The organism is Hamadaea sp. NPDC050747, from assembly GCF_040654195.1.
In the GTDB taxonomy this organism is placed as follows: domain Bacteria; phylum Actinomycetota; class Actinomycetes; order Mycobacteriales; family Micromonosporaceae; genus Hamadaea.
In genome coordinates, this window is the sequence record NZ_JBFAHM010000009.1 from 1 (window position 1) to 408,119 (window position 408,119).

Here is a 408,119-nt window from a genome sequence, read left to right on the forward strand (position 1 = left end):
TTTCCCTTCGCCACGTCGTCATCAACGACCGTGGGTTCTACATCGACCATCGGTGCTCCCTTGAGAGGGACTTACACCGTTCGTCTTACAGTCCCGAGCACTGAGCCGCTCCGAGGGATGATCCGGTCGTAGTACGACACCAGCTGCAGGAAGTGGCGGACGCCGCCGCGATCAAACGCTGGGCGGCAGTGTATGACCGGCGAGCGGGTGCGGCTGGCCGGTCATCGCGGCGAGGGGCGGCGGCGATTTCGTGGATTTGGCCTTTGATGTAGGTGGTGGCTGGTCCGGTGGAGTCGGTGTGGCCGGCGTAGGCGCGGGCGACGCTGTAGCTGATGTTGCGTTCGACCTAGGTGAGGGTGGTGTGGCGCAGCCAGTGGGTGGACACGCCGAGCATCGCCACCCACGGCAGCTGCTGCCCGAGGCGTTTCCACAGATGGTCGTAGCGGCGGCTGGTCAGCGGTCGGCCGTCGCGGTAGCGCAGCAGCGTGTCGGTCGGCAGCACCGCTCCCCGGGCCCGGGCCAGGGCCAGCAGGTACTGGGCGAGGTCGAGGGTGATGGGTTACCAGCGTTGTGTGCCGCCCTTCTCCGTCAGATGGACCTGGCCGTTGCGCCTGTCGAGGTCGGCCAGGCGCAGTCCTAGGGCGCCGCCGCAGCGGCAGGCGGTCTCGGTGTGCAGCCGCAGCAGCAGCGCGTCGAGGACGACGTCGTCACCGCTGGCGCGGGCGGCGTGGTTGACCTGGGCGAGCTCGTCGGCGGTCAGCGCCCGGCGGGTGTTCGGCAGCCGGCGCGGTTTGAACACCTGATGGGCGGGGCAAGCACCCGGATCGATCAACCCGTCCGCGACCGCCCGGTTGAACAGGGCACGAGCGGCGGCGATGACATGTTCACCGGCGTGCCGGCCGCTGCGGCTGTTACGCCGCGAACGGGCACCATCGGCTGCCTCATGGCGCAGGGCCTCCACATCGGTGGCGGCGATCTCGTCGAGACGCCGGTGGCCCCACGTCTGGCCCATGCGTGCCCAGTAGCTGCCTTAGGTACGCCGAGCGCCGGGCCCAGCCGCCGCGATTACTTGTGGCAGGTATTCGGCCACGGTCGGGATCGGGCGGCGGGCGCGCAGGTCGTCGCGCAGGTCGGTGATCGTCACGCCGAGATCGGCGAGCATCCGCCAGGCGGCGGCGACTCGATCAGCAGGTGCGGTCATGACGGTCCTTCCAGGATGCGGGCATGCCGGCGGGCCAGGAGCCGGGCGATGGCGGCGATCGGATGGATGATCAACGTGTCGGCGTCGGGCAACGCGACGAGGAGCACCGATGATCCCGGCGGGATGGCGCACATCCGGCGGGCCGCGATCGGCAGGACGAGCGAATTACCGGCGCCGATGGTGCGCCGGGTGTGCTCGGCGGGGCGTACGACGATGGCGCCGCGGCGGACGGCGATGGCGATCGCGTCGCCCGGTCCCCAGTCGAGTGCGGCCAGGGCTGGGCGGGCGCTGATCCGGCCGGACGGGTTGAGGCGGGCGATCGCGTAGACCGCTGGGCTGATGCCAGCCGCGATGGGCGGTGCCGGGTCGGGTGGCGCGGGTGGCAAGTCGCCCGATCGGCGCCGGAAGGGGCCGCGGGCGGGGCAGTGCTGCTGGGATGAGCGCGCCGATCGGACGGTCAGGCGGGCAGTCTGGTGGTGGCACGCGCTTCATGCTCGCCACCGCCAGGGGCGGGCTGCGAGCGGTTTATCGGGCGGGTGACCCTCACCTGGATGACTGCGGCGCGCGTACCGGTGACACCACGAAGCTGGTCTTCGACCTGCCGCTATTCGCCAAGATCGATGATGAGAGTTCGTGAATCGTGGTGTCCGAGGGGCAACACGAACCAAAACCCAACCGGGTCCGACGCTGTCGGCGTCGATCCCATTGGCCTAGCGGCTGATCGTTGGCGGTGTTCCACTCTCGACACCTATGCGGTGGAGGCAGGTTGTGGAGCGCCGCCTTCTCAGCCTCTATGGATTTCTGGTTCTGCTTTCCCCTCTCTTCGTCTCTGGGCATAGCCTACGTGGATCCGCAGGCGATGTCCATTTGGTCACTCTATAGGGGTTACGCCGTAGAATCGTCCGTCCTCAGCCATTCTGCGATGGCGGAATAGTCCGCGTCGGTGAGGCCACGACGTGGTCCACGCGGTGCAGAAGCGCGGGCGCACTGTGGTGTGCCGCCACCCAGGTCCGGTCGACGTCCGTGATCTCGTCGTCGACCCATACGAAAGTGCGTCCTGCGGCCAACTCTACGAGGTGGCGTGTCTTCCAGTGCAGCCGACCGGTGGTGTCATCGTCGTCTGGCCAGTCGACAATCGGCAGCTCGGGCAGACCGAGCCGTGGTGCCAGCACCTCGTTAGCTTCGGCCATCCAGGTCGTGGCCCACACTAGGTCGCAAGGCAACGCGGCCAGGCGGCGGCCGTGTTCGGGGTCGAGCCCGGCCGGCAACGGGTTGGCCTCATCGTCCATCTGCCAGGCTGCGCCAGCGAACGGCAGGAGCGTCCCGTCCACGTCGAGGAACAGCAGCGGTCGCGTACCGATCCCGTGTTCGGTCATGTTGAACGCATTCGCCAACGCCGCAGCACGCCGAAGTCAACAGTGGCGAGTTCTCCGGCGCCGACGTGGTGGCGAGTCGGGGCGAAGGCTGGGATAGTGCCCGTGCGGTGGCCGGTAATGGGGTCCCACACCTCCAGCCCAGCGGGGGCGGCGGCGTAAAGGCGGGCCGTGTCCGCGAACAGCTCTCCGGTCGGTCCGGCAAATGACGTCAGTTCGGTTCCGGTGGCGGCGTTGAGGATGCGTACTCCGGCGAGCATGGCTTCGTCGTCGCCGCCGATCCCGCTGACGACTACCCGTTCGTCGTCGAGCCAGCACATGGGCTGGTTCCAGTGGTAGGCGCGTTGGCATAGCCGGTGTCGGCTGGGACCGTCTTCGGATTCCCACACGTTGTCGTCCAGCCAGGCGGACAGGTCCCAGACTGTCGGTATTCCCACCGGGCTCCATACCCATCCGTCGTCGGCGATCCTGTGTCCACCCGGTGATACGTAGAGCCTGCCGTGGAAGTAGTCCAGGTAGTGCTCGGGCCGAGGCTCACCCTTGCCGTACGCCGTCGGCTGCCTCGGCGTTGTCATTCGCCCGGTGGCGGCGTCGGAAACGTCGAGCCGATTCCACTCGGTCCGATGGATCACCATCGTCTGTCCGCCGTGCTCGACGAACGCGACCGAGAACGGCACGGTATCGGCGTGGTAGCCACCGCCATCGAGGGCCAGGGTCACGCTCCCGGTGACAAGGTCGAGCACCTGACCGTAGCGGCCGAAGTCGTTGACCACGGCGGCGTACCGCCCGCCGGCGCTGGCGTGCAGCTGCCTGCGCAGCGAGTGCCCCATCCACGGCTCGTGGTCGGGCTCGTCCGGCACGGTGCTGCGAGCCAGGACCTCCCACGTTCTAAGTTCGGCGTGGAAGCGGCCGATCCGTCCGTCCTCGGCCAGCAGCAGCCATACCGGGTCAGGCTGGCCGGCGATGGGAGCGAGGTCGATGACCGGCGCGGGCAGCGACGTCTCGAAGATCGTGGCGTCGAGCGGCTCGAGTCGCTCGACGATCCCCGGCGTGCCCCGCCAGCCGAGGATGCTCCAGTCCGCGTCCGTGACTCGGGCGACGCATCCCTCACAGGCAACCACCAGATCGATCCGCTCGCCACTCTGGGCGGCTCGATCGCATGCCCGGCAGCACAGGTCGCTGTCCAACCCGTGCCCGGTGAGCAGGCGAACGTGCTCCTCGTCCTCAGTACCGATCAAATGGGCGCACATGCGGCTCGACCCGGCATACGCGGCATGCCTGCAGGGAAGAAGATCCACGGCCGCATCCTGCCACCAGCCACCCCTAGCTGCAGCCCCGGTATCGCTAACGGGGCTCAAGCACCCGTCAGCCTTTGGCGGCAACCGGGTACTGGTTCTGGAACGCCAGCCGCGCGTCGGCGCCTTGCGCAAGCCGATCAAGGACGTCATCGAGATTCATGAAGACCTGCCAGCGGTTCTCGCCAGTCATGTCGCAGATTCGCTGGATGAGGCGGTCTTCGAGATCGGGGACCCGTTTAGCCTTCCAGATCTTGTCAGCGAGGCTGACGAGGAGGTCCTCGGTGCTGATGTCGGGTGCGGTCCATGTTCCGTGGTTGGCGGCGAAGCGAGCTAGCCGGTATTCGACGCCCGACTCGACGAGGAGTTCGTAACCTGCCTGCTCGTGACGGCTGCCGGGCTGGGACAGCTCGTCCGGATGGATCGTCTTGCCGACGTCATATATCGCCGCGCCGAACAGCACCTCCTCCCGGTCGAACCGAAGCACCGGACACAACTCGACGATCGCCGCTATGAGCTGCAACGCCACGTCGTGCACGGCACGCAGGTGAGCCGCCCACTGTCGGCGTACAGACGTACGTGCACGGCCGCGTACGTTACAACGTACACAACGGCCTGATCTCTGGCTGCGCGCTCCGCCTACCTCCGCATCTTCTCCTGAGATGCACTCACGTCATCACGCGAGCTGATGATCGTGACTGTCAGTAGCCATCAGCGAGTGAGTTTCCAGGGCTCGCACGACTTGAGGCATCCGCTTCTGCCGATGATCGGATGCCTAGCCCGGGTGATCGGCCCTTTGTCGGGATTCCATCATCGTCGGTATCGCGTCGTCACGCCTGAGCAGACGCCCTTGCGCTTGGGTCTCGGCGGGGGGCAGCATCCGGAGAACATCGTCAGGTATGGCGAGGTCTAGGGGCAGTTCGCGGCTCGCCTTCACAATGTGCATGTCTCCGTTGCTGTCCCGCTGCATCACAGAGGACACAATGTCGTCGTGGGCAACAGCGCGGAACACCCGGACGAGCACATCCGCAGCGAAGAAGTAGACGCGGCTCTTTCGCTTCCGGTCCGATGACACGTAGATGCCGTTGAACAGGTGCGGCGGCTCCTCTGCCCCGGACAGCATCCAGACCCAGCTATGGATCACTTGGTTACAGAAGTCAGCTAGTGGGAGTTCCACCGGCTGCGGGTGCTCCATGTCGTAGTACTTGTAAAACTTGTCCCTGTTCCAGATATCGACCGGCCTGCCGACGAGTAGGTGCTCCCGTGCAGTGACTGTCTCCGCCGCCAACTCGTCTGAGATCTTGCGGGCCTCGACCAGTTTTCGCACAGCGTACGCGCCGTTCATCACATCCCGCTCGATCAAGAACGCGGTACGCTCGCTCCACCGACGCTGGCTCGTCCGCCGTTCCAGTGAGTCGGCGACTCGGAGTAAATCCCCTTTCCACGGGACCGAATCCCAGATCAACGTAGTCTCCTCAGCGCCTCGCCCGCATCGCATGCCCCGCCGGCCTTCACGCGGTACGGCCAGCGTACGAGGTTGTGGCCCGCCGCGCACTGCTGTTACTGCACGCCCGACGATCTAGTCGGCCCGACGTTCACCTGGTATCCCGTCACTTGCCACCATCGCCTCGTCCGAGGCGCCACAACGCACGCCGGGGTCTGTGCCGAGGCCGGGAATTCGTCGGGTGAGACGGCCACGGGCGGGATACGGTGGCCGCCCGCTGCCTGATCAGCCTCCGGCGGGCTGTATCTCCGGAAGCATTACGAAGGAAATTGCGATCATCCGGATATGCCACAGACCGGCGGCCATGGAAGTATGTACGCATGGCGTTGTCGTTCGAAGTGGTCACCGAGAGTCTCTCCCCGCGGCGCGAGCAAGTGATTCCAGGTTTCGTAAAGGACACGCGATTCAACACCTCTTGGTGGTGCAGCGGAAGCGCCAAGAGTCCAGTCTCGTACTGCCGTTTCCTGGATGGCGATGTGGAGGTGGCACGAGCCAAGGTCTTTCCGGGAGCCGGCGAGTACCGCGGATACACGTCGTGGGCATGCCCCGTTGATGGCGCGACGGAGATCGACCTCATCGAAGTTCGCTTTGACCTCCGCAGGTCAGACCGTCGGTACGGGCGACAAGCGGTTGAGGAGATCGCTCATCGCTACGGCCAGCCCGTCGTCGCCATGTCTCTGGACGAGACTTCAGACGGCTTCTGGCGTTCGCTTGCATGGACCGCCCACCTCCACCCAGATGACGAGGGCCATGGGCACTACCGGACTCTGTTCACTTCGGTCTAGGCCACGACGGGGCTGCTTGCGGCTGCGGGATCAGCAGGCACCTCTCACCAGACACAGCATGACCGTGTCCACTAAGAAACCCCCTCTCGACCACGTGAATCTCGTCGACTTCATGCGCACTCTTCTGCCGCGTAGCGGCACGCGCTGTTCTGCCGCGTAGCGTTACACCCTCTTTGTCACGAGCACCTGACTGAGGATGCGGTCCAGTGCGGCGGCCCTCTTGAACTCGGTCGCAACATTCCAGCTCAGGAGCGCTGCACAGACGAAGCTCATAGAGGAGTTGATAAGCACCAGGGTCGGTGCTGGAACGCTGCCAGCGTCGGCAACATTCGAAAGGTTGGCTGGGGCATGCTGCTGGTCGCGACGCGATGGGGGACCATGAACAACGTGTCCCGGTTGTCTCTTCTGCCTTCGGTGCAATCGGCGGTGTCCGAAGGGCCACGCCTGCCCTTGGTCGTGCTCGCACCGTACCTTCCCTTGCGCGACCCTCTGTCGCTGGGCGACTGGCTCATCGTCCCGTTCAATCGGTGGACTCGGGAGTTCTGTGTCTCCGAACAGGTGGCCAGCAGAGTAGAAGCGCTCATCACGGCCACCCGGGTGTCGGACGGGCCAGTCGGAGGAGTCTGTCTGCGGCCGGACGGGCGGATCGGTCAGCCGGTGGAGGCGGACCTCGTCACCGCTCTGGCCCGGGGCTTGCTCGTGGCGGCGCTCAGCGGAAATCCCCGCGTCGAGGAATACGCGACGAGACGCTCGCAATTCGAAGTCCAGGACACCATTACATCGGAGAACGCCCGCGTGATCTGCGTCGCGATCGACGCCCCGGAGGTATCGGCGCATTCGGGCTCCCTCGTTCGCAGGACCGTGACCAACTTCGTTCGTGGTGGTGAGCCTTTCCAGGTGTCGGCGCCTGCGGATCTTTACGTTCCCGACTCTGCATGTGATCCTCGCGGCAATGCCGGGAGCGTCGTCTACCAGGCAATGCTGGTAGGCGGAGCGGACGCTCGTCGTCTGGATACGGTGATCCGTACGGTGGAGGCTCTCGCCGCGAACGACACAAACATCACCTTCGAGCTGCGCGTTCTGGGGTTCCGCTCCGCTTTCGAAGTGCTGCTGGACTCCGATTCGAGCCGCGTCATGCGCGACAGAGTTGGTCAGCTCTTCCCGCCGGAACCGACACAGCTGCGGACCTGGACGGAGCGCGGGCGTGAGCATTCGGCGGAGCTGACCTCGACGCAATGGGCTTTCCAAACCTTCACTATGTTGAGGAACGCGATTGCGCACGGCCACCGTGTTCTGCCGTCGACGGCCTACTTCGGGAGCGCATCACTCGACCGGTACGCTCGGCAACTGATTGTCGACTTGATACCTCGGGTGGCTGAGCAGATTGTCGCCGACGCATCCGGCCTGGACCCGGGAGGGGTGGCCGAGCGAAGCATGGAGCCGGAGGTGCCGCGCCCGTTCGGAGAGGCGCTGAGTCCGGCGATGCCCTGGCTGTTCGGAAACCTGCTCGGGGTCGACCTGGAGGCTGTCGACGAATCACAGCTCGACCTCTTCGCCCAACGCCTCGACGGCGCCATTGCGGCGCTAGACGAGGACGCCCCACCGCTGGTGGATGACGGAGCTGTCGTGGCGTCGAGTGAGGATGCCCCTGCGCCGACGGGTGATGGCGACGCGAGCGAGGCGTATTGGCCGTGGACACTTGCGGAGATCGAGCTGAGCGTTCGGCGCATCCTCGCGGTTCGCCGGGGCACGGAAGACGACATCGAAGCCTACTTCGGATGCCTGTTGGACACCGGGGCAATGCGAGGCAATCACGGCGACCTCGAAGGAACCGCATCCGCCTTCAGTGAGGCCGTCGAGGCGGCGGAAGGGATGGCGCTCACGCCGTTCTACCAAGTCTCGGCGCTCTCCCGGATGGGAGACCTTCTGATGTTCCTTGACTGCCCAGAACCGGCCACGATCTTGCTTCGCCGGTGTCGGAGTCTGATTACTGAGTTGCTCGACGACTCAGATCTCACGGCCGAGCAGTGTGCGCTCATCAACGAGTACCGGGAGTTGGTCAACGAGCATCTCGGCACAACTTAGAGCTCCCTGGTACTGCCGTGATACGGCGCGCGCTGTTCTGCCGCGTGGCGGCGCACGCTCTTCTTCCGCGAAGCCTGAACGTCGCACCCGATAACCGGGGTGAATCTCGAACCCCGGTGACTCTCCGTTAGCCATCGCTTCACAAAAACGCCAATTGGCGAAGGCGGGTCAGCACGGACTGGTTCTCATCGCCAGCTCTTCGATCTTGTGCACATTGTGGCGTACGCATCTGTGTACGTTGACCTGTACGCCGACACCAACCTCGGCGGTGCGGACACTTCGCGTAGCAACGCGGCGACCTCCTCGGGCAACGGTCGCACCGGCGCGACGTCGGCGAGCGCTCGATCGAGCAGGGTGCGATTCACCGCGCCAGGGTAGCCGCACATGTCCGCGGTTCCCACCTCGAACAAAGATGTGCTCGCAGGCCATCGACAACCATGCCCAAGTCTGGTTCGGGGATTGCAGGACGTTTCATTGAGGTCAAGCAACGGCGAAGGACACTCAGTCTTGCCTCAATGCTGCCGGCGCCTACCTCGAGTGATCGTGACTACTCCTCGGTAGCGGCGATGTCTTCGGCGAGAGCCGCCAGCGCCGAATCGCACTGGTCGCGGTCGAACAGGAACGGTCCGAACGTCGTGTAGTCGCGGGTCGGCCGGTGGGGCTGTTCGAAGTCGTTCCATACCACCAGGTTCCCGGTCGGCGTGATCCGGGTCATGAGCGGCCAGTAGCCAACTTCGCCGCATTCGCAGGCGAGCACCGCTGTTTTCGGCCCAAGTCCGGGGTTCTCCCTGCCCAGGAAGTGTTCGTCGAGCGGGCCGTACCGGTAGAAGGCGGGGATGAGGCCGCCGTAGGCGCCGCCTGCGGGATGCATGCCAGCGTCGAGCTCGAACTGGTCGATCAGGTCGAGTAGCGGCTGGTCGTCGATGGTGGGCACGACGTCGTGGACGCGCCGGTCGGCAAGCCATCGGACAGTGAACGCGATGACGCGCAGGCCCGTGCTCACTACTGTTCCGAGTTCGGGTGGTGCTCGGTGACCGCGGTCGGATCGAGGCGGATGTCATGCCAGCTGACCCAGCAGTCGGACTGCTCCGTGGCGATCTCGGCCTCGCAGCCCGCGCAGACCAGATTTGGGCCGTCACATCCATCCAGACGGCAGCAGCCGTTCAACCGCCGCCGGTCAGGATGCAGGCGCAGCTCGCGCGCATCGTCGGGGTGGACGAGGATCGTCAAGGCAGGGCCGGCCGACACCAGTAGCTTCGGATTGGCGGCGGTCGGCTTGAAAGGCGGCCCGAATCGGTCGGGGTCATGGGCGAAGGCACCCGGCGTCATCCGGGACGGTGCCGGGGTGCGGTCGTCGCGGACTGCGGGCTCGTCCGGGAACGGAATCTCGCTCACGTCGCCGGTTACCACCGCTCCGCAGGTGCCGCAGAAAAACACCGTCATGGTGTGAAGGATGCCGGGCGGGGATCGGACGGCTGATCCTCGTGGAGATGACTTCGGTATACAGGCATGCGGCTCAGACCAGGTCCCGCCAGAATTCGACAGTCGCCTGCGGCTGGCACGGCCCCTCGCCGGGACCCTGGCGGCCGAACTCACGATCGATGTAATCGGCCAGGTTCAAGCCGTAGTAGATGATGTCGGTCTGCCACATCGACAGCACAGGGTGACCGGACAGCCCACACCCGGCGGGCAGGTAGCGGTGCCCGTATACCGGCACCATCGGCGGCACCTGGGCGAGCATTCGCGTCGCGGTCACCACGGCCTCGACCGTGTCCTGAGGGCGGGGGTCCCAGCTTTCATACCAGAAGCTGTTGTGCTCGACGTCGAACAGGACACCCTCGATGGGCCAGTTCAGCGCCGCGCGCAGCTGGTCGCGGTCGGCGCGACGCCAGTCCGGCCAAGGCTCAGCATGCGCGTAGAAGACTCCGGGCTCTCGTGGCTCGGGCCGGGTGTTCACCGGAAGCCCGGCGGTCAGGAAGGCTCTGTGGTCGTCGGCGAACCGGAACCCGAACTCCTGCTCGATCTCGTCGAACTCCGCATCGGTCAGACCCGGGTCGATCGCGCACACGGACCGCAGTCGCAGACGACGCATGGCCTCACGACCGAGCCGCTCGCTGTTGTCGTCGACCTGGTCAACCGTTGTCACGAGGCGGGACTCTACCTCGCTGCTTGTCGCGGCTCGATCCGGTTTCGCGTGCGGCGGCTCGCGATCGTTCGCACCGACGGCGAAATCGTGTGAACTGGGCGTCCCGCCACCCCGATAATCGGCCCCGTGAGCTTCGGAACCTACGCCCGCCGTGTCCGCGACACGGCCCGTCCCTACGCCGAGCGGTACAGCGCGCTCAGGTGCGCGGTGAGCATGTACTGCCCTGTCGGGTTCACCGCGACCTGGTCCTGGCTGAGCATCACAGGCGACCTCAGGCGCGATGATGCGGCGTTGATGGCGGCACTGGACCGGGTGGAACTCAGCCGCGACGTGTGGCTCGCGGAGATGAGCGCTTTCGCCAGCCGGCGCCGTGCGGAAAAGAATGAGCACCGACGAACGCCCACCCAAGAGGAGCGGCGATACCTGTACCGATGGCGCTGGCCGGGACCAGACGGACATGCGGTGACGCTTCACACCGTCGAGAACGTCTGGACCGACCACCGCACCGCCCCCTTCCCGCCCGTACCACCAGCGCAAAAGGGCGACCTCGTCCTGCTGGATGCCACCGTGGCTGGCCACATTTCGACGTACCTGCACAACGGTCAGTTAGATCCGCCGTCAGCCCACGCGCTTCTACGCTGCCTGACCGGCTTGCACAAGGCTCTCCGCCTCCTCGGCTATCCCAGCGGCCACCACGGTGCCTTCCAATACTTCCGTCGGCTGCTGAAGATGTCGGAGATGGTCGTCAACGACGTCCTGCCGCTCGACGTCGCCGCACCCCGACCGGTCAGCACGGTTTCGTCATGACGGCTGAGCGGGTACGTGCACGCTGGCCTGTCCTGGGCGCCCAGATTGAGAGCGCACTCCACGCGGCCGGCGAGCTGGCACTGGCGGCGACTCTGGAAGATTTGAGCGTCCTTGACATGTGCTCCTGCCAGGACGACTTCTGCCAGAGCTTCCGCACCGCGCCACCACCAGATGGCGCGTACGGGCGAGGCCATCGATGCATCCCCCTCGACGCGCCCTGGCCGGGCTACCTGGTCTTGGACGTCGTCCACGAAGAGATCATGTATGTCGAGGTGCTCTACCGAGCCCCACTTGACTGAACGCCAAGATGAGGCCCGAGCTGAAGTCGACGCCGACACGCTGCAGAAGAGAGCGCTCGGAGCGCCACCGACAAGTCCCGGAGCAGGCGGCTCCGGGACTGTGGGTGCGGATGAGATTAAGCAGGTGCGGACCTATATCGACGGTGGTACGGTCTTTGCTTCGTGGCCGTCGATATCGTCAATGATCCCGCGCCGTTGCCCGCCGATGATGAGTGGTCGCTGCTGAGGCTGCCCTACGTGTTCTCCCAAGACGGGCTACTGAGCACTGAGGATTTCATCAAGCAGGCCAAGGAACGCGGCATCACCGTGTCGCTGGAGCAGCTGGCGCAACTACACGAAGTGGGTCTGCTGAATCCGCTGTACCTGGTCGTAGACGAGATTGATGAGGCACGTCGGGTAGATGGCGCAGGACTCTATGCCGCAGCGACCAACCCGAGGGGCCGCACCTTCGCCGCCGCCCGCGAGGGCCGCCTGCGAATCCCGGCGGAGGATGGCTACGACGTTCGGTGGCCTTTCAAGCGGCCGGCTGGACTCGACCTTGAAGAGGGCCCCTTCTGGTGGAACGGTTACATCTACTCGCCGTGGCAGCTGCTCGACCTGGCACATGAACTCAACGAATACGAGTTCATCAAAGCGGGGTGGGCAAAAGTGCCGCATCCGGAACGACAGCAACGGCGTCGTCATCTGACCTGCGTACTAGCTGCCCTCGCAACGCGTTATCTGCCTGGGATTCTCGGCCAGATGAACCTTCCCGACCTGGGCGAGCGGGAAGAGCTACACCGCTACCGCGGGTCCATCGACGTCCAGCAATTGGTGCAGGCGGCAGGGTTCGACGCCACACGCCTGGCCGGTGAAGCCGACATGCTACTGCTTCACGCGCACAACGAGCCCTTGGCCAAATGGTTGCCGCTGATCCGTCACGCGGGCTACCGCGGCTGGTCGCAGCTACGCGGTGAACCGCTGCACGCGATCTGGCAGCGCATCGCTGCGGAGATTTTGCTCCGGGCACACGAGGATCTGGCCGCCACAGGCGTGCTTGAACCGCTGCCGGATCTGACCGGCTCGAACTGGCACAGCGCGCAACACGACCGGCTGACGCCTCGGTACGTCGAGGCGCAAACCCTGGACCGAGCCCTTGCCGAGCTGGGCTTGTCGCCTCATCCGAAAGTGATCCTGCTCGTAGAGGGCGAGACCGAGCTGGAACATGTGCCAAAACTGCTGGCCGAGTTTGGTTTGGGCAAGCCGCAGGACGTACGAGTGCAGCGGACCAAGGGCTCTAAGAAGATCAACGCACACCTGATCGCCCGCTACGGCGTAACACCCAGAGTTGGCCGCCCGATCGGCGTCAAGCAGGGCTGGTTTCTTGACGCATCACTCACCTCCCTAGTGATCGCCATGGACCCTGAGCATGAGTTCACCACCCAGGAGAGCCGCGACGAGGTCCGCCGCAAACTGCAAGTCGCGATCCGCGAGGAGGTGGAGTACCAGGACGCCACCATCAGCCAGGAGGAACTGGATGCGCTTGTACAGGTGCGCGTCTGGGGTGATCACAGCTACGAGCTCGCCAACTTCACCGACGACGAACTCGTGCCAGCACTGACGCTACTGGCCCACCAGCGTCACAACCGTGCGGTGGAAGAACCGGATTGGGAACTGCGCGTGCGCGCCGAGCTTCAGTCGGCCCGTGAAGCGCACCAGGACATCAAGGTCGCGATGGGAAAATCCGCCTCGGTGACGACAAGACCGGGCTGGCGCAGATTCTGTGGCCGGTGCTGCGCGCGAAATGCGAACTCGAACTTGCGGTCGGTACCCGGGCAACGCCCGTCCTCGACCTCATCCTGGAGGTACAGCGGCTTGTTGCCAGGCTCAGCGGCGTCTTCGCGCTCGCAGGAGAACCTTCATCCGAGACCACATGATCCAGTAAGGCGGACGCTGCCACTTGCTAGCGGGTGCGCCCTCGACCGCACCGTAGCCGTCGAGGTTTAGCGAGATCAACCCGATGTCTCATTGTGCCGCGCCCTCGCCCGGTTCACGGGTCAGGCCCTCGACGAACGTTCGGAAGTCGGCCGCCAGGTGCTGTTCCTGGTCGAGTTCGGTGTCGAACCAGGTGACCGACGGCTCGCCATCCGGGCCGCATCCGCGGTAGTCCAACGCGATCCACCAATGCCCGTCACCGGTCAGCAGCACCAGCGGTGACGGCAGGCCCCACTCTTGCACGAGGTACGGCGTGTCGAGCAGCGAAAGGGTGCCCTCAGCCGTGCCGATCCCCACCAGGGTGTCGAACGGCACATGGCTATCACTCCATGACGTTGGCTGCGTGGTCGGGAATGAGCTCCATGCATCCGCTACGCACCCGCCGTTCTGCACCAGCAGCAGTTCAAGCAGCGCGGACGGCAGACGTACTCCGAGAATGCCTTCCGCGTCAACGACCATCTCGTCGGTCAACGGCAGCCGAACACCGACGGTGGAGTCGCTCCAGAACGTCTCCTTCACCTGCTCGAATCGCACCACCACGGCATCGTACGGTGCTCTACATCCATTGCGGCAGAACATCACCGCCTCGGGCGGCACCGCCCAAGCCAGTTCCCGACCACCCCCACCCGCAGCCGCGTTAGCCTGCCCAGATGCGATACCTCAGCGAGTCATTCGCGGTCGGCGCCCTGCGCCGGTCGGCGTCGATCGAGCAGTTCCTCGGCCCGGCTTTCCACGACGGCCGTCGAGGCATCCGCTGGGGTTTCGATCGAGCCTCGCCGCAACGGCCACTATGCGATCGTGCTCTACCTCAGCTGGGACGTCGGCGGTGAACACCTGCAGGACCTCTTGGAGTTCCCGCCGCTGGATCTCGATGCCCAAAGCGATGGCAACGTCCTCGCCGAGGTCGACGACGCTGTTGAAGCCATCCGCATCGCCGAACAGCTCACTGACGCCGTGCGGGAGCGGTGGGCGAACTTCGGCGTCGCCACCGAGGACTACCTCGACTATGTGAGGTCGGGGCGGCTGCCTGACCCGCTCACCAAACATGCCGCAATCGAGGTGGTGCGCACGCTGGTGGCCTCCGGTGGCGGCGACGAACGAACGGTCTCCTGGCTGCTGGACGGCCTTGCGCGCCGAACGGGATGCCTGCATATCACCGACATGATCTACTGGCCCTCCGACCGCTTCCGGACCGCCGAGGAGATCATCGATCACGTCTGGTCCTGCACGCCGATAGCCCTGTAGCCTGCGGCAGCCTCAACGACGAACTGCCGGAGCGGTCACCGGCCGCGTGATGCTCTCCGTCCACATCGCGACCTGGCAGCCCGTTCAGGTGACATCCGAGTCATCCACGTCATGCGCGGCCGACCTCGCTGTCTTCGTCCATGAGGCAGCGACCAAGGTGGAGGTGACGGCGATGAACACGGTGCTCGACCACTCTGACGTCGACGTGCTCGGCTCATGGGCGGCCACGAGGACACAGAGGGTCCGCCTCTACGGCCGCGTGGGCGCGGCCGGTTTGCGGTTCGCGTTCTACGGCCGCGTATCCACAGAGGATTATCAGGATCCGGTGACTTCACGACGCTGGCAGGTCGACTCCGCCGCCGAGTGCGTTGCGGGACGGGGCCGGATCACGGCCGAGTTCTTCGACATCGGCTACTCCCGCGAAATTGCCTGGTCCGACCGACCGGAAGCCGCCCGTCTCCTCGCGGCGATCACCTACCCGGACCGCGGGTTCGACGCGATCGTCGTCGGCGAGTACGCGCGAGCGTTCTACGGCACTCAAGCCTTCCATCTCGCGCCGCTGCTGCGCGAACACGGCGTGCAGCTGTGGCTGCCGGAAGTCGACGGGCCGGTCGACCTGGCCAGCCCGACGCATCAGGCGCTGCTTCTCATGCTGGGCGCCCAGTCCAGACAAGAGGTGCAACGAGCCAGGTTCCGCACTACCGCGGCCATGCAGGCACAGGCCCGTGAGCAGGGCCGCCACCTCGGCGGCCGGCCACCGTACGGGTATCGCGTTGCCGACGCCGGACCACACCCCAACCGAGCGGACGCGGCGTATGGTCGGCGCCTGCACCGCCTGGAGCCCGACCCGGCCACCGCACCATGGGTGAAGTGGATCTTCGCCCAGCGGCTCGACGGCCGCAGCATCGCCGGGATCGCCAGGATGCTCAACGAGATGGGCGTGCCGTGCCCGTCGGCGGTCGACCGCAAACGCAACCGGCACCGACCGGGAAACGCGTGGCACCTGCGTACCGTCGCCCAGATCCTGGCCAACCCGCGCTACACCGGCCGCCAGGTATGGAACCGGCAACAGACCAACCGTCAATCGACCGACGACATCGTCCCCGGTGTCGCGGGAGTACGGAAACTGACCGCCTCGCATGGGTGGGTGATCTCGGACAAGCCGGCCCACGAGTGCATCGTGACGGAGGCCGACTTCGTCGCCGCACAGAACGTCAGCGCGCAGAACCGGCCAGCCGACGGCAGCAGCCGGACCTACCTGCTGGCAGGGCTCCTGCGATGCGGGATCTGCAAGCGCAGCATGCAATCGCACCTGAGCCACGGCAACCCGGCCTACCGCTGCCGCCACGGCCACACCAGCGCCCACACCGCCGCGATGCGCCAGGCCCGGAACCTCTACCTGCGCGAGGACGTCATCCTCGGCCGCATCCTCGCCCAGCTGGGGAGCATCACCAGCTCGAACGCCGGCATCCGTCAAGAGATCGCGAAGCTACAGAAGCACCGAGGCGCAGCAGAGCTCATCACGTTCGTGCGCACCCATAACATCGTGATCGAATGCCGTGCGACGAGCGTGTCGCTCGAGGCCGATCACGAGAAGCTGATCATCGTCAGCGCTCACGCCAACGCCCAAAATCAGGAGGTGAGGATCCCGCGGCAGCGCATCCAGCAGCAGAAACAGAAGCGAGGCATCGTCAACAACTGATGCCTCGCGGGACTTTGCGTGTCCGAGGGGGGACTTGAACCCCCACGGCCACTGCCACCCGCGGGTGGCATGTGTTCATGTGGAGCAGTCTACCGGTTGACCTGCAACGATTCCATGCGGTCTCTACATTAGAGTTTCGGCTCGCCGATCTGGCTAGGGTATCGACATGGAACGGCTGGGATTCGCATCGCTGCACGAGTTGAACGAGGAAGTGCCGGATCACGATCATTGGTCGACAGTCGACAACCTCGCTGTGCTTCATTCGGCTAGCGATCGTCTTGCATGTTGGCGCAAGGAAATGGTGACGCTCGGCGACATCGGGCTTGGATTCCTGATGGACGACCCGGATGCCCTCGATTCTGAGGCGAAGATCGAGAGCATCCGCCAAACCATCCGCAATGGCGCCCCGCTGCCGGCGATCGTTCTGGTCCACGGTCGAGGCGGGCCGAATGCCAAGTACGCACCGCTGGAGGGACTGCACCGGTTCAACGCGGTGTACCGCGAGGGCGTGCCGAAGGTCTTCGCGTGGGTCGCGCATATCGCCTGCTGCGGCGGTCCGGTCGCAGATCTCGACGACGATTCGGGAGCCGCGTAGCGGGGCTGTCGGACGGCAAGGCTATTTGCGGCCCTGCACGCACCGGTCGATATCGTCGCGTATGCATGCCAACGAACCCGCTATCCGACACAGAGTCGCCACTAGCAGTTTGGGCTGAGGGCCCAAGGCGCAGGCGACGCTGACGCCTGCCGATACCGAGCAGGACACAGCGGAGTTGAAGACCGTTTGGGTTCCAATGTTGAGCTTCGGGCCGACCATGTAGGTCGGCCGGAGTATTCGTCCGAGTTGAACCGACGTCCCCAGCATGTCGGTCGTGTAATTGGCCGGGTCGGCGGTGCAGAGAAGCCGGGTCCCTCAGAAGCGCCGCCGTCCTATCCTCATCGGGATCGCATCCACACCACAACGCTGTTCAACCTGCGGCAAGGGGTCCGCTATCGCACCTTCGCCCATATCTCCACGTTGGACAGTCCCGAGTACATCTCGTACGCCCAGGAGCTTCACCGCGCCGGCGATACGCACCGGGTCACCGCTGACCCGATACAGGAGATGATCCTCTAGACAGGAGCCGCGCCTACGTGCCGCTCGTGGACGGAAACCCGTACGCCAGCGCGCTGCGGATCCAGGAGCCTGGAGTGGTCGCGGCGCTGGTTGACCTGTTCGACTCCGTGTGGCAGCGCAGAATCGATCCCGAGCTGGCCCTGGTCCCGGACGCCACCGAGCAGGACAAGGAGGTGCGGCCGGCGCCCGCAGGGCGCAGCCCAGCGAACCGGCTCCGAAAAGCGCCAACCCGGCGAGGACCACTCGCGTATGCCCACATCGGTCGCTGATCGTCCCGAGCACAACCCTCATCGCCCGACACCGACGCCCTACGAGATTTCATCAGAAAGCCGCAGCCGAACCGTCAGGCACGCTCGTCCCGAGAAGGTTCTCTTGCCTTAGCAGCAGCGTCTTCAGTGTGGATGCCAGTGTGTCACGCTGCTGGGTCGACAGCGGATCCAGATACGACTCGTTAACGTCAATCAGTGCGCGAAGCGCGCGGTGCGCGACCTTGGCGCCCCTCGCGGTGAGCTTGACCAGGATCCCTCGGCGATCGGCAGGATCAGGCCGGCGGCGGATGAGTCCGGCCCGTTCGAGCCTGTCCAATCGAGAGGTCATCGCTCCAGTGGTGATGAGTGAGGCACGAGCCAGGTCGGTCGGCTTGCTGCCGGCGCGGTCGCCGACCCGGTGCAGTGTGTTGAGCACGTCGAAGTCGGCGATGCTGAGTCCATAGGGCTCGAGTGCGGCGATCGCCATCCGTTCGAAATGACCGGCGCACAACAGGAGTCGGCCGATGACCTGCAGGGTGCTGGCGTCAAGGTCCGGGTCACGGTCGTGCCAGGCGCTCACGATCTGATCGACGGAATCACGGTCCACCTGGTCAAGCGTAGCGGGGATCGCATCCGACGTAGTAGCCGGGAATCAAGTTACTTGATGTCAAGCTAAAATGGTATGGCGAAGTGACCTCACCAGCCGAGAGGAGTGCGTCTCATGCTGGCTATGTACATCGCGGTCACCATCGTGGCAGCGATCGTCTTCGCCTACGCTGCCGTCTTGAGCATCATCGGCAGCGACACCGTCGCGCGCACCGCCGAGGCAGTGCGAGTCCCGGCGTCCTGGATGGTCCCGTTGGGGACACTGCTGGCCGCCGGTTCCCTCGGACTGCTCGCCGGGTTCCTCGTCCCGGCGATCGGCACGGCCGCGGCCAGCGGCCTGGTCCTGTATTTCGCGTGCGCCGCCGCGGCGCACGCACGGGTCCGTGATACCCAGCTGAGCCGCTGGGGCACTTGGGCAGCATTCTTCGCCCTCGCAGTCGCCACGCTAGTAGTGGCTCTCGCCTACCATGGGCCGATCTAGCCAGGCCCGCCCAGTATCCGCGGGACCGGGCACATGACGACGGCGGCCAGTCCGGAGTCGGATGACCGTGGCGAACCCGGTCAGGGCGACGACGCGCGGACGCGGCCGCTGTCGCCTCGCGTACGCGAACGACCGTCGCCGGCACGATCGTGCGCTGTGCTCCGTTACACCGGACGCACCGCGATTCGGGTCTCGATCAAGACCCGTGGTCGCGATCAACACCTAGTCAGGCGAACCGGAGTCCTCAACTGCGCGAGGGAGGTCGCGGGGTTCATGGACCAGACCCGAATCCTGTTCCGAATTTGCCATCTCGCGGCCCTGCCGTTTGGAACCTAGGCATACGCGAAAGTCCTCGATCAGCCCGGTTTCTAGGGAGGCAGCGCGCATTATTGGGCGCGTTCGCGGACGACCCGGGCGATGTCCAGGCGGCGTACGGCTCGCACGGCCGGCCATTGGGATAGCGCGGCGGCCAGGAGGACGCCGAGTGCTGCGAGGAGCAGTGCCCACCATCCCATGTTCAGCTCGAACGTGAATAGGTCGTTGGAGAACGAGGCGAGGAACGCTTTCGCCGCGAGGAAGCCGGCCGCTAGCCCGATAGGCAGGCCGAGGGTGGTTGCGGCCAGGTTCTCGGTGGCGAGGACGGCGCCAACACGGCGCAGCGGCACGCCGGCAGCCCGCAGGGTGGCCAGCTCGTTGGTGCGCTCGACCACGTTCACCGCCATCGTGACGTAGATGACGGTGAGGGCGAGGACGGCGCCGAGGATGACCATCATTCCGATGAACGCCCAGAACAGGCCGAGGTATTGGTCGAGTTGGCTGAGCAGGCCGCCGGTACTGGTGTAGGCGACGACCCCGGGGATCGAGGTGACTGTCTGGCGTTGGGTGTCATCGTCGACGTTGTCGGTGAACCTGAGAAGGAATGTCGCAGGGCCGATGCCGGTGCCAGTGATGTGCTGCGCCACCGTCGTGTTGGCGTACAGCACGGTGCCAAGTGGTTCGTCGACGAGGCCGGCGAGGGTGACGTCGGTGCTGCGGCCGTCTGGGGTGGACAGGGTGATGTGGTCGCCGACGGCGATGTGTAGTTCGTCGGCGAGGGATCGGCCGGCCAGGATGCCCTCGGCGGGCAGTTGGGTCCAGTCCCCTCCGGGGGTGCGGAAGCCGTGCATGACAGTGTTTTGCGCGTATCCGGTGAGGGTGGTGGTGTAGCTGTGGCCGTCGTTGGCGGCGGTGACTGGGGTCGTGATTGTCTGTTCGACGGCGGTGACGCCGGGGGTCGCTTCCAGCTGCTGGCGGGTGGCGTCGGCGGTGGCGGGATCGGCGACGACGGTGGCGTCCTGCTTGTCGATTTGGCCGAACTGCAGGTCGACGGCGGCGATCATGCTGGTCATCATCCCGATCGAGGCGAGGACGAGGACCAGCGACAGCACTGTGCCGAGCATGGTGGCTAGGGTGCGGCGACGGCTGCGGCCGACGTCGCGCAAGGCCATGCGCCAGCTGACGGGCAGGGGGCGCAGGTGGGCGACAAAGCGGCTCCATGGTCCGGGTGGGCGGGCGCCGGTGTCGTTGCGCATTGCTTGGGCGGGCACGGTTCGCGCTGCGGTCACCGCCGGGGCGAGCGCGCCGGCGAGGCCGACGAGTACGCCGAACAGCAATCCGGCGACCAGGTAGCCAGGATTGAGGTGGACGATGGTGTCGGGGATGCCGAAGGCGTCGGTGTAGGCGCGGGTGACCCCGCCGGTGCCGAGCACACCAAGAACGACTCCGGCGACGGCGCCGGTCAGGCCGACGATCCCGCCTTGCCACAGGTAATGGCGCACGAGCCGGCCGCGCCGGGCGCCGCAGGCCATAAGCGTGCCGATGATCGGGCGTTCGGCGAGCACGCGGCGGGCCAGCAGGACGTATGCGGCGATGCCTGCCGCAGTCAGGAACAACAGCGGGAACGCCACGGACATCTCGTTGAAGCCGTCGAGGTCTTCTTTCAGGGTGGCATGCGACGGCTGGTCGTCTCGATCGGTGACGTCGAGCGCGCCGGCGGCGCGGAGTTGCTGCGCCACCGACCCGTCGGCTGTGGCGGTTCCGTCGCCGTCGACGCGCGCGAGAACTTGGTTGGGTCCGGTGCCCGACCAATGTTGCAGCGTCTGCTGGTCGGCGAAGACGACGGCGAACGAGTGCGGGTCGGTGAGCACGTCCTGGCGGCTGCGGGCCGGCCACAGGTATTCGGGGGAGACGACGACTCCGCGCACGGTGACAGCGCGCCAGCTGCCGTTGGCGAAGACCCGCAGGTCGTCGCCGGGGTGCAGGCCGAAGGTATCCGCGGCATGCTGCTCGAGCAGGACCCCGGTGGGGTCGGCGGGGTCGAGATAGTTGCCGGAGACGACGTCGACGCCGTCCACCTGGGGCTGGCTGTGGCCGGGCAGGCCGATCACGCGGCCGACCAGTTTGGTGCCGCCGATGTCCATGGGCGGGTCGAGTTGGGTGCGGATGGTGACCGCGGTGGCGCCCGCGGCGGTGGCGGCGTCGGCGACTTTGTGCGGGTCGCCGCCGGTGGCGATCAGGTCGGCGAAGTTCAGCCGGTCGTAGGTGTATTCGTAGGAGGCCCTGAGGTTTTGGTAGGCGCCGCCGCTGGCGATGAACAGAGCTACGCCGAGCATGACGGTGATGGCGACGGCGACGACTTGGGCACGCTGGCGGCGCAGGTCTCGCAGGGTCTTGTGGGTCAGGGCACGCATCGAGATCACCAGGCCACGTCGGCGGCGTCGGCCGGGGACTCGTTGCGGCGCACGGATTGGACGTGACCGTCCACCATGGTGATGACCCGGTCGGCGATCTGGGCCACCGATGCGTTGTGGGTGACCATGACCACGGTGCGTCCCGAGCGGTGCAGGCGTTGCAGCAGCTGCAGAATTTGCCGGCCGGTGGCCAGGTCCAACGCGCCGGTCGGTTCGTCGGCCAGCAGCAAGTCGGGGTCGGTTGCCAGGGCACGGGCCAGCGCCACCCGCTGCTGCTGCCCGCCGGACAGCTGGGCCGGGAAGTGGTCCATCCGGTCGCCCAGGCCGACGTCGGCCAGCAGTCTCGGTGCGGCGTCGCGGTCGCCGCGGCCGGTCAGTTCGATCAGGACTTCGACGTTCTCCCGGGCGGTCAGGGTGGGCACGAGGTTGAAGAACTGGAACACGAACCCGATGTGCTGCCGGCGGAATTCGCTCAGATCGGCGGGATTGCGGCCGGTGAGGTTTTGGTCTGCGACCACGATCTGCCCGCCGGTGGCGGTCTCGATGCCGCCGATGATGTTGATCAGGGTGGTTTTGCCGGAGCCGCTGGGGCCGAGGACGACCACCAATTCGCCGGGCGTGATGTCGACGTCGACATCACGAAGGGCCTGGACCTCGGCGTCGCCGCTGCCGTAGGTCTTCGTGACGGCCCGCAGCTGCACACCGCCTCGGGCGACCATGGTGTGTGTCGTCATCAGATTCCTTCCGCGGGAAGTATGAGGACGCCTTCTACGTCGAGTGTGTGGAACCGGGTGGCAGGGCGAAGACGCCTTGCGCGTAGGCGGCGACGACGTCGGCCGACCAGCGGCGGATCCCTGCCGGCGATAGCGGGTCGACGCCGAGGACGTCGGCGAGATGGTCGTGGAGCAGGACCATCGCCAGATCGTTGACCATGAGAAACGCTGCCCGGACCGCGACGTCGTCGCTGGGTTTGGTCACGCCCGCCGCGGTGAGCTGCTCCATCATCGCCACGCTGGCTGCGAACCAATGCTTGAACAGCTGACGGCCCGCCTCGTCGCCGGATAGCAGCAGCCGCCGCAGGTACGCCGGTATCGGCGACCCGGGCGGCAGGTGCGCCAGCATCAGCTCTGCGAACGATGTCGCCGCGGCGGGGGCGTCGGACAGGTCCAGCATGCCCGGATCGGTTGTGCCCGCGGCGAACATGTCGTCGAAGACTGCCACGACGTGTTCGTCGACAGCGTGGCGCAAGCCCAGTTTGGAGCCGTAATGGTGCACTACGAGCGCGGGTGAGACTCCGGCCGCTGCGGCTATGTCGCGCATCGACACCGCGTCCGGGCCGCGCTCGGCGAACAGCGCGAGCGCGTGATCACGGATGTGGGCACGTGCTGTCAGGTCGCCCCGCGCAGGCCCACCGGCTGAACGCATGTTCAATATGCTAATCAGGTGTTCAGTGTTCTGGCAAGCCCCTATTTCTGTCCGACGCGGTTGAATCCGGCGTGGTGGTTGTGCACGCGCACGATTCCGGAGCCGAGCGCTTGAGCCTTCGCCCGCAATTGCGCCACCACGTCATCGCCGGGCTCGCCGTAAATGTCGATCGACTGCATCTGCACGTATGCGGCGAACGCGGGAAACCGCGGCCCGGCGATCTGCAGGTGAAAGGCAAGCGAGGCGGCGTCGGCATGCAGATGCACCACCGTCATGGCGCTGCCGTCGGGATCGAAATACACGTTGTAGGCCAGGATCATTGGCTCGTTCGCCTCGATGAAGACCGCGAGCTCCGTGATCGCCGCGCGCAGCTCGGCCAGGCGTCCCGCCCGCACGAGCGAGCGGTCGACATAAGTGATCATAGGGTCACGGTACGTTCGCCGATGACTGCGCCCACGTGGATCCGTTACTCCAATTGCATCGTGGCGAGCCGCCGCCGACCTCACGGGTTGACCGGCTGTGTCGCGGCGATCGCCGTTTCAGGATCATTTGCCTTTTGCCCGACGTACCATCGGCACGTGGGACAGCACCCGAACTCAGTCCTGCTCATGAGGCCTGGGGACCGTCAGCCGGGACCGCCGACCGCCGGGATGGTCCGCGAGGCGGCATTCACCAGCGCGCAGACGTGGTCTGGCCTCGCTCGCACCGAGCCCGGCATGGTGTCGGGCTGGCACCATCACGGCGAATACGACTCGATCATCTATGTTCTCAGCGGTGCGCTGCACATCGAGTTCGGTCCCGCCGGCACGGATACGGTGCACGCCGAGCCAGGCGACTTCGTCCTGGTCCCGCGCGCGACGGTGCATCGGGAGAGCAACCCGTCTGTCCAGCCCGCGGAGATGGTTGTGGTCCGGTTCGGCTCCGGAGAATCGATCTTCAATGTAAGCGGACCCGCCGCGAGCTAAGCGGCGCCATCCGTGAAACAGCGCGCAGCCGAACTCGTATCCAACCGGTGGTCGAGCCCAGAATGAAGCCGGCTGGGCTATGCGTAGGCTGGCGGCGGTTCCTCCTTACTACCGGTCGACGGCTCGAGCATGTCGCGTTCGACACGGCGAGGCTCAAACTGGCCTGGCGTTGGTAGAGGAGGTGGGTTTGCACTGTGACTACGTGCGCGGACCACGACGACCGGGCAGGTCCCGTAGTGCAGGCAACCGTGACTGACCGAACCCCGCAGCGCCTCGGAGGGTTCACCGTGGCCGCGGTTGCCCACTACGAGCAGGTCGTCGCCTTTGGCGTGGTCGAGCAGCACGGTCGCGGGGTCACCTCGCTCCACCACGTGGGCGGTGGACCTGACGGCCGCAGTCGCCACCGCCTGATCCGAAACCTCGCGGGCTGCGACTTCGAATCTTCTCCCGGCAGGACTACCGCACCCGATCCCATGCTTGACCGCACCCGCCATGCGGTGACGGCGACGAGGCCGGATCCAGTGGCTCGAGCCTAGACGGCGGCCCATCGCGAGGCATGCGTGGACAAGGGCTGCCGTCCACGCCACAACGCCTTGTCCGTGGCGGCTTTGCCAGCCAGGGCCGTTGGTTCCTGCAGATCGAAACCTTCGGAAGCCGCCTGCGGGAGGTGTCTCCACAGGCCGCCGTCGGCGATTGTCATCGGGTTGTCATGGGCCCGCACAAGGATCGCGAAAGCCCGCGCACAGAGTCAGTCCTGGGACGCCGCCAGCGACGCATCCGGCCAGCATCGGGGCGGGCCAGGGCAGCGCCCCAAGCCCTTCGCCGGCGTCGGCCGCACTCGAGTCATCCGGCGCCGGCGTTAGGGCGCAAGCAGCCGGCCGCAGAGCTGGAGGCGAACAGGTGGATGACTTCGGCGTCCATCTACGCGCCTGGCTGCTGCTGGTCGTGGTGACCGCCGTTCTGGTAGCTGCCGCGCGGCACGACGGGCGGCGCCGCCGGCCCGGCGACGTGCGCGGCTGGAAGCCGGCGCAGACAGCGATCGCCGGCGGACGGCGACGGCTAGCCGTTCGCACTCGCGCATAACCAGGCCGTGACTGCTTAGAGGGCTGTCGCGGAGCAGTTGCCGGCTCGTTGGAAGGTCGTCGCGGCCGGGACCGAGGCGGGGCTCGAGGAAGGCACATGCGGCTGTTCGCGGCCGGGTGTGTTCATGCCGGTCGCGTGCTCCGTAGGGCGCGGTCTCCGGTGCTGAGGATCTCTAGGCTCAGGTGCACGCAGGCGGAGCAGATCCATACGCTGGGTCCGGCGACCATGGGACGATCGGGATTGGTGCAGCCGCAGAAGGCGCAGACGCGGCCGCGCACCCGTTTGCCGCGGCCCCGGATCGGGGGTGGGATCATGTCGGCCAGTTCTTTCTTGATCCGGTCCGGGTGTACGCCGAGGTCGTTGAGTACGCGGCGGGCGGCGCTGCCGGGATCGGTGGCGATGACCAGCAGCAGTTGCTGGGTGTCGACTCGGCTTTGGCCACGGCCGGCGGTGAAGCGTCGGGCTTGCGCGACCGCCGATTCGGCTTCGCCGTCGCCCAGCACGCGTGTGCCGTCGGTTGTGCTGATTTGCGCGAACAGCCGGGCGGCCGTCGCCCGGATGCCGTCGCGGGTGACGCCGAGTTGGTCTAGGACGGCGGCGGCGTACCCGGTGTGCAGCAGACCGAGGAGCAGATGATGGGTGCCGGGCACGCTGTCGTCGGTGTCGGCGGCATCCTGGGCTGCTTGCAGGCAAGCGGCTAGCCTCGGCGAGATGGCGACGCCTTCGGCGTCGACGGGAATGTCGGCCTGGCCCAGCCGGTCGGCGTAACGCTGCCTTGCGGCCTGCTTCGAAACGCCGAGCCGATCACCGATCGCCGTCCAGGACAGCCCTGCCACGCGCGCGGCGGCGACGAAATGTTCCACGAGCGCGTCGGTTGCGTCGTGGGTCTCGGCAGCAACAGTTACCGCTGTGGCGAGCAAGACGAGCGGGTCGTCACTGGCCGCGCGTTCACGAACCGCGTCAATCAGTGCCATGGCCGGCCGCGCCGCGTTGTCCATGATGACAATGCTAAGTTGTCGTAACGAGTCTTGACAAGGTTAGATTGTCGACCGGTCGTGCGGCTGCCGCATTCGTCGACGACCTAATTGCCGTGCTGTGACTGCGGTGCGCGGACCACGACGACGGGGCATGTCGCGTGGTGTACGCACCGGTGACTCACCGAGCCCAGCAGCACCTCGGAGACTTCACCATGGCCGCGGCTGCCGACAACGAGCAAGTCGGCGTCTTTGGCGTGGTCGAGCAGCACTGTGGCGGGATCGCCTCGCTCCACGATCCGCGTCGTGGGCGCGACGGCTGCCGTCGCCAACGCCTTGTCCACAACCTCCCAGGCGGCGTTTTCGAAGTCTTCTCCTGGCAGGACCGCCGCACCAGATCCCATACCTGATGGCACCTGCCAGGCGGTGACGGCAACGAGGTCGGCTCCGGTGGCCGCCGCGTAATCGGCTGCCCAGCGCAGGGCCTGTACGGATGACGGCGACCCGTCCACGCCCACAACCACGTGTTGCTTGGCGTTGGTCATGATTTCACGTTGGCCGTCCCCGGCCATGCCGGCCAGGGCCGTTGGTCCCGGACCGGGCGGGACTTCGGGAAGCCCCGTCGGTAGCCGCCCCATCCGCTGGGGCAGCGTTTGTCATCGGTTCGTCATAGGTCCGCGCGCGGATCGCGAAAGCTCGCGCGCAGAGTCTGGGCGAGGACGCCGTCAGCGACGCATCCAGCCCGCATCAGGGCGGGCCAGGGCGGGCGACCTTGCCCTCGCCCGCGTCGGCCGCGATCGAGTCATCCGGCGCCGGCGACAGGGCCCAGCAACCGGACGCCAGGAGGTGGAGGCGAGCACGTGGATGACTTCGACGTCCACTTACGCGCCTGGCTGCTACTGGTCGTCGTGACCGCCGTTCTGGTGGCTGCCGCGTGGTACGACGGGCGGCGTCGCCGGCCAGGCGACGTGCGCGGCTGGAAACCGGCGCAGGCCGCGATCGTCGATCGGTGCGCCGTTTCGCGTGAGACTCTGCAGTATTGCCGGCTGACGGTGCGGTTCCGGACCTGGCGCGGGCATTGGGCGTACCTGGTCGCGGAGGTGCCGGCGGCGCAAGCGCCGAGCGGCGACGAGGTGTGGGTGCTGTACGACCCGTTGCGCCCGCAGTTCGCCCAGCTGTCGCTGCGGCAACCCCGCGACGAGTAGCGGCATCGGGTTGAAGGAGCGACATGCGCACGTTGGCTGACTATTTGCCTGCCATCCTGTGTCTGCTGCCGTTGGCGGCGACGGTCGCAGGCGGTGTCGTGGCGTGGTCGCGACGACGGCGGACAGACACTATCGGTTGGGCTCCGGCGGTGGGAACGATCGTCGATTCTGAACGGGTGTGGCATCGCGGCGAACTGTGGACCCGGTTACAGGTGGAGTTTCGTTGTCTGCAAGGACGCACCGTTCGTTTCATCGATGAGGTGCCCGCCTGGCAGGTTCCGCACGCGGACGTCCATCTGATCTACGACCCGGTGTCGCCGGAGCATGCGAGGTTGGTCCGGCGACGCCGATAACCCAAGCCCGGTGCGCGGCCTGTTTCCGGGTCTACCGCAGTGCCCGACGGCGTCTGGCGCAACGGGCGGTAGTGCTGCGGCGAGGCGCGGAATCGACGGTGTGCGTCGCGTGTGCTGAAGCGATCGATCGCATGCTGCCGCTGGGAATGCTGAACCGTCTCGCCACCCGCGGCGGCCGGAGCAGATGACCGCGCCGGATCTGGGCTCGGCGTGGCGACGTGCTGTCAGGCCGAGGCGGCAAGGTGAGCGTCGACGATGTCGGCATGCAGCTGCCGCGTGGCCTCGCGGGCCGCCTCGGCGAAGGAGGGGCCGGTTTCGGCTTCGATGATCGCCCGAGACGAGCTGATGATCATGCCGCCCGCTGTGGTGGATCCCGCGCGAACGGCAGCGTGCACGTTGCCGCCTTGACGGCCTATACCGGCCACCAGGATCGGCAGCGTAGGTGCGATCGCGCGGACGTCGGCGATCTGCTCCGGGTAGGTGCCCCCGACGAGTACTCCGACATTGCCGTGGGTGTTCCAGTCGTGCTCGGCGAGCCGGGCGACCCGCTGATAGAGGGCCTCGCCAGATGAGACGAGGTTCTGCAGCTCACCCGAGCCCGGGTTGGAGGTGCGGCACAGGACGATGACGCCCTTGGTGCGGGTGTCCAGGAACGGTCGCAGGGCATCGACACCAAGGTAAGGCTGGACCGTGACGGCATCGGCGCCGAGGTAGCCGAACAGCGCGTCTCGGTAGGCCTCGTTGGTGGAGGCGATGTCGCCACGCTTGGCGTCAACGATCACCGCTGTGTGCGGCGCGACGGTGTTGATGTGGGTGATGATGCGCTGGAGCGCCGCCAGGCCTGGTACGCCCCATCGTTCGTAGAAGGCGATGTTCGGCTTGTACGCGCACACCACATCAGCGGTCGCATCGACGATCGCACACGCGTACGCGTACAGAGCCTGCTCGGTGTCGGACTCGGGCACCGACGCTCGCACCACGGACATGTCGGGATCCAGTCCGACACAGGCCATCCGGCCTTGGGCCCATTGTCGGTTCAACAGGTCGGTGAACACCTCGTCGCGCATGCGGTGACTCTCCTTGATGATGGACGACCGCGCCACGGCCAGCTTTGCCGCACAACGTACCCTGCCGCGGGCTAGACGGCCTTCAGAGATGATGGAGCCCTCGACCGGCATCCAGCCCCGGTCCACAGGTCCGGTTGTCTCGCAGACCGTCTTCGGATCACTCCGGCCGCCTTGGCCCATCCTGGCCGGCCGCCCGAACGGGTCGACCAACCGTGCCACTATCGCGCGACCGGCCACGCCAGAGTGTGCCGCGCCGACGTCACGTCTGCCGCGGCTCGTAGGCCGGTTCGCGACGCCTGATATTGCCTACCACGTGTGGTTTCGGGCCGCTGGTCCTGGTCCTTGAGCTGCGTTTCGTCATCGGATCGTCACACGGCCGGGTTCGGGTCGTCGTGTTCTCAGCGGACCGTATGTCGGCGGCCGCTGCGGGGTCGTCGCCCCTGCACGAGCTCCACGGAGTGTGCGACGACTTGGTGTCGGCGCGCTCTACGCGGTCAGCATCTGAGCGCCGGCAGCGGCCGTCCACAATCTATTGCTGAATGAAGGCACGTGACATTATGGGTTTCACCGAGCCGAACCTTCGCCTGTCTGAGGGCCGGGGGGCGTTTGGCCTGCCCGCGATGCTCACCCGCCTTCGCGCCGCTGGTCTATCCGGCCGGGGGTTCGTGGTGTTGGACCACGTCTGCCGGGAGACCGGCAGGGTTCGCCGCTCGACGGTCGAGATTGTGGCCCGATCCGTCGATGTGGTGATTGTGGCGGCGGGATTCGGCGTCGCGTCCGACTGGTTTCAGGACCTGGAGTGCCATCCCGACACGACGGTGCGTATCGGCCGGCGGGCGATGGCTGTGCGGGCCGAGCGGGTTGACGCCGAGGCACGGTCGCAGGCGATGACCACGTACGCGCGACAGCATCCGGCCGCTGCCCGGCGGTTGACGCGGCTGATGGGTTTCGCCGTCGATGGAACCGACGTGGATTATCGGGCCGTGGGTGCGGCGCTGCACATGCTGCGTTTGCAGTCGCCGCCGCCCGCATAGTGGCGAGATCTCCGGGAGCAGACCGCATCGACGCGCCGGCCGGCCCAGATGCCCTCATGTTTGGCGACGTGACGCATGTGGCAGAGGGAAGGCTTGCTGAGTTGCCCGGTCGCTACCGTGATCGTTGCCATGCCGACGTCCAGGTACCCGGTCAGCAACCGATTCGCCCGGTCGAGGATCGCCACACCGCTGCGTTCATCACTTGGCACAACGCGCCCCGCTCGCCTCGCCGTGGTCGGATCTCACGCCTCGGCGGGCGTAGCCGCGGCTGGGCGGCGGTGTGGCGCCGGCCGTCCGATGGCCGCCGCGGCGCGCAGCAGGTCGTGGTGAGTGACCCAGGTGATCGGCGGCCGGTCCGCGGTGACGACAGGCAGGCCGCCGACGTGGTGGCGGGCGAGCTGGGTCATCGCCGATTCGAGGTCGGCGTCGGCGGCCAAACTGGGTACCGGGCGGGCGAGCTGGGCCGCCGTGACATCAGCGGCGGCCAAAACTTGTTCGACATCCTCGGCGGTGATGACACCGACGATGTGGCCAGCGCCGTCGCGGACCGGCAGCGTGTCTGCGGTGCCAGCAGCGAATCTGGCGGCGACGGCGGCGACGTTCGCCTCCGGCGGGATCGGTTCGGGAAGCGGCCCGGCCGCGACCGCGATGCTGGTCTGGCGCAGTCGCCGGGTCGGTGACAGCAGATCGACACCGCGCCGCGTCAGCTTTCGGGTGTAGATCGTGTCGGGCGACAGCAGCCGGGACAGGCCAGCCGCCACGGCGATGGCCAACATCAGGGGCAGGATGATCCGATACTGCCCGGTGAGCTCGAACATGATCAGCACCGCGGTGATCGGCGTGCGGGCGGCGCCGGCGAATACCGCCCCCATGCCGACCAGCGCATAGGCGCCCGGTGCGGGTGCCAACGCGGGGTCGGCGATGTGCAGTATCTGCCCAGTGGCAGCGCCGAGCATCGCTCCGATGAACAGTGACGGCGCGAACACGCCGCCAGAGCCGCCGATGCCGATAGTCAGGCTGGTGGCCAGGATTTTGGCGAGCAGCAGCACCAGCAGGAACGTCACCGTGTAAGCGCCCGCAGCGGCCGACCCGAGGACGGGATAGCCGACGCCGTACATCTGCGGCAAGACGAGCAGCAGCGCGCCAAGCAGCAGACCGCCGGCGGCCGGGCGCAGCCATTGCGGTCCGCGCCAAAGGCGGTCACATACGTCTTCGATGGCGTACAGCAGCCGGCTGAACAGCACACCCGCTCCGGCGGCGGCCACGCCGAGGGCGGCGAATCCGAGGAACTGATCAGGGTGGGTGACGGTGAACGCCGGAAGGGTGAGGAACGGGTGATCGCCGAGGATCGCCCGACCAACGACGGAGGCGGCTACCGCGGACAGGACCACGGCGGCGAATGATTCGACGGCGAAGTCAGCCAAGATCAGTTCGAGGGCGAAGAACACTCCGGCGAGCGGTGCATTGAAGGTGGCGGCGATACCACCGGCGGCGCCGCACGCGACCAGAATGCGCATGCGGGCGGCGGGCAGCCTGGCGACCTGCCCCACTGCCGAGCCGAGCGCTGATCCGATTTGCACGATCGGCCCTTCGCGTCCGACCGAGCCCCCGCCTCCGATGCAGATCGCACTCGCCAAGGCTTTCACCGCGGCGACCTGGGGCCGGATACGCCCGCCTGTCTCGGCGACCGCGTACATAACCTCAGGCACCCCGTGGCCGCGTGCTTCCCTGGCGAATCGGTGGATCAGCGGTCCGTATAGCAGCCCGGCGGCCACCGGCGTCAGCAGGAGGAACCAGCGGCCGAGGGCCGGCATGTCTGGATGGGGCGCGCCAGGGGTCGCGGTGTAGTCGGCCGTCCCCGACAACACGGCGGTGGCGGTGTCGACCAGCCAGCGGAACACCACTGCGCCGAGACCCGCGCCGAGACCGACCAGCACCGCGAGCGCCTGCAGCCCGGCATCGGCAGTGTGCAGCCAGCCTGCGACCACCGCACCTATGCGCTGTCGACTGTGCCTGTTCGCCACGCGGCCAACCCCTCACCTGATACATGCCATAGTGCAACCATTGCACTATGGCAACATTATATGGTCGAGGTGTCGGCACGATGTCGGCTGCAGATCGGTGGGCCTGCGCATGGTGGTTGTCCTGCCCGCCACGTTGGGGCCGAGGACGCCGACCGCGGTTCCGGCCGCCGCGTCGAGCACGATGTCGTCGACGGCGGTCAGCGAACCGAGGCGCTCGGGCAGCCTGTCCAGCTGAATCGGCTCTGGCTTGTCGCCTCCAACCGGAGCCTGGCGTGAAGTCCAGACCGACAAGGGCCGGACCACGGTGGCCTTTTTGTTGTCAGTATGCAACTATTACTAGGTGGCACGTTACTCGCCGCGCGGTTCGCGCGCCAGCACCGGCAGCCAGCCGATGGTCGACGGGCTGATGGCGCTGAGCCGGGCCTTGGTGGCGCTCACCGTGCGGTCGCTCAACGAACTCGACACCGACGTGACGCTGACGCAGTACCGCACGCTGATCGTGCTTGCGTCGCAAGGCCCTCAGCGCACCGCCGACCTCGCCCACGAGGTCGGCGTCCGGCCGTCGACGGCCAGCCGCATGTGCGATCGCCTGGTCACCCGCGGGCTCGTGCGCCGCCAGCCCGACGACGCCGACCGGCGCGTTGTCTGGGTGGCCCTGACCGAGTCCGGAAAAGACCTCGTCGGTCAAGCCATGACCCTGCGCCGGCAACTGTTGTCACAGTTGCTCGCTGACGCCGGGGTCCACGACGGCGAGGCGTTCGCCGCCACGGCCGAGCGGCTAGCGGCCGCAGCCGGTGAGCTGCCGGATCCGATGTGGTGGCTGCAATGGCGGCAATCCACCGATCTGACCGGCCCTGACGTTGATCGGAAAGCCGCGTGACGAGCTTTCCGACAAGCGACGCCCGTCCCGCCCGATGGGCGCCGGTCGCGGTGTGGCTGCTGCTGGCGGTCGCCGCCGGGTGGGTCCTGGCGCATAACCCCACCGACCGGATCCCCGACCCGACCGGGCCGTGCCTATGGCACGCCCTGACCGGGATCAACGGGCCGACCTGCGGCGGCACCCGCATGTTCTGGTACCTGATCCACGGCAACCTCGTGCAGGCCGCCCGACACCACCTCGCCGCGCTGGCCGGCATGATGTATGGGCTGTATGCGCTGCTGGCCTGGACCATCGCCGGCTTCGGAGGCCGGCGTTTGCCGCTGTGGCGGCCCGGCGGCAAAGCCATCGCCGCATACCTGCTGCTGTTTCTGCTGTACGCGGTGGTGCTGCGCAATCTGCCCTGGGCCCCGTTCTCGTGGTTTGACATCCCCAACCTCGACTGACGACCCGCTACCGCAAGCCTTCCCAGCCGCTGGAGTTCCCCGTGTCAGCCAAGACCGCCCGCAGCGCGCGCCGCACCACACCGAACCAGAGATCGACAAAGTCTGGCCGCCGGGCACGGCGACCCTGGCTGCCCTATGCCGCGTACGTGGCTGTCGCCATCGTCGCGATCGGCGTGGTGATCGCATACGCCACCCGGGCCACGACCGCGCAGCCAGCCGCCGTGCAGAAGGTCACCGACATCGCCGGCGTGGTCGATTACCGCACCAGCACACCGCAGACCTTGACCCGCAACCATAAGCAGGGAGTTCTGCCCTACCAGCAGTCGCCGCCGGTCGGTGGCGACCACAACCCGGTATGGCAGAACTGCACCGGCACCGTCTACACCGCGCCGATCGCCAACGAGCACGCCGTGCACAGCATGGAACACGGCGCGGTCTGGATCACCTACCGGCCCGGGCTGCCCGCCGACCAGATCAGCGTCCTGGCCGCAAAGGTCACCGGCGTGCAGTACATGCTGATGAGCCCCTATCCCGACCTCGATGCGCCGATCAGCGTCCAAGCCTGGGGCTACCAGCTCAAACTCGACTCCGCTACCGACCCGCGGATCGACCAGTTCATCGCGACCACCCGCATCACGCTCGCACCCGAAGCCGGCGCCACCTGCACCGGCGGCATCACCACCACCGGAACCACACCGCGCAACGTCGACGGAGGCATGTGATGACCATCCTTCACCCCAACCGCGGCGCCACGGCTTCGGGCCGGCCCGGCATGGTCCGCTGGCTCATCGTCGGGTTCGCCTTGCTCACCCTGGCCGCGGTGGCGTTCATCGGCGGATTCCAGCTCCGCGCGGAACAACCCGCCGCAGCGGCCGCCGCGACGCCGTCGGACGGCTCCGCCGACGCCGGGTTCGCCCGCGACATGCAAACCCATCATGCTCAAGCCGTCGAGATGGCCATGCTCGCCTACCGCACCAGCCGCAACCCACATATCCAGGTCATGGGCTACGACATCGCGCTGACCCAGCAAGCCCAGATCGGGATCATGAGCGACTGGCTGCAACAGTGGCGGCTGTTGCCCACCGGCACCGAGCCCGCCATGGCATGGATGCCCCCGATGCCCGGCGAACAGGACATGATCGCCGCCGACGGCCTCATGCCGGGCATGGCCACCCCCGAGCAGATGCAGCGCCTGCGCACGGTGTCCGGCCACGCGTTCGACGTGTTGTTCTGCCAGCTGATGATCCGCCACCATCTCGGCGGCATCGTCATGATCGACGGCCTGCTAGCCGCCGGCGCGCGGCCCGACGTCCGAACGCTCGCCGACGGCATGAAGGCCGCGCAGCAGACGGAGATCAGCACCATGACCGGCATCCTCGACAAGCTCGGCGCGTCAGCGTCCTGATCGACCTCGGGCGGTGATCGTCACATGATTGTCATGACACCGGGTCTGCGTCGTCGCGTTCGACGTGCAGGGTGTGCGGTGCGGCCGCTGCCGGTCCTCGTCGCCTCACCGCCCGCCCCAGGGAGCTCGGCGACGTACCGCCGATTCAGCGCGCTTCGCGGTCGGCCACCCGCCGGCAGCGGCCGACCACACCATCGGCATTTCTGCGTGACGCCCTCGCACCGTCCACCGAAAAGTCGCCACCATAGGTGCACATCGGAAGTGATTGCCTGATGGAAATCAAGCAGCGGCCGCGGCGGCCGTCCGGTCTTCGCCGCTGGGCATTCCGCCTTCCCATCTTGCTTTACCGGCTGCGGCTGGGCGCGTTCCTCGGGTCCCGCTTCGTCCTCATCAACCACATCGGCCGTAAGACTGGCCAACCCCGGCAGACTGTCGTCGAAGTCGTCTCGCGCGCCGACAATGCCGTCACCGTCGCCGCTGGATTCGGCCCCGGCTCCGACTGGTATCGCAACCTTCTAGTCCATCCCAGTACCACGATTCAGCTCGGCAGCCACCACCTCGCCGTCCAAGCTCACCGCATCGACGCCGACGCTCGCGCCGAGGCGATGCTCGACTACGCCCACCGGCACCCGGGCGCGGCCCGCAAGCTCACGAAGTTCATGGGTTACACCGTCGACGGCAGCGACGCGGACTACGCGGCCGTTGGACGCGCACTGCACATGCTGCGATTCCAGCCGGGCGCAGACCACAGCTGATCCAGCGCCCACTCCGTTCGCTCTGCGGCTGGCCGGCGGCACCGCACGATGTCATCGGACTGTCATACGGCCGGGCCGATCCGGTCATCACCGGTCAGTACAACGGATGCGACGCGACCCGCCGAGACTCGCGTGCGCACCTGCCGGGACCGGATGGGCGAAGGGGAACCAGACGATGACGATCGCGCTGCTGCGCCTGCTGCGCAAGCTCACCGGATCGTCGTGGGCGATCCCCGTGACGTTGATCGCGTTCGTGTTCGCCACCAGCTGGCTGATGATGAGCGCCACCGAGCCGGCCGGCTCGGCACTGCTACAGCCCGGCACCTACTGGTGGTGGTTCATCGTCACCGCCTCCACCGTCGGCTACGGCGACTTCTACCCCACCACCACCGGCGGACATCTGGTCGGCGTCTACGTCATCGCCGGAGGCATCGCCACCCTCACCACGATCTTCGCCCGCATCGCCACCGCGGTGGACAACGCGAAAGGCAGACGCATGAACGGCACCGTCGCCCTGCGCGAACAAGACCATCTCGTGATCGTCGGCTACCACCCGGGCCGCACCGAACGCATCGTCGCCGAGGTCCTCGCCGACACCCACGGCCGGAAACTCGTGCTATGCGCCGCGCCGGACACCACGGTAAACCCGATGCCTGGCCAGCCCGTCGGGTTCGTACGCGGCGACTTCACCGACGACGTGACCTTGCGCCGTGCCTGCGTGCATACCGCGGCAACAGTGGTCATCGACGCCGCCGACGACAACGAAGCCCTCGCCGTGCTGGTCACCGTCGCTCATCTGACCGCCACCGCGCACGTCGTGGTGGCACTGCGCGACATGGAACGCGCCGCCCACCTGACCTACGTGCACCCCGGCGTGAACTGCGTGCAATGGCACCATCCGCGGATGCTGGCCGAAGAACTGCAAGATCCCGGCATGGCCCGCATCTACGGCGAACTGATGAGCTCCGACGGCGGCAACACCTACTCGATACGGCTGCCGCACCAGCTGGATCAGACCAGCTTCGGGGCCTGCCAGGTCATTCTCGGGCAGCGTCACGACGCGGTCCTGCTGGCTGTCGAGACCGACGGCCAGCTGCTGATCAGCCCGTCGTGGCATCATCAGCTCACCGCGGGAGCCACCCTGTTCTATGTCGGCCGCCGCCGGCTGAGCCCAGCCGACCTGTCCGAATAGCCCGCCGCACAGGTGCCCTCCCCCGCTGCGGTTTGGGTTTCGGATAAGTCACTCCGGACGACGCATGGACGCACCGATGGCGGGTAGCGAGGATGAACAACTGTTGTGCTGGAGGTCGTCATGACTACCGTCACCATGCCGATGCTGGAAACCTACCCACAAGAGATCAACTTCGACCGGCGTCAGCTCGCCGAGGTGATCGACACACTGACCGCGTGCAGCGAGGCGTGCACCGCCTGCGCGGACGCCTGCCTCAGCGAACCGATGGTGGCCGACCTGGCCAAATGCATCCGCACCAACCTCGACTGCGCTGACATCTGCTCCGCCACCGCCCGAGTGCTGTCACGGCACACCGGCTACGACGCCAACATCAGCCGGACCCTGCTCGAAGCATGCGCGATGGCCTGCCAGTCGTGTGCCGACGAATGCGAACGGCATGCCGACATGCACGAGCACTGCCGTATCTGCGCCCAAGCCTGCCGCAGCTGCGAACAGGCCTGCCGGCAGTTGCTGTCGGCGATGAGCTGAACCGCCCGTAGGCGCTACGACCCGGTGAGCTTGCCGGCGGCAGCGGCTGCTCACCCTGCGGGCCTTGGCGAGGATCCGCGAGACATCGACATCGCCGTCGCTGGGGGCGGCGGTATCGGGCGGCCCATGATCGGCTCGACGGGGTTTGCCGGGACCGCGTCTGATTCCGGTCACAGCGCCTGGCGGCAATGATCGTCTGCTGATCCCGGTCCGTCGTATGCCGTGGGCTGACCGGAGGCCCGTGTGTGTGCGCGGCCCGATGCCGGGGGCGGCGGGTCAGTGAGTGAACCGGCGTCGCCTGGTGCGGCCGCTGATTTGCCGAATGTCCGCTTCAGGTCGCAGTGGCCTGGCGCAGCCCAGCAGATGCGGCAGAGCGCCGCCGCGTGAGGTGGCGCTAGCACGCGCGGCGGGCTTGGGCGCGTCATGGCGGCGCGACACGGTGACGACGACCCGTGTCTGGCCGTCGAACGCGCCCACTTCGACGACGTGCACCGCTTGCGCGTCTTCGAGCACGCACAGCCACAGCCCGTGTACGAGGGTGGCGTCAGCGAACAGCCATACTCGCAGACCAGGGCCAGGGTAGGGCAAGGCGGCGATGGCCCGCGTGATCGCGGCGGGTTTGCTGAGCGGGTCGTGGGGCTGCTGCGGCAGGACGGTTGTTCCGAGACGGGCGAGCAACCGCCGCGTCGCGGCGCGGAATTGGCTGGCTCGGCCGTTGGCGGCGGCGTCGTTCATGGCCTGACCTTCTCGGCGGTGCCGGGTACGGATTGGTGTGGCACCGCGGGATCGCGGTAGGCGGTCGCTGCGGAAAGGGTGCGCAGGAACCTGCTGGTGGCCCAGGCGGCGTCCCTATGGCCGACATTGGCTCGCATGGCCGCCATCGCGTCGTCGGGTTGGTCGCAGACCTTGATCGCGGCGCAGATGGCGTCTTTGACCGCGGGGACGTCGTGCGGGTTGACGAGGGTCGCTTCGGGCAGGTCGGCGGTGCTGCCGGTGAACTCCGACAGCAGGATCTGTCCGGTGTCGTGCGGCCGGCACGCGGCGAACTCTCTGGCGGCGAGCGTGGCTCCTTGCCGCAGTGGCAGGGCTAGCAGCACGTCGGCGGCCACGTACAGGGCGGCCAGGGAGGCGCGATCGAGGTCGTGGCGCACGTAGTGCACGACGGGATGGCCCAGGCGGGAGTACATGCCGTTGATCTGGGCGACCTGCCGGTCGACCCGGTCCTGGACTGGGGTGTGGTGGGCCGTCTCGTCGCCGGCTGCGGCGACATGCACCAGCACCGTGTCGAGGGGGTCGATGCGGTCTTCGGCGATCAGCTGCGCGTATGCGTCGAGTCGTTGTTCGATGCCTTCGTGGTGGTCCAGGGCGCCGACTGACAACAGGATGGTTCGGGGGTCGCCGAGTTCGTTGCGCAGGTCGCGGGCGCGTCGCTGGACGTCGGCGGTGGCGGCGAGACGGCTGATCGTCGTGGTGTCGGCGGCCGGGGCGAAGGTGGCGGCGGTGACGACGCGGCCGTCGGCCAGCAGCAGCCGGTCGCCGCGACGCTGGCCGGTCAGCTCGGCCGACAGGTCGAGGAAGTTGGCGGTGGATCGGGCATCGGGCAGTCCGATCAGGTCGGCGCCGAGCAGGCCGCGCAGCATCTTGTCCCGCATCGGCATGTGCAGGAACCGTTCGACCGGCGGGAACGGTATGTGCAGCTGGAAACCGATCCGCAGGTCCGGGCGGGCGCGGCGCAGGTATCCGGCGACCAGTTGTAGGTGGTAGTCGTGGATCCACACGGTCGCGTTGGGTGCGGCCAGCCGCGCCGCGGCGACCGCGTACCGGTGATTGACGCGGCGGTAGGCGTCTTGCCAACGCGGATGAAACTGCGGCGGCTGGCCGCAGTCGTGATACAGCGGCAGCAACGTCTCGACACACTGACCCAGGTAATACTCGTCGATGTCGTCCTGCGGTGCGGCCAGCGCCTTCAACCTCAGCCCCGCGACGCCCGCCGCGCGCGGCAACAGCTCGTGCAGCGCCAGCCAGGCGCCGGCACGTTCGCCGACCGCAGCCGCCAGGCCAGCCGAGACGCTGCCGGCACGGCGCCGGGGACGCCATCCGGGCGGCCCTTGTTCGGCTGGCATGGTGTTGGCCAGCGCGACCACATCGAATGTCTCAGGCTGACTCATCGGCTCCTCCTTGTTCGGCGCTCACCGTGGTTGCCGCTGAGCCGTTGGCAGGCGCTGCAGGTTCTGCCGGGGTGACATGCAAGACGCGGTCCGCGCGGGCCAGCCGAAGATTGCGCCGCAGCCGCGGCGACGGCGATCGCAGCGTGAGCAGTCCGCCGTCGAGCCGGCTGCGGCGATGGGCGTCGAGCAGCACGCCGATCGCGGCGGCGTCCATGAACGGGCACTGCTCCAGATCGAGGACGATCTCCAGCGGCGACACCGCAAGGGCGTCGTCGAGCAGCCGGGTCAGCCGCGACAACCCCCACAGGTCGAGTTCCTCGGTGATGACGAGTTCGACGACGGGGATCCGGCTTGCCGTCTCATGGGGTGCCGCCATGATTCACCTCCCAGGCTGATGCAACGTCAGCTTCGACCTTGGGAAACGGATGTGGCGGAGGCCGCCCCAAACCATGACAGTCTCATGACAAACCACCGATCAGGGCCGCAACGTCCGCTTCGCCGCTGGTCAGAGCGGGTCGGTGTCGGTCATGATGGCGGCCATGGCCTCGGTGCTGGTGATTGAAGACGACGACCGGATCCGGCAGTCGCTGCTGCTGGCTCTCGAAGACGAGGGCTACACGGCCGACGGCGCCCCCACGGCAGAGGAGGGCCTGGTCAAGCAGCGCAAGACCCCGGCCGACACGGTCCTGGTCGATCTGATGCTGCCCGGGCTGGACGGCTTCGACGCGATCCGGGAACTGAGGCGCGGTGACGACGTGCCGATCGTGGTGGTGTCCGCGCGCAACGACACCCACGACATCGTCGCCGCCCTGGAGGCCGGCGCCGACGACTATTTGGTCAAACCGGTCGCTGTCAAGGAGCTGACGGCGCGGTTGCGGGCGCTGCGCCGGCGAGCGCGTAACACGACCCAGGCGATGCCGACGCTGGTCTTCGGCGATCTGCAGGTGCGTCCTCTAGCAGGTGAGGTTACCTTGCACGGCCGGCCGGTCGAGTTGACACGGACGGAGTTCCGGTTGCTGTGCGAGCTGGCCGAGCACCCCGGCATGGTGCTGTCACGCCAGCAGCTGCTGGAGCGGGTCTGGGAGTACGACTTCGGCGACGAACGTCTCGTGGATGTGCACGTCGGCCGGCTTCGGCAGAAGATCGAAGACGAACCGTCCGCCCCGAAACATTTGGTGACCGTGCGCGGCCTGGGTTACAAGCTGCAGCGATGAGACGGTTTATTCGACCGGGTCTGCGAGTGCGGGTCACCGCGGCGTTCGCGCTCGGCGCGCTGGCGATCTCGGCCACCGTCGCGGTCGCCTCGTTCCAGATCACCCGCAGCACCCTGGTCGCCGGACGTGAGCGGGCTGCGTTGCGAGCGGCCTACTTCGACGCCAACGTCGTCAACGCCGGACTGACCGGCGACGACCCCGACGTGCAGCAGGTGCTGCGGGCCCTGGACACCGGCAGCAGCCGGCACGCCATCATCTATCGCGACGGCCGAGCCTACTCTCGCACCGCCGACGCCGGCTACACCGAAGCCCTGCCCGCCGAGCTGCGGGCACTGGTCGCCTCCGGCCAGCCGGCCGTGCAACGCGTGCATACTGACGGCGGACCGGCCATGGCCATCGGCATCCCGCTGCCGGACGGCAGCCACTTCTTCATGATCGATTCGATGAATGAGACCGACCGGACGATGCGTGTCATGTCGCTGGTGCTTGCCCTGGTCGCCGCGGCCACAACCGCCGCCGGAGCGGGGCTGGGCGCGTACGCCTCCCGGCGGGTGCTGCGCCCAATGCATCGGGTTGCCGACGCCGCCCGTGACATCGCCGGCGGCGACCTGTCGGCCCGCCTCGACCCGGCCACCGAACCCGACCTGGAACGGCTGACGACCTCGTTCAACCGCATGGTCGAACAGCTGTCCGCCCGGCTGGAACGCGACCGGCGGTTCGCCGCCGACGTCAGCCACGAGCTGCGGTCCCCTCTGCAGACCCTCGCCGCGGCCGGCAGCGTCCTGGCGCGCCGCCGCGACCAACTCGACCCGCGCACCGCCCAGGCCGCCTCGCTCGTAGCCGACGAGGTCGAACGGTTCCAAACCCTGGTCACCGACCTGCTGGAGCTGGCCCGATCTGACCAGCCCGCCGACCGAGTCCTGGTCGACATCGCCGACCTCGTTCGGCAAGTCGTCGTCCGGAAAGGCTTCGACCCCGCCATCGTCGGTATCGAGCCTGGCGCACCCGCGTCCTGGCCGGTCGACCGGCGGCGGTTCGAGCAGATCGTCGCCAACCTGCTCGACAACGCCGTGCGCCACGGCGGCGGCCCAGTCGCTGTCCGGCTGGGAGCAGCCGACGGCACGGGGTGGCTCGAGGTCGACGACGAGGGACCCGGTGTGCCACCCGCGGACCGGGAATCCATCTTCGACCGCTTCGTGCGCGGCCGGGCGGCCAATGCCCGCGCCGACAGCGACGGCACCGGATTGGGCCTGGCGTTGGTCGCGCAACATGCGGCCGCACACGGCGGCCACGCTCTGGTGACCGACCGGCCCGGCGGCGGGGCCCGATTCCGGCTGGAACTGTCCCTCACCGCGGAGCACCGCGCATGATCCGCCGTCTGATTCTTACCGCCCTGCTGACGCTGACCGTTGCCGGATGCGGTGTGACGGTCGAACCGCACCCGCGTGGTGTCGAACCGCCACCGGGTCCGTTCGCCGGACTCGCCTCCGCGCAGCCCTCAGCGCCGGCCACGGCAGCCAGCGGCAGCGTCGACCAGACCCTGTACTTCGTCCGCGACGGCAGGCTGGTCGCGGTCACCCGCCACGTCGACAATCCCGCGACCGTCGACGAAGCTGTCGCCGCCCTGCAGGCGGGTCCCACCGAAACCGAACGCGCGAGCGGCCTGGCGACCGCGCTCGCCGGAACCGACGTCGTCACCGGCATCACCGTGGCCGGGGACCAGGCAAGCATCGCGCTGACCGCACCGGTCGAAGGCGGCAGCCGCGCCGACGAAACCCTCGCCTACGCGCAACTGGTGTGCACGCTGACCGCCCGAACCGACATCCGTTCGGTGGTGTTCACCAGCAACGGGCAGCCCATCGGCGTCCCCCGCGGTGACGGCGCACTGTCCACAGAGCCATTGACCGCCGCCGACTACAGCACGCTGGTCGGTGAATAGCCGACCCACCGGGCGATCACCACGCTGAACCCCGGATCACTGTCGGTGGCCGGCACGAACTGGGTATCTGCGATTGCGAACCCGTACGCCACCAGCTCACCCGGCGATGGAGTGGCACGTCCGGCCATCCCCAGCAGGCCATCCGAAGTCAGGACACGCCGGGCCTCCTCCAAGTCGACGACCCACCGTTCGGCCGGGTCATGCTGGCGGCACGTCACAATCTCGGCACTCGCCGACGGCAACGGCAACGCCGAATGCATGCCACGCAGCAGCCGAGCATGCTGGGCGTTGACCGCCGCCTGCTCCAGCAACCACGGAGCCGGGTCCACACCAGCCATGGCGGTGCCGGGAAAAAACCGCAACGCCAGCCGCAGCAGCTCCCCCGAGCCGCAGCCGACATCCAGCAGACTCCACGGCTGCGGGCGCAGCCGGACCAGCCGATCCAGCAACAGCAGCGCCGACAGCTGCCCGAACGGCGGCCGCTGCGGTGCTGGCGCAGGGGGTATGCCGAGCTGGCGATGCTGCCACACGATGCCACCCCCGCTAGGTTCGATGATTGTTGCGGTCGTGGGGCACGCTATCGGCGAGCCGGCCCCCGCAGCCGGGCTGTCATCGATCCGTCATGGGATCTGGTCGAGATCGACACCGTTCAGCCGACCCGCGAACCTGAGCAGCAGACGCTGAACCCGGCTCACGACTGTCTCGCAGCCCGGCCCGCTCCCGGCTTCATTCGCTGCACAAGGCGCGCTGCTCGTCGCAGCGAAGTGCCGTATCCGCGTCAGCCGATCAGAACACGGGCGGTCGCGGTGGTCCCCTGCTCACCGGACTCGATGGTCAATGCTTCGGCGACCGTACGCACGATCCACAATCCGCGACCGCCCCGCCCGATCGGCTCGGTGACGTTCTGCGTCCAGCGAAGGTCGGCAAAACCCGGCCCGCCATCGGTCACCTGGCACCAAACACTGCCCTGGTCGTGCCACAGCCGCATCTCACCGCGGCCTCCGCCGTGCCTTACGGCATTGACCACCAGTTCACTCGCGACCAGCAGAACCGCGTCTACTTGCCCAGGGGTCGCGCCACACCGCGTAGCGAAGCTCGCGGCGACGTCGCGGACCTCATGCAACTGCCCTGCCATGAACGGGCGCTCCACCTGATCCGGCTGCGACCACCCCTTTGCGACGTGGCGATCGGCGTCGCCCACCAGCCCTCCCCCAACCGTCGTCGGCCAGCACACCTGCGCTCGCCGCGTTTGTCGTGGGCCATGCTTCCGGGCCGCGCCCAGCCCGTCACCCGCTCCAACCGCCGATCGGGCTTTTGTCATGAGACCGTCACACTTCCGCAGAACCCGCCGCCATACGGCCCCTCGACACTGGGCATTCCTGCGGACCCGAGGAAGGTGCCCATGCCCGGCCATGAGCCCGCGCGTTACGACCTGGTCGTCGCCACCCACCTGCTGCCGATCACCGACAGCCCAGACCGCACGGTCGCCTGGCACCACCGCGCCGAAGGGATCTTCGGCGCCGTACCGGAGGTAGCCGACGGCAACGTGGCGTTCCTCGGCGCACCGTCCGGCCGCTCCCTGCACCGGCCGACAGCAGTCGGCCGGGCATGGCTGCACCCCGCGCACCTGCCCGCACCGGCACGCGCCGGCTTCCTCACCGGGCACTGCGCACAAAGCCTCGCCCCCACCTTCCACGGTATCGGCCGGCCCACATTCCGGCGGCCATGGGCCGAGGCATACCAGCAGGCCAACGAAGTCTTCGCGCACCACATCGCCGAGCTGGCGGCGCCGTCCGCGACGGTCTGGCTGCACGACTACCACCTACTGCTGGCCGCGACACCACTGCGCAGCCTGCGCCCAGACCTGCACATTGGCATCCAGTTGCACAGCCCGTTCCCGCCGCCGGAACTGCTGATGCGCCTACCCGACCGTGACCAGCTCATCGCAGCACTGGCGGACACAGATCTGATCGCGGTAGCTCACCCCCGATCCGCCGACAACCTGAGCGCCGCGATGGCCGGCACACCCCACGACCAGCCACCGACGCGCGTCATTCCGCTCGGCATCGACGATGCCGGCATTCGGACTTTGGCCGACGACCCGGCTATCCGAAACGACGCCACCCGAATGCGAGCGGCGTTCGGCCACAACCCGACGACGTTTCTGTCCATGGGACGGCTGGACGCCGCCCAGGGCATCCTGCAGCGGCTGGACGCCTTTGACGCACTACTGGCCACCGGCCGACTCGACCCCGCCCGCACGGTGCTGGCGCAGATACTCACCGCATCGGATCGCACCGACGACGCCGTCCAGTTACGCACCCGGATCGAACAGACGATCGCCCGGATCAACGGCCGTCACGGCAACGTCGGCCGGCCCGTCGTGCACTACCAGTACCGGTCGGTCGACATGCGCGAAACCGTCGCCCTCTACCTGGCAGCCGACGTCCTCCTGGCAACCCCGCTCGCGAGCGGAACCGACCTGACCGCCCAGGAATTCGTGGCCGCCCGCACCGATAACACCGGTCGCCTCGTGCTCAGCGAGCTGAACCCGACCAGCGCACAGCTACCCGAGGCATACAAGGTCAACCCACACGATGTGGAGACCACCATCGCCACCATGGCAACAGCAGCCGCCCACGCCCACACCGCGTCGCAGGCCATCGCAGCCATGAGGGAGCGCGTCGCCCACAACGACGCCGCGCATCAGACCCGCCAATTCTTGACTGCCGTCAGAAACCCTCTCGAGGTGACCTCAGTCCGGCCGGTTCGTCGTCACGGCGTTGATGCCGAGCTGGTTTCGCATAGTCACCGGACGCAAGCACCCACACCGGTTGTGCCGACCTAGAAGCCCAGCGCCTCGCACGCACGCCTCGTTCGCGCCGCCGACGACCGTACCGCCCGGTTCCTGGGCCAGACCGGTCCCGACGGTGAGGGCCAGATGTCGAAGGCCGGTGCACTCCGCCGCCGGGGCGTCAGTCCAGGCGCTGGTCCATCCACACCATGTCGCGCACGGAGATGCCGTTGTCCTGCAGATCATCCGGATAGCCGCGGGCACGGCTGAAGTAGTCGCGTTCGACGTCCCGTAGCCGGAACCCCGCCTTCTGATAGAAGGCCAGTTCACCCACGCCGGAGCTGGCCGTGCCGACCACGGCCGACTTCATGCCGCGGCTACGCAGGTCGGACAGGACGGAGGCCAGCATCCGGCGGCCAATCCCCTGGCCCTGCCGCACGGTATCCACAGCGACCGCCTTCAGCTCCACCACCTCGCCACCCCGTGGTAGCACCAGAACTACACCCAGCGGCACACCATCGGCCGCTTCGAGAACATACAGATCACCATGCTGGTAGTAGCCGCGGATCTGGTCGGGTGAGTCGTCGGCCAGGCGCAGCAGCGGCAGATACTCGTCGCGTCGCGGCCCGGCCGCTACGATCCGCAGCCGCTCGCCGGTCACTGGCGTGTCCATTCCAGCCACCGCCCTAACGGTGTGAAGCCGTGCCGCAGATACATGCCGTCGGCCATCGGCGTGGACTGCAAGGTCGCCGTACACGCACCTCGGCATCGAGCGTCGGTCAGCGCTGCGGTCAGGACGGCCGTGGCCAGCCCGTGCCCGCGGAACTCCGGCTTGGTGTACACCATCGACACGTACACATCGTAATCGTCGTACTGCAGGACCAAGCCGGACTCGTAGCCGGCGGTGGCGTACGCAAGCAGACCGGGCACGTCTCGCAGCAACACCGGTGGCACTTCGATCAGTTCTGCGAACCGGTCGAGGTCGGCGCTGGCGATCACCTGCTTATCCGCCGGCGGCAGTTCGTCGAGGCGGCGCAGCATCGGGCGGGTCGTTTCGGTGTGTGCGTACCCGTGGGCGGCAATGACCGCGGCGACATCGGGGGCGTCTTCCAGACACCACAGCGCGTGTGGGCCGTGGTCGGAGAACATGTCGGCAGCCGTGGCGACGACGTCGGGCACCAGAATCACGGCATTGTTGAGATAGACGTACGGGTCGGGAAACCGAGCGACGACATAGCCCGATCCGACCACGACCGACGCCCCGGCCTTACGCGCCGCCAGACCTCGCCACGACGCGGTCAGGCTGCGCAGATAGCGGGCGAAATCGCCGTCGCGCATCACTACCCCTCTCCGGCCGTACCTTCATCGCAGCACGCATGGCGGCGTGAATATTCCGCCACATCCCCCACAAGCGGGCCAGTAGGGCGCCCGCCGGACAAGCTACGTCCCCGACTCGTCGTGAGGAGATGAGGGCCCGCCAGAACCCTGACCGGCCGGATCAACGGTGGGCGCGCCAAAGCCGAGTTCGCGGCTGGGCTACTGCTGTTTGGCAGTTCAGTTGGTGAACGGCTGGAATGCCAGGCGGCCCCACGTAACGAAGGCCGCTGCAGCGAGCAGGGCCAGGCACAAGGCGACATTCTTGTATTGGCCGTAGCGGGTGTGGGTGATCATCCCTCCGATCATCAGCAGAATCCAGCCGGCGGCAGTCACTGGCACCATCACCGGTGCGATGTCGAGCGCTGCGGGCAGGGTGAGCCCCGCCGCGGCCAGAATTTCGAGCCATCCGAGGGTTCTGATGAATCCTGTGCTTGCGTTCTTGGTCCAATCCGTTGATGCATCCAGCTTGGACTTGGGAAGGAATACCTTGGTCGCACCACTGAACAGAGCGAGGCCGGCAAGCAAGCCGGCAACGATCCAAAGGGTGAGGTTCATGAACTTCCTTTCGAAGAAGGGCGGCTTGAGCTGTCGGACGGCCCGACCAGCCAGTCATGACCGTCGGCCGCCAGACAATGCCGTTCATCGGCCTCCCTGGCGGCTTCCCCCGGGTCATGGTCCGATTTGGGATTTACGCTCGCTGATGCTCCTTTCGAGGTGCGCGTTCGGGGTTCGAGGCGGCGCTGTGCGCGCGCAGGCCGCCGATCAGGCATAGCAATGCGCCAAGTGCGGCCCAGACGACCAGGACACTGACGGCGGGGGTAGCGCCGCGCCCGTCGAAGAAGGCGGTCGATCGCAGTAACCGACCACCCGCCCCGGGCGGCAGCAGTTGCCCGAGCGCGCCGGACCAGCCAGGCAGCATTTCGGGGGCGGTGGCCGTCCCAGAGAGCGGATTGCCGATGAGCATCATGATCACGGCACCGGTCCCGATTCCGGAGTATCCGAACACCGATTCGAGCCCGAGGACGGTCAGGGAGACCGCCGCGATGCTCAACGCGACGGCACCGGCATTCGCGGGGTAGGAGCCGCTGAGCGAGCCGAACCAGAACTGCAGAATCCCCGCCACAGCTAGGCCGCCGGTTACCGCGGAGGCCAGTGCCCCGGCGACGCGGCGGCCGGTGCCGCGCACGAGCCTGGTCAGCAGCACCGCGGCGAGCAGGCCACCCATCACCGGCGGCAGGGCCCCGGCGGACAGACCGGCGCCGCGCGGGTCGTCGGCGGGGCAAGGCGGCGAGGTCGCGGACCTCCACGGGCGGGCCAGCATTGGCGTCTTGTCGCAGTCCGGTCGCCATGGTCTGCAGGGTTTGAGCGACCGCGGTGCTGGCAGCGGAGGCGACCATGACCTGCGGCGTGCTGGAGCTGAGATCTATGGCTCCGTATACCTGCCGATCGCGGATAAGTTCTTCCGCGCTCGCGGTATCGGCGACCTCGGTGATGTCGAAGCCGCCCGGCACACGCTGCTCGAGCGCGGTCCGGACCTGGGCGACCGCGGCGGTCGGCCCGGCGACGGCAATGGGCACGTCATGCACCGAGGACCGTACCGACGGCCAGGCGAATGCGATGAGCAACACGCTGGTGATCGTCGTGAGCAGGACAACCGCTGCGGCCATGGTCGGCCATCGCGACGCAAGTGGGTCAGTGGCGAGCGGTGCCGGCGTGGTCATGTCTTCTCCCTTAACGGTCGGGTCGTGGGCCGGTGTCAGCGCAGGGTCAGTGGGGTTTCGGTGTCGATGTGGGTCAGCTTGTTCGGGTTGCGGACGAAGTAGAGACCGGTAATGCGCCCGTCCTCGACTCGCATCGCGATGACGCCGTCGAGGTGCCCATCGACATGCATCGCCAGCGCGGGGCTGCCATTGATCGCGGTCGGCTCGACGGTGATCGCAACGTCGTGCCTGGCGAGACCCCTGACCATGAACCGCGCCACCTTGTCCGCGCCGATGACGGGCCGTGGGGTGGCCTGCTTGATGCCGCCGCCGTCGCTGATCGCCACCACGTCGGGGGCGAGTACGTCGAGTAGGCCCTGAAGGTCCCGGGTCTTCAGCGCGCGCCGGAACGCTTCGACAGCCGCTTTCGCCTCGCGCGCGGTGACCGCGCGGCGCGGCCGGCGGGCTTCGACGTGGCGGCGTGCGCGGTGGGCGATCTGATGCACAGCGGCGGGGGATTTCTCCACCGCGGCCGCGATCTCGTCATAGCCCAACCCGAACGCTTCGCGCAGCACGAATACTGCTCGTTCGGTGGGGGTCAAGGTTTCGAGCACGACCATCAGCCCCATCGACACGCTTTCGGCAAGTTCCACATCGGCGGCCACATCCGGCGCTGTGAGCAGTGGCTCCGGCAGCCAGGCGCCCACATACGCCTCTCGGCGGCGCTTCGCTGAACGCAGCCGGTTGAGCGCCTGCCGGGTGGTGATACGAACCAGGTAGGCGCGCGGGTCCTCGACGTGCGCCGCCTCGACGCCGACCCAGCGCAACCAGGTTTCCTGCAGGACGTCGTCGGCGTCTGCCGCGGATCCGAGCATCTCGTAAGCGACCGTGAACAGCAGATTGCGGTGCGCGACAAACACTTCTGTCGCCGCGAGCGTGGCGTGCTCGCCCTCGCCCGGCTGGGGCGCGCCGGATTCACCGGTCGTGTGCATGATTGCTCTCCTGGCGGTGGTCATGGGCCGGCATCGGCCGCACGAGATGCGGCGTACTCGATCCAAACGCTGCTGACCGTGCCACTGGCGACGGCGGCATACCGGCCCTACACGCCCGCTGTCGTCACGTTCTCATTGCGAGCACGTAGCAGGGCGGGCCGGTGTTCGCCATCGGTCGGCCAATGGTGTGAGCCCGGCTTGTGCGCCTCGGTCATCAGGTGCTTGACGCTGGCGGCGCAGGAGAACTCCTTGAGCTTGCGGCCCAGAAACCCGGTGAAGTACAGCCGCTTTGCCGTGTCGTCCTTGTGAAGGAGTTGGAAAATCCCGGCACCGCGGCCGAAGCTGAAGCACATGGCCTGGAATGCCAAGTTGATCGGCGCCGGCCTTTTGCCGGCGATCCGGGCCAGCACCGTGTCGGCGGCGTGGGCACCCAGGCATCCGGCAATGTAGGCACTCATCCGGAACGGCAGGTCCGATGGCGCCGACGCGTCACCGGCCGCAACGATGCGGTCGCTGTCGATGCTGGTCAGTGTCTCGTCGGTGAGCAGCCGCCCGACGGCGTCGGTGCGCAACCCGCTGCGGTCGGCCAGATCGGGCACACCGAAACCCGCAGCCCAAATGGTCACCTGGCTCGCCAGCGTGCGGCCGTCACCGAGCTCCACGGTTCCCGACCTCACTGCGGTGACCGACGTAGCTGGCCCTTCGATCACCTCGACACCGAGTTTGGTGAGGTATGTGCGGGCTGTGCGCCGAGCGCTGGGGTGCAGATACGGGCCGACGACTGCGCCGCAGACCAACCTGACGCTGCGACCCTGTTCGGCGAGTTCTGCAGCGGTCTCGACACCAACCGGGCCGCCCCCGACGACCGTCACCATGGCCGTCATAGGCGTGTCGAGGAGCACCGACCGCAGCCGCCGTGCGGCCTCCCAAGTCGCGACCGGATAGGCGAATTCGGCCGCGCCCGGCACCCGCGGGCTGCCACTGAGGCTGCCTACCGCGTAGATCAGGTAGTCATAGCCGACGCTGCCACGGTCGGCAAGAGTCACCGTGCGCCCGGCCACGTCGATCCGCGTCGCGTTGTCGACCACCAGGTCGACTCCCTCGGCGAGTACCTCCTGATAGTCGACGGCCGCATCGTGGGTCCCGCCCACGAACTGGTGCAGCCGCAACCTCGGTACGAAGACCCCTCGCGGATTGACTACGGTTACCGTCACGTCGTCGCGCTGCCTCATACGATTGGCCGCCATTACTCCGGCGTATCCGCCGCCGATCACGACTACCTCAGTTCTCGTGCCCACGATGTCTCCCTTGATCCGTGTAGCTCGAGAACAAGACACCACGTCAACGAACCTCCTGACATACTGTGAAGCAGATCACAAGCGGGTCGGGGTACGGTTCGCGCGCAGCCGACCACCGATCGTTTCGGCGGGATGCGGTCGCCTTCACCGCGGTTATGGGTGCGTCCGCCTCAGGCAAGTGTCGCCCGCTACGGTGCGCGGCCAGGCTCGGCCGCGCCGACAACGCCGGGTACGCCAGACCGCGCAGGAGCTCGGCGAGTTGGCCGAGGACCTGTGGGCCACCCAAGGCTGGTCCGGTGACCAAATCGGGTGCTCCTCGCCCGGCCGGCGGTCGTCAGTCTGTCCGCCGAACGGTGACTCGCCTTATCAACCTTGCATCGATGGGCTGACGCGCTGCGGGGTGCATTCTCCGTGTGCACCCGGCACCCGAGTTTCGATCTGCCACGGCTCGTCGGGCCCAAGTCCTGTGACGCGCTCGGGACTGCCGAAATGTTCCAGGGTTACCCGCCGCCGATCGCAGCCACAGGCAAGCCCGATCCTCTGAACCGCCCGCGTGCCGTGCGCCAAGCGCAGTCGACCATGGCGATCTTGTCGGGTAAGGTGGGCCTTGGTGTGCCGGGAAGTCTGGTCGGCGACGTGTCGATCGACCCGAAGGGGCCCACCGATGTCTGCCTGCCGCCGCACTCCGGCTAGCCCTGTCTTTCTCACTGCCGCTGTTCGCGCGGGGGTGGTGCCATGAGTGTCACCGCCTGGCTCGCCGTTGCCGTATTCGTCGCCGCCTACGTGTTGATCGCGACCGAATGGGTTCATCGGATCGCGGCCGCGCTCGGCGGAGCGGTGCTGATGTTCATCATCGGGGCCACCGATCCTGAGCACGCGTTCTTCTCCGAGCACGCCGGCATCGACTGGAACGTGCTGGTCCTGCTGCTCGGGATGATGATCATCGTTGCGGTGCTCAAACGGACCGGCGTGTTCGAGTACGTGGCGATCTGGGCGGTCAAACGCGCCCATGGCCGGCCCTTCCGGGTGATGGCGATCCTGGTCGTGGTCACCGCGCTGGCGTCGGCGGTGCTGGACAATGTCACCACGGTGCTGCTGATCGCGCCGGTGACGTTCCTGGTGTGCCAGCGGCTGGCGGTGCCGGTCGCCCCGTATTTGATCGCTGAGGCGCTAGCGTCGAATATCGGCGGCGCCGCGACCTTGGTCGGCGACCCGCCGAACATCATCATCGCCAGCCGAGCGGGCCTGTCCTACAACGACTTCCTGATCCACATGGCACCGATCGTGACGCTGCTTCTGGTCGTGTTCATGGTGTTGTGCCGGTGGCTGTTTCGCCGCGCGTTCGTCTACGACTCGCACCGTGCCGAGGCGGTCATGCGGTTGCGGGAACGCGACGCGCTGCGCGATGGCCGGCTGCTGACCATCAGCCTGGTCGTGCTGGCCGCGGTCACGCTTGGTTTCGCGTTGCACTCGGTGCTGCATCTGCAGCCGTCGGTGGTCGCGATCTCCGGGGCGCTGATCTTGCTGGCGGCGTCCCGGCTGGACGCCGACGAGGTCGCCCGCGACGTCGAGTGGCCGACGTTGATCTTCTTCGCAGGATTGTTCGTGATGGTCGGCGCACTGGTCGCCACCGGGGTGATCGACACGGTGTCCCAGGCGGCCGCCGACGCGGTCGACGGCCGGATGTGGCTGGCGACCATGCTGCTGTTGTGGGGATCGGCGCTGCTGTCGGCGATCGTCGACAACATCCCCTACGTGGCGACCATGAGCCCGGTCGTGGCCGACCTGGTCGACGCCACCGGGGGCGGGTCGCAGTCGCAGGTGCTGTGGTGGTCGCTCGCGCTGGGAGCAGACCTCGGCGGCAATGCCACAGCCGTGGGCGCGTCGGCGAACGTGGTCATCCTCGGGCTGGCCGAACGAGCGGGCAAGCGGATCTCGTTCTGGGAGTTCACCAAGTACGGCCTGGTGGTAGCGGTGGTGACCATCGCGTTGTGTGTGCCGTATCTGTGGCTGCGCTACTTCGCGTTCGCCTGAACCTCATGATCGCCAGCCAGGTCGGGCCGCATATGCTGGGACGGGTGCGGCGGGAAGTCTGGTCGGCAGACGTGTGATTCACCGATAGTCATGGGAGGCTCATCATGCGCGCAGCCGATCTCGCCGTCCCCTATCCGACGGTGACCCTTGCGACGCCGGCCATCGAGGCGGCCCGGATCCTGGCCGACGCCGACCTGCCGGGGCTGATCGTCATCGACGACCTTGGCCGGCCGTTTGCGGTGCTGCCCGGAACGCAGGTGCTGCGGCTGGCGGTGCCGTCCTATTGCCAGGACGATCCCGCGTTGACGCACATGATCGATGAGGCGGCGGCGGATGTGTTCGTCCGGGAACTCGGCGACCGCACCGTGCGGGAGTTGCTGCCGCCGCAGCCGCATGAGCTACCGGTCGTCTCACCGGACGCGACCGCCCTGGAGATAGCCGCGTTGATGGCCCGGACTCGCAGCCCGCTGGTGGCGGTCGTGGACGGTCAGCTGCTCGGTGCGGTGACGCTGCACGCGCTGCTGGACCGGGTCCTGCCTGTATGAGTGTTCAGGCCTGGCTGGCGGTGACGGTCTTCGCCGCCGCGTACGTGTTGATCGCCACCGAATGGGTCCACCGGGTCGCCGCCGCCCTCGGTGGCGCGATCGCCATGGTGCTCATCGGCGCGACGAACGCCGAAGAGGCGTTCTTCTCCCCCGAGTCCGGCATCGACTGGAACGTCATCTTCCTGCTGATCGGCATGATGTTGATCGTGGCGGTGCTGCGGCGCACCGGGCTGTTCGAGTATCTGGCGATCTGGGCCGTCAAACGGGCCCGCGGCCGCCCGTTTCCGGTCATGGTGATCCTGGTGCTGATCACCGGTGTCGCGTCGGCCGGATTGGACAACGTCACCACCGTGCTGCTCGTGGCACCGGTGACCTTGTTCGTGTGCGACCGCCTGGGTCTGCCGGCGGCGCCGTTTCTGATCGCCGAAGTGATGGCGTCCAACATCGGCGGCACCGCAACGCTGATCGGCGACCCGCCGAACATCATCATCGCCAGCCGGTCGGGGCTGACGTTCAACGACTTCCTGTCCGTCCTGGCGCCGATCGTGGCGATCCTGCTGGTAGTGTTCCTGGGATTGTGCCGCTTGTTGTTCCGGCATGCGTTACGCGCCGACAGCTCCCGGGTCGCCTCGGTGATGGCCATGCGGGAACGGGAGGCGATCCGCGACCGGCGGCTGCTGGTCGTCAGCCTGGTCGTGCTGGCCTTCGTGCTGGCGGCGTTCGTCCTCCACTCGGTGCTGCATTTCGAGCCGTCGATCGTCGCGATCGTGGGCGGGTTGATCCTGCTCGCGGCATCGCGGCTGGACCCGGACGAGGTCGCCCGTGACGTCGAGTGGCACACGCTGATCTTCTTCGCCGGGCTGTTCGTCATGGTGGGCGCGCTGGTCAACACCGGCGTGATCGACACCGTGTCGCAGGCGGCGACCGACGCGGTCGACGGTCGCCTGTGGGGGGCGACGATGCTGCTGCTATGGGCGTCGGCGGCCCTGTCGGCGATCATCGACAACATTCCCTATGTGGCGACGATGAGCCCGATCGTGGCCGACCTGGTGCACGCCGACGGCACCCCGAATGGCAACGTCTTGTGGTGGGCGCTGGCGCTCGGGGCGGACCTGGGCGGGAACGCCACCGCCATCGGCGCGTCGGCCAACGTGGTCATGCTCGGCATCGCCGAACGCTCCGGCAAGCCGATCTCGTTCTGGCAGTTCACCAAATACGGGCTGATCGTCACCGTCATCACCGTCGCGGTGTGTGTGCCGTACCTGTACCTGCGGTTCTTCTGATTAGTCGTAACCGCCGAGCCGCTCGGCCACGATCCGGTCGAGCAGCTGCTCCGGGTCGACATCAAGCATTCCGGCGGCGGCGCTCAGAATGACCGCACCGAGGTCGAGATGGTCGCCGAGGATGTCGCTGTACCGGGCGACGACCTCCTCGATCGCGTCGGGATCGGTCGGGTAGATCGGTGGCTCGTTGAGCCGGTCGGCGTAGACGAGGCTAGCCACCATCGACATCTGAGCACGATGGTCCGGGGCACCGAAACCGATCAGATGTGACCGCAATACCTGCGCGGCTTGCCGTAGCCCGTCGCCCGTCATCGGCGTGTTCCCGCGTGAGACACAGCAGTCTCCTGGTCATGCTTTGCGGGTGCGATCGCTCCCATTGTCGCCCGGCTCAGCGGCTGGTCCGGCGCGACACCAGCCTTGCCGCCGGTCATCACTCGGTCGGTGCGGGCACGGTGACGTCTGCGGCATCCGATCGGTGCGCGGTGACGGTCGAGTTGAGCACCCGTACGCCGGGAGCCCAGACGACGAAGATGTCACCGTCGACGTGGCCGTGGACGGTGTTGCCGTCGGCGAGGTTGGCGTCGACGCCGGTGACCCCGGCCGGAGCGTGGCCGAGCAGGAGGTGGCCTTTGGCGACCGCATCGAACCCGCCGTAGAAACGCACCTGGTCGGCGGGTCCGTCGTCCATGATGGTGGCGAAGCTGCCCATCAGCGCCTGGGGGCCGCCTTGGCAGGTGCCGATCCACTTGTTCGGGGCCGACACGTAGATGCGAAGCCAGTTGGGTCCGTCCCGTAGCAGCAGCCGCTGTTCGGGTTCGTCTCGCGTGGGCAGCTCGAGGTCGGAGTACTGGTCGAGGCAGGACGCGACCTGGTGTTGTTCGTCGGTCATGCCGTCGCCGACGGCGGTGTGGCGGGTCATGGCCCAGCCGACGATCGTGGCGGCCACCACGGCGGTCAGGCCGAGGCCGGCCAGGATGCGGCGGCGTGGGCGGGCGGGGTTATCCATGGCGCATCTCCTTGATCGGGCAGACGGTGGCGGGGCTTTGCCGCACCGCCATCGCGAGGGGGGTGTGGCCGTTGTAGGTGTAGGTCGTGATGGTGGCTGCGGGGATCAGTTGCTGCCATGCGGTGGCCCAGCTCGTGGGTGTGACGGGGTCGGTGGTGTTGGTGAACACGCACACCGCACCGGTGCGGGCTGGCATCGGTGTCGTCTGCCAGCCAGGCGCCGTAACGGGGGCGCATTCGCGGCCGGTTTGTGCCAGCAGCGACTCGGGGAGACCAGCCGGCCCCGGCAGAGGTTGCCCCCACCGGTAGCTGGCGCAGATACCGGCGACGAACCCGGTCAGGTTGATCGACACGCTGTCGTCGCCGTACCGCATGAGCAGCTGGTCAGCCATGCGTCCGAGTTGGACGGCTGCGTCGTCGCTGACTTTCGGCATCCTGGCCAAGGTGGTCCACAGCCATTGCTGATTGGATTGCATCCCGTAGGCGGCCGCGACCGCGGCCAGACCGATGTCGGCTGAGGTGAGCGGGCGGGTCCGGCCGGCCACAGTGAGCGTGGTCGTGCGGGTGATGGCGGCTTGCAGCACGGCCTGGCCGGTGCGGTGACAGTCCAGGCCTGCGGGCGCGCAGACGCTGGCGTAGCTGCGGTCGAACGCGGCGTACACGGTAGTGATGCGCTCGTCGATGACCTGCCGTCCTGGCACGGTGGCAGGGGCGATCGGGGCGCTGAGTACCAGCCACGCGGTGTCGAACGCGCGGGCGGCGGCGGTGGCGGGCAGGGCTCCGAACGAGTGCCCGATGATGCCGGTCAAGGTCCGGTGTTCGCGGGTCAGGATCGTGGTGATCGCGGCCGTGTAGCGGTCTTCGGTCCACGCTGCCAGCTGGCAGGCGGGTAGCAACCCCGTCGCGGTAGCCGGACCGGTGGTGACGGCCGCGGCGAAGCGACGACGGGCATCCGAGCACTGCGATGTGGCGGTCTGCTGCGTCCAGGGTTCGTCGACCAGCAGCACGTCGTAGCCATCGAGACTGGTGGGCAGGCCCAGGGAGTCGCGGCCGTCGCGGGCTAGCGCGTCCGAGCCGGGCCCGCCGACCTCGACCAGCACCAGTCCTTGGTGGCTGGTGCCGGGCACGATCGCGTACCCGATGGTCGTGCCGGCGCTGTCGACGGTGGCGCACCGTACCGCTTTGTCTTGGCACAGCCGCGACGATGCCAACAGCGCCGGTGATGCCGGCGAGGACGCCGGTTGGGCGGCGACCGGCCGGTCGCGGACCTGGCCGACCGCCACGAGGATGACGGCCATGGCGAGCACGGCCAAGACGATGAGGAGCAGGCCCGGTTTCCCGGGGCCGATGCCCCGGGAAACCGTCCGCTTGCGCGTGCCGGCCATTTAGCAGGTGGCGCTGGAGTTGGTCGAACCGCAGCCGGCGGTGGTCGGCGGCCACAGCGGCCACGGCTCGTACACCAGGTCGTCGGCCATGAAGTTGACGTACTGGTAATCGTTGTAGACCGGCACCGAGCCTTGGGTGGACTTGACCACGACGACGTCGGCCATCTCGACCGCGCCGTCGGTGGAGCCCATGTTGGAGTTGGTCCAGTTCACCGAGAAGTCCCCGGCGTCGGCCGAGTTGCTGTTCCAGTCGACCTGGTACGTCTCGCACGGGGTGTAGCTGATGCCGGTGCCGTACGCCGACAGGCTGACCGACGTCGAGCCGCAGCCACCGGTGAACGAGCCGATGCCGGGCGCCCAGTCGACCCACCCGCGCAGAATGTTGCGGGTCGACGACGTCGGATAGGACCGCTGGCCCATCGTCTTGACGTCGTCGTCGAAGCCGGTGATGTCCGACGGGGTCGCCACACCCTTACGCTTGTACGCCCACCAGTCGTAGGTGCCGTTGGACTCGCCGGTGTCTTTGAGCTTGTACCAGAACGCGTCCAGCTTGCCGCGCGAGGTCGTCAGCCGGTAGCTGCCGGAACTCCACGAGCTGAACGTGTCGAACCCCGGCCCGTTCGGGTAGGTCAGCGCGTCGGTCGCGCCGAGGGCCTCCACGCCATGGGAGGCGGCACGCACCTCGTAATGCGCTGTGCCGTGTTCGTCGACCACGACACCCGCACCGAGCTCCACATCTGTGATCTTGAAGTTGCGGGGGACGACGACGTCGACCCGTTCGCCGTCGGCCCGGTCGAACCGCAGATAGTCCACGAACGCCGGGTCGTAGAACTGCCCGTTGCGAGCGGCGGCGGCGATGAAGTCGTCCTTCCAGACCTTGCCGCGGCCCTGGTCGGCCCGCGACGCCGCGTACTGCTCGGCGACGGTCGTGGTCGCGCCGTTGCCCTTCGCCGCGCCGAACGTGGCCGACGAGAACGACGGCGCGTGCCCGGCCGCCGGACCCGCGTACGCTGCCGCGGGCGCCAGCGCCAGCCCGGCCGACACGGCCACAGCCAGGCACAACCGCCCAGTTACCATGGTTGCTGTTCTCACAGATCCCCCTAGATCTGGTAGTGGGAACGCTGCGGCTGCGGTGCCTGCCAGCACCGCAGCCGCTCACCTACCGCGTGATCGCGGTCAGCGGAGCCTAGGAACCGCCTTAACAGTTGCGCAATACATCACCGTCGACGCATCGACAATCGGGTTGCGATGGACCCCGGCCCAATACCAACGGCAACCATGTTGACAATCTGCCCGAGGTTGTTTGACCGCTTGTGAAGGCCGACTGTCCGAATCTCGCTCACCTACCGTGATGGTCACGATTAGATAACGCGGCGGTCTGAGTGGTTCCGCCTCGGGCAGGCCACTACGAGTCATGATCCAATCCCGAAACAGGGCTCCGATATAGTGCGGTCGGCGCGCCGGGAAGTCTGGTCGGCATCGTTTTACCCTGTCCTGGAAGGAATGCCGTCATGGGCGCTGTCGAAATCGTGCTGCTCCTAGTGGGACTCGCCACGGTGGTGGCAGTCATCGCCCGTAAGGCCGACGTGCCCGCGCCGTCGCTGCTGGTGGTGGCCGGTGTCGTTGTCGGGCTGCTGCCGGGCGCGCCGGCCGTGCATCTGAATCCGGAGATCGTCGGCCTGGTCGTCCTGCCACCGCTCGTGTACGCCGCCGGGGAAGAACTGTCGTTCCGGGACCTGGCACGGGTGTGGAAACCGGTCAGCATCCTGGCCGTCGGCCTCGTTGCCGCGTCAGCCGGCGCGGTCGCGCTCGTCATCGTGGCGGCCACTTCGATGTCCTGGCCGGCCGGTCTACTGCTCGGTGCGATCCTGGCCTCCACCGACCCGGTCGCCGTCAGCGCCTTGGGCCGCCGCCTGGCGCTGCCGGCGAAACTACGCGCACTGGTGCAGGCCGAGAGCCTCTTCAACGACGCCACGAGCCTCATCTTGTTCCGCATCGCCGTCACCATCGCCGTCGGCACCGCCGCGTTCAGCCCCACCGCCGCGCTCGGCCAATTCCTCGTGCTAGCCGTCGGCGGCGCGGTCGTCGGAGCCGCCGTCGGGCTGCTCGTCGCCGGACTACGGAAGATCACCGAAGACCCGATGGTCGAAACCGTCATCTTCCTCGTCACCCCCTACCTGGCGTTCGTCGCGGCCGAACACGTACATGGCTCCGGGGTCACGGCAGTCGTCGTCGCCGCGGTCATCCTCGGCGCGCTCGGCCCTCGCCTGACCACTCCGAGTGGACGCCTGCAGCTACACGCCGTGCACGCCACCGCCGTGTTCATTCTCGAAAGCGTCGTGTTCAGCCTCATCGGACTGCAACTGCCCACGCTCATCCGTGAGGAACGTGGCGGCTGGGTCATCCCGGCCGTGGCCGTCACCGTCGTGCTGCTGCTGCTCCGGGTGCTGTGGGTGTTCCCGCTATCGGCTACCCGAGCGTTGCGGGTGGCCGACACCGGCCGGCCCTCGTGGCGAGCGGCCGCCGTCGTCTCCTGGGCCGGCGCCCGCGGCGTCGTGCCGCTGGCCGCCGCGTTGTCGATCCCGCTGCTGACCGACGACGGAAAGCCGTTCGCCGAACGCACCCTCATCCTGGTCATCGCGATCGCAGTCATCGTGGTATCACTGGTCATGCAGGGCTTCACCCTGGTGCCGCTGGTCCGCTGGGCCGGCATCGCCGTGCCCAAGGCCGACAAACACCAAGAACTCCAAGACGCCTGGCAACGCCTGACCCGCGCCGGGCACGACCACATCGGATCCATCGCCGACGGCAGCCAGTACGAACCAGAGGTAGTTGACCGTGCCCGTCAGGCGGTCGACGCCACCGCCCAGCTCGCCAGCGACATCCACCCCGACAGCATTACCGAACAATATCGGCAGCTTCGCCGCGACATCCTCGAACGGCAAACCCACGAGCTGGCCGACATGACCCGGCTCGGCGTCATCAGCGACGGCTTGCGCCGCCACATCCAGCACCATCTCGACCTGGAAAACGAACGCCTGCACAACAACCACTGACACCACTGGCACGCCGCTGTTTTGCCGGTCCCCGGCAACCCGGCGCGCTGAATGTCGGCCGGGCGCCGACCTGGAGCGAACACCCGAAAAGTCGCCAGGATGTGGAGTATGACTAGCGACATTGCCGTGGTCACCGAGAACCTCACCAAGTTCTACGGTGACCGCCGCGGCGTCGAGGGCCTGGACCTCGACGTCCGCACCGGGGAGGTGATGGGGTTCCTCGGCCCGAACGGCGCCGGGAAGACCACCACCATCCGGCTGCTCCTCGACTTTCTGCGGCCCACTCGCGGCCGGGCCACCGTGCTCGGCCTCGATCCGCGTACCGACAAGGCCGCCTTGCACCGCCAGATCGGGTATCTGCCGGGCGAACTGGCCTTCCCCGGTCGCGATCGGCCGCCGACCTGCTGCGGTTCTTCGCCGACGCCCGCGGCGGCGTGGCCTGGTCGAAGGTCACCGATCTCGCCGAACGCCTCGACCTCGACCTGACCCGCCCGGTACGCGCGATGTCCAAGGGCAACAAGCAGAAGGTCGGTCTGGTGCAGGCGTTCATGCACGAGCCCGCCCTGCTGATCCTGGACGAGCCGACCAGTGGCCTCGATCCGTTGATGCAGCAGGAGTTCCTGGCGATGGTCCGCGACGCGCGTACCGCCGGGCAGACCGTCTTCATGTCCTCGCACGTGCTGGCCGAGGTGCAGCAGACCGCCGACCGGGTGGCGATCGTCCGGGACGGGCGGCTGGCCGCCGTCGAACGGGTCGAGTCGCTCGGCAAGCGCGCGATCCGCAGCGTCGAGATCCACTTCGCGGACCCGGTCACCGCCGGCGAGTTCAGCGGGCTCCCCGGTGTGAGCGACGTCGTTGTGTCCGGCCCGGTGCTGCGCTGCACGGTCGACGGCCGGCTGGACCCGCTCGTCAAGGCGGCGGCCCGGCACGAGGTGGTCGATCTGCTGTCGGCGGAGCCGGACCTGGAAGAGACCTTCCTGTCGTTCTACTACCACTCGGAAGGAGCCGGCGATGCTGCCCGCCCTCGTGCGTAAGACCTGGCGCGACGACCGGCGGGCGCTGATCGGCTGGGCCGTCGGCGTCGCCGCGTTCACCGCGATCTACACGTCGTTCTACACCCAGTTCCAGGACGCGGCCAAGCTCAAGCAGGACGCGCTGCCCAAGGGGATGCTCGACTTCCTGGGCATCGCCGACATGCTCTCCCCCGCCGGATATCTGCAGGCGACCGTGTTCAGTCTCATCGGGCCGTTGCTGGTGCTCATGTGCGCCGTCACGCTGACCGCGCGCACGATCGCCCGGCCCGAAGAGGACGGCGGGATGGAACTGCTGCTGGTGAATCCGGTGTCTCGCAACACGTTCGCCGTTCAGCGGCTGGCCGCGACCACCGCGTCGGTCACGCTGGTCGCAGCGATCCCGTGGATCCTGCTCAGCGTCATCGTTCCCGGCATCGGCATGGACATCTCACTGTCCAACGTCGCCGCCGCCTGTGTCGGCCTGATCGCGCTGGTCTGGTGTTTCACCGGCATCGCATTTCTGGTCGGCGCAGCCACCGGCAAACGCGCCTCCGTCCTGGCGGTCACCGGCACGATCGGCGTCGCCACCTACATGGCCAACGCCATGGCCGGGATGTTCGCCAGCGTGAGCTGGCTACGCTGGCTGTCTCCCTTCCACTACTTCATCGGCACCGATCCGTTGCACACCGGCTGGCATCCGGCCGAACTGGCGACCTTGCTCATCGCCGGGCTCGCGACCGCCGCCGCCGGAGTGATCCTGTTCGATCAGCGTGATGTCGGCGTCTGACTGGCTGGCCGCCGCCTGCGCCGAGGCCCTGAAAGCCGGGGCGTCGGGCGCCGAGCCGGTTGACGTTCGCGTCGCCGAACAGCTCGGCGCCCGCGCCGCCGACTCAGGGGTCACGCTACGTGATCTCGTCGCGGCGGTGCTGGCGGCCGCGACAGCCACCTGGGCCGACGAGCAGGACGATCGCGACACCCACGCGCACGCCGCCGCTCTGCTGGCCACCGTACGCACCACGCTCGACGCCGCGATCGCCGGTCACGAGCGCAGCACCCACGCCGAACTGGCCCGCAACGACATCGACCGGGCGGCGTTCGTCAACGACCTGCTCACCGGCCGGGCCGACCCCGGCGTACTGGCGCAGCGGGCGCACCGCTACGGCATCCGGCTCGCCGCGACTCACACCGTTCTCGTCGTACGCGCACCCGACCTCACGCCGGAGATCGCCCATCGGGTGGACGCAGCCCTCGCCGGCCGATTCGGCGACGGCAATACGCTGACCACGCTGCGGCAATCGGATCTGGTCTGCATCAGCGCGGGCGGGCTGCGCGGCGTGCCGGCCGAACTGGCCCACCTGCTCCTGCAGGCGCTGGGAGCCGGCCGTTGGCAGATCGGCGTAGGGCGTACGCATCCCGGTGTCCAAGGATTGGCAGCCTCCCTCGACGAGGCCCGCAACGCCCTGGACCTGGCTGCCAAGCTCGGCTTCACCGCACCCGTGCTGAACGCCGCCGACCTGCTCGTCTTCCCGGTGCTTCTGCGCGACCGCGACGCCATCACCGACCTGGTGACCACCGTCCTCGGACCGCTGCGGGAGGCACGCGGCGGCCCGCAGCCCTACCTCGACACGCTCACCGTCCTCTTCGACAACCAGGGCAACTACACCGCGACCGCCCGGCACATGCATCTGTCGGTCCGGGCCGTCACCTACCGGCTCGACCGCATCCAGTCGCTGACCGGGTATCACCCGGGCGAGCCGACCCAACGCTTCACTTTACAAGCGGCCGTCCTCGGCGCGCGGCTGCTCGGCTGGCCCGCCGGCTGACTCGTCGTCATCGCGCCTGGTCGGCCGCGCGCCACCACCACAGCGTCGCGCCGATCCCGGCACACCCCACAACCCCCACCAGAGCGAAGCCGACGAACCCTACCGATGGTTTGTCCGCACCGGCCAGACCGCTGTAGATGCCCGGAACCGACCAGGGAAACAGGTGACCGTAGCCGAGCGCGGCCACGATCTGCGCACAGAAGACGATCACGAACATGACGCCGACCGCGGCCAGGTACCCGCGTCCGGCACTCGCCGCGAAGCCCAGCACGCACACCAGCAGCCAGGTCATCCCCGCCGTCACCAGCAGCCGGCCCAGCGCCAGCCACGCAGTCCCCGCCGACCAACGCGGCAATCCGAGCAACGCGCCGAAAACCAAGCCCAGGGTATACAGCTCCAGCGCCAGCACCAACGACCACACGGCACTGACCACGAACTTGGCCGCCACGATCGTGCCGCGCGGTGTCGGCAGCGCGAGCAGGTCCTTCGCGGTGTGATCGGCGAACTCACGGCCGAAGATCCAGATCTGGACCACGCCGAAGATCATCACACCGGCGACCGCGGAGATCTGCGCTAACAACGCGAAGTATCCCGGCCAATCGGCCGTTCCTCCGGCGAGTTGCGCCTTGGCGCCCAGCAGGCCCAGCTCCCGGGCCCGCTGCGGGTCGGCCAGGATGAACATGAACAGCGCGCCCACGGCCGCGACGACCGCGAACGCCACGGCGGTCACCACCGGCAGCCGCGAGCGGCGCGCTTTGCGGGCCTCTACCGCCACCGCGTCACGCATGGTCCACCTCAACGGTACGCAGAAAGTACGTCTCCAAATCCTCACGCTCGACGACGAGCCGTGTCGGCGGGCAACCCGCTGCCACCAGGGCGACCGCGACTTCGTCCGGATGCTCGACCGCCCGCTGATCCTCAGTCACCACGTCGTCTGCGTCCAGGTGGACGGCGTACCCGGCGTCGGTGAGCGTTCTGGCGACGGCGAGCGGATCCCGGGCGCCGATCGACAACCGGCGGCGTACGCGATGCGCCAACTCGCTCGCGTCGAACTCCTCCCGCAACCGTCCCGTGTGGATGATCCCGATGCGCGTGGCCAACCGGGCCACCTCGGCCAGCACGTGGCTGGACAGGAACACCGTGGTCCCAGCTGCCGCCAGGCCGAGCAGCAGCTGCCGGATCTCAACCACGCCGGCCGGATCCAGCCCGTTGGCCGGCTCGTCCAGGATCAGCAGCCGTGGCGAATGCAGCAATGCCTTGGCCAATCCGAGCCGCTGCGCGTTGCCCAATGACAACGTCCGCGCCCGCCGATCGGCGTACTCGGTCAGACCCAGCCGCTCGATCGCAGCGTCGACCACGTCACAGTCGCCGATGCGCCGCAGTCGGCGTACCGCTTCGAGATTCTCGCGGACCGTGAGCTCCGGATAAGCCGCCGGCGTCTCGACCAGATAGCCTACCTGCGACCAGATCCCGTGCGAACGATCCGAGACCGGCGTGCCGAACACGCGGACCGTGCCACCGGTCGGCCGGATCAGACCCAGCAGCATCCGGATGAGCGTGGTCTTGCCCTCGCCGTTGAGCCCGAGCAGCGCATAGATCTCGCCCGGAGCGACGGTCAGGCTGACCCGATCGACAGCGAGCACATCGCGATAGCGCTTGCTGACCTGCTCGACCGCGACCACTGAATCCACGACCGTCAGTGTAGGACGCCGCGAAAGCCTTCCACACCATCAACCACAACATCGACCGTCGGCTCGAACGAGGTGAGCTGACGGCCGTTGAGGGATGCGACGATCTTGTACGCTGCGCGGCATGCAGGACCGGCACACGCTGTGGCGCATCGACTCGGTAACCAGGCTGTTCTTCGTCGTGTGGCCGGTCCTCGCCGTCGGCGGGCTGATCCTGTTCCGCAACAACCCAGCCGCCTTGTCGATCCTGCCGCCAGGTCTCGGGCTGATCGCCGCCGTCGCGTATCTGAACGGGCCTAGCGCCCGGGTCATGATCGGTCCCGGCGAGGTCGTGATCGTCAACCCCTTCGAGCGGTTCATCGTGCCGGTCGGCAAGATCCGTGGCTGGGATCGCAACAGTGGCTGGCAACGACCTCACCTGCACGTTGACGGCCTGCCCCGGCCGTTGCCGGTATTGGCGTTCCAGCCCAACAAGACGATCATGGACGCCGACACCCACGAATTGTGGGTAACCCAGCGGATGCGGTGCATCGACCGGGCCGCCGCCGAGCAGCTTTCCGCCGACGCAAGCGCCGAGGTCGTGCGCCGGCTGCGCTGGTCGTCCATCCTCGTCGTTGTTGCCGCCCCGCTGTTGTATGCCGCGATGCTTCTGATCGGCAAGCCGTGACCGGCACGGCCAGGCGGCGACTTCACAGCTGGTGGCACAACTTCTGGACTTTCATCGCGATGCTGCTCGGCATCGTTGACGGGCTGTGCTTCAGCGCCGTACTCACCGAAGGCATAGCCAACGAGTCGTGGCGTCTGGTATCGGCCGGCGCTGGGGCGGCGGTGTCCGGGGGCGGCTTCGGGCTCCTGGCCGTCCGGGCGCTGCGCATCGGCCTTTACACCGACACCCCGGGAGTCCTGACAGCCCGCAGCCTGACCATCACCTACACCGTTGCGCTCGACGAAGTTTCGAGAATCGAGCTCTATCATGGACACAGTTCGCATGGCGGCCGGTTCTGGGCACCCGCCATCCATCTGCACGCCGCAGACGGCCGCGAACGTGTCATTCGGCTGTGGTGGCTCGCCAGCGCCGGAGAGGACACCGGCAGACGATGGACGGCGAAGGTCAACCACTTCATTCGCGATGCCCAGCAGCTCTTAGCCCACGGACCTTGACCTGCCACCACGTTCAAGACTTGACGCGTTCTCGGCGATCCGGTTTGAGCTGCACCGCTAGTCTCTGGCCATGGTGGCGGGACTGGCGTGCATGGCGATCCTCGTTCTGTGTTGCCTGCTCTAAGTCGATATGCGGGCAGCGGCGGCGCATCGGTGCGCATGCCTACGGGCGATGAGCCACCCGATGCAATGAGATCGTGACGATCCCGAAGTTGCCCGGCGTTCTCGCTTTCACGACAGCAACGCCACTAGCCCGCCAACGATGGCCAACGTCACGACTACCGCAGCGATAATCAGGGCGCGGTTGCCCCACCGGCGCCGGACCTGCCGACCAGTCTGGACCATCATCCCGTCGCCTCCTCGCTGATCTCGTTCGATCCTATCGGTCGGCCAGGACCACGACACGATCTTCGGGGGCCAGCGACAGCAGGACCGTCGGGTCGGGGTTGAGCACCACTCCGTACTCCGGTGGCCGGTGGGCTTGCCCGGAGCGACGGTAACCGATGGCAGTCTGTCCACGGCGGCTCGCGGCTTCGATCACGGTGGCGAACGTCGCCGCGGTATGCGGCAGGATGTAGTCACCGGCCAGTTTGAGATAGATGTCGGAGCCTTGCGGGTCGAACAGCTCGGCGAAGATCGCGGCCAGGTGGTGGTTTCGGGCCAGCTGCGCCAGCAGCAAGCTGATCATCTTCGTGCTGACGACGAAGTCGTCGGCCCGGGTCACCTGAGCCAAGCCGCGGTTGGCGTCGTCGCTGATCTCCCCGACGATCGCGAACGTGTGACCGTGCTGCTGTTTGAGGTCACGCAGGTGCAGCAGGGTGGTCAACGTGCGGGCGTCGGCGTCCTCGGCGCTGACCTCGTCGTCGGCCAGCACGACGACGTGCTGGAACTGGCCGGGTTCCAGCGCTTCGAGGTCCAGTCGACGGGCCGGGTTGCAACCGACCGTGGTGACCATGATGTTCGACCACTCCCCCAATGCCTGGACGCTGTCGCCGTCGAGACGGGTCGCGGCGACGGTGATCGAGCAGCCGGCGGGCAGGTATTGGTCCAGCAGCCGCAGAATCGTCGGCCCGTGGGCGTTCCAGCCAACAATCAGCGTGGCGTCGACCGGTTCGGGGGTCTCGCGTGGTTCGGCCAGCGCCTCGGCGGTGATCGGTGGTGGCATCGTCGTGCAGCGGATCGAGTCCCAGCTGATGGCCAGCACGATCAGCTCGTCGCCGTCTCGTAGGACAGTGTCTGGTGGCGGGTTGACCGCGACGATGCCGAGGGCGTCTCGTATGCCGAACACCGTAGCTGTCGCATATGCCGAAAGCACCTGGCTGTAGGTGCGCCCAATCAGGTCCGGTTCGACCCGGGTGTGGATCTCCTCACCGGTGAACCCGAGCAGGTCCGTGCACACCGCCGATAGTCCCGGATGCCGGCGCGACTGCACGATCAGCCGAGCCGTCACGTCTTCGGCGTCCACGAAGGTCGCCGCGGGCCCAGCTAACTTGGCCGCGGCAAGGTTGGTGGAGTCGGCGATCGCCGCCACGATCGGCGGCAGACCATCGGTCCAATCTCGATGATGCAATGCCAGCAGCATCTTCATCACCAGCACGTCCGGGTCGGCCGCCTCGGGAGACGGCACGATGATGACCCCGGCCGTATCCGGGCGCACGATCTCCAGATCCAGCGGTGAGGCCGGGTTGCCGGTGCGGCACACCACCCGCAGACGGCGAGCACGGCCCAGCCGCAGACGAATATGATCTTCCATGTCGGCCTTGTCCCGGTCGGCGAGCACGACCACGCAAACCTCCCGGCCACCGCTTGCCTGCTCGAGTTCGGCGAGCACCGTGAACAGATTCTCCGACCAGCCCAGGATGATCGTGTGCCCGTCCTCCACGACCAGCGACTTGCCTTTACGCAGCTGTGCAAGCCGGCCGTCGAGCCCCGAGGACAGCACACCCACCAGAGAACTGACGATGAAGATCCCTCCGACGGTGACCAGCAACATCAGAGCCAGAAACGGCGCGCTCCCCTGGTCACCACCCATCGTGCCGGGATCCAGCGTGCGCAGCAGGCTTCGCCAGAACGCATCAGAGCCACCTGCCACATCGTTGGGAGCTACCGCCATGACGACAACACTCACCGTCGACACCAGCAACAATGACGCCACAGCGAGCAGGCCGATCAAAGCCGGTGTGCCCCGCGCCATGATGTTGTCGAACCGGTAGCGCCACCGCTGCCGTGCCGTCACCCGCACCGCTACCTCCGCCGCATACCGAATTCACGAATGTGCCTTGAATCATGTCAGACCCCCGCATGTGCGCCGCGGCGGTCGATGAGGATCGACGGCAGGCCCAGCCGGGACATCCACATGATCAAGGAGCCGCGTTATCGCTGGGACATTCGACACCACCGACGAAAGCGACCTTCGGCCGCAGCGATAATTGCTGCAATCGCCCAACCCCGAGCACCGTATAACGGATAGCTATCGCATCGAAGACATCACGGGCGCACGGCGCCGAGGCCGGATCATCGGAACCAACCGTCAGATAGAAGTCCAGACTCTGATGTGGATTCACGGTGACAGCTTCGATTTCCGCCCACGCCGTGACGGTGTCGACAGTCTGGCCGGACGCCTCGGACCACGTCCACCTCGATCCGCAAAATCGGACAGAGCGACTGCGGCCACTCGTGCACGCCGCTACCGAATCCAGTCACCCGCACGGGCAAGCGGCCCCGGATTGCGCACCGGCACCACGAACCGGTACGCCGCGCCCGCAGCCATCGGAAAACGAAACTCGGCCACGCCATTGACGTCGCCCGCACGCCCGCCATCAGGTGGTGCGCCAACGGCGTCCGACTCCACCACCTACAGCCGCCCCACGACCTCGCGGCCGAGGGTGACGAAGGCCGCCAACGCCAGCGTCACCACAGCAGCAGGGGCACCATCTTGAGCCGCCGCTGGTGAGCTTTCGACACCGGTGCACCAGCGCTGCGCAGCCTCCTCCCGATCATGCGCGCAGCGTAATGGCCGCCCGCCGCGCGTGTCGTCCCTCGAGCGGCACAGACGCCCGGCTGGCGGCCCAGGCCCAGACGGTGGACCTAACCGAACAAGCCCCGCACGATCAGCATCCACAACGACCATGCCAGCAGCACGGTCATGAAAAGGATCTCGCGCCAGGCCAGGCCCGGCTTGGCCTGGACGGCGAAGGAGTTCAGCTGGTTGGGCGCCGCCGGTGGAGTCGGCGCCTTGTCAGGCGGCAGTACTTGGTTGAACCGGTGGTAGAACACCTGGATGAGCAGCATTCCCACGATCAGCCCGGCGATGAAGCTCAAGTACTGCACGCCGGAGACGAACAACACGACAACGATCGCCGCCACCATGATCAGCATGACCGTGTCATACGTGCTGATGACCTTGGAGTCCTTCTCGTAGTACGACGAGATCTGCTTGATCCGCCGCTCGTACGGGACCAGGAAGCCGACTGCGAACTTGAACAAGGCATGTACACAGAACAGCGTAAGGATGATCTTCAGAGCGAGCGTCATCGGCGCGATCCTTTCGATGAGGGCTGGAACCACGGCCGCAGCTTCGCCGGATCGACAAGCGTGATACTGCCTGGGGGTGCGGCAAGCATCCGCTCCAACGCCTGCGTGTAGGCGACGACCGCATGCTCCGCCTGGGCGAACTCGCCGACACCGGTACGCTGTGCCGCCAGCATCAGCTCGGCCAAGCGGTCGTTGAGATCTTGAATGAGCGACACCACCACCCGGCCGAACTGCTCCGGGTGGGCGGCGGTGAAGACGTGTTGTTGCACGCCCTCCTCGATGATGCGGGCCACAAGGGGTGCGATCCGCTCGGCGATGCCGGCCCGCAGTTTCTGGCGCAGTAGCGCGTTGTCGTCGGAGTACCAGGCGTTCAGCAGAGCGGCCAGCAGGTCCCGACGCTGGAGCTTCCAGCCCGCCAGAGCGGCAAAGAACCCAGCGAGTTTGTCCAACGCCGCAACCTCTTGCCGGCCGACTACGGGCTCAAGCACCACCGCAGTTCGGTCGGCCAGCCTCTCCACAACCGCCTCCAGCAGTGACTGTTTCGAGTCGAAGTAGTGGTAGAACGCGCCCTTGGATGCGCCCACCGCAGCGAGCACGTCTTGAACGCTCATCTGCTCGTAGCCCTTGGACTCCAGCAACCGTTGCGCCGCATCGAGAAACTCGTCGCGCCGCAACGCCTTCGCCGACTCGTCGACCGTGCGCGCCATGACACCTCAATAATAAACCGACCGTCGGTCTATTATTATCTACGACAAGGCAACCTGTCCAGGGCTACGGGCACCGGACAGTCATCGGCGCGGTTGACGTCGGCCCTACACGAGGCCCGAGCAAAGGCGCTGCCGACGATCATCACCGAATCAACTCCGACCTGTTCAGCCAGTCCGCTGCCCAGAAGGCACGTCGCTCGACCAAGGGACCACCATCCGTGGGATCGCGATCGACAAGACAACGCGCGACGATTAGCACAGCAGCCACTCGCCCCTCAGTGGAGGTGTGCGATGACTGGTACGGCCATCCAGGTGGAGCAGCCTGACCTGTTGGGCTGGTGGATCGGCGCGAACGGTCCGGGCCGGCGTACGCGGATACCCCGGCAGCGAACCACCGCCAGCGGACTGCTGGGGTTCGCGTTCTACGGCCGCGACTCGACCGAGGATTTCCAGGATCGGCTGTCGTCGAGCCGGTGGCAGCGAGACTTCGCCCAGGAGTTGATCGACGGACGTGGCGCGATCACGGCGGAGTTCTTCGACGTCGGCGTTTCCCGGCGCACGCCGTGGCACCTTCGCCCGCAGGCCGGTCTCCTCCTCGCAGTACTCGCGCAGCCTGATCGCGGGTTCGATGCGATCGTGGTGGGCGAGTTCGAGCGGGCGTTCTACGCCGGCCAGTACGAGCAACTAGCGCCTTTGTTCGCCGCTCACAGGGTGCAGTTGTGGTTGCCGGAGCTCGACGGGCCGGTCCAACCGGCCAATGAGCTGCACATGTCATTGTTGGCGCTGCTAGGGGTGCATTCGCGGCGTGAGGTGCAGCGGGCGCAGTTTCGCGCGAAGGCGGCCATGCGTGCGCAGGTCGAGGCCCAGGGGCGGCATCTGGGTGGGCGGCCGCCGTACGGGTACGCGTTGGTCGAGGCGGGTCCGCATCCGAACACGGCCCACGCCCGCTGGGGCCGGCAGCTGCTGCGCCTGGAACCGGATCCAGTCACGGCCCCGGTCGTACGGTGGATCTTCGACCAGCGACTGGCTGGATACAGCATCAGCTCGATCACCCGCGAGCTCAACGAACATGGTGTGCCGTGCCCATCGGCGGTCGACCCGGAGCGCAATCCACACCGCGTGGGCACCGCCTGGCGCCCGACCACCGTCGCGGCGATCTTGGCCAACCCCCGGTACACCGGCCGGCAGGTGTGGAACCGGCAGCATCACGAATACACCGACCCGGTCGCCGACGACATTCTCGGCCAGAGCCAAATCCGGCGCTGGAACGCCCTACAAGACTGTGTGGTCTCGGCCGACAGCGCCCATCCGGCGATCGTGTCGGAGGAAGAGTTCATCGCGGCGCAGGGCGTCTACGCCAAACCCGATCAGTCGCGTCCCGAGCGCGTGTATCTGCTGACCGGGCTGATCTTCTGCCAGGACTGCGGACGCAGGCTGGAGGCGCACTGGACACATGGCCGGGCCGGCTACCGGTGCCGTCACGGGCACACTGCCACCCGACAACGTGGTGATGCTGGCCCACGGACCGTCTACGCCCGGGAGGAGCAGCTGCTGCTGTTGCTCGCCGAGCAGGTGCCCGAGCTTCGCCCGCCCGCCGGGCAGGGCGACCGTGTCCGGGAGCTGATACCGGAATACCTGGCCGGCCATGAGGTCGCCGTGCGGTGCGGGTTCTACACCTGGCGACTGGAGGTCGACGGCGACCTGATCTTTGACGGCTGGCCGCCACGCCTGGCCCGGGTCGACAACGGACGTCGGCGACGTCCCCGGAAAGCACAAGACGCCGCCCGATAGGACGGCGTCGATGCATTTCGGTGGGGGTTTAACGTGTCCGAGCAGTCTACCGGCTGACCTGCAACAACTTCAAGCAATCGTCGAGAGTGGACTTAGTCGCACCGGCCCGGGTGCCGCTTCGTGGCTCTCAGGCACGTTGATGTGGCTGCGGCTTGATCACCGAGGAATCGTCAGGTTCATCCGGCCGCATTGGCCTAGCGCCTCGGGCCCGGTGCAGCCAAGGGAATGTGCAGTGGGTCAGCGTTCTGTGATGAGTTCGACGCTTATGACGTCGTGCGCGGCGACAGGTTCGGCGCGGCAGTCGTACCCGTCGACGCTAGACATTCCGATCTTCTCGCCGCGTGCCTTGGCGTACGCGTAGTTGACTGCGGAATCAACGGCGCTGGGTGACAGTTGTGTGGAACGGAACGCGACGATGCACATCGTGGCGGCAGTGTCGAAGCGGTGCTGTAGATCGAAGCCGCTGCAGCGGGCGATGTCTTCGATGATCTCCGGTGAGGCGAGGTAATCGTGTTGACCGACGATCGGATACAGCACGTGTTCGCGGACGAGCGAGGCGTACGGGCCGTGAAGGGCCGGGTTTTGTGTCTTGAGTCGATACAGCTCCGCCGAGTGGCTGGGATCGGTGGTTTGTGTTCTGGCGCGAAGTGCCGCCCATTCCGCATCGGAGACGTCCGGACAAAGGCCGAGCAGCGCTTCCCAGAGACGGTCGATCACCAACCCGAGCGGAAGGATCCCTTCCCGCAGGAATGAGTCGGAGTCCAGGGTCCGGGTGCCATGGAAGTAGACGCAGTCATCGAACGCGACCTTCGCGATGTCGATGCCAACCGTGGCGAGGACATCGCGCGGGAACGCCTCCCAGGGATCCTGGTCGGCGGGAACCGAATCGGGTTCGTGATCGCGCATCGCGTGGAGCAGCACGGCTGGAGCAACGTCGGTGGCTGATGCGAGAGACGCGAGGCAGTCGTCGAACGTTCGACAGTTGAGGGTAATCACCAGGACTTCCGTTCGGTTCGCGGTAGCGGTTTGGTCGAATCTACGCCTAAGGCTCGCGCCTCCAGGTAGGTCCATCACTCCCCGTGGTTTCGTTGGGCATGAGCATCTCGCCAATCAGCCCCATCGTGCCTTACTACGCGTTCAACCAACCTGGTGAACCCATTGAGCTCTTTGCCGGCGCAGCCACCATCCGGAACCAGCCCATCACGGCGAGAATCACCTGGGAGTGCGCGCACGAACTGGACCTCAATTGGACGATCACCCATAGCACCGACCAGTGGCCTGGCCACGGGGCGATTGAGCTGCAGGTCAACCGTCCCCACGGCAGCTATCGCGTCGCTGGTAGTCACCGCGGAGGCGATCACGGCTGGCTCGACCCGATATCGATGTCTCGTCCCGGGGCACAGCTTCGATCGGTCACCGCTCATTGGCTAAATCTGCCCGACTTGCCCGACGATCCGTGGTCGCAGGTCGCCAACGGCTGGAGAATCACCGTCGCAGCGCGCCCCGACCTTGCCAACATTCTGGAGTCCATCGATCGCGCCCACACTATTGCGCTGACTCATTCCATGAACCTCGAACGGCACGATGGTTGCCTGTTCTCCGTGGAGGACGTCGAACCGGTGCTGGCCGCTCTCCAATTCGGCCTGTCCTTTGGCGCCGGCCGGTGGGTCTCCCCCACTCTACCCGTCGGGTTCGACGCAATCGGCGAGGTGGTGTGGGAGCGGTGGTCCGAGGATTTCTGCACGCCAGGGAGCCGGTCGTTCGTCGGCGAGTGGCTTAACTTCACTCGCGAGGACGACGTGCGGCATCTTGTTGATGCGTGTGTCCGCGAGTTCGCCGACGAGTGGCAGCGGACCAAAGTATGGATCCCAGCGATGGCCACCGCCATTCAGGCGAATGCTCGCGATCTGCGTGTCGAGCAGCGCATCATGACGTTACTGCCAGGGCTTGAGATGGTTGTACACGTCATGCTTCGCCACGACCTCGGACTGGGCAGTAGCGCTTACGGGTCGCTGGGCGCGGCCGAGAAGCTCAGGCAGGCACTCGACAGCGGGACAATCCCGACATCGATAGACGCGTCGCACTATCCGCGTCTTGACGCGTACCGGCTGGACGAACTCGTGGCAACGGCGGCGAGCTCCACGCCCTTCGTCGACGGCCCCACGCTGACCACAAGGCTCCGCAACCACATCATTCACCCAACGCCGAATCCAGGTGGGACGCCAGCCCAGCAGCTCCGCGCGCGAGTTCGCTCAGCAGCCACATTCGAAGCCGCGCTGCTCTCACACGAATACCTGCTTCTATTGATCCTCAAGAGGCTCCGCTATGTGGGCCAGTACCGTCCGACTGCTCCGTCGAGACCTCTAGCGGATGTGCCATGGATTTGAGTCCTGTTGCAGATCCCCGCGAAGCGCACTCACGTACGCGGGCCCTCGGGGAACTCGCGGTGTTAGAAGCGCTAGTTCGCTGGATCTGAAACCTAGCGTCTTAGGCGATCGGGAGTATGCGGCGGCAATCCCCAAAGGACATCATCACGCCAAATCGATCGCAGTTCCGAGGCCGCCTCGCACACAACCCTCTGTCCTCCGGCGGGCAGCGCCGTGTCTGGCCCCATTTCGTCGTGTCGGTCGGGCAGAATTTCGTAGGCTGGGACGGCCGCGAGGTACCCAGTCACGACAGACGGTCGCAGGAGTCCTCAGTCAGCAGGTCGACCCTCGGCTGTGGTCGTGTGTGGTCATTCCGACGGGAGACAGGGTGGGCGATGGTCAAGCGTGTCAGCCTCGAGAACGAGTGGATCATCGGAGAACGCCTGGGGGGCGGAGGCTTCGGACAGATCTACGTAGCAACGTCCGACGACGGCCAGGACGCCGTGGCGAAGTTCGTGCCGAAGGAGCCCGGCGCTCAGCGAGAGCTTCTCTTCGCCGATCTCACCGACGTACGAAATGTCGTTCCCATTCTCGATAGCGGCGAGACGGCGGACTCGTGGGTACTCGTCATGCCGCGTGCCGAACGCTCTCTGCGTGAACACCTCGATGCCGAAGGTGGGCCAATGGCCCTAGCTGATGTGCTTCCGATCCTCACCGATCTCGCCGAAGCGTTGGTCTCAATGGAGGAGAAGGTCGTTCACCGCGACGTCAAGCCCGAGAACGTGTTGCTACTGGAAGGCAGATGGTGTCTGGCAGACTTCGGAATCTCACGGTATGCAGAGTCTGCGACCGCGCCCGATACCCGAAAGTACGCGCTCACCCCCGCTTATGCAGCACCAGAACGGTGGAAAGCGGAGCGATCCACCAGCGCGGCGGATGTGTATGCCTTCGGGGTGATCGCCTACGAGCTCTTCGCCGGCGAGCCGCCCTTCCGGGGTCCGTACCAGCACGACTTCCGCCAGCAGCACCTCCACGACGATCCCGGTCACCTCGCCGCTGCGCCGGCCCTGTTCGCCGCTCTTGTGGAAGAGTGCCTATACAAGTCCCCAGGCTCCCGGCCATCGCCGAGTAACCTCCTCGCTCGCCTCTCGAAGCTGGAGCGGCCCGCCCCGACTGGCGGGCTCGCGAAGCTCAACGAGGCCAACCGAACGCAGGTGAAGCGGCGATCCGACCTGGACCGCCAGAAGGCGGCATCGCGATCCGAAGACGAACGGCGCGAAGATCTCGCCCAGGACGCAGTCAAGGCTCTCCTGCGGATCTCCGAGACCCTTCGCACCGAGATCACCGAGGCCGCCGGTACCGCATCCGTACAACTTGGAAAGAACGGCGGGTGGAGTATTCGCCTGGGCTCGGCCCAGATTGAGTTCGATCCGTGGTCGGTCACCAGCCGCGCACCGTGGGGGTCGTGGACGCCGCCAGCGTTCGAGGTCATCGCTCACTCGGCGCTGGGTATCCGGATCCCACCAAACCGTTCCGAGTACGAGGGTCGCGTGCACTCGCTCTGGTTCTGCGACGCGCAACAGGCCGGCCGCTATCAATGGTTCGAGACCGCGTTCATGGTCTCGCCCATGATCCCGCGCCGGCGGCGACAGAACCCCTTCGGATTTGACCCGTGCGAGGAAGCGGCCAAGGCGCTGTGGACCGGCATCGCCGAATGGCAGGTAGCGTGGCCGTTCACTCCCTTGGCGGTAGGCGATCTCGACGACTTCGTCAGCCGGTGGGCGGGCTGGTTCGCCGACGCGGCAAACGGGAGCATGGGACACCCTGGCCGGATGCCAGAGGGATCCCCCCCGGGCACCTGGCGGCGAAGTTAGCTCCTGTCGAAGCGACCGGCCATGCGGGCCCCGACACGCCTCGCCAGTCGCACCCGGAAGCGTTCGGTCGAGATTGAGCACGCGGACCCGGCTACCCTGTCATCGCCGACAACTTCGTTGCGATGCAGCACATCTCGGCGATGACGTACATAAAGCTTGCCGGGTCGGAAGGGCCGCTGTCCACGTAGCTGCGGCAGCGCATAGCCGAAGTGCCAATCAGCACTCGGCGATAGTTCGGGAAGCCGTTGACCTCGATTCCTCATGGGACCCCAGAGACATCATGGTCTTCGTCAGCCAACTCGCCACATCCTGGGCCGCCGCCCAACCGTCCTCGCACCAGCCGACAGTGAGGACGCCGTCCTCACCGCACGCCGCGCCGCAATCGTCGCCGCCGTCGAACGACTCGTTCCCGCCGCCACAAACCCCGCAGCCACGGACACTCAATGACGACCGCCGGCGTCCCAGGGCTATCTTGGCGCGGCCCGGCCCGTTCGCTGGCGTTCTGCTTGCGCACCGACCGGGATGTCCCGTCCACGGGCCCGCAGGCCCGAGACGATGACTGCGAAGGCTTGGCGTGGCGGGCGGAAGTTGATCTACAGCGCCGCCATGTCTGGGGTGCGAGGTACGCGGCAAGCAGGGCTTGTAGGACAGCGGGTCGAGCTGCCGCGTTGGTCAGGGGGTCATCGCGACGAGCCGGCTGGCCTACCAGCCGGAGACGGTGGTCGCGCAGTCGAACAGCTCGGCGATGCCGCCCAAGAGACGAAGCGTGATGTGCCTGGCGGGTTCTGCGGTCGGCGGCACAGCGTCGAATGGCTAAGGCCGCGGCGTACGCCGGGCTGTTGGTGAGGTGGTTTCGCTCGAGGGTTGGCGTGGGTCCGGCAGGTGTCCGGCACGCATGAGCGCCCGGCCCGCTGACATCCAGCTATGGATCGCGGCCGGCGTGACCGGTATCGAGTCCTCGCCTCGGCGGCGCACGATCGAGATGAACGCTCCTTCGACCTTGCCCGCAGCGATGGCTCCGTGCACGAGGAAGGGCTTAAGTTCCTCCGGCTGTGCGGGTATCCGCAACAAGATCAGACATCCGGCCTCGGGGAGCGGCACGGCGGCGATCTCGACGCCGACCACCGGCGGGAAGATCTTGCGGTCGACGATCGACCTGTACCGGGCCACCAGGCGCTGAGGACTGGGGTCGTTGACCGGCGTCACCTTCTCGATGACATCGTGCATGCCGCGGTGCCGCGTCCGGAAGCCCAGACAGAGCAGTCCGCCGTGCTCGGCGTTGGCGAAGCGAGCCACGTCCTGGGCGAGTTCGATCTGGTCGGCTTCAACCGCAGGATCGTAGGCGCGGCTCTTGGCTTCCAGCGTCGCTGATTCGGGCTGGCCCACCAGTGCGGTGGCGTGTCCACCCACGAGCAAGTCCCACCACGTGGCCGGATAGGTGGTGCCGTCGACGAGGGCTTGAACGAGGCGGTCGAGTTGTTCGGCCAACGCATACGCGTCGCCGACCGTCCGGCCGCGAGCCTCCGAGCGCACGGCGAGGGTGAGCAGGATCGAGCCGGGGACACCTTCCTGTTCCATGCCGACCAGGCTGAGCCGGTTGCCAACCAAGAACACTGCCAGGCGCGTGGCCAGGAAATCCTCGTCGGCTTCGATTGTGGTCGGAACGGAAATGTGGAGGCGGAGCTCTCCGGCGGCGATCAAGCCGAAGCTGTAGGCTGACCGGGGCGAATAGCCGTCGTCGAACTGATCGACCGCGCTTTCGGTCAGGTACAGCTCCTCCACGACGTGTTCATCGGCCCAGGTCACGTCAAACTGCGCCGCTGCAGCGGCCAGGCACCGGCGCAGTGATGCCAGGCTCAGGTCCCTCACGGTGTCAAGCGGGGCGAAGAACACCGCGGAGCCGTCCCGGTCGACGAAGCAGCCGTTCGACAGCTTGATCCGATCCTGCGAGAGCAGCTGCGGCTGGTAGCGCGCGGTAATCAACGGCACAGGCCTGATGCTGGCACAGTCTCGGCATCAATTCACGCAGGTTATGTAGCCGACATCCAACCAACGCGAGGATCGCGCGGACACGAACTCGCACGCGCGCGGGTTGAGCGCGATTGTGGTGGGCGAGTTCGAGCGGGCCTTCGGCGGCGAGACTACACAAAGCTCGCGCCGACCCTGGCTTGCGACGAATTGCCCAATAGTCGGCGTCGAGACGATGCCCGTCGGAGATCATGAGACATCACCCAGCGATCAACGGCCTACGTCTCGCGCACCGGCCCTACAGTGGGAGTGTGGACCACACGCTCGCCGCCTCTACCGCGAGTGACATCGGCAGCTGGCTCACTGCGCACCAGGTAGAGATAACTGCCTTGGGCGTCGCGGTGGCTGCCGTCGCGCTGTTCGCCGCCAGCCTGCAAGCAATGGCTGCACGCGCTGCCAACAAGATCGCTTTACAAGCTGCCGACCATGCGAAGGCTGCCAACGAGATAGCTGCGTCGGCGTTGGACCAGGCACACCGGGCGAATTCTCTCGTAGAGAAGCAGGTACACCTACAGCGGCGGCAGTTGCTCGATGCAGTAACCCCTCGGGTGGACATCATCGTTGACGACGTCATCCATGGCCCATTACTTCAAGGGTCGGCCACGTACGGAGACGTCACTGTGGCGCACAGCCCGTTCAGGCTCCTAGACATCTACGAGCTTCAAATTGACTATATTGTCACCGGGACCCTGATTAATCGAGGCTCCGTTCCGGCCGTGTTTCTTCGGCATGACCTGGATTTCGTGGATGACCGGGCAGAGAGCCAGGGCTTTCCTGTGCACTATCCGGGGACACGCTCCACTGGGCTGACTTGCTACCTGGCTGCGGGCAAGGCCGCGCGCTTCAGATGGCGGGTGGGCCTGACGCTCGAAGACTGGGCACACGAGTACGCAGACCCTGAGCGACGCAACAGATGGCTAGAGCTTCGACTGCACTTTGAAACGGGAGACCGGTTGCATCCAACACTTGATAGCGGTCTCCGGCTCGACGTGGAACCCGTACGCCCCGACCGGTCCGCTGAATCGAATCAACCCAAGGTCGCACGCGAGGAGGTGGCGGAGAAGTTCGGCACCTTCGGCATCCTCGAACTCTATTGGGGACTGACCGCCGACAAGCCACACGTGCACCAGTTGGATCCGAACGTGCACGTGCCGTACGACGAGCATCTCAAAACATGATGATCATCAGCATGCGGGCTCGCTAGCCTACTCGCCGGCCCTACCGTCTCGCTGCAGCAGACCTTGGATGGCAAATCTGCAGGACAATGACGGCACGGGCAGTTCAGCGGCCGACACACCAGAAGGCGGCGGGCTAGACAACTGCTGCCGCCAGCGCGAAGCGTCACAATCAGATCATGGTGGGGATGACGAACGATGAGACCCTGAGACGGTTCGTTTTGCGTGCGCGGCGGGTGAGAGCCCACTCGCTCGTCCAGAACTGGGACGAACTGATTCGCTACGCCAGAGGCGAGTTCCGGGGATTACTTAATCTGAGCGGTCGGATGACCATGACCCGAAGTCTTCCGCAGGACGAGGAGATCTTCGAGTCGCTGGTGTCGAGAATCAGGCCGTTGACTGTCCAGTCCGAGCCGGTGTATTACGTCAAGGTCTTCGACGCGATCGACCAAGCACTCGGTGCTAGAGACGCAGCCGAAGCGCGGAGCAAGTTGTCCGACCTTCGAGCGGCCTGGACGGCTGCCGAGATCCAAGGAGTCCAAACCCAGGCGTACGCCCTGCAGACAGCCAGCGTGGATGGCACCAACGCCACGAACCTCGTATCGGATACACAGCTCGCTGCCGCATGGCTGTACGCAGATCTCGTTCACGCAGACGCTAAGGGACCGAAGCGGGAGGCGCTGGCCTTCCCGCTTGCCGAGCGATACGCCGCGGCAGTCAGGGTGTTCTCGCATATGGCAGCGCTCACCGTCGCCACATTGGGACTCGTCGACTCGCTCCGCGACACTGGCCTGATCGACATTGACGCGTCGGCGTGGGAGGACCACGTGGTGGTGGGCATGTCGGAACTGGTTCATCAGGGCAAGGTCTATGTCGCGCCAGTGGGGAGCGAGACGCCGGACATGCGCGACGGTCTTGCGATGGGCCAGCACTGGAGTGCCTTCACCGTCACCGATCTCCTCAGACAGAACCCAGCGAATCACGTTCGCGTCGACTGCCGCGACCAGGCAGGCATGACGATCGCCTCGCACGAGGCCGCCGTGTCGCGCCGGGCGACGACAGAAACATCGATTGAGTGGGACGTGCTAGTCGCGGGAAGCTTCATGTTCACCTTCTCCTTCGATCGACAAGATGAGCAGATCACCGGTGCACAGCTGCTCAGATCGAGCGCGCTGAACTCGACGAACGAGCTCCTACTGGCCTCCACATCCTTCCAGCTCCAACTACACCACGCCGCAGTGATCGCATTCGAAGTCGGCGGCGAGCAGCTCCTCACGCTGGAGCCATCGACATTTCCCGACGACGTGCGACATGACATAGAGGTCACAGTGCAGACCGTCGAGGACGTCGTGGCGATCGAGCACCTGAGCGGGCAATCGCTCGGCCTGTGCGGCGGCCAGATCGACGACCGCCTCCGTGTACGGCTACGCCGGGCGCGCCTGATCTGGGAAGGCCAGATCGTTCACGCCATGCGGCACCCTGTCACCGTCACAACGACTGATGGCAACCCTCCAGCACTGATCATTGTTGCTCCGGGGACGCTTAACATCGGCGACGCGGAGGTCCCCATACCGCAGACTCTTATGCGGCACCCCGGCATGACCGCCACCGAAATCCGCGCAGCTCCCACGGCTGGTCCGGACGCCAAGACTTTCCTTATGGCGCCGCCCACCGGCGAGCAGTTCCTGGCCTGGTCACCACAACACGTGCACGTGGCCAACGATGACGATCTTGTCGCTACCGCTCCGTGGAACCTCATCGGCATCGACGAGGAAACGTTCGGCTACTAACCTCGCCACCTGCCCGCTGAGCCTGGAGGGTGGCACGCTCTTCGGTTCGCGTGGCAGTCTGCTGTCGCGGTACTTCGTGGCCGGTCACGCGCCGTTCAGTCGGGCCAGCTGTGCGGCGCTGGCGAGCGGATGCGGCTGTCCAGTCATCGCCGCGAGCGCGGCGGCGACTTCGTGGATTTGGCCTTTGATGTAGGTGGTCGTGGCGGGGCCGGTGGAGTCGGTGTGGCCGGCATACGCGCGGGCGACGCCGTAGCCGACATTGCGTTCGACCCAGGTCAGGGTGGTGTGGCGCAACCAGTGCGTGGACACGCCGAGCATCGCCACCCACGGCAGCTGCTCCCCCAGGCGTTTCCACAGATGGTCGTAGCGGCGGCTGGTCAGCGGACGGCCGTCGCGATAGCGCAGCAGCCTGTCGGTCGGCTGCACCGCTCCCCTAGCCTTGGCCAGGGCCAGCAGGTGCTGAGCGAGGCCGGTGGTGATCGGCTGCCAGCGTTGCGTGCCGCCCTTCTCCGTCAGATGCACCTGCCCGTTGCGCACGTCGAGGTCGGCCAGGCGTAGTCCGAGGGCGCCGCCGCGGCGGCAGGCGGTTTCGGTGTGCAGGCGCAGCAGCAGTGCGTCGAGGACCACGTCGTCACCGCTGGCGCGGGCGGCCTCGTTGATCTGGACGAGTTCGCCCGCGGTTAGGGCGCGGCGGGTGTTCGGCAGCCGTCGGGGTTTGGCCACCTGATGGGCCGGACTGGCGCCAGGGTCGATGAGCCCGTCGGCGATGGCCCGGTTGAACAGGGCACGGGCGGCGGCGATCACGTGTTCGCCGGCGTGCCGGCCGCTGCGGCTGTTGCGCCGTGATCGCGCGGATCCGGCGGCTTCATACCGGAGGGCTTCGATGTCGGTGGCGGCGATCTCGTCGAGGCACCGGTGGCCCCACAGCGTTCGCATGCGCGCCCAGTAACTGCCGTAGGTGCGCCGGGCGCCTGGACCGGCCGCGGCAGCGACTTGCGGCAGGTAGTCGGCGACGGTCGGGATCGGCCTGCGCGAGCGCAGGTCGTCGCGCAGGTCGGTGATGGTGACGCCGAGTTCGGCGAGCATGCGCCAGGCGGCGGCGATGCGGTCAGCGGGTGCGGTCATGACGGTCTTTCCAGGATCTGGGTGTGCCGGCGGGCCAGGAGCCGGGCGAGAGTGGCGATCGGGTGAATGATCAGCAGGTCGGCGTCGGGCAGCGCGGCGAGCAGCACTGCGGACGGGGCACCGATGGCGCACATCCGGCGGGCCGCGGCGGGCAGGACGAGCGCGCTGTCGGCGCCGATAGCGCGCCGCCCGTGGCCGGTCGGGCGCACGAGGATGGCGCCGTGGCGGACGGTGACGGTGATCAGGTCGCCCGCAGCCCAGCCGAGCGCGGACATGACGCCGGCGGCGCTGATTTGGCCGGATCGGTTGAGCCGGGCGATCGCGTATATCGCCGGGCCGGTTCCGGGCGAGCCGGGCGGCGCCGCGGTGGATGGTGCGGGTGGCCCTGGTGGGAGGTCGCCGACCGGCGCGGGCACGGGGCGCGGGCGGGGCAGGGCGGCCGGGATGAGCGCGGCGATGGGCCCGCCGGGCGGGCAGTCGGGTGGTGGCACGCGGCTCATGGTCGCCACCAGCCGGACAGGGCGGCGAGGGAGTTACCGGGAGGGTGACCCTCGTCCGGTGGACGTGGCCGAGTTAACCGACCACAGAGCAGAAGAATCCCGCGACCGGCGAAGATTCGCTTCGGCCGATGACGGGAATCCGCAGGTGGTGGTGTCCGAGGGGGGACTTGAACCCCCACGCCCTATACGGGCACTAGCACCTCAAGCTAGCGCGTCTGCCATTCCGCCACCCGGACAGGTGGTCCGACTTCGCCCGCACCGTAGGCACCAGGCCCTTGGTGTCCGGCTCAGCCGCACGAGCCATAACTGTACACGGCCCGCCATGATCACGCACACGGGGTATCCGGTGTCGCGTCGAGCGGGCCGCGAAGGCGGGCCGCGGCCGGCCCGACGCGACGTTGATCATGGAGTTTGCACCCCCGACACGCCGTCGATACCACAGTTAACTCCATGATCAACGGTGGTCGGGGAAGACGGGAAAGGACAGGTGTTCGAGGGAAGTGAGGGATGCCACATACGGAAATGTGCCACGTTACAAGGGCTGACAAGGACCGCAGGTCACGGCGCGGGCGTGGAGTGACGGCCAGGTAGCGGACAGTGGTGAATGTCAGTGGGCACGTTTAGAATGTGTGTACGAAACAGGGTCGTTGACCTGCTGCGCTGACACGCGCCGACACGAGGGAGCCGACATGTCCACCCCTTCCGCCACCCGTTCGCTGCCCTACGCCACGTTGCTCGCGTTCACCCGCTATGTCGATCAGACCGGCCCGACGAAGGCGGCGTACGTCGGTGGACTTCGCCGGCGGCGCGAGACGGGCGGCGGGTTCAATCCGCACGGCCAGTTTCTGAAGGCGCTCAAGGCCGACATCCAGTTCCGCACCGGCGGGCTGCACCTGGCCGACATTGCCCAGTCGGTCGCGCCGCGCTGGCGGCGACTCTATGCGGCGCTGACGACCGGGGCGGCGCAGTACTTGGAGACGCTCGGCGAGCCAGGTGAGTTCGGGCTGACGCCGACCCGGGAGGCGCTGGGGATGCTCGGCGATCTGCCGGTGAAGGTCAGCGCGCACTTCGGGCTGCGGTATGACGACGGCCGCAAGGAGGCGGTCCGGTTGCACTTCGACGAGCAGCCGCCGACGGCGGAGACGATCACGGCGTCGCTGCACCTCATGCGGCGCTATATGGATCAGATCCTGCCGAACGGCGTACCGGTGCTGGTGGATGTCCGGCGTGGGGTGCCGCACCGGCTGGATGAGGTGAAGGGCGCGTTCGAGGATGTCGACAGCTGGCTGACCGGTGAGGCCGCCGGATTCACCGCGATGTGGGGGCGACTCCCCCAGGCCGCGTAGCCGACGATCAGGGTCCTCGGGAATCGCTCAGGTCCCTGGGGACACGCCACGACCATAGGTTCATGATCGCGCGGAAGCCGCGCAGCAAGCTGCGGAACCCGCGCGCGGCGGCAGAAGGAACGCGCAAAGTCGCGGAAGGCGCGCACGCAAAGCCCGGAAGACACGCGCAGAGCCGCGGGAAGGCATGCGGAAGGAACGCGTGAAGCCGCGGGAAGCGCGGAAAGGCGCGCGGAAAGACAGCAAAAGAGGGAGCCGGGCTTGCCCTGACCTGCAAGCCCGGCTCCCGTGGGTCGTCGTCATGAAACGGTGACGACGACCTCCTGGGTGACGCCGTTGACGGTGACCGCGAGGGTCGCCGTGCCCGCGCGCAGGCCGGTCAGCTGCCCGGTCGGGGGGTCGAAGGCCGCGATGTCACCGGAGTCCGCGGTGCGTCGCGGTCCGATGTGGAGTCCGGCCCCGCCCGTCCAGGCGAAGCTCACCGGGTACGCGACGGGCACGACCCGCCCACCCGGCTGGGTGAGCGAAGCGGACACGTCGACGGATGCGCCGACGGTGACCGCCGGCACGGTGACGGAGAGCCCGTCGACGTGCGGGTTGACCTGGGCGGTCAGCCACTGGCCGGGGCCGCACGGGACGAGCGGCAGGCCGGTGTAGGGGCGCGGGTGGGTGACCTTGTCGACGCCCCACAGGGTCCAGCCGGTGAAGCCGCCGTCGTCGGCCGGCGTGGCGGGGTTCTTGCCGGAGTTGCCGTTGATGAAGTAGGGCACTCCGTCCACTCGGGACGCGTGGAACGTTCCGACGTGGCCGCCGAGGAAGGCGGCGCCCTTGCCGGTCGTGGTCTGGAAGTCGGCCAGCCACTTCTCGATCAGGCCGGCTTCCTTGCGGTCGTTGAGCTGGCTGCCCTTGCCCGGGGTCGGGTCCTGCGGCGGGACGTGCTCGACGAGGACGACCGAGCCGATGGCCGGGTCGGCGGCCGCGCTGTCCAGGGCGGAGCGCAGCAGGGCGTACTGGTCGTAGCCGGAGCTGCGGATCGACAGGGCGGAGGTGTCGAGGGTGACGAACCGGGTGCCGTTGTGGTCGAAGACCCGGTGGGTGTCGCCGAAGACCGCCTGGAAGTTGCCGATCGGACCGCCCATGACCTCGTGGTTGCCCGGGACGTAGTAGTACGGCAGCTCGCCGCCGAGTTCCTCGTCCAGGATCTGCTTGGCGAAGGCGATGTCGGCCGGGGAGGCCTCGTCGACGAAGTCGCCGTCGATGATCAGGAAGTCCGGCTTGGCCGCCTTGATCTCCCGCAGCGTACGCCGAGCGTTGCGCACGATGTCGCTGTCGGGCGACCGGGCGACGAACTGGGAGTCGGACATGACGGCGAAGCGCCAGTCCTTCGAGTTCACCGCGCCGAACCTACCGACGATGGGGTCGACGACCTTGGGGACGGCCGGGGAGACGACGGTCGGCGGCACCTTCGCCACCAGGTCGTCGATGATGACCTCGCCCTTGTACTGGGCGGCCGCCTTGGTTTCCACGACGTAGAAGCGCCGCAGTTTCAGCGGGTACGCGACCCCGACGGGCACCTTGAACTCGACGTACTTCCAGCCGGTCCAGGTGATGTAGTCGCTGCGCAGGATCTGCGCCTGGCCGAGGCCGTCGTAGAACTCCAGGGCCGGCCACTCCCCCTTGCCGTTGCCGTAGATCCACAGCCCGAAGCCCTGGGGCTGGCCATCGATCGTGAACTGGGTCGGCGGGTTGGCGTACGCGGCCCGGGTGGCGGTCGACTGGGTGAAGTCGTAGCTGAGCTTGATCCCCTGCCCGGTGTGACCGTCCGGCGTCGGCGCGATGGTGGCGCTGGCCCGGGCCGTGGTGACCGTCCACTTCGCCGCGTCGTCGAAGGTGGCGGCCGAGACGTCGGTGAGGCCGACCGTGACGGCGACGCTGGCCGAGTGGCCCTGCACCGTGGCGGTGATCAGCCCGGCGCCGGTGGCCACCAGCGGCTTGACAGTGAGGGTGCCGTTCGGGGTGGCGGTCACCTCGAACAGGTCGTGGTCGTAGTCGAGCTTGGCGTCGCCGGGCTCGATCGGTGCGGTGGCTCCGGCATCGTCGTAGCCGACCAGGCCGAACGCTCCGGTGGACCCGGACGACAGGCCGAGCCGTTCGACGGTGGGCCGGATGCGGTCGAGCGCGCCCAGCACGGTCAGCTTCGTCGAGCCGGTGGCGGTGGCCCGGAACGCGGTCACTGTCGTCTGCCCGGGGAATCCGGCGTGGAAGACATTGTCGGAGGTGACCCAGCCGACCGGCACCATGCTGGAGCGCCAGAGCGGCGTGCCCGCGGCGGGGCCGTAGGTCTCGTCGTAACCGTTGGCGGTGAGCTTGCGGGTCAGACCGGGGAACACCCGATCCGGCCGGGCCAGGGTGACCTGGTCGGAGCCGGGCGCGGCGGCCGGGTCGGCGGTCGGCGCGACCCAGTAGCCGGTCAGCTTGCCGCTGCCGACCGGGGCGTACAGGCCGAGGCCGTTGGCCACTGCCCGCTCGCTGCCGTCGGACGGGCTGTTCTCCAGCGTGAGGTCGGCCTCGCCGGGCTTACGGGCCAGCAGCGTAGAAGAGCCGCCGCCGTCGATGTTGAGCGCGTTGTACGCCCCGAAGTCGGCGACGATCTGCGCCCACTTGCCCAGGGTGACACCGGCGCTGTTGGCCTGCTTGCCGTCGATGGTGAGCAGGTACATCTTGGTGCCTTCGCGGTTGAAGCCGACCGCGCTGCGGGCCGCCAGGGCGACGTCGTCGAAGTCCTGCGGTACGCCGTCCTTGACGAGCAGGTAGTTTCCGCCGACCGCGGCGTACAGGGGGCCGCCGTCGGAGGTCTTCGGCTGGTACGCCACGGTGACGTGGGTGCCGACGGCGAGGTTGCGCAGGGCGACCGCCCCGGCCTCGCGGCCGAGCAGGATCGTCGTCCCGGCCGGGATCGTCCCGGAGCCCGCCGCCGAGCCGATGGCGGTGACGACGTTGTCGACCAGAGTCACCTCGGTGACGTCGGACGCGCCGTCGACGGCGCGCTGGCGGGTGTAGTCGCCCCACAGTGGAGTGATCAGGCCGATGCCGCCGCTCTGCACCCGGTTGTTGAACTGGGTCAGCGCGACTGAGCCACCGTCCCAGGTCGCCGTGCCGTCGAAGCCGACCTGCAGGAGGCGGCCGATGCCTTCGGCGCTGAACCCGACGGCGTTGGACCAGCCGGCGGTCGGCGACTGCACGAGCTGTCCGCTGTGGACGCCGATGCCCAGCGCCGCGCCGGAGTTGTTGATGTCGAAGAAGTCACCGTTGACCGCGGCGACCGCGCGGGTCGCCTTGCCGTCGTGGGTGGTCATCTGGCGTACGGTCTCGTCTGCGGCGACCTTCCCGGGGCTCAGGTAGTCGACCGTGATGCCGCCGCCCAGGTCGGTCGTCAGCGCGTCGGCCCGCAGCCAGCCGCCGGCGTCGACGGTGTCGAAGGAGGTCAGGGTCACACCGGGCGCGACGGGCCGGGTCGTCCGGGCGGTCTCGATCGCGGGCGCGGCCTGCGTCTCGGCCGCCTGGGCAACCGCGACACCGCCGAACGCGAACGCGGTCGTCACCGCGAGCGAGAGCGCGAGAAGCCGTCTCGGGGGGAAACGTCGAGGGGGGAACATGCCAAGCAGTAGACCCCCGGACGGCAAATCTTTTCAAGACTTAACGTGTACTCGTTAAGAATTTTCTGGTCGGCGGTCGCCGGTATCCTGGTGGGCGTCATGAGCGAAACGATCAGCACACCCCACCGCATCCGCAGCTTCCATCCGCGACGAGGCCGGGTCAGCCCCCAGCGCGAGGCCGACTTTCAGCAGCTGTGGCCGGCTCTCGGCGTACAAGTCGAAGAACGGCGAACGGACCCCGCGGCGATCTTCGGCCGCCGCGCTCCCCTGGTCGTGGAGATCGGGTCCGGGATGGGCGAGGCGACCGCGATCATGGCCGCCGCGGACCCGGCGCGCGACTATCTCGCGGTCGAGGTGCATTACGCGGGCATCGCGCACCTGTTCGGCCTGGTCGACGCGGCCGGGCTCACGAACGTGCGCGTCGCCCGCGGCGACGCGATCACCCTGCTCACGCGCATGCTCGAACCGGGCAGCGTCGACGCGATCCACATCTTCTTCCCCGACCCGTGGCCCAAGGCCCGGCACCACAAACGCCGCCTGGTCCGCCCGGAGAACGTCGCGGTCCTGCGCGACGCGCTGCGCGTCGGCGGCACGCTGCACTGCGCCACCGACTGGCCCGAATACGCCGAGGTCATGCTCGAGGTCCTGGCCGCGGATCCCGGCCTGGCCAACACGACCGAGGGATACGCACAACGCCCCGACCGGCGTCCGGTGACCAAGTTCGAGCAACGCGGGATCGACGCCGGGCGGCCCATCGCGGACCTGATCTTCCGCCGCGTGTCTGTTTGACCGACGACTCCTTCTGGGTACGCCGCCCGCAGAGGTGAAAGGAGTCGCCACGATGATGAGCAGCCAGCCGATTCCGCCCATCGTCCCGGCCGCGGCCGTCGACGCGGACCTCACCGACGAGGAGCGCGCTGACGACCGGCGGCCCGACGCGGACGACGAAACGATCGCCGACGATGGGACGCCGGTGGGCCGCAGCGATCGCGACGCGGACGTTCGCCGGACCGGCGCAGATCCCGACGCCGCCTGACGCACCACCCGACGAAGCCCGGGCCCAGTCGCGGGGGTGTGAAACTGCTTACGGTTGAGTGTCCGTGAGTGATTACGAGTGTCTGCAAGGTGTTTCAGCCTTATGGACGACGGTGATGATCTTCTCCGGATGTGATGCGGGGTTTCTGATGTCATTGTTCGTACGCGTGTATGGTCGTCGGGGAAGCGATGGTGTGCCTGGGGTGTGGAGAGCCGCTGACGATGGACGGGCAGAACAGGCTGTTGCGCGATGTTGCGCGGCCGTTCGTTGTGGACGGTCCGTCGGGTGTGTCGATCCGGGACCGGCTCAAACGGTTGACCGCTGAGGACGAGAAGGTGTTGCGTCTGGTCGGCGCGCATCTGGGCTCGTTGGCATCGGCCGATCTGGCCCGCCGCTGCCGCGACGGTCTCGGGCATTCGAACCAGGCGTGGGCGCACCGCAAGCGGGAGCTGACCGGTGCGTCGTCGTCGCGGTGGGCGGGCAGCATCACCAAGGCCACGCACGACCAGTGGGGTTTGTCGCGGCGGGCACAGCACGACCATCTGCGCTCGCTCGAGACGGGCATTGCGATGATCCGGCACCGGTTGTCGCTGCCAGTCGGCAGCAAAGGCGGCCGGAGTGCGCCGGGCGGCTACCGGTCCACCCACGAGTGGTTCGTCAAATCCAGGCGGCTGGCGATCCTGGAAAAACGGTTGGAGCGGGTGCGGGCCGAACGGGACGCGGGCCGGGTGTCGATTGTGCGCGGCGGCCGGCGGCTGCTGCACCAGCGGCACAATCTCGCCGCCGCCGACAAGACCGAGGAGCAGTGGCGCCAGCAGTGGCAGACGGCGCGCTGGTTCCTGACCGCGAACGGGGAGTCGGGCAAGCGGTTCGGCAACGAGACGATCCGGGTTACCCCTGATGGGCAGATCAGCCTCCGGTTGCCCGTGCCGCTGGCCGAGTACGCCAACAGCCCGCACGGCCGGTATACCCTGGCGGCGCGGGTGTCGTTCCCGCACCGGGGCGAGGAGTGGGCCGACCGGATCCAGGACAACCGGGCGGTGGCCTACCGCATCCACTACGACGTCAACTCCGGCCGCTGGTATGTAGACGCGTCGTGGCAGCGCAAAGACCTTCCAGTCGTGCCTTTAGAGACGCTGCAGGCGCGTGGTGTCATCGGCGTGGACACCAACGCCGACCACCTCGCCGCCTGGCGCCTGGACCCGCACGGCAACCCGGTCGGGCAGCCGCGCCGGTTCGGCTACGACCTGACCGGCACCACGCAGCATCGTGACGCGCAACTGCGCCACGCCCTGACCCAGCTCTTGCACTGGGCCAAACAGGCCGGTGTGCAGGCGATCGCGATCGAGGACCTCGACTTCACCGACTCCACGACCCGGGAGAAGCACGGCCGGAACAAACGCTTCCGGAACCTCATCGCCGGCATCCCCACCAGCCGGCTTCGTGCCCGACTGGTCAGCATGTGCGCCGAACACGACCTCGCCGTGATCGCCGTCGACCCGGCGTACACCAGCAAGTGGGGCGCACAGCATTGGGCCACGCCCATGACGACCCCTACCCGCAAGACCAGCCGACACGAAGCCGCGAGCATCGCGATCGGCAGGCGCGCCCTCGGACACCCGATCCGGCGACGGACACCACCGCCCCGCCAGCACCAGAGCGATGCCGGCGGGCATCGGAGCGCCCAGGCTGGACCAGGCGAACAAGGACGCGAGGGAAACCGCCCGACTCGCACCGGAACACGGACACGATCCGCGCCCCCGACGAGACCGAGAACGCGGCAACCCAGCCCCTCCAACACCGTTCGGGACGGGCGCAGTGACAGAACCGATCACCACGATCACTTCTGATCACTGTTCAGGAACGGTCCGGGCCTCGCGCTGGGCGGATCAGACGGGGTCGGCGACCGCGACGACGTTGTCGCGATAGTGCCCCGTGGCCTGGTCGAACGGGCCACCGCAGGTGACCAGCGCCAGCCGCCGGGGGCCTTGCGTCGTGAACAGCGATCTCGGCAGCGACTGCTTCGGGTAACGGCTGACGGCCGACACCACATAGGTCGTCGCACCGTGCGCCGTGACGACCTCGATCCGTTCGCCGTGCCGCAGCATCCCCACCGCACGCAGGACGCCAGGGCCGAGGCGGCTGTCGACGTGACCGGCCAGGACCACCGTCCCGTGTGGATCCAGCGGGCCAGACCCGCCGATCCACCAGCCGACCCGGGACGCGGCCGGAAGGTTCAAGCTCCCTCGCTCGCCGGTGCCCACCGGTTCGACCGGCGCGGTCACGTGCCGGCTGGGAATCTTCAGCGTGATCGGCACGTTGTCGCCGGCCACCGCGACCGGATCGGCGGGCGGCGGAATGGGATAGTTGCTGAGCCAGCCGACGATCGCGCCGATCGTCAACCAGATCCCGGCCCCGATCAGCAGGTTCGCGGTCTTCATCGCGCGGTCCGCCGGCGCAGCCAGACCCCGCCCAGCAGCACCAGTACGCCCACCCCGGCGAGCACGACCACCTCAGTAGGCGGCCCGGCCGCGCCACCCAGTCCGCTGTCGACCGTGACGGGCGGGCTGACCTGGTGGGCCGCTTTTCGCAGGGAGTCGCGATGCGAGGCGACGATCGGCTCGGCGGTCGCGGCGAGCTGCCGGGCCTGCTGGTCGCCGCCGCTGCCGAGGTCAGCCTGAATGCGGTCCATCAGCTCGTCGTGCAACCGGCGTTGGACGTCGATCCACCGGCGGTCGAACGCCGTCCCCGACAATGCGGCCAGTTCGGCGGCAGTCGTCCGCAGCGTGGCGTCCGGCTCGTTCGGCAGCGAAACACCCAGGGCGTCGGCTGTCTTGCCGACGTCCGGGTCCAGCTCCACATGCGATGCGGTGATCGACCGAGCCGTCTGCCGCACGACCTGGGTCGTCGCCTTCTGCTCGGCCAGCCGGCCCAGTTCGATCTGCGCGAACGTCGCCTGGTGCAGGGCGATGAGCAGGCGCCGATCCTGGTCGTTCGGCTGGACGGCGTACGCGGCGGTGGCCGGGCCGAGCGTCGACGCCAGGGCTGTCAGCAGGGTGAACACCCACGCCCGTGTCATCTCGCGGCTCCCTTGGGGGTTCTGCCAGGAAGTCCACCGGATACCCCGCGCGCGTCCCCGGAAACCGACGGGACCTCACTGGAAGTCGTGTTCGCGTATCGTGCCGGTCCGCCTGACCGGATCGTCGAGCTCGTCGACTGTCCACACTGCACGCCGCCGCTACCGTGGTCGAGTGTTCGGGGAAGCGGCACGGGAGCACCGACGGCGCAGTGCACTTACGCAGGAGGATGTGGCCGCGACGACGGGGCTCGTATTCCGGCTGAGGCATCGCGCGCCGATGAGCCGGAATCCTCCGTCTCAACGCAGGGCATGCCCCACAGAGAAGCCATTTGGCGTTTCAACGGCAATTCATTCTCAACTACGGCGAGTGTCTTCGCGTGGCTGGCGAGCGAGTGTCAACGGCTCGCCATTCGCGACGCCGCGGGGGCAGGTCCTGCGCTACAGTCGGCCAGCTTCGCTGCGGGCAAGGTCGGCGACCTTCTGGTAGCTCGCCTCGTTCCATCCGATCTCATCGAACTCTAGCCAGATCAGCTTGTTGTCGACGATCTCCATACGCCCAGCGATCATCAGGTCATCCACGTTTTGACTCTTCACCAGCGTTCGATACACGTCAGGCGCGCCTGTCGAAGGACTCCCGCATTTGCGCACGGCGTCGGTGACGGCATTGTCGATCGCTCGTTCGTGGTTGCTGAAGATGAGGACGAGCTCGCGGACCTCACGGGGATTGATGACCTGCCCGGCTGCGACGGGGTCGTGCCCGCGGACCACCGCGGTCAGAGCCTGGTCGGCTCGGCTCTGGCCAAAGATGACGTTGGTCTGGTCCGGTGACATGCCATAGAACGGAAAAGGCCGATCGCACGCGGGTGCGGGCAGACTTCTCCCGCCGAAAGCGGTAGCGCATGCTTGTCTGTCGAGATTGGTTGCTTCGTATCCGAAGAAGACGCTGGTCGTCTGCGGCCAGATCTGCTTGACCTGCAACAGGCCAGCAGAGGGCTTGGGACCCCGGGAGGCGCACGGTGCCGTCGCCTCCAACACGGTAGGCGAAGTGCCGGTCGCATGAGTGGGTGCTGAGCTCGTAGTAGATGTCGGGGTGCACGCCGCGAGGCTGACGCCCGCGAGGAGGCCCGCCAGGAGCCGGAGTGGTCTTCTAGTCATTGTCTTTGCCCTTCCGTTCGCCGCCAGCCCGTGAACGACTGGCGGCGAACGACGACGTCAACAGGCGTACGCAACGGCCTTGTATTCCCAGCTGCTGGAGGAGTAGCTGCCCGAGCAGCTGCTCACACCTTCGCCCGCGACGCCCCACGAGACCGCGCTGCCAGATACGTATGTTTCGGCCGTCCCGCCGGTGTTGCACTTGTACCCCGACCAGTTTCCGGAGAACTTCTTGAAGCCATGCCAGGCGGCGTACTGGCCCGGTCCCGCGTGATAGGTCACCGACTCGGTCGTTTGCGAGGTGTAGGTGCCAGACGCGGCCAGCGTGACGCCGACCGTGCCCGACAGTTCGCCGATGACAACGCTCGCCGAGACCGTTGCCGAGGTGCTATAGCTGACCGAGGCCGTGATCGTGGCGATCTTCGTGATGCTGTTGAATATACCGATCGATCCGCCGGCCGGCACGGAGTAGTACTTGTCATGGGTGAGGGTGCGTACCGAGCTGGTGGTGTTGAACTGCATGTCGGTCGTGCCAGGGTCGCAGACGATCACGGCGTCCGGCGTGACGTCGGCGGCGTGCGCGATCGATGGCATCCCAGCCACGCCGAGCAGGCCCGTAGCCAGCACTGCGAGTAGTCTTGTGCCTGTTCGCATGGACTCTCCTTAATCCGGGAGTGCGGACAAAGGCCGCACGGTGATGACGCACCGTGCGGCTTCCGCTTCTCGCCCGGCGAGTTCCGGGCGAGCTTGCCCGGGAACTGTAAAGGGAGCTGCGCGTTCTTAGGTGTCCCGCAGTTGTCTAATTTGATCAAGACGTCCTGCGCGACCAGGGCCCGATCACGCAGAGTCAACCAATCTCGCGATGCTCTGACAGGGTCTTGGCTGCCTGACCGTTCTGTCCAGCCACGCAGTCACGCAGAGTCTCAGATCACGATTCGATAACGGCAATCGCGTCGCTGCGTAGCGTCCAGTCAGCCCTGGGCATCTCCGTCGACGGCGAGTACGCCCGCAGAGCCGCGATCACATCTGCTGGCGGCGGACCGGCAGCGACGACCCCTGCATCTGGCTGAACAACAACCACTGACATCGGGGGCGTCCGGCTCGGCTGCGGCCGGGCCGGACGTTGCGGTCCGCGCGGGCTTCGCGTGCGACTTCTGCGTTCGCCTCATCCGGATCGTTCGCGTTATCCGGGAAATCGTCCCCATTGAGTGGCCGCAAGGCCGCGTTATCCCGGATAACGCGACGCCCCCGCCGAACGCGGCGACCCCGCCGAACGGGGCGAGCGGGGCGAACGCGACGAACGGGCGGCGTGCCCGAGCGCGAAACCCACCAGCCACATCACGCAGGCGACCAGGCCGAGCCGCTCCAGCACACCGGTCACCGACCCGCGCCCGACGGCGACGATCCCGATGGCGGTCCCGGCGAGCAACGGCCACGTCACGAAGATGGCGATCTTGGAAAAGCGGCTGCCCCGCCAGGCCCCGGCCAGCATCGCCAGCGCGCACAGGCCGACGCCGAGGACGCTGGTGGTCGCGTGCACGAGATCTTGCGCGGTGGTCTGCTCGTAGGGCGGCAGTGGGCAGCCCGGCGTACAGGTGACCGCGCCGGACAGCGCGATCATGGGCACCGCGACGGCCAGCGGCAGCGCCACGATCGACCTGGTCACCACAGCGAGCAGCGCTGCGGTCGCCGCCAAGCCGAAGATGCCCAGCCGGTACGCCAGCGTGTGCGGCTGCCCGGGAACCGCCGAAGCGCTCACGTAGTCGGCCAGCGACGCGGGTGCGACCGCCCGGACGAGCAGCAGGCCGCTGATCGTCCCGAGCACGGCGGCCGTGGCGGCCACGGCACGCGATGCCATGATCTGAAGATATCCCCAGCGGCCGACACCCACGGTCCGCACGGCAACAGTACACGTTCTGATGTACTGTTGATCTCGTGACGAACCGGCACGACCACGAAGCGGACGGGCATACTCACGGCGTCTCCGTCGACGCCGACCGCCGCTGGCTGACCATCGCGCTCGCCCTCATCGGCGGCTTCATGGCCGTCGAGGTCGTCATCGGTGTCATCGCCCAGTCCCTCGCGTTGATCTCCGACGCCGCGCACATGCTGACCGACGCGGTGTCGATCGTCCTGGCGCTGATCGCGATCCGGCTCGCCGCCCGCCCGGCCCGGGGCCACTACACGTACGGGCTCAAACGCGCCGAGATCCTGTCCGCGCAGGCCAACGGCCTCACCCTGCTCCTGCTGGCCGCGTGGCTGGCGTACGAGGCGGTCCGGCGGCTGATCAGCCCACCCGAGGTGCACGGCTGGCTCGTCGTGATCACCGCGCTGGCCGGGGTCGCGGTCAACGTCGCGGCCTCGTGGGCCATCAGCCGGGCGAACCGCGCCAGCCTCAACGTCGAGGGCGCCTTCCAGCACATCCTCAACGACTTGTACGCCTTCATCGCGACCGCCGTCGCCGGTCTGATCATGGTGTTCACGGGGTTCGACCAGGCGGACGCCATCGCCTCCCTGATCGTGGTCGCCCTGATGCTGAAGGCGGGCATCGGGCTGCTCCGCGACTCGGGGCGCATCCTGCTCGAAGCGGCGCCCGCCGGCCTGCACCCCGACCAGATCGGCGACCTGCTCGCGAACCAGAAAGGCGTCGCCGAAGTCCACGACCTGCACGTCTGGACGATCACCTCCGGCCAGCCGGCGCTGTCGGCGCACGTGCTCGTCGACCGCGAGCTCGACTGCCACCAGGTACGCCTGGACCTCGAAGCGCTCCTCCACGACGACTACGACCTGACGCACACGACCTTGCAGGTCGACCACGTGACCGACCAGCTGCTGCAGATCGAACCGCGCGCTGACCGCACTTCTGGCGGCTCGGCCGAGAGCCTCCCCGGCGACCACTGCGAGGACGCGCACGGCCCGGCACACACCCGCACCGAGCACCCCCACTGATCGCGCCCGAGCCGCTAGTCTCTGCGATCGTGTCGAAGAAGACTCGTGACCGCCTCATCATCGCCGGCGTGGCCGTCGTTTGGGCCGCCCTCGCCGTCCTCGCCTATTCGGCGGGCGAGTGGCGCGCCCTGTTCTGGGTGGCCGTCTCCACCGTTGTAGGCCTCGTCGTGGGCCTGGGCATCTGGCGGCGGCAGCGCCGGTTCGACCGGCAGGGCGTCGCGGGCTTCGCCGTCGTGGAGGACAGCGCCGTCTACGAGACCGACAACCCCTACCGCCGAGTGGCGCAGGTCGCGATGAGCTTGCGCTTCGACGGCGTAGGTGTCGGCGTCGACGGTGACCGGATCTACCGCATCTTCAACCTTCCCTATGACGAGCACGAGCGGTACGCCGCGGGCGCCCGCCTGCCGATCCGGCTCCTACCGAACGACTTGTCGGTGATTCAGATCGAGCACGGACCGGTCGAGCCGTCGGCGAAGAGGCGGTACGTGGAGGCGCGAGTGTCGCAGACCCCGATCGAGGACTTCGCCTGACGCCGTCGGCGCCGGCCAGCTTGCGAGGAGTCGGGGTCAGGCGCGGGCGGTGGCGATCGCCCGGCTCAGCGCCTCGACGATGCGCGGCCCGCGCCGGGTGAAGCCCAGCCGCAGCATGGCCTCGTTGAGCACGTCGTCCTCGGTACGCAGCCGCCCGTCGCTCTCGATCCACCGGACGAGATCCACCAGGCTGGAGTGCGGATAGTCGCCGATCGGAAGCCCTGGCGTGAGCGACGGCGGCTCCCCCACCCGGGCCGGGGCGGCCGTGGGCTGCACGAGCGGGGCCAGCGACGGGTCCTCGATGCCGGCCAGCGTGTCCCGGTACGCCTCGACGGCGCGGGCGATCTCGGCGTCGCGACGGTGGAACCAGTCGGTCGACCAGATCCGGTGGAACCGCCAGCCGAGCCGTTCGAGGTGATCCGAGCGCAGCCGGTCGCGGTCGCGGGCGGTCGGCGACGAGTGGTAGGTCGCCCCGTCGGCCTCGATCGCGAGCACCATGCGGTTCGGGTCGTCGGGATGGGTGGCGGCGAAGTCGATGCGGTGGCCGCCGACGCCGTACTGCGGGACCAGGGGGATGCCGGCCTCGGTCAGCCGGGCCAGGACGTCGGCTTCGAACCCGTTCGCCGGTACGCCCCCGGTCACGCCGGGCGCGGCGCCGATGCCTTCGGCGTACTGGAGGTAGGCGCGCAGCAGGCGGGCGCCGTCGGCGCGCAGGCGCTGCGGGTCGAGGTCGTGCGCGGAGAACGAGGAGACCACTGTCATGCGGCGCTTCGCCCGGGTGATGGCGACGTTGAGCCGCCGCTGCCCGCCCTGCATGTTCAGCGGCCCGAACCGGTAGAGCATCCGCCCGTCGGAGCCGGGGCCGTAGCCGACGGACAGGATGACCGCGTCGCGTTCGTCGCCCTGCACTCGTTCGATGTTTTTGATGAAGAAGGGCTCGGCGCCCTTCTCGGTGAAGAACCGGTGCAGGTGCGATCGGGTGGCCAGCGCCCGTCGCAGCGCCGCGTCGATGCGGTCGGCGTGCTTGATGCCCATCGTGATGACGCCGAGCGACTCGTCGGGCCGGGTCTCGAAGTGTTCGAGGATCAGCTCGACGACCCGGTCCACCTCGGCCGACGCGCTCTCCAGCGCGACCTCGGAGGTGCGGCTGGTGTGCACGGGCGGCACGAGGACGTGGCGCAGCGTCGGCCCGGCCACCCCGCCGGGGAAGGTCACCAGTTCGTTGCCGTGCGGGGCGTAGATCTGGGCGTTGGAGAAGGCGATCAGGCGCTCGTCGCGGCTGCGGTAGTGCCAGGCCAGGTGGGTGACCTGCGGCAGGGGCAGCACGGTGGAGAACGCCTGCAGCAACGACTCGACGTCGTCGGTGTACGCCTCTTCGTCCTGATCGGACAGTTCGGTCTCGCTGTCGACCTTGTCGAAGAACGCGGTCGGCGGCAGTTGGTGTTCGTCACCGGCGACGACGAGCTGGCGGCCGCGCATGACGGCGGTGATGCCGTCGACGGGCAGCACCTGGCTCGCCTCGTCGAAGATCACCACGTCGAACAGCCGCTGCGCGGGCAGCACCTGGCTGACCAGCAGCGGGCTCATCGCCCAGCACGGCTTGATGGCGAGCAACGCGTGCGGCGCCTTCTCGAACAGGTGCCGGATCGGCAGATGCCGCGCCTTCTTGACCGCTTCGCGGCGGACCAGGTCCTGCTCGTCCTTATGCCCGTCCAGGACGGCCACCAGGTGCGCGGCGGCGGCGCGGCGTACGCGGGCCGGAGTCGTGGTGATGTGCTCGGCGTCGGCTGCCTGGAACTGCTCGGCCGCGGCGTGGAGCTGATCGCCGTCGAACCCGCGCAGCCGGGGGTCGTTGGCGCGGATGTGGTCGAGCACGCTGGTCAGCCAGGCGTGGTCGAAGGCGCGTACCGCCAGCTCCGGCCCGGCTTGGCGGGCGGTGAGCTCGTCGAGCAGCCGGTCGGCCCGCCACTGCCGCAGCTCTGCGGCCAGCGCGTTGCGGCGGACCGCACGGTCGAGGCCGTGGGAGTCGGCGGCCAGCGCGTCGGCTTGCCAGTGCAGCTGATCGAGGGCGGTGTCCGGCCGCATCACGGGCACGGCGGCCACGTCGCGCGCCGTGTCCTCCAGAGCGGAGGACGCCGCCTGCGTCACGGTGGATCCGCGCGGCGCGCGTCCGTCCACACTCGCCTCGCGCCACCGCCGGCTCACCTCGATGACGTCGGCCATCGCCTGGTGCAGCTCACGCTTCGAGGGTTTGCCCCGCAGCCATAGAGCGCTCGCGGCCTTGCGGGCGGCCCGCCGCTGCGACCAGCTCAAGCTCACCTGATGCGTACGCCGGAAGGCGCGGTCGCCGCTCGCCGCCCACCAGGTGTCGACCGGGCCGGAGAATACTTCGGGGCGCAGCCGGGCGAGCACCGATTCGGCGGCGGCGACGGTGGCGAGCATCGTGCGCGATTCGTCCAGGTTGGACGGTGGACGCAGGCCGCATTCGGCGGCGGCCTGGGCGACCAGCCGGCGCAGCTCGGGCAGGCGCCGCTGGGCCAATTCGGTCACCGTGTGCATCGCCGCCCGGGCCTGCGTCGGATCCGTCGTGGTGATGGCGTCCCAGGCTCCGGTCCGCAACGCCGGGTCGAACAACCCCAACCGGGCCGCCTCGGCGACGCCGTCGCGCAACCGGTCGGCTTGGTGCCGGTCCAAGGCCAGCAACCCTTCGGCGTACCATCTGGCTGGCGTGACCGCCTCCGGGCCGAGGCCGAGCAGACGAGCCTGCGCGTCGAAGACCGAGACGTCCCACGGCGCGTGCCGCCGGTGCATCGCGGTGTTGTGCGCGACCATCTGCTCGCGGCGCGCGACGAGCGTGGCGCCGAGGTCGGCGAGCTGCGGCTGGTGTTCCTCGGTGAGCCGCAGCAGCCGCGCGTGCAGCGATTCGGCCAGGTCACGGCGGCTGGTCGTGCCGCCGTGCAGGTTCTGCACCAGATCGTCGAGGCCGACCGCGCGCAGCCGGTCGACCACGGCGTCGATCGCGGCCCGTTTCTCGGCCACGAACAGTGCGGTCTGACCCCGTGCCGCGAGCGTGGCGATGAGGTTGGCGATGGTCTGCGACTTGCCCGTGCCCGGCGGCCCCTTGACCACCAGGTGCTGCCCGGCCACGACGGCGTTGATGGCGCGGCTCTGCGACGAGTCGGCGTCGAGCACGAGGTACTCGTCGCGCAACGGCATGGTGTCCGGCGCGGAGACCTCGACGCGCTCACCGCCGGCCAGTTCCCGGGCGGCCGAGGTGTCCCCGGCCAGCGCGGCGACCACGTCGCTGAGGGCGAGCAGGCCCGCCGACTGCTGGATGTCCTGCACCATCGGCAGTTTCTCGTAGACGAAGGTGCCCACGACGCGATCGGAGCCGACCGCGAACCCCGGTACGCGCAGCGCCAGCTTCGCCAGCGCTTCGAGGGCCTGCTCGGCCTCTTCCTCGGGCGACGCGCCTTCCGCGCCGATCAGCACCTCCTCCGCGGACACCTGTACGCCGAAGTCGTGCGCCAGCCGGTGCAGCAGCACCGGGTTGACCTCGGCGTCGCCGATCACGCGGAGGGTGAAGTCGGCCTCGATCGCCGAGGTCGCGGTGATCCGCAGCGGGTGCAGCAGCACTGGCGAGCGGGGCGAGCGATCGGCCTCGCGCCAGGTCGCCATGCCGACGGCGAGGTATCCGGCGTCCAGACCCCGCTCTTCCGACAGTTCCCGCATCTTCGTGCGGATCGTGCGGACGCGACGCATCGCGTCGGCGCGCGTGTCCGGCTCGCGGAACAGCTCCCCCACGGTCCGGGGCTGGCCGCCGAGCAGCGCGGTCACCGCCACCGGGTCGGCCTGGCCCAGATTGAGCGTGCCGGACTTGAGATCGCGGTAGTAGATCAGCCGGTTCGCGCCGGACATGTCGATCAGCGAATCCGCCCATCGGCGGGCGGTCAGCCGGATCCGCCGGGCACGAGGCGTCTCCCCCGGCTGATCTGGCGAGGTCAGCGGGTCGATCGGATCGAGCGGCGCGTCCGGCGGCACCTGTCGATTCTGCCACGGCCCGTCCAGCACACCTGCGCTCTTACCCGGAGTGCGGCGGTCGTGAATCACGCCTCCGCGACGATGGCACTTTCCGTCTCGTCGGCCGGCGTCGTCCGGGGCCGGGGCGGAGTCGGCTCGAAGTCGATGCCCTCGACGCGTACGCGCAGGCGGCGGTAGGGCGTGCCGGCGGCGGCCTCCTCCGTGCGGCAGGCCGAGCACACCTTCGGCGCGGGCGGCTTCTCCTCGGTCCGCCGCCGATGCGCCACCTTCCCCCGAACCTTCTTGTACGCCTTCCGGGCGATCTCCACCATGTGCTCCGGCCCGGTCAGCTGATGCCGCTGGATCTGCAGGTCGAGTCTGCTCAACGTGGAGTCCCGGGAGATCAGGATCTTCTCCAGCCAGGCCGCGTTCTCGCGCGCGTGCTGCAGCAGATGGTTCTGCCGCCACAAGACGTCGACCAGCGCCCGATAACCCGCCACGTCCGGCATCGGCCGCAGGTGCGCGCCCAGCTCCTTGCGGGTGCGTACGGGGTCGGGGTCGCCTTGGACGGTCCGGACGGCGATCTCCAGATCGAGGGCGGCGTCGAGGTCGCCCGGCCCGGGGACTGCGTCCACGACCGCGCCCAGGACGGCGGTCAACTCGGTGGCGTCGAAGGTGAGCGGGTACGGGTGCGGCCGGTTGCGCGTGATCAGCGTGGACGCGAAGTCCCACAGCGACCGATGCAGCGCCACCCTCACCGGGACGGGTGCGACCGGCTCCCAGCGGACGAGATCGGGGTGCAGCTCGTCGCCGTCGTCGCAGACAGTGCCGAAGGTGGCCAGCCCCACCGGGCCGGTCAGCCGACCGTCCACGGCGCAGCCGTCGAGCCAGGCCGCGTACCGGCGCAACTCCGCGCGCAGGCCCGGCAGGTCGGCGGCGGCGCACAGCCGGAGCAGCCGCTCGGCCACCGTCGGCCCGGACGGCAGCCGCCACTCGACCGTCTCTCGCAGTCCGCCGGCCTCCCGGGGTTCTCCGCGTACTTCGTCGATTGTGGACACGAGCTGGCCGCCTTCGCCGGAGAACACCAGCTCGTGCTGCTTCACCGCACCGGCGCTCCGGCTCACGATCACGAGCCACCCGGCGGCCAGCGTCTCCTCCGCGGCGGCGTACGCCATCTTCGTGACCAGCTCGCGTGGATCGTCCAGCACCTCCCGGCCCCGATACGCCTCCGTGAACGCCTGCGTCAGCAGCGGGCGCAAGCCGTCCCGCACCCCGGACGCAGGGTCGGCCAGCACCGGCCGCCCGACCAGCACGTGCGGCCGCTGGGGGGTCGGGAAGACGGCGTACCCGGCGTGGGTCGACAACCCATGACCGTCGAACGCGGTGGTGAGCGCGCTCATCGAGGCGGGCAGCCGCGGCTCGTACGCCTCCGGCAGGTACCACGCCTCGTCGGCGGTGTACTCACGTCCCGGCACGAGGTCGACCGCGCGATGCGCCCCGAGCGGATTCTCGTGCAGCACCACCAGTACGCCCTCGTCCGCGACCAGCGACGCCAGCAGCGCCACGAGGTCCCGGCGGGGTTCGTCGTCTTCCGCCGAGGTCAGCCGCCCGAATCCGTCCAGCGCCAGGACCAGGTCGAATCGATCGCCGAGAACCTCCAGCGATCCACACACGACGTCGACCCCCGGCAGGTCGTGCGTGAGCCGCCCCGCGTCCTCGACCGAACGGATCAGCCAGGTGACGACGGCCCCGGCCGCCTGCACCGACCGGACCAGGCCGACATCGTGCGGCCCGGCCACCAGTACGCGACTCCCCGCCACGACGAGATCGGCGACGACCGCCGACACCGAAGGGCTCGCCACGATCGACGCCGGATCCCGCCAGTCCGTCCACGACCACATGCCGGTCCCCTTGCCGCTGTTCCTCGCCGCGCTCGTTCCGGCGTTCCTGATGGCGCTCGTTCCGGCGTTCCTGACGGCGCTCGTTCCGGCGTTCTTGCGGGTGGTTTCGCCGATCCGTGCGGCAGCCAGCTCAGACATGCACGGCTCCTCTCGCGTCCTCGATGACGGCCTGCTCGGCGGCGATCCGCGCGCCCGCGCCCTCCCCGTTGGCGCGGCCCAGCCCAGCCCGACCGGCGGCGGCGTGCGCCTCGGCCCAGGTCTCCTGCCAGCCGAACAGAACCCGCAACTCGGCCGGTCCGGCGAGCAGATCCGCCCCCAGCTCCTGACGGGCAAGCGCCCGGCACTCGGCCAGATCGGTCTGGCGGCCGTGCAGCGCCGACCACTGCGAACTGATCCGGGGATAGCCGCCGAAGGTCGGGTCCGCGTTCTCCAGCACCATCGGATCGCCGTAGACGGCCGCCTCGCACCCGGCGAGCAGCCCGTACCAGATCGCACTGGTCAGCCGGTTCGACGCGACCCGGCGATGCCGCCGCAGCTCGGCGAGCTGGCGTACGAGGAACTCCCGGTCCTGGCCGCGCCACCAGAAACCACGCCGGCCATGGCAGATGACCCGGAACCCGGCGTCGGCGTAGACCGCCCGGATCGCCGGCTGCTGGTGCTCGTTCCAATAGAGGCAGACGGTGACCAGACCCTGCTCGGTCTCGGCGATCTCCCGGGCGAGCCGCCGGTGATCGCCGAGGATCTGCTGGCCCTCCCAGCCGTGGAACGGGTAGAAGATCGTCCCGGCCCGCTCCGGCTCCGCCTGGAGGTGCGACTCCATCTGCAGCAGGTACGCGAACGGCGCGCCGATCGCCACGACATCGCGACGGCCCTGCGACCAGGCACGGCGGCGCGTCCGCTCCGACCACACGAACAGCGAGCTGCCGTGGACGAACGGTACGCCGGGCGCCAGCCCGTCGCCGATGTTCCAGCCGTGTTGGAGGTAGCCGTCGATGCGCTGCGGATGGTCCGGGTCCGGCATGTCGCAGTAGCGAGCCAGCACGAACGTATGGCCATAGAACTGGTTGGCGTGGTGCATGTCGTCTTGCGGTTCCCTACGCGCTGGTCAGATTCGTCCCGCCGGGCACAGTCGAAAGCCGCCGACAGCGGCGCACTCCCCCGACTCTAAAACCGACAGAACACTCTTTTGCGGTGAAACGCCGAAAGCGCCGCGTAGGTAGTGAAGCCATGCCTCTGTCGTAGTACGCCCCGCTCCGAATCCCGCCAAGATCGCCTGTGCCACCGCTGTACCCGGCGTACGTCCCGCTCTTCAGCGCGTCAAGGCAGGGCGACGATGGCCTCCACCTCGACCAGGAACTCGGGCCGGAACAAGCCCGCGACCTGCACCAACGAGCTGGCCGGGTTGGGCCGGTCCCCGAGCGACGGCCGGATCATCCGATCCCGGACGTCCCGGATGATCTGCACCTGCGACGCGTCGACAAGGAACCAGGTGAGTTTGACGACGTCGGGCCAGTCGGCGCCCAGCGACACCAGGATCCGCTGGAGATTGGCCAGCGACTGCTCGGTCTGCGCCGCGAGATCGCCCGGCCCGACGAGCTGACCGGCGGCGTCGAGGGCGACCTGGCCGGACACGAACGCCAGCTGACCGGTCGTGGTGACGGCGTGCGCGAAGCCGAAGCCGGGCGAGTTGCCGGGCACCTCGGTGAGACGATCCACGATAGGCATGATCCCCAGCCTAGCGATCTTCGCGCTGGGTGAGATGCTGGGATCATGGCCGGTACGCTGATCGTCCAGCCCGGCGTCGAAATCCCCGAGGCCGAGCTGAGCTGGCGCTTCTCCCGTTCGAGTGGGCCGGGCGGGCAGGGCGTGAACACCGCCGACTCCCGGGTCGAGCTGTCCTGGGACCTGGCCGCCTCCGAGGCGCTGCCCGACGCGCTGAAAGCGCGGGCGCTGAACCGCCTCGCCGGCCGGCTGGTCGACGGCATCCTGACCGTCGCGGCCTCCGAACACCGGGCGCAACTGCGTAACCGCATGGCCGCGCAGACTCGACTCGCCGCCCTCGTTCGCGAGGCGATCGCTCCCCCGCCCAAGGCTCGCCGGGCCACCCGGCCGACGAAGGGATCAGTGGAACGCCGCATCGCCGCGAAGAAGCGCCGCTCGGACGTCAAGCAGAACCGCCGCCGCGACCTCGACTGACCCTCACCACTCCGATGCTTGACCAGGCGGCGGTAGGTTGTTCGTTGCGACCGTCCCGGCCAGCACGCCGATGATCGGCTTGGAATCGCTCTTTATGAAGCGCCATAGAGATGGCGAATTGCAGCTCGCATCGCCACAGTGCTGATCTCGCCGCGCGCCCAGCGCTCTGTGACAGCCTGGACGGCGGCGCTCACAGTCTGACCGTCGGTATGCACCGAGCTGGCAGCTTGCGCCAGCGATCGGAAGCGCTCCATGGTCAATTCGTCAAAGACCTCAATCGGCACCAACACTGCTTCGGTCTTGCGGTGCGTGCCGATTCCGACCGGTGCGCGGTCGCCGCGGCGAAAGCGTGCGAGCACCGACGGCAGTAGCTCACGCGCTTCCTGTACGGAAAGAGTCTCGATCAGCACGGAGCAAGTGTGCCCGGATGTGCACGCGTTTGCTCGGGCTACGCTGTCTCCGATGGATCTTGCCAACACCGGAACTCACCTGAAACGGGTTGCTTGATGATCGAGGTGCTGCTGTTCGACCTGTTCGGGGTGATCGCCCGGCCGCAGTCGGAGGCGGGCCGGCGGCGGCTTGAGGCGCTGGCCGGGGTGCCCGCCGACGCGTTCTGGGCGGCGTACTGGGGTTTGCGTGAGCCGTATGACCGGGGCGAGGTCGATGGGCGGGCGTACTGGGATCAGGTGGGCGTGACGCTGGGCCGGTCGCTCGACGCCGAGGCGCTCATCGCCGCCGACGTCGCCAGCTGGGCGGCGCTCGACGACGAGGTGGTCCGGTTCGTCGGGCGGATCGACGGGCCACGGCTGGCCCTGCTGTCCAACATTCCCGAGGAACACGCCGTCCACCACGAGGTTCGCCTGCCACGCCTGGATCTGGTCGCGTTCTCCTGCCGTATCGGCCACGCCAAGCCGGAGCCGGCCGCGTTCGGCTGGTGCCTCGATCAGCTCCAGGTCGACGCGGCCAAGGTGCTGTTCGTCGACGACACGCCCGCCAACATCGACGTCGCGGCGGCGCTGGGCTTCCAGACCCATCGGTTCACCGGATTGGCCGCGCTACGCGAGACGCTCCAGCCACTCGTGTCCATCATGGACGAGGCGTAGCCAGCCGATCAGCCGGGCGCGGGCCACGTCGTCCAATCTGGGCGCGGCCGCCGCGAAGTCCGCCTCGTCTTTCGGCCGTCGATGCTTGGCCTTGTAAAACAAGGCCAGCTCCGGACGCAGGAACGGAATGCCTTCCGGCGTCCGCGCGTACACCTGCTCGACCGGCAAAGCCACGCGCGGATCACGGTGGCTGCGCCACAGCGGGCCGTCCACATCCTCCAGGAAGATGTCGGTACGCCAAGAGCAGAGCCCGGGCTCGTAGCCCCAGATCTGCCGGAACCGGTCAGCCGGCGGTGACCCTGGTGGCAGTGGATACACCGCGCCGTCGTCTGCTCCGCAAAAGGACAGACCGTCGAGCAGCGACCGGATCGCTGCGAACTGCTCCCGGGCGACGCCGAACTCGATGTCGGCGTGCTCGCGGGTCTGCTCGCCGAGGAACAGGTCGATCGCCCAGCCGCCCGCGATCCACCAGGGCTGCCGGAAGGGTCGCAGCCGTTGGGCGAGTTCGCCGGGCTGCCACGGCGCCCAGTCGTCGAGCGCGGGCGGTTCGGTCATCGGCAGACTCTAGCGATGCCCTGGACACCGTGTGCTTGTGACGTGACGCGCGACGCGACGATTTTGTGGGTCCCGAGGGGATAGCGGTATCGACACACGTCGTGATAAGAATTCGATCACGTGGCCACGTGTGAAATTTTCACAATCTCGACTCGTATCGTGAAGGAGTCACCATGCTCCGGGTCCTCCGCCGGGCGGTCACCCTGCTCGGCGCCCTCGCCACGGCCACGGTCCTCTCGCTCGCGCTCGCTCAGCCGGCGCACGCGGCCACCTTCCTCACCCACTCCCAGGCCACGTCGCAGCTGCGTGCGGCCGGGATCACCTGGTCCTCCAGCGGCAACTGCTCGGACCGCTACACCTCCACGTGCACCTCGTTCGAACAGATCAGACAGTCGACGATCAGCGGCGTGGTGACCCTGCGCAACTACACCGGATGCGCGATCAACATCACCGCGGGCACCGAGGTGGGCCACGCGTCCGGCACCTACAGCCACTGGAACGGCTACAAGGTCGACATCAGCAAGTACAGCTGCATCAGCAACTACATCACGTCGACCTACACGTACGTCGGCTACATCTCCGGCTGGGGCTACCAGTACCGCGCCCCGTCCGGGAACCTCTACACCGACGAGGGCAACCACTGGGACATCCTCTACTACACCTGCGGTTGCTGACAGCCGTGCGGGCGCGCCGGAATCCCCCCTCCGGCGCGCCCGCGCTCTGCTTGCCGCGTACCAGCTGATAGAAGCGCGGGACCCGGCTGCCCGGCGGAAGCATCGCGCCGGGCCCCGCGCGTCTACATCCCGGCCGTCACCAGCCGGGAAGCCTTGTCCGCACCGCGGTCCTCCAGCGCCTGGCGCAGTTTACGCAGCGCGTGGTGGGCGCGTGACTTCACCGTCCCGAGCGGGATACCCAGGGCGCGAGCGGTTTCCACCGCGGTGAACCCGCGAAGGTAGAGGTGGACGATGACCGCCCGATGATCGCGGCTCAGGTCCTGGACGGCCGCGCGGACGGCCATCGCGGTGACCATCTCCTCGGTGGTGTCGACGCCTTCGGACGCGAGCCCGGCCGCGCCGACCTCGGTCGGGCGGGCCGATTGCGCCCGCCGCGCGTCGATGACGAGGTTGCGCGCCACCCGGAACAGCCAGCCCCGGGCGAGTCCGCGTTCCAGGTCCAGCCGACCGGCGTGCCGCCAGGCCCGCAGCAGCGTCTCCTGCGCGATGTCCTCGGCCTTGCCGCGATCGCCGCCGAGCTGGCCGACGAGGTAGCCGATCAGGACGGCGCCATGGGCGTCATACAGGTGGTCGAGGATCGTGGCAGCCCGTGTCTCCTCCATGCGGCCAATCCTGCGCCAGCGGTGATGAGGATTTCATGAAGCGACACACATCACTGTCTACTCTTCGTCCTGCACCATCTGATCAGGGATGATGTGCCCGTCGACCACCCGGTAGGCCCAGATCGCGATCGGCGACGAGGAGACCTCACCCCGGTTGTCGAACTTGAACGACTTGGTGATGCCCGTGCCGACATAGGAGTCCACGTAGGCCAGCAGCGAGGGCCGCGTGTGGTTGCCCGCATTGATGCCCGCCAGCAGGATGTTCGCCGCGTCGTACGCCTCGGCGGCGTAGGTGCCGGGTTCCCGGTGGAACGTCGCCCGGAAGTCCGTCAGGAAGCTGCCCTTGATCCGGTCCGGCGGCACACAGGGGCAGGTGAGGATGGCGCCCTCGGCGGCGGACACCCCGGCGCCCTCCACCAGTCCCGGGTCCTTGACGCCGTCGGCGGCCACGAACGCCGCGCGTACGCCCGCCTGGCGCAGCTGCTTCAGCAGCGGGGCGGCCTCGGCGTAGTAGCCGCCATAGAAGACCGCGTCGGCCTGGTTGGCGGCGATGTCGGCCACCTCCCGGCTGAAGTCGGTCTGCTTCACGCGTACCGACAGGCTTTTCACGATCACCCCGGCGAGCACCCGGCGCACCTCGTCGGCCAGCCCCTTCCCGTACGCCGACGAGTCGTCGATGACGATCACGCGCTTGGAGTTGAGCACGCGTTTGATGTATCGCCCGGCGGCCGGACCCTGTTCGGCGTCGCTGCCCACCGCCCGGTGGAACACCTTCCACCCCTGTTCGGCCAGGGCCGGTCGGGTCGCGGTCGCGGTGATCGCCGTGATGCCGTACTGGTCGAGGATCGGCACCGCCGCCTCCGACTCCCCGGAGAACTGCGGCCCGACGACGCCCAGGATGCGGGGATCGTCGGCGACCCGTTGAGCCACCTCGGGCGCGAGCTTCTCGTCGCCTTGCGAGTCGAATTCGGACAGCTCCACCGGGCAGGCCGAGTTGGCCGCGTTGTACTGATCCACCGCGAGGCGTACGCCGTCGTAGGGGTGGCGGCCCAGGTTGGCGTTGTCGCCGGACAGCGCGCCGAAGAAGGCGATCTTGTAACCGCAGCCACCGGCATCCTCGACCAGGCGCGACGGGGCCGACGTGCACCCACCGGAGCCCAGCAACCCCATCGCCAGCAATGCCGCCACGGCCGTCCGCCGTGCTGCGCCCATCGATCCTCCCGGGCCGGTTACGAATGCGCCAAAGTGGATTACGTATCTGGCACACGTCGGGTTCTGTCGGAATACTTCAGCCTCATGCGCGTACTCGTCGTCGAGGATGACCGGGACCTGCGCGAGGCGGCCGTCGCCGCCCTGCGGGCCGGCGGCCTCGCCGTGGACCACGCCGGTGACTGGCCCCAGGCGGACCTGGCGCTCAGCGTCAACGCGTACGACTGCGTGGTGCTGGACAGAATGCTGCCAGACGGCGACTCCGCCCGGCACCTGCACCGGCTGCGCGAACGGGGCATCCGCGTCCCGGCGCTCATGCTGACCGCGCTGAGCGAGATCGACGAACGAGTACGCGGCTTCGAGGCGGGCGCCGACGACTACCTGGCCAAACCGTTCGCCGCCGCCGAACTCGTGATGCGGGTGCGGGCACTGTGCCGGCGCAGCACCGCCATGCTGCCGCCGGTGCTCAAAGTGTCCGATCTGGAACTGGACTGCGCCCGCCACGAAGTACGCCGAGCCGGGGTGCTGCAGCTGCTCACACCGAAGGAGTTCGCGGTCCTGGAACAGCTGATGAGCCGGGCGCCCGCCACCGTCACCCGGGCGGACCTGCGCGAGCACTGCTGGGACGAACTCGCCGATCCGCTGTCCAATGTGGTGGACGTCGTCATCACGCAGCTCCGCCGCAAACTCGGCCCGCCCGCGCTCATCCACACCGTCCGCGGCGCCGGCTACCGGATCGGCGATGAATAGCGGCCGTCGCCGGCTGACCACGGCCGACCGGCTGCGCTCGCTGCGCGTACGCCTGATCGCCGTGTTCACCGCGATCACGCTCACCGGCGTCACCGGCATGGCCTTCGCCGGCATCCAGGTCGACGGCCACCAACGGGAGCAGGCGTTGCTGGCCGACCTGCGCATCACCAGCAGCGCGGTGCTCTCCCTCATCTACCGGGAGGCCGGGACGCTGCGGCTCACCGGCGTCGCCGACGCCATCGGCGATCGGGCGACCGGCGTCTACGTCTTCGAACGCCGCGGGGACGCGCTCGGCCCGGCACTGGCCCGGCCGGGGCGTACGCAGCTCGTGCCGTTGCGCCGCCTCGAACCGGCCGCCTGGGCGAGCATCTCCGGCAACCAGAGCGTGGTCGCCAAGGCGACCGCCACCGACGGCACCACACAACAGCTGCTCGCGGTGGCGTTCGCCGTCGAGAGCGCGGGCCGGCCCACCGGATCGGTCGTCGTCACCATCGACGCCCAGGACTCCGAAGCCGCGCACACCCGGCTCGCGTTGACCCTCATCGGCGGCGGCATCGGCTTCGTGCTGCTGGCCAGCGCCGGGGCGTACCTGCTGGCGCGGCGCAGCACCCGCATGGCGGGAGCCGCCCTCGACCAGCAGGAACGCTTCCTCGCCGACGCCGCCCACGAGCTGCGTACGCCGCTGACGACCATCCGGGTCACCGCCGAGGCGGCGCTCGTCGACGCGGACCATCAACCCGGGGCGCTCCGCAAGGTGATCCGCTCGGCCGACCGCATGACGAACTCGGTCGAGACCCTGCTCACCCGCGCCCGGATGATCGCGGGCACCCGCGAGCTGCGCCTGGAGAAGTTCCGCCTCGACCAGCTCGTCGCCGAGGTCGTCGAGGACACCGCAGCGGGGGCACGCTCCGTCGACCTCGACCTGGACGCCGTGGTCACCCTCGGCGACCCGGCCATCCTGCGCATGGCGGTGCGCAATCTCGTCGAGAACGCGGTACGCCACGGCGCCGTCGACGGGCACGGCGCGGACGTGCTGGTACGCGTACGCGCCGGTGCGGTCGTCATCCGCGATCACGGGCCGGGCCTGGACTCCGAGGCGCCCGCGTTCGACCGGTTCAGCAGCACGGCCCCGGGCAGCTCCGGGCTCGGGTTGAGCATCGCCGACTGGGCCGTACGCCTGCACCGGGGCCGGCTGAGCGTGGCCACCGACCCGGACGGTGGCGCGATCGCCCGCATCGACCTGCCGGAGTGACCCGGCGGAAACCGGCAGTGATCCGAGCGAGTCGCCGGTACGTATTCCCGCATGAGTCCACTGCCGTCCATCCCGACCGGAGGCTTGATCGGCCATGCATCCCACGACTGTGGCGCCCCGCGTCCTGATCGCCGAACGCAATCGGCGGCTGCTGGTGACCCTGCGCCGGATCCTGCGCAACGCCGGCTACGAGACGATCTCGACGACCAACCCCGCGAAACTCCGGAGCATGCTGTCCACCCAGCCGGACGTGCTGGTCGCCGAGGCCGACCTGATCCCCGGCCAGGAGGCGGCGATCCGCCGGCTGCTGCCCAAGTCCTCGATGACCATCGTCATCGCCCCGGTGCCCGACGCCGCGGACGCCGTCGCCGAGCAGCTGTCCGGCGCGGTCACCATGGTGCGGCCGGTGAGCCTGGCCGGCCTGATGGCGACCATCGAGGAGCACGTCCAGCATCAGCGCGAAGAAGCCGCAGTCAGCTGACTCGGGCCACTGTTAATGCCGGTGTAGGTCGGCGCTGACCTGCGCGTCGGTCCGGTTGAGTTCGTCGGCGGACACCGGGCCGGCCTCGGCCAGCAGGTGGCTGGCGTCGAAGATCTTCTCGATCTGCTCGTCGGCCTCGCCCGCCGCGGCCACGAGGTCGACCACCGGCGGATCCGCGTCACCGATCTGCGCGGCCGCCCCGGCCGCCCGGTCGATGAGCGCCCCAGCGTGGGCGCCCAGTCCGGCGACCTGCGCCGTGAAGGCGGCGACGGCGGCGTCCGCGCCCGGAAGTTTGACGGTGGTCGGATCGGTCATCGGTCACTCCCTCACTCGGCCAGGAACGGCATCCGCTGCCGGAAGCGCCGCATCGCGGCGTCGAAGTCGCCTGACGCGTAGTCGTCGAGCGTCTCGGCGTCCACATAGGGCGCGCAGATCTCCTTGACCCGCTCGCGCGCCTCCCGCGCCGCCACGTCGGTGGTCTCCACGATCGTCCGGGCCAGCCGGGCCGAGTCCGCGGTGTGATAGATCCGCGCGTCCAGCACGAGATCGCGCAGGCGGCCGTCGCTGCCCACGGTGGCCCGGACCAGGCCGTCCCGGGACTCCGCCGTCACCTCGACCGCCTGAACCCGCTCCTGGAGATCGCCGAGCGCGCCCGACATCTGCGAGAGCCGGTCGTCGAGCTGCCGGGCCTGTGCCCGCATCGACTCCAGCATCTCCTCGCTGACGCGCATAGCTGTGTATTCTACAGTGGATGACGACGGCTCAGGCGATGCTGCTGCTGCCGATCGGGCAATTCTGTGGCGTCTCCGGACCGCCGGACGACCCTGCCACCCGCTACCCGATCCGGGTCGCCGATCTGATGATCGAAGTGGACGCCGGCCTGTTCACCGTGTGGGCTCAGGCGCACGGCGTACCCGCTGAGGAGACCTGGACCAGCGCGGAGCTGACCCGCCTGCTGGCCGACGGCCTGCTGGCGCGGGTCGAGCCGGACGACGCGATCGGCTTCGCCCACCGGCACCGCTTGGAACCGCTGGTCATGGGCCTCGGCGCGGACGGCGACCGGTTCGTGCTCGGCCTGCCGGGTACGCCGCTGGTGTCGGTGTCCGGGCCGATGTTCGCGGTGTGGGCCGCGGCTCCCACCGAGCCCGACCTCTGGTCGGTCTGCCTGCGGCTGGCGGCCGAGACGTCGGCCGAACCCGCGACACTCCTGCCGGGCCTGCTCGACGGGCTGCGCCCGTTGCTGACCGCCGGAGCGGCCTACCTCGACCGGGTGAGCCGATGACGACGACGGTCTGGCCGATCGGCCACTACCTGGGCGAATACCCGGCGACCGAGACGATGGACGGCGGCCATCACGTACGCGTCGGCGCGCAGACGATCGTGCTGACCGCTCCCGAGATCGCCGCCTGGGCCGCCGCCACCGGCACCGAACACGACCCGGCCGAGCCGTTGCTCAAAGCACGCGGACTCATCGCCGTCGTCGGCATCGAGTCCAGTGTGGCCTTCGCCGACCGGCATCGGCTCCGCCCACAACTGAGCGCCATCGGACGCCCGCTCGGCGACGCCGAACCCCGTTTCGCCATCGGCGTCGGCGGGACAGCGGCAGCGCTGGTCGACCCGATGCTGGCCGACCTCTGGCGCTGGTCGGGCGCGACGAGGACACTGTGGACGCTGTGCCGCCGGGTGTGCCCTGACGCTCCGGAGCGCGTGCTGGCGCACTTCCTGGTGCACGGCCGCGAACTGCTCCAAGCCGGTGCCGCCTACGTGGACGTGGCCTGAGGCGGGTCAGTCGCCGACGATGAACGCGCGCGGGCCGAGCGCGTTGTCGTCGATGAACCGCCGGACGCGGGCGATCTGCTCCGGTGAGAACTGTGCGACGTCGACCGGCACAAGTTCCGCCTTCTCCAGATGGTCGCGTATCCGGGTCTGCAGGTTGGGCCACTGCTGCTCGAAGTACCGCCCGGGAAAGTTGCCGACGGCGTCGACGGTCCGGCCGGTCGCGTCGATCCAGTCCACATTCGGATCGGGCGACCGCCGGAGCTGGACGCCCAGCGAATCCTGCACCCGCCAAGCCGTCTCCGCCTCACTCCGGCGAAACCGGCCGGTGGCCGGGTCGAGGCCCAGCGCGTTGCGCCGCCACGTCTCGACGAAGGCGTCCTCGGCACCGTACGCCTCGTCCTCCAGCGGCTGCGTCTGGCTCGTCACCCGGCCCTCGCGGAACTGCCGGCCGTGCACGCTCTCGTGGCCGAGAGCGCGCACGAGCGTCTCCGCGTCCTGGAACGCGGCCGGGCCCAACTGAGTGCCCAGCGTGTCGGTACGCGCCACCGCACCGTGCCGGTCCAGGTACGCGACGTCGCCCGGGGCGTCGATGATCTCGACCGGCAGTCCACCGAGATCCACGCCCGCCAGCTCGGCATAGAGCCGGATGGTCGCCTGACTACGCGGCAACCCGACACCGAGCGCAAGCGTGTCCGCATTGGACAACGCGCCTCGACGGGACCACAGATTCGGCCGGAACCGGAGCCGTTCCAGGGCCATCAGCTCGGCCGCCTCGGCAACGGTGCGCTGGGGCTGCGCCGTCAGCTGCCGATGACGAGCCGCGAGCGCGTCCCGGACGGCCTTCGGCAGGTGGACCGCCGGACGGTACGCCGGGTTCTCCGGGCTCAGCATGGGTGCCACGCCGGGCAGGTCGAGGTGGTCGGCGACGCTCTCCGCGGTCAACCAGCTCGTGACCGCGGTCGACCGAAGCCGCCGCCCGTCCGCCCCCTTCCGGTGGGTCAGCAGGCGACGCAGGAACTTGAGGCTGAACGCGCCCACTGAGATCGACGCGTTGGGGTTCGTCTGCAGGCCGACGTGGTCATTGGACTGCGTGAACGGGCTGTGCAGCCCCACGTCCCAGCCGACGGGGTCCGGCGCGTTGAAGGCCGGGATATAGCGGTGCGAATAGCCGACCTCGAACATGATCGGCTGGAACTCCCAGTCGGCGGAGTCCTTGAAACCTTCCAGGTATGCCTTGACCGCTTGGCGGAGGTGGCGCACCGCCTGCGCCGGTTCGCCCCTCGCCACGCGTTCGCGCGCTTGTGCGGCGATCTCCTCCAGCCGGGCGACCAGCGCCTGATGGTCCTGGTTCACCGACAACGGCGAGCCCTGGCCGCCGATCCAGATGTAGAAGCCGGTGACCGGTCCGATCTGCAGATCGATGAACGTCCCGGTGAACGTGTAGAAGGTAGCGGTGTTCTTCCTCGCCGCCGCGTACGCCGGATCGGTCTGCCCGACCAGCACACCGTCCCGGAAGGTGAAAGCGCGGACGGTCGCCCGCCCGGTCTCGGTGTCGGTGTTGCCGAACGGCATCGGCGTTCCGATACCGCTGCCGTCCTTCACGGACAGTCGTATCAACGGAATGTGGGCGAGGAACGCGGCGACCGCCTGCAAGGCGTCGAGCCCGGTGTTGCCGCTGAGCGGGAACAACCACAACGGCGGCGCACCCTGCGGGCCGTACGCCGTCGTGTTGTGCTCCTTCCAGCTCGTGAAGGTCGAGAAGCGGACCGCCCCGAGCCGGTTCACCGACCGTTTCGTCGACCGCAGCACATACGGCAGGAACCGGTGACTGCCGTCCGGCAGGCGGACCAGGCTGACCCCGGGCTTGACCGACATCGCGCCGACCCGCCACATGCGCTGATACCGCAGCTTGCCCGTGAGCAGCGCCAGCGGACGCTTCGCCACGAACTTCGGCGTCCACAACAGCGTACGCAGGGCTGACGCCAGCGCCCGGCTCCGCGTACGCCCGGCGACGTCGGTGCCGAACCGATCGATCCGGAACCGCGTCGAGGCGATCTTCCGCTCCAGCCAGACCGCCCGGCGGCCCGCCAACCGGCGTACGCCCGGATGCAGCGGCTGATGCGGCGGGGCGGTCAGCGACCCGGCCGACTCCAGCCCGATCGGCAGCTGAACGGTGAACCGCCGTCGCCCCCGCGCGACCGTACGCGGTGGCCCCTCCGCGGCGACGGTCCCCACCGCCGCTTCGATGAGCTGAGCGAATCGCAGCACGTCGTCGAGCCGCCGGGGCAGCAATTTCCCGAGAACCTGCCGGCGCAGGTCGGCCTGGGACCGGCTGCCCCAGGCGCCTGCCCGGTCCAGCAGGATCTGCAGGTTGGTCAGCGACCGTCGCGAGGTCCGGGCGCCCAAGTGGTCCGCCTGCCATTGGATCTGCGCGGCGAGCCCGACGTCGGCCGGGCTCGGCCCGTCGATCTCGGGCCGCAGTCGCCGGGTCAGCACATGCCGGCCCAGTAGGTCCGCCGGACGCGTCGGACGACCCCGATCCGCGCGGCCGACCGTCTCGAGGCTTTGGGCGACCGCTCCCGACACCGCCAGGCCCACCTGAGCCGACGTGACAGACCTCGGCACCGTGAGGGAAACGACCCGGGCCGCCAGGTCGATCCGCAGATGCGCCGCGGTTCCCACCGGCAGCGTCCCGGCCTGGACCTCGATGGTCACCGGCTTCGCCAGTCCCCGGTGGGCCGCCAGCGCCGTCACACCCGCGGCGGACTGCGTCACGGCGGTCGCAGTGGCACCCCGGGCCGCGAGGGTGTCGGCCAGCACCCGCATGATCTGCCCGGGCACGCTCGATTCGGCCAGCACCGGGCCGACCGGCCGCAGCTCGGAGATCACCGGAAGGTCGGCGACCAGTCCCGGGAGATGCTGACCGAGCAGAATGTCCGTGGCGGCATCCGTCAACCCTCGCGCGGCCTCGGCCCGCCGGGCATGTTCCGCCTCCTGACGCTGATAGTGCTCGGTGAACTCCGCGATCGGAGTGCCGAGCCGTGCGGTCACCGCCTCCGCGGCCGCCTCGGCCACCGGGCCCATCGTCTGACCGAGCAAGCGGCGAAGGTCGGCCAGACGCTGCTCGGACGCGGGCAGATCCCGCCGCAGTCCAAGCTCCTCAATGAGGGCATGGGCCTCGGTGGTCAACCGGGGCGGCAGCGGATGCCCACCGCCGAACCCGGCCAGGTCCGCGCCGAGGATCGCCAGCCGAGCCGCCCGCGCCAACCGGTCGACGCCCACCCCAGTAAGCCCGGCGTCCTGCGCGAGGACGACCGCCCGCACGGCCCCCAACGCCTCGGCCAGATCCGGCCGCAAGTCCTGCCGATCCAACCGCCGCGGATCGAGGCGGACCTCCCACACCGCCGTGCCCGGCCGAGGCGGGCGAACCTCGGCAGGTGCGCCGCCCCTGGTGCGTACGGCTCGAACCCGCACCTCGAACGACCCCGAGCCGATCGGCCACGCCACCACGACCGTGCCGTTCGGTGTCATCGTCGGCGTAGCCCCCAAGCCGATCGCGGCCTGCCGCAGCCCGGCCCGGATCACCGCCGTTCGCTGCCGCGCCTCGATCGGATGCCGCCCACCCGGGAGCAGGTTCTTGGCTCCGACGCGGAACCCGGTCACCGAGATGCGACGCGGTGCCGCACCGGCCATCGGGCGGCCGAACCCGGTCTGCGGACCCGGCTGGATCGACACGTCGGCCACGTACGCCAAGCGCCGATCGCCGTACCGGAACACGTGCACGACCGCTGCCATGACCCGGTCGACACCGGCGGCGTCGGTGAAGCGGCGTTGGAACAACACACGCGCGTCGCCACCGCTGTGATCACGCAGCTGAGCCGAGTCCGGCGCGGCGATCGTCCGGCGGATCATGTCCCGGACGGCGTCGAGCTGATCGGCGACCGTCACACCGGGCCTCCGGCTGGACGGCAGCAGATCACCGCCCCACCGCGCCACCACGGCCGCCTCCCGCGTCGCGGTCTGCAATCGAAGATCCGCCGCCGCGGCCTGCAAGGCCGACCGCAGTGAGGCGTCCAGCTGCGCGGCCGCTCCGCTGAGCGGAGGCAGGACCCGCTCCCTCGTCTTCGGCGGGTCCGGATCACGCTCGCTTGTGGACTCATCCGCGTCAGGCGGAGTGTCCCGCTCCGAGATCAGCTCCTCTACCCGGGCCCGCCGTTGATCGGCTCCCGCCACGAACTCCGGCCTGAACCGATGCGTACGGGAGTCGATGATGGACTGTCTTGACGCGAGCGACGCCCGCTCGGCCTCCGCCGCGAGCACCCGCGCGCGGTCCACCACGTCGAGCAGCAGTGACGGCAGCTCCGCCGACCCGGCCGACGCCAGCCGCCCGGTCAGGTCGCGGTCCGCTTCAGCCAACGCCGCCGCCACGACCGCGGTCGAAACGCCGGACACCAGCCCGGCAAGCCGCTCCCCCGGCTGATACCCGGCCGCCGCCTCAGCCGCGTACAGGCGGGCCAGGGCATTCACCGCGCCGGGAACAGCGGAAACCGCCGCCGCCAGCTCACTGCGCACCCCCGCAGCCTCCGCCCGATCCCGCTCCGCCAGCCGCGCCGCCGCGTCACGGTCGCTGCGGAACCCGGTCGCGCCCGGCACGCGGTTCGCCCGCAAGGTCCGCGCCACATCCGAAACGCCGAAGCTGCTGTACGCCTGCAGCAGCGCCAGGTAGCTGTCCTGCGTACCGGGGTTGTCGGGCCGGAAGTCCTCGCCGCCCAGCCGCACCCGGGCCAACTCCCGGGCCAGGGCGGCAGTCGTCACCGGGTCACGGAGATCGGCGTCGTGCGCGACCGCGATCCGGAACTCGCTCGCGTTCTGTTCCAAGTGGACGAGACTGCCGCTCGGCAGAACGGCGTACTCGACGACGACCGACCGGAAGGTGTCCGCGTCGAACTTTATCAGCAGATCGGTCGTGCGTTCGCGGACCGTCGCCCCGAGGACGGTGCTCGCCAACTCCTTCACGCCTTGAACGGCGGCGGCGGGCGACTTCGGATGACGAGGTGCCGGATCATCGGCGAACAACGACGCCAGTGCGATCGTCCGCGCGGCCGACGCTGGTTCGCCCAGGAGGTCCGTCGCGACTTGATCAGGCGTCGCGACCGCCCGCTGGTACGCCGACCGCCACTCCGGCCGTCGCAGCAACCGGACGAACGCGTCCACCTCAGCCGATCCGCTCGACGACCGGAGCAGGCGAGCCCAGCGCACCGGGGTCTCCCCCGGCCGCAGGCCCAGCTCGGTCAGCGTCGTCGCGACGTCGTCGAGCAGATCCGCCGGCACCGGCCCACTCACCCGAACGACCCGCTCGATCCGCGTACGCAACTCGCCGACGCGCGACGCCCGGCCCGCCGCCAGCACCTCGTCGAGGTCGCTACGCACCGGTTGCGCGACGGACCTCCCCTCGTGGTCGAAGACGATCGCGTGCACCTCGGCGTCCGACGCGATCTGCGGCCGCTCCGCCGTCCCGGTCGCCGCGTTCTGATGGTCGGCGTAGTACGGGCGGCCCTCGTGCAGGTAGACGTTGTAGCGGTGAGCCACCGCACTGCCCGTAGGACGCACCAGGACGGCGGCCGCCGGTCCCGTGACGACCCCGTGCTCGTCGGCGACCGCGGCGAGGTGCGCTTCGACCTCGGCCAGTCCCGCCATCGGCGCGTACGCCGTCCCCGCCCACGCCTCGGTCCGCCCGACCGGGACACCGGACCGGCCGCTCCTCACAGCGGCGACGACCGGTCGCCCGTACCAGGTGGACAGTCCGGAGTTGCCCGCGTCATCGCAGTTCAACGCGCGGCCGGTAACGGTCGGACCGCCGTCGTTGACGTAGCCGACCCAGACCCCCAGCGGATCCGGATACCGTTGCGGCCGCCCAGCGTCGTCCCGAGGCAGCGCCTGCCGCAGATACTGCTCGTCGGCCGGGCTCGCCGGAGCCTCGTCGGCCGTGCGAACCTCCTGCACCGGTACGCCGTCCCCCAGCCGGAACGCACCCGCCCTTTCCTGCGTGGACGTCGGGCTCGGCATCGCGCTCGCCCCTGGGCCTTCCGCGTTATCCGGGATAACGCGGTGTTCCTGCCCTCGGAAGGGGACGTCTTCCCGGATAACGCGATCGGTGGCGGGCTCCTCCTCACGGAGCCCGCGTACCACCGCGCTCGGCGCGACGTCCGCCGCTCGCGTACGCGCACCCGGCGTGCTCGGCGTGGTCGAAGTGCTCGGCGTGGTCGAAGTGCTCGGCCCGCCGGTGCTCGGCGACATCACAGACCTCGCAGAACTCGTCGTCGCCGGGCCTCCAGTCCTGCCTGCGGTCGACGTCTGCGGCGCGGTCGACGGAGCCAACCCGCTCGCATTCGGCCCACTCGCGCTCGGCGAGACCATCTGGCCTCCGGAGCCCGGCGTCACACCGCCCGACGTCGCACCGCCCGACGTCGCCCCGCCCGACGTCATCCCAGACGACGTCGTGCCGCCCGGCGGAGTCGAGGCACCAGAGGCCGGCGAGCCGGACGTCACCGGGCTGGACGTCACCGCTCCGGGCGGCGAAGTCACCGCAGCGCTCGAGTTCGTCGCGGTACCGGGTCCAGTCACGGTCGGCCCGGCGGTAGGCGATCCGGTCGCCACCGGCACCGTTCCGGCGCTGGGCACCGTCCCGACGCTGGGCACCGTCCCAACGCTCGGCACCGTTCCGGCGCTGGGCATCGTCCCTGCACTCGGCGCCGTCCCAACGCTCGGCACCGTCCCGACGTTAGGCAGCGAGCCGGAAGTGGGCAGCGAGCCGGAACCAGTCGAGGTGACGGAAGTACTCACCCCCGTGGGCGTTCCAGACGACCCCACCTGCGGTGAATCGACCGGACCAGAAGCGACCGGACCAGAAGTCACCGGGGCGGATTCGGCGATCCGCCCGTACACTCCGTGCGCGGCGTTGCCGATGAGCATGCGCGGCCCACCGGTCACCGCCCCGATGCCGAACCGGGTCAGCCCGGACAGTGAGAGGTCCACCGACCAGTCGCCGTTGACCGCACCGTTGACGGCGTAGTTCGTGAGCTGGTTGACGGTCTGGAAGTGCAGGCCGCGTACGCCGCTTTCGGCGACCCAGCGGGAGACGCTCCAGTCGCTCATCCGGTCGGCGACCGGGCCTCGTGTCGCCGCCCAGCTGAACAGTGGGCTGAACGGCCGGGCCAGGCCGCGGCCGACGAGTCCGCCCATGCCGCCGCCGAGGGCCGAGGCGCCGAGGCTGCGCCAGTCGAAGCCTTGCCGGGTGCCATTGAGGTTCTGGATGCCTTGGGCGAGGAAGTCTGGGATGACCTCTTGGACGGCCTCCTCCAGGATTTCTTTGACGACGCCCCGGATGCCGGCGAGGTCGCGCATCAGGGTCTCGAACAGGCGGGCTCCGATGGCGCGGGCTACGGCGACCGGGCCGGCTCCGGCGAGCGAGCTGACACCGCCGGTGAAGATCGCCGAGATCAGGATGATCATCAGTTCTACGGCGCACCAGAGAACGCAGAGCAGGATCGAGAGCTTCTCCGCCCCGACCGCCAACGCGGCCTGGTCGACCTGCTGGGCCACTGATCGGTGGCGCTGCACGATGTCCGGGACCACCACGTCGAGCTTGTACCGCCACCGGCGGGCGAATTCCTCACCGGAGGCGCCGCGCCACAGCGCCTCGATCTCGCTGACCGAGGCGGAGAACTGGTGGCCGGACTGCTCCAGGAGGTCGGCGAGGTCCCGCCGAGCCTGCCCGTACGCCCGCAACGCGTCCTCATTGGTCCGGGGCCAGGTCGTTCCGCCGCCGACCAGGCAGACCAGGTCCCAGACCCAGCGCAGGAATCCGTCCGACGGCGGCTCAACAGCCACGATGGAGCCCTCCCCGGCGGTCGCGGATGTCTATTGTAGATATATGTGGTTGCGGCGTCTGACGGTTCCGGCTGTGCTGCTGGCGATCCCCGTGGTCGCCGCCGATCCGGCGAGCGCGGCGGGGCCGTGCGGTTATCAAGCGCCGCCCAGCCCCGGCCCCGTCGTCAGCGCGAGCACCTGGGAGCAACGCTGGCTCGATCTCCGCCGCGCGCACGCCTTCTCCACCGGCGCGGTGCGCGTCGCGATCGTCGGCACCGGCGTCGACGCCGGTCATCCGCAGCTCGGCAACGCGGTCGCGAGCGGCTGGGACGTCACGGCGAACAAGCCCGGCGCGCGCTTCGACTGCAACGGTCATGGCACGGCGATCGCGAGCATCGTGGCGGCCCGGCCGCGGGGCGGCTCCAGCCTCGTCGGCGTCGCTCCCGCCGCGACGCTCGTCCCGATCCGGGTCACCGACGCGCCACCCGGCTCCGATCGTCCCGTCACCGCCGCCCGGCTCGCCGCCGGAATCCGGCAGGCCGTGGCCCTCAAGGCCCGCGTCGTCCTCGTCGCGTACGCCTTGAGCAGCGACGACGCCGGGCTGCGAGCCGCCGTGGCCGACGCCGTCCGCAAGGACGTCCTGGTCGTGGCGGCCGTCGGGGACAACCTGCCCGGGCTGACGTTTCCGGCGGCGTACGACGGGGTGCTCGGGGTGGGCGGCATCGGCACGGGCGGGCTGCTCCTGTCCGGTTCGGCGCTGAAATCCAAGGTCGATCTCGTGGCTCCGGCCGAGAACGTCGTCGCGGCGGCGCGCCGATCGGGTCACCTCACCCTGTCCGGTACGCCGGTCGCCGCGGCCGTGGTGGCCGGCGCGGCGGCGCTGCTGCGGGCGTACCGTCCGAACTGGACGGCCCCGCAGGTCGCCCAGCGGTTGACGGCGACGGCCGACGGCGGTTTCGGCGGCGGCCACAGCGACGCGTACGGGTTCGGCACGGTCAATCCGTATCGTGCGCTCACCGAGGAGGCCGCGACCGCCGGAGCGAGCCCGTATCGGACGCCCGCCCCGGCCGCTCTCGGGCACGCCCCGCCCCAGCCGGAGTGGCCGGAGACCTGGCGCCGGTCGATCGCCTGGGCGGGCGGGGTCGGCGTGGTCGTCGTCGTGGTCGCGATGCTCAGCGCGGCGGCGCCGGTGGTTCGCCGACGCCGCCCCTGATCGGCTCAGCTGAAGGAGCTGCGCGTACGCGCGATGGCCTCCAGGTTGCGCTCCTCGGCCTGGGTGAACTTCTGCCCGGACTGCAGGATCGCGTTGGCGAAGTCCTCGCCAACCCCGTTGAGTTGCTGCGCACCGGTCTGCCATTCGCCCTGAAGCTGGGCGTACGCCGCCTTCGACGCACCGTCCCAGGTCTTGATCCGGTCGGCCATGAAGTTCTCCAGGCCGGTGAGACGGCCACGCATGTCCTGCAGCATCGCCTGGAACTCGTTCGACGCCGCGATCAGCTCCGCGATGGGCACGTTGAGCACGTTGTTCGCCATGGTCGTCTCCTTACTGGTTGTTGAGTCCGGCGCTGACGTAGCTGAACGACGAGCTGGCCATGCCCGAGGGCACCGAGGCCACGCCGTCGAGGACGCCGACGGTGCTGCCGTCGGTGCCGTGGAGGTCACTGGCGATCTGGTTGTTGATCAGGTCGGCCAGGCCGCCGAGCGCCGCGTCGATGTGGTGCATGGCGTTGATGAACTTGGTGCGCTCGTTGGCGAAGGTGTCACCGGACAGGCCCTGCCAGTCGATGGTCAGCCGCTTGAGGATCTGCGCCGCCAGTTCGTCGAGTTCCTGCTTGGTCTTGGCCGCGAACTGCGCGGCGTCCTGCATGTCGTTGAAATGGACTTTGACGATGTCACCAGACATCTGCCGCTGCCTTTCTCTCGGAGGTGCTTGTCGGACGGATGGGTTTGCTTACCTCGTGCCGCGTCAACCGGCGGCGAGTCGTTGGGCCAGCGTCGGCGGCGTCCGGCCGCGTACCGGCTCGGTTTCCGGGGTGGCGGCCAGCGCCGTCGACCGGGGTGCGGGTGGCTCTTCGGCCCGCGGTACGCCCGCTGCGCGGCGGCGTACGCCGAGCGCGATCGGGCCGGACGCGACCGTCGAGCCGGCCACGGGCGGCAGCGCCGACGAGCCGCGCCCGCTGAGTGCCTGCTGTGCCGTCATCGCCGCCTGTGGCGTCATCGACAGGCCCGCGGCGGTCACCGCCGCCGGTGGTTCGGCGGCGAGCACCTGCTCCAGCCCGCTGCCGCGGGCCGACAACGCGGAGACGTCCACCGCCGCCGGAGGCGTCAGGGCGGACGGCGTCTGGGCCGGCCCGAACCGGCCGTCCAACGCGGCCAGCCTGCGTTCCAGTGCTGCGGCGGCCCGCCGGGCGATCACCGGGCCGGTCGGCGGGTGCGTACGCCGGCTGCTGAGCGCGGGCAGTTGCGGCGGGGCGGCCAGGATCGGCCCGGCCGGCAGCCGTCCGAGCAACGTCTGTTGTGGACCGAACGCGCCCGGCAGCCCGGTCAGCGTGGGCTGGTTCGCGGTCGGCAGCAGGCTCACCTGGTCTGCCGGAGTGCTCCCGGGCGGCAGCCGGTTCAGTCCACGGAAGTCCGCCGGGGACAACAGATCGGGACGCGCTTCGACGATCGGGCCTTGGGGCAGGTCGGCGAGCGGCTCGATCACGCCCGGCGGTTGTGAGTCGGTCGGCGCCCGGTCGGCCAGCTGCTCCGGGGAGTAGGGCCGCCACGGCTTGGCGGCGTCGGCTCCCCGGTAGCGGGGCGGCACCGTGCCGGGATCGCCCAGCCACCGTGATCCGGTGATCAGGTCCGCCGACAGCTTCTTGCCGACCGGCCGGATCTTCTTCGCGTACTTCTTGTTGAGCCGGGCGTAGATCGCCGCGGCCTGCTGCTCGTACTCCGCCTTGGTGTCGGCCTTGATCTTCTTGAGCGCCTCTTCGAGCTCCTTCCGGAACTGGGCGAGCAGTTCCTCCGCGCGCTGCCGGGCCTCCTCGATGTCGGAGGTCAGCTTCTCCAGGACCTCGATACGCGTCTGCAGCCCGTCGATCCAGGTGTCGAGGGCGTACGCGTGAGCGCCCGCGAACCAGAAGTAGCGCTCCTGGGCGAGGCCGGAGTTCCAGGCGTCGCGGACGAACCGGGCCCGGCCGTCGACGATCTCCACATGCCGGGAGAACTTGCCCAGCACCCGCCCGTACGCGTCGGCCAGCCGCCGGGGACCGTTCGGGTCCTCACTGAGGATCATGTCGACCATGACCTCGAAGCTCTCGATCCCGTCCCAGTCGGTCGACTGCTGATCCGGTATTTCGAGCTGCTGCGTCGAAACCGTCTCGTCGAACCCGAAGTAGTCACGCCCCCCGTTGGGCTGACTCACGGAAAGAGCCCGTCCCGGGCCGCCGTCGTGAGGGACGTCTCGACGCCGTCCATGGTGTGGTCGGCCGTCCGGTCGGCCTCGTCGTAGCTGTCGGCCGAGACGCCGACCGAGTTGCCGAGGGCGTACACGCCGTGCAGGATGTCGTCGGCCAGCGCGGACAGGGCCGCGGTCTGCGTCTTGGCGGACTGCCCGAAGAACAGGCTCTCCAGGATCTTCGGATTGCCGGCGGGCACGTTCGCGGACGCGTTGGCGACGGCCCCGTTCACCACATCGGACTCGAAGACGGCGAACTCGCCCCCCATGCCGCCGTATGCTCCCGGCTCGCCGACCAGAGCCTGGGCGGCCTGAGTCATCACCTCTTTCGAGGTGGTGATGGTCGTCTCGGCGATCTCCGCCGAGGACGCGTCTTCGTGAGGGATCATGCGATCCTCCATTGTGGCCAGCTCCGCCGGGAACCAGTTGGCCCGATCATAGCGGTCACGGTGCGGCGATCGCCAGCTCCAGCTTGGACAGTACGGGCCCTTGCGGTAGCCGGTCGACGAGCGTGCTGGGCAGGCGCACCACACCGGCTCCGGCGTACCCGAGCAGCGTCAGCGCGTCGGCCGAGTTCACCGCGTACCGGCGCCCGGTCTCGGTGACCAGGTAGACCGGACCGGCGGTCGCTTGTGGACTGGCCAACGCCATCACGAGGACGCCCCGGCCCGGCTGGACGGCCACCTCGTCGGCGAGCAACGCGCCCGACACGGCCACGCCGTCGCCGACGGTGGCGACGCCGAAATCCGGCACCTCGGCGCCCACCACGATGCCCCGGTCGTCCGTGGCGTCCGACACGATCTGGCAGACCACCCCACCGGACCGGGCCGCCGGGACCATCGGCGGGACCGAGCCGTCGCCGAGGTTCGGCGCGTCCAACGCCGCCATCTTCTTCACCCCCGCCAGTTGGAGCTGATCGATCGGGCGCGACGGCGTGTTGTCCCCGGCAGTGGCCCTGATCAGGGCTTCCTGCACCGCGCTGATCGGCTGGAGTCCGCCCGGCCGCGCCACGAACCGCTGCGCGGCGGTCCCGTCGGTCGCGACGTACAGCTGCCCGACTTTCGCACCCGCAAGGCTCGCCACCGCGCCGCCCCGGCCGTCGATCGCGATCTTCGTCAGCGGCGCTCCGGCCGGCAGCGTCGCGAGCCAGGCCGCGTCGACCGGCACCACGTCCGTGGAATCGACGGCCAGCGCGCTGCGGACCACCTCGGGGTCGCGCAATTCGTGCCGCTGCCCGCTCAAGATCAAGTGGTACGCCTTCCCGTCGGTGACCACCACCGCACCGTCGCCGAGGGCGTCTCCCGCGACCTCCGTCCCCGGCAGCAGGACGGATCTCGGCCCGTCCCGGTCGGCGGCGGCGCAGAACGACCAGGCCCCGGCCAGCAGATCCGCCGCGGCGGGCAGGACCGGCGGCGCGTCCACGATGCCGACGGCGGCCCCACGCGGCCAGGTCAGCGAGGCGCGCGCCACCCGGACGGGATCCTCGTGCACGCCGCGGAGCAGGGCCGCCGAGGTGAAGTTGACCGTCGGATAGAGCCTCACCCCGTCACACACGTACGCCGCCCCGGTCTCCTTCTCGATGATGATCCGCTCACAGCTCGTCCAGCTCTTCGCCCCGAGCGGATTGATCAGGCCGTAGACGCCGACGGCGGCGACACAGATGACCAGGATCATGACCGCCGCCAGGGTCACCCCGGGCAGCCGCGACCCCGACCACTCCAGCGGATCCGGTTTCTGCGCCGTCAGGGCGGTGTGCAGGCGCTTGCGCAGGAACTGGCGGGCGTGGATCTGGTCCCGGCGGGTCAGCATGCCGGCCGCCCGTTCGCGCGGCGGCAATCGCGATCAGCCACCGATGCCTCGCGCGAACCCGAAGACTCCGGCAACCGCCGCGGCCAGCACGGCACCGGCGATGATCAGGACGGTCTCGGCGATGTCGCCCCACCGGCTCAGGCCCGGCGGCGCCGGTTTGCGGGCCAGCGTACGGGCGAGGCCGAACGCCCCGGCCGCGCACAGCAGCAACCCGATCACGACGGGCACGACGATGCGCGTACGCGTCTCGGCGAGCACGTTCGCCCACAGCAGCGCCGCCAGGACCGCCGTCCCCGTCGCCGCGCCCAGCAGCAGCGGCAGCCGATGGCGTACGGCGGCGAACGCCCGCGCCCGAAGGGCGATCACGACGACGGCCGCACCGGCGAGCAACCGCGCCGACAGGTCGTCCCGGCTCGCGAGGATGGCCGCACCCCCGAGCACGATCGCCGCGAGCCCCCAGAGCAGCCCGGTGAGCAGCCGGTCGCTGCGCCGCACGAGGTGGGCGATCTCGGCCGGGTTCGGCAACGGCTCGTCGACCGGGGTCTCGGTGGACGGCCGGGGCACCAGGGGACCGGGGAGACCCGCCTGGCTCGACGCGAGCCGGGGCAGCCACGGCGACAGCAGCAGCCCGACCGCCACGACGACCGCCGCACCGGCCGCCGGGGTCGTCGCCATCGCCAGCAGCGCCCCGGCCGCACCGGCGATCCCCGTGGTCAGCAGCGCGACATGCGATGTCTGGAACTCCCGCAGCAGGACGAGGCCGACGACCGCGGTCAACGCCAAGGTGGCCGACGCGACCAGGAGCTGCGCTCGCCCCGCCGAGACCGAGTCGGTCACGAGCACCGTCGATCCCAGCACGGCGTACACATAGGCCGAAATAGTGAGCACGATGGACGGTGAGCGGCCGGCGGTCAGCCGGCTCACGAGCGCTGCGCCGCCGAGCAGGAGCACCGCGGCCCCGAGCAGGCAGGCGCCGGGCGTGACCCACGGCGGCCCGGACCGCAGTACGCCGACCAGCGCGAGCCCGAGCAGCCCACCCATCACGGCGGCCCCCGCGACCGTCGTATGCCGAGCGGACCAGCTCGCGCCCAGGGACTGAGCCTGATGCGCGGCGGCGTCGGCGAGGTCGTCGAACTCGGGCTCCGGCCACTGCTGATCCTGCGGCGAAAGCAGCAGCGTGTCACCATCCACAATGTTCTGCGCGGACAGCGACTTCGCCGGTTCGAGCAGAGTGCCGTCCATTTTGCGCAGCACCCAGCCGTGGTGGGACACGCCCTCGTCCGCCAGGTCGACGCCGCCGTGTCGCAGCAGCGTGGCCTGCAGACCGACCAGAGGAAGGTAATCCGGGATCGCGAGATCTACCCGGCGCTGCGGGCTCAGAAGTACGATCCGCGTCAGCCCGAGACTCGCCGACTGCACCATGGCGAATCATCGTAAGGCAAGCTTCGCCACGGGGAGGTCCTATGACGACGGTCGTACGCCGCCGACCGGCCCGGCGGCCCGCTCCGCCGTATCCGAGCGGGGAGATCGTGCTCGAGGAGGTGCCCGCCGTTCCCGCGCCGACCGGCGGCGGCTGGACGCGGGCCCTGATGGTGCTGCCCATGCTGGCCGGGTCGGCGGCGGTCGCGCTGATCTTCGCCGGGCAGAGCAACCGGCCACTGGCCTACCTGACCGGCGGCCTGTTCGGGGTGTCGGCCCTCGGCATGGTCTTGATGCAGGTCTCGCTCTACGGCAGCGGGCAGACCAAACAGCAGATGCACGCGGCGCGTCGCGAGTATCTGTGGAATCTGGACGCCTGCCGCCGATCCGTTCGCGGCACGGCCCGCGAGCAGCGATCGGCCGAGTACTACCGGCATCCCGCTCCGGCCGGTCTGTGGACCCTTGTGGACAGCGCGCGTCTCTGGGAGCGTCGCCGCGTCGATCTCGACTACTGCCTGGTCCGCATCGGACTCGGGCCCCGGGAACTGGCGACCAAACTGGTGCCCGGCCCCACCACGCCGCCGGAGAAGGCCGAGCCGGTGGCCGCGGCGGCGCTCCGGCGGTTCCTGCGCACGTACACCGAGCTGCCCGATCTGCCGGTGGTGCTGGCGTTGAACGGGTTCGGCCGCGTGTACGTGCGCGGCGACGTCGCACGCGGACGGGCGATGGTCCGGGCGATGCTGGCCCAGGCGGTGACCTTCCACTCCCCCGACGATCTGCTCGTCAGCGTGTGCGTGGGCGGATCGGCCCGGCCGCAGTGGGAGTGGGCGAAGTGGCTGCCGCACGCGCAGCATCCGACCTCGGTGGACGCGTTGGGATCGCTGCGCCTGATGGCGCCGAGCATCGTGGCGCTGGAGGCGATGCTGGAGGAGCACCTGAACGGCCGCCCGCGGTTCGACCCGAACGCCGGCGACTCGCAGCACGACGGCCCGCACCTGCTCTTCGTGGTGGACGGCGGCGACACCGCCGGATCCGACCATCTGACCGCCGAGGCGGGCGTCGAGGGTGTCACGGTGCTCGACCTGACGACCGAGCCGCCGCGCAATCTCGATCGCGCCACCCTGGTCCTGCAGATCGCCCCGGACGGCGCCCTGTCCGCCCGCACCTTCGACGGCGAGCGGCCCCTCGGTCACGTCGACGAACTGGGCCTGATGGCGGCCGAGGCGCTGGCCCAGCAGGTGTCGGCGCTGCGCCCGGCCACGGCGGCCGCCGCCGACCGGGCGATGAACGCCGAGCACGGGCTCGCGGAACTGCTCGGCATCGGTGACCCGGCGGCCTTCGATCCGCAGGTGACCTGGGCACCGCGGCCCACCCGGGAACGGCTCCGCGTGCCGATCGGCATCGGACCGGACGGCGAGCGGCTGGAGCTGGATCTCAAGGAGTCGGCGCAGGACGGCATGGGACCGCACGGCCTGCTCATCGGCGCGACCGGCTCCGGCAAGTCCGAGCTGCTGCGTACGCTGGTCCTCGCGCTCGCCGTGGCGCATCCGCCTGAGATCCTCAACTTCGTCCTCGTCGACTACAAGGGCGGCGCGACCTTCACCAAGCTCGATCTCCTGCCGCACACCAGCGCGGTCATCACCAACCTCGCCGACGAACTCCCGTTGGTCGACCGCATGACCGACGCGATCAACGGCGAACTCGTACGCCGCCAGGAGCTGCTGCGAGCCGCCGGGAACTACGTCTCGCAACGCGACTACGAACGCGCCCGGCTCGCCGGGGCGCCGCTCGATCCGCTGCCGAGCCTGTTCGTGGTCTGCGACGAGTTCTCCGAGCTGCTGTCGGCCAAGCCCGACTTCATCGACATGTTCGTCCAGATCGGACGCGTCGGCCGGTCGCTCGGGATTCACCTGCTGCTGGCCAGCCAGCGGCTCGAGGAGGGCCGGCTCCGGGGCCTGGACACGCACCTGTCCTACCGGATCGGCCTGCGGACGTTCTCCCCGGCCGAGAGCCGGGCCGTGCTGGGCGTGACCGACGCGTACGAGCTGCCCCGGGCGCCCGGCCACGGCTACCTGAAGTACGGCACCGACCCACTGAGCCGGTTCCGAGCGGCATACGTGTCCGGGCAGTATCGCTCGGCCGACCAGCTCACCACCGTCGGCGGCGACGCCCGGGTGCACGTGTTCAGCTCCATGTACGTCGCCCCGGCCGACGCCGACGTCACCGCCGGGGCCGAAGCCCAGCCGGAGGCGTCACCGGCCGACGAGTTCGACGCCGCACCGACCGGCCCCACCCTGCTCGACGTGCTCACCCAACGGCTGCACGGCCGGGGTGCGCCGGCCCATCAGGTGTGGCTGCCGCCGCTCGACGAACCACCGACACTGGACCAGGTGCTCGGCGATCTGCGGGCCGACGACGACCGCGGCCTCACCGTCGCCGATCCGGCCCTCCAAGGCAAGCTCCTGATCCCCCTGTCGCTGGTGGACAAGCCGTTCGAGCAGCGCCGCGATCTGCTGCGGCTCGACCTGTCCGGCGGCTACGGGCACGTGGTGGTCGTCGGCGGACCGCAGTCGGGCAAGAGCACCCTGCTGCGTACGCTGATCTCCGCGATCGCGCTCACCCACACGCCCCGGGAGGCGCAGCTCTACTGCCTCGACTTCGGCGGCGGCACGCTGGCCGCCCTGCGGCGGCTGCCGCACGTCGGCGGCGTCGCGCCCCGGCAGGACGTCAACCAGGTACGCCGGACGGTCGCCGAAGTGCTCGGTGTGCTGAACCAGCGGGAGAAGTTCTTCCTCGAGCACGAGATCGACTCGATGGCGACCTTCCGCCGCCGCCGGGCCGCCGGGGACTTCCCCGACCAGGCGCACGGCGACGTCTTCCTCGTCGTCGACGGCTGGCTGACCCTGCGCAACGAATTCGAGGACGTCGAGCAGCAGGTCGTCGACATCGCCAACCGGGGACTGTCGTACGGCGTCCACGTCGTCGCGTCCGCCGCCCGCTGGTTCGACGTGCGCGGCGGCGTACGCGACGCCTTCGGAACCAAGCTCGAACTGCGGCTCGCCGACCCCGGCGACTCCGGGGTGAACCGGCGCTCGGCGGCCAACGTCCCCGAACGGTCACCGGGCCGGGGCATCACGCCGGACGCGTACCAGTGCCTGACCGCGTTGCCCCGCATCGACGGCCGGCCGACCGCCGACGACCTCGCCGACGGCACGCAGAACCTCGTCGACGCCGTACGCCAAGCCTGGCGTGGCCCGGCCGCACCCCCGGTACGCCTGCTGCCCGACCGGTTGCCCGCGACCGAGCTGGCTCAGGGCCCCGACCTGCCGGGCATCGCGCTCGGCGTGGCCGAACGAGACCTGCTCCCGGCGTACGTGGACCTGACCGGCGGCGACTCGCACATGCTGATCTTCGGCGACACCGAGTCCGGCAAGTCCAACCTCCTCGTGACGATCGCCAACGCCATCGCCCAGCGGCACACGCCCACCGAGGCGAAGATCATCGCCGTCGACTATCGGCGGTCGCTGCTGGGCCGGCTGCCCGAGAGCCACCTCCTGGCGTACGGGACGTCGGCGGACATCACCCGCGGAATCCTGACCGATGCCGCGGCCGTCATGAAGGAGCGCCTGCCCGGCCCGGACGTCACCCCGGAGCAGCTTCGCGCCCGCGACTGGTGGCGCGGCAGCGACCTGTATCTGCTGATCGACGACTACGACCTGGTCGCCACCGACCGCAACCCGGTGCACGCCCTGCACGAATACCTCAGCCAGGCCCGGGAGGTCGGCCTCCACGTCATCGTGGCCCGCCGCAGCGGAGGCGCCCAGCGCGCCTTCTACGACCCGGTGCTGAGCCGTCTGCGCGACCTGGCCTCGCCCGGCGTCGTCCTGTCCGGCAACCGCGACGACGGGCCGTTGCTGGGCACCGTCAAACTGGGTCCGCTGCCGCCCGGCCGGGGCTGGCTGGTCACCCGCCGGGAAGGCGCCCGTTTGATCCAATGTGCCCTGTCGGAGATGGAGTGACGGCCCACTGTCCATTCGCTACTCTGGGATCGTCCGCAGCGGGGAGGAGCGGCCATGACCAAGACGATCACCGTCGCCGAGTCCGACACGTTCAGCGGATTCATCAGCGCGTACGGGCCACCGCCTCGCCGCCTGACCGGCAACAGCGCCTTCCTGCAGTCGATGCGGACCGGCGACGCGATGGACCCGTTCTTCCATGAGGCGGAGTACTTCCACAAGTGGGCCGACCGAGACGGCCGGGTCGCCGGGGCGTTCGTGCGGGACGTTACCCGTGGCTACAACGGCACGGTCAACGCGGTGACGACGGTCGTCACGAACTACACCACCGCCGACCTCATCGGTCACGAGAGGATCAAGCTCGCGACGGCGAAGCTCCGGCGGACGGAGGCGTTCGCCACCGGCACAGTCGGCGGCGCCGAACTGGACCAGACTCAGATGACCGACCGCGGCGACGACCTGGACCACCGTTACGACGCGCACGGTTACTCCGACGACCGGATCAGCGACCCGATCTCGACGCGCGACCGGTACGAGAATCGGCAGGACATCGCACAGCTCGCGCCGACCGGATCCCCGGCGAAGACCCAGTGGCGGCAAGGCGGCGACCAGCCCGGGATGCCCTTCGAACGAGTCGCCTGGCAGTTCGAGCGATACGAGCCCGAGCACCTCACCGAGGCGGGCAAGCGATTCGGCCAGGTCAGTCACGATCTGCTGACCGCGCACGCTCAGATGAGCTCGGCGTTGGAAGCGCTCGCCCCCGCCTGGACCGGCGATGCGGCGGAGCTGTTCCACCGTCGGCACGGCGAGGTGCTCGATTCGCTGACGGAGTGGTCGCAGGCCGTTGCCGTACGCGGTAAGCAGTTCACCGAAATGGCGATCCTCGTCGATGGATTGAAGACCTCGATGGCGATGATGCGCAATCTTCGGGCGAAGGCGCTCGCCGCAGCGGCGAAGATCGACTCGCAGATCGACTACAACCCCTACGGCGAGATCGTCGACGCCGAATCGGCGACCAAACGGGTCCTCGAGTATTACGACGACGTGGCGGTCGGCATGGCCGAGAAGGTCGGCCGGTTCTTCGTGGAGAACGCTCAGCTCTTTCGACCTCCGGCGATGTATCCGGGGCTGTTGGCCGACACGCTGGACGAGAAGACCTTGCGGGAGCTCACCAACCCCACCGGACCGACCGGCCCCACCAACCCGACCGGTCCGACGAGCCGGATGCCGACCACTGGCGGTGGCAAGCCTGCAGTGGACTCCAAAGGCATCACCAAGCAGTACGAAGCAGCGATCAAGCGACTCCAGCAGCAGAACCAGGACCTGCGGGACGCGTACGAGAAGCAGATCAAGAAGCTCCAGGAGCAGGCGCAGCGGCAGATCGACGCCTTGCAGAAGCAGATGCAGGATCAGCAGAAGCAGGCGCAGGACGCCCTTCAGCAGACCCAGCAACAGGCTCAGGATCAGCTCGACAAAGCCCAGGACGCGATCGACCAGAGTCAGCAGGACGCCCAGCGGCAGATCGACGATCTGACCAAGCAGCTCCAGGACGCCGCCTCGGCGGCATCGTCGGCGGGCGTACAGGGCCTCGGGTCCATTCCGTCCGTCATCGGCTCGCTGGGTTCGCTCGGTTCCCTGGGCTCGCTCGGCGGCGGCACCGGCGGCGGTTCGGGAACGTTCGGCAGTACGGGAACGGGGTCTGCTCTGTCCACAGCGGGCGCGGTCGACATGCTGGGCCGCAGTGGCGTCAGCGGGACGGCGACGACCGGGCTCGGCACGTCCGCGCTGTCGGGCCGGGCCGCAGCCGCGGCGAGCCCTGGCGGGATGCCGTTCATGCCGCCCATGGGGGGCGGGGCTCCGGCCACCGGCGGCGGTGGTGCGCTGGCCGGGCGCCGGGGACGCCCCGTGCTGCCCGAGGAGAAGAAGAAGCCGCAAGCCAAGCCGCGCATCGTCGATCCCGACGGTGACGGCACCACCGAGGTGCGCCCGTCCGGCGGCGCGCGCGCCCACTCCCGCAGCACCGACGACCGGGCCGCGACCGTCGCGCGTACGCGCAAGGCGCCGGAGACGGAGTCGGGGCAGGCACTCGGGCGTACTGCCTGAGGTCGCGGAGTCACGCGTAACGAGAGGTGTGCATGATCGTCTGTGAGGCCTGCGGGATGCCGGACCCGTCAGGCGGTTCCTACTGCGTCAACCCGTCCTGCGGGGCCTTGCTGCCCCAACCGGCCCGGCCCGCGCCGCCCGTGGCCCCCGAGCCGCCACCCGCACCGGTCGCGCGCCGGCCCACGCCGCTGGAGACCTTCGGGCGGTGGACGGCCGGCCTGGTCACGGCCGCCGGCCGGAAGCTCACCGCCCGCGGAAAGCACGCCGCCATGGACGACAACGGTCCCTCGGCCCACGAATCCGCCATGGCCCCGGCCGAGCCTGAGAAGCCCGCCGACTCCGCGCAGCCTGCCGAACCCACGCAGCCCGCCGACTCCGCGAAGCCCGCCGAACCCACGCAGCCCGCCGACTCCGCGAAGCCCGCCGAACCCACGCAGCCCACCGACTCCGCGAAACCCACCGAACCCAAGCAGCCCACCGACTCCGTGAAGCCCGCCGAGCCTGAGACCGCCGGCGAGCCGAGCCCGACCGCTGTCGCGAAGCCCCGTCGAGCCGCAGCCGGCGTCGCGACCGCGGTGATCCAGCGCCTGAGCGCCGTCCCACCGAAGGCGAGCGCCGTTTCGCGGAGGCTTGCCGGCTCGTGGTCGCCACCGGACCGCCGCCGCTGGATGCCGGCCGTGGCGGTCGCGCTCCTCGCGGCGGTCGTCGCCGCCGGCGTGCTGGCCGCGTCGCGCGACACGAACACGCGCAACGCCGACCCGCCGATCCAGCCGGTCCCGGTCGGGAGCCCGTCGCCGTCGCCGACAGCGGCGTCACCGTCGCCGACCGTTGCGCCGACCGCTGCGAGCCCCGCGCCGTCGCGCACGGTCCGGCCGTCGGCCACCCGCAAACCGGCCACCCCGGCCGGCCCGCGCCCCACCAAGACCACGTCGAAACCCACGACGAACACACCCAAGCCGAGCATCAGCGTGTACGCCCGGGGCAGGTGTGTCTGGTCGGAGGGACGCGGGTGGACCATCGAGGTCTCCGTGGCGGTGAGCAACGGCAGTGGCCTCTCCGCCACCGGTACGCACGGCTACGACCCGAACGTCGGCGGCAGCGGAACCTATTCGCTGTCGGGCAGCGGCACGTCCTTCTCCGGTGAGCTGCCCCCGAACCTCGGCGACAATCCGGAGCTGACCGGCTCGGTGGTGTCCTGGAGCGTGACCGTACGCCTGCGCGGCGGCGGAACGCTGACCGAGTCGGGATCCGTCGGCAATCCCTGCTGAGCGGTGGCCGCCGGAGGGGCGACTGTCGCGCATGTAACAGTCTTGCCGTCGTATGTAGCATAAGTGCTATCTTCGGTCGCAGACATCAGATGGGGAGGCGGAGCTGTGACCGATTCGCAGTACGCCCTGGAGGTCACCGACCTCCGGATGCGATACGGGACGACCGACGTCCTGCGCGGCGTGACCTTCACGGCGCGGCCGGGTGAGGTCGTCGCCCTGCTCGGGCCGAACGGCGCGGGCAAGACCACCACGATCGAGATCCTCGAGGGCTTCCGGATGCGGTCCGCCGGCGACGTCCGCGTCCTCGGCGTCGACCCGGCCCGGGGCACCGAGAACTGGCGCGCCCGGCTCGGCATCGTGCTCCAGAGCTGGCGCGATCACGGCAAGTGGAAGGTGCGGGAACTCCTCGCACACCTGCGGATGTACTACACGGCGTACGCGACGCCGGATCGCCGGGCGTGGGACACCGATGAGCTGATCGCGACGGTCGGCCTGACCGAGCACGCGCACAAGAAGGTCGGCCAGCTGTCCGGCGGGCAGCGCCGCCGCCTCGACGTGGCGATCGGGATCGTCGGGCGGCCGGAGCTGCTGTTCCTCGACGAGCCGACGGCCGGTTTCGACCCGCAGGCCCGGCGCGAGTTCCACGAGCTGGTACATCGGCTGGCCGACATCGATCAGACCACCATCCTGCTGACCACGCACGACCTCGACGAGGCCGAGAAGCTCGCCGACCGGATCCTGATCCTGGCGGGCGGCGCCATCATCGCCGACGGCTCCGCCGACGAGCTGGCCCGCCGCATTCCGAGCGCCGCCGAGATCCGCTGGAGCCTCGACGGCGAGCGCTTCGTCCACTCGGCCGAGGACGCGACGGAGTTCGTCCACAAGCTCCTGGACCAGCACGGTTCGGCCGTCACCCACCTCGAGGTGCGCCGCGCCAGCCTGGAGGACACCTACATGGCCCTCGTCCTGACACACGAGTCGGGCCAGACCACCACCGTTCCCTCCGCCTTCGAGAAGGTGCCCGCGTGAACACAACCCTGTTGAGCGCCGCGAAGGCCGGGCTGGCCCGCGGCCGGATCGAGCTGAAGCACACCTTCTTGAACCCGCAGGACCTGTGGACCTACTTCTTCCCGGCGTTCGCACTGCTGATCACGATGTTCTTCATGCGGGACGCGACCGTCCCCGGCACCAGTTTCTCGCTCGGCTCCCGGACGCTGCCCAGCGCGCTCGGGATGGGGATCGCGTTCGGCGGCCTGGTGACCATCGCAGCGTCGCTGACGGTCGAACGAGAGGACGGCACGCTGCTGCGGGCCAAGGCCGTGCCCAACGGCATGTTCGGCTACCTCGTCGGCAAGATCGTCACGGTCACCGGCATCACCCTGCTGAGCCTGGCGATCCAGCTGATCCCGGCGGCCTTCATGCTCGACGGCCTGTCGGTGTCGGGCTTCCACACCTGGTTCACGCTAGCCTGGGTCGTGCTCCTCGGCCTGATCGCGACCATGCCGATCGGCGCGATCTTCGGGTCGATGCTGTCCAACCCGCAGAACATGGGCCTGATCATGCTGCCGATCATGGGGCTGATCGCCACCTCCGGGATCTTTTATCCGATCACGAACTTCCCGGCCTGGCTCCAGGGGATCGCGCAGGTGTTCCCGATCTACTGGCTCGGCCTGGGCATGCGCTCGGCGCTGTTGCCGGACAGCATGGCAGCGGTCGAGTTCGGCGGATCGTGGCGGCATCTGGAGACGGTCGGCGTACTCGGCGCCTGGGCGGTCTTCGGGCTGATCGTCGCCCCGATCGTGCTGCGCCGCATGGCGCGCCGCGAATCCGGCTCGGCCGTCGAGGCCCGCCGGACCCGGGCGATGCAGCGTACGCGGTGACGAGTTCATGACGAGCGGAGAGAAGCCGGGCGAGGTCGTCTACGACCGCATCGCGATGCTGCGCGCCGAGCGGGGCATCACGCGGCGGGAGCTGGCCGACGCGCTCGGCATCCACTACCAGACGGTGGGCTACCTGGAACGGGGCGAGTTCCGGCCCAGCCTGCACCTCGCACTGCGGATCGCGCAGTACTTCGAGGTGCCGGTGGAGGTCGTGTTCTCCCTGGAGCCGTTCCCCCGCCTCGGCAGCCCGTCATGAGCACGCGTCGCAGCTACCGGAGCACCCGTCACAGCTACGACACCGTCGCGGCCCGGTACGCCGCCGAGATCGACGACGAGCTGCAGGCCAAGCCGTGGGACCGGGCGCTGCTGGGCGCGTTCGCCGAGCAGACGCCGGGTGGGCCCGTCCTCGACGTGGGCTGCGGACCCGGGCATGTGTCGGCGTACTTGGCGGGGTGGGGGCTGGACGTCGTCGGGCTGGACCTGTCGACCGGCATGGGCGTGGTCGCCCGCCAGGCCACGTCGCTGCCCTTCGTCACGGCGGACATGACGGCGCTGCCGGTCCGGTCCGGTGCGATCGCCGGCCTCGTCTGCCTCTACGCCGTCATCCATCTCGATCCGGCCGCCCGGGCCACGGCGTACGCCGAGTTCGCCCGGGTCCTCCAGCCCGGCGGCCTGGCGATGATCGCCTTCCACGTCGAGGACGACAACACCCGGATGGGCGGCCGTAAGACCGTCACCACCTGGTGGGAGCACGAGGTCGAGCTGACCTTCCACTACCTCGACCCGGCTGCCGAGACACTCGCGCTCACCGCCGCGGGCTTCGAGCTGGTCGGCCGGTTCGATCGCGCTCCGCACCCGGGCACCGAGCACCAGAGCGACCGCTCCTATCTCCTGGTTCGCCGCCCCTGACGGCCGCTCGAAAGAATGGCACGAGAACAGGTTATGCGGAATTTCATAAGCCGACTTATGATCAGATCATGACGACGACCGCTGACGGTGCTACTGGTCGCGACCTCACCAGCATCGGGGTGCCCCGCTTTGTTCGCGACGAGCTCGCTGAACTCGCCAAGGCCAACGGCCGGGCAATCTGGGAGGAGATCGCGACGCTCCTGGAGGCCCGCCGGGTCCGCAATGCCCTTCGCCGGGATGCCGAGGTCATCAAGTCGCTGTCACCCGAACAGCTCGCCGCCCACACATCGCCGAGTGCGGGGTGACCGCCGAGATCGTCCGGGGTGGCCTGTACCGGCGTGCCGACGTCTCGCATCCAGCCATCGTGTGCGTCGTGTCCAACGGCTCCATGCACCACGCGAGTCCGCATGTGTACGTCGTCCCGGTCCACCCGCTCCCAGACGACGAAGTGAACCCCCTCGCCAACGACATCGCCGAACCAGTCCGCGGGCACCTGACGCCCACGCAGATGTATTGGCTTCCGCAGAGCGCACTGGGCGAGTACCTGGGGACCGTTGACGCGAAAGTACTCGCGGGCGTCGTTCGCGTGGTCGTGGCGTGCATCAGCTGACCCAGCGCGGTTGATCTTGGCGAGAAAAGGTCGCCCAGGCACACCCGAAACTCGCCAAGATCAACACTGGGGCACGGCTTCGGGCCGGTTAGAATTCCGGCATGCCCCGGTATGAATTCCGCTGCCGCGCCTGCGGCGACACGTTCGAGGTCGAGCGTCCGATGAGCGAGGCGTCGCAACCCGCCGCCTGCCCGGAGGGCCACGAGGACACCGTCAAGCTGCTCACCACAGCCAATGTCGTCAAGGTCGGCTCGCCCCAGCAGGGCGGCGGCGGAGGCGGTTGCTGCGGCGGAGGCTGCTGCGGTTAGATCCGGGCGCACCGGGCGCCGATGACGCGTACGTCCTCGGTGAAGCCCAGCCCCGCATAACAGCGGATCGCCGGGGTGTTCGCGACGTCCACGGTCAGCCCGACGACGTCGACCGCCCCGCTGAACCGTGCGCACAGGGCCGAGGTCACGGCGGCGGCCAGTCCTTGCCGGCGATGCGCCGGGTGCGTCGCGATGTTGCCCAGCACCGCGACCCGCTCCGTGGCCGACCAGGTGTGCGTACCGCCCATGGCGACCAGCTCGCCGTCGCGCCGGACGCCCAGGTAGGGACCGGCCCGCAGCATCTCCGGCTCGAAGAACCCGCCGTCGGGGTTCGCGGCCTGCTGCAAGGCTTGGATCTCCGCGAGGTCCGCGGTCCCGATCGCCACGACGTCTTCTCGCGCTGTGTGCGCCGGTTTCACCGACATGTACGCGAGGATGCCGTGCACGTCGAGGGTGAAGTGCGGGCGCAGCGACTCGGCGGCCTCCTCGGACAGGTGGCCGTAAAACCGGTCGGGCAGCTCCGCCAGGAACGCAGTGACCAGCGAGCCCATCGACGACGTGGACGGATCGGCGACGGCCAGCAGGACCGGGGTCTGCAGACCCGTGTAGAGCAACAGCGTCTGGCCCCACCCGTGCACGAAGCGCGTGTGCGGCCAGAACGCGTCGTCGAGGTCGCCGATGGCCAGCAGGTGCCGGCCCGGATGCCGGGTCAGCAGTGCGCGTACCTCGTCGCGGTCGGCGACGACCTGCATGGTCAGCGGAGCTCGGCCGCGACCAGCTCGGCGATCTGCACCGCGTTGAGCGCCGCGCCCTTGCGCAGGTTGTCGCTGGAGCAGAAGAACGCGATCCCGTGGTCGACGGTCTCGTCGGCGCGGATCCGGCCGACGAAGGTCGGGTCCTGCCCGGCCGCCTGCAACGGGGTCGGCACGTCGGTGAGCACCACGCCGGGGGCGTCGGCCAGCAGTTCCTTGGCCCGCTGCGGCGACAGCGGCCGGGCGAACCGAGCGTGCACCTGCAGCGAGTGCCCGGTGAACACCGGCACGCGTACGCAGGTGCCGGACACCTTCAGGTCCGGGATCTCCAGGATCTTGCGGCTCTCGTTGCGGAGCTTCTGCTCCTCGTCGGTCTCCTCGAGCCCGTCGTCGACGAGCGCGCCCGCGTAGGGCAGCACGTTGAAGGCGATCGGCCGGACGTACTTCTGCGGCGCCGGGAACTGCACGGCCGCGCCATCGTGGGTGAGTTCCGTCGCGCGTTCGGCCACTGCGCGTACCTGGTGGTCGAGTTCGGCGACCCCCTCCAAGCCGGAGCCGGAGACGGCCTGGTAGGTCGCGGTGACCAGGCTGATCAGCCCGGCCTCGACGTGGAGCGGCTTGAGCGCGGGCATCGCGGCCATGGTGGTGCAGTTGGGGTTGGCGATGATGCCCTTGGGGCGATCGGCGGCCGCGTGCGGGTTGACCTCGGAGACGACCAGCGGGACCTGAGGGTCCATCCGCCAGCCCGACGAGTTGTCGATGACCACGGCGCCGGCCGCGGCGACCCTGGGCGCGAGCGCGAGCGACGTGGTCTTGCCGGCCGAGAACAGGACGATGTCCAGCCCGGTGTAGTCGGCGGTCGCGGCGTCCTCGACGACGACCTCGCCGTCGGCCCACGGCAGCTTCTTGCCGGCCGACCGCGCCGAGGCGAAGAGCCGGAGCTCGTCGACGGGGAACTTGCGCTCCGCGAGGATGCGGCGCATGACGCCGCCCACCTGGCCGGTCGCGCCCACGATGCCGATCTTCATGGCACACAGCCTACCGAGGTCGTCCCGAAGATCGGCAGTAGCGTTCCCACCAGGTGGGCGTCGCTCGCGTCACGTCATTGCGCGAGCGTCAGCATGTACGCCACCTGCGCCCGCCGGGAGTCGGTGACCCGTTGGGCGAGCGCCTTGACCTCCGTGTTGACCCCACCGGCCAGATCCGCCCGAGCCGCCTCGACCATGCCGTGCTGCTGGCCGATCAACATGGTCAAGAACGCCTTGTCGAACTTGTCGGCCGGAGTCTTCGTCAGCGTCGCCAGCTCGGTCTTCCCGTCGCCGGGCAGCCCGCCGTGGTCGGCGTGCAGGACGGCGTCGGTGGCCGGTTCGGTCGGCTGGTTCCACTCCTGCAACCAGGCCAGGATCTTCTTCTGCTCGTCCGCCTCGGTGACCGAGATCGCCGCGGCGAGCTGCTTGACCTCGGCCCGGCTCGCCCGTTGGGCGGCCAGCGCGGTCAGCTTCTCGCTGGGGTTGTGGTAGGCGACCATCATCTGTAGGAACATCACGTCGGCGTCGTTGAACCCGGTCGCGGCGGGCGGAGCCGACGGGGCGCCGCCGCAGCCGGACAGCGCCAGCACGAGGGCGGTCGCAGCCCCGGCCAGAAGGCCGAGACCGCGACCGAAGGAGCGAGCGTTCACTACACCTTGCTCCAGAGGGCGGGGGTGTTCGGGGGTTCCCAGCCGACGAGGGCGGTGTGGGCCTGGATGCACCGGTAGCTGACGCCGTTGTAGGTCACGACGTCACCGATCTTGTACGCCGTCCCGGCCTTCCACGTCGTCGTGCCCGACGGCGGGGTCGGCGAGGCGGTGGTGGATGACGGCGACGGCGACGAGGTACGCGTCGCGCTGGGCGACGGGGACGGGCTGGACGTGCCGCCGCCACCGCCGACCTGGAGGTCCACACAGGAGTAGAACGCGTTGATCGTGTCGGCGATGTTCCACCGGGCGAGCACGGTGACCCGTCCGGTACGCCCACCGAGGCTGAACGTGTGCGTCAGCCCCTGCGGCGGCGGGGAGTTGTTGCCGCTGAACACCGCGATCCGGGTGTTGCCCACGAAGTACTCGAAGTCGGTGGTGCGGTGGAACGCCGTGAACGTCCAGGTGAACGTCACCGTGCCGCCGACCGACGTGGTGGGCCAGTTGATGCTGTTGTCGTTCAGGACGGCGAACCGGGTGCCGCCGCCGTTGCACTGGAGCGAGCCCTTGGGCGCCTCGACGCTCTGCGGCTCGTAGATGATGTCGCCACAGGTGGATGCCGCGACCCGGCCCTGCGCGCACATCGCCTGGCGGCTCAGCGGCGACGAGACGTAACCGTGGGCGCTGGCCGGGCTCACCGCCACGACCAGGGAGCCGATGAGAGCCCCCACCGCCAGGAGCGGGAGGACGATGAGTCTTCGCACGTTGCTCTCCTCGCTTTCCGTGGAGGCCCGCCGGGGCCTCCGCTTGCGAGGCACTTTAAAGTATGTTGACAGATTGGTAAATAGAGTTAATCGAATCTGGCACGCCTCGATGGATCGACGGCATCGGCGCTGGGTAAGCTCGGTCGGATGATCAACGCCGGGCTCGTCGCCACCCTTCCGACCTCCGCCGACGCCGTGCCTTATGTGGTGAATCACCGACTGCTCCAGCGCGGTGACACCGCGGTGGGCGTACGCGATCTGCGGTCCGGTGTGGAGACCCGGTTCCCCGCGCCGTGGCCCCGTGACTTCGGCACCCTGACCCTCTCGCCCGACGGGGACGTCATGGTCTTCGCGGGCGTACACGCGCTGCGAGCGGTGGACACCACCGGGGCGGTGCGCTGGGAACTGCGGCACGGATGCTGGTCGGCCGCCGAATGCGCCGAGGACCACACCTCATACTCCGAGTACGCCGACGACCACTATCACTCACACGCCGATCGCGGGTCGGTGGCGTACTCGGCGGACGGCAAGACGCTGTGGGCGCACGTCCGCAACCGTCCCGGCGCCGGAGCCGAGGAGGAGTGGCTCGTCCTCGAACCCGCCGACGGCACCGTCCTCGCCCGGTACGCCACGGGCACGATCGGCTCCTCCTTCTATACGCCACACCCCGACCCGGCGTACATGGGGCTGACCGTCGGCGAGGGAGACGAGGACTCGCCCGCCTTCTGGGGGCACTGGGACGGCGAGAACCTCTCCGTCCACCGCCTCGACGAGGAAGTCCTCCTCGCCGCGAGCCCGTCCGGCGACCGTCTGCTGGCCACCGATCCCGGCCAGTGGTCGCTCTACCTGCGCTCGACCGCCGACGCGACCGAACTCGGCCGGCTCGACGCCGACGACGCGGTGCCCAGCCTCGACGGCGACCGCGTCTGCTGGGACTACGAGGCGGCCTTCCCCTTCGACGACACCGCCGTCGTCGGTACGGAAGGCGACTACCCGGAGCCCCGGCACTGGTGCCTCGACCCCACCACGATGTCCGTACGCGCCCAGGTCGCGTACCCCTTGCCCATCGCGGGCCCGCCCCGGCCCGCCGGCCCTGGCCAGTGGCTCACCTCATCCGCCGACGGCACCGCGCTCCACCTCTGGACCCTGGCGTGACCACTGCCGCCCGCCCCTTGCGCCACCCGCCCACAGCGTGATCATTGCGCCAGCCATGTCGTTGAATCGGGCATTTCGCAGCCGGAAGCAGCATGGCTGGCGCAATGATCACGGCGGGCGAGGCGGGCGAGGCGGGCGCGGCGGGGCGAGGCGGGCGCGGCGGGGCGAGGCGGGCGCGCTACATGCGCACCGCGAGCCGATAGCCGATGCCGCGCACGGTCTCGACCTCCAGACCGTCCGCGGTCGCGCGGAGCTTGCCCCGCAGGCGTTTCATCGCCGAGTGCAGGATGGCGCTGTCTCCTAGGTAGACGCCGTCCCACACCGCGGTGAACAGCGCCTGGTAGGTCCAGACCTCTTGGGACCGCTCGGCGAGGCAGCCGAGCATCCGGAGTTCGAGCCGGGTCAGCGGAAGTGTCCGGCCGCGCCATGTCGCTTTGAAGCCGACCTGGTCGACGAGGAGGCCGTCGGGCGGCCCGCCCGGCAGCACCGAGCCCTGCGCGGGAAACAGGATCTCGCGCAGCTCGTCCAGATCGGCGCAGAGCAGCACGACGCCGCCCGGATCGAGCTGCCTCATCAGCCGCTCCCGGACTGCGACGTCCGCGGAAACGCAGACGATCAATGCCCTATCCCCGACGACCATGCGATTCCTCCCCAGGCGGCAGTCGAGAAGCTTTCAGGCAAGTCCAATGTGGCGATGATGTCAACACCGACTCGACGGTAATTCCTCCATTCGCCGGAAAGCCGCCAGAGAGTTGACCGGCACCAGGCATTGATGGCCGCCACCGTCCACAAAGATCATTAGACCCATGCGCGCGCCCGTCGGGCTCGAGCCCGACGGCGGCCGGAGAACCCGGCCTGCGCTTGATCGGGGAGGATTCATGTCATCATCCAGTAGGTCCCGGCCGAAGGCGCTGCTCGCGGCGCTGGCCGGAACCGTTTTAACGATCGGGCTGATACCCGTCCTGGCCAGTCCCGCGGCCGCCGCACCCAGCGCGGCGATCAGCGGCGAGATCACCGCCGAGTCCACCGACTTCCTCGTCTACCTGCGTGACAAGGCCGACCTGAGCCCGGCCAAGAGCCTGCCACGCACGCAGCGGGCCGAGCAGGTCTACGCCGAGCTGACGGCGACCGCCGAGAGCTCGCAGAAGGACGTGCGGGCGCTGCTCGACGAGCGGAAGATCGCGTACAAGCCGTTCTGGATCGCCAACGCGATCTGGGTCCACGGCGACAAGGCGCTCGCCGAGGAACTCGCCAAGCTCGACGGCGTCGCGTCGATCGAGCCCAACCGCGCCCACGCGCTGGAGAAGCCGACCGCCGGACAGGTCGAGGCCACCGTGGACGCCGTCGAGTGGAACATCGCCAACATTCGGGCCAATGAGGTCTGGACCGCGTACGCCGACCGCGGCGCGGGCATCGTGGTGGCCAATATCGACAGCGGCGTGCAGTACACCCACCCGGCGCTGGTCGACAAGTACCGCGGCAACCTGGGCGGCGGCACGTTCGACCACAACTACAACTGGTTCGACCCGGCGGGCATCTGCTCGACCCCCGCACCGTGCGACAACAACAACCACGGCACGCACACCATGGGCACCATGGTGGGCGGCGAGGGCGCGAACCTCATCGGCGTCGCCCCCGACGCGAAGTGGATCGCCGCCAAGGGCTGCGAGGTCAACACCTGCTCGGACGCGTCGCTGCTGGCGGCCGGTCAGTGGGTGCTCGCCCCGACCGACCTCAACGGCGCCAACCCCCGGCCCGACCTGCACCCGGACGTCGTCAACAACTCGTGGGGCGGCGACCCGGGCGACCCGTGGTACGGGCCGACCGTCGACGCGTGGATCGCGGCCGGCATCTTCCCGGCCTTCTCCAACGGCAACGACGGCCCCGCCTGCGGCAGCGCCGGCTCGCCCGGTGACAACCCGCAGGTCTACTCGGCCGGCGCGTACGACATCAGCGGGAACATCGCCTCGTTCTCCGGCCGCGGCGCGTCCGCGATCGACGGCGGGGTCAAGCCCAACATCTCCGCCCCGGGCGTGAACGTCCGCTCCTCGGTGCCCGGCGGCTACGGCTCCGGCAGCGGCACGTCGATGGCCTCACCGCACGTCTCGGGCACGGTCGCGCTCATGTGGTCCGCCGCCCCCGCCCTGCGTGGTGACGTCGCGGCCACGCGGACGCTGCTCGACCAGTCCGGCCGGGACGTCAACGACACCAGCTGCGGCGGCACCGCCGCCGACAACAACGTCTACGGCGAGGGTCGGCTCGACGCGTACCAGGCGGTCACCCTGGCTCCGCGCGGACCGTCCGGGACCGTGACGGGCGTCGTCCGTGACGATTCGACTGGTACGCCCATCGCAGCGGCCTCGGTCTCGTCGGGTGGCCGGTCCACCACGACGGCGGCGGACGGCTCCTATTCGCTGACCTTGTCCGCCGGAGACCAGTCGGTGACGGCGGCCAAGTTCGGCTACCACGACAGCACGGTCACCGTGACCGTGCCCGAGAACGGCACGGCGACGCAGGACTTCTCCCTCGTCTCCGCGCCGATGGTGACGGTCAGCGGCAAGGTGACCGACGGGTCGGGCCACGGCTGGCCGCTGTACGCCCGGATCGACATCCCCGGCCGGGACCCGGTGTTCACCAACCCGTTCACCGGGGCGTACTCGGTGACGTTGCCGGGCAACACCACCCATTCGCTGACCACCAGCGCGAAGATCCCGGGCTACCAGACGACCACCACGGCGGTGACGCTGGGCGGCGCCGGGAAGACGGTCAACCTCGCGTTGCCGGTCGCCCCGGACTGCACCGCGCCCGGATACAAGGTCAACTTCAGTGACCCGATCCTGGGCGAGTCGTTCGACACCTTCACCACGCCGGAAGGCTGGACCGTGGTGAACCACCAGGGCACCAACCCGGTCTGGGCGTTCGACGACCCGGGCAAGCGCGGCAACCTCACCGGTGGCACCGGCGGTTTCGCCATCATGGACAGCGACAAGGCGGGCTCGGGCAAGACCGAGGACACCTCGCTGGTGTCCCCGGTGCTGGACCTGTCCGGCACCAACCTGCCCTACCTGCGGTTCAACAACGACTACCGGGCGTTCAGCAACTCGTTCGGCGACGTCGACATCAGCACGGACGGCGGGGCCACCTGGACCACCGTCCTGCACCAGTCCACCACCGCGGCCCGTGGCCCGCGCCTGGAGCAGCTGGCCCTGGCCGGCCTGGCCGGTTCGGCCACCGCCCAGATCCGCTTCCATTACAAGGGCACCTTCGCCTGGTGGTGGGAGGTCGACAACGTGCAGCTCGTCGACCGCGGCTGCGCCGCCGCCGACGGTGGCCTGGTCACCGGCTTCGTCAGCGACGCCAACACCACGACCGGACTGGTCGGGGCGAAGGTCGTCTCCGACGACGTCCCCGCCGAGACCGCGACCTCGGTGGCCACGGCGGACGACCCGGCGGTCGGCGACGGCTACTACTGGCTGTTCTCCAGCGCCATCGGAGCGCATCCGTTCACCGCGTCGAAGAGCCCCTACAACGCCCTCACCAAGTCGGTGACGGTGGTGGCCAACGCCAACAAGCGGGCCGACTTCGCCCTGAAGTCGCCGCGGCTGTCCGTCACACCGACGACGATCCAGGCGTTCCAGCCGTACGGCACCGTCCGCAAGACCAGCGTGACGGTGACCAACACCGGATCGGCGGCGGCCACGGTCGACCTCGTCGAACGGTCGGGCGCCTTCCAGATCCTCAGCAAGCCGGGCGCCGACCTGCAGACGATCAAGCTGACCGAGAAGGCCAGCACCGCGCTGCGCGGCGTCAAGTCGACCACCGTCCCGGCTCGCGCGAGCGCGCCGAACGCGGCCTGGTCGAGCATCGCCGACTACCCGGACGAGGTCTTCGACAACTCGGCGGCCACGTTGAACGGCAAGGTCTACTCGATCGGCGGCGGCGTCGACTCGGGCCTGGAGAACAAGGCCTTCGTCTACGACCCGGACGCCAACGCGTGGACGGCCCTGCCGAACATGCCGACCGGCCGGACCAAGCCGCAGGTCGCCGCGGCCGGCGGGAAGATCTACGTCCTGGGCGGCTGGACGGGTGACGGCGACCCGGTGAGCACGGTCGACGTCTTCGACCCGGCGACGGGGGCCTGGACCACCGTCTCCGGCGCCGTGAACCCGGCGGCGCGGGCCACGGCCGGCGTCGGCGTGGCCAACGGCAAGATCTACCTCGTCGGCGGCTGCGGCGACAGTTCCTGCACCGCGACCGACGACGTGGTGGTCTTCGACCCCGCGTCCGGCACGTTCAGCACCGGTCCGGCGTACCCGCAGGACGCGTCGTGGATCTCCTGCGGCGGCATCAGCGGGAAGATCTACTGCGCCGGCGGGTCCGGTGACTCGGACTGGTCCAACGGCTTCGCCCTCGACCCGGCCTCCGGTTGGACGCCGATCGCGGACGCTCCGCTGGACCTGTGGGGCTCGGCCGGGTCCGCCGCAGGCGGCCTGTTCGTGCTCGCCGGTGGTGTGACGGGCGGCTCGACCGCCATCACCAACCGGACGGTCACCTACGACCCCGCCACCAACACCTGGTCGAACGGACCGAACACCCAGTTCACCGTCTACCGTGGCGCCGGCGCCTGCGGCTTCTACAAGATCGGCGGCTCGCCGTCGTCCTTCGTGGGCTCCAAGACCTCGGAAACCCTGCCCGGTCTCGGCGACTGTGACGAGGCCGCGGACGTCCCGTGGCTGACCGAGACGCCGAGCACCTTCACGTTGGCGGCGGGTAGCTCCCGCACCATCACCGTCACCCTGACGGCGACCGCTGCGGCGGGCGTGGACCAGCCGGGCAAGTACACCGCGCAGTTCGGGCTGCGGGCGAAGACGCCGTACCCGATCTCGCCGGTGGACGTCGAGATGAACGTCTCGCCGCCGGCGTCCTGGGGCAAGGTCCAGGGCACCGTCGCCGGCCTGTCGTGCTCCGGTACGCACGTCGGCGTGAAGGCGGTCATCCGGCTCAACCTCACCACCGACCCGACGGTCGGCTACACGTTGCACGCCGACGCCTCGGGCGCGTACGCCTGGTGGCTGCCGAAGGGCACCTACCAGGTGATCGTGGCCAAGGACGGCTGGATCCCGCAGGCGATCACGGTGAAGGTCGAAGCCGGCATCGTGCGTACGCAGAACTTCCTGCTGGAGTCCGACCCGCCGTGCCCCAGCGGCGTCTGACCCCGTTCCGCTCACCTGAATAACCGAATGCGGCGCCCGCGGCCACCCGGTCGCGGGCGCCGCCGCACTATCGCATGTGGACTGGTCAAGTCGTCCGGTGCGGTCGGCATCTTGTGTGCCGGATGGGTTTTCCCCCGGTTAGCACTCCGACAGGCGTTCTAAACTTGATCTCATGGGCACGGGGGTGTTGGAGCAGGTCGAGGCGGATGTCGCCGAGCTGCTCGCCGGTCCCCTGTGGACACTTTCGGACGCCGAGATCACCGACGAAGTGCGGCGTACGTTCGGGTTGATTCAACGTCTGTCGGGTCGGTTGGCGGCGTTGATCGCCACCGCGGACGGGCGTGAGGTTCCGCATAACGCGGGTGCGACCGGGACGGTGAACTGGCTGACGTTTCTGCTGGCGATCCGGGACAGGGACGCTCGTGCGTGGGCGTCTCTGGCGTCGATGCTGCCCTCGATTCCCTTGGTCGAGTCGGCGCTGTCGGATGGCCGGGTGAACGTGGAGCAGGCGCGGGTCATCGCCAAGACCGTCCACGACCTGCCCTCCGCAGTCGGCGAGGTCGGCAAGGCGAAGGCCGCCGACGCGCTGACAAGGTTGGCTGTCGACGACCACCTTCGCCCGGAGGTGTTGGAGAAGCACCGGTCGCAGATCCTGGAGATGGTCGCACCCGAGATCGCCGAAGAACGCCTGCACCGGGAGGTGGAACGCGCCGAACGCTCCGCCCACGATCGGCGCGACTTCACCCTCATCCCCTACGGCAACGGCGAATACCGCGTACGCGGCGTGCTCGACGCGGAGATGGCCGCGATCGTCCGAACCGCCCTCGACCCGCTGTCCGCGCCCCGCAAACCCGCCCCGACCGCAGCGACCGGGGCGGCATCCGCGTCCGGTGAGTGCGCCGGTCCCGGTCGCGCGTGCGCCGGTGCTGGCGCGCCAAGCGGGAACGGCGGCGCGAACGGGAACCTCGGCGCGAACGGGAACCGCGGGGCGGGGTGTGGAGGCGACGCGAGCGGCGATGGCGGCGCAGGCTGGGAAGGTAGCGCTGGGCGTGAAGGCGGCGCGAGCGGAGACGGCCACGCAGGCTGGGAAGGTAGCCCGAGCGGAGGCGGCAGCGTGAGCGGCAACGGCAACGCGAGCGGAGGTAGCGGCGCAGCCTGGGAAGGCGGCGCGGGCAGAAACGGTGCTGCGGGCTCAGCTGGCCGGACGCTGCCCGGCGAGGCAGATTTGCGCTCGGCGGGTGCAAGGCGGGCTGATGCGCTGGTCGAGCTGTGCCAGCGGATCCTCAACGCCGCAGAGCTACCCGACAACGGTGGCGAGAAACCGCACCTGACCGTCACCCTGCCCTGGGACGCCCTGCAAGCCAAAGTCGGCGCCGGCCTGCTCGACACCGGCGACCTACTCACCCCCGAGACGGTGCGACGCCTCGCCTGCGACGCCATGATCATCCCCGCTGTGCTCGGTGGCGACGGCCAAATCCTCGACCTCGGCCGCGCCCGCAGACTGATCGACGGGCCACTGCGGCGGGCACTCGTCTTGCGGGACAGGGGATGCGCCTTCCCGGGATGTGATCGCCCACCCCAGTGGTGCCACGGTCACCACCTCAAGGCCTGGGCAGACGGCGGAAACACCTGCCTGGCCAACAGCGTCCTGCTCTGCGGATTCCACCACCGCGAAATCCACCACGGGCACTGGGAAGTCCGCATCCGACCCGACGGCTTCCCCGAATTCCTCCCACCCACCTTCATCGACCCACAACGAAGACCAGTCCGCAACACCCTCCACCGAAGATGCTGACGCGCCAGCCGCGCGACCGCCGCAATGCGCCCTACATGTGCGATCTGAGGACGGGTCGCCGCGACATTCACCCTCCCTATGCGCAAAACCCAGCCTGAGCGCACACCCACGGCGAATGATCCCGAGAAACGGGCAGAAATCGCATACCGAGGGCACGCCACGGCAACTCCTGCGCCGACCCGCTCCGAAGGCCCGTCCACAACACCCTCCGCCGAAGATAAGCAAAAGGTGCCGCGCAGAACGGGGCCTTGGCGCATACCGAGGGCGAATGTCGCCGACCGGCAGCGATCGCTGAAGACGAGAATGCGCGAAATTCCGCAAACACCCGCAATGCGGACTTATCGGATGGAAGGATCGAGGCGACTCATCGTCCACCGATCAGGAGGAAACCGCATGCGACGTTTGCGGAGGACCGCCGCCATCGCCGCGACCGCCGTCCTGTCTGCGGCCGTCTTGTCCGCGGCCGGGTTGTTCGCGTACGCGAATCCCGCGGCCGCCGACGGCTACGGGTATGGCTGTGCGGGCCGGCTGGTGCACTCGTTCAGCCATTACGACACCCGTAACGGCGAGTTGGCCGCGCGCTCCTACGTCTATTGGGACGGGACCGACACCTGCGCCCGGCTGGTGAAGGTGAAGTATCGCGGGGTGCCGACGACGTTGCACCTCGACATCTGCACGGCTTCGGGCGAGTGTGGCAACGATTGGGACCAGTATCGCTATGACGCCGTCGCCGCGGTCAACGGCGGCAGCTGTCTGAGCCTGGAGGTCGCCGGGTTCACCGCCGACGAGCAGGAGATCTACCACGATCGGCTGCCGGGTAGCGGCTTCGCCCACTGCTGACGCGTCGTCAGGCGACGCCCGCGGCCAGCAACGTGTCGGCTGCGGGCGTACGCATGTTGAGCACCGCGTGACCGGCGCGGTGGGCGGTGATGAGACCGGCCGCTCGCAGTGCGCTGAGATGCTGGGATACGCCGCCGGCGGACATGCCGGTACGCCGAGCCAAGTCCGTTGTAGACAGTGGTGCGGCGAGTTCGACGAGTAGTTGGGCACGGCTGCGGCCGATGACGGCGGCGAGGGCGGCCGGGGCCGGGGCGGCGCTCTCCCACAGCGTGGCGATCCCCCGCGCCGGGTACGCCAACTGCGGGTTCTCCGGCGACGTGACGGTACGCACGGCGGGCCACACGAAGATCGCCGGGACGATGAGCAATCCGTTGCCGCTCAACGGGACTTCGGCGCCGCACATCTTGTGGGCGATGGACAACGTGTCGTCCTGCCAGCCGATGGCGTCGTGCAAACCGTTGAGCAGGCCGACGGCGCCCTCCTCGGCCAGCAGCCGGGCCCGGTGGAAGACCTCCGCCTCCAGCAGCGCCTTCATCCGGGGCCAGTGCTCGGCCAAGGCGATGTCCCAGTAGGCCGTGATCTCGTCGGCCAGCCGCCGCAGACCCGTCGCCGGGTCGTCGTACAGCGCCTGGACTGCTGCGTTGCGGGGCCACTCGATCAGGTTCAGCTCTGTGCGTACGACTTCATGGGGCGTGGCGAGCACGACCTGAAGCTCCTCCGCCAGGCTGGGGGTCAGCGTGGCCGAGGGTGGGGTCAGGAAGTCGGGCATGTAGCGCGGACCGGGCGGGATGAGCGCGGACAGCAGGCTGCCGGGGCCGAGACCCGCCGCCCGGACGCGCGCGTGGACCTGGTCGACCCACGGCCGCTGGACGGTGTAGTTCTCCGGAGCCTGCAGGACGTGATAGCTGGACGCGACCTCCCACAGGCACGACAGCGCGAACCGGATCCGGGCCATGTCCCCGGTGGAGAACTCGAGCGTCAGCATCCCAGCTCCTCAACATTCAGCTCGGGCTAAAACAGTACTCCGGACGGTGCGCGGGCCCGAGGCTTTCGATCATGGCTGTCAGCACCGTCACTGCCCCCCGAAGCAGTCTCTTCGGCGACCTGCCGCGCACATTCTGGATCGTGGCCGCCGGTACGCTCGCCAACCGGATCGGCACCATGGTGGTGCCGTTCCTCGTGTTCTTCCTCGGCGCCAAGGGCGTCTCGACCTCCGCCACCGGCGCCATCGTGATCGCGCTCGGATTCGGCGGGGCCGCCGGTTCGGTCGCCGGCGGCTGGCTGGCCGATCGGATCGGTCCCCGCACCGCCCTCATCGTGGGGCTGGTCGCGGCTCCGGCGGCGCTGGGCGCGCTCTATGTCGCGCCGACGATCGCCCTGATGACGGCCGCGGCCGTCCTCGTCGGGGTCACCGGCAAGCTCTATCCCCCGGCGGCGAACGCGCTCGTCGCCGCCTCGGTGAGCGGCGAACGGCGTACGCGGGCCTTCAGCCTGATGCACTGGGTGTTCAACATCGGCACCGCCGGCGCGGCGACGACCGCCGGGTTCCTGGCCGCCCACGGGTACGCGCTGCTGTTCGCCATCGACGCGGTGACGTGCCTCATCTTCGCGGTCATCGCCGCGATGCTCCTCCCACGGGTGGCGAGGGTCCGGCGTGCCGGCGAGAAAGGGGGCTACGGCGTGCTGTTCGCCGACCGGCTCATGCTGGTCTTCATCGCGCTCGACCTGGCCCAGGAGATCGTCTACAGCCTCACCGAGTACGCCATCCCGCTCTCGATCCGGCTGGACGGGCTGAGCCCGGCCGTCTTCGGCGCGGTCGCCGTCGTCAACGCGATCCTGGTCGTGCTGCTCCAACCGGTGCTCTACCCGTGGCTGGCCCGGTTCGGGCGGCTGCACGTACTCGGCTGGTCGTGGGCCCTCGTCGGAGTCGGCATCGGCACGACCGGCCTGGTCCACACACCCGCCGGGTACGCCCTCAGCGCCGTGATCTGGTCGATCGGCGAGGTCGCCGCGGGCATCGTCGCCGGTGGCATCGCCGCCGACCTGGCACCGGCGCACGCCCAAGGGCGCTATCAGGGCGCGATGATCTGGGCCGGATCGCTGGCGCGGCTCGCCGGGCCCGTGCTGACCACCTTCCTGTTCGCGTACGCCGGACGGGGTGCGGTGTGGTGGACCGCCGCCCTCACCGGCGTGGCCGGGTTGGTGGTGCTCGTCCGGCTCATGCCCGCGCTACAGGCTCGGCTCTCCTGAGTCATCCCCCACTGAGCGCTCGTCGGCGCTGGATCAGCGTTCCGGGTCGAATCTTGGACCATGATTCGACCGAGATCCCTGATCCGGCGCCCCACGCGGCAGCGCCCCGCGCGGCAGCGCCCCACGCAAGCGACCGTCAGGAGACGTCGCGCGACTCCAGCGCGTTCTTCGCCGGTCCGTGCAGGACGTTGCCGTCCACGTCGAACCGCGACCCGTGACAGGGGCAGTCCCACGTACGCTCGGCGTCGTTGAACCCGACGGTGCAGCCGAGGTGGGTGCAGGTGGCGGTGACGGCGTGCACCTTGCCGTCGTCGTCCCGGTAGACCGCGCACCGCTGGCCGTTGACCCGCATCACCGCGCCTTGCCCCGGCGCGACGTCGGCCACACCGTCCACGTGGGACGCACGTAGCCGGCCCGCGACGAACTCCTTCGCCACGAATGCCGAGTTCTTGACGAAGGACGGCGCCTCCGTGAGCAGGTGCACGCGCTTCGGCGTGTAGAAGTCGGCCCAGGGCGGCCGCGAGGAGCCGGTGATGAGCGCGGTGAGCAGCCTCGAAGCCATGACGCCGTTGCTCATCCCCCAGCCGCCGAACCCGCCCGCGACCCACGTGTGCTCCGAGCCGAGGTGCAGCGGCCCGACGAACGGCACCCCGTCCGTACTGACGTTGTCCTGGGCGGCCCAGTGATAGGTGATCTCCTCGACGTCGAACACCCGGCGCGTCCAGCCGACGAGTCGCCACAGCCGGTCACTCACGCCGGGACTGCCCAGCGCGAACTTCTCCCCCGTCACGATCACCAGCCGCCGGCCGTCGCCCAGCGGGGCGGTGCGTACCGAGCGGGTGTCGTCCTCGGGGGTGATGAACATGCCGTTCGGGTCGTCGCTCTCCGGGATCACGCCGGCCACGACCAGCTCGCGGTGCGGGATGAGGCGCGTCATCAGCAGGCCGCGGTCGAACACCGGGTAGTGGGTGGCCACGACCACGTCCCGCGCGGTCACCGTGTGGCCGTTCTCCGTGGTCACGCGGCAGGTGCGACCCTCCTCCAGGCTCATCACCCGGGTACGCTCAAAGATCAGCCCGCCGTGGGCGACGAGGTCGGCGGCGAGCCCGAGCAGGTATTTGCGGGGATGGAACTGGGCCTGCCCGTCCACCCGGACGGCGCCCGCGATCGGGAACGGCAGGGTGCCGGCGGTGACGAACTGGGCCGGCAGACCGGCGTCGAGGGCCGCCTCGGCTTCCGCCCGGACGCTGTCGACCCCGTCTTCCTCGGTCACATAGGTGTACGCCGGACGCGTCTCCAGATCGCAGTCGATCCCGAGGTCGGCGGCGATCTCGTGGACGCGGCCGATCGCGTCCTGCTGCGAGGTCGCGTACAGGCGGGCCGCTTCGGGGCCGAGGTTGACGGTCAGCCGGCGATAGATCAGCGTATGCAGTGAGGTGAGCTTGGCGGTGGTGTAGCCGGTGGTGTTGGCGACGATCCGGTCGGCCTCGAGCACGGCGACCGAGCGGCCGGCTTTGGCCAGCTCCCAGGCCGTGCTGACGCCGACGATGCCGGCACCCACCACGGCGACGTCGACCTGGATGTCTTCGGTGAGTTCGGGGTAACCGGTCGCCTCGGTGGAGTCCATCCAGTACGACTCGGCCCGGCCGGGCATGACGGTCATGTCCCGGCCGGTACCCCGATCCGGGTCGCTTATTCCTTGAGGTCGGCGCAGCTCGCCTCGTCCGGCAGCAGCGGCCGGAAGGCCACCGACCAGCGCTTGCCGCCCGAGGTCCACGGGGTCGCCGTGTTGGCCTTCGCCGCCGCGTCGAGGACAGCCGTCAGCTGAGCACCGGTGACCGTCACGCAGCCGAGGTCGAAGCCCGGCCGGACCGGGTCGCCCGGCAGCGCCGGCCCTGGCCAGGCGACCTCGGGCTGCTGGCCGACGCCGCTGGAATCGGCGTTCCACGGCCGGGAGACGGCGGCGAGACCGGCCGGCTCATAGGGCTTCGATTCCGAGACGGCGCCCGCGCCGAGCGTCTTCGGCAGGTCGGTCACCTGATCCAGGTACGCCTTGAGCTTCGCCCGCGCCTGGATCTGGGCGTCGGTCAGGCCGCTGCCGTTCGCCTCGCCGAGGGCGTACACCTGGCTGGTCTTGAGACCGGAGGTGGTGAGCACCGAGAACTTCGTGTCCGGCGCGTCGGTCACCCCGGGCTGCCCGTAGTCGGCGGTCGCCCCGACCCCGGCGTCGACGCCGAGCTTCACCAGCTTGTCCACATCGGCCACCGAGATCCGCTGCACCTGAACGTTCGGCAACGCCGGTCCGGGATAGATCGCGATCACCGGTCCCTCGGTCACCACCCGGCCGTCGCCGTACACGCTGACCAAGGGCAGCCGCGTGACGAGCATGTCGGGCGAGACGAACCCGCCGACATAGGAGACTTGGACGACGGCCGCGTCAGCGGCGTAGGACCCCGTGGAGCCGGTGTCGCCGGGCGTGCCGGAGTCGGCCTTCGCGCAGGCGGCGCCCGTCAGGAGCACCGCTGCGAGCAGCGGAAGGAGCAAGCGAGTTCCGTTCATGAGCCTGGGACGGTCAAGACCCGGCGACGGTTCCCGCCTGACAGCGCGGACACCAGTACGAGTTGCGCGCGGCGAGCGTGCCGCGGCGGATCTCCGTCCCGCACAGCAAGCAGGGCTGACCAGCCCGACGATAGACGTAGACCTCGCCGCCGTGGCGGTCGACACGCGGCGCCCGGCCCATCGCCTCCGGCAGGTGACTGGCCTGAACTGTGTCGATCCGGCCCCGGCGGACGCCTTCGCGCATGAGCTCCTGAAGATCCTTCCAGAGCATCGCCCACTCGTCCGGCGTGATCCGCGTACCGGGGCGGGTCGGTTCGATTCCCGCCCGGAAGAGCACCTCGCAGGCGTACACGAGGCCGCAGCCGGCGACGATCTTCTGATCCATCAGCAGCGTCGCGACCGCGAGCGAACTGCGCTTGATCCGGGCGTACGCCGCCGCCGGGTCGGCATCCTCGCGCAGCGGATCAGCGCCCAACCGTGCCTTGAGCGCCTCGACCTCGGGCGGATCGAGGAGTTCACAGGCGGCCGGTCCCCGCAGATCGAGCCAGTACGCGGCGGACTCCAGCCGCAGGCGTACCTGCCCGACGGGCTCCGGCGCGACGCCTTCGCCGTCGCTGAAGACGCCGTACAAGCCGAGGTGCACATGCAAGGTATGCCCGGCATAGTGATGCAGCAGATGCTTCCCGTACGCCTCCGTCCGGCGCAGGACGCTCCCCGAGATCAGCTCGGCGCCCGCCGCGAACCGTCCCTGCGGGCTGCTCACCCGGACCGGCCGCCCACCGAACAACTCCGCGTGCCGGGCGGCAAGCCGGTGAATCGTATGACCTTCAGGCACCCCGCGACGCTACTACACACCCTGCCATCGCCCGCCCACGATCACCCGCCCATGATCGTTGCGTCAGCCATGCTGCTTCGCGCGGCGAAATGCCCGTTGATACAGCATGGCTGACGCGATGATCACGCCGGGCGGAAGGTGAGCCGGGCGGGTGATCACGGCGGAGGGATCACGCCGGGCGGGGAGCGAGGCGCAGGAAGGGTTCGGACAGGTGCGGGGTGGCGAGGATCCCGGCGTCGCCGAGCCTGCCCAAGGCGGCCACCCGGGACTCACGCGCCAACGCCGGGTCCATCTCGTGGGCGTACTCGATGGTCGGGTGGAGGAGCTGGAGCGCGTGGACCAGCAGGTCACCGGTGACCAGGAGCTGGTCGGAGACCAGCACGGACTGGTGACCGGGCGTGTGCCCCGGCGTGGCGACGATCTCGATGCCGGGCGCGAGCCGGGCGTCGCCGTCGAGCAGGTCGAGCTGGCCCGCGGCGGTGAGCTGGGCGGCGAAGGCGAAGCGGGGGAAGTCGGCGGTCTGCAGCAGGTAGCGCGCGTTGCGGAAGTACGGCGTGCCCGCGGTGACCGCCCACCCGATGTGGTCGGTGTGCACGTGGGTGAGCACGACGGTCTCGACGTCGTCCCGCTCGATGCCCGCCGCCGCCAGCTCTTCGGGGAGCCGTCCGGGAACGGGCGCCCAGGACGCCGAAGGTGCGTCGGCCGGGCCGATTCCGGCGTCGACGAGGACCACGCGTCCGTTCGGGCGGCGCAGTGCGAAGCACCGGAACCGCAGCAGCCACTCCCCTTCCGCGCTACGCGCGCCGGGGTCGAAGGCGTCGGCCGCCGCCCACTGGTCGGGCGTCGCGGTGAAGACCTCCTCGCGCGGCGAGAAGAACGGTCCGGACCCGTCCTCGAGCATGATGATCTCGATGTCACCCAGCGTCATCGTCGGCGGCATCGGACGATCATGCCATTCCCGCGCGGATGCCGCGTAGCCGTGGGACGGTGAGGGCATGACCGTCGAAGAGATCGGCCACCTGCACCGGGCCCGGCAGGCTGCGAAGGAGTCGGCCAAGGCCGCCCGGCAGCTCGCGGACTTCCTGGAGAACGCCTCCGCGGTGCCGGACACGGCTCAGCTCGCCGAGTTCGTCACGCTCCTCGCGCGGGAGGAGGCCAGCCGCGCCGAACGCGACGAGGCCTGCGCGTCGGCCGGATACCTCGCGCCCAGCGTCGAATAGCCGACGCCGAACAGCCCGCGCCGCACAGGCCGGCATCGAGCAACCCTGGCTCAAGCAGCCCAGCGTCGAATCATCAGGTCGCTCGCCGCACCGCCCACGTGGTCACCACTGCCAGCGCCGCGGTGATCGTGGCCATCAGCGGCACCGCCACCGGCGTCCAGGCCATCGCGACGACCAGCACCGCGGCCACCGGCGAGGCCACGACCGCGGGTCCGCGCAACAGCGGGCACACGTGCAACCACCAGACCGCGATCAACCAGACAGCGAGGGGTACGCCGACCGCCAATCCCTTCTGCAGGTCGCTGACGTGGGCGTGCCCGCCGAGCGCGTCGACGGACAGGGACAGACCGGCGCCGATGGCGGCGGTGGAGGCGAAGATGAAATAGTGGCCGTAGCCCCACACGATCGCCGTCCGCAGCGAGCGGAGCATCCGCTGGGCGGTCTGGTCGAAGTAGAGCCACCAGAGGCTGAAGACGAGCAGCAGTCCGCTTCCGGCCAGCACGAGGAGTTCGGCGTCGACGCCGTGGCTTTCGTCGGCGGCGGTCTGCACCGCGATCGTGGCGGCGAGGACGGCTTCACCGAGCACGATCAGCGTGAACAGCCCGTACCGCTCGGCGATGTGCCGGGGATGCCAGGTGGTCATCCGCGCCCGCTCGGCCCACACCGGCACGAGCAGTTCGGCGACGATCAGGCCGAGCCCGACATACACGTACGCCGGTTGGTCGAGGAAGAGGCGAGCCACCCAACCGGCCTGCACCAGGGTCACGCCGACGGCGTACCGGGTCGCCGTCGTCCGCCGTTCCGGGTCGGCCTTGGCCGCCCGCAACCACTGCGTGACCATGGCGAGCCGCATGATCACGTAGCCGAGGGTGATGACCAGATAGTCCCCGTCGTACGCCCGGGGAACACCGGCGGCCAGCGTCAGCGCGCCGGCGATCTGCACCAGGGTGAGCAGGCGATACGGGTCGTCGTCGGTGTCGTAGGCGGAGGCGAACCAGGTGAAGTTCATCCAGGCCCACCAGATCGCGAAGAAGACGAAGAGGTAGTTGCCGACGGCGTGGACGACGTGCCAGTCGACCAGGTCGTGGTGCAGCACCGCGGCGGCTTGGGCGACGGCGACCACGAAACAGAGGTCGAAGAAGAGTTCGAGCGGCGTGGCGGCCCGATGCGCCTCGTCGGCGCTCCGGGCCGTCATCGGGCGTCGGAAGATCACGCGCACATCATCGCGCGTGGGTGTTTCGCGTTAGCGGCAGACCGCCGGGCCTAGCCTTCGCTTCAGCGGGAGACCGGGTACCAGCGCTGGCCGTCCCGGCTGTCGGCCGTCCAGCCGGCGAGCCCGGCGATGGTGACGACGACCGTCGTGATCAGGACGAACAACATGGCGAAAACCGTCCATTCGGTGAGGTGGGAACCCTTGTGAGAACAATTCTCCCGCCTCGATGCTTCCCCAAACAGTGGCCGGATCGCCCATCGACCTCGAAATCCTGCCAGGATCGCGGTAGCCTGGGTCACATGCCGCTGCAGAAGGTCGCCGTGCTGGCCCTGGACCAGATCGCCCCCTTCGAACTGGGCACGATCTGTGAGGTCTTCGGCACCGACCGGACCGACGACGGCTTCCCGCCCTACGAGTTCCAGGTGTGCAGTGTGGACGGCGGCCCGGTGCGGACGCGGTCCGGGTTCGAGCTGACCCCGCACGCCGATCTGACCCCGCTCGCGTACGCCGATCTTGTGGCGGTCCCGGCCCACCCGATCGACTCCGTGGTCCCCGAAGCCGCCGCCGAGGCACTGCGCGACGCGCACGAGCGAGGCGCCATCGTCCTGTCGGTGTGCTCCGGCGCCTTCCTGCTCGGCGAGGCCGGCCTGCTCGACGGACGCGAGTGCACCACCCACTGGAAGTACGCCGACGAGCTGCAGCGCCGGTTCCCCCTGGCCAAGGTGGATCCCCGAGTCCTCTACGTCGACGACGGCAACCTCCTGACGAGCGCCGGAACCGCCGCTGGCATCGACCTCTGCCTCCACCTCGTACGCCGGGAGCAGGGCACGGCGCTGGCGACCAAACTCGCCCGGCGCATGGTCGTCCCGCCGCACCGCGACGGCTGCCAGGCCCAGTACGTGGACATCCCGCTCCCCGAGGAGCCGGACGCGCCGACGCTCAGCCCGCTGCTCCTGTGGATCTCCGAGAACCTCGACCGCCCGCACAGCGTGGAGTCGCTGGCCGCCAGCGTCTACATGGCACCGCGGACGTTCGCCCGCCGGTTCAAGGCCGAGACCGGAGCCACCCCGCACGACTGGCTGACCACCCAGCGGGTCCTGCTCGCCCGGCAGGTCCTCGAACAGACCGACCTCGGGATCGACGCCGTCGCCGTCCGCTGCGGCTTCGGCGACTCCGCCGCCATGCGGCATCACTTCGCCAAGCGACTCGGGACGACGCCGCAGGCGTACCGGGCGACGTTCCGCACGGTCGCCGCCTAGCACCGCTCTTGCCGGCCGGCGTCATCCCGGTGCGCGCGACGGCTAGGCGAGCACCACGGTGAAGTACTCCGTGACGACGGTCGCATCGGCGATCGACGCCAGGCCCCACTCGGCGAGATGCGGCTCATACAGTTCTCGGTGAACTCGTCGCCAATGATCCAGCGACAGGTCCCCTTCCCCTTCGGCCAGGGCGACTTCCGGCGGCACGTCGTAGAACTTGTGGACCACGATCTTTTCGGTCCGCAGGAGGCAGCCCGGCTCTTCTCGGCTGGTCAGCAGGATCCAAAAGTTGCCGACCCGCGGCAGCGGATCGCCCGCGGCGAGGAAGTCCTCCTCGATGCTGCTGCCCGCGGTCTTCCGTCCCGTCAGGTACAGCCCGAGCAGTTCGTCCGTCGACTCCCGCGGGCCGGCGAAGGACGCCTCGACGAAGGGATCGACCGGCCGGCCCTCCGGCGGCAGAGTCTCGAGGTATGCCTGCCAGAACGCCGCTTGGGCCTCGCTCAGACGTCTCACCGGCACCTCCAGTCCTGCGGCAGCTTAACGCGGCCGGCGACGGGCGAGGATCAGCGTGTTGCCGATCGTCATGTCGAGCCGGTCGGCGTACGCCGTCGTGACGTCGCGCATCGCGGCGAGTTTGGCCGTCTGCTCCTCCGCGGGCAGCATGCGATACCACGAGGTCGTCTGGTGCAACGCGACGAACTGCTCGGGCTCATAGGGCAGAACGCGGTCGAGGAGGCGTACCTCGATGTCGGTCAGGGCAGTGTGATCGCGCAGTTCGGCGACGCCCCAGTCGGCGATGGGCGGGCGGGGCTCGTCCGGACCGAACAGGGGCTCCATCGCGGCTTTGACCTCGGGGTCGGCGTACGAGGAACGCGCGCTGATGAGCGCGAGCGTGCCACCGGGAGCCAGGGCGCGTTCGGCGCGTTGGGCGCGGACGATCGGGGTGACCCAGTGCCAGGCGAGGGCGGCGTAGAGCAGGGACACGCCGCCGGGCGGGGGCGGCCAGTCCTCGAACTTCGCGACGTCGATCGAGACGCCGGGGACGCGTTCGCGGAGCACCGCCGCCATGCGTGGGTCGGGTTCGACACAGGTGACGGGGAAGCCACGCCCGGCGAACAGCGCGGTGGCCTTGCCGGTTCCGGCGCCCACCTCGACCGCGCTCGTGACGGGCTCGCCGCGCGCCACGGCGTAGGAGAGGATCTGGTCGGCGAGTTCGGCCGGGAGTTCCGGGCGTACTTCGTCGTAGAGGCCGGCGACCTCACCGAACTGTGTGCTCACGCGCGCCTCCAGACGCCGGCGATCAGGAAGATCTCGATCAAGGTGACGATCGTCAGGCCGATCGTCCACCACCACGCGAAGTCGGCGAACACGGAGGCGACGGTCAGGCCGAGACCCAAACCGAAGCCCGCGCCGAGGCCGAAGAGCGCCCCGCTGGGCAGGCGGGCCGAGGACAGCCCGCGGTAGATGATCCACAGGAGCCAGAGGCCGCCGGGTGTCACCAGCGCGACCCCGGCGAGATCCACGAGGGACGGCCCGTGACCGGGGCCGAAGTGGATCACCTCGGGTCCTTCGAGCCGGGCGGGCAGCGCAAGGATCCCGATGCCGCACAGGACGAGGAGGAGTGCGACGACGGTCTGGCGGCGTACCGGCATATTCGAGATTATGGGTCAAGGTCGACACGCCGTGTTACCGCACTTGAACTGACCGGAATGTCCATACGAACGGACGACCCGATGGATCTCTAATGTCGGTACTCTGCACCGGTGGGCGAACCGTGGCAATTTGTCGGTCGGCACGCTGAGCGCGACTCCGTGCTGAAATCGGTGACCGCACCGACCCCGCGCGGCGTGGTCCTGAGTGGAGCGGCCGGAGTCGGCAAGAGCCGGCTCCTGCGTGAGGTGCTGAACAAGCTGGACCGCACCCGCTTCCCCTACCTGGCGGCAGCCGCGACGGCCGCCACCGCGAACCTGCCGCTGGGCGCGTTCGCGGAGATCCTGCCACCGACCCCGCCGATGGGCGCCAACCCCACTCTGCTGCTGCGCTGGGCGCTCGACGCCATCCGCGCGCAGGGCGGCGACCACCCGACGATCCTCGTGGTCGACGACATCCACCTGCTCGATCCGCTCGGCGCGACGGTCGTCCTGTACGCGTGCCGCAGCGGAGCGGCGACGTTGATCGCCACGCACCGGTCCGAGACGCCGGTGCCCGAGGCGATCAGCACCCTGTGGAAGGACGACCTCGTCGAACGGGTGGAGGTCAAGGCGCTCGACGAGCAGCAGACGACCGAACTGCTGGGCAAGGTGTTGCAGGGGCCGGTCCAGCAGGCGAGCGCGACCCGGCTCTGGCAGATCACCGAGGGCAATGCGCTGTTGCTGCGAGAGGTGCTGACCAGCTTGGAGGGCACCGCCGAGCTGTCGCTGGAGCACGGCAGCTGGACGTGGAGCGGCAAGCTGCCCACCGACCCCGCGCTGAACCAGCTCGTCGACGAGCGCATCGGCCGCCTCGAGGAGCCCGTACGCAAGGTGCTGGAGCTGGTGGCGCTCGGCGAGCCGATCGGCCTGAACCTGATCCAGCGCGAGTGCGGCGAGGGACCGGTCGCGCAGGCCGAGGACTCGCTGCTGATCCGGATCCTGGAGGACGGCAAGCGGCAGAACGTGCGCCTCACCCATCCGATCTACGGTGAGGTGCTGCGGCACAGCATCAGCGTCACCCGGGCGCACAAGCGGCGGGCGCAGCTGGCCGAGCTGATCGAGTCCACCGGCGCGCGGCGGCGTCAGGATCTCCTGCGCGTGGCCGTCCTGCGGCTCGACAGCCGCACCGCGACCGACCCGATGCAACTGCTGCGCGCCGCCGGGCTCGCCTTCGCCGATCTGGATACGCGGCTCGCCGCCCGGCTGGCCGAGGCGGCCAGCAACGCCGGGGCGGGCTTCTCGGCGCAGGAGTTGTTCGCGACCGCGGTGGGGCTCAACGGCGATCCGCAGAAGGCTCTGGAGCTGCTCGACGAGGCGGCCCGCGAGCACACCAGCGACTGGGAGGTGGCCCGGATCGCGGTCGCCCGCAGCGTGCAGCAGATGACGGCGATCGACGACTCCGATCCGCTGGCGGTCCTCGACGCGGCCATCGAGCGCGTCACCGACCCGACCACGCGCGCGTGGATCCGGGCGCACATCGCGCCGGAGCGGATGTTCTACGGGTTCTACCAGGATCTCGACAAGCTGCTCGCCGACCTCAACGCCGACCCGTACTCATCGGCGGCGGCCAAGCAGTTCGCGGTGACCCTTCAGCTCGCGATGCGCGCCTGGCGCGGTGAGCCGGTGACGGCGCTGCGCACGATCGTGCCGATGGAACGCAGCAGCCTCCCCCTGATCCCGGAGATGCCCTACCTGACCAACTCGATCCAGTACACGCTGGGCCAGGCCTCCCTGCTCGCCGGGGACGTCACCCACATCCAGGGCGCACTGGACCAGCCGGGCTCGACCGCGGTCCAGTTCTTCCCGGTGCTGGAAGGCCAGCAGGTCCTCAACCGAGCCCAGGCGTTGCGCATGCTCGGCAACACCCGCCAGGCGCAACGGCTCGCCCAGGGTGCGCTCGCGCACCTGCACACTGGTGGCCGGATCTTCCTGCCCGCCGTCTACGCGGAACTGGCCCAATGCGCCGCGGTCAACGGCGACGGGGCCGCCGAGGACTATCTCGCCGAGGCCGAGCGGACGCTGACCCGGGCGCGGCAGAACCACCTGCCGTGGGTGGGGCTGGCGCGCGTACAGGTCGACGCGAGCGCCGGCCGGATGGAGGCGGCGCGGGCCGCCGCCGACGATCTCATCGGGGATCTGCGCCGCAACGGGTTCTCCGCACTGGAAGTCCTGGCACTGCACACGCTCACCCGGGCCGGGCTCGCCGATCAGGAGGTCGGCGACCGGATGGCCGAGCTGGCGTCCAAGGTGGAGGGACCGCTGGCCCAGGCCGCCGCGCGCCACACCCACGCCCTGCTCACCGGCGACGTCACCGAGCTCAAGTCGGTCGTGGAGGAATACGGCCGGCTGCGGCTCATGCTCTACGCCGCCGAGGCGGCCGCGCAGGCGTACCAGATCAAGCCGGGCGACGCGGTCGCCTTCCGCCTCGCGGACCTGCTGGGCCTGTGTGAAGGCGTCCAGACGCCCGCGCTCAACCTGGGCATGACCGCGCTCACCGAGCGCGAGCTGGAGATCGCGGACATGGCCGCCACCGGCATGTCCAGCCGCGCGATCGCCGATCAGCTCGTGGTCTCGCACCGCACTCCGGACAATCATTTGTTCAAGGTGTACGCCAAGCTCGGCATCGCCGGCCGCACGGAACTTCCGGCGCGGCTGCGGCTCTACAAGGCACTGCATACTCATCGGACGAGCTGACGTTACGCGATCCCGTTCGTAAGATCACTCACTCCGTTGATGGTGATCGCACAGCTCTGCAATTTGCACGTTGGCGGTGGCATGCTTCTCGTGCCGGCCGTCCGGTGCCCTCACCGGCCTTGGCGGCCGGTCCACAATCTCCCTCCCCCGAGAAGAGGACCGGCATGTCTCTGCGCCTCCAACGGTGCTTCGCCCAGACTCTCGGGGTGGGCGCCCTGTTCTGGCAGGCGGCTTCGGGGACGAGTTCGGCGGCGATCTGGATGATGATCATGACGCTCGACGAGTACGGCGTCGAGCAGCAGGCCGACTATTGGCGGCGCATTCTGGCGCAGGACCCGGCGACCACCTTCGACCTGGCCGCTGAGCTGGCCGCGGTCGGGGCCTACCGGCCGGCGCTGCACTGGGCGGCGCAGGCGCGCACCGTCGGCCATCCCGAGGCGGCCGCGCTCTGCTCGGAGATCAAGCGCCGGCTGGCCGGCGACCGTCCACTGCCGACGGCGATGCCGCTGGCCTAGCGTGCCTTGCCGGCGTCGGCGGCGCGTTATCCGGGATATCGCGGTCTCACGCCGCTTCTGAACAACGTTATCCCGGGAAAGTGCGTGCCTTCAGGCCGCGCGGGCCCCACATCGCGCCCCATAGGCACGCACTTCGGTCAGGAGGGTGGACGCAGCTCGTTCGGGGCGAGGCGGCGTACCACGTAGAGCAGTTGCGGCGGCTCCAGCCGGCCGGCGAGCGAACCCAGCTGCGACCAGTGCACCCAGGCCTGCTCGACCAGCGAAACCTGCTCGCCCGGCGTGAGTTTGGCCGGCTTCACCGGCGGCTGAGACCCCGGGAAGCGGGCGAGATAGAACGGCTCGACGCCGACCCAGCGGCGCCCCTTCCACTGACAGTCGCGGTGCACCGCGACGTTGTCCGGGCGGATCAGCCCCGGGTCCAGGCCGGTCTCCTCGACGAGTTCCCGCTGGGCGGCGGCGTACGGCTCCTCGCCCTCCTCGACGCCGCCGCCGGGCGGCTCCCACAGGTGGTCGCCGGTGGCCGGATCCCGCCAGTGCTGCAACAGGATGCGGCCGTCGTCGTCGAGGCAGATGATCCGGACCGCCTCCCGATGGGCCAGCTCCTCGACGCGGACGGATTCGCGGAAGCGTTCGTAGGACGGCTCGTCGATGTGCCCGGCGACCGGCGACGCCACCGCCGCGGCGGAGACGGCGACCGCGTCGGAGACCAGCTCGTGCCAGCCGATCCCGGCGGCGAGGCCACGGGCGAGCGCGGCCACACAGGAGTCGCCGGCTCCGGTCGGGTTGCCGAAGACCCGCTCGGGCGGGTACGCCCGCCACGTGCCGTGCGCGGTGACCGCCTCCATGCCCTCCTCGCCACGGGAGGCGACGACCGCCTTGGCACCCTGGGCGAGCAGCTCCCGCGGAGTGTTGTCACCGAGTTCGTCCCGGTTCGGCTTGACGACGTCCGGTCCGGCCGCGATGCCGAGCGTCAGCGCCTCGCCTTCGGCGTCGAGGACGCTGAGCACACCCGCTTCCCGGGCGAGCGCGATGAGTTGCGCGTACGCGTCCGCCGGCACGCCCTTCGGCAGTGAACCGGACAGCGTGACGACCTTGACGCCGGGCAGCAACGTCGCGAAATGCCTACGGAACTGCTCCCATTCGGCCGGGCGCACCTCGGGGCCGGGCTCCCAGAAGCCGGTCGCGTCCTGCCCGTCGACGATCGCCACCGTCCGCCGGGTCTCCCCGGAGACCGGCCAGAACGAGTGCTCCACCCCGTCGAGCAGTTCGGTGATCCGGGCGCCGGTCGCCCCGCCGAGCAGGCCGGTGGCCAGCACAGACTGACCCAGCTGGGCGAGGACGCGGGCGACGTTGAGACCCTTGCCGCCGGGGCGCTCGGCCACCTCGCGTACGCGGTGCGAGGTGTGCGGCCGCAGCGCCTCGACTCGGTAGGTGATGTCGAGCGCCGGGTTCAGGGTCACCGCCAGGATCATGGGGTCATCCTGCCGGATCGATGCCGATGAAAACAGTCCCGGTCCAGCCCGGACGCGTGCCGATCACAGTTCCAGGGTGTAGACCTGGCCGACGAGGTGCTGCCCGAACGAGTCGTGCTCCTCCGCCTCGACCAGCTGGAAGCCCTCAGCCAGGTAGATCTTGCGCGCGGAGACCAGCGGATCGTTGGTCCACAACATCATCCGGGCGTACCCGACGCCGCGGGCGAAGTCCACACAGGCACGGACCAGTCGCTGCCCGACGCCGCGACCCCGCGCGATCGGGTCGACCAGCAGGATGCGCAACTGCGCCGTCTGCTCGTCCTTGCGTACGCAGAACACGCAGCCCGCTCGCCGTCCGTCGACCTCGGCGATCCACGCGCGCTCTCGCTCGGGGTCGTGTTTCTCGGCGTAGTCGGCCACGATGCGGGCCACCAGCGCCTCGAAGCTGGTGTCCCAGCCGAACTCGGCGGCATAGACCTCGCCGTGCCGCTGCACGACCCAGCCCAGGTCGCCGGGCTGGTCCAGGACGCGGATCACCTCACTCATGGTTCGAGTGAAACACTCGTTTCAGTCGGCTGTCAACGCCGTCCCGTCCAGGCCGCGCAGAAACATCGCCATCGCCCGGTCGGTACGCCGGGAGTCGCCCGTCGCCAGCCGATCCAGCAGCAGCCCGCGTACCGTCGCAAGCAGCAGAGTCGCCGCGACGTCGGGATCGGCGCCGGGCATCAGCCGTTCGGCGACCGGGCGCAGCTGCGGCAGCCACTCCGCCACACTGGCCGCACCGTAGCCGTCCCACGCCCCCGGCTCGGCCCGCAAGGAGAGCGCGTAGCTCTCGAAGAACAGCCGCTCGACATGCGCGTTGTCCGGATCGGTCAGCCACTGCCAGAGCCGGTCCACCGCCGACCTGCCCGCCGGCTCCCCCTCGGCGTCGTCCGTCGCGGAATCGGTCAGCTCCGCCTGAACCAGCTCGACCTGCTCCCGGCGACTGTGCGCCACCACTTCGCGTACCAGCTGATCTTTGCTGGTGAAGAAGTAGAGCAGGACCCGCGGGCTCGAGCCGACCGCGGCGGCCAGCGGGCGCAGCGACATGTCGGCCAAGCCGTGGGCACGCGAGTAGTCGACCAGCTTGGCCAGCAGTTCCGCGCGCCGCGCGCTGTCGTCGCTCGTCATGCGACGACGGTAGCGGACCGAGGGTTACGCCTCCGGCAGCATCTTCGACCAGGCGACGTCCCAGACGGCGCCGGCGCTGTCGCCGATCAGCTGCGGACGGCCGGTGCCCTTGACGATGACCGGGTCGCCGAGCCGGAAGTTGTCGTAGAACCACTGAGCGTTGCCGCTGGAGATGTTGATGCAGCCATGCGAGACGTTCTGCTTGCCCTGCGCCCAGACGCTCCACGGCGCGGCGTGCACGAACTCGCCGCTGTAGGAGATGCGGCAGCAGAGCTTGATCAGGTCGTCGTAGTAGTTCGGGTTGTTGGGATCGGTGACGCCGTAGCTCGCCGACGTCATCCGGTGCTCCAGCTCCCGCGACATCACCACGTGCGTGCCCGAACGCGTCGGGAAGAGCACCCGGCCGCCGTCGGCCGTGGTCACGTAGCCGTTCTTGCCCATGCTGATCGGGATGTTCTTCACCAGTACGCCGTCGACGGTGACCCGCATGTAGTGCGTGGCGTTGTCGGCGACGGCGATCCGGGCCGGCCCGATATTGAAGGAGATCGACTCGTTCTCCGCGCCGTAGACCTTCTTGCCCAGGTGTACGCCGTGCAGCTTGGCGACGACGGAGACCTTGGTGCCCTTGGCCCAGAACTTCTCCGGCCGGTAGTGCGCGGTGCGGTTGTCCACCCAGTACCAGCGGCCCTCGACCTGCGGCTCGCTGGTCACCTTGATGGCCGCCAGCGCCGCCTTCTTGTCCGACGGGGACTTGCTGAACTTCACGATGACGACCTGGCCGACGCCGTAGGTGCCGCCGTTCTTCATGCCGGTCATCGCGTTGGCCTGGAAGGTGATGCTGGCCGTGCCGGACGGCTTCAACGTCGTGAACGTCGCCGTCTGCTCCAGCGCCTTGCCGGTCGCGTCGACCCCGGTCGCGGTGACCTGGTAGGTCTTGCCGAACTGCAACGCCGAGGTGCTCCGCCACGTCGTCTTCTCGGCGTCCAGCTCACCCGGGACGGCCTTGCCGCCGGTCAGCACCGTCACCGTCTGCAGGGTGGCGTTGACCGCGGTCACGACCACCGGCTCGTTCGGGGCGACGCTCGCTCCGGGCGCGGGCGCGATCGTCAGCGTCGGCGCGTTCGGATCGTCGTCGGCAGCGGCGGACGTGCTCGGGGACGCGTTCGGACCGCTCCAGGCGACGTCCTTCGGGTCGTCCTTGCACGCGGCAAGCAGAGAACCCGCCGCGGCAGTCGCGGCGGTGGCGAAAATAGTGCGGCGGCGCATGTCGGATCGTTCCTCCCGCGGTGAGGGTACTCAAGGAAGGACGCCTCGCGACACCCCGAGGATGCCTTCGGGGCGGGACGCGGATCTTACTGGCCGGACGGCGGATGGTCGCCTGACCGAATCGGTGGACGCGCCCAGCCCGCTCACAGACTCTCTGCCCCCGCCGCTCGCCCCTCGCCGCGGCTCGGCGCTCGCCGCTCGCCCCTGCGCGCTCGCCCCTCGGCGCCGCTCCGCACCGCTCGGCGCTGGATCAGGGTTCTCGGTCGAATCACACCCCAAGATTCGACCGAGAACCCTGATCCAGCGGAGATCATCGAAAGCCGGCCGCCTCCTTTAACCGCATTATCCCGGATAACGCGATGATCTTGCCGCAATGTCTCCGAAGCACCCACGAGTGGAATGCGGAAAGGCGCGCTCGAATAGCGTCGACTACCGCATTGCATACGCGCCGATGTCCCACCATTACCGGAAGATCAACAAGGCATCGAACCAGCTAAGGGGGGTCAAAAGATGCGTTGTGCCGGTTCGGATCCATGCGTTTTCGACCACGATGGAGTTTTTGTTGCCGTGCCCGATTGCTCGTTGATATAACCGCGTGGTGGAATTGAACGGATCGCGGGGAGGACCCATGCGAAACGAACGGCTGCGCGAGGCCATCCGCGCCAGTGGGCTGGCGATCACGGAGCTAGGCGGCGCCGTCGGAGTCAACGGCAAGACGGCACAGCGGTGGGTCTACGAAGGACGGACACCCCGCCGGAAGACGGCCGACCGGGTCTCCCGGCGGCTGGGCGTACCGGTCGACTGGCTGTGGCCGGCCATCACCGGGCCCGACACCGGCCCTGACAACCAACCGCGCGACTTCGTCCGGCTTTACGCGCATCGCGCCGAAGCACCCCGGCAGCTCTGGCACGAATTGATGCGCGGGGCGAAGTCCAGCATCGACATCCTCTGCGTCACCGGGCTGTTCCTGGTGGAGGACAATCCGAGCGTCGACGACCTGCTGGCCCGCAAGGCCGAGGACGGCGTGCCGATACGGCTCGCGATGGCGCACCCGACCAGCCCCGCGTTACGCCGTCGCGCCACCGAACAACAGCTCATCGGAGCACTCGCCGCCCGGGCCCGGGCGGCGATCTCCTACTTCGAGCCGTTGACGGCGATTCCGGGGGCGCAACTGCGGACGCACAACCTCACGGCGTACTCGTCGATCTTCCGGTTCGACGACGATCTGCTGCTCAACCACCACCTCTTCGGCGTGCAAAACTTCCTCTGCCCGCTGCTGCACCTGCGGCGGGAGACCGAGGGCGGCCTGTTCGACCTCGTGACCGACGCCTTCGACCGGTTCTGGATCGCCGCCATGCCGGCCGATCCGGAATAGCCCGACCGACACCAGGAGCGCCCCATGACCGATCTCGCCGCGCTCGCCCGCCGGCAATACGCCAGCCTGGACCCGCTCACCGTGCGGGTTCGCACGCATCAGCGGTACAGCGCCCGGCCGGACGACGTGGACGCGACGGTCCGGGCGGCGATCGGGCTCACCCCCGCCGACGACGTCCTCGACGTCGGCTGCGGCACCGGCGCCTTCCTGCGGACGCTGGCCGAGGAGGGACACCTCGGCCAGCTCATCGGGCTCGACGCGTCGCCCGCCGCCGTGTCCGCGCTCGCTGCCGCCCCCGGCGTCACGGCGATCGAAGGCGACGCCCAGCGCCTGCCGTTCGACGACGCGACGGTCGACGTCGTCACGCTGCGCCACATGCTGTACCACGTACCGGATCCGCTGGCCGCGCTCCGCGAGGCCCGCCGGGTGCTGCGGCCGGGCGGGCGACTCGCGGCGGTGGTCAACGTCGACACAACGCTTCCGACGCTGATGGAGCTGCTCGCGACCGCCGTCGCCACGCACGGCTTCGCCCGGCCGCGGCCCGGCGGCGAGGTCGGCCGGGGTCCGCGCATGGCCAGCGTCCACGACGGCAATCTGCCCACGCTGGTCCAGCAGATCTTCGGGTACGCCGAAACGCACCGCCACGACAACGAACTGGTCTTCCCCACACCCGAGCCCATCGTCGAGTACGCCGTCTCCTGTCTCGTCGGCTGGGGTGTGGCCGACGACGAACCGCGGCGCGACGACGTCATCGCGACTCTCACGGAGAAGGCGGCGGCCTTGTTCGCCGACGGCGGCCCGGTACGCGACCCGAAGGGCTACGTGATCGTCACCGCCGTCGCGCCAACCACGTGATCATTACGCCAGCCATGCTGTTTCGCGCGCCGAAATGTCCGTTGATGCAGCATGGCTGACGCAACGATCACCACAGCTAGTCAGCGGCTGACGTCGGCGACCGCGGTCGTGGCCAGCGCGGCCACCTCGGCGAGCGTCGCCATCGAGGTGTCGCCCGGGGTCGTCATGGCGAGCGCCCCGTGGGCTACGCCGTACTCCACGGCGAGGCTCAGGTCGAGTCCGGTCAGCAGGCCGTAGATCAGGCCGGAGGCGAAGCCGTCGCCGCCCCCGATCCGGTCGAGTACTGCCAGCCCCTCCCGCAGCCGGGATTCGGCGAATTCGCCGTCGCGCCAGGCAATCGCACCCCAGTCGTGGACGTTGGTGGAGTGGACCCGGCGCAGCGTCGTGGCCACGACTCGCAGTCCCGGGAACTCCTTGACCAGATCGTCCACGTGCCCGGCGAAGGTCGCCGCCGAGACCGGTGCCTCGGTCGGCACGCCGAACAGCACGTCGACCCCGGCCAACAGCCGACGGTTGACCTCCTGGGCGCGTACGCGGCCGCCCCGGCCCTGCCAGAGGCTCGCCCGGTAGTTCAGGTCGTAGGAGACGGTCGCGCCGTGCCGGTGTGCTGCGTCCATCGCCGCCTCGATGAGGTCAGGCGTCGTGTCGGACAGCCCGGCGAGGATGCCGCCGGTGTGCAGCCAGCGTACGCCGCCGCCGAACAGCCCATCCCAGTCCACATCGGAGGGGCGGAGCTGGGCGATGGCGGTGTTGCCCCGATCGGAAACGCCCAGCGGCGCGCGTACGCCGAAGCCGCGCTCGACGAAGTTGAGCCCGTTGCGTACGTCGCGGCCGATGCCGTCGTAGGGCAGCCAGCGGACGAAGGAGGTGTCCACGCCGCCGGCCAGCATGAGGTCTTCGACCAGGCGGCCCACTTCGTTGTCGGCCAGCGCCGTGACGATCGCCGTACGCAGTCCGAAGCACCGGCGCAGCGCCCGCGCCACGTTGTACTCCCCGCCGCCTTCCCAGACCGAGAAGCTGCGCGCCGTGCGTACGCGTCCCTCACCGGGGTCGAGCCTCAGCATCACCTCGCCGAGCGCGACCAGGTCGAAGGCGGTCATCGCGCGGCCAGCTCGACGGCGGCGGCGGAGCGCCGGGTGATCTCGGCGAAGTCCCTGCTCGCCAGGAGATCCGGGGCGGCGAGCCAGGATGCGCCGACCGCGAGGACGGCTGGTTCGGCGAGGTAGCCCGCGAGATTGGCGAGCGAGACGCCGCCCGTGGGCACGAATCGGACCTGGGCGAACGGCCCGGACAGCGCCCGGATGCCGGCCGGGCCGCCGAGCTGCTCGGCCGGGAAGAACTTGACGGTCGTGATCCCCGCTTCCAGGGCGGCCTGCAGTTCCGTCGCGGTGGCGATCCCCGGGATCACCGGTACGCCCACCTCCTGGCATCGCCGCACCACGGTCGCGGAGAACCCGGGGCTGAGGATGTACTTGGCGCCTGCCTCGACGGCCAGCTCGACCTGTTCGGCCGTGAGCACGGTGCCGGCCCCGACGAGCAGGTCGCTGTGCTCGGCCAGCCTCGCGATCGCCGCGATCGCAGCCGGCGTACGCAGAGTGACCTCGATGGTCCGGATGCCGCCGGCTGACAGCGCCTGCCCGAGGTCGAGCGCGAGCCCGGCGTCGGGCAGCGCCACGACCGGAATGATCCGTGTTCCGTCCAGCTGAACGTCGTTCACGTCAGCGAAACTACTACACCCTGTTCCGGGCGCGATAGGCCGCGACCGTCGTGCGGCTGGCACAGGTGTTGGAGCAGAACCGGCGGGTGCGGTTCTTGGACTGGTCGACGAAGAAGTTCCCGCATCCGTCGGCGGCGCAGCGCCCGAGGGTCAGGCCGGGATCGCCGGTCGCGACGTGGGCGAGGGCCGCGCCGACGGTCTGCCCGATCCACCGGACCGGCTCCTCTCCGTTACGCGCGAAGTGAATGTGCGGATGGTCCGCACCGTCGTGATCGGACAGATGCATGCGCGGGGGGTATCGCCGCAGCAACGCGTCCACCGCGTCCGCCGGTATGCCGTCCACGATCTGGCCGAGCGCCTCGCGGATGAGTTTCAGCACCGGCGCCAGCTCGGCGGCGTCCGGCGCGGCGACCTCGTGCTCGGTGAGCATCTCCGCGTCTCCGGGAACCGAGGCAGGCGTGTTGACCAGGCCCACCGCGAACCGGGTGACGTTGCCCAAGTAGTCGACGTATTCCACTTGACCACCTACATCACTGATCCCTATCGTAGGCGTCATGCTAGCAAACGACCCCTACATCGCCGCGCTCTGGCGGCTGGGCCACTTCGAGCAGGCGCTCGACCTCGCCGCCGAGCGGGCGGCCGCCCCCGAGATCCAGGCCGAGCTGCTCATCGACCGGTTCTTCTGGCAAGGCGAGGATCACGACGCGGCACAGTCCGCGGTGGACGCCCTCGACCCGGCGTCGACCGCCGGCCGATACCTGGCCGCCCGTCATGCGTACAGCCGCTTGTTGTTCCAGCACGAGATCCGTCCGGACGACCAGGCCGTGGTGCGCGTGGGCTACGAGGCCGCCGCCGCGGACCCGCAGCTGGCCGGCTGGGGCGAGTTCCACCTGGGCGTCTTCTCCGACAACATCCTGGAGGACCCGACGGCCGCGAAAGCGCATTTCGAGCGGGCGATGAAGGACGACGACCCGCTGCTGCGGTCCTATGTGGTGCGCCACATGTCGGTGCACGAACCGGAACGCGCCCTCGACCACCTCCGGCACTCGCTCTACCTGCGGGCGACCCTCGGTTACCGGCCGCAGACCGCCGCCGCGATGGTCGCACTCGCCGACGCACTGCCCGAGGGAGACGAGCGGCAGCATCTGCGGGCGGCGGCACTGGTCACCGCACAGGAGCTTCAGCTGTCCTGGCTGCTCGGCGCACTCACCCAAGCCTGACGACCGCACCGGCGAGCTTGATCATGGTCAATTCCGTGCTGCCATGACGACCAGGAAATGACCCTGATCAGGCAAGCGCGGGCCGGCCGCCCGACGTGAAGATCGACGCAGCGCGGATCACGCAGTGGGCCAGCTGATCCGGCCGACGGCGGCGGGCGGCGTGCCGAGCTGGCGCGACAACGGGACGTCCGGCAGCCCGACGGGTGGCGCCGACGGAAGCGGGGTCGGCGGCGACCACCACCGTGACAGCGGCACGTCCGCCGATGACGAGGCCGGGCCGAGCGCGGCCGCCGTGCCCACCACCGGCGTGACGACGCCGGAACCCCGCTGCACCTGCAACGCGTCGAGCAGATCGGACCGCGTACGCCCCCGCCAGAGCAGCAGCGTGAACGGGTCCTCGTCGAACCGCTCGGCGAGCAGGTAACACGCGGCCGCGATGTGCTTGCACGGCCAGCCCCAGTCCGGGCAGGAACAGTCCAGCGACACGTCGGTGGCCCGGGTCGGGAACAGCGGCACGCCCTCCGCGGCGAACAGGTCGACGAGTTCGTGCGGCACCTGACCGGCCAGCAGATGCGCCGCGAACAGGGCCTGCGAGGCGAGCTGCCGCTCCAGCCCCGCCCACGTCGCCTCACCCAGCGGCGGGAACCCGAGCCGCACCTTGTAGGGGGTCGCGCGCGAACCCTGGACGGCCGCGCTGACCAGACCGGGCTGGACGTCGAGCGAGAGCACCTGCCCGGCGCGGGCGTACGACCGGCCCCGGGCCAGCCGGCCCTTGTCGGCGAAGGACTCCAGCGCGCCGATGAACGCCTTCGACCACCAGGTGTCGCCGATCGACCCCTTCGTCGACCGCGCCTTGATGCCGCCCTCCACCTTGCGCGGGCGGCCGAACTCACGCCACTGCGGCGAGGTCACTCGACCACCGCCGATCGGTCGAGGGTGAACAGGTCACGCAGGTCGTCGGTGCTCAACTCGGTGATCCAGCCCTCGCCGGTCCCGACGATCCGGTCGGCCAGCTCCCGCTTGTCGGCCAGCATCGCCGAGATGCGCTCCTCCACCGTGCCGGCGCAGACGAACTTGCGTACCTGCACGTTTCGCTTCTGGCCGATGCGGAACGCGCGGTCGGTCGCCTGGTCCTCGACCGCCGGGTTCCACCAGCGGTCCACGTGGATGACGTGGTTGGCCGCCGTCAGGGTCAGACCGGTGCCGCCGGCCTTCAACGACAGCACGAAGATCGGCGGGCCGTCGTCGGTTTGAAAGCGGCTCACCATCTCGTCGCGGCCGGCCTTGGCCACACCGCCGTGGAGGAACAGCACCTCGCGCCCGAACCGCCCGGTGAGGTAGGCCTGCAACGCCCCGCCGAACTCGGCGTACTGGGAGAACAGGAGCGCCTTCTCCCCCGCCTCCAGGACCTCCTCGAGGATCTCCTCCAGCCGGGCGAGCTTCCCCGACCGCCCGGCCAGCCGCGAACCATCGCGCAACAACTGCGCTGGATGGTTGCACACCTGCTTGAGCTTGGTCATCGTGGCCAGCACGAGACCCTTGCGCTCGATCCCCTCGGCGCCCTCGATCGCCGCCAGCGCGTCGTCCACAATGGCCTGATAGAGGGTGGCCTGCTCCGCCGTCAGATTGCAGACCACCTCCATCTCCAGCTTCTCCGGCAGATCCGAGATGATCGACTTGTCGGTCTTCAACCGCCGCAGCACGAACGGCTGGGTCAACCGCCGCAACCGCTCGGCCGCCTGCTGATCGCCCTGCCGCTGAATCGGCTCGGCATAGGCGCGCTTGAACTCCGAGGCCGGCCCGAGCAGCCCCGGATTCGCGAACTCCATGATCGCCCAGAGATCGGCGAGGCGGTTCTCCACCGGCGTACCGGTCACCGCGATCTTGTGCCGGGCGGGCAGCGATCGGATCGCCACCGCCTGCCGCGTCGCCGCATTCTTGATCGCCTGCGCCTCGTCGACCACGACGCGATGCCACTGGATCTCGCTCAGCGCCGCCGCGTCACGCGCCGCGAGGGCATAGGTCGTCACCACCAGGTCCGCGTCCCGCACCGCCCGCACGAAACTCTCGCCCTGCGCCCGCTCAGCTCCGTGATGCACGTGTACGCGCAGAGCAGGGGCGAATTTGGCGGCTTCTCGTTGCCAGTTCCCGACCAGCGACATCGGACACACCAGCAACGTAGGCCCGGAGCCGGACGGGTCGTTCAGCATCACCGCCAGCATGGAGGCCGTCTTCCCAAGTCCCATGTCGTCCGCGAGCACAGCGCCGAGACCGAATCGCTCCAAGAACGCGATCCACGACATCCCGCGCATCTGGTATGGCCGCAGTGCGCCGACGAATCGCGACGGCTGCTCAAGTTGGCTGATCTTCTCGCCGTCCAGCAGTCCGCGTACCCAACCGGAGGCCTGAACCTCGACCACCGGCAACCCGGCAGCCGCCGCCGGAGCGCCCGTGAGCAGGTCGAGCACGCTCATCTGGCCCTTGGTCGCCATGAGCGCGAGGCCGGCGGCGAGCCGCTTGGGGTCGAGCTCGACCCATTGCCCCCGTACGCGCACCAGCGGCGCCTTGACCTTGGCGAGGCGCTTGAGTTCGGCCTCGGTGAGGGTGTGGTCGCCGAGGGCGAGTTGCCACTCGTAGTCGATCATCGCGTCGAGGCCGAGCGTGGTGCTGTTGGCGACGGTCGCGGGCGCGGTCGGCGACTTCGCGGTGAGCCGCGCGCCGATCTTGGCCGCCGTCTTGCCCCACCACTTGGGCAGCAGTACGCCGAACCCGGCCCCGGCCAGCAGCGGAGCCGAGTCCCGGAGGAACGTGTGCGCCTCGGTGGTGTCGAGCGGGAGGTCGGCGGGGCGGGCGGCGGCGAGCGCCCGGTCGAGGTGCGGCCAGAGACGCGCGGCCCGGCCGAGTTCGGCGAGGAAGGTCTCTTGTGGAGCATCGAGGTAGCGCGCCAGGGCGGTGTGACCGCGCTCGGACTCCCAGATGTCCTCGGCGGGGACGACGAGGCTCGGCTCGTCGGCGGCTTGGAGCGACAGCTCGACGCGCCACGGGTCGTCGGCCTCGGGGTCGAGCGGTTCGACCAGGCGGAAGAAGGCGCGGACCGAACCGGCGGCCGCGTCTCGCGTCCATTGGTCGAGGTCGTGCCGGAGGCGGGCGAGTTGCTCCGGGGTCGCGGTGAACTCGCGGCGGGTCCCGGTGAGCGCGCCCGGCCAGGTGTCCGCGTCGTCGGCCGGCAGCGCGGCTCGCGCGGCTGCGTCGGCCAACGCGTCCAGCGCCTGCGCGAAGACCTCCTCGGCCGGGCGGAGTTCCCCGGTCTCCGACGTACGCCCAACGGGCGGCATCGCGTGCAGCAAGGCTTGCGCCCACTGGCGATCCTCGCCGGTGAGCACTGGCCGCCACAACGCGAGGGGGACCTCGTCGTCGCCGCCGACGGTGGGGACGACTCGGCCACGGGCTACGAGGTCGACGGCGTACCGGGCGACTTCGGCGAGGTGCCGGAGCGTTCCGCCGAACTCGGTCCCGCCGGCCTCGTCCGGTGGAGTCAGCAGGAACAACAGCGCCTCGTCGACGTCGAGGTCGACGACCGGCACCCGCCATGGCGCCAGCTTCGGGGTGCGATGAGCCGGGGCGTCCTCCCGGAACAACTCCGGGGATTCCAATGGCCGCCCACCGGCGCTGGGCAGCAGGAACGTGGCTTCGCCGGGCTTGCCGGGGACGTCAGGGGCGACGGCGTAAGGGTGGATCGTGCGGCTCTTGCCGGACGCGGGCAGGGCCGAGTCCTCCGCCCAGAGTGCCAGCCCACCGGCGGCACGCCACACCCCGTGCGTCACCAGCATCCTGCCAACCCCCCAAACGCAACCCCCACCGCGCCGCTGCCAGGAAAACTCTATTACCCGCCTCCGACAAGCACCCGCTGGGCCGGGCAGCGCCGCCCTCCTTGTGTGATCATCGCGCCAGCCATGCTGCTTCGGGCGGCGAATTGTCCGCCGAAACGACATGGCTGACGCGATGATCACCCATCACGGCTCGGTCTGGCCGTTCAGGATCCACGGCAGGTTGACCTTGCGGAACACGATCGAGCGGTGCGACGTGCTGTTGGCGTCGGCGTTCTCGTTGACCTCGATCAGCGCGCCCACGTAGTAGTCGGCGGTCTTGGCCATGCTGCTGTAGCCGCCCTCCTGCACGTTGGCGGTGCCGAGTCCCGACCAGGCGGGCAACGGGGCGTCGCTGGTCTTGCGCCAGATCGGCCAGGTCAGGCCCTCGTCGTAGCTGATGCGGAACTCCATGTCCGTACGCGTGACGGTGCTGGGCGGGTTCAGGAAGACGATCCGGGTCGGGTCGTCGGTGTTGTACCGGATGATCGACCCTTCGCAGCGCGGGTCGAGCAGGGTCGAGTCGGCGGCGTACGCCCCGAAGCCGCCCTCGATGGTGCCCCGGGTGACCCAGCGGCGCTTGGCGATGTTCCAGAGTCCGTCGGAGGCCCGGTCGTTGCGGTAGAGCCGGCCGTCGGACAGTTCGAGGATGGTGCCCTCGTTGGTGCCGTCCTGGACGCTGCCGTCGGCCGGGTCGGTGATCAGCGCGTACTTCCAGGTCGCGCCGTGGTCGTCGCTGTAGATGTTGCGGTGCAGGGCCGGGATGACCAGGCGGCCGGCGTGCGCGCCGACGGTCAGCTGCACACCGACTCCCGGCCCCATCGCGTCCCACACCCAGGTCGCGCCGTTGAGCGTCTTCGGCTTCAGCGACTCGGTGAGGTCTTGTGGCGTCGTCCAGGTCAGCCCGTCGTCGGTGCTCTTCGAGAGGAAGACCTTGCGGTGCTCCCAGGCGTTCATCTTGGTCGTGCCGCCGCCGCCGTTCTCGCTGACGTCCTCCGGATTCCAGCTCAGGAACAGGAAGATCGCGCCGGTCGTGCGGTCGACCACGGCGGTGGGATTGCCCCAGGTGCCCAGTCCCGCGCCGACCACCTCACGCAGCGACGACCAGGTGACTCCGTTGTCGGTCGACCGCTTGTAGACGAGGTTGATGTTGCCGTAGTCGACGTTGGCGGCGGCCCGGCCCTCCGCGAACGCGAGCAGCGTGTTCTGCGTGGTCCGGATCAGCGACGGGATCCGGAACGAGTGGTAGGTGATGCCGTTGAGCACCTCGCTGCCACCGCCGTCGAAGAGAAGCTTCTCGGTGTGGACCGCGGTGGCGGCTTGCGCGGGGGCGGCGGCCGTGAGGCAGGCCGCGGCCGCGATCAAGACCGCGACCAGCCCGGACATGGGACGTGGGATGTTAGGTCTGTGCACTGCGTTCCTCCTTGGAGACGCGTGGACGGTGAGAGCATCATCCGCGCTTCGGCGTCGATGTCAAGGGGCCAGTCACGTCTTCACAAGATGATGCGCGCTGTGGTAAATCATTCACATCACATCGACGACCGCACCAGCATCGATCGAGAGGATCCCCCCTATGCGCCGTTTCACGGTCTCGGTCCTGCTGGCCGCGGTGGTCGCTCTGATGGCATCCGCACTGCCCGCCACCGCCAATCCCGCGCAGCCTCGGGTCGGCGGCGGGCAGTCGGACGCCCTCGCCGTCGCCGCGGCATGCACGCCCAACCCCGCCACCCCGTTGCGGCAGCTCCGCGCGATGTGGATCGCGAGCGTCACCAACATCGACTGGCCCAGCGCGACCGGCCTGAGCGCCGCCACGCAGCAGGCCGAGTTCAAGTCATGGCTCGACCTGGCGGTGCGGCGCAACCTGAACGCGGTCGTCGTCCAGATCCGGCCGTCGGCCGACGCGTTCTGGCCCTCGTCCTACGAGCCCTGGTCCCGCTACCTGACCGGTACGCAGGGCGCCGGCCCCGGCTACGATCCGCTGGCCTTCATGGTGAGCGAGGCGCACGCCCGGAATCTGGAGTTCCACGCCTGGTTCAACCCGTACCGGGTCGCACTGACCACCGACCTCACCACGTTGACCGCCACCCACCCGGCCCGGGTGCATCCCGAGTGGACCTTCGCCTACGACGGCCGGCGGTACTACAACCCCGGTATTCCGGCCGTCCGGACGTTCGTCGAGGACGCCATGATGGACGCGGTCACCAAGTACGACGTCGACGGCGTGCACTGGGACGACTACTTCTACCCCTACCCCGTCTCCGGCGTCGCCATCCCGGACGCGACGACGTTCGCGCAGTACGGCGGCGGCTTCTCCGACATCGGCGCCTGGCGGCGTAACAACGTCGACCTGCTCGTGCAGGAGATGTCCCAGCGCATCCACGCCGCCAAGCCGTGGGTCAAGTTCGGCATCAGCCCGTTCGGCATCTGGCGTAACGCGAGCACCGACGCGCTCGGTTCGCAGACCAGCGGCCTCCAGTCCTACGACGCCATCTATGCCGACTCGCGTAAATGGGTGAAGTCCGGCTGGCTCGACTACATCGCCCCGCAGATCTACTGGCACATCGGGTTCACGACCGCCGACTACGCCGTCCTCATGCCGTGGTGGGCCGACGTGGTCGCGGGGACGAACACGCAGCTCTACATCGGGCAGGCGGCGTACCGGGTCGGGGCGTCCGGCCAGTCCGCGCAGTGGCAGACGACGACCGAGCTGACCAACCACGTCACGCTCAACCGCAGCTACGCCGAGGTGGATGGAGACATCTACTTCAGCGCCAACGACGTGCTCGCCGACCGGCTCGGCTCGATCACGCGCCTCGCGGCCGATCACTACACCCGGCCCGCGCTCCTGCCACTGTCGGTGCCCGGCACGCCGCCGGCCTCCCCCGCGATTCCCAGTGGTACGCGAGTGAGCACCGGCGTCCAGCTCAGCTGGACCGGATCCGGCACGTCGTACGCCGTCTACCGGATCGCCGGAGCCGGACCGGCCGACGCCTGCGCCTTCACCGACGCGACGAACCTGCTGACCACGGTACGCGGAACGGCGTACCTGGATAAGTCGGCGGTCGCCGGGCAGACCTACACCTACTACGTGACCGCGTTGGACCGGCTGCACAACCAGAGCGCGCCGAGCGGCGGGCGTACGGTCAGCGGCGGAGCCTTCAGCGTCATCGTGGACAACACCGACAGCGGCCGGTTCACCGCCAGCGCGAACTGGGGCAGTTCGGCGTACTCGGCCCAGCGATACGGCGCCGACTACCGGTTCGCCAATCCGCAGTCGATCGCCGACGCCGCCTGGTGGAAGGCGGACATCCCGGCGACCGGCAGCTACAAGATCGCCGTCTGGTACCCCGCCAACAGCGGGTACAACAGCGCCACCCCGTACGTCGTCGCCACCACCACCGGCACTGTGACGGTCACCGTCGACCAGCGGTCGAACGGCGGCACCTGGGTGAACCTCGGCACGTTCACGCTGGCGGCGGGCGATCACAACGTGGTCGGCGTCAGCCGCTGGACGACCGGGACCGGCTACGTCATCGCGGACGCCGTACGCATCACCGCTGCGTGACTCCCCCTCTCGACGCAGCACCGCAGCCGCCCCGGCCGATCGCCGGGGCGGCTGCGTTTCTCCGGCGGGACGGTCTCCGGCGGGACAGCCTCACACCGCCAGCGGCTCGCCCGTTTCGAGCAGCGACTTGAGGCTCGACAGCAGCGGCGGCCAACCTCCGCGAATGCCTTCGAGCACCTGGCTGCCCGGCTGGAAGCCGTCGTGGACGACGGTCAGCTTGACCACGTCGCCCTGGGGCTCCAGCTCGAAGGTCAGCCGCGACCGCGGCTCGGCGGCCATCTCCGGCGGCATGCCGCCCACCATCTCCTGGAACTCCGGCGTGAAGGTGTGCCACGTGTACGACAGCCGCCGGTACGGCTGGGACTCCAGGATCACCTGCTCGGGATCCTCCATGCGCAGTCCCTTGTAGATCCAGGTGATCGCCGAGCCCTTCTGCCAGTCGGTCTCGAACACGGTTCCCCAGTAGCGGCTGGTGAACGCCGGATCGGTCAGCGCCTGCCACAGCTTCTCCGGCGTCGTCCGGATGTACGTCGTGTACACGAACTCGGTGTCGCTCATGGGTTCTCCCTCCAATGCCCGTTTCAGGTCGGCCAAGGCCTGCGCACGCGCCCGGTCGTATTGCCCGATCCACCGGTCGGCGATCGCGTTGATCGGTTCGGCGTTGAGGTAGTGCACCTTCTCCCGGCCCCGCCACACAGTCGTGACCAGGTTGGCCGCCTCCAGCACGGCCAGGTGTTTGCTCACCGACTGCCGCGCCATCCGCAGCCCGGCGCAGAGTTCGCGCAGGGTCTGCCCGTTGCGCTCGTTCAGGCTGTCGAGCAGCTGCCGCCGGCTCGGATCGGCCAGCGCCCGGAAGACGTCGTTCATACCCACCTCAGATATGCAGCCTCTTGGCTGCCTTTAACGATAGGCAGCCACACGGCTGCATGTCAATCGAAACGCGCTGCCCCGTCCACGTGATCACTGCGCCGGCCAAGTCGTTTCGCGGGGCGAAATGTCCCATGAAACCGCATGGCTGGCGCAATGATCACGTCAATCGGTGGCGACCGCGACCAGGCCCGCGATCCCGATCGCGCACCCCAACACCGCGAACGCGATCCCACCCAGCCGCTCCTCCCGCCGGGACGGATTCTCCGGACGACGCGATCGCCAGATCAGCCAGCCGCCGATCGCGAGCAGGACGAGCCCGAGCAGCGGGTATCCCCCGGTCGGCAGCGGGTTGATGGCGAGCGGGCGCGCGGCGAGGGAGAGCACGGGCCGAGATTACAAGGCGAGCGCTCAGCGGCTCAGCGGCTCGGCGGCTCGGCGGCTCGGCGGCTCAGCGGCTCGGCGGCTCAGCGGCTCAGCGGCTCAGCGGCTCAGCGGCTCAGCGGCTCAGCGGCTCAGCGGCTCAGCGCTCGACGGTGATGCCGAGCGCGTCGGCCAGCAACTCGGTCAGTACGACCAGGTCGTCGGCGCGGACGGTCGCCCCGGCGAGGCTCGCCACCCCGCCCAGCCCGGTGAGATCACAGTCGGTGAACCGGGCGCCCTCGAGCTTGGCGTTGCTGAACTGCGCCGCGGTGAGATCGCAGCGCTCGAAGAGCACCCCACGCAGGTCGGCGCCGATGAAATCAGCCCGCCGGAGATCGCAGCCGACGAAGGCGACCTTCGTGAACGTCGTGGCCCGCCAGGTCGTCAGATCCAGCCGGCAGTCGCGCAGCGTGACATCCCGCAGCCCGCCGCCGATGTAGACCATCCCGGTCCCCCGGCACTCGACCAGCTCCACTCGCCGCAGGCCGCACCCGTCGGCGGTCAGGTTCGCCAGGTCGCAGTGGTGCAGCGCGCAGTCGAGGAACGTCGCCTTCTCGAGGCGTACGCCCCCGAGCCGGACGCGGGTCAACCGGCTCTGCTCCACCTCCATCCCGGCCGCCTCGCCCTCGAACGTGTCACCGGTGAGGTCGAGCTGCCACCACTCCTCCTCGTCGTCGAGGACCGGCGTCCCGGTCGACCACTCGGCGGGCAGATTCGGCGGTGCGGGCTGCGAAGCTTTCGTCGTCACGCCGACGAAGCTACTGCAAGCCACTGACAAGATCGAAAGATCTTTCAGTGGAAATGCCGTCGTAATGCGGTAACGCCATGAGATCGAATGACTCCATGACCACTCTCGCACCGCCCCCGCCGGTCGCGACGGAGCGTGCATACACGACGTATGCTCGCCCGATGGCGTACACGTCCATCCGCGTCACCACCGAGGTCCGGGACCGGCTGGCGCTGATCGCCGACCATCGCGGCATCAGCCTCGGCAAGCTCCTCATGGAGTTCGCCGAGAAGACCCTGACCCCCGACGAGCTGAAGGCTCGCGGCGAAGCCGTCCGCGAGTTCTTCCGCGACACCTACGGGCAAGTCATCACCGATGAAGGTCTCGCCGAAGCCGACCAGTGGTTGGACTCGTTGTGACGGATGATCGCGTGAAACCCCTGCTCCTCGACACCTCGGCGCTGCGGGCAATCGGGCAGATTCAATGGCTGTCCACGCTGTTGAATCAAGCCCATTTCCGTCCCGATCGCCCCGTCCTGGCCCCGGTCGTCTGCCTCGCCTACGCGGGCCGTGACCGTCCGCATCTCATCAAGCACGTCGGCCAGCTGCCCGCGGTTTCGGTTATTCCGTTCGATTTCGGCGACGCGCTGTCCTACGAGCAATGGCGAGCGGGACAGGGGTGGCAGAAGCCCGGCTTGGACGTCGCCCACGCCGTCTCGGCGGCACTACCCGGTCCGGAGTACCCAGGCGGAGCCTCGATCATCACGGATTCACCCCAGCTCTACCGCGCTTGGCCGGAGATCCGGACGCGACGCCTGGAGTCCTGAAGATAGGGCCGGGAGGTTGACAGGGAACGCGAGAGGATTTCGAATACTCCGGTGATCGAGATCCGCCCCGCGGTTCCCGCCGACCTTCCGGCTCTGGCGGCGACGATGGCCGACGCGTTCGACGGCGACCCGGTGTGGTCGTGGATGCTGCACCATGACGGCGACGACCCGGCTCGGCGGCGACGGCGGCTCGAGCTGCTCTTCGGCGCGCTGCTGCGGCACTCGGTGCCGAAGGGACGCGTGTTCACGACGGTCGACCGGCGGGCGTTGACGATCTGGTCGCCGCCGGGCGACTGGAAACTGCCGACTCCCGCGATGCTGCGGGCGGCACCGTCGATCGCCCGGGCGGCGGGCGTACGCCTGCCGAGGTTGCTCGGCCGCCTCGGCGACATCGAGAAGCACCACGACAAGCAGCCGCCCGAGCACTGGTACCTGGAGTTCATCGCGACCGCGTCGGCGGCGCAGGGCGGTGGACTGGGGGCGGCACTGCTGCGCGCCGGGCTCGACCGGTTCGACGCCGCGGGCGTACCGGTGTATCTGGAGTCGTCGAACCCGAAGAACCTGCCGTTCTACGAGCGGCACGGGTTCGAGGTGACCGGGAACCTGCCCGTGTCGTCGGGGCCGGAACAATGGACGCTGTGGCGGGATCCCCAGTGACACCGGGCTACGAGGTCGACGACGACCCGGCCCGGATCGACGTCGACGTGGCGTACGCGTTCTTGTCGACCGAGGCGTACTGGGGCCGATGGCGTACCCGAGAAGACTTCGCGGACCAGGTGCGGACGTCGTGGCGGGTGGTCGGAGCCTTTGACTCCACCGGCGCGATGGTGGGGTTCGCGCGGGCCTGGTCCGACGGTGTGGCCTCGGCGTATCTGGCGGATGTCTATGTGGACGCCGGCCATCGCGGGCATGGGCTGGGCGCGGCCATCGTGCACAAGATGATCGAGGAGGGGCCGGGCCGGGAGTTCCGCTGGCTGCTGCACACCAGCGACGCGCATGGCCTGTACGAGAAGTTCGGGTTCGGGCCGAGCGCGGCGATGGAGCGACCCGCGGGGCCGAGCCGCCCGCCGATCAGCTGAGCCACTCCTCGACGGGCAGGGTGCCCGGTTCGCGGTGCTCGGCGGCGAAGCGAGTGGCCCAGCGCTGGGCGCGTTCGTTGAGCGGGGCCGGGCGGCCGAGCGTGCGGGCGAGCTGGACGATCTCGCCGTTGAGGTAGTCGGTCTCGATGCTGCCCGTGCCGCGCCGCAGGCTCTGCCACGACGAGCTGCCCGAGCGGGCTCCCTTGAGCTGCAAGATGTCGCCGCGTCGGCGGCGGTCGTCCGCTTCGGACACGTACGCGATCCCGGCGGCGTCGAGGATCGCCGCCGCCTCGGCCCGCGCCTCGGCGACGATCTCCTCGACCCGCTCGGCGGGTACGCACACCGCCCGGATGCCGTTGCCCAGGTTGACCAGGAGTTTGCAGTATTTCCACGGCATGATGTGCTCGCGGGGTTCGCTGACGAACCCGGCACTGCGCAGGTCCGCCGAGATGTGGGCCGCCCTTTCGTCCACGCCGGACGGGATTCGCCCGATGTCGAGGATGCCCGGCACGGGCGCGCAGTCGGCGCGGACGACGCCGGGCTCCAGATGCGTCGCGGGCAGCATCACGCAGATGCCGTAGACGTCGGCGAAGTAGCGCAGCGCGAGGCGCTCGTTGGCGACGCCGTTCTGCAGGCACACCACGGTGACACCCGGTACGCCGACCCGCGCGAGACTCTGCAGGGCGGCCTCGGTGTCGTTGCCTTTGACCGCCAGAAGCACCACGTCGCCGGACCGTAGCCCCAGTTCCGCGGGGTCGGCGGCGGCCTCGGCCTTGACTTGGTGGACGGCGTCGGGCGTCTCGACTCGCAACCCGTCGCGCCGCATCGCGGCCAGATGCTCACCCCGGGCGAGGAACGCCACCTCGTGGCCGGCCACGGCCAGCAGGCCGCCGACCACTCCGCCGACCGCACCCGCACCCAGGACCACGTAACGGGCCGGGTGCGGGTGCGTCATCAGCTCAGCCCGCGCGACGGTTCGACCAGATCCGCTGGGCCTGGCCCTGCGAGTTCTTCGGGACGAAGTGCTGCTTGCCGTGCGCCTGCTGCGGCTGGCCGCCCTTCTTGCCCTTGGCCCGGCGCTCGGCCCGGGTCAGGCCGGCGTCGGGATCGGCGTCGGTGGTCGCCTCGTTCTCGGGAAGTTCTTCTCGCATGACGTCTCTCCTCGAAGATGATCGGGCGCAGTTCGGCGCCCGGAACGGACCGATGACTGCTGGAGATGCCGCAAGCCGTGAACGGGACTCGATGAGCCCAGGCTCGAACGGCGGCGGCGAGACCTCACGCGATGTACATGTCCGCGAGCGTAACAGCCCCCCGCCGATCTTGCGCAACTCATTTTCCGGCGTGCTGCCCGAAGCGGATCCCCACGCTGCGTGAACACGCGAGGGACAATGGAGGGGTGAGCGCGTTCCGCGACCGGATCGACGGCGGACGCCGCTTGGCCGCCCGGCTGGTCGAAGCCGGGGTCGACCGCGGTGACCTGGTGGTGCTCGGGTTGCCGCGCGGTGGCGTACCGGTGGCGGCCGAGATCGCGGCCCTCTTCGGCGCACCGCTCGACGTCATCGTCGTCCGCAAACTGGGCCATCCCCAGCAGCCGGAGTACGCCATCGGCGCGATCGGCGAGGAGAACGCCCGCGTCCTGACCTCCGGCGCCCGGGGCCTGTCCGAGACCGACGTCGCCCGCATCGGGGCGGTCGAGTCCGCCGAGCTGGACCGCCGGGTCCGGCGGCTGCGCGGAGATCGCCCGCCGGTGTCCCTCCACGGCCGGACCGCCCTCATCGTCGACGACGGCATCGCCACCGGCGCCACCGCCGCCGCGGCCTGCCAGGTCGCCCGCGCCCGCGGTGCGACCAGAGTGATCGTCGCGGCCCCGGTCGCCCCGCCCGGCGCCGTCGCCGATCTCGCGCCACTGGCCGACGAGGTGATCGCCGTGGTCACCCCGGCGTCGTTCCACGCCGTCGGCGCCTGGTACGACGACTTCTCCGCGACGACCGACGACGAGGTCGCCGCCCTGCTGCATGCCCTTTGACCACGCCGCGTGTGGGCAACTATCGCCAACTCGAGCAGATGATCAAGTTCCCTGGGTGAGCGCCGAAGGGCCGCCCATCATGATCATGTGCCGATGGCATGCGGAAAATGGCGCTCCAGCGCATACCAGCGGCACTTGATGTCTGATTCGGGCCTGCGATCGCAGACCCAGGGCACTTGATCAAGCCGCCGCGGGGCCGCCCGGCTGGGCCGACTGCCGCGGACGGATGGGCCCGTCCGCAAACAAGATCGGTGGCATGATCAGCCGATGGCGACCTACGAAGTAGCCGCGGTCCTGCTGGTCGACGCCGACGGCGCCCTCCTCATGCAGCTTCGCGACGAACACGCTCCCGTCTCCCCCAACCAGTGGGCGCTGCCCGGCGGCCGCATCGAGCCGGGCGAGACGCCGATCGAGGCGGCCCGCCGTGAGCTGCTCGAAGAGACGGGGCTGGTGGCCGACATCGAGCACTTCTGGTCGGGGCCGCGTCCGTACGAGGAGGGCTTTCCGCACCAGGTGACCTTCCACGTCTTCGCCGCCTACACCGAGGCCAAGCAGGAGGACGTCATCCTCGGGGAAGGGCTCGCCATGGTGTTCGTGCCGCGCGACCAGGCCGTCGACCGTGACCTGTCCGCTTCGGCGGCGCTGCTCGTGCCCATGTTCCTGGAGTCGGAGCGGTACGCCGGTCTCACGCGGAGGGCTGCATAGGGCTCTCGCCCGCCCCGACGTCCCAGGCCACGACGGTCGCGCTGTCCACACCACGGCCGTCGTGCCCGAGCATGCGACATCTGATGGGAACGGAAACGGGCCCCGGCTCGGATGAGTCGGGGCCCGTTCACGAGGGCGGTGCCGCCGGTCGCCTCTCGGCGCGTGGCGCAGTACGGCTCCAGCCGGACGGTATTCCGTAAAGGCGTTAGGTGAGGCCCGGGGACACTGTCGCGGCACCAGCACTGACAACGATAGGGACCCGGATCGGATTCCCCCAGTGGCGTGGATCACTCCGAAGCGACGGGGTCGACCACGTGGATCGGGACGGCGCGGGCGAGCGGGATGGTGTCGACCAGGACGGCGTGGCGCGGTTCGGCGACGTCGAGCAGCCGGCCTCGGCGTAACTCGGCCAGCGCGGTGAGCCGTTTGTCGGCCAGGATCGCCTCCACCGTCGGGCGGTCGCCGCCGCAGACGAGAGCGGCCATCTTTCCGGCGTACGGGAGGAGGATGCGCGCGGCGACGTCGGCGGCCTCGCGTACGCCGGCCGCCGCCTGGTTACCGCGCCGCCGGGCGTAGCGCTGCTGCGACCACCCTCCGGCCGCCGTACGCGCCTGGACGTAGAACGTCTCGACCTTGGAGGCGACCAGGTCGGGTCCGTCCGCCACGCCGATCGCGGCCGCGTTACGCCGGGCGAGGAGCAGGCCGAGGACGCGGGGTTCCTGCGCACTTGCGACGAACCGGTCGAGGTCCAGCAGACTGGCGTCGGCTGAGAGCGGCGGCAGCGACATGCCGGGAGCGAGGTGGAACGTCGCGGTCGACCCGTCCGCACCGACCAGGGAAAGCCAGCCCTCGCCGGAGGGTGGGACGGAGACGGTGACCGAGCCGTGCCGCGTACGGAAGCCGGAGATCCACTTCGAGAGACGCTCCGGGTCGACGTCGACCCAGCGGCCACCACCGGCAGCGGGACGGGAACTCATCCGAGCAGGGCCGCTACGGCCGAATCCACGTCAGCGTCGGTGCTGTAGACGTGGAACGAGGCGCGCACGCTCCCCGCCCGGACGGCCGCCCGGATGCCGGCTCGTTCCAGCTTCTGCTGGGCGCCGGGCACGTTCACGGTGACGATCGCCGACTCGCCCGGCTCTTGCCCCAACTCCCGAAGGAACCGGTTGGCCAGGCGCAGGTTGTGCGCGTGGATGCGCTCGACGCCGATGCCCTCGATCACCTCCAGCGCCGGGGCGGTGCCGACCCACGGAAACCACGCCGGGGACAGGTCGAACGCCCGCGCGTCCTTGGCCAGCCGCAACGGCATGCCGTAGTAAGACCCGTGCGGGTCGTCGCCCGCGTACCAGCCGGCCTGGATCGGCCGCACCCGCTCACGCACGTGCGGCGCCAGGTAGGCGAAGCCCGTCCCTCTCGGGGACATCAACCACTTGTACGCACCGACGGCGACGACGTCGGCGGCGGACCCGTCGTAGGGCAGCCACCCCGTCGCCTGCGTGGCGTCCACGACGACGAGCGCACCGACCGCCCGGGCGGCGGCCGAGATCGCGGCCAGGTCGGCTACCCGCCCGTTCGCCGATTGGACCAGCGCGAACGCGACGACGTCGACGCCGGGGACGATGGCGTCGAGGTAGCCGTCGAGCGGAGCCGTCCGCACGGTGACGCCCCGGTCGGCGTGCACCGCCCACGGGAAGACGTTCGAGGTGAACTCGATGTCCGGCACCAAGACGGTCGCGCCGTCGGGTAGGGCGGCTGCGACCGGCGCGAGCAGCTGCGACACCTGCGCGCCGACGGCCACGTCCGCCGCGTCGACGCCGATCAGCCGCGCGAAGCTCTCCCGCGCCCGCTGTGTCGAGGCGTCCCAGCCTTCCCACGAGGTACGCCCGGTCCGCCAGTCGTCCTGCGCCGCCTGCATCGCCTGCCAGGCCGGCTCCGGCGGGAGACCGTAGCTCGCGGTGTTGAGCCAGCCGGGCTCGGGTTGCCACAGCGCCGGCGGGGTCCAGTTCGCGGTGTCCACGCCCTGAGTATGGCAGTCTGAACGCGGGGTGATCACGGCCAATTCGGGAAGGGTGGCATCGAGCGCGGATGTCGGAACTCGCCACCGCATTCCTGAGGCGCCTGCGGGAGACGCTGCCCCGGCACGCCGACCCCGAGCGCGCCGCCGCCATGGCGAAATACATGCGCGACCAGTTCCCGTTTCTGGGCATCCCCAGTACGCCGTTGGCCGCGCTGCAGCGCGAACTCGCGACGGGGCTGCCCCGCCCCGAGTCCGCCGACGCCGCCGAGATCGCCCTCGGGTGCTGGTCCTTGGCCGAGCGCGAATACCAGTACGTCGCCTGCTCCTACCTGCGCAAGTACGCCAAAGCGCTGGACGAGGACTTCCTCGGGGTCGCCCGCGAACTGATCGTCGTCAAGCCGTGGTGGGACACCGTGGACGCCCTCGCGGCGCACGTTGTCGGGCCGCTGGTCTCGGCGTACCCCTCGTTGGTGAGGGTGATGGACCAGTGGGCGGAGCAGGACGAGATGTGGCTGACCCGGACGGCGATCCTTCACCAATTGCGATACAAGGATGCGACGGACGCGGACCGGTTGTTCCGCTATTGCCGACGGCAGGCCGGGCATCCGGACTTCTTCATCCGGAAGGCGATCGGCTGGGCCTTGCGCGAGTACGCGAAGACCGAGCCGGACGCGGTCCGGACGTTCGTGGCCGCGACCGAGCTGTCGGGGTTGTCACGGCGCGAAGCCTTGAAGAACCTCTGAGTTACGGGCAGGCTGCTGCGATGGAGTTCACCCTGCCCGCGGTGCCGCTCGACTTCGAGTGGATCGTCCCCCCGACCGAGTGCGGCCTGAACGACGGCGTGCTCAGCGCGTCCGCCCCCGCCCAGACTGATCTGTTCATCGATCCCGCCAGTTCGGAGACCAAGCTCACGGCCCCACGTGCGCTGGCTGCCGCCCCCGACGGCGACTGGCGCCTGTCCGCCCGGGTACGCGTCACCTTCCGCGACGCGTTCGACGCCGGAACCCTCCTGGTCTGGATCGACGATACTCACTGGGCCAAGTTGTGCTTCGAGGTCTCGCCGAGCGGCGTGCCCGGCGTCGTCAGCGTGGTCTGCGACGGGGTGGCCGACGACGCGAACGCCTGGCCCGTCGCCGATCCGCACGAAGGCGTCTGGTTGCGGGTCACCCGGCACGGCGGGGCCTACGCCTTCCACGCCGGCTCCGACGGACGCCGCTGGGAGTTCGTCCGCAACTTCGCCATCGGAACCGGCCCGGCGCAGGTCGGCTTCGTCGTCCAGGCCCCGACCGGTTCGGGATGCCACGCGGTCTTCGACCACGTCGAGTACGCCCCCTCCGCCCCGAGCGATCTGCGTGATGGAAGCTGAGTTCACCGCCCGGCTCGACGCGGTGATGCCGGGCGTACGGGCGGATCTGGAGCGGCTCGTCCGCATCCCGAGCGTTTCCGCGCCCGGCTTCGACTTCTCCCCCATCGACCGGTCGGCGGAGCTGGTGGCGGCGCTGCTGTCCGACTGCGGGCTGGCGACCCGCGTCGTGGCGTCGTCCGGCCGTCCGGCTGTCCTGGGCACTCGCCTACTGCCGGGCCGTCCCACCGTCCTCTTATACGCCCACCACGACGTCCAGCCCGCCGGTGATCCGGCGCTGTGGACCAGCGACCCGTTCGAGCCGGCCGAACGTGACGGCCGCCTCTACGGTCGCGGCGCGGCCGACGACAAGGCCGGGATCATGGTGCACATCGCCGCCCTCCGTGCTCTCGGCGACGATCTCGGCGTCGGCGTGGTCGTCTTCGTCGAAGGCGAGGAGGAGTACGGCACCGGCGCCACCCCGCGACTCCTCCGCGAGCTGCGGTCCGAGCTCCAGGCCGACGTCGCGATCGTGACCGACGTGGGGAACTGGGCGGTGGGCGTACCCGCCGTGACGACGTCCTTGCGTGGGCACGTCACCGCGATGGTGGAGGTGCGTACGCTCTCGCACGGAGTCCATAGTGGCATGTACGGCGGCGCGGTGCCGGACGCCGTCATCGCCTTGTCCCGCCTGATCTCGTCCTTTCACGACGACGCCGGTGATGTGGCGATCGACGGGCTCAAGACCGAGCCCGACCCCGCGGTCGAATACGCCGCCGACCGGCTGCTCGCGGAGACCGGCGGCACCCCGTTCGGCACCGGCAGCGCCGCCTCCCGGATGTGGAGCCGCCCAGCGGTGAGCATCCTCGGCATGGAGGTACCGCCGATCGAGGGCGCCACGAGCACTCTGACTCCGGTCGCCCGTGCGCTGGTCAGCCTGCGGATCGCGCCGACCGAGGACCCGCTGCGGGCCTTCTCGCTGCTGGAGGATCACGTCCGCCGGCACATCCCGTGGGGTGCGTCGGTCTCGGTGACCCGCCGTGGCGCGGCACCCGGGCTGGCAGTCGACTCGTCCGGCCCCGTCTACGACCAGATCCGGGTCGCGCTGCGCGACGCGTGGGACGGCGTCGACCCGGTCGAGACCGGCTCGGGCGGCTCCATTCCGCTCATGCTGGACCTCGCCGAGGTCATCCCGGACGCGACGATCGTCCTCAACGGCGTCGAGGACCCCGACAGCCGGGCCCACGGGATCGACGAGAGCCTGCACCTCGGCGAGTTCCGGCGAGCCTGCCTGGCGGAGACGCTTTTCCTGCACCGCCTCGGATCGTCGCCCTCGCCGCGCTGATCGGACGCCTCGTCGCACTCCCGTTGATCATGGAGGTGACTGTGGTCTCGACGGCGACGTCAGCACGTCAGCCAGGCGACTGCGGCGTCGTACTCCGCGGTCGGGAAGACCTTGGCCTCGCCCGGGATCATCCAGGTGAACGCCTTGATGGCGTGCCCGATCCAGTCGACGTCGGTCACCACCGCGACCCGCTCGAAGGACTTCAGATGGCTCGCGCCGAGTTTGGCGTCCTGCCACATCGCGTCGCCCTGCATGCCCCGGTACTCCGGGCCGAGACGGTAGACCATCCGCAGCTTGCCGCCGCCGGACAGCGCCTTCTCGATCGCCGGGACGAGGACCTGGCGGTAGTCGTCGGCGGTGATCTCGCCGGTCGCGTCGGCGCCCAGGACGCCCTCGGGCAGCCCTTCGATGATCGTGATCATGCACCTGACGCTACCGGTGCTGGGCCGGCGGCTGTGGGCGTATGCGCAGATCGGGCTGGGTTTCGCCACGCCATGACGGGGCGAAACCCAACCCGCTGGATCACTTCCAGGTGTCGCTGACGGCGTACCCGGTCGACGATCCGGTGGTGTAGGAGCGGTTGGCCCCGCTCTCCCACGTGACGTTCCCGGCGGCGTCCTTCTTGATGTACTTGTACTCGAAGTAGGTGTTCTTCGGCAGGATCACCAGCCGCTTCCAGGTCGGGTACGCCGCGGACGACAGCGGGATCGCGTTGACGGGGTTCCACGACCCCAGTGCGGCGATCGAGCCGACGACGTAGACGTTGGTGCCGGTCGTCGTGGTCGCGTACGCGGAGAACGTCAGGTCGGTGGCGTCGGCGTTGGCCACGCTCCAGGAGTTGGTGAGGGTCTGCGCCGCCGTCCCGGTGCTGAACGTGCGGTTGGCGTTGCTCTCCCAGGTGACGTTCCCGGCGGCGTCCTTCTTGATGTACTTGTACTCGACTGCCGTGGTGACCGGCAAGGCGATCGCTGCGCTCCATAATGGATATCCGGCGGCCGAGAGCTTGACCGCGTTCGCCGTGTTCCAGGAGCCCAAGGCGGGGATGCTGCCGACGACGTAGACGTCCGTTCCGGTCGTCGTGGTCGCGTACACGGTGAAGGTGTCCGTGACGGTCGTGCCCGTCGGCGACGTGGTGGGCGAGGCAGTAGGTGATGTGGACGGCGAGGCGGACGGCGAGGCGCTGGCCGAGGGTGAAGCCGTGGCAGACGTGGTGGGCGAGGCCGTCCCACCCCCGGACCGGGCGTTGACGTGGATCGCGACCGCCCCGTTGGCCGGGATCGTCACCGACGCGGTGCCACCCGAGACCGTGACCGCCGTGCCCGCGCAGCCACTCGTGGTCGCGCCGCCGGTGATCACGTCGCAGTAGGTGCCGTTGGCGAGACCCATGGTGTACGTGGCGGTCGAGGCGCTGGACGAGGCGTTGATGCCGATCCAGCCCAGCGACCCCCGGTGGAATCCGATGATGTTGCTCGCGGTCGCGGTGAAGTCGCTGACCGTCATCACAGCGGCGGTCGCGTTGTGCCAGCCGACCATGCCCTTGACGCCGGTCGACTGCGTGATGCACTGCCAGGCGCCCGAGGTGCAGCTCGCATCGGTCACGAAGCCGTTGGCGTCGGCCGGCGGCGACTGCCCGGTGCTCGACCAGGTGAAGCCGTCGTAGACGGACGGCTGGCCGTACGGGTAGGCGAGGAGGAAGTAGTTCGCCAAGGTGTACTTCGTGCCGTCCTGATACCGCAGGGTCGTGCCGTCCCGCTCCAGGTCGTGGTTGGTGACCATGGCGTACGTCTGATCGCCGGTCGCGTCCAGGGACCAGGACGGGATGGTCGCCAGGTTCGCCAGGGTGCCGTTGGCGAACTGCGACTTGAGGCCCATGGCGTACGAGAAGCCGAGGACGTCGCCGTTGGACGTGAACGCCGCCGGCTTCAGCTCGCTGTTCGACGCGCCGGTGAAGATCTCCTGCGCGATGTACGGCGCCTTGTTCTCCGCCGTCGTGTTGTTCAGAAGCGCCCGGATCGCGGCGAAGTCGGCGACCGAGACATGCTTGGCCGCGTCGACGCGGAATCCGTCGACACCGAGGCCGATCAGGTCGTTCAGGTACGCCGCGATCTTCGCCCGCACGGCGGTGCTCTGCGTCTTCAGGTCCGACAAGGACAGCAGCATGCAGTTCTGGACCTCGGCCGTGTTGTTCCAGTCGTCGATGACACCGTCGTCATCGGCGCAGTAGCCGTCGTTCGGATGATGGAAGTCGCCGTACGCGTACGGCACGGCCGGATAGGTGTATCCGGTGGGGCTGAACGTCGACCCACCGTACGTCGTGGTGAGCGTGTTGTTCGCGCCGGCCATGTGGTTGACCACCGCGTCGGCGTAGACGCGTACGCCCGCGTTGTGGCAGGCGGTGACCATCGCGGCGAACTGCGTCCGAGTGCCGAAGCGGCTGGTCAAGTTGTAGGAGACCGGCTGGTACACCTCCCACCAGGGATGTACGCCCGCGTCACTGGTGGCCAGGCTGACCGACTCCGCCGGTGGAGCGACCTGAACCGCGCCGTACCCGGCCGGGCCGAGATGGTTGGTGCAGGCGGCGGCCACCGAGTTCCAGTTCCACTCCCAGAGGTTCGCCGTGACGTCGCTGTCGTTGAGCGTCACTGCCGCGTTCGCGGTCAGGCTGGGCAGGGCGGTGGTCACGAGGCCGGCCGCGATGGTCGCGATCACGGCCGCTTTTCGGAATTTCATGGGCACGGACTTCCTTCTGCGAGCGCCTGGGTGGAGAGGGGCTTGCATCCGTTGAAGGAGAGAGTGACCGAATATTTCAGATGCGTCAATAAGTTGCTGCAAGACTTTTCAGGCATGTTACGGGTTTCGCAGGTCGCGGGCTTTTCCGCTTGCGGGGCTCCCCTCCGACGCCTGGCGCCGCGCTCGCCGCGCTCGCCGCGCTCGCCGCGCTCGCCGCGCACTCATCGCGGCGCGCTCGCGGGGCTCCCCTCCGACTTCCGGAAGGTGAGGCACCTTACGGGAGCGGGGTTGGGTACCTGGCCGTCCGGAGATCACGCACGGCCTGACGACGCGCGGCACGGGCCGAGGCCCCGGGACGGATTGCGCTGCGGGGCGAGACCCCGGGCAACCCACCCACGACTGCGACGCTGCGCAGGTCTCCTCGAACGGGAGACCTGCGCAGCGTCACAGTGGCCGATCAACGGATCAGGAGCAGGCCACCCCGTTCAGCTTGTATCCGCTGGGGGCCGGCGAAGACGGCCCGTTCGCCTGGAAGTTGAAGCTGGCCGAGGCGCCGGCCGCCAGGTTGGGAGCCCAGGTCGGCGCGGCCGCGGTCAGCGTCTGCCCGCTCGCGGTGACGGTGGCGTTCCACCCGTTCACAAGGCTCACGCCGCTGGGCAGGGTGAGCGTGGCGACCCAGTTGTTCACCGTCGAGGTGCCGGTGTTCTTGACGGTCACCGTGGCGTTGAAGCCTTGCGGCCACGAGCTGTCCACCTTGTAGGTCACCGAGCACGATCCGGTGCCGCCGGTCGGACCGCCCGACGGAGAAGCCGAGGTGGACGGCGACGTGGAAGCCGACGCAGAGGTCGAAGCCGACGGCGAGGACGTCGACCCGGAACCGACGGGCGCGATCAGGTAAGGGCCGACGATGTTCTGCTTCTGGGTGTTCACGGTGACCCAGTCGTCCTGCACGATGCCGCCGGTGTCCCCGGAGTTGGGGTTCCACGCCCAGTACGTGAAGGAGATCCCGTTGACGCCGGTGCCCATGTAGGCCATCAGCTTGGTCAGCCACTGCACGTCCAGCGGGTTGGCGAGCGTACTGCCGAACTCGCCGACCAGCACCGGAGCGGTGTTGTTCTTGTAGAGGTAGCCCCAGAAGTGGTCCCACACGGCGGGCAGGTTCTCGGGGAACGTCGCGTCCTTGAACCAGGGCTGCCGGTCGTAGACCGAGATCCCGTAGTCGTGGGCCGAGTAGACCAGCCGGTTCGCGGTGTTCAACTGCACCGGGTACTGCGCCGCGCCGGCGAGGTTGCCACCCCACCAGTCACAGGTCATCGGGTCGTCCGGAATGGAGTCCCACACGTTCGGCGAACCGCCGGACGGGCAGCTCACACCCTCGACGACGATGAGCCAGTTCGAGTTGACCGACAGGATCGCGTTGCCGATCCGCTGGGCGGCCAGCCGCCAGTCGCGGGCGGTGTCGCCGCAGCCCCAGCAGGCGCCGGTGCCACTCGGATCGGTGCCCTCGGCGTGCGGCTCGTTGAACAGGTCGCCGCCGATGACGGTCGAGTTACCGGCGTACCGCTGGGCCAGCATCTGCCAGTCGGCGATCATGCTGGCCTCGGAGACCGTCGCGGTATACCAGAGCGGCGTCTGCCCGGCCGCGCTCGGGCGGTGCCGATCGAGCAGGATGCGCATGCCCTTCTGACCGGCGTACGCGATGACCTTGTCGAGGATCTGCAAGGGCGAGTTGCCCACCAGGTCCGGGTTCACGTAGTCATTGATGCCCGTGGCCGTGGCGCCCGCCTTCAGCGCGTCGCCGGAGTACGGGACGCGGATGGTGTTGTAGCCGAGCTGGGCCATGTGGTCGATCTGCGACTTCCACGGCTGGCTGGACCACAGGCCGTGGAAGGTCCGGTTGTCGGTCTCCATGCCGAACCAGTTGATCCCGGTGAGCCGGACCGTGGCGCCGGTGCTGTCGACGAGCTTGCTGCCGTTGGTGTGCAGGTAGCCGACTCCGGTGCCGGCGGCCTGCGCGGGGCTGGCGGTGGTGAGCAGGGTGGCCACGACGAACGTGGCGGCGCTGACGGCGAGCGCGGACAGTGCCGCGCCCCAGCGTCTTCTGGGGGACATGTGTGCACTCCGTCCGTGGAGAATGGAGGATCGTGCCGGCCTGGGCGGGCCGGTGGTGCCGTCATCGAATGTAATCGAAAAGCGCGCTCCTGTCTGTGCCCCACCGCGTTATCCGGGATGTCGCGCCCTCGATCGAGCGGAAGGCCGCGATATCCCGGACAACGAGGGAACCCGTTGATCACGGCGACAAGCCGTCAACGTAAAGGCGAGACGGGTCAGCCGATGTCGCGGCGGCGGAAGCCGGCGAAACCGACGGCCGTGAGCGCAGCCGCGGCCAGCCCCAGCCAGATCAGTGGCGGCCAGGTCAGCACACCGCCCGGCAGGTGCGGGGTGTGCGTGAACGGCGACAGGTCGAGCGCCCATTGGCTGAGCCGCAGGACCGCGCCGAGCTGTCCGAGCAGCAGGAACGCCGCCAGTAACACCCAGCCCGCGGCGACGAGCCGGGGCAGGAGGCCGAACAGCGCCAGCACGATGCTCACGGTCAGCCAGATCGCGGGGAGTGAGACCAGCGCGGCGCCGATGATGCGCGGCAGCTGACCGGCCACGTCTCCCGAGCTGCCGCCGTAGGCCAATCCGCCGACGACGCCGACGACCAGCATGCTCAGCACCGGGCCGCCCAGCGCGAAGAGCACGTAGCCGGCGTTCCACCGCGGCCGGCCGACTGCGGTGGCCAGGATCGGTTCGAGCCGCCCGGTGGTCTCCTCGCTGCGGGCGCGTACCGCTGCTTGAATGCCCTGCCCGGCGGCGGCGATCGCGGTGATCGAGATCAGCGTGACCATGAACAGGTCGCCGAGCGCGGTCGCGCCGCCGAGCCGCTGGAACATCTCGGCCAGCTCCGGGCTGTCCTTCAGCGCGTCCGACGCGGTGGTGGCGGCCGAGCCGAGCACGCCGCTGATCACCGCGAATCCGATCAGCCAGCCGATCAGGCCGCCGCGCTGCAACCGCCAGGCCAGGCCCAGGGGCGAGGACAGGCTTCGCCCGGCCCGTGGTGGTCCGGGCCGTGGGGCGACCAGGCCCGCGTCGATGTCCCGGCTTCCCGCCAGCTGATACGCCCAAAGCCCGAGCGCCACGGCGATCAGCAGGAGCACTCCCCCGATCCACCAGCGTTCTTCGGCGTACGGGCGGATGCGCTGGGCGAATCCGATCGGCGAGATCCACGACAGCACGGAGTTCTCGTCGCCGTTGGCGTCTCCGGCCGCCCGGAGGAGGAACGATCCACCGAGGACGGCGCCGAAGATCCAGCGCGCCGTACGCGCACTTTGCGTCAGCTGGGCCGCCAATCCGGCCACTGCTCCGAAGAAGGCGCAGAGGACGGCGTACTCGAGGCCGAAGGCCCACGCTCCGGCGCCGGGGGCGGCCGACGCGAGCCCCAACGCGGCGAGCACGCCGATGACGGCGCTCGCGCCGAAGGCGAGCAGCAGGGCCGCGACGAGTTGCGCGGGCCGGCCGACGACGGTCGCGCCGAGCAGTTCCCGGCGGCCCTGTTCCTCCTCGTTGCGCGTATGCCGGATGACGGTGAGCCCGACGGCCAGCGCCGCGATGATGACGAGGATGCCGGAGCGCCAGGCCGACAACTGCCCGAGGTTCGGGGCGAAGATCGGCCCGTAGAAGCCGGTGATCGACGGTGAGGCGATCATGGACTTCGCGAACTTGGCCAGCTCCACCGGATCGGGGTAGAGCGCCTTGAAGCTGCCGGCCACACTGGCCGGGAACAAGGCCAGGAGGACGACCCAGAGCGGCAGGATGATCCGGTCCCGGCGTAGGGCCAGCCGCAGCAGCTGCCCGGTTCCGGCGAGCGCGGTCACGACTGCGCCCCTTCAGCCTGGTAGTGCCGCAGGAACAGCTCCTCGAGGGTCGGCGGCTGGCTGGTCAGCCCGCGTACGCCCAGCGAAGCCAGGTGCCGCAGCGTCTCGTCGAGGACGGCGGTGTCGACCTGGAACTTGACCCGGCTGCCCTCGACGACCAGATCGTGTACGCCGGGCAGGGTGGTGAGCCCGTCGGGCGGCGACGCCAGGTCGGCCGCGATCGACGTACGCGTCAGGTGCCGCAGTTCGGTGAGGGTGCCGGTCTCGACGGTCTTCCCGGCGCGGATGATGCTCACGCGGTCGCAGAGGGCTTCGGCCTCGGCCAGGATGTGGCTGGAGAGCAGGACCGTCCGCCCGTTCTGCCGCTCGGCGTTGATGCATTCCTGGAAGACGGATTCCATCAGCGGGTCGAGGCCGGAGGTCGGCTCGTCGAGGATCAGCAGTTCGGCGTCGCTGGCCAGGGCGGCGACGAGGGCCACCTTCTGCCGGTTGCCCTTGGAGTAGGTGCGGCCCTTCTTGCGGGGGTCGAGTTCGAAGCGCTGGATCAGTTCGTCGCGCTTGCCCTTGTCGCCGCCGCCACGCAGCCGGGCGAGCAGGTCGATGACTTCTCCCCCGGTCAGGTTCGGCCAGAGGGTGACGTCGCCCGGGACGTACGCGAGCCGCTTGTGCAGGTTCACCGCGTCCTTCCACGGGTCGCCGCCGAACAGGGTCGCGCTGCCTCCGTCGGCTTTGAGGAGGCCGAGCAGCACCCGGATGGTGGTCGACTTGCCGGCCCCGTTGGGGCCGAGGAAGCCGTGGACTTCGCCACGGCGGACGACCAGGTCGAGCCCGTCCAGCGCCTGCGTCGGCCCGAAGCTCTTGCGCAGGCCCGACGCCTCGATGATGTTTTCCATCTTTCGGACGCTACACTTGCTTCACAAACTTGTGAAGCTTGTGCCGTGTCAAAATCGAGGTGTGACGCAGGGAGCAGAGATGGCGCAGAAGCCGACGACGAACGGGCCGCCGGGCCGCGACGAGGACGGCGTACGCCGCTTCGTCGAGCACACGGCGATGACCTTCGCCAACTACGGAATGCCGCGGATGGCGGCCCGGGTGCTGATGCTTCTGATGGCGGCCGAGGAGTCCACGCTGACCGCCGCCGACATCGCCGAGGGGCTGGCGATCAGCCCCGCCGCCGTCTCCGGCTCGGTGCGCTACCTCCAGCAGCTGGGGCTGGTCGTGAAGGAGCCGGTGCCGGGCTCCCGCCGGGACGTCTACCGGCTGCCGGACGACGCCTGGTACCAGGGCGCCATGGTCAAGGGCGGCATCTTCGCCGTCGTCGGCAAACTGGCGGCCGAAGGAGTGGAGGCCGCCGGCGGACGGGGAACCGTCGCCGGCGGCCGGATCGCCGAGATGGCGGATTTCTACGCGTTCATCCAAGACGAGATGGCGGGCCTCCTGGAACGCTGGGAAGCCCGCCGGGGCTCCGTCTGAGGGGTCAGCGGATCGTGAAGCGGCCCAGGCCGGGCGCGCTCTCGTGCCAGACCCGGTCCAGCGCCGTCACGACATACGTGTACGCCGTGCCGGCGACCGCGGTCGTGTCGAGGTAGGACGTTCCGCGTACGGTCGCGATGAGCTGGCCGGCGTCGGCCAGGTCACACGGCTCGGGCAGCGGGTCGCGGCCCTCGTAGCGGTAGACCGCGAACGACGTCGGGTCGTCGAACGGCTGGCCCTCGTTGCCCGGGGCCAGCCACTGGAGGCGTACGCCGGCCTCGTCGCGGTGCAGGTAGGTGATGACCGGCGGGATCATCGGCTTGGCGGCCACCCGCTCCAGCACCGGAGGCAGCGACGGACGCGAGTAGTACGCGGCCGCGTACAGGTCGGTCGCGCCGAGGCGGTTGGCCTTCACGTCCTTGGCCGAGAAGTGGATGCTGCCGTCGACCTCGGGCAGCGACCGGTTGAGCGCGAGGTGCTTGCCCATCTCGTTCGGGTCGAACCAGGCCGCCGGCTGCCCGGCCGCGGAGATCTTGTAGTCGGCCTGGCCGATGTAGAGCTGGCACTGGGTGCCGGCGACGACGTCGGCCCACCACGGCACGAGCTTGGCGTAGTCGGCCACCGCGAGACCGATGTTCCAGTAGACCTGCGGGACGATGTAGTCCAGCCAGCCTTCCTTGACCCACTTGCGGGTGTCGGCGAAGTTGGCGTCGTAGGACTGCGTGCCGCCGGTGTCCGAGCCCAGCGGGTCGGCCGCCTTGTTGCGCCAGATGCCGAACGGGCTGACCCCGAACTTCACCCACGGCTTGGCCTCACGGACCTTCTGCGACATCTCCTGGATCAGCAGGTCGATGTTGTTGCGCCGCCAGTCCGCCTTGGTCGCCCAGCCCGCGCCGTGCTCGGCGAAGGTCGCCTCGTCGCCGAAGTCCTGGCCGGACGCCGGGTACGGGTAGAAGTAGTCGTCGAAGTGCACGCCGTCGAGGTCGTACTTGGTGACGGCGTCCATGATCGCGTCCTGCACGAACGCGCGTACCTCGGGGATGCCCGGGTTGTAGTAGAGCCGGGTCGCCGCGTTGCCGACCGGGTACGCCACCGCCCATTCGGGGTGCTGCTGGACGGGGTGGTTGGGGGCGAGCTTGGTGATGTCGCCGCCCGCGCCGCCGGGGGCGGGCATGGACACCCGGTACGGGTTGAACCAGGCGTGGAATTCGAGGTTGCGCGCGTGGGTCTCGGCGACCATCCAGGCGACCGGGTCCCAGCCGGGGCCGACGCCGTCCCGCTTGCCGGTCAGCCACTCCGACCACGGCTCGTACGCCGAGGGCCAGAACGCGTCGGCGGTGGGCCGGATCTGCACGACCACGGCGTTGTGGTTGAGCTTCTCGGCGAGGTCGAGCCAGGCGCGGTAGTCGGCCTTGAGGGTCTGCTCGTCCAGACCGGCCGCCCGCGGCCAGTCGATGTTGACGACGCTGGCGATCCACATCGCGCGGAACTCACGCTTCGGCGTCGCCGGGTCGACCTCGCAGTTCGACGTGTCCGGCGTCGGGAACGGGTCCGGCGTGCCCGCGAGGGTCGAGGGCTCCTCGGCGAACGCCACGCCGGGCAGGGCGGCGGTCAGCGGAGCCGCCAATGCCAGAGCCGTGAAAGTACGGCGAGGCAGGGATGGGGACATCGTTGTTCCTCCAGGGGCTGCTCATTCAAGGGGGTGCTCGCTGTTAAAGTTTCACCATTTCTTCGCCGTTGGCAATACTCCTTAACGACGCAAACTCCCGGTCATGCCTGGCAGCCGAAGGTCGGTTTACGCCGGTGCCCGCAAGATGGCATGCTTGCCCACGTTCGCGGGGAGGGGTGGATGGCAGGAGTACAGGCGCTGCGGCCGAGCGACCAGCTCCAGATCGGTGGCTATCAGCTGCTGGGCCGCCTCGGCGAGGGCGGCATGGGGACTGTCTACCTGGCACAGTCGCCCGAGGGGACGCAGGTCGCGCTCAAGGTCATCCGCGATCATCTGCTCGACCGGGAGGAATTCCGGCAGCGGTTCCGCGGTGAGGTGGCCCGGGCAAAGACCGTCCCGCCGTTCTGCACCGCCGAGGTCATCGAGGCCGACCCCGACCACGATCCGCCCTACCTGGTCGCCGAGTACGTGGACGGCCCGACCCTGGCCGACATCGTCAAGGAGTCCGGCCCGCTCAGCGGGGCCGCCCTGCAGTCCCTCGGCATCGGCGTGGCCACCGCGTTGACCGCCATCCACGCCGCCGGCATCATCCATCGCGACCTCAAACCGGGCAACGTCCTGCTCCCCCGCGGCGGCGTGAAGGTGATCGACTTCGGGCTCGCCCGCGACTCCGACACACCCACCGGCATCACCCAGGGCGACCAGGTCATGGGCACCGTGCCGTACATCGCGCCGGAGCGGCTCAGCGGCGGGCTGAAGGCGGTGAACGCCAAGGCCGACGTCTTCGCCTGGGGCGCGGTCATGTGCTACGCCGCGACCGGGCACACGCCGTTCGCCGGGGACACTCCGGCCACCACGGCGATCCGAATCCTCACCGAGGCGCCCAACCTGACCGGGGTGAACGGCCCGCTCCGCGACGTCGTCGCCTTGGCGCTGTCGAAGGACCCGGCCGAGCGACCAACCGCACGGGACCTGCTCGACCTGCTCATGTCGGTCGGCTCCACCCGCAAGGTGCCGCAGGACGTCATGATCCCGGCGCAGGCGGCGTACGAGGCGACCGCGGACGACGAGCCCACGGTCAGCACCCGTCTCCCGGTCCGCAAGCCCCGCCGTCGCGTACGCACCCTGTGGATCGTCCTCGCCACCGTGATCGCCCTGGTCGCCGCCGGCATCTTCGCGTACGGGGTGTGGCCCGACCGGAACAGCCACGCCGGGGATCCACCGGCTTCACCGTCGCCGCAGGCGACGCCGCTCTCCGTTCCCGAAGGCTTCCAGCTCGTCCTCGCCGACCCGATGACGAAGTCGGACAACTGGATCCAGCGCACCGAGGCGCAACTGTCCGCCAAGTGCGTCTACAACCATGGCGTCTACGTCGTCTCGGTCACCGGAACGGTCTACCGGTGCACCGGTCCGTCGCAGAAGTATCGCGACTTCGCCCTCTCCGTCACGGTGCAACTGGCCGATCCCGGCACCTGCGCGGGGATCTGGTTCCGCTACACCGGCGACAGCGGATACGCGCTGCAGATCTGCGAGGACGGGGCCTACTTCGTCCGGCACGAGAAGGACGGCGACGGCAACTGGAGCAACCCGACCCGGTTGGAGATGCAGTTCCCCGAACGGCTTCAGGTCGGATCGTCCGAGCGCTTCACCATCCTCGCGGTGGGCGACCATTTCACCTTCGCCCACAACGGTTACATCATGGACGAGCGCGACGAGACGACCTATGTGGAGGGTCGGCTCAATCTCGGTGTGCTGCAGCGCGAACCCGGCCCGTCCATCGAGCACTCGGCCGGCTTCACCGACGTCGAGATCTGGGCGCCGGGCGAGCCCTCCGCCCGCGCGACGAGCTAGCGCGCCTCGGGGTCCAGGCCCAACGCGGCTCGCCCACCGTCCACCGGCACCACAGCGCCGTGGACGAAGCTCGCCGCGGGTGACATCAGGAACGCCACCACTTCCGCCACTTCACTGGTACGCCCGACGCGGCCGACCGGATGCAGCCGGTTCAGTTCGCGCCGGACGTCTTCGGGCGCGTCCTCGAGTCGCTCCGTCGCGACGGAGCCGAGCGCGACCGCGTTGACCCGGACGCCGTACCGTCCATAGTCGACCGCCAAGGCCCGGGTCAGTCCCTCGATCGCCGCCTTCGCCGTGGCGTACGGGAGGGCGCCGGGCACGGCCCGTCGGGCCTGGTGCGACGAGACGTTGACGATCGCGCCGCCCTCGCCCGACGCCAGCATCCGGCGTACCGCCGTCGAGCAGCCGGTCAGCGTCGGGGCGAGGTTCGCCGCGATGAGGTCCAGCACCTGCGCCGGTGGCGTGTCGTGGACGAACGCGTCCCGGAAGACCGCCGCGTTGTTCACCCAGCCCGTCAGCCGCCCCTCGCGCTCGGCCAGGTCGGCCGCCCGTTCGGCGACCGCCTCGTCGGCGGCGTCCCCGGCCACGCCCCGCCCCACGGCGACGTCGGCCAGCGCAGCCGGATCCCGCTCGACCACGACGACGGCGCCCTCCCGGCTCAAGCGCTCCACGATCGCCCGGCCGATGCCGCGCCCGCCGCCCGTGACCACATAGGAGCGCTGCATTACGCGTATTCCTGAAGGATCGCCTGGACCAGCCGCGGCAGCGCCTCGCCGATGGGCTCGCGCACGACGGTGCTCGCAAGGTGGTCGTACGGCGTGGCCTGCGCGTTCACGATGGTGATGCGCGCGCCGGCCTGCGCGGCGATCGCGCACAGCGACGCCGCCGGTTCGACGGTCAGCGACGTGCCCACGGCCCAGAACAGCTCGCACGCGGCCGCGACCTGCGCGGCGCGATCCATGGTGTCCGGGTCGAGCAGCTCACCGAACATGATCGTGCCCGCCTTCAGGATGCCGCCGCAGGCCGTGCAACGCGGATCAGGCTCGCCCTCCTCGACCCGGTCCAGCGCCTCCCGCATGGTCGTCCGCGCACCGCAGCCGACGCACCGCACCGTGAACATGGTGCCGTGCACCTCGATGACCTTGCGATCGGAGATCCCGGCCTTCTGATGCAGGCCGTCGATGTTCTGCGTGACGACCCGCAGCGGGAACCCGTGGCGCTCCAGCTCCGCCAAGGCCACATGGGCCGCGTTCGGCCGGGCCGTCCACGCCGGACTGTCCTTGCGCGCCAGCCACGACGCCTTGCGGACCTCCTCGTCGGCCAGGTAGTTCTGCAGCGTGAACAGCTTCTCCTTGGACGGATCGCGCGTCCACACCCCGTTCGGGCCGCGGAAGTCCGGGATGCCGGAGTCGGTGGAGATCCCCGCCCCCGTCAACACGGTGATCAGCGGCTTGTGCTCGCTCATGCCTCCCCCTCTCCGGGTGCGCTCAGCGGTCTGAGATCGGGTCCAGGACCGGTTTGACGTCGAGGATCGGCGTGCCGTCGATCGCTTCCAGACCGCTGACGCGCAGCCGCAGTCCGTCGACTTCGCGCACCGTCACCCGGTGCAGGCCGATCGGGTTCGGGCGATCCGGCGACCGCGTGCTGAACACGCCCTGTTCCGGGCGGGCGAGGTCGCCGCGCGGGTGCACCACCTGGACGGCTCGATCGGCCCGGTCGAGCCAGGTGAGCAGCAGGATGTCCGCTCCCGGGCGCAGATCGCGGGCGGCGTCGGCGTACCTCGGGTCGATGACGATCCAGGCGTCGGGCGCGCCTTCGTCGCCCTGCCGGGGCGCGTCCGCCAGCGACGTCAGCGGCGACGAGACCGTCGCCACGGCGTACGCCGTGAAGTCACTCATGGGCGTCATCGTTTCACGCAGGTGTACGCGCCATACAGCCGCCGCTCGTAGGCGACGTCCACGATCTCGAAGCCGGCGGCGGTGAGCATCGGCTCGAACAGCCACCGGAAGGTGCTGTACTCCGTGCGGATGTGCTCGGCATAGTCCCCGGCGGTGTAACCGGCGGCGGGATCGTCGGCGGCGCCGGCGAACCAGTCCGCGAAGACCGCGTCCACCTCGGCCGGCGCGAAGTCGTAGATCAGGTCCCGCACGCGCAGTACGCCACCCGGCCGGAGCATGTCGGCGATCCGCTGCAACGCGACGACCTTGAAGAAGTCCGGCAGCTGGTGCAGGGCGTTACGGGTGAACACCCCGTCGACCGGGCCGTCGGGCTGGAAGGTGAGGAACCCGGCCTGGACCACTTCCAGTCCATGAGTGGCCAGGTGGGCGGTCATGGCGGGCGACACGTCGACCGCGACGACCCGGCCGAACGCGTCCTTCGCCTTCCTTGAGAACTGGCCGGTTCCGGCGGCGAGGTCGACCACCGTCGACGTCTGGTTCAGGCCGTGCGCGCGCAACGCCGCGATGTCGTCGGCCGCGTCCGGGAAGCCCTGCTTGCGGTCGTAGCCCGCGATGAAGTCGGGATCGAGGTGTTCGGGGCCGGCGTGGGCGACCTCGTCCAGCTGCCAGGTGTGGATCATGCCTTCCAGCGTGGCCCATCCGAACGGCCGCCGCACCGGGTTTTCCCCTCGGTCATGGTCACTTCCGGGTCGTCATGGCGACGTGGAAATGACCATGATCATGACAACCGTCAGATCAACCCCGCTCGCGACCACAGCAGCCGCGCCGGACCCGTCACCAGGCCGAGGTCGCCGAGGTAGGCGTACACGCGGGAGGCGGACCAGCGCAGCGTCTCCTGGAAGTGCGGATTCGATCGGGCGGCGGCCCGCCCGTCGCGCGGCCGGATGCCGACGGCGGCGTACGCCCGGGGATGCACGAGCCGACCGGCGATCGAGTACGCCGCCCGCGCGATCACGATCCGCGCGTACGCGCTGCGTAGGGGTCCGGCCGCCGCGACCTGCCGGGCCAGTTCCTCCCGGGCGTAGCGGACGTGCCGGGCCTCCTCGACGACGTGGATGCGGGAGACCATGCGGATCAGCGGTTGCAGCGTGTCGTCGCCCATGATCTCGCGCTGGAACGAGTCGAGGATCTCCTCGGCGATCAGGATCGAGGCGTACATGTGGGGGCCGCGGGCGGTCGCCTTCAGCCAGCGGCCGAGCGCGTGGTCGAACTTGTTCGCCGGGTAGACCGGGCAGCCCATGGCTTCGATGAGGCGGCCGAACATGATGGAGTGGCGGCACTCGTCGGCCACCTCGGTCAACGCGTACTGGGCGTGGCGACTGGTGGGGTCGCTGTCGTAGTACTGCCGGATCAGCATCTCCATCAGGATGGTCTCGAACCACAGCCCGGCGCTGGCGGCGCTGGCCACCTCGTGCTTGGTCAGCTCGACCCGCTGCTGTTCGGTCAGCCCGTCCCACAGCGCGGTGCCGTAGAGGCTGCTGCGCTGCGGGGGAAGCCAGTACGCGCCCGGCACCGGCGGCGCGGTCCAGTCGATCTCGACGATCGGGTCGTAGCTCGTCCGCAGCGAGGACTCCAGGAGTCTCTCGGCGGTCAGCTCCCGTGCCTCCATCGGTCCTCCCCTTCCGTCTCGGCGCTGGATCACGGATCCGGGTCGAATCTTGGGGCAAGATTCGACCGCGAACCCTGATCCGGCGCCGAACGAGTGGTACGGCTATTGACGTTACGGGTCGTAACTGTTACGAGTAGTAGCATGCAAGGCGAGGGCACGGAAGTCAATGGACGTAAGCGGCGCTGGGCCGCCCATCGGGAGCAGCGCCGGATCGAGCTGATCCAGGCCGCGATCGCGGCGGTGCTGCGCTACGGCCCCGAGGTCGACATGGAGCAGGTGGCGGCCACGGCCGGGGTGAGCAAGCCCGTGCTGTACCGCTACTTCGCCGACAAGTCCCAGCTGTGGATGGCCGTCGGGCAGCACCTCGCGGCGGTCGTCGTGGGCGCCGTCGCGCCCGCCGTCGAGCAGGTACGCGAGGAGCGCAGCCTCATCGAGGCGACCATCGACGCGTACCTGGGCGTCATCGAGGCCGAGCCGAATCTGTACCGCTTCGTCATGCACCAGTCGGGGATTCCCGGCGTCCATCAGCTCATCGTCGGGGCCAGCCGGGAGGTGGCGGTCGAACTCGCCCGGGTCATCGGCGATCGGCTGCGGGCGCTGGGGCTCGACGCCGGTCCGGCCGAGCCGTGGGCGTACGGGTTGGTGGGCTTCGTGCAGTCGGTCGGCGACTGGTGGATGCAGCACGGCCGCCCCATGCGGCGCGAGGCGTTGACCGATTACCTCACCGAACTGCTGTGGAGCGGGTTCGACGGGCTGCGGCGGCGGGCCGACCTGCCCCTGGCGCTGGCGACCGAGCCCATGCCGCCGGCGACCAAGGCGGAGCCCGCGACCAAGGCGGAACCGTGAGCTACGCAGGCGAGGGCCGCGTCGGCGACCTGCCGGTGACCGTCCACTTGAGCGGCCAGTGGCAGCCGGTCGACGGCCGCTTCCATTGGGGCGGACGGATTTCGCCGTCCCCGGAGGTGGTTCAGCTCGTCCGCAGCGGACGCCGTGAGGTGACCATCCACATCGGAGAAATGACGGCGCCGGGCCGGCTCGGCGAGGTGGACCCGTGGGGCGGCGTACGCGTCACCGGGGTCGGCGCACCCCCGTGGGAGGAAGAATGAGCCAGCACGTCGACATCGCCGTCATCGGGGCCGGCTTCGGCGGCCTGGGCGCGGCGATCCGCCTGCGCAAGGCCGGGTTCGGCGACTTCCTCGTCTTCGACGACGGCGACGACGTGGGCGGCACCTGGCGGGACAACACATACCCGGGATGCGCCTGCGACGTGCCGTCGCACCTCTACTCCTTCTCCTTCGCCCCCAATCCGGACTGGTCCGACACGTTCTCCGGCCAGGCCGAGATCTGGGCGTACCTGCGCGGGTGCGTCGACCGGTTCGGCTTGCGCGAGCACATCAGGACGAGGCACCGGGTGACCGACGCCGCCTGGGACGGCGCCCGGTGGGTGATCACCACCAGCCAGGGCGAGTACACCGCTCGCGTCCTCATCGCGGCGGCCGGCCCGCTCAGCGATCCCTCCATTCCAGACATTCCCGGGATCGGCGACTTCCAGGGCACCGTCTTCCACTCCGCGCGCTGGCGGCACGACCACGAGCTGTCCGGCAAGCGCGTAGCGGTCATCGGCACCGGCGCGTCGGCGATCCAATTCGTCCCGCGCATCCAGCCGGAAGTCGCGCACCTGTCGCTCTTCCAGCGCACGCCGGCCTGGATCATGCCGCGGATGACCCGCCGGATCAGCCGCGTCGAGCGCCTGATCTACCGGCACGTCCCCGGCGCGCAGCGGCTCGCGCGCCTGGGCATCTACTCGGTCCGCGACGCGATGGGCGTCGGCTTCCTGCACCCGCGCGTGAACCGGCTCGCGTCCCGCCTCTCCCTGCGCACGCTCCGGCGGCAGGTGCGCGATCCCGAGCTTCGCGACAAGATCACGCCACGGTACGCGATGGGCTGCAAACGAGTCCTGATATCCAATGACTACTGGCCGGCGTTGACCAAGCCGAACGTCGACGTCGTGACGTCGGGCATCACCCGGATCACGGCGAGCGGCCTGGTCACGGCCGACGGCGTGGAGCATCCGGCCGACACGATCATCCTCGGCACCGGCTTCCACGTCACGGACTCGCCGATCATGCGGCACATTCGCGGGGCGGACGGCCGAGCGCTAAGCGAGGCCTGGACGCCGAGCATGTACGCGTACCGGGGCACGACGGTGCCCGGCTTCCCGAACCTGTTCTTCCTGCTCGGACCCAACACCGGGCTCGGGCACACCTCGGTCGTGCTGATGATCGAGTCCCAGCTGAACCTCGTGGTCAAGGCGCTCAGGCACATGCGGGCGCGGGGCCTGGCCGCGATCGAACCGACCCCGGCCGCGCAGCGCGCGTGGTCGGCCGTCGTCGAGCAGAAGATGCGCGGCACCGTGTGGGAGACCGGCTGCTCCAGCTGGTATCTCGACGCGACCGGGCGCAACACGACCATCTGGCCCGGCTTCGCGACCGGCTTCCGGTGGCGTACGCGGCAGTTCCGGGCGGCGGACTATGTCACCCTCACCCCTGTCAAGGAGCACGCCGATGCGCTATGACCTGGCGGGCAAGACCGTTCTCATCACCGGCGCGGCGCGCGGCATCGGCGCCCAGGTCGCCCGGCTCGCCGCCGCCCGGGGCGCCCAGGTCGCCCTGGTCGGCTTGGAACCCGAGCTGCTGAACCAGGTCGCGGGGGAGGTCGGTGGCTTCGCGTACGCCGCCGACGTCACCGACCAGTCCGGGTTGGACAGTGCGGTCGCCGCGACGGTGGACCGGTTCGGGCGGCTCGACGTCGTCGTGGCCAACGCCGGGATCGCCAACCTCGGCACGGTCGCGACCGGCCCGGTCGACGCGTTGGTGCGTACGGTCGAGGTGAATCTCGTCGGGGCCATGCGGACGGTCAGCGCCGCGCTCCCCCACGTCGCCGAAGCGAAGGGGCACGTCCTGATCGTGTCGTCGGCGGCGGCGTTCACGGCGATGCCCGGCATGGCGGCGTACTGCGGGTCGAAGGCGGGTGTGGAGCAGTTCGGCAACGTGCTGCGGCTGGAGGCGTACCACCGGGGCGTCACGGTCGGGACCTGCCATCCGATCTGGATCGACACGGACCTGGTGCGGGACATCCGCGCCGACCTCGCCTCCTTCCGGTACGCCCAGAAGCGCCTGCCGTGGCCGCTGAACAGCGTCATCTCAGTCGAGCAGTGCGCGGAATCGATCGTCCGCGGGATCGAGCGCCGCAGGCGCAAGGTGTACGTGCCCCGGTCGATGGCGCTGGTGCAGGCGCTGCGCCCGATCGTGCTGTCGGGCTTCGCCGACCGCGTGATCCGGGCCGGCGGCGCGGGCCGGTTGGTCGGCCAGATGGAGGAGGAGGTCCGGAGTCTGGGGCGGGCCTTCGGGAAGACGTCGGTAGGGACGCCGACTGCGGAGGCGTCCCTACCGGCACCTGAGCGGGCGGGAGCAGACGCGTGAAGGTCAACCACAAGCGGGCCGGCACTGGGCCCACCCTCGTGCTCGTGCACGGCATCGGCCACCGGCATCAGGCGTGGGAGCCGGTCTTCGACGCGCTCGCCGAGCACCACGACGTCATCGCGTTGGACCTGCCCGGTTTCGGCGGGTCACCCGTCCCCGACAGCGGGATGCCCCGCGACATGGCGGCCACCGTCGAGGCGATGGTCGAGACGTTCGACGAGTGGGGCCTGGACCGGCCGCACGTCGCCGGGTACAGCCTCGGCGGGGCGATCAGCCTGGAGCTGGCAGCGGCGGGAGCGGTCGCGTCAGCGACCGCGTTCTCGCCCGCCGGGTTCTTCACCGAGGCCGAGCGCCGCCGCGCCCTGCGCATTCTCACGACGCTTCGCGTCACGACGTTCGCCCCCACTCCCCTCGTCCGCCTGACGTGCGGCCGGCCGGCGCTGCGCGCCACGTCGTTCGGGTCCCTGATGGCGTACCCGGGGAATCTCGACAACGACCGTGCGCTGGGTGACGCGCTGGCGTTGCGGCGGGGCAAGGGTTTCCGGGCCGTGGCGCGGGCGTCGAAGGGCTACCGCTTCGACTCGGCCGCCCTCACCGGCGCCGTCCCGGTCGCCATCGGCTGGGGTGAGCACGACCGGATCTTCGGCGTCCACATGGCCGACCGGGCCCGAGCGGAGATCCCGACCGCCCGCGTCATCCGCCTCAGCGGCTGCGGTCACGTCCCGATGAGCGACGATCCCACGGCGGTGGCCGACCTGATCCTCCAGACCACCGGAGCCCGGGCGCAGGTCGCCTGATCACTGCGTCACCCATGCTGCTTCACGCAGCGAATTGTCCGCCGAAACCGCATGGCAGACGCTTCATGCTTTGATTTCTCAGCCCACAAAAGTCAGCATCGCCGCCACGAGATACCCCAGCACCGTGGCCAAGCCGACGGCCGAACCACCGGTCCGGAACGCCTCCGGCATCATCGAGTCCGACAGCATCGTGAGAACCGCCCCGGCGGCGAACGCGGACGCGAAATAGCCGCCGTCCGGCACCGAGTCGGCCAGGGCGAACCCGAGCCCGGCGAGCACCGCACAGGCAATCGTCAGACCGGTCCACATCCGAAAGACGCGCCGTCCCGTATACCCCGCGGCGAGCATGCTCGTCGTGCCGGCGATACCCTGCGGCACGTTCGAGACGAACACGGCGGCGACGAACGCCACACTGATCCCGCCACCCGCCGCCAGGCTGATCCCCAGAATGAACGCCTCCGGTATGCCGTCCAGCAGCGCACCGAGAAACATCGCCACACCCGAACCGGACTGAGCGGCGGGCGCGATCCGCTGCCGGTTCTTGCCACCGCCGCGGTCGATGAGCCAGTCGCAGACGAAATAGACGACCGCGCCACTGACGAACCCGAGCGCCGTGTCCACCCCGGCCTGCAGGATGGCCTGGGGCACCAGTTCGTAGGCGACCGCCGCGAGGAGCGTACCGGCGCCGAAGCCGCTCACCAGTCCGGTCAGCCGGGGCCGGCGGCCCATCGGACCGGCGAGCACCTGCCCGAGATAAAGGGCGGACGACGAGAACGCGCCCCAGAAGACCGCCGCCCACAACCCCATGCTGGGATGGTGGCACGGCTCGGCGGGCTACCCGGGCGGAATCGTCCGGCGTACCTCGTCGGCGTGTTCACGCAAGTAGTCGGCCAGCTCCGGCGGGAACAACCGGCAGTCGGCCAGCGCCTCTTTCGTGAGCGGGATGCGGTCGATGGCGTACTCGCCCTTGGCCGGGTCGCTGAACTCGGGACCGTGCCGCTGGTCGAAGTCCATCGAGATCAGCCGGGCGGCGTACAGGTGCTGCAACGGGGTCTTGCCGTCGGCGTACGGGGTCTCACGGCTGGTCAGCAGGACCGGCTCGGCGATGACCGCCTTCAGCTCCTCGTCCAGCTCCCGGCGCAGCGCCGCCACCAGATCCGCGTCCTGGGGCTCCACACCACCACCCGGCAGCGCCCAGTAGACCGGTACGCCCGGCCGCTGCCGCCGGAACACCACCAGGTCGTCGCCGTCCAGCAGAGCCGCACGTACGCGTTCCTTCATCCACTGAGTCTGGCACGGCTGAGCCTGGCACGATGTTCCTTGTGCGAGTAGGGATCGCCGGGTACGGCGTCGCGGGGCGGATCTTCCACGGCGGGCTGCTCCGCCAGACACCCGGGGCCGAGGTGGTCGCGGTGGTGACGCGGAACCCGGAACGCCGGGCCGAGGTGGCCGCCGACTTCCCGGCCGCCGCCGTCCGGGACGACCTGACCGGGATGCTCGCCGACGATCGCCCCGACCTCGTGGTGCTGGCGACGCCGACTCGGTTCCACGCCGACGCCGCATTGGAGTGCTTCGCCTCCGGCGTACCGGTCGTGGTGGACAAGCCGATGGCGCTCGACGCCGAGCAGGCCCAGCAGATGGTGACCGCGGCCGAGGTGGCCGGAGTCGACTTCACGCTCTTCCAGAACCGGCGCTGGGACAGCGACTTCCTGACGGTACGCCGGCTGATCGGCGACGGGGAGCTGGGCGAGGTGCTGCGCTTCGAGTCGCGCTTCGAACGGTGGCGGCCCGAGCCCGCGCCCGGCAAATGGCGGGAGGACCTGCCGCCGGAGGAGGGCGGCGGTTCGCTGCTCGACCTCGGCAGCCACCTGGTGGACCAGGCCGTGCAACTCCTGGGACCCGTCCACTCCGTGTACGCCGAAGTCGCGTCGCGCCGGGGCACGGCGGCCGACGACGACGTCTTCGTCGCGCTGACCCACCTCGGCGACGTCCACTCGCATCTGTCCTGCGGCAACCTCGCCGGCGCGCCCGGGCCACGGCTACGCGTCCTGGGGACGGGCGGGGCGTTCGTCGTGCACGACCTCGACGGTCAGGAGGACGCGCTGCGTACCGGACGCCGGGTGGTCACCCCGGTCGGGCGGCTGTGCCGGGGCGCCGACTTCGTGCCGGTCGAGCCGACCCCGGGCGACTGGGCCTCGTACTACCCGGCCGTGTTCGCCGCGATCGAGGGAAAGCGCCCGATGCCGGTCGACCCCTGGGACGGCGTGCACACCATGGAGGTGCTGGACGCCGCCCGCGCCTCCGCCGCCACCGGCTCCACCATCTCCCTCTAACTCTCCCCCTTCCCTCCGCCGCTTTCCGCGCGATCATGATCTATCGGTCGTGATCTTGGTGGAATCGTGTGGGTGGGCGGGTGGTGGTGTCGTGTCCTCAGCACCCTGATCGTTCCCGCGCGAGCCTGATCGACAACGGGAGTGTCGTACCCCGGCCTTACGTTCGTGAGGTGTTCTCACCGCTCACCGACGACCGCACTCCGTCGTCCGTCGTGGCCGGGCTGGTCGACGACGTGCTCGCCCTCGCCGAGACCTGGCCCGCCTGGGACGGGACGCCCCGCCCCTCCGGCGACCGCGTCTACACCCCGCACAAGGCGATCCGGCGCGTCGTGGACCACCTCGTCGACCATCTCGCCGAGCTGGAGGCGACGCTGGCCGGGGCCGAGCCGCTGCCCGATCACTGGCACGGCTCGGCCGTGACGACCGCGGCGGATCTGGCCGAGTTCACGGCCGAGGATCTCGCCGAGGCGCGCAGCCGCCTGACCCGGCTGGCCGAGATCTGGCGGCTGCGGCTCGACTCGCTGACCGACGAGGAACTGGACAAGAGCACCGGCGGCTGGTCGCCCCGTGAGCTGGCCTTCCACGTCGCCGAGTCGGCCTACTACGCCGAGGTGGTGGGCAACTTGACACCGAGAACGCCCGCCTAGCGTGTCCCGGCGCGGCGGCGGGCCGACCGACCGGGCAGAATGCTCCGGTGACAACCGACGCCCAGACCACCGCTTCGACCGTGCCGCAGCCCCGGATCGCCGCTCAGATCGCCACCGAGCTCGGCGTACGCGAAGGGCAGGTGACCGCGGCCGTCGACCTGCTCGACGGCGGCGCCACCGTGCCGTTCATCGCCCGGTACCGGAAGGAGGTCACCGGAGCGCTCGACGACGCCCAGCTGCGTACGCTCGAGGAGCGCCTGCGCTACCTGCGGGAGCTGGAGGAGCGCCGGGCGGCCATCCTGGAGTCGATCCGTTCCCAGGGCAAGCTCGACGACGCGTTGCAGGCGCAGATCCTCGCCGCCGACACCAAGGCCCGGCTGGAGGACATCTACCTGCCGTTCAAGCCGAAGCGGCGGACGAAGGCGCAGATCGCCCGCGAGGCCGGTCTGGAGCCGCTGGCCGACCTGCTGCTGGGCGACCCGACGCTCGACCCGGTCGCCACCGCCGCCGGATACGTGAACGAGGCGGTCGCCGACGCGGCGGCGGCGCTCGACGGCGCCCGCGCGATCCTCATCGAACGGTTCTCCGAGGACGCCGACCTCATCGGGGAGCTGCGGGAGCAGGTCTGGAACCGGGGTCTGCTCGCGTCGAAGGTCCGCGACGGCAAGCAGGAGGCCGGCGCCAAGTTCGCCGACTACTTCGACTTCTCCGAGCCCTTCACGAAGATGCCGTCGCACCGCGTGCTGGCGATGTTCCGGGGCGAGAAGGAGGAGATTCTCGACATCGCGGTCCAGCCCGAGGCGCCCGAGGACGCCCCCGAGTTCGGCCCGACGCGCTTCGAGCAGCTCATCGCCCGCCGGGTCGGGATCACCGACCAGGGCCGCCCGGCCGACAAGTGGCTCTCCGACACCGTCCGGTACGCCTGGCGTACGCGGATTCTGACGCACCTCGGGATCGACGCGCGCATGCGGCTCTGGCAGCAGGCCGAGGACGAGGCGGTCCGGGTGTTCGCGGCGAACCTGCGCGACCTGCTGCTCGCCGCTCCGGCCGGCACCCGGGCGACGCTCGGCCTCGACCCCGGTTTCCGCACCGGGGTGAAGGTGGCCGTCGTCGACGCCACCGGCAAGGTCGTCGCGACCCACACGATCTACCCGCACGTCCCGCACAACAAGTGGGACGAGTCGATCGCCGTGCTGGCCCGCCTCTGCCAGGTCCACCAGGTGGAGCTGGTCGCCATCGGCAACGGCACCGCCTCCCGGGAGACCGACAAGCTGGCCGCCGATCTCATCAAGCTCTACCCGCAGCTCAACCTGACCAAGATCGTGGTCTCCGAGGCCGGCGCCTCGGTCTACTCGGCTTCCGCATACGCCTCCGCCGAGCTGCCCGAACTCGACGTGTCGCTGCGGGGCGCGGTGTCGATCGCCCGGCGGCTGCAGGACCCGCTGGCCGAGCTGGTCAAGATCGACCCGAAGTCGATCGGCGTCGGGCAATACCAGCACGACCTCGCGGAAGGCAAGCTGTCGCGGTCGCTCGACGCCGTCGTCGAGGACTGTGTGAACGCCGTCGGCGTCGACGTGAACACCGCATCGGCTCCGCTGCTGACCCGGGTCTCCGGGATCACCGAGAGCCTCGCGAAGAACATCGTCGCGTTCCGGGAGGAGAACGGGCCGTTCCGCAATCGCCGGACGATCCAGCAGGTCCCCCGGCTCGGCCCGAAGGCGTTCGAGCAGTGCGCCGGCTTCCTGCGGATCCGCGGCGGCGACGACCCGCTCGACTTCTCCAGCGTGCACCCGGAGGCGTACCCGGTCGTGCGGCGCATCCTGGACGGCGAGGGCGCCACGATCGACACCCTCATCGGCAACTCGACCGCGCTGCGCAAGATCAAGCCCACGGCGTACGTGGACGAGACCTTCGGTCTGCCGACGATCACCGACATCCTGAAGGAGCTGGAGAAGCCGGGCCGCGACCCGCGTCCGGCGTTCAAGACGGCGACCTTCGCCGACGGCGTCGAGAAGATCTCCGACCTGGTCCCCGGCATGCTGCTGGAGGGCGTGGTGACCAACGTCGCCGCGTTCGGCGCCTTCGTCGACGTCGGCGTCCACCAGGACGGCCTGGTCCACGTCTCGGCGCTGTCCAAGACCTTCGTCAAGGACCCCCGTGACGTCGTCAAGTCCGGTGACGTCGTACGCGTCAAGGTGCTCGACGTCGACGTGCCACGCAAGCGGATCTCGCTGACGCTGCGCCTCGACGACGTCCCCGGCGACGGCGGCGGGCAGTCCCGCGACCGAGGCCAGCGGCAGCCCGGCGGCCAGCGCCAAGGCGGCGGCCCGGGCGGCGGCGGCCAGCGCCAAGGCGGTCAAGGCGGCGGCGGCCAAGGCGGCGGCGGTCAAGGCGGCCAGCGCGGTGGACAGCAGGGCGGCCAACGGGGCGGCCAGCGTGGCGGCGGCCGTCCGCAAGGCGGCAGCACCGACACCGCGCTCGCCGACGCGCTTCGCCGGGCCGGCCTCGCCTGATCCAGGCTTGATCATTGCGTCAGCCATGCTGTTTACTCGGGCATTTCGCCTCGGGAAGCAGCATGGCTGACGCAATGATCATGACGAGCGGCGCTGAGCGAGTGGGAGACTGACCGCGTGGGGTTGGAGGTGTCGCTCTGGCGCGCGGTCGCGGTCTTCCGTTTCGCCGCGCTCGCGTACGCCGTCGTCCTGCTCGCCACCGGCCGGGGCGAATATGTCCGCCCGTGGTTGGGGCTGGGCGTCGTCGTCGTGATGCTCATCTGGTCGATCGTCGCGGCCGTCGCGTACGCCGATCCCGCCCGACGCCGCTGGCCGTTGCTCAGCGCCGACATGCTTGTCACGCTGGGCTGTCTGTTCGCCAGTTCCTGGGTCGTGGACCCGGCCCGGTTGAGCAAGGGCGCCGCCACGCTGCCGATGGCGTGGGTCGCCGGCGCCGTGCTCGCCTGGGCCATCGCGGGCGGCCGCCGCTGGGGCTTGTTCGCGGCGCTGCTGGTCGGCGCGGTGGACTTGACGCTCCGGGGGCAGGTCACCCCGACGACGCTCAACGGCACCGTGTTGTTGCTGCTGGCCGGGTTCAGCATCGGCTATCTCGTCCGGCTCGCCGGTGAGGCAGAGCTGCGGTTGCAGCACGCGGCCGAGATGGAGGCGGCGACCCGCGAACGGGAACGGCTGGCCCGGGGCATTCACGACTCCGTCTTGCAGGTCCTGGCCCTGGTTCAGCGCCGGGGCGCCGAGATCGGCGGTGAGGCGGCCGAGTTGGGCCGGCTCGCCGGGGAGCAGGAGGAGGTCCTGCGGTCCCTCGTCGGCAGCAGCCCGGCGACGCCGTCAGCGGGCAACGGGAACAGCGATCTGAAGACGCTGCTGACGCCGATGGCGAGCGGAAAGGTCACGGTGTCCGCGCCCGCATCGCCGGTCTGGCTGCCGGAGCGGACCGCCGAGGAGGTCGCCGCGGCAACCGCCAGCGCCCTGGACAACGTCCTACGACACGGCGGCTCCGGGGCGCGTGCCTGGGTCCTGGTGGAAGAGGAGGAGTCCGAAGTGGTCGTCACCGTACGCGACGACGGCGCGGGCATCGTGCCCGGCCGCCTGGCCGAGGCGGCCGCCGCCGGGCGGCTCGGGGTCGCCCAGTCCATCGAGGGACGCGTACGCGATCTCGGCGGAACCACCGTCATCACCAGTGCGCCCGGGGAAGGAACCGAAGTCGAGATGCGGATACCGAGATGACGACACGCGTACTGGTGGTCGACGACCATCCGATGTGGAGAGAGTCGGTGGCGCGGGACCTCGCCGAGGCAGGTTACGACGTGATCGCCGCGGTCGGCGACGGCGCCCAAGCCGTACGCGTCGGCACGTCGCTGCGCCCGGACGTCGTCGTCCTGGACCTGCAATTGCCCGACCTGTCCGGCGTCGAGGTCATCACGGCGTTGTGCAAGGGCGGCACGCCCGTCCGCATCCTGGTGCTCTCGGCCAGCGGCGAGCACCAGGACGTCCTGGACGCCGTCAAGGCGGGCGCGACGGGGTATCTGGTCAAGTCGGCCGGACGTGACGAATTCCTGGCCGCCGTTGCGCGTACCGCCGAAGGAGACGCCGTGTTCACCCCCGGCCTGGCCGGACTCGTGCTGGGCGAGTACCGGCGGCTCGCGTCGTCGCCCGCGGGTGACGACGACGCGCCGCGCCTGACCGAGCGCGAGACCGAGATCCTGCGGTTCGTCGCGAAGGGCTTGTCCTACAAGCAGATCGCAGAGCGGCTGGTCTTGTCGCCACGGACCGTGCAGAACCACGTGCAGCACACGCTGGGCAAACTTCAACTCCACAATAGAGTGGAGCTGGTCCGCTACGCGCTCGAGCGCGGCCTCGACGCGGACGGCTAGCGGTAGCACCCGCAGGCACCGGCGGCGCACTCCTCAGGGCTGGACGGCCGGCTTCAAGATGTCCTGGCACCACTGGCGGAAGGCAGTGGCGGTGGCGGTGGCCGGGTCGCGGGGCTCGGCTTCGTAGATTCCGTTGTTCTGCGCGTGGACCATGTCTGCCATGTCCTGAGCCAGCGCCGGACTCGCGCCGAGCTGCGACATGCGGGCGCGGAACTCCGCCAGCGGCACCTGCTGGTAGCGCACCGCGCGGCCCAGGGTCTCGGAGATGATGTCGGCCATCGCGTCGGGCGTCAGGCTGTCGGGACTGGCCAGGGGAACCCGGGCCTGCCCGCTCCAGGCGGTGTCCAACAGGAGCGCCGCCGCCGCGGCAGCCACATCCCGGGTGGCGACGCTCAGCAGCGGCCGGTCGGCCGTGTTCGCCATGGAGAACACCCCGTGCTCCGTCATCGGTCGCGCCTGACGGAGCAGGTTCTCCATGAAGAACGGCAGCGCCAGGGCCCGGTACTGCACGCCGGTGCGCTCGATCAGCTCGTCCATGTCGAGCGCGGCCGACAGGAGCCCGGCCTCGTCCTGGTAACCGTGGCCCAGAGAGGTGACGTGCACCATCCGTACGCCCCGGCTCGCGGCCTCCTCGGCTGCGGCACGGGAGAAGTCCACGTAGTAGCGCCTGGCGGGGCCGGCGTCGCGGAAGCCGGCCGGGGGTACGAGCCAGAACAGCCGGTCGGCACCGTCCAGTGCCTTCGCGATCGTGTCCGCGTCGGCGTGGGAGCCCTCCACCACCTCGACGTGCTCGCGCACCTGCTCTGGAAGGCGGAAGGGGTCGCGGACGACGATCCGGACCGCCTCACCGCGACCCAGGACGCGATCCAGGACCTGCCGGCCGATGTCACCGGTCGGGGTGGTTATGACGATCATGGTTGCCTCCAGGTGTAGCGATTCGACGGCGAACCCACGAGGTGTTCCGGGCGGCCGCTTCCGAGTCAACCCGGGGCGACGGCGCAGGTGAAGGACCACTTCGGTAGCGATTGATACCGTGGGGATATGAATGACCTGGAGGTGCGGCAGCTCCGCCACTTCGTCGCGGTCGCGGAGGAACTGCACTTCGGTCGCGCCGCCGCCCGGCTGGGCATGGCGCAGCCTCCGCTGTCCCGCACGATCCGGGACCTTGAACGACAGCTCGGCGTGCCCCTGTTCGAGCGGACCACCCGGCAAGTGCGGCTGACTGGCGCCGGCGAGGTCCTGCTACGCGACGCCAGAACAGCTCTGGAGGCGGTCACCGCCGCCGCCCACCGGGCGCGGCACGCGGGCAGCGCGGCGCCGCGGCTGCGGATCGCGCTCAAGGCCGAGATCGACGGTGGCCTGCTGCCGCAGATCCTGGAGGCTTATCGCACGGACCCTGCCGCTCTGCCCGCCGAACTGGTTCTCGGAGGGTTCGGCGAGCAACCCCAGGCACTGCGCGACGGCCTCGCCGACGTCGCACTCGTGCTGTGCCCCATGGACGACCGCGGGCTGGACAGCGAGCCGCTGCTGACCGAGCCGGTCCTGGTCGCCATGGCCGCCGCCGACCCGCTGGCTGCCCGGGCCCAGCTGTGCCTGGCCGATCTGGCCGGTCGGAACCTCCCCGGCGGCGCGCCGGCCGATGACGGACGAACCGCGCCGAACCGGCCCGGAGCAGCACGGCCGGCCTCGAACTTGTCGGAGATCTTCAGTCTCGTCGAGACAGGCAGCATCGTGTTCTTCGCGCCTGTCTCGGTCGCCCGACGCAACGCGCGCCCTGGGGTCGTCTACCGGCCGGTCAGCGACCTGCCGAAGGCGACGCTGGCCATCGCGTGGCCCCAGGACGCCCGTTCCCCGGCCGTCGCCGCCTTCGTCCGTGCTGCCTGCGCGATCGCAGCCACCCACGCAGAGCCTCATCCGCAGGGCGCTCGTGGTGGATTCGGCTAGGCCAGCGCGACCACCTCGTCGCACGCCTCCGCGGCCTGGGGGTCGTGCGTCGCGAAGACCACGGCGACGCCGCGACGGCACTCCTCTTGCAGCAGTTCAAGGACCAGCCGGCGGTTGACCGCGTCCAGCTCGCTGGTGACCTCGTCGGCCAGCAGCACCTTGGCGTTCGCGGCCAGGCCGCGGGCGATCGCCGTGCGCTGCTGCTGGCCGCCGGACAGCTCCTCCACAAGCTGGTCGGCCTGCCCGGTCAGGCCCAGCCGCTCCAACGCGGTCGTCGTCCGTGCCTCGGCCTCCTCGCCCGGCACGCCGCCCGCGATCAGCGGCAGCAGCACGTTCTCGCTCGCGGTGAGCGTGGCCTCCAGGCCGTTGCCCTGCGGGATCAACGCCACACCACGCTCGATCGCGTCACGCCGCCCGCGCAACGGCTCACCGTCCGCGGTCACCTCGCCGGCCTGCGGCCGGATCAGGCCCGCGAGAGTCCACAGCAGCGTCGTCTTGCCGGCGCCCGAGGGCCCGGTCACCGCGATGATTCTCCCCGGGTACGCCGAAAGCCCGAGGCCGGCGAAGACCGGTCGATCCGGCTCGTACGCGACGGTGACGCCGTCGAGCTTCAAGAACGTCATCGGTCGTCTCCCTCGATCTCGGGCGCCGGGACGAGCAGCGCGCTGCCGTCCGGCTGGTCCACGATGCGCAGATGGGTGCCGGGCGGCATGCGGTCGAGGAGATCCTGCGGCAGGTGGATCGAGCCGTCCCGGCCCACCACCGCGAACTCCTCCCCGCGTACGCCCTGCGCCCCGACGCGGCCGTCGCGGATGGTCACGGTCCGGCCCATCTGCTCGCCGACCGCCGGATCGTGGGTGACCACGACGACGGTCGTGCCCGCGTTGTGCACCGCCCGCAGGGCGTCCACGACTTCGTCGCGGGCGTCCGCGTCGAGCTGGCTCGTCGGTTCGTCGACCAGCAGCAGACCGGGCCGCCGGGCCAGGGCCACGCCGATCGCCAGGCGCTGCCGTTCGCCGGGGCTGAGCTTGGTCGGCTCGACCGCGACCCGCTTGCGATCGGTCAGCCCGACGAGGGCGAGCACCTCGTCCGGCGGCAACAACTCCCGGCCGACCGCCGGGCGCTGGGCGAACCAGACGTTCTGCCGGGCCGTGAGGTAGGGCAACAGCCCGCGATCGGCGTTCTGCAGGCATACGCCGACCTCGCCGGCGCGCATCCGGGCCAGCTCGGCCTCGGTCGCCTTCGCCAAGTCGACCCCGCCGACGTGGACCCGCCCGGCCGACGGGCGCAGCAGCCCGGCCAGCACTGCGAGCAAAGTGGACTTGCCGGAGCCGGACGGGCCGAGCAGCGCCACCGCCTCCCCCGCCCGGATGTCGAGGTCGACGCCGGCCAGGGCGACCACCTCGTACCCCTCCAGCCGGTAGATCGTGACCAGTCCCCGGCAGCTCACACCCACGGCGTTCATCGGGCCTCCCCCCGCAGCAGTTCCGGCCGGGCCTGGCGGATCAGGCGTACCGCCACCGGCAAGGCGATCAGCAGACAGCCGAGGCAGGCGATGGCGACGACCGCCAAGGCGCCGGGCGCCGGCTGCCATCGGGCTTCGCCGGTCACCCCGGTGGTGACCAGCGGTATGCCGGGCAACAGCAGCAGGGCGACGGCCACCCCGGAAAGGAAACCGAGCCCGGCCGGCCAGCCCAGCACGGTGACGAACTCCCGGCGTACGGCTTTGCGCAGGACTTGCTCGGGCACGCCCGCGACGAGGAGCGCGGCGGAGCCGTAGCGGCGTTGCTCCGCGCCCACGCGTACGGCCAGCAGCACGATGCCGAGCGCGAGCAGGATCGCCACCAGCGCGCCGATGCCGTAGAGACGCAGCGCCAGGGCCGGGGCGCGGCGGCCCAGCCGATCCTCGTACGCCGGCAGCGTCTGGCTCGACCGCACCTGGATGCCGTGCGCCGCCAGGCGATCGACCAGATCCCCGGGAGCCGAGTCACCGGCCCACACCTCGAAGACGATCGCAGTGCCGTTGTCGACCGCACCGGTCAGGTCCTGCGCCTGGGCCAGCCCGTAGTCGACGTCGACGAGGACGCCGTGTCCGGACGCGCCGGGCACCACCCGGTCGGTGGCCGTCGTGGTGAAGGTCTGCGGCTGCGTCGCGAACGCCATGAACGGCCAGCTGTCACCGGTGGCGTCGACCGCCGGGATCGGCCCCGCGAGCAGGCCCGGCAGCGCCTTCGGGGCGTGCAGCCGGGCGATCCGAATGTCGCCGTTGCCGTCGGCCTCGATCCGGGCACTCAGTTCGGCGTCGCCGGTGAGGCCGACCTTCACCCCGGCGGGGAGGACCGGCTGCCAGCCGTCGGCTCCACCGACGGGCACGTCACCCTGGGCCGACGAGATGCGCTTGACCGTCAGCGTTCCGACCACGGTCTCGGCCTGGGCCGGGGGCCGGATCAGCTTCAGGACCGCGAGCTCGCCCTGGGGCACCTCAGCGGCGTACTCGTGGAGACCTGGCTGCAGCCTGCCGAGTTCCACCGTCTGCTGCCGCTGCCCGGTACGCACCTCGACGGCGACCTCCAACGGGACCTGGCTGAACCCGGTGGCGTCCAGGGTGACCGTCAGCCGTCCACTGACCGGGGACGGTGGCGGCGCGGGTGGCCGCAGCTTCCCGGCGATCGCCTCCAGGTCCACATCGGAGTGGCCGAACCAGGTCGCCGTCTTCGCCAGCCGATCACTCTGTACGCCGATGACGTTCACGACGTCGCCGTTGAAGAACTCGGCGCGGCGTACGACGGCCATGGCCGACCCGTCCGGCACCGCCGCCTTGACTCCCTCGATCAACTGCTGAGGTCCGGCGGCGCTGACCCGGTAGACCGCGGGCGCGCCGATCGCCCCGTTGGCGGCCTCGGCGCGGGCCTGGGCGGCGACGTCCCAGGCGACGGCGGAGAACCCCATGAGCGAAGCGGCGACGGCGACCACGACGACGATGCGCTGCCGTCCAGGGCGGCGCGACAGCGAGGCGCTCGTGAGGACGCCGACCGGATCGGCGCGGCGGCGCGTCTGGCGTACGCGGGCCGCCGCGATCAGGCTCAGCAGGCGGCCACCGGCGACGCCGACGACGATGGCGAGCAGCGGAGCGGCGAGCACGGCCAGCCCCGACTCCCGGTCCTGCACCGTCGTCACCAACGCCGCGACGGCCAGGGCGACCGCGGCTCCCTCCAGGGCGCCGGCCCGCCACGTCGTCCGCTGCGGAACCCGGCGCAGGAGGTTGATCACCCTCGTCCGGAACACCCGTCGGGAGGCGACCGCCGCCGCCGCGTACGCCGTCAGCAGCGCGATGCCGACCGCGGCGAACGGCGTCCAGCTCCAGGGCATCGGCGTGTCCGGGGCGAGCCAGAGCCCCGCCAGCACCGCCAAAACGACCCGGCTGAGCAGCAGCCCGAGCGGCGCCGCGACGGTGATCAGGCTGAGCACCTCGGCCAGGCCGAACGCCGCGACCCGGCCCCGGGCGTACCCGTGGAGGCGGGCGAGCGCGATCTCCGGACCGCGCTCCTCGGTCAACGCCGCGACCAGCACCATGAGCACGACGACGGCGAGCACGAGCAGGGGCACCGCACCCACCGGCACGGACTGCGCGATCGCGTCCTGGTCCTTGCGGATGTCCTGGATGACGGCCGGGATCGCCGAACGCGACGACATCTGCTGAGCGCTCAGCCCCCGGGTGGCGTCCCGCAAGGCCGTGTCGAGCCGGCCGACGCCCGCACCATCCACAGTGCTCAGATCGAACCGGAAGACCACGACCCGCCGCACGATCGCGCCGGCGACCCCCTCCACGTCCTGAGGCGTGCCGGTGAAGACCGCGTCGACCGTCCAGTACCGGGCGCCGAGGTGCGGGTCCGGCACCGGCGAGTACTGCAGCAGCGAGCCCCACACCGAGCTGAGCGCGTCCTTCGGCGTGAACAGCCCGACGACCAGCGGCCGGTGGGTCGTCTCCGCGAGCGGAGCACTGCCGCCACCGGCCTTCGGCGTACGCCCGACGTCGGCGGCCGGCCCGAGCGCGATCGGCAACTGATCCCCGACCGAGATCTTGTAGTGCTCGGCGGTACGCGCGCTGACCATCACCTCGCCCGCGGCAGCCGGGCAGCGCCCGGTCAGCGTGACCTGGTCGCAGACGCCCGGCTGATAGACGTAGTGTCCGGTCACGACCTCGGCGACGCCCACATTGGTGAACTTCAGATTCGTGTCGGCGTACGCCGTCCGCCCGGCGCGCAGCCCGGCGAGGTAGGGCGACTGGCCGAGGACCGTCTCGGCCCGCCCGATCCCCTCCGCCAGCGATATCGGCTTACCCAGTTGGGCGTCGACGCCCGTCGTGGGCAGCTGGACGGTCAGCGTGGGATCGATCGCCGAGCCGGGACCGAGCAGATCCCGGACCACCGACTCCTGCGCCGCCCCCACATACGCCGGAACCGCGGCAGCCGCGGTCGTCGCCACCGCGGCCATCAGCAGCACGAGCAGGGATCGGCCCGCTCGATGCCGCATCCCCCGCCAGAGAAGAGTCCACCTCGTCACGGGATGTGGAACGCGCGGGCCACCCGATCAGGTTGTCAGCCCAACCTGGCTGTGATCATGATCCGCCTAGAGACGCTGCACCGCCGATCCGCCTACAGGCGGAAGGAAAGATCAGCCGGCAGGACGGCGACCTCCATCTGGGCTTTCTGGAGGCGGCCGGAGTAGTCCCAGTTCATCGCCTGCCAGCGGGTGAACTGGTCGAGCACCCACATGCCGGACTGCCGGCTGCCGTTGCCCGAGCGGCCGTTGCCGCCGAACGGCAGGTGCGCCTCGGCTCCCGAGGTGGAGTTGTTGACGCTGACCATGCCGGCCGAGATCTTCCGGCGGAACGTGAACGCCTTGGTGGGATCGGTCGTGTAGATCGAACTGGACAGTCCGTAGCCGGGCGCGTTGGCCAGCTCGATCGCCTCGCCCAGCGTCCGGTACGCCGTCACGCCGACGATCGGCCCGAACGTCTCCTGCTGGAACAGCTCGTCCCCCGGGCGTACGCCCGCCACGATCACCGGGTGGTAGAACAGCCCGGTCGCGGGGTCGCCGACGAACCCGGCCCGGGGGCTCTCCGCCGTGATCCGGCCGGTCGGTCCGCTGACCCGGTGATGCGGAGCGATCCATCCCAAGTGCTTCTCGTACGCCGCCGCGAACTTCTCGTCCAGCAGCGGCCCATAGAGGACGTCCTCGGTCGGGTCGCCGATGCGGGCCGCCGCGACCGCCTCGGTGAAGCGCACCAGGAACTCGTCGTGGACGGACTCGTGCACGATGACTGTGCCGAGGGAGGTGCAGCGCTGCCCGGCGGTGCCGAACCCGGAGAACAGCGCGCCCTCGACCGCCAAGGTCAGATCGGCGTCCTCGGTCACCACCATCGGGTTCTTGCCGCCCAATTCGAGGCAGGGCGTCTGCAGGTAACGCCCGCACAGCTCACCGATGGCCCGCCCGACCTCGGTCGAACCGGTGAAGCCCACCTTGTCGATCAGGCCGTCCTCCAGAGCCGACCCGAGCCCGGCGAAGGTCTCCGGCCCGTCGGCGTGCACCACCGTCAGTACGCCCTCCGGCAGCCCGCCTCGCACGAACAGCTCGGCCAGGGCGTCGGCGCAGGCGGCCGCGTACAGGGCGGGTTTCCACACGACGGTGTTCCCGCAGAGCAGCGCCGGGACGAGGTACCAGCTCGGCACCGCCACCGGGAAGTTGCCCGCCGTGATGATCATCGCCGCGCCGACCGGCGTACGGAACGTGAACAACTGCTTGTCGGGCATCTCCGAGGGCACCGTCTGCCCATAGAGCCGACGCCCTTCACCCAGAAAGAATTGGCAGGTGTCGACGATCTCCTGCACCTCGCCCCGTGCCTCCGCGGTCGGCTTGCCGATCTCGCGGGTCACCAGTCGGGCAAGCGCCTCCGCATTCGCCTCGACGAGCCGCGAAATGTTCGCGATCACCTGACCGCGTACGGGGGCGGGCACGTCGGCCCAGGCCGGCTGGGCGGCCTTCGCCCGGCGGGCGGCCGCCACGATCGCCGCCTCGTCGACCGGCGTCACTGTGGTGACCACGTCGTCGAGCCGAGCGGGATTGGTCGAGGTGTAAGCGTCGTTGATCACCCGCCCATCATGCCGCCCTCGGCTCCCGGCGCGCTAGGCAACGGCGTGCAGCGCCCCGGCAGGTGACCAGCAGATCAGGGATATCGGTCGAATCATGCCCCAAGATTCGACCGATATCCCTGATCCAGCGCCCAAAGCGGCAGCGCCCAAGGAGCGGCAGCGCCCCAGAGAGCGGCTACAGCGGGGTCGGGGTGCGGATGCCCAGCAAGGACAGCCCGAGTGTCAGCACCCGGCCGGTGAGGTCGGCCAGTCCGAGCCGCCCGTCGCGGATGTCGGCCGACGGCGCCCGCAGGACTGGGCAGGTCTCATAGAAGGTCGTGTACGCCGATCCGAGCGCCTGCAGGTATCCGGTCAGCCGATGCGGCTGCAGCGCGTCGGCCGCCGCCGCGACGGCTGCCGGGAAGCCGAGCAGTTGCAGGGCCAGCGCCCGCTCGGCCGGCGATGCCAGGGAGAAGCCCGGGGTGTACTCCCCGCCCTTGGCGAGCAGCGACTGGATCCGGGCGTACGCGTACTGCAGGTAGGCGCCGGAGTCCCCGGTCAGCGACAGCGCCCGGTCCCACGCGAAGACGTAGTCTTTCACCCGGTCGGCGGACAGGTCGGCGTACTTCACCGCCCCGATGCCCACCGCGTGGGCCACGTCTTCCGAGCCCGCCAGGACGGCGGCGCGGGCGACGGCCTCGTCGAGCAACGCCGAGAGTTTCACTGAGTCGCCGGCCCGAGTCTTCAGCATTTTGCCGTCCGCGCCCAGGATCGAGCCGAACGCGACGTGCTCGACCTGTCCCGGCCGAACCCAGCCGGCTGCCTCGCCCACGGCGAAGACCATCGCGAAATGCTGCTTCTGCGGCGTACCCACGACATACACGGCCCGGTCGTACGCCCGGCAGCGCCGCCGCAAGGCGGCGAGATCGGTCGCGCTGTAGTTGTACCCGCCGTCCTCTTTCCGCACGATCACCGGCATCGGCGCGCCGTCCCGCCCGGTGAAGCCGGCCGGGAAGGCGCACAGCGCCCCGTCGCTCTCGCGCAGGAGACCCAGCGCGGACAACTCGTCGACGACGTCGGCCAGCTCGTCGTTGTAGGAGCTCTCCCCGTGGAAGTCGGCGGCGCTCAGCGTCACGTCCAACGTGGAGTAGACCGAGAGGAAGTACTTCTCGGACTCGTCCACCAGCAGCCGCCACAGCCGCCGGGTCGTCGCGTCGCCGGTCTGAAGGGCGACCACCCGCAACTGCGCCCGCCGTTTGAAGTCCGGGTCGCCGTCGAACTTCTGCCGCGCCGCCTGGTAGAACCCGGTCAGGTCGCCGACCGACAGTTCGTGCGCGGCTTCCTGCTCGCCGATGTCCAGCAGATGCTCGATCAGCATGCCGAAGGGTGTGCCCCAGTCGCCGAGATGATTCACCCGCGTTACGTGATGCCCTTGGAACTCCAGCAGGCGCACGATGGCATCGCCGATGACAGTCGACCGTAGATGACCGACGTGCATCTCCTTCGCGACGTTCGGCCCGGAATAGTCGACGATCACCGTCTGCGGCGACGGTACTGCCGGAACGCCGTGCCGGCTGTCGGCGTACATCTGCAGGAGGAGTGAGTGGAGCGCGGACGTCTGGACGGTGATGTTGATGAATCCCGGCCCGACCACCTCAAGGTCCGCGAGCCCGGCGAGGTCCGCTCGCGCCACGACCTCCGCCGCCACCTCGCGCGGCGCGCGGCCGAGCCCGCGGGCCAGGGCCAACGCACCGTCGGCCTGGTAGTCGGCGTGCTGCGAACGGCGCACGGCCGGGTCGGCGGAACCGCCCGCGACCTGGTCGAAAGCCGGCCGCAGCCGCGCGGCGAGAAGCTCCTCGATAGACATGCAAACCCCTTGAAGATACGCACAACGGACCGCCCGTCATGGGCGGCGAGAGAACGGTGCGGAAAACGGCTGACTGCGCTGCGGGCGGCTCGCCCGGCGACTCTCCGGTTTACCGGAGAACGTCAGCCGTGAATCGTCGTCGCGCCGGGCGCAGGGCAGCACCGGAAAGGCTGCAGGCGGCCGAGTACGCGAACATGCGGCCACCCTACCTACTCAGGGGCCTACTTCTCCACCGTGAATGAACAACCGAAATCTGCTATACCGCAGATCGCGGTATAGCGATCAAGCATGAGGAGCTTTCATACTCGGTTCAAGCACCGAAAAAGCGAACGCCCGGCGGTCACCGGGCGTCGCTGAGGACCTCACCATCGCGAAGGAGGGAGGACCCATCCGATGCCATCTTCCCGCATCCGCAACCCGCTTGCAATGCCCTCCGCCGCGTTGGCCGACGTCGTCCAACCGAGGAGGGAGTGGATGCCTACCTACTACCGCGGGCCGACCGCCCATGTCACCCACGAGGTCTTCCTCGTACGCGACCCCGGCGCCGCGTTCGTCATCAGCGAGCTGCGGGACGTGCATGTGGAGGTCTACCGGCATCGCCGGCCGGTCTACGAACTGCGCGCCGTCTACCACGGGCGGTCGATCTGCCTGTTCACGACGACGGACGAACGACTGTTCGGTCAGATCAAGCGAGCACTGATCCGGGCGCTGGAACACCGGGACATCGTCTGACGAAGCCAACTCGTTACACAAAGGGGGTCAGCGCGTTACTCCAGACGGCTATATATCCATCTGCGACACCGCAGATCGGGGCTGACGAGAGGCACAGCGACAACCGTCATGGCTACCCAGGGCTCGCCGGCAGTGGCCCGGCACCGGCTTCGCCTCGCGCTCCGCAAGGCGCGCGAGGCGAAAGACCTTACCCAGGGAGAGGTGGCCGCTTCGCTGGACTGGTCGTTGTCCAAGCTGCAGCGGATCGAGGGCGGCGAGAACTCGATCTCAGCCACCGACACCCGCGCGCTGCTTCAGATTCTCGGTGTGACCGACGGGCCGACGGTGGAAGCCCTCGTCAACGACGCACGCCAGGCCCGCAAGCGCAGCACCTGGGACGAACCGCGCTTCCGGGAATTCCTCACCCCCGCGATGAAGGCGTTGGTGGAGTTCGAAAGCCACGCCAGGGTCATTCGCGCGTTCCAGACGGTCCTCGTGCCCGGCCCGCTGCAGACGCCCGAACTCGCCCGGCACGTCATCTCCAGCTGGAGTGATGAGCTGAGCGAGGAGGAACGGGCGGTCCGGCTGGAATTCCGGCTAAGCCGTCGGCAAGTCCTGGCCCGCCCACAGCCCCCGGCGTACCTGGTCGCGCTGGATCAGTCGGTCCTCTATCGCGACGTGGGCGGTCCCGCCGTTTTCGCCAGTCAACTCCGGCAACTTCTCGCCGACCTGCGGGGCGGCCGGATCGAGCTGCGCATCGTGCCGTTCAGGGTGCCGGCCATCGTCGCGCTGGGGCTTCCGTTCTCCGTCATGTCGCTGGACGGCGACGACGATTCGGTGCTCTACCGCGAGAGTCATCTCGTGGACGAACTGGTGACCACGCCCGAGAAGGTCCGGCGGCATCTGCAGCTGTTCGACCTCCTCTGGCAGCAAAGTTTCAGCAAGGAAGAATCCGAGCGGCTACTCGAGGAGCGAGTCGCCCGGCTGCTGGAAGCACCGGATCAAGCGCCCACGAGGTCGACTTGACGCCATAAGGGCTCAGCTGGCCGGAACTCGATCGGGCGGTGGCCAGTGAGTGTCGCGTTTGCCATGAAAACTGAAGGGAATCCACACACGTGACCACTCACCTGTCACCGATCGCTTGGGAGCGTAGCGAGCGGTGTGGCGACGGCGCCTGCGTCGAGGCGGCGTCCCAGGGCGACGAGATCCTGGTTCGGGACTCCAAGGACCCTTCGGGTCCGGTCCTGCGCTTCACTCGTCGCGAATGGGAGGCCTTCCTCGGTGGCGTCGAGGACGGACAGTTCCGCTTCTCGAACTGACCACCGGCGACGTGGGCTCCCGGAGGGGCGACGCCTGTCAATGCTCCGGGAGTGCCCGACCTATCGGATTCCCCCCGGTTTGGCCAAACCTCGTCGTGCCATTCCGTAGTGCGACGCTTCCAGCGCGTGGCTCATCCTTCGTACGCTGTAGACCAGCCTTGGCGGAGGTGAGCCTGATGTCCGACCCGACCCCCGCGTCCTGGCGCCGGTCTGCCCGATGTGGCGACAGCGCTTGTGTCGAGGTGGCCGTCCTCGACGACGAGGTACTGGTCCGAGATTCGAAGGACCCCCAGGGTCCCGTCCTGCGTTTCTCCCGCGCCGAATGGCTGGCATTCTTGGCCGGCGTGCGGGAGGGCGAATTCGATCGCTGAACGAACCGGTTCGCGCGGTGTCGGGGGTATTCGGCATTATTCGTGCGTGACCGCGTACGGAGAGGTGGGGTTCAGGGCAGCCGCGTTCGAGCGTGCCGCCCTCGATTCGCTGCAGGGGCTCGCGTTGGGCGACGCGTTCGGGCAGACGTGGTTCCGCCCCGAGGGCGACGTCGCCGCGATGCTCGCCCAGCGGCGGCCACAACGCCCGCCCTGGCCGTGGACCGATGACACCGCGATGGCGATCGTGCTGCTGCGGTTGCTGTTCGACAAGGGTGAGGTGGATCAGGACGAGCTGGCTCAGCGGTTCGCCAGTTCGTACCAGTCGGATCCGTACCGGGGCTACGGGCCGTCGATGCACAGTGTCCTGCGCGAGATCTTCGAAGGCGACTCCTGGGCCGACGTGACCGCCCGGCAGTTCGACGGGATGGGCTCGTGGGGCAACGGCGCCGCGATGCGGGCCGCTCCGCTGGGCGCGTGGTTCGCCCAGGACATGACGCTCGTCGTCGAGCAGGCCACCTTGTCCGCACAGGTCACGCACGCCCATCCGGAGGCGGTGGCGGGCGCGGTCGCCGTGGCGGTGGCCGCGGCGCTGGCGGTCCGCGGCGTGTCCGGGGCGTCGTTGCTCAAGAGCGTCCTCGCGCGTACGCCGGACGGCGAGGTGGCCGCACGCCTGCGGCGGATCGAGGACGCGCCGTTCTCGATGCATCCACAGTGGATCGCGTCCACGGTCGGCTCGGGCTGGCAGGTGTCGGCGCCCGACACGGTTCCCTTCGCGATCTGGTGCGCCGCACGCCATCTGGACAACCTGACCGATGCCCTGTGGGCCACCGTGTCGGCCGGCGGCGACGTCGACACGACGTGCGCGATCGTGGGCGGCGTGGTGGGCGCGCGCACCGGGCTCTCCGGCGTACCCGCCGAGATGCTCGCGGCCAGGGAGCCGTTGCCCGAGTGGGCGAGCCGCGCAGGGTGACTCAGCCGACCCGGGCGGTGCTCCGCACGACGGTCAGGTGGCGGGCCGGGACATGATCGGTGAGCCAGACGCCGTTCTCACTGCGGTAGAAGAGCAGCCCCTCGCCCGCCATGGCGGCGGCGTCGACCGCGAGCACCACCGGCAAACCGTGCCGGGCGCCAACCCTGCGTGCGGTCTCCTCGTCGGCCGACAGGTGCACGTGGTGACGCGTACCCCGGACGAGGCCGTCCAGGAAGATCGGGTCGAGGTTGTGCCGGGCCGTGCCGTGGAACAACCGGGCCGGTGGCGTCAGCGGGGCGAGACCGAGGTCGACCTCCACCGAGTGGCCCTGGTTGGCCCGGATGCGGTCGCCGTCGATGATGAAGCGACGTTTATCGTTGTGTTCGACGACGTACTTCAGATCATCGCGGGTGATTCGGGTGCCGTGCCGCGCCAAGGCGCGCAACAGCTCGTCCACGCCGACCCAGCCGCCCGCGCCCAGCGTCAGGCCGATGCTGTCAGGCCGGTGACGCAAGACGTACGACAGGCGCTTGCTGGTTCTGACCAGATCCATGCGATCGACGGTAGGAGCGGAATGTCACGACTGTCGCGGCATTTTCCTGGATATTGACTGTAAGGAGATCTGACGGTGACCTTTCCCGCTTCCCCCGACGAGGCGATCGTGCTCCAAGAGCGCCTGCGTGATCAAGTACGCATAGACGTCCCGCTCCCGCGACCGCCGGCGTTGGTCGCCGGGGTGGATGTGGCGTACGCGGATTCGGAGGACGCCGACGGGCTGGTGGCCGGGGCGATCGTCGTCCTCGACGCGGCCACTCTGCAGGTCGTGGAGTCCGCTTCGCTGGTCGGGCGGGCGGAGTTCCCGTACGTGCCGGGGCTGCTCGCCTTCCGGGAACTGCCCACCCTGCTGCGGATCTGGGAAGGGCTGCGGCATCGCCCCGATGTCGTGGTCTGCGACGGCTACGGAGTCGCTCATCCTCGGCGGTTCGGGCTCGCCTGCCACTTCGGGCTGCTGACCGGCGTACCGGCCTTCGGGGTCGGCAAGACCGCCTTCGTCGGCTCGCACGCTCCCGTCGGCGATTCCCGGGGGGACTCCGCCGACCTCGTGTTCGAGGGCGACGTCGTCGGCCGGGCGCTGCGGACGCGTACGGGGGTCAAGCCGGTCTATGTGTCGGCCGGGCATCTGATCGATCTCGACGGGGCTTGCTCGGTGACCTTGAACCTGACCTCCGGCTACCGGCTGCCCGAGACGACCCGCCAGGCCGACCGGCTGTCCCGCGACGCTCTGCGCGCCGCCGTGCCATGATCGGAAACATGGCGAAGGTGAAGCAGTTGCGGCTCGTCGTGACGGCCGACGACTACGACGAGGCCCTGCGGTTCTATCGGGACGTGCTCGGGCTCGAGCAGGAGGCGGCGTTCGTGAGCGAAGGCGGCCACGTGACCATCCTCGACGCGGGCCGGGCGACGCTGGAGATCACCGACCGGCGGCACGCGGCGTACATCGACAAGGTGGAGGTCGGGCAGCGCGTCGCCGGGCACATCCGGGTGGCTTTCGAGGTGGCCGACTCGGCGATGGTGACGGCCGAGCTGCGGGAGGCGGGCGCGGAGGTGATCGCGGAGCCGACGGTGACCCCGTGGAACTCCCTCAACGCCCGGCTGGACGGGCCGGCCGACCTCCAGCTGACGATCTTCCAGGAGCTCGGTGAGCCCGAGTAGCGTTGCGGGGCGGCGCTAGCCTCACGCTCATGGGGCAGCTGCTGACGCCAGAGGACATCCGCACCGTCGCGTTTCGCAAGCCGGCCCTCGGCCGGCGCGGCTACGACGAGGAGGGGGTCGACGCCTTCCTCGACGCCGTCGAGCAGACCTTGACGGTGCTCTACGCCGAGATCGCCCGCCTGCGCTCGGGGGTCCAACCGGTGTACGAGCCACCCGCGTCCACAAGCGACGGTGCGGTCCTCGGCGAGCTGGCGCAGATCCGTGCGTCGCTGGCCCGGATCGAGGCGGCCGTCGGCCCGCACCGCGGCGGCGACCCGCTGTTCTAGCGCGCTAGAGACCGGCCGGTTTCCACTTGGGGTCGACCCGATAGACGCGTACGCCGTCGTCGCCCGACCCGAAGCTGGCGACCACGGTCGCGTGCTCGCGGGCCTTGCCCAAGGTCGGGATGTCGCCCAGTTCCGAGCGGTAGTACCAATTGGGCACGACGAGATAGTCGATGCGATCGACCGCGGCCTTGACCGCCGGGTCGCTGTCTAGCTTGTGCGCGATGATCGGGCGCGGCTCGTAGTGATATCGCTGGACGAGGTCGACCCACAACGAGTCGTGCACCACGAGGACCTTGCCCGGTGGCACGTGCGCCACGGTCCACCTGAGTGCCGAGCGCAGCGGCGGGGTCGGATGCGGCCCGGTCATCTCCTTCAGCGACGGAGTCCACGTCACGGCGGCGAAGCCGAGCAGGGCGGCACCGAGCACCGCCGCCAACCGGCGTCGGCCGTCGATGCCCCAGAGGCCCAGCGGGCGTACGCGGAAGACGCCCTGCTCGGTCAGCGCCGGAGTCCCCGCGACGGCCTCCAGTGCGGCCACGATGAGCAGTGCGCTGAACGGCAGCAGCAGGATCACGTGCATCGCGGGCACGTAGCCGCCCCGCAGCAGGACGAACCAGCCGAGACCCAGGGCGAGCGCGACCGGGCGGAGCCGGCGTACGCAGAACGCGAAGGGCAGGGCCACCAATCCGCCGAGGAGTACGAACCGGTCCAGGACCAGCCAGGACTCCAACAGGTGCCGGGCGGGGCTCCCGGCGTCCGCGATGGTGCCGCTGCCCTCGCGGCCGGCCAGCTGCCACGCGGCCGTCCCGAGCAGGCTCGTGTGCCCCTGTCCGGCGAACAACTCGCCCTTGTACAACGCGTACAGGGGGTAGAGCAGCAGCAGGATCCCTCCCGTGAACACCGACACCGTGACGACCTGGGAGCGGTTGCGCCGGTCGAGGTTCTGCGCCATCGCCCAGACGAAGGCGGGCAGCAGGATGAGGGTGGTCTCCTTCGTCAGGACGGCCACGGCGAAGGCGGCCGACGCGCTGGTCGCCGCACCGATGCTGCGCTTCGGGGCGTACGCGAGCGCGAACGCGCCGATCAGCCAGGGCGTGACGAGATTGTCCAGGAAGACCCAGCGCCCGTAGACGACCCCGAGCGGGGTCAGGCCGAACAACGCCGCCGCCGCCACTCCCCCGGCGCGGGACAGCCCGAGCCGCCGGGCGAGCAGATACAGCAGGCCGGTCGAGGCGAGCTTGGCCAGCAGCATGCACTCGGTGCCGAAGGCGAGCGCCGAGTCGTAACGGTCGAACCCGCGGGTCAGCGCGGCCCAGGCGGCGATCTGCAGCCAGCCGCCGGGCGCGTGGTCGTAGAAGTAGGAGTAGGGCGACAGCCGGTGCTCGTAGACGACCGACCACGCCTGCGACAGATAGGTCCCCGGATCGTCGGTGTAGCGCGGGAAGTTCCCGCTGCCCTTGAGGTGCACGAAGGCGGTCAGCGCCAGCACCGGCACCATGAGGGCCAGGCTCACCCAATGCTTGCGCAGCCAACCGGCGCTGCCCGTCGCGGCCCGCCGGGCGGGCGACAGGATCGCCTTGATCTCTTCGGTCGGAGTCGTCAGCGTGGCCATGTGCGTACCCTTGCCTTGCCGATGTAGGGCGAGGTCTCGCGAGCCTGCCGCGGCACCGCGGCGGGCGGCGAGGTGAGGTGCGAGCCCGCGTGGTGGGTCTTGACCCAGCTGTTGCGCCCGAGCACGTAGCGGGTCACCGCCCAGGCCGCGGCCAGCGACAGGACCAGCTGATACGGGTACGCCCCCAGCACGAGCCCGGCGTAGTCGCGCAGCCGGGTGCGTTCCTGGAAGACCTGGCCGAACTGCCGCAGCAGCAGGACGTCGAGCACGACGCTCAAGACGCTGAGCGCCAACGGCAGTGTCGCGAGCAGCGCGATCGCGATCGGCGACTTGTGGGTCAGGGCGAGGACCAGCGCGAACGGCGCGAACACTCCCGTGAAGGCTTGGAAGAACTGGAAGCCCAGGACGTAGACGGCGAGCACCCGTTGCGCCATCGTGGGCAGCCGCACCCAGTCGAACTCGAAGAACACGTGGATGAAGCCCTGCATCCAGCGGACGCGCTGTTTGAGGAAGGCCCGCAGGCTCTCCGGAGTCTCCTCCCGGGTCACCATCTGGTCGACGTAGACCACGTCCACCTTGAACTTGAGCACCGAGGCCAGGATGCCGATCTTGCAGTCCTCGGTCAGGCACTCCTCGTCCCACCACATGCCGTAGCGCTCCCGCAACGCGTCCAGGAACTCCCGGCGGAAGAAGACCGTGTTGCCGCCCAGCGGCATGACCTGGGTCGCGGCCTGCAGCTTCAGCCGTGACTGGAACCACTTGTAGTACTCCAGCACGTTCGCGGCACGCCACCAGGCGCTGGTCTGCGCCGCGAACCAGCGGCGCACGCGGTTGAGCGGCCCCGACCGCGGCGGCACGTGGGTGGCGTCGGCCGCGAAGTTCATCAGTTGTACGCCGCACTGCACGATCCCGGCGCCGGTCAGCCGGAAGCGGTAATCGACCCAGCGCAGCAGATCGGGATGGAACAGGTCCTCGGCGTCGGCGATGCCGATCCACTCGTAGACGATGCCCATCTCCTGGAGGAGCTGCACCGCCGCGTTGAGGCCGATCGGCTTGTTGTGCACGTCGGTGGACTCGGGATAGGAGCACACGAGGACGCGGCTGGGGAATTCGCGGGCGATGGCGTGCGCGATGTCGGCCGTCACCGGATCGTCCCGATGGTCGACGATCGGCACCACCCAGTACTCCGGATGGTTCAAGCCGGCGAGCCGGCGCAGGGTTTCCTCGACCACCGCCTCCTCGTGCCGCATGGGCACCAGGACGACGCCGGGCAACCGTGGCTCGTCCGGCCGCCCGTAGCGCATCGGGTCGTTGTGCTCGGGCAGCCACCATTTGTAGAGCTGGAAGGCCAGCGTGGTCACCGCCACGACCAGCATGAAGACGGAGACCGCGACGAGGAAGGCGTCCAGCCATCGGACGGCGGCCGTCACGACCGCCACAAGTCCGATGAGGACGATCGCGAGGCGCAGCAGCCGATGGGGCGACCGGCCGGGCCGGGGGTTGCGTTCGCTCACGACGAAGCGGTACCCGGCCCGGTGATCGTCCTGCGTTCAGCCCGCTGTGAGCCCCGTCACAGCCGAGCCGACCTGCGTCAGCTGGCCCAAGTGGGGCGCAGCGGCATGCCGCTGGAGTGGTCGGCGTGCAGCTTCACGCCCAACACCTGGTGGAGCTGGATGTTGTTGCGCTCGAACCCGATCTGGCAGCCGACCAGATAGAGCCGCCAGGTCCGGGCACGTGCCAGGCCGACCTCGGCCACCGCCTCGTCCCAGTGCTCGTCCAGGTTGACCGACCACGCGTTCAGCGTCATCGCGTAATGCTCGCGAAGGTTCTCCTCGTGGCGTACCTCGAAGCCGATGTCGTGCATCTGCGACACGAGATGACCGACGCCGTGCAGCTCGCCGTCCGGGAAGATGTAGCGGTTGATGAACTGCCGCTCCCGGATCGCCGGCTCCAGATTGTTGGGCCGCGTGATGCAGTGGTTGAGCAGCCGCCCACCGGGCCGCAGCCGCTGGTAGAGGTTGCCGAAGTAGCCCGGCAGCTGGGCCCGCCCGATGTGCTCGGTCAGGCCGATCGAGCTGACCGCGTCGAACTGCTCCTCCGGCACGTCCCGATAGTCGAGGTGCCGGATCTCGGCGAGCTCGGTCAGCCCCGCCTCGGCGATCGCCTTCTGCCCCCACTCGGCCTGCCGCCGGGACAAGGTCACGCCGATGGCGCGTACACCGTAGTGCTTGGCCGCGTGCATGACCATCCCGCCCCAGCCGCAGCCGACGTCGAGCAGGCGCATGCCGGGCTCCAGGCCCAGCTTGCGCGCGACGAGGTCGTGCTTGGCCCACTGCGCCTCCTCCAGAGTGGACGTCGCGGTCGGGTAGACGGCGCAGGTGTACGCCATCGACGGGCCGAGGATCCACTCGTAGAACTTGTTGGAGACGTCGTAGTGGTGGGCGATGGCCGCCTGGTCCCGGGACTTGGAATGCCGTCGGCCGCGCAGCTTGACCTCCATCGGCGGGATCGGCGGCGGCTTGAGCAGCTTCAGCCCGCCGAGTTCCCGCAGCGCGCGGAACCGGGCCGGCCACGACATGTCGAAGTCCAGATCGGTCAGGCTCGTCATCGCGGTGTAGAGGTCGCCCTTAACCTCCAGGTCGCCGCTGATGTAGGCCCGGGCCAGGCCCAGGCTGCCGGCCGCCGTCGCGATGTAGTTCAGCGCCCGCGGCGATCTGATCTCGATGGTGACCGGCGCGTCGGCGTTTCCTCCGCTGCTGCCGTCGAACGCCGTGATCCGTACGCCCGGCGCCCGGCCCAGGAAGGAGCCGACCGCGTTCGCTACACCCATGTTTCCCCCTTCACCCCATCCGCACGCACTTCTCATAGAGGTCCGGCAGACGGCGGTCGCCGTCGTACGCCGCCTTGACGGCCGCGTACTTGTCGCCGTTGTAGAGCCGCCAGAACTCGTCCTGGTCGTAGTGAACCGTCGAGTAGAGCGACTTATGCCCGCCCGCCGCGGTCACCGCCTCCTCGATCAGCCGGTTGTGGTGGCCGTCCGGCTGACCGGGCTCGAGGTCCACCGTCGACCAGAAGCCGACGTTGACGTAGAGCTCGCCGGGTTCGAGCGGGTACAGCGGCCAGGCCTGACCGGAGCGCAGGCGCAGCGGGCACAGCCAGACCGGCTCGATGCCGATCTCCCGGTGGAAGAAGTCCATGAACTTCGGCCCGGCCGCCACCGGGACCTCGACGTCCTGGATCACGGCCTCCTGAGCGGGTTGCCTGCGCCAGCGGGCCAGCCGCGCCGTCAGCTGATGACGCCGGTCGAACGCGACGATCTTCCGGTAGACGTCGGACCGCCGATAGCGCTGCGGCCACAGCCTGCGAATTCTCGGATTTTGTACGCCGAACGCCCGCGAGCACCAGAACCAGTCGGTGTCCCACCGCCAGATGTAGTCATGCACGGTGAGGTGGTCGACCGACCGTTCACGTAGCGACTTGTAGTAGACCGACATCCCGGTGTAGTCGCTGACCGCGCCGGTGCCGTCCGGCAGGGTGTCGGTGAATCGGGCGAGCGTCAGATACATCTCGTCCGGCCCGAACACGGTGCCGTCGATGAAGTCGACCGGCCGGCCGTCGTGCTCGCCGGCGGCGCAGATCTCGGCCATCGCCGCCCAGCACGCCTCGGCCTCGTCGAATTTGAGATGCCGCAGCTCGACATAGGGCTGCACCGGCTCCAGCTCGATCTTCAGCCGCAGCGAATATCCCAGCGTCCCGTAAGAGTTGGGGAAGGCGCGGAACAGGTCGGCGTGCTCGTTGTCGCCGGTGGCGGTCACGATCCGGCCGTCGCCGGTCATGATCTCCATCTCGAGCACCGACTCGTGCGGCAGTCCGTTGCGGAACGACGTCGACTCGATCCCGAGCCCGGCCACGGCCCCACCGAGGGTGATCGTCTTGAGCTGCGGCACGACGAACGGCATCAGCCCATGGGCCAGGGTCGCCTCGACGAGCTTTTCGTAGGTGACCATGCCCTGCACGTCAGCGGTCCGGGCGACCGGGTCGACGCTGAGCACCTCGCTGAAGGCCTGGACGTCCAGCCCCGGTGACTTGGGGGCGGCGCCGTTGCTGAAGCGGAACAGGTTCGAGGTCTTCTTGGCGAGCTTCACCGGAGCGCCCGGCGGCAACGCCTCGTATGCCGACAGCAGCGCGCGTTTCGCGCGGTCATGTTCGGCGTACCGATCGGTAAGTCCTCCCACGAACGAACCCTAACCGCGTCCCCCGACACTTGTCAGGTGATCCGAGAGCGTCAATGTCGAGTGATGATCATCACGCACCGGGGTCAGTCCGCCGGCCGCAGCCGGTCCGGATCGACCGCCCGCTCCGGGAACCGGCGCAGATAGTCGTTCTCCAGCTCGACCATCCGCTCGGTGTGGTGGGCCAGCGCCTGCGGCGAGCCGTGCAGAAACGTCTCGTGCCGCGTCCGGTGCAGACTCTCCAACTCCTTGAGCAGCTCGCCGTCGCTGAGATCCTGGGCGGCGATCGCCTCGGGCAGATCCGTGGTCGTGACCTCGTCCATCGCGCTGCCTTACCCCGCCCCCGCCACCCGCTAACCCCGCCCTCACCCCGGCGCGGACGAGCGCCGGGGTTGATCGCCTCGTCCGGGAGTTGATCAGGGCGTGGCGGACACGACACGCCGGTTGATCACGACCGATAGTTCATGATCGGCGGGACAGTTGGGCGGGGCGGGCGGGAGGGACGGCTAGGCGGAGGAGAGGGCGGTGGCGGGGGCGACGCGGGCGGCGCGTACGGCCGGGTAGAGGCCGGCGATGCCGCCGATGACCAGGGTCGCGCCGAGTCCGCCGAAGGTGGCGTACAGCGGCATGACCGACGGCCAGTCCCGGGTGGCGGCGTACACGCCGGTGACGAGGATGCCCAGGGCCACCCCGCCCCCACCGCCCAGGAGGCTGAGCAGCAGCGATTCCGCGAGGAACTGGAGGCGTACCTGGCCCCGGGTCGCGCCGAGGGCTCGGCGCAGGCCGATCTCGGAGCGTCGTTCCAGGACCGAGATGACCATGGTGTTCGCCACCCCGACCCCGCCCACGAGCAGGGCGACTCCGCCGAGGCCGAGCAGCAGCCCGGTCAGGGCCGAGTCGGTCGCCTGTTTGGCGGCGAGCGCGTCGGACGGCCGGGACACCGCCACCTCGTTGGGCGCCTGCGGGTTCGCCGTCGGCCCGAGGACCGAGCGGACCTGCGCGATCTGGCTCTCCACCGCGCGTACGTAGATCTTGGTGGGGTGGCCGTCGAACCCGGCGAACTGCTGCGCCGAGGCCCAGCCGATGAGCGCGGCGCTGTCCAGTTCGGGCGCGAGCGGCACCGGGTTCAGGACGCCCACCACGGCGTACCACTGGTGGGAGAGCCAGACCAGCGCGCCGGGCGACCGGAGATCGAGCCTGGCGGCGGCGCGGGAGCCGAGGACCACGGCCGGAACCCGCGCGGTGGCCTCAGTGAGCCACGACCCGGCGTGGAGCGTCGCGCGGACCGTGCCGGGCAGGTCCTTGTCGACGGCCAGGACCGCGATGCTGCCGGTCTCCCCGGGCGGGATGTGGTCGTTGCGGTAGACCGCCGCGTCGACCAGGCCGGTGGCGGCGACCGCCTCGACCGGCGCGATCCGCCCGACCATCGAGGTGGCCGCGATCGGGAGTTTCGCGTCGTCGCCGCCGAGCGTGCTGCCCGGAGCGACGGTGAGCAGGTTCGTGCCCAGCCGGTTGAGGGTGCGGTCGAGGTCGGCCCGGCTCGACGAGGAGATGCCGACCACGGCCAGCATGGCGCCGATGCCGATGGCGATGCCCAGCGCGGACAGGAAGACGCGCATCGGCCGGGAGCGCAGCCCGCTCGCGCCGAGCCGGGCGACGTCGGCCGGGCTCAACCTGGTCATGACACTCCCGCCGCGAGGTTCGAGTCGTGCACGATTCGCCCGTCGCTCAGCTCCACCCGGCGCGGCAGCTGCTCTGCGAGCTGCCGGTCGTGCGTGATGACCACGACGGTGGTGCCCGCCGAGTGCAGATCGGTGAGCAGCCCGAGCACGGTCGTCCCCGACGCGCTGTCGAGGTTGCCGGTCGGCTCGTCGGCCAGCAGCAGCACCGGCTCCCCCACGATGGCCCGCGCGATCGCGACCCGCTGGCGCTCACCGCCCGAAAGCTGGTTCGGCAGGTGGTCCAGCCGATGGCCCAGGCCCACGCTGCGCAAGGCCGCCTCGGCCCGGGTCCGCCGGGCGCGCTGCGGGACCCCGGCATACAGCAGGCCGTCGGCCACGTTGTCCAGCACTGGTACGCCGGAAGCCAGGTGGAACTGCTGGAAGACGAAGCCGATGACGTCGGCCCGCAGCCGCGACAGCGCCTTGTCGGGCAGTACGCCGACCTCCCGCCCGTCGATGCGGACGTTGCCGGTCGTCGGCCGGTCGAGGGTGCCGAGCAGGTTGAGCAGGGTGGACTTGCCGGAGCCGCTCCGGCCGACGATGCCGACCAGTTCCCCCCGTTCGATGGTGAGGTCGACGTCGTGGAGCGCGGTGACGCCGCCCGGGTAGACCTTGGACACGTTCCGCAGTTCGACGGCCGGAGTGGCGCTCATGCGGGCACCCGGACGGTCATGCCCTCGGCGACGCCGCTGCCGGAGACCTCGACCCGGCCGCCCGCGAACAGCCCGATCCGTACGGCGACCACAGTGGACTTTCCACCGTCCACCAGTTCGATGCCGTACCCGCCCTCGGCGAGTGCCAGCAAGGCGGCGATCGGCACGGTCAGCACGTCCTTGCGCTCCTGCGCCGCATGGCGGACGGTCAGCGTGCCCCGGTCGAGGCGGCCGAGCGTCTTCTGGTCGGCGACCGCGATCAGGATCGTCACGGTCGGGCCGTGGCCTTCCGACTCGGGCGCGTCCGCGATCGAGTCCACCTTGCCGGGCACCGTGGCGCCGTCGGGCAGCTCGATCGTGACCGGTGCGGCGCGTACCGCCCATCCGGCGTCGGCGGTCTGGACCGAGACGGCGACCATCTTCGTCGTCCCGGTCGCCGACAGCACGTCGGCCGGGCTGGCCGCGCCCAGCCGCACGAGCTGCTGGGAGACGCGGACCGCGGCGGCGGCGTACACGACCTGACCGGCCGTCACCACCCCCGTCTCGGGCATGCCGACGGCGGCCTGCCAGCGCTTGACCGCGGTGGTGGTGGACGCCGAGAACTCCTTGTCGACGGTGAACCCGGAGTAGCCGAGCGCCTTGAGGTTGGTCTCGAACTGGGTGACGTCGGCCCCCTCGACACCGGCCTGGAGGTCCCGGTACATGGGCAGCCGCCCGTAGAGCAGCACCACCGGCGAGTCGTTCACCCGGACGAGCGGCTGCCCCCGGGTGATCGTCGTCCCCGGCGCGGCGAGCCAAGTGACCGTCCCCGTGGCGGTGCTCGCGATCGGCTGGGCGGCGCCGAAGCCGAGCTGCCCGTCCATCGTCACCCAGTTGATCAGCGTCTCCCGTTTGACCTGCTCGGTCTCCGCGCGGCTCGGTTCGGTGGCGGCCGGGTCGGGCGTACCGCCGCCGAAGCCGACCGAGGCCCAGGCCGCCGCCCCCGCCACGACGGCGACGGCGACGGCCACGACGATCGAGCGCCTCATCCCTGGGCCTTGCTGGGATCGATCCGCACGCCCCCGTTGATGATCGGCGAACAGATCACCTGCGCCCGCAGATCGGCGTCCGAACCGCTCCCCGAGTACGGCCCGTTCTCCGGGTAGTACCCGTCGGGACCCGGGTCCGGGAACTCAGGCACCCCGTTGTCTCGCATGCACTTGGCGTACTTGCGGGCGTTCTCGATCTCCTCGGCGGTCATGACCGGCCGCTCCTGCAACTCCTCCGGCACCGGCGGCAACAGTCCGCCGCACTTCTGCTGGCCGGCGCGGAACTTCGGATCGGCCTTGAGCTTGCGGAGGTCGCCTTCGAAGGTGAACCGGCCCTTGGCGTCCGGATCGGTCACCTTCAGGCCCTCGGCCCGCAGACAGGTCACGTAGACCCGGACGGCCTCGACGTACGCGCCGACGACGTCGGAGGTCGGGGCGATGGTCGGGGTGCCGCCCGCGCTCGCGACCTTCGGCTCCTCGTCCTTGCCACAGCCGGCCAGCGCGGCCACCAGCGCCGCCACCGCGACGATTCGTGTGATCTTCACGGCGACGGACGCTAGGGCGACTGTCGTGAAGAACTCGTGAAGAACCTGTGCGGCCCCCATGCGCTGCCCTTCCGCGCTTCCCCACCCGCTCTTCCCCCGCCTTAGGGTGATCATTGCGCCAGCCATGTCGTTGTGCGGACTCGGGTGATCATTGCGCCGGCCATGTCGTTGTGCGCCGCGAAATGTCCGAGTTCGCAGCATGGCCGACGCAATGATCACGCGTGGGGAGGCGGCATGGGAGCGCGCGTACTGGTGGCCGAGGACGACCGGAAGCAGGCCGAGCTGCTGCGGGTCTACCTCGAACGGGAGGGGCACAGCGTGCTCGTGGTCGGCGACGGCCGGGCGGCGCTCGACCGCAGCCGGGCGTACCGGCCGGACCTGGTCGTGCTCGACGTGATGATGCCGCTGGTCGACGGGCTGGACGTGTGCCGCATCCTGCGGGCCGAGTCCGACGTCGCGATCCTGCTGCTGACCGCCCGCAGCGCGGAGGACGACCTGCTGCTGGGCCTCGACATCGGCGCCGATGACTACATGACCAAGCCGTTCAGCCCCCGGGAGCTGACCGCCCGCGTACGCGCGCTGCTGCGCCGGTCCGGCCGGATCACCTCGCCCGAGGAGGAGGTGCTGACGGTGGGCGAGCTGATCGTCGACCCCGGCCGGTTCGAGGTACGCGTCGGCGACCGCCCGATCGGGCTGACCGCCAAGGAGTTCGGCATCCTGCAGGTGCTGGCGGCCGAGCCGGGGCGGGTCTTCACCCGCGCCCAGATCATCGACCGGGCGTTCGGGTTCGACCACTACGTCGAGGAGCGGACGGTCGACGCCCACGTGATGAACCTGCGCCGCAAGATCGAGGATGATCCGGCCGCGCCGCGATACGTGCAGACCGTGTACGGCCGTGGCTACCGGATCTCGCCCGGCTCGCCAGACCCGGTCGCAGCATGAGCTTCCGGCTCCGGGTCCTGTTGCTGACGATGGTGCTGGTGGCGACGTCGTCGGCGGCCACCGCCTGGCTGACGCTGCAACAGGCCAACCGCGCCCTGACCAGCTACGTCGCGGCCAGTCATCGAGACGTCGAGGACGCCGTCGCGGTGCTCGCCGCCTATGGGCGTACGCATCCCACCTGGTCCGGCGTCGCCGACCCGGTCCGGGACCTCGCCGGGCGGCTCAACCAGCGGATCCGCGTCGTCGACGACTCCGGGGTGGTCCTCGCCGACTCCGACGTGCTGGCCGGCCGGGCCGCCCGGCCCACCGTGGGCGCGCCGTCTCTCGTGGATACCCGCCCCCTGCTGGTCTTTCCACCCGGCATGGACTCCTACGGCCGATTCCGGTTCACCGTCGCCGTCGTGGACGCCTTCTGGCGGGGCAGGATCATGACGGCCTGTGCGGAGGGCGCAGGACTGGGCGTACGCGTCGTCGAGACCAAGTTCAAGCCGCCGTACTACGAGGTCACCGGCGGCACCGAGGCAGCCCGCACGGCGTGCAACCGGCAGGGCAAGGAGGCGAGCCGGCCCGCCGGTCCGGTGGACGAACGCGGCAAGACCTGCCTGAACCGCGACGACGACGCGGCGTGCCTGGCGGAAGTGCTGAACGTGCACCTCGCGGCGTACGCCCCGAAGCCCGTCCAGGTCTACCTCGGCGCGCTGGACGAGGTACCGGCGCGGGGCGTACCGGCGCGGGCCATCGGCCTGGCGGCCGCCGCGGTCGTGCTCGTCACCGCGGTGTGCGCCGTCCTGCTGAGCCGCCGGGTGCTACGTCCCATCGGCGCGCTCACGACGGCCTCCCGGGCGATGGCGACCGAGGGACGCGCCGACCCCGTGCCGGTCACCGGCCACGACGAACTGGCGGAACTGGCCCGGACGTTCAACCGCATGGCCGGATCGCTGGCCGCCAGCGAGGAACGGCAGCGACGGCTCATCGCCGACGTGGCCCACGAGCTGCGTACGCCGCTGGCGAACCTGCGGGGATATCTCGAAGCGCTCTCCGACGGCGTCCTGCGGCCCAGTCCGGAGCTGTTCGTCTCGCTGCACGAGGAGGCCCTGTTGCAGCAGCGCATCGTCGACGACCTGCAGGACCTCGCACTGGCCGAGGCCGGGGTGCTGGCGTACCACTGGACCTCGGTGGACCTCGCGGAACTCGCGGAGACCGCGCGTACGGCTCATGCGGCGGTCGCGGAGGCGGCCGGTCTCACCATCGGCCTGACCGTCGACGCCCAGGTCACCGTCGACGCCGATCCCGACCGGCTCCGGCAGGTCCTGGGCAATCTGCTCCGGAATGCGATCACGGCGACCCCGGCCGGCGGCCGGATCACGCTGACCGTCTCGGCCGACGACACCGCCACTGCCGAAGCGTCGGCGATCGTCCAGGTCAGCGACACCGGACGCGGGATCGCCCCCGCCGACCTCGCGCACGTCTTCGACCGGCTGTGGCGGGGCGATCCGGCCCGGGGACGCGGCGGGACCGGACTCGGGCTGGCCATCGCGCGGCAGATCGTCAGCGACCACGGCGGCGTCCTCGACGTCGCCAGCGAAGTCGGCGTCGGCACCACCTTCACCATCCGACTCCCGCTGTCATCCCCCGCCCCGCCCCGCTGATCCGCGCCGACCCCCGCTGCTCCGCGCTGGATCAGGGTTCTCGGCCGAATCATGGCGCAAGATTCGACCGAGAACCCTGATCCAGCGCCAGGAGATCCCCGCGCAGTACGCTGAACCGCATGGCAGGACCCATCGCCCTGGTCGGCTCCGGCGAGTACACCGACGCCATGTTCGACGTCGACAAGCACCTGCTCGACGGTCGTCCGCGGCGGTACGTCCAGATCCCGACGGCGGCCGCGCCGGAGGGCGACGGAAGCCTGAACCATTGGATCTCGCTCGGCCGGCGGCACGCGGAGAAGCTGGACGCCGAGCCGGTTCCGCTGGTCGTCCGCACGCGCGAGGATGCCGAGGATCCGGCGTTCGTCGAGCAGCTGACCGCAGAGGCGCCTGGGTTGATCTACTTCTCCGGCGGCAACCCCCTCTACGTCACCGAGGCGTTCCGCGACACGAAACTGTGGGCGGCCATCGTCCAGCTGTGGGAGAACGGGACCGCACTGGCCGGGTGCAGCGCGGGAGCGATGGCCTTCGGCGGCTGGGTGCCCGACATCCGGCATCCGACCAAGGCCGGTGCGCCCGGACTCGGTCTGGTGCCCGGTTTGCGGGTGTTGCCGCATTTCGACAAGTTCCTGGGCCGGATGCCGAACCTGATGCTGCGGCCGTTGCTGCGCCCGCGGGAGGGCATGCGGATCGTCGGGATCGACGAGGACACCGCCCTGGTCGGCGACGGTCACGAGTGGACCGTCTGGGGCCGGTCGCAGGTGTGGCTGCTCGACGACGGACATCGGCAGGGCATTCCGTCCGGATCGCCCGTGACGCTGTAAGCGCGTGAAGACCGCGACGCTGCGACGAACTGCGGAAACCGGACAGGCGACCATTGCGCGAACGAGATGCCCTGGTAGGGTCGGTCCACAACGGACTCACACATCTCGAAACGTTGTGAGAAACGCGATGACACCTGCCGCCTTCCCGGGGCGGAAGTGTCCCGCGGGAGTAATATCACCGCGTTCGACGTCAGGTCCGTAAGGACAACCCACTACCGGCGGTGATCCATGGTCTCCGGACTTCGCGAAGACGGCAGCCCCGCATACGCCGTGCCGACGTCTCTGAAGGTCGTCGTGGCGGGCGGGCTCGGCGCCGGCAAGTCCACCTTGGTCGGTTCGGTCAGCGAGATCACGCCGCTGCACACCGAAGAGGTCTACACCACGAAGGATCCGCGCACCGGCGTACGCCGCTCGAGCACGGTGACCATGGACTTCGGCTGGCTCACCTTCGACGAGGACCTCGTCCTCTACCTGTTCAGCGCGCCGGGCCAGGAAGGCCTCTGGCCGCTGTGGGACGAGGTCGCGCTGGGCGCCCTCGGTGCGATCGTGCTGGCCGACACCGAGCGGCTGAGCGAGTGCTTCGCCGCCATCGACTACTTCGAGCAGCGTGGCACGCCGTTCATGATCGCGGTCAACCCGTTCTTCGGCCGCCAGCGGTTCGACCTGCAGACCGTGCGGGCGGCGCTGGCGTTGCGGCCGGGTGTGCCGGTCGTCCAGTGTGACGTCCGCGACCCGCGCGCCGGCCGCGAGCTTCTGGTCACCTTGATCGAGCACGTCCGGACCCGCACGCTGGCCGAAGCCACCGCGTAACTCGGGCTGCCGGGAGCCCGACGGGGTAATCTGGCGATCATGAGTGAGCACTTCGACGTGGTCGTGCTGGGCGCCGGGCCCGGCGGTTACACCGCGGCGGTCCGCGCCGCGCAGCTCGGCAAGAAGGTCGCCGTCGTCGAGGAGCGCTTCTGGGGCGGCGTCTGTCTCAACATCGGCTGTATCCCGTCGAAGGCGCTGCTCCGCAACGCCGAGCTGGCGCACATCTTCCGGGACGAGCAGAAGCTCTTCGGCATCCAGGTCGAGGGCACGGTGAAGTTCGACTACACGGCGGCGTTCGAGCGCAGCCGCAAGGTCGCCGACGGCCGGGTCAAGGGCGTCAACTTCCTGATGAAGAAGAACTCGATCACGCAGTTCAACGCCCGCGGGACCTTCCTCGACGACCACACGCTGCAGGTCGGCGACGAGCGGATCACCTTCGCCAACTGCATCATCGCCACCGGATCGGTGACCCGCCTGATCCCCGGCACCCAGCTCTCCGAGCGCGTCGTGACCTACGAGGAGCAGATCCTCACCGACCAGCTGCCCGGGAGCATCATCATCGCCGGGGCCGGCGCGATCGGCGTCGAGTTCGCGTACGTCCTGCACAACTACGGCGTCAAGGTCACCATCGTCGAGTTCCTCGACCGGCTGGTCCCGCTGGAGGACGAGGAGGTCTCGGCCGAGCTCGCCAAGCGCTACAAGCGCATGGGCGTCGAGATCCACACCGGCACGCGGGTCGACGCGATCGACGACGACGGCGCCAAGGTCCGCGTGCGGGTCACCAAGGACGGGCAACAGCAGGTGCTCGAGGCCGACAAGGTGCTCCAGGCCATCGGCTTCGCGCCCCGCGTCGAGGGTTACGGCCTCGACAAGGCAGGCGTACGCCTGACGCAGCGCGGCGCGATCGACGTCGACGGGCGATGCCGGACGAACGTCCCCCACATCTACGCCATCGGGGACGTGACGGCCAAGCTGATGCTGGCGCACGCCGCCGAGGCGATGGGCGTCATCGCGGCCGAGACGATCGGCGACGCGGAGACGATGGAGCTGGACTACGTCATGATCCCCCGAGCGACCTACTGCCAGCCGCAGATCGCCAGCTTCGGCTGGACCGAGGCGCAGGCCCGGGAGCGCGGCTTCGACGTCAAGGTCGCGAAGTTCCCGTTCACGGCCAACGGCAAGTCGAACGGGCTCGGCGACACGGTCGGCTTCGTCAAGGTCATCAGCGACGACAAGCACGGCGAGATCCTCGGCGCGCACTTGATCGGCCCGGAGGTGACCGAGCTGCTGCCCGAGCTGACCCTGGCCCAGCTCTGGGACCTGACCGTGCACGAGGTCGCCCGCAACGTCCACGCTCACCCGACCCTCGGCGAGGCGGTCAAGGAGGCGGTTCACGGCCTGGCCGGCCACATGATCAACATGTGATCGGTAGAGTCGGGGTCGTGGAGACCGCGATCCTGGGCCGCACCGGCCGCACCGTGGGCAAGGTCGGACTCGGCGCCTGGCAGCTGGGCGCCGATTGGGGCGAGGTCGCCGAGGACGACGCGTACGCCGTTCTCGGGGCCGCCGTCGACTCCGGCGTCACCTTCATCGACACCGCCGACGTCTACGGCGACGGCCGCAGTGAGCAGTTCGTCGGGCGGTTCGTCCAGGACCGCCCGGGGTTGACCGTCGCCACGAAGATGGGCCGCCGGGTGCCGCAGGAGGTGTCGGCGTACACACTGGACAACTTCCGGCGGTGGAACGACCGGTCGCGGCAGAACCTCGGGGTGGACACGCTGGACCTGGTCCAGCTGCACTGCCCGCCGACGCCGGTGTACTCCTCCGACGCCGTCTACGACGCCCTGGACACGCTGGTCGCCGAGAAGCGGATCGCGGCGTACGGGGTGAGTGTGGAGACCTGTGACGAGGCGTTGACCGCTATCGCCCGGCCCAACGTGGCGACCGTGCAGATCATCCTCAACGCCCTGCGGCTCAAGCCGCTGGAGCGCGTACTGCCCGCCGCGCAGGCGGCCGGGGTCGGGATCATCGCGCGGGTGCCGCTGGCCAGCGGCCTGCTGTCCGGACGCTACGACGAGCACACCACGTTCGCCGCGAACGACCACCGGAACTTCAACCGGCACGGGGAGGCCTTCGACGTCGGCGAGACCTTCTCCGGCGTCCCGTTCGAGGTCGGGCTGGAAGCCGTACGCCGGCTGCGGTCGCTGGTGCCGGCCGGGGCGACGATGGCGCAGTTCGCCTTGCGCTGGATCATCGACCAGCCCGGGGTCAGCGTCGTGATCCCCGGAGCCCGCTCGCCCGAGCAGGCGAAAGCCAACGCCACCGCCGCCGGCCTCGCACCGCTGAGCGCCGAGGCGAAGCAAGGCGTCACCGAGGTCTACGACGAGCTGATCCGGCCACTCGTGCACAACCGCTGGTAACGGGCCACCCTAAGCCAGACCTGCCGGTGCAGGGCGGGATTGGACAAACCCGGGATTCCGCGTACGGATCATGGCAGCGTCACCATCGTTATGACGATCCTGACTCTCGGGGTGGCCGTCGTCCAGGCGCTTTCGCCGGTCGCGGCCCCAGCACCCCTCTCCGTGGCAGCCGCCCTGGACGCGCCGGTCCAGGTCGCCCTGCAGACCCAGTCCACCGGCGCGAACACGGTCTACGAGATCGTGCTGACCAACACCTCGGCGGCGCCCGTCACCACGACGGTGGTGCAGCGGCTGCCGGAGGGTTCGGCCGGCCTCGTCGCCGACGGCGCGAAAGTGGACGGCGACCGCGTCCTCTGGTCGGCCAAGGTGGCGCCGAAGGCGCAGACGACGTTGCGAAGCTCCGGCACGCTGCCGGTCCCGCACGCCGCCGAACCGGTGACCGCCTGCGCGAACGACGCCGCCTCGGGTCGCCTGCTCGACTGCGCCGCGGCCGACGTCGCCTCCGTGGCGGGACCGGAAGCACCCTGGTGGCGCCGTTGGCTGCCGTTCGTCGTCCTGGCCGCTGCTCTCGGCGTACTCATCTGGTGGGGACGACGGGCCTGGCAACGCCGCGAAGCGCGACCGGCACGCGAACCGCGACCGAGGAAGCCGCGCCGCGACATCGCCTGGTGGGTGCCGGTCGGCCTGGCCGCGGTCGCGGTGATCGTGGTGAGCGCGCTGGCGCTCCTGGTGCTGGCGCCACGAGTGGCGACCGCGGTGGAGAACGCGCAGGGAGTACGCGCGCACGCGTGGAACGGGCCGCAGTCCGAGGCTGAGCTGGGCCATGAGGCGTCCGACGGGACCGCGCACTTCACGATCTACTCGGCGAGCTGTTCCGGCGGCAAGACCACGACGTGCGACGTCACCGCGTCGGTCCGGGCGGGCGACCAACCCGTGCAGCTGTACCGCACCATGCAACGCGTATACACATCGGACACCACCTGGGTGGAGCCCGACCCGGCCGCCGTGCTCGCGGCCAACGGCGGCGACCCGTTCGCCCTCGCCGTTCCTCCCGGCCTGGAGCGGCTGATGGCGCTGCGGTTCACGCTGCCGGCCGGTGCGCAGCCGGAACGGCTGGAGCTGCACGACGGCGCTTTCGCTGGAGGGATTTACCTGAACCTGGAATGATGCCGCGATGGCGCATTACCAGCCCACCGACGGCATCGTCGTGGTCACCGGCGGAGCAAGCGGCATCGGCCTGGCCCTGGCCCAGCGGTTCGCCGCGGACGGGGCCAGAGTCGTGCTCGCCGACCTCGACGGCGCCCGCGCCGCTCGGGCGGCGTATGCCCTCGGCGAGGGACACGGCGGGATCGGGCTCGACGTCACCGACGAAGAGGCGGTGGCCCGGGCGGTCGACCGCATCGAGGACGAACTCGGCCCGATCGGGATGTGGTGCTCGAACGCGGGCGTGGCGACGCCCCCCGGCCTCGGCACCGACGCCGACTGGGAGCTGGCCTGGGGCGTGCACGTCCTCGCCCACCTGTACGCCGCGCGTACGGTGCTGCCGCGGATGGTCGAACGGGGCCGCGGGCACTTCCTCGTCACCGCCTCCGCCGCCGGACTGCTGACCGAACTCGACGTCGCCGCGTACGCCGTGAGCAAGCACGGGGCGGTGGCGCTCGCCGAATGGCTGGCCATCCGCTACGGCGGCACCGGGGTCACCTTCTCCTGCCTGTGCCCGCAAGGCGTGCGTACGCCGTTGCTGGACGGCGCGCCCGCGGACTCCGCGACGCTCGCCGCGGCTCCCCTGCTCGAACCGTCGCAGGTCGCCGACTGTGTCGTCGAGGCCATCGACGAGGGGCGGTTCCTGATCCTGCCGCATCCCGAGGTCGCCCAGTACTCGCTGAACCGGGTCACCGACCCGGACCGCTGGCTCGGCGGGATGCGCAAGCTCTACCAGCGTCTGCATCCCTGACCCGCCCCTTGAACGGCTGACAGTAACCGGTTACCATCGGCCTCCGTTCAGCGCTGGATCAGGGATCTGGGTCGAATCTTGACGCAAGATTCGACCCAGATCCCTGATCCAGTGCGCATGAGTCCGCCAGCAGGGAGCCGTAGTGCCGCACGTGATCGTCTTCGGGGTGGACGGCGTACGCCTCGACACCCTCGCCGCCGCGCACACCCCGCGCATCGACGCCGTCGCCGAGGCCGGCTTCTTCAGCTCGTTCGAGGTCAACGCCACCGCACCCGTGCTGTCCGGCCCGTGCTGGACGACGGTCGCCACCGGCATGTGGCCCGAGGCGCACGGGGTCTTCGGCAACACGTTCACCGGGCATCGGCTGGGCGTCTTCCCCGACTTCCTGACCCTGGCCAAGCGCCGGGGACTGCGCACGTACGCCGCCCTCACCTGGGCGCCGCTGGCCACCGGCTCCTACGGCGGCCCGTTGTTCAGCGACCCGACCCGCCTGTCGTACGCCGACGGCGAGGCGCTCGGTCACGCCGAAGCCGACCAGCTCGTGGTCGACGACGCCGCCCGCGCGCTCGGCACCGGCGGGTTCGACGCCGCCTTCGTCTACATCGGAGCGCCCGACGAGGTGGCCCACGCCGTCGGCACCGGACCGGAGTATCGCGCGGCGGTCGAACGGGCGGACGCCCAGATCGGCCAGGTCCTCGACGCGACCGCCCACCTGGAGGACGTGACCGTCGTCGTGGTCACCGATCACGGCCATCGCGACGGCGGCGGCCACGGTGGGCGTACCGAATGGGAGAAGCAGGCCTGGATCGCGGCGAGAGGGCCCGGGGTCCCGACCTGCGCGACCCCGGTCTGCCACGCGGACATCGCGCCGCAGGTCATGGCGGTGTTCGGGCTCGACGCCGCCACGATGGCCGGCGTTCCGTTCGGTCGCCGCTGATGCCGCCCACCGCGTTGGCGCTCGTCGCCGCCTCGGTCCTGTGCCACGCCACGTGGAATCTGCTCGCCAAGCGCGCGGGCAGCGCCAGCGGGCCGGTCTTCGTCGGGATGTGGTCGGCGGTCGCCGCCCTGCTCTGGGCCCCGTTGGGCGTCTGGACCCTGTGGACCGCGTGGACCTCGCTCGACTGGCGTACGCCGTTGTTCATCGGGGCGGCCCTGGTCCTCCACACCGGCTACTACCTTGTGCTGCAACGGGGTTACCGGGTCGGCGACCTCTCCGTCGTCTACCCCGTCGCCCGGGGCACCGGCCCGCTACTGGCCAGCAGCGTCGCCGTCCTGGTCTGGCACGAGCGGCCGGGCCTGCTCGGCTGGGCCGGCATCCTGGCGCTCTCGGTGAGCGTCGCCCTGCTCGGTCTCCGCAAGGCCAGCAGCGGCATCGGGTACGGCCTGCTCGTCGGCGTGTTCATCGCGGCGTACACGTTGCTGGACAAGCAGGCCGTGACGGCCGCCGCCATCCCGCCCATCCTCGTGAACTGGGGCACCGACACGCTGCGGGCGCTGTCGTTCACCCCGCTCCTCGTTCGACGCCGCGCTCAGGTACGCGAAGTCTGGCGCGAACACTGGAAGAGCGCGCTCGGCACGGCGATCTTCTCCCCCGCCTCCTACATGCTCATCCTGACCGCGCTGACGGTCGCACCGGTGACGGTCATCGCCCCGTTGCGGGAGGTCAGCGTCGTCCTGGTGGTCTTCCTCGGCGCACGGCTGCTCGGCGAACGCGACATGTGGCGGCGGCTGGTCTGCGCGTTCGGCGTGGTGCTCGGCGCGGCCGGGACACTGCTCGGCCGATCCTGACGCCCGCCATTCGCGTGATCATTGCGCCACCCATGCTGTTTCACGTGGCGAAATGTCCGTTGAAACAGCATGGCTGACGCAATGATCACGCCGAATCAGGGGACTGCGAAGAAGTCGAGCAGGAACGGGTCCAGCTCGATGCCGTGCTGCTGCGGCAACGTGTGGTGGGACGCGTCGGGCAGCATCACGACGCTGACATCCTTCAGCACCTGCAAGGCGTGGTCGCGTACCACGGTCACGTCGTGCACCTGGCTCCGCCCGCCCAGCACGAGCAACACCGGCGTCTCCAGCATCCGAAGCTCCTCATCAGACGGACGCTTCGGCCGCACCACCTTGGCGCCGTTGCGGCCCTGCGCGCCGGTCGCGACCAGGGTCAGCCACGCGGGGTCCAGCGCCCGCCCGCCGGTCTCCCAGGCGAAGAACCGCCGCCACCGCCGCTCGCCGCCCACCACCAGCGCGGGCAGGCTCCGCAGAACGTACTTCGGCGACATCGGCGCGAAGCAGGTCGTCGGGTCGATCAACGCGAGCCGCCGCACGCGCCGCGTCTCCACCGCCGACGCCAACGCGACCCACGCTCCGTAGGAATGCCCGGCCACATCGGCTCGATCCAGGCCCAATCCGTCCAGCACCGTGGCGAACCAGGCCGCGACATCTCCTCTGGTACGCACAGCGCCCGGACGGGGACGGCTACGCCCGGCGTCGCAGATGAGGTCGACGGCGTAAACCCGGCGCTCCCGCGCCAACGCCTCGACGTCGGCGAACCACACCGCCGACGTCGAGCCACCGCCGTGGAGCAGCACCAGCGGATCCCCGACGGCCGGACCGGCGGCCAGCACCCGAGTCGTCCCGAACCGCGACTCCAGGTCCAGCGGCTCGACCTCGACGGGCCACTGCGCCACCACGGCGTCGTACGCGTTCATGCGCTCACTCTGCCAGACGGCCGGATGTTCCCGCCGCCGCGGCAAGCCGATCCCTGATCTTCGTGATCTGTTCCATCGCGTCGTTCCGATCCACCGTCGCAAGATCGCCGAAGTACCGCGCATGAGATTCGTGACTCCGCTCCGCGGCAGCGAGAGCGTCGTGGACACGGCCTTGCTTCTCCAGGTTCTCCGCCCGGACGGCGTGCAGATACAGGTTCAGCCGATGCGCGTTCCGACTCTCGGCCTCCGGCGGCAGCTTCGCTCCCGCCGCCTCCAGCAGAGCCGTCGCTTCATCGAGCCGGTCACCGCTCTCGGTCAGGGCGTTGGCGTAGTCGATCTGAGCTTCGACCAGGCTGTGCGGCGTTTCCATGTACTCGGAGATCTGCCCGGCCACCTCCAGCACATGCGCCCAGATCTCGAGCGTCTCCGCATGGCGACCCTGGGCATGAAGCGCGTGCGCGTACATACCGTGCGCCTCGGCGTACGTCGCCACGGTGGTCACCGATGCCTCGCCGATCCCGGACAGCAAGTCCACCGCGCGCTTCGCGGACGCCTCCATCTCCGGAAACCGGTGCAGATCGTGGAGCACCCGTGCTCGGTCGATGTGGCACGACGCCTGGTGGACGGGGTCTCCGGGAAGGCAGGCCGCCGCCGCGTCGAGGGACGCCAGTGCCGCTTCCCGGCTGCCCAAGACTCGCTCGACGGCCGCCCGATTGCACAGCGCTACGCCCCGAGCCGGCCGCAGCTTCGCCTCCTCCGGATCAGCCGTCTCCAGGAGGCGCAGCGCGTTCTCGACATGTGCCAAGCTCGGACCCGGGCGGCCGAGCCGAAGATGGACTATGCCCAGCCGGAGGTGCGCCCAGACAAGGTCCGGATCGGCGCGGTCTCCGATCGTGTACTCCGTCAATGCGAGGATTGCCCGCGCCAGAAGCGGTTCGGCTTCGGCCCAGCGGTCGAGGGCGGCGAGCGCGTAGCCTTCCTCCGCGTCGGCACGCCCCTCGGCGACCGCACGCGACCGCTGGTCCCGGCCATAGAACTCGTCGAACCGTTCACGGGCCTCCCGCACCAGCTGCAACCCGGTGTGGTAGTCGCCTTGCCAGTTCCAGCGAGCGGCGCTGATCAGTTGGTGCGGGTAGACGATGTCGTTCGCCCGCCGCCGGAACAAACGCATCATCGGGTGCGCTCACTCTCTTTCGCCGCGAGGCCGGCCATCGTCGCCTCACGGTCGGCGAGGGAAGATCGGTAGCGATCAGGGAGTTCCTCGGCGAGGCGTCGGGTCAGGTCGACGGATTCGGTGATCGCGGCCAGCCCGTCGGCCGGGCGGGCGAGCGTATCGAGGACGGCCGCCTGGGTCGCGAGTGCCTTGGCGAGCACAGCCCGATGACCGGTCGTCGAGTCCGACAGCGTCCGGCTGTGCGCCACGGCTTCCTCGGCGACCGGCAGGGCGAGTTCGGGCCGTTCGTTCGCGACGGCGACCTCGGCGGTGAGGATGAGGCAGGCGGCCACGATGAGGTCGGGGTCGGCCGTGGTGGCCCGGCGCGCCTCCAACGCCGTACGCACGGCTCGCGCGGCCTCCGGGATCCGCCCGGCTTTCAGCAGTTCCTGCCCGTGGAGGTAGAGGGCGGCGTGGTAGCTCGGCATCGAACGACGGCGCAGGCCGTGGCGTACGTGCCAGCGGAGCGCCCGTTCGGTCGTGGCGAGCGCCTCCGCTCGATCGTCCAAATCGGACATGGCCTCGGCGAGGGCGAGCAGCCCGGCCCCGTACGCCGTCCGAACGATGCCGCCGTCGTACTCCCGGGCTTTGGCCAGCGTCGCCACGGCGGGCCGGAGATAGACGAGAGCCTCCTCGTGGCGACCGGCCTCGTGCAGTGCCGTGCCCAGCAGCGCTTCCGCGCAGGCCAAGGCATTCCGGCGACGGCCTGTCGTCAGTTCCCGGCACTCCTCGTACGCCCGCCAGGCGAGATCCAGGCCCTCGGCGTACTCGCTGCGAGACAGCGCCCGCCAGGCACGCGCGTACTCGGGGATCCGGGCGAGCGTACGCCGGGTCGGCGCCCATCGCCGTAGCCGCAGCAACAGGTTGGCGAGGATCGTCGCGCCGAACATGTAGACGCCGATGATCGCGAGGTATCGCAGGATGTCGACCCACTTGTCGCTCACTGCGGGAGGGTACCGGGCTGGCTACTGGTTCCGCTCGCCTGAAGGTCTGCCAAGGCCGCCTCGCGGTCGGCGAGGATGGCCGAGTAGCGGGCGGGAAGCTTTTCGGCGAGTTGTCGTGTCAGCTCGACGGACTCGGTGACCACGAGGAGGGCGTCGGCCGGCCGGTCGAGCGCCGCCAGAACCTGAGCCTGAATGTAGAGCGCCTCGGCCAACGTCGGGCTCTCCGGCTTCCGCGCCCCGGCCACAGCGGCCTCGATGTAGGGCAGCGCGGCCACCGGGTTCCCGGTCGCGACGGCGATCTCGGCCAAAAGCGCGCGAGCGAGGATCACCGAGTCGTCGGCGTCGTTCTCTGCAGACGTGCGAGCCAGCCGCAGGCACTGCTGGACATCCTGCGCTGCCACCTCGTACTGACCCAGCTTGAACAGGTTGTTCGCCCGGACCAGCACGAATTCCTGGTAGATCTGGATCACGATGCGCCGGTCGCCGTTTCGGACACGCCGCCGGAGGCCTTCGTCCGCGAGCTTGACCGCCTCCGCATGATCTCCGGCGAGGTCGGCGATCCAGGCAAGTGAGTGGGTCGCGAGAACGTAGCAGGCCTCGAGGTATCCGGCGTCACGTTCCTTGGTCGCGCGGAGGGCCTCGCGAGCTGGAAGCAAGTAGGTGACCGCTTCCTCGTCTCTCCCGACATGGTGCAACGCCGCTCCGAGCAGTGCTTCGGCGCAGGCGAGGGCATTGCGGTGCCGGGGCCGGACGGCGGCGAGCCGGACTTTCTCGTACGCCCGCCGGGCGAGGTCAAGAAATCGGTCCGGATCGCTATCATTCCAGGCTCGAAAGGCTCCCGCGAATTCGGGCACGTGGCCAAGAAGGCGGACGGTGGGCGTACGCCGCCAGAGACGCTGCGCGACGATGCGGATCGCCGTCGCGAGCAGGACCGACACGACGGTGAGCACGATCAGCGCGACAAGATCCTCATCCACCGCGGCAGGGTACCGGGCGGGCTGCCGCGCCGCAGCCCGCCCGGACCTCCCATTCCCCCGGGGACTAGGGGATCGGCACGACCGCCGTCGGCACGTTGTATCCGCGGAGTCGCAGGTAGGGCGCTTGCCCGCCGAGGTCGGCCGTGGCGTACGCCGCCGTGATGGTGGTGGTTTCACCGGGCCAGAGCGAGACGTAGTTCTCGGTGTAGGTGACCGGCAGGACCTCGGTTCCGCCGTTGCCCGCTGTGACCTCCGGACGCAGGAAGAACGCGAGGTTCGTCGCGCTGGTGTTGGTCAGTGTGATGGTGACGGTCTCCTGCCCGCCGGCGACCGACCGGGAGACGGCGGTCGTGACGGAGGGGTTGGCCGGCAGGCTGCTCAGGCCGGTCAGGTTGGCGAAGGTCTTGGTCGTCGTCGAGTACCAGTTGCTCTTGTTCCCCAGCGCGTCCGGGGTGGTCGAGTACCAGTAGAGGTTGTTGCTGACCACGGCGCCGGTGCTGTCTTTGAGTTGCAGGCGCAGGAAGTAGGTCGGGCTCAACCCGTTCGGGGTGGGCACCGTCAAGGCCTGCGTCGAGGCGTTGGCCGCGGCGGTGATCGGCGCGGTCGTGGTCGACACCGTCGCCAGATTCGGGATGGTGTGCAGGGTCGCCGTCGCGGTCAGCCCGGGGCGGGCGGTCAGCGTCGAGTTGACCACGAAGACCTTCTTCGTGGCGTAGTCGTACGCGATGTGCACCGGCTCGTCGGCCTTCTTCGCGCCGAAGAAGCCGCCGCCGGGTTTGAAGTAGTAGTCGTAGAGGTTCCAGTGCACCGACGGCCAGGCGCTGTTGAGCATCCAGAAGATGGTGCCGAAGGATTGGCTGTACTCGTGGGAGTTCCAGGCCTCGAAGAAGCTGCGCGTGTTCTCGTAGTTCATCAGCTCGGCCTTGAGCGCGTAGTCGGCCGCGCTCGTGGCGGTGCCATACCGGCGGTTGAGGCCGTTGGTGTAGAGGCTGATGTTGTCGAACACGCTGCCCGGCTTGCCCGCGTGATAGTTCCAGGTGGTCCCGATCGGCCACAGCTCACCGGCCGGGATGAACTTCTGCAGGCTCTCCAGCGGCGGCGGCGCCTCGGTGCCCTCCTCACCGGTGGTCCCGAAGGCGCTGCCGTTCTTGGTCGTGTCCCACCAGAGCACCGGCGGCGCCCACTTGTAGGGGCCGTCCATCTTCATGCCCGCGTTCGAGTTCGACCAGGTCGCGACGTTGTCCAGGGTCGGGTTCTGCCAGTGCAGGCGGGTGGCGATCGACTTGTACGCCGTCAGATGCGCCGCGGTCGGCGGCTGGTCGCTCCCGTACGCCCAGACGAAGACGCTCGGGTGCCCGCGAAGCGACCGGAGCTGGGTCTCCAGCGAGGCCTGGGCGACCTGGGTCTGCTCGGCGGTCCAGCCGGAGTCGTTCTCCCAGGCGCTGCAGCAGGTGAAGCCCGGCATGATCAGGACGCCGGCCGCGTCGGCGAGGTCGTACAGCTCCTCGTTGCCGAGGGTGCCTTCGAGCCGGATCGTGTTGAGCCCCATCTCCTTGACGTAGCGGACGTGGGCCGCGTTCGTCTTGGTGTCCCAGCGCTGGAGCATGTCCCACATGTAGCCGCCGCCCCGGAACAGGATGTTCTGCCCGTTGATCCGGTAGCCGACGAAGGAGGTGCCGTTGACCGTCGTCCGATAGTCCGTGATCTGGCGTACGCCGAAGGCCGTGCTCTTGGTGTCGGAGGTGGACCCGCCGACGGCGGCGGTCAGGCTGAGCTGGTACTGCTCGGGGGAGCCGAACTGGTAGGGCCACCACAGCACCGGGTTGGTCAGGTGCAGTTGCGGGTACGCCACCGGGTCGAAGGCGATCTCTCGGCGCTCCCCCGCCGCCAGGGTCACCGTCTGGCTGACCGTCACGGTCGGCTGGCCGGGTTTGCTGATCGTCCCGGTGACGGTCGTGGTGACGGGCGCGGCTGTGGCGTTGACGGCGTCGGCGTACACCGTCAGGTCGGCCGCGTTCGTCGCGGGCAACGGCAGCACGGTTTTGACGTAGGGATCCCGCAGGGCCACCGGGCCGGTGGTCTCCAGCCGTGTCTTGCCCCAGAGCCCGGCGTTCATGTCGGGCACCTCGGGATTCCAGTCGACCGTGCAGAACGACAGGTCGCCGCAGCCCGGTTTGGCCGGGGTGACCCGGATGGCCAGCGCGTTGGTCTGACCGGGGCGGATCGCCGAGGTCACGTTGTACTCGTGCGCGGCGAGCGAGCCGACCGCGTTCCCGTCGAGCTGGACGCCGTTGAGCCAGATCTGCGCCCGATAGGTGATGCCGCCGAACCGCAGCCAGTACGCCTGATCGGCGGCGGCCGCGGCGGCGGTGAACTCACCGCGGAACCACCAGTCCTGCCCGGTCAGGTCGGGCACGTTCTTGAGGTTCTGGCCGAAGTAGATGTTCTGGTAGACGTTGTTCGCCACGAGCCCGGCCAGCACGGTCGAGGGCAGCGTGACCGGGTTCCAGCCCGAGGTCGAGTAGCCGACCTGGGAAATGGTCCCGCCGGTGTCGGCCAGGCCGGTGGCCGAGCGCAGCGCCCAGCCCGATTTCAGCTCGGTCGAGCCGACCGTCGCTCCGTCGGCCGCCGTCGGGCCGACCGGAACCAAGGCGATGAGAAACACCGCCACCGCAAACAATCGCAACGCGGGCTTCACAGGTACCGCCTCCTCACGATCCGGTGGGCCAGGTGATCTTCGGCGAGTGGTAGTAGTTGACGCCCATGACCTTCCAGCGTGGTCCCTGCGCGCCGAGGCGGGTGGCGAACGCCGTCCAGTTGTGCGTACTCCAGGGCGACCAGCCCAGCTCCGCCAGCGCGGGCAGCCGGGGGAAGACCATGTAGTCGATGTCGGCGGCGGTGCGGATCGTCTCGGTCCACAGCGGACCTTCGACGCCGAGCACCGACGCCTCGCCGACCCCGGTCAGGTATGCCCCGGGATTCCAGCTGTACGCCTTGTCGACCTCGATCAGCCCGGCCCAGGTCTGGCCGAGCTTGGTCTTGCGGACATACTTCATGTCCAGGTACGCGAGGTTCGCCGGGGACATCAGCACCTTGGTGCCGTTGGCGGCGGCTGCCGCGACGTTGCTGTCGGAGCTGGTCGTGCCCCAGAACTGGGCGACGGTCGACGGCAGCTCGTCGGACTTCACGATGTCGTGCCAGCCGATCGCCGTCTTGCCGTGCGCGGCGACGATGTTCTGCGCCCGGTTCATGAAGTAGGTGTAGTCGGCGGCCGTCGTGGACGACGCCTCGTCCCCGCCGATGTGGGCGTACGGCCCGGGGGTGATCGCCGAGAGTTCCCGGATCACGTCGTCGACGAAGGTGTAGGTCAGCTCCAGCGGTACGCACAACGAGCTGAACCCGACGTTGGTGCCCGTGTAGAGGTTCGGAGCGACACCGTTGCAGTTGAGCTGGGCGTACGAGGCGAGGGCGGCGTTGGTGTGGCCGGGCATGTCGATCTCGGGCACCACGGTGATGTACCGGGACGCCGCGTACGCGACGATCGCCTGGTAGTCGGCCTTGGTGTAATAGCCGCCGGGGTCGCCGCCGACCGATGTGCTGCCCCCGTACGCCGCCAGGTTCGGCCACGAGTCGATGACGATCCGCCAGCCTTGGTCGTCGGACAGGTGCAGATGCAGCGTATTGATCTTGTAGAGCGCGATCTCGTCGATGAGCCGCTCGACCGTGGCCACCGGGAAGAAGTGCCGCGCGACGTCCAGCATCATCCCTCGGTACGCGAACCGCGGATAGTCGACGATGGTGCCGCCCGGCACGGGCCAGGGTCCCGCCTGGACGGTCGCCGCGTCGGCCTCCGGCGGCAGCAGTTGCCGCAGCGTCTGCAGGCCGCGGAAGAGCCCGGCCGGTTGCAGGGCGCGGATCGCGACGGCGTTGGCCGCGACGGTGAGCTGATATCCCTCGGGGCCGACGGTCGCGGGCGCGCCGGAGAGCAGCAGCGAGATGCCGTCGCCGGGACTGGAACCGGGCGCGTCGGCCACCGGGAGGGCGTACCCGGTCGAGCGCCGCAACTGGGTCGCCAGGAGGGTCGCCACCGCCTGGGCGGCGGCCGAGCCCGGTTCGGCGTACACAGTGGTCGCCGAGGTGAGCTGGTAGGTGACGCCGGCCGCGGGAACCGAGCTCACCGGAGCCGGCACCACAGCGGCGAAGGTGACGACGGTGGCCGCCGGGGTCACCGGCGACAGGGGGACAGCCAGCAGGATCGCGAGTACTGCGCCAAACCTGGTCATAGATAGGTAACCTATCTAACAGATAGATCCAACGCAAGACGTCGATGCCTCGACATCGAGGTCACGACCCGAGGACATCCTTCGACGCCCGGCCCATGATCGAGATCGCCGTACGCCGAGGCAGCCGGTTCAGCACGGCGGACGACACCTTCATCAGCGCGCCCGGGACGACCCGCGGTCGCCTGCCCAACGCGCCCAGCGCCGCCGCCACCACCTGTTCCGGCGTGACCGTCCCGGGGGCGGGCTTGGCCGTCGAGGCCGCCAGCCCCGGAGTGCTGACCGCCCCGGCCACACACGCGACGGCGTCCACACCCGACGTACGCAACTCGGCCCACAGACCCTCGGCGAACACCGCGCCGAACGCCTTCGTTCCGGCGTACAAGCTGAGATTGGGCGAACCCTGCGCCCCCGCGAGCGAGGACATGACGACGAACCCGCCCCGCCCGCGCTCCTGCATCGCGGGCAGGAAGTGGCGCGCGAGCAGCATGGGCGCGCGGACGTTGAGGTCGATCGCGCGGCTGAGTTCAGCGGGGTCACTCGTGGCGAACGGGCCGATCGGCGAGAGCGCCGCGTTCGCGACGAGCAGGCCGATCTCCAGCCCGGAGACGGTCGCCACGACGGCCTCGATCCCCTCCGGCGTGGCCAGGTCGGCGGCCACCTCGATCTTGGGACCGGGCAGGTCGAGGGCGGGACGGCGGGCGACGAGCACGACGCCGAGCCCGCGCGCCGACAACTCCCGGGCGAACGCCGCCCCGATCCCCTGTGACGCGCCCGCCACCAGCGCCCACGGCCCATATCGTTCGGCGAACGTCACCAGGGTTCCTTCCGCATCCGGGCCATCATCGCGAACGGCATGAGCAGCCACGGCAGGTTGACCGCGAGCACGAAGCCGAAGTCGGGCGTCGCGTGCGGGCCGTAGCGCTCCTCCATCAAGATGATGAGCACGTTGGAGAGCATCATTCCGGACCAGACCAACGCGGGAACGCGGATCCAGTTCCGGCGGCGGACGAAAGCGTAGACGGCCGCGAGGTAGAACGGCCCGAACAGCAGCACGTCGATCCAGATGGTCGCCTTCCACCAGGGCGGACGGGCCATCAGCAGAGGGTCGTAGGTGTCGCCGTACCAGTGGATCAGGTCGAGCAGCGGACCCGGCGGCCACAACGGCGCGGCGAAGTGGGCGGGGTCGGCGATGATGAGCTGCTCGATGTCCACGATGTAGGTCACGAAGCCCAGGTTGATCAGAAAGAAGACCACGAACAGCAGGTCCACGGGTCGCCGTCGGAGGGGCATGCCGACACTCTAGGCCTCCCGGCGGTTACGCTCAGCCCTGTGAGCTGGCTCGACGCCGTCGGCTGGATCGGTTCGGCGTTGCTGGTCTGGTCCCTGCTGCAAACCCGCATCCTGCGCCTGCGCGCCATCAACCTGGTGGGCTGCTTCGTCCTGATCGGGTTCAACTGGGCACTCGGCGTCTGGCCGATGGTCGGCCTCAACACCGCACTCGCGGTGATCAACATCTACTTCCTGGTCAAGCTCCTGCGGACCCGCCATTCCGACGAGGTCTACTCGGTGGTCCAGGTCGCGAACGACGACGTCTACCTCGCGCACGTGCTGACCGTGCACGGCGCGGACATCGCGCGCTTCAACCCCGGGTTCCGGCTCCGTGGCACCGGTGCGGCCTTCCTGGTGGTACGCGGAGACGAGACCGTCGGCGTGGTGATCCTCCACGACGGCGGCAACGGAGTCGCCGTAGTCGACCTCGACTACGTCACGCCCAAGTACCGCGACTTCACCCCGGGCGAATTCGTCTACCGGCAGAGCCACATGTTCACCGATCGGGGCTTCCACACCGTGGTCGTCCCGGCTCGGCCCGCTCTCTCGGCGTACTTCACCCGGTTGGGGTTCACCCGGGTCGGCGACACCTTCTCGATGACGCTCCCTCCACCCACCTGACGATTTCGGCTGCGGCTTCGGCCGATTTCCATGATCATGGTCAATTCCATGTCGCTATGGCAACCCAGAAATGACCCTGATCATGGAATGCGACGCGGGGCGCTGCTCTCTGCGTACCCCTTAGTGGAGGGTGACCGCCCACGCTCGGGTGATGGTCTGGTCGAGCCGGTTTCCCGCGGAGTCGGTGATCGTGACCTGGACCGACGCGTAGCCCGCGACCGCCGGGACGAGGAGGGTGACCGTCCCGTCGGCGGCGCGGCGGCCGGTGAGCGGGTGCCAGGTGCGGCCGTCGTCGGCGGAGATGGCGGCGCGGACGTCGAGCGGGCCGCGGAGGGTGACCCCGGGCTGGTAGCCGGGCCGGATCACCAGCGGGTACGCGTGCCGCGCGTGCACAGTGTTGCGGAGGTCGGTGCCCACCGAGTACGCCGCCTGCAGCAACGGAAGCACAGCGATCCCGTCGGGGCGACCGGACTGGAACGTCCACTTCGTGCTAGTGGCGGTCGATGTGGTCCACCACGGCTGGTCCCGCTGGACGTCGAGGCCCAGCTGGTAGGTGGCTTTCCCCGCAGGCACCGTGACCTGGGCCGTCACCGCCGACGTGTCGAGCAGGGTGACGCCGTCGCGCGTCAGCGTGAGCCGGGAGCGGTCGCCGCCGTCGAGCCAGCCGTATTGGTCGCCGGAGCCGTTGGCCCATTGGGGCATCGCGATCCGGAGTGCGTCGTGCGACCGGTTGGCCGGTGCGCCGAGGGCGTACGAGGCGGTGACGGCGGGCATGGCCGGGCGGGACAGCGCCCCGAACCAGTCCTCCGAAGTACGCTCCCCGGCCCGGTAGGTGCGGGCGAGCCCGGTGACCGTGCCTTGGGCGTACCAGGCGGAGATGTCGGCCGACGCCTCGTGCCGCCAGGTGATCTCGTTCCCCCGAGTGCCGACGGTCAGGTGATCCACGCGCTCCGACGGCGTCGGCACCACCCGGAACGCCGAGTACGCCGCCAAAGCCGTCGGGGTGATCGCGTAGCGGCCTTCGGTCGCACGGCTGTCGAGTGCGCCGTGGAACGAACTGCGTACGGTGGCCGTCGGGAGACGGCGAGTGTCGTAGGTCAGGTTCGCCGGGATGCGTCCGCGTTCCGGCAGCAGCACCTGATACGCGTACGGGCTGGTCGGCGTACCGGTGACGCGGACGGTCCGGCCGAGCCGGGCGACGTCCTCCTCCTGCAGCGCATAGGTCGGAACCGTTGATCCTTCGGTGAACGGTTCGTAGTACGACGGGTCACCGGAGTGCAGCAGCACCAGCGCCGCCCCGGCCCGCTCGGCCGCGCTCAGATCGACGGGTTCCCCCATCGGCGCCTTCACCAGCAGCGCCTTTCCGCGCGCTTGAGCCACCTCAGAGGTGATCGCCAGCGCGTGGGTGCCGTCGAGAGACGGCGTGTTCGCGACCGGCGCCGGCGTCAGCTCGCGTCCCTGAGCGGCGACGGTCAACGGCGGTTCGCCCAGCTCGAAGTGCGTCGTGAACTCGAACGTCCCGTCGGCCACCCGCGCCGTCGGAGTCGCCGAGAACCTCGTCGTGATGCGGGGGTTCAACCCGAACCCGGTGATGATCGACTTGTCGCCGACGACGCGCTGCCAGGCGACCGTCGCGTCGCGTACCTGGGCGTTCTCGGGGGTGCGCACGCTGATCGGGACCGCCTGCCGGGCGTCGAAGCTCAGGCTGGTGTCCCCGCCGATGGTCAGCTCCGGCCGGCCCAGCACCGTCAGCTCGCGCGGCCAGTCGCCGTCGTCCACGGTGAACGCGAACACCATCAGCGCATATCGGCCCGACGGCACGTCCAGCGTCGCGGCCTCCGCGCCGACGATGCCGCGCAGCAGCTCGCCCGTGTCGAGGTTCCACAGCTGCGCCTGGCTGAACGCGCCGACCGGCTTGCCGTTCCGGCCGACCGCGCTCACCGTCAGCTTGTGGGTGGGTCCGGCCACCTCGAATCCGACTGGTACGCGTAAAGCAGTGCCACTGGTCCGGACGACGATCTGTCCGGTGTAGACGCCGCCGGAGGTGTGATCCGGGTCGAGCCGCAGGGTGGCAGTGCCGGAGCCGTTCGGCGGGAGGGTGAGTCGAGCCGGGCTGACGGTCAGGGCGGCCTGCTTCGCCCCGTCGGCGACGGCGCTCGCGCTCAGGTCGAGCGTGATCGGAGCGCTGGACGTGTTGCGATAGGTCACCGTGCTGGTCGTGTCCGGCCGGGCCGACCCGGTCCAGTCGACGTGCCCGAGGATGATCGAGCCGGTGCTGACCAGGACGGGCTGACGCATCGCGGCGGCGATGTCGATCCGGCCGGTCCCCATCGCGATCGCCGGACCGGCGAGCGGCTGCGCGGTGCTCACCAACGCCGCCTTGAGCTGGGCGGCCCGCCATTCCGGATGCTGCTGCGCCAGGATCGCCGCCGCGCCCGCCACATGCGGCGTGGCCATCGACGTCCCGGACAGTGAGGTGTACTTGTCGTCGATCAGTTCGCCGGCCGAGGTCCCGGCGGCCCGGGCGGCGACGATGCCGACGCCGGGCGCGGTGACCTCGGGTTTGACGGCGGCGTCGCCGGGCCGGGGACCACGCCCGGAGAACGCCGCCAGCTGGCCGGACTTGTCGACCGCGCCGACCGTGAGCGCCTGGGCGGCCGCGCCCGGGGCTTGCACGGACGCCTCGCCGGGCCCGGCGTTGCCGGCGGCCACGACGAACAGCGCGCCGGACTTCGCGGTGAGGTTGTCGACCGCCTCGCTGACCGGATCGGTGCCGTCGCTCTCTCCCGCGCCCAGGCTGAGGTTGATCACCCGGGCGCCCTGGGCGACGGCCCATTCCATGCCCGCGATGACCCAGGAGAGGTCGCCGGAGCCGCTGCCGTCGAGGACCCGCCCGACGATCAGTCTCGTCTCCGGCGCGACGCCGTTCAGCTGGCCGCCGGGATTCCGCGCGCTGCCGCCCACGGTCGCCGCCACGTGGGTGCCGTGGCCGTTGGTGTCCACGGCGGACCCTTCGCCGGTGAAGTCCTTGGCCGCCGCCACCCGGCCCGCCAGATCCGGATGCGTCGGGTCGTACCCCGTGTCGAGGACGGCGACGGTGACGCCCTTGCCGGTGTAGCCGGCCGCCCAGGCCTGCGGCGCACCGACCTGCGGGACGCTGTCGGCCAGTGCCGCGCGTACCTTGCGGTCGAGGAAGACCCGGCCGACGTCGCCGGCGCGGGTCAGCGAGCCGGGCTGGGCGAAGCGTGCGGTCAGGCCGCGCCAGAATTCGCGAGCCCGCGCCTTGTCCTCGGTGACGGCGACGGCGTTGATGCTCGGCAGGAGAGCCCGGCGGGCGGCGCCTGGCGGATTGGCCGGCACGGCCGGCGTCCCGCCCGCCGGGGGCATCAGCACCAGCGGCAACGACGATCGGGACGCGTCGTCGTAGCCTGCCGCGGCGAGTTCGGTGACGTTGAACAGCTGCTCGTCCAGGCGACCCGCCGCCACGTGGGGCAGGGCGTCGACCGGGACGACGTAGGTGTCGCCGTCGCGGGTCGTGAGCTGGTAGCCCCTGCCCTCCGACTCGACTCCCACCACGGGTCTGCCTTGGACGGTCGACAGGCGTACGCGATCCCCGGTGATCAGCGTGACGATCTTGGTCTGCTGTGGACCGGCGGCCGTCTGGACGCCGCTCGCCGCCTGGGCGCTGCCCATGGCACTGGTTCCGCTGAGGGCCAGCGCGACGGCGACTGCGACTACAGCGCGTAATGACCTCACGACGACGCTCCTCCCCAGGCTGCGACAACGGATCGTGAGTGTTACACCTGGTAATCGCCGGGGAAAGATCATTCGGCGGCGCAGCTGCGCCGTGGCGCAACTGCGCCACCGTTTTGCCGGGAACCCCCTTCGGCTCTCTCGCGTCTCACCCCCGTCCCTCGCCGTTGATCATGGAGTTGACTGCGGTCTCGACGGCGTGCCGGACTGGAAACTCCATGATCAACGGTCCGGCCGCGACGGCAGGAGGTCACATGCTGGAACCCGCCGGGCTCACCGCCACCGAAGAATCGGCGTACCTCGCGTTGCTGCGGCAGGGCAGCGCCACGCTGGATCAACTCGCCGCCCGCGCCGGTCGCACGACGGCGCAGATCACCCGAGCCGTCAGCGGCCTGCATCGCAAAGGCCTCGTGCACCGCACTCCCCCGCCGCACGGCCTCGTCGTCCCGGTGCCGCCGGACGAGGCGATCGACCAGCTGATCCAGCGGCAGCACGCCGAACTCGACCGCACCCGGGAGGCTGCCCAACAGCTCGCCGCCCAGACAAGGGAGGCCACCGCGTCGAAGAGCACCGCCGAGCTGATCGAGATCGTCCAGGGGCGTACGGGGGTGCAGCGCGCCTTCGAGCGGGTGCAGGCCCAGGCGCGTACGCAGATGCGTGTGCTCGTGACACCCCCGTACGCCGCGACGAGCCAGGTCAACGATGTGCAGCTGACCCGGGGACCGGAGGTCGTCTACCGGGCGGTGTACACCGTGGAGGCGTTGTCCGAGCCGGGTTTCCTGGCCGCCATCGGCGAGCACGTACGCGTCGGCGAGCAGGCCCGGCTGGCCCCGGCGGTGCCGACGAAGCTGGCGATCGCCGACCATTCGCTGGCCCTGCTGCCGTTGGTGTGGACCGACGCCGCCCAGGACTCGGCCGTCCTCGTGCACCCCTGTGCCTTGCTGGACGCGCTCGTCGCCCTCTTCGAGACGGTCTGGGCGGCGGCGAGCCCGCTGGCGTTGACCGGCACCGGCGAAGTGACGCCGCTCGGCGAACTGACCGCCGAGGACCGGAAGCTGCTCTCGCTGCTGATCGCCGGGATGACCGACGAGGCCGCCGGGGCGCGGCTGGGTCTGAGCCGCCGCACGGTGGTACGCCGGGTGCAGCACCTGATGGCGGTGGCCGGCGCGCAGTCTCGTCTCCAGCTCGGCTGGCGCGCCCACGAACTCGGCTGGCTCTCGTGACGCCCCTCGCTCACGCCACCCCTCGGGCGTGATCATTGCGCCAGCCATGCTGTTTCGTGCTGCGAAATGCCCGAATCAACAGCATGGCTGACGCAATGATCACGCGAATCGGTGCGTCACAAGAGGCCCGCTCGAGCGGCGGCGAGCCCGGCCTGGAACCGCGTACGCGCACCCAGGCGCTCCATCAGCTCGCTGGTCCGCCGATGCACCGTACGCACACTGACGCCGAGCTGCCGCGCGACGGCTTCGTCCTTCAACCCGGCCGCCAGGAGGGCCACCAGGTCCGAGTCGGGCGCGGCGGGGTCGGCTGCGAAGACGGGCACGGCGACGTTCCACAGCAGGTCGAACAGCCGGATCAGCGCATCGAGCAAAGTGGACGCGTACACCACGAGGGCGCTGTCGACCATCGCGTCCCGGTCGGCGGTGAACGGCAGGATCGCGGCGGACCGGTCGGAGATGGCGAGCTTCAGCGGCACGTCGTCGCAGACGCGCGCCTCCTCACCGGCGTCGACCGCCGCCCGGATCAACCGCAGTGCTCCCGGCAGTTCCAGGGCCTCCGGCGCGTAGATGCCGCGTAGGCGTACGCCCCGGCTCAGCAGATCGTTCTCGCCCGGGTTCGGCTCGCTCGGATTCTGGGCGTACGGGGGCCGGTCCAGCACCAGCAGCTCGTGCCGGGTGGACTGCTGCAACTGTTGGAATCGCGTCGCCACCGCCTCGCGGCCGAAGACGATCTCCAGTTCCTCCTCGGGCCGATGCCGCCGATCCGCGGGCAGGTCGGCGAGCAGCAGCTGCGCGGCCTGCCTCGTCGCCGCCAACTCCTGCTGCCGTCGTGCGATCAGCGCCTCCACCGCCGTGTCCGGCCGCGCCGCCACGTATCGGGTCGGTCGCCCGGCGAGCCGGCTCACCAGGCCGCACTCCGCGAGGCGGTGCAACGACTGCCGGACCGCCCGCGCGCCGCGCCCGGCTCGCTCGGTCAGCTCGGCGGGCGTGAGTCCGCGTTCTCGCAACAGCATCCGATAGAGCGCCTCGTCTTCGGCGGGAACCCCCAGGGCCTCGAGCATCGCGTACCTCCCACGGTGGCCTGTTGCCGACACGGCAGGATCCTGCCACCGGTTCGCCTTTACGCGCCAGGCCCGGACCGGATATCAAGATCCAGTGGTACGCAGAAAGAACGCAATCCTCACGGGCGCCCTCGGCGCCCTCCTCCTGATGAGCACCGTCGTCGGCGGCGCTCCGGCGCAGGCCGCGCCCACCTGGACCGTCCCGGCGTGCGGGCAGGTGACCGGTGGCTCGGGCGCCCTGACCTTCACGTGGAGTGACGGCCATTACCTGACCCGGACGGCGACCGAGTTGCGGCCGGTCACCGTGGTCTCCGACATCGAGGCGCTCGCCGCGCCGAACACTCTGCTGGCAGTGGACGACTTCGGCAAGCTTTCGCAGAGCCGGGACGCGGGCTGCAGCTGGACCCCGATCGCCACGCTGGCCGGTCAGCCCCCGTACGCCATCACCGCGGCGGGCGGGGCGAGTGCGTACGTGTGGTCGCGGGCGAACGACGAGTTGCTCTACCGCGTCGACGGGACCAAGGTGACCGAACTGCCGCGGATTCCGTCGGCCGACGTCGGCAACCTGCTCGCCCTCGCCGTCGACGGCAAGCACCTGCGGGCGGTCACCTCCACCGGGGTCGTGCTGGACTCGGTGGACGGCGGGCTGTCCTTCCAGCGCCGAGGCGTGACTCCGCAGCCGGTGCTCGGCTGGTGGATCTGGGGCTACGAGGGCTCGATCGGCCGGAACCTCGACCACATCGTGCTCGGCACCAGCAGCGACGGCGTGTACACCACCTTCGACGGCGGGCTCACCTGGACTTCGTCCAGGCTGTCGGCCGAACCGAACCACCGGATCAACATCTTCAGCGTCGCGGTCTCCCCCGCCGACGAGAACGTGGTCTGGGCCGAGGGGCTCGACACCACCGAACTGGACGCAGGCAACACTCGCGCGCAGGGCCGACACCTGTGGCGGTCGACCGACGGCGGCCGGACCTTCACCGTCGCGGTGGACCACGACCCGGCCACGGTGACCCTCACGAACGGCGTGCCGCTCGCTCCCCATCCGACGGACCCGGACGTCGTCTACTTCGAGTACGGCACCTGGTTCGCCAACTACGGCACCGACCTGTACGCGTACGACGCGGGCACCGGGCGGCTGTCGACCGGGCACAGCGGCCAGGACGGCATCAACGCGATCAGCTTCAACCCGGCCTATCCCCAGGTCCTCTACCTGGGCCTGACCGAGGTCCGCTGACTTCCGCCATAGCTGCAGCGGCCCTCCTCCCGGCCCGGCCGAGCGCTCTACACCGGACGCTCGGCCGGGCCTTTCGCTCAGGCCGGCGGCGTACCGGTCGAGCGGAAGTCGGCCGCGTGGTCGGCCGCCCATTCGGCGAAAGTCCGCGCCGGCCGCCCGATGAGCCGCTCGACGGTGTCGACCACCGGCTCCGGTGTGGTGACGATGGACGCCCAGTGCGCCAGTGCCCGGTCGACGAACTCCTCGTTACCCCACGCCGCCACCATCTGCGCCCGGGCCTCCTCGACCGGCTGCTCGTCGAACCGCAGGGGGCGGCCGATCGTCTCCCCGATGACGCGTACCTGGTCGGCCTGGCTGATCGTGGCGGGGCCGGTCAGGATGTAACTCTGCCCGGTGTGGCCCTCCTCCGTCAGCGCGGCGACGGCGACGGCGGCGATGTCGGCCTCGTGGAGGAGCGACCGCTGCGCCCCGGCATACGGGGCTCGGACGACGTCTCCGGCGCGAATCTGGGCCGCCCAGCCGAGGGCGTTCGTCGCGAATCCGCCCGCACGCAGGAACGTCCACTCGACGCCCGAACGGCGGATGAGGTCCTCGACCTCGCCCCAGACGCCGTTCTCCGCCGGGCTCACGTCGTCGCGGACCGAGAACGCCGACAGGTAGACCACCTTGCGGGCGTACTTGGCGATCGTCTCGATCACGGGCGCGGCTCCGTCGGCCGAGTGGAACGGCCACAGCAGGAAGACCGAGTCCACGCCGTCCAGCGCCACGCGCAGTGACTCCGGATCGGTCAGGTCGCCGCCGACGGCCTGCACCCCGGCCGGGAAGCCGGCCGCGTCGGGACGGCGGGTGAGCGCCCGGACCGGCAGCTCGGTCCGGGCCAGGGAAGCGGTCAGGTGACGGCCGACGTTGCCGGTCGCGCCGATGATCAGTGTCGTCATGCGTCCAGCGTTGAACCTCAACCTAGGTTGAGATCAAACTTTTCGCCTGTCAGCGTACGCGGGAATTTCCCGTCATTGCCGTTAACGCGGATGACGCAGTCTACTACCACCCATGAATAAATGGAAAAGTCTGACGTTCGCGGCGCTCCTGGCCGTGAGCACTCTTGTCGCACCGCAGGGTGCGCTGGCCGCCCCGGTGACGAGCGCGGTCTTCAACAATCCGACCGGCACCGCGGCGGACAAGGCGCTGCTGCAGAACAAGATCGTGGAGCTGATCGGCACCGCCCCGGCCGGGTCACGCATCCGGATGGCGATGTACTACGCCGACGACGCGACGATCCCGAACGCGTTGATCGCGGCGCACCAGCGCGGGGTGAACGTCCAGGTCATCTTCGACGGCCGGGAGACCGCCGAGGCGTTGTGGCCGTCGCTGACCGCCGAGCTGGGCACGTCATTGAGCGCGGCGAGCTGGGCGCTCGCCTGCCCCGCCGGTCGCGGGTGCATCGGCAGTCGTGTCCTGGGCAGCGTCGACTCCATCAACCACAACAAGTTCTTCTTGTTCTCCAGCACGGGCGGGGCGTCGAACGTCGTCGTGCAGTCGTCGGCCAACCTGCACAACGGGCGCGACGGGCTCGGCGGCTGGAACAACGCGCTGATCCTGGTCGGCAACGCCGCCGCGTACGACTACTACAACGGCTACTTCGACGATCTCAAGGGCCGGGTCGTCAACAACAACTACTACGACACGCGTACGCCGCTGCAGGCGGGCAACTCGAAGATCTTCTTCTACCCGCGCCAGGAGCAGTCGGGGACGAGTCCTTACCAGAACCCGGCCGAGGACACGATCTACACGATTCTGTCCAACGTGGACTGCTTCGGGAACTCGGTCGTCGGTACGCAGGACGGCACCCACCGGACCATCATCCGGGTCGCGATGTCGATCTTCAGCCGGGACTATCTGGCCAAGAAACTCTGGGACCTGGACGCGGCCGGCTGCTACGTGGAGGTCGTCGAGACCTACCACCCCGGCTCCGACCTCGAAGTCAGTGCCATGAAGAAGCTGCTGGCGACGGCCGGGAGCTATCACGGGCCGGCGGTCAAGTACTACTGCGACACCGACTCGATCTGGATCCACTCGAAGTACTTCGAGGTCGAGGGGGTCTACTACGACAAGCCCGACCGGAAGATCGTGTGGACGGGCAGCCACAACTGGAGCACGAACTCGCTGCGGCAGGCCGACGAGGCCATCCTGCAGCTCGAGGACAGCACAGTATTCGACGCGTACACGGCGAACTTCCGCGCGATCCGGGACAGCTCGACGATCCGCTCGGTCGCCAACGGTGGCACCGCGAGCTGCCCCGCGTGAGCTGCCCCACGTGCGCTGCCTCACGTGATCATTGCGTCAGCCATGCTGTTGAAAGGGGCGAATCGCCTCGCGTTACAGCATGGCTGGCGCAATGATCAGGACTTGATGCGGGAGTTGGTGGGGTCGTAGAGGGGGCGGAGGGAGACACGCGCGGGGTGGATCGAGCCCGCGATCTCCACGCTCCACTCGGCGTCGTCCAGGTACGCGGCGGTGATGGGACGGTCGGCTTCGACCATCGCGAGGCCGACCGCCCCGCCGAGGGTGAACCCGTAGGAGGCGGCGCGCACATACCCGACCGGTACGCCGTCGCGCCGCAGCACCTCGCCGTGGAACAGCAGCGGCTTGGGGTCGGTGACGAGCACCTGGACGAGCCGGCGCATCGGCGGCCCGGCCTCCTTGAGCGCCACCGCCGCGTCGCGGCCGACGAACGAGGGCTTGTCGAGGGCGACCGCAAAGCCGAGTCCGGCCTCGTAGACGTTGTCGGTGTTGTCGATGTCGTGGCCGTAGTCGCGGTAGCCCTTCTCCATCCGCAGGCTCGACAGCGCCTTCAAGCCCGCGTGGACGAGGCCATGCCGGTCCCCCGCCGCGGCGAGCCGGTCGTAGACGTGCACCGCCTGCTCGGCTGGGATGTACAGCTCGTAGCCGAGTTCGCCGAGGTAGGTGATCCGGATGCAGAGGACCCGGGCGTAGCCGAGGTCGATCTCGCGGGCCGCTCGATATCCGAACGCCTCGTTCGACAGGTCCGCCGAGGTCACGTCGGACAGCAGCGCCCGCGACCGGGGACCCTGGATGTTGATCTGGGCGTACGCCCCGGTGACGTCGGTGACGAACGCGTGCCGGCCGGCGCAGAACCGCTGCAACCGCGTCAGCACATGCCGGTGCGCGGTGTCGCTGGCGACCACCCAGAACGACGTCGGGGACAGCCGGGTCACGGTGAGGTCGGCCTCGATGGTCGCGCCTTCGTTGAGCCACTGCGTATAGGTGAGCAGTCCGTCCGAAGTAGAGACCCGGTTGGCGGACAGCTCCTCGAGGACGGCCTCAGCGTCGTCGCCTTGCACCAAGAACTTCGCCATGAAGCTCATGTCCATCGCGATCACACCCTCGCGGGCCGCCTTGTGCTCAGCCTCCCAATAGGGGAACCAGTTCTGCCGCTCCCAGGACAGCTCCTCGACGACCGGTTCGACCCCGGGCGGGGCGTACCAGTCGGGGCTCTCCCAGCCGCTGACGTCCTTGAAGTACGCCCCCTTCGCGGCGAGCCGAGCGTGGAACGGCGAAAGCTTGGCTCCCCGGGCGGTCTGCATGGAGCGGCCCGGATAGTGCGTCTGGTAGACCATGCCCAGCGACTCGACCGTACGCGTCGCCCGGTACTCCGGATTCCGCTGGTACGGGTGAAGCCGGTCGATGTTGACGCCGGTGACGTCCCAGTCGGGGCGGCCGTCGACGATCCATTGGGCGACCGCCCGGCCGAGACCGCCGCCGGTCAGGATGCCGATCGAGTTGAGCCCGGCTGCCACGAAGTAGTTCCGCAGCTCCGGGGCCTCGCCGATGATGGGCGCGAGGTCGGGCGTGAACGACTCGGGGCCGCAGAAGAACTTTTTGACGCCCCGGTCGAGGGTGATCGGCACGCGGCGCATCGCCTTGTCCAGGTAGGGGCCCATCCGCTCCCAGTCCGGCGGTAGTTCGCCGAAGGAGAAGCCGTCCGGGATCCGGCCGACGTTCCACGGCGCGCACTCGGTCTCGAAGAGCCCGACCATCAGGCCGGCGCCCTCCTCGCGGTAGTACCCGTAGGACGACGGGTCCTCCAGCACCGGCAGGTCGCCGTGCACCTCCGCGATCGGCTCGGTGAGGAGGTAGTAGTGCTCGGCCGCCTGAAGCGGGATGTTCACCCCGGCCAGTTCGCCCAGCTGGCGGGCCCACATGCCGGCCGCGTTCACCACGTACTCGGCTTCGATGTCGCCTTCCGGTGTGCGTACCCCTTGGACCTGACCACGAGCCGTGAGGAAACCCGTGACCGGAAGACCCTCGATGATCTTGACCCCGCGCTGGCGCGCGCCCTTCGCGAGCGACATGGTGACGTCGACCGGGTTGACCCGCCCGTCGTCGGCGACATAGAAGCCCGCGAGCAGGTCGTCGGTCCGGGCGAGCGGGAACAGCTCGTGGATCTCGCGCGGCGAGATCTCGTGGACGTCGACGCCCATCAGCCGGTTGAACGCGGCGACGCGCCGGTACTCCTCCAGCCGTCCCGGATCGGCCGCGACCTCGATGAACCCGACCTGCTTGAGGCCCGTGGCCAGCCCGGTCTCCGCCTCCAGGTCGCGGTAGAGGTCGCGGCTGTACTGCCGCCAGCGGGTCGACGTCTCCGACATCGACCCGAACGTCACCATCAGGCCCGCCGCGTGCCAGGTCGTCCCCGACGTCAGCTTGTCGCGCTCGACCAGCACCACGTCGGTCCAGCCGAGCTTCGCCAAGTGGTACGCGATACTGGTGCCGATCACGCCGCCACCCACGACGACGACCTGTGCTCTGTCCGGAAGGCGCGACATGGACGCAGAGTACAGCCCACGCACAGACAGTCGAGATATCTTCCTCGACATGGACGAGAACCGGGCCCGGCGCGTCGTCGACGCGCTCCGCGATCGAGGCGTCCCCGCTCACCTGTCCCTGGGCGGCGGCTTCCGCAAGGTCGGCGTACGCGTCGCCCTGCCGGACGGCCGCGAGGCGCTCTGGGACACCGACGGCACGGCCGGCCTGGAGGCTCAAGTGCTCCGGGACGGGATGCTGGTCGGCTTCGTGCCCCACATCCCCGGCTCCGAGGACTTCACCGAAGCGCAGGTCGTCGACGCCATCGCCCGCACCGACTACGACCAGCCGGTCGCCCGGCAGCGGGCCGAGGCCCCGCCGCCGGCGAAGCCGCTGCCGATGGAAGGCGGCTTCTTCCGCCGCTTCCGCGACGGCTTCCGCTGACCCACTCTTCCCCGCCCCGCTTCGCCCCGCTCGCCCGCTGCTTTCGCGCGCGCCGCTCCCCCGCCTGCTTTCCGCGCGATCATGAACCAACGGGCATGATCGACCGGCGTGTCGTGTCCCGAGCGCCCTGAGCAACTCCTTAACGGCGTGATCGACAACGGCGTGATCGACGCCGCTCGGGTCAGTCGCCGAACGCCTTGGCGGAGACGATGCGGAGTTTGCCGTCCTGACCCGGCATCCGGGGAGCGCGGTATTCGACGTACAGCTGAGCGCCGACGCCGACGGTGACCGCGGCTTCGGCGGGGGCGTACTCCTTGCCGGAGCCGGCCCGGGGGACGACGGACACCCGGAGGCGATGGGGTCCGGCCGGAACGGGCACCGCCTCGGGGGCCCAGCTTGCGACGGATTGCCGGACGCCGTCGACGACGAGGACCGGCACTGTGTCCTTGTAGGAGCGTGCGACCGCCCAGGTGGGCCGGGTGAACGTCATCCGCAGGACGCCCTGACCTAGCGACATGCCAATACTGTCCCACTTTGGTGCGGTACGCGCACGGCAAGCGCGCAAAGCCGCAGCCCCCTACAGTGGCGCGCATGCGAATGCCGGTGTCCCTCGCCCGCTGGGCGGCGTTGCTGTCGCTCCTCGGCGGATGCGCCTGTTGCTGCGGAAACTGGGCGCCGATCGGCCCGTCGCCGGACATCGAGGCGGCCGACGTCGTCGGCACGTGGGTCAGCGACGAAGGCGCAAGGATCACTCTGAACGGTGACATGACCTTCCGCACCGACGGCCTCACGAAATGCCTCGAAGGCGAGGAAGGCGTGGGTGGCGACGGCGAGGGCACCTGGTCGCTCGGCGATCCCGAGACGCTCGACCCCTATCAGGACCTGACTCTCAAGTACGCCCCCTACGGCGAGCATCTGCAGACGTGGCGAGCTCAGGAGGACGAGATCGTCTACGTCTGGGGCGACACCGACAACAGCGAGATCTGCTTCTTCTCGCGTACGGGGTGAGGAGTGGGTGATCGAAATCACGCGATCTGTCCGGATTCGACGATCGCCGATCCCCGTTCACCGGGCCGGTTGATCGTGACGGCCACGCAGCGGCAGGTGATGGCCCGGATTTCGGCGGGCGGCCGACGGGCACCCGACCGTGCTTCACCGATTCGGTGGACAAAAGGGTACGCATCGGCAGCGTGATCGACGGCGAGTCCACTGGCGGACCCTTCTGAGCTGCACAACGATGAGAGGGGTGGAGCAAGCCAGCACAGAAGATCACGATCATCAACCCATCGACCTCGACCGGCTTCGGCGTACCGCTGAATCGGTTCTGCGCGGCAACTGGTCCGGCGACCACATGGTCCCGTCCCGGACCCTCTATCCCCACCAATGGAGCTGGGACGCCGCGTTCATCAGCATCGGACTCGCCCACGTCGCCCCCGACCGCGCCTGGCGTGACCTGCGCAGCCTCTTCACCGCGCAGTGGCCCGACGGTCGCGTGCCGCACATCGTCTTCGACCCGGGCGTGAGCGAGAAGGACTACTTCCCCGGCCCCGCGTTCTGGGACGTGCCGCCGTTGCCCGGCGGGCCGAGCCACATCCGGACCACCGGCATCGTCCAGCCGCCCGTCCACGCCCTCGCCGCCCGGATGATCCACACGGTCGCCCCGGACGCCGAGGAGCTGCGCTGGCTCTACCCGCGCCTGGTGGCTCAGCAGGAATACCTGCTCAAACAGCGGGACGCGGGCGGAGCCGGGCTGGCCAGCATCGTGCATCCGTGGGAGTCCGGTCTGGACAACAGCCCGTCCTGGGACGACGCCCTCGCGCGGCTGCCGGCCGACGTGCGGGTGCTCGACCAGTACCAGCGGCGCGACGTGCAGGTCTCGGTCGCCACCCACCGGCCGACGAACGCCGACTACGCCCGATACATCGCGTTGGCGGCGTCCTATCGCGACAACGGCTACCAGGACTTCGATCTGCTCGACCGGCACGGTTTCGTGGTCGAGTGCCCGGCCTTCAACGCGCTCACCGCCGACGCCGAACTGGCCCTGGCCGAGATCGCCCAGATCGTCGGGGCCGACCCGGGGCCGCATCGGGAACGGGCCGCCGAGATCACGCAGACCATGGTCGAGCGCCTCTTCGATCCCGAGACCGGCCTGTTCCACACCTTCGACGTGCGTACCGGCCGGCGATCGAAAGCCCGCTGCGTCAACGGCCTGATGCCGCTGATCCTGCCGGGACTGCCCACCGAGATCGCGGCCTCGCTGGCCGCGGAGGCCGCCTCCGAGCGATTCGGGCTGCGCCCGCTGCCGGTCCCGAGCTACGACCGCACGGCGCCCGACTTCGACCCGCTGCGCTACTGGCGCGGCCCGGTCTGGATCAACGTGAACTGGCTGCTGCGCCGCGGCTTCGACGGCCACGGGTACGCCGCCGAGGCGGAGACCCTGCGGCAGGCGATGCTGTCGTTGGTCGACCGGTCGGGGTGCTTCGAGTACTTCGACCCGACCACCGGTGCCGGGATCGGCACGCCGGAGTTCAGCTGGACCGCCGCGCTGGTGCTGGACCTCCTCGAACGCGCTTGACGCGGCCGTCGCGGCAATCATCGCCAGATCCGGGATAACGTCCTTTCGCGGGCTCGGAAGGCCGCGTTATCCCGGACAACGCGCGACCGGCCCACGCGGGCGACCGGCCCACGCGCGCGACCGGCCCACGCGCGCGACCGGATGGCGCTCGCGATCGGATGGCGCTACGGAGAGCTGGCGGCGTCGGCCAGCGACGGAGCCAGCCATTCCAGCGCGTCCGCGGCCGACAGCGGCGGGGAGTAGAGGAAGCCCTGCCCGTATCGGCAGCCGAACCGGGCCAGCAGGTCGCGTTCGGACGGTCGCTCGATGCCTTCGGCGATGACTTCCAGGCCGAGAGTGGAGGCGAGCCGGATGATGCCGTCGACCAGGACCGCCTGCTGGCCGGACGAGGTGATCGTGCTGGTGAACAGCCGGTCGATCTTGAGCGCGTCGAGCGGGACGTGCCGCAGGTAGCTCAGCGACGAGTAGCCGGTGCCGAAATCGTCGATGGCCACCCGTACGCCGGCCCGCCGCAGTTCGACGAGGTCGTCCCAGATCTCGTCGTCGTCGCGGAGCAGCAGGCTCTCGGTGATCTCCAGCATCAGCCGGTCGGCGGGGACTCCGGCGTCGGTCAGCGCCTGGCGTACGTCGCGGACGAAACCGGGCGTCCGGAACTGGTGAGCGGACACGTTGATGCTGACGTACGGCGCGTCCCGCGTGACCTCCTGCCACGTCGCGGCGGCGGCGAGCGCCTGCCGCAGCACCCAGATGCCCATCGGGACGATGAGCCCGCTCTCCTCGGCCACCTCGATGAAGTGGTCCGGCAGGAGCCGGCCGTGTTCGGGATGCTCCCAGCGGACGAGCGCTTCGAAGCCGGCCGTCACCCCCGAGCGCAGCCCCACGATCGGCTGGAACTCCAGGGTCAGCGCACCCGCTGCGACCGCCTCGTCCAACGCGGCTCGCAGTTCCAGCCGCCGCACCATCGCCGTGTGTAGCGACGGGTCATACCGCCGCCACTGCCCCTTGCCCGCGTTCTTGGCCACGTAGAGCGCGAGGTCGGCCTCCCGCAGCAGGTCCTGCCCGTCGGGATTGTCGGCGGTGGTCGCGACGCCGATGCTGGCCCGCCCGGAGACGACGCGTTCCTCGATGGTGAAGGGCACGCCGAGCACCTCGACGATCCGTTCGGCGACCTGGTCGATCGCCTCGGCCGTGGGCGCGCCGATCAACGCCGCGAACTCGTCGCCGCCGATACGGGCGGCGGTGTCCTGCGGGCGCAGCGTCGTGGTGAGCCGCTTGCTCACCTCCAGCAGCAGACGGTCGCCGTACTCGTGACCGAAGGTGTCGTTGACGACCTTGAAGTCGTCGAGATCGACGAAGAGCACGCCGACGACCTCGCCGGAGTCCTGCGCCATGGCGACGGCCACCTGAATGCGGTCGTTGAGCAGCACCCGGTTCGCCAGACCGGTCAGCGGGTCGTGGAAGGCCAGGAAGGTCAGCTCGGCCTGCAGCCGCCGCTGGTCGGTCACGTCGCGCATGGTCAGCACCGGCCCGCCGACGGTCGGGTCGTCGCGCAGGTCCCGGCACGTCACCTCGACCTGCACCGCGCTGCCGTCCGGACGGCGTACGGACCAGTCCGCGGGCACGTCGCCGTCCCAGTCCGCCAGCTTGCGGGCCAGCTCCTCGGAGCTGACCTCCAGCCGTTCGCTCAGGCGTACGCCGGCCAGGTCCGTGCCGAACACACTCAGCGCGGACGGGCTCGCGTACCGGACCCGGTCGCCGTCGGGCTCCAGGATGAGGATGACGTCCGTGGTGTTCTGCACGAGCGTGCGGAAGTACTCCTCACTGGCCCGGCGGGCGACCTCCGCGCCCAGCATGATCCGTTCCATGGCCAGCCCGGCCTGCCCGGCGACCAGCTCCATCGGGATCTGGATCTGCCCGAGGGCCACCTCGTCCGCCGCCACCAGGAGCACGCCGATGGTCGGGTCGCCCGAGAACCGCTCGGGCAGGACCATCGGGCAGATCAAGGTGATCTCGAAGCCGCCGAGCCGGTCGGCCACCTCGGGCGGCAAGGTCCGCGTGTAGGCCAGCCGCGCACCGTCCGTCGTCTGGCGCGCGAAGAGATCGGGGACCCGGCCGTCGTTCATGACCACGTGTACGCGGTGAGGCGCGCCCGGGGGCAGCAACTGAGCGGCGGCCAGCCCGATCGCCGACTCGACCTCGGCGATGGAGGTGGCCGAGAGCAGCACCCCGTTCGCCTCCCGGATCCCGCGTCCCCGCATCAGGTTGCGCCGATACGAGTTGATCACGCCGAATAGGCGGACCAGGGCGAGGACGAGGGTCGCCCCCAGGAAGACCACGATGACGACGTCGTACTCGGAGCTCTGGCCGCTGACCGTCTCGGCGAGCAGCAGGAGCAGTGGCGCGAGCACCAGCAGGGAAAGCCAGATCTGGTGGCGGATGCCCATCTGCCGGGGCCGCACTATCCGGGGCTCGGTCAACTCCACCATCGAGGGGTGCAGCGCGGCCGCGCCCCAGGACGCGTAGAAGACGATCCAGCCGAGGTCGACCGGGCCGCCGGTGGACCAGTCGCCCTCGATCTGGGCCAGCCCGTAGAGCACGTCGGCGACCAGGGTGCCGCCCATGCCCACCAGGAGCAGCAGCACGCTCATGTTGGGCCGGATGGCCGTGACGAGGCGTACGCCGACCAGCAGCAGGACCAGGTCGCCGAGCGGATAGCCGATGGAGATGAGCCGTTGGAGCGTGGTCAGGTCGGGGTCGGTCAGCCGCGGGCCGATCAGGTAGAGCCAGGCGAGCAGACCCAGCGCGACGGTGACGATCATGGCGTCGAGCGCGGCGCTGCGGTTCTGCCCACCGGAACCCGACCTGGTCAGCCCGAGCACCCCGATCGCCAGGAAGACGAAGGTGACCAGGTAGAGGAAGTCCGAGATCGACGGGAACGGGTTCTCCTGCCCGCCGAACCGGACGAGCAGCTCATACGCGAGGTCGCCGGAGCAGAAGGTCGTGAGCGCCAGGGCCAGCCAGAGCCAGGGTGCCCGGCGCCGGGGCCGGTTGCGCCAGACCCCGAAGACGACGGCGGCCGCCGCGCCGTAGCCGATCAGCGACCAGATCACGACATGGGCTGATGGCAGGGCGTAAAACGCCCCACCTAGAACCACCATGCCGACGGCGTACGCCAGCATCACCCGGTCTCGCATGCGCGGCCAATTCTGCCAGGAATTTCGGATTTACCCCAATGATCAGGGACGTATCCTCATGTTGCCGTGCGGGGGCCGGTCGCCGTTGGGAGAATCGGCCCATGAAGGTGACCAAACCCCTGGTGGGCCGGCCCTGCTACGTAGAGCTCTCGACTTCCGACACCGCCGACGCCATGCGCTTCTACGGCGGCCTGTTCGGCTGGACCGCGGAGACCGATCCGCGCGCGGAGGCGGGCGGCTACGGGATGATCAAACTCGGCGAGGCGGCGATCGGCGGGCTGTCCCCGCTCATGCAGCCGGATCAGCCGGTCGCCTGGACGATGTCGATCGGCGTGACCGACGCCGACGCCAGCACCGAGGCGGTACGCCAGGCGGGCGGCACCGTCCTGGCGGAGCCGGTCGACATCTTCGACTCCGGCCGCTTCTCCTTCGTCACCGATCCGACCGGCGCGGCCTTCTCCCTCTGGCAGGGCCGGAAGTTCCCGGGCTCGGAGCGGATCGACGAGGACGGTGCCCTCGTCTGGACCGAACTGGCAACTCGTGACACGAAGGCCGCCCGGGACTTCTACACCACCGTCTTCGGGTGGACGGCCACCGACGGGGACATGGGCGGCGAGACCTACACCCAGTGGGGCCTCGGCGGCGAGGACTTCGGCGGCATGATGGACATGGCCGGGCACTATCCGCCCGAGGTGCCGCCGAACTGGCTGCTCTACTTCGGCGTACCGGACGTCGACGCCACGGTGGCGAAGGCGGACCCGCTCGGCGGCACGATCATCGTCCCGGCCAGCGACATCCCGGGCACCGGCCGGTTCGCCTGCCTCCAGGATCCGCAGGGGGCCGTGTTCGCCGTCTACCACTCCACCGCTTCTTCCTGAGGCAGCCCACCGGACCGTACGCTGAGCGGCGTGACCGAGGTCTTCCTGCTCGACGCCGTCCGCACCCCGTTCGGCCGCTACGGCGGCGCGCTGTCCGGCGTACGCCCCGACGACCTGGCGGCGCACGTCCTCCGGGCGGTCGCCGACCGCACCGGCCTCGATCCCGCGACCGTCGACGAGGTCTACCTGGGCGACGCCAACCAGGCCGGCGAGGACAACCGCAACGTCGCCCGGATGGCCGCACTGCTGGCGGGCTGGCCGACGAGCGTACCGGGGACGACGGTCAACCGGCTGTGCGGCTCCGGCCTCGACGCCGCGATGCAGGCCTCCCGCACGATCGCCGTGGGCGACGCCGACCTGATCCTCGCCGGCGGCGTGGAGGCGATGAGCCGGGCCCCCTGGGTGCTGCTCAAGCCGGGCAAGGGTTTCCCGCAGGGGCACGAGACACTGCACTCCACCACGCTCGGCTGGCGCATGGTGAACCCGGCAATGCCACCACAGTGGACGGTGTCACTCGGGGAGAGCACCGAACTGCTCGCGGGCAAGTTCCAGATCGGCCGGGCCGAGCAGGACGCGTTCGCCCTGCGCAGCCACCAGGCCGCCGATGCCGCTTGGAGCGCCGGGTTCTACGCCGGCCACGTGGTGCCGGTCCCCGGTACGACCCTGGAGCGCGACGAGAGCATCCGCCCCGACACGACGCCCGAGGCGCTGGCCAAGCTGAAGCCGGTGTTCCGCCCGGACGGGACGGTGACGGCGGGCAACGCCTCACCGCTCAACGACGGCGCCTCCGCCGTCCTGCTGGGCTCCCAGACAGCGGCCGACCGGCTCGGGATCACGCCGCTGGCCCGGATCGCCGGACGCGGCGCGGCCGCCGTCGACCCCGACGTGTTCGGCATCGGCCCCGTCGAGGCGGCCGAGACCGCCCTGCGCCGGGCCGGCATCGGCTGGTCCGACCTCAAGGCGGTCGAGCTGAACGAGGCGTTCGCCGCCCAGTCGCTGGCCTGCCTGGCCAGCTGGCCGCAGCTCGACCCGGAGATCGTCAACGTCAACGGCGGCGCGATCGCCATCGGCCATCCGCTGGGCGCGTCGGGCGGGCGCATCCTCGGGCAGCTGGCCTACGAGCTGCGGCGGCGCGGAGGGGGCTACGGCCTGGCCGCCATCTGCATCGGCGTCGGCCAAGGCCTGGCCGTGGTCCTAGAGGCCTGACACCCCTCCCCCTCCGCCCGCCCCGCCCGTCGTTTCCGGCCGATCATGAACTAACGGTCATGATCGGCCGGCGTGTCGTGTCCGCGGGACCCTGATCAACTCCGCACGCGGGTGATCGACAAGGCGGCGGTCAGCCGCGCAGGAAGTCCTGCACCAGGGGGTTGATCCGCTCGGGGCTCTCCAGGCTCGGCAGGTGACCGGCCCAGTCCAGCGACACCCGCTGCGCGCCCGGGACCTGCTCGGCGACGTGGTCGGCGATATTCGTGAAGACCTGGAAGTCGTGGTCGCCGGAGACGGCGAGCGTACGCGCGGTGATCGCGCTGAGGTCGAACGCCTCGTGACGCGGGCCGACCTCGGGGGCGTCGATCTGCACCTCGAAGGCGTTCCGCTGCATGGTCGCGACCAGAGCCTTCGTCTCGTCCGTCGCCAGCGGGCCCAGCCAGGTACGCACGTTCAGCTCGACGGCCGCCTCCAGGTCCCGCTTCTCCAGCAGGGCTTCCTCCTGCTCGTCGAACTCGTCGGCGTCCGGCGTCGAGGGGAAGCCGCGCAGGGCCGAGCAGAGCAGGACGAGCGAGGACACCCGGGACGGCCAGCGGGCCGCGATCTCCAGCCCGACCCGGCCACCCATCGAGGCGGCGACCAGGGAGAACTGGTCGATCCCCAGCGAGTCGACGAGGGCGAGGACGTCCTCGGCGTTGTTCCATTCGCTGGTCGGCATCGGGGTTTCGCCGAAGCCCCGGAAGTCGGGGCGGATCTGGGTGAAGCCGGGGGCTTCGAAGGGCTGCCACATCCGGCGGTCACAGACCGAGGAGTGCAGCAGGACGAGGGCGGGACCGTCACCGGTGACGTCGTACGCGAGAGTCATGCGTTCCTTTCATACGGTCGCCCGAATGCGACCAGAGTGTGCCAAAGATACTTGATCAACTGGAGGACCTCGAGTTCGGGGCCGAAGTCTGCCCAGCTCTCCGGCGTACGCACCAACGACTGGGCGGCTCGCCCGACCAGCTCGGCATCGAAGTGTTCCGCTCCATAGCGCGCACAGACCGCGGCGGCGAACGGCGGCGCCTCCGGCCCCCGGAACTCATCGTCCATATCAGACGGAGATAGGACGAAACCGTTGTGCCACACCAGCTCGATCCCGGCGTCCGCGGCCGCCTTGGCTAGCGCCGCCTCCGTCGGCGTCCCCTGGAAAGAAGGGTCGGCCACGATCGCCTCGGCGTCGGTGGCCAGGTCGACGACTCCGTGGACCTGGGCCTCGATGTAGTCGTCGAGCACCCGGCCGACGGCCGTGGGATCGAAACCGGCACGGGGCAGATCTCGCACGACCGACAACGACCCGCCGTCTTCCACATACCCGGCGAGTAGCGGCTCGAAGGCGGCCATGGTTCCGATGTCCGCCGGCCCGAGGTGGCTGTCGCGGAAGGTGAAGGTGCACCGGTCGTTGACCTCCGGCCGCAGCCGGACGTGGCAGGAGCCGAACCGGGGCGCGGCGCCGTCGGCGTACCCGCCGAGGTTCAGCGCACCGTACTTGGGCCGCTCGGCCGACAACACCCCGTCCCCGTGGTACGCCGCCCCGAACAGCGACAGCTCCCAGCCGTCCCGGTCGCCCCCGAGGAACGCCGATCGGCTGCCGTTGCTGATCCCGGTCTCGTACTGGCTCCGATAGCGGCCGTCGGCCGCGAGCGCCTCCGCGACGGTCAGCCCGCCGGTGGCGATCCGATCCGGGTGGAAGTTCAAGGTCACCCGGCCGTACGCCCGGATGAGCCCGATCAGCTCGGCCGCGTCCGGCACATCCCGCAGGCGTTCGCGGGCGGCCGGAGCGGCGGCCCGGGCGACTCCGGTGACGTGGGCCAGGGCGGCGGCGTTGGCCGGGGACAGATCACTCACGGGCCGAACGACATCACGCCGGCCCGGAGCTGCGCAACCTGGTTTACCCCTGCGGCGAGCCGACGTTGACGTACTTCTTGTTCGCCGCCGCCCACGCGTCCAGCTTGTCCTGCCGCAGCGCCAGGAAGTAACTCTTCTGCGGGCCGCTGGACAAGTTCTCGCCGAGATACCGGCTGCCGCTGTACGCCCCGCTGCCGGGCAACCCGACCTGCGTGATCGTCTGCGGTGACAAGTTGCGCAAGGCGTACGCCAAGGCGACAGGCTTGATCCCGACGACCGTGAGCATCTCGCCGAGCGCGCCCACGACGCTGTCGATGGAGGCCGGGTTGCTGAGGAAGTCGCCCTGGAGGATCTTGCCGACGGCGGCCTCGATGATCTGGCGCTGGTGCCGCTGGCGCGTGTAGTCGCCGCCGTTGGTGTAGCGCTGGCGGGCGTAGTCGAGGGCCTGCCACCCGACCATGTGCATGTTCCCCACGTTGTAGGTCATGCGCGGCCCCGAGTAGCCGTGCTCGCATCGCGGGCAGCTGGGCCGGGGCTTGCCGTCGGGCGCCCGGTGGATCGAGACGACCTTCTGGTCGACGTAGATGTCGATCCCGCCGAGCGCGTCGATCAGCTTGGTCAAGCCGCGGAAGGTGAGCACCGCGCCGCCGTCGAACTTCGGAATGCCCGTGTACGCGCTGACGGTCTTGGCCATGAGCTGGTAGCCCTGCTGGACGCTGGGCTTCTTGACACCGGGAACCCGGGAGCCGTACATCATCGCGTGCGTGATCTTCGTGCGCTCACCGCCGAACTTCGCGGGCGGGAACGCCGGGATGTTCACTACGAGGTCACGCGGCAACGACGTCAGGTACGCCTTCGTCAAGTCGGCGTTGACGTGCAGGATCATCAGCGCGTCCGACCGGGGGATCCAGTTCGGCTGGCTCTCCCGGTTGTCGATGCCCGCGATGAGGATGTTGAGCGGTCCCTTGATGTCGGCCCCGGCGGGCGGAGTCGGGCTCACCTGAACCGAAGGCGAGGGCGACACCGACGCCGACGGCGCGGCTTCGGGCTTCTTGTCCTCCGACGTGCAGGCCCCCAGGCCGAGCAGCAGCACAGCGGCGGCGAGATACGCGATTCGGCGCATGAAGCGGCCCTCCCCAGGGTCGTGGTGGAGACACCATACGACTTACCGGAGAGGGCCGCTCGACTGTTCGGGCTGGATCAGGGTTCCGGGTCGAATCATGCGGCTTGATTCGACCGGGAACCCTGATCCAGCGCCATAGGGTCAGACGGTGACGAGGTCCCGCTCGCCGTCGCCTTCGGCGGTGAGCGCGGGCGCCGGCGCGAGCGCCAGCTTCAGCACGTCCGCGACGTCGGCCAGCACGTGCACCTTGAGCACGTCCCGCACCTCGGTCGGCAGGTCGTCCAGGTCCGGCTCGTTGCGCGCCGGGATGATCACCTCGGTCAGCCCGGCCCGGTGCGCGGCGAGCAGCTTCTGCTTCACGCCGCCGATCGGCAGGACCCGGCCGGCCAGGGTCACCTCGCCGGTCATCCCGAACTCGGGGCGTACCGGGCGGCCGGCGGCCAGCGACGCCAACGCGGTCACCATGGTGATGCCCGCGCTCGGGCCGTCCTTGGGCACCGCGCCCGCCGGGACGTGCAGGTGGATCCGCTTGCCCGCCAGGACGTTCGGGTCCAGCCCCAGCTCACGGCCGTGCGAGCGCAGGTAGGACAGCGCGATGTGCGCCGACTCCTTCATGACGTCGCCGAGCTGGCCGGTCAGGGTCAGACCCGGCTCGCCGTCCATCGCGGTCGCCTCGATGAACAGCACGTCACCGCCCGCGCCGGTCACCGCCAGGCCGGTGGCCACGCCAGGTGTCGCGGTCCGTTCGGCCGACTCGGGGGTGAATCTCGGACGGCCCAGGTACGCCGTCAGCTCCGCCGTGTCGACGTTGATCGAGCCGGTGTCGCCGGCCAGCTGCACGGCCGCCTTGCGCAGGATCTTCGCCAAGGCCCGTTCCAGCTGTCGTACGCCCGCCTCACGGGTGTACTCGGCGGCGACCTTGCCCAGCGCCTCATCCGAGACCGCCACCTCGTCGGCGGTGAGCCCGGCCCGGTCCAGCTGCCGCGGCAGCAGGTGATCGCGGGCGATCGCGACCTTCTCCTGCTCGGTGTAGCCGTCCAGGGTGACCAGCTCCATGCGGTCCAGCAGCGGGCCGGGGATGTTCTCCACGACGTTGGCGGTCGCGAGGAACAACACGTCCGACAGGTCGAGGTCGACCTCCAGATAGTGGTCCCGGAACGTGTGGTTCTGCGCCGGGTCGAGGACCTCCAGCAGGGCCGCGGCCGGGTCGCCGGAGTAGCCCGCCGACACCTTGTCGACCTCGTCCAGCAGGATCACCGGGTTCATCGAACCGGCCTCCCGCAGCGCCCGGACCAGCCGGCCCGGCAGCGCCCCGACATACGTACGCCGGTGGCCCCGGATCTCCGCCTCGTCGCGTACGCCGCCGAGCGAGACGCGGACGAAGTTCCGGCCGAGCGCACGCGCGACGGACTCGCCGAGGCTGGTCTTGCCGACCCCGGGCGGTCCGGCCAGGGCGAGAACGGCGCCGGAACCACGGCCGCCGACGGTCTGCAAACCCTTGGCAGCACGGCGATTGCGTACGGCGAGGTGCTCGATGATGCGGTCCTTGACGTCGGACAGCCCGGCGTGGTCGGCGTCGAGCACCGCCCGGGCCGCGGCCAGGTCGGTGTTGTCCTCGGTACGCGTGCTCCAGGGCAGGTCGAGGACGGTGTCGAGCCAGGTCCGGATCCAGCCCGCCTCAGGAGTGGCGTCGGAGGCCCGTTCGAGCTTGTCCACCTCGCGAAGGGCCGCCTCGCGCACCTTTTCGGGCAGCTCGGCCGCCTCCACGCGGGAGCGGTAGTCCGCCGAGCCCTCGGGCTCGTCCTCGCCCAGCTCCTTGCGGATGGCGGCGAGCTGTTGGCGAAGGAGGAACTCGCGCTGGGACTTCTCGATGCCCTCGCGGACGTCGTTGCCAATCTGCTCGGCGATCTCCTGCTCGGTGAGGTGCTCGCGGGCCCAGCCGATCAGCAGCTCCAGCCGGTGGGTCACGTCGGCCGACTCCAGCAACTCCATCTTCTGCGGCAGGGTCAGCCAGGGGGCGTACCCGGCGGTGTCGGCCAGCTCGGCGAGGTCGGTGATGCGGTCGACGGCGTCGATGACCTGCCACGCGCCCCGCTGCTGGAGCAGAGAGGTCAGCAGCGCCTTGTACTCACGGGCGAGGTCGCGGGTCTTGCCGGTGACGGGGGCGTCGGTGAGGATCTCGGCCTCCACCCAGAGAGCCGCGCCCGGCCCGGGTACGCCGGACCCGATACGCGCCCGGGAGACGCCCCGGAGGACGGCGGCCGGCTCGCCACTGCCGGCCAACCGGCCGGACTTCTCGATGATCGCGGTGACGCCGTGCGTCGCGTAGTCGCCGTCGATGCGTGGCACCACGAGGAGGGTCTTGTCGCCGGCGGCTCGCGCCGCGTCCACCGCGGCCTGCGTGCCGGCGTCCAGGGTCACGCTGATGACCATGCCGGGCAGGAGCACGGCGTCGTTCAGGGGAAGGACCGGGAGGGTCGTCATGGGAGCACCTGCCATCACGTTAGTTGAGCGTGACAGGCTCAAGTCCTCCCGGTCCTCTTCTGTTCCTCGACCCGGTCACTCTGTGACCCAGGCCACTGGCCCGCTCAGTCAGGGGGTCTCCGGTCGGCCGGGTCTCGGCTCAGGTCGGCCTGGTCTCAGCTCAGGTCAGCCAGGGTCTCGGCTCAGGTCGGCCTGGTCTCAGCTCAGGTCGGCCGGGTCGAACCGCTTCGGCTGAACCAGGACCAGCCAGTTGCCGGAGTTGTCCCGCATGACCGCCTCGACGCCGTACGGACGGTCGGCCGGCTCCTGCAGGAAGGTCACACCCTTGTCGACCAGCTCCTCGTAGGTCTTGCGGCAGTCGTCCACCCGCAGCCCAAGCCCGCCCATCTCACCTTTCTCCAGCTGGCGGCGGTAGAAGGCGGCGGCCTCCTCGTTCAGCGGCGGGCCGGGGACCATCAGGGTCACCTCCAGCTCGGGCTGACTCGGGTGGCCGAGGGTGACCCAGCGGAAGCCGGCCATGGTGGCGTCGTTGCGCAGCTCGAATCCGAGCACGTCCACGTAGAAGTCGCGGGCCTTGTCCTGGTCGAGGCAGTACACCGTGACCAGCGAGATGTTCGTAATCATGGGTTCACGGTAAGCCGGAGCCCCGGTCCGGCTGCTTCTTTCAGATTGCGCGGGTCAACTCTCAGCTTGCCCTCTCCGGCCGGTCCGGTCCGGCGGTCTTCGTGTGGTCGAAGACCCCGCGCATGAACAGGTAGCAGCCGGGCATGTGCGGTCCGCCGCGCGCGGCCCACCGCTCCCGGTACGCCGTGGGCGTCTCCCCCACGAGCTGGGTGAACCGCGTACTGAACGAGCCGAGGCTGCTGAACCCGACGATCATGCAGATCTCGGTGACCGTCAGGTTGGCCACCCGGAGCAGGTCCTGCGCCCGTTCGATGCGGCGACGGGTGAGGTAGCGGATCGGCGTCTCTCCGTAGGTCGCCTCGAAGCAGCGCGCGAAGTGGAACTTGGACACCCCGGCGACCGCCGCGATCTGCTCGAGGTCGAGCGGTTCCCCGTAGTGACGGTCGATGTGGTCCCTCGCTCGCCGCAGATGCGCCAGCAGCTCGACCGGCACCGTACGCTCACCCACCTCGCAACGATCTCACATTGATTCTTATAAGATCCAGTAGGAATCTTGTGGAATTTCGCGGATCTTCCTACGGTCTTCTCATGACGCGCGACATCACCGATCCGGAGATCCTCAAGGGGCTGGCCCAGCCGATCCGGCAGAAGATCTACCGGCTGCTGGCCCAGATCGGCCCGGCCACCGGCGGCGAGCTGTCCGAGCGCCTCGGCACCGACCCCGGCCAGACCAGCTACCACCTGCGGGAACTGGCCAAGCGGGGGTTCGTCGAGGACGTGCCGGAGCTGGCCCGGGACCGTCGCGAACGCTGGTGGCGCCTCGTCCCCGGCGCCGTCTCCTGGTCCGCCCTCGAATTCGGCGACCCCGAAGGCACCGCGGTGGCGTCGGCGGCGAAGGCCCAAATGGTCATCGACGAGTTCGAACGCGTACGCCGCTATGAGCAGACGCGTACCGAATGGTCGCCCGAATGGCAGCAGGCCGCGATGAGCAGCGACTCGTTCCTGCGACTGACCGCCGGCCAACTCGCCGAACTGAACCGTGAGCTCATGACGGTCGTGCAGGACTGGGCCGCGCGGACGCGGCACCTCCCGGTCGGCGGCGACCGTCAGAACGTCTTCCTCTTCCTGCACTCGTTCCCCGAAAGGCCGTGACCCGATGACCGCCACCCTGCTCGACGCCCCCGCCCCGCGGGTCGTCCCGGCCCATCGGGTCCCCCAGTTCCGCCGGTACGCCACCGGCCAAGCCGTCTCCGTCCTCGGCGACCAGGTCTGGTACGTCGCGCTCTCCTGGGCGGCCGTGCAGATCGCCTCGCCGGGCGTCGCCGGTGTGCTCCTGTCGATCAGCGCGCTGCCCCGGCTGGCGCTCATGCTCTTCGGCGGCGTCCTCGTGGACCGGCGGGACCCGCGTCGCCTCATGGTCCACAGCGACCTCGTCCGCGGACTGATCTGCGTCGCCGCCGCGGCCGTCGCGATCTGGCAGCCGAGCGTACTGCTGCTGGTCGTCGTCGCCCTCGCGTTCGGCGCGGCGGACGCGGTTTTCCTCCCCGCCGCGGGCGCACTGCAACCGCGCCTGCTCGACCCCACCCAGTACGCCGGCGGCAACGCGCTCACGTCGACGGTGAACCGGCTCGCCCTCACCCTCGGCGCGCCGTTGGGCGGCGTACTGGTGGCGACCGGCGGCCTGCCGACGGCGCTGGTGGTCAACGCGGTCACCTTCGGGATCTCCGTCCTCGCGCTGCGCTCGCTCAAGCCTTCCGCTGTGGTGCCGTCTCCATCGGATGCTCCGAAGGGTGGCCTCCGGGACGGACTGCGCTACATCGCCGGGCATCGCGTACTGCGGGCCACGATTCTCGTCGGCCTGCTCGGCAACCTCGGGTTCGTCGGCCCGATGAACGTCGGCCTGGCGTTGGCGTCGCAGTCGTCCGGATGGGGCGCGACCGGCGTCGGTCTGCTGCTCTCCGGCTTCGGGATCGGCGCCATCGTGGCCGGTCTCGCCATGCTCCGCCGCCCCGACCGCCCGTCCAAGGGGCTCCCCGGCGTACGCCGCATCGGCCCGATCGCTGCAGTCTGCTTCGCCGTTCAAGGGGTCGCCGTCGTCGTCCCCGCCGTGACACACAGCCTCCCGCTCGCCGTGGCCGCCACCGCCGTCGCCGGGCTCACCAGCGGACCGGCCGGCATCCTGCTCGGGTCGCTGACGCAGTACGCCACGGCCGACGCGTACCGGGGCCGGGTGTCGAGCGTCAACTCGCTGGCGAACCTGGGGCTCACGCCGCTGGTGATGGCCGCCGCCGGCTGGGCCACCGACCTGGTCGGCCTCGTGCCCGCCATGGCGGTGAGCGGCGGCCTCGAACTGATCGCCGCCGTGGGCTGCGTCGCGCTGCCCGCCCTGCGGACCGCCCGCCTCCCCCGCTGACGCCTTGTCGATCAGGCCGTCCCGGAATCGATCAGGATGCTGCGGACATGACACGCCGATCGATCACGACCGTTAGTTCATGATCGCGCGGAAAGGGGCGGGGGAGGGGTGTCAGGGAGGTGTCAGGCGGATGTCAGGAGGCGGGATCAGGATCCGAGGCATGACAACGGATGTTCTCATCGTCGGCTCCGGGCCGACCGGGCTCACCCTCGCCGTCGATCTCGCCCGGCGCGGTGCCTCCTTCCGCATTGTGGAGCGGGAGGCCGACCGGACCGGGTCGCGGGGCAAGGGTTTGCAGCCGCGCAGCCTGGAGGTCTTCGACGATCTCGGGGTGATCGACGAGATCCTGGCGACCGGCGAGATCTATCCGGTGATCCGGATCTACGCCGGGCGGGTGCCGATCTGGAAGGCGCACATGCACAAGCGTCAGGAGCCGTCGGAGGCGGTGCCGTATCCGATGACGATCATGCAGCCGCAGTGGCGGGTCGAGCGCATCCTGCGGGACCGGCTCGCGGAGCTGGGCGGCCACGTGGAGTCCGGGGTGGAGCTGGTGGGGTTCACTCAGGACGCCGACGGCGTGGCTGCCTTGCTGCGTAAGGAGAACGGCGAGACGGAGAGCGTCCGCGCGCGCTACCTCGTGGGCGCAGACGGCGGTCGCAGCGTCGTCCGCAAGACCCTCGGTGTCGGATTCGTCGGCGAGACCCGTGACGACGAGCGGATGATCCTCGGCGACGTGAAGATCGACGGGCTGGAGCGGGATGCCTGGCACCTCTACGTCAACCTGCTCAAGCGGCAGCTGAAGGTCGGCCTGTGCCCGTTGCCGAACACGGACGCCTTCCAGCTCACCGCGCCGCTTCCGGCCGGGGCCGTGCCGGACCTGTCGTTCGAGACGTTCCGGCAGATCGTCGCCGAGGGCACCGGGCGCCGCGACGTCGTGCTCCGGGAGGTCAGCTGGGCGTCGGTGTACCGGGTGAACATCCGCATGGTGGACAGGTACCGGGTCGGGCGGGTCTTCCTGGCCGGGGACGCCGCCCACGTCCACTCCCCCGCCGGTGGCCAGGGCCTCAACACCGGCGTGCAGGACGCGTACAACCTGGGCTGGAAGCTCGCCCGAGTGCTCGCGGACGGACCGGAGTCCCTTTTGGACACCTACGAGGCCGAGCGCAAGCCGATCGCCGAGCACATCCTCGGCCTCAGCACGCGACTGCTCGACCAGGCGGGCAAGGGCGGCAGCGCGAAGGCGTTCAAGCGGGACGCGGAGACCAGTCAGCTTCTGCTCACCTATCGCGGTGGACCGTTGGCCCGTGGCCAGCACGGCGGCGACCGTATGCCCGACGGGAGGCTCGACGGCTCGATCACGCGCTTCGACGTGCTGCGGGGCCCGCACTTCACGCTGTTCACGACGCAGCCCGTCCGGGCACCCCGAGCGGACGTCCAGGTCTACCCGGTCGCCGAAGGTCAAGCGCCCTTCGTCCTCGTACGCCCGGACGGCTACATCGCGCTCACCGCGCAGACCTACGAAGAGGTCGAGGACTACCTAGCCCTCGTCTGAGAGCGCGCAGGCGCCGTAGACGCCTTCGAGCCACTTGCGGACGACGGCGCGCTCCTCGTCGGAGAACCCGGCTTCGATCTCCGTCTCCCAGGCGGCGGCGGCGACCCTGGCCTCGGCCAGCCGCCGCCGTCCCGCGTCGGTGAGGAACAGCTGGTGCGTACGCCGATCGCCGGGGTGCGGCCGCCGCTCGATGAGCCCGTCGCGCTCGAACGCCGCCAGCATCTCGTTCGCCGCCTGCCGCGTTGCTGCGCAGGCCCGAGCAACATCGGAGTTGGACGATCCCGGGTGGGCTTCGAGAATCATGAGCGTGGCGTATTGCGGAGTCGACAAGCCGTACGCCTTGAGCTGGGCGTTCAGCGCGCCGCGGAGGCCGAGCCAGGCGGTGCGGACTTGGAAGGCCAGCGATCCCGGCTCCGAGAGGAACGTTCCCATGCCATCCATCCTGCCTTTGCCGGGGAGTGCTCGCGCGAGCCGCCAGGAGTGCAGTCGGCCCAATTGACAGGGACCTGACAATCTGCCAGGCTCACCATCGTCAGGTACCTGTCGAATGTACCCAGGGGTATGCCATGACCACCACCGAACCGTCAGCCACGAAGCGCAGGCTGATCCTTCTCGTTCTCGTCGGCTCCCAACTGCTCGTCTGGATCGACAACACGATCCTCGGCAACGCCCTCGAAGTCCTGGCCGATCCGGCGCACGGACTGGCCGCCTCGCCCGGTCAGCTTCAATGGGCGATCGGCTCCTACACCCTCGTCTTCGCGACGCTGATGTTCACCGCCGGCGCGCTCGGCGACCGCTACGGTCACCGGCTCGTCCTCGGCGTCGGCATGGCGGTCTTCGGCGCCTCCTCGCTCTGGGCGGCCTACGCGGGCAGTCCCGGAGAACTCATCGCGGCCCGTGCGGTGATGGGCGCGGGCAGCGCACTCGTCATGCCCGCCACCATGGCCGTGCTGACCTGGACCTTCCAGGGAGCCGCCCGCGCTCAGGCGTTCGCCCTGCTCTCCTCGGCCGCCGGAGTCGGCATCGCCATCGGCCCGGTCCTGTCCGGGGCGCTGCTCAACAGCTTCTGGTGGGGATCGGTCTTCCTGATCAATCTGCCCATCGTCGCCCTGTCGCTGCTCGGCATCGCGACCCTGCTCCCGGAGTTCAAACCGCCGGCGGCCCGGGCGCTGGACCTGCCGGGCCTGGCGCTTTCCGTGAGCGGGCTCGGGCTCTTGGCGTATGGCCTGATTCGAGCGGGACAAGTCGCGGCCTGGGACCCGCCCGAGGTCTGGGGCAGCGTGGCGGCCGGGCTGGCCCTGCTGGCCGCCTTCGTGACCTTGGAGCTGAAGGCGCGGCAGCCGAGCTTCGACCCGCGCCTGCTCGCGCGCCGAATCTTCGGCGGCGGCACCGCGGGCCTCGGCCTGCTCTTCCTCGCCATGACCGCGAACTCGTTCTACTCCGCGTTCTACCTGCAGGGCGCGCGCGGCTACAGCGCGCTTCAAGCAGGCCTGCTGGCCCTCCCCGCCGCGGTCGGGGTCATGCTCGCGGCCCCGCTCGCCAATCAGCTGGTACGCCGAACGTCGGTGCGAACGGTGACGGCCACCGCCCTCACCGTCGCCGGGTTGGCGATGGGATCGTGGAGCCTGGTCGGGCTGAGCACCCCGATCGTCGTCCTGGAGGTGCTGATGCTGATCCAGGGTTCGGCGATCGGCATGGTCATCGCGCCGGTGACCAACGCGGTGATGGGGACACTGCCGCTGGAGCGAGCCGGGGCCGGCTCCGCCGTGAGCAACACGGTACGCCAAACCGGTGCGGTGCTCGGGATCGCGCTCGGCGGGACGATCATGTCCATTGTGTACCGATCGTCGGTCACGCCGTCGCTCGGCTCAGTTCCCGAGGAGCTGCGTTCGCGGGCGCTCGTCTCCGCAGAGTACGCCCGATCGCTGGGCGACCCGGCCGTCACGCGGGCGGCGAACGACGCCTTCATCCACTCGCTCCACGTCACCACGTTGTGGACCATGGCGGCCGCGTTGATCGGCGCATTCGTCCTGGCGGTGTTCCTGCGGCCCGCCGCCGCCGACCCCTCCCCCGCCCTCGCTCCGGCCGGCGCCGACCCGGCGCCCGCCGCCACCCTGTCCCGCCGATCATGAACTATCGGCCATGATCGACCGGCGTGCCGTGTCCCGGGCAGCCTGATCAACTCCGCAAAAGCATGATCAACGGGGCTCGAGCATTTTGCGGAGCAGGTCGCGGAGTTGCTCGCGCTCGGGTTCGGTCAGCGACCGCAGTGGTTCGGCGGCGAACCCGAGCGAGCCCCGCAGATCGTCGACGACCTCGCGACCGGCTTGGGTGAGCGTCACGTTCTTCACCCGCCGGTCGCCGGGGACGGGCTCGCGCGTGACAAGACCCCGGCGCTCCAGCCGATCGGCGATGCCGGTCACGTTCGACGGGTCGCAGTGGAACTCGTCGGCCAGCCGCCGCATCGGCTGCGGCTCGGCCGCCACGAGGACGAGTAGCTTGGCCTGCATCGCCGTGAGCTGGTGCGCCCCGGCGGCGTCCTCGTAGCCCGCATTGAACCGGGCCGCGATCTCGGCCATGAGCTGCACCACTTCTCGCGTCACCGTCATGACCACCAGTATAGTTGAAGCAGCTCAACTATCTATGGAGGTCAAGGATGGCTCGCCAGATCACCCTCGCGTCCCGCCCGGCCGGGTGGCCGACCGCGGAGAACTTCGCGCTGGTCGAGGTGGAGACGCCGGCGCCCGGCGAGGGACAGCTGGTGGTACGCAACCTGTTCATGTCGGTGGATCCGTATATGCGTGGGCGGATGAACGACGTGAAGTCGTACGTGCCGCCGTTCCAGCTCGGGCAGCCGCTCGACGGAGGCGCCGTCGGCGAGGTCGTGGAGTCGCGCGCCGGCGGATTCGCCCCCGGCGACCTCGTCCTGCACGGGCTGGGCTGGCGTGACGTCGCCGTCCTCGACGCCCGCCACGCTCGCAAGGTCGCTCCCCTCGACGGGCTGTCGCCCTCGGCGTACTTGGGTGTGCTCGGGATGACCTCGTTGACCGCGTACGCCGGACTGCTGGACGTCGCCGAGTTCAAGCCGGGCGACGCCGTCTTCGTGTCGGGCGCCGCCGGCGCGGTCGGCAGCATCGCCGGGCAGATCGCCAAGTTCAAGGGCGCGTCCCGGGTCATCGGCAGCGCCGGCTCGGCCGAGAAGGTCGCGCACCTGCTGGACCTGGGTTTCGACGCCGCCTTCAACTACAAGGACGGTCCCGTCGGCAAGCAGCTCAAGCAGGCCGCCCCGGAAGGCGTCGACGTGTACTTCGACAACGTCGGCGGTGACCATCTCGAAGCGGCGATCAGCTCGCTCAACCAGCACGGCCGGGTCGCCCTGTGCGGGGCGATCTCGGCGTACAACGACACCACGCCGCCCGCCGCGCCCCGGAACCTGGCGTTGGCCATCGGCAAGCGGCTCACGCTGCGCGGCTTCATCGTCAACGACCACGCCGCCCGGATGCCCGAAATGGTCGCCGAGATCGGCGGCTGGCTCCGAGACGGCCGGCTCTCGTTCCAGGAGACCGTCGTCGACGGACTCGACAACGCTCCCGAGGCGTTCCTCGGCCTCCTCCGCGGCGAGAACACCGGCAAAATGGTCGTCCGCCTCTGACTCCTCCCCTCCCGGCCTTTCCTGCTTCTCGCTGCGTTGCCCCTTGGCGTTGATCATGGAGTTTGCCCCCTCGACACACCGTCGAGACCACAGTTAACTCCATGATCAACGGGGCGAGCGCAGCGGGCGAGCGCAGCGGGCGCGGAGCGCGCGGAGCGCAGCGGGCGAGCGCAGCGGGCGAGCGCAGCGGGCGCGGAGCGCGCGGAGCGCAGCGGGCGAGCGCAGCGGGCGAGCGCAGCGGGCGAGCGCAGCGGGCGCGGAGCGCGCGGAGCGCAGCGGGCGAGCGCAGCGGGCGCGGAGCGCGCGGAGCGCAGCGGCGCCCACAGGGGGTTAGTCGGCGGGGGCGACGGTTTCGACTGTGGGTTTGGCTCGCCGGTCCAGGAACTTCGTCGTCAGCCAGGCCGCGGCGACTGCGAGGACCGCGGGTGGGAGGACGTCGAGGCTGGGCGCGCCGACGAGGAGGGCCGCGAACACCAGCGGCGAGAAGATCAGCCGTGTTTGGGCGGCCATGCCCGCGGCTGCGCCGCCGGCCAGGGCGAGCGTGGGCGACAGGTCGAACCAGACGACGCCCAGCGACGCCAGGGCGACACCTAGGAAGATCGCCGGGAAGATCGGGCCGCCGCGGAAGCCGCAGCCGAGGCAGACGGCGTACGCGAGGAATTTGGCGATCAGCAGGACGAGCACGATCTTCGTCGAGTCCGCGGTGGCCACGACGCCCACGGAGGCTTGGCCGGAGAAGAGCACGTCTTGGGAGTTCGCGCCGAGGACCCGGGCCAGGAGCGCCAGGAGCCCCACGGCGAGGCCGCCTGCCAGCAGCAGCGCGGGCATCGGCAGCTTCACCTCGGCGACCCGCCGGCCCAGGAGATGCACGCGGGAGAGGGCGAGCGCGCTGAGGATGCCGACGATGACGACGATCAGCAGGTCGCCCACGTGCACCCCGGTGTACGCGGGCATGTCCGGCACCGCGAGGCCGGGCGCGTTGAGGCCGCCCCAGGCGCCGAAGCCGGTGAAGATCAGGTAGCCGATCGAGGCGGAGACCAGGCCGGGCAGCAGGACCGGCAGCAGCCGGGCGCCGAGGCCGATGCCGCCTTCGAGGAGCAGCATGCCGGCGACCACCGGGCCACCGAACAGCGCGGAGATCGAGGAGAACTGGCCCGCGTTGGACACCACCGCCGTGCCCTGCTTGTCGAGCTTGACGAAACGGGTGGCGATCATGCCGACGACCGAGCCGAGCGCGATGACCGGGGCTTCCGGACCGAGGACCGCGCCGTAGGACAACGAGCCGAGCGCGGCGAGCACGACGCCGGGGGCGTACGAGATCGGGGTGGGGGCGGTGCTCAACCCTTCCAGCGGGGAATGGCCGCCGTCGCCGGGGAGGAAGCGGCGAGCCAGGACGACGATGATCGCACCGAGGATGGGCAGGGAGACGACGGCGTACCAGGGTGGTTCGCCGGTGCCCCAGAGCCAGTGCTCCAGCTCGTGCACCGACGCCAGGAACAGCGCGGCGATCAGGGCCGCCGGGATGCCGATCGCCGCGCCGAGCAGGATGAGCCGCAGGTACGCCCGCCCGGTGGGTGGTTCCGCCATGCCGCCCCCTAGCCCCGTCGTCCGGCAGCTCCGTGAATCGGCAGCTCCGCAATTCAGCCACATTTGGCCCGAATTAGCCTCATATTAGAGCCATGACGACAGCAAGTGTGCCCAAGATGCCCCGTTCGACGGGCATGTCCAAGACTTCCGGCGGAATGCCCTGGTGGCTGTTCCTCATCACCGGCACCGCGTGGATCATCATCAGCTGGTTCGTCCTCGGCTTCAACAGCCGCAGTGTCGCCTCGATCGCCGCGCTCGCCGGCGCCGTCGTCCTGGTCGCGGCGGCGGCTGAGTTGTTCCAGATGTTCACCGCGCCCGGCTGGAAGTGGCTGCACGGCGTACTGGCCGCGCTGTTCCTCGTCACCGGCATCCTCTGCTGGGCCAATCCCGGCAAGACGGTGTTCTGGCTGGCCGCCTTCGTGGGCTGGTACCTGCTGTTCAAGGGCACCGCCGACATCGTGCTGGCGTTCCTCACCAAGGCCGAGAACGACGCGTGGTGGCTCGGCCTGATCGTCGGCATCGTCGAGGTGCTGCTCGGCTTCTGGGCGGCCGGCCGGTTCGACCGCTCGCTCTACACGCTCATCGTCCTGGTTGCGGCGATCTGCCTGGCCCGCGGGATCACCGACATCATCATGGCGTTCCGCGTACGCAAGCTGCAGCACGTCGAGTGAGCGCGGGATGCGGACCCTACGGTGGACCGGGGCCGTCGTCCTCCTGGTGATCTCCAGTCTGCTGGTGGTCGCCTCGGTGACGGCTCGGTTCGCCCGCGCCGAACTACTGAACACCGACCGCTACGTGGAGACGGTCGCTCCGCTGGCGAGTGACCCGGACGTCCAGGAGGCGATCACGCGGCGGGTCACGGACGCCGTGATGAACTCGGCCGACCTGCCCGCCCTGATCCAGCAGCTCGCGGAGGCCACCGGGATCAAGGCGGCACCGCAGGCGGCGACGCTGGCCGCGCCGGCCATCACGAACTGGATCAAGGGGCAGGTCCAGCGGATCGTCGGCGACCTCGTCACCTCGCCGCAGTTCGCGACGCTGTGGACCGAGGTGAACCGGTCTGCGCATACGCAGATCGAGAAGTTGCTGACCGGGGAGGACGGCACCGTCGTCTCCACCCAGGACACCGACATCGTCATCAACCTCGGTCCGGTGGTGACCGCAGCCAAGGACAACCTGGTCGCCCGGGGCTGGGGCTTCCTCAGCAAGGTCCCCGACGTGTCGATCCCCTACACCGTCGCGACCATCGACAACCTCCCCGAGATCCAGCGCTACGTGAAACTGCTCGACAAGGCCGGGACCTGGCTGCCGATCCTGGCGCTGATCCTGCTCGGGCTGGGCGTGTGGTGCGCGCCGAATCACCGCCGCGGCCTGCTGGTCGGGCTGCTGATCAGCGCCGTTCTGCTGCTGCTCACGCTGGCCGCGTACGCGGTCTTCCGGAATCGCTATGCCGAGAAGCTCGCCGCGAAGGGATTCAACACCGACGTCGCGCTCACGGTCTGGGATCAGCTGCTGCGGTATCTCGTGATCGCGCTGGCGACCACCACGGTCGCGGCGGCCCTGGCCGCGATCTGGGTGTACCTCGCCGGACCAGGCCGTGGCGCCACCCTGTTCCGCCGGGGCGTGAACTCGGCCATCGATCCGGTCGGCCGGGCGATCGGCCCGCAGCCCGGCGTACGCCGATTCGTGCGTCGATGGCAGCCCTGGATCGCCGTCGTCCTCGCCGCGGGGGCGATGTGGTGGCTGCTCGCCAACCCGACGGTGGCGACGGCTTTCCTCATCGTGGGCGTCGTCGCGCTGCTCACGGCGGTAATCACACTGCTACGCCGGCTGCCCGCATAATCGTGGACGTGTCCAAGCCCTCCGCCGACGATCTGCCGGCCGCATACGGAAGGAGCATTCCGGACGTGCTCGCAGTTGCGTCCCGATGAGCAGGATGAGCTTTTGGCGTACAAGCTGGGTGTGACGAACCTGGTGGCGCGCGGAACCGACTGCACTCCTTGCGGCTCGGCCGAGAGCCTCCCCGGCGACGGGCCGACGAGCTGACCGCCGCGGAGCCGGCGGAGGGTGGGCGCGTGTTGCGCGAGAAGCTCGGGCGCGTGCGCCCAGCGTCGCTCGCGGTCCTGGGGGTGACCGCCTATCGGGTGGCCTTCGGCACCCGCACGGCCGGGGTCGGCCCGCAGGCCACAGTGGATGGTACGCAGGTCTGGGTGCTCCCGAACCGAGTGGCTTGAACGCGCACTACACGCTGGAAAAACTGACCGCAGAGTTCACCCGGCCGCACCGCGCGACGGATGCCACTGTGGAGCGTGGTGATGCTAGGTTGTAGTCGGCCGGTCACGCTCTGGGGAGGCGGCGCATGGACCGAGAGATCCGGGTCGATCCCGCCGCGTTGCGGGGATTCACGAAGGACCTCACGTCGATCTTGAACGATGTCTTGCAACCGGGTCTGGAGCGGCAGAAATACCTGTTCACCGACCCGGTGACGTTCGGCGAGGACAATCCGAGCGGCGAACTCTTCCAACGGCGGACAGAGACGTCGCAAGCGATCCGTGAGGCACATGGCAACCTGTCGAAGCAGATTGCGTCATTTCACTTCCTGATCGAGGCGGTCGGCAAGATCGCCGACGGCTACCAGTCGTCCGACGCCCTCTCGGAGGGCGCACTGCAGAAGGTGTTGCAGCGGACGGCGGGGATCGTGCCGGGCGTCAACACGCCCGCCGCGCCGTCGGCCGGGCCCGCGCCCGGCGCTGTCGAGACGACGCCGCCGGCGGATGTGACGCCGCCGGCCGAGGTCACCCCGGCGGAGGCCGCACCGGCGCCGTCGGCCGGAGCCCCGCCCAGTGAACCCGCCGTCGAGCCGACCGTGGTCGAACCGACGGTGGTCGAACCGACAGTGGTCGAGCCGACCGTCGAGCCGGCGGCCGTGGCGGTGGAGAGCGACAGCACGGAGCCCGCGATGGTGGTGGAGGGCTGATGACGGCACCATGGCAGGTCAACTGGCAGGCGTATGACGTGCCGCGGATCGCCGACGCGATCCAGCGCGACCCGAACGAACGCGACGTCATCCCGGCCGCCAGCGCGGTCGGCGACCTCGTCGGGCACACCGCCGATCTTCTGCTGACCGCGGTGGGCAAGCTGGAGAAGTCCTGGTCGGCCAAGTCCGAGGCGGCGGCCGAGACGTTCGCGTACGCCCGAGCGCTGGCCGCCTCGCTGAAGGCGGACGCTGACACGTATCACCAGATCGCGGCGGACGTCGGCAAAGTCGTCGACCAGATCGACCAGGCCCGGACGGAGATCGAGCCGCTGGTCCTGGAGTGGCTGCGGCTCGGTGAGTCGGCCACCGCCACGACGGCTTCGCTGAGCGCCGCCGCGCAGGATCTCAACCGGCGCGCACGGGGCACGATGAGCCACCTCGATCAGGTGGTCGCTCAGCTGCGAATCAAGGGGCCGAAGGCGTACGGCCCGAAGATCCTGCCCATCTCCGTAGGGCCGGAGCACCCGAAGAAGGAGGATCGGCCGCACCGGGAACCGCGTACCGACCCGGACGGGCCAGGTCGCAAGGATTGGCCGCGCGACTTCCCCCGCGGCGGGGGCGTCGCCGGTGGAGCGCTGTTCACCGCGGCGGCCGTGGTCGCACCGGCGGTCGGCTACTCACCGCCACCGGGCCTCCCGGGCGTGGCCACGACGACGTCGTCGTCGTCGGGTCCGAGCGTCGGCTCGTCAGGCGGCAACCGGTCGGCCGCCGAGGTGCTGAACGAGCGAGCGAGCGAACACATCTACGACCGTGCCTACTCCGACTACGACGGTCCCGGCCCGACGCTCACCGGGGGCGGTGGTCCACCGGCGACGCCGATGACCCCGGGAGCGCCGGTGTCGATGATGCCGCTCGGGATGAACAGCGGCATGGCGCCCGGCGGCGGGGCGTTCGTCCTGCCCGGTCCGGGCGTCGGCGCCGGCGGTGTGGTGCGCAAGGCCACGATGAGCTGGAGCGCCACCCCGGCCCCGCAGACCGGCACGATCATCGACGGCAGTCGCGGCGGCCAGCTCGCCGACTGGGCGGCCGGCCTGCCGAAACCCGCGGCGCAGCCGGTGGGCACGCCCACCTGGCAGGTCCCGCGTGGTGGGCCCGGCGTGATCATGCCCGGCGCTGTGCTCGGCGCGGGCTCGCGTCAGGTCGAGGAGGAGCAGGCTCTCAAGAAGTGGTACGCCGAACTCGCCGAGCCTTGGCGGGCCAAGTCCTGACCCGACCGTGACGTGATCTTGAACGGAAAACGTCGCTGGAGCAGCGTTCTCCGTTCAAGATCACGTTACGGTCGGCGAGTCAGCCGCGAAGTCGGCGCATCACCGCTCGGGCGAACTGCTTCGGATGACGGATCTTCGCGGCGTACCGGACGTATTTGAACAGGCGATGGTTGCGGATCTCCTCGTAGCGCTGCACGCTGGCCCGCATCTCACGGATGCGCTTCTCGCGTACCTTGAGCTGCTTGTCGCGGTAGCCGAGGGTGCGCTCCAGGCCGAAGACGTGCCCGCGCAGTTCGAACAGTTCGTGCCGGGCGGCGGCCGCCTCTTCCAGCGCCGACCGGAGATCGAGCGTCGACTCGTCGGGGACCGGCTCGGCGACCAGGTCGGCGATCTCCCGGCCGCGTTCCACGGTGGAAGGCTCGGCGGCGTCGCCGGACATCTGCAGGAGTGTCGCCACGAGGTCGTCGCCCGCCATCCACGGTGGCCACGGGTGCCGGCGGTGGGCGCTGACGAGCCGGTCGCGCCAGCGGTGCCAGGCGGCGGCGAGCAGCTCGTCGGCTGAAGCCGGTTCGGTGGTCGCCCAGCCGTAGAAGCCGGGGGTGAACGCCGTTCCGTCGTAGACGAGGTCGTCGAGGCAGATCGCCTCCGCTGTGGACCGCGATCGCGCCCAGGCGCCGAGTTCGGCGGCGAAGGCGCGTATGCCGGGGACGTCGCCCGCGGCGGCCAGCCGGAACAGCACGTCCTCCGCCGTCGGGGCGTCCGGCAGCGTACGCGTGCCGACCCGGATCCGAAGGCCGTCCGGCAGGTCGGTGGCCTCCCCCGCGGCGTCCAAGAGCCACCCGTCGCCCGCCCGCTCGACCGCGACGGTGACACCGGCCGCCGCGCCTTCCGCGTACGCCGTCCTCGTGGGGCTGCCCCGCAGCAGCAGCCAACCTTCGGGCACCGAACCCAACTGCCCGGCGTGGGCGGCGGCTTCGGCGAGTTCTCCGATCGGGGCGAGCAGGGGCAGCGATGCCCCGGCCGCCTGCAGCCCGCGTACGCCCATCCGGCAGAGCAGGCTGCCGGGGCGGGCTTCGGTGGCTGCGTCGATCTCGATGAGGGTGTGTGCGGCGAAGTTGGCGTACACGCGGGCACCGGTGATCCCGGCGCGTTCGGCGGCCTGGGCGAACGCGGCGGCGGAGGCGGGCCGTTGGGGATCATCCCGCAGCGGCCACCATTCGTTGTCGCCGTGCCGTTCGTCGAGCCCGCGCCGGTCCAGCAGACTGGTCAGGGCGAACCCGTTCGCCAACCCCAACACGAGGACAGCGTCCACAGTGGCGTGCTTGAGCAGCTGAGCGAGGCGTTCCGGCCAGCTCAGATCCGGGCTGTCCGCACCGAGCACCCGGTCAAGCCCGTCCACCGCGACGATCGCGTCGTACGGCTCGAACGTGGCACCGGCGAGCCCGTCGAGCGCACCCGCGACAACCTCCCACCGGGGATCCGCCTCGCTGTTCGCGGCGGCGGCGGCCAGCTCGGTGGCGTCGCTGACCGAGCGCAGCAGCACGGTGACGTGTTCACTGCGATCGGCGACCAGGTCCAGCACGTCGCGGCCGTGTGGACCGACGACCAGCGTACGCCGCGCCCGGGGCAGCAGATCCGCCAGCAACCGGCACACCACCGGCCCACCCGCCGCCGGCAACCCCGGCTGATTCTGATCACTCCACGGCTGCATCTCACCCCGGACGACCCGCACGGTGCTCTCGATGTCAGTCACGTTCCCTCCAGTCGAAGAGCATCCGCATCTCCTGCGGCGGCATCACCCACGCCCGCCCCAGCTCCTCATCGGTGATCTGCCGCGCGACCGCCACATCCACCTGCTTACCGATCATCTCCGGCCACAACCGGCCGATCCGCTGCACCCCACCGAACAGCGGATTCTCCCCGCCCAACTCCATCGGATCGCCATACACGGCCGGTTCGCACCCCACCGACACCCCGTAGAAGATCGCCGTCGCCAACCGGTTCGACGCCACCCGCTTGAACCGGCGCAACGTCTCCAACTGCTTATACAGGAACCGGCGATCGGTGCCCTCATAGTTCCAGCCCCGCCGGCCGAAACAGACGACGTCGAAACCCGCCTTCTCGTAATGCCGGCGGATCTCCCGGCGCTCGTACTCGGTGTAGTAGAGGCTGATCGTGACCGGCCCCGGTTCGGTCTCCTTGATCTCGTCGATCAACCGCTGATGATCACCGGAGATCTTGCCACCCTCCCAGCCGTGGAACAGAAACCACAGCGTGCCCTCCCGCTGCTCCGGCGGTATCACCCCGAGTGTGGGCTCCATCTGCAGCAGATACAGCCACGGCGCACCGACCACGTGATAGTTGCGCCGGCCCAGCGAATGCCCACGACGGCGCGGCCAATCACTCCACACGAACCGCCACGCACCGTCGAAGAACTCGTGCACCGGATTCCAGCCACAACCGATGTTCCACCCATGCTGCAGATAACCCCGCAACCGCGGCGGGAACTCGTCATCCAGACCGGCATACCGCGCCAGAATGTGCGACTGCCCGTAATAGTGATTGTGATGATGCATGGCTACCGCACCTCGACGGTGACACGATCGGCATGCGGACGCAAAGTCAGCTGGCGATCCCGTACGCCGACGGTGATCGACGCGTCGGCGGTGAGGAACGCGTCAGGCTGCACGGCGTAGGGGCGGGCGTCCGGCGGCAGCGCGACCAGTTGCCAGATCGCCGCCGAGGTGTGCGGGTGCCGGGGCGAACCCGCGATCAGGCTCTCCACCTCGGCCAGGGCGGTCCATCGCCCACCGAAGCCGGCGAAGCCGCCCGGGACCGCGCCTACCGAGCAGGTCACGTCGTCGGCGCCGGAGCCGTCGCCCAGTCGGCGCCAGACGAGTGGGAAGTCGAGCGGCGCCCACGACTGACCCGAGACGGTGATCAGGTGGACCCCGTCCGCTGGGCCGATCTCCCCGGCGATCGGCCGGACCGGCCCGTCGGTGACGACCACGCAGTTGTCGGCTGCCCGGCTGACCTGGACCAGCCGGCCGCCGACCACCTGAGTCACGGCCCGGGTGAGCCCGGTGGCGAGCACAGGATGCCCGCCGGCCTCCAGCCGCCACACCGTACGCCCTGTCACGGGGTCGTCGGGGTCGTCGGTCTGCGCCAGATCGGACACCGGTACTCGGGCCACGAACCGGTCCTCGGTGTCGCCGGGCACGATCTCGCAGTCGGCGAGCTTGTCGCAGGCCCATGTACGCGTCAGGCTGAGCTCCCCCGACTCGGGCGGCAGCATTCCTTCCAGGACGATGATCCCGTCCCGGACGGCCGCCGAGGTGAGCCGGGCCGGATCGGCGATGTGCCGCAGCAGCAGCCGGTTGTCCGGGGCGGGCAGGGGTTGCAGCCACGAGCCGCCGTTGATCCAGGCGCCCGGCGGCATGCTCGGGTTACCGGGGCCGACGTTGCGCAGCACCGTGGTGCGCTTGACATGTCCCTGCGTGATCGTGGCACGCAGGGTCGCCGGTTCGTTGCGAGCGGGGATCCCGGCCAGCATCGAGTGCGGTACGCGGACCGCGTATCCGACGAGGTTGCGGTCACCGTGGCTGTCGTACGCCGGGAACCGCTCGACCGGCAACGGCACTTCGACGCCGTTGGCCTCCAGCACCATGCGCAGCTTCGAGGTGCCGTCGATCTGCAGGTGACGGATCTCGGCGGTACCCCGGACGATCAGTTCCGTCGCACCGCCCGAGTCGGTCGCCCAGTCGAGGTCGGTGACGGTGGTGCTGGCGGCGTAGGGCGCGCGCCCGGGCAGGCGGAACAGCGCCCGGGACTGGCCGCCCAGGTTCGGCGGGACCAGTTCGTGCCGCCGCCACGGGACCTGCGATCGCTCCGCGCGTACCGCGTTGAGCGCGCCGTCGCGGCGGATCTCGGCGACCGCCCGCAACAGCTCGATGTCGCCCGTACGCAGGGCGTTGTGCTGCACGCGGCCGAGGTAGGACGACCGGGCGGCCGGCCCTTTGTCGATGCGCTCGGCGAAGCGCTGCGCGATGCGGGCCAGCCGGGCGCAGTCCTCCTCGGGCAGCTCACCGAAGGCGTCGACCAGCGTGACCATGTCCACCTGAGCCAGGTGCATGTGCACGGTGTCCCGCAGGTACGCCGGCAGCTCCTCGACGAGGTTGAGCACCATGTCGGCCGAGCGGATGCGGTCGCACAGGTTGGTGAACTCGGCCCGTTGCTGGGTGATCGAGTCGCCGGAGGTGCGCTCGCGCCAGTAGTAGTTCGGCTGCGCCACGATGTCGACGGTGACCGCGTCCAAGTACGCCTTCAGCGTCACCGGGTAGTCCTCGTAGCGGATGGCCGGGAACTCGTAGCCGAACTCGTCCCAGAAGCTGCGCCGGAAGACCTTGTTCCACACCATCCGGTCGATGGCCAGCTGGTAGTACTCCACGACGTGGGTGGCCGGCCGGTTGGCGGCGAAGATCTTGCCGTGCAGCCAGGAGCCCCAGGAGCCGTAGTCGTCGAACCGCCGCGCGCCGGCCGCCGCGAACGACGATCCCGTCTCGTCGAGCGAGTGGACCATCATCTCGAACGCGTGCCGCGGAACGAGGTCGTCGCTGTCCACGAAGGTGATGTACTCGCCGTCGCTGTGCCGCACGCCGGTGTTGCGGGCCGGGCCGAGGCCCTGGTTGTCCTGCGCGACGAGCTGAAATCGGGGATCGATCCGGCAGTAGTCCTCGGCGATCTGCGCGGTGGCGTCCAGCGAGCCGTCGTCGACCAGGATCACCTCGAAGTCGTCGAAGGTCTGCCGGCGTAGGGACTCCAGGCATTCGGCGATGTATTCGGCGACGTTGTAGAACGGCACGACGACACTGAGTCGAGGCGTCACGGATCCCCCCTCCGACCCGAGGACTCTGTTACTCAGTAGCTTACGTACCGTTTTGGCATGGTACCGACGATTTGAGAATCGGCTACGTTTACCCTGTGGATCGCACCATCGACTGGGACGGCGAAGCGGTCGTCACCGTGGACCAGACCGCGCTGCCGCAGGCGTACCGGGAGCTGCGGCTCCGCGACGTCGACTCGCTCATCGACGCCATCTCCCGGCTCGCGATCCGCGGCGCGCCGGCCCTCGGTGGCGCGGGCGCCCTCGGCGTCGCCCTGCTCGCGCGGGATCATGACGCCCAAGTGGTACGCACAGAGGCCGAGCGCCTCGCGTCCGCTCGGCCGACCGCGGTGAACCTCCGGTGGGGGGTGAATCGGGCGCTGAGCCGGTTGGACGAGGGCCCCGAGGCGGTGCTGGCCGAGGCGCTCGCCGTGCTGGAAGCGGACATCAAGGCCAATCACGACGCCTCCGGGCGCGCCGCCGACCTGGTGCGAGAGGTGTGCGAGCGGCGTCCGGTACGCCTGCTGACCCATTGCAACGCCGGTCGGCTGGCCACCGTGGGCTGGGGTTCGGCGCTGGGCGTCGTGCGTCACCTGGCCGCCGCGGGCGAGGTCGGCGAGGTGCTCGCCGACGAGACCCGGCCACTGCTCCAGGGTGCGCGGCTGACCGCGTACGAGCTGGCCGAGATGGGCGTTCCCTATCGGATCTGCCCGGACTCCGCCGCCGCGACCGCGATGGCCCAGGGTCTGGTGGACTGCGTCGTCGTCGGGGCCGACCGGATCGCCGCCAACGGCGACGTCGCGAACAAGATCGGCACATACGCCGTCGCACTGGCCGCCGCCCGGCACGGGATCCCGTTCATCGTCGTCGCGCCGGAGTCGACCGTCGACGAGGCGATCACCGACGGCTCGGCGATCCCGATCGAGCAGCGGGACCCGGCCGAGGTCACCCACTACGCCGGAGTGCCGGTCGCGCCGGCAGGCGCGGGCGCGTTCAACCCCGCCTTCGATGTGACTCCAGCCGACCTGGTCACGGCGATCGTCACCGAGAATCGGGTGTGGCGTCCGCTCCCCTGACCTCCGGTGCGCTCGCTCCATAGCTCGCGAGCTTCCGGCCGACGCGGTCGATCTCGGCCGCGTCCAGCACCCGGGGCTCCCCGGCGGCCTTGGCTCGCAGCCACACGTCGCAGAGCCATTCGAGGTACTGCGCCTTGGCGTACGCCTTGGCCAGGGTGTCGCCGACCGCGATGGTGCCGTGGTTGCCCAGCAGACACCCGGTACGCCCGGCGAGCGCCGCCGTCACGGATTCGGCCAGCTCGTCGGTGCCGTAGGTGGCGTACCGGGCGACCCGGATCGGCCCGCCGAACAGGGCCACGAGGTAGTGCACCGACGGCAGCTCGTCGACCAGCGTGGCGACCGCCGTGGCGGCGGCCGAATGGGTGTGCACGACGGCGTTCCCGCCGGTGGCTTGGTAGGCCGCCAGATGGGTCGGCAGTTCCGTGGTGGGCGCGAGCGGGGCGTCGACCGGGGTGCCGTCGAGGCGGTGCACCCCGACCAGGTCCGGCGTCAGCTCCTCGTACGCCAGCCCGCTCGGCGTGACCGCGATCAGCTCGCCGCGCCGGGCCGAGATGTTGCCCGAGGTGCCCACCACGAGCCCGTCGGCCACCATCCGATGGCAGTACGCGACGACCGCCCGCCGCTCCTCCCCCAACACCAACTCCACCCGCGCACCCTACCTCGCCTGATCATTGCGTCACCCATGCTGTTTCGCGCGACGAAATGTCCGCTCAAACAGCATGGCTGACGCAATGATCACGCCTGGGCGGCGAGCGTGGCGGCGAGGTAGGGGGCGGTGCGGCTGTCCGGAGCGGCGGCGACGGCGGCGGGCGGACCGGCGGCGACGATCCGGCCACCGTCGGAGCCGCCTCCGGGGCCGAGGTCGACGACCCAGTCGGCGCCGGCGATCACGGCGAGGTCGTGCTCGACGACGATCACGGTGTGCCCCTGATCCACCAGGCTGTGCAGTTGCCGGGTGAGGACTTCGACGTCGGCCGGGTGCAGTCCGGTGGTCGGCTCGTCGAGCAGGTACAGCGTCCGGCCCCGGCGGCCGCGCTGGAGTTCGGCGGCGAGCTTGATCCGTTGCGCCTCGCCGCCGGACAGTTCCGTGGCGGGCTGGCCGAGATGGAGATAGCCCAGTCCCACCTCCCGGAGTACGCCGAGGCTCCGGGCAGCGGCGGGGACGTCGGCGAGGAACTCCGCCGCCTCGTCCACGGTGAGGTCGAGGACGTCGGCGACGGTCTTGTCGCGATAGGCGACCTCCAGCGTCGCCGCGTTGTAGCGGGCGCCATGGCAGGTGGGGCAGGGTTGATAGGTCCCGGGTAGGAAGAGCAGTTCGACCGCGACGAATCCCTCGCCCTGACAGGTCTCGCAGCGACCGCCCGCCACGTTGAAGGAGAACCGGCCGGCGGTGTAGCCGCGTTCCTTGGCGGTCGGCGTACCGGCGAAGACTTTGCGTACGGCGTCGAACAGGCCGGTGTAGGTCGCCAGGTTCGACCGGGGCGTACGCCCGATCGGCCGCTGGTCGACGCGGACGAGCCGGTCGAGCTGCTCGACGCCGGTCGCGGTCACGCCGATCGACGCGTCGACCGACTCCTCCAGGGAATCGTCGTCGGTTTCCTCGGAGGGTTCCTCGTCGGCGCGAAGATGACCGGCGACGACGTCGGCGAGCACCTGACTGACCAACGTGGACTTACCGGAGCCGGAGACGCCCGTGACCGCCGTAAACACCCCGAGCGGAAACTCCACGCTCAAGTCCCGCAGGTTGTGGCGGTCGATTCCGGTGAGCCGCAACCAGCCGGTCGGCCTGCGCTCCGCAGAGTCCAAGAGGGACTGTCCATGAAAGAGGAACCGGGCGGTCGCCGATCGCTCGACGGCGGCCAGCCCCGCGACGGGACCACTGTAGAGAACCTCGCCGCCGTGGGTTCCGGCGCCCGGACCGACGTCGATCAGCCACGCCGCTGTGCGTATCACCTGAAGATCGTGTTCCACCAGCAGCAGCGAGTTGCCCGCGGCCTGGAGCCGCGCGAGCAGCGTGAGCAGGGGTTCGGTGTCGGCCGGATGCAGCCCGGCGGACGGTTCGTCCAGGACGTAGACCACCCCGAACAGCCCCGAGCGCAGCTGGGTCGCAAGCCGGAGCCGTTGCAGCTCGCCCGCGGAGAGGGTGGGCGTCGACCGGTCGACGCTGAGGTAGCCGAGGCCGAGTTCGACGAGGAGATCGATGCGGGCGAGCAGGTCGGGGACGATGGTGGCGGCCGGCTCGGTGGTCGGCGGCCGTTCGCGGAGCACGGCGCCGAGATCGCGCAGCGGCACAGCGACCATGTCTGCTATGGACAGTCCGGCGTAGGTGACGGCGAGCGACGACGGCTGCAACCGGCGACCGTGGCAGACCGGGCACGGCGACGTACGCAGAAAGCGCCGCATCCGCTGCCGGATCGGCAGGCTCTTCGACGTCGCGAAGGTATGCAGCACATAGCGTTCGGCGCTCTGATAGCGACCCTGGTAAGGCCGTTGGATCCGGCCGACCTCGCGTTCCGGGTGGACGGTGACGACCGGTTGCTCGTCGGTGAACAGGATCCAGTCACGGTCCTGCTGGGACAGTTCCGCCCACGGACGGTCCACGTCGTACCCGAGGGTGGCGAGGATGTCCCGGAAGTTCTTGCCCAGCCAGGCTCCCGGCCAGGCGGCGATCGCGCGGTCGCGAATGGACAGCGACGGGTCGGGGACGAGTGAGTCCTCCGTGACCCGGTGCAGCAAGCCTTGACCGTGGCATTCGGGGCACGCTCCGGCCGGAGTGTTGGGCGAGAAGGCGTCGGAGTCGACGCGGGGCGCGCCGGGCGGATAGTCGCCCGCCCGCGAATAGAGCATCCGCAGCAGGTTCGACAGCGTCGTGACCGTGCCGACCGAGGAACGCGACCCTGGCACCGCCCGCTGCTGACCGAGCGCGACCGCGGGCGGCAGTCCGGTGATCTGGTCGACCTTCGGCGCGCCGACCTGGTTGAGGAGGCGGCGGGCGTACGGGGACACCGACTCGAGGTAGCGGCGCTGGGCCTCGGCGTAGACGGTGCCGAAGGCCAGCGACGACTTCCCCGAACCGGAGACCCCGGTGACGACCACCAGTTCGTCGCGCGGGAACTCTACGTCCACGCCGCGGAGGTTGTGCTCGCGCGCTCCCGTTACCCGGACGAATCCCACCCGCCCATGATCACACTTCGTCCGGCGTCAGTGGACGTGCTCGCGCAGGATCGCGGCGAATTCTTCGGGCCGCTCGATGTGCGGGCTGTGCCCGACGCCCTCGAACGTGATCTCCCGGTAGGAGCCACCGGCAGCCGCGTAGCGGTCCAGCACCTCGCGCGTCTGGCGCACCATCGGCTGCGGCGGCGCGATCTGCTCGCCCGGCCAGCCGGGCACGACCCCGATCTTCCCCAGGTACGCGAGATCGAAGGCGGACGTGTCCGACACGATGATGTCGGAGTCGCCGCGTACCCACGCGATCGGGGGCTTGCCGGCCAGCTTGAGGAGATCGTCGGCGACGTTGTGATGGCCCGGGTCCATCGCGTTCGCCACGCCTCTGGTCCCCGCGCGTACGCCCGGCCATCCCTCGGCGGGGACGGCGTCACCGGGGTAGTTGCCCTCGCCGACTGCGGTCGAGAGCACCGTGTCGAGCAGGGCCTCCTCGTCATCGCCGAGGGACGCCGGATCGGCGACATAACAGGTACGCAGCACGGCCCGCGGAGTGGTCGGCGCGTCACCCGAGCGGTCACCGGCCGCGAGGGCGGCCACGAAACCGGGGTTCACCGCGCCCGCCCCGCCCAGCCCGAATCCGTACGGCGACAGCGGCGACTCCAGCACGAGCGCCTTGACCCGATCGGGGTGGTCGATCAGCAGTTGCGTGGCGATGCCACCGCCCATCGAGTGGCCGACCACGGTGATCGGCGTGCCGGGCGCGAACACGCCGGAGTCGTCGAGCAGCGCCGCGAGGTCGTCGGAGAAGTCCTTGAGTCCCCGGGTGGCGTCGACGGGGGCAGTCTCGGTGTCGCCGTAGCCGCGCAGGTCCGGGGCGACGATCCGCCACTGTTCGGGCAGGTGACGCAGCAGCGGCGCCCAGTACGCCGCCGACGAGCAGTTGCCGTGCACCAGGAGGACGGGCGGGCCGTCGAGCGGGCCGCGTACCAGGAGGTTCTGCTCGATGCCGTGGGCTTCGACCTTCATGCAGCCATGCTGGACCTGGGTCGCGTCGCGGGCAGTGGCCGCCTCCCCCACTCCAGCGACCGCGGGAATGTGGCCTCGCCCCACCCTGGCGGGGCCGCGCTCGCCCGGCGAGCCGGCGGCCGACCCGGCGGCGTGGTGATCCTAGATCAACCGCGACGTCGCCATGGGGCTGAAGACCGCCCAGCGACGGAGACCATTCAAGATCACCCGAAGAAGTCCCGCAGTACGGACGCGACGACACCGGGCTTGCCGCGCCGGTCGGCGTTCCCGGACGCCCCGTGATCCAACCCGTCCAGCTGGACGTGCCGAGCCGACGGCAGCACCCGCGCCAGCGAGGCGACCGACTCCCGCAAGTACGCGGGGCTCCGCGTCCCGTTCAGCAGCAGCACCTCGGCGGTGATCCCGGCGTACCGGTCGAACTGGCCGCTGGCCTGGGCGGACAAGGCGAAGTCGTAGTGCAGTAGCCGTCCCAGCTCACCCATCGGCACATGACCGTCGACCCCGGCCCGGCGCGCATCCGCGCGCACACCCAGCGCGGTCAGCGACCGGAGCACCGGCCGCGGGACACGCCGCAGGAAGGCCGGCCCCATCTCGGCGGCGAGCATGCCGGTCACGAGAGCGTCGACTACCTCGCCCGCCGCCAACGATGCGTCCAGCCGCGCCAGCGCCGCCGCCGGAACGGCAGCCGAGGAGAAGATCGGTGGTTCGAAGATCGCGGCCTTCTTCACGAAGGCGGCGGCCTCCAGCGCGACGATCGCACCCGAACTCACCCCGAACACCTGGGACGTCTCCGTCGCGGCCAGCACCGCGCGTACGTCGTCCACTTCAGATTGAGGGACGCCGGGAGCCGGGTACGGGCCGCTCAGACCCCGGCCTCGCCGGTCGAGCAGGTGCACGGTGAACTGATCGCTCAACGCCTCGGCGAGTTCGCGGTGGCTCACCGCGGACTCCATCGCGCCGTGCAGAATCAGCAGGCCCGGACCGGAGCCGATCGAATACCAGCCGAGCGTCGCGCCGTCGGGCGCGGTGGTCGTACGCGTGATCATGATTTTCCTCCGGAGACTGCGGCGGACCAGGCCGACCGCCATCCGGCGATCCGGCCCAGCAGGTTCTCGACGAAGCCGGCCTCGGTGTCGAGCAGGGCCAGGCGGTACTCCTCCTCGACGAGGAACAGCGGATGCACGTCCCGCGCCAGCGCCGCGTCGATCTCCTGCCGGGTCGAGGCACGCACCTCGCTCAGCCGGGAGAGCCGCGTGGTCAGCAGCTCGACCACCTCGTCCGGCGGCAGCGCGCCGATCAACGACAGCGCGGTCACGAACCGCGGATACTCGTGCTCCGGCTCGGCGACCAGCTCCCGCAGCCAGTCGCGCAGCTCACGCCGGCCGGCGTCGGTCATCGCGTACACGGTGCGCTCGGGGCGCAGCCCGGCCCGGCCGGTCTCCACCGGCGCCACGAAGCCGGCCTTCTCCAGCTGCTGAAACACCATGTAGAGCGAGCCGTGGGTGAACTTGAGGCTCCGGTCGTCGCCGTGCGCGCGCAGCGTGCGCCCCAGGTCGTAGGGGTGCGTCGGCCCTTGGGTCAGGTAGGACAGCACCGCCAGCCCCAGCAGGTTCCCGACCTTCCGCTTCTTCGCCATGAACCTATTATTCAGTCCTGACTAATCAGAGTCAACTAGCTGGTTGTGCGACCAGCTGCCGGGGAATAGGGACGAGATGACCGAAGACGTCACGATCCCGCTGCCCACCGGGCAGGGCGAGGTCGCCGCCAGCCTCACGGTCCCGGACCAGCCTCGGGGCCTGGTCGTGTTCGCGCACGGCAGCGGCAGCTCCCGGCATAGCCCGCGCAATCGCCAGGTCGCGGACCTCCTCCAGGCCCGAGGGCAGGCCACGCTCCTGCTGGACCTGCTCACGGTGGCGGAGGAGATCGAGGAGCGGTCCCGCTTCGACATCCCGTTGCTGGCCGCGCGGCTCCAGACCGCTTGCCTTTGGGTACGCGAAGAGCCCGGACTGGAGACGGTGCGGTTGGGCCTCTTCGGGGCGAGCACGGGCGCGGCCGCCGCCCTCATCACGGCGGCGGAACCCGGGATCGACGTGACCGCGGTGGTCTCCCGGGGCGGCCGGCCCGACCTGGCCGGGCCCTATCTGCCGCTCGTCACGTCGCCGACGTTGCTGATCGTGGGCGGTGCCGACCCGCAGGTACTCGACCTCAACCGGCAGGCGGCCGCGTTGCTCCCCCGCGCGCGGCTGGCGATCGTACCGGGCGCGACGCATCTGTTCGAGGAGCCCGGCGCCCTGCGTCAGGTCGCCGACCTGGCCGCCGACTGGTTCGACCGCCATTTCCCGTGATCATTGCGCCAGCCGTGCTGTTTGAGCGGGCAATTCGCCCCGCGAAACAGCATGGCTGGCGCAATGATCACGCGGAGGGACGGTGGAATTCGGCGACCCAGCGGCGTACGGGTGGGTCCTCGTCGTCCAGCACTTCGTCGACGTCGGTCGCGACCAGGTCGCCGACCGCGAACGCGTCGATCTCCGCCCGGGTCAGCGGCCAGGGCATCTGCCCGGGGTCGCCGTCGGAGTCGCGAGCGCGGGCCAGGACGAGCAGCCTCCCGCCCGGCCCGACCAGGGCGGCGCTGTTCGCGATCGCCGTACGCCGAGCCTCGCCCAGCAGCACCTGCACCGTGTAGACCTCGAGCACGAGGTCGAAGGCGCCGATCCAGTCGGGCGGCAGCTCCAGCAGATCGGCGACCCGGTAGTCCACAGTGGTCGACGGGAACCGGCGACGGGCGGCCGCGACCGCGGTCGGGGCAATGTCGAAGGCCACCACGTCATAGCCCAGCCCGGCCAGGTACTCCGCGTCGTCGCCCAGCCCACAGCCGAGGACGACCGCCCGGCCCCGTCCGGTGGCGCGACCGGCGACCGCCCAGCGTACGAGGAGCGGGTTCGGCTCCAGGTCGGCCCACGGCACGACAGCGGCGCCCTGCTCGGCGGCGGCGTACAGGGTCTCGAACCAGGCGGTCGGCTCCCCGGCCGCCACCGATTCGGCGGCCAGCCGGCGGGCGGTGCTGCGGTCGGGCGTACTGCGATCGCTCATGATCACCAAGCCTAGCCGCCGACGTGGATGCCCGGACGCCGGGCCGGATCAGACTCCAGCTTCCGGATGATCTCGCGGACGACCGGCGGGGTGTCGCCCCGGCCCAGGATCAGGTAGCGGAACAGGTGCAGCAGCGGCGAGCCCTCCGACCACTCGAAATAGCAGTGCGGGCGTACGCCGGTGGAGTCCCGCAAGGCCAGCAGGATGGCCGCGATGGCGTTCGGCGCGGCCGGGCTCTGCGCCCGCAGGATGCGGTGCCCGTCGATCTCCGCGCCGTAGACCCGGAGGACGTCGCTGAACTTCGACGGGTCGACGATGTCGATCTCCAGGAAGAGCACGTCGGCCCGGCCCGGGACCGGGTTCATCCCGCGCTGCTCGGACTCCTTCTGGGCGTATTCGGCGGCGTCGCCGTCCTGGCGGCGGTTGGCGATGAGGTTCAGCGCCCCGTCGAACTCGATGGACTCGGTGACGAACCGGCGGGCGCGATCGTCGAACTCGATGCGGTCGGCTCGCAGCTCCGTCGTCCGGGTCACCCGCGAGATCAGGGACACCGCGATGATGCCGGCGATGAACAGGGCTGAGATGGCGATGCCGTCCGGCTTCTCGCGGATGTTCTCGCCCAAGGCGTACAAGAGGATGAGCGTGAGGAGCGCGAAGCCGGCGGAGGCCCGCTTCTGCCGGTAGCGCACGGCCGAGATGGTGACCGCGACCGCGCCCGAGACCATCATGGCCAGGATGCCGGTGGCGTAGGCGCCGGCCTGCGCGTTCACGTCCGCCCCGAACGCGATCGTGATGATCACGGAGATGAGGGTGTAAACCATGACCACCGGACGGACCGCGCGCCCCCACTCCGGCGCCATGCCGTAGGAGGGCAGGTAGCGCGGCACGATGTTGATGAGTCCGGCCATCGCCGACGCTCCGGCGAACCACAGGATGAGGATCGTGGAGATGTCGTAAACGGTGCCGAAGCCCTCACCGAGGTACTCGTGCGCGAGGTACGCCAGCGCACGGCCGTTGGCCTCGCCGCCGGGTTGGAACTCGGCGGCCGGGATGAGGATGGTCGTGACGAGGCTGGTCGCGATCAGGTAGACCGACATGATCAACGCGGCCGTCGTCAGCAGCTTGCGAGTGTTCTTGATCCGCGACCACAGGCGGGTCTTGGCGTCGTCGCCGGAAGCGGCGATCAGCGGCATCATGCTGACCCCGGTCTCGAACCCGGACAGCCCCAGCACCAGCAGCGGGAAGGCCAGCACGGCCGGGCCGATCAGGCCGGTCCAGCCACCCTCGCCGGAGGTCAGCGCGTCGGTCCAGTTCGCCCAGGCTCCGCCGGTCGTGAAGATCTCGGCGAACCCGACGACGACCACGATCGCGTTCAGGCCGAGGAAGACGGCGACGAGCGGAATGGCCACCCCGACCGCCTCGCTGAATCCGAGCAGGAACACTCCACCCAGGATGAGCAGCAGCACCACGGTGATCAGCACGGCGTGCCCGTGCAGGAAGCTGGGCGAGTGCGGGTTCTCCAGCAGGTGGACCGAGGCGTCGGCGGCCGACAGGGTGATCGTGACGATCCACGACGTCGCCACGAACCCGAGCAGCACGAGCACGAACAGCTTGCCGCGCCAGAAGGGCAGCAGGTCTTCCAGCATCGCCACCGAGCCCTGCCCGTTCGGGCTCTCCTTGGCCACGCGGCGGTACATCGGCAGCATGCCGAGCAGGGTCAGCCCCACGATCAGCAGGGTCGCCAGCGGCGACAACGCGCCGGCGGCGAGCGCGGCGATGGCCGGCAGGTACGCCAGCGTGGAGAAGTAGTCGACCCCGGTCAGGCACATGACCTTCCACCAGGGCTGCGGCGTCGCGTGGCCTTCCTGCGCCTCCGGGCCGACGACGGCCTGCACCCGGTGCTGCAACAGCCAGCGGCCGAGCGCCCCCGGTGGGCCGGACCGGGCGCCGGGGGTGTCGACGACGGCCGGGACGGCGTACTCGGGCTTGGGCGGGTTCTTCGGCTGGGTCTCGCGCGGCACCCGATCACGATAGGGGGTTTGACCAAACTGTTCCGGGGAACCCCGGCGATATGCGACGTCGATCCACCTTCGCGCAGTTCGCCGACGAGAGCGGCGTCCTGCTCATCGTCGCGATCCTGGTCGCCGGGCTCGCCGCCGTCCGCCTGCCCGCCGCCCACCCGGGCCGGTCGACCGGCGAATACCTGCTCGCCGCACTGATCACCGTCACCGTCTTCGGACTGTGCGCGGCGGCCCATGAGCTTGCTCACGTCGCCTCGTCGGCGTCGGCGGCGTCCTCGGCGTCGGCGGCGTCCTCGGCGTCGGCGGCGGCGTCCTCGGCGTCGGCGTCGGCGGTGCCCTCGGCGGCGGTGCCCCCGTCGTCGGTGCCCCCGTCGTCGGTGTCTGCGGGCACGCCGTCGGCGTCGGCCGAGCTGATGGCGGCTGCCGCGGGACCGCTCGCCAGCTTGGCGCTCGGCGGACTGTGCGGAGTCGTGACGGCGGCCTTGATCCTCGCGGGCGCCGGAGGCCTGGTCGTGTCGGTCGTGGCGTACGTCGGTCTGGCCAATCTGGTGCTCGCGGCCGGGACCCTCCTCCCAGGGGCGTCCTCCGACGGCGGGCGCCTGTTGCGGGCCTGGATCTGGCGTTCGACGGGTGATCCGCGCCGGGCGACTCGGGGCGCGGCCCGGGCCGGCCGGGCGGTGGGATTCGTGCTGCTGCTCGGCGGGGTCGTCACCCTCGTCGCCGGGGCGGCGGTCGTCGGCATCTGGCTCGCCCTGACCGGCTGGTTCGTCGCCGCCCAACTGTGATTCCGCGATCTTGTCGCGCCTCGCCGCGGAGCGGGTCGGCGTGACAGAATCAGGCGCATGTCCAAAGTGACCTGCGTCGTGTGTGGGCATACCGAGCACGGGGACAGCTCGTACTGCATGAATCCCACGTGTGGCGAGCTGCTGCCGACCGCGGTGCGTACGCAGTCGCAAGTGGATACGGTAGAACCGTCTGTTGTAGACGCCGAGGCCACTCCGGAGCCGGAGCCCGACTCCAGTCCGGTCGCCTCGACGGTGGCGGCCGCTCCAGCGGACCCGGTCGACGTGCCCCCTGCCGCTCCCCCACCGCCCGCCCCCGTACGCCGCAAGCCGGCGGTCGCGGCGGTCTCCAGCGCCCGTCGCTGGCTGCTGGGTCTGGCCGCGGCCGTGGTCCTCTTCGCGCTGGCCGTGGCGTTCAGCCGGGGCACCGCCCGGCCGGCCGTCGAGATCTCCCCCGAGGCGTTGCCGCGCGCGTCCGAGGTCGCGGCGATGGCGCCCCAGGTCACCGTGGCCAAGGACGAACGGGTCGCGGTGACGCTGACCGTCGCCGACAACAGCGGCGGTCTGGCGGCGTTCTATGTGCTCGGCGGTCCGGTCGGCGGGGAACCGGCCACAATGGCCGATGGGCGGAAGGGGACGACGTCCATCCGCGTTTACCCGCTCAATCCCGAGGTCGAGTACTGTTTCGTCGTGGTCGCGGTGCTGTCCGTCGACGAGGTCGCCCCATCCGCGCAGGTGTGCACGAGTCGATTCGGAACCAAGAAGCCATGAGTGAAGTGCTGCACGTCTCGCCGGACCTGCCGGGTGCGTACCCCCGGGTGCAGGACGCCCTGTCGATGGCGCGTCCCGGCGACCAGATCGTCGTCGCCCCAGGTGAGTACGCCGAGAACGTCCGCCTGGACAACCGGACCGTCACGATCAGCGCCGTCGAGCCGGGCACCGTCACCCTGTACGCCGGCGATCCACTGTGGCCCGTCATCGAGGCTCGGGGCGGCGCGGTCGAGCTGCGGCACCTGCGCATCGTCGGCGCGGAGGCCGCCGCGGTGACCGCTACGCACGCGGCCGTGAAGATGCTGGACTGCGAGATCTCGGCGGCTTCAGGCGCGGGGGTACACCTCGGCTCGGGCTGCCAGTTCGAGCTCGACCGGTGCCGCGTCGTCGGCGCGCAGTTGGGCGTACAGCTCGACGGGTGCGCGGGCACGATGACGAACTGCACGATCTCCGAGATCGTCTCCGACGGGATCCTGATCCGCTCGGCCGACCCGGTGCTGCGCAACTGCGTCGTCAGCGACGCCGGATACCGCGGCGTCTACATCTACGACTACTCCCGGCCGACTCTGGAGAACTGCGGCGTCTCGCGTACGGGGGACATCGGGATCGCCGTGGCACAGCAGAGCAACCCGATCATGCGCCGCTGCCGGATCACCGAGACGGGCGGCGTGGGGATCAGCTTCGCCGCGGGATGTGGTGGGCAGATCTCGGGCTGCGTCGCCGAGCAGACCGCCGCTCCCGGCATCCTGCTCGCCCCGGGCAGCACGGTCGAGGTCGTCGAGGCCGGGCGGCCGCCGGCCGCGAAGATCGAACCGGTCGCGGCGGCCGGCCGCCAGGACGTCGCGCGCTCGGAGGACCTGCTGCTCCAGCTGGACGCGCTGGTGGGGTTGCCCGGCGTCAAGGCCGAGGTGCACGGCATCATCGACGAACTCCAGGTCAACGAATGGCGGCGCAGCGGCGGGCTGTCCGTCGCCCAGTCCACCAACCATCTGATCTTCGCGGGCTCGCCGGGCACGGGGAAGACGACCGTCGCCCGGATCTACGGTCAGCTGCTCGCCGCCCTCGGCATCCTGCCCCGGGGCGACTTCGTCGAGGTGTCCCGCCGTGACCTCGTCGGGCAGTACCTCGGGCACACCGCCGAGAAGACGTCGGCCGCGTTCGAGAAGGCCCTCGGCGGGGTGCTGTTCATCGACGAGGCGTACACGCTGTCGCGTACCTTCGGGTCGGGCGGCGACTTCGGCCAGGAGGCGATCGACACCCTGGTCAAACTGATGGAAGACCACCGGCACGAGATCGCCGTGATCGCCGCCGGATACACCGGCGAGATGAACGACTTCCTCGACGCCAACCCCGGTCTCGCCTCACGGTTCAACAAGACGATCGTCTTCGAGGACTACGAGGCCGACGAGCTGGTCGCCATCCTCAACACCATGGCCGAGGCGAACGAGTACACCTTGGATCCGCAGTTGCTGGCCGCGATCGGCGGCTACTTCTCGGCCCTGCAACGCGATCGCAACTTCGGCAACGCCCGGGAAGCCCGCAAGCTGTTCGACGGCATGCGGAAGGCGCAGGCCCAGCGGCTGCGGCAACTTCGCCGCGTACCCACCGCCGAGGAACTGCAGTTGCTCGTCTTCGACGACTTGGCTGCGGTACTGGCCTAGCCGTTCAGGCGCGGCCGAAGATCCGGGTGACCGGCTGCTCCGTCTCGGCCTCCGGCTGCGCGGTCCAGCCTTCCGCCTCGGTCGACACGACTTTGGGCTTGTCGGCGGTCGCGTCCCGGCCTCGGCCGCTGAGCGCCGCCGGTCCAGCGCCGACACCGGGGTCCACCAGTTTGGGGCCGCCTCGGCGTACGGGACGGGGTCCGCCTCCCCCACCGCCGCCACCGCCTCCGGCGGACGGCGGCATCATCGGCGGCAGGTACGGCGCTTGCTCCGCACCGGCCGCGGCCGCGGTCGACCCGATCGTCGATGCGCCAGCGTTCGTGGTGGCACCGGCATCGCCCGCCGGGATCGGGCTGACGGGCGTACCTCCGCCGCCTCCCCCACCGCCGCCGGGATGGGCGGCGTTCCGGCCGTCGAGCGAGACCGGCGAGTCGGGGTTGTCCCACGGATTGTCGTCCCACCAGTCGGGCCGGGTGGCGTTGGCGTTGTTGCCGGTGCCGCTACCGGGCGTGATGGGCACCGTGACGCCGCCGGGCGTTCCACCACCGCCGCCACCACCGGGATTCGTCCCGTTGCCGGTGCCCGGAACGGTCGGCGGCGTGACGCCACCGCCTCCGCCCCCACCGCCGTTGGTGCTCCCACTGCCGTTGGTGCTCCCGTTGCCGGTGCCGGGAACCGTCGGGATGACGGGAATCGTCGGGACTGCGACGCCGCCGGTGTTCCCGGCGTTGCCGCCGAGGTTGCCCGGAATGCTGGGCGGGGTCACGCCGCCGGTGCCGTTGTTCGCGCCGCCGTTGTCGGTGGTGCCGCCGGTGCCGAGGTTGGCGTTCCCGTTGGTGCCGAAGGGGTTCGAGTCGCCCGGCTTGATCCGTTCGACGCGGGCCTCCTGGTCGTCCGGCGTGTTCGCGTTGTGGTTCTTGGGATCCTTGGCGGCGGCCGCCGCGGCGGCGGCGAGGGCGGCGGCCAACGCCGCCGCGATGTCGTTCGGGTCGATCGGCGGGCCGGGCAGCCAGCCCTCGCCGGGTGCCCATTTGTCCTTCGGCGGCTTCTGGTTGTTCGTCTTCGGCGGCTGGACGCTGGGACCTGCGGCGGGACCAGCACCCGGTCCGGTCGGGCCACCACCGGGAATCTTCGGCCTGCTGGTCGGGCTGGACGGAAGCTGCGGCTTCGTGACGGCGTCGAGCATCAGCCCCTGATAAGAGGCCGGCGGCTCCCACTTGGAGTTCTCGCCGACGACCGACACGCTCATCTCCAGGCCGAACTTGGCGATGCGCCGGCCGGACGCGTTCATCTCCGTCGTGACTTTGACGTTGTAGTCGTTGATGAGCTGCTCGTTCGTGACGCCGATCGGCTTGCCCGCGCGCAGCCGGGCGTTGGTCTCGTCGGCCAGGTCGACCAGCCGGTCGTGGAGTGCGTCCAGCTCCGCCATCGTCTTCCGCCGGGACTCCGACACCGTCAAGGCCACCGAGCGGAGCTTCTGCTCGAGGCTCTTCACCCCTTCGTTCCAGGCCTGGAGATTGGACGCCGTGGTGTACGCCTGCTCGCGAAGCCGGTCGTGCGCGTCGCCGGTCCACTTCGCGTGCGAGTCGAGCAGGTCGATCAAGCTCTTCAGCTTCCGGCCGTAGTCGAACAGGCTCAGCGAGATCCAGGCGAGCGCGGTGGCGATATGGGTGATCGGCTCGTCCACGATGCTCATGACCGTGTCGACCACCTCGGGATATGGAATGCTCTCCCAGTCGTAGGGTCCGCTCGGCGGCGTACCGCCCGCGGGTTTCACCCGATCGCGCCCGGCCACCCCGCCGAGACCGGTGACCGTCACCGAGTCCGGCGTGAGTCCAGGCTCGTCGACGACAGTGATGCCGAGCTTCTCCAGGATCTCCTTGTCGACCTTGGCCAGCTCCTTGCGGCTGTACTCCTCGTGGCCGCCGTACGCGGACGCCGCGACCTCGACGCCCTTGCGGTAGGACTTCAGCCCGTCCATCACCACTTCGCGATAGCCGAGGATGCCCGACGTGCCGTCGCCGACGTAGGACCGCACCGCCGCCGCGAAATAGGTGAACTCCGGTAGCTCACGTCCGAAGCCGTCGATCTTGATCGTGTCGAGATAGTCGCGGATGCCCAGCTGCGTGCCGTTGTAGTGAGGATGCGTTCCCTCGATGTAATCGTCGGTGTCGTCGCGGAAGTTCTTCTCGAACTTCTGGAAATCCTGCGTCCATTCCAGCATCGCCTTGGGATGAACCTGAACCTCGTCAGCCATGGCACCCCCTCCCGTGACGGTTGACCACCACTAGGACACCTGCCGAGAGACCGGCCGGGCCGGCGTACCCGGACCGGGGTCGGCGGCGGAAGCGTTCGCCGGCTGCTCCGCCGACCCGAGCCAGGTCCCTGCCTCGGTCGCCACGACCTGCGGCTCGTCCTTGTCCGCGTCCCGGCCCCGGCCGGTCAGTGCGCCCGGCCCACGGCGGCCGAAGCCCGGCTCCACGACTCGGGGACTGCCTCGGCGTACGGCGCGTGGGGAGCCGGCTCCCCCGGCGGGGGCTCCACCGCCGCCGCCCATCATCGGCGGCAGGAACGGCATCGAGGCCGCGTCGCTGCTCGCCGCCCCGGCACCACCGATGACGGCGGTTGCCCCGGCCCCACCACCCGGGCTGACGGAGGTCAGTGCGGAAGACTCCTCCTCCGGCGCGGCGAGGCGGCCGTCGAGCGACACCGGTGAGGTCGGGCTGGTCGTCCAGGTGTTCCACCACGGTGGAGTCCCGCTGCTCACGTCGTCCGTCCGCCGCGCGGGCGACCGCACGACGCCCGTCGGTGTCCCGACGCCGGAGCCGGGCGTACCCGGGATCGTCGGAATCACGGGGACGGTCGGGGTCGTGGGAATCGCCGGGACAGTGGGATCGGTGACGGTTCCGGTGCCGATCCCGGGAGCCGTCACCGTCGGCGCGTCCGGTAGCCCTGGCATCGTCGGGGTGGCCGCAGTGACACCCGGCAGGTCGGCCGTGGGCAGGGCACCGGCCGGAACCACGGTGGCGAGTGTGATGACCGGTGTCTGGGTCGGCTTCGCCGGGTAGACGAGCGGCCGGCACATCACCGGCGGCTCGTACGGATCGGTCTTCGGAACCTTCGGCTTGACCGTCGTGGCCGGCGGCTTGGCCGGGCCCGCGCCCGGCCCGCCTCCGCCCGGTCCACCGCCGGGACCGCCGCCCGGCGCGGCGGGGCCGCCCGGTCTCACGACGGCGTCGAGCATCAGTCCCCGGTACGGGTCGGGCGCGTCCCAGGTGACGTTGGCGAGCAGGCCTTCGCTCAGGGCGCGGCCGATCTTCTGGATCTCCTCCGCCGCCCGCTGCCGGCGATAGTCCAGCGACCCTTGCCGAAGGTCCTCCAACTGGGCCGCCGTGAGACCAGACGCGCTGTGCGACGATCCGGGCGGCACGTACAGTCCATGCTCGTCGGCGACGGCGATCGCCGCGTCGTACTGGTCGTTCAGCGTCTTGACCTCGCTGTCGTAGTCGTCCACCTGGAGCCGGGTGTTCTCCCGCGCCCAGCGGACGACCGCCGCCGCCCGGTAGACCATCTGCGCGAGCTTCTGCAGCTCGGAGCTCCAGGTGGTCATCGAAACCTGGGTGCTGTCGGCCGTACGCTCGAAGACGCGGGCGGCACGGCCTTCCCAGGTGCGATGGTTGCCGAGCAGCCGTACCCGGTCCGCCAGCCGCGCCGAGGAGGTCAGCAGTGAGGTGCCGAGGACGCCGAAGCCGGTGGCCAGGTGGAACAGCGGCTCGTCCCGCACACTCAGGACGGTCTGGGCGACCTGGGGATACGGTATGCCGGACCAGTCGCCGGCGGTGGCGGGCTTGGTGACGGCGGGCGGGCGGACCTGGCTGCGCGCCGCGGCGTCGGACTCTCCAGCGATCTTGATAGTCGCCTCCGAGTACGCGGGCGACCTGTCGAGCGTGATTCCGGCCTTCTCCAGGATCGAGTCGTCGATCCGGTCGAACTCTTTCTGCCCGTAGACCTCGTTGTTGCCGTACTCGCCGGCGGCGGTCTCCACCATCTTGCGATAGGACTTCAAGCCGTCGCCGACGACGCCGACGTAGCCGAGGATGCCGGACGACTCGTCTCCGAGGTACGCCTTCATCGCCGCTACGTAGTAGGTGAACTCAGGCAGCTCCGAAGCGCCGTCCTGCATCTGGACGATGCCGACGGCGTAGTCGCCGATCTTGCTGTTGGTCCCGTAGCTGACGTGCTCACCGGTGCCCCCGACGATGTCGCCGGTCTCGTCGTCGAAGTCGGTCTCGACTGCCTGGAAGTCGTGGGCCCAGTCACGCATGTCCTGGCCGTGCGTCTGCACCTCGCCAGCCATCGCGCCTCTCTCTCAGCGGTGAAGGAGCCGGTCAGAAGGACGACTGCCGGTGGGATGCCGACGGGGCCGAGCCGGTGTCCGGGCCGACCGCGGGCGTGGTGGTCTCGATGTCCGGCTTCTGGTCGGCGAGCCACGGATCGGCGATCTGCTCGATCTCGACGGTCGGCTCGGGCGCGCGCCGCTTCTTCGATCGTCCGGACAGGACGGAGCGATCGGCGAGCCCCTGTGAGTCCACGAGTTTCGGCGCACCACGGCGAACAGGACGCGCCGAACCGGCCCCGCCACCGCCGCCCATGCCGCCCATGCCCGCGCCGCCCATGGGCGGCATCATCGGCGGATACATCTGGGAGTTCGCGTCGCCTCCGCCACCGCCGATGGCGGAGCTGGTCAAGCCGCCACCGTCGACGCCGGGACGGATGGGGGTCACCGGAGTGTCGGTGAAGGGATCACCGCCGAGCCCACCAAGGCCGCCGCCGGCTCCGAGGCCGTTACGGCCGTCGAGGGAGACTCCCGGGGTGATCGGGTCCGGCGTCCACGGCTGGCTTCCCCAGCCGGATCCGTTGGTGCCGCCCCCGCCGGGCGTCGTCGGGAACGTCGGCAGCGGGGTGGTCCCGCCGCCACCGGTGCCGGTACCGCCATTGGTGCCACCGGTCCCGGTGCCGTTGCCGCCGCCGGTGCCGGGAACGGTGGGAGGTGTGACTCCGCCACCGTTGCCGGTCCCACCGCCACCAGTCCCCGGCACGGTCGGGACGGTGGGGATGGGCGGCACGACGACTCCGCCGCCGTTACCCGAGCCGCCCGAACCAGTTCCCGTGCCACCGGTCCCGGTGCCGGGGACCGTCGGGATCGTCGGTGGCGTCACGGTGCCGTCGTTGGGATTACCCGTCCCACCACCGGTGCCACCGGTACCGCCCGTCCCACCATTGGTGCCACCGCCGGTGCCGGGGACGGTCGGGATCGTCGGTGGCGTCACGGTGCCGTCGTTCGGATTGCCTGTTCCGTTCCCGTTGCCGTTGCCGTTGCCGTTGTTGCCGTTGCCGTTGCCGTTCCCGTTGTTGCCGTTGCCGTTGTTGCCGTTGTTGTTCCCGCCGGGATTCGTCGGCACGGTCGGCGGGGTGACGGTGCCGTCGTTGGGATTCGTGGGCTTGGTGCCGGTCGGCTGCTTCGTGTTGTTCTTGGGCGCGGTCGGCACCTTCGGCGCGCTCACCTGCGGCGCGGCCCCACCGCCACCACCGCCACCGCCGCCTCCGCCCCCGCCGCCGAGGTTCGGCGCGCCGAGCTTCGGCTTGTTCCCGCCGGTCGGATCGACTCCGGGGCCACCTGCTTCGGAGGCCAGCATCAGGCCCTCGTAGGGGTCGGGAGTGTCCCACCTGGTGTTGTCGAGGAGGCCCTGGCTCATCCTCTCGCCGATCTCCGCCAGCTTCTTGTGGGTCTCCTCGATCTCCTCGTCGATGTGATCGCTGTACGCCTGCTGGAACTGCGGGATGGTGATGCCCTGGTAGGTCTTGGTGGAGTTCTGGTTGGCGAGCCGGATCTTCTCGTTGTAGATGTCGGCCCAGCCGTTGAACGCCTTGTTGAGCCGGGTGATCTCTTTGCCGGCCTCGTTGTTGGCCGTCCGGATCGCCCAGGCCGCCCGGTCCAGCATGTCCTCGAGGTCGTGCAGCTTGGTGTTCCAGGACTCCATGTTCTTGGCCGTCAAGGCGGCTTGATCGGCGAAGACGTCGTGGGCGTCGCCGATCCACATCGCCTTGTCCCCACCGCTGCCGAGCTGGCTGACTCGCGACTTGAGGCGCTGGGCGTAGTCGAAGAACGTGAGCCCGATCCAGCCGATCATCGTGCTGAGATGGAAGACCGGCTCGTCTTTCATGCTGAGGATCGTGTAGTACTGCTCGGTGTAGTTCATCGACTTCCAGTCGCTCGGCTTGCCCGGCGACGACGCCGAGGGCGGCAGGAACCGAGTGCGACTGGCCGCGCCGGGCAGGCCGGTGACCGTGACGGTGTTCGGGGTGTAACCGGGGGCGTCCTCGATCTTGATGCCGAGCTTCTCGAAGATGTCCTTGTCTACCTTGGACAGCTCCTTGCGGCTGTACTCCTCGTGGTTGCCGTACTCGTTAGACGCGATCTCGGCGGCCTTGCCGTAGGACTTGAACCCCGCCTCGACGACGTAGCGGTAGCCGATGATGCCCGAGTTCTTGTCGCCGATGTAGGACTTCACCGTCTCGATGAAGTAGGTGAATTCCGGCAGCGTACGCCCTGCCGCCGCGAGCGCGCCGACATGGATCTGGTTGGCGTAGTCGCCGATGGGGTCGTCAGTGCCGATGCTGACGTGCTTGCCGCCGCCCTCGATCGCGTCGTCGGACTCGTCGACGAAGCTCTTGTTCACCTTCCCGAAGTCGGCCGCCCAGTCCTTGATGCCGCGCCCGTCGTTCTGGACCTTGTCACCCACGGCGTTCCTCCGCCCGGCCACGGCGCTGGCGAGCCGCCGATTCCCGCTGCGCCGCCGCGGATCGTGCCGTCGATCCGGACGCGGGTGCGATCGGGTCAGGGCTAGCGACCGGGGCGGCCTCCGGACGCTGGAGGCTGCCGCCTCGGGCGACCGTCCGCGATCGGAGCACGGAACCGGATTCGATGCTCTCGGTCAGCGTCACCGGTGGACCGGCGAAGGCTCGCGGCGACGCGGCCCACCGGCCGTCGAGGCGTACGCCGGGTGACGGCCACAGACCGAGCGGCATCCCGGGCGGCAGATCGTCGTCGGTGTGCGCCACGATCGATGTCCGGGCGCCCCGGCCGGTGACGAGCCCGGATCGGTCGACGATCGGGGCCGGCCGCAGCGAACCGCCGCCCCCACCGATCAGGGGCGGGCCGGTGACCGCGGACCGGCCGGCGAGACCGGGCAGGAGCGGAAGGGCGTCGCCGTCGTCCAGGCGGTGGATCTGCTCCGGCTGCAGGCTGCCCGGTTGGAACTGGCCCGCCGGCTCGACCGGAGTGCCGGGGAGCCGGGTGACCGGGGATCCGCCACGGCTGGTGCCCCGGCCGCCCAACGATGGGGAGAGTCCGCCGCGCGATCCCAGGATCGGTACGCCGCCCAAGCCGGAGGAAGCACCGCCGATGGACGGCGGCAGGGTCGTCAACGGGGGCCGGCCGCTCAGGATGGGCGGCCCCACCGGGGGTCGCAGAACCGGTGCCCCGCCCGGTGGCAAGCCGCCGATGCCGGGGACTGTCACCAGGCCGGACTGCCCGCCGACGCCACCGCCGGGCGTACCGGGGACGGTCGGCGGGACGACCTGACCGGAACCGTTTCCGGGATTGCCTGACGGACCCGAGTCGTCGCCGGGATTGCCGGGATCCCCGTCGTCCGGGCCGGACGGCCCCGGGTTCGGCGGCACCGGCGGCGTCGGCAGGTTCGGGCCACCGGGGCCGCCGGGACCTGGCGTAGCCGGGGTATTCGGGGCGTTGAGTCCGCCGCCGCCCGGGTCGTCGAGTCCACCCGTCGGCGGGTTGGGGTCGAGACCGACCAGCCCTCGATAGCGGTCGACCGGCTCCCAGGCGTCGCCGCTGGTCGCCAGGTCGGCGCCGAGCTGCTTGGCGATGGCCCGGGCCGAGATGGTCGCGCCCATCCAGGCCTGGTTGATCTGCTTGAGGATGACGTCCTGCTGCTCGGGCGTGGTCGCCTCGGCGAGGTCGAGCTGACGGTCGTCCAAGGTGGTCTTCAGGTTTCCGGCGATCTCCCGGATGCGGTCCTTCGCGGTGGCGAGGCGGATCGCGGTCATCTCGTAATTGGCGGCCCGCTGGTCGGCGCTCGCCCGCCAGCGCTTGGCCGAGGCGATGGTCTTGCCGACGTTGCCGTGGAACTCCGTGCCGCCTTCACCGTACCAGTGCAGTCCCTTGACGTCCTCGCCGAACCGCTGCTGTGCGGTGTCGATCGCGTCGGCGATCTTGCGCCAGCCGGCCGCCAGGTCGGTCACCGCCGTCACGTCGACGCCCAGGACGAGGGTCTTGATCTGGTCCAGGGACAGCGCGTCCCACCCGGTACGCGTATCGCCGGGCCGGGCGTATCCGTAGTCCTTGGGGGCGGCCGGCGGCGCGGCCGGGACGGTGACCGCCTCGCCGTAGTCCGGGCCGGGCGCCTCCCCTGCGACGAGGGCGTCCTCGATCTTCTGCAGGGTCTTCCTGCCCTGCTGCTCGACGTGCTCGTACCAGCCGGCCGCGAGGTCGGCGGCGTATCCGGTGCTGGACAGGCCGTCGCCGAAGTCGAGGCTGAACGCCTTCAGCACTTTGTGGTCGGCCAGCGCGACCCGGCCGAAGCGCAGGAGTTCGAGGAAACCGTCCTGGGTGCCGATGCGCTGAGCGGCCTTCTCGATGTCGGGTAGTTGCTCACCGGCGACGCCGGTGAATCCGAGGGCTGCACGGCGGGCATCCCCGCTGAAGGCGCGCAGACCCTCCAGTTCCGCCTGGAGAAGGTCACCGTCCCCCACGATCAGAAGGATAACTGCCCAGGCAGCTCCTAGGAAGTGCCATGTGGACTGTCCAGCCAGGACGCTTGGATCAGTCGGGCGCCCTCTTTGCGGGTGACCAGCCAGGCGCGTCCTGGCGGCAGGTGGCTGGCTCGGACGTTGCCCAGGATCGGCCCCTCGTTCTTGTCGCCCGACATGACCAGTCCGGGGGTGTTGACCTCCTTGAGGCGTACGAGGGTCTGGTCGAACGCCGACCGGCCGGAGCTGCCTCCACGCTTGGCGATCACCACGTGCAACCCGACCTCGCGGGCCGACGGCAGCAGCTCCTGCAACACGATCAGCGGGTTCTTCTCCCCCGCCACCAGGTCGAAGTCGTCGACGAGGACGAACAGCTCCGGGCCGGTCCACCAGTCCCGGGCACGCAGCTGCTCCGGGGTGATGTCGGCCCCCGGCAGCCGCTTGCGCAGCGACCCGTACGCCTCGGCCAGCATCTGCTTGCCCTGGTCGGCGCTGGTGGCGTAGCCGATGAGGTGGCTCTGCGGGATGGTGCCGAGCAGACTGCGCCGATAGTCCAGCGCGATGATGCGGGCCTGGTCCGGCGTACGCCGATCGGCGATCGCCCGGCCGAGCATGCGCAGGAAGGCCGACTTGCCGCATTCCGTCTCGCCGAAGATCAGGAAGTGGGGGTCGGCGTCGAGGTCGAGGTAGACCGGGCGCAGGTCGGCTTCCCCCAGGCCGATCGGCACTTCGGGACGGTCCGCCGCGGCCGCCAGGACCTCGGCGTACTCGACCCGTTCCGGGAGCAGCCGGACACGTGGCGCGATCCCGCCCGGCCACGCTGTGCGTATCAGGGAAACCGCTTGATCGACCGTCGGCCCGGCCGAGCTGATCGCGGGCAGGGCCGACAGGAATTGATACGAGTCGGAGGTGATGCCGCGGCCGGGCACGTCCTGCGGGACGTTGGCCGCGGCCCGGCGGCCGATGGCCGAGTCGGACGGGTCGCCGAGCCGCAGTTCGACGCGCGAGCCGAAGAGGTCGCGGACCGAGGGCCGCAGGTCGAACCAGCGGTTCGCGGCCGCGACCACGTGGATGCCGTAGGTGAGGCCGCGGTTGGCCAGGTCGTGGACCTTGGGTTCGAGGTCTTCGAACTCGTTGCGCAGGGTGAGCCAGCCGTCCACCACGAGGAAGACGTCGGCGCAGCGCTCGTCGCCGAACTCGCCCGCGGCGGCCCGCCGCCGGAACGCCGCGACCGAGTCGACGCGATGCTCGACGAAGAACTGCTCCCGGTCGGCGAGCAGGGCGACCAGCTCGGCGACGGTCCGCCGGAGCAGGTCCGGCTCGCGCCGCGTCGCGACGCTGCCGACGTGCGGCAGGTCGGCGAGCGCGGACAGGCCGCCGCCGCCGAAGTCGACGCAGTAGAACTGCACCTGGTCGGGGGTGTGGGTCAGGGCGAGGCTGAGGATGACCGAGCGGACCAGGGTGCTCTTGCCGGTCTGCGGCGCGCCGATGACGACGATGTGCCCGGCCGCGCCGGACAGCTGGAAGCGCAAGGCCTCCCGGCGTTGCTCGAACGGCCGGTCGACGACGCCCGCGAGCGCCTCCAGCGTGCCGCGCCGAGCCGGGTCGGCGGTGGTGAGGCCGAGGCCGGGCACGGTCGTCAGCTCGCCGACCACCGCGTCGACCGGGACCGAGTCGCTCAGCGGCGGCAGCCACACCTGATGGGCCGGTGTGCCGTGCCCGGCCAGCCGCTCGGTCACGATGTCGAGCAGGGTGTCGCCGGTGACCGCCTCCAGGTCGTCGTCGTCCACCGGCGTATGCGTCTCCACGGCCGCCGGCTTGGCGACATAGCCGGAGACGAAGGGCGCCACGGAGACCGTGGTCTCCGGAACGACGACCGCCTGCGTACGCCGATGGACCCCGGACACGTACGCGGCGCGGAACCGGATGAACGCCTCGACGCCGAACTTGAGGAACCCGTGGCCGGGCGCCCGGGGCAGCTCGTACGCGTCCGTCACGCCCAGCACGGCCCGGCTCTCCATCGGGGAGAACGTCCGCAGACCGATGCGATAGGACAGATGTGTGTCGAGACCCCGCAACCGGCCTTCTTCGAGTCGCTGGCTCGCCAGCAGCAGGTGTACGCCCAGCGACCGCCCCAGGCGTCCGATCTGGACGAACATGTCGATGAAGTCGGGCTTGGCCGACAGCAGTTCGGAGAACTCGTCGCAGACGATCAGCAGGCTCGGCACCGGTTCCAGCGGTACGCCCGCCAGCCGGGCCCGCTCATAGTCGCGTAGGGAGGCGTAGTTGCCCGCCCGGCGCAGCAGCTCCTGGCGGCGTACGAGTTCGCCGTTGATCGCGTCGGTCATGCGGTCGACCAATGGGAGTTCGTCGGCGAGGTTGGTGATGACCGCGCTGGTATGCGGCAGCAGGTCCAGCTTGGTGAAGGTCGCGCCGCCCTTGAAGTCCACGAGGACGAAGTTGAGGATCTCCGGCGGATGGGTGACCGCCAGTGCCAGCACCATCGTCCGGAGCAGCTCGGACTTGCCGGAGCCGGTCGCGCCGATGAGCAGCCCGTGCGGCCCCATGCCGTCCTGCGCCGACTCCTTCAGGTCGAGTTCGATCCGCTCGCCTTCGGGACCGACGCCGATCGGCACCCGCAGCCGCTGCCGATTGGGCCGGGGCTGCCAGGTCACCTCGGGGTCGAGCGCGTACGGGTCGGGGATGTCGAGCAGGTCGGTCAGGTCGTGGGTGAACGTCATCGCCTGCTCGCCGGTGCTCGCCCGAGCCAGCCGCAGCGGCGACAGCTGATGCGCCAGGCACTCCGACACGACCAGGGGCAGGTCGTCGGCGTACCCGAGGACCTGGGAGCCGGCGTGCGTGGTGGCGGTCAACCGGCCGTCCGCGCCGACCTTGAGGACCAGGGTGCTGCGATCGGGATGACGGGGCGGCTCGCCGCCGATCCAGACGACGGTCGCGCCTTCCACGCCGCCGTCGGCGGCCAGGTGGTCCGAGCCGGCCGTCTCCGCTCCGTCCACGACGACGAGCACATGCGGACCCTCGATGCTGACCTCGGTCGCCGCCGGGTTGAAGCGCGGCCGGGTCGACAGCGTCTCCTCCAGCATCGCCTCCAACGCCGCGAGCGACGTGGTGACGAGGCGGAGCGCGCCCAGCGCGTCGGTGTTCTCCGGATGCGCCGCGTGCGGGAGCCACTTGACCCACTCCCAGAGGAACCTGGACTTGTCCCCGGCGCACGCCCCGATCAGGAGATCGTCGGGTGCGTGGAAGAACGCCGCCTGCGCCACGATCGCCCGCGCCACGTGCCGGGCCTGATCGAGATCGCCGTGCAGGTGGACGGAGGCGAACCCGTCCAGCGCCACCACGATGGGCAGCTGGTCGACCTGCCGATAGGTGCTCAGGAAGCGGCGCAGCGCGCCCGCGCTGACCGGCTCGGCCTTCTCCACCGGCACGAACGGCGGCGGCACGAGCGGCGTGGCCAGGTCCCGGGCGCCGAGGCCGAGGCGTACCTGGCCGAAGTCGGGGTCGGCGGGGCGGCGCTCCCACAGCCGGGAACTGTCCACAAGCGACCACAGCAGGCCCGGTTCGGGATGGCGGAAGTACTCCGCCGCCCGCTGAGTACGGATCGCCGAGCGCACCGTCCGGCGTACGCCCGCCAGCTCGAAGAGGTAACCCCGCCGCAGCTTGGTCATCTCGCCCTTGCTGCCGCCGGCGAACCGGGAGAACTGCGTACCCACCATGCCCAGCATGGCGACGCCGAGCAGGCCGCCGGTGATGATGCGCAGGATCCCGCCGGAGTTGCCCGCGAACAGCAGCATCATGGCCACCGCCCCGGCCATCATCGGCAGGATCATCATCAACCGGCCGCCCATGCCGCCTTCGGGCTCCGGGATCTCCGACGGGGGTTCCAGGACGATCTCGCCGGCGGGGAAGGGTGGTGCGTTCCGCCGCGGCCGGCGCATCCGGATCGTGGTCGCCACCGGCACATGATAGTGACGGAGAGACCGATCTTGTCTATTGTGAACGCCGTCGTCGGGGAGGACGGTCCATGGTGGAACAGACAGGACTGGCACGGATCATCGTCATCGCCCCGCATCGCCGGGTGGAGATGGCCGTCCCCGAACATGTCCCGTTGGCGGGCGTCCTGCCCGCAGTGCTCCGGCATGCCGGCCGCACCCTCGCCGAGGACGGCGTCGACCACGGGGGCTGGGTCCTGCGGCGGGTCGACGGCGGCCGCCTCGACCCTGCCCGGTCGCTGGCCGCCCAGGACGTCTACGACGGCGAGACGCTCGTGCTCGCTCCGCGTGATCAGCACTGGCCCGAGCCCGCCTTCGACGACGTCGCCGAGGCCATCGCCGAACGGGCCGGCCGGCTCGGTCTGGTGTGGAGCGCGAGCGCCACGGTGCGTACCGGGTGGTGGGCGGCGGCCGTCGTGCTGGCCGCCGGGCTGGTGCTCACCGCGCTCACTCCAGCGAGCTGGCAGTCGGGCGCCGCCGCGCTCGCCGTCGCAGCAGTGCTGCTGGGCGCGGCCGTGGTCGACGAGCGGCTCGATCCGGGCCTGTCCGCCGCTCGGCTGACCGCGCCGTTCGCGATGCTCTACGCCGCACTCGGGGCGGTCCTCGTGAGCGCGCCCGGCCCCGACGACCTGCTGCGACCCTGGCCGCTCACCGCCGGGTTGGCCGGTTTGCTGCTGGCCGCCGTCATCGGCCGGGCGCTGATCCGGGACGACGTCTTCTTCACCGCCGGCGCGACGTTCGGCGCCTGCCTGGGGATCGTGGCGCTGCTGAACGCGATCGACTGGGCCACTGTGGAGGGATCGGCCGCGGTCGTGAGTGGACTGACAGCGATGCTGCTGATGACCGTCCCGCGCTGGGCGATGGCCGCGGGCGGCGTGCCGACCCCGCCCGTACCGACGCTGACCGGTCAGGCCGAGGCCGCCAATCCGCCCGCCGAGGTGCTCAACAACGCGGTCCGCCGGTCGGATCGCCTGCTCACCGGCCTCCTCGGCGGTGCGTGCGCCACCCTCGCCGCCTGTGTCCTGCTCCTGGCCGCCCACCCCAGCCCGTCGGGCGTCGCGCTGGTCGGGGCGCTCGGGCTGATCTGCGCGTTGCGCTCGCGCGCCTTCGCCACCGTCCGGCACCGCGTCCCGCTCCTGGCCGTGGGGCTCCTGGCCGTCGTGAGTCTCCTCTGGTACGCCTGGCGCAGTCTCGGCGGCACCGCGGGCGCGACCGCGGCGGTGGTGGCCGGCGGGCTGGCCGTCGCGCTCGCGGCGCTCGCGGCCGGACGGCGCTTCTCCCGGCGTACGCCGTCGCCGCATCTCGGGCGGCTCGGTGACTGGACGGCCTTCCTGGCCACGGCGGCGGTGCCGATCCTGGCGGCGCTCGTCCTCGGCCTCTTCGGCTTCATGCGTGGACTGGGCGGCTGACGATGCTCAGCCGACGCGATCTGATCCAGTCCCGGCAGTACCTGCACCAGCGTCAGATCAAGGCGCTGGTGGCCCACCGGCCCGACCCGCTCGACTGGGCGGGGCGGCATGCGGGCGGCACGATCTTCGCCGGGGTGATGCTGCTGGCGATCGCGCTCGGGGCGACGGCGGTCATCGGCCTGATCTTCCCCAGCGGCAGCACGACCTGGCAGAGCTGCGAGTCGGTGATCATCGAGAAGGAGTCGGGCGCGCCCTACGTGTGCGATCCGGCGTCCCGGACGCTCTACCCGACCGCCAATTACGCCTCGGCCGCCCTGATCGTGGGGCACAGCGATTCGGTGAAGGTCGCCCGCGCCTCCCTGACCTGGCCGAAGGGCGCCCTCCTCGGTCTGCCGGGCGCGCCGAGCGACCTGGTTCCGGCCAAGGCGTACCTGGGTGGCGCCTGGAACCTGTGCACCGCGACGCGGAAGGATTCGGCCGGGCGGCCGACTCCCGTGACCATCGTGCTGGCGGGTGCGCAGCCGACCTCGCCGACGGCGTTGGCGGAGAACGCCGTCCTGGTGGCCGGGCCGGACGGGACGAGATACGTCCTCTGGTCGGGCCGTCGCTACCCCGTACGCGAGCCGCAGTTCGTCCTGCCCGCCCTGGGTTTCGCCGTTCAGCAGGGTCTGCCGGTGGGCGACGCGTGGCTGGCCCCGATCCCGCTCGGGGCGGCGCTCGGCCCCATCGACGTGCCCGGCGTCGGCGAACCGGCGCCGAAGTTGGCCGGGGTCAAGGTCGGGCAGATCATTCAGGTGGGCGGCCGAACGTATCTCGCCCGGCGTGAGGGCGCACAGGAGATCACGCCACTCCAGCGAGCCCTGGTACGCGGCCTGCCCGGTGATCCCGTCACGCTCGACGCCGGGCGACTCGGCGACGTCCTGCCACCCATGACCTTCGCCGGGACCGCACCGCCGGCCGAGGTCCCGAAGTTTGCATCCATCGCCGACGATGGCATCGTTTGTGCCAATATCTTGGCGGACGAACTGTCCCTGACGATCGGCGGCCGGCTGCCGGCGCGCGCCGCCCTGGTCGTGCCCCGGCGAGCGGCCGGGCGCGGTGGCCTGCCGCTCGCGGACGCCGTTTTGATGGAGCCCGGCCACGCCGTCATGGTCCGCTCGATGGCCAGCTCAGAGGCGACCGGCGGACCGCTCATGTTGATCAGCGACCTCGGCGTGCGCCACGCCGTCCCGGACGACAAGACCGCCGTCGCCCTCGGGTACGCCGGCACTCCGGTGCTCCTTCCGGCGTCCCTATTGGACCGGTTGCCCGAAGGTGTGGCGCTCGACCCGGCAGCCGCCAGCCAGGCTGCGGTAACACCAATGTCACCTGTGGACACTTCTCGGCTCTCGCCGTAACAGATATCGTTTACGCCACACCGCGGGGCGCAGCGGCGGACGCGCGTTCGGGGCTCTCACACTCCCCCACCGGGGGGAATGCCACGATGGGAGGCAGGCATGGCAGTACAGCTCAGTATCGAGGATCTAGCGCGGGCCACGACCCAGATCAACACGACGTACGACCACCTGAACACGATCCAGACCGCGCTGGTGAACAAGCTCCAGGCCCTGTACGGCGATGGCTGGAAGGGCACGGCGTCCACCAAGTTCAACCTCGTCTACAACGCGTACGACGCGGCCGTCGAGAAGATCTACGACTCGCTCCGGCTCCTGGGTGAGCTCATCCAGAAGGGCAACCAGACCTACGACACGAGCGAGCTGGACCGCGAGAAGATGATCGACCTGCCGGATGTCGGCCTGATCGGGACCACGCTGGGCTGAGGGAGCTGACATGGGTTACGAAGACGTCATTCGCTATGAGTTCGACACCATCGACACCGGCGTCGCCGCCATGCGGCAGGCGTCCGAGGACGTGCTCGAAGAGCTGGGCCGCCTCAAGACGCAGCTGGCCGACATCCTCTCCCGCTGGGAAGGCGACGCCGACGCCACCTACGTCGAGGTCAAGCAGGAGTGGGACCAGGCGCAGCAGCTGCTGAACTACGCCCACAGCGAGATCGCGACCAGCGTGTCCAAGGTGAACACGAACATGCAGGACACCGAGCAGCAGGTCGTCAGCATCCTGCGCTCGCACACCCTCTGACGGGTCACCTGCCCCGTCCAGCCGGAGCCGTCGTGGGTACGCCCCACGGCGGCTCCGTCGTCTTCAATCGATCGTGATGGGCGCGCATGACGCGCGGGTGACCGACCGCAGCGCCGCGAACGGCGTGATCTCCGGACACTCACGTACGCATCCGCGCCGCCGATACGTATCCCCTCTACCGGAGATCACCAGGCGGATCAGGTGGTGTGGCCGAGCACCCGGGCGAGCGCCTGATCGAAGTCGTCGCCGAGCGGCTGGACGGCGTCTCCGTCCCGTCGGAAGACACCACCGGCGGCGTCGACGATCAGCTCGGCCTTGCCCATGCGGGCCACGACGAGCGCCGGTCGCCCCTCATGCTCGAACAACTGGACCGGCTCGGTCGCCGAGGGCGACATCGGCTCGAAGGCCAGGCCGATGGCGGTCATCCGCAGCGCGGCGAACTCCCGGAGCACCGTCCGGATCGGTTCGAGGAACGGCGTACCGGGCGGGGCACAGCGGCTCCACCATCTGTCCACTGCCGACGCCGCGTCCCGGCCGGGTCGCCAACCCGCGAGCCGCAGCAGCGCCAGCGTCTGCGGCGAGAACCGCTCGGCCGCCCGGCGGATGGCCCGGTAGGCGTCGGCGACCGCTTCCGGCGGCAGGGCCGACCACACCGTCACCGCGCCGGTGTCGCCGTCGATGATCGCCCGCACGTGCGCGTCGAGGATGATGCCGTCTTCGGGCCCGTACTCCGGGGTGTCCCGGCCGACGACGTACCCCATGTCGAACGGGTACAGCCAGATCTGCGACTCCGGGTGGTAGCTCCGCGCCCAGGTCTGCCCGATGTCGCGCGCCTGCTCCTCGGTGAGGTTCACACCGGCCTCCGTTCGCCCCAAGCCGTCGCCATCCGGCGGCGCAGCCGCCGCAACGCCACCACGATGATCACCAGTACGGTCCCGATCGCGCAGGCCGCCGCCACGACAGGCCCGACGCCGACCTCCGGCCGCGCCTTGGGCTGCGGGGACGGCATGCGCTCGCGGGGCACCGGGGCGGCCTCGACCAGGGGTTCACTCAAGGCCCGCACCGGGTTCACGATGCCCTCCCCGTACGCCGAACCACGGCCCATCGCGGGATCGGCGGTGGCGGCCAACCGGGCGGCGGCCTGCGCGCCGGACAGATCCGGCCGTTGCGCCCGGACGAGCACCGCCGCGCCGGCGACGACCGCCGCGGCCAAGTCCGAACCTCCGGTGTAGACGGTGTGCCCGCGGGCCGGCGTCGTGGTCGTCATCTTCTCCCCCGGCGCGGCCAGATCGACCAGCGCGGGGGAGCGGGCCTGCGTACCGGTCACGCCGGTGGCGTCGATCGCGTTGACCCCGATCACCCCCTCGTACGCCGCCGGAAAGGTCCCGTCGTCGCCTTCTCCGGCGGCGGCCACCACGACGACGTCCCGGGCGATCGCCCGCGCGACGGCCGCCCGCAGCGCCTGGCTGTCGAACGCCAGGGTGAACGCCATGACCAGGATCCGGGCGCCGTTCGCGACCGCCCAGTCGACGCCGGCCGCGACAGCCGACGGATTCACGTCGTCCTCGATGCGCTCCATGACGCGTACGGGCAGAATCTGAGCTTGGGGGGCGACTCCGGCGAACCCGACCGCGGCATCGCGCCGCGCGGCGATCAGCCCGGCGACGCCGGTCCCGTGGCCGGTGCAGTCGACGCGCCCGTCACCACCGTCGACGAAGTCGCGGCCGGGCAGCAGCGCGGCCGCGAGTTGTGGATGCCGCCGGTCCACTCCGGTGTCGAGCACCGCGACCCGGACCCCGGCGCCCTCGGCGGCCAGCGGCCAGGCCTGTTCCAGGTTCAGCCACTTCTGCGCCCATGGCAACGCGGCGACGGTCTGGACCCCTTCTGCCCGGCCACGCGAGCAGGGTGCGGCGGCCTGCGCCGGAATGCCCGGCAAGACGGACAGTCCCAGCATGAGGCCACAGACGACAGACGCGTGGAAGACCCGGCGCACGGCACGATCATCGCACCGAAATGGACTGTCCACCATGGTCGGCGCAGTGGCGGCGCTTGTGGACGGTCCACTATCGCTTTCGAAACGTTTCCCGGTTACCGTTGGATGCATGGCGGCCGATCGGGAGATGGTGGAGGCCTTGCGGTCCCGGGCCGAGCAGCTGCGCGGGCAGGTGGAGCGGGCGACGGCCGGCTTCGACTCGGTCATGGCGCAGCTGCGGTCGGTCGAGGTTACCGCGGTCTCCGCGGACCGGCTGGTCACCGTCGTGGTCGGCGCCGACGGCAAGCTTCGCTCGCTGCGCCTGGACCCGGGCATCTACCACCAGCCGGACTCGGCGGAGCTGGCGAGCACGATCGAGGAGACGATCCGCGTCGCCGCCGACGCCGCCCAACAGCGCATGGTCGAGTTGTGCGAACCGCTGCTCCCGCCGGAGCTCGTCGGGCAGCCCGGCTTCACCGGCAGCCCCGAACAGCTGCTCGAATCGATCACCGGCGGATTCGCCGACATCCTGCGGAAGGGCTGAGGCTGAGATGGCTGATCTGACCGACATCCCCGACCCCGAGGGTGCCAAGAACGCCGCCCACCGGCTGAACGCGGCGCTGGCCAATCTGGACGACGTGGTGAGCGACGCGCTGAACCTGGTCAAGACGATGGAGGCGCAGTCGCCGCTGTTCGGCGACGACGAGGGCGGGCGGAGGTTCCGCTCGAACTACACCACCTCGGCCACCCAGATCACCGAGTCGGCCCGGACCTTGGCTGAGGGGCTGAGCACGGTGGGCGCCGCGGTGAACAAGGCGATCAACGGCAGCACGACGGCCGAGGACGACAACACCCGCGCCATCCCCGCCTGACCCGGCCGGACCGGGGGCGACGGCGTGATCGAGCTGTGGGACTTCGGCGAACCGTGGAACGAGATCCGCGACGCGCTGATCTGGCTCGGATCGGGTGGTAGCGGCTGGCCCCAGGCCAACGAGGACCAGATCCGCGAGCTCGCCGCCGCCTGGCGTTCGGTGGGCGAACGCCTGCAGTCCGGGCTGACCGAGGCCAACAGCGCCGCCGCCGACCTGGTCGCGGCGTGGGGCGGCGACGGCGGCGCCACCTTCGCCCAGTCCTGGCAGAGCCTCGGGCACGACGTCCCGCAGATGCTGGTCGACATCATCCTGAACGGCGCCGACGGCCAGCCCTCGCTGGTCGGATCGCTGGAACAGAGCGCCCTCGACATCGAGTACGACAAGATCTCCACGCTGGTCGAGGTCGCCGTCGTCATCATCGAGATCTTCGTCATCCTCATCACCGCGTGGCTGGCCTTCTGGGCCGCGTGGACGGCGGCCGGGATGCGGATCGCGATGGGCCGGGCCGCGATCTGGGCGTTCATGCGCGGCCTGATAGCCAACGCCGTCCGCTCCTTCGGCCAGCACGGCCTGAGCGAGGGCCTGAAGCAGCAGCTCAAGCAGTGGGCCAAGCACGCCGTCAAGTGGGAGGTCATGAAGGAGATCGGCGCCGAGACCGGTGTCGACATCACCGCTCAGCTGACCCAGTTCGCCATGGGCACGCGGACGAGCTGGGACGGCAAGAAGACCTTGGCGTCCGGAGTCGGCGGCGCGGCCGGTGCGTTGTTGAGCTTCGCCACGCCGATCGGCGAGAACATCGCGGGCAAGTTCACCAGCAAGCTCGGCAAGACCGGGATCAACCTCGGCACCCGGGCGCTGGACGAGTTCATCACCGAGGTCGGCGCGGAGACCGTCGCCAACGGTTTGGTCTACCAGAACTGGAACGTCAACCTCGGCAATCTGGGCAACCGCATCGGCTCCGGCATGGTCCGCGACAAGGTCAGCGAGAACGCCGACCTGTCCGGACACGCGCTCGACATCACCAAGTCCGTGCTCGGCCTGGAGACGCGTACGCAGGCCGCCGCGAACGCGGCCCGGCAGGCCGCCCAGAACGCCGCCCGTCAGGCCGAGACCTCCGCGCAGCAAGCCAGTCAGCAGGCGACGCAGGCCCAGCAGGCGGCCGACGCCGCCACGCGGCAGGCCCAAGCGGCCCAGCAACGGGCGAACGAGGCCAACGCGGCCGCCCAAGCCGCCGTCGCCCGCTACGGAGCCGACTCCACCCAGGCCCGGGAGGCGGCGGCGACCGCTCAGCAGGCCACCCGGCAGGCCGAAATCGCCCAACGGGGCGCGACCCAGGCGACCGCCGCCGCACAGCAGGCCGCGACCGCCGCCACCAACGCCGAGACCGCCGCCCAGCAGGCCCGCCAGAACGCCGACCGGATTCCCGCCCCGCCGGACGGCGCCCAGCCGCCGGGTACGCAGCCCGACACCGACGACTCCGCTGCGCCGGCACCGGGAACCGACCCGGATGACACGTCGACCCCTCCCCCGGACACCGACGACTCCGCTGCCCCACCGCCCGGGACCAACCCGGACGACGCATCGGCTCCGCCACCGGGCTCGGATTCCAACGGGGCTCCACCGGCTCCCCCAGGCACCGACCCCAACGGGGCTCCGGCGGCACCGCCGGGAACCGGGCCCGATGGCGCGCCCGCTGCCCCGCCTGGTACCGGCCCGGACGGCGCTCCAGCGGCTCCTCCCGGTACCGGACCCGAAGGTACGCCCACCGGACCGGACGGCACGCCCGCCGCTCCCTCCGCACCAGTCGCGCCCACTGCGCCCACCGCCCCCACCGGGACTGGGCCAGACACCGCGCCCACCGGGACCGGGCCGGACAACGCGCCCGCCGCGCCCACCGCACCGGCCACGCCCGTCGCGCCGACCGGGGCCGGACCGGCTGCCGCACCCGTCGCGCCGACTGGGACCAAACCCGACGGCGCGCCTGCGTCTGATGTGGACGGGCAACCGGCACCGGCCGATGGCGACGCCACGCCGCGTACTGCCGGCATCCCGAGCACGGATGCAAACGGCGACCAGCCCGGCTCGGACGGCGATCAGAACGACACCACCGCACCAAGCAGGCCGACCACGCCCATGGGCGGCGCACCCGTCGGAGGCGGGCGCGGCACCCTGAACACGACCGGAACTGGACCCGACAGCAACGGCGTACCTGTGGGTCCAGGCGGGCCGGGTGACCGGCGGCGCGCCGGAAAACCCGACGAACGCGGCACGACCGACCCGGAGGACGACGCCGAGGCGAACGCCAAGCCGGAGTCCCGCCCTGACACGGACGACACCGCCGAGCCCGGGACTCGTCCCGAAACCGACGAACGCGGCACGTCTGAGCCGGACCCGTCGGCGGACAGCGATGCGGACACCGACACCGACGAGACGGCCCAGCCCGATGGGAAGGTCTCACCCCGGGTGACCATCGCGATCGCCCGGCTCGTCCTCGACGCGACCGCTCAGGCTCAGCTCGCGGCGCACCAGGCGACCCGAGCCAATGCCCTCGCGCAGGCGCTCGCCTCGCCGGACGGCCAGGTGCAGATCACCGGCCCGACCTCGCTGACGCTGGACCCGGACACCAGTTCCGACGACGAGACGCCGACCCCGGGGCTCCCACCGGTCGGGCCGAATCCGTTGCAGGGCTTGATCCCCGACGACTCGACGGCCCCGGGGAGTCAGGCGGACGTCCAGCGCCTCTTGTCGATGCTCGGCATCGGGCCGGGCGACGTGCCGCCGATGCATCCGCACCCGGCCAGCCCGTGGGTCGGTGCAGTAAACGACGGCGGTCCCACCGTGCCGGGCCGCAACGACAACTGCCTTCCCTGGGTGGCGAGCACCCACAGCACGCACTACGGCCACCCCTCGGTCGCGGCGGCGAACCGCACCGGGCAGGGCTTCTCCGCCACCGTCCTGACGGCCTGGGCGGCGGCCCCGTTCACCGCGGGCGACCGGACGCGGGGCTTCGCCGACGTCGAGGAGCGGCTGCGTCAGCAGTTGCCCGAGGACATGGACGCCGGACCGATGGCGTTCGTCGCCGCCCTCGACCCGCTCGACTCCAATGTGGCGCACATGTACGCCGTGTTCGCCCGGCGTGAGCCCGACCCGGCCAATCCCGGCGAGACCCACGTCGTCTTCTACTACGCGGACAACAACAGCACCACCGCTGAGGCAGGTCGCCCGCCCGTCAGCCCTGGTACGCAGCTCAGCTCGATCGTCTTCGACCACACCGGAGCGGCCGTCCAGCCCGAGACGGCGTTGGCCGACGACGACGCGTTGCTGGATGCGGTCGTCGCCGGCCGGCCGAACACATCCCGGGTCAACGAGCTGCTGAGCCGCCTCGACACGCTGCTGACGACGACCGGCCCGCCACCCGTTGACCTCCTCGACGACATCGAGCGACGGCTGACGGAGATGGGCCTGGAACCCGGCGGTACGCCGGTCCGCTGGGCGCGGCTCGGCCGGCTGAGCGCGGGCTCTTCGGCGGAGCAGGATGCCTTGCTCGCCTTGATGCAGGAACCGTACTGGCGGGTGGCGTACGAGCGGGCGGCGGGGATGCCGGATCACGTCGCCGAAGGCGTCACCGGCGACCCGAATCGGTCGGCCGCCCGGACCGTCGCACTGGCGCAGGCTTTCGCGACCGACCCGGCTCCGGCGTACGCGGGCCGCCCGGACACTCAGGCGATCGATCAGGTCGTCGCTCTGCTCACGCAGGCGTTCGGCTTCCAGCACCCGGCGGAGGTCACCCGCTCCGGCAACGACCTGCGGATCACGTTCGATTCGATCTACCACCGCTCACTGCGAGTCGAGTACGCCGTCCTCCCGCCCGGCCAGCGGGTGCGGCTGGACTGGACCGGGGATCAGGGCTTCCGGTTGACGGTCGCGCACGACGCCGACCTGACCACTCCGGCGGCACGGGCCGAACTCCAGGTACGCCTAGCGCGGGAGATCGCCCGGGTCCGGTTGGGCGGCTTGGACTTCCGGGCCGACGACGCGAGCGACCAGCACATGTTCGGCGACGTGCTCCAGGCGTACGCCGCGGCCGGAGTCGCCGACGTCCAGCATGTGCTGATGGCGAACCGGCCGGCGGGTCAGACCGGCCTCTCCGCCGATGTCGCAGCGGCGGTTCGGCTGACTCAGCAGGCCCGAGCCGAGACCGCCAGGGTCATGACCCTGTTGCAGGAGGCGGCTCGGGCGAATCCCCGGGCGGCGGACGCGATCGTCCGGCTCCTCGCGGCCGAGGCGAGCTGGGGTGATCAGCTCGGCTCTCGGCTCGCGCCCATGCTCGCCGATCTCACCTTGCCGACCGGCTCCGATCGGCGGGCACAGCGGGAGCGTACGCGAATCCTGCAGCTCACCGCGGCGACGGCGCAGCTGGCGGCGGCCGGTCTGGCGCAGGAGTTCCGGGGCCGGGGGCGGCAGGACAGTGCGCTGCCGGCGGCGCTGACCGAAGCGGTGAACCGGGCGCGGTTCGTCCGCACCGTGGCTCAGGCCCAATTGGCGCAGCAGAACAACGAACTACGCGGCGTCCTGCGCCCACGGGACGCGACCTTCGCCCGGAATCTCGTGACGGCCGCCGACCGGCAGCGGGCGGAGTTCACGACCGAGCTGACGACTCGGCTGGCCGACGCCACCGCCGCGCGGCCGGAGCCGCAGGGAATCGTCCTGCCGCCGCTGGCCGGCGACGCCGCCCGGCTGGACTCGTCGCTGCAGCAGACGCTGCGCACCGCCGCGCCCCGGCTCGGTTTCGCGGAGCCGAGCGCAGAGGCGGTGATGCTCGGCCGATGGGGCGGCGCGCTGCACGCCTTCGGGAGCCAGGACGCCACACCGTCCACAGCGGAGGTCGTGAACGGGGCTCGTACCGTGATCCGGCAGACCATCGCGGACCCGACCCGGGTCACCGTCCAGGACGGGGACACCGGCGACGCCCGAGTGCTGTTCCAGCGGACTTTCACCGATCCGCAGGGCAACCGGCACACCGTCGCGGTCACCGTGCATGTGCAGCGTTCGGTGAACGACCGGACCGCGTACGTGGCCGATGTGCGGGTGACACCGGACACGCGCACCGACCACGGGCGGCCGATGCACGGTCAACCACCGCATCGGGTCCGCTCCGACACCCGGCTCGTCCCCCGTCGCCAGGTACGCGACCCGGCCGATCGGGTGCGGACGCGCCGGTCCGCCGCCCGCGACGGCGCCGTCAACGAGGCGACCCGGCAGGCACTGCGGGCGTTGGGCGTCACCCTCGTCCAGCACGGCAACAGCACGACCTACGACCTGACCTGGCCCAACGGCGACGGGCCGACACGCGTACGCGTCACGACCGGGCGGGTGCGCGGGGACGCGGCCGCGGAGGTCCGGCCGCCGCGATTCGGCGATCCGGCCTGGGAGATCCGCATTCCGTCGCGGGGCGTCACGCGTACGGGGATGATGCTCGATGTCGCCGAGGCGCTGGGCCTGGCCCTCGGCCTTCACCAGGACCGCGAGGCGGGCCGGGTGACCGGGCAGCGGCCGCATGCCCTGGCGCGGGCGGCTCGGCTGGCCGCGGTCGCCCACGGACTGGCCGCCGTCGGGTCGCCACCGACCGGCACGACCTGGGCGTCCAGCGCCCGGCGATGGTCAGCCGAGGCGCACGCGCTCGTGGAAGACCTGCGGCTCCGGATGGACCAGCCCGAGTACGCCGAGCGCCGGGCCGCCCTGGATACCCTGCTCACCGAGGCGTTCGGGGCTTCGGTCGCAGCCCCCGTCTCGACCGCAGTCGACCAGAACGGCGCGGCGGTCGCCGACATCACCGACCCGGCCGCCCGCCGGGACGCGGAGGCCGCGAGGCGGGCTGCCGAGGTGCGCGGCGTCGGACGGACCGTCACCGACATCCTGCTGGGTCAGCAGCAGCCTGGGATGACGTCGCAGACCGCCGTCCTCGGTGACCTCCGCACCCGGGGTCCGGCCTTGACCGGTACGGATCTCGCCGACCACGTCGCGACGGCCCTGCCCGGCGTCGTGGCCGAGCGCGGGCTCACCCAGCTCGGCGTCCGGCGCGACGGCGACGTGACCACGACCACGGTCGTCCATGATGGACTTGCCGGTGGGCCGGTCACGGTTCGGGTCGACGTCGCGACACTGCCCACGGGCGTCGCCGCCGATACCCGGATCGACCTCACCGGACGCACCGTCACCGTCTTCCTCGCCGAGGGGCTGACCGCCGACGCCGCCACGATCCACCTCGTCGGGGAAGTGACCCGGTCGCTGGAGACGATCGGACGGATCGACGAACGGCGGACGATGCCGGCCGACCCGCGCCGGCTCCCCGGGCAGACTCGCGAGGCACGTCAGCGGATTCGCGCGCAGAGCCGCGAGAACGCGAAGATCCGCCGGCGGCCGGTCATTCCCGCCGACGTCCTCGGCGACCACCCGCTGACCCGCGGTATGCACAACGACGTGTACGGGGCCAGTCCGTCCGACGTCGCACTGGCTGCGCAGATCCAGCACTTGGCGGAGGATCTGGCGACCCGGCGGGATCCGCTCGAGCTGCGAAATCTGATGGTGTTGCTGCATCGGGCCGGTGTCCGCGACGGTCAGCGGCACGCCCGGCTCCGCCGGGCCGTCCTCGCCCAGTTGCTGCCGGACACCGTCGCCGACCAGGTGACCAACCTCCTCACCGTGACCGGGGCGCTGGCGCGGGCGATCGAGGCCGGTTTGCCGCCGACCTTGGACTCCCCGTCGGTGACCCGCTCGGTCGGCCGACGGCGGTTCACGGTGCACCTGCCGGTCGGCGTCGATTCGACGGGATCGCTCAGCACCCCACCTCACCAGCCGCTGCATCCGACCGTACGCCGCATCGCCGGACGCCACGCGAACCGCTTGGAACGGCACATCGCCGCGCGGCGATTCAAGATCAGCCGGATCGGTGCGGACGCGATCGCCAACGCGGAGACCCGGCTGCGCAGCAACGCCTTGCGAACGGCTCTCTGGGCGCCGAAGTACGCGCTGGCTCGGGGCTGGTCCCTGCTCACCGGGAAGTTCCGATATCAACGGCCCTGGCGGCTCGTCAGCCTCGGCACCAAGTCCGGGATCGCCCGCGTGCAGTTGCCCGACGGCAGCCACCGATGGGTGCCGTACGTCCAGACCTCGGGCAGCCGTGGCGTGAACCGGCTAGGCGCGATCCGGTTCTCCACCTTCACCCCGTGGGCGGACAACCGGGACCCGGAGAAGCTGCCCGAGCATGGGCCGAACATCCCGCCGCCGCGGATCCCGTTCATCTTCACCGGCAGTCACTGGCTCGACGTGATCGCGGCGATCATCCACCACCTGCCGATTCTGAAGGCCAGCGCCAAGAACGGCAGCGGCATCGGCACCCCGTTCCCGTTCGGCAACAAGGACTCCGAGACGCGGCCGACCACCATCCGCGCGGTCGCCCGCCTCGGTGACGGCGTCACCGGCGTCGTCGGGATGGTCGGCGAGACTGATCCGGCCCCGGAACTCCGGCAGACCCACAGCTCGACCGCGTACATCTTCACCGGCACGTTCATCGACGTGTCGATCGGCCCCGTCCGGCAGTTCTACGTCTGGATCGGCGGGCAAGGCTTCGCCGTCACCGGCAGTGAGGACTACCGGCAACTGCTGGAGCGGTTGAAGCCGTTCATCGAGTCGTGGCGGCGGCACATCGCCGCCGGGCACAAGCTGCGGGCCGCCAAGGCGTTCGCCCGCCTGCTGAACGAGTATCGCCGGATCTTCTCCACCGACGGTGCGGAGTTCCAGCCGTTCGTCGTCGAGATCGGCTACGGCCACCGGTACACGCCGTGGCTCACCGCGCCGAGCATCACCGGCCACGACGTGTCCGACACGCACGACAACCCCAAGACCCCGCAGGTCGAGCACGCCGACGACTTCCACGACCCGTTCACCCAGGCCAACGACCGGTCCGGCTGGCAGACCAACCCCAACATCGCCGTCTACTTCGGCAACTTCAACCCGCGGTCGGTGCTGCACGGCATGGGGCGGTTCGTCCGCAGCTGGTTCCACCGGCCCAGCCTCACCGAGACGCTCGGCCTCGACGCCGCCCGCCCGGCGCTGCCGGCCACCCGGACACCGGCCATCGCCGCCGCGCCTGACACTCGCGCCGACGTCACCACGGCGCTCACCCAGCGATACGCGGACCTGCTCGCCCGGCAGGCGACGGGCTCGCTGACCGTCGCCGAGACCACCGAGTTGCGGAGCCTCGAAACCCAGGCGTCGCAGGATCCGACCCTCGCCCCGTTGTTCGGAGCCGTGCGGCGGCAGCAGCCACCCGGCAGCGGCCCGGTCGGACCCACGGGACCAGCTGGTCCGGCGGGTCCGACGGGCGGGCAGCCGGTCAGTCCCGGCCCGCAGGGCACGCCCCCGGTCACGCCCGGCACGGCGACCACACCACCGGCCGCCAGCCCCGCCACGACCGGCGCCAATCCCAGCAGCTCCGCACCGTCCAGCACGACACCGTCCAGCACGACAGCGCCCGGCGCGACGGCGCAGACGATGGGTGCCGATCCGGCGGCGGCTCTGATCGCGAACGGACAAGCCGCACCCGGCAGCCAGGTCGACGACCAGCGCCTGCTGCAGAGCCTAGGGGTACGCCCCGGTGAAGCCGCGCCGGTGCATCCGCATCCGGCCGGCACCTGGATCAACGCGTCCAACGACGGCGGCCTCACCGTCCCGGGCCGGGCCGACAACTGCCTGCTCTGGTTGTCGAGCGTGTATCACACGTACTTTGGCCGCCCGACCGTCGCCGCGTCGAACCTCACCGGCAAAGGCTTCCTCGCCCGCCTCGTCGAGACGTGGACGAAACGGCAGTTCCAGGCGCACCCAAGCGGCGCACAGGGACTGTCCCAGGTGGAGGATCAGCTCCGGGAGGCGCTGGGCGCCGACGCCGAGGCCGGTCCGCTGGCATTCGTCCTCGCCGCCGACCCCCGGGACCGCACCGCCGCGCACGCGTACGCCGTCTTCGCCCGGCGGGAGCCGGATCCGGCGAATCCCGGGCAGACCAGAGTCGTCTTCTACTACGCCGACCACGGCAGCACGGCGGGTGATCTCAACCGGCCGCCGATCGACCCCGACGCGCAGATCTACTCGATGATCTTCGACCGGACGGGTACGCCGATCCAGCCGCCGGCCGGTGCGCCGACCAGTGGCAACCGGCTGAAGCACGCCCTGGTCGCCGGACGGCCGAACGCCCCGGGTGCCGCCGATCTCACCAGCCGCATCGACACCCTCCTGTCCGCCACCGGTACGCCGCCGACCGCCGTCCTCGACGACCTCGAACGGCGGCTGGACGAGATGGGGCTCGCACCGGGCGGCACCCAGCGACGGTGGAACCGGCTGGCCCGGATGACGACGGGGTCCACACCGGACATCGACGCGTTCGTGACGCTGATGCAGGAGCCGGAGTGGCGGGCGGCGTATGTGCGCGCGACGGAGACGCCGAACGATCTGGCGGCGGCGCTGACCGGCGACCCGGGCGACACCGCCGCCCGCCGGATCGCGCTCGCCACGATCTTCGCGACCGACCCCGCTCCCGCGTACGCCGGCCGCACCGACCAGGACGCGGCAACCCTGGTGACGCAGCTGGTCGGCGGCGACTTCCGGTTCGAGCACGCGACCACGGCGACGATCTCCGGCGACGACGTCCACATCACCTTCAACGAGCACACGACGCGCACTGTGCGGGTCGAGTACGCCGTTCTCCCGCCCGGTCAGCAGGTGCGCCTCGACTGGAACGCCGGCACCCGGACCTTCCGGTTGGCGATCGCGCACGATCTGGACGTCACCTCACCGGAGGCCCGCGTCCGAGTAGCCCGGGAAGTGGGCCGGATTCTGCTGGGCGGGCCGGATTTCCGATCCGATCACTCCGGTGCGCAGGACATGTTTCTGGATGTGCTCCAGGCGTACAGCTATGTCGGAACCGCGGACGTCGCACACGTCCTAACGGCGAACCGTCCCCTGGGCCTGACGGGCGAGGCAGGCGACGTGGCCGCGGCGGTACGCCTGGTTCAGCGAGGCCGGTCCGACGCGGACCGGGTCATGCGGGTGCTGCTGGCGGCGGTGGCCGTCGATCCGGCCGCCGCCGGCACGATCACACGGTTGACGGCGGCCGAGGCGACCAACGGCGACGTGCCCGGGCGGCAGCTCGCCCGGCTGGTCGGCGACCTCGACCTGCCGCCGGGACGCGGTCGCCGGGTGGACGAGCGGCGACGGCAGCTCGGGCAGCTCGTGGCAGCCACGCTGGCCGTCGCCCGAGCCGACCTCGACCAGGCGCTCAGCGGGCAGATCGCGGAGAACGACCTGCCCGGCATCGTCCTCGCGGCGGTCGACCACGCGCTGTTCGTCCGGTCGTACGCGCAGGTCAGGCTGGCCGCGCGAGGGGTGAGCCGGGAGTCGGTGCTGCCGTCCGCCACAGCGGTGTTCGACGCGGCCTTCCGCACCGAGGCCGAGGACCGGCGCACCGCGATCCTGGCCGACCTCACGGCGCGGGCGGGCAACCCGGACTCGATCGTCGTGCCGCAGTTGGCCGGATCCGGCGGCGACCTGGATCTGGCGCTGCAGCACGCGTTGCGTTCGGTCGCGCCGACGCTGGGCTTCGCCGAGCCGTCCCGGGAGGCCGCGGTGCTGGCCCGGTGGGGCCCGGCGCTGCACGGACTAGGCGGCCGAGGAGCCGATCCGTCCACAACGGACCAGGTGGACGCCGAGCGGGACGTCGTCCGGCGGACGGTCGCGGAGCCGGACCGCGTCTCCGTCCGGGACGCGGCGGGCGGCGACGCGCATGTGCTGTTCCAGCGCCGGTTCACCGACGGAGACGGGCGTACGCGGGTCGTGGAGGTCACCGTCCATGTGCACCGGTTCCTCGCCGACCGGGTGGCGTACGTCGCCGACGTGCAGGTCGCCGCCGACTTCCGCATCGACTTCGGGCGGCCGATGTCCGGCTCGCCGCCCCGCCGCGTCCTGGTACGCACCCTGCTGACCGATCGCCTTCACGTCGAGGACCCGCTCGACGGGCTCGATGTCCACAGCCCCTACGAGGCGCTCCAGGCCAACCGCCGGGCGCTGTTCCAAACGGCCACCGCGTTGGGCGTGACGGTCCAGCAGGAAGGCCGCTCCCCGAACTTCCTGCTCACCTGGCCGAACGGCGACGGACCCGTCCGGATCACGCTCGAGACGAGTCCGGTCGGCGGCTCCGCGATCGCCGAGGTACGCCCACCCCGGCCGGGCAGCCAGACCTGGACGATCCGGATCTCGCCGCGTCGCATGTCGCGCTCGGGACTGCCGCTCGACCTCGCCGAGGCCCTGGGCATGGCGCTGGGCCGGCATCGGCAGTTCGCCTCCGGGCTGGCCACGTCGCAGCGGCCGGCCGCGATCGCGCAGGCCGCCCGGCTGGCCGCCGTCGCCACCGGGCTGGCCACCGCGGCGCCGATGCCCTCCGCCAACGCCGCGCATTCGCGTACGTCGCGGCTGTCGGCCGAGGCGCACGCCTTGATCGAAGGTCTCGGACTACGCCAGGATCAGCCGGAGCACGTCGTCCGGCGCGCAGACCTCAACCAGCTGCTCACGGAGTTGTTCGGCCCGGCAGCCGCCGCTCACGCCGACATACTTCTGTCCGATGTGGGCGGTGCGATCGCGGATCTGACCGACCCCGCCCAACGGGCGTACGCCGAAGGCGCGCGCCGCAGCGCGAGATCCGCCGAACGGGGCCGCCTGATCACCGACATCCTGCTCGACCAGCACCGGCCGGGGCTCGTGACCGACACTCCGGTCATCGGCGACCTCCTGTCGATCGGCTCGCCGATCACCGGAGAGGCGTTGGCCCGGCGGCTGTTCACCGGGACCCGCGACATCCTGCTCGGCCGGGCGCTGACCGTGTCGGCCCATCGGCGTACCGGTCGCGACACCGTCGTCGTCGTGCGGCACGACGGGCTGACCGGCCCGGTGACGATCACCGTCCGGGCCGACCCGCTGCCCGCCGGCACGGCGACCCACCTGCGGATCAATCCCGGCGATCGGTCGGTCGTCGTCACGGTCGCGGAAGGCATGACGGCGGAGAACACGCTGCTGCACCTGACCGGGGCGCTGGCCCAGGCGCTGGAGACGGTCGCCCGCGCCGATCACGACCGCCAGACCGGCCCGGCCGACCTGCTGGGCGATCACCGGCTGACCCGGCGGCTCCGGCCCGACACCGACGGTCTCAGCCCGATCGACATGGCACTGGTGGCCCAGATCGAGCGGCAGACCGACCTGCTCGTCACCGACACCCGCCCGCCGGTGCTGGCGAATCTGATGATCCTGCTGCACCGGGCCGGCGTCCGGGACGGACAGCAGCACTCCGGGCTCCGCCGGCGGCTGCTGCTGCAGGCGGTGCCACCGGCGACCGCGAGCCGGCTGCAGAACGTGCTGAACCTGGATTCCCGGCTCGGACCCGCTCTGCAGAACATGCTTCCGGCAACGATCGGCGTACCCACGCCGACCCGCTCGGTGGGGCGGCGGGTGTTCACCGTCCTACGGCTGCCGACGCTGGGGCTGGAGTCGTCCGGGTCGCTCAGCACCCCGCCTCACCAGCCGCTGCAGCCGACCGTACGCCGCATCGCGGGGCGGCGGGCCGACCGCCTGGAACGGCGGATCGCCGCCCGGCGCTTCAAGATCAGCCGGATGGGCGCCGATCGCGTCGACGCCCTCCGCAGCCGCCGGGTCGCCGCCCTGGCCCGGACGGTGCTGTGGCCGGTCAAGTTCGTCCGCGGCCGCCCGTGGGCGCTGCTCACCGGCAAAGCGCGCTATCAGCGTCCGTGGCGGGTGTTCGCGTTCAGCAACGTCACGGCGTACGCCCGATTGCGGCTGCCCGACGGCAGCCACGCCTGGGTGGCGTACACGAAGACGACGGCGACGCGGGCGGTCAATCGGCTCGGCGCGATCCGGTTCTCGACCTTCACCCCGTGGAAGGACAACGGCGACCCGAACCACGGTCACGACAACCAGTACGGGCCGACCGGGGTGCCGCCCGGCTATCTGTTCCCGCTCACCGGCCAGCCGATCATGGACACGATCGCGCACTTCCTCAGCTACCTGCCGTTCGTCACGGTGAGCGCCAAGGACGGCAGCGGCATCGGCACCCCGCTGCCGTTCGGCAACAAGGACTCCGAGACACGGCCGACGACGGTGCGTACGCTGGCCAACCTGGGCGACGGCATCACAGGTGTCGTGGCCCGGTCGGAGCCGTCCGGGACGCTGGATCGGAAGCACTCCTTCACGACCTACGCCTTCATCGGCACCTTCCTCGACGTCAAGATCGGGCCGGTCAAGCAGTTCTACGTCTGGATCGGCGGACAGGGACTCGCGGTCAGCGGCAGCGAGGACTACGACAAGCTCATGTCGGACCTGCGCGACATCCGGGAGAACGCTGCCGCGGCGCGTACCGACGGCAAGCGCTTCGGCCGGATCCGGTCGGCGTTCCGTCTGCTGAAGGCCGTCAACCGCTATCGCAAGATCTTCCAGGGCGCCGGGATGGAGTTCCAGCCGTTCGTCCTGGAGGTCGGCTACTCGCACCGGTACGCGCCCTATATGGACGCGCCGGACCGGCTGGGCTGGGACACCGACAACGTCCACGGCGGCGACGACGGCTGGCAGGGGCCGTTCACCCAGGCCAACGACCGAGCCGGGATGCAGACCAATCCGAACGTCGCGATCTTCGTCGGCGCGTTCTCCCCGCGCAAGCTCATCCGCTTTCTGCTGAAGCCGGTCAACCCCCGGGCGTACGCGCGCGGGTTCCGGCGGGTGCGGGCCTGGGTCCAGCGGCCCGGCCTCGACGAGGTTCTCGGCCTGACCGAGGCGGCCCCGATGGTGCCGTCGACTCTGCCGGGGTCGGTGCCCGGCATGCGGCTGCCGGACGCCCTCAACCGAGTCATCCGCGACCGCTACAAGGAGTTGGTGACTGCGCGGACGACCCGGTCGCTCACTGTCGCCGAGGCGAGCGAGCTGGGCGATCTGGAACGCCTCGCGAGCGGCAATCGCCGCCTCTACCAGCTGTTCGAGCACGCTCGACGCCAGGCGCTCGGCCTCGGCCCGGTCCGCCGCCGCCCGAACCCGCCCGGCGGACCTCATCCCGGCGGGCAGGGACCGGGCAACCAGGGTCCCGGCAACCCGGGTCCCGGCAATCCGGGCGGCCCGACGGGTGGATCGCCGGCTCGTCCCGGCCCGCGGACGACCCCACCGAGCGGCTCCGGCGCGGCCGCCCGGCCACCGGCCCCGCAGCAAGCTCCAACTCAGCAGACACCGGCCCAGCCGCAGGCACCCGCCCAGCCGCAGGCACCCGCCCAGCAGCAGCCGCCCACCCGATCGGCGGCGGAGGAGGCGGCCCGCCGCCAGGCTTTGGGCATGGATCCCGCCACCGGCCGGTTCCGGCCGGCGGAGGCGGAGACGGCCCGCCGCGTCGAGGAGCTGCTCGGCATCGAACTCGAACGGTCGGCGAATCCCGACGTCGACTGGGTCGACCCGGCCACCGGCTTGACCTACGACGCCGTGGGGAACTTCGACGGCGCGTACTTCGACCGGCAATGGCCGAACCTGCAGACCAGGATCATCGACCATTTGGCCAAGGCGGACCGTGTCCCCGTCGACGTCGCCCGGTTCACTCCGGCGCAGGTTGCTACAGTGCAGAAGTTCCTCGCCGACAACAATCTCGGCCCGCGCGCATTCCTGGTAGGTATCTGATGTCCGGGACCATCGAGGTCTCCCCGCAGCTCCGCTGGTCCGCGGCGGGCTGGCTGTTCGACTGGACCGTCGGCTACCTCGCCGACCATGTCGCCGACGCCGAGGTCGCCGCCGGGTTGCGGGAGATCGTCGACGAGAACCTCGGCTGGCTCGGCCTGGACGACTACGGCCCCGAAGCCCGTGCCGAGCTGATCGCGCTGTTGCGGGACAAGGTGGTCCCGGCGGCGGAGGCCGACCTTCCGAACACTGTGGACAACAAGCCCGCTGTGCTCGATCTGCTCCGCGATCTCGCCGAGGCGACGCGCTAGCCGCTCATCGCCACCACAGTGGACGCGGGTCGATCCACCAGAGTAGGCGCCGACGCCGGCTCGCCTTGCGGCGTACTCGGTGGATCAGATCCGCGGCCTGGGCGACGGCCGGTTCGGCGGCCAGGTCCTCGGCCGCCTCGGCGAACTCCGCGCGGTTCACCGCGCGTACGAGGTCGTCGCCCGGTTCCACGGCGACCGCGTCGCTGACCGCGGCCACGACTTCGGTCGCTGTCCAATGTGTTCTTATTGGTACGCCGCCCAGCCGAGCGCCGTCCCGAAGTTCGGCCCAGGCTCCGCGTACGCGGGCCGCGTCGTCCGCCCCGGCGAGCCGGAGCCGGGTGCGCCGGACTCGGAGCAGCGCCACGACGGCGAAGGCGAGCGGGAAGAGTGCCGTCGTCCAGGCCAACCAGAGCCAGGATCCCGGTACGCCGCCCGGCGTTTCCGCCTCCGGCGTCATGACCTCCACGTCGGGGGCGGCCGACGGGTCGTCGCCGCCGTCCGGGGTGTCCTCGGGTTCGGCCGACAACGACGGGCGCGGCGACGCCGTCGGGGCGGCCGTGCTGGTCACAGGCGGCGCGGTGACGTCGATCGCGACCCAGCCGACCGGGTCCAGATAGATCTCCGGCCAGGCTCGGGCGTCGGCGGCGGTCACCGTCACCGGGCCGTTGCCCGTCGCGGCGCGGAATCCGACCACCACCCGGGCCGGGATGCCGAGCGCGCGGGCGAGGACGGCGTACGCGGTGGCGAACTGCTCGGAGGTGCCCCGGTCGTCGCCGGGCTGAGTCCCCGTGAGGAAGCGGACGATGCTCGGGTAGCCGCTGCCGCCCGGGGCCCGGGGATCGAAGCGGTACGTCGTCTTGAGCCAGCGGGCGAGCTTGAGCGCCTGGGCGTACGGCAGGCCGTCACCGGCCGCCGTCAACGCCAGTTCGGGGATGCGGCCGGTGTTGCCGGTGGGCAGTTCCCGGTACCGGTCGTACTTGGCCGACCGGGGCAGTTGCGCCGTCGCCAGCTGCACCGGGGTCGGGACCGGGACGGCCGCGTCGACCGCGTACGCGAGACCGGGGCGCAGCCCGTCGGTGACCGCCACCGCACCGGATTCCTCGTCGACCGCGATCGCGACGCCCTCGACCCGGCGGAGCCCGTCCGGCACGGGCAGCCAGGTGCCGGTCAGCTCGGCGACGGTGATCTCGGCGTGCACCTCGTCGACCGCGACGGCCGGGTTGGGCGCGCCACCGCGGTCTCCCCCGGCGGCGCGGTAGGTCGTCGCGGGCAGCCAGCTCTTGCCGTCGAAGTCGCCCAGCACCGCCCAGCGCAGGGTCACCGGCCGATCGGCGGTGACCCGCAGCAGCGGTTGCTCCGGGTGTACGCCCCAGCGCCCGACGAGGCTGAGCGGATGCGTCTGCGGCGGCGCCTGGACCGGCGCGATGACGTACGCCCGCAGGTCCGGCGGGGCCGCGGTGACCCCGCTCAGCAGCGGCGGGGCCAGGAGGAGGGTGCCACCGGCGAGCGCCACGGCGACCAGCGCCGCCGAGGCGAGCCGGAGCAGCCGCGGAACGGCTCTACGCGTATAAGCCGGAAGTGGACGGACCACCACGAGCAGGAGGGCGAGAGCGGCGATGAGCAGCGCGGTCCGGCGGTAGTTCGTCCCGGCCTGCGGTCCGGCGAGCACGAGCATCGCCGCTGCCAGCGCCACCAGCGGCAGCGCCGCCGCGCCAGGACGACGGCCGCGAGCCAGCGCGGACGCGGCCGAGACGGCGAGCCAGGTCGCGGCGACCGGCAGGATGAGGGTGTCCGCCCGGGCCGGCACGGGTGAGGCGCTGGTGAGCAGACGCGCGCCCGCATGGGTGACCGCGTCGGTGAGGTCGAGCGGACCCGGAAGCCAGCGGTTGAGTCCGATGAGGACGGCTACCAGGCCGACGGCCGCGATCGGCAGATGCCAGCGGCGGCTGGGAATCAGGCCGAGCAACGCTGCCGCCAACGACGCGCCGGCGATCGCAAGCAGGGCTTCGCGTCCGTTGTAGAGACCGGCGATCTGCCCACCCGCCGCGGTGCCGGCGACCGCGAGCGCTAGCGCGAGGACGAGGCGTTCCACAACCGATCCTGCAGGGCGTTGACGAGATGGGCGGCGGCGGGGGCGAACACCGCCCACTTCGGCGGGTCGTCGGGAGTCGGGCCGACGACGGCGGCGGCGACGCTGCGATACCGCGCCGAGAGCGGCCCGAGCAGGGAGAGGTCGGCTTTCGTCCCGGTGATCAGGAGCACGGCGTCGCCTGCGGTATGCAGGGACAGGCGGGCCCGTAGCTCGCCGACGTCGCCGCCGCCGATGGTCAGCCGCGCCGCCGCGAGCTGGTCGAGGCCGGTCTGGGTCTGGCCGATCGGACGCTCTCCCCCGGTGCCGGAGGCGAACATCATCCGCAGGCTCAGCCCGCTATCCACAGTCGACACGACGACCGACGCGGCCACCTCCACCGCCTCCTCGAACGCGTCGGAGTCCGGATAGGACGCCAACCGGTCGTCGAGGACGAGTACCAGCCGGGCGACGGCGGCGTCGACGTGCGTCCGGACCATGAGCGTGCCCGCCCGGGCCGACGTACGCCAATGGACATGCCGGAGGTCGTCGCCGGGAACGTATTCGCGCAGGGCGTGGAAGGTGATGCTGCCCGCGTCGACCAGTTCCCGTTCGCCTTCGATCTCGGCGGCGGAGCCGTTGGCGCCCCGGGTGAGCGGGTGCCAAGCCGGCCACACCGTAAACGTCTCGGCCGGACCGGCCGGGCGGGTCACCGACCAGAGCCCGAGCGGATCATCGCGCCCGACGGTGACCGGTCCGATCTGGAACACGCCCCGGCGGCCGGTGGGGAGCGAGAAGCTGACCCGGGCCGGGATGCCCGGCTTGGCGAGCACCGCTGCCCGGCCGGACGGCAGGTCGTCGCGGTCGCCGCCGACTTCGCGGACCGGATCGGCGAAGGTGAGCAACCGGCGGAACCGGCCGAGCACCACGACGTCGGCGGTGGCGACGGCCGGTTCCCCACGGCGTACGCGACGCGGCTCGACGAGCCGGTCGACGACCACCCGGGGTGGGGACAATCCCCAGAGGGAGCTGAGGGCGAAGGCGGCCAGCCCCGCCGCCCCCAGCATCGCCATCTCCCGGTACGCCAGCAGCAGCCCGGCGGCGAGCAGGGCGGCGGAGCAGACGGCCGTCGTCAGCCCGCGCGCGGTCGGTCTGGTCAACAGTCGGGGATCGCTTCCACGTCGTCACCGTTGTCGAAGTGGAGCCACACCCAGGAGATCCAGTGGCCGTCGGTCAGCTTCAGCCAGTGGTCGCCTTCCTTGTCGTCGTGGTAAGGCCCGGCGTTCTGGTTCTCGCCGTGCACCTTGCAGACCACCGGGAAGGTGTCACCGTCGTGCACCCGGCGGACAACCGAGCCGTTGTCGTTGCTGGCGTTGTACACCGGCACGCCGGCGGCGCAGAAGTTCGGATCCGGGTTGCTCGCCGAGTCCTCGCAGTTCACGGTGGCCCGCACCGACCCGGACGCCCCGGCGTCGGTCTTCTGCGCAGCGGTGTCCGTCGCCGATCCGGCGAACGTCGTGATCTTCGCGGTGATCGTGTACTGCGTGTCGGCGGACAGCCCGGTGATCTTCGCGGGCGAGGAGCAGTCGGACACCGTCTTGCCACCGGCGGTGAAGGTGCAGGCCGCGGCGGCTCCGTCGCCGTCGGCGGTGAAGTTCACCGTGATCTCCGACTCGGTCGCACTGGTCGACGAGATCGCGATGGTCGGCGCGCTGGGCTGCGTCACCTGGTCGTAGCCGGACGGACCTTCGCCGTCGTCGTTGAAGGCCACCACCTCGACCCAGTCCAGCTTGGCGGCACTGGTGATCGTCGCGGTACGCACCGTCCCACCGGTCTCGCCGATCTTCTTTCCGTCTTCGTCGCGGATCTCGTACCCGGTGATGGGCAGCCCGTGCCCGTCCGCCGCGTTCCAGGTGACGACGTACTGGTTCGCGCTGATCTGCCGGCCCTTGACGTTCGTGGGCGCGGCCGGCGGGTAGTGGACCGTCAGCTCGTTGCTCTGCGGACTGGCGTCGCTGGCCGCACCCGCCGAGTTCCGCGCGACGACGGTGAAGGTGAAACTGTCGCCCGGGGTCAGACCGGCGAACCGGGCGTCGGTCCCGGTGACGGTCTGCGGCGGGTTCGCCCCGGCCGCTCCGCCCTTGAGCGGCGTGACCACGTAGTCGGCGGCACCCTGGACACCCGGCCAGGAAACCAGCACGGCACCGGTGTAGCAGCCGTCGGAGTCGGTCTCCAGTTTCGCGGTCGGGGCGGCCGGCGTGGCCGGCGGCGCGGCGGCGGCCGGGGTCACCGGCTCGGACAGGGCGGGCGGACCGTCGCCGACCGAGTTCGTGGCCCACACCTTGAAGCGGTAGGACGTGCCGTTGGTGAGCCCGGTGATGGTCGTCTGCAGCGTGGCGCCGTTGACCTGCACCCGGCCGCCGCCGCCTTCCTCCCAGGTGACCGTGTACGCCTCGACCGCGGCCGAGCCCGCCTTCGCCCGGCCCCAGGACAGGCGGACCCGGCCGTCCCCGGCCAGCGCCGTCACCGGCACCGGCGGCCCCGGGCGCTGCGGCTCGACCCGCACGGTCGGCGACGGCTTGGGCGACGGCGGCCGCCGGGTCGGCTGCGTACCGGGCTTGTCGGACGGCTTGGCCGTCGGCGACTGCTCCGGCTGCGGCGATGTCGTCGGCAGCGGCTGCTGGGTGGGCGTCGGCGACGTCTCCGGGACCGGGTCGTACTTGTCCACCTTGGACGTCTTGCCGTCCTCGTCCACCATGACGGCCGTGGTGGTGTCGGGCGCGTTGATGAACAGGTGCTGCTCGCGTACCTCGAGTTCGACGGCGGTCTGCGCGGAGCCGACCTGGATCGTCCCGGCGGGCTGGCCGGACGGCGTCACGACGCGGACGGCTCCGGTCGTCTGATCGGGGATGTAGACCTTGCCCGCGAAGCTGACGGCGGGCTGCGTGGTCGCCGCCTGGGCCTCGGCCGGAGTCAGCGACATGGTCGCGACCGGGCCGCCCTTGGCAACGTCGGCGATGGTGACGATCTTCTTCTCGGTGGGCAGCGTGATCGCCACCGCCGAACCGATCGTCCGCGCGGGCAGGACCGCGCCCGCGAGGGAGACGGGTGAGGTGATCTTCCTGGTCGGCGACTCGCCGACGACCGCGATCTGGTCGCTGCCGCGATCGACGACGAGCGAGCCCTGGTCGAGCACGGTCAGCGCCTGCTCGTGACCAGGGGTGGAGACCGCCTCGGTCCGCACCACCGCGATCTGCCGATCCTTGACGACCAGCGCGATCGCGACGCCCTGGCTGGGCACGCCGAGCCACAACCGGCCCGCCTTGTCGAACGCGCCGCCGACCAGCGAGCCGGAGAGGCGTACCTGGTCGCCGATCGCCTGCAGACTGCCCGCGTCGACTGGGCGGACCAAGCCACGCGTCCGGTCGACGACGATCGCCGTCGCACCGTCGAGGAGAACCGCCGTGTCCTCGGCCGTGCCGAGGTCGAGCGAACCGGAGAAGCCCATCCGGGTCAGGTCGATCGAGGTGACGCGCCCGGTGAAGAGGTCGTGGAGGATCACGAAGTGGTCGCTCTGCGTGACCCGGACCTGATGGCCCTGCGCGTCGATCATCGGCTGGCGCAGCGACACGCTGCCGGAGACCGCGTTGACCTGCGACGCCTCGCCAACCTGTTTGCTCCACAACCACGATGCGCCGTCGGCGATCGCGGGCTGCTGGCCCGTCACGCCGAGCGCGAAGACGGTAGTGCCGAGGGCCGCCACCAAGGCGAGCACGATCCCCGCGGGGTAAACCTTTCCGAGCCTTGTCAGGTGCCGCAGCCGCATCTTCATCGTCCCGGTGCCTCCACGGTCTGATGTCATTCGAAGAATGTGGATCCGCCGCACCCACCACAAGCGACGTCAGCGTATCGCGCTGTTGTTTCGTGCGCTATACGCACCAAGCGGCCAACCGCAACAAGGCACGGCACGTGGCGGGCTTCGCCCGTTCCAACAGATCGCTGCCGAGCTGCGCGAACGCCCTGTCAGAGGGGATGACGAAGCGATCGGGAGCCGACTGTCCACTCCGGCCGGCCAGGGCCCGTTTCGTCGCCGGCGCGGCGGTGATCACCCGCGCCATCGCCTTCTCCTCGCCACGACCGTCCTCATCGGTCACAACCAGAATTCGGTCCGCTGTGGACAAAAGCACCCGGGTGGTGCGGCTCGCGTGGACCCCGAGATCCAGCAGGAGCACGCTATGCCGGTCGCGCAGATCCTCGACCGCCTCCAGCGTCACCTGGTCGGTCCACATCGTCTCCGCCGCCACCTGCACGCCCGCGATCGGCGGAGCGGCGAGCAGGCCCGCGTACGCGATCCGGCCGGGCCACAACGCGGCCAGGGTCGCACCGATCCCGGCACAGACCGAGGTCGCCCCGACTCCGCCCGCGCCGGAGCAGACCGCCACGACGCGGCCGCCCGCCGGGAGACGCCGGAGCGCGGCCGCCGCCGCCCGTTCCTCGGCGACCTCGTCGGGATCGGTGAACCACTTCACGATCGGCGCTTCACGGAGTGTCGCTTCACGGAGTGTTGCTTCACGGCGTGTCGCTTCACGGCTTCGCCAGCGGGTCGGCCAGCTCGGCGAGGCCGGTCGCCGCGACCAGGACGGCCACGGTGGCCGCCGCGACGAGGATCTCCGCCACGCGCAGCAGGCGGCTGCGCCCGACGCGGCGTGCGCGGCGAGCCCCGAATGCCATCGTAAGCACCAGCACCGCGCCGAGCGCGGCCGGCAACGCCCAGGCCCAGCCCAGCAGCAGTACGCGTACCGCGCCGGACAGCAGGATCGCGCCGGTCGCCAGCCGCAACGGCAGCTGCTGACCGGTTCGCTCGAACAGCCGGGAGCGCAGCCGCAGCAGCAGCGCCAGTCCGAGGGCGAGCGCGATGTCGCGGTAGTCGCCGGTGCCGATCAGGACTGCGCCGCAGACCCCGGCCCCGGCCGCCAGACCGATGAGCCCGCCGAGAAGATGCTCTCCGGCGACGCGTAGCGACCGGTCGACCTGCTCCGGCGGCACCGACTGCGCGGCGGCCCGCAGCCGGAAGGACGCCTCCGCCAGGCCGCCCGCCCCGAGAGCGAACCGGGGCAACAAGCCGACGCCGAGGACGACGAGCACCGGCACGATCCGCAGCGGTTGCCGGACATCGGAGCCGAGTGCCACCCAGACCGCCACCGCTGCCGCAACCATCGCGCCGACGAGGAGCGCGGTCGCGAGCGGACGACCGACCCCGAGCAGACGGCTCGCGATCGTCACGACTCCAGCGGCGCAGACGATGGCGGCCGCCACGGCCACGACCGGAACCCGGTCGAGCAGAACGGTGCTGAGCCACCCGGCGAGTGCGGCCCACGCGCCGGCCGCCGCGAGCAACGCCGTCACCGGCCCGCTCCCCGTACGCCGACGGCCCCACCAAGCAAGCAAGAGCGCCACGACGACGGCCAGACCGGCGGTCGCGGTCGCCGTCCAGGTCGCCGACCGAGCCGCCGGGAGCAGGATCGCTCCACCCAGGACCGTCGCGGCGGACCAGAGCGCGAAGGCCGGTTGCAGCGTCCCGCCGAGCCGGTCCTCCGTCACCGCCACATGATCCGGCCTTCCCCGGATCCCGCGCAACCCCGGCCGCGGATCCCCGTGCCCCCGCTGCCTGGCGCCGCCCCGGCTCCGCCGCTCGGCGCGCTGCGTTGCCGCCAGATCAGGGTTCTCGGTCGAATCATGGTCCATGATTCGACCGAGAACCGTGATCCAGCGCTAACGGGCCGGCGCGTAAGAGGGCAGCGCGTGAGGAGGACGGAGTGCAACCAGATGGCGGCGAGAAGCGTCGGCAAGGTGTGACCGTGATCGAGCTGGGCGTACCCGAGGACCACGAACCGGGGCCGCCGCCCGCCCCGCCCTGGCTGCGCGAGTGGGGCGTACGCAGGCCGCTCGCGGCGCTCGCCGCCGCCGTGGTCTGCCTCGCCCTGCTCGGCGCGGCGGCCCCCGCCCGTCCGAAGGTGCCGGTCAGGAGCATCGGCGGGCTCTCGTCTCAGGACGGCTACCAGATCTTCGGGGACACCCTGCTGGCGTTCCATTGGGGGACGTCGTCCGGGATCACGGCGTACGACTTGACCACGGGTGCCATCCGCTGGGCCAGGTCGCTGGCCAATTCGCTCGACGGTCTCGAGGATCTGGGCGACGCGGTGCTGGTGAGCACCTCGCCTCAGCTGCTCGACCCGCAGAACCCGACACAGGAACAGCTGGACGCCAACCTCGCGGCCAGCGTCGTCACGGCGTACGCCGTCGACACCGGTGAGGTCCGCTGGACTCGCCGCGGCAGCCTTTACAGCGCGGCCGACCGGAAGGTGGCGCTCATCCGGCCCCCTGGTCAACCGGGGCGTCTGGAGGCGGTGGAGGCGGTCGGCGGCACCACGCGGTGGTCGCGTCCGCTCCAGCCGGAGGGGAGCTGGCAGCTCGGCTGGCGACCTCGGAACAGCCTCTACGGCGGGTACGCCGACGGCCTGATCGAGCTGGCCGAGGACGGCACGGTGACGCTGGTGGACCTCGCGACCGGCGCCGTGACGCATACGGCGCACGTCCCGCCGGGCGGCGATCTCGCGCTGGCGTGGAACGGGGTGCTCGGCGTCCGCTACGGGCCGGTCACCCCGACCGGCGATCCCGGCGTCGACCGGCACATCACCTTCTTCGATCTCGACGGCGGACTCACTCACCTGTGGACGAGGGCGATCCCCGAGAGCGACCTGTCGCCGTGCAGTCCGGACCAGGTCTGCTCCTGGTGGCCGGATCCCCATCCGCGACGGTTCGACCTGCGTACGGGCCAGGACATCACCGCGCGCAGCGCTCAGCAGCTGTCCCTGATCGATCGGTTCCAGACCGGCCAGATCGGAATCTGGCGGGTGGTCGGCGGCGACGAGGACCACACCCTGGTCTACAGTGCCCCGACCCCGGTTCGGCGTGGGTGGGTGGGGCAGCTCGACCTCACGGATCCGGCGCCACGCGTACGGCCGCTGATGTGGCTGACCCCGGTCGATCAATGCCTGACCGGAGTCCAGTGGCTGGTCTGTCTGAGCAACACGGCCACGCCGTCGGGAGAGTCGATCGCGTACGCCGTCCGCCGCGCCGATCTGGCCGCCGAGCCCCGGCTCCGGGCGACCAGTGGCGCAGACTTGAGACCATGACCGAGCTGGAGAGCCGCTGGCGGCCGTTGCGACTGCTGCTGGAGGGCGTCGATCAGCAGATCGCGTCGATCTACGTGGACGCCGGGGTGGACGGGATGCGGACTCGCTTCGTCGGGCCGCTGATCCACCTCGGCCGGCGCGGCGCGATGACCGTCCGCGAGCTGGCCGAATCGGTCGAGGTGACCCATTCGGCGATGAGTCAGACGGTCGCGGCGATGCGCTCCGCCGGGTTCGTCGCCGACGCGGACAACCCCGACGGGCGTACGCGCCGGGTCCAGCTGAGCGACCGCGGCCAGGCGGTGATCCCGCTGCTGGAGGCGGAGTGGCGCGCGACCGAGGAGGCCCTGGCCGAGCTGGAGGCGGAGATCCCCTATCCGGTCACCCAGGTGGTGGCCGACCTCACGGCCGCGCTCGCGAAGCGGTCGTTCCGCGAACGCTTGGACGCCCGCCTGCGCCCGTGATCGTCGCGCTTTCGGGACAGCTGGACACCCGTTCCCGTCCTTGATCGTCGCACTTTCCGGGATAACGCGCCTTCCCCGCCCCCAGGAGACCGCGATATCCCGGATAACGCGCCAGCGCCAGCAAAGCGCCAGCGTCCACCAGCAAAGCGCCAGCCCGCGTGCTAATATAGTGAGCGTGGCTCACTATGAACCAGCGTCATTATGAATCGGCATCACGAGGCGCTGAACCAGTTGATCGAGTTCTCGGTGCTGCTGAACGAGGACATGACGACCAGCCTCGGGCGCGCCGGCCTGACCACGTCGCGGACGCACGTCCTCTGGGAGCTGGCCGCGCACGGCCCGATGAGCCAGCGGCAGCTCGCCGAGCGGCTCAAGGTCAGCGCGCGTACCGTGACCGGTTTGATCGACGGGCTCGTCGCGACCGGATTCGTGACGCGTGAGCCGCACCCGTCGGATCGGCGGGCATTCCTCGTGACCTTCACCGAGCAGGGCTCGCGAACGGCCACCGCTCTCGTCAAGGGTCAGGAGCAGTTCGCCGAGCTGCTCTTCGGCGACATGGACGGCAAGCGTTTCGAGGAGTTCACCGCCGGGCTCGCCGAGGTCCTCGAACGGTTCAAGCACGGGTTGGCCACGCAGACCTGGGAGGCGTCGTGAAGCGACTGATCGCGTACGAGCTGCGAATGTGGCTGGCCCTGGGCCGTTGGATCGCGCGGCGCCCGCCCCGGGGCGGGCGGCCGTTCCGCTACGCCGCGCCGGTCGTGCCGATCATCTGGACGTTCATCGTGCTGTCCGCTGTGGAGATTCCGATCGCGGACCTGTTGCTTCCCTGGCACAGTGTGCGGATCGCGATGCTCGTGCTGGGCGCGTGGGGCGTGACCTGGATGGTCGGGCTGCTCGCGAGCATGTATGTCAACACGCACACGATCGGCGAGGAGGGCATCACCATCCGGTATGGACTGAACATCGACTTCTTCGTGCCGTGGGAGGCGATCGCGGAGGTCCGCGCGAACAAGCGTCCGCTGCAGACCTCCAAGACCATCCACTTCGATCAGACCAGTGCCGGGTCCGCGCTGAGCGTGGCCGTGGGCAGCCAGACCGCCGTCGACCTCGTTCTCGCCGAGCCCCGAGTGGTACGCCTGCCGTCCGGTGACAGCGAGCCGGTCACGGAGATCCGCGTCAACGCGGACGACCCGAACGCCTTCGTCGCCGAGGCGCGCGAGCACCTCAGTCGACGTCGTGCGGAGTCCGCCTCGGCGCGCTGACGGGAGCCTGGCGCGGGCGTGGGATGGACGGCCGGCGGAACCGCCGCCGATCGCGGCCCTTGGGCCGGGTCAGCAGCGCGCCGACCACCGAGATGACGGTCAGCAGCAGGACGACGACGGCGATCTCCGGCCGCGGCGTCCCACTCGCCGTGGTGTTCGGCTCGGTGAGGAAGTCGTACCAGACGAGGATCGACTGGATCAGGGTGATCGCCGTGAAGACGAAGATCAGCCGGTTACGCCGCTCGTCCCGGTCGTTGAAGATGCGTTCGCGGTGCAGGCTGAACAGGTCGCGCAGGGCGGCCGTCCGCTCCTCCAGCGTCTCGGCCTCGGCGGTGGTGCTCCACGCCTGGGCGGCGGCCTGGCGTACGCGCAGTCGTCCGGTGGTCAGGTAGCGGCCCTCCTGCCCCAGCAGCAGGTTGCGCATCGTGACGTCCTCGGTGAGCGACAGGACGTCGACGTATTGGGAGTCCACAGTGATCAGGCTGTGCTCGTCGGCCTGGCTGAGCCCGACGAGGTGGTCGGCGATGTGCCGCTTGGCCTCGTCCACCACGATCCATTCCTGGGTGGCCACCATCAGGCCCTCGACCACCTCGTGCACCAGGCCCGGCCGGCCCATGGTGTGCACGTTGGTCATGCCGAGGCCGACGTGGACCGTCGCGCCATGCGCCAGTTCCACCGGTACGCCGTACCAGCGGGCGTTGGGGAACTCGACGCCGGGCGGGGCGTCGACGCACAGCCGGTGCCACCACAGCAGCGTGCCGCTGTCCATCGCCGACGGCGGCAGCGGCCGCAGCAGCGACGGCTCGACGACCTCGGCGATCCGGGCGCTCCACTGCGAGATCATCGGCTCGACCAGCCGGGTGACCGGATCCTCGTACTGCTTGAACCGGTCGCAGTCCTCCGGGACGTCGAGGTCGAGCGAGATGTCGTCGGGCAGGTCCAGTTCGATGACCACGAAGGCGATGGCCAGGCTGCTCACGTAGAGCCGGACCGGTGTGCCCTGGACCTGGGTGGCGCCCGAGAAGACCATCGTCTCCATCCGCTGGTACACCGACCCGACCACGTCGAAGAAGAGGTCGGCGTCGTCGACCGCGGCGTCCGACTGGAACTCGGTGAGGCCGCTGCGCAGCATGTCGGCCAGATGCTCGCGGCCGCCCGGCTTCATCAGCGCGCCCAGCGAGAAGCGTACGGGCAACAGGAAAGTCCCGATCTCGACGATGCGCAACGCGCGCCCCTCCCCAGGTGCGTGGTCAGCGGATGCGGACGGCCAGGATCCAGTCGCCGTGACCGGCGTGTCCCGCTTCGGCCGTCCAATCGGGACCGAGCATATCCGCAACCCGATCGGGCGGTAGATACAGCGGGGTGCCCGGCCCGAAGGAGGTGCACCACAGCAGCTGGCCGCCGACGCCGAGGATCCGGTCGAACTCCCGGAAGTCCGGTACGCCGTTCAGACTGACCAGGAGCGGCACCGACCCGTCCCGGAACGGCATCCGGCGCACGTCGGCCGCGACGTAGGTGACGTGCTCCAGCGCGGGCGCGCCCGACAGCATGGAGACGTTGACGTCGGTGGCCACGACCGGCGGCCCGACCCGGGCGAGCAGCTCGGTCGCCTGGCCGGTCCCGCAGCCGATCTCGACGATCCAGCCGGCCGGGCGGGCGTGCTGCAACCCGGCGGCCACGCCGGCGGCGTACCAGGGCTGCTCCTGTGCCCACTCCGTCCACTCCGGAGCCATCTCGTCGTAGGTGACGGCCAGCTCCTCCCACGTCTTGTCGTCGTCGGGATCGGCGAGCACCCGTTCCAGCGCCAGGCGACTGCGATGGGTGGACGCGTTGAGCTCCGGCGGCGGCGCGTCAGGAATCTCCACGGGGTCGTACCACAGCTGCACGGGCATACCGAGCAGCGTACTCACATCACCGCAAGGAGGCGGTTGATGTGCTGGGGCGGGCCGGGAGCGCCGAAGTGCCAGCCTTGGGCGAGGTCGCAATCCAGCCCGGCCAGCAGCGACGCCTGCGCCGCGGTCTCGACCTCCTCGGCGGTGACCGTCAGCTTGAGGGTGTGCGCCAGACGGACGACCGTGGCGAGGATCTCGATGTCGGCCGCGCTCGGCCCGGCCGGCCGGCGCAACGCGGAGACGAACGGTCCGGCCAGCTTCAGCGCGTGGATCGGCAGGTTGCTCAGGTACGCCAGATTCGAGTATCCGGTGCCGAAGTCGTCGATCGCGATGCGTACGCCGAGGTCGGCGAGCCGGTGCAGGACCGCCAGCGGTTCGCCCTTGGTCGCCATCAGCGCGCTCTCGGTCAGTTCCAGTTGCAGCGCGCCGGGATCCATGCCGGTCTCGTCGAGGATCCGGCGCAGGTCGTCCACCAGGCCCGGTTCGGCGACCTGACGCGGCGACAGGTTGACGCTGATCAGCGGCTGCCAGTCCGGATGCTCCCGGCGCCACCGGTCTGCCTGCGCGCACGCCTCCCGCAGCACCCAGTGACCGAGCCGGACGATCAGCCCGCTCTGTTCGGCCATCTCGACGAACCGGTCCGGGCCGAGCAGCCCATGCTCGGGGTGCTGCCAGCGGACCAGCGCCTCCACCCCGGCCGGTACGCCGTCGTTGAGGTCGACGAGCGGCTGGTAGTCGAGGAAGAACTGCTCGGCGTCCAGCGCGGCCGGCATCTGGGCGGACAGCCGATAGCGGCTGACGGCCTGCGCGTGCCGATGATGGTCGAACACGGCCGACCGGTCGCGTCCGTCGCTCTTGGCCCAGTAGAGGGTGGTGTCGGCGGCCTTCATCAGCTCCGCGGCGGTGGTCCCGGCGGCGCGGCGGTCGACGACGCCGACGCTGGCCGCCACGCTGAGCTTGTGCCCGCCGAGGACGACGGGTTCCCGCACGACCGCCAGCGCCTGGTCGGCGAGGCGGACGAGGTCGGCCTCCCCGGGCGACTCCTCGACGAGGAGCACGAACTCGTCGCCGCCCATCCGCGCGACCAGCCGGCCCGGCCCGGACAGGCTGCCGTGCAACCGCTCGGCGACCGACCGCAGCAGCTCGTCGCCCGCGTCGTGGCCGAGCGTGTCGTTGATCATCTTGAAGCCGTCGAGGTCCAGATAACACACCCCGACGCGGGCGTCCGGGCGCGTGTCGGACAGGGCGGCGGCGAGCCGCTCGAAGAACACCGTGCGGTTGGGCAGGCCGGTCAGCGGATCATGGGTCGCCTGGTACGCCAGCTCGGTCAGCAGCCGATGCTGCTCGGTGATGTCCTGCACCATCCCGACGGCGAACCGGGGAGAGCCGTCCTGCGCCCGGATCAGCGAGACGGCCAGCTCCGTCCAGATCTCCTCGCCGTCGCGCCGGTAGTACGCCTTCTGCGTACGGAAGTGGTCGGAGTCGCCGCTGAACAGGTGGGCCAGATCGGTCCAGACCGCCGGATCGTCGGACGGATGGGCGAAGTCGCTCGCCGACAACTGCCGCAACTCGTCGATGCTGTACCCGAGCATCTCCGACAGCGACTGGTTGACCTCCATGATCCGGCCGCGCAGGTCGCCGATCCCGATGCCGATCGCGGCGTCGGCGAAGACCGCCTGGAAACGCGCCTCGCTTTCCCAGCGCGCCTGTTCAGCGGCCGCCCTCGCCTGCATCGACGCGATGTGGATGCGCTCCTGCTCGGCCAGGGTGCGTTCGCGCAGCGCTTCGGCGTACCCGCCGGCCAGCTCGGCCAGCACCCGGCGCAGCCGATCGTCCTTGTGCACACTCGCGGCGTACGCCGACAGCCGGTCGCCGAGCGCACGCAGCGTCCCGGTGATCGCCCCGACGTCGGTGAAGTGCGAGGAGACCAGGGCGGCGCCGATCGACCGGGCCGGGCCGAGGTCGTCGCCGGCCGCGTCGAGCAGGACGAGGATCTCCTCCACCCGGCTGGTCAGCCGGGCCGCCAGGGCGGTCCGTCCGATCACGACATAGCTGGTCTCGGCGATGGCGTCGGTCCACGCCCCGGCGACCTCGGACGGATCCGGCGGTTCCATGATCTGGCGCCCAGGCCGTCAGGAGACCCGGCCGACGCCCGCGAACCCGGGATACTCGTACGCCTCCGGCCCGAGCTCCTCCGGGGCGTCCGGCCGCCACAACGGCGTCTGCACGACGCCGGGGTCGACGAGGTCGAGGCTGCCGAACAAGGCCGCGATCTCCGGCTGCGACCGCATCGTGACCGGGCTGGCGGTCTTCTGATACAGGTTCGCCGCCTGACCGAGCTGTGCCGCCTGCCGGTCCGGGCTGGCGTGCGAGATCGCCACATGGCTGCCGGGCGCGAGCTGGCCGGCGATCCGCGCGATCAGCTCGATCGGCTGCTGCTCGTCCGGAACGAAGTGCAGCACCGCGATGAGCAGGACCGCGGTCGGCCGGGCCGGGTCGATCAGCGCCTTGACCCGCTCGTCGGCGAAGATCGTCTCCGGGTCCCGGAGGTCGGCGCCGATGACGGCGGTCCGATCGTTGTCCTCCAGGATCGCCTGGCCGTGCGCGACCGCCACCGGATCCCAGTCCACGTAGACCACGCGGGCCTTCGGGTCGAGGTCCTGCGCCACCTCGTGGACGTTGCCGACGGTGGGAATGCCGGACCCGAGGTCGATGAACTGGTCGACGCCCTGCGCCGACAGCGCCCGCACGGCGCGCCGCAGGAACGCCCGGTTCTCCCGGGCCAGCTGCGGAACGTTGGGCATGGCCTGGAAGACCTGCTGGGCGAATTCGCGGTCGACGGCGAAGTTGTGCGAGCCGCCGAGATAGTAGTCGTAGACGCGGGCGACACTCGGCCGGTCGAGGTCGAGATCGGCGGGGGCCCAGCGAGGACGTTCCATGGGGCGATCTCCGACTGTCGGGAGGGGACGCGACGCGAGAAGCATATGCGGTATTCCTGCAAGTTGCACCCGGGCAGCGGACGGTCCCATCGTTACGGTGAGGGCATGAAGATCTCCATCGGACTGCCCAATCCCGTCCCGGGAGTGTCCGGCCGCCTGCTCGTCGACTGGGCGCGCCGGGCCGAGGAACGCGGCTTCGCCGGGCTGGCCACGATCGACCGGATCGCGTACCCCAATCACGATTCGCTGACGACGCTGGCGGCGGCCGCCGGTGCGACCAGCCACATCGGACTGATGACGAACATCCTGCTGGCCCCGCTCTATCCGGCGCCGCTGCTCGCGAAGGTCGCGGCCAGCGTCGACCAGCTCTCCGGCGGCCGGCTCACGCTCGGCCTCGCCCCAGGTGGACGCCAGGACGACTACGAGCTGACCGGGGTGCCGTGGAACCGGCGCGGGCGCGTCTTCGACGACAGCCTCGCGTACCTGCGGAAAGCCTGGCAGGACGGCGCGGCCGTGCCGGTCCCGGTCCACGACCGGCGGGTGCCCGTCCTCATCGGCGGCACCAGCGACAAGGCCGTCGAACGCGTGATCGCCTGGGGTGACGGGTGGACCGCCGGCGGCGCGCGGCCCGACCAGGTCAAGCCCTTCAACCAGCGAGTACGCACAGCGTGGGCGGATGCCGGGCGCGCCGGTGAGCCCCGGCTGGCCACGCTGGCCTACTTCTCGCTCGGCGACGACGCCGAACAGGAGTCCCGGGAGTACCTGAGCCACTACTACGCCTTCACCGGGGACTTCGCGAAGATCATCGCCGACGGAGCCCTGCGTACGCCGGAGGCGATCCGCTCGGCGGTGGCCGCGTTCGAAGACGCGGGCTGCACCGAGCTGTACCTCGACCCGACCGCCGCCCGGCTGGATCAGGTCGACCGGCTCGCCGACCTCCTCCTTTAGCGGGTCTGGTCGGCCGACTCGCGGTCGATGCCCATCGTCAGCAGATGCAACGCCAGCGCCCGCGCCTGTTCGCGGATCTCCGGCGCGGCGGTCGTCTCCCACAGCCGGCCGCGCCGGGCCGAGCCCAACGCGAACAGTGCGGGCGCCCGATGACTCCGGCCGGACACCGTGCCGTGCTCGTCAACGGCCAGCCCCAGCTCGTGCGGCCCGGGTGCGGCCAACCCGTCCGCGACCAGCGATCGGACCAGCGGATCCCGATCGGTCAGCCGGCCCGGCCCGGTACAGTTGATCACCGCGGCGTACGCCTTCGTGTCGATGCCGCCGTGGCCCCGGATCACCGCCTCGATCCGGCCGTCCGGCAGCGGCCGCAGGCCGCACACCTCCCCCGCGCGGACCCGGAAACTCCTGTCCCGCCGCCGCGCCTGGATCGACGCGGCCACCTGCGGCGCCATCCGGTGCCGGTGCACCTCCCAATACCGCGCCACGTGCCGCAGGAAGCGCCGCTGCTCATGCTCCGGCAGGCGACGCCACATCCGGTCCCAGTGCGGTCGCAGTCCGTCCATCACACCGCGCCAATCCCCCGTGGTCGCGGCCTGAGCGCGTACCCAATGGAGAAGCGTGGCCACACTCGTGGCCGGCGGCGGCGCGACCTCCCGGCGGACCGACGGCGCGTGCGCCCGGGGCAACAGACCGTGGCGCGACACCGCGGTAATCTCGCGGTCCGCGAGGCTCAGGGCCACGTCGACCGCGGTCAGGCCCGTCCCGATCAGCAGCACCGGGCCGTCGGCCACTCCCGCCAGCACGTCCTCCTGCCAGGGATCATGAATGTACGCCGAAAGCCGCCGGACGTCGTCGCCGGCCGCGATCGGGTGCCTGGGGGCCGGATTGCCGACCGCCAGCACCACCGCGTCCGCTGTGAGCACGACACCATCGGTGAGCAGCACAGTCAGCCCAGCATGGGACGCCTCGAAAATGCGGCTGACGGTGCCCCGATGAACGGTGAGCTTCCCCGGAGCAACCTCGTCGACCGCACGCAACGCCTCGGTCAAGTAGTCGCCGTACCACCCCCGCGCGACGAAATCGCTCCCCTCGGTATGCGGATCCCGGCGACGGCACCACTCCAGAAAGTCCTCGGGCCGATCCGGGTCGACGCTCATCGCCGAAACGGGCGAATTCAGCAGATGCCAACGCGCCGCCGTCGAGTACGCCACCCCACGGCCGGGCCGCGCCTGCGGGTCGACCATGATCACGGACCAACCCGTCCGGACCAGCTCCCGAGCAGCGACGACGCCACTGAACCCGCCTCCGACGACCACCGCTACGGCCATGACGCGCCCCTTTACCTACAATTCCTATCGACACCATAGGATATCCCCGGCCCTCGGCGCCACCCCCTCCCGCCGACCCCCTCCCGCCGATCATGAACTAACGGTCGTGCTCGACGGCGTGGCGGTGCCCGGAACACCATGATCGCTCCCCCAAGTTCGTGATCGACTCGGGGTGTCCATCCGGCCCGCCGAAACTCCGTGAGAGGCGACACGGGATACCGAGATGCGCGCGGCCCGCCGGATCAGGTACAGTCTGAACCCGTCCCGGGCGATTAGCTCAGCGGGAGAGCGCTTCGTTCACACCGAAGAGGTCACTGGTTCGATCCCAGTATCGCCCACACATTGTTCCAGCTCAGAAGCCCTCCAGAGGATCTTCCTCGGAGGGCTTCACCGATATTTGGTGGGTCGAACAGTCCGCAAGACCGGAATAGAGGCCTGAATTTGCGGTGTCGGCTGACCCGACCCTTCCGTATACGGCGAACCGCCGGGTGTGGTCGCGATCGCAACTACACCCGGCGGATCAGATTTCCTTACCGACGGTCCCGATGGGACGGTCGGCTCACAACGTGGAGCACTGGCCGACCCGTGGACCGCTGACGGTATTCGCCACCCCGCTGTTCACCGGTGGCGGCTCGTTGCCCACGCATCGCAATATCCCGACGATCTGGTTGCCGGAGACCACGCTCGGATCGTCGCCGGTCCGGTTGCCGATCAGGCTGACCGGGCCGACCACCCGTACTCCGCTGACCAGGACCGGGCCGGTGGTGCCGGTGATCGAAAGCGGGCCCTCAATTTGGCTACGGCTCAACTCCACCACCGTGGCACCCGTTGCGGTCACCGGCCCGACGACGCTGGCCTCGAGCGCGTACAGCCCGGCGCCCTTCTCGACCGTCATCGGCCCGATCACCTTGGCGCCCTGAGCCAGACATGTCACCCCGGCGCTGACCGTCAGCGCGCCGCTGTGCTCGCCGCTGATCACCTGGGCGCAGGTCTGATCCGTGACCTCAAGCGTCACCGGCAGCGTCACCAGCCCGTTGTTCGGGTCATCGTTGCTGACGCAGAGTTGCGCCCGGTATATGCCTGCGGCCAGCCCGGTGCTGTCCAGGGAGACTGTCACCTCGCTGGACTTGCCAGCGCCGGTGCCGTCCGAGGCACGGTCCACCGACAGCCACGGCACCTCGTCAGGTGTGACGCACGGTTGCAGATCCGGCAGCTGGACGTGGGTGATGAACCGAGCCGTCCCCTTGTTGTTCTTCACCGAGACCAGCTGGTTGGCCCGGTTGATCTCCTCGACGCCCCGCGAGCTGGTGACCAGGAAGTTGCCATTGCCGAGCTGGTAGACGCCCTGGTAACCGGTGCCCTTCGCAGGTGCGTAGGTGCCGATCAGTTTTCCGGTGGAGTCCATCTCGTATACCCCTGCGGGGCCGCCGCTACCGTAGTTCGCGGCGAGCACGTTGCCGTTGGGCAGCTCCACCATCTGGCCGGGCCAGCTGATCCCGTTGACGAAGCGGGGGTTGGCTCGGGATCCGTCCTTGCTGAAGCTGTGGATGGCGTCGCTGTCGCTGGCTGAGATCAACATGTCGTTCTCACGGAACAGGATGCCCCATGGACCCTTCATACCGTCGGCGCCGGGGGCGACGAAGGTGCCCAGGTACTTGCCGTCGGCATCGAATTCGACCACCGACTGGGCGTTTGCCTGCGCGGCGACCGTCACCAGCACGGTGCCACGCGGAGACAGTGCAATACCCCGCGTGTTGGCCATGATCCTAGGGTCGTACGCCCCGGCGGACGGGGCGAAGACACGGCGGAAAGTGCCGTCCAGGCTGTACTCGGTGACCACTCCGTTTATCTGGTCGGACATGAGGAACCCGCTGCCGTCCGGTTTGGCCACGATATGGAACGGCGTGTACAAGGTGCTGGTCGGATCGAACGAGACGTGCGGGATGAACTGCGGGTCGATGAGGTTTCCCGTCTGCGGGTCGAACGCCATCACCCCGCGCGTACTGCTGCCCGAGTTGGGAATCAGCAGCAAACCGTTACGCAGGAGCCGGACCCGCTCGTCGTCTGGTCCCGCGTCCGGGTCGTCGACCCGCCAGTCCAGCACTCCGTAGCCGGTGTTGCGGACCGTGAAGCTCTGTTTGGTGACCAACCCGGCCGGCTGCCGAGAGGAGAGCGACTTCTGCGCCACCGCGATCCGCGGTACCGGTATGACGGTCAGCGTCAGCGAGATCCTCGTGTTCGGCTCGTCCTGGTCATTGCTGGCCAGACAGAGGTCAGCCCGGAACACGCCACCGTCATCCAGGCCGGTCGAATCGAGCGTGATCTCGACGCTCTGATCGGTGAACGGGGCCAGGTCGCCCTGTGCTGGGGTTACTTTCGCCCAGGACGGCCAGGAGCAGCCGGCGCCCTCCCCCGTGGCCCGCCAGGTCAGCGGGGCGCCGCCGGCGTTGCTCACCTTGACGGTGTGGTTCTCGCTCTGCGCGACATCCATGCTGCTGCTCAGCGCGGCCCGATCCACGGTCAGATCCGGAACGGCGGGCAGCACGGCGACCGGGAAGTGGGCTGCGGCGACCGCCGGCCCGTCCCCGCCGTGCCGGGCATCGGTCGTCAACTCGATCGAACCGAAGAGCCACTTGTCCCGGGGGGTGCCGGTGACGTCCAGGGCGATGGTCAGGGTCTGGCTGGCTCCGGGCGCCAAAGTGAACTGCGTCGGCGTGACGCTGATCCGTACCCCGGTAGGCGCCTTGGCTGCCACCTGCCAGGTCGCGGTCACTCCGGCCACGCTGGACACCGTACGGGTGAAGGTGCAGACCTGGAGGCAGTGGTGCTCGACGACGGCCGGCAGATTCAGGGTCTGGGGATCGCCACCGCTCTCGGGGTCGGCCGCGATGAAGTTCGCGGCCGTCTCATCCAGCACCAGTCCGGCCCGGGCGGCCTGGTCCAGGTTGATCCGGCCGGAGCCGACGTCGAACGGGTCGGCCGGGGTGACCCCGTCCTCCTTCCGTACGCCGTCCCGATCGGCGGTGACCGCCAGCGCGGAGCGGATCCGGGTCGGCGACCAGTCCGGGTGCAGGGCCGCCAGCAGCGCACCTGCCCCGGCCACGTGGGGCGAGGCCATGGATGTGCCCTGCATGAAGGCGTACTGGACCGGGTTGGTGGCCGTCGCCATCGTGGCGGCAAGGATGTTGCGACCAGGGGCGGCGAAGGTGGGGGCGAGCAGATCGAACTGGCTGGGTCCGCGGGAGCTGAAGTCGGAAACCAAGTCGGTCCACGTCGGATTGCGTATCACTTCACTGCCGGTGCCCACGTGCACCTGGACCGGAGCGTTGATGGTCGTCAGGTGCTCACGAAGCCGTAGCCCGTCCGCCAGAGCGACCATCACCGCAGGGATCTTGCTGCCCTTCAGCTCGCCCATCGTGATGGGCGGGCCGGCGAACTGGTTGTGCACGATCACGCCGGTCGCGCCGGCGGCGGCGGCGTTGGCGACTTTGACGGAGAAGTTGCAGCCTCCGCGGGTGATCAGCGCGACCTTGGCACTGAATGCGCCGGCCGGGAAGGTCTCACAACCCAACTCGTTGCCAGGCTCGGCGGTGCCCGAATACCGGAGTTCACCCTCGATGGGCGGGATCGGTGAGCCGTCGCCGATCACAGCGGGAATGCCGGTAAGCGACGGCGGCACCGGTCCCGGCGCGGTCACATCGAGCCGATGGGCGATGACCCGCTCTTGGTCTACCGAGGCTACGGAGGCGTTCCACGGCGCGGTCTTCGCCACCGTCTCCGCGCCCGGTCCCTCGTTGCCCGCGGAGGCGGCGATGAAGATGCCGGCCGCGTACGCCTCGAGGAATGCCTGGTCGACGAGGTCGTTCCACGGGTTGTCCGACCCGGAGATCGAATAGTTGAGGACGTCGACGCCGTCGGCGATCGCCTGGTCCACGGCGGCGATCGACGCCGACGAGAGGCAGCCGATGCTCAGACAGACCTTGTAGGCGATGATGTTGGCTCGGGGCGCCACCCCGGAGACTGTGAGGGTGTGCGAGTCGGTGCCAACCTTGATGGTGGCCTGGTGCCTGTTGCCGGCGGCGGTCGAGGCGGTATGGCTGCCGTGGCCGTTGTCGTCGCGAGGGTCGGTACCCACAAACGACCAGGCGCCGATCAGCTTGTCGTTGCAGATCGCCCGGTAGTTCGGGTGGTTCGGAGCGCAGACGCCGACGTAGTTGCCCGTGCCCATGGGGTTGGTGTGCCGGTAGCCGTCACCGTCTACCGCGGCGAACGACGGGTGGTCGGGGTTGATGCCGGTGTCGAGTACGCCGACGATGACGCCCTCACCGCGGGTAGCGACCTCGTCGGGAGTCCGGCCCTCCCAGACGGCCGGCGACTGGATCTGCGTATTGCTGGTGTCGGTGGTCAGCTTCAGAGTCTGGTCGGGTACGACCGCCGCGACCCCCGGCAGGTCGGCCAACCGAGCAGCCTCTTCCGCGCTGGCCTCGATCGCCAGTCCATTGACCACGTTCTGATACCTGTGGGCGACCCGCACGGACCGGCCCAGGCTCGCCGCGATCTCATCCACCACTGTGTCCTGCTGCCGAGCCAATTCCTTGAGATAGGAGGCGCTGGCGGTCGACCGGGTGTTGATCTTTTTACGGGAAGCCGCACCGGTCTTGCTGACGGCCGCCAGTGACGGCTTGTCCAGCCGCAACAGCCAAAGCCCGCTCTCGGGCTGCGACAACCGGGCGGGCGCCGGTGTGCCGGGTGTCTGCCGCCCGCCTGGCTGCGGCGTACGGGCAGGGGTCGCAGCTGCGGGCACGCTCAACGTGCTGAGCAGCAGCGTCCCCGCCGCCAGCGCCGCGACCACGCGGCCCGGCGCCTTCCAGGAAAGAAAGTTCCGACGAAATAGGGGTGGTGCCACCGTGAGCTCCTCACTATGCGGCGCAATACTCATGTCTCGCTGCTGTGGCGGAGCAGCGTGTGCTCCGTGGGGCGCGCTTGATCATGCAACCTAAAGTGCTCAGACAGGTTGGGGCAACGACTTGGGCGTCGTCGGTTGAACAGATCGGGCTCGTTGATCGGACCTTGTGGAGGTACGCGGACAGCTCCGGTGGAGGACGGACCCACAATGGACTGCCCAAGCACTGCCGCCGATGCAGCCGAACGGGGCGGAGACCTACCTCATCAGGATGGCTATTCTCCTTCGGCGCCCGATGGAGAGCCACGGTTGGCATGGTCGACAACCTGCCGTTGCCCGCACATTGGACTGTCGCCCAGATCACCCGCCACCTTCACCGGGTGGTCCTGGCCGCACCCAGCTCAGAAGCCACCTGGAGGATCTTCCTCAGGTGGCTTCTTCGATATCGGGGGGCAAAGGCGATGCGCTTTACACGCCGGGCACCCACTCATCCGCACATCCGATGTTCGAAAGCGGCAGGGTCAGCGCCGTCGGATCAACTCAGCCGAATGCTCAGCCGCCTGGTCTGCTCCACCGCTGCCGTTGCTGCTGCCTCGATCAAGGGGTCCAACTCACGGACTCAGCCGACTTGGTATCGGCTGAACTTTTGGATCGCGTTGGGCGTGACCGGGGGTGAAGAAGTTGACCATGTTGCCGTCGGGGTCGCGGAACAGCAGGGCCCGGTTGCCCCACGGCATCGTCGTGGGCACGTTCACGAAGTCCTCCACGACCTCCTTCAGGTCCTCGTACAGCGCGTCCACGTCGTCCACCAGGAACTCGATGATCGCGGTGTGGTTGTCGGCCGGACGGGCCGAACCCGGCGCGAACAGCGCGACCGTACGGGCGCTGCCGATGGCCAACGTACCGTGCGCGGTGCCCAGCTCGGCGAAATCCTCGCTGCCCCAGACCGCAGACACACCCATGACCTTCTCGTAAAAGCCGACGAGGCGGTTGATGTCATCGGTGATAACGCGGGTCGAGACGAAGTCCATGGTGAGCGCTCCCTTATCGGTGGTTCGTACTGGTCGACATTCACGCTAGAACGGATACTGGACAGAAACGGTCCGGTATCCTCGATACGCTTCGGATATGGCGCGACCGACGGCCCAAGTCCTCACGCTGCTGGAACTCCTGCAGTCGGGCGGCATTCGCACGATGGCCGAACTCGCCGACCGCCTCGATGTCCAACCGCGCACTGTGCGGCGCTACGTGGACCATCTGATCGACCTGGGCGTGCCGGTCGAATCGTTGCGCGGCCGCTACGGCGGATATCGGCTCGCCGCCGGCTACCGTCTGCCGCCCCTCATGCTGAGCGACGACGAGGCCCTGGCCGTGCTGCTCGGCCTGGTTGCCGGACGGCGCGCCGGGTTGGCAACGGCGACGGGTACGGCGAGCGAGACGGCCGCCGCGAAGATCCGTCGGGTCCTGCCCTCCCGGGTCGCGGATCGGCTGGACGCCGTACTCCAGTCCCTCGCCTTCACGGCTGACCCCGGCGACGTCCCCGTGCCGCAGACTGGCGTCCTGCTCGCCATCGCCGACGCGATCCGCCGCCACAGCCCGCTCTCCATCCAATACACCGCGGACCGCGGCCTGCGCAGCGTTCGCACCCTGCATCCGTACGGGCTGGTCAATCACTCGGGCCGGTGGTACGTCACCGGGGTGGATCCGGAGATCGGTGAGGATCGGACCTTCCGGCTCGACCGCATCGCGGACGCGCGGACGGTGCCTGGCTCATTCGAGCCGCCCGCCGGCCTCGATCCCGTGGAGCGTGTTCTCACCTCGATGGCACGGGTGCCGTACCGACATGAGGTGATACTGCGCATTCAGGGGACGCTGGAGCAGATCCGCAAGCGGTTACCGGCCAGCATCGCCGGGATCCGGGACGACGAGGAGGAGGGCTGGCAACGGGTGGAGATCCGAGCCGAGAGTCTCGACTGGCTGCCCGGGGTGCTGGCCGTGCTCGACCTGCCGTTCGTCATCGAGCGCCCGCAGGAGCTCCGCGACCGCGTCGTCGCCCTCGCCGATCGACTGTCGGCTTCGGGGCGCAAACTCCGGTAGCTGCCCGCACGTGAGTAGCCGGCAACCCCATCGTCGCCGGCAGAGGTGACGCGACGGGGTCACTGTTCAGTGGCTATTTCAGCGGCTGCCAGCCGGCAGGGTCAGCGGGATGGGCCAGCAGAGCGACATCGGCGTACGCCGCCGTCGCGTCGCCATGATCGTCGGGGTACCACACTGCGGAACGCGTATCGCTGGCGCCAAAGACGATGACGGCCGCTCCGTCCGCCGACCGCCACGCCGGGTGTCCGTTGACGGTTGTGTTGGGCTCCCCGTCGCGATCCTTGATCCGGCCCGACGGGTCGCCGGGGACGAACATGACATCCACGGAGAGGCTGATGGGGTCTAGGTTCTCCCCCGGCTTGACCACCGTCCCAGTCGGCACAAGTTGAACACTGGCGGACCATGCTTCGCCATGGAATCCAGGTGTGCTGTAGATCTGGGTGCTCGTACGGGTCACCGTCATGCCTGCCAGCTTGCCCGTGAGCGTGAACGGCATACGCACCGCCTGGTCCTTCGTCAGCGTCACCGACTCCGCGACTCGGCGGGCGACAGCCGCCGCTTGCGCCGGGGTGGCACCGGCACTGCCCGCATAGGACACCCGAGCCCAGGCATCCGGTGCGTATTGCCATCGGATCGCCGAGCAGGAGCCGAGTACCTGCGGGTCGGTGAGACACTCAGCAGCGCCGCCGTTGACCGGCTCGGTGGGCTTGGCCACGGCGGCGGGCGGCAGGCCGAGCGCCCCATCGTAGAAGTCGGAAATGGGCCGCTTCTTCGCCAGCACGGTCACGACGAGGCCGATGTCCGGACCGCCGTTGACGTAGGCAGAGTCATGGCCGCTGAAGGTCTGCTGCCATGGTGTGATGTCGGCGTGCTGACCGCCGAGACCAGCCGGAATCCAGCCGACGTTCAGCGTCCGGCTTAGCGGATCGAACCGCACCGGGGCCTCGGTGGTCGTGGACGAGATCGCGGCAACGAGAACGGGGTTGGGTGCGCCACCGGCGACCGGGGGCACGGTCTGGTCCGGTCCGCTCCCCGTTTGCAAAGCCGTGAACAACCCGACGCCTTCGGCTACGGTGACTGCCGCGAATCCAGCCACGGCTCGTTTCACGGCTCGGATACGCCGGCCCTTGGCGATCATCCCGATGCTCTTCGGCGCCATGCCGACCCGCCCGCGCCAACACCGCTCCTCTGCTCTGGTTCACCGGCGGGGCCAACTGGCCGGGCGTCACCGGTCCGTTCCTTGGAGTAGACGTTGCCCTGTCATGCCCCCGAAGACGTGCGACGGCTACATCAGGTTCTGTGAGATGACCGGCCGTTCATTGTCCGACCCCGCTGACGCCCGTGGCCCTATTCCTCAACCGTGCCGAGGTGGAAGACCTGGCCGCCCGATTTGCGCCGCGCTGGGGCACATGCCGAACCTCGGCGCCATCTGTCCTGCTACGCCGCTATGCCGTCTCGTCAGCTGACCGCTGCCGACCGATTGATCGACGTACCGACCCGATAAGTGACATGATCAGCAGGGTCCCGCCGATCAATGACAGCGCCCGCGTACCCGTCTCCACATACGGGCTCCACAATGCGGGTGGAGTGACGACCTGATCGGGTAGCCCGAGATACGAGTAGACCAGCTGCCCCGTCACGAGAACCGCGCTTGGCAGCAAGCAGAGGGCACCAGCAACGAACGCACGGCTACGCCGCAGGCGGCGCCAGAGGATGATCCCTACGACCGCGCCAAGGGCGAACCCCGTCAACGATAGCGGCAGCACTGATTGCGGCTCTGCACGTTCGATCGTGACAAGTACCCTCTCGGGGTCTAGGACTTCCACGGCCACAGTCCGTCCGTTGCTGTGGCCCAGCATCGTCGCAGGATTGCCGGGGTCGGCCATCCAGTGGAACTGTGACGCAGCTACTTCAAGATCACGGACTTGCGCTAGCGCCTGCGGATGATGAACTTGCACGCTGACGTAGCCGGAATCCAAGTCGTCCGTACCGAGTAGCGCCGACATGAGGAGGCCGTCCGCTTCAGAGTTGGGCTCAAAGAACGTCTCGTCACGCCGCTCGATGACATCGATGCGACCACCCGGAAGGATCTCGTCGTGCGCCATTCTCGTCGCAGACTCGTTTGACGGAAGGCTGGGGCAGCCGCGCCACCCCAGCCAAGCCCCGGCCCCTGCAGCCGGAGCGGCGAGCGCTATGGCCGCCGCCAGGCAGAAGACAGAGGTCCATGCTCGCCTCAATTTCCGTCCTCAGGATGTAGATGGTCGCCCGGGCTCGTCCGCAATGATGATGATGCACTCACTCCCTTTAGACCGCTGTACGCGACCATTGTTGGTTGGTGCCGGTGTTGCAGGTGTACTGAATGAGAATCACGCCGTCGGCGGTCGACGCGGCTGGTACGTCGACGCATTTGCCGCTGTGCCGCGCCCGGAGCTGGAAGTAGCTGCCGTTGGCGACCATCTGGAACTGCTGGTTCGTGCCCGTGCCGCAGGTGTACTGGATCAGTTCAGCACCGTCGGCCGTGGAGGCGCTCACGACGTCGAGACACTTTCCGCTGTTGCGGCTGACGATGCGCCAGTAGCCGCTGCCCGCGTCCTGGAACTGCCATTGCTGCCAGGCATTGCCGCTGTAGGCGTACTGGCTGACGCGCGCACCGTTGTCGGTGTTGGGCGACTGGACGTTCATGGTCTTGCCGCTGTGACGGACATCAATCCGGTAGTAGGTCGACGGCGGCGGACTCGTCGGGTCGCCGACGGTGTCTCCCCACGCGTAGCGGATCCGGTCGGCGCCGGAGGTGTTGCGGATGGTCAGATTGAGGTCGGTGCCGCTGCCGCTCAGGGCGTACATCGAGTACCAGTCGTAGCCGATCGAGCCCGGTTTGCCGCCGAGGGCCGGCCAGTAGGTGCCGCCCATCTGGTTGTCGCGCATGACCTGGGCCATGGCCCGGATGTAGCGCACGAAGTTGTCGGTGCTGTTGGCGTCGGCGTAGTTGAGGCCGGTCGACATGGGCGCGCCGAACTCGGTCGCGACCGCGCGGGCGGCACAGTTGCCCAGAAGTGACTGGATGTGGCTGCGGAATCCTTCGTAGGTCATCGCACCGTAGAAGAAGGCGTAGTAGTGGAACGACAGCAGGGTCGCGTTGAATCGGCTGTCGTTGCAGATGTCGCGCAGGTCCTGGCTGTAGCCGGTGCCGCCGATGAGCACCCGGCCGGGCGTCGCGTCGGGGTGCGCGCTGAGCCAGTTCGCCGCGACGTTGCGCCAGTCCGCCGAGGAGTAGCCGTGCGGCTCGTTCATCGGCTCGAAGTAGACGTTGCTGTTGGACCCGTAGGTGCCGATCACGCTGGACCACATCGAGTTCCATGCGCCCAGGTTCGTGATCTTGCCTCCGGAGGCGGCACCGTCCTCCCAGTACGCGAGGATGACCTTGAACCCGCGCTCCGTGGCGGCGTCGATCGCGCCGCGGTATGCGTTCCACCAGCTGGTGTTGGCCACGGTGTGAGTGTTGATCGGCAGCCGGACGGTGTTGATCCCCATGGTGGCGGCCATGTCGTCGTAGAGGGCGTTGGCCTTGGCCCGCACCGTCGCGTTGCTGTCGGACAGACTCAGCCCCTGCACGACGAGCGACGTGGTGCTGAAGTTGTCACCCAGCACCGCCCAGTTCATGCCCCGGAACTGGCGGGTGGCCGCGTTAGCCGGCGACGAGACCACGACGAGGCCGGCCAGCACCACAAGCACTGCGGCCACCAAGCTTACGAATAACCGGCGTACCAGCCGAGTACGCCGCGGCCACGCGGAGACGGAGCCGCCAGAGGAGACGTCTGTTGCCATCGGACTTCCCATCCTTAAATTTACATTTCCAACTTAAACAGGGTGCAACACATTCACCCACTTGTAAACATCATTGGATTCCGGCGAACGGTCACCCAGGTGGCCCGCAAGGGACTAGCTGGGCATCGACATCGCGCGATGCTGCTGCGGCCGTGTCGAGCTGACCGTGTCTCCACGCTGAGCGAGAACTTCCCGCGATGTGAAGTAGCCGCCGTGAAGGGCCCGCCGACATGGGTCCCCGGCGCGCTGCAGCGCTCCCGTCGTCCACCCGGCCCAGCCGTTCTGGACCGGGTGAAGCTTCCTCAGGATGCCTCACTCCGCACTCTCAGAAATTCTCTAGGCGCGGTTGTAGACATTCGGCGTGAGCGTCGGTAAGGTATCAGATGTTGCGAAGGTTGATTGAGTGCGACAGCTGAACTGGCGCACCGAAAGACACCACCGAAGAAGGACCCGCTCCAGGCGGGCCTTGCGGCCAGGCAAGTGAACGGGGCTGCAGGGCGGCTGGCCGGGTGATGGCCCGGAACTGCCGAGTCATCGGCACGTGATGGCCAGAAGGGAAGAAGGGAGAAGAGCGGCACCATCGGATCGCCCACCTGGTCGCGCTCAGCGCCGGTGGGAGCCGTAGACCCCAAGGAACGGAAGGTGGTCCTCGGTCGATATCCACGCCAAAGTCCCGCGATGCCGTCTCATGGCATGCCGGTGGGACAGACGAAAACCGGTGCAACTTAACGGCCGGTGATGGTTGGAACCCGTAATACTCCCCGGGTCCCGGTGCCGCCATATGGCACCGGGACCCATACCGTGTATCACAGACAGGACGTATATGACAGTTGACGGCACTGCGTCGCCGGACCGGTTCGACGACGAGCATTACCCGGCCTACACCATGGGGCGCGCCGCCGAGATGATCGGCGCCACAGCCGCGTTCTTGCGCTCCGTCGAGGCGGCGAAGCTGTTCGCCCCCGCTCGATCCGAAGGCGGCCATCGCCGCTACAGCCGCTATCAGCTACGGTTGGCCGCCCGCGTACGCGACATCGCCGATCAAGGCACCGGGGTGGAAGCGGCATGCCGCATCGTGATTCTGGAAGACCAACTCGCCGAGGCCCTGGAACTGAACAGGCGCTACGAGAGCGGGGCGGCGGGGGTCCGCGACTCATCGAGTGGCGGAGCAGCGCGCTGATCAGCTCACGACACCGGCCCGCGGTCACAGTCGAGTCCAGGGCGGGCACCAAGATCCACCGGCGTGGGATTGACGACTTCGCCTTGGCCGCCGCGACGAGGTCATCTTCCAGCCAGGTATTCCCGCAGCTTCTGGGGCCACACTTCGACCTCCCGGCCGGTCCATGCCGCCGCATCGGCTGGATCGGCCTCGATCCGGTTCCAGAGGGCCTCCTCCAGTGCAGGGCCGCGTTGCAGTTCGTGTTCGAAATCGCGTGCGTACGGATACGACCAATGCAGAAGACGTCCCCTTAGTTGCCCATCGATGACCAGCTCAGGCCTCGCCAGCCAGCGCATGCTGTTGCCATGGGCAACTGTCATCTCGAGCAGAAACGACTCCGGGTACGCCCATCGCCCATCGGTCACGACGATCGCCGAACCGGTACGCATGAGCATCGGCCTCGTCGTAGCTTCCACGAGCGTCGACCTGATCTCGTCGTCTTCGATGACGATGCGGTTGACCAGTTCGGCTGCCTCGGGGGCGTCCACGTCGCCATACAGGCCGTAGAAGGAGGCACCGATCCCGTACGCCAACGACGCGTGCAGCGTAGGGACGTCCGCCGCCGCGAGGAACAGCGAACGCTTCACCGGCCACGGTACCGTGCCCGCCGCACGCAGCAGCCAGTGCGACTTCGAGAGGGGAACCTGTGCCAGCAGACCGGCGAACACCTCGTCGACGAGGCGGCGATCTTCGAAATAGTCGACGTTGAGCGCAAGCCGAGCCGAGTCGGCGACTGGATCAGGACCGTGGACGAGCATCGCGGCGAACTGGCGCACGATCCAGTCCCGCAGGATCTGGCCGGTGCCGTTCCAGACGAATTGCAGGTACATCAGCGAGGAGTACGAAGGATTGTCTTGGTGGAACAGAACCAGGACGGCCGCCGTTTCCGGTGATGCGTCGTTGAGGTAGACGTCGTGCCCATCAGGTTCGGCCGCATCGTTGTCCCTGAAGTCTGCCAGGACCTCGTCGAGCTCCCGATCCACGGTCGCCCGGTCGATCCCGAGGGCCAGAAGCTCACGATCCCATGCGGCGCTGCCGATCGGAGGCGGCAGCGCCGAAGCGGGCGAAGCCAGGAAGGACGGGCCGGACACCGGCGAAGGCTATCTCACCGTGACTTCCGCAGGGAGTCGTTTTCGGCCCTCGGCCGCTTGCGATACACGCATCCCTGAGCGTGCAGTCGTCTGATCCTGGAACGGTTTGGGGGCGGATACACCGACACCGGCGCTACCGCGGCCCCGTCACCCGGCTCCGCCGGGGATGTCGGTCAACCGCACGATATCGAGGAAGACAGTGCGGTGCCCAAGCTCTGGATTCGGCGCCGTCGGCGATTCCGCGAACGTCTCGATTTCTTGGATCACCAGCCGGCAGTGGTCGGCCGGGTCGCTGGTGAGCGTGATCGGCGGCAGATCGGTGCCGAGCGGCCCGTTCACTGAGGTCGAGCGGCGCCATGCCGGTACGCCGTCGGTCCCGTCGCCCAGTGTGGTGACTTCCACGATGGCCGGGTCGAGGTTGCCGGGCAGGATTTCGAGGGTGGCCTGGACGAGGTTCGTGTGGGCGCCGATCGGCCCGGTGCCGTCGAGGCGGGCGTGCAGTCCGGCCGCGTCTTGCCAGCAGGTGAGCGTACGCAGGGGCAGCAGTTGCGCCGCTTCGGCTCGGATGACGGCCGACGCTTCACAGCCGCCGAGGCTGGCGGGCTGGAGGCGGACGAGTGCCAGTTCGACGAACGGGTTGTACGACTCGGCTGGTGGCTGGACGATGTCGATGTCGGCGTACCAGCGGCGGGATCGGTCGTCGAAGTGCACTTCGTGCGCCAGCACCTTCAGCGGTGTGGGGCTGCCGGCCGATGTGACCGACAAGACTTGCAGCTTTCGGGGGAACATCGACTCCGTCGGATCGGCGGTGGGCAGCGGGGTGGCCCAGATCGGGTCGCGGCGGACGCGGGTCACCAGCGTACGCGGCTGCGGGGCGCCGTCCGGCTGGATGACCACGCCGAGCCGTTCGTCTTGACCGGTGAGGTTCCAGGGCCGGTCGAGTTCGACGCGCAGCAGCGCTTTGCGTACGCGGGTCAGGCGGGCGCCGACGTCGGTCCGCCAGGCGAACGCCGGGGCGACCGCTAGGACGGCCGGTCGTTCGGGGGTCGCCGTATTGGGCACGGACACCGAGACGGTGGCCTCTTTGCTGAGGTCGGCGTCGGTCAGCCCGGCGAAGTACTGCCGAAAGCGGCTGGCGGCGACCAGCCGGTAGGAGACGACGCGGTGGCGGGTGTCGCCGAACTCGTGCCGCAGATCGGGCAGCGCTGTCGCAGACGGGTCCACAGTGAACGAGCCGACGTGCTGCTGCAGCGTCTTCGCCGGGTTCTCTCCGCCCATCGGGTCGTATTCGGGCCACTCGGCGTACACGTCGAGTTGACCGGTGCTGGCGGCGTCGAGGCCGAGCCACGGGTTCTCGCCGGGCTGGGCGTCGGCGATCCGCGCGTAGGTCTGGCCGAGCCCGCGATGTGCCGTCACCGCGCCCTTGGGGGCGTACCGGGGGTGCTGGACGGCGTGGACGAAGCGCAGCTCGTGCGGCGGGCTGACCAGTGGGTGCCGGCCGAACCGGACGAGTTCCATGAGGTGGTCCAGGACGTCTTGGCCGTCGGTCGGCGAGGTTTGCCCGACCCCGTTCTGCAGCCAGTTGGTCATGGCGAACGGGTTGATGTCGGCGACACTGCTGCTGACGGCGACCGTCAGCGTCTCGGCCGGGTTGAGCCGGACGACGGCGTTGCGGTCGTCAAGCCATTCGACGACCTTCGTCGAGCCGCCCGAAGGTGTCGTCAGGTGAATGTGCTTGGCGGCGTAGTCGGGCCATTGCCCACCGGTCACCGCCCAGCCTTCCGGAACCGTGGGCGGGACGACCGGGGTGCCGAGCGGAGGCCCCGGTCGCGCGGTCAGGCTCACCCCTTCGGCCGACGGGTCGGGCAGCCAGCTGTATTCGCCGTCGTCGCTGTAGGCCGGTGGGGTGGTGGCCCGGGCGAGCAGGTCGGCGAAGGCGTCGTCGGGCAAGGTGTCGGGCAGGGCGTCGAGCTGATCGCACAGGGCGAAGGCGGCCACCGGCGGCAGGAGCATGCGGATGTTGTTGACCGGATAGTCGTGCTCGACTGCGTACTGGTCGGCGTCGAGCGCCCCGACCGGCGCGGTGTCCGGGGGCGGCCAGGGGTCGCTGCGGATGACGAGCACGTCGAGCAGCCCGCCCGGGCCGAGCAACTCGGGATGCTCGGCGAGGTTCGGTGGCATGGCCAGCTCGGGCGGCAGCAGCGGATCGTGACGGCCGTAGAACGTCGCCGGTGAGGCCCCCTCGCTCTGCGCGGGGTCGTCGGGCTCCAGCCCGCCTCCGGCGAGATCGGTGACCCGCAGGCGGACCAGATAGCTTTCGCCGAAGCGTAGGCGCGGCACCTGCAGCGGCGAGAATTGCCAGGTCAGCCAGGCGCGTGCGGGCGCACGCTCGGTGCTGGAAGGCTGGACCACCCGTGGGGTGACCATGCTCCAGCCGTCCCAGCGGACCACGGTCTCGTCGGCGACCAGGCCGTCGGTCGGCTGCCCGGTCCGCCCCGCCCCGCGAAAGGCGGCGCCGTGCGCCTTGACGTGGCCTTCCTCCTCGGCGCCCGCGGGCCCGATCGCCAGACCGCCGGGCGTGCCGTAGGTGGCCTTCCGCCGGCACACCGACATCCAGGCCGATGCGGTGGTACGCACATCGACGCGATAGCCGAGGACGAGGTCGTCGGCCCACAGCTCCAGGTCGGTCGAGCGGCGTGCGGTGTTCGCGGTGGCGGCGCGGTTGCGAGCGCGCAACTGCCGTTCGCGTCCACCGTGCAGCAACGACAGTCCGGTCGAGCGGACGGCCGGAAGGGCGTTCCGTTCGCTTGTGGACTTGGCCAGCCGCAGACGATCCATCGTGGTCGTGACGTCGAATGTGGCCACCCTCCATTGCGGGCCCTCGAGGTCGAGCAGTCCATTTCGGATGCTGGAGCCTGCTGCCGGTTTCGGCAGGAACCGCTTGTTCGCGTACTCATAGTGTGTCCACGGCGTGGCCAGGACGAAGCCGGCGGCGGCCGCGGGCAGGGTGAGTTCGATACGGATGACGCCGGGGCTCGACGCGGTGAGCGCCCCGGGGTCCGTGACGTCGAATTCCAGGATGAGGCCGAGCGCGCGCAGCACGGCCGGGTGCTCGCGGAAGAGCGTGACGAGCTTGTGGAAGTCGGGGTCGGGTTGGCCGGTGTCGGCGGTGGCGGGCAGCTCGGCGGGCGGCAATGTCGAGTCGGGCACCGTCTTGAGCTGGGTGTCGATGACGGCCGGGTCGCCGGCGTGCCGCCCGGCGGTCGCGTAGATGGTTTCGACGGTGCTGACGTGCGCGGCGCTGGGCAGCACGTGGGGGTCGGGATATTCCTTGGGCGGGGTGAAGGGTTTGACGTGGATTCCGCCCAGCATGGCCTGCCACACCGGTGAGCTGGCGACCGGGCGAAGCGTGACGGGGACCGTCGTCGTGGGCATCTCCGGCGACTGTGCTACGTGGACCGTGATGGTGCTGTGGCTGAGCAGGTCCGGCCAGTCTGCCAGTCCGTACGCGGCGGCGGTGGCGGTTTCGTCCAGCCCGCTCAGCCGGGGCACGACGAGTCCGCGGAGGACGACGCCGTGTTTGGTGGTGCCGCCGGGAACGGCGACGATCTGCAGCTCGGTGCGCGCGTTCATCGGTACGCCTCCCGGTACGCTCGCGTGGCTTCGAGGTCCCGGGCGGAGGCGCCGGGACGCACCGTGGGCGCGGCCATCCGGTGCGGCACGACGTTCTCGTCGCCGCTGATGACCCACTCGCCGCTGTCGAGTTCGACGGTGTCCGACCACAGGGTCAGATCGAGTTCCAGGACGAGGGTGGCCCGGCCGACCAGGCGGTTTCCGGCCGACTGGTAGCCGAGTTCGAGCAGGAGTTCGACGGAGACCGAGACCAGCCCGAGGACCTCCAGGGAACCGCCGATGCGCAGGAAGCCGGTCAGGCGTACGTCGGTGCCGATCATCTCGTAGCGAATGCCGCCGAGCACGTGCGCTTCGCCCTTGGCGATGAAGAAGTCGACCGCGACGGCCGCGCCGAACTCCAGCGCGATCTCCAGGCGGCTCAGCGTCCCGCCGCGGAACTCGATGTCGGCGTACCCGCCGCCGCCGAACATCAACACACTGAGGCTGAACGGTTTCTCCCGGCTGGCGAAGCCCAGCTGCACCGACGGCGGCTCGCCTTGCAGCGGCACTGTCAGCACGATGCTGAACGAGGCGTTGCGGATGACGAACGCGCCGGTCGACACGTCCGGCACTGGCAGGCAGTACCGGGCCTGGATCGCGTTTCCGACCGGGCGTACCTCGGGAAGGGAATCGCCGATGCCGATCTTGTCCTGCAGGCCCTTCAGCAGATCCAGCGCGCCGAGGAACTCGGCCTTGAGCCCGTCGATCTTCACGTCGGGCGGCCGGCCCGCCTCCTGGGTGAACGCGACCTGGTCGAAGGCCAGCTTCAGCAGCGGGTCGCCGGGCGGCAATGCCAAGGCGAACGCCTTGACGGTGCAGGTCGACGTGGTCACGACGCCCGATTCGACGTGCAGGTCGACCGTCGGGGAACCGTTGGCCTGCAACAGGTCCCCCGGAGTCAACGGCAGATCGGACCAGTCCAGCGTGACGGTGGTGACCCCGTCCGGCGACAGGTCGGAGGTGATGGCCGGCGCCTTGGGGGCGACGTCACCGAGCAGGGAGCGCAGGTTGATGCCCAGCAGCGTCGCGTCGGCGGTCACGAGATCGGCCGGGTTCAGCGTGGCCAGCCCGGCGGCGTTGCCCAGGCCGTGCTCACGAGACAGACCGGTCGCGTCGATCACCGGCGTCGTCAGGCCGCCCGAGCGGTCGGCCGCGCTGCGGAAGTCCAGCGTGATCGGCGCGCCCGGGATCCGGAGCGGGATCGCTGCGGCGTCCCCATTGGTCTCGAACTCCGACGCGTACGCGAGTTTGGCGGTATGCGCGGCGGGTGTGTTGGGCAGCAGCGTGCGTGTCTCGACCAGGTCCACCTCGGCGGCCCAGTCGGCCGGGTCGTCGGTGCCGAGCCGGACGCGATACGCCCGGCCGTCGCGTACGCCGGTGATGTTCAACCGGCGGGTCAGCTGAATGTCGATCGATGACGAGTTCGCGGGTACGCCGTTCGGCGTCGGCGTGCTGTGCAGCAGGTCGACGGGGACCCCTGGCACGTCGGTGGGTCCGCCGCCGGCCGCCGCGTACGCCTCGGCCAGTTTCTCGTCGACCCCGGCGACCCCGAGCGAGTCGTACGCGGTCATCGTGAACGTCTCGGGCAGTTGCTCGTCGGCGACGAAGACGACCGGCACCGCGATCTGCACCGGGCCGAGACGGCCGTGGCAGCGTACCGGGAGCCGGATCGGCTGTCCGTCCACCTGCGGCACGAAGTACCACGGCTTCGGCACGCTCTGGGTCAGCATGACGGCCTCGATCTGGTCGCTGAGGACGTCGATCTGCTCGATCAGCGAGAGGAACCTCTCCGCCCAGGCCGCCTGCTCGGCCTCCAGTTGGCCGCCGCCGCTGAGGTCGGCGTAATCCTCGGCCGACGGCGGCGCGCTCATGTCGCCGGTGCCGGGCATCGGTGGCAGGGACGCGAGCAGGTCACGCAGATTCTGCAGCTGTTCCTGCAACTGCTCCGGCGGGCGGCGGTCGCGGATCGTGGTCGCCCAGCGTCCGAGCGTCGCCGTGTCCACCCCGTCGGGATCGTCGATGTGCTCGAACCGGGGCACCAGCGTCTCGACGCTGTGGAACGGGAACAGCCGGGCCAGCCGCGGGTCGGCCGATTGGGTCCGCACGGGCTCGGTGATGATCAGGATGCGGCTCTTGCGGATCACGGCGATCGGATCCTGGCCGTCCGGGTCCGGCTCACGCTGGCTGAGTTCGACGTACTCGGCTCGGTGGCCGGTCGGGTAGACGATGCCGCGCTGCAGTGTGCGTACGCGCCAGTCGCGCCCGAGGACCGCCGCGTGATCCCATTCGAAGGCGGGCCAGCGGCCCTGCGCCACCAGCGTGCCGCCCAGGGCGCTCAGCTCGAGACGCTCCACGGCGGCCGGTTCGTTCTGGCCCACGATCTGGCCGCGCATGGTCTGCCCCAGCGGCACGGCGATCCAGTCCTCCTCGCCGTAGCCGGTCGCGACCAGTCCCAGCTCGCCGAGCAGCCGGGTTCGCCACAGCGCCACGACGTCGGATCGGGTCCACGGCTCCGTGTGGTGGGCGGCGCTCGCCGAGCCGGACAGGTGCGAGCCGAGCCGGTAGGGCAGTTCGATCGCCGAGGAGTCGGCGGGGTCGTCGGTGACGAGGGCGGTGGCGGCGGCGAGCAGATCCCGGGCCGTCAGCGGAACGTCGTGGTCGACGTCGAAGACCAGGCGGCTCGGCCCCGCCGGCCCCGACCGCCACACCGGTACGCCGCCCTCGCTGACATCCGCCTGGAGCGTGTCACGGTCGTTGACGGATTCGCCGATGTGCTGGGGCGGGAAGGTCAGCCCGACCCGGCCCGGTTTCACGTCCACGCCCAGGACCACGAGGTCGTCGGCCCGGCGGAGCAGATGGCTGGCGGGGACGAGGTCGATCACGACCGGTTCGGTGAGGCCACCTTCCGAGGGCCATTCCGGGACGTCGGCGATGTGGTTGCCGAAGCTGTCCCAGTGATGCAGTACGCCGCCTTCGGCCCACGCGTACAGCACGCCCAACCGCCCGTCTGCGGAGAGCGTGGCCGACGGCGAGGAGATCACCGGCCCGAGGTCGGCCTTGAGTTCCCACACATTCCAGGGGGAGAACCCCTTCGTGCCGTCCCAATGCCAGTTCTGCAGCCGGAAATCGCGGGTGACGGCGTACACGTCCATCTGCACGCCGTCACCGGCGAGGACCAGATCGCCACGGAACGGCCCGGTGATCACCGGGCCGTCGCCGTACCAGCGGCCGGTGTGCAGCGGGCTGTCGTGCTCGGGGTTGTCCCAGTACTTCTCGGTGCCCTTCCAGCCCCAGTGGTTGATGTCGCCGTTGTCGTCGATCGTCATGACGTCGATGCGGTTGGGGTTCCAGAGCTGGGCGGCCGGCCGACCGGCGACTCCCCCGCCGAGGCGGTCGGTCTTGTACCCCTCACCGGAGTGGAACTCTCCGGTCGCCGCCAGCTCACCGTGCTCATCGCGGGTGAACAGGGCGACCTGGCCCCGGAACGGCAGGCCGAGGGGCGATCCGTACGCCGTGAACGGCAGACTGTCGACCGACCAGTCGCTTCCCACTGTCTGGAAGCGACGGATGCCGTTGTTGGCCTCCTGGGCGTACACGTGTGCCTCGGTGTCGCTCACCTGGACCGCCATCGGGTCGTACGCCACCCGCCAACCCTGGCGGGTCTCGGGGCCGGCGACGTGATCGCCGTCCCACCACCAGTGCAGCAGGCGGCTGTCGTAGCCGCGGGCGAACACGTCGAACCGGCCCGCACGCCCCACCGTCACGGGGTCACCGCGCAGCTGTCCGCCCAGGTTCTCCACGCCGGACGCACCGAAGTCGATGGCCCACCAGTGCACCAGCTGGTCTTCGGGCCCGCGGACGAATTGGTCGATCCGCCCGCCGAGGCCCTCTGTCGCGACGCGACCCGGGCGGTAACCGTCCATCACCACTCCCTCGCTCAGCCGCTTGACGCGGCCGGTGGTGTCGGCTGTCTCCTCAGTGATGGCTGTCCCTCCAGTCTGGCCCACAAGATCCCGCGCGAGTCGGCAAAGCCGGTATTTTCGCAGGTCAAGAAGGGCGAAACGGTATCCTGGAGGTCGGCCACAGGACGGTGAGTGCTCATGGCGACCATCTCCGCGCCGCGGTTCGGCGGAATCACTCAACTCCAGCAGTGCCTCGACGGGGCCCGGATGACTCCGGGTGGCTTCGACTCCGACGGCGACCTGCAGGTCGATCAGGCCAACGATCCGATCGCGGTGACCGCGGTGCAGAAGGCGCTCGCCGACCTCGGGTACGCCGTCGGCGTCGACGGCGACTACGGTCCGCAGACGACCGATGTCGTGCGGCAGTTCAAGAACGACGAGGGATTGCCGCTGCCCGCCGGATTGGCGGCGCATGACGGTGTCACCGGACCGGGCACGATGGGCCGTCTGGACGAGATCTACACGGCCGAGTCCGCCTCCGACGACGAGCTGCAGGCCATTGTGGACGCCAAGCTCGCCGAGGTCTCCGGCACCGACGTCGATCCTGGGCAACAGGTGGGCGGGCTGGTGCGAACCGTCGATCTGCACGGCGCGACCGCGTCGTGTGATCTTGGTCTGGTGGTCGTCACCCCGGCCCAAGAGGCTTGTGTCGTCCTGGAGCCCATTGCCACGCAGTGGATCGCCACGGGTGCCGAGGCCGGGCCGTTCGGCTATCCGGCCGCCGACAGCGCCGTGGACGCCGGACGCCTGGTCCAGGACTTCGGCGGCGGCGGCATGGCCGCACCCGGCGGACCGGCCACGCAGGGGCTGGTCCACAGCGTCGACCTGCCCGTCTGGCAACGCTGGCGCGAGCCGATCGGCGGATTCGACCCGGGATTCCCCGCCGCGGGCACAGTCGCGGTGGGTTTCGACGCCGCGGCCGAGGTCGGCCTGTTCGACGCGGCCACCATCGTCAGTCATCCGGACACCGGCGGTCAGGTGCTGCCCACCGCCGTGGCGGATCTGTGGCAGTCGCTGTCCGGCGGCGCCGACCTGGGTCTGCCCACGTCCAGCGGCACCCCGGCGCCGGGTGGCGGCCAGGTCTTCGGATTCGCCGGGGGCACCATCCTGCAGGCGGCGGACGGCACCGCTTCGGTCAAGCTGGACGCGGCCGGCGGCGAAGCCGTGCCCGCCATGCGTTTCCTGCTGCCGGACGACGCCAACCGCGGCCTGCGATCGGCGTCACCCGACAACCGGGCCGAGGCGTTCATCGGCGGCAAGCGGGCGCTGCCGCGCATGGCCGCCGACATCGCGACCGCCGCGGGCCCGAACGATTTCATCTACCTGCTCAACTGGTACTGCAGCGTCAATCTCGCGATGCAACCCGGCAATCCCGACTCCACGCTGCGCAAGCTGCTCGAGGCCGCGACCCGTGGGGCCAACGGTCAGCCCGGGGCGCAGGTCGACGCGATGTTCTGGAAGTCCAAGTCGCAGGCGAACGCCACGAGCGTGACGCTCGCCACGCTCGCCCCGTTCTTCTTCCTCGATCAGGTGCTGACGCCGATCAACAGTGAATCGATGGCCTTCATCAACTCGCTGCCGAACTCCGGCGCCATTCTCGACGGCCGGCACCTGATCGCGGGCAGCCATCATCAGAAGGTCCTGATCGTACGCAGTGGCGACCGGCTGATCGCCTGGACCGGTGGCATCGACGTCAACCCCGACCGGCTGCACGAGAAGGGTGTCAACGGATCGCTGGCCACCGGCTCGCCGCTGTTCGACGTCCACGTCCGGATCGAGGGGCCGGCCGCGGTCGACCTGTTGCAGACCTTCGTCGACCGGTGGACGCGGCACCCTGAGGCACCGTCGTTCAAGCCGTTGCGCGGGGCCGGTTTCGCGCCCGTCGGGGGTGCGACGGGGCCGCATACGGTGCAGATCTCGCACACCTACGGCCGGGGCTTCCCCTTCCCGCATCCCGTCCAGTCGGGCAAGGCCGTTTTGGAGAACGCGCTGCGGAACACGCGCAGGCACGCGTACCTGACCTGTCAGTACTTCGTCGGTTCCGAGCCGCTGCGGGACGCCCTCCGCGTCGCCCTGCGAGCCGCCGACTACGTCGTCGTGGTCATGGCACCCCTGGAGGCCGTGGACGACCTGCCCGACATCGCGTTCCGGCGAAACGCGTTCCTCGCCCCGCTGCTGGCGGAGTTCCCGGGCAAGCTGCTGGCCTTCGAGGCGCTCGGCACCGCCGGTACGCCGACCTCGCCGGAGGCGTACGTGCACTCCAAACTGCTCCTGGTGGACGACGAAGCCGCCTTCGTGGGCACGCTGAACTACAGCCGTCGCTCGTGGACGCACGACAGCGAGGTGATGGCGACCATCATCGACACCGGTGGGCCGAGCTTCCCGCCCGCCCCCGATCCGAGCGCCTTCGCCGCCGACCTGCGCGCCGCGCTGTGGGCCGAGCATCTGCAGGTTCCCGTCTCGTCGGTCACCGATGTCGGGGCGGCCAAGTCCCTCTGGGTCACCTTGCCGGCCGGGGCCCGCGTACGCCCATACAACCCAGCGGCGCCGATCAAGCGACCGACCGTGGGCGGCCGCCCGATCGCGCCACGCATCCTCGACGCGTACTGGAACACGACCGCCGATCCGCAGGGCTGACCCACGCGGCCCACGTCCGGCAGGAGGCGTCCACCGGCCCGGTCCGACGGCGGCCGGCCCTGATGCCGACACCACCACCGCTGCCTGACGGGACCCTTCTCGTCACGACTGACACGCGCTGGTTTCAGACAGAGACGGGTTTCGAACACCCGGTGGACGGCGATGGTGTTCGGCCCCCAGGCTCGGCGCATGATGTCCGATCACTTGCGGCGTGCCACTGCGACCGTTGCCGCAGCCCTGCTGCTACTGGCCACCGTTGCGGCCCAACCCGCGTCCGCGGCCGACGACGTACGCACCTCGTCGCTGCGCCTGTGCGACCCCACCGGCTGCTACGTGGCCTGGCGAGTCGTCGACTCCGATCACGACGGAGTCTGCGACGCCGACGAACTGATGGCGGGCACCGACCCGTACGACCCGGCCAGCCGCCCCGGGCTGGAGGTGGTCGTCGAGATCGCCCACGAGCGCAAGCTGCCGTCCTTCGAGAACGGGCTGGGCGTGTTCCTCGCTCTCCCCCAGGAGATCATCGAGGCGCGTGGAGAGGCTGGAATGGACGTGCTCGGCGCCTTCGACATGGCGTCCCGGCACGACACGCTGCACCACTTCAGCCTCACCTTCGGTGAGATCACGACCGGCGGCGTCGACCTCGACCCGATGCGTGGCTTCTCCATCGGTCTGGCCGGGACGGGCGGACCAGGCTCCAAGCCCGGCCTGCGGGTCGGTGGGGTCTCCGTCGGGCTGATCGCGGCCGGGTTCGACGAGAACCGGTACACGTTCGGGCAGGAGCACGGTGGCGTCAAGTCCGTCGAAAGGTACAAGGACGGCGGCAGCCGTTTCGAGTTCGTCGACGGCGCCAGCCGGGAAACTCACCCAGACGGCCAGGGCGGCTTCGTGCAGACCACCACCAACCCTGACGACAGCCCCGGACCCACGACGACGGGGCAGTCCCACACGGAGAGCGACGGCGAGGGCGGCACCATCCACCGGGAAAAGGAGACCACTACCGACCCCAACGACGATGTGGACACCGTCGTCTACCGGGAGACGCACGACGCCCCGGGCGGCGGACGCAGCAGTTACACATCGGTCGTGCAGGTTGTCCGCGACGACAACGGCGACGTCACGGGCACCTACAAGACGACGATCGTCACCATCATCTCCGCCGACGGCGAGTACAGCTCCACGGACGTCACGATCGAGCAGTGCGACAACAGCGACAACTGCACCGTGATCGCCTCCGGCTATGAGGACTCCGACACCGTCGACGACGAGGAGTACTACAACCCTGACGCCGACACCACGATCGTCACCGTCGAGATGCGAGACAACGTGCTGCGTACGCGTGGCGCAGCGGTGAAGGTGATGAACGGCTGGGCCGCGCCCGGCTTCGAGAAGGACCCGGCCAACCCGAACGACCCGGGCCTGATCGGACTGATCGACTCCGACCTGCAGACCAGCTATCTGCTGGTGTCGCCGCCCCGGGTGACCAAGGCCCAGCCGGAGGTCCATCCCGGTCTGCCCCAGCCGGGCCAGGCCGCCCCGAAGGACGGCGGCTGCGGCGGGTACTGCGGCTGACCTTCGGCCGGCCGCCGGGCGCGTACGCCCGGCGGCCGGTCCGGTCATCGTGCCGCGCGGTCCGGCTGCGGATGGCCCTGTTACGGCGTGGTCGGGCAGGCGGTTCCCCGGTCGAGCGTGTACCTGGCCTCGATGGTGAACGTGCCGGCGGTGGGTGTCGACAGTTCGGTCCACCTGCCGTGCTGGGCGAGGCAAGCGTGCGAGGCTCCGTCGTCGACGACGCCGCGGATGGCCAGCCACGGTGACCAGGCGATGCGGATGAGCACCGCACCGGGCCGGGGCACGTCGAGGGTGATCGCCGCGGGTCCGTCGGAGGTGACCGTGGCCGGCGGCGTGGCCAGCGGTTCGACGCCGTCGACCCGGTACACCCGCCAGTCGGCGTCCGCCCACACCAGGCTCAGCCACGGATGCCCGGCGGTGATGATCTTCGCTTCGGCGATGCCGGCGTCGTCTGGCTCGTCGGCCGACAGCACGACGTATCCGACGCTCCATTCGCGGAGCCAGGCCCGATAGTCCTCGGCCGTCAACTGGTCCTGGTAGAAGATCGGGTTGCGGGCCACGTCCGCCTGCCGATTCCAGCCGCGGGCCAGGTTGACGTAGGGCGCGAGCCCGGCAGCCTCCCAGTGCGAGCGCAGCGGCACCACCTCGACCCGGACCTGCCGGGCGGCCAGTCGCTGGAGTTCGTCGATCAGCGGCCGGGCGTCGGCGACCCCGGCAGTCACCGGCGCGGTGTTCACGATGTTCACGACCGGGTGCACGACGGTCCAGACGGCCATCACCACCATGGCCGCATAGCGCGCCCGCCGGGGCCAGCCGCTGCGTTCGCGGGCGGCCTCGGCGCACATCAGGACGGCCGCGCCGGCCAGCATCAGCAGCCGCTCGACGTTACTGCCGATGGGAGTCGGCAGCACCCAGCACAAGGCGACGCCAGCAGCGTAGACCCAGGCTCCGGCCCGTACGGTCGACCAGTCCCGTGGGACCAACGCCGCGACCGCGACGGCGGCGGCGAGCGTGGGCACCGCCGAATACCAGTGAAACGGCTGCACGCCGGAGAACGGGAACAGCAGGGCGGTCACCCCGATCACCACCGGCGGGCCGGCCGCCATCAGGTAGGCAGGTCGCCGCCGGCCGGTCAGGAACAGCGCCGCCGCGAACACCTCGATGAACAGTCCGGCAACCGGACTGCACAAGGTGGCCACGGCGCCCAGCAACGCGGCGAGCACCGGACGTGGCCGGCGATCCAGCAGGACGACCACCGCGAGCAGGGCGACGGCCAAGCCGAGCAGGTAGGTCACTCGACCGGCGGCAAGGTTGAGCCAGACGGCGACGGACAGCCAAAGGATCGACGGCAGCGGCTGGCGTACGCCCGACCGGGCGAGCAGCTGGGCGGCCAGGGCGGTGCTCGCGACGGCCGCGACGACGCCGGTGGTGCGTACCCCGATCAGGGCCATCAGGTACGGCGAGAGCACGCTGTACGACGCCGGATGCATCCCCCCGTACCAGGACAGGTTGTAAGCCGAGCCGGGATGATCGCGGACGAAAGCGGTCCAGGCGTACTGAGCCGCGAGATCTCCTGCGTCGCGGGCCAGCCACAGCGCCCAAACCAGGCTCAGGCCGCCGGTCAGGAGGGTCGCTGCGACGACCGGCCGGGTCCACCATTGGGGCCAGCCGGTGCTGGGACGGGTCGCCGTGCTGCCGGGAACCGCGATATGCGTCATGTCATCCGTCCTACGAGCCGGCCGCGAGGGTGCGGCGGACGTATGCCGGCCGCGGGCTCGCGCCAGGCCATCATCCAGCACGAGAATGTGCCTGGCTGCTCCCCGGCAGTAAGTGCCCGGCATCGCACACGACGCCGGGCAGGACGGGCGAGCCACACGGTCACAGTGGGCGAGTGAACATCTTCCGGTTGGCGAAGTTTCGGTAGCCCGCGCGCTGGAACGCCTTGGACATGCCGATGTTGTCCGCGTCGCAGTCCCCGCGGATCTCCTCGGCCCCGGCGTCGACGAGCACTCGAGTGCCCCGGGCGACCACGCTGGTGGCGTAGCCCTGACCTCGGCCGATCCGGGCGACGGCGACCAGGCCGATGACCGCCGAGGTCGCCGTACGCGCCGGCATGCTGATCGCCACGGGCGTGTCCGCCGCGTCGTAGCCGATCTCGTACCAGGCGGGCTGGTGGTTCATCTCCAGCATGTCGGCGACATTGCGTCTGGCCGCACCCCGCAGGCCGTGCTCGGCGATCTCAGCCTGGAAGATCGAGTCTTTCGTGTCGGTGAAGGTGTCGGCGAGCAGCTCCACGAACGGCGCCTCACCCAGCTCGGCCAAGGTTCGCCAATGCAACCGCTCGTCTTGTGCGGGCATCGGGTCGCTCGCGGTCCACAGGAACCGGCAGCCGTCACGGGTGACGGTGAACCCGGCGCCGGCGAGCAGCCCTTCGCGCAACTCCGGGTCCCGCTGGAACTGGGGGGCTTGGGCCGGGCTGTCAAGGACGTGTCCCTGGGTCTGTGCGCCGAGCCGGCGGGCCTGTTCGGCGGCGTATGCCAACAACGCCTCGCCGGTGGCTGCGTCGCCGGGTTCCAGCAGGACGATGTCCATCGGCACTGTGCGGCCGGGGATCGTCCACAGCACCACATTGCCGATCAGCCGGCCATCGCGCTCGGCGACCAGGCACCACTCCGGTCGGGTGCACCCGCTCTCCAGCAGACCGGCCAGGTAGGCGGCGGTCGCCGCGTTGCGTTCGTCGTCCTCGGGAGAGGTCGTCAAGGCGGGGAGCTCGTCGGGATGAGCGGTACGAATTGTGAGCACAGTCAGATTCCTTCGTCGGCGATCGTTGGCAGAGTACGCAGGTTGCGTACGGGTGAATGCAGCAGAGGGAGTAGTGCGGTGAACGCCAGGCAGGCGCAGGCGAATAACGCCGGGCGTAGGCCGAGCCGATGTCTCAGGTCCTTGCTTGGCAGGTCGTGCCGCTCGGCGTCCCGAACCAGCCGAGGAGCGCCTCGCGTAGCGCGGGCGCAGCGGAGTCGGCGGGCTCATTGAGGCTCGCCACCCAGACGACGTGGCCGTCCGGCCGGATGAGGAGCGCGTCGGCCGGTCGATCGTCGGTCTTGGCGGTGCCGAGGTCGACGCGATGCCGCCAATCTCGGGCGGCATCGCGCAGCTCCGGCCGGTCGGCGAGGTCGAGGAGGACAGGCCTGGCGCCATGCATGAGGTCCGCGACGCTGGTGGTGCCCCGGTCGGTATGCAGAATGAGGTCGGGGGCGAAGGCGCCGGCCAGCGCGTGATGGCCGGACCCGGGCATCGGGTAACGGATGTCACTGCCGGCAACGAGCGCTCCCATGCGGCGCAACGGTTGCTCGTCGGTGAGCAGTTCCTGGAAGACCGCTCGAAGCGCCTCGGCGGCGGCGTCGTGCCCGCGTCGCAACGCCACCTGGGCGCGGGTGTGCAGCATGGTCCGGGCGTTGGCCAGTTGACGTTCGTCGTGGTACGTGTCCAGCAGACCGTCCGGCGCCCAGCCGTGCAGGTCAGCCGCCAGCTTCCAGGCCAGGTTGACCGCGTCGAGCATTCCGGCGTTGATCGCGACGCCGGTGGCCGGGAACAGGTGCGCCGCGTCACCGGCCAGTAGGATCCGCCCTTCCCGATACCGTTCGGCCTGCCGGGCTTTGAAGGTGAAGCGCGACAATCGTGTGGTTTGAGCTACGGGCAGGTCCACACCGATGACGCGGCGGAGACTCTCCTGGAGTTCGGCGACAGTCATCGGCATGTCGTCGTCGTAGTCGACGGTCTCGTCCTCGACGGTGTAAAGGGAGACGACACGAGAGGACGGCGAAGAGCCGACTCCTAGCAGGCCCTGGTCGGTGCGAGTGAAGCCCGCGCGGACCAGGCCGAAACCGGGTACGTCGAGGTCGCCGTTGTCGAGCACGGCCACGGCATCGGACAGGGTGACCTGGGCGAGCCGGTTGACCTCCGGGTAGACGGTGCCGGGGAAGCCGATGCCGGCCCAATCCCGGACGCGGCTGCGGGCGCCGTCACATGCCACGAGGTAATGGCCCGTCACCTGGTACGGCCCGTCCGGGCCCCGCACCTCCACCGTGACCGCGTTCTCGTCCTGGGCGACCCCGATCACCTCCTGTCCGCGACGGAGGTCGACATCGAGTTCGGCGGCGCGGTCGTCGAGCAGCTGCTCGAGTCGCTGTTGCGGCAGCGGAAGGGCGTGTAGCGGCGGGTCGGCCAGCTCAGTGAAGTCCAGGTGCACTCCGCCGAACGGGAACCGGGGAGCTGGGGCGGGTCCAGTGCAGGCGGCCTCGAACCGTTCCAGCAAGCCGCGATAGCGCAACAGCTCCAGGATCTGCCCGCCGAGACCACCGGCTTTCGGTGTGTCGCGGCGCTGCGGTTGCCGTTCCAGCACCAGCGGTCGCACACCCGCCAGGCGCAGTTCTGCCGCCAACATGAGACCGGTGGGCCCGGCCCCGACAATGATGACGTCGATCATTCGAAATTGCCTCAATTCGTCTCAGAACACTGCCGGTCCCGGGTCTTGCGATGGCCCGGAGAAGCCGATTCCGCCGATGACCATGCCGGATTGAGCCCGCCGGATCTGCAGCGGCCGAACACCGGTTTCATCCTCGAAGCGAGCGCAGGGCGAAACAACGGCCAATGCGACCGTGCAGGTATAACCGTGAAGTTATGGCAGGTCCAGGGAGCGGCTGCCGACGGTAGCCGCCGTCTCGACGAAAGCCCGGAGGAGGGCGGAAGTGTCGTTGGCCCGCCAGACCAGCGCCCACTCCGTGGCGGACGCGTCGTGAATCGGTACGAGGACGACGCCTGGGTGGGAGTAGTAGTGCCGCGCATGCTGGTTCAGTGGCGTCACGAAGGCGTCGGCGGCCACCGACGTCAGGATCTCGTGGAGCGTCGCGGCGTGTGGGCCCCGGGGAATCGGCCGCCCCGACGGGGTGCGGGAAGGCACCATCGCCTCGATCCAGCCGGAGGGCAATGTTCCGAGATCGATGGTGACACAATCACCCAGATCCTCCAGCGAGACTTCGGATCGCCCGGCGAGATGGTGTGCCGCGGACACGGCGAGGACACGGCCCTCGGTGAAAAGGACGGGTCCTTCGGCGAGATCCGCTTCACGGACCGGTCGCCACAACAGCGCGACGTCGACTTGACCGGTACGGAGAGCGGCGAACGGGTCGCTGAAGTGGATCTCCTGAAGCCGTACGCCGCAGCCCGGATAGCGGCCGAGGAAGAGATCGATGGTGCCGCGGAGTTCGTGTCCCAGCGCACCCATCACGCCCACTCGGATCGTGCCGGTGACGCCGCGGACGGAATCGGCAGCCCGGGACAGGCCCGCCTGGATCGCGTCGTACGCCGTGCGAAGGTCGTCGCGCAGCTGTTCGCCGACCGGCGTGAGGCGTACGCGGCGGCTGGTGCGGTCGAACAGCGGCGCACCGATACGGCGTTCCTGCGCCTTGATCGCCTGGCTCACCCGCGCCTGCGACACGTGCAGGCGCTCGGCCGTACGGCTGAAGTGAAGCTCTTCAGCCAGCGTCAGGAAGATCTCGATGTCGCGCAGTTCCACCCGGCGAAGTGTAAAGGCACTGGCTGGGCGGGTTCTGCCCATCGTCTCTTGGTTCGACTCGACCGGGTACTCCTCAATCGGATAAATCCGACCTATGCAGGATCAGTGAGCCCCACGTCTCCTGTCAACCGACGGCAGCCACCGAATATCACCCGTTCCTCCACAGCTTGACCCTGTTGGCGGCGACCGCGAGGACCATCGGAATGATGGTCAGTCCCTCTCCCGGCCCGGGGTGCGCCCCGGGACCCATGTTGTTCGGCGTATGAACCTCGGTTGCCTGATACCCCGTATGCGCGATGGTGTTGATCGCCTCCGCCCCTGCTGTCCGCCTCTTTTTCGAGAGGTCGACCTCAAGAAAGGCCTCTTCCCGGTTGTCGGACTTCGCAAGCTCATCGTGGTGGCGTTCGGTCCTCGGCGTAACAGGGTCGCGGTCCGCCGAGTGAAGCCGAGCCGCACCCTTGGTTGGGCCGCCGGGGCCTCCGAAGCCGACCGCGCCGGTCACCGCCCCGATGCCGCCGGAGACCGCGACGTCGGTCCAGTTCACGCGTCCGGTCGTGGCCAGCTGCTCCGCAGTGTCGACGCCGGATTCGCTGGCGAATCCGGCGATCATCCGGCCGCCGATCTTCGCTCCGAAGGCGCCTAACGCTCCGGCGACTTTGCCCGCGACGATGCCGCCGACGCCACCGGTGACGACAGTGAGGGCGCCTTGCACCGCGCCTTGGCCCAGTGAGCCGAGGGCGTCTTTGAAGCCGTGGATGTTGCCTTGGGCGGCGTCCTTGCCGAGGTTGATCACCGCCATGGCTCCGACGACGCAGGCGACTGCGCCGGCTCCGGCGGTGACCGCGGTACAGGCGATGCCGGCGGCCACCCCGGCGACGATCGCGCCGATCTGGATCAGGGTGTCCTTGTGCTCCTTCACCCACTTCGCGGTGGCGTGATAGGCGTCCTTGACCTTGTTGGCTACCTGTTTGACGGTCTTGGTGACCTTGTTGACGATCCGCTGACCGGCCTGCTTGATCCGGTGGTACGCGTTCTTGACTTTGCCCTTCAGGTGGTTGATGTGCTTGGCGACGCTGTGCTTCACCCGGTGATACGTGTGTTTGACCGCTCTGACGGCCTTCTTGTACGTCTTCTTCGCATAGTGCACGGCTCGGTAGACGGTGTGTTTGACCGACCGGTACGCCCGGTGGACGACCCGGCTGACCTTGTGCACGGCTTTCTTCACGTGATGGACGACGTGACGCACCACGTGGGTGGCCGCATGCCAGTAGGACCGGGCGTAGCTGTAGGCGTAGTGGAAGACTGAATGGGAGACGTACTTCTTGGCCTTGTGGACGGCCTTCTTGACCGCCTTGATCGGGTTCCAGCCCCAGTGGCCGGTCGAGTCGATGGTCTGCAGCGGGTTGCCGTCGCCGTACTGGTAGTGGTTGGCGTCGATGGAATCCGGGATCGGGTCGTTGTCGGCGGTGTCCCGGTTGTCGAACTGCCCGGTCGCCGGGTTGTACCAGCGCGCGTGCAT

354 protein-coding genes, 2 tRNA genes and 3 pseudogenes are annotated in these 408,119 nt (G+C 69.7%); 163 read left to right on the forward strand and 196 right to left on the reverse strand.

Annotated features, from left to right (window positions below; genetic code table 11):
- Positions 1-346: 346 nt before the first annotated feature.
- From AB0H43_RS21860 to AB0H43_RS21875, 4 genes are read right to left on the reverse strand one after another with little or no spacing between them, the layout of a single operon-like run.
- Positions 347-502 carry a hypothetical protein gene (locus tag AB0H43_RS21860; protein ID WP_360001719.1) on the reverse strand — a complete coding sequence of 52 codons (156 nt, stop codon included), beginning with the start codon at positions 500-502 and terminating at the stop codon, positions 347-349.
- A gap of 57 nt (positions 503-559) precedes the next feature.
- The gene (locus AB0H43_RS21865; RefSeq protein WP_360001722.1) at positions 560-1,012 is read right to left on the reverse strand and encodes a hypothetical protein; all 453 of its coding nucleotides are present in this window, start codon (positions 1,010-1,012) and stop codon (positions 560-562) included.
- An 18-nt stretch (positions 1,013-1,030) separates the two neighbouring features.
- Positions 1,031-1,201: a hypothetical protein gene (locus tag AB0H43_RS21870; RefSeq protein WP_360001724.1), complete on the reverse strand. Its 171-nt coding sequence runs from the start codon at positions 1,199-1,201 to the stop codon at positions 1,031-1,033.
- Positions 1,198-1,587, reverse strand: coding sequence for a hypothetical protein (locus AB0H43_RS21875; protein WP_360001726.1), 390 nt, complete (start codon positions 1,585-1,587; stop codon positions 1,198-1,200). The genes AB0H43_RS21870 and AB0H43_RS21875 overlap by 4 nt, the downstream gene beginning before the upstream one ends.
- Positions 1,588-1,637: 50 nt before the next feature.
- Here AB0H43_RS21875 and AB0H43_RS21880 point away from each other — a divergent pair, with 50 nt between their 5' ends.
- Positions 1,638-1,838 (forward strand): hypothetical protein, encoded by a 201-nt coding sequence (locus AB0H43_RS21880; RefSeq protein WP_360001727.1) that lies wholly within the window; start codon positions 1,638-1,640, stop codon positions 1,836-1,838.
- A gap of 248 nt (positions 1,839-2,086) precedes the next feature.
- On the opposite strand, the pseudogene AB0H43_RS21885 reads toward AB0H43_RS21880, so the two are convergent.
- The 4 genes and pseudogenes from AB0H43_RS21885 to AB0H43_RS21900 all read right to left on the reverse strand — a co-directional run bounded on the left by AB0H43_RS21885 (position 2,087) and on the right by AB0H43_RS21900 (position 5,334).
- Positions 2,087-2,562: pseudogene (locus AB0H43_RS21885) on the reverse strand (HAD domain-containing protein).
- Between the two features lie 11 nt (positions 2,563-2,573).
- Positions 2,574-3,872, reverse strand: a complete 1,299-nt coding sequence (locus AB0H43_RS21890; protein WP_360001729.1) for a hypothetical protein — start codon at positions 3,870-3,872, stop codon at positions 2,574-2,576.
- Between the two features lie 67 nt (positions 3,873-3,939).
- Positions 3,940-4,398, reverse strand: a complete 459-nt coding sequence (locus AB0H43_RS21895) for an HD domain-containing protein (protein WP_360001731.1) — start codon at positions 4,396-4,398, stop codon at positions 3,940-3,942.
- A gap of 246 nt (positions 4,399-4,644) precedes the next feature.
- The gene (locus AB0H43_RS21900; RefSeq protein WP_360001732.1) at positions 4,645-5,334 is read right to left on the reverse strand and encodes a hypothetical protein; all 690 of its coding nucleotides are present in this window, start codon (positions 5,332-5,334) and stop codon (positions 4,645-4,647) included.
- A gap of 359 nt (positions 5,335-5,693) precedes the next feature.
- Between AB0H43_RS21900 and AB0H43_RS21905 the strand changes: the two genes are divergently transcribed.
- Positions 5,694-6,158: a hypothetical protein gene (locus AB0H43_RS21905; protein ID WP_360001734.1), complete on the forward strand. Its 465-nt coding sequence runs from the start codon at positions 5,694-5,696 to the stop codon at positions 6,156-6,158.
- Positions 6,159-6,506: 348 nt separating this feature from the next.
- Positions 6,507-8,243, forward strand: a complete 1,737-nt coding sequence (locus AB0H43_RS21910) for a hypothetical protein (RefSeq protein WP_360001736.1) — start codon at positions 6,507-6,509, stop codon at positions 8,241-8,243.
- A 547-nt stretch (positions 8,244-8,790) separates the two neighbouring features.
- Here AB0H43_RS21910 and AB0H43_RS21915 read toward each other — a convergent pair.
- The 3 genes from AB0H43_RS21915 to AB0H43_RS21925 all read right to left on the reverse strand — a co-directional run bounded on the left by AB0H43_RS21915 (position 8,791) and on the right by AB0H43_RS21925 (position 10,389).
- Complete coding sequence (locus tag AB0H43_RS21915) at positions 8,791-9,246, reverse strand: hypothetical protein (protein WP_360001738.1); 456 nt, start codon at positions 9,244-9,246, stop codon at positions 8,791-8,793.
- Positions 9,246-9,686, reverse strand: a complete 441-nt coding sequence (locus AB0H43_RS21920) for a hypothetical protein (protein WP_360001740.1) — start codon at positions 9,684-9,686, stop codon at positions 9,246-9,248. Before AB0H43_RS21920 ends, AB0H43_RS21915 begins: the two co-directional genes overlap by 1 nt.
- 73 nt (positions 9,687-9,759) lie before the next feature.
- Positions 9,760-10,389, reverse strand: coding sequence for a hypothetical protein (locus tag AB0H43_RS21925; RefSeq protein ID WP_360001742.1), 630 nt, complete (start codon positions 10,387-10,389; stop codon positions 9,760-9,762).
- Positions 10,390-10,515: 126 nt separating this feature from the next.
- On the opposite strand from AB0H43_RS21925, the gene AB0H43_RS21930 reads away from it, so the two are divergent.
- The 3 genes from AB0H43_RS21930 (at position 10,516) to AB0H43_RS21940 (ending at position 13,481) form a co-directional block, all read left to right on the forward strand.
- Entirely contained in the window at positions 10,516-11,196 is a 681-nt protein-coding gene (locus tag AB0H43_RS21930; protein ID WP_360001743.1) for a hypothetical protein, read from the forward strand.
- A gap of 101 nt (positions 11,197-11,297) precedes the next feature.
- A complete protein-coding gene (locus AB0H43_RS21935) occupies positions 11,298-11,495 on the forward strand; it encodes a hypothetical protein (protein ID WP_360001745.1) in 198 nt (65 codons plus the stop codon).
- A gap of 162 nt (positions 11,496-11,657) precedes the next feature.
- Positions 11,658-13,481, forward strand: a complete 1,824-nt coding sequence (locus tag AB0H43_RS21940) for a hypothetical protein (protein ID WP_360001747.1) — start codon at positions 11,658-11,660, stop codon at positions 13,479-13,481.
- Positions 13,482-13,499: 18 nt separating this feature from the next.
- On the opposite strand, the gene AB0H43_RS21945 is transcribed toward AB0H43_RS21940, so the two are convergent.
- Positions 13,500-14,006: an SMI1/KNR4 family protein gene (locus AB0H43_RS21945; protein ID WP_360001749.1), complete on the reverse strand. Its 507-nt coding sequence runs from the start codon at positions 14,004-14,006 to the stop codon at positions 13,500-13,502.
- A 261-nt stretch (positions 14,007-14,267) separates the two neighbouring features.
- On the opposite strand from AB0H43_RS21945, the gene AB0H43_RS21950 reads away from it, so the two are divergent.
- The 4 genes from AB0H43_RS21950 (at position 14,268) to AB0H43_RS21965 (ending at position 17,799) form a co-directional block, all read left to right on the forward strand.
- On the forward strand, positions 14,268-14,714 hold the full coding sequence (locus AB0H43_RS21950; RefSeq protein WP_360001751.1) for a hypothetical protein: 447 nt from the start codon (positions 14,268-14,270) through the stop codon (positions 14,712-14,714).
- A gap of 172 nt (positions 14,715-14,886) precedes the next feature.
- Complete coding sequence (locus tag AB0H43_RS21955) at positions 14,887-16,416, forward strand: recombinase family protein (RefSeq protein WP_360001753.1); 1,530 nt, start codon at positions 14,887-14,889, stop codon at positions 16,414-16,416.
- A 166-nt stretch (positions 16,417-16,582) separates the two neighbouring features.
- The gene (locus AB0H43_RS21960) at positions 16,583-17,011 is read left to right on the forward strand and encodes a hypothetical protein (protein WP_360001754.1); all 429 of its coding nucleotides are present in this window, start codon (positions 16,583-16,585) and stop codon (positions 17,009-17,011) included.
- Positions 17,012-17,547: 536 nt separating this feature from the next.
- Positions 17,548-17,799 carry a hypothetical protein gene (locus AB0H43_RS21965; RefSeq protein WP_360001756.1) on the forward strand — a complete coding sequence of 84 codons (252 nt, stop codon included), beginning with the start codon at positions 17,548-17,550 and terminating at the stop codon, positions 17,797-17,799.
- 52 nt (positions 17,800-17,851) lie between these two features.
- On the opposite strand, the gene AB0H43_RS21970 is transcribed toward AB0H43_RS21965, so the two are convergent.
- On the reverse strand, positions 17,852-18,385 hold the full coding sequence (locus AB0H43_RS21970; RefSeq protein ID WP_360001758.1) for a MarR family transcriptional regulator: 534 nt from the start codon (positions 18,383-18,385) through the stop codon (positions 17,852-17,854).
- Positions 18,386-18,499: 114 nt separating this feature from the next.
- Between AB0H43_RS21970 and AB0H43_RS21975 the strand changes: the two genes are divergently transcribed.
- Positions 18,500-18,865, forward strand: a complete 366-nt coding sequence (locus AB0H43_RS21975; RefSeq protein ID WP_360001760.1) for a DoxX family protein — start codon at positions 18,500-18,502, stop codon at positions 18,863-18,865.
- Positions 18,866-19,251: 386 nt separating this feature from the next.
- Here the strand turns inward: AB0H43_RS21975 and AB0H43_RS21980 are convergent, their stop codons facing one another.
- Genes AB0H43_RS21980 through AB0H43_RS21995 form a run of 4 tightly spaced genes read right to left on the reverse strand, consistent with a single transcriptional unit; the run spans position 19,252 to position 23,441 of the window.
- A complete protein-coding gene (locus AB0H43_RS21980; protein WP_360001762.1) occupies positions 19,252-21,594 on the reverse strand; it encodes an FtsX-like permease family protein in 2,343 nt (780 codons plus the stop codon).
- 5 nt (positions 21,595-21,599) lie between these two features.
- Positions 21,600-22,328: an ABC transporter ATP-binding protein gene (locus AB0H43_RS21985; RefSeq protein ID WP_360001764.1), complete on the reverse strand. Its 729-nt coding sequence runs from the start codon at positions 22,326-22,328 to the stop codon at positions 21,600-21,602.
- 34 nt (positions 22,329-22,362) lie between these two features.
- Positions 22,363-23,019, reverse strand: a complete 657-nt coding sequence (locus AB0H43_RS21990) for a TetR family transcriptional regulator (protein ID WP_360001766.1) — start codon at positions 23,017-23,019, stop codon at positions 22,363-22,365.
- 41 nt (positions 23,020-23,060) lie between these two features.
- Positions 23,061-23,441: a hypothetical protein gene (locus AB0H43_RS21995; RefSeq protein WP_360001768.1), complete on the reverse strand. Its 381-nt coding sequence runs from the start codon at positions 23,439-23,441 to the stop codon at positions 23,061-23,063.
- 156 nt (positions 23,442-23,597) lie between these two features.
- On the opposite strand from AB0H43_RS21995, the gene AB0H43_RS22000 reads away from it, so the two are divergent.
- Complete coding sequence (locus AB0H43_RS22000) at positions 23,598-23,984, forward strand: cupin domain-containing protein (protein ID WP_360001771.1); 387 nt, start codon at positions 23,598-23,600, stop codon at positions 23,982-23,984.
- A gap of 77 nt (positions 23,985-24,061) precedes the next feature.
- Here the strand turns inward: AB0H43_RS22000 and AB0H43_RS22005 are convergent, their stop codons facing one another.
- The 3 genes from AB0H43_RS22005 to AB0H43_RS22015 form a co-directional block, all read right to left on the reverse strand.
- Positions 24,062-24,532, reverse strand: a complete 471-nt coding sequence (locus AB0H43_RS22005; RefSeq protein ID WP_360002392.1) for a universal stress protein — start codon at positions 24,530-24,532, stop codon at positions 24,062-24,064.
- Between the two features lie 657 nt (positions 24,533-25,189).
- Complete coding sequence (locus tag AB0H43_RS22010) at positions 25,190-26,065, reverse strand: Clp protease N-terminal domain-containing protein (protein WP_360001773.1); 876 nt, start codon at positions 26,063-26,065, stop codon at positions 25,190-25,192.
- Positions 26,066-26,148: 83 nt separating this feature from the next.
- Positions 26,149-26,586 (reverse strand): universal stress protein, encoded by a 438-nt coding sequence (locus AB0H43_RS22015; protein WP_360001775.1) that lies wholly within the window; start codon positions 26,584-26,586, stop codon positions 26,149-26,151.
- 315 nt (positions 26,587-26,901) lie between these two features.
- On the opposite strand from AB0H43_RS22015, the gene AB0H43_RS22020 reads away from it, so the two are divergent.
- Positions 26,902-27,246, forward strand: coding sequence for a hypothetical protein (locus tag AB0H43_RS22020; protein ID WP_360001776.1), 345 nt, complete (start codon positions 26,902-26,904; stop codon positions 27,244-27,246).
- A 23-nt stretch (positions 27,247-27,269) separates the two neighbouring features.
- Positions 27,270-27,599, forward strand: a complete 330-nt coding sequence (locus tag AB0H43_RS22025; protein ID WP_360001779.1) for a DUF3592 domain-containing protein — start codon at positions 27,270-27,272, stop codon at positions 27,597-27,599.
- A gap of 224 nt (positions 27,600-27,823) precedes the next feature.
- On the opposite strand, the gene pyrF is transcribed toward AB0H43_RS22025, so the two are convergent.
- A complete protein-coding gene (pyrF, locus tag AB0H43_RS22030) occupies positions 27,824-28,666 on the reverse strand; it encodes an orotidine-5'-phosphate decarboxylase (RefSeq protein WP_360001781.1) in 843 nt (280 codons plus the stop codon).
- 539 nt (positions 28,667-29,205) lie between these two features.
- Here pyrF and AB0H43_RS22035 point away from each other — a divergent pair.
- Positions 29,206-29,700 (forward strand): nitroreductase family deazaflavin-dependent oxidoreductase, encoded by a 495-nt coding sequence (locus AB0H43_RS22035; protein ID WP_360001782.1) that lies wholly within the window; start codon positions 29,206-29,208, stop codon positions 29,698-29,700.
- Positions 29,701-29,942: 242 nt separating this feature from the next.
- Here the strand turns inward: AB0H43_RS22035 and AB0H43_RS22040 are convergent, their stop codons facing one another.
- Positions 29,943-31,514, reverse strand: a complete 1,572-nt coding sequence (locus AB0H43_RS22040) for a chloride channel protein (RefSeq protein ID WP_360001783.1) — start codon at positions 31,512-31,514, stop codon at positions 29,943-29,945.
- A 255-nt stretch (positions 31,515-31,769) separates the two neighbouring features.
- A complete protein-coding gene (locus AB0H43_RS22045) occupies positions 31,770-32,027 on the reverse strand; it encodes a hypothetical protein (RefSeq protein ID WP_360001785.1) in 258 nt (85 codons plus the stop codon).
- An 88-nt stretch (positions 32,028-32,115) separates the two neighbouring features.
- Here AB0H43_RS22045 and AB0H43_RS22050 point away from each other — a divergent pair, with 88 nt between their 5' ends.
- The 8 genes and pseudogenes from AB0H43_RS22050 to AB0H43_RS22085 all read left to right on the forward strand — a co-directional run bounded on the left by AB0H43_RS22050 (position 32,116) and on the right by AB0H43_RS22085 (position 36,927).
- Positions 32,116-32,604, forward strand: coding sequence for a MarR family transcriptional regulator (locus tag AB0H43_RS22050; RefSeq protein ID WP_360001786.1), 489 nt, complete (start codon positions 32,116-32,118; stop codon positions 32,602-32,604).
- A complete protein-coding gene (locus AB0H43_RS22055) occupies positions 32,601-33,047 on the forward strand; it encodes a DUF2752 domain-containing protein (RefSeq protein ID WP_360001788.1) in 447 nt (148 codons plus the stop codon). The genes AB0H43_RS22050 and AB0H43_RS22055 overlap by 4 nt, the downstream gene beginning before the upstream one ends.
- A 146-nt stretch (positions 33,048-33,193) precedes the next feature.
- Positions 33,194-33,769 carry a DUF3105 domain-containing protein gene (locus AB0H43_RS22060; RefSeq protein WP_360001790.1) on the forward strand — a complete coding sequence of 192 codons (576 nt, stop codon included), beginning with the start codon at positions 33,194-33,196 and terminating at the stop codon, positions 33,767-33,769.
- Positions 33,769-34,452: a DUF305 domain-containing protein gene (locus AB0H43_RS22065; protein WP_360001792.1), complete on the forward strand. Its 684-nt coding sequence runs from the start codon at positions 33,769-33,771 to the stop codon at positions 34,450-34,452. The genes AB0H43_RS22060 and AB0H43_RS22065 overlap by 1 nt, the downstream gene beginning before the upstream one ends.
- Positions 34,453-34,724: 272 nt before the next feature.
- Positions 34,725-35,207, forward strand: coding sequence for a nitroreductase family deazaflavin-dependent oxidoreductase (locus tag AB0H43_RS22070; RefSeq protein ID WP_360001794.1), 483 nt, complete (start codon positions 34,725-34,727; stop codon positions 35,205-35,207).
- A 175-nt stretch (positions 35,208-35,382) separates the two neighbouring features.
- Positions 35,383-35,670 (forward strand): annotated as a pseudogene (locus AB0H43_RS22075) (ion channel); the annotation flags it as partial.
- Positions 35,656-36,399, forward strand: a complete 744-nt coding sequence (locus AB0H43_RS22080; RefSeq protein WP_360002394.1) for an NAD-binding protein — start codon at positions 35,656-35,658, stop codon at positions 36,397-36,399. The pseudogene AB0H43_RS22075 and the gene AB0H43_RS22080, both read left to right, overlap by 15 nt.
- Positions 36,400-36,504: 105 nt before the next feature.
- Positions 36,505-36,927: a four-helix bundle copper-binding protein gene (locus AB0H43_RS22085; protein WP_360001795.1), complete on the forward strand. Its 423-nt coding sequence runs from the start codon at positions 36,505-36,507 to the stop codon at positions 36,925-36,927.
- A gap of 276 nt (positions 36,928-37,203) precedes the next feature.
- Here AB0H43_RS22085 and AB0H43_RS22090 read toward each other — a convergent pair whose 3' ends face one another.
- Genes AB0H43_RS22090 through AB0H43_RS22100 form a run of 3 tightly spaced genes read right to left on the reverse strand, consistent with a single transcriptional unit; the run spans position 37,204 to position 39,471 of the window.
- On the reverse strand, positions 37,204-37,662 hold the full coding sequence (locus AB0H43_RS22090; RefSeq protein WP_360001797.1) for a hypothetical protein: 459 nt from the start codon (positions 37,660-37,662) through the stop codon (positions 37,204-37,206).
- Positions 37,659-39,095, reverse strand: a complete 1,437-nt coding sequence (locus AB0H43_RS22095) for a trehalose-6-phosphate synthase (RefSeq protein ID WP_360001799.1) — start codon at positions 39,093-39,095, stop codon at positions 37,659-37,661. The genes AB0H43_RS22090 and AB0H43_RS22095 overlap by 4 nt, the downstream gene beginning before the upstream one ends.
- Positions 39,082-39,471, reverse strand: coding sequence for an STAS domain-containing protein (locus tag AB0H43_RS22100; RefSeq protein ID WP_360001801.1), 390 nt, complete (start codon positions 39,469-39,471; stop codon positions 39,082-39,084). The genes AB0H43_RS22095 and AB0H43_RS22100 overlap by 14 nt, the downstream gene beginning before the upstream one ends.
- A gap of 163 nt (positions 39,472-39,634) precedes the next feature.
- Between AB0H43_RS22100 and AB0H43_RS22105 the strand changes: the two genes are divergently transcribed.
- From AB0H43_RS22105 to AB0H43_RS22115, 3 genes are read left to right on the forward strand one after another with little or no spacing between them, the layout of a single operon-like run.
- Positions 39,635-40,309, forward strand: coding sequence for a response regulator transcription factor (locus tag AB0H43_RS22105; protein WP_360001802.1), 675 nt, complete (start codon positions 39,635-39,637; stop codon positions 40,307-40,309).
- Positions 40,306-41,679, forward strand: coding sequence for a HAMP domain-containing sensor histidine kinase (locus AB0H43_RS22110; protein ID WP_360001804.1), 1,374 nt, complete (start codon positions 40,306-40,308; stop codon positions 41,677-41,679). The genes AB0H43_RS22105 and AB0H43_RS22110 overlap by 4 nt, the downstream gene beginning before the upstream one ends.
- Positions 41,676-42,248, forward strand: coding sequence for a GerMN domain-containing protein (locus AB0H43_RS22115; protein ID WP_360001806.1), 573 nt, complete (start codon positions 41,676-41,678; stop codon positions 42,246-42,248). The genes AB0H43_RS22110 and AB0H43_RS22115 overlap by 4 nt, the downstream gene beginning before the upstream one ends.
- On the opposite strand, the gene AB0H43_RS22120 is transcribed toward AB0H43_RS22115, so the two are convergent.
- Positions 42,224-42,778: a class I SAM-dependent methyltransferase gene (locus tag AB0H43_RS22120; protein ID WP_360001808.1), complete on the reverse strand. Its 555-nt coding sequence runs from the start codon at positions 42,776-42,778 to the stop codon at positions 42,224-42,226. The two genes, AB0H43_RS22115 and AB0H43_RS22120, sit on opposite strands and share 25 nt — an antisense overlap.
- 248 nt (positions 42,779-43,026) lie before the next feature.
- Positions 43,027-43,449, reverse strand: a complete 423-nt coding sequence (locus AB0H43_RS22125; protein WP_360001810.1) for an ATP-binding protein — start codon at positions 43,447-43,449, stop codon at positions 43,027-43,029.
- Positions 43,450-43,650: 201 nt separating this feature from the next.
- Between AB0H43_RS22125 and AB0H43_RS22130 the strand changes: the two genes are divergently transcribed.
- The gene (locus tag AB0H43_RS22130) at positions 43,651-45,096 is read left to right on the forward strand and encodes a trehalose-6-phosphate synthase (RefSeq protein WP_360001812.1); all 1,446 of its coding nucleotides are present in this window, start codon (positions 43,651-43,653) and stop codon (positions 45,094-45,096) included.
- A gap of 127 nt (positions 45,097-45,223) precedes the next feature.
- Here the strand turns inward: AB0H43_RS22130 and AB0H43_RS22135 are convergent, their stop codons facing one another.
- The 6 genes from AB0H43_RS22135 to AB0H43_RS22160 form a co-directional block, all read right to left on the reverse strand.
- Positions 45,224-45,715 (reverse strand): GNAT family N-acetyltransferase, encoded by a 492-nt coding sequence (locus tag AB0H43_RS22135; protein WP_360001813.1) that lies wholly within the window; start codon positions 45,713-45,715, stop codon positions 45,224-45,226.
- Positions 45,700-46,380 carry a GNAT family N-acetyltransferase gene (locus tag AB0H43_RS22140; protein WP_360001816.1) on the reverse strand — a complete coding sequence of 227 codons (681 nt, stop codon included), beginning with the start codon at positions 46,378-46,380 and terminating at the stop codon, positions 45,700-45,702. Before AB0H43_RS22140 ends, AB0H43_RS22135 begins: the two co-directional genes overlap by 16 nt.
- A gap of 216 nt (positions 46,381-46,596) precedes the next feature.
- Positions 46,597-46,974 carry a DoxX family protein gene (locus tag AB0H43_RS22145; RefSeq protein WP_360001818.1) on the reverse strand — a complete coding sequence of 126 codons (378 nt, stop codon included), beginning with the start codon at positions 46,972-46,974 and terminating at the stop codon, positions 46,597-46,599.
- A 133-nt stretch (positions 46,975-47,107) separates the two neighbouring features.
- Positions 47,108-47,740, reverse strand: a complete 633-nt coding sequence (locus AB0H43_RS22150; protein ID WP_360001820.1) for an ABC transporter permease — start codon at positions 47,738-47,740, stop codon at positions 47,108-47,110.
- A gap of 435 nt (positions 47,741-48,175) precedes the next feature.
- Complete coding sequence (locus tag AB0H43_RS22155) at positions 48,176-49,111, reverse strand: RNA polymerase sigma-70 factor (RefSeq protein WP_360001822.1); 936 nt, start codon at positions 49,109-49,111, stop codon at positions 48,176-48,178.
- Between the two features lie 107 nt (positions 49,112-49,218).
- A complete protein-coding gene (locus AB0H43_RS22160) occupies positions 49,219-50,409 on the reverse strand; it encodes an FAD-dependent oxidoreductase (protein ID WP_360001824.1) in 1,191 nt (396 codons plus the stop codon).
- A 411-nt stretch (positions 50,410-50,820) separates the two neighbouring features.
- On the opposite strand from AB0H43_RS22160, the gene AB0H43_RS22165 reads away from it, so the two are divergent.
- The 4 genes from AB0H43_RS22165 to AB0H43_RS22180 all read left to right on the forward strand — a co-directional run bounded on the left by AB0H43_RS22165 (position 50,821) and on the right by AB0H43_RS22180 (position 54,271).
- On the forward strand, positions 50,821-51,102 hold the full coding sequence (locus tag AB0H43_RS22165) for a hypothetical protein (RefSeq protein WP_360001826.1): 282 nt from the start codon (positions 50,821-50,823) through the stop codon (positions 51,100-51,102).
- 42 nt (positions 51,103-51,144) lie between these two features.
- Positions 51,145-52,443, forward strand: a complete 1,299-nt coding sequence (locus tag AB0H43_RS22170; protein WP_360001828.1) for an ArsB/NhaD family transporter — start codon at positions 51,145-51,147, stop codon at positions 52,441-52,443.
- A 104-nt stretch (positions 52,444-52,547) separates the two neighbouring features.
- Positions 52,548-52,988, forward strand: coding sequence for a CBS domain-containing protein (locus AB0H43_RS22175; protein ID WP_360001830.1), 441 nt, complete (start codon positions 52,548-52,550; stop codon positions 52,986-52,988).
- Entirely contained in the window at positions 52,985-54,271 is a 1,287-nt protein-coding gene (locus AB0H43_RS22180; RefSeq protein ID WP_360001832.1) for an ArsB/NhaD family transporter, read from the forward strand. Before AB0H43_RS22175 ends, AB0H43_RS22180 begins: the two co-directional genes overlap by 4 nt.
- Here AB0H43_RS22180 and AB0H43_RS22185 read toward each other — a convergent pair whose 3' ends face one another.
- From AB0H43_RS22185 to AB0H43_RS22200, 4 genes are all read right to left on the reverse strand, one after another.
- Positions 54,272-54,499, reverse strand: a complete 228-nt coding sequence (locus AB0H43_RS22185) for a hypothetical protein (protein WP_360001834.1) — start codon at positions 54,497-54,499, stop codon at positions 54,272-54,274.
- Between the two features lie 202 nt (positions 54,500-54,701).
- Entirely contained in the window at positions 54,702-55,277 is a 576-nt protein-coding gene (locus AB0H43_RS22190; RefSeq protein WP_360001836.1) for a hypothetical protein, read from the reverse strand.
- On the reverse strand, positions 55,270-56,574 hold the full coding sequence (locus tag AB0H43_RS22195) for an alpha/beta hydrolase (RefSeq protein WP_360002396.1): 1,305 nt from the start codon (positions 56,572-56,574) through the stop codon (positions 55,270-55,272). The genes AB0H43_RS22190 and AB0H43_RS22195 overlap by 8 nt, the downstream gene beginning before the upstream one ends.
- An 87-nt stretch (positions 56,575-56,661) precedes the next feature.
- The gene (locus AB0H43_RS22200) at positions 56,662-57,738 is read right to left on the reverse strand and encodes a hypothetical protein (protein ID WP_360001838.1); all 1,077 of its coding nucleotides are present in this window, start codon (positions 57,736-57,738) and stop codon (positions 56,662-56,664) included.
- A 434-nt stretch (positions 57,739-58,172) separates the two neighbouring features.
- Between AB0H43_RS22200 and AB0H43_RS22205 the strand changes: the two genes are divergently transcribed.
- From AB0H43_RS22205 to AB0H43_RS22225, 5 genes are all read left to right on the forward strand, one after another.
- Positions 58,173-59,717 carry a Na+/H+ antiporter gene (locus AB0H43_RS22205; protein WP_360001840.1) on the forward strand — a complete coding sequence of 515 codons (1,545 nt, stop codon included), beginning with the start codon at positions 58,173-58,175 and terminating at the stop codon, positions 59,715-59,717.
- 108 nt (positions 59,718-59,825) lie between these two features.
- The gene (locus tag AB0H43_RS22210) at positions 59,826-60,203 is read left to right on the forward strand and encodes an ATP-binding cassette domain-containing protein (protein WP_360001843.1); all 378 of its coding nucleotides are present in this window, start codon (positions 59,826-59,828) and stop codon (positions 60,201-60,203) included.
- Positions 60,152-60,751 carry an ABC transporter ATP-binding protein gene (locus AB0H43_RS22215; protein WP_360001845.1) on the forward strand — a complete coding sequence of 200 codons (600 nt, stop codon included), beginning with the start codon at positions 60,152-60,154 and terminating at the stop codon, positions 60,749-60,751. Before AB0H43_RS22210 ends, AB0H43_RS22215 begins: the two co-directional genes overlap by 52 nt.
- Entirely contained in the window at positions 60,729-61,517 is a 789-nt protein-coding gene (locus tag AB0H43_RS22220; protein ID WP_360001847.1) for an ABC transporter permease subunit, read from the forward strand. The genes AB0H43_RS22215 and AB0H43_RS22220 overlap by 23 nt, the downstream gene beginning before the upstream one ends.
- Positions 61,504-62,553 carry a helix-turn-helix domain-containing protein gene (locus AB0H43_RS22225; RefSeq protein WP_360001849.1) on the forward strand — a complete coding sequence of 350 codons (1,050 nt, stop codon included), beginning with the start codon at positions 61,504-61,506 and terminating at the stop codon, positions 62,551-62,553. Before AB0H43_RS22220 ends, AB0H43_RS22225 begins: the two co-directional genes overlap by 14 nt.
- A gap of 7 nt (positions 62,554-62,560) precedes the next feature.
- On the opposite strand, the gene AB0H43_RS22230 is transcribed toward AB0H43_RS22225, so the two are convergent.
- Both AB0H43_RS22230 and AB0H43_RS22235 read right to left on the reverse strand, forming a co-directional pair.
- The gene (locus AB0H43_RS22230) at positions 62,561-63,340 is read right to left on the reverse strand and encodes an ABC transporter permease (protein ID WP_360001851.1); all 780 of its coding nucleotides are present in this window, start codon (positions 63,338-63,340) and stop codon (positions 62,561-62,563) included.
- Positions 63,333-64,244, reverse strand: a complete 912-nt coding sequence (locus tag AB0H43_RS22235; RefSeq protein ID WP_360001853.1) for an ABC transporter ATP-binding protein — start codon at positions 64,242-64,244, stop codon at positions 63,333-63,335. The genes AB0H43_RS22230 and AB0H43_RS22235 overlap by 8 nt, the downstream gene beginning before the upstream one ends.
- Positions 64,245-64,365: 121 nt before the next feature.
- On the opposite strand from AB0H43_RS22235, the gene AB0H43_RS22240 reads away from it, so the two are divergent.
- Together AB0H43_RS22240 and AB0H43_RS22245 are read left to right on the forward strand one after the other, a co-directional pair.
- Complete coding sequence (locus tag AB0H43_RS22240) at positions 64,366-64,908, forward strand: hypothetical protein (protein ID WP_360001855.1); 543 nt, start codon at positions 64,366-64,368, stop codon at positions 64,906-64,908.
- Positions 64,905-65,402 (forward strand): hypothetical protein, encoded by a 498-nt coding sequence (locus tag AB0H43_RS22245; RefSeq protein WP_360001857.1) that lies wholly within the window; start codon positions 64,905-64,907, stop codon positions 65,400-65,402. The genes AB0H43_RS22240 and AB0H43_RS22245 overlap by 4 nt, the downstream gene beginning before the upstream one ends.
- A gap of 379 nt (positions 65,403-65,781) precedes the next feature.
- Here AB0H43_RS22245 and AB0H43_RS22250 read toward each other — a convergent pair whose 3' ends face one another.
- The 4 genes from AB0H43_RS22250 to AB0H43_RS22265 all read right to left on the reverse strand — a co-directional run bounded on the left by AB0H43_RS22250 (position 65,782) and on the right by AB0H43_RS22265 (position 69,643).
- Entirely contained in the window at positions 65,782-67,644 is a 1,863-nt protein-coding gene (locus tag AB0H43_RS22250) for a hypothetical protein (RefSeq protein ID WP_360001859.1), read from the reverse strand.
- Between the two features lie 118 nt (positions 67,645-67,762).
- Positions 67,763-67,966, reverse strand: a complete 204-nt coding sequence (locus tag AB0H43_RS22255) for a hypothetical protein (RefSeq protein ID WP_360001861.1) — start codon at positions 67,964-67,966, stop codon at positions 67,763-67,765.
- 523 nt (positions 67,967-68,489) lie between these two features.
- Positions 68,490-68,936, reverse strand: a complete 447-nt coding sequence (locus AB0H43_RS22260) for a hypothetical protein (protein ID WP_360001863.1) — start codon at positions 68,934-68,936, stop codon at positions 68,490-68,492.
- On the reverse strand, positions 68,933-69,643 hold the full coding sequence (locus tag AB0H43_RS22265) for a TetR/AcrR family transcriptional regulator (RefSeq protein WP_360001865.1): 711 nt from the start codon (positions 69,641-69,643) through the stop codon (positions 68,933-68,935). The genes AB0H43_RS22260 and AB0H43_RS22265 overlap by 4 nt, the downstream gene beginning before the upstream one ends.
- 291 nt (positions 69,644-69,934) lie before the next feature.
- On the opposite strand from AB0H43_RS22265, the gene AB0H43_RS22270 reads away from it, so the two are divergent.
- Entirely contained in the window at positions 69,935-71,434 is a 1,500-nt protein-coding gene (locus AB0H43_RS22270; RefSeq protein ID WP_360001867.1) for a recombinase family protein, read from the forward strand.
- 237 nt (positions 71,435-71,671) lie between these two features.
- Here AB0H43_RS22270 and AB0H43_RS22275 read toward each other — a convergent pair whose 3' ends face one another.
- A complete protein-coding gene (locus AB0H43_RS22275; protein ID WP_360001869.1) occupies positions 71,672-72,430 on the reverse strand; it encodes a hypothetical protein in 759 nt (252 codons plus the stop codon).
- A gap of 98 nt (positions 72,431-72,528) precedes the next feature.
- Between AB0H43_RS22275 and AB0H43_RS22280 the strand changes: the two genes are divergently transcribed.
- Together AB0H43_RS22280 and AB0H43_RS22285 are read left to right on the forward strand one after the other, a co-directional pair.
- Entirely contained in the window at positions 72,529-73,821 is a 1,293-nt protein-coding gene (locus AB0H43_RS22280) for a hypothetical protein (RefSeq protein WP_360001871.1), read from the forward strand.
- Between the two features lie 374 nt (positions 73,822-74,195).
- A complete protein-coding gene (locus tag AB0H43_RS22285) occupies positions 74,196-75,674 on the forward strand; it encodes a serine/threonine-protein kinase (RefSeq protein ID WP_360001873.1) in 1,479 nt (492 codons plus the stop codon).
- A gap of 813 nt (positions 75,675-76,487) precedes the next feature.
- Here the strand turns inward: AB0H43_RS22285 and AB0H43_RS22290 are convergent.
- Entirely contained in the window at positions 76,488-77,663 is a 1,176-nt protein-coding gene (locus tag AB0H43_RS22290) for a hypothetical protein (protein WP_360001875.1), read from the reverse strand.
- Positions 77,664-77,953: 290 nt separating this feature from the next.
- Here AB0H43_RS22290 and AB0H43_RS22295 point away from each other — a divergent pair, with 290 nt between their 5' ends.
- The gene (locus AB0H43_RS22295; RefSeq protein ID WP_360001877.1) at positions 77,954-78,880 is read left to right on the forward strand and encodes a hypothetical protein; all 927 of its coding nucleotides are present in this window, start codon (positions 77,954-77,956) and stop codon (positions 78,878-78,880) included.
- Between the two features lie 185 nt (positions 78,881-79,065).
- On the forward strand, positions 79,066-80,667 hold the full coding sequence (locus AB0H43_RS22300) for a hypothetical protein (RefSeq protein ID WP_360001879.1): 1,602 nt from the start codon (positions 79,066-79,068) through the stop codon (positions 80,665-80,667).
- Between the two features lie 84 nt (positions 80,668-80,751).
- Here the strand turns inward: AB0H43_RS22300 and AB0H43_RS22305 are convergent, their stop codons facing one another.
- The 3 genes from AB0H43_RS22305 to AB0H43_RS22315 all read right to left on the reverse strand — a co-directional run bounded on the left by AB0H43_RS22305 (position 80,752) and on the right by AB0H43_RS22315 (position 82,528).
- Positions 80,752-81,792: a site-specific integrase gene (locus tag AB0H43_RS22305; RefSeq protein WP_360001881.1), complete on the reverse strand. Its 1,041-nt coding sequence runs from the start codon at positions 81,790-81,792 to the stop codon at positions 80,752-80,754.
- Complete coding sequence (locus AB0H43_RS22310) at positions 81,789-82,283, reverse strand: hypothetical protein (RefSeq protein WP_360001882.1); 495 nt, start codon at positions 82,281-82,283, stop codon at positions 81,789-81,791. The genes AB0H43_RS22305 and AB0H43_RS22310 overlap by 4 nt, the downstream gene beginning before the upstream one ends.
- A 158-nt stretch (positions 82,284-82,441) precedes the next feature.
- A tRNA-Leu gene (locus AB0H43_RS22315) sits at positions 82,442-82,528 on the reverse strand.
- Between the two features lie 453 nt (positions 82,529-82,981).
- Between AB0H43_RS22315 and AB0H43_RS22320 the strand changes: the two genes are divergently transcribed.
- The gene (locus tag AB0H43_RS22320) at positions 82,982-83,638 is read left to right on the forward strand and encodes a hypothetical protein (RefSeq protein WP_360001883.1); all 657 of its coding nucleotides are present in this window, start codon (positions 82,982-82,984) and stop codon (positions 83,636-83,638) included.
- Positions 83,639-83,934: 296 nt separating this feature from the next.
- On the opposite strand, the gene AB0H43_RS22325 is transcribed toward AB0H43_RS22320, so the two are convergent.
- Positions 83,935-87,291: a phosphodiester glycosidase family protein gene (locus tag AB0H43_RS22325; protein ID WP_360001885.1), complete on the reverse strand. Its 3,357-nt coding sequence runs from the start codon at positions 87,289-87,291 to the stop codon at positions 83,935-83,937.
- Between the two features lie 99 nt (positions 87,292-87,390).
- On the opposite strand from AB0H43_RS22325, the gene trmB reads away from it, so the two are divergent.
- The 3 genes from trmB to AB0H43_RS22340 all read left to right on the forward strand — a co-directional run bounded on the left by trmB (position 87,391) and on the right by AB0H43_RS22340 (position 90,177).
- Complete coding sequence (gene trmB / locus AB0H43_RS22330; protein ID WP_360001887.1) at positions 87,391-88,080, forward strand: tRNA (guanosine(46)-N7)-methyltransferase TrmB; 690 nt, start codon at positions 87,391-87,393, stop codon at positions 88,078-88,080.
- 55 nt (positions 88,081-88,135) lie between these two features.
- Positions 88,136-88,327 carry a hypothetical protein gene (locus AB0H43_RS22335; RefSeq protein WP_360001889.1) on the forward strand — a complete coding sequence of 64 codons (192 nt, stop codon included), beginning with the start codon at positions 88,136-88,138 and terminating at the stop codon, positions 88,325-88,327.
- A 287-nt stretch (positions 88,328-88,614) separates the two neighbouring features.
- Positions 88,615-90,177, forward strand: a complete 1,563-nt coding sequence (locus AB0H43_RS22340) for a hypothetical protein (RefSeq protein ID WP_360001891.1) — start codon at positions 88,615-88,617, stop codon at positions 90,175-90,177.
- A 39-nt stretch (positions 90,178-90,216) separates the two neighbouring features.
- Here the strand turns inward: AB0H43_RS22340 and AB0H43_RS22345 are convergent, their stop codons facing one another.
- The 5 genes from AB0H43_RS22345 to AB0H43_RS22365 form a co-directional block, all read right to left on the reverse strand.
- Entirely contained in the window at positions 90,217-90,768 is a 552-nt protein-coding gene (locus AB0H43_RS22345) for a class F sortase (protein ID WP_360001893.1), read from the reverse strand.
- On the reverse strand, positions 90,765-91,406 hold the full coding sequence (locus tag AB0H43_RS22350) for a DUF4142 domain-containing protein (RefSeq protein ID WP_360001895.1): 642 nt from the start codon (positions 91,404-91,406) through the stop codon (positions 90,765-90,767). The genes AB0H43_RS22345 and AB0H43_RS22350 overlap by 4 nt, the downstream gene beginning before the upstream one ends.
- 438 nt (positions 91,407-91,844) lie before the next feature.
- The gene (locus tag AB0H43_RS22355) at positions 91,845-92,384 is read right to left on the reverse strand and encodes a hypothetical protein (protein WP_360001897.1); all 540 of its coding nucleotides are present in this window, start codon (positions 92,382-92,384) and stop codon (positions 91,845-91,847) included.
- Between the two features lie 234 nt (positions 92,385-92,618).
- Positions 92,619-93,212: a hypothetical protein gene (locus AB0H43_RS22360; protein WP_360001899.1), complete on the reverse strand. Its 594-nt coding sequence runs from the start codon at positions 93,210-93,212 to the stop codon at positions 92,619-92,621.
- Positions 93,213-93,783: 571 nt separating this feature from the next.
- Entirely contained in the window at positions 93,784-94,416 is a 633-nt protein-coding gene (locus AB0H43_RS22365) for a DUF998 domain-containing protein (RefSeq protein ID WP_360001901.1), read from the reverse strand.
- Positions 94,417-94,493: 77 nt separating this feature from the next.
- Between AB0H43_RS22365 and AB0H43_RS22370 the strand changes: the two genes are divergently transcribed.
- Complete coding sequence (locus AB0H43_RS22370) at positions 94,494-95,507, forward strand: cation diffusion facilitator family transporter (protein ID WP_360001903.1); 1,014 nt, start codon at positions 94,494-94,496, stop codon at positions 95,505-95,507.
- Between the two features lie 29 nt (positions 95,508-95,536).
- A complete protein-coding gene (locus AB0H43_RS22375) occupies positions 95,537-96,037 on the forward strand; it encodes a hypothetical protein (protein WP_360001905.1) in 501 nt (166 codons plus the stop codon).
- A 36-nt stretch (positions 96,038-96,073) separates the two neighbouring features.
- On the opposite strand, the gene AB0H43_RS22380 is transcribed toward AB0H43_RS22375, so the two are convergent.
- From AB0H43_RS22380 to AB0H43_RS22395, 4 genes are all read right to left on the reverse strand, one after another.
- A complete protein-coding gene (locus tag AB0H43_RS22380; protein ID WP_360001907.1) occupies positions 96,074-100,147 on the reverse strand; it encodes an AAA domain-containing protein in 4,074 nt (1,357 codons plus the stop codon).
- On the reverse strand, positions 100,144-102,096 hold the full coding sequence (locus AB0H43_RS22385) for a hypothetical protein (protein ID WP_360001909.1): 1,953 nt from the start codon (positions 102,094-102,096) through the stop codon (positions 100,144-100,146). Before AB0H43_RS22385 ends, AB0H43_RS22380 begins: the two co-directional genes overlap by 4 nt.
- Complete coding sequence (locus AB0H43_RS22390; protein ID WP_360001911.1) at positions 102,089-103,036, reverse strand: hypothetical protein; 948 nt, start codon at positions 103,034-103,036, stop codon at positions 102,089-102,091. The genes AB0H43_RS22385 and AB0H43_RS22390 overlap by 8 nt, the downstream gene beginning before the upstream one ends.
- Positions 103,037-103,275: 239 nt before the next feature.
- Positions 103,276-103,683: a RidA family protein gene (locus AB0H43_RS22395; protein WP_360001913.1), complete on the reverse strand. Its 408-nt coding sequence runs from the start codon at positions 103,681-103,683 to the stop codon at positions 103,276-103,278.
- 45 nt (positions 103,684-103,728) lie between these two features.
- On the opposite strand from AB0H43_RS22395, the gene arfB reads away from it, so the two are divergent.
- Positions 103,729-104,154, forward strand: coding sequence for an alternative ribosome rescue aminoacyl-tRNA hydrolase ArfB (gene arfB, locus AB0H43_RS22400; RefSeq protein ID WP_360001915.1), 426 nt, complete (start codon positions 103,729-103,731; stop codon positions 104,152-104,154).
- Between the two features lie 92 nt (positions 104,155-104,246).
- On the opposite strand, the gene AB0H43_RS22405 is transcribed toward arfB, so the two are convergent.
- Positions 104,247-104,564 (reverse strand): antitoxin VbhA family protein, encoded by a 318-nt coding sequence (locus tag AB0H43_RS22405; RefSeq protein WP_360001917.1) that lies wholly within the window; start codon positions 104,562-104,564, stop codon positions 104,247-104,249.
- A 96-nt stretch (positions 104,565-104,660) separates the two neighbouring features.
- On the opposite strand from AB0H43_RS22405, the gene AB0H43_RS22410 reads away from it, so the two are divergent.
- The gene (locus AB0H43_RS22410) at positions 104,661-105,257 is read left to right on the forward strand and encodes an HAD family phosphatase (protein WP_360001919.1); all 597 of its coding nucleotides are present in this window, start codon (positions 104,661-104,663) and stop codon (positions 105,255-105,257) included.
- Here AB0H43_RS22410 and AB0H43_RS22415 read toward each other — a convergent pair.
- Positions 105,210-105,812: a hypothetical protein gene (locus AB0H43_RS22415; RefSeq protein WP_360001920.1), complete on the reverse strand. Its 603-nt coding sequence runs from the start codon at positions 105,810-105,812 to the stop codon at positions 105,210-105,212. The genes AB0H43_RS22410 and AB0H43_RS22415 overlap by 48 nt on opposite strands.
- 173 nt (positions 105,813-105,985) lie before the next feature.
- Between AB0H43_RS22415 and AB0H43_RS22420 the strand changes: the two genes are divergently transcribed.
- Positions 105,986-106,486 (forward strand): hypothetical protein, encoded by a 501-nt coding sequence (locus tag AB0H43_RS22420; protein WP_360001922.1) that lies wholly within the window; start codon positions 105,986-105,988, stop codon positions 106,484-106,486.
- 122 nt (positions 106,487-106,608) lie between these two features.
- On the opposite strand, the gene AB0H43_RS22425 is transcribed toward AB0H43_RS22420, so the two are convergent.
- Complete coding sequence (locus tag AB0H43_RS22425; RefSeq protein ID WP_360001924.1) at positions 106,609-107,148, reverse strand: sigma-70 family RNA polymerase sigma factor; 540 nt, start codon at positions 107,146-107,148, stop codon at positions 106,609-106,611.
- A 57-nt stretch (positions 107,149-107,205) separates the two neighbouring features.
- Positions 107,206-108,360: a branched-chain amino acid ABC transporter substrate-binding protein gene (locus tag AB0H43_RS22430; RefSeq protein WP_360001926.1), complete on the reverse strand. Its 1,155-nt coding sequence runs from the start codon at positions 108,358-108,360 to the stop codon at positions 107,206-107,208.
- Between the two features lie 84 nt (positions 108,361-108,444).
- Here AB0H43_RS22430 and AB0H43_RS22435 point away from each other — a divergent pair, with 84 nt between their 5' ends.
- The 3 genes from AB0H43_RS22435 (at position 108,445) to AB0H43_RS22445 (ending at position 110,840) form a co-directional block, all read left to right on the forward strand.
- Positions 108,445-109,107 (forward strand): response regulator transcription factor, encoded by a 663-nt coding sequence (locus AB0H43_RS22435; protein ID WP_360001928.1) that lies wholly within the window; start codon positions 108,445-108,447, stop codon positions 109,105-109,107.
- Positions 109,100-110,359, forward strand: a complete 1,260-nt coding sequence (locus AB0H43_RS22440) for a HAMP domain-containing sensor histidine kinase (RefSeq protein ID WP_360001931.1) — start codon at positions 109,100-109,102, stop codon at positions 110,357-110,359. The genes AB0H43_RS22435 and AB0H43_RS22440 overlap by 8 nt, the downstream gene beginning before the upstream one ends.
- 94 nt (positions 110,360-110,453) lie before the next feature.
- Complete coding sequence (locus AB0H43_RS22445) at positions 110,454-110,840, forward strand: hypothetical protein (protein WP_360001933.1); 387 nt, start codon at positions 110,454-110,456, stop codon at positions 110,838-110,840.
- Between the two features lie 12 nt (positions 110,841-110,852).
- On the opposite strand, the gene AB0H43_RS22450 is transcribed toward AB0H43_RS22445, so the two are convergent.
- The gene (locus tag AB0H43_RS22450) at positions 110,853-111,155 is read right to left on the reverse strand and encodes a hypothetical protein (protein ID WP_360001935.1); all 303 of its coding nucleotides are present in this window, start codon (positions 111,153-111,155) and stop codon (positions 110,853-110,855) included.
- A gap of 11 nt (positions 111,156-111,166) precedes the next feature.
- A complete protein-coding gene (locus AB0H43_RS22455; protein WP_360001937.1) occupies positions 111,167-111,571 on the reverse strand; it encodes a YbaB/EbfC family nucleoid-associated protein in 405 nt (134 codons plus the stop codon).
- 20 nt (positions 111,572-111,591) lie between these two features.
- Here AB0H43_RS22455 and AB0H43_RS22460 point away from each other — a divergent pair, with 20 nt between their 5' ends.
- Both AB0H43_RS22460 and AB0H43_RS22465 read left to right on the forward strand, forming a co-directional pair.
- Positions 111,592-112,122, forward strand: coding sequence for a hypothetical protein (locus tag AB0H43_RS22460; protein ID WP_360001939.1), 531 nt, complete (start codon positions 111,592-111,594; stop codon positions 112,120-112,122).
- The gene (locus AB0H43_RS22465) at positions 112,119-112,619 is read left to right on the forward strand and encodes a hypothetical protein (protein WP_360001941.1); all 501 of its coding nucleotides are present in this window, start codon (positions 112,119-112,121) and stop codon (positions 112,617-112,619) included. The genes AB0H43_RS22460 and AB0H43_RS22465 overlap by 4 nt, the downstream gene beginning before the upstream one ends.
- Positions 112,620-112,625: 6 nt before the next feature.
- Here the strand turns inward: AB0H43_RS22465 and AB0H43_RS22470 are convergent, their stop codons facing one another.
- Entirely contained in the window at positions 112,626-120,509 is a 7,884-nt protein-coding gene (locus tag AB0H43_RS22470; RefSeq protein WP_360001943.1) for a hypothetical protein, read from the reverse strand.
- Between the two features lie 43 nt (positions 120,510-120,552).
- Here AB0H43_RS22470 and AB0H43_RS22475 point away from each other — a divergent pair, with 43 nt between their 5' ends.
- Positions 120,553-121,701, forward strand: a complete 1,149-nt coding sequence (locus AB0H43_RS22475) for a S8 family serine peptidase (RefSeq protein WP_360001945.1) — start codon at positions 120,553-120,555, stop codon at positions 121,699-121,701.
- 5 nt (positions 121,702-121,706) lie between these two features.
- Here AB0H43_RS22475 and AB0H43_RS22480 read toward each other — a convergent pair whose 3' ends face one another.
- From AB0H43_RS22480 to eccD (AB0H43_RS22505), 6 genes are all read right to left on the reverse strand, one after another.
- Positions 121,707-122,021 carry a WXG100 family type VII secretion target gene (locus tag AB0H43_RS22480; protein ID WP_360001947.1) on the reverse strand — a complete coding sequence of 105 codons (315 nt, stop codon included), beginning with the start codon at positions 122,019-122,021 and terminating at the stop codon, positions 121,707-121,709.
- A gap of 10 nt (positions 122,022-122,031) precedes the next feature.
- Positions 122,032-122,391, reverse strand: a complete 360-nt coding sequence (locus tag AB0H43_RS22485; RefSeq protein ID WP_360001949.1) for a hypothetical protein — start codon at positions 122,389-122,391, stop codon at positions 122,032-122,034.
- Positions 122,392-122,454: 63 nt separating this feature from the next.
- The gene (locus AB0H43_RS22490; RefSeq protein ID WP_360001951.1) at positions 122,455-123,897 is read right to left on the reverse strand and encodes a hypothetical protein; all 1,443 of its coding nucleotides are present in this window, start codon (positions 123,895-123,897) and stop codon (positions 122,455-122,457) included.
- Positions 123,894-124,319: a hypothetical protein gene (locus AB0H43_RS22495; protein WP_360001953.1), complete on the reverse strand. Its 426-nt coding sequence runs from the start codon at positions 124,317-124,319 to the stop codon at positions 123,894-123,896. The genes AB0H43_RS22490 and AB0H43_RS22495 overlap by 4 nt, the downstream gene beginning before the upstream one ends.
- Before the next feature lie 55 nt (positions 124,320-124,374).
- Positions 124,375-125,739 (reverse strand): type VII secretion protein EccB, encoded by a 1,365-nt coding sequence (gene eccB, locus AB0H43_RS22500; protein ID WP_360001955.1) that lies wholly within the window; start codon positions 125,737-125,739, stop codon positions 124,375-124,377.
- 33 nt (positions 125,740-125,772) lie between these two features.
- A complete protein-coding gene (gene eccD, locus AB0H43_RS22505; RefSeq protein ID WP_360001957.1) occupies positions 125,773-127,161 on the reverse strand; it encodes a type VII secretion integral membrane protein EccD in 1,389 nt (462 codons plus the stop codon).
- A 41-nt stretch (positions 127,162-127,202) separates the two neighbouring features.
- Here eccD (AB0H43_RS22505) and eccCa (AB0H43_RS22510) point away from each other — a divergent pair, with 41 nt between their 5' ends.
- The 10 genes from eccCa (AB0H43_RS22510) to AB0H43_RS22555 all read left to right on the forward strand — a co-directional run bounded on the left by eccCa (AB0H43_RS22510) (position 127,203) and on the right by AB0H43_RS22555 (position 138,252).
- Positions 127,203-131,177 carry a type VII secretion protein EccCa gene (eccCa, locus tag AB0H43_RS22510; protein WP_360001959.1) on the forward strand — a complete coding sequence of 1,325 codons (3,975 nt, stop codon included), beginning with the start codon at positions 127,203-127,205 and terminating at the stop codon, positions 131,175-131,177.
- Positions 131,178-131,231: 54 nt separating this feature from the next.
- A complete protein-coding gene (locus AB0H43_RS22515; protein ID WP_360001961.1) occupies positions 131,232-133,277 on the forward strand; it encodes a hypothetical protein in 2,046 nt (681 codons plus the stop codon).
- Between the two features lie 32 nt (positions 133,278-133,309).
- A complete protein-coding gene (locus AB0H43_RS22520) occupies positions 133,310-134,545 on the forward strand; it encodes a hypothetical protein (RefSeq protein WP_360001963.1) in 1,236 nt (411 codons plus the stop codon).
- Positions 134,546-134,692: 147 nt separating this feature from the next.
- On the forward strand, positions 134,693-135,574 hold the full coding sequence (locus tag AB0H43_RS22525; protein WP_360002398.1) for an ABC transporter ATP-binding protein: 882 nt from the start codon (positions 134,693-134,695) through the stop codon (positions 135,572-135,574).
- Complete coding sequence (locus AB0H43_RS22530) at positions 135,571-136,425, forward strand: ABC transporter permease (protein WP_360001965.1); 855 nt, start codon at positions 135,571-135,573, stop codon at positions 136,423-136,425. The genes AB0H43_RS22525 and AB0H43_RS22530 overlap by 4 nt, the downstream gene beginning before the upstream one ends.
- Before the next feature lie 7 nt (positions 136,426-136,432).
- Positions 136,433-136,681: a helix-turn-helix transcriptional regulator gene (locus tag AB0H43_RS22535; protein ID WP_360001967.1), complete on the forward strand. Its 249-nt coding sequence runs from the start codon at positions 136,433-136,435 to the stop codon at positions 136,679-136,681.
- A complete protein-coding gene (locus tag AB0H43_RS22540) occupies positions 136,678-137,334 on the forward strand; it encodes a class I SAM-dependent methyltransferase (protein ID WP_360001968.1) in 657 nt (218 codons plus the stop codon). Before AB0H43_RS22535 ends, AB0H43_RS22540 begins: the two co-directional genes overlap by 4 nt.
- A 68-nt stretch (positions 137,335-137,402) precedes the next feature.
- Positions 137,403-137,639, forward strand: coding sequence for a hypothetical protein (locus AB0H43_RS22545; protein ID WP_360001970.1), 237 nt, complete (start codon positions 137,403-137,405; stop codon positions 137,637-137,639).
- Positions 137,636-137,944, forward strand: a complete 309-nt coding sequence (locus tag AB0H43_RS22550; protein WP_360001972.1) for a hypothetical protein — start codon at positions 137,636-137,638, stop codon at positions 137,942-137,944. Before AB0H43_RS22545 ends, AB0H43_RS22550 begins: the two co-directional genes overlap by 4 nt.
- Before the next feature lie 101 nt (positions 137,945-138,045).
- Positions 138,046-138,252 carry a zinc ribbon domain-containing protein gene (locus tag AB0H43_RS22555; protein WP_360001974.1) on the forward strand — a complete coding sequence of 69 codons (207 nt, stop codon included), beginning with the start codon at positions 138,046-138,048 and terminating at the stop codon, positions 138,250-138,252.
- Here the strand turns inward: AB0H43_RS22555 and AB0H43_RS22560 are convergent.
- From AB0H43_RS22560 to AB0H43_RS22575, 4 genes are all read right to left on the reverse strand, one after another.
- Positions 138,249-139,004 carry a GNAT family N-acetyltransferase gene (locus AB0H43_RS22560; RefSeq protein ID WP_360001976.1) on the reverse strand — a complete coding sequence of 252 codons (756 nt, stop codon included), beginning with the start codon at positions 139,002-139,004 and terminating at the stop codon, positions 138,249-138,251. The genes AB0H43_RS22555 and AB0H43_RS22560 overlap by 4 nt on opposite strands.
- Before the next feature lie 2 nt (positions 139,005-139,006).
- A complete protein-coding gene (locus tag AB0H43_RS22565; protein WP_360001978.1) occupies positions 139,007-140,032 on the reverse strand; it encodes an aspartate-semialdehyde dehydrogenase in 1,026 nt (341 codons plus the stop codon).
- 74 nt (positions 140,033-140,106) lie between these two features.
- Entirely contained in the window at positions 140,107-140,682 is a 576-nt protein-coding gene (locus AB0H43_RS22570) for a DUF305 domain-containing protein (RefSeq protein WP_360001980.1), read from the reverse strand.
- On the reverse strand, positions 140,682-141,443 hold the full coding sequence (locus AB0H43_RS22575) for a lytic polysaccharide monooxygenase (protein WP_360001982.1): 762 nt from the start codon (positions 141,441-141,443) through the stop codon (positions 140,682-140,684). The genes AB0H43_RS22570 and AB0H43_RS22575 overlap by 1 nt, the downstream gene beginning before the upstream one ends.
- A gap of 147 nt (positions 141,444-141,590) precedes the next feature.
- On the opposite strand from AB0H43_RS22575, the gene AB0H43_RS22580 reads away from it, so the two are divergent.
- A complete protein-coding gene (locus AB0H43_RS22580) occupies positions 141,591-142,598 on the forward strand; it encodes a hypothetical protein (RefSeq protein ID WP_360001984.1) in 1,008 nt (335 codons plus the stop codon).
- 178 nt (positions 142,599-142,776) lie between these two features.
- Here AB0H43_RS22580 and AB0H43_RS22585 read toward each other — a convergent pair whose 3' ends face one another.
- Positions 142,777-143,238, reverse strand: coding sequence for a winged helix-turn-helix domain-containing protein (locus AB0H43_RS22585; RefSeq protein WP_360001987.1), 462 nt, complete (start codon positions 143,236-143,238; stop codon positions 142,777-142,779).
- Positions 143,239-143,476: 238 nt separating this feature from the next.
- Between AB0H43_RS22585 and AB0H43_RS22590 the strand changes: the two genes are divergently transcribed.
- The 3 genes from AB0H43_RS22590 (at position 143,477) to AB0H43_RS22600 (ending at position 150,446) form a co-directional block, all read left to right on the forward strand.
- A complete protein-coding gene (locus AB0H43_RS22590) occupies positions 143,477-147,811 on the forward strand; it encodes a S8 family serine peptidase (RefSeq protein WP_360001989.1) in 4,335 nt (1,444 codons plus the stop codon).
- Positions 147,812-147,983: 172 nt separating this feature from the next.
- Positions 147,984-149,606 carry a DUF222 domain-containing protein gene (locus AB0H43_RS22595; protein ID WP_360001991.1) on the forward strand — a complete coding sequence of 541 codons (1,623 nt, stop codon included), beginning with the start codon at positions 147,984-147,986 and terminating at the stop codon, positions 149,604-149,606.
- 393 nt (positions 149,607-149,999) lie between these two features.
- On the forward strand, positions 150,000-150,446 hold the full coding sequence (locus tag AB0H43_RS22600) for a hypothetical protein (RefSeq protein WP_360001993.1): 447 nt from the start codon (positions 150,000-150,002) through the stop codon (positions 150,444-150,446).
- A 7-nt stretch (positions 150,447-150,453) separates the two neighbouring features.
- Here the strand turns inward: AB0H43_RS22600 and AB0H43_RS22605 are convergent, their stop codons facing one another.
- The gene (locus AB0H43_RS22605) at positions 150,454-151,431 is read right to left on the reverse strand and encodes a DUF5937 family protein (RefSeq protein ID WP_360001994.1); all 978 of its coding nucleotides are present in this window, start codon (positions 151,429-151,431) and stop codon (positions 150,454-150,456) included.
- Positions 151,432-151,502: 71 nt separating this feature from the next.
- On the opposite strand from AB0H43_RS22605, the gene AB0H43_RS22610 reads away from it, so the two are divergent.
- Complete coding sequence (locus AB0H43_RS22610; RefSeq protein ID WP_360001996.1) at positions 151,503-152,696, forward strand: MFS transporter; 1,194 nt, start codon at positions 151,503-151,505, stop codon at positions 152,694-152,696.
- 136 nt (positions 152,697-152,832) lie between these two features.
- Here AB0H43_RS22610 and AB0H43_RS22615 read toward each other — a convergent pair whose 3' ends face one another.
- The 4 genes from AB0H43_RS22615 to AB0H43_RS22630 form a co-directional block, all read right to left on the reverse strand.
- A complete protein-coding gene (locus AB0H43_RS22615; RefSeq protein WP_360001998.1) occupies positions 152,833-154,359 on the reverse strand; it encodes an FAD-dependent oxidoreductase in 1,527 nt (508 codons plus the stop codon).
- Between the two features lie 29 nt (positions 154,360-154,388).
- Positions 154,389-155,255, reverse strand: a complete 867-nt coding sequence (locus AB0H43_RS22620) for a hypothetical protein (protein ID WP_360002000.1) — start codon at positions 155,253-155,255, stop codon at positions 154,389-154,391.
- A 13-nt stretch (positions 155,256-155,268) separates the two neighbouring features.
- A complete protein-coding gene (locus AB0H43_RS22625; protein WP_360002002.1) occupies positions 155,269-156,090 on the reverse strand; it encodes a zinc finger domain-containing protein in 822 nt (273 codons plus the stop codon).
- Between the two features lie 169 nt (positions 156,091-156,259).
- Entirely contained in the window at positions 156,260-157,030 is a 771-nt protein-coding gene (locus AB0H43_RS22630) for an MBL fold metallo-hydrolase (RefSeq protein WP_360002004.1), read from the reverse strand.
- Positions 157,031-157,085: 55 nt separating this feature from the next.
- Between AB0H43_RS22630 and AB0H43_RS22635 the strand changes: the two genes are divergently transcribed.
- Positions 157,086-157,310, forward strand: coding sequence for a hypothetical protein (locus AB0H43_RS22635; RefSeq protein WP_360002006.1), 225 nt, complete (start codon positions 157,086-157,088; stop codon positions 157,308-157,310).
- A 73-nt stretch (positions 157,311-157,383) separates the two neighbouring features.
- Here AB0H43_RS22635 and AB0H43_RS22640 read toward each other — a convergent pair whose 3' ends face one another.
- Positions 157,384-158,523: a low temperature requirement protein A gene (locus tag AB0H43_RS22640; RefSeq protein WP_360002008.1), complete on the reverse strand. Its 1,140-nt coding sequence runs from the start codon at positions 158,521-158,523 to the stop codon at positions 157,384-157,386.
- A gap of 299 nt (positions 158,524-158,822) precedes the next feature.
- Here AB0H43_RS22640 and AB0H43_RS22645 point away from each other — a divergent pair, with 299 nt between their 5' ends.
- Entirely contained in the window at positions 158,823-159,782 is a 960-nt protein-coding gene (locus AB0H43_RS22645; protein ID WP_360002010.1) for a helix-turn-helix domain-containing protein, read from the forward strand.
- 42 nt (positions 159,783-159,824) lie between these two features.
- On the opposite strand, the gene AB0H43_RS22650 is transcribed toward AB0H43_RS22645, so the two are convergent.
- From AB0H43_RS22650 to AB0H43_RS22660, 3 genes are read right to left on the reverse strand one after another with little or no spacing between them, the layout of a single operon-like run.
- Positions 159,825-160,295: an ASCH domain-containing protein gene (locus AB0H43_RS22650; RefSeq protein ID WP_360002011.1), complete on the reverse strand. Its 471-nt coding sequence runs from the start codon at positions 160,293-160,295 to the stop codon at positions 159,825-159,827.
- A gap of 24 nt (positions 160,296-160,319) precedes the next feature.
- A complete protein-coding gene (locus AB0H43_RS22655) occupies positions 160,320-161,060 on the reverse strand; it encodes a class I SAM-dependent methyltransferase (RefSeq protein WP_360002013.1) in 741 nt (246 codons plus the stop codon).
- Complete coding sequence (locus AB0H43_RS22660) at positions 161,057-161,434, reverse strand: hypothetical protein (protein ID WP_360002015.1); 378 nt, start codon at positions 161,432-161,434, stop codon at positions 161,057-161,059. The genes AB0H43_RS22655 and AB0H43_RS22660 overlap by 4 nt, the downstream gene beginning before the upstream one ends.
- A 111-nt stretch (positions 161,435-161,545) precedes the next feature.
- Between AB0H43_RS22660 and AB0H43_RS22665 the strand changes: the two genes are divergently transcribed.
- Together AB0H43_RS22665 and AB0H43_RS22670 are read left to right on the forward strand one after the other, a co-directional pair.
- On the forward strand, positions 161,546-164,167 hold the full coding sequence (locus AB0H43_RS22665; RefSeq protein ID WP_360002017.1) for an AAA family ATPase: 2,622 nt from the start codon (positions 161,546-161,548) through the stop codon (positions 164,165-164,167).
- A 164-nt stretch (positions 164,168-164,331) separates the two neighbouring features.
- Positions 164,332-164,682, forward strand: a complete 351-nt coding sequence (locus tag AB0H43_RS22670; RefSeq protein WP_360002019.1) for a hypothetical protein — start codon at positions 164,332-164,334, stop codon at positions 164,680-164,682.
- A 137-nt stretch (positions 164,683-164,819) separates the two neighbouring features.
- Here the strand turns inward: AB0H43_RS22670 and AB0H43_RS22675 are convergent, their stop codons facing one another.
- From AB0H43_RS22675 to AB0H43_RS22695, 5 genes and pseudogenes are all read right to left on the reverse strand, one after another.
- Positions 164,820-165,281 (reverse strand): NUDIX domain-containing protein, encoded by a 462-nt coding sequence (locus AB0H43_RS22675; protein WP_360002400.1) that lies wholly within the window; start codon positions 165,279-165,281, stop codon positions 164,820-164,822.
- Between the two features lie 15 nt (positions 165,282-165,296).
- Positions 165,297-166,154 (reverse strand): annotated as a pseudogene (locus AB0H43_RS22680) (1-phosphofructokinase family hexose kinase); the annotation flags it as partial.
- A gap of 63 nt (positions 166,155-166,217) precedes the next feature.
- Complete coding sequence (locus tag AB0H43_RS22685) at positions 166,218-166,700, reverse strand: GNAT family N-acetyltransferase (RefSeq protein WP_360002021.1); 483 nt, start codon at positions 166,698-166,700, stop codon at positions 166,218-166,220.
- Between the two features lie 21 nt (positions 166,701-166,721).
- Entirely contained in the window at positions 166,722-167,324 is a 603-nt protein-coding gene (locus tag AB0H43_RS22690) for a TetR/AcrR family transcriptional regulator (protein WP_360002023.1), read from the reverse strand.
- Between the two features lie 24 nt (positions 167,325-167,348).
- On the reverse strand, positions 167,349-168,590 hold the full coding sequence (locus tag AB0H43_RS22695; protein WP_360002025.1) for an Ig-like domain-containing protein: 1,242 nt from the start codon (positions 168,588-168,590) through the stop codon (positions 167,349-167,351).
- Between the two features lie 628 nt (positions 168,591-169,218).
- Between AB0H43_RS22695 and AB0H43_RS22700 the strand changes: the two genes are divergently transcribed.
- Positions 169,219-169,965, forward strand: a complete 747-nt coding sequence (locus AB0H43_RS22700; protein WP_360002027.1) for a helix-turn-helix transcriptional regulator — start codon at positions 169,219-169,221, stop codon at positions 169,963-169,965.
- A 24-nt stretch (positions 169,966-169,989) separates the two neighbouring features.
- Positions 169,990-170,820 (forward strand): methyltransferase domain-containing protein, encoded by an 831-nt coding sequence (locus AB0H43_RS22705; RefSeq protein ID WP_360002029.1) that lies wholly within the window; start codon positions 169,990-169,992, stop codon positions 170,818-170,820.
- 80 nt (positions 170,821-170,900) lie between these two features.
- Here AB0H43_RS22705 and AB0H43_RS22710 read toward each other — a convergent pair whose 3' ends face one another.
- Genes AB0H43_RS22710 through AB0H43_RS22720 form a run of 3 tightly spaced genes read right to left on the reverse strand, consistent with a single transcriptional unit; the run spans position 170,901 to position 173,054 of the window.
- Positions 170,901-171,920 (reverse strand): sugar kinase, encoded by a 1,020-nt coding sequence (locus AB0H43_RS22710; protein WP_360002030.1) that lies wholly within the window; start codon positions 171,918-171,920, stop codon positions 170,901-170,903.
- A complete protein-coding gene (gene eda, locus AB0H43_RS22715; protein ID WP_360002032.1) occupies positions 171,917-172,537 on the reverse strand; it encodes a bifunctional 4-hydroxy-2-oxoglutarate aldolase/2-dehydro-3-deoxy-phosphogluconate aldolase in 621 nt (206 codons plus the stop codon). Before eda ends, AB0H43_RS22710 begins: the two co-directional genes overlap by 4 nt.
- A 13-nt stretch (positions 172,538-172,550) precedes the next feature.
- Positions 172,551-173,054 carry a CGNR zinc finger domain-containing protein gene (locus AB0H43_RS22720; RefSeq protein ID WP_360002034.1) on the reverse strand — a complete coding sequence of 168 codons (504 nt, stop codon included), beginning with the start codon at positions 173,052-173,054 and terminating at the stop codon, positions 172,551-172,553.
- A gap of 37 nt (positions 173,055-173,091) precedes the next feature.
- Here AB0H43_RS22720 and AB0H43_RS22725 point away from each other — a divergent pair, with 37 nt between their 5' ends.
- A complete protein-coding gene (locus tag AB0H43_RS22725) occupies positions 173,092-173,757 on the forward strand; it encodes a hypothetical protein (protein ID WP_360002036.1) in 666 nt (221 codons plus the stop codon).
- A 117-nt stretch (positions 173,758-173,874) separates the two neighbouring features.
- Here AB0H43_RS22725 and AB0H43_RS22730 read toward each other — a convergent pair whose 3' ends face one another.
- The 3 genes from AB0H43_RS22730 to AB0H43_RS22740 form a co-directional block, all read right to left on the reverse strand.
- A complete protein-coding gene (locus AB0H43_RS22730) occupies positions 173,875-174,669 on the reverse strand; it encodes an SWIM zinc finger family protein (RefSeq protein ID WP_360002038.1) in 795 nt (264 codons plus the stop codon).
- Positions 174,666-177,587 (reverse strand): DEAD/DEAH box helicase, encoded by a 2,922-nt coding sequence (locus AB0H43_RS22735; RefSeq protein ID WP_360002040.1) that lies wholly within the window; start codon positions 177,585-177,587, stop codon positions 174,666-174,668. The genes AB0H43_RS22730 and AB0H43_RS22735 overlap by 4 nt, the downstream gene beginning before the upstream one ends.
- A gap of 183 nt (positions 177,588-177,770) precedes the next feature.
- Positions 177,771-179,009 (reverse strand): sialidase family protein, encoded by a 1,239-nt coding sequence (locus tag AB0H43_RS22740; RefSeq protein WP_360002042.1) that lies wholly within the window; start codon positions 179,007-179,009, stop codon positions 177,771-177,773.
- Positions 179,010-179,196: 187 nt separating this feature from the next.
- On the opposite strand from AB0H43_RS22740, the gene AB0H43_RS22745 reads away from it, so the two are divergent.
- A complete protein-coding gene (locus AB0H43_RS22745) occupies positions 179,197-181,188 on the forward strand; it encodes a family 10 glycosylhydrolase (protein WP_360002044.1) in 1,992 nt (663 codons plus the stop codon).
- 90 nt (positions 181,189-181,278) lie between these two features.
- On the opposite strand, the gene AB0H43_RS22750 is transcribed toward AB0H43_RS22745, so the two are convergent.
- The 3 genes from AB0H43_RS22750 to AB0H43_RS22760 all read right to left on the reverse strand — a co-directional run bounded on the left by AB0H43_RS22750 (position 181,279) and on the right by AB0H43_RS22760 (position 183,226).
- Positions 181,279-182,055 carry a metalloregulator ArsR/SmtB family transcription factor gene (locus AB0H43_RS22750; protein ID WP_360002046.1) on the reverse strand — a complete coding sequence of 259 codons (777 nt, stop codon included), beginning with the start codon at positions 182,053-182,055 and terminating at the stop codon, positions 181,279-181,281.
- A 165-nt stretch (positions 182,056-182,220) separates the two neighbouring features.
- The gene (locus AB0H43_RS22755) at positions 182,221-182,442 is read right to left on the reverse strand and encodes an LPXTG cell wall anchor domain-containing protein (RefSeq protein WP_360002048.1); all 222 of its coding nucleotides are present in this window, start codon (positions 182,440-182,442) and stop codon (positions 182,221-182,223) included.
- A 136-nt stretch (positions 182,443-182,578) separates the two neighbouring features.
- On the reverse strand, positions 182,579-183,226 hold the full coding sequence (locus AB0H43_RS22760) for a pentapeptide repeat-containing protein (RefSeq protein ID WP_360002050.1): 648 nt from the start codon (positions 183,224-183,226) through the stop codon (positions 182,579-182,581).
- A 161-nt stretch (positions 183,227-183,387) separates the two neighbouring features.
- On the opposite strand from AB0H43_RS22760, the gene AB0H43_RS22765 reads away from it, so the two are divergent.
- Genes AB0H43_RS22765 through AB0H43_RS22780 form a run of 4 tightly spaced genes read left to right on the forward strand, consistent with a single transcriptional unit; the run spans position 183,388 to position 185,110 of the window.
- Positions 183,388-183,624, forward strand: a complete 237-nt coding sequence (locus AB0H43_RS22765) for a hypothetical protein (protein WP_360002051.1) — start codon at positions 183,388-183,390, stop codon at positions 183,622-183,624.
- Between the two features lie 11 nt (positions 183,625-183,635).
- A complete protein-coding gene (locus AB0H43_RS22770) occupies positions 183,636-184,031 on the forward strand; it encodes a hypothetical protein (protein WP_360002052.1) in 396 nt (131 codons plus the stop codon).
- A 51-nt stretch (positions 184,032-184,082) separates the two neighbouring features.
- Complete coding sequence (locus AB0H43_RS22775; RefSeq protein ID WP_360002054.1) at positions 184,083-184,688, forward strand: GNAT family N-acetyltransferase; 606 nt, start codon at positions 184,083-184,085, stop codon at positions 184,686-184,688.
- On the forward strand, positions 184,670-185,110 hold the full coding sequence (locus AB0H43_RS22780) for a GNAT family N-acetyltransferase (protein WP_360002056.1): 441 nt from the start codon (positions 184,670-184,672) through the stop codon (positions 185,108-185,110). The genes AB0H43_RS22775 and AB0H43_RS22780 overlap by 19 nt, the downstream gene beginning before the upstream one ends.
- Here the strand turns inward: AB0H43_RS22780 and AB0H43_RS22785 are convergent.
- Positions 185,103-186,065 carry a 2-dehydropantoate 2-reductase gene (locus AB0H43_RS22785; RefSeq protein WP_360002058.1) on the reverse strand — a complete coding sequence of 321 codons (963 nt, stop codon included), beginning with the start codon at positions 186,063-186,065 and terminating at the stop codon, positions 185,103-185,105. The two genes, AB0H43_RS22780 and AB0H43_RS22785, sit on opposite strands and share 8 nt — an antisense overlap.
- 4 nt (positions 186,066-186,069) lie before the next feature.
- Positions 186,070-186,261: a hypothetical protein gene (locus tag AB0H43_RS22790; RefSeq protein ID WP_360002060.1), complete on the reverse strand. Its 192-nt coding sequence runs from the start codon at positions 186,259-186,261 to the stop codon at positions 186,070-186,072.
- Positions 186,262-186,506: 245 nt separating this feature from the next.
- On the opposite strand from AB0H43_RS22790, the gene AB0H43_RS22795 reads away from it, so the two are divergent.
- Positions 186,507-187,136 carry a phosphoribosyltransferase family protein gene (locus tag AB0H43_RS22795; protein WP_360002062.1) on the forward strand — a complete coding sequence of 210 codons (630 nt, stop codon included), beginning with the start codon at positions 186,507-186,509 and terminating at the stop codon, positions 187,134-187,136.
- 267 nt (positions 187,137-187,403) lie between these two features.
- Positions 187,404-187,841, forward strand: a complete 438-nt coding sequence (locus tag AB0H43_RS22800) for an NUDIX domain-containing protein (RefSeq protein WP_360002064.1) — start codon at positions 187,404-187,406, stop codon at positions 187,839-187,841.
- Between the two features lie 287 nt (positions 187,842-188,128).
- Here the strand turns inward: AB0H43_RS22800 and AB0H43_RS22805 are convergent, their stop codons facing one another.
- Together AB0H43_RS22805 and AB0H43_RS22810 are read right to left on the reverse strand one after the other, a co-directional pair.
- Positions 188,129-188,818 carry an acVLRF1 family peptidyl-tRNA hydrolase gene (locus AB0H43_RS22805; protein WP_360002066.1) on the reverse strand — a complete coding sequence of 230 codons (690 nt, stop codon included), beginning with the start codon at positions 188,816-188,818 and terminating at the stop codon, positions 188,129-188,131.
- Positions 188,815-189,858, reverse strand: coding sequence for an aminotransferase class V-fold PLP-dependent enzyme (locus AB0H43_RS22810; protein WP_360002068.1), 1,044 nt, complete (start codon positions 189,856-189,858; stop codon positions 188,815-188,817). The genes AB0H43_RS22805 and AB0H43_RS22810 overlap by 4 nt, the downstream gene beginning before the upstream one ends.
- Before the next feature lie 68 nt (positions 189,859-189,926).
- On the opposite strand from AB0H43_RS22810, the gene AB0H43_RS22815 reads away from it, so the two are divergent.
- From AB0H43_RS22815 to AB0H43_RS22825, 3 genes are read left to right on the forward strand one after another with little or no spacing between them, the layout of a single operon-like run.
- Positions 189,927-190,601, forward strand: a complete 675-nt coding sequence (locus tag AB0H43_RS22815) for a DNA alkylation repair protein (protein WP_360002070.1) — start codon at positions 189,927-189,929, stop codon at positions 190,599-190,601.
- A gap of 20 nt (positions 190,602-190,621) precedes the next feature.
- The gene (locus AB0H43_RS22820) at positions 190,622-191,224 is read left to right on the forward strand and encodes a DUF1349 domain-containing protein (RefSeq protein ID WP_360002072.1); all 603 of its coding nucleotides are present in this window, start codon (positions 190,622-190,624) and stop codon (positions 191,222-191,224) included.
- Positions 191,214-192,545, forward strand: a complete 1,332-nt coding sequence (locus tag AB0H43_RS22825; protein WP_360002074.1) for a M20/M25/M40 family metallo-hydrolase — start codon at positions 191,214-191,216, stop codon at positions 192,543-192,545. The genes AB0H43_RS22820 and AB0H43_RS22825 overlap by 11 nt, the downstream gene beginning before the upstream one ends.
- Before the next feature lie 59 nt (positions 192,546-192,604).
- On the opposite strand, the gene AB0H43_RS22830 is transcribed toward AB0H43_RS22825, so the two are convergent.
- The 5 genes from AB0H43_RS22830 to AB0H43_RS22850 all read right to left on the reverse strand — a co-directional run bounded on the left by AB0H43_RS22830 (position 192,605) and on the right by AB0H43_RS22850 (position 200,085).
- Positions 192,605-192,967 (reverse strand): STAS/SEC14 domain-containing protein, encoded by a 363-nt coding sequence (locus tag AB0H43_RS22830; protein WP_360002076.1) that lies wholly within the window; start codon positions 192,965-192,967, stop codon positions 192,605-192,607.
- 100 nt (positions 192,968-193,067) lie between these two features.
- Positions 193,068-195,275 carry a carbohydrate-binding module family 20 domain-containing protein gene (locus AB0H43_RS22835; protein ID WP_360002077.1) on the reverse strand — a complete coding sequence of 736 codons (2,208 nt, stop codon included), beginning with the start codon at positions 195,273-195,275 and terminating at the stop codon, positions 193,068-193,070.
- A gap of 465 nt (positions 195,276-195,740) precedes the next feature.
- Positions 195,741-197,387, reverse strand: a complete 1,647-nt coding sequence (locus AB0H43_RS22840; protein ID WP_360002079.1) for a cellulase family glycosylhydrolase — start codon at positions 197,385-197,387, stop codon at positions 195,741-195,743.
- 215 nt (positions 197,388-197,602) lie between these two features.
- Positions 197,603-199,192: an ABC transporter permease gene (locus AB0H43_RS22845; RefSeq protein WP_360002080.1), complete on the reverse strand. Its 1,590-nt coding sequence runs from the start codon at positions 199,190-199,192 to the stop codon at positions 197,603-197,605.
- On the reverse strand, positions 199,189-200,085 hold the full coding sequence (locus AB0H43_RS22850) for an ABC transporter ATP-binding protein (protein WP_360002082.1): 897 nt from the start codon (positions 200,083-200,085) through the stop codon (positions 199,189-199,191). The genes AB0H43_RS22845 and AB0H43_RS22850 overlap by 4 nt, the downstream gene beginning before the upstream one ends.
- Positions 200,086-200,164: 79 nt before the next feature.
- Here AB0H43_RS22850 and AB0H43_RS22855 point away from each other — a divergent pair, with 79 nt between their 5' ends.
- Positions 200,165-200,665 carry a MarR family transcriptional regulator gene (locus tag AB0H43_RS22855; protein WP_360002084.1) on the forward strand — a complete coding sequence of 167 codons (501 nt, stop codon included), beginning with the start codon at positions 200,165-200,167 and terminating at the stop codon, positions 200,663-200,665.
- A 4-nt stretch (positions 200,666-200,669) separates the two neighbouring features.
- On the opposite strand, the gene AB0H43_RS22860 is transcribed toward AB0H43_RS22855, so the two are convergent.
- The gene (locus AB0H43_RS22860) at positions 200,670-202,334 is read right to left on the reverse strand and encodes a family 10 glycosylhydrolase (RefSeq protein WP_360002087.1); all 1,665 of its coding nucleotides are present in this window, start codon (positions 202,332-202,334) and stop codon (positions 200,670-200,672) included.
- 180 nt (positions 202,335-202,514) lie between these two features.
- On the opposite strand from AB0H43_RS22860, the gene AB0H43_RS22865 reads away from it, so the two are divergent.
- Positions 202,515-204,185, forward strand: coding sequence for a protein kinase (locus AB0H43_RS22865; protein ID WP_360002089.1), 1,671 nt, complete (start codon positions 202,515-202,517; stop codon positions 204,183-204,185).
- Here AB0H43_RS22865 and AB0H43_RS22870 read toward each other — a convergent pair.
- The 5 genes from AB0H43_RS22870 to AB0H43_RS22890 form a co-directional block, all read right to left on the reverse strand.
- A complete protein-coding gene (locus tag AB0H43_RS22870) occupies positions 204,182-204,910 on the reverse strand; it encodes an SDR family oxidoreductase (protein WP_360002091.1) in 729 nt (242 codons plus the stop codon). The genes AB0H43_RS22865 and AB0H43_RS22870 overlap by 4 nt on opposite strands.
- Positions 204,910-205,650: a Sir2 family NAD-dependent protein deacetylase gene (locus AB0H43_RS22875; RefSeq protein WP_360002092.1), complete on the reverse strand. Its 741-nt coding sequence runs from the start codon at positions 205,648-205,650 to the stop codon at positions 204,910-204,912. Before AB0H43_RS22875 ends, AB0H43_RS22870 begins: the two co-directional genes overlap by 1 nt.
- A gap of 22 nt (positions 205,651-205,672) precedes the next feature.
- Positions 205,673-206,083, reverse strand: a complete 411-nt coding sequence (gene tsaA / locus AB0H43_RS22880; RefSeq protein WP_360002094.1) for a tRNA (N6-threonylcarbamoyladenosine(37)-N6)-methyltransferase TrmO — start codon at positions 206,081-206,083, stop codon at positions 205,673-205,675.
- Positions 206,084-206,088: 5 nt separating this feature from the next.
- Entirely contained in the window at positions 206,089-206,763 is a 675-nt protein-coding gene (locus AB0H43_RS22885; protein WP_360002095.1) for a class I SAM-dependent methyltransferase, read from the reverse strand.
- Positions 206,764-206,873: 110 nt separating this feature from the next.
- Complete coding sequence (locus tag AB0H43_RS22890) at positions 206,874-207,752, reverse strand: diiron oxygenase (RefSeq protein WP_360002097.1); 879 nt, start codon at positions 207,750-207,752, stop codon at positions 206,874-206,876.
- A 141-nt stretch (positions 207,753-207,893) separates the two neighbouring features.
- Between AB0H43_RS22890 and AB0H43_RS22895 the strand changes: the two genes are divergently transcribed.
- From AB0H43_RS22895 to AB0H43_RS22915, 5 genes are read left to right on the forward strand one after another with little or no spacing between them, the layout of a single operon-like run.
- A complete protein-coding gene (locus tag AB0H43_RS22895; RefSeq protein ID WP_360002098.1) occupies positions 207,894-208,598 on the forward strand; it encodes a TetR/AcrR family transcriptional regulator in 705 nt (234 codons plus the stop codon).
- Positions 208,595-208,858 carry a DUF4873 domain-containing protein gene (locus AB0H43_RS22900; RefSeq protein ID WP_360002100.1) on the forward strand — a complete coding sequence of 88 codons (264 nt, stop codon included), beginning with the start codon at positions 208,595-208,597 and terminating at the stop codon, positions 208,856-208,858. The genes AB0H43_RS22895 and AB0H43_RS22900 overlap by 4 nt, the downstream gene beginning before the upstream one ends.
- Positions 208,855-210,327: an NAD(P)/FAD-dependent oxidoreductase gene (locus AB0H43_RS22905; protein WP_360002102.1), complete on the forward strand. Its 1,473-nt coding sequence runs from the start codon at positions 208,855-208,857 to the stop codon at positions 210,325-210,327. The genes AB0H43_RS22900 and AB0H43_RS22905 overlap by 4 nt, the downstream gene beginning before the upstream one ends.
- Positions 210,317-211,234, forward strand: coding sequence for an SDR family oxidoreductase (locus AB0H43_RS22910; protein WP_360002104.1), 918 nt, complete (start codon positions 210,317-210,319; stop codon positions 211,232-211,234). The genes AB0H43_RS22905 and AB0H43_RS22910 overlap by 11 nt, the downstream gene beginning before the upstream one ends.
- Positions 211,231-212,031 carry an alpha/beta fold hydrolase gene (locus AB0H43_RS22915; RefSeq protein WP_360002106.1) on the forward strand — a complete coding sequence of 267 codons (801 nt, stop codon included), beginning with the start codon at positions 211,231-211,233 and terminating at the stop codon, positions 212,029-212,031. Before AB0H43_RS22910 ends, AB0H43_RS22915 begins: the two co-directional genes overlap by 4 nt.
- 78 nt (positions 212,032-212,109) lie before the next feature.
- On the opposite strand, the gene AB0H43_RS22920 is transcribed toward AB0H43_RS22915, so the two are convergent.
- A complete protein-coding gene (locus AB0H43_RS22920; RefSeq protein ID WP_360002107.1) occupies positions 212,110-212,838 on the reverse strand; it encodes a ZIP family zinc transporter in 729 nt (242 codons plus the stop codon).
- A 27-nt stretch (positions 212,839-212,865) separates the two neighbouring features.
- The gene (locus tag AB0H43_RS22925) at positions 212,866-213,312 is read right to left on the reverse strand and encodes an NUDIX hydrolase (RefSeq protein ID WP_360002109.1); all 447 of its coding nucleotides are present in this window, start codon (positions 213,310-213,312) and stop codon (positions 212,866-212,868) included.
- 32 nt (positions 213,313-213,344) lie between these two features.
- On the opposite strand from AB0H43_RS22925, the gene AB0H43_RS22930 reads away from it, so the two are divergent.
- The 5 genes from AB0H43_RS22930 (at position 213,345) to AB0H43_RS22950 (ending at position 219,395) form a co-directional block, all read left to right on the forward strand.
- Positions 213,345-214,364, forward strand: a complete 1,020-nt coding sequence (locus AB0H43_RS22930; protein WP_360002111.1) for a Gfo/Idh/MocA family oxidoreductase — start codon at positions 213,345-213,347, stop codon at positions 214,362-214,364.
- Between the two features lie 170 nt (positions 214,365-214,534).
- The gene (locus tag AB0H43_RS22935; protein WP_360002112.1) at positions 214,535-215,011 is read left to right on the forward strand and encodes a hypothetical protein; all 477 of its coding nucleotides are present in this window, start codon (positions 214,535-214,537) and stop codon (positions 215,009-215,011) included.
- 47 nt (positions 215,012-215,058) lie between these two features.
- Complete coding sequence (locus AB0H43_RS22940; protein ID WP_360002114.1) at positions 215,059-217,524, forward strand: Tex family protein; 2,466 nt, start codon at positions 215,059-215,061, stop codon at positions 217,522-217,524.
- Between the two features lie 117 nt (positions 217,525-217,641).
- The gene (locus AB0H43_RS22945; protein WP_360002116.1) at positions 217,642-218,748 is read left to right on the forward strand and encodes a DUF5931 domain-containing protein; all 1,107 of its coding nucleotides are present in this window, start codon (positions 217,642-217,644) and stop codon (positions 218,746-218,748) included.
- The gene (locus AB0H43_RS22950; RefSeq protein ID WP_360002117.1) at positions 218,745-219,395 is read left to right on the forward strand and encodes a response regulator transcription factor; all 651 of its coding nucleotides are present in this window, start codon (positions 218,745-218,747) and stop codon (positions 219,393-219,395) included. The genes AB0H43_RS22945 and AB0H43_RS22950 overlap by 4 nt, the downstream gene beginning before the upstream one ends.
- 33 nt (positions 219,396-219,428) lie before the next feature.
- Here the strand turns inward: AB0H43_RS22950 and AB0H43_RS22955 are convergent, their stop codons facing one another.
- A complete protein-coding gene (locus tag AB0H43_RS22955) occupies positions 219,429-220,310 on the reverse strand; it encodes an NAD(P)H-binding protein (protein ID WP_360002119.1) in 882 nt (293 codons plus the stop codon).
- A 126-nt stretch (positions 220,311-220,436) separates the two neighbouring features.
- Here AB0H43_RS22955 and AB0H43_RS22960 point away from each other — a divergent pair, with 126 nt between their 5' ends.
- Entirely contained in the window at positions 220,437-221,339 is a 903-nt protein-coding gene (locus AB0H43_RS22960; RefSeq protein ID WP_360002121.1) for a LysR substrate-binding domain-containing protein, read from the forward strand.
- Here AB0H43_RS22960 and AB0H43_RS22965 read toward each other — a convergent pair.
- The 5 genes from AB0H43_RS22965 to argS form a co-directional block, all read right to left on the reverse strand.
- Positions 221,336-221,962 (reverse strand): ATP-binding cassette domain-containing protein, encoded by a 627-nt coding sequence (locus tag AB0H43_RS22965; RefSeq protein WP_360002123.1) that lies wholly within the window; start codon positions 221,960-221,962, stop codon positions 221,336-221,338. The two genes, AB0H43_RS22960 and AB0H43_RS22965, sit on opposite strands and share 4 nt — an antisense overlap.
- Positions 221,959-222,804, reverse strand: a complete 846-nt coding sequence (locus AB0H43_RS22970) for an ATP-binding cassette domain-containing protein (protein ID WP_360002125.1) — start codon at positions 222,802-222,804, stop codon at positions 221,959-221,961. The genes AB0H43_RS22965 and AB0H43_RS22970 overlap by 4 nt, the downstream gene beginning before the upstream one ends.
- Positions 222,801-225,872 (reverse strand): FtsX-like permease family protein, encoded by a 3,072-nt coding sequence (locus tag AB0H43_RS22975; RefSeq protein WP_360002127.1) that lies wholly within the window; start codon positions 225,870-225,872, stop codon positions 222,801-222,803. The genes AB0H43_RS22970 and AB0H43_RS22975 overlap by 4 nt, the downstream gene beginning before the upstream one ends.
- 122 nt (positions 225,873-225,994) lie before the next feature.
- The gene (locus AB0H43_RS22980) at positions 225,995-227,491 is read right to left on the reverse strand and encodes an aldehyde dehydrogenase family protein (RefSeq protein WP_360002129.1); all 1,497 of its coding nucleotides are present in this window, start codon (positions 227,489-227,491) and stop codon (positions 225,995-225,997) included.
- A gap of 175 nt (positions 227,492-227,666) precedes the next feature.
- The gene (gene argS, locus AB0H43_RS22985) at positions 227,667-229,337 is read right to left on the reverse strand and encodes an arginine--tRNA ligase (RefSeq protein WP_360002131.1); all 1,671 of its coding nucleotides are present in this window, start codon (positions 229,335-229,337) and stop codon (positions 227,667-227,669) included.
- A 474-nt stretch (positions 229,338-229,811) separates the two neighbouring features.
- Here argS and AB0H43_RS22990 point away from each other — a divergent pair, with 474 nt between their 5' ends.
- The 5 genes from AB0H43_RS22990 (at position 229,812) to AB0H43_RS23010 (ending at position 232,708) form a co-directional block, all read left to right on the forward strand.
- Positions 229,812-230,069, forward strand: a complete 258-nt coding sequence (locus tag AB0H43_RS22990) for a DUF6232 family protein (RefSeq protein WP_360002133.1) — start codon at positions 229,812-229,814, stop codon at positions 230,067-230,069.
- A gap of 108 nt (positions 230,070-230,177) precedes the next feature.
- Positions 230,178-231,074 (forward strand): helix-turn-helix transcriptional regulator, encoded by an 897-nt coding sequence (locus AB0H43_RS22995; RefSeq protein ID WP_360002135.1) that lies wholly within the window; start codon positions 230,178-230,180, stop codon positions 231,072-231,074.
- A gap of 89 nt (positions 231,075-231,163) precedes the next feature.
- Positions 231,164-231,367 (forward strand): DUF397 domain-containing protein, encoded by a 204-nt coding sequence (locus AB0H43_RS23000; protein ID WP_360002137.1) that lies wholly within the window; start codon positions 231,164-231,166, stop codon positions 231,365-231,367.
- 176 nt (positions 231,368-231,543) lie between these two features.
- Entirely contained in the window at positions 231,544-231,738 is a 195-nt protein-coding gene (locus AB0H43_RS23005; RefSeq protein ID WP_360002139.1) for a DUF397 domain-containing protein, read from the forward strand.
- Between the two features lie 46 nt (positions 231,739-231,784).
- The gene (locus AB0H43_RS23010) at positions 231,785-232,708 is read left to right on the forward strand and encodes an ADP-ribosylglycohydrolase family protein (RefSeq protein ID WP_360002141.1); all 924 of its coding nucleotides are present in this window, start codon (positions 231,785-231,787) and stop codon (positions 232,706-232,708) included.
- Between the two features lies 1 nt (position 232,709).
- On the opposite strand, the gene AB0H43_RS23015 is transcribed toward AB0H43_RS23010, so the two are convergent.
- Complete coding sequence (locus tag AB0H43_RS23015; protein WP_360002143.1) at positions 232,710-233,261, reverse strand: RNA 2'-phosphotransferase; 552 nt, start codon at positions 233,259-233,261, stop codon at positions 232,710-232,712.
- 75 nt (positions 233,262-233,336) lie between these two features.
- On the opposite strand from AB0H43_RS23015, the gene AB0H43_RS23020 reads away from it, so the two are divergent.
- The 3 genes from AB0H43_RS23020 to AB0H43_RS23030 are packed head-to-tail and all read left to right on the forward strand — an operon-like array spanning position 233,337 to position 234,747.
- Positions 233,337-234,011: an endonuclease V gene (locus AB0H43_RS23020; protein WP_360002146.1), complete on the forward strand. Its 675-nt coding sequence runs from the start codon at positions 233,337-233,339 to the stop codon at positions 234,009-234,011.
- A gap of 8 nt (positions 234,012-234,019) precedes the next feature.
- On the forward strand, positions 234,020-234,421 hold the full coding sequence (locus AB0H43_RS23025) for a VOC family protein (RefSeq protein WP_360002148.1): 402 nt from the start codon (positions 234,020-234,022) through the stop codon (positions 234,419-234,421).
- Between the two features lie 29 nt (positions 234,422-234,450).
- Positions 234,451-234,747 (forward strand): DivIVA domain-containing protein, encoded by a 297-nt coding sequence (locus AB0H43_RS23030; RefSeq protein WP_360002150.1) that lies wholly within the window; start codon positions 234,451-234,453, stop codon positions 234,745-234,747.
- Positions 234,748-234,751: 4 nt separating this feature from the next.
- On the opposite strand, the gene AB0H43_RS23035 is transcribed toward AB0H43_RS23030, so the two are convergent.
- From AB0H43_RS23035 to AB0H43_RS23075, 9 genes are all read right to left on the reverse strand, one after another.
- Complete coding sequence (locus AB0H43_RS23035; RefSeq protein ID WP_360002152.1) at positions 234,752-236,359, reverse strand: hypothetical protein; 1,608 nt, start codon at positions 236,357-236,359, stop codon at positions 234,752-234,754.
- On the reverse strand, positions 236,347-237,873 hold the full coding sequence (locus AB0H43_RS23040) for a glycosyltransferase family 2 protein (protein ID WP_360002154.1): 1,527 nt from the start codon (positions 237,871-237,873) through the stop codon (positions 236,347-236,349). Before AB0H43_RS23040 ends, AB0H43_RS23035 begins: the two co-directional genes overlap by 13 nt.
- 77 nt (positions 237,874-237,950) lie before the next feature.
- Complete coding sequence (locus AB0H43_RS23045) at positions 237,951-239,189, reverse strand: cyclopropane-fatty-acyl-phospholipid synthase family protein (RefSeq protein ID WP_360002156.1); 1,239 nt, start codon at positions 239,187-239,189, stop codon at positions 237,951-237,953.
- 10 nt (positions 239,190-239,199) lie between these two features.
- Complete coding sequence (locus AB0H43_RS23050; RefSeq protein WP_360002158.1) at positions 239,200-240,594, reverse strand: FAD-binding oxidoreductase; 1,395 nt, start codon at positions 240,592-240,594, stop codon at positions 239,200-239,202.
- A gap of 83 nt (positions 240,595-240,677) precedes the next feature.
- On the reverse strand, positions 240,678-240,914 hold the full coding sequence (locus tag AB0H43_RS23055; protein WP_360002159.1) for a DUF6158 family protein: 237 nt from the start codon (positions 240,912-240,914) through the stop codon (positions 240,678-240,680).
- A gap of 183 nt (positions 240,915-241,097) precedes the next feature.
- Positions 241,098-242,273, reverse strand: a complete 1,176-nt coding sequence (locus AB0H43_RS23060; RefSeq protein ID WP_360002161.1) for an ABC transporter permease — start codon at positions 242,271-242,273, stop codon at positions 241,098-241,100.
- Complete coding sequence (locus AB0H43_RS23065) at positions 242,270-242,965, reverse strand: ABC transporter ATP-binding protein (protein ID WP_360002163.1); 696 nt, start codon at positions 242,963-242,965, stop codon at positions 242,270-242,272. The genes AB0H43_RS23060 and AB0H43_RS23065 overlap by 4 nt, the downstream gene beginning before the upstream one ends.
- Positions 242,962-243,993: a peptidoglycan-binding domain-containing protein gene (locus tag AB0H43_RS23070; RefSeq protein ID WP_360002165.1), complete on the reverse strand. Its 1,032-nt coding sequence runs from the start codon at positions 243,991-243,993 to the stop codon at positions 242,962-242,964. Before AB0H43_RS23070 ends, AB0H43_RS23065 begins: the two co-directional genes overlap by 4 nt.
- Positions 243,990-244,538: a hypothetical protein gene (locus AB0H43_RS23075; RefSeq protein WP_360002167.1), complete on the reverse strand. Its 549-nt coding sequence runs from the start codon at positions 244,536-244,538 to the stop codon at positions 243,990-243,992. The genes AB0H43_RS23070 and AB0H43_RS23075 overlap by 4 nt, the downstream gene beginning before the upstream one ends.
- Positions 244,539-244,772: 234 nt before the next feature.
- Here AB0H43_RS23075 and AB0H43_RS23080 point away from each other — a divergent pair, with 234 nt between their 5' ends.
- From AB0H43_RS23080 to AB0H43_RS23125, 10 genes are all read left to right on the forward strand, one after another.
- Positions 244,773-245,480, forward strand: coding sequence for a response regulator transcription factor (locus AB0H43_RS23080; RefSeq protein ID WP_360002169.1), 708 nt, complete (start codon positions 244,773-244,775; stop codon positions 245,478-245,480).
- Entirely contained in the window at positions 245,477-247,129 is a 1,653-nt protein-coding gene (locus AB0H43_RS23085; protein ID WP_360002171.1) for a HAMP domain-containing sensor histidine kinase, read from the forward strand. The genes AB0H43_RS23080 and AB0H43_RS23085 overlap by 4 nt, the downstream gene beginning before the upstream one ends.
- Before the next feature lie 119 nt (positions 247,130-247,248).
- Positions 247,249-247,950 (forward strand): Type 1 glutamine amidotransferase-like domain-containing protein, encoded by a 702-nt coding sequence (locus AB0H43_RS23090; RefSeq protein WP_360002173.1) that lies wholly within the window; start codon positions 247,249-247,251, stop codon positions 247,948-247,950.
- 228 nt (positions 247,951-248,178) lie between these two features.
- Positions 248,179-248,760, forward strand: a complete 582-nt coding sequence (locus AB0H43_RS23095) for an ATP/GTP-binding protein (protein WP_360002175.1) — start codon at positions 248,179-248,181, stop codon at positions 248,758-248,760.
- 39 nt (positions 248,761-248,799) lie between these two features.
- Positions 248,800-250,185, forward strand: a complete 1,386-nt coding sequence (lpdA, locus tag AB0H43_RS23100; RefSeq protein WP_360002177.1) for a dihydrolipoyl dehydrogenase — start codon at positions 248,800-248,802, stop codon at positions 250,183-250,185.
- 17 nt (positions 250,186-250,202) lie between these two features.
- Positions 250,203-251,180 (forward strand): aldo/keto reductase, encoded by a 978-nt coding sequence (locus AB0H43_RS23105; protein WP_360002178.1) that lies wholly within the window; start codon positions 250,203-250,205, stop codon positions 251,178-251,180.
- Between the two features lie 90 nt (positions 251,181-251,270).
- Complete coding sequence (locus AB0H43_RS23110; protein ID WP_360002180.1) at positions 251,271-252,347, forward strand: hypothetical protein; 1,077 nt, start codon at positions 251,271-251,273, stop codon at positions 252,345-252,347.
- Positions 252,348-252,354: 7 nt separating this feature from the next.
- Entirely contained in the window at positions 252,355-253,134 is a 780-nt protein-coding gene (locus tag AB0H43_RS23115) for an SDR family NAD(P)-dependent oxidoreductase (RefSeq protein ID WP_360002182.1), read from the forward strand.
- Between the two features lie 142 nt (positions 253,135-253,276).
- A complete protein-coding gene (locus AB0H43_RS23120; protein WP_360002184.1) occupies positions 253,277-254,071 on the forward strand; it encodes an alkaline phosphatase family protein in 795 nt (264 codons plus the stop codon).
- On the forward strand, positions 254,071-254,922 hold the full coding sequence (locus AB0H43_RS23125) for a DMT family transporter (RefSeq protein WP_360002187.1): 852 nt from the start codon (positions 254,071-254,073) through the stop codon (positions 254,920-254,922). Before AB0H43_RS23120 ends, AB0H43_RS23125 begins: the two co-directional genes overlap by 1 nt.
- Before the next feature lie 95 nt (positions 254,923-255,017).
- On the opposite strand, the gene AB0H43_RS23130 is transcribed toward AB0H43_RS23125, so the two are convergent.
- From AB0H43_RS23130 to AB0H43_RS23165, 8 genes are all read right to left on the reverse strand, one after another.
- Complete coding sequence (locus AB0H43_RS23130; RefSeq protein ID WP_360002189.1) at positions 255,018-255,842, reverse strand: alpha/beta fold hydrolase; 825 nt, start codon at positions 255,840-255,842, stop codon at positions 255,018-255,020.
- Positions 255,843-255,846: 4 nt separating this feature from the next.
- Positions 255,847-257,016 carry a tetratricopeptide repeat protein gene (locus AB0H43_RS23135; protein WP_360002191.1) on the reverse strand — a complete coding sequence of 390 codons (1,170 nt, stop codon included), beginning with the start codon at positions 257,014-257,016 and terminating at the stop codon, positions 255,847-255,849.
- Positions 257,013-257,999: a hypothetical protein gene (locus AB0H43_RS23140; protein ID WP_360002193.1), complete on the reverse strand. Its 987-nt coding sequence runs from the start codon at positions 257,997-257,999 to the stop codon at positions 257,013-257,015. Before AB0H43_RS23140 ends, AB0H43_RS23135 begins: the two co-directional genes overlap by 4 nt.
- Complete coding sequence (locus AB0H43_RS23145) at positions 257,996-258,976, reverse strand: hypothetical protein (protein WP_360002195.1); 981 nt, start codon at positions 258,974-258,976, stop codon at positions 257,996-257,998. The genes AB0H43_RS23140 and AB0H43_RS23145 overlap by 4 nt, the downstream gene beginning before the upstream one ends.
- A gap of 64 nt (positions 258,977-259,040) precedes the next feature.
- Complete coding sequence (locus tag AB0H43_RS23150; RefSeq protein WP_360002197.1) at positions 259,041-261,647, reverse strand: hypothetical protein; 2,607 nt, start codon at positions 261,645-261,647, stop codon at positions 259,041-259,043.
- Positions 261,648-261,687: 40 nt separating this feature from the next.
- On the reverse strand, positions 261,688-263,259 hold the full coding sequence (locus AB0H43_RS23155) for a beta-N-acetylhexosaminidase (RefSeq protein ID WP_360002198.1): 1,572 nt from the start codon (positions 263,257-263,259) through the stop codon (positions 261,688-261,690).
- Between the two features lie 61 nt (positions 263,260-263,320).
- On the reverse strand, positions 263,321-264,073 hold the full coding sequence (locus tag AB0H43_RS23160) for an SDR family NAD(P)-dependent oxidoreductase (protein ID WP_360002200.1): 753 nt from the start codon (positions 264,071-264,073) through the stop codon (positions 263,321-263,323).
- Positions 264,070-264,549, reverse strand: a complete 480-nt coding sequence (locus AB0H43_RS23165) for an emopamil-binding family protein (RefSeq protein WP_360002202.1) — start codon at positions 264,547-264,549, stop codon at positions 264,070-264,072. Before AB0H43_RS23165 ends, AB0H43_RS23160 begins: the two co-directional genes overlap by 4 nt.
- 39 nt (positions 264,550-264,588) lie before the next feature.
- Here AB0H43_RS23165 and AB0H43_RS23170 point away from each other — a divergent pair, with 39 nt between their 5' ends.
- A complete protein-coding gene (locus AB0H43_RS23170) occupies positions 264,589-265,209 on the forward strand; it encodes a hypothetical protein (protein ID WP_360002204.1) in 621 nt (206 codons plus the stop codon).
- 120 nt (positions 265,210-265,329) lie between these two features.
- Here AB0H43_RS23170 and AB0H43_RS23175 read toward each other — a convergent pair whose 3' ends face one another.
- A complete protein-coding gene (locus tag AB0H43_RS23175; RefSeq protein ID WP_360002206.1) occupies positions 265,330-268,965 on the reverse strand; it encodes a S8 family serine peptidase in 3,636 nt (1,211 codons plus the stop codon).
- 251 nt (positions 268,966-269,216) lie between these two features.
- Here AB0H43_RS23175 and AB0H43_RS23180 point away from each other — a divergent pair, with 251 nt between their 5' ends.
- Positions 269,217-270,185: a helix-turn-helix domain-containing protein gene (locus AB0H43_RS23180; RefSeq protein WP_360002208.1), complete on the forward strand. Its 969-nt coding sequence runs from the start codon at positions 269,217-269,219 to the stop codon at positions 270,183-270,185.
- Between the two features lie 116 nt (positions 270,186-270,301).
- Here AB0H43_RS23180 and AB0H43_RS23185 read toward each other — a convergent pair whose 3' ends face one another.
- Positions 270,302-271,246 (reverse strand): helix-turn-helix domain-containing protein, encoded by a 945-nt coding sequence (locus AB0H43_RS23185; protein ID WP_360002210.1) that lies wholly within the window; start codon positions 271,244-271,246, stop codon positions 270,302-270,304.
- Between the two features lie 148 nt (positions 271,247-271,394).
- Here AB0H43_RS23185 and AB0H43_RS23190 point away from each other — a divergent pair, with 148 nt between their 5' ends.
- Positions 271,395-272,483, forward strand: a complete 1,089-nt coding sequence (locus AB0H43_RS23190) for a hypothetical protein (protein ID WP_360002212.1) — start codon at positions 271,395-271,397, stop codon at positions 272,481-272,483.
- 77 nt (positions 272,484-272,560) lie between these two features.
- Here the strand turns inward: AB0H43_RS23190 and AB0H43_RS23195 are convergent, their stop codons facing one another.
- Positions 272,561-273,421, reverse strand: coding sequence for an NAD(P)H-binding protein (locus AB0H43_RS23195; protein WP_360002214.1), 861 nt, complete (start codon positions 273,419-273,421; stop codon positions 272,561-272,563).
- 112 nt (positions 273,422-273,533) lie between these two features.
- Between AB0H43_RS23195 and AB0H43_RS23200 the strand changes: the two genes are divergently transcribed.
- The gene (locus AB0H43_RS23200) at positions 273,534-274,787 is read left to right on the forward strand and encodes a phospholipase D-like domain-containing protein (protein ID WP_360002216.1); all 1,254 of its coding nucleotides are present in this window, start codon (positions 273,534-273,536) and stop codon (positions 274,785-274,787) included.
- 95 nt (positions 274,788-274,882) lie between these two features.
- Here AB0H43_RS23200 and AB0H43_RS23205 read toward each other — a convergent pair whose 3' ends face one another.
- On the reverse strand, positions 274,883-277,330 hold the full coding sequence (locus AB0H43_RS23205) for an FAD-dependent oxidoreductase (protein WP_360002218.1): 2,448 nt from the start codon (positions 277,328-277,330) through the stop codon (positions 274,883-274,885).
- A gap of 49 nt (positions 277,331-277,379) precedes the next feature.
- On the opposite strand from AB0H43_RS23205, the gene AB0H43_RS23210 reads away from it, so the two are divergent.
- The gene (locus AB0H43_RS23210; RefSeq protein WP_360002220.1) at positions 277,380-277,751 is read left to right on the forward strand and encodes a hypothetical protein; all 372 of its coding nucleotides are present in this window, start codon (positions 277,380-277,382) and stop codon (positions 277,749-277,751) included.
- 181 nt (positions 277,752-277,932) lie between these two features.
- Here the strand turns inward: AB0H43_RS23210 and AB0H43_RS23215 are convergent, their stop codons facing one another.
- Positions 277,933-278,268: a hypothetical protein gene (locus AB0H43_RS23215; RefSeq protein ID WP_360002222.1), complete on the reverse strand. Its 336-nt coding sequence runs from the start codon at positions 278,266-278,268 to the stop codon at positions 277,933-277,935.
- A gap of 74 nt (positions 278,269-278,342) precedes the next feature.
- On the opposite strand from AB0H43_RS23215, the gene AB0H43_RS23220 reads away from it, so the two are divergent.
- Together AB0H43_RS23220 and AB0H43_RS23225 are read left to right on the forward strand one after the other, a co-directional pair.
- The gene (locus AB0H43_RS23220; protein ID WP_360002224.1) at positions 278,343-278,759 is read left to right on the forward strand and encodes a hypothetical protein; all 417 of its coding nucleotides are present in this window, start codon (positions 278,343-278,345) and stop codon (positions 278,757-278,759) included.
- Between the two features lie 238 nt (positions 278,760-278,997).
- On the forward strand, positions 278,998-280,326 hold the full coding sequence (locus AB0H43_RS23225; protein WP_360002226.1) for a hypothetical protein: 1,329 nt from the start codon (positions 278,998-279,000) through the stop codon (positions 280,324-280,326).
- A 164-nt stretch (positions 280,327-280,490) separates the two neighbouring features.
- Here the strand turns inward: AB0H43_RS23225 and AB0H43_RS23230 are convergent, their stop codons facing one another.
- Positions 280,491-283,520 carry an EAL domain-containing protein gene (locus AB0H43_RS23230; RefSeq protein WP_360002228.1) on the reverse strand — a complete coding sequence of 1,010 codons (3,030 nt, stop codon included), beginning with the start codon at positions 283,518-283,520 and terminating at the stop codon, positions 280,491-280,493.
- Between the two features lie 101 nt (positions 283,521-283,621).
- On the opposite strand from AB0H43_RS23230, the gene AB0H43_RS23235 reads away from it, so the two are divergent.
- Both AB0H43_RS23235 and AB0H43_RS23240 read left to right on the forward strand, forming a co-directional pair.
- On the forward strand, positions 283,622-284,398 hold the full coding sequence (locus AB0H43_RS23235; RefSeq protein ID WP_360002230.1) for a VOC family protein: 777 nt from the start codon (positions 283,622-283,624) through the stop codon (positions 284,396-284,398).
- 30 nt (positions 284,399-284,428) lie between these two features.
- Positions 284,429-285,604: a thiolase family protein gene (locus AB0H43_RS23240; RefSeq protein WP_360002232.1), complete on the forward strand. Its 1,176-nt coding sequence runs from the start codon at positions 284,429-284,431 to the stop codon at positions 285,602-285,604.
- 130 nt (positions 285,605-285,734) lie between these two features.
- Here the strand turns inward: AB0H43_RS23240 and AB0H43_RS23245 are convergent, their stop codons facing one another.
- From AB0H43_RS23245 to AB0H43_RS23270, 6 genes are all read right to left on the reverse strand, one after another.
- The gene (locus AB0H43_RS23245) at positions 285,735-286,469 is read right to left on the reverse strand and encodes an alpha/beta hydrolase (RefSeq protein WP_360002234.1); all 735 of its coding nucleotides are present in this window, start codon (positions 286,467-286,469) and stop codon (positions 285,735-285,737) included.
- Positions 286,466-287,491, reverse strand: a complete 1,026-nt coding sequence (locus AB0H43_RS23250) for a DUF3626 domain-containing protein (protein WP_360002237.1) — start codon at positions 287,489-287,491, stop codon at positions 286,466-286,468. The genes AB0H43_RS23245 and AB0H43_RS23250 overlap by 4 nt, the downstream gene beginning before the upstream one ends.
- 43 nt (positions 287,492-287,534) lie before the next feature.
- Positions 287,535-288,614: an LCP family protein gene (locus AB0H43_RS23255; protein WP_360002239.1), complete on the reverse strand. Its 1,080-nt coding sequence runs from the start codon at positions 288,612-288,614 to the stop codon at positions 287,535-287,537.
- A 141-nt stretch (positions 288,615-288,755) separates the two neighbouring features.
- Positions 288,756-291,098, reverse strand: coding sequence for an endopeptidase La (lon, locus tag AB0H43_RS23260; RefSeq protein ID WP_360002241.1), 2,343 nt, complete (start codon positions 291,096-291,098; stop codon positions 288,756-288,758).
- Positions 291,099-291,296: 198 nt separating this feature from the next.
- Positions 291,297-291,722, reverse strand: coding sequence for a VOC family protein (locus AB0H43_RS23265; protein WP_360002243.1), 426 nt, complete (start codon positions 291,720-291,722; stop codon positions 291,297-291,299).
- A 61-nt stretch (positions 291,723-291,783) separates the two neighbouring features.
- The gene (locus tag AB0H43_RS23270; RefSeq protein WP_360002245.1) at positions 291,784-292,230 is read right to left on the reverse strand and encodes an AraC family transcriptional regulator; all 447 of its coding nucleotides are present in this window, start codon (positions 292,228-292,230) and stop codon (positions 291,784-291,786) included.
- Positions 292,231-292,310: 80 nt separating this feature from the next.
- On the opposite strand from AB0H43_RS23270, the gene AB0H43_RS23275 reads away from it, so the two are divergent.
- The 3 genes from AB0H43_RS23275 to AB0H43_RS23285 all read left to right on the forward strand — a co-directional run bounded on the left by AB0H43_RS23275 (position 292,311) and on the right by AB0H43_RS23285 (position 295,687).
- Positions 292,311-292,874 carry a winged helix-turn-helix domain-containing protein gene (locus AB0H43_RS23275; RefSeq protein WP_360002247.1) on the forward strand — a complete coding sequence of 188 codons (564 nt, stop codon included), beginning with the start codon at positions 292,311-292,313 and terminating at the stop codon, positions 292,872-292,874.
- Positions 292,875-292,878: 4 nt separating this feature from the next.
- Positions 292,879-294,135, forward strand: a complete 1,257-nt coding sequence (locus AB0H43_RS23280; RefSeq protein WP_360002249.1) for an MFS transporter — start codon at positions 292,879-292,881, stop codon at positions 294,133-294,135.
- Positions 294,136-294,295: 160 nt separating this feature from the next.
- Complete coding sequence (locus AB0H43_RS23285) at positions 294,296-295,687, forward strand: FAD-dependent monooxygenase (RefSeq protein ID WP_360002251.1); 1,392 nt, start codon at positions 294,296-294,298, stop codon at positions 295,685-295,687.
- Here the strand turns inward: AB0H43_RS23285 and AB0H43_RS23290 are convergent.
- Complete coding sequence (locus AB0H43_RS23290) at positions 295,673-296,119, reverse strand: MarR family transcriptional regulator (protein WP_360002253.1); 447 nt, start codon at positions 296,117-296,119, stop codon at positions 295,673-295,675. The genes AB0H43_RS23285 and AB0H43_RS23290 overlap by 15 nt on opposite strands.
- A 134-nt stretch (positions 296,120-296,253) precedes the next feature.
- On the opposite strand from AB0H43_RS23290, the gene AB0H43_RS23295 reads away from it, so the two are divergent.
- Positions 296,254-297,819, forward strand: a complete 1,566-nt coding sequence (locus AB0H43_RS23295) for an MFS transporter (protein ID WP_360002255.1) — start codon at positions 296,254-296,256, stop codon at positions 297,817-297,819.
- Between the two features lie 66 nt (positions 297,820-297,885).
- On the opposite strand, the gene AB0H43_RS23300 is transcribed toward AB0H43_RS23295, so the two are convergent.
- Complete coding sequence (locus AB0H43_RS23300; RefSeq protein WP_360002257.1) at positions 297,886-298,296, reverse strand: MarR family transcriptional regulator; 411 nt, start codon at positions 298,294-298,296, stop codon at positions 297,886-297,888.
- 47 nt (positions 298,297-298,343) lie between these two features.
- On the opposite strand from AB0H43_RS23300, the gene AB0H43_RS23305 reads away from it, so the two are divergent.
- Positions 298,344-299,339 (forward strand): NADP-dependent oxidoreductase, encoded by a 996-nt coding sequence (locus tag AB0H43_RS23305; RefSeq protein WP_360002259.1) that lies wholly within the window; start codon positions 298,344-298,346, stop codon positions 299,337-299,339.
- A gap of 330 nt (positions 299,340-299,669) precedes the next feature.
- Here the strand turns inward: AB0H43_RS23305 and AB0H43_RS23310 are convergent, their stop codons facing one another.
- Positions 299,670-300,926 carry a chloride channel protein gene (locus AB0H43_RS23310; protein WP_360002261.1) on the reverse strand — a complete coding sequence of 419 codons (1,257 nt, stop codon included), beginning with the start codon at positions 300,924-300,926 and terminating at the stop codon, positions 299,670-299,672.
- A 92-nt stretch (positions 300,927-301,018) separates the two neighbouring features.
- On the opposite strand from AB0H43_RS23310, the gene AB0H43_RS23315 reads away from it, so the two are divergent.
- From AB0H43_RS23315 to AB0H43_RS23335, 5 genes are all read left to right on the forward strand, one after another.
- Complete coding sequence (locus AB0H43_RS23315) at positions 301,019-301,597, forward strand: DUF308 domain-containing protein (protein WP_360002263.1); 579 nt, start codon at positions 301,019-301,021, stop codon at positions 301,595-301,597.
- Positions 301,598-301,604: 7 nt separating this feature from the next.
- Complete coding sequence (locus AB0H43_RS23320) at positions 301,605-302,768, forward strand: hypothetical protein (RefSeq protein WP_360002265.1); 1,164 nt, start codon at positions 301,605-301,607, stop codon at positions 302,766-302,768.
- A gap of 233 nt (positions 302,769-303,001) precedes the next feature.
- Positions 303,002-303,160, forward strand: a complete 159-nt coding sequence (locus tag AB0H43_RS23325; RefSeq protein WP_360002267.1) for a hypothetical protein — start codon at positions 303,002-303,004, stop codon at positions 303,158-303,160.
- A gap of 125 nt (positions 303,161-303,285) precedes the next feature.
- The gene (locus AB0H43_RS23330; RefSeq protein WP_360002268.1) at positions 303,286-303,903 is read left to right on the forward strand and encodes a hypothetical protein; all 618 of its coding nucleotides are present in this window, start codon (positions 303,286-303,288) and stop codon (positions 303,901-303,903) included.
- The gene (locus AB0H43_RS23335; protein WP_360002270.1) at positions 303,903-305,171 is read left to right on the forward strand and encodes a hypothetical protein; all 1,269 of its coding nucleotides are present in this window, start codon (positions 303,903-303,905) and stop codon (positions 305,169-305,171) included. Before AB0H43_RS23330 ends, AB0H43_RS23335 begins: the two co-directional genes overlap by 1 nt.
- Positions 305,172-305,250: 79 nt before the next feature.
- Here AB0H43_RS23335 and AB0H43_RS23340 read toward each other — a convergent pair whose 3' ends face one another.
- From AB0H43_RS23340 to AB0H43_RS23350, 3 genes are read right to left on the reverse strand one after another with little or no spacing between them, the layout of a single operon-like run.
- Positions 305,251-306,924, reverse strand: a complete 1,674-nt coding sequence (locus AB0H43_RS23340; protein WP_360002272.1) for a hypothetical protein — start codon at positions 306,922-306,924, stop codon at positions 305,251-305,253.
- Positions 306,917-307,747, reverse strand: coding sequence for a hypothetical protein (locus AB0H43_RS23345; protein ID WP_360002274.1), 831 nt, complete (start codon positions 307,745-307,747; stop codon positions 306,917-306,919). The genes AB0H43_RS23340 and AB0H43_RS23345 overlap by 8 nt, the downstream gene beginning before the upstream one ends.
- A 2-nt stretch (positions 307,748-307,749) precedes the next feature.
- Entirely contained in the window at positions 307,750-310,056 is a 2,307-nt protein-coding gene (locus AB0H43_RS23350) for a glycosyltransferase family 2 protein (RefSeq protein WP_360002276.1), read from the reverse strand.
- A gap of 95 nt (positions 310,057-310,151) precedes the next feature.
- Here AB0H43_RS23350 and mtnA point away from each other — a divergent pair, with 95 nt between their 5' ends.
- A complete protein-coding gene (gene mtnA / locus AB0H43_RS23355) occupies positions 310,152-311,129 on the forward strand; it encodes an S-methyl-5-thioribose-1-phosphate isomerase (RefSeq protein WP_360002278.1) in 978 nt (325 codons plus the stop codon).
- On the opposite strand, the gene AB0H43_RS23360 is transcribed toward mtnA, so the two are convergent.
- From AB0H43_RS23360 to AB0H43_RS23380, 5 genes are all read right to left on the reverse strand, one after another.
- Positions 311,095-311,775, reverse strand: a complete 681-nt coding sequence (locus AB0H43_RS23360) for a class II aldolase/adducin family protein (RefSeq protein WP_360002281.1) — start codon at positions 311,773-311,775, stop codon at positions 311,095-311,097. The genes mtnA and AB0H43_RS23360 overlap by 35 nt on opposite strands.
- Before the next feature lie 89 nt (positions 311,776-311,864).
- Positions 311,865-314,255 carry an excinuclease ABC subunit UvrA gene (uvrA, locus tag AB0H43_RS23365; RefSeq protein ID WP_360002283.1) on the reverse strand — a complete coding sequence of 797 codons (2,391 nt, stop codon included), beginning with the start codon at positions 314,253-314,255 and terminating at the stop codon, positions 311,865-311,867.
- A gap of 75 nt (positions 314,256-314,330) precedes the next feature.
- On the reverse strand, positions 314,331-315,320 hold the full coding sequence (locus tag AB0H43_RS23370) for an alpha/beta fold hydrolase (RefSeq protein WP_360002285.1): 990 nt from the start codon (positions 315,318-315,320) through the stop codon (positions 314,331-314,333).
- A 203-nt stretch (positions 315,321-315,523) separates the two neighbouring features.
- Positions 315,524-316,366, reverse strand: coding sequence for an alpha/beta hydrolase (locus AB0H43_RS23375; protein WP_360002287.1), 843 nt, complete (start codon positions 316,364-316,366; stop codon positions 315,524-315,526).
- On the reverse strand, positions 316,363-316,956 hold the full coding sequence (locus AB0H43_RS23380; protein ID WP_360002289.1) for a PadR family transcriptional regulator: 594 nt from the start codon (positions 316,954-316,956) through the stop codon (positions 316,363-316,365). The genes AB0H43_RS23375 and AB0H43_RS23380 overlap by 4 nt, the downstream gene beginning before the upstream one ends.
- A gap of 76 nt (positions 316,957-317,032) precedes the next feature.
- Between AB0H43_RS23380 and AB0H43_RS23385 the strand changes: the two genes are divergently transcribed.
- Entirely contained in the window at positions 317,033-317,665 is a 633-nt protein-coding gene (locus AB0H43_RS23385; protein ID WP_360002291.1) for a hydrolase, read from the forward strand.
- Between the two features lie 67 nt (positions 317,666-317,732).
- Here AB0H43_RS23385 and AB0H43_RS23390 read toward each other — a convergent pair whose 3' ends face one another.
- Positions 317,733-318,410, reverse strand: coding sequence for a class I SAM-dependent methyltransferase (locus AB0H43_RS23390; protein WP_360002292.1), 678 nt, complete (start codon positions 318,408-318,410; stop codon positions 317,733-317,735).
- Between the two features lie 11 nt (positions 318,411-318,421).
- Complete coding sequence (locus AB0H43_RS23395; RefSeq protein WP_360002295.1) at positions 318,422-320,431, reverse strand: amino acid permease; 2,010 nt, start codon at positions 320,429-320,431, stop codon at positions 318,422-318,424.
- A 50-nt stretch (positions 320,432-320,481) separates the two neighbouring features.
- On the opposite strand from AB0H43_RS23395, the gene AB0H43_RS23400 reads away from it, so the two are divergent.
- Genes AB0H43_RS23400 through AB0H43_RS23410 form a run of 3 tightly spaced genes read left to right on the forward strand, consistent with a single transcriptional unit; the run spans position 320,482 to position 323,645 of the window.
- Positions 320,482-321,216, forward strand: a complete 735-nt coding sequence (locus tag AB0H43_RS23400; RefSeq protein ID WP_360002297.1) for a hypothetical protein — start codon at positions 320,482-320,484, stop codon at positions 321,214-321,216.
- Between the two features lie 57 nt (positions 321,217-321,273).
- A complete protein-coding gene (locus AB0H43_RS23405; protein ID WP_360002299.1) occupies positions 321,274-321,984 on the forward strand; it encodes a hypothetical protein in 711 nt (236 codons plus the stop codon).
- The gene (locus AB0H43_RS23410) at positions 321,981-323,645 is read left to right on the forward strand and encodes a right-handed parallel beta-helix repeat-containing protein (RefSeq protein ID WP_360002300.1); all 1,665 of its coding nucleotides are present in this window, start codon (positions 321,981-321,983) and stop codon (positions 323,643-323,645) included. Before AB0H43_RS23405 ends, AB0H43_RS23410 begins: the two co-directional genes overlap by 4 nt.
- Positions 323,646-323,649: 4 nt before the next feature.
- Here AB0H43_RS23410 and AB0H43_RS23415 read toward each other — a convergent pair whose 3' ends face one another.
- Genes AB0H43_RS23415 through eccCa (AB0H43_RS23435) form a run of 5 tightly spaced genes read right to left on the reverse strand, consistent with a single transcriptional unit; the run spans position 323,650 to position 336,433 of the window.
- On the reverse strand, positions 323,650-325,902 hold the full coding sequence (locus AB0H43_RS23415) for a hypothetical protein (RefSeq protein ID WP_360002301.1): 2,253 nt from the start codon (positions 325,900-325,902) through the stop codon (positions 323,650-323,652).
- Positions 325,903-325,932: 30 nt separating this feature from the next.
- Positions 325,933-328,002, reverse strand: coding sequence for a hypothetical protein (locus tag AB0H43_RS23420; protein WP_360002302.1), 2,070 nt, complete (start codon positions 328,000-328,002; stop codon positions 325,933-325,935).
- A 31-nt stretch (positions 328,003-328,033) separates the two neighbouring features.
- A complete protein-coding gene (locus AB0H43_RS23425; RefSeq protein ID WP_360002304.1) occupies positions 328,034-330,448 on the reverse strand; it encodes a WXG100 family type VII secretion target in 2,415 nt (804 codons plus the stop codon).
- Positions 330,441-332,477 carry a hypothetical protein gene (locus AB0H43_RS23430; RefSeq protein WP_360002306.1) on the reverse strand — a complete coding sequence of 679 codons (2,037 nt, stop codon included), beginning with the start codon at positions 332,475-332,477 and terminating at the stop codon, positions 330,441-330,443. The genes AB0H43_RS23425 and AB0H43_RS23430 overlap by 8 nt, the downstream gene beginning before the upstream one ends.
- A gap of 29 nt (positions 332,478-332,506) precedes the next feature.
- The gene (eccCa, locus tag AB0H43_RS23435) at positions 332,507-336,433 is read right to left on the reverse strand and encodes a type VII secretion protein EccCa (RefSeq protein WP_360002402.1); all 3,927 of its coding nucleotides are present in this window, start codon (positions 336,431-336,433) and stop codon (positions 332,507-332,509) included.
- 86 nt (positions 336,434-336,519) lie between these two features.
- On the opposite strand from eccCa (AB0H43_RS23435), the gene eccD (AB0H43_RS23440) reads away from it, so the two are divergent.
- The 4 genes from eccD (AB0H43_RS23440) (at position 336,520) to AB0H43_RS23455 (ending at position 340,035) form a co-directional block, all read left to right on the forward strand.
- A complete protein-coding gene (gene eccD / locus AB0H43_RS23440; protein ID WP_360002308.1) occupies positions 336,520-337,896 on the forward strand; it encodes a type VII secretion integral membrane protein EccD in 1,377 nt (458 codons plus the stop codon).
- A gap of 2 nt (positions 337,897-337,898) precedes the next feature.
- On the forward strand, positions 337,899-339,293 hold the full coding sequence (gene eccB, locus AB0H43_RS23445; protein WP_360002310.1) for a type VII secretion protein EccB: 1,395 nt from the start codon (positions 337,899-337,901) through the stop codon (positions 339,291-339,293).
- Positions 339,294-339,392: 99 nt separating this feature from the next.
- Complete coding sequence (locus tag AB0H43_RS23450) at positions 339,393-339,716, forward strand: WXG100 family type VII secretion target (protein WP_360002312.1); 324 nt, start codon at positions 339,393-339,395, stop codon at positions 339,714-339,716.
- Positions 339,717-339,726: 10 nt separating this feature from the next.
- Entirely contained in the window at positions 339,727-340,035 is a 309-nt protein-coding gene (locus AB0H43_RS23455) for a WXG100 family type VII secretion target (protein ID WP_360002314.1), read from the forward strand.
- 197 nt (positions 340,036-340,232) lie between these two features.
- On the opposite strand, the gene AB0H43_RS23460 is transcribed toward AB0H43_RS23455, so the two are convergent.
- Together AB0H43_RS23460 and AB0H43_RS23465 are read right to left on the reverse strand one after the other, a co-directional pair.
- Complete coding sequence (locus AB0H43_RS23460) at positions 340,233-340,889, reverse strand: SUKH-3 domain-containing protein (RefSeq protein WP_360002315.1); 657 nt, start codon at positions 340,887-340,889, stop codon at positions 340,233-340,235.
- A complete protein-coding gene (locus tag AB0H43_RS23465; RefSeq protein WP_360002317.1) occupies positions 340,886-342,028 on the reverse strand; it encodes a S8 family serine peptidase in 1,143 nt (380 codons plus the stop codon). The genes AB0H43_RS23460 and AB0H43_RS23465 overlap by 4 nt, the downstream gene beginning before the upstream one ends.
- 109 nt (positions 342,029-342,137) lie before the next feature.
- On the opposite strand from AB0H43_RS23465, the gene AB0H43_RS23470 reads away from it, so the two are divergent.
- Genes AB0H43_RS23470 through AB0H43_RS23485 form a run of 4 tightly spaced genes read left to right on the forward strand, consistent with a single transcriptional unit; the run spans position 342,138 to position 357,953 of the window.
- Positions 342,138-342,551: a YbaB/EbfC family nucleoid-associated protein gene (locus AB0H43_RS23470; protein WP_360002319.1), complete on the forward strand. Its 414-nt coding sequence runs from the start codon at positions 342,138-342,140 to the stop codon at positions 342,549-342,551.
- Between the two features lie 7 nt (positions 342,552-342,558).
- Positions 342,559-342,879: a hypothetical protein gene (locus AB0H43_RS23475; protein WP_360002321.1), complete on the forward strand. Its 321-nt coding sequence runs from the start codon at positions 342,559-342,561 to the stop codon at positions 342,877-342,879.
- A gap of 24 nt (positions 342,880-342,903) precedes the next feature.
- Complete coding sequence (locus AB0H43_RS23480) at positions 342,904-357,645, forward strand: hypothetical protein (RefSeq protein ID WP_360002323.1); 14,742 nt, start codon at positions 342,904-342,906, stop codon at positions 357,643-357,645.
- Positions 357,645-357,953 carry a hypothetical protein gene (locus AB0H43_RS23485; RefSeq protein WP_360002325.1) on the forward strand — a complete coding sequence of 103 codons (309 nt, stop codon included), beginning with the start codon at positions 357,645-357,647 and terminating at the stop codon, positions 357,951-357,953. The genes AB0H43_RS23480 and AB0H43_RS23485 overlap by 1 nt, the downstream gene beginning before the upstream one ends.
- Before the next feature lie 4 nt (positions 357,954-357,957).
- On the opposite strand, the gene AB0H43_RS23490 is transcribed toward AB0H43_RS23485, so the two are convergent.
- The 5 genes from AB0H43_RS23490 to AB0H43_RS23510 form a co-directional block, all read right to left on the reverse strand.
- A complete protein-coding gene (locus AB0H43_RS23490) occupies positions 357,958-360,045 on the reverse strand; it encodes a transglutaminase domain-containing protein (protein ID WP_360002327.1) in 2,088 nt (695 codons plus the stop codon).
- On the reverse strand, positions 360,021-361,181 hold the full coding sequence (locus AB0H43_RS23495) for a DUF58 domain-containing protein (protein WP_360002329.1): 1,161 nt from the start codon (positions 361,179-361,181) through the stop codon (positions 360,021-360,023). The genes AB0H43_RS23490 and AB0H43_RS23495 overlap by 25 nt, the downstream gene beginning before the upstream one ends.
- Positions 361,178-363,883: a fibronectin type III domain-containing protein gene (locus tag AB0H43_RS23500; protein ID WP_360002332.1), complete on the reverse strand. Its 2,706-nt coding sequence runs from the start codon at positions 363,881-363,883 to the stop codon at positions 361,178-361,180. Before AB0H43_RS23500 ends, AB0H43_RS23495 begins: the two co-directional genes overlap by 4 nt.
- A 67-nt stretch (positions 363,884-363,950) precedes the next feature.
- Positions 363,951-364,550, reverse strand: a complete 600-nt coding sequence (locus tag AB0H43_RS23505) for a hypothetical protein (RefSeq protein ID WP_360002334.1) — start codon at positions 364,548-364,550, stop codon at positions 363,951-363,953.
- A gap of 55 nt (positions 364,551-364,605) precedes the next feature.
- Positions 364,606-365,622, reverse strand: coding sequence for a hypothetical protein (locus AB0H43_RS23510; protein WP_360002336.1), 1,017 nt, complete (start codon positions 365,620-365,622; stop codon positions 364,606-364,608).
- Between the two features lie 257 nt (positions 365,623-365,879).
- Between AB0H43_RS23510 and AB0H43_RS23515 the strand changes: the two genes are divergently transcribed.
- From AB0H43_RS23515 to AB0H43_RS23530, 4 genes are all read left to right on the forward strand, one after another.
- Positions 365,880-367,217 carry a hypothetical protein gene (locus AB0H43_RS23515; protein WP_360002339.1) on the forward strand — a complete coding sequence of 446 codons (1,338 nt, stop codon included), beginning with the start codon at positions 365,880-365,882 and terminating at the stop codon, positions 367,215-367,217.
- The gene (locus tag AB0H43_RS23520) at positions 367,214-367,678 is read left to right on the forward strand and encodes a MarR family transcriptional regulator (protein WP_360002341.1); all 465 of its coding nucleotides are present in this window, start codon (positions 367,214-367,216) and stop codon (positions 367,676-367,678) included. The genes AB0H43_RS23515 and AB0H43_RS23520 overlap by 4 nt, the downstream gene beginning before the upstream one ends.
- Before the next feature lie 201 nt (positions 367,679-367,879).
- Positions 367,880-368,332 carry a MarR family transcriptional regulator gene (locus AB0H43_RS23525; RefSeq protein WP_360002343.1) on the forward strand — a complete coding sequence of 151 codons (453 nt, stop codon included), beginning with the start codon at positions 367,880-367,882 and terminating at the stop codon, positions 368,330-368,332.
- Complete coding sequence (locus AB0H43_RS23530) at positions 368,329-368,940, forward strand: PH domain-containing protein (protein ID WP_360002345.1); 612 nt, start codon at positions 368,329-368,331, stop codon at positions 368,938-368,940. The genes AB0H43_RS23525 and AB0H43_RS23530 overlap by 4 nt, the downstream gene beginning before the upstream one ends.
- On the opposite strand, the gene AB0H43_RS23535 is transcribed toward AB0H43_RS23530, so the two are convergent.
- From AB0H43_RS23535 to AB0H43_RS23550, 4 genes are read right to left on the reverse strand one after another with little or no spacing between them, the layout of a single operon-like run.
- Positions 368,903-370,165, reverse strand: a complete 1,263-nt coding sequence (locus AB0H43_RS23535) for a hypothetical protein (RefSeq protein ID WP_360002347.1) — start codon at positions 370,163-370,165, stop codon at positions 368,903-368,905. The genes AB0H43_RS23530 and AB0H43_RS23535 overlap by 38 nt on opposite strands.
- A 25-nt stretch (positions 370,166-370,190) precedes the next feature.
- Positions 370,191-370,832, reverse strand: a complete 642-nt coding sequence (locus tag AB0H43_RS23540) for a class I SAM-dependent methyltransferase (protein ID WP_360002350.1) — start codon at positions 370,830-370,832, stop codon at positions 370,191-370,193.
- Between the two features lie 14 nt (positions 370,833-370,846).
- Positions 370,847-372,946: an EAL domain-containing protein gene (locus AB0H43_RS23545; RefSeq protein ID WP_360002352.1), complete on the reverse strand. Its 2,100-nt coding sequence runs from the start codon at positions 372,944-372,946 to the stop codon at positions 370,847-370,849.
- 18 nt (positions 372,947-372,964) lie between these two features.
- Complete coding sequence (locus AB0H43_RS23550) at positions 372,965-373,771, reverse strand: SAM-dependent methyltransferase (protein WP_360002354.1); 807 nt, start codon at positions 373,769-373,771, stop codon at positions 372,965-372,967.
- A 105-nt stretch (positions 373,772-373,876) separates the two neighbouring features.
- Here AB0H43_RS23550 and AB0H43_RS23555 point away from each other — a divergent pair, with 105 nt between their 5' ends.
- Entirely contained in the window at positions 373,877-374,719 is an 843-nt protein-coding gene (locus AB0H43_RS23555; protein ID WP_360002356.1) for an LLM class flavin-dependent oxidoreductase, read from the forward strand.
- On the opposite strand, the gene AB0H43_RS23560 is transcribed toward AB0H43_RS23555, so the two are convergent.
- Positions 374,716-376,047 carry an FAD-dependent oxidoreductase gene (locus AB0H43_RS23560; protein ID WP_360002358.1) on the reverse strand — a complete coding sequence of 444 codons (1,332 nt, stop codon included), beginning with the start codon at positions 376,045-376,047 and terminating at the stop codon, positions 374,716-374,718. The genes AB0H43_RS23555 and AB0H43_RS23560 overlap by 4 nt on opposite strands.
- A gap of 266 nt (positions 376,048-376,313) precedes the next feature.
- On the opposite strand from AB0H43_RS23560, the gene AB0H43_RS23565 reads away from it, so the two are divergent.
- A tRNA-Val gene (locus AB0H43_RS23565) sits at positions 376,314-376,385 on the forward strand.
- A 221-nt stretch (positions 376,386-376,606) separates the two neighbouring features.
- Here the strand turns inward: AB0H43_RS23565 and AB0H43_RS23570 are convergent.
- Together AB0H43_RS23570 and AB0H43_RS23575 are read right to left on the reverse strand one after the other, a co-directional pair.
- Positions 376,607-380,899, reverse strand: coding sequence for a S8 family serine peptidase (locus tag AB0H43_RS23570; RefSeq protein WP_360002360.1), 4,293 nt, complete (start codon positions 380,897-380,899; stop codon positions 376,607-376,609).
- A 662-nt stretch (positions 380,900-381,561) separates the two neighbouring features.
- A complete protein-coding gene (locus AB0H43_RS23575) occupies positions 381,562-381,981 on the reverse strand; it encodes a VOC family protein (RefSeq protein ID WP_360002362.1) in 420 nt (139 codons plus the stop codon).
- Positions 381,982-382,078: 97 nt separating this feature from the next.
- Here AB0H43_RS23575 and AB0H43_RS23580 point away from each other — a divergent pair, with 97 nt between their 5' ends.
- On the forward strand, positions 382,079-383,047 hold the full coding sequence (locus AB0H43_RS23580; RefSeq protein ID WP_360002364.1) for a YafY family protein: 969 nt from the start codon (positions 382,079-382,081) through the stop codon (positions 383,045-383,047).
- 73 nt (positions 383,048-383,120) lie between these two features.
- Here AB0H43_RS23580 and AB0H43_RS23585 read toward each other — a convergent pair whose 3' ends face one another.
- The 3 genes from AB0H43_RS23585 to AB0H43_RS23595 form a co-directional block, all read right to left on the reverse strand.
- Positions 383,121-384,206 carry a hypothetical protein gene (locus AB0H43_RS23585; RefSeq protein WP_360002366.1) on the reverse strand — a complete coding sequence of 362 codons (1,086 nt, stop codon included), beginning with the start codon at positions 384,204-384,206 and terminating at the stop codon, positions 383,121-383,123.
- Positions 384,207-384,492: 286 nt separating this feature from the next.
- Complete coding sequence (locus tag AB0H43_RS23590; protein ID WP_360002368.1) at positions 384,493-385,152, reverse strand: hypothetical protein; 660 nt, start codon at positions 385,150-385,152, stop codon at positions 384,493-384,495.
- Positions 385,153-385,351: 199 nt separating this feature from the next.
- A complete protein-coding gene (locus AB0H43_RS23595; RefSeq protein ID WP_360002370.1) occupies positions 385,352-386,788 on the reverse strand; it encodes an RICIN domain-containing protein in 1,437 nt (478 codons plus the stop codon).
- A 907-nt stretch (positions 386,789-387,695) separates the two neighbouring features.
- Here AB0H43_RS23595 and AB0H43_RS23600 point away from each other — a divergent pair.
- Complete coding sequence (locus AB0H43_RS23600; RefSeq protein WP_360002373.1) at positions 387,696-388,052, forward strand: MerR family transcriptional regulator; 357 nt, start codon at positions 387,696-387,698, stop codon at positions 388,050-388,052.
- 101 nt (positions 388,053-388,153) lie between these two features.
- On the opposite strand, the gene AB0H43_RS23605 is transcribed toward AB0H43_RS23600, so the two are convergent.
- From AB0H43_RS23605 to AB0H43_RS23615, 3 genes are all read right to left on the reverse strand, one after another.
- Entirely contained in the window at positions 388,154-389,182 is a 1,029-nt protein-coding gene (locus AB0H43_RS23605; protein WP_360002375.1) for a hypothetical protein, read from the reverse strand.
- 147 nt (positions 389,183-389,329) lie between these two features.
- The gene (locus tag AB0H43_RS23610) at positions 389,330-392,815 is read right to left on the reverse strand and encodes a hypothetical protein (protein ID WP_360002376.1); all 3,486 of its coding nucleotides are present in this window, start codon (positions 392,813-392,815) and stop codon (positions 389,330-389,332) included.
- Positions 392,812-396,777: a hypothetical protein gene (locus AB0H43_RS23615; protein WP_360002378.1), complete on the reverse strand. Its 3,966-nt coding sequence runs from the start codon at positions 396,775-396,777 to the stop codon at positions 392,812-392,814. Before AB0H43_RS23615 ends, AB0H43_RS23610 begins: the two co-directional genes overlap by 4 nt.
- Positions 396,778-396,954: 177 nt before the next feature.
- Here AB0H43_RS23615 and AB0H43_RS23620 point away from each other — a divergent pair, with 177 nt between their 5' ends.
- A complete protein-coding gene (locus AB0H43_RS23620; protein ID WP_360002380.1) occupies positions 396,955-399,453 on the forward strand; it encodes a peptidoglycan-binding protein in 2,499 nt (832 codons plus the stop codon).
- A 189-nt stretch (positions 399,454-399,642) separates the two neighbouring features.
- On the forward strand, positions 399,643-401,025 hold the full coding sequence (locus tag AB0H43_RS23625; protein WP_360002381.1) for a hypothetical protein: 1,383 nt from the start codon (positions 399,643-399,645) through the stop codon (positions 401,023-401,025).
- Positions 401,026-401,105: 80 nt separating this feature from the next.
- Here the strand turns inward: AB0H43_RS23625 and AB0H43_RS23630 are convergent, their stop codons facing one another.
- The 5 genes from AB0H43_RS23630 to AB0H43_RS23650 all read right to left on the reverse strand — a co-directional run.
- Entirely contained in the window at positions 401,106-402,743 is a 1,638-nt protein-coding gene (locus AB0H43_RS23630; RefSeq protein WP_360002383.1) for an MFS transporter, read from the reverse strand.
- Positions 402,744-402,903: 160 nt separating this feature from the next.
- Positions 402,904-403,827: a mycothiol acetyltransferase gene (locus tag AB0H43_RS23635; RefSeq protein ID WP_360002385.1), complete on the reverse strand. Its 924-nt coding sequence runs from the start codon at positions 403,825-403,827 to the stop codon at positions 402,904-402,906.
- A 133-nt stretch (positions 403,828-403,960) separates the two neighbouring features.
- A complete protein-coding gene (locus AB0H43_RS23640) occupies positions 403,961-405,511 on the reverse strand; it encodes an FAD-dependent monooxygenase (RefSeq protein ID WP_360002387.1) in 1,551 nt (516 codons plus the stop codon).
- A 192-nt stretch (positions 405,512-405,703) separates the two neighbouring features.
- A complete protein-coding gene (locus AB0H43_RS23645) occupies positions 405,704-406,600 on the reverse strand; it encodes a LysR family transcriptional regulator (protein WP_360002388.1) in 897 nt (298 codons plus the stop codon).
- Positions 406,601-406,748: 148 nt separating this feature from the next.
- On the reverse strand, positions 406,749-408,119 hold a 1,371-nt coding region (locus AB0H43_RS23650; RefSeq protein ID WP_360002390.1), incomplete at its 5' end, for a hypothetical protein.

Excerpts from the sequence above, each read along its gene's own strand:
- AB0H43_RS21865 (WP_360001722.1), bottom strand. The coding sequence starts at position 1,012 with ATGGGCCAGACGTGGGGCCACCGGCGTCTCGACGAGATCGCCGCCACC.
- AB0H43_RS21870 (WP_360001724.1), bottom strand. The coding sequence starts at position 1,201 with ATGACCGCACCTGCTGATCGAGTCGCCGCCGCCTGGCGGATGCTCGCC.
- AB0H43_RS21880 (WP_360001727.1), top strand. The coding sequence starts at position 1,638 with ATGAGCGCGCCGATCGGACGGTCAGGCGGGCAGTCTGGTGGTGGCACG.
- AB0H43_RS21905 (WP_360001734.1), top strand. The coding sequence starts at position 5,694 with ATGGCGTTGTCGTTCGAAGTGGTCACCGAGAGTCTCTCCCCGCGGCGC.
- AB0H43_RS21910 (WP_360001736.1), top strand. The coding sequence starts at position 6,507 with ATGCTGCTGGTCGCGACGCGATGGGGGACCATGAACAACGTGTCCCGG.
- AB0H43_RS21920 (WP_360001740.1), bottom strand. The coding sequence starts at position 9,686 with ATGACGGTGTTTTTCTGCGGCACCTGCGGAGCGGTGGTAACCGGCGAC.
- AB0H43_RS21955 (WP_360001753.1), top strand. The coding sequence starts at position 14,887 with ATGAACACGGTGCTCGACCACTCTGACGTCGACGTGCTCGGCTCATGG.
- AB0H43_RS21960 (WP_360001754.1), top strand. The coding sequence starts at position 16,583 with ATGGAACGGCTGGGATTCGCATCGCTGCACGAGTTGAACGAGGAAGTG.
- AB0H43_RS21975 (WP_360001760.1), top strand. The coding sequence starts at position 18,500 with ATGCTGGCTATGTACATCGCGGTCACCATCGTGGCAGCGATCGTCTTC.
- AB0H43_RS21980 (WP_360001762.1), bottom strand. The coding sequence starts at position 21,594 with ATGCGTGCCCTGACCCACAAGACCCTGCGAGACCTGCGCCGCCAGCGT.
- AB0H43_RS21985 (WP_360001764.1), bottom strand. The coding sequence starts at position 22,328 with ATGACGACACACACCATGGTCGCCCGAGGCGGTGTGCAGCTGCGGGCC.
- AB0H43_RS21990 (WP_360001766.1), bottom strand. The coding sequence starts at position 23,019 with ATGCGTTCAGCCGGTGGGCCTGCGCGGGGCGACCTGACAGCACGTGCC.
- AB0H43_RS21995 (WP_360001768.1), bottom strand. The coding sequence starts at position 23,441 with ATGATCACTTATGTCGACCGCTCGCTCGTGCGGGCGGGACGCCTGGCC.
- AB0H43_RS22005 (WP_360002392.1), bottom strand. The coding sequence starts at position 24,532 with ATGGGCCGCCGTCTAGGCTCGAGCCACTGGATCCGGCCTCGTCGCCGT.
- AB0H43_RS22010 (WP_360001773.1), bottom strand. The coding sequence starts at position 26,065 with ATGGACAACGCGGCGCGGCCGGCCATGGCACTGATTGACGCGGTTCGT.
- AB0H43_RS22015 (WP_360001775.1), bottom strand. The coding sequence starts at position 26,586 with ATGACCAACGCCAAGCAACACGTGGTTGTGGGCGTGGACGGGTCGCCG.
- AB0H43_RS22025 (WP_360001779.1), top strand. The coding sequence starts at position 27,270 with ATGCGCACGTTGGCTGACTATTTGCCTGCCATCCTGTGTCTGCTGCCG.
- pyrF (WP_360001781.1), bottom strand. The coding sequence starts at position 28,666 with ATGCGCGACGAGGTGTTCACCGACCTGTTGAACCGACAATGGGCCCAA.
- AB0H43_RS22035 (WP_360001782.1), top strand. The coding sequence starts at position 29,206 with ATGAAGGCACGTGACATTATGGGTTTCACCGAGCCGAACCTTCGCCTG.
- AB0H43_RS22040 (WP_360001783.1), bottom strand. The coding sequence starts at position 31,514 with ATGCCGGCCCTCGGCCGCTGGTTCCTCCTGCTGACGCCGGTGGCCGCC.
- AB0H43_RS22050 (WP_360001786.1), top strand. The coding sequence starts at position 32,116 with ATGGTCGACGGGCTGATGGCGCTGAGCCGGGCCTTGGTGGCGCTCACC.
- AB0H43_RS22065 (WP_360001792.1), top strand. The coding sequence starts at position 33,769 with ATGACCATCCTTCACCCCAACCGCGGCGCCACGGCTTCGGGCCGGCCC.
- AB0H43_RS22070 (WP_360001794.1), top strand. The coding sequence starts at position 34,725 with ATGGAAATCAAGCAGCGGCCGCGGCGGCCGTCCGGTCTTCGCCGCTGG.
- AB0H43_RS22090 (WP_360001797.1), bottom strand. The coding sequence starts at position 37,662 with ATGAACGACGCCGCCGCCAACGGCCGAGCCAGCCAATTCCGCGCCGCG.
- AB0H43_RS22095 (WP_360001799.1), bottom strand. The coding sequence starts at position 39,095 with ATGAGTCAGCCTGAGACATTCGATGTGGTCGCGCTGGCCAACACCATG.
- AB0H43_RS22100 (WP_360001801.1), bottom strand. The coding sequence starts at position 39,471 with ATGGCGGCACCCCATGAGACGGCAAGCCGGATCCCCGTCGTCGAACTC.
- AB0H43_RS22105 (WP_360001802.1), top strand. The coding sequence starts at position 39,635 with ATGGCCTCGGTGCTGGTGATTGAAGACGACGACCGGATCCGGCAGTCG.
- AB0H43_RS22110 (WP_360001804.1), top strand. The coding sequence starts at position 40,306 with ATGAGACGGTTTATTCGACCGGGTCTGCGAGTGCGGGTCACCGCGGCG.
- AB0H43_RS22115 (WP_360001806.1), top strand. The coding sequence starts at position 41,676 with ATGATCCGCCGTCTGATTCTTACCGCCCTGCTGACGCTGACCGTTGCC.
- AB0H43_RS22130 (WP_360001812.1), top strand. The coding sequence starts at position 43,651 with ATGCCCGGCCATGAGCCCGCGCGTTACGACCTGGTCGTCGCCACCCAC.
- AB0H43_RS22135 (WP_360001813.1), bottom strand. The coding sequence starts at position 45,715 with ATGGACACGCCAGTGACCGGCGAGCGGCTGCGGATCGTAGCGGCCGGG.
- AB0H43_RS22140 (WP_360001816.1), bottom strand. The coding sequence starts at position 46,380 with ATGCGCGACGGCGATTTCGCCCGCTATCTGCGCAGCCTGACCGCGTCG.
- AB0H43_RS22145 (WP_360001818.1), bottom strand. The coding sequence starts at position 46,974 with ATGAACCTCACCCTTTGGATCGTTGCCGGCTTGCTTGCCGGCCTCGCT.
- AB0H43_RS22150 (WP_360001820.1), bottom strand. The coding sequence starts at position 47,740 with ATGCTGGCCCGCCCGTGGAGGTCCGCGACCTCGCCGCCTTGCCCCGCC.
- AB0H43_RS22155 (WP_360001822.1), bottom strand. The coding sequence starts at position 49,111 with ATGCACACGACCGGTGAATCCGGCGCGCCCCAGCCGGGCGAGGGCGAG.
- AB0H43_RS22170 (WP_360001828.1), top strand. The coding sequence starts at position 51,145 with ATGAGTGTCACCGCCTGGCTCGCCGTTGCCGTATTCGTCGCCGCCTAC.
- AB0H43_RS22175 (WP_360001830.1), top strand. The coding sequence starts at position 52,548 with ATGCGCGCAGCCGATCTCGCCGTCCCCTATCCGACGGTGACCCTTGCG.
- AB0H43_RS22180 (WP_360001832.1), top strand. The coding sequence starts at position 52,985 with ATGAGTGTTCAGGCCTGGCTGGCGGTGACGGTCTTCGCCGCCGCGTAC.
- AB0H43_RS22185 (WP_360001834.1), bottom strand. The coding sequence starts at position 54,499 with ATGTCGATGGTGGCTAGCCTCGTCTACGCCGACCGGCTCAACGAGCCA.
- AB0H43_RS22190 (WP_360001836.1), bottom strand. The coding sequence starts at position 55,277 with ATGGATAACCCCGCCCGCCCACGCCGCCGCATCCTGGCCGGCCTCGGC.
- AB0H43_RS22195 (WP_360002396.1), bottom strand. The coding sequence starts at position 56,574 with ATGGCCGTCATCCTCGTGGCGGTCGGCCAGGTCCGCGACCGGCCGGTC.
- AB0H43_RS22200 (WP_360001838.1), bottom strand. The coding sequence starts at position 57,738 with ATGGTAACTGGGCGGTTGTGCCTGGCTGTGGCCGTGTCGGCCGGGCTG.
- AB0H43_RS22205 (WP_360001840.1), top strand. The coding sequence starts at position 58,173 with ATGGGCGCTGTCGAAATCGTGCTGCTCCTAGTGGGACTCGCCACGGTG.
- AB0H43_RS22210 (WP_360001843.1), top strand. The coding sequence starts at position 59,826 with ATGACTAGCGACATTGCCGTGGTCACCGAGAACCTCACCAAGTTCTAC.
- AB0H43_RS22220 (WP_360001847.1), top strand. The coding sequence starts at position 60,729 with ATGCTGCCCGCCCTCGTGCGTAAGACCTGGCGCGACGACCGGCGGGCG.
- AB0H43_RS22225 (WP_360001849.1), top strand. The coding sequence starts at position 61,504 with ATGTCGGCGTCTGACTGGCTGGCCGCCGCCTGCGCCGAGGCCCTGAAA.
- AB0H43_RS22230 (WP_360001851.1), bottom strand. The coding sequence starts at position 63,340 with ATGCGTGACGCGGTGGCGGTAGAGGCCCGCAAAGCGCGCCGCTCGCGG.
- AB0H43_RS22240 (WP_360001855.1), top strand. The coding sequence starts at position 64,366 with ATGCAGGACCGGCACACGCTGTGGCGCATCGACTCGGTAACCAGGCTG.
- AB0H43_RS22260 (WP_360001863.1), bottom strand. The coding sequence starts at position 68,936 with ATGACGCTCGCTCTGAAGATCATCCTTACGCTGTTCTGTGTACATGCC.
- AB0H43_RS22265 (WP_360001865.1), bottom strand. The coding sequence starts at position 69,643 with ATGGCGCGCACGGTCGACGAGTCGGCGAAGGCGTTGCGGCGCGACGAG.
- AB0H43_RS22270 (WP_360001867.1), top strand. The coding sequence starts at position 69,935 with ATGACTGGTACGGCCATCCAGGTGGAGCAGCCTGACCTGTTGGGCTGG.
- AB0H43_RS22280 (WP_360001871.1), top strand. The coding sequence starts at position 72,529 with ATGAGCATCTCGCCAATCAGCCCCATCGTGCCTTACTACGCGTTCAAC.
- AB0H43_RS22285 (WP_360001873.1), top strand. The coding sequence starts at position 74,196 with ATGGTCAAGCGTGTCAGCCTCGAGAACGAGTGGATCATCGGAGAACGC.
- AB0H43_RS22300 (WP_360001879.1), top strand. The coding sequence starts at position 79,066 with ATGACGAACGATGAGACCCTGAGACGGTTCGTTTTGCGTGCGCGGCGG.
- AB0H43_RS22305 (WP_360001881.1), bottom strand. The coding sequence starts at position 81,792 with ATGACCGCACCCGCTGACCGCATCGCCGCCGCCTGGCGCATGCTCGCC.
- AB0H43_RS22320 (WP_360001883.1), top strand. The coding sequence starts at position 82,982 with ATGTCCACCCCTTCCGCCACCCGTTCGCTGCCCTACGCCACGTTGCTC.
- AB0H43_RS22325 (WP_360001885.1), bottom strand. The coding sequence starts at position 87,291 with ATGTTCCCCCCTCGACGTTTCCCCCCGAGACGGCTTCTCGCGCTCTCG.
- trmB (WP_360001887.1), top strand. The coding sequence starts at position 87,391 with ATGAGCGAAACGATCAGCACACCCCACCGCATCCGCAGCTTCCATCCG.
- AB0H43_RS22335 (WP_360001889.1), top strand. The coding sequence starts at position 88,136 with ATGAGCAGCCAGCCGATTCCGCCCATCGTCCCGGCCGCGGCCGTCGAC.
- AB0H43_RS22345 (WP_360001893.1), bottom strand. The coding sequence starts at position 90,768 with ATGAAGACCGCGAACCTGCTGATCGGGGCCGGGATCTGGTTGACGATC.
- AB0H43_RS22350 (WP_360001895.1), bottom strand. The coding sequence starts at position 91,406 with ATGACACGGGCGTGGGTGTTCACCCTGCTGACAGCCCTGGCGTCGACG.
- AB0H43_RS22360 (WP_360001899.1), bottom strand. The coding sequence starts at position 93,212 with ATGCGAACAGGCACAAGACTACTCGCAGTGCTGGCTACGGGCCTGCTC.
- AB0H43_RS22365 (WP_360001901.1), bottom strand. The coding sequence starts at position 94,416 with ATGGCATCGCGTGCCGTGGCCGCCACGGCCGCCGTGCTCGGGACGATC.
- AB0H43_RS22385 (WP_360001909.1), bottom strand. The coding sequence starts at position 102,096 with ATGTCTGAGCTGGCTGCCGCACGGATCGGCGAAACCACCCGCAAGAAC.
- AB0H43_RS22390 (WP_360001911.1), bottom strand. The coding sequence starts at position 103,036 with ATGCACCACGCCAACCAGTTCTATGGCCATACGTTCGTGCTGGCTCGC.
- AB0H43_RS22395 (WP_360001913.1), bottom strand. The coding sequence starts at position 103,683 with ATGCCTATCGTGGATCGTCTCACCGAGGTGCCCGGCAACTCGCCCGGC.
- arfB (WP_360001915.1), top strand. The coding sequence starts at position 103,729 with ATGGCCGGTACGCTGATCGTCCAGCCCGGCGTCGAAATCCCCGAGGCC.
- AB0H43_RS22410 (WP_360001919.1), top strand. The coding sequence starts at position 104,661 with ATGATCGAGGTGCTGCTGTTCGACCTGTTCGGGGTGATCGCCCGGCCG.
- AB0H43_RS22415 (WP_360001920.1), bottom strand. The coding sequence starts at position 105,812 with ATGACCGAACCGCCCGCGCTCGACGACTGGGCGCCGTGGCAGCCCGGC.
- AB0H43_RS22420 (WP_360001922.1), top strand. The coding sequence starts at position 105,986 with ATGCTCCGGGTCCTCCGCCGGGCGGTCACCCTGCTCGGCGCCCTCGCC.
- AB0H43_RS22425 (WP_360001924.1), bottom strand. The coding sequence starts at position 107,148 with ATGGAGGAGACACGGGCTGCCACGATCCTCGACCACCTGTATGACGCC.
- AB0H43_RS22430 (WP_360001926.1), bottom strand. The coding sequence starts at position 108,360 with ATGGGCGCAGCACGGCGGACGGCCGTGGCGGCATTGCTGGCGATGGGG.
- AB0H43_RS22435 (WP_360001928.1), top strand. The coding sequence starts at position 108,445 with ATGCGCGTACTCGTCGTCGAGGATGACCGGGACCTGCGCGAGGCGGCC.
- AB0H43_RS22440 (WP_360001931.1), top strand. The coding sequence starts at position 109,100 with ATGAATAGCGGCCGTCGCCGGCTGACCACGGCCGACCGGCTGCGCTCG.
- AB0H43_RS22445 (WP_360001933.1), top strand. The coding sequence starts at position 110,454 with ATGCATCCCACGACTGTGGCGCCCCGCGTCCTGATCGCCGAACGCAAT.
- AB0H43_RS22450 (WP_360001935.1), bottom strand. The coding sequence starts at position 111,155 with ATGACCGATCCGACCACCGTCAAACTTCCGGGCGCGGACGCCGCCGTC.
- AB0H43_RS22455 (WP_360001937.1), bottom strand. The coding sequence starts at position 111,571 with ATGCGCGTCAGCGAGGAGATGCTGGAGTCGATGCGGGCACAGGCCCGG.
- AB0H43_RS22460 (WP_360001939.1), top strand. The coding sequence starts at position 111,592 with ATGACGACGGCTCAGGCGATGCTGCTGCTGCCGATCGGGCAATTCTGT.
- AB0H43_RS22465 (WP_360001941.1), top strand. The coding sequence starts at position 112,119 with ATGACGACGACGGTCTGGCCGATCGGCCACTACCTGGGCGAATACCCG.
- AB0H43_RS22475 (WP_360001945.1), top strand. The coding sequence starts at position 120,553 with ATGTGGTTGCGGCGTCTGACGGTTCCGGCTGTGCTGCTGGCGATCCCC.
- AB0H43_RS22480 (WP_360001947.1), bottom strand. The coding sequence starts at position 122,021 with ATGGCGAACAACGTGCTCAACGTGCCCATCGCGGAGCTGATCGCGGCG.
- AB0H43_RS22485 (WP_360001949.1), bottom strand. The coding sequence starts at position 122,391 with ATGTCTGGTGACATCGTCAAAGTCCATTTCAACGACATGCAGGACGCC.
- AB0H43_RS22495 (WP_360001953.1), bottom strand. The coding sequence starts at position 124,319 with ATGATCCCTCACGAAGACGCGTCCTCGGCGGAGATCGCCGAGACGACC.
- eccB (WP_360001955.1), bottom strand. The coding sequence starts at position 125,739 with ATGCTGACCCGCCGGGACCAGATCCACGCCCGCCAGTTCCTGCGCAAG.
- eccD (WP_360001957.1), bottom strand. The coding sequence starts at position 127,161 with ATGGTGCAGTCGGCGAGTCTCGGGCTGACGCGGATCGTACTTCTGAGC.
- eccCa (WP_360001959.1), top strand. The coding sequence starts at position 127,203 with ATGACGACGGTCGTACGCCGCCGACCGGCCCGGCGGCCCGCTCCGCCG.
- AB0H43_RS22515 (WP_360001961.1), top strand. The coding sequence starts at position 131,232 with ATGACCAAGACGATCACCGTCGCCGAGTCCGACACGTTCAGCGGATTC.
- AB0H43_RS22520 (WP_360001963.1), top strand. The coding sequence starts at position 133,310 with ATGATCGTCTGTGAGGCCTGCGGGATGCCGGACCCGTCAGGCGGTTCC.
- AB0H43_RS22525 (WP_360002398.1), top strand. The coding sequence starts at position 134,693 with ATGCGATACGGGACGACCGACGTCCTGCGCGGCGTGACCTTCACGGCG.
- AB0H43_RS22535 (WP_360001967.1), top strand. The coding sequence starts at position 136,433 with ATGACGAGCGGAGAGAAGCCGGGCGAGGTCGTCTACGACCGCATCGCG.
- AB0H43_RS22540 (WP_360001968.1), top strand. The coding sequence starts at position 136,678 with ATGAGCACGCGTCGCAGCTACCGGAGCACCCGTCACAGCTACGACACC.
- AB0H43_RS22545 (WP_360001970.1), top strand. The coding sequence starts at position 137,403 with ATGACGACGACCGCTGACGGTGCTACTGGTCGCGACCTCACCAGCATC.
- AB0H43_RS22555 (WP_360001974.1), top strand. The coding sequence starts at position 138,046 with ATGCCCCGGTATGAATTCCGCTGCCGCGCCTGCGGCGACACGTTCGAG.
- AB0H43_RS22560 (WP_360001976.1), bottom strand. The coding sequence starts at position 139,004 with ATGCAGGTCGTCGCCGACCGCGACGAGGTACGCGCACTGCTGACCCGG.
- AB0H43_RS22565 (WP_360001978.1), bottom strand. The coding sequence starts at position 140,032 with ATGAAGATCGGCATCGTGGGCGCGACCGGCCAGGTGGGCGGCGTCATG.
- AB0H43_RS22580 (WP_360001984.1), top strand. The coding sequence starts at position 141,591 with ATGATCAACGCCGGGCTCGTCGCCACCCTTCCGACCTCCGCCGACGCC.
- AB0H43_RS22585 (WP_360001987.1), bottom strand. The coding sequence starts at position 143,238 with ATGGTCGTCGGGGATAGGGCATTGATCGTCTGCGTTTCCGCGGACGTC.
- AB0H43_RS22590 (WP_360001989.1), top strand. The coding sequence starts at position 143,477 with ATGTCATCATCCAGTAGGTCCCGGCCGAAGGCGCTGCTCGCGGCGCTG.
- AB0H43_RS22595 (WP_360001991.1), top strand. The coding sequence starts at position 147,984 with ATGGGCACGGGGGTGTTGGAGCAGGTCGAGGCGGATGTCGCCGAGCTG.
- AB0H43_RS22600 (WP_360001993.1), top strand. The coding sequence starts at position 150,000 with ATGCGACGTTTGCGGAGGACCGCCGCCATCGCCGCGACCGCCGTCCTG.
- AB0H43_RS22605 (WP_360001994.1), bottom strand. The coding sequence starts at position 151,431 with ATGCTGACGCTCGAGTTCTCCACCGGGGACATGGCCCGGATCCGGTTC.
- AB0H43_RS22610 (WP_360001996.1), top strand. The coding sequence starts at position 151,503 with ATGGCTGTCAGCACCGTCACTGCCCCCCGAAGCAGTCTCTTCGGCGAC.
- AB0H43_RS22615 (WP_360001998.1), bottom strand. The coding sequence starts at position 154,359 with ATGACCGTCATGCCCGGCCGGGCCGAGTCGTACTGGATGGACTCCACC.
- AB0H43_RS22620 (WP_360002000.1), bottom strand. The coding sequence starts at position 155,255 with ATGAACGGAACTCGCTTGCTCCTTCCGCTGCTCGCAGCGGTGCTCCTG.
- AB0H43_RS22630 (WP_360002004.1), bottom strand. The coding sequence starts at position 157,030 with ATGCCGCCGACGATGACGCTGGGTGACATCGAGATCATCATGCTCGAG.
- AB0H43_RS22635 (WP_360002006.1), top strand. The coding sequence starts at position 157,086 with ATGACCGTCGAAGAGATCGGCCACCTGCACCGGGCCCGGCAGGCTGCG.
- AB0H43_RS22645 (WP_360002010.1), top strand. The coding sequence starts at position 158,823 with ATGCCGCTGCAGAAGGTCGCCGTGCTGGCCCTGGACCAGATCGCCCCC.
- AB0H43_RS22660 (WP_360002015.1), bottom strand. The coding sequence starts at position 161,434 with ATGCCGGTACGCCGCCAGACCGTCGTCGCACTCCTCCTCGTCCTGTGC.
- AB0H43_RS22670 (WP_360002019.1), top strand. The coding sequence starts at position 164,332 with ATGTCTCTGCGCCTCCAACGGTGCTTCGCCCAGACTCTCGGGGTGGGC.
- AB0H43_RS22685 (WP_360002021.1), bottom strand. The coding sequence starts at position 166,700 with ATGAGTGAGGTGATCCGCGTCCTGGACCAGCCCGGCGACCTGGGCTGG.
- AB0H43_RS22690 (WP_360002023.1), bottom strand. The coding sequence starts at position 167,324 with ATGACGAGCGACGACAGCGCGCGGCGCGCGGAACTGCTGGCCAAGCTG.
- AB0H43_RS22695 (WP_360002025.1), bottom strand. The coding sequence starts at position 168,590 with ATGCGCCGCCGCACTATTTTCGCCACCGCCGCGACTGCCGCGGCGGGT.
- AB0H43_RS22700 (WP_360002027.1), top strand. The coding sequence starts at position 169,219 with ATGCGAAACGAACGGCTGCGCGAGGCCATCCGCGCCAGTGGGCTGGCG.
- AB0H43_RS22705 (WP_360002029.1), top strand. The coding sequence starts at position 169,990 with ATGACCGATCTCGCCGCGCTCGCCCGCCGGCAATACGCCAGCCTGGAC.
- AB0H43_RS22710 (WP_360002030.1), bottom strand. The coding sequence starts at position 171,920 with ATGACCGCCTTCGACCTGGTCGCGCTCGGCGAGGTGATGCTGAGGCTC.
- AB0H43_RS22725 (WP_360002036.1), top strand. The coding sequence starts at position 173,092 with ATGCTAGCAAACGACCCCTACATCGCCGCGCTCTGGCGGCTGGGCCAC.
- AB0H43_RS22735 (WP_360002040.1), bottom strand. The coding sequence starts at position 177,587 with ATGCTGGTGACGCACGGGGTGTGGCGTGCCGCCGGTGGGCTGGCACTC.
- AB0H43_RS22740 (WP_360002042.1), bottom strand. The coding sequence starts at position 179,009 with ATGTCCGGGCTGGTCGCGGTCTTGATCGCGGCCGCGGCCTGCCTCACG.
- AB0H43_RS22745 (WP_360002044.1), top strand. The coding sequence starts at position 179,197 with ATGCGCCGTTTCACGGTCTCGGTCCTGCTGGCCGCGGTGGTCGCTCTG.
- AB0H43_RS22750 (WP_360002046.1), bottom strand. The coding sequence starts at position 182,055 with ATGAACGACGTCTTCCGGGCGCTGGCCGATCCGAGCCGGCGGCAGCTG.
- AB0H43_RS22765 (WP_360002051.1), top strand. The coding sequence starts at position 183,388 with ATGGCGTACACGTCCATCCGCGTCACCACCGAGGTCCGGGACCGGCTG.
- AB0H43_RS22785 (WP_360002058.1), bottom strand. The coding sequence starts at position 186,065 with ATGACGCACCCGCACCCGGCCCGTTACGTGGTCCTGGGTGCGGGTGCG.
- AB0H43_RS22790 (WP_360002060.1), bottom strand. The coding sequence starts at position 186,261 with ATGCGAGAAGAACTTCCCGAGAACGAGGCGACCACCGACGCCGATCCC.
- AB0H43_RS22800 (WP_360002064.1), top strand. The coding sequence starts at position 187,404 with ATGGCGACCTACGAAGTAGCCGCGGTCCTGCTGGTCGACGCCGACGGC.
- AB0H43_RS22805 (WP_360002066.1), bottom strand. The coding sequence starts at position 188,818 with ATGAGTTCCCGTCCCGCTGCCGGTGGTGGCCGCTGGGTCGACGTCGAC.
- AB0H43_RS22815 (WP_360002070.1), top strand. The coding sequence starts at position 189,927 with ATGTCGGAACTCGCCACCGCATTCCTGAGGCGCCTGCGGGAGACGCTG.
- AB0H43_RS22820 (WP_360002072.1), top strand. The coding sequence starts at position 190,622 with ATGGAGTTCACCCTGCCCGCGGTGCCGCTCGACTTCGAGTGGATCGTC.
- AB0H43_RS22825 (WP_360002074.1), top strand. The coding sequence starts at position 191,214 with ATGGAAGCTGAGTTCACCGCCCGGCTCGACGCGGTGATGCCGGGCGTA.
- AB0H43_RS22830 (WP_360002076.1), bottom strand. The coding sequence starts at position 192,967 with ATGATCACGATCATCGAAGGGCTGCCCGAGGGCGTCCTGGGCGCCGAC.
- AB0H43_RS22835 (WP_360002077.1), bottom strand. The coding sequence starts at position 195,275 with ATGAAATTCCGAAAAGCGGCCGTGATCGCGACCATCGCGGCCGGCCTC.
- AB0H43_RS22840 (WP_360002079.1), bottom strand. The coding sequence starts at position 197,387 with ATGTCCCCCAGAAGACGCTGGGGCGCGGCACTGTCCGCGCTCGCCGTC.
- AB0H43_RS22850 (WP_360002082.1), bottom strand. The coding sequence starts at position 200,085 with ATGGAAAACATCATCGAGGCGTCGGGCCTGCGCAAGAGCTTCGGGCCG.
- AB0H43_RS22855 (WP_360002084.1), top strand. The coding sequence starts at position 200,165 with ATGGCGCAGAAGCCGACGACGAACGGGCCGCCGGGCCGCGACGAGGAC.
- AB0H43_RS22860 (WP_360002087.1), bottom strand. The coding sequence starts at position 202,334 with ATGTCCCCATCCCTGCCTCGCCGTACTTTCACGGCTCTGGCATTGGCG.
- AB0H43_RS22865 (WP_360002089.1), top strand. The coding sequence starts at position 202,515 with ATGGCAGGAGTACAGGCGCTGCGGCCGAGCGACCAGCTCCAGATCGGT.
- AB0H43_RS22870 (WP_360002091.1), bottom strand. The coding sequence starts at position 204,910 with ATGCAGCGCTCCTATGTGGTCACGGGCGGCGGGCGCGGCATCGGCCGG.
- AB0H43_RS22875 (WP_360002092.1), bottom strand. The coding sequence starts at position 205,650 with ATGAGCGAGCACAAGCCGCTGATCACCGTGTTGACGGGGGCGGGGATC.
- tsaA (WP_360002094.1), bottom strand. The coding sequence starts at position 206,083 with ATGAGTGACTTCACGGCGTACGCCGTGGCGACGGTCTCGTCGCCGCTG.
- AB0H43_RS22885 (WP_360002095.1), bottom strand. The coding sequence starts at position 206,763 with ATGATCCACACCTGGCAGCTGGACGAGGTCGCCCACGCCGGCCCCGAA.
- AB0H43_RS22890 (WP_360002097.1), bottom strand. The coding sequence starts at position 207,752 with ATGGAGGCACGGGAGCTGACCGCCGAGAGACTCCTGGAGTCCTCGCTG.
- AB0H43_RS22895 (WP_360002098.1), top strand. The coding sequence starts at position 207,894 with ATGCAAGGCGAGGGCACGGAAGTCAATGGACGTAAGCGGCGCTGGGCC.
- AB0H43_RS22905 (WP_360002102.1), top strand. The coding sequence starts at position 208,855 with ATGAGCCAGCACGTCGACATCGCCGTCATCGGGGCCGGCTTCGGCGGC.
- AB0H43_RS22910 (WP_360002104.1), top strand. The coding sequence starts at position 210,317 with ATGCGCTATGACCTGGCGGGCAAGACCGTTCTCATCACCGGCGCGGCG.
- AB0H43_RS22920 (WP_360002107.1), bottom strand. The coding sequence starts at position 212,838 with ATGGGGTTGTGGGCGGCGGTCTTCTGGGGCGCGTTCTCGTCGTCCGCC.
- AB0H43_RS22925 (WP_360002109.1), bottom strand. The coding sequence starts at position 213,312 with ATGAAGGAACGCGTACGTGCGGCTCTGCTGGACGGCGACGACCTGGTG.
- AB0H43_RS22930 (WP_360002111.1), top strand. The coding sequence starts at position 213,345 with ATGTTCCTTGTGCGAGTAGGGATCGCCGGGTACGGCGTCGCGGGGCGG.
- AB0H43_RS22950 (WP_360002117.1), top strand. The coding sequence starts at position 218,745 with ATGACGACACGCGTACTGGTGGTCGACGACCATCCGATGTGGAGAGAG.
- AB0H43_RS22955 (WP_360002119.1), bottom strand. The coding sequence starts at position 220,310 with ATGATCGTCATAACCACCCCGACCGGTGACATCGGCCGGCAGGTCCTG.
- AB0H43_RS22960 (WP_360002121.1), top strand. The coding sequence starts at position 220,437 with ATGAATGACCTGGAGGTGCGGCAGCTCCGCCACTTCGTCGCGGTCGCG.
- AB0H43_RS22965 (WP_360002123.1), bottom strand. The coding sequence starts at position 221,962 with ATGACGTTCTTGAAGCTCGACGGCGTCACCGTCGCGTACGAGCCGGAT.
- AB0H43_RS22970 (WP_360002125.1), bottom strand. The coding sequence starts at position 222,804 with ATGAACGCCGTGGGTGTGAGCTGCCGGGGACTGGTCACGATCTACCGG.
- AB0H43_RS22975 (WP_360002127.1), bottom strand. The coding sequence starts at position 225,872 with ATGCGGCATCGAGCGGGCCGATCCCTGCTCGTGCTGCTGATGGCCGCG.
- argS (WP_360002131.1), bottom strand. The coding sequence starts at position 229,337 with ATGTCTATCGAGGAGCTTCTCGCCGCGCGGCTGCGGCCGGCTTTCGAC.
- AB0H43_RS22990 (WP_360002133.1), top strand. The coding sequence starts at position 229,812 with ATGCCTACCTACTACCGCGGGCCGACCGCCCATGTCACCCACGAGGTC.
- AB0H43_RS22995 (WP_360002135.1), top strand. The coding sequence starts at position 230,178 with ATGGCTACCCAGGGCTCGCCGGCAGTGGCCCGGCACCGGCTTCGCCTC.
- AB0H43_RS23005 (WP_360002139.1), top strand. The coding sequence starts at position 231,544 with ATGTCCGACCCGACCCCCGCGTCCTGGCGCCGGTCTGCCCGATGTGGC.
- AB0H43_RS23015 (WP_360002143.1), bottom strand. The coding sequence starts at position 233,261 with ATGGATCTGGTCAGAACCAGCAAGCGCCTGTCGTACGTCTTGCGTCAC.
- AB0H43_RS23025 (WP_360002148.1), top strand. The coding sequence starts at position 234,020 with ATGGCGAAGGTGAAGCAGTTGCGGCTCGTCGTGACGGCCGACGACTAC.
- AB0H43_RS23030 (WP_360002150.1), top strand. The coding sequence starts at position 234,451 with ATGGGGCAGCTGCTGACGCCAGAGGACATCCGCACCGTCGCGTTTCGC.
- AB0H43_RS23035 (WP_360002152.1), bottom strand. The coding sequence starts at position 236,359 with ATGGCCACGCTGACGACTCCGACCGAAGAGATCAAGGCGATCCTGTCG.
- AB0H43_RS23045 (WP_360002156.1), bottom strand. The coding sequence starts at position 239,189 with ATGGGTGTAGCGAACGCGGTCGGCTCCTTCCTGGGCCGGGCGCCGGGC.
- AB0H43_RS23055 (WP_360002159.1), bottom strand. The coding sequence starts at position 240,914 with ATGGACGAGGTCACGACCACGGATCTGCCCGAGGCGATCGCCGCCCAG.
- AB0H43_RS23060 (WP_360002161.1), bottom strand. The coding sequence starts at position 242,273 with ATGACCAGGTTGAGCCCGGCCGACGTCGCCCGGCTCGGCGCGAGCGGG.
- AB0H43_RS23065 (WP_360002163.1), bottom strand. The coding sequence starts at position 242,965 with ATGAGCGCCACTCCGGCCGTCGAACTGCGGAACGTGTCCAAGGTCTAC.
- AB0H43_RS23070 (WP_360002165.1), bottom strand. The coding sequence starts at position 243,993 with ATGAGGCGCTCGATCGTCGTGGCCGTCGCCGTCGCCGTCGTGGCGGGG.
- AB0H43_RS23080 (WP_360002169.1), top strand. The coding sequence starts at position 244,773 with ATGGGAGCGCGCGTACTGGTGGCCGAGGACGACCGGAAGCAGGCCGAG.
- AB0H43_RS23085 (WP_360002171.1), top strand. The coding sequence starts at position 245,477 with ATGAGCTTCCGGCTCCGGGTCCTGTTGCTGACGATGGTGCTGGTGGCG.
- AB0H43_RS23090 (WP_360002173.1), top strand. The coding sequence starts at position 247,249 with ATGGCAGGACCCATCGCCCTGGTCGGCTCCGGCGAGTACACCGACGCC.
- AB0H43_RS23095 (WP_360002175.1), top strand. The coding sequence starts at position 248,179 with ATGGTCTCCGGACTTCGCGAAGACGGCAGCCCCGCATACGCCGTGCCG.
- lpdA (WP_360002177.1), top strand. The coding sequence starts at position 248,800 with ATGAGTGAGCACTTCGACGTGGTCGTGCTGGGCGCCGGGCCCGGCGGT.
- AB0H43_RS23110 (WP_360002180.1), top strand. The coding sequence starts at position 251,271 with ATGACGATCCTGACTCTCGGGGTGGCCGTCGTCCAGGCGCTTTCGCCG.
- AB0H43_RS23115 (WP_360002182.1), top strand. The coding sequence starts at position 252,355 with ATGGCGCATTACCAGCCCACCGACGGCATCGTCGTGGTCACCGGCGGA.
- AB0H43_RS23125 (WP_360002187.1), top strand. The coding sequence starts at position 254,071 with ATGCCGCCCACCGCGTTGGCGCTCGTCGCCGCCTCGGTCCTGTGCCAC.
- AB0H43_RS23130 (WP_360002189.1), bottom strand. The coding sequence starts at position 255,842 with ATGAACGCGTACGACGCCGTGGTGGCGCAGTGGCCCGTCGAGGTCGAG.
- AB0H43_RS23135 (WP_360002191.1), bottom strand. The coding sequence starts at position 257,016 with ATGATGCGTTTGTTCCGGCGGCGGGCGAACGACATCGTCTACCCGCAC.
- AB0H43_RS23155 (WP_360002198.1), bottom strand. The coding sequence starts at position 263,259 with ATGACCAGGTTTGGCGCAGTACTCGCGATCCTGCTGGCTGTCCCCCTG.
- AB0H43_RS23165 (WP_360002202.1), bottom strand. The coding sequence starts at position 264,549 with ATGCCCCTCCGACGGCGACCCGTGGACCTGCTGTTCGTGGTCTTCTTT.
- AB0H43_RS23180 (WP_360002208.1), top strand. The coding sequence starts at position 269,217 with ATGCTGGAACCCGCCGGGCTCACCGCCACCGAAGAATCGGCGTACCTC.
- AB0H43_RS23185 (WP_360002210.1), bottom strand. The coding sequence starts at position 271,246 with ATGCTCGAGGCCCTGGGGGTTCCCGCCGAAGACGAGGCGCTCTATCGG.
- AB0H43_RS23190 (WP_360002212.1), top strand. The coding sequence starts at position 271,395 with ATGAGCACCGTCGTCGGCGGCGCTCCGGCGCAGGCCGCGCCCACCTGG.
- AB0H43_RS23195 (WP_360002214.1), bottom strand. The coding sequence starts at position 273,421 with ATGACGACACTGATCATCGGCGCGACCGGCAACGTCGGCCGTCACCTG.
- AB0H43_RS23200 (WP_360002216.1), top strand. The coding sequence starts at position 273,534 with ATGAATAAATGGAAAAGTCTGACGTTCGCGGCGCTCCTGGCCGTGAGC.
- AB0H43_RS23205 (WP_360002218.1), bottom strand. The coding sequence starts at position 277,330 with ATGTCGCGCCTTCCGGACAGAGCACAGGTCGTCGTCGTGGGTGGCGGC.
- AB0H43_RS23210 (WP_360002220.1), top strand. The coding sequence starts at position 277,380 with ATGGACGAGAACCGGGCCCGGCGCGTCGTCGACGCGCTCCGCGATCGA.
- AB0H43_RS23215 (WP_360002222.1), bottom strand. The coding sequence starts at position 278,268 with ATGTCGCTAGGTCAGGGCGTCCTGCGGATGACGTTCACCCGGCCCACC.
- AB0H43_RS23220 (WP_360002224.1), top strand. The coding sequence starts at position 278,343 with ATGCGAATGCCGGTGTCCCTCGCCCGCTGGGCGGCGTTGCTGTCGCTC.
- AB0H43_RS23230 (WP_360002228.1), bottom strand. The coding sequence starts at position 283,520 with ATGCGAGACCGGGTGATGCTGGCGTACGCCGTCGGCATGGTGGTTCTA.
- AB0H43_RS23235 (WP_360002230.1), top strand. The coding sequence starts at position 283,622 with ATGAAGGTGACCAAACCCCTGGTGGGCCGGCCCTGCTACGTAGAGCTC.
- AB0H43_RS23245 (WP_360002234.1), bottom strand. The coding sequence starts at position 286,469 with ATGACTCTCGCGTACGACGTCACCGGTGACGGTCCCGCCCTCGTCCTG.
- AB0H43_RS23255 (WP_360002239.1), bottom strand. The coding sequence starts at position 288,614 with ATGCGCCGAATCGCGTATCTCGCCGCCGCTGTGCTGCTGCTCGGCCTG.
- lon (WP_360002241.1), bottom strand. The coding sequence starts at position 291,098 with ATGACGACCCTCCCGGTCCTTCCCCTGAACGACGCCGTGCTCCTGCCC.
- AB0H43_RS23265 (WP_360002243.1), bottom strand. The coding sequence starts at position 291,722 with ATGATTACGAACATCTCGCTGGTCACGGTGTACTGCCTCGACCAGGAC.
- AB0H43_RS23275 (WP_360002247.1), top strand. The coding sequence starts at position 292,311 with ATGACGCGCGACATCACCGATCCGGAGATCCTCAAGGGGCTGGCCCAG.
- AB0H43_RS23280 (WP_360002249.1), top strand. The coding sequence starts at position 292,879 with ATGACCGCCACCCTGCTCGACGCCCCCGCCCCGCGGGTCGTCCCGGCC.
- AB0H43_RS23285 (WP_360002251.1), top strand. The coding sequence starts at position 294,296 with ATGACAACGGATGTTCTCATCGTCGGCTCCGGGCCGACCGGGCTCACC.
- AB0H43_RS23290 (WP_360002253.1), bottom strand. The coding sequence starts at position 296,119 with ATGGGAACGTTCCTCTCGGAGCCGGGATCGCTGGCCTTCCAAGTCCGC.
- AB0H43_RS23295 (WP_360002255.1), top strand. The coding sequence starts at position 296,254 with ATGACCACCACCGAACCGTCAGCCACGAAGCGCAGGCTGATCCTTCTC.
- AB0H43_RS23300 (WP_360002257.1), bottom strand. The coding sequence starts at position 298,296 with ATGACGGTGACGCGAGAAGTGGTGCAGCTCATGGCCGAGATCGCGGCC.
- AB0H43_RS23305 (WP_360002259.1), top strand. The coding sequence starts at position 298,344 with ATGGCTCGCCAGATCACCCTCGCGTCCCGCCCGGCCGGGTGGCCGACC.
- AB0H43_RS23310 (WP_360002261.1), bottom strand. The coding sequence starts at position 300,926 with ATGGCGGAACCACCCACCGGGCGGGCGTACCTGCGGCTCATCCTGCTC.
- AB0H43_RS23315 (WP_360002263.1), top strand. The coding sequence starts at position 301,019 with ATGACGACAGCAAGTGTGCCCAAGATGCCCCGTTCGACGGGCATGTCC.
- AB0H43_RS23320 (WP_360002265.1), top strand. The coding sequence starts at position 301,605 with ATGCGGACCCTACGGTGGACCGGGGCCGTCGTCCTCCTGGTGATCTCC.
- AB0H43_RS23330 (WP_360002268.1), top strand. The coding sequence starts at position 303,286 with ATGGACCGAGAGATCCGGGTCGATCCCGCCGCGTTGCGGGGATTCACG.
- AB0H43_RS23335 (WP_360002270.1), top strand. The coding sequence starts at position 303,903 with ATGACGGCACCATGGCAGGTCAACTGGCAGGCGTATGACGTGCCGCGG.
- AB0H43_RS23345 (WP_360002274.1), bottom strand. The coding sequence starts at position 307,747 with ATGCATCATCACAATCACTATTACGGGCAGTCGCACATTCTGGCGCGG.
- AB0H43_RS23370 (WP_360002285.1), bottom strand. The coding sequence starts at position 315,320 with ATGAAGGTCGAAGCCCACGGCATCGAGCAGAACCTCCTGGTACGCGGC.
- AB0H43_RS23375 (WP_360002287.1), bottom strand. The coding sequence starts at position 316,366 with ATGATCACGCGTACGACCACCGCGCCCGACGGCGCGACGCTCGGCTGG.
- AB0H43_RS23380 (WP_360002289.1), bottom strand. The coding sequence starts at position 316,956 with ATGGCGAAGAAGCGGAAGGTCGGGAACCTGCTGGGGCTGGCGGTGCTG.
- AB0H43_RS23385 (WP_360002291.1), top strand. The coding sequence starts at position 317,033 with ATGACCGAAGACGTCACGATCCCGCTGCCCACCGGGCAGGGCGAGGTC.
- AB0H43_RS23390 (WP_360002292.1), bottom strand. The coding sequence starts at position 318,410 with ATGAGCGATCGCAGTACGCCCGACCGCAGCACCGCCCGCCGGCTGGCC.
- AB0H43_RS23400 (WP_360002297.1), top strand. The coding sequence starts at position 320,482 with ATGCGACGTCGATCCACCTTCGCGCAGTTCGCCGACGAGAGCGGCGTC.
- AB0H43_RS23405 (WP_360002299.1), top strand. The coding sequence starts at position 321,274 with ATGTCCAAAGTGACCTGCGTCGTGTGTGGGCATACCGAGCACGGGGAC.
- AB0H43_RS23410 (WP_360002300.1), top strand. The coding sequence starts at position 321,981 with ATGAGTGAAGTGCTGCACGTCTCGCCGGACCTGCCGGGTGCGTACCCC.
- AB0H43_RS23415 (WP_360002301.1), bottom strand. The coding sequence starts at position 325,902 with ATGGCTGACGAGGTTCAGGTTCATCCCAAGGCGATGCTGGAATGGACG.
- AB0H43_RS23420 (WP_360002302.1), bottom strand. The coding sequence starts at position 328,002 with ATGGCTGGCGAGGTGCAGACGCACGGCCAGGACATGCGTGACTGGGCC.
- eccCa (WP_360002402.1), bottom strand. The coding sequence starts at position 336,433 with ATGCGCCGGCCGCGGCGGAACGCACCACCCTTCCCCGCCGGCGAGATC.
- eccD (WP_360002308.1), top strand. The coding sequence starts at position 336,520 with ATGGTGGAACAGACAGGACTGGCACGGATCATCGTCATCGCCCCGCAT.
- eccB (WP_360002310.1), top strand. The coding sequence starts at position 337,899 with ATGCTCAGCCGACGCGATCTGATCCAGTCCCGGCAGTACCTGCACCAG.
- AB0H43_RS23450 (WP_360002312.1), top strand. The coding sequence starts at position 339,393 with ATGGCAGTACAGCTCAGTATCGAGGATCTAGCGCGGGCCACGACCCAG.
- AB0H43_RS23455 (WP_360002314.1), top strand. The coding sequence starts at position 339,727 with ATGGGTTACGAAGACGTCATTCGCTATGAGTTCGACACCATCGACACC.
- AB0H43_RS23470 (WP_360002319.1), top strand. The coding sequence starts at position 342,138 with ATGGCGGCCGATCGGGAGATGGTGGAGGCCTTGCGGTCCCGGGCCGAG.
- AB0H43_RS23475 (WP_360002321.1), top strand. The coding sequence starts at position 342,559 with ATGGCTGATCTGACCGACATCCCCGACCCCGAGGGTGCCAAGAACGCC.
- AB0H43_RS23485 (WP_360002325.1), top strand. The coding sequence starts at position 357,645 with ATGTCCGGGACCATCGAGGTCTCCCCGCAGCTCCGCTGGTCCGCGGCG.
- AB0H43_RS23500 (WP_360002332.1), bottom strand. The coding sequence starts at position 363,883 with ATGACATCAGACCGTGGAGGCACCGGGACGATGAAGATGCGGCTGCGG.
- AB0H43_RS23520 (WP_360002341.1), top strand. The coding sequence starts at position 367,214 with ATGACCGAGCTGGAGAGCCGCTGGCGGCCGTTGCGACTGCTGCTGGAG.
- AB0H43_RS23525 (WP_360002343.1), top strand. The coding sequence starts at position 367,880 with ATGAATCGGCATCACGAGGCGCTGAACCAGTTGATCGAGTTCTCGGTG.
- AB0H43_RS23540 (WP_360002350.1), bottom strand. The coding sequence starts at position 370,832 with ATGCCCGTGCAGCTGTGGTACGACCCCGTGGAGATTCCTGACGCGCCG.
- AB0H43_RS23545 (WP_360002352.1), bottom strand. The coding sequence starts at position 372,946 with ATGGAACCGCCGGATCCGTCCGAGGTCGCCGGGGCGTGGACCGACGCC.
- AB0H43_RS23550 (WP_360002354.1), bottom strand. The coding sequence starts at position 373,771 with ATGGAACGTCCTCGCTGGGCCCCCGCCGATCTCGACCTCGACCGGCCG.
- AB0H43_RS23555 (WP_360002356.1), top strand. The coding sequence starts at position 373,877 with ATGAAGATCTCCATCGGACTGCCCAATCCCGTCCCGGGAGTGTCCGGC.
- AB0H43_RS23560 (WP_360002358.1), bottom strand. The coding sequence starts at position 376,047 with ATGGCCGTAGCGGTGGTCGTCGGAGGCGGGTTCAGTGGCGTCGTCGCT.
- AB0H43_RS23575 (WP_360002362.1), bottom strand. The coding sequence starts at position 381,981 with ATGGACTTCGTCTCGACCCGCGTTATCACCGATGACATCAACCGCCTC.
- AB0H43_RS23580 (WP_360002364.1), top strand. The coding sequence starts at position 382,079 with ATGGCGCGACCGACGGCCCAAGTCCTCACGCTGCTGGAACTCCTGCAG.
- AB0H43_RS23585 (WP_360002366.1), bottom strand. The coding sequence starts at position 384,206 with ATGGCGCCGAAGAGCATCGGGATGATCGCCAAGGGCCGGCGTATCCGA.
- AB0H43_RS23590 (WP_360002368.1), bottom strand. The coding sequence starts at position 385,152 with ATGGCGCACGACGAGATCCTTCCGGGTGGTCGCATCGATGTCATCGAG.
- AB0H43_RS23600 (WP_360002373.1), top strand. The coding sequence starts at position 387,696 with ATGACAGTTGACGGCACTGCGTCGCCGGACCGGTTCGACGACGAGCAT.
- AB0H43_RS23610 (WP_360002376.1), bottom strand. The coding sequence starts at position 392,815 with ATGAACGCGCGCACCGAGCTGCAGATCGTCGCCGTTCCCGGCGGCACC.
- AB0H43_RS23615 (WP_360002378.1), bottom strand. The coding sequence starts at position 396,777 with ATGGACGGTTACCGCCCGGGTCGCGTCGCGACAGAGGGCCTCGGCGGG.
- AB0H43_RS23620 (WP_360002380.1), top strand. The coding sequence starts at position 396,955 with ATGGCGACCATCTCCGCGCCGCGGTTCGGCGGAATCACTCAACTCCAG.
- AB0H43_RS23625 (WP_360002381.1), top strand. The coding sequence starts at position 399,643 with ATGATGTCCGATCACTTGCGGCGTGCCACTGCGACCGTTGCCGCAGCC.
- AB0H43_RS23630 (WP_360002383.1), bottom strand. The coding sequence starts at position 402,743 with ATGACGCATATCGCGGTTCCCGGCAGCACGGCGACCCGTCCCAGCACC.
- AB0H43_RS23640 (WP_360002387.1), bottom strand. The coding sequence starts at position 405,511 with ATGATCGACGTCATCATTGTCGGGGCCGGGCCCACCGGTCTCATGTTG.